Annotated in this window: 392 protein-coding genes, 2 tRNA genes, 1 other RNA gene and 8 pseudogenes (2 of these 403 running past the window's edge); 212 read left to right on the top strand and 191 right to left on the bottom strand. The window is 64.8% G+C overall.

The genetic code is table 11. The features are described from left to right. A protein-coding gene (locus tag P6U24_RS36065) for an SDR family NAD(P)-dependent oxidoreductase (RefSeq protein ID WP_407157125.1) crosses the window boundary here: on the top strand, positions 1-82 show its 3' end. The gene continues 761 nt to the left of window position 1, outside the view; the window shows 82 of its 843 coding nt (coding positions 762-843); the start codon falls outside the window, past its left edge; its stop codon occupies positions 80-82. Positions 83-293: 211 nt separating this feature from the next. Here the strand turns inward: P6U24_RS36065 and P6U24_RS36060 are convergent, their stop codons facing one another. Together P6U24_RS36060 and P6U24_RS36055 are read right to left on the bottom strand one after the other, a co-directional pair. Beyond that, positions 294-1,667 (bottom strand): cytochrome P450, encoded by a 1,374-nt coding sequence (locus P6U24_RS36060; RefSeq protein ID WP_407157124.1) that lies wholly within the window; start codon positions 1,665-1,667, stop codon positions 294-296. A gap of 760 nt (positions 1,668-2,427) precedes the next feature. Continuing rightward, positions 2,428-2,724 (bottom strand): hypothetical protein, encoded by a 297-nt coding sequence (locus P6U24_RS36055; RefSeq protein WP_407157123.1) that lies wholly within the window; start codon positions 2,722-2,724, stop codon positions 2,428-2,430. Positions 2,725-3,147: 423 nt separating this feature from the next. On the opposite strand from P6U24_RS36055, the gene P6U24_RS36050 reads away from it, so the two are divergent. Beyond that, positions 3,148-3,888, top strand: a complete 741-nt coding sequence (locus tag P6U24_RS36050) for a hypothetical protein (protein WP_407157122.1) — start codon at positions 3,148-3,150, stop codon at positions 3,886-3,888. Positions 3,889-4,009: 121 nt separating this feature from the next. Here P6U24_RS36050 and P6U24_RS36045 read toward each other — a convergent pair. Continuing rightward, positions 4,010-4,105 (bottom strand): annotated as a pseudogene (locus tag P6U24_RS36045) (transposase); the annotation flags it as partial. A gap of 31 nt (positions 4,106-4,136) precedes the next feature. Then, entirely contained in the window at positions 4,137-5,402 is a 1,266-nt protein-coding gene (locus P6U24_RS36040) for an MCT family MFS transporter (protein ID WP_407157121.1), read from the bottom strand. Positions 5,403-5,454: 52 nt separating this feature from the next. On the opposite strand from P6U24_RS36040, the gene P6U24_RS36035 reads away from it, so the two are divergent. After that, complete coding sequence (locus P6U24_RS36035; protein WP_407157120.1) at positions 5,455-6,093, top strand: CGNR zinc finger domain-containing protein; 639 nt, start codon at positions 5,455-5,457, stop codon at positions 6,091-6,093. Positions 6,094-6,213: 120 nt separating this feature from the next. On the opposite strand, the gene P6U24_RS36030 is transcribed toward P6U24_RS36035, so the two are convergent. Next, a complete protein-coding gene (locus P6U24_RS36030) occupies positions 6,214-7,452 on the bottom strand; it encodes an LLM class flavin-dependent oxidoreductase (RefSeq protein ID WP_407157119.1) in 1,239 nt (412 codons plus the stop codon). A gap of 473 nt (positions 7,453-7,925) precedes the next feature. Here P6U24_RS36030 and P6U24_RS36025 point away from each other — a divergent pair, with 473 nt between their 5' ends. Continuing rightward, positions 7,926-9,332, top strand: a complete 1,407-nt coding sequence (locus tag P6U24_RS36025) for an MFS transporter (protein ID WP_407157118.1) — start codon at positions 7,926-7,928, stop codon at positions 9,330-9,332. Positions 9,333-9,468: 136 nt separating this feature from the next. After that, on the top strand, positions 9,469-10,752 hold the full coding sequence (locus P6U24_RS36020; RefSeq protein ID WP_407157117.1) for a PHB depolymerase family esterase: 1,284 nt from the start codon (positions 9,469-9,471) through the stop codon (positions 10,750-10,752). 19 nt (positions 10,753-10,771) lie between these two features. Here P6U24_RS36020 and P6U24_RS36015 read toward each other — a convergent pair whose 3' ends face one another. Next, on the bottom strand, positions 10,772-11,440 hold the full coding sequence (locus P6U24_RS36015; RefSeq protein WP_407157116.1) for an MBL fold metallo-hydrolase: 669 nt from the start codon (positions 11,438-11,440) through the stop codon (positions 10,772-10,774). A gap of 152 nt (positions 11,441-11,592) precedes the next feature. Between P6U24_RS36015 and P6U24_RS36010 the strand changes: the two genes are divergently transcribed. Further along, positions 11,593-13,206 carry an alpha-amylase family glycosyl hydrolase gene (locus P6U24_RS36010; protein ID WP_407157115.1) on the top strand — a complete coding sequence of 538 codons (1,614 nt, stop codon included), beginning with the start codon at positions 11,593-11,595 and terminating at the stop codon, positions 13,204-13,206. A 194-nt stretch (positions 13,207-13,400) separates the two neighbouring features. On the opposite strand, the gene P6U24_RS36005 is transcribed toward P6U24_RS36010, so the two are convergent. Beyond that, positions 13,401-15,116, bottom strand: coding sequence for an alpha-amylase family protein (locus P6U24_RS36005; protein ID WP_407157114.1), 1,716 nt, complete (start codon positions 15,114-15,116; stop codon positions 13,401-13,403). 134 nt (positions 15,117-15,250) lie between these two features. Here P6U24_RS36005 and P6U24_RS36000 point away from each other — a divergent pair, with 134 nt between their 5' ends. Continuing rightward, the gene (locus P6U24_RS36000; protein ID WP_407157113.1) at positions 15,251-15,724 is read left to right on the top strand and encodes an MmcB family DNA repair protein; all 474 of its coding nucleotides are present in this window, start codon (positions 15,251-15,253) and stop codon (positions 15,722-15,724) included. 305 nt (positions 15,725-16,029) lie between these two features. On the opposite strand, the gene P6U24_RS35995 is transcribed toward P6U24_RS36000, so the two are convergent. Beyond that, positions 16,030-16,584 (bottom strand): ActR/PrrA/RegA family redox response regulator transcription factor, encoded by a 555-nt coding sequence (locus P6U24_RS35995; RefSeq protein ID WP_407157112.1) that lies wholly within the window; start codon positions 16,582-16,584, stop codon positions 16,030-16,032. 207 nt (positions 16,585-16,791) lie between these two features. Next, positions 16,792-18,153, bottom strand: coding sequence for an ActS/PrrB/RegB family redox-sensitive histidine kinase (locus tag P6U24_RS35990; RefSeq protein WP_407157111.1), 1,362 nt, complete (start codon positions 18,151-18,153; stop codon positions 16,792-16,794). A 95-nt stretch (positions 18,154-18,248) separates the two neighbouring features. Between P6U24_RS35990 and P6U24_RS35985 the strand changes: the two genes are divergently transcribed. From P6U24_RS35985 to P6U24_RS35970, 4 genes are all read left to right on the top strand, one after another. Next, positions 18,249-19,043: an ABC transporter ATP-binding protein gene (locus tag P6U24_RS35985; RefSeq protein WP_407157110.1), complete on the top strand. Its 795-nt coding sequence runs from the start codon at positions 18,249-18,251 to the stop codon at positions 19,041-19,043. Beyond that, on the top strand, positions 19,040-19,852 hold the full coding sequence (locus P6U24_RS35980) for an ABC transporter permease (protein ID WP_407157109.1): 813 nt from the start codon (positions 19,040-19,042) through the stop codon (positions 19,850-19,852). The genes P6U24_RS35985 and P6U24_RS35980 overlap by 4 nt, the downstream gene beginning before the upstream one ends. A 125-nt stretch (positions 19,853-19,977) precedes the next feature. Further along, positions 19,978-21,306 carry a polyhydroxyalkanoate depolymerase gene (locus P6U24_RS35975; protein WP_407157108.1) on the top strand — a complete coding sequence of 443 codons (1,329 nt, stop codon included), beginning with the start codon at positions 19,978-19,980 and terminating at the stop codon, positions 21,304-21,306. Between the two features lie 208 nt (positions 21,307-21,514). Then, positions 21,515-22,354, top strand: a complete 840-nt coding sequence (locus P6U24_RS35970) for a M48 family metallopeptidase (protein ID WP_407157107.1) — start codon at positions 21,515-21,517, stop codon at positions 22,352-22,354. A gap of 283 nt (positions 22,355-22,637) precedes the next feature. Here P6U24_RS35970 and P6U24_RS35965 read toward each other — a convergent pair whose 3' ends face one another. Further along, complete coding sequence (locus tag P6U24_RS35965) at positions 22,638-24,872, bottom strand: transglycosylase domain-containing protein (RefSeq protein ID WP_407157106.1); 2,235 nt, start codon at positions 24,870-24,872, stop codon at positions 22,638-22,640. Positions 24,873-25,015: 143 nt separating this feature from the next. Between P6U24_RS35965 and P6U24_RS35960 the strand changes: the two genes are divergently transcribed. From P6U24_RS35960 to P6U24_RS35945, 4 genes are all read left to right on the top strand, one after another. Then, positions 25,016-25,444: a DUF1330 domain-containing protein gene (locus P6U24_RS35960; RefSeq protein ID WP_407157105.1), complete on the top strand. Its 429-nt coding sequence runs from the start codon at positions 25,016-25,018 to the stop codon at positions 25,442-25,444. A 357-nt stretch (positions 25,445-25,801) separates the two neighbouring features. Beyond that, positions 25,802-26,116, top strand: a complete 315-nt coding sequence (locus P6U24_RS35955) for an ArsR/SmtB family transcription factor (RefSeq protein ID WP_407157104.1) — start codon at positions 25,802-25,804, stop codon at positions 26,114-26,116. Then, entirely contained in the window at positions 26,113-26,472 is a 360-nt protein-coding gene (locus P6U24_RS35950) for an SRPBCC domain-containing protein (protein WP_407157103.1), read from the top strand. The genes P6U24_RS35955 and P6U24_RS35950 overlap by 4 nt, the downstream gene beginning before the upstream one ends. Positions 26,473-26,516: 44 nt before the next feature. Beyond that, on the top strand, positions 26,517-27,140 hold the full coding sequence (locus P6U24_RS35945) for an ATP-dependent Clp protease proteolytic subunit (protein WP_407157102.1): 624 nt from the start codon (positions 26,517-26,519) through the stop codon (positions 27,138-27,140). Positions 27,141-27,301: 161 nt separating this feature from the next. Here the strand turns inward: P6U24_RS35945 and P6U24_RS35940 are convergent, their stop codons facing one another. Further along, positions 27,302-28,528, bottom strand: coding sequence for an ABC transporter substrate-binding protein (locus P6U24_RS35940; protein WP_407157101.1), 1,227 nt, complete (start codon positions 28,526-28,528; stop codon positions 27,302-27,304). A 194-nt stretch (positions 28,529-28,722) separates the two neighbouring features. Here P6U24_RS35940 and P6U24_RS35935 point away from each other — a divergent pair, with 194 nt between their 5' ends. Then, on the top strand, positions 28,723-29,262 hold the full coding sequence (locus P6U24_RS35935) for a methylated-DNA--[protein]-cysteine S-methyltransferase (RefSeq protein ID WP_407157100.1): 540 nt from the start codon (positions 28,723-28,725) through the stop codon (positions 29,260-29,262). A 309-nt stretch (positions 29,263-29,571) separates the two neighbouring features. Here P6U24_RS35935 and P6U24_RS35930 read toward each other — a convergent pair whose 3' ends face one another. Beyond that, a complete protein-coding gene (locus P6U24_RS35930; RefSeq protein ID WP_407157099.1) occupies positions 29,572-32,367 on the bottom strand; it encodes a [protein-PII] uridylyltransferase in 2,796 nt (931 codons plus the stop codon). 223 nt (positions 32,368-32,590) lie between these two features. On the opposite strand from P6U24_RS35930, the gene P6U24_RS35925 reads away from it, so the two are divergent. The 5 genes from P6U24_RS35925 to P6U24_RS35905 all read left to right on the top strand — a co-directional run bounded on the left by P6U24_RS35925 (position 32,591) and on the right by P6U24_RS35905 (position 36,894). Then, a complete protein-coding gene (locus P6U24_RS35925) occupies positions 32,591-33,565 on the top strand; it encodes an aliphatic sulfonate ABC transporter substrate-binding protein (protein WP_407157098.1) in 975 nt (324 codons plus the stop codon). Positions 33,566-33,747: 182 nt separating this feature from the next. Continuing rightward, positions 33,748-34,599 (top strand): ABC transporter permease, encoded by an 852-nt coding sequence (locus P6U24_RS35920; protein ID WP_407157097.1) that lies wholly within the window; start codon positions 33,748-33,750, stop codon positions 34,597-34,599. Continuing rightward, positions 34,599-35,384 carry an ABC transporter ATP-binding protein gene (locus P6U24_RS35915; RefSeq protein WP_407157096.1) on the top strand — a complete coding sequence of 262 codons (786 nt, stop codon included), beginning with the start codon at positions 34,599-34,601 and terminating at the stop codon, positions 35,382-35,384. Before P6U24_RS35920 ends, P6U24_RS35915 begins: the two co-directional genes overlap by 1 nt. Positions 35,385-35,439: 55 nt before the next feature. After that, the gene (locus tag P6U24_RS35910) at positions 35,440-35,949 is read left to right on the top strand and encodes an OsmC family protein (protein WP_407157095.1); all 510 of its coding nucleotides are present in this window, start codon (positions 35,440-35,442) and stop codon (positions 35,947-35,949) included. Positions 35,950-36,099: 150 nt separating this feature from the next. Then, positions 36,100-36,894, top strand: coding sequence for a hypothetical protein (locus P6U24_RS35905; RefSeq protein WP_407157094.1), 795 nt, complete (start codon positions 36,100-36,102; stop codon positions 36,892-36,894). A gap of 98 nt (positions 36,895-36,992) precedes the next feature. Here the strand turns inward: P6U24_RS35905 and mutS are convergent, their stop codons facing one another. Next, positions 36,993-39,728 (bottom strand): DNA mismatch repair protein MutS, encoded by a 2,736-nt coding sequence (mutS, locus tag P6U24_RS35900; protein ID WP_407157093.1) that lies wholly within the window; start codon positions 39,726-39,728, stop codon positions 36,993-36,995. 319 nt (positions 39,729-40,047) lie between these two features. Here mutS and pcaF point away from each other — a divergent pair, with 319 nt between their 5' ends. Together pcaF and P6U24_RS35890 are read left to right on the top strand one after the other, a co-directional pair. Next, positions 40,048-41,256 carry a 3-oxoadipyl-CoA thiolase gene (pcaF, locus tag P6U24_RS35895; protein ID WP_407157092.1) on the top strand — a complete coding sequence of 403 codons (1,209 nt, stop codon included), beginning with the start codon at positions 40,048-40,050 and terminating at the stop codon, positions 41,254-41,256. 210 nt (positions 41,257-41,466) lie between these two features. Continuing rightward, on the top strand, positions 41,467-42,360 hold the full coding sequence (locus P6U24_RS35890) for a dioxygenase (RefSeq protein ID WP_407157091.1): 894 nt from the start codon (positions 41,467-41,469) through the stop codon (positions 42,358-42,360). A gap of 237 nt (positions 42,361-42,597) precedes the next feature. Here P6U24_RS35890 and P6U24_RS35885 read toward each other — a convergent pair whose 3' ends face one another. Further along, on the bottom strand, positions 42,598-44,076 hold the full coding sequence (locus P6U24_RS35885; protein ID WP_407157090.1) for a hypothetical protein: 1,479 nt from the start codon (positions 44,074-44,076) through the stop codon (positions 42,598-42,600). 307 nt (positions 44,077-44,383) lie between these two features. Here P6U24_RS35885 and P6U24_RS35880 point away from each other — a divergent pair, with 307 nt between their 5' ends. From P6U24_RS35880 to P6U24_RS35870, 3 genes are read left to right on the top strand one after another with little or no spacing between them, the layout of a single operon-like run. Then, positions 44,384-45,535 (top strand): PspA/IM30 family protein, encoded by a 1,152-nt coding sequence (locus tag P6U24_RS35880; protein WP_407160714.1) that lies wholly within the window; start codon positions 44,384-44,386, stop codon positions 45,533-45,535. 41 nt (positions 45,536-45,576) lie between these two features. Further along, entirely contained in the window at positions 45,577-46,233 is a 657-nt protein-coding gene (locus P6U24_RS35875) for an OB-fold-containig protein (RefSeq protein ID WP_407157089.1), read from the top strand. A gap of 47 nt (positions 46,234-46,280) precedes the next feature. After that, positions 46,281-48,029, top strand: a complete 1,749-nt coding sequence (locus P6U24_RS35870) for a flotillin family protein (RefSeq protein ID WP_407157088.1) — start codon at positions 46,281-46,283, stop codon at positions 48,027-48,029. 413 nt (positions 48,030-48,442) lie between these two features. Here P6U24_RS35870 and P6U24_RS35865 read toward each other — a convergent pair whose 3' ends face one another. The 3 genes from P6U24_RS35865 to P6U24_RS35855 are packed head-to-tail and all read right to left on the bottom strand — an operon-like array spanning position 48,443 to position 51,624. Further along, positions 48,443-50,002 (bottom strand): DHA2 family efflux MFS transporter permease subunit, encoded by a 1,560-nt coding sequence (locus P6U24_RS35865; protein WP_407157087.1) that lies wholly within the window; start codon positions 50,000-50,002, stop codon positions 48,443-48,445. Positions 50,003-50,006: 4 nt separating this feature from the next. Beyond that, positions 50,007-51,152, bottom strand: coding sequence for an HlyD family secretion protein (locus P6U24_RS35860; protein WP_407157086.1), 1,146 nt, complete (start codon positions 51,150-51,152; stop codon positions 50,007-50,009). Beyond that, positions 51,145-51,624 carry a MarR family winged helix-turn-helix transcriptional regulator gene (locus P6U24_RS35855; RefSeq protein ID WP_407157085.1) on the bottom strand — a complete coding sequence of 160 codons (480 nt, stop codon included), beginning with the start codon at positions 51,622-51,624 and terminating at the stop codon, positions 51,145-51,147. Before P6U24_RS35855 ends, P6U24_RS35860 begins: the two co-directional genes overlap by 8 nt. 185 nt (positions 51,625-51,809) lie before the next feature. Between P6U24_RS35855 and P6U24_RS35850 the strand changes: the two genes are divergently transcribed. The 5 genes from P6U24_RS35850 to P6U24_RS35830 all read left to right on the top strand — a co-directional run bounded on the left by P6U24_RS35850 (position 51,810) and on the right by P6U24_RS35830 (position 56,605). Continuing rightward, a complete protein-coding gene (locus P6U24_RS35850) occupies positions 51,810-52,301 on the top strand; it encodes a Fur family transcriptional regulator (protein WP_407157084.1) in 492 nt (163 codons plus the stop codon). Positions 52,302-52,368: 67 nt separating this feature from the next. Beyond that, positions 52,369-53,319, top strand: a complete 951-nt coding sequence (locus P6U24_RS35845; protein WP_407160713.1) for a DMT family transporter — start codon at positions 52,369-52,371, stop codon at positions 53,317-53,319. Positions 53,320-53,332: 13 nt separating this feature from the next. After that, positions 53,333-54,619 (top strand): flavodoxin-dependent (E)-4-hydroxy-3-methylbut-2-enyl-diphosphate synthase, encoded by a 1,287-nt coding sequence (ispG, locus tag P6U24_RS35840; RefSeq protein WP_407157083.1) that lies wholly within the window; start codon positions 53,333-53,335, stop codon positions 54,617-54,619. 334 nt (positions 54,620-54,953) lie between these two features. Continuing rightward, positions 54,954-55,850 (top strand): TauD/TfdA dioxygenase family protein, encoded by an 897-nt coding sequence (locus P6U24_RS35835; protein ID WP_407157082.1) that lies wholly within the window; start codon positions 54,954-54,956, stop codon positions 55,848-55,850. Between the two features lie 242 nt (positions 55,851-56,092). Continuing rightward, positions 56,093-56,605, top strand: a complete 513-nt coding sequence (locus P6U24_RS35830) for a GNAT family N-acetyltransferase (protein WP_407157081.1) — start codon at positions 56,093-56,095, stop codon at positions 56,603-56,605. A 374-nt stretch (positions 56,606-56,979) separates the two neighbouring features. Here P6U24_RS35830 and P6U24_RS35825 read toward each other — a convergent pair whose 3' ends face one another. Together P6U24_RS35825 and P6U24_RS35820 are read right to left on the bottom strand one after the other, a co-directional pair. Then, entirely contained in the window at positions 56,980-58,587 is a 1,608-nt protein-coding gene (locus P6U24_RS35825; protein ID WP_407157080.1) for a Na+/H+ antiporter, read from the bottom strand. A gap of 30 nt (positions 58,588-58,617) precedes the next feature. Then, positions 58,618-58,992, bottom strand: a complete 375-nt coding sequence (locus P6U24_RS35820) for a nuclear transport factor 2 family protein (RefSeq protein WP_407157079.1) — start codon at positions 58,990-58,992, stop codon at positions 58,618-58,620. Between the two features lie 215 nt (positions 58,993-59,207). Here P6U24_RS35820 and P6U24_RS35815 point away from each other — a divergent pair, with 215 nt between their 5' ends. Beyond that, a complete protein-coding gene (locus P6U24_RS35815; RefSeq protein ID WP_407157078.1) occupies positions 59,208-61,124 on the top strand; it encodes a caspase domain-containing protein in 1,917 nt (638 codons plus the stop codon). A 191-nt stretch (positions 61,125-61,315) separates the two neighbouring features. Here the strand turns inward: P6U24_RS35815 and P6U24_RS35810 are convergent, their stop codons facing one another. Both P6U24_RS35810 and P6U24_RS35805 read right to left on the bottom strand, forming a co-directional pair. Then, positions 61,316-62,011: a DUF1345 domain-containing protein gene (locus P6U24_RS35810; protein ID WP_407157077.1), complete on the bottom strand. Its 696-nt coding sequence runs from the start codon at positions 62,009-62,011 to the stop codon at positions 61,316-61,318. A gap of 12 nt (positions 62,012-62,023) precedes the next feature. After that, positions 62,024-62,947, bottom strand: a complete 924-nt coding sequence (locus tag P6U24_RS35805; protein WP_407157076.1) for a polyprenyl synthetase family protein — start codon at positions 62,945-62,947, stop codon at positions 62,024-62,026. A gap of 188 nt (positions 62,948-63,135) precedes the next feature. Here P6U24_RS35805 and mtgA point away from each other — a divergent pair, with 188 nt between their 5' ends. The 3 genes from mtgA (at position 63,136) to P6U24_RS35790 (ending at position 65,127) form a co-directional block, all read left to right on the top strand. Further along, positions 63,136-63,804, top strand: a complete 669-nt coding sequence (gene mtgA, locus P6U24_RS35800; RefSeq protein WP_407157075.1) for a monofunctional biosynthetic peptidoglycan transglycosylase — start codon at positions 63,136-63,138, stop codon at positions 63,802-63,804. 170 nt (positions 63,805-63,974) lie between these two features. Continuing rightward, positions 63,975-64,160: a 50S ribosomal protein L32 gene (gene rpmF, locus P6U24_RS35795; RefSeq protein WP_407157074.1), complete on the top strand. Its 186-nt coding sequence runs from the start codon at positions 63,975-63,977 to the stop codon at positions 64,158-64,160. A 208-nt stretch (positions 64,161-64,368) separates the two neighbouring features. After that, positions 64,369-65,127 (top strand): hypothetical protein, encoded by a 759-nt coding sequence (locus P6U24_RS35790; RefSeq protein WP_407157073.1) that lies wholly within the window; start codon positions 64,369-64,371, stop codon positions 65,125-65,127. Here the strand turns inward: P6U24_RS35790 and P6U24_RS35785 are convergent. After that, complete coding sequence (locus P6U24_RS35785) at positions 65,103-65,435, bottom strand: hypothetical protein (protein ID WP_407157072.1); 333 nt, start codon at positions 65,433-65,435, stop codon at positions 65,103-65,105. The two genes, P6U24_RS35790 and P6U24_RS35785, sit on opposite strands and share 25 nt — an antisense overlap. A 318-nt stretch (positions 65,436-65,753) precedes the next feature. Between P6U24_RS35785 and P6U24_RS35780 the strand changes: the two genes are divergently transcribed. Continuing rightward, complete coding sequence (locus P6U24_RS35780) at positions 65,754-67,448, top strand: EAL domain-containing protein (protein ID WP_407157071.1); 1,695 nt, start codon at positions 65,754-65,756, stop codon at positions 67,446-67,448. 256 nt (positions 67,449-67,704) lie between these two features. On the opposite strand, the gene phaR is transcribed toward P6U24_RS35780, so the two are convergent. Beyond that, positions 67,705-68,295 carry a polyhydroxyalkanoate synthesis repressor PhaR gene (gene phaR / locus P6U24_RS35775; RefSeq protein WP_407157070.1) on the bottom strand — a complete coding sequence of 197 codons (591 nt, stop codon included), beginning with the start codon at positions 68,293-68,295 and terminating at the stop codon, positions 67,705-67,707. A gap of 353 nt (positions 68,296-68,648) precedes the next feature. On the opposite strand from phaR, the gene P6U24_RS35770 reads away from it, so the two are divergent. The 5 genes from P6U24_RS35770 to P6U24_RS35750 all read left to right on the top strand — a co-directional run bounded on the left by P6U24_RS35770 (position 68,649) and on the right by P6U24_RS35750 (position 74,525). Continuing rightward, positions 68,649-69,827 (top strand): acetyl-CoA C-acetyltransferase, encoded by a 1,179-nt coding sequence (locus tag P6U24_RS35770; protein WP_407157069.1) that lies wholly within the window; start codon positions 68,649-68,651, stop codon positions 69,825-69,827. 280 nt (positions 69,828-70,107) lie between these two features. Further along, positions 70,108-70,833 carry a beta-ketoacyl-ACP reductase gene (locus tag P6U24_RS35765; protein ID WP_407157068.1) on the top strand — a complete coding sequence of 242 codons (726 nt, stop codon included), beginning with the start codon at positions 70,108-70,110 and terminating at the stop codon, positions 70,831-70,833. Between the two features lie 169 nt (positions 70,834-71,002). After that, positions 71,003-71,302 (top strand): hypothetical protein, encoded by a 300-nt coding sequence (locus P6U24_RS35760; protein ID WP_407157067.1) that lies wholly within the window; start codon positions 71,003-71,005, stop codon positions 71,300-71,302. A 156-nt stretch (positions 71,303-71,458) separates the two neighbouring features. After that, entirely contained in the window at positions 71,459-72,328 is an 870-nt protein-coding gene (locus P6U24_RS35755; protein ID WP_407157066.1) for a DMT family transporter, read from the top strand. A 187-nt stretch (positions 72,329-72,515) separates the two neighbouring features. Then, positions 72,516-74,525 carry a putative bifunctional diguanylate cyclase/phosphodiesterase gene (locus P6U24_RS35750; RefSeq protein ID WP_407157065.1) on the top strand — a complete coding sequence of 670 codons (2,010 nt, stop codon included), beginning with the start codon at positions 72,516-72,518 and terminating at the stop codon, positions 74,523-74,525. A 287-nt stretch (positions 74,526-74,812) separates the two neighbouring features. Here P6U24_RS35750 and P6U24_RS35745 read toward each other — a convergent pair whose 3' ends face one another. Together P6U24_RS35745 and gloB are read right to left on the bottom strand one after the other, a co-directional pair. Continuing rightward, on the bottom strand, positions 74,813-75,247 hold the full coding sequence (locus P6U24_RS35745; protein ID WP_407160712.1) for a cupin domain-containing protein: 435 nt from the start codon (positions 75,245-75,247) through the stop codon (positions 74,813-74,815). Positions 75,248-75,257: 10 nt separating this feature from the next. Beyond that, positions 75,258-76,025: a hydroxyacylglutathione hydrolase gene (gene gloB, locus P6U24_RS35740; protein ID WP_407157064.1), complete on the bottom strand. Its 768-nt coding sequence runs from the start codon at positions 76,023-76,025 to the stop codon at positions 75,258-75,260. A gap of 137 nt (positions 76,026-76,162) precedes the next feature. Between gloB and P6U24_RS35735 the strand changes: the two genes are divergently transcribed. Beyond that, positions 76,163-76,915, top strand: coding sequence for a class I SAM-dependent methyltransferase (locus P6U24_RS35735; protein ID WP_407157063.1), 753 nt, complete (start codon positions 76,163-76,165; stop codon positions 76,913-76,915). A 137-nt stretch (positions 76,916-77,052) separates the two neighbouring features. Here P6U24_RS35735 and P6U24_RS35730 read toward each other — a convergent pair whose 3' ends face one another. The 6 genes from P6U24_RS35730 to P6U24_RS35705 form a co-directional block, all read right to left on the bottom strand. Next, positions 77,053-77,382 (bottom strand): DMT family transporter, encoded by a 330-nt coding sequence (locus P6U24_RS35730; protein WP_407157062.1) that lies wholly within the window; start codon positions 77,380-77,382, stop codon positions 77,053-77,055. Positions 77,383-77,507: 125 nt separating this feature from the next. Continuing rightward, positions 77,508-78,356, bottom strand: coding sequence for a DUF4167 domain-containing protein (locus P6U24_RS35725; protein ID WP_407157061.1), 849 nt, complete (start codon positions 78,354-78,356; stop codon positions 77,508-77,510). Between the two features lie 506 nt (positions 78,357-78,862). Next, positions 78,863-79,744 carry a peptide chain release factor N(5)-glutamine methyltransferase gene (gene prmC / locus P6U24_RS35720; RefSeq protein ID WP_407157060.1) on the bottom strand — a complete coding sequence of 294 codons (882 nt, stop codon included), beginning with the start codon at positions 79,742-79,744 and terminating at the stop codon, positions 78,863-78,865. Positions 79,745-79,964: 220 nt separating this feature from the next. Continuing rightward, positions 79,965-81,050, bottom strand: coding sequence for a peptide chain release factor 1 (gene prfA, locus P6U24_RS35715; protein ID WP_407157059.1), 1,086 nt, complete (start codon positions 81,048-81,050; stop codon positions 79,965-79,967). A gap of 66 nt (positions 81,051-81,116) precedes the next feature. Further along, entirely contained in the window at positions 81,117-83,384 is a 2,268-nt protein-coding gene (gene ptsP, locus P6U24_RS35710; RefSeq protein ID WP_407157058.1) for a phosphoenolpyruvate--protein phosphotransferase, read from the bottom strand. Positions 83,385-83,700: 316 nt separating this feature from the next. Beyond that, positions 83,701-84,957: an aspartate kinase gene (locus P6U24_RS35705; protein ID WP_407157057.1), complete on the bottom strand. Its 1,257-nt coding sequence runs from the start codon at positions 84,955-84,957 to the stop codon at positions 83,701-83,703. Positions 84,958-85,102: 145 nt separating this feature from the next. Here P6U24_RS35705 and P6U24_RS35700 point away from each other — a divergent pair, with 145 nt between their 5' ends. Beyond that, positions 85,103-85,570, top strand: coding sequence for a PH domain-containing protein (locus P6U24_RS35700; RefSeq protein WP_407157056.1), 468 nt, complete (start codon positions 85,103-85,105; stop codon positions 85,568-85,570). A 21-nt stretch (positions 85,571-85,591) separates the two neighbouring features. Next, the gene (gene ubiG / locus P6U24_RS35695; RefSeq protein WP_407160711.1) at positions 85,592-86,350 is read left to right on the top strand and encodes a bifunctional 2-polyprenyl-6-hydroxyphenol methylase/3-demethylubiquinol 3-O-methyltransferase UbiG; all 759 of its coding nucleotides are present in this window, start codon (positions 85,592-85,594) and stop codon (positions 86,348-86,350) included. Between the two features lie 302 nt (positions 86,351-86,652). Here the strand turns inward: ubiG and P6U24_RS35690 are convergent, their stop codons facing one another. Further along, positions 86,653-86,934, bottom strand: a complete 282-nt coding sequence (locus P6U24_RS35690; RefSeq protein ID WP_407157055.1) for a GIY-YIG nuclease family protein — start codon at positions 86,932-86,934, stop codon at positions 86,653-86,655. Positions 86,935-87,159: 225 nt separating this feature from the next. Here P6U24_RS35690 and P6U24_RS35685 point away from each other — a divergent pair, with 225 nt between their 5' ends. Beyond that, the gene (locus P6U24_RS35685; protein ID WP_407160710.1) at positions 87,160-88,059 is read left to right on the top strand and encodes an EamA family transporter; all 900 of its coding nucleotides are present in this window, start codon (positions 87,160-87,162) and stop codon (positions 88,057-88,059) included. A 106-nt stretch (positions 88,060-88,165) separates the two neighbouring features. On the opposite strand, the gene P6U24_RS35680 is transcribed toward P6U24_RS35685, so the two are convergent. From P6U24_RS35680 to P6U24_RS35660, 5 genes and pseudogenes are all read right to left on the bottom strand, one after another. Next, entirely contained in the window at positions 88,166-88,603 is a 438-nt protein-coding gene (locus P6U24_RS35680; RefSeq protein WP_407157054.1) for an EamA family transporter, read from the bottom strand. A gap of 156 nt (positions 88,604-88,759) precedes the next feature. Continuing rightward, the gene (locus P6U24_RS35675; protein ID WP_407157053.1) at positions 88,760-89,227 is read right to left on the bottom strand and encodes a DUF1178 family protein; all 468 of its coding nucleotides are present in this window, start codon (positions 89,225-89,227) and stop codon (positions 88,760-88,762) included. Continuing rightward, positions 89,224-90,102 (bottom strand): carbon-nitrogen hydrolase family protein, encoded by an 879-nt coding sequence (locus P6U24_RS35670; protein WP_407157052.1) that lies wholly within the window; start codon positions 90,100-90,102, stop codon positions 89,224-89,226. Before P6U24_RS35670 ends, P6U24_RS35675 begins: the two co-directional genes overlap by 4 nt. Beyond that, the gene (grxC, locus tag P6U24_RS35665; protein ID WP_407157051.1) at positions 90,099-90,374 is read right to left on the bottom strand and encodes a glutaredoxin 3; all 276 of its coding nucleotides are present in this window, start codon (positions 90,372-90,374) and stop codon (positions 90,099-90,101) included. The genes P6U24_RS35670 and grxC overlap by 4 nt, the downstream gene beginning before the upstream one ends. A 31-nt stretch (positions 90,375-90,405) precedes the next feature. Continuing rightward, positions 90,406-91,214 (bottom strand): annotated as a pseudogene (locus P6U24_RS35660) (ComF family protein). A gap of 79 nt (positions 91,215-91,293) precedes the next feature. Between P6U24_RS35660 and P6U24_RS35655 the strand changes: the two are divergent. After that, on the top strand, positions 91,294-92,139 hold the full coding sequence (locus tag P6U24_RS35655) for a methyltransferase domain-containing protein (protein ID WP_407157050.1): 846 nt from the start codon (positions 91,294-91,296) through the stop codon (positions 92,137-92,139). Positions 92,140-92,201: 62 nt separating this feature from the next. Here P6U24_RS35655 and P6U24_RS35650 read toward each other — a convergent pair whose 3' ends face one another. From P6U24_RS35650 to P6U24_RS35640, 3 genes are all read right to left on the bottom strand, one after another. Continuing rightward, entirely contained in the window at positions 92,202-92,612 is a 411-nt protein-coding gene (locus P6U24_RS35650) for a (deoxy)nucleoside triphosphate pyrophosphohydrolase (RefSeq protein ID WP_407157049.1), read from the bottom strand. Positions 92,613-92,760: 148 nt separating this feature from the next. Then, complete coding sequence (argJ, locus tag P6U24_RS35645) at positions 92,761-94,002, bottom strand: bifunctional glutamate N-acetyltransferase/amino-acid acetyltransferase ArgJ (protein WP_407157048.1); 1,242 nt, start codon at positions 94,000-94,002, stop codon at positions 92,761-92,763. A 487-nt stretch (positions 94,003-94,489) separates the two neighbouring features. Then, complete coding sequence (locus P6U24_RS35640) at positions 94,490-95,380, bottom strand: peptidylprolyl isomerase (RefSeq protein WP_407157047.1); 891 nt, start codon at positions 95,378-95,380, stop codon at positions 94,490-94,492. 388 nt (positions 95,381-95,768) lie between these two features. Here P6U24_RS35640 and secA point away from each other — a divergent pair, with 388 nt between their 5' ends. Further along, on the top strand, positions 95,769-98,615 hold the full coding sequence (gene secA, locus P6U24_RS35635) for a preprotein translocase subunit SecA (RefSeq protein ID WP_407157046.1): 2,847 nt from the start codon (positions 95,769-95,771) through the stop codon (positions 98,613-98,615). A gap of 320 nt (positions 98,616-98,935) precedes the next feature. On the opposite strand, the pseudogene P6U24_RS35630 reads toward secA, so the two are convergent. The 4 genes and pseudogenes from P6U24_RS35630 to P6U24_RS35615 form a co-directional block, all read right to left on the bottom strand. Further along, a pseudogene (locus P6U24_RS35630) lies at positions 98,936-100,233 on the bottom strand (flavin-dependent oxidoreductase). Between the two features lie 229 nt (positions 100,234-100,462). Further along, a complete protein-coding gene (locus P6U24_RS35625; protein WP_407157045.1) occupies positions 100,463-101,017 on the bottom strand; it encodes a methyltransferase family protein in 555 nt (184 codons plus the stop codon). Between the two features lie 38 nt (positions 101,018-101,055). Continuing rightward, positions 101,056-102,957, bottom strand: coding sequence for an acyl-CoA synthetase (locus P6U24_RS35620; protein WP_407157044.1), 1,902 nt, complete (start codon positions 102,955-102,957; stop codon positions 101,056-101,058). 245 nt (positions 102,958-103,202) lie between these two features. Then, positions 103,203-103,646, bottom strand: coding sequence for a MarR family winged helix-turn-helix transcriptional regulator (locus tag P6U24_RS35615; protein ID WP_407157043.1), 444 nt, complete (start codon positions 103,644-103,646; stop codon positions 103,203-103,205). Positions 103,647-103,832: 186 nt separating this feature from the next. On the opposite strand from P6U24_RS35615, the gene P6U24_RS35610 reads away from it, so the two are divergent. The 8 genes from P6U24_RS35610 to P6U24_RS35575 all read left to right on the top strand — a co-directional run bounded on the left by P6U24_RS35610 (position 103,833) and on the right by P6U24_RS35575 (position 112,849). Then, positions 103,833-105,017 carry a substrate-binding domain-containing protein gene (locus P6U24_RS35610; protein ID WP_407157042.1) on the top strand — a complete coding sequence of 395 codons (1,185 nt, stop codon included), beginning with the start codon at positions 103,833-103,835 and terminating at the stop codon, positions 105,015-105,017. Positions 105,018-105,330: 313 nt separating this feature from the next. After that, positions 105,331-106,845, top strand: a complete 1,515-nt coding sequence (locus tag P6U24_RS35605; protein ID WP_407157041.1) for an amidase — start codon at positions 105,331-105,333, stop codon at positions 106,843-106,845. A gap of 36 nt (positions 106,846-106,881) precedes the next feature. Continuing rightward, the gene (locus tag P6U24_RS35600) at positions 106,882-107,739 is read left to right on the top strand and encodes a branched-chain amino acid ABC transporter permease (RefSeq protein WP_407157040.1); all 858 of its coding nucleotides are present in this window, start codon (positions 106,882-106,884) and stop codon (positions 107,737-107,739) included. 4 nt (positions 107,740-107,743) lie between these two features. Beyond that, on the top strand, positions 107,744-108,964 hold the full coding sequence (locus tag P6U24_RS35595; RefSeq protein ID WP_407157039.1) for a substrate-binding protein: 1,221 nt from the start codon (positions 107,744-107,746) through the stop codon (positions 108,962-108,964). Positions 108,965-109,029: 65 nt separating this feature from the next. Next, positions 109,030-110,073, top strand: coding sequence for a branched-chain amino acid ABC transporter permease (locus tag P6U24_RS35590; protein ID WP_407157038.1), 1,044 nt, complete (start codon positions 109,030-109,032; stop codon positions 110,071-110,073). Next, on the top strand, positions 110,060-110,794 hold the full coding sequence (locus tag P6U24_RS35585; protein ID WP_407157037.1) for an ABC transporter ATP-binding protein: 735 nt from the start codon (positions 110,060-110,062) through the stop codon (positions 110,792-110,794). Before P6U24_RS35590 ends, P6U24_RS35585 begins: the two co-directional genes overlap by 14 nt. Continuing rightward, positions 110,787-111,488, top strand: coding sequence for an ABC transporter ATP-binding protein (locus P6U24_RS35580; RefSeq protein WP_407157036.1), 702 nt, complete (start codon positions 110,787-110,789; stop codon positions 111,486-111,488). Before P6U24_RS35585 ends, P6U24_RS35580 begins: the two co-directional genes overlap by 8 nt. A 422-nt stretch (positions 111,489-111,910) precedes the next feature. Further along, positions 111,911-112,849, top strand: a complete 939-nt coding sequence (locus tag P6U24_RS35575; RefSeq protein ID WP_407157035.1) for a hypothetical protein — start codon at positions 111,911-111,913, stop codon at positions 112,847-112,849. Here the strand turns inward: P6U24_RS35575 and P6U24_RS35570 are convergent. The 3 genes from P6U24_RS35570 to P6U24_RS35560 form a co-directional block, all read right to left on the bottom strand. Continuing rightward, positions 112,813-113,553 carry a DUF899 domain-containing protein gene (locus P6U24_RS35570; RefSeq protein ID WP_407157034.1) on the bottom strand — a complete coding sequence of 247 codons (741 nt, stop codon included), beginning with the start codon at positions 113,551-113,553 and terminating at the stop codon, positions 112,813-112,815. The genes P6U24_RS35575 and P6U24_RS35570 overlap by 37 nt on opposite strands. 205 nt (positions 113,554-113,758) lie before the next feature. Continuing rightward, the gene (locus P6U24_RS35565; RefSeq protein WP_407157033.1) at positions 113,759-114,469 is read right to left on the bottom strand and encodes a class I SAM-dependent methyltransferase; all 711 of its coding nucleotides are present in this window, start codon (positions 114,467-114,469) and stop codon (positions 113,759-113,761) included. Further along, positions 114,456-114,920, bottom strand: coding sequence for an Rrf2 family transcriptional regulator (locus P6U24_RS35560; protein ID WP_407157032.1), 465 nt, complete (start codon positions 114,918-114,920; stop codon positions 114,456-114,458). Before P6U24_RS35560 ends, P6U24_RS35565 begins: the two co-directional genes overlap by 14 nt. A 46-nt stretch (positions 114,921-114,966) precedes the next feature. Here P6U24_RS35560 and P6U24_RS35555 point away from each other — a divergent pair. The 3 genes and pseudogenes from P6U24_RS35555 to P6U24_RS35545 form a co-directional block, all read left to right on the top strand. Continuing rightward, positions 114,967-115,083: pseudogene (locus P6U24_RS35555) on the top strand (GlxA family transcriptional regulator); the annotation flags it as partial. A 418-nt stretch (positions 115,084-115,501) separates the two neighbouring features. After that, positions 115,502-115,648: a hypothetical protein gene (locus P6U24_RS35550; protein WP_407157031.1), complete on the top strand. Its 147-nt coding sequence runs from the start codon at positions 115,502-115,504 to the stop codon at positions 115,646-115,648. Positions 115,649-115,815: 167 nt separating this feature from the next. Continuing rightward, positions 115,816-116,916 carry an IS4 family transposase gene (locus P6U24_RS35545; RefSeq protein ID WP_407157030.1) on the top strand — a complete coding sequence of 367 codons (1,101 nt, stop codon included), beginning with the start codon at positions 115,816-115,818 and terminating at the stop codon, positions 116,914-116,916. 537 nt (positions 116,917-117,453) lie between these two features. Here P6U24_RS35545 and P6U24_RS35540 read toward each other — a convergent pair. The 4 genes from P6U24_RS35540 to P6U24_RS35525 all read right to left on the bottom strand — a co-directional run bounded on the left by P6U24_RS35540 (position 117,454) and on the right by P6U24_RS35525 (position 121,679). Further along, positions 117,454-118,869, bottom strand: coding sequence for a L,D-transpeptidase family protein (locus P6U24_RS35540; RefSeq protein WP_407157029.1), 1,416 nt, complete (start codon positions 118,867-118,869; stop codon positions 117,454-117,456). Positions 118,870-119,222: 353 nt separating this feature from the next. After that, the gene (locus P6U24_RS35535) at positions 119,223-120,185 is read right to left on the bottom strand and encodes an acetyl-CoA carboxylase carboxyltransferase subunit alpha (protein ID WP_407157028.1); all 963 of its coding nucleotides are present in this window, start codon (positions 120,183-120,185) and stop codon (positions 119,223-119,225) included. Positions 120,186-120,404: 219 nt separating this feature from the next. Then, positions 120,405-121,361, bottom strand: a complete 957-nt coding sequence (gene xerD / locus P6U24_RS35530; RefSeq protein ID WP_407160709.1) for a site-specific tyrosine recombinase XerD — start codon at positions 121,359-121,361, stop codon at positions 120,405-120,407. Between the two features lie 171 nt (positions 121,362-121,532). After that, positions 121,533-121,679 carry a histidine kinase gene (locus P6U24_RS35525; RefSeq protein WP_407157027.1) on the bottom strand — a complete coding sequence of 49 codons (147 nt, stop codon included), beginning with the start codon at positions 121,677-121,679 and terminating at the stop codon, positions 121,533-121,535. A 168-nt stretch (positions 121,680-121,847) separates the two neighbouring features. On the opposite strand from P6U24_RS35525, the gene P6U24_RS35520 reads away from it, so the two are divergent. From P6U24_RS35520 to P6U24_RS35510, 3 genes are read left to right on the top strand one after another with little or no spacing between them, the layout of a single operon-like run. After that, a complete protein-coding gene (locus tag P6U24_RS35520) occupies positions 121,848-122,498 on the top strand; it encodes a shikimate kinase (RefSeq protein WP_407157026.1) in 651 nt (216 codons plus the stop codon). Continuing rightward, positions 122,495-123,643 carry a 3-dehydroquinate synthase gene (aroB, locus tag P6U24_RS35515; RefSeq protein WP_407157025.1) on the top strand — a complete coding sequence of 383 codons (1,149 nt, stop codon included), beginning with the start codon at positions 122,495-122,497 and terminating at the stop codon, positions 123,641-123,643. The genes P6U24_RS35520 and aroB overlap by 4 nt, the downstream gene beginning before the upstream one ends. 49 nt (positions 123,644-123,692) lie before the next feature. Continuing rightward, on the top strand, positions 123,693-124,997 hold the full coding sequence (locus P6U24_RS35510) for an HlyC/CorC family transporter (RefSeq protein WP_407157024.1): 1,305 nt from the start codon (positions 123,693-123,695) through the stop codon (positions 124,995-124,997). A 33-nt stretch (positions 124,998-125,030) separates the two neighbouring features. Here the strand turns inward: P6U24_RS35510 and P6U24_RS35505 are convergent, their stop codons facing one another. Further along, complete coding sequence (locus P6U24_RS35505) at positions 125,031-125,300, bottom strand: BolA family protein (protein WP_407160708.1); 270 nt, start codon at positions 125,298-125,300, stop codon at positions 125,031-125,033. Between the two features lie 111 nt (positions 125,301-125,411). On the opposite strand from P6U24_RS35505, the gene P6U24_RS35500 reads away from it, so the two are divergent. After that, the gene (locus P6U24_RS35500) at positions 125,412-126,053 is read left to right on the top strand and encodes a J domain-containing protein (RefSeq protein WP_407157023.1); all 642 of its coding nucleotides are present in this window, start codon (positions 125,412-125,414) and stop codon (positions 126,051-126,053) included. A 58-nt stretch (positions 126,054-126,111) separates the two neighbouring features. Here P6U24_RS35500 and P6U24_RS35495 read toward each other — a convergent pair whose 3' ends face one another. Continuing rightward, the gene (locus P6U24_RS35495; protein ID WP_407157022.1) at positions 126,112-127,209 is read right to left on the bottom strand and encodes a citrate synthase/methylcitrate synthase; all 1,098 of its coding nucleotides are present in this window, start codon (positions 127,207-127,209) and stop codon (positions 126,112-126,114) included. Positions 127,210-127,292: 83 nt separating this feature from the next. Here P6U24_RS35495 and P6U24_RS35490 point away from each other — a divergent pair, with 83 nt between their 5' ends. After that, positions 127,293-128,516: a citrate synthase family protein gene (locus P6U24_RS35490; RefSeq protein ID WP_407157021.1), complete on the top strand. Its 1,224-nt coding sequence runs from the start codon at positions 127,293-127,295 to the stop codon at positions 128,514-128,516. A gap of 9 nt (positions 128,517-128,525) precedes the next feature. Here P6U24_RS35490 and P6U24_RS35485 read toward each other — a convergent pair whose 3' ends face one another. After that, positions 128,526-129,182: a DedA family protein gene (locus P6U24_RS35485; protein WP_407157020.1), complete on the bottom strand. Its 657-nt coding sequence runs from the start codon at positions 129,180-129,182 to the stop codon at positions 128,526-128,528. Positions 129,183-129,466: 284 nt separating this feature from the next. On the opposite strand from P6U24_RS35485, the gene cobS reads away from it, so the two are divergent. The 12 genes from cobS to P6U24_RS35425 all read left to right on the top strand — a co-directional run bounded on the left by cobS (position 129,467) and on the right by P6U24_RS35425 (position 144,044). Beyond that, the gene (gene cobS, locus P6U24_RS35480; RefSeq protein WP_407157019.1) at positions 129,467-130,465 is read left to right on the top strand and encodes a cobaltochelatase subunit CobS; all 999 of its coding nucleotides are present in this window, start codon (positions 129,467-129,469) and stop codon (positions 130,463-130,465) included. A 180-nt stretch (positions 130,466-130,645) separates the two neighbouring features. Continuing rightward, complete coding sequence (cobT, locus tag P6U24_RS35475; RefSeq protein WP_407157018.1) at positions 130,646-132,547, top strand: cobaltochelatase subunit CobT; 1,902 nt, start codon at positions 130,646-130,648, stop codon at positions 132,545-132,547. A gap of 125 nt (positions 132,548-132,672) precedes the next feature. Then, positions 132,673-133,752, top strand: a complete 1,080-nt coding sequence (locus tag P6U24_RS35470) for an esterase-like activity of phytase family protein (RefSeq protein ID WP_407157017.1) — start codon at positions 132,673-132,675, stop codon at positions 133,750-133,752. 321 nt (positions 133,753-134,073) lie between these two features. Next, positions 134,074-135,186 carry an NADH:flavin oxidoreductase/NADH oxidase gene (locus P6U24_RS35465; RefSeq protein ID WP_407157016.1) on the top strand — a complete coding sequence of 371 codons (1,113 nt, stop codon included), beginning with the start codon at positions 134,074-134,076 and terminating at the stop codon, positions 135,184-135,186. A 254-nt stretch (positions 135,187-135,440) separates the two neighbouring features. Beyond that, positions 135,441-136,541 carry an LLM class flavin-dependent oxidoreductase gene (locus P6U24_RS35460; protein WP_407157015.1) on the top strand — a complete coding sequence of 367 codons (1,101 nt, stop codon included), beginning with the start codon at positions 135,441-135,443 and terminating at the stop codon, positions 136,539-136,541. A gap of 236 nt (positions 136,542-136,777) precedes the next feature. Further along, positions 136,778-138,553 carry a thiamine pyrophosphate-requiring protein gene (locus P6U24_RS35455; protein ID WP_407157014.1) on the top strand — a complete coding sequence of 592 codons (1,776 nt, stop codon included), beginning with the start codon at positions 136,778-136,780 and terminating at the stop codon, positions 138,551-138,553. Next, positions 138,553-139,659, top strand: a complete 1,107-nt coding sequence (locus P6U24_RS35450) for an enolase C-terminal domain-like protein (protein ID WP_407157013.1) — start codon at positions 138,553-138,555, stop codon at positions 139,657-139,659. Before P6U24_RS35455 ends, P6U24_RS35450 begins: the two co-directional genes overlap by 1 nt. After that, on the top strand, positions 139,656-140,633 hold the full coding sequence (locus P6U24_RS35445; RefSeq protein WP_407157012.1) for a hypothetical protein: 978 nt from the start codon (positions 139,656-139,658) through the stop codon (positions 140,631-140,633). The genes P6U24_RS35450 and P6U24_RS35445 overlap by 4 nt, the downstream gene beginning before the upstream one ends. Continuing rightward, positions 140,626-141,294 (top strand): gluconate 2-dehydrogenase subunit 3 family protein, encoded by a 669-nt coding sequence (locus P6U24_RS35440; RefSeq protein WP_407157011.1) that lies wholly within the window; start codon positions 140,626-140,628, stop codon positions 141,292-141,294. The genes P6U24_RS35445 and P6U24_RS35440 overlap by 8 nt, the downstream gene beginning before the upstream one ends. After that, positions 141,284-142,993, top strand: a complete 1,710-nt coding sequence (locus tag P6U24_RS35435) for a GMC family oxidoreductase (protein ID WP_407157010.1) — start codon at positions 141,284-141,286, stop codon at positions 142,991-142,993. Before P6U24_RS35440 ends, P6U24_RS35435 begins: the two co-directional genes overlap by 11 nt. Further along, positions 142,971-143,414: a PPC domain-containing DNA-binding protein gene (locus P6U24_RS35430; RefSeq protein WP_407157009.1), complete on the top strand. Its 444-nt coding sequence runs from the start codon at positions 142,971-142,973 to the stop codon at positions 143,412-143,414. The genes P6U24_RS35435 and P6U24_RS35430 overlap by 23 nt, the downstream gene beginning before the upstream one ends. Positions 143,415-143,618: 204 nt before the next feature. Next, positions 143,619-144,044, top strand: a complete 426-nt coding sequence (locus P6U24_RS35425; RefSeq protein WP_407157008.1) for a hypothetical protein — start codon at positions 143,619-143,621, stop codon at positions 144,042-144,044. Positions 144,045-144,286: 242 nt separating this feature from the next. Here the strand turns inward: P6U24_RS35425 and P6U24_RS35420 are convergent, their stop codons facing one another. Continuing rightward, positions 144,287-145,540, bottom strand: a complete 1,254-nt coding sequence (locus P6U24_RS35420) for a T6SS phospholipase effector Tle1-like catalytic domain-containing protein (protein ID WP_407157007.1) — start codon at positions 145,538-145,540, stop codon at positions 144,287-144,289. Positions 145,541-145,725: 185 nt separating this feature from the next. Between P6U24_RS35420 and P6U24_RS35415 the strand changes: the two genes are divergently transcribed. Then, a complete protein-coding gene (locus tag P6U24_RS35415; protein WP_407157006.1) occupies positions 145,726-146,031 on the top strand; it encodes a HigA family addiction module antitoxin in 306 nt (101 codons plus the stop codon). Between the two features lie 133 nt (positions 146,032-146,164). On the opposite strand, the gene rpmB is transcribed toward P6U24_RS35415, so the two are convergent. Further along, a complete protein-coding gene (gene rpmB / locus P6U24_RS35410; RefSeq protein ID WP_407157005.1) occupies positions 146,165-146,473 on the bottom strand; it encodes a 50S ribosomal protein L28 in 309 nt (102 codons plus the stop codon). 555 nt (positions 146,474-147,028) lie between these two features. Between rpmB and P6U24_RS35405 the strand changes: the two genes are divergently transcribed. The 5 genes from P6U24_RS35405 to P6U24_RS35385 all read left to right on the top strand — a co-directional run bounded on the left by P6U24_RS35405 (position 147,029) and on the right by P6U24_RS35385 (position 154,143). Beyond that, entirely contained in the window at positions 147,029-147,805 is a 777-nt protein-coding gene (locus tag P6U24_RS35405; RefSeq protein WP_407160707.1) for a DUF3108 domain-containing protein, read from the top strand. 702 nt (positions 147,806-148,507) lie between these two features. Beyond that, on the top strand, positions 148,508-152,053 hold the full coding sequence (locus P6U24_RS35400; RefSeq protein WP_407157004.1) for a helicase-related protein: 3,546 nt from the start codon (positions 148,508-148,510) through the stop codon (positions 152,051-152,053). Positions 152,054-152,158: 105 nt separating this feature from the next. Next, positions 152,159-152,380, top strand: a complete 222-nt coding sequence (locus P6U24_RS35395; RefSeq protein WP_407157003.1) for a S4 domain-containing protein — start codon at positions 152,159-152,161, stop codon at positions 152,378-152,380. Between the two features lie 114 nt (positions 152,381-152,494). Continuing rightward, positions 152,495-152,833, top strand: coding sequence for a ferredoxin FdxA (gene fdxA, locus P6U24_RS35390; protein ID WP_407157002.1), 339 nt, complete (start codon positions 152,495-152,497; stop codon positions 152,831-152,833). Positions 152,834-153,330: 497 nt separating this feature from the next. Next, positions 153,331-154,143 (top strand): CarD family transcriptional regulator, encoded by an 813-nt coding sequence (locus P6U24_RS35385; protein WP_407157001.1) that lies wholly within the window; start codon positions 153,331-153,333, stop codon positions 154,141-154,143. Between the two features lie 270 nt (positions 154,144-154,413). Here P6U24_RS35385 and P6U24_RS35380 read toward each other — a convergent pair whose 3' ends face one another. The 3 genes from P6U24_RS35380 to P6U24_RS35370 form a co-directional block, all read right to left on the bottom strand. Further along, positions 154,414-154,710, bottom strand: a complete 297-nt coding sequence (locus tag P6U24_RS35380) for a hypothetical protein (RefSeq protein ID WP_407157000.1) — start codon at positions 154,708-154,710, stop codon at positions 154,414-154,416. 76 nt (positions 154,711-154,786) lie between these two features. Further along, positions 154,787-156,235, bottom strand: a complete 1,449-nt coding sequence (locus P6U24_RS35375; protein ID WP_407156999.1) for a M48 family metalloprotease — start codon at positions 156,233-156,235, stop codon at positions 154,787-154,789. Between the two features lie 56 nt (positions 156,236-156,291). Then, positions 156,292-157,056: a thermonuclease family protein gene (locus P6U24_RS35370; protein ID WP_407160706.1), complete on the bottom strand. Its 765-nt coding sequence runs from the start codon at positions 157,054-157,056 to the stop codon at positions 156,292-156,294. Between the two features lie 224 nt (positions 157,057-157,280). Here P6U24_RS35370 and P6U24_RS35365 point away from each other — a divergent pair, with 224 nt between their 5' ends. The 3 genes from P6U24_RS35365 (at position 157,281) to P6U24_RS35355 (ending at position 160,347) form a co-directional block, all read left to right on the top strand. Continuing rightward, the gene (locus P6U24_RS35365; RefSeq protein ID WP_407156998.1) at positions 157,281-158,504 is read left to right on the top strand and encodes an ABC transporter substrate-binding protein; all 1,224 of its coding nucleotides are present in this window, start codon (positions 157,281-157,283) and stop codon (positions 158,502-158,504) included. A 122-nt stretch (positions 158,505-158,626) separates the two neighbouring features. After that, positions 158,627-159,415: an enoyl-CoA hydratase gene (locus P6U24_RS35360; protein ID WP_407156997.1), complete on the top strand. Its 789-nt coding sequence runs from the start codon at positions 158,627-158,629 to the stop codon at positions 159,413-159,415. Positions 159,416-159,582: 167 nt separating this feature from the next. Next, entirely contained in the window at positions 159,583-160,347 is a 765-nt protein-coding gene (locus tag P6U24_RS35355) for a VOC family protein (RefSeq protein WP_407156996.1), read from the top strand. A 54-nt stretch (positions 160,348-160,401) separates the two neighbouring features. Here the strand turns inward: P6U24_RS35355 and P6U24_RS35350 are convergent, their stop codons facing one another. The 3 genes from P6U24_RS35350 to P6U24_RS35340 all read right to left on the bottom strand — a co-directional run bounded on the left by P6U24_RS35350 (position 160,402) and on the right by P6U24_RS35340 (position 163,911). Further along, a complete protein-coding gene (locus tag P6U24_RS35350; protein WP_407156995.1) occupies positions 160,402-161,223 on the bottom strand; it encodes an enoyl-CoA hydratase/isomerase family protein in 822 nt (273 codons plus the stop codon). 258 nt (positions 161,224-161,481) lie between these two features. Further along, on the bottom strand, positions 161,482-162,642 hold the full coding sequence (locus tag P6U24_RS35345) for an acyl-CoA dehydrogenase family protein (protein ID WP_407156994.1): 1,161 nt from the start codon (positions 162,640-162,642) through the stop codon (positions 161,482-161,484). Positions 162,643-162,846: 204 nt separating this feature from the next. Next, on the bottom strand, positions 162,847-163,911 hold the full coding sequence (locus P6U24_RS35340) for an acyl-CoA dehydrogenase family protein (RefSeq protein WP_407156993.1): 1,065 nt from the start codon (positions 163,909-163,911) through the stop codon (positions 162,847-162,849). Positions 163,912-164,153: 242 nt separating this feature from the next. Here P6U24_RS35340 and P6U24_RS35335 point away from each other — a divergent pair, with 242 nt between their 5' ends. Beyond that, positions 164,154-164,936, top strand: a complete 783-nt coding sequence (locus tag P6U24_RS35335) for an SDR family NAD(P)-dependent oxidoreductase (RefSeq protein WP_407156992.1) — start codon at positions 164,154-164,156, stop codon at positions 164,934-164,936. A 135-nt stretch (positions 164,937-165,071) separates the two neighbouring features. Here P6U24_RS35335 and P6U24_RS35330 read toward each other — a convergent pair whose 3' ends face one another. Next, positions 165,072-165,338 carry a GlsB/YeaQ/YmgE family stress response membrane protein gene (locus P6U24_RS35330; RefSeq protein ID WP_407156991.1) on the bottom strand — a complete coding sequence of 89 codons (267 nt, stop codon included), beginning with the start codon at positions 165,336-165,338 and terminating at the stop codon, positions 165,072-165,074. A gap of 65 nt (positions 165,339-165,403) precedes the next feature. Then, a complete protein-coding gene (locus P6U24_RS35325; RefSeq protein WP_407156990.1) occupies positions 165,404-165,979 on the bottom strand; it encodes a YidB family protein in 576 nt (191 codons plus the stop codon). Between the two features lie 291 nt (positions 165,980-166,270). Here P6U24_RS35325 and P6U24_RS35320 point away from each other — a divergent pair, with 291 nt between their 5' ends. Beyond that, positions 166,271-166,513, top strand: a complete 243-nt coding sequence (locus tag P6U24_RS35320; protein WP_407156989.1) for a hypothetical protein — start codon at positions 166,271-166,273, stop codon at positions 166,511-166,513. 174 nt (positions 166,514-166,687) lie between these two features. On the opposite strand, the gene P6U24_RS35315 is transcribed toward P6U24_RS35320, so the two are convergent. Beyond that, on the bottom strand, positions 166,688-167,335 hold the full coding sequence (locus P6U24_RS35315; RefSeq protein ID WP_407156988.1) for a hypothetical protein: 648 nt from the start codon (positions 167,333-167,335) through the stop codon (positions 166,688-166,690). 422 nt (positions 167,336-167,757) lie between these two features. On the opposite strand from P6U24_RS35315, the gene P6U24_RS35310 reads away from it, so the two are divergent. Next, entirely contained in the window at positions 167,758-168,204 is a 447-nt protein-coding gene (locus P6U24_RS35310; RefSeq protein WP_407160705.1) for a hypothetical protein, read from the top strand. A 3-nt stretch (positions 168,205-168,207) separates the two neighbouring features. On the opposite strand, the gene P6U24_RS35305 is transcribed toward P6U24_RS35310, so the two are convergent. Genes P6U24_RS35305 through P6U24_RS35295 form a run of 3 tightly spaced genes read right to left on the bottom strand, consistent with a single transcriptional unit; the run spans position 168,208 to position 170,708 of the window. Continuing rightward, entirely contained in the window at positions 168,208-169,149 is a 942-nt protein-coding gene (locus P6U24_RS35305; RefSeq protein ID WP_407156987.1) for a M28 family peptidase, read from the bottom strand. Positions 169,150-169,170: 21 nt separating this feature from the next. Next, the gene (locus P6U24_RS35300) at positions 169,171-169,788 is read right to left on the bottom strand and encodes a fused MFS/spermidine synthase (protein WP_407156986.1); all 618 of its coding nucleotides are present in this window, start codon (positions 169,786-169,788) and stop codon (positions 169,171-169,173) included. After that, on the bottom strand, positions 169,785-170,708 hold the full coding sequence (locus P6U24_RS35295) for a spermidine synthase (RefSeq protein ID WP_407156985.1): 924 nt from the start codon (positions 170,706-170,708) through the stop codon (positions 169,785-169,787). Before P6U24_RS35295 ends, P6U24_RS35300 begins: the two co-directional genes overlap by 4 nt. 273 nt (positions 170,709-170,981) lie before the next feature. On the opposite strand from P6U24_RS35295, the gene P6U24_RS35290 reads away from it, so the two are divergent. Both P6U24_RS35290 and P6U24_RS35285 read left to right on the top strand, forming a co-directional pair. Beyond that, on the top strand, positions 170,982-172,010 hold the full coding sequence (locus P6U24_RS35290) for an alpha/beta hydrolase (protein ID WP_407156984.1): 1,029 nt from the start codon (positions 170,982-170,984) through the stop codon (positions 172,008-172,010). A 100-nt stretch (positions 172,011-172,110) separates the two neighbouring features. Then, positions 172,111-172,187 (top strand) — tRNA-Arg (locus tag P6U24_RS35285). Positions 172,188-172,289: 102 nt separating this feature from the next. On the opposite strand, the gene P6U24_RS35280 is transcribed toward P6U24_RS35285, so the two are convergent. Further along, complete coding sequence (locus P6U24_RS35280; RefSeq protein WP_407156983.1) at positions 172,290-173,120, bottom strand: helix-turn-helix transcriptional regulator; 831 nt, start codon at positions 173,118-173,120, stop codon at positions 172,290-172,292. Between the two features lie 91 nt (positions 173,121-173,211). Between P6U24_RS35280 and P6U24_RS35275 the strand changes: the two genes are divergently transcribed. The 6 genes from P6U24_RS35275 (at position 173,212) to P6U24_RS35250 (ending at position 181,844) form a co-directional block, all read left to right on the top strand. Then, positions 173,212-174,102 carry an SDR family oxidoreductase gene (locus tag P6U24_RS35275; protein WP_407156982.1) on the top strand — a complete coding sequence of 297 codons (891 nt, stop codon included), beginning with the start codon at positions 173,212-173,214 and terminating at the stop codon, positions 174,100-174,102. A 213-nt stretch (positions 174,103-174,315) separates the two neighbouring features. Beyond that, positions 174,316-176,280: a phospholipase D-like domain-containing protein gene (locus P6U24_RS35270; protein ID WP_407156981.1), complete on the top strand. Its 1,965-nt coding sequence runs from the start codon at positions 174,316-174,318 to the stop codon at positions 176,278-176,280. 62 nt (positions 176,281-176,342) lie between these two features. Continuing rightward, positions 176,343-176,549, top strand: a complete 207-nt coding sequence (locus P6U24_RS35265) for a hypothetical protein (protein WP_407156980.1) — start codon at positions 176,343-176,345, stop codon at positions 176,547-176,549. Positions 176,550-177,687: 1,138 nt separating this feature from the next. Next, on the top strand, positions 177,688-179,733 hold the full coding sequence (locus P6U24_RS35260) for an NAD(+) synthase (RefSeq protein ID WP_407156979.1): 2,046 nt from the start codon (positions 177,688-177,690) through the stop codon (positions 179,731-179,733). Between the two features lie 112 nt (positions 179,734-179,845). Then, a complete protein-coding gene (locus tag P6U24_RS35255) occupies positions 179,846-180,877 on the top strand; it encodes an alpha/beta fold hydrolase (protein WP_407156978.1) in 1,032 nt (343 codons plus the stop codon). Between the two features lie 16 nt (positions 180,878-180,893). Continuing rightward, on the top strand, positions 180,894-181,844 hold the full coding sequence (locus tag P6U24_RS35250; RefSeq protein ID WP_407156977.1) for a fatty acid desaturase: 951 nt from the start codon (positions 180,894-180,896) through the stop codon (positions 181,842-181,844). Between the two features lie 3 nt (positions 181,845-181,847). Here the strand turns inward: P6U24_RS35250 and P6U24_RS35245 are convergent, their stop codons facing one another. After that, complete coding sequence (locus tag P6U24_RS35245; protein WP_407156976.1) at positions 181,848-182,453, bottom strand: TetR/AcrR family transcriptional regulator; 606 nt, start codon at positions 182,451-182,453, stop codon at positions 181,848-181,850. Positions 182,454-182,675: 222 nt separating this feature from the next. Between P6U24_RS35245 and P6U24_RS35240 the strand changes: the two genes are divergently transcribed. Further along, entirely contained in the window at positions 182,676-186,266 is a 3,591-nt protein-coding gene (locus tag P6U24_RS35240; protein ID WP_407156975.1) for a tetratricopeptide repeat protein, read from the top strand. Here P6U24_RS35240 and P6U24_RS35235 read toward each other — a convergent pair whose 3' ends face one another. Together P6U24_RS35235 and P6U24_RS35230 are read right to left on the bottom strand one after the other, a co-directional pair. Continuing rightward, entirely contained in the window at positions 186,267-187,298 is a 1,032-nt protein-coding gene (locus P6U24_RS35235) for an LLM class flavin-dependent oxidoreductase (RefSeq protein ID WP_407156974.1), read from the bottom strand. It abuts the gene before it with no gap. 131 nt (positions 187,299-187,429) lie between these two features. Continuing rightward, positions 187,430-189,490, bottom strand: coding sequence for an ATP-dependent helicase (locus tag P6U24_RS35230; RefSeq protein ID WP_407156973.1), 2,061 nt, complete (start codon positions 189,488-189,490; stop codon positions 187,430-187,432). Positions 189,491-189,712: 222 nt separating this feature from the next. On the opposite strand from P6U24_RS35230, the gene P6U24_RS35225 reads away from it, so the two are divergent. The 14 genes from P6U24_RS35225 (at position 189,713) to P6U24_RS35160 (ending at position 207,733) form a co-directional block, all read left to right on the top strand. Continuing rightward, a complete protein-coding gene (locus P6U24_RS35225; protein ID WP_407156972.1) occupies positions 189,713-192,028 on the top strand; it encodes a Tex family protein in 2,316 nt (771 codons plus the stop codon). A gap of 378 nt (positions 192,029-192,406) precedes the next feature. Next, positions 192,407-193,492, top strand: coding sequence for a cytochrome-c peroxidase (locus P6U24_RS35220; protein ID WP_407156971.1), 1,086 nt, complete (start codon positions 192,407-192,409; stop codon positions 193,490-193,492). A 14-nt stretch (positions 193,493-193,506) separates the two neighbouring features. Continuing rightward, a complete protein-coding gene (locus tag P6U24_RS35215; protein WP_407156970.1) occupies positions 193,507-193,830 on the top strand; it encodes a plastocyanin/azurin family copper-binding protein in 324 nt (107 codons plus the stop codon). Positions 193,831-193,847: 17 nt separating this feature from the next. Continuing rightward, positions 193,848-195,506 carry a methyl-accepting chemotaxis protein gene (locus tag P6U24_RS35210; RefSeq protein ID WP_407156969.1) on the top strand — a complete coding sequence of 553 codons (1,659 nt, stop codon included), beginning with the start codon at positions 193,848-193,850 and terminating at the stop codon, positions 195,504-195,506. Between the two features lie 65 nt (positions 195,507-195,571). Continuing rightward, positions 195,572-196,255, top strand: coding sequence for an alpha/beta family hydrolase (locus tag P6U24_RS35205; RefSeq protein ID WP_407156968.1), 684 nt, complete (start codon positions 195,572-195,574; stop codon positions 196,253-196,255). A 74-nt stretch (positions 196,256-196,329) separates the two neighbouring features. Beyond that, positions 196,330-197,310: a biotin synthase BioB gene (gene bioB / locus P6U24_RS35200; RefSeq protein WP_407156967.1), complete on the top strand. Its 981-nt coding sequence runs from the start codon at positions 196,330-196,332 to the stop codon at positions 197,308-197,310. Between the two features lie 235 nt (positions 197,311-197,545). After that, complete coding sequence (locus P6U24_RS35195; RefSeq protein WP_407156966.1) at positions 197,546-198,529, top strand: TRAP transporter substrate-binding protein; 984 nt, start codon at positions 197,546-197,548, stop codon at positions 198,527-198,529. A 15-nt stretch (positions 198,530-198,544) separates the two neighbouring features. Continuing rightward, the gene (locus P6U24_RS35190) at positions 198,545-200,578 is read left to right on the top strand and encodes a methyl-accepting chemotaxis protein (protein WP_407156965.1); all 2,034 of its coding nucleotides are present in this window, start codon (positions 198,545-198,547) and stop codon (positions 200,576-200,578) included. Between the two features lie 227 nt (positions 200,579-200,805). Further along, on the top strand, positions 200,806-201,756 hold the full coding sequence (locus tag P6U24_RS35185) for a TRAP transporter substrate-binding protein (protein ID WP_407156964.1): 951 nt from the start codon (positions 200,806-200,808) through the stop codon (positions 201,754-201,756). A 19-nt stretch (positions 201,757-201,775) separates the two neighbouring features. Beyond that, positions 201,776-202,729: a TRAP transporter substrate-binding protein gene (locus P6U24_RS35180; RefSeq protein WP_407156963.1), complete on the top strand. Its 954-nt coding sequence runs from the start codon at positions 201,776-201,778 to the stop codon at positions 202,727-202,729. A gap of 33 nt (positions 202,730-202,762) precedes the next feature. Further along, positions 202,763-204,796, top strand: a complete 2,034-nt coding sequence (locus P6U24_RS35175; protein ID WP_407156962.1) for a methyl-accepting chemotaxis protein — start codon at positions 202,763-202,765, stop codon at positions 204,794-204,796. Positions 204,797-205,100: 304 nt separating this feature from the next. Next, positions 205,101-206,105 carry an ABC transporter substrate-binding protein gene (locus P6U24_RS35170; RefSeq protein ID WP_407156961.1) on the top strand — a complete coding sequence of 335 codons (1,005 nt, stop codon included), beginning with the start codon at positions 205,101-205,103 and terminating at the stop codon, positions 206,103-206,105. A 28-nt stretch (positions 206,106-206,133) separates the two neighbouring features. Next, positions 206,134-206,907, top strand: a complete 774-nt coding sequence (locus P6U24_RS35165; RefSeq protein ID WP_407156960.1) for an ABC transporter ATP-binding protein — start codon at positions 206,134-206,136, stop codon at positions 206,905-206,907. Continuing rightward, entirely contained in the window at positions 206,900-207,733 is an 834-nt protein-coding gene (locus tag P6U24_RS35160) for an ABC transporter permease (RefSeq protein ID WP_407156959.1), read from the top strand. Before P6U24_RS35165 ends, P6U24_RS35160 begins: the two co-directional genes overlap by 8 nt. A 32-nt stretch (positions 207,734-207,765) precedes the next feature. On the opposite strand, the gene gtdA is transcribed toward P6U24_RS35160, so the two are convergent. Beyond that, on the bottom strand, positions 207,766-208,803 hold the full coding sequence (gtdA, locus tag P6U24_RS35155) for a gentisate 1,2-dioxygenase (protein WP_407156958.1): 1,038 nt from the start codon (positions 208,801-208,803) through the stop codon (positions 207,766-207,768). An 88-nt stretch (positions 208,804-208,891) separates the two neighbouring features. Here gtdA and maiA point away from each other — a divergent pair, with 88 nt between their 5' ends. Continuing rightward, positions 208,892-209,521, top strand: coding sequence for a maleylacetoacetate isomerase (gene maiA, locus P6U24_RS35150; RefSeq protein ID WP_407156957.1), 630 nt, complete (start codon positions 208,892-208,894; stop codon positions 209,519-209,521). Position 209,522: 1 nt separating this feature from the next. Here the strand turns inward: maiA and P6U24_RS35145 are convergent, their stop codons facing one another. Together P6U24_RS35145 and P6U24_RS35140 are read right to left on the bottom strand one after the other, a co-directional pair. Next, positions 209,523-210,662 carry an FAD-dependent monooxygenase gene (locus P6U24_RS35145; protein ID WP_407156956.1) on the bottom strand — a complete coding sequence of 380 codons (1,140 nt, stop codon included), beginning with the start codon at positions 210,660-210,662 and terminating at the stop codon, positions 209,523-209,525. A 26-nt stretch (positions 210,663-210,688) separates the two neighbouring features. Continuing rightward, entirely contained in the window at positions 210,689-211,690 is a 1,002-nt protein-coding gene (locus P6U24_RS35140; RefSeq protein WP_407156955.1) for an NADP-dependent oxidoreductase, read from the bottom strand. A gap of 199 nt (positions 211,691-211,889) precedes the next feature. On the opposite strand from P6U24_RS35140, the gene P6U24_RS35135 reads away from it, so the two are divergent. Both P6U24_RS35135 and P6U24_RS35130 read left to right on the top strand, forming a co-directional pair. Next, the gene (locus tag P6U24_RS35135) at positions 211,890-213,185 is read left to right on the top strand and encodes a dicarboxylate/amino acid:cation symporter (protein WP_407156954.1); all 1,296 of its coding nucleotides are present in this window, start codon (positions 211,890-211,892) and stop codon (positions 213,183-213,185) included. Between the two features lie 12 nt (positions 213,186-213,197). After that, on the top strand, positions 213,198-214,124 hold the full coding sequence (locus tag P6U24_RS35130; protein ID WP_407156953.1) for an amino acid ABC transporter substrate-binding protein: 927 nt from the start codon (positions 213,198-213,200) through the stop codon (positions 214,122-214,124). 537 nt (positions 214,125-214,661) lie between these two features. On the opposite strand, the gene P6U24_RS35125 is transcribed toward P6U24_RS35130, so the two are convergent. Next, entirely contained in the window at positions 214,662-215,009 is a 348-nt protein-coding gene (locus P6U24_RS35125) for a hypothetical protein (protein WP_407156952.1), read from the bottom strand. A gap of 132 nt (positions 215,010-215,141) precedes the next feature. Beyond that, on the bottom strand, positions 215,142-216,083 hold the full coding sequence (locus tag P6U24_RS35120; RefSeq protein WP_407156951.1) for a RimK family alpha-L-glutamate ligase: 942 nt from the start codon (positions 216,081-216,083) through the stop codon (positions 215,142-215,144). A 289-nt stretch (positions 216,084-216,372) separates the two neighbouring features. Here P6U24_RS35120 and P6U24_RS35115 point away from each other — a divergent pair, with 289 nt between their 5' ends. The 3 genes from P6U24_RS35115 (at position 216,373) to P6U24_RS35105 (ending at position 220,886) form a co-directional block, all read left to right on the top strand. Next, on the top strand, positions 216,373-217,146 hold the full coding sequence (locus P6U24_RS35115) for a ferredoxin--NADP reductase (RefSeq protein ID WP_407156950.1): 774 nt from the start codon (positions 216,373-216,375) through the stop codon (positions 217,144-217,146). A 296-nt stretch (positions 217,147-217,442) separates the two neighbouring features. Then, positions 217,443-219,008, top strand: coding sequence for an acyl-CoA synthetase (locus tag P6U24_RS35110; protein ID WP_407156949.1), 1,566 nt, complete (start codon positions 217,443-217,445; stop codon positions 219,006-219,008). A gap of 252 nt (positions 219,009-219,260) precedes the next feature. After that, positions 219,261-220,886 carry an FMN-binding glutamate synthase family protein gene (locus tag P6U24_RS35105; protein ID WP_407156948.1) on the top strand — a complete coding sequence of 542 codons (1,626 nt, stop codon included), beginning with the start codon at positions 219,261-219,263 and terminating at the stop codon, positions 220,884-220,886. A 215-nt stretch (positions 220,887-221,101) separates the two neighbouring features. Here the strand turns inward: P6U24_RS35105 and P6U24_RS35100 are convergent, their stop codons facing one another. The 5 genes from P6U24_RS35100 to P6U24_RS35080 all read right to left on the bottom strand — a co-directional run bounded on the left by P6U24_RS35100 (position 221,102) and on the right by P6U24_RS35080 (position 229,424). Next, complete coding sequence (locus P6U24_RS35100; protein WP_407156947.1) at positions 221,102-222,412, bottom strand: AAA-associated domain-containing protein; 1,311 nt, start codon at positions 222,410-222,412, stop codon at positions 221,102-221,104. Between the two features lie 15 nt (positions 222,413-222,427). Then, entirely contained in the window at positions 222,428-224,161 is a 1,734-nt protein-coding gene (locus P6U24_RS35095) for an ABC transporter permease (protein WP_407156946.1), read from the bottom strand. A 301-nt stretch (positions 224,162-224,462) separates the two neighbouring features. Then, entirely contained in the window at positions 224,463-225,767 is a 1,305-nt protein-coding gene (locus P6U24_RS35090; protein ID WP_407156945.1) for a hemolysin family protein, read from the bottom strand. A gap of 440 nt (positions 225,768-226,207) precedes the next feature. After that, entirely contained in the window at positions 226,208-228,220 is a 2,013-nt protein-coding gene (locus P6U24_RS35085; protein ID WP_407156944.1) for a carbohydrate porin, read from the bottom strand. 388 nt (positions 228,221-228,608) lie between these two features. Continuing rightward, positions 228,609-229,424, bottom strand: a complete 816-nt coding sequence (locus tag P6U24_RS35080) for a creatininase family protein (protein WP_407156943.1) — start codon at positions 229,422-229,424, stop codon at positions 228,609-228,611. Positions 229,425-229,563: 139 nt separating this feature from the next. Between P6U24_RS35080 and P6U24_RS35075 the strand changes: the two genes are divergently transcribed. From P6U24_RS35075 to P6U24_RS35045, 7 genes are read left to right on the top strand one after another with little or no spacing between them, the layout of a single operon-like run. Further along, complete coding sequence (locus P6U24_RS35075) at positions 229,564-230,589, top strand: ABC transporter substrate-binding protein (RefSeq protein ID WP_407160704.1); 1,026 nt, start codon at positions 229,564-229,566, stop codon at positions 230,587-230,589. 12 nt (positions 230,590-230,601) lie between these two features. Beyond that, positions 230,602-231,414, top strand: coding sequence for an ABC transporter ATP-binding protein (locus P6U24_RS35070; protein WP_407156942.1), 813 nt, complete (start codon positions 230,602-230,604; stop codon positions 231,412-231,414). Next, the gene (locus P6U24_RS35065) at positions 231,411-232,226 is read left to right on the top strand and encodes an ABC transporter permease (RefSeq protein ID WP_407156941.1); all 816 of its coding nucleotides are present in this window, start codon (positions 231,411-231,413) and stop codon (positions 232,224-232,226) included. The genes P6U24_RS35070 and P6U24_RS35065 overlap by 4 nt, the downstream gene beginning before the upstream one ends. Beyond that, positions 232,226-233,215 (top strand): 2-hydroxyacid dehydrogenase, encoded by a 990-nt coding sequence (locus P6U24_RS35060; RefSeq protein ID WP_407156940.1) that lies wholly within the window; start codon positions 232,226-232,228, stop codon positions 233,213-233,215. Before P6U24_RS35065 ends, P6U24_RS35060 begins: the two co-directional genes overlap by 1 nt. Further along, positions 233,215-233,907, top strand: coding sequence for an AprI/Inh family metalloprotease inhibitor (locus tag P6U24_RS35055; RefSeq protein ID WP_407156939.1), 693 nt, complete (start codon positions 233,215-233,217; stop codon positions 233,905-233,907). Before P6U24_RS35060 ends, P6U24_RS35055 begins: the two co-directional genes overlap by 1 nt. 43 nt (positions 233,908-233,950) lie before the next feature. Beyond that, a complete protein-coding gene (locus P6U24_RS35050) occupies positions 233,951-234,325 on the top strand; it encodes a hypothetical protein (protein WP_407156938.1) in 375 nt (124 codons plus the stop codon). A 59-nt stretch (positions 234,326-234,384) separates the two neighbouring features. Next, the gene (locus P6U24_RS35045; RefSeq protein ID WP_407156937.1) at positions 234,385-234,690 is read left to right on the top strand and encodes a hypothetical protein; all 306 of its coding nucleotides are present in this window, start codon (positions 234,385-234,387) and stop codon (positions 234,688-234,690) included. A gap of 37 nt (positions 234,691-234,727) precedes the next feature. Here P6U24_RS35045 and P6U24_RS35040 read toward each other — a convergent pair whose 3' ends face one another. Next, positions 234,728-236,083, bottom strand: a complete 1,356-nt coding sequence (locus P6U24_RS35040) for a PLP-dependent aminotransferase family protein (RefSeq protein ID WP_407160703.1) — start codon at positions 236,081-236,083, stop codon at positions 234,728-234,730. Between the two features lie 154 nt (positions 236,084-236,237). On the opposite strand from P6U24_RS35040, the gene P6U24_RS35035 reads away from it, so the two are divergent. After that, entirely contained in the window at positions 236,238-237,098 is an 861-nt protein-coding gene (locus tag P6U24_RS35035; RefSeq protein ID WP_407156936.1) for a DMT family transporter, read from the top strand. A gap of 28 nt (positions 237,099-237,126) precedes the next feature. Here the strand turns inward: P6U24_RS35035 and P6U24_RS35030 are convergent, their stop codons facing one another. Then, complete coding sequence (locus tag P6U24_RS35030) at positions 237,127-238,353, bottom strand: acyl-CoA dehydrogenase family protein (protein WP_407156935.1); 1,227 nt, start codon at positions 238,351-238,353, stop codon at positions 237,127-237,129. Between the two features lie 179 nt (positions 238,354-238,532). Then, a complete protein-coding gene (gene radC / locus P6U24_RS35025; RefSeq protein ID WP_407160702.1) occupies positions 238,533-239,249 on the bottom strand; it encodes a DNA repair protein RadC in 717 nt (238 codons plus the stop codon). A gap of 371 nt (positions 239,250-239,620) precedes the next feature. Here radC and P6U24_RS35020 point away from each other — a divergent pair, with 371 nt between their 5' ends. Then, complete coding sequence (locus P6U24_RS35020) at positions 239,621-240,805, top strand: MFS transporter (protein ID WP_407156934.1); 1,185 nt, start codon at positions 239,621-239,623, stop codon at positions 240,803-240,805. Between the two features lie 242 nt (positions 240,806-241,047). Here the strand turns inward: P6U24_RS35020 and P6U24_RS35015 are convergent, their stop codons facing one another. The 3 genes from P6U24_RS35015 to P6U24_RS35005 all read right to left on the bottom strand — a co-directional run bounded on the left by P6U24_RS35015 (position 241,048) and on the right by P6U24_RS35005 (position 244,275). Next, positions 241,048-241,854, bottom strand: a complete 807-nt coding sequence (locus tag P6U24_RS35015) for an intradiol ring-cleavage dioxygenase (RefSeq protein WP_407156933.1) — start codon at positions 241,852-241,854, stop codon at positions 241,048-241,050. A gap of 164 nt (positions 241,855-242,018) precedes the next feature. Next, the gene (gene map / locus P6U24_RS35010; RefSeq protein ID WP_407156932.1) at positions 242,019-242,843 is read right to left on the bottom strand and encodes a type I methionyl aminopeptidase; all 825 of its coding nucleotides are present in this window, start codon (positions 242,841-242,843) and stop codon (positions 242,019-242,021) included. A gap of 112 nt (positions 242,844-242,955) precedes the next feature. Next, a complete protein-coding gene (locus tag P6U24_RS35005) occupies positions 242,956-244,275 on the bottom strand; it encodes a mechanosensitive ion channel family protein (protein WP_407160701.1) in 1,320 nt (439 codons plus the stop codon). 218 nt (positions 244,276-244,493) lie between these two features. Here P6U24_RS35005 and P6U24_RS35000 point away from each other — a divergent pair, with 218 nt between their 5' ends. Continuing rightward, complete coding sequence (locus P6U24_RS35000; protein ID WP_407156931.1) at positions 244,494-246,287, top strand: potassium/proton antiporter; 1,794 nt, start codon at positions 244,494-244,496, stop codon at positions 246,285-246,287. Positions 246,288-246,518: 231 nt separating this feature from the next. Here P6U24_RS35000 and P6U24_RS34995 read toward each other — a convergent pair whose 3' ends face one another. Next, positions 246,519-247,037, bottom strand: a complete 519-nt coding sequence (locus P6U24_RS34995; protein ID WP_407156930.1) for a hypothetical protein — start codon at positions 247,035-247,037, stop codon at positions 246,519-246,521. 75 nt (positions 247,038-247,112) lie between these two features. Further along, positions 247,113-248,063, bottom strand: a complete 951-nt coding sequence (mepA, locus tag P6U24_RS34990; protein WP_407156929.1) for a penicillin-insensitive murein endopeptidase — start codon at positions 248,061-248,063, stop codon at positions 247,113-247,115. A 430-nt stretch (positions 248,064-248,493) separates the two neighbouring features. Between mepA and P6U24_RS34985 the strand changes: the two genes are divergently transcribed. Continuing rightward, positions 248,494-250,713, top strand: coding sequence for a putative bifunctional diguanylate cyclase/phosphodiesterase (locus P6U24_RS34985; protein WP_407156928.1), 2,220 nt, complete (start codon positions 248,494-248,496; stop codon positions 250,711-250,713). A gap of 25 nt (positions 250,714-250,738) precedes the next feature. Here P6U24_RS34985 and P6U24_RS34980 read toward each other — a convergent pair whose 3' ends face one another. From P6U24_RS34980 to P6U24_RS34970, 3 genes are all read right to left on the bottom strand, one after another. Beyond that, positions 250,739-251,206, bottom strand: coding sequence for a DUF1801 domain-containing protein (locus tag P6U24_RS34980; protein WP_407156927.1), 468 nt, complete (start codon positions 251,204-251,206; stop codon positions 250,739-250,741). Positions 251,207-251,479: 273 nt separating this feature from the next. After that, positions 251,480-253,444: a methyl-accepting chemotaxis protein gene (locus tag P6U24_RS34975; protein WP_407156926.1), complete on the bottom strand. Its 1,965-nt coding sequence runs from the start codon at positions 253,442-253,444 to the stop codon at positions 251,480-251,482. A gap of 226 nt (positions 253,445-253,670) precedes the next feature. Next, on the bottom strand, positions 253,671-254,819 hold the full coding sequence (locus tag P6U24_RS34970) for an acyl-CoA dehydrogenase family protein (RefSeq protein ID WP_407156925.1): 1,149 nt from the start codon (positions 254,817-254,819) through the stop codon (positions 253,671-253,673). Between the two features lie 536 nt (positions 254,820-255,355). Between P6U24_RS34970 and P6U24_RS34965 the strand changes: the two genes are divergently transcribed. Further along, positions 255,356-257,053: a methyl-accepting chemotaxis protein gene (locus P6U24_RS34965; protein WP_407156924.1), complete on the top strand. Its 1,698-nt coding sequence runs from the start codon at positions 255,356-255,358 to the stop codon at positions 257,051-257,053. A gap of 303 nt (positions 257,054-257,356) precedes the next feature. Here the strand turns inward: P6U24_RS34965 and P6U24_RS34960 are convergent, their stop codons facing one another. The 4 genes from P6U24_RS34960 to P6U24_RS34945 form a co-directional block, all read right to left on the bottom strand. Then, a complete protein-coding gene (locus tag P6U24_RS34960; protein WP_407156923.1) occupies positions 257,357-257,824 on the bottom strand; it encodes a hypothetical protein in 468 nt (155 codons plus the stop codon). A 278-nt stretch (positions 257,825-258,102) separates the two neighbouring features. After that, positions 258,103-259,371: a DUF763 domain-containing protein gene (locus P6U24_RS34955; protein ID WP_407156922.1), complete on the bottom strand. Its 1,269-nt coding sequence runs from the start codon at positions 259,369-259,371 to the stop codon at positions 258,103-258,105. Between the two features lie 79 nt (positions 259,372-259,450). Further along, positions 259,451-261,019 (bottom strand): DHA2 family efflux MFS transporter permease subunit, encoded by a 1,569-nt coding sequence (locus P6U24_RS34950; RefSeq protein ID WP_407160700.1) that lies wholly within the window; start codon positions 261,017-261,019, stop codon positions 259,451-259,453. 61 nt (positions 261,020-261,080) lie between these two features. Further along, positions 261,081-262,301 (bottom strand): HlyD family secretion protein, encoded by a 1,221-nt coding sequence (locus P6U24_RS34945; RefSeq protein WP_407156921.1) that lies wholly within the window; start codon positions 262,299-262,301, stop codon positions 261,081-261,083. Between the two features lie 109 nt (positions 262,302-262,410). Here P6U24_RS34945 and P6U24_RS34940 point away from each other — a divergent pair, with 109 nt between their 5' ends. The 3 genes from P6U24_RS34940 to P6U24_RS34930 all read left to right on the top strand — a co-directional run bounded on the left by P6U24_RS34940 (position 262,411) and on the right by P6U24_RS34930 (position 267,518). Then, positions 262,411-263,085, top strand: a complete 675-nt coding sequence (locus P6U24_RS34940; protein WP_407156920.1) for a TetR/AcrR family transcriptional regulator — start codon at positions 262,411-262,413, stop codon at positions 263,083-263,085. Positions 263,086-263,221: 136 nt separating this feature from the next. Continuing rightward, entirely contained in the window at positions 263,222-266,314 is a 3,093-nt protein-coding gene (gene putA, locus P6U24_RS34935; RefSeq protein ID WP_407156919.1) for a bifunctional proline dehydrogenase/L-glutamate gamma-semialdehyde dehydrogenase PutA, read from the top strand. Between the two features lie 439 nt (positions 266,315-266,753). After that, positions 266,754-267,518 carry an outer membrane protein gene (locus tag P6U24_RS34930; protein WP_407156918.1) on the top strand — a complete coding sequence of 255 codons (765 nt, stop codon included), beginning with the start codon at positions 266,754-266,756 and terminating at the stop codon, positions 267,516-267,518. Between the two features lie 115 nt (positions 267,519-267,633). Here P6U24_RS34930 and P6U24_RS34925 read toward each other — a convergent pair whose 3' ends face one another. After that, positions 267,634-268,857: an acyl-CoA dehydrogenase family protein gene (locus P6U24_RS34925; RefSeq protein ID WP_407156917.1), complete on the bottom strand. Its 1,224-nt coding sequence runs from the start codon at positions 268,855-268,857 to the stop codon at positions 267,634-267,636. Positions 268,858-269,297: 440 nt separating this feature from the next. Here P6U24_RS34925 and P6U24_RS34920 point away from each other — a divergent pair, with 440 nt between their 5' ends. Both P6U24_RS34920 and mtnA read left to right on the top strand, forming a co-directional pair. Next, positions 269,298-270,191, top strand: coding sequence for an S-methyl-5'-thioadenosine phosphorylase (locus P6U24_RS34920; RefSeq protein WP_407156916.1), 894 nt, complete (start codon positions 269,298-269,300; stop codon positions 270,189-270,191). Next, positions 270,188-271,294, top strand: a complete 1,107-nt coding sequence (mtnA, locus tag P6U24_RS34915; protein ID WP_407156915.1) for an S-methyl-5-thioribose-1-phosphate isomerase — start codon at positions 270,188-270,190, stop codon at positions 271,292-271,294. Before P6U24_RS34920 ends, mtnA begins: the two co-directional genes overlap by 4 nt. Before the next feature lie 201 nt (positions 271,295-271,495). On the opposite strand, the gene P6U24_RS34910 is transcribed toward mtnA, so the two are convergent. Next, a complete protein-coding gene (locus tag P6U24_RS34910) occupies positions 271,496-272,131 on the bottom strand; it encodes an HAD-IA family hydrolase (RefSeq protein WP_407156914.1) in 636 nt (211 codons plus the stop codon). 90 nt (positions 272,132-272,221) lie between these two features. Between P6U24_RS34910 and P6U24_RS34905 the strand changes: the two genes are divergently transcribed. Further along, positions 272,222-272,992: a S1 family peptidase gene (locus tag P6U24_RS34905; RefSeq protein ID WP_407156913.1), complete on the top strand. Its 771-nt coding sequence runs from the start codon at positions 272,222-272,224 to the stop codon at positions 272,990-272,992. 124 nt (positions 272,993-273,116) lie between these two features. After that, entirely contained in the window at positions 273,117-274,613 is a 1,497-nt protein-coding gene (locus P6U24_RS34900; RefSeq protein WP_407156912.1) for a flavin-containing monooxygenase, read from the top strand. A gap of 300 nt (positions 274,614-274,913) precedes the next feature. Here the strand turns inward: P6U24_RS34900 and P6U24_RS34895 are convergent, their stop codons facing one another. Next, the gene (locus tag P6U24_RS34895) at positions 274,914-275,834 is read right to left on the bottom strand and encodes a response regulator (protein WP_407160699.1); all 921 of its coding nucleotides are present in this window, start codon (positions 275,832-275,834) and stop codon (positions 274,914-274,916) included. Continuing rightward, on the bottom strand, positions 275,824-279,195 hold the full coding sequence (locus P6U24_RS34890; RefSeq protein ID WP_407156911.1) for an ATP-binding protein: 3,372 nt from the start codon (positions 279,193-279,195) through the stop codon (positions 275,824-275,826). Before P6U24_RS34890 ends, P6U24_RS34895 begins: the two co-directional genes overlap by 11 nt. 206 nt (positions 279,196-279,401) lie before the next feature. Here P6U24_RS34890 and urtA (P6U24_RS34885) point away from each other — a divergent pair, with 206 nt between their 5' ends. The 7 genes from urtA (P6U24_RS34885) to P6U24_RS34855 all read left to right on the top strand — a co-directional run bounded on the left by urtA (P6U24_RS34885) (position 279,402) and on the right by P6U24_RS34855 (position 286,335). Continuing rightward, positions 279,402-280,664 carry an urea ABC transporter substrate-binding protein gene (gene urtA / locus P6U24_RS34885; protein ID WP_407156910.1) on the top strand — a complete coding sequence of 421 codons (1,263 nt, stop codon included), beginning with the start codon at positions 279,402-279,404 and terminating at the stop codon, positions 280,662-280,664. A gap of 200 nt (positions 280,665-280,864) precedes the next feature. Further along, positions 280,865-281,791 (top strand): urea ABC transporter permease subunit UrtB, encoded by a 927-nt coding sequence (gene urtB, locus P6U24_RS34880; RefSeq protein WP_407156909.1) that lies wholly within the window; start codon positions 280,865-280,867, stop codon positions 281,789-281,791. A gap of 37 nt (positions 281,792-281,828) precedes the next feature. Beyond that, positions 281,829-282,971 (top strand): urea ABC transporter permease subunit UrtC, encoded by a 1,143-nt coding sequence (gene urtC, locus P6U24_RS34875; protein WP_407156908.1) that lies wholly within the window; start codon positions 281,829-281,831, stop codon positions 282,969-282,971. A gap of 10 nt (positions 282,972-282,981) precedes the next feature. Then, positions 282,982-283,737 (top strand): urea ABC transporter ATP-binding protein UrtD, encoded by a 756-nt coding sequence (urtD, locus tag P6U24_RS34870; RefSeq protein WP_407156907.1) that lies wholly within the window; start codon positions 282,982-282,984, stop codon positions 283,735-283,737. Between the two features lie 189 nt (positions 283,738-283,926). Next, positions 283,927-284,616, top strand: coding sequence for an urea ABC transporter ATP-binding subunit UrtE (gene urtE, locus P6U24_RS34865; RefSeq protein ID WP_407156906.1), 690 nt, complete (start codon positions 283,927-283,929; stop codon positions 284,614-284,616). 40 nt (positions 284,617-284,656) lie between these two features. After that, the gene (gene fmdA / locus P6U24_RS34860) at positions 284,657-285,886 is read left to right on the top strand and encodes a formamidase (RefSeq protein ID WP_407156905.1); all 1,230 of its coding nucleotides are present in this window, start codon (positions 284,657-284,659) and stop codon (positions 285,884-285,886) included. Positions 285,887-285,993: 107 nt separating this feature from the next. Next, complete coding sequence (locus P6U24_RS34855; protein WP_407156904.1) at positions 285,994-286,335, top strand: FmdB family zinc ribbon protein; 342 nt, start codon at positions 285,994-285,996, stop codon at positions 286,333-286,335. A gap of 257 nt (positions 286,336-286,592) precedes the next feature. Here P6U24_RS34855 and P6U24_RS34850 read toward each other — a convergent pair whose 3' ends face one another. The 5 genes from P6U24_RS34850 to P6U24_RS34830 all read right to left on the bottom strand — a co-directional run bounded on the left by P6U24_RS34850 (position 286,593) and on the right by P6U24_RS34830 (position 293,613). After that, complete coding sequence (locus P6U24_RS34850) at positions 286,593-287,411, bottom strand: MlaD family protein (RefSeq protein ID WP_407156903.1); 819 nt, start codon at positions 287,409-287,411, stop codon at positions 286,593-286,595. Positions 287,412-287,496: 85 nt separating this feature from the next. Next, positions 287,497-289,746 (bottom strand): acetate--CoA ligase family protein, encoded by a 2,250-nt coding sequence (locus tag P6U24_RS34845; RefSeq protein ID WP_407156902.1) that lies wholly within the window; start codon positions 289,744-289,746, stop codon positions 287,497-287,499. Positions 289,747-289,845: 99 nt separating this feature from the next. Continuing rightward, positions 289,846-290,562 (bottom strand): DUF1614 domain-containing protein, encoded by a 717-nt coding sequence (locus P6U24_RS34840; RefSeq protein WP_407156901.1) that lies wholly within the window; start codon positions 290,560-290,562, stop codon positions 289,846-289,848. 97 nt (positions 290,563-290,659) lie between these two features. Beyond that, positions 290,660-291,229 carry a class GN sortase gene (locus P6U24_RS34835; protein ID WP_407156900.1) on the bottom strand — a complete coding sequence of 190 codons (570 nt, stop codon included), beginning with the start codon at positions 291,227-291,229 and terminating at the stop codon, positions 290,660-290,662. 107 nt (positions 291,230-291,336) lie between these two features. Beyond that, the gene (locus tag P6U24_RS34830) at positions 291,337-293,613 is read right to left on the bottom strand and encodes a marine proteobacterial sortase target protein (RefSeq protein WP_407156899.1); all 2,277 of its coding nucleotides are present in this window, start codon (positions 293,611-293,613) and stop codon (positions 291,337-291,339) included. A 189-nt stretch (positions 293,614-293,802) separates the two neighbouring features. Between P6U24_RS34830 and P6U24_RS34825 the strand changes: the two genes are divergently transcribed. Then, positions 293,803-294,564 carry a multiprotein-bridging factor 1 family protein gene (locus P6U24_RS34825; protein ID WP_407156898.1) on the top strand — a complete coding sequence of 254 codons (762 nt, stop codon included), beginning with the start codon at positions 293,803-293,805 and terminating at the stop codon, positions 294,562-294,564. A 243-nt stretch (positions 294,565-294,807) separates the two neighbouring features. Here the strand turns inward: P6U24_RS34825 and P6U24_RS34820 are convergent, their stop codons facing one another. Together P6U24_RS34820 and P6U24_RS34815 are read right to left on the bottom strand one after the other, a co-directional pair. Then, a complete protein-coding gene (locus tag P6U24_RS34820; protein WP_407156897.1) occupies positions 294,808-296,040 on the bottom strand; it encodes an ABC transporter substrate-binding protein in 1,233 nt (410 codons plus the stop codon). Positions 296,041-296,085: 45 nt separating this feature from the next. Next, a complete protein-coding gene (locus tag P6U24_RS34815; protein ID WP_407156896.1) occupies positions 296,086-297,636 on the bottom strand; it encodes an acyl-CoA synthetase in 1,551 nt (516 codons plus the stop codon). Positions 297,637-297,878: 242 nt separating this feature from the next. Here P6U24_RS34815 and P6U24_RS34810 point away from each other — a divergent pair, with 242 nt between their 5' ends. From P6U24_RS34810 to P6U24_RS34780, 7 genes are all read left to right on the top strand, one after another. Then, a complete protein-coding gene (locus tag P6U24_RS34810; RefSeq protein ID WP_407160698.1) occupies positions 297,879-299,015 on the top strand; it encodes an acyl-CoA dehydrogenase family protein in 1,137 nt (378 codons plus the stop codon). A gap of 121 nt (positions 299,016-299,136) precedes the next feature. Next, complete coding sequence (locus P6U24_RS34805) at positions 299,137-300,306, top strand: acyl-CoA dehydrogenase family protein (protein ID WP_407156895.1); 1,170 nt, start codon at positions 299,137-299,139, stop codon at positions 300,304-300,306. Next, the gene (locus P6U24_RS34800) at positions 300,306-300,962 is read left to right on the top strand and encodes a glutathione S-transferase family protein (protein ID WP_407156894.1); all 657 of its coding nucleotides are present in this window, start codon (positions 300,306-300,308) and stop codon (positions 300,960-300,962) included. The genes P6U24_RS34805 and P6U24_RS34800 overlap by 1 nt, the downstream gene beginning before the upstream one ends. Before the next feature lie 184 nt (positions 300,963-301,146). Beyond that, complete coding sequence (locus P6U24_RS34795) at positions 301,147-301,956, top strand: helix-turn-helix domain-containing protein (protein WP_407156893.1); 810 nt, start codon at positions 301,147-301,149, stop codon at positions 301,954-301,956. An 83-nt stretch (positions 301,957-302,039) separates the two neighbouring features. Next, the gene (locus P6U24_RS34790) at positions 302,040-302,906 is read left to right on the top strand and encodes a 3-keto-5-aminohexanoate cleavage protein (protein WP_407156892.1); all 867 of its coding nucleotides are present in this window, start codon (positions 302,040-302,042) and stop codon (positions 302,904-302,906) included. Between the two features lie 159 nt (positions 302,907-303,065). Beyond that, entirely contained in the window at positions 303,066-304,682 is a 1,617-nt protein-coding gene (locus P6U24_RS34785; protein ID WP_407156891.1) for an acyl-CoA carboxylase subunit beta, read from the top strand. Beyond that, a complete protein-coding gene (locus P6U24_RS34780) occupies positions 304,679-306,661 on the top strand; it encodes an acetyl/propionyl/methylcrotonyl-CoA carboxylase subunit alpha (RefSeq protein ID WP_407156890.1) in 1,983 nt (660 codons plus the stop codon). Before P6U24_RS34785 ends, P6U24_RS34780 begins: the two co-directional genes overlap by 4 nt. 112 nt (positions 306,662-306,773) lie before the next feature. On the opposite strand, the gene P6U24_RS34775 is transcribed toward P6U24_RS34780, so the two are convergent. Both P6U24_RS34775 and P6U24_RS34770 read right to left on the bottom strand, forming a co-directional pair. Continuing rightward, positions 306,774-307,139, bottom strand: a complete 366-nt coding sequence (locus P6U24_RS34775; protein WP_407156889.1) for a response regulator — start codon at positions 307,137-307,139, stop codon at positions 306,774-306,776. Beyond that, positions 307,126-308,508 (bottom strand): PAS domain S-box protein, encoded by a 1,383-nt coding sequence (locus P6U24_RS34770; protein WP_407156888.1) that lies wholly within the window; start codon positions 308,506-308,508, stop codon positions 307,126-307,128. The genes P6U24_RS34775 and P6U24_RS34770 overlap by 14 nt, the downstream gene beginning before the upstream one ends. 348 nt (positions 308,509-308,856) lie before the next feature. Here P6U24_RS34770 and P6U24_RS34765 point away from each other — a divergent pair, with 348 nt between their 5' ends. After that, positions 308,857-309,051, top strand: coding sequence for a hypothetical protein (locus P6U24_RS34765; protein ID WP_407156887.1), 195 nt, complete (start codon positions 308,857-308,859; stop codon positions 309,049-309,051). 30 nt (positions 309,052-309,081) lie between these two features. Here the strand turns inward: P6U24_RS34765 and P6U24_RS34760 are convergent, their stop codons facing one another. Genes P6U24_RS34760 through P6U24_RS34740 form a run of 5 tightly spaced genes read right to left on the bottom strand, consistent with a single transcriptional unit; the run spans position 309,082 to position 314,567 of the window. Then, positions 309,082-310,071 carry an ABC transporter ATP-binding protein gene (locus tag P6U24_RS34760; RefSeq protein ID WP_407156886.1) on the bottom strand — a complete coding sequence of 330 codons (990 nt, stop codon included), beginning with the start codon at positions 310,069-310,071 and terminating at the stop codon, positions 309,082-309,084. Beyond that, positions 310,068-311,081, bottom strand: coding sequence for an ABC transporter ATP-binding protein (locus P6U24_RS34755; RefSeq protein ID WP_407156885.1), 1,014 nt, complete (start codon positions 311,079-311,081; stop codon positions 310,068-310,070). The genes P6U24_RS34760 and P6U24_RS34755 overlap by 4 nt, the downstream gene beginning before the upstream one ends. Further along, on the bottom strand, positions 311,081-311,971 hold the full coding sequence (locus P6U24_RS34750; RefSeq protein WP_407156884.1) for an ABC transporter permease: 891 nt from the start codon (positions 311,969-311,971) through the stop codon (positions 311,081-311,083). The genes P6U24_RS34755 and P6U24_RS34750 overlap by 1 nt, the downstream gene beginning before the upstream one ends. A gap of 15 nt (positions 311,972-311,986) precedes the next feature. Continuing rightward, the gene (locus P6U24_RS34745; RefSeq protein ID WP_407156883.1) at positions 311,987-312,931 is read right to left on the bottom strand and encodes an ABC transporter permease; all 945 of its coding nucleotides are present in this window, start codon (positions 312,929-312,931) and stop codon (positions 311,987-311,989) included. A 40-nt stretch (positions 312,932-312,971) separates the two neighbouring features. Continuing rightward, positions 312,972-314,567 (bottom strand): ABC transporter substrate-binding protein, encoded by a 1,596-nt coding sequence (locus tag P6U24_RS34740; RefSeq protein ID WP_407156882.1) that lies wholly within the window; start codon positions 314,565-314,567, stop codon positions 312,972-312,974. A gap of 529 nt (positions 314,568-315,096) precedes the next feature. Between P6U24_RS34740 and P6U24_RS34735 the strand changes: the two genes are divergently transcribed. Then, positions 315,097-316,284 carry an ABC transporter substrate-binding protein gene (locus tag P6U24_RS34735; RefSeq protein WP_407156881.1) on the top strand — a complete coding sequence of 396 codons (1,188 nt, stop codon included), beginning with the start codon at positions 315,097-315,099 and terminating at the stop codon, positions 316,282-316,284. Positions 316,285-316,542: 258 nt separating this feature from the next. Here P6U24_RS34735 and P6U24_RS34730 read toward each other — a convergent pair whose 3' ends face one another. The 8 genes from P6U24_RS34730 to rpmH all read right to left on the bottom strand — a co-directional run bounded on the left by P6U24_RS34730 (position 316,543) and on the right by rpmH (position 323,178). Next, entirely contained in the window at positions 316,543-317,235 is a 693-nt protein-coding gene (locus tag P6U24_RS34730) for a pyrimidine 5'-nucleotidase (protein ID WP_407156880.1), read from the bottom strand. Between the two features lie 254 nt (positions 317,236-317,489). After that, on the bottom strand, positions 317,490-318,524 hold the full coding sequence (locus tag P6U24_RS34725; RefSeq protein WP_407156879.1) for a DUF1036 domain-containing protein: 1,035 nt from the start codon (positions 318,522-318,524) through the stop codon (positions 317,490-317,492). Then, on the bottom strand, positions 318,524-319,420 hold the full coding sequence (argB, locus tag P6U24_RS34720) for an acetylglutamate kinase (RefSeq protein ID WP_407156878.1): 897 nt from the start codon (positions 319,418-319,420) through the stop codon (positions 318,524-318,526). Before argB ends, P6U24_RS34725 begins: the two co-directional genes overlap by 1 nt. Positions 319,421-319,494: 74 nt before the next feature. Beyond that, the gene (locus tag P6U24_RS34715) at positions 319,495-319,824 is read right to left on the bottom strand and encodes a DUF423 domain-containing protein (protein ID WP_407160697.1); all 330 of its coding nucleotides are present in this window, start codon (positions 319,822-319,824) and stop codon (positions 319,495-319,497) included. 38 nt (positions 319,825-319,862) lie between these two features. Beyond that, positions 319,863-320,522 carry a ribosome biogenesis GTP-binding protein YihA/YsxC gene (gene yihA, locus P6U24_RS34710; RefSeq protein WP_407156877.1) on the bottom strand — a complete coding sequence of 220 codons (660 nt, stop codon included), beginning with the start codon at positions 320,520-320,522 and terminating at the stop codon, positions 319,863-319,865. 202 nt (positions 320,523-320,724) lie between these two features. Next, positions 320,725-322,608, bottom strand: coding sequence for a membrane protein insertase YidC (yidC, locus tag P6U24_RS34705; RefSeq protein ID WP_407156876.1), 1,884 nt, complete (start codon positions 322,606-322,608; stop codon positions 320,725-320,727). A gap of 24 nt (positions 322,609-322,632) precedes the next feature. Next, positions 322,633-323,007, bottom strand: a complete 375-nt coding sequence (rnpA, locus tag P6U24_RS34700; RefSeq protein ID WP_407156875.1) for a ribonuclease P protein component — start codon at positions 323,005-323,007, stop codon at positions 322,633-322,635. Positions 323,008-323,043: 36 nt separating this feature from the next. Further along, complete coding sequence (gene rpmH, locus P6U24_RS34695; RefSeq protein WP_006609582.1) at positions 323,044-323,178, bottom strand: 50S ribosomal protein L34; 135 nt, start codon at positions 323,176-323,178, stop codon at positions 323,044-323,046. A gap of 447 nt (positions 323,179-323,625) precedes the next feature. Here rpmH and P6U24_RS34690 point away from each other — a divergent pair, with 447 nt between their 5' ends. After that, positions 323,626-325,098 carry an ATP-binding protein gene (locus P6U24_RS34690; protein ID WP_407156874.1) on the top strand — a complete coding sequence of 491 codons (1,473 nt, stop codon included), beginning with the start codon at positions 323,626-323,628 and terminating at the stop codon, positions 325,096-325,098. A 321-nt stretch (positions 325,099-325,419) separates the two neighbouring features. After that, positions 325,420-325,496: transfer RNA gene (locus P6U24_RS34685), tRNA-Arg, on the top strand. A gap of 138 nt (positions 325,497-325,634) precedes the next feature. Here the strand turns inward: P6U24_RS34685 and P6U24_RS34680 are convergent. After that, positions 325,635-326,669: a substrate-binding domain-containing protein gene (locus P6U24_RS34680; protein ID WP_407156873.1), complete on the bottom strand. Its 1,035-nt coding sequence runs from the start codon at positions 326,667-326,669 to the stop codon at positions 325,635-325,637. A 56-nt stretch (positions 326,670-326,725) separates the two neighbouring features. On the opposite strand from P6U24_RS34680, the gene P6U24_RS34675 reads away from it, so the two are divergent. After that, positions 326,726-327,790: a LysR family transcriptional regulator gene (locus P6U24_RS34675; RefSeq protein WP_407156872.1), complete on the top strand. Its 1,065-nt coding sequence runs from the start codon at positions 326,726-326,728 to the stop codon at positions 327,788-327,790. A 291-nt stretch (positions 327,791-328,081) separates the two neighbouring features. On the opposite strand, the gene P6U24_RS34670 is transcribed toward P6U24_RS34675, so the two are convergent. From P6U24_RS34670 to P6U24_RS34640, 7 genes are all read right to left on the bottom strand, one after another. Next, complete coding sequence (locus tag P6U24_RS34670) at positions 328,082-329,038, bottom strand: alpha/beta fold hydrolase (RefSeq protein WP_407156871.1); 957 nt, start codon at positions 329,036-329,038, stop codon at positions 328,082-328,084. 274 nt (positions 329,039-329,312) lie between these two features. Then, a complete protein-coding gene (locus P6U24_RS34665) occupies positions 329,313-329,786 on the bottom strand; it encodes an SRPBCC domain-containing protein (RefSeq protein ID WP_407156870.1) in 474 nt (157 codons plus the stop codon). Then, positions 329,783-330,112 carry an ArsR/SmtB family transcription factor gene (locus P6U24_RS34660; RefSeq protein WP_407156869.1) on the bottom strand — a complete coding sequence of 110 codons (330 nt, stop codon included), beginning with the start codon at positions 330,110-330,112 and terminating at the stop codon, positions 329,783-329,785. Before P6U24_RS34660 ends, P6U24_RS34665 begins: the two co-directional genes overlap by 4 nt. Further along, the gene (locus tag P6U24_RS34655; RefSeq protein WP_407156868.1) at positions 330,109-330,579 is read right to left on the bottom strand and encodes a VOC family protein; all 471 of its coding nucleotides are present in this window, start codon (positions 330,577-330,579) and stop codon (positions 330,109-330,111) included. Before P6U24_RS34655 ends, P6U24_RS34660 begins: the two co-directional genes overlap by 4 nt. A gap of 288 nt (positions 330,580-330,867) precedes the next feature. Then, complete coding sequence (locus P6U24_RS34650; protein ID WP_407156867.1) at positions 330,868-331,536, bottom strand: hypothetical protein; 669 nt, start codon at positions 331,534-331,536, stop codon at positions 330,868-330,870. 263 nt (positions 331,537-331,799) lie between these two features. Further along, entirely contained in the window at positions 331,800-331,961 is a 162-nt protein-coding gene (locus P6U24_RS34645) for a DUF2934 domain-containing protein (RefSeq protein WP_407156866.1), read from the bottom strand. Positions 331,962-332,270: 309 nt separating this feature from the next. Further along, the gene (locus P6U24_RS34640) at positions 332,271-333,803 is read right to left on the bottom strand and encodes a C13 family peptidase (protein ID WP_407156865.1); all 1,533 of its coding nucleotides are present in this window, start codon (positions 333,801-333,803) and stop codon (positions 332,271-332,273) included. 542 nt (positions 333,804-334,345) lie between these two features. On the opposite strand from P6U24_RS34640, the gene P6U24_RS34635 reads away from it, so the two are divergent. Beyond that, positions 334,346-335,401, top strand: coding sequence for a hypothetical protein (locus P6U24_RS34635; RefSeq protein WP_407156864.1), 1,056 nt, complete (start codon positions 334,346-334,348; stop codon positions 335,399-335,401). A 909-nt stretch (positions 335,402-336,310) separates the two neighbouring features. After that, positions 336,311-337,834 carry an FAD-dependent oxidoreductase gene (locus P6U24_RS34630; RefSeq protein WP_407156863.1) on the top strand — a complete coding sequence of 508 codons (1,524 nt, stop codon included), beginning with the start codon at positions 336,311-336,313 and terminating at the stop codon, positions 337,832-337,834. 230 nt (positions 337,835-338,064) lie between these two features. On the opposite strand, the gene P6U24_RS34625 is transcribed toward P6U24_RS34630, so the two are convergent. The 5 genes from P6U24_RS34625 to P6U24_RS34605 all read right to left on the bottom strand — a co-directional run bounded on the left by P6U24_RS34625 (position 338,065) and on the right by P6U24_RS34605 (position 343,383). Then, on the bottom strand, positions 338,065-338,361 hold the full coding sequence (locus P6U24_RS34625) for a hypothetical protein (protein WP_407156862.1): 297 nt from the start codon (positions 338,359-338,361) through the stop codon (positions 338,065-338,067). Between the two features lie 580 nt (positions 338,362-338,941). Beyond that, positions 338,942-340,984 (bottom strand): YgiQ family radical SAM protein, encoded by a 2,043-nt coding sequence (locus P6U24_RS34620; protein ID WP_407160696.1) that lies wholly within the window; start codon positions 340,982-340,984, stop codon positions 338,942-338,944. Between the two features lie 48 nt (positions 340,985-341,032). Then, positions 341,033-341,860 (bottom strand): TIGR04222 domain-containing membrane protein, encoded by an 828-nt coding sequence (locus P6U24_RS34615; protein ID WP_407156861.1) that lies wholly within the window; start codon positions 341,858-341,860, stop codon positions 341,033-341,035. Continuing rightward, positions 341,861-342,343, bottom strand: coding sequence for a glycine-rich domain-containing protein (locus P6U24_RS34610; protein WP_407156860.1), 483 nt, complete (start codon positions 342,341-342,343; stop codon positions 341,861-341,863). Between the two features lie 146 nt (positions 342,344-342,489). Then, positions 342,490-343,383 (bottom strand): LysR substrate-binding domain-containing protein, encoded by an 894-nt coding sequence (locus P6U24_RS34605; RefSeq protein ID WP_407156859.1) that lies wholly within the window; start codon positions 343,381-343,383, stop codon positions 342,490-342,492. A gap of 128 nt (positions 343,384-343,511) precedes the next feature. Here P6U24_RS34605 and P6U24_RS34600 point away from each other — a divergent pair, with 128 nt between their 5' ends. Further along, positions 343,512-344,450 carry a ring-cleaving dioxygenase gene (locus P6U24_RS34600; protein ID WP_407156858.1) on the top strand — a complete coding sequence of 313 codons (939 nt, stop codon included), beginning with the start codon at positions 343,512-343,514 and terminating at the stop codon, positions 344,448-344,450. Next, the gene (locus P6U24_RS34595; RefSeq protein ID WP_407156857.1) at positions 344,447-345,073 is read left to right on the top strand and encodes an alpha/beta hydrolase; all 627 of its coding nucleotides are present in this window, start codon (positions 344,447-344,449) and stop codon (positions 345,071-345,073) included. Before P6U24_RS34600 ends, P6U24_RS34595 begins: the two co-directional genes overlap by 4 nt. A 74-nt stretch (positions 345,074-345,147) precedes the next feature. Here P6U24_RS34595 and P6U24_RS34590 read toward each other — a convergent pair whose 3' ends face one another. Next, a complete protein-coding gene (locus P6U24_RS34590; RefSeq protein WP_407156856.1) occupies positions 345,148-345,987 on the bottom strand; it encodes an alpha/beta fold hydrolase in 840 nt (279 codons plus the stop codon). A 219-nt stretch (positions 345,988-346,206) separates the two neighbouring features. Between P6U24_RS34590 and P6U24_RS34585 the strand changes: the two genes are divergently transcribed. Together P6U24_RS34585 and P6U24_RS34580 are read left to right on the top strand one after the other, a co-directional pair. Then, the gene (locus tag P6U24_RS34585; protein ID WP_407156855.1) at positions 346,207-347,589 is read left to right on the top strand and encodes a M20/M25/M40 family metallo-hydrolase; all 1,383 of its coding nucleotides are present in this window, start codon (positions 346,207-346,209) and stop codon (positions 347,587-347,589) included. Between the two features lie 106 nt (positions 347,590-347,695). Continuing rightward, positions 347,696-348,982, top strand: coding sequence for a hypothetical protein (locus P6U24_RS34580; RefSeq protein ID WP_407156854.1), 1,287 nt, complete (start codon positions 347,696-347,698; stop codon positions 348,980-348,982). A gap of 42 nt (positions 348,983-349,024) precedes the next feature. On the opposite strand, the gene polA is transcribed toward P6U24_RS34580, so the two are convergent. Together polA and P6U24_RS34570 are read right to left on the bottom strand one after the other, a co-directional pair. Next, positions 349,025-352,093, bottom strand: a complete 3,069-nt coding sequence (gene polA / locus P6U24_RS34575; protein WP_407156853.1) for a DNA polymerase I — start codon at positions 352,091-352,093, stop codon at positions 349,025-349,027. Positions 352,094-352,386: 293 nt separating this feature from the next. Beyond that, complete coding sequence (locus P6U24_RS34570) at positions 352,387-353,448, bottom strand: acyltransferase family protein (protein WP_407156852.1); 1,062 nt, start codon at positions 353,446-353,448, stop codon at positions 352,387-352,389. Positions 353,449-353,600: 152 nt separating this feature from the next. Here P6U24_RS34570 and P6U24_RS34565 point away from each other — a divergent pair, with 152 nt between their 5' ends. The 4 genes from P6U24_RS34565 (at position 353,601) to P6U24_RS34550 (ending at position 360,010) form a co-directional block, all read left to right on the top strand. Next, entirely contained in the window at positions 353,601-354,920 is a 1,320-nt protein-coding gene (locus P6U24_RS34565) for a UDP-glucose dehydrogenase family protein (protein WP_407156851.1), read from the top strand. A 117-nt stretch (positions 354,921-355,037) separates the two neighbouring features. Beyond that, the gene (gene hrpB / locus P6U24_RS34560) at positions 355,038-357,722 is read left to right on the top strand and encodes an ATP-dependent helicase HrpB (RefSeq protein WP_407156850.1); all 2,685 of its coding nucleotides are present in this window, start codon (positions 355,038-355,040) and stop codon (positions 357,720-357,722) included. Positions 357,723-357,882: 160 nt separating this feature from the next. Then, positions 357,883-358,374, top strand: a complete 492-nt coding sequence (locus P6U24_RS34555) for a TIGR02281 family clan AA aspartic protease (protein WP_407160695.1) — start codon at positions 357,883-357,885, stop codon at positions 358,372-358,374. A gap of 136 nt (positions 358,375-358,510) precedes the next feature. Next, the gene (locus tag P6U24_RS34550; protein WP_407156849.1) at positions 358,511-360,010 is read left to right on the top strand and encodes a phosphomannomutase/phosphoglucomutase; all 1,500 of its coding nucleotides are present in this window, start codon (positions 358,511-358,513) and stop codon (positions 360,008-360,010) included. A gap of 10 nt (positions 360,011-360,020) precedes the next feature. Here P6U24_RS34550 and P6U24_RS34545 read toward each other — a convergent pair whose 3' ends face one another. The 3 genes from P6U24_RS34545 to P6U24_RS34535 form a co-directional block, all read right to left on the bottom strand. Further along, positions 360,021-360,518, bottom strand: a complete 498-nt coding sequence (locus P6U24_RS34545) for an Lrp/AsnC family transcriptional regulator (protein ID WP_407156848.1) — start codon at positions 360,516-360,518, stop codon at positions 360,021-360,023. A 177-nt stretch (positions 360,519-360,695) separates the two neighbouring features. Next, on the bottom strand, positions 360,696-361,646 hold the full coding sequence (gene nudC / locus P6U24_RS34540) for an NAD(+) diphosphatase (RefSeq protein WP_407156847.1): 951 nt from the start codon (positions 361,644-361,646) through the stop codon (positions 360,696-360,698). A gap of 3 nt (positions 361,647-361,649) precedes the next feature. Next, positions 361,650-362,069 (bottom strand): HIT family protein, encoded by a 420-nt coding sequence (locus P6U24_RS34535; RefSeq protein WP_407156846.1) that lies wholly within the window; start codon positions 362,067-362,069, stop codon positions 361,650-361,652. Between the two features lie 151 nt (positions 362,070-362,220). Between P6U24_RS34535 and ffs the strand changes: the two genes are divergently transcribed. The 5 genes from ffs to P6U24_RS34510 all read left to right on the top strand — a co-directional run bounded on the left by ffs (position 362,221) and on the right by P6U24_RS34510 (position 365,824). Beyond that, positions 362,221-362,317: signal recognition particle sRNA small type (ffs, locus tag P6U24_RS34530), an RNA gene on the top strand. 137 nt (positions 362,318-362,454) lie between these two features. Continuing rightward, a complete protein-coding gene (locus P6U24_RS34525) occupies positions 362,455-364,416 on the top strand; it encodes a DNA polymerase III subunit gamma/tau (RefSeq protein WP_407156845.1) in 1,962 nt (653 codons plus the stop codon). A 13-nt stretch (positions 364,417-364,429) separates the two neighbouring features. Further along, positions 364,430-364,750 (top strand): YbaB/EbfC family nucleoid-associated protein, encoded by a 321-nt coding sequence (locus P6U24_RS34520; RefSeq protein WP_407156844.1) that lies wholly within the window; start codon positions 364,430-364,432, stop codon positions 364,748-364,750. A gap of 30 nt (positions 364,751-364,780) precedes the next feature. Continuing rightward, positions 364,781-365,380 (top strand): recombination mediator RecR, encoded by a 600-nt coding sequence (recR, locus tag P6U24_RS34515; protein WP_407156843.1) that lies wholly within the window; start codon positions 364,781-364,783, stop codon positions 365,378-365,380. A 24-nt stretch (positions 365,381-365,404) separates the two neighbouring features. Beyond that, the gene (locus P6U24_RS34510) at positions 365,405-365,824 is read left to right on the top strand and encodes a hypothetical protein (RefSeq protein ID WP_407156842.1); all 420 of its coding nucleotides are present in this window, start codon (positions 365,405-365,407) and stop codon (positions 365,822-365,824) included. 212 nt (positions 365,825-366,036) lie between these two features. Here the strand turns inward: P6U24_RS34510 and P6U24_RS34505 are convergent, their stop codons facing one another. The 3 genes and pseudogenes from P6U24_RS34505 to P6U24_RS34495 form a co-directional block, all read right to left on the bottom strand. Beyond that, positions 366,037-367,416: an AmpG family muropeptide MFS transporter gene (locus tag P6U24_RS34505; RefSeq protein ID WP_407156841.1), complete on the bottom strand. Its 1,380-nt coding sequence runs from the start codon at positions 367,414-367,416 to the stop codon at positions 366,037-366,039. Between the two features lie 185 nt (positions 367,417-367,601). Further along, positions 367,602-367,909: pseudogene (locus P6U24_RS34500) on the bottom strand (GIY-YIG nuclease family protein). A gap of 101 nt (positions 367,910-368,010) precedes the next feature. Further along, positions 368,011-369,237 (bottom strand): DNA recombination protein RmuC, encoded by a 1,227-nt coding sequence (locus P6U24_RS34495; protein ID WP_407156840.1) that lies wholly within the window; start codon positions 369,235-369,237, stop codon positions 368,011-368,013. Positions 369,238-369,427: 190 nt separating this feature from the next. Between P6U24_RS34495 and def the strand changes: the two genes are divergently transcribed. The 3 genes from def to truA all read left to right on the top strand — a co-directional run bounded on the left by def (position 369,428) and on the right by truA (position 371,855). Next, positions 369,428-369,955, top strand: a complete 528-nt coding sequence (def, locus tag P6U24_RS34490; protein WP_407156839.1) for a peptide deformylase — start codon at positions 369,428-369,430, stop codon at positions 369,953-369,955. Between the two features lie 86 nt (positions 369,956-370,041). After that, positions 370,042-370,977 (top strand): methionyl-tRNA formyltransferase, encoded by a 936-nt coding sequence (fmt, locus tag P6U24_RS34485; RefSeq protein WP_407156838.1) that lies wholly within the window; start codon positions 370,042-370,044, stop codon positions 370,975-370,977. A gap of 140 nt (positions 370,978-371,117) precedes the next feature. Further along, positions 371,118-371,855: a tRNA pseudouridine(38-40) synthase TruA gene (truA, locus tag P6U24_RS34480; RefSeq protein ID WP_407156837.1), complete on the top strand. Its 738-nt coding sequence runs from the start codon at positions 371,118-371,120 to the stop codon at positions 371,853-371,855. A gap of 124 nt (positions 371,856-371,979) precedes the next feature. Here truA and dapE read toward each other — a convergent pair whose 3' ends face one another. The 6 genes from dapE to P6U24_RS34450 form a co-directional block, all read right to left on the bottom strand. Then, positions 371,980-373,134 (bottom strand): succinyl-diaminopimelate desuccinylase, encoded by a 1,155-nt coding sequence (dapE, locus tag P6U24_RS34475; RefSeq protein WP_407156836.1) that lies wholly within the window; start codon positions 373,132-373,134, stop codon positions 371,980-371,982. A gap of 82 nt (positions 373,135-373,216) precedes the next feature. Beyond that, complete coding sequence (gene dapD, locus P6U24_RS34470; RefSeq protein ID WP_407156835.1) at positions 373,217-374,062, bottom strand: 2,3,4,5-tetrahydropyridine-2,6-dicarboxylate N-succinyltransferase; 846 nt, start codon at positions 374,060-374,062, stop codon at positions 373,217-373,219. Positions 374,063-374,161: 99 nt separating this feature from the next. Further along, on the bottom strand, positions 374,162-374,554 hold the full coding sequence (locus tag P6U24_RS34465) for an MAPEG family protein (protein ID WP_407156834.1): 393 nt from the start codon (positions 374,552-374,554) through the stop codon (positions 374,162-374,164). A gap of 25 nt (positions 374,555-374,579) precedes the next feature. Further along, entirely contained in the window at positions 374,580-375,665 is a 1,086-nt protein-coding gene (locus tag P6U24_RS34460) for a lipocalin-like domain-containing protein (RefSeq protein ID WP_407156833.1), read from the bottom strand. Next, positions 375,655-378,114 (bottom strand): FtsX-like permease family protein, encoded by a 2,460-nt coding sequence (locus P6U24_RS34455; protein WP_407156832.1) that lies wholly within the window; start codon positions 378,112-378,114, stop codon positions 375,655-375,657. Before P6U24_RS34455 ends, P6U24_RS34460 begins: the two co-directional genes overlap by 11 nt. Beyond that, positions 378,111-378,764 (bottom strand): ABC transporter ATP-binding protein, encoded by a 654-nt coding sequence (locus tag P6U24_RS34450; RefSeq protein ID WP_407156831.1) that lies wholly within the window; start codon positions 378,762-378,764, stop codon positions 378,111-378,113. Before P6U24_RS34450 ends, P6U24_RS34455 begins: the two co-directional genes overlap by 4 nt. A gap of 232 nt (positions 378,765-378,996) precedes the next feature. Between P6U24_RS34450 and P6U24_RS34445 the strand changes: the two genes are divergently transcribed. Further along, positions 378,997-380,295: an MFS transporter gene (locus tag P6U24_RS34445; protein ID WP_407156830.1), complete on the top strand. Its 1,299-nt coding sequence runs from the start codon at positions 378,997-378,999 to the stop codon at positions 380,293-380,295. Between the two features lie 207 nt (positions 380,296-380,502). On the opposite strand, the gene P6U24_RS34440 is transcribed toward P6U24_RS34445, so the two are convergent. The 9 genes from P6U24_RS34440 to soxX all read right to left on the bottom strand — a co-directional run bounded on the left by P6U24_RS34440 (position 380,503) and on the right by soxX (position 389,825). Beyond that, positions 380,503-382,221 carry an amidohydrolase family protein gene (locus P6U24_RS34440; protein ID WP_407156829.1) on the bottom strand — a complete coding sequence of 573 codons (1,719 nt, stop codon included), beginning with the start codon at positions 382,219-382,221 and terminating at the stop codon, positions 380,503-380,505. Positions 382,222-382,576: 355 nt separating this feature from the next. Continuing rightward, positions 382,577-383,803 carry an MFS transporter gene (locus P6U24_RS34435; RefSeq protein WP_407156828.1) on the bottom strand — a complete coding sequence of 409 codons (1,227 nt, stop codon included), beginning with the start codon at positions 383,801-383,803 and terminating at the stop codon, positions 382,577-382,579. Between the two features lie 473 nt (positions 383,804-384,276). Beyond that, positions 384,277-385,317 carry an MBL fold metallo-hydrolase gene (locus P6U24_RS34430; protein WP_407156827.1) on the bottom strand — a complete coding sequence of 347 codons (1,041 nt, stop codon included), beginning with the start codon at positions 385,315-385,317 and terminating at the stop codon, positions 384,277-384,279. A gap of 356 nt (positions 385,318-385,673) precedes the next feature. Next, entirely contained in the window at positions 385,674-387,419 is a 1,746-nt protein-coding gene (gene soxB / locus P6U24_RS34425) for a thiosulfohydrolase SoxB (protein WP_407156826.1), read from the bottom strand. A gap of 25 nt (positions 387,420-387,444) precedes the next feature. Continuing rightward, positions 387,445-387,747, bottom strand: a complete 303-nt coding sequence (locus P6U24_RS34420) for a hypothetical protein (protein ID WP_407160694.1) — start codon at positions 387,745-387,747, stop codon at positions 387,445-387,447. A gap of 20 nt (positions 387,748-387,767) precedes the next feature. Continuing rightward, positions 387,768-388,622 carry a sulfur oxidation c-type cytochrome SoxA gene (gene soxA, locus P6U24_RS34415; protein WP_407156825.1) on the bottom strand — a complete coding sequence of 285 codons (855 nt, stop codon included), beginning with the start codon at positions 388,620-388,622 and terminating at the stop codon, positions 387,768-387,770. A gap of 13 nt (positions 388,623-388,635) precedes the next feature. Beyond that, positions 388,636-388,947: a thiosulfate oxidation carrier complex protein SoxZ gene (soxZ, locus tag P6U24_RS34410; RefSeq protein ID WP_407156824.1), complete on the bottom strand. Its 312-nt coding sequence runs from the start codon at positions 388,945-388,947 to the stop codon at positions 388,636-388,638. 21 nt (positions 388,948-388,968) lie between these two features. Beyond that, on the bottom strand, positions 388,969-389,457 hold the full coding sequence (gene soxY, locus P6U24_RS34405) for a thiosulfate oxidation carrier protein SoxY (RefSeq protein ID WP_407156823.1): 489 nt from the start codon (positions 389,455-389,457) through the stop codon (positions 388,969-388,971). A gap of 23 nt (positions 389,458-389,480) precedes the next feature. Then, entirely contained in the window at positions 389,481-389,825 is a 345-nt protein-coding gene (soxX, locus tag P6U24_RS34400; protein ID WP_407160693.1) for a sulfur oxidation c-type cytochrome SoxX, read from the bottom strand. Between the two features lie 229 nt (positions 389,826-390,054). Between soxX and P6U24_RS34395 the strand changes: the two genes are divergently transcribed. From P6U24_RS34395 to P6U24_RS34385, 3 genes are all read left to right on the top strand, one after another. Next, positions 390,055-390,732 carry a DUF938 domain-containing protein gene (locus tag P6U24_RS34395; protein ID WP_407156822.1) on the top strand — a complete coding sequence of 226 codons (678 nt, stop codon included), beginning with the start codon at positions 390,055-390,057 and terminating at the stop codon, positions 390,730-390,732. A gap of 20 nt (positions 390,733-390,752) precedes the next feature. Then, complete coding sequence (locus P6U24_RS34390) at positions 390,753-391,997, top strand: MFS transporter (RefSeq protein ID WP_407156821.1); 1,245 nt, start codon at positions 390,753-390,755, stop codon at positions 391,995-391,997. A gap of 270 nt (positions 391,998-392,267) precedes the next feature. Beyond that, the gene (locus P6U24_RS34385; RefSeq protein WP_407156820.1) at positions 392,268-393,500 is read left to right on the top strand and encodes an MFS transporter; all 1,233 of its coding nucleotides are present in this window, start codon (positions 392,268-392,270) and stop codon (positions 393,498-393,500) included. Between the two features lie 197 nt (positions 393,501-393,697). Here the strand turns inward: P6U24_RS34385 and P6U24_RS34380 are convergent. Together P6U24_RS34380 and P6U24_RS34375 are read right to left on the bottom strand one after the other, a co-directional pair. After that, positions 393,698-394,021: pseudogene (locus P6U24_RS34380) on the bottom strand (carboxymuconolactone decarboxylase family protein); the annotation flags it as partial. Between the two features lie 202 nt (positions 394,022-394,223). Further along, a pseudogene (locus tag P6U24_RS34375) lies at positions 394,224-394,352 on the bottom strand (CopD family protein); the annotation flags it as partial. A gap of 327 nt (positions 394,353-394,679) precedes the next feature. Between P6U24_RS34375 and P6U24_RS34370 the strand changes: the two are divergent. Next, complete coding sequence (locus tag P6U24_RS34370; protein WP_407156819.1) at positions 394,680-395,864, top strand: acyl-CoA dehydrogenase family protein; 1,185 nt, start codon at positions 394,680-394,682, stop codon at positions 395,862-395,864. Positions 395,865-395,958: 94 nt separating this feature from the next. Beyond that, positions 395,959-397,098, top strand: coding sequence for an acyl-CoA dehydrogenase family protein (locus P6U24_RS34365; protein ID WP_407156818.1), 1,140 nt, complete (start codon positions 395,959-395,961; stop codon positions 397,096-397,098). A gap of 257 nt (positions 397,099-397,355) precedes the next feature. Here P6U24_RS34365 and P6U24_RS34360 read toward each other — a convergent pair whose 3' ends face one another. The 3 genes from P6U24_RS34360 to P6U24_RS34350 all read right to left on the bottom strand — a co-directional run bounded on the left by P6U24_RS34360 (position 397,356) and on the right by P6U24_RS34350 (position 402,079). Further along, entirely contained in the window at positions 397,356-398,846 is a 1,491-nt protein-coding gene (locus P6U24_RS34360; protein ID WP_407156817.1) for an AMP nucleosidase, read from the bottom strand. A gap of 1,012 nt (positions 398,847-399,858) precedes the next feature. Next, positions 399,859-400,704: a C40 family peptidase gene (locus P6U24_RS34355; RefSeq protein ID WP_407156816.1), complete on the bottom strand. Its 846-nt coding sequence runs from the start codon at positions 400,702-400,704 to the stop codon at positions 399,859-399,861. Then, entirely contained in the window at positions 400,697-402,079 is a 1,383-nt protein-coding gene (locus P6U24_RS34350) for a leucyl aminopeptidase family protein (RefSeq protein WP_407156815.1), read from the bottom strand. Before P6U24_RS34350 ends, P6U24_RS34355 begins: the two co-directional genes overlap by 8 nt. Before the next feature lie 146 nt (positions 402,080-402,225). On the opposite strand from P6U24_RS34350, the gene P6U24_RS34345 reads away from it, so the two are divergent. Together P6U24_RS34345 and P6U24_RS34340 are read left to right on the top strand one after the other, a co-directional pair. Continuing rightward, a complete protein-coding gene (locus tag P6U24_RS34345; RefSeq protein ID WP_407156814.1) occupies positions 402,226-402,597 on the top strand; it encodes a VOC family protein in 372 nt (123 codons plus the stop codon). A 126-nt stretch (positions 402,598-402,723) separates the two neighbouring features. Next, positions 402,724-403,533: a tetratricopeptide repeat protein gene (locus P6U24_RS34340; protein WP_407156813.1), complete on the top strand. Its 810-nt coding sequence runs from the start codon at positions 402,724-402,726 to the stop codon at positions 403,531-403,533. A gap of 9 nt (positions 403,534-403,542) precedes the next feature. On the opposite strand, the gene P6U24_RS34335 is transcribed toward P6U24_RS34340, so the two are convergent. The 11 genes from P6U24_RS34335 to P6U24_RS34285 all read right to left on the bottom strand — a co-directional run bounded on the left by P6U24_RS34335 (position 403,543) and on the right by P6U24_RS34285 (position 413,914). Next, entirely contained in the window at positions 403,543-404,772 is a 1,230-nt protein-coding gene (locus P6U24_RS34335; protein ID WP_407156812.1) for a Zn-dependent hydrolase, read from the bottom strand. 105 nt (positions 404,773-404,877) lie between these two features. Then, positions 404,878-405,852, bottom strand: a complete 975-nt coding sequence (locus tag P6U24_RS34330) for a type II secretion system F family protein (protein WP_407156811.1) — start codon at positions 405,850-405,852, stop codon at positions 404,878-404,880. 9 nt (positions 405,853-405,861) lie between these two features. Continuing rightward, positions 405,862-406,836, bottom strand: a complete 975-nt coding sequence (locus tag P6U24_RS34325; protein ID WP_407156810.1) for a type II secretion system F family protein — start codon at positions 406,834-406,836, stop codon at positions 405,862-405,864. An 11-nt stretch (positions 406,837-406,847) separates the two neighbouring features. Then, positions 406,848-408,329, bottom strand: a complete 1,482-nt coding sequence (locus tag P6U24_RS34320) for a CpaF family protein (RefSeq protein WP_407156809.1) — start codon at positions 408,327-408,329, stop codon at positions 406,848-406,850. 22 nt (positions 408,330-408,351) lie between these two features. Next, a complete protein-coding gene (locus P6U24_RS34315) occupies positions 408,352-409,620 on the bottom strand; it encodes a CpaE family protein (RefSeq protein WP_407156808.1) in 1,269 nt (422 codons plus the stop codon). Continuing rightward, positions 409,617-410,357: a CpaD family pilus assembly protein gene (locus tag P6U24_RS34310; RefSeq protein ID WP_407156807.1), complete on the bottom strand. Its 741-nt coding sequence runs from the start codon at positions 410,355-410,357 to the stop codon at positions 409,617-409,619. The genes P6U24_RS34315 and P6U24_RS34310 overlap by 4 nt, the downstream gene beginning before the upstream one ends. 23 nt (positions 410,358-410,380) lie before the next feature. Continuing rightward, a complete protein-coding gene (locus P6U24_RS34305) occupies positions 410,381-411,856 on the bottom strand; it encodes a type II and III secretion system protein family protein (RefSeq protein ID WP_407156806.1) in 1,476 nt (491 codons plus the stop codon). A gap of 11 nt (positions 411,857-411,867) precedes the next feature. Continuing rightward, entirely contained in the window at positions 411,868-412,662 is a 795-nt protein-coding gene (cpaB, locus tag P6U24_RS34300) for a Flp pilus assembly protein CpaB (RefSeq protein WP_407156805.1), read from the bottom strand. 200 nt (positions 412,663-412,862) lie between these two features. After that, positions 412,863-413,387 (bottom strand): prepilin peptidase, encoded by a 525-nt coding sequence (locus P6U24_RS34295; protein ID WP_407156804.1) that lies wholly within the window; start codon positions 413,385-413,387, stop codon positions 412,863-412,865. A gap of 114 nt (positions 413,388-413,501) precedes the next feature. Next, positions 413,502-413,636, bottom strand: coding sequence for a hypothetical protein (locus tag P6U24_RS34290; protein ID WP_407156803.1), 135 nt, complete (start codon positions 413,634-413,636; stop codon positions 413,502-413,504). A 113-nt stretch (positions 413,637-413,749) separates the two neighbouring features. Next, positions 413,750-413,914, bottom strand: a complete 165-nt coding sequence (locus tag P6U24_RS34285; RefSeq protein WP_407156802.1) for a Flp family type IVb pilin — start codon at positions 413,912-413,914, stop codon at positions 413,750-413,752. A gap of 322 nt (positions 413,915-414,236) precedes the next feature. Between P6U24_RS34285 and P6U24_RS34280 the strand changes: the two genes are divergently transcribed. The 4 genes from P6U24_RS34280 (at position 414,237) to P6U24_RS34265 (ending at position 417,079) form a co-directional block, all read left to right on the top strand. Beyond that, on the top strand, positions 414,237-415,064 hold the full coding sequence (locus P6U24_RS34280; protein ID WP_407156801.1) for a sterol desaturase family protein: 828 nt from the start codon (positions 414,237-414,239) through the stop codon (positions 415,062-415,064). A gap of 128 nt (positions 415,065-415,192) precedes the next feature. Continuing rightward, the gene (locus tag P6U24_RS34275; protein WP_407156800.1) at positions 415,193-415,702 is read left to right on the top strand and encodes a pilus assembly protein N-terminal domain-containing protein; all 510 of its coding nucleotides are present in this window, start codon (positions 415,193-415,195) and stop codon (positions 415,700-415,702) included. Between the two features lie 187 nt (positions 415,703-415,889). After that, entirely contained in the window at positions 415,890-416,441 is a 552-nt protein-coding gene (locus P6U24_RS34270; protein ID WP_407160692.1) for a TadE/TadG family type IV pilus assembly protein, read from the top strand. Positions 416,442-416,455: 14 nt separating this feature from the next. Next, positions 416,456-417,079 (top strand): TadE/TadG family type IV pilus assembly protein, encoded by a 624-nt coding sequence (locus tag P6U24_RS34265; protein WP_407156799.1) that lies wholly within the window; start codon positions 416,456-416,458, stop codon positions 417,077-417,079. 145 nt (positions 417,080-417,224) lie between these two features. Here P6U24_RS34265 and P6U24_RS34260 read toward each other — a convergent pair whose 3' ends face one another. The 3 genes from P6U24_RS34260 to P6U24_RS34250 all read right to left on the bottom strand — a co-directional run bounded on the left by P6U24_RS34260 (position 417,225) and on the right by P6U24_RS34250 (position 419,467). Next, on the bottom strand, positions 417,225-417,437 hold the full coding sequence (locus P6U24_RS34260) for a cold-shock protein (RefSeq protein ID WP_006612155.1): 213 nt from the start codon (positions 417,435-417,437) through the stop codon (positions 417,225-417,227). 296 nt (positions 417,438-417,733) lie between these two features. Further along, positions 417,734-418,021: a translation initiation factor IF-1 gene (gene infA, locus P6U24_RS34255; protein ID WP_006612154.1), complete on the bottom strand. Its 288-nt coding sequence runs from the start codon at positions 418,019-418,021 to the stop codon at positions 417,734-417,736. Between the two features lie 24 nt (positions 418,022-418,045). Beyond that, on the bottom strand, positions 418,046-419,467 hold the full coding sequence (locus P6U24_RS34250; protein ID WP_407160691.1) for a DEAD/DEAH box helicase: 1,422 nt from the start codon (positions 419,465-419,467) through the stop codon (positions 418,046-418,048). Positions 419,468-420,022: 555 nt separating this feature from the next. On the opposite strand from P6U24_RS34250, the gene urtA (P6U24_RS34245) reads away from it, so the two are divergent. The 15 genes from urtA (P6U24_RS34245) to P6U24_RS34175 all read left to right on the top strand — a co-directional run bounded on the left by urtA (P6U24_RS34245) (position 420,023) and on the right by P6U24_RS34175 (position 434,672). Continuing rightward, entirely contained in the window at positions 420,023-421,345 is a 1,323-nt protein-coding gene (urtA, locus tag P6U24_RS34245; protein WP_407156798.1) for an urea ABC transporter substrate-binding protein, read from the top strand. 125 nt (positions 421,346-421,470) lie between these two features. Continuing rightward, positions 421,471-423,033 (top strand): urea ABC transporter permease subunit UrtB, encoded by a 1,563-nt coding sequence (gene urtB / locus P6U24_RS34240; protein WP_407160690.1) that lies wholly within the window; start codon positions 421,471-421,473, stop codon positions 423,031-423,033. Between the two features lie 181 nt (positions 423,034-423,214). Beyond that, entirely contained in the window at positions 423,215-424,384 is a 1,170-nt protein-coding gene (gene urtC / locus P6U24_RS34235; protein ID WP_407160689.1) for an urea ABC transporter permease subunit UrtC, read from the top strand. 5 nt (positions 424,385-424,389) lie between these two features. Beyond that, positions 424,390-425,151 carry an urea ABC transporter ATP-binding protein UrtD gene (urtD, locus tag P6U24_RS34230; protein ID WP_407156797.1) on the top strand — a complete coding sequence of 254 codons (762 nt, stop codon included), beginning with the start codon at positions 424,390-424,392 and terminating at the stop codon, positions 425,149-425,151. A 4-nt stretch (positions 425,152-425,155) separates the two neighbouring features. Continuing rightward, the gene (gene urtE, locus P6U24_RS34225; RefSeq protein ID WP_407156796.1) at positions 425,156-425,851 is read left to right on the top strand and encodes an urea ABC transporter ATP-binding subunit UrtE; all 696 of its coding nucleotides are present in this window, start codon (positions 425,156-425,158) and stop codon (positions 425,849-425,851) included. A 180-nt stretch (positions 425,852-426,031) separates the two neighbouring features. Beyond that, entirely contained in the window at positions 426,032-426,868 is an 837-nt protein-coding gene (locus P6U24_RS34220; protein ID WP_407156795.1) for an urease accessory protein UreD, read from the top strand. Between the two features lie 23 nt (positions 426,869-426,891). Further along, complete coding sequence (locus P6U24_RS34215; RefSeq protein ID WP_006612146.1) at positions 426,892-427,194, top strand: urease subunit gamma; 303 nt, start codon at positions 426,892-426,894, stop codon at positions 427,192-427,194. A 105-nt stretch (positions 427,195-427,299) separates the two neighbouring features. Further along, positions 427,300-427,605 (top strand): urease subunit beta, encoded by a 306-nt coding sequence (locus P6U24_RS34210; protein ID WP_407156794.1) that lies wholly within the window; start codon positions 427,300-427,302, stop codon positions 427,603-427,605. Positions 427,606-427,609: 4 nt separating this feature from the next. Further along, positions 427,610-428,149, top strand: coding sequence for an HD domain-containing protein (locus P6U24_RS34205; protein WP_407156793.1), 540 nt, complete (start codon positions 427,610-427,612; stop codon positions 428,147-428,149). A 187-nt stretch (positions 428,150-428,336) separates the two neighbouring features. Beyond that, entirely contained in the window at positions 428,337-430,052 is a 1,716-nt protein-coding gene (gene ureC, locus P6U24_RS34200) for an urease subunit alpha (protein WP_407156792.1), read from the top strand. Between the two features lie 43 nt (positions 430,053-430,095). After that, a complete protein-coding gene (locus tag P6U24_RS34195; protein WP_407156791.1) occupies positions 430,096-430,395 on the top strand; it encodes a putative quinol monooxygenase in 300 nt (99 codons plus the stop codon). A gap of 19 nt (positions 430,396-430,414) precedes the next feature. Continuing rightward, a complete protein-coding gene (ureE, locus tag P6U24_RS34190) occupies positions 430,415-431,041 on the top strand; it encodes an urease accessory protein UreE (RefSeq protein ID WP_407160688.1) in 627 nt (208 codons plus the stop codon). Then, positions 431,028-431,750 carry an urease accessory protein UreF gene (locus P6U24_RS34185; protein ID WP_407160687.1) on the top strand — a complete coding sequence of 241 codons (723 nt, stop codon included), beginning with the start codon at positions 431,028-431,030 and terminating at the stop codon, positions 431,748-431,750. Before ureE ends, P6U24_RS34185 begins: the two co-directional genes overlap by 14 nt. Before the next feature lie 168 nt (positions 431,751-431,918). Continuing rightward, positions 431,919-432,542: an urease accessory protein UreG gene (gene ureG / locus P6U24_RS34180; protein WP_407156790.1), complete on the top strand. Its 624-nt coding sequence runs from the start codon at positions 431,919-431,921 to the stop codon at positions 432,540-432,542. Positions 432,543-433,013: 471 nt separating this feature from the next. Beyond that, entirely contained in the window at positions 433,014-434,672 is a 1,659-nt protein-coding gene (locus P6U24_RS34175; protein WP_407156789.1) for an HWE histidine kinase domain-containing protein, read from the top strand. A gap of 153 nt (positions 434,673-434,825) precedes the next feature. Here P6U24_RS34175 and P6U24_RS34170 read toward each other — a convergent pair whose 3' ends face one another. Both P6U24_RS34170 and P6U24_RS34165 read right to left on the bottom strand, forming a co-directional pair. After that, positions 434,826-435,374 carry a sigma-70 family RNA polymerase sigma factor gene (locus P6U24_RS34170; protein ID WP_407156788.1) on the bottom strand — a complete coding sequence of 183 codons (549 nt, stop codon included), beginning with the start codon at positions 435,372-435,374 and terminating at the stop codon, positions 434,826-434,828. Beyond that, entirely contained in the window at positions 435,374-435,607 is a 234-nt protein-coding gene (locus P6U24_RS34165) for a NepR family anti-sigma factor (RefSeq protein ID WP_407156787.1), read from the bottom strand. Before P6U24_RS34165 ends, P6U24_RS34170 begins: the two co-directional genes overlap by 1 nt. A 208-nt stretch (positions 435,608-435,815) precedes the next feature. On the opposite strand from P6U24_RS34165, the gene P6U24_RS34160 reads away from it, so the two are divergent. Both P6U24_RS34160 and P6U24_RS34155 read left to right on the top strand, forming a co-directional pair. Then, positions 435,816-436,619 (top strand): response regulator, encoded by an 804-nt coding sequence (locus P6U24_RS34160; RefSeq protein WP_407156786.1) that lies wholly within the window; start codon positions 435,816-435,818, stop codon positions 436,617-436,619. An 894-nt stretch (positions 436,620-437,513) separates the two neighbouring features. Then, positions 437,514-437,945: a hypothetical protein gene (locus P6U24_RS34155; RefSeq protein WP_407156785.1), complete on the top strand. Its 432-nt coding sequence runs from the start codon at positions 437,514-437,516 to the stop codon at positions 437,943-437,945. Positions 437,946-438,111: 166 nt separating this feature from the next. On the opposite strand, the gene P6U24_RS34150 is transcribed toward P6U24_RS34155, so the two are convergent. The 3 genes from P6U24_RS34150 to P6U24_RS34140 all read right to left on the bottom strand — a co-directional run bounded on the left by P6U24_RS34150 (position 438,112) and on the right by P6U24_RS34140 (position 440,283). Next, a complete protein-coding gene (locus P6U24_RS34150; protein WP_407156784.1) occupies positions 438,112-438,546 on the bottom strand; it encodes a hypothetical protein in 435 nt (144 codons plus the stop codon). 169 nt (positions 438,547-438,715) lie between these two features. After that, complete coding sequence (locus P6U24_RS34145; protein WP_407156783.1) at positions 438,716-439,081, bottom strand: YqjD family protein; 366 nt, start codon at positions 439,079-439,081, stop codon at positions 438,716-438,718. 80 nt (positions 439,082-439,161) lie between these two features. Continuing rightward, positions 439,162-440,283, bottom strand: a complete 1,122-nt coding sequence (locus P6U24_RS34140; protein WP_407160686.1) for an AI-2E family transporter — start codon at positions 440,281-440,283, stop codon at positions 439,162-439,164. Positions 440,284-440,505: 222 nt separating this feature from the next. On the opposite strand from P6U24_RS34140, the gene P6U24_RS34135 reads away from it, so the two are divergent. After that, entirely contained in the window at positions 440,506-441,285 is a 780-nt protein-coding gene (locus P6U24_RS34135; RefSeq protein WP_407156782.1) for a L,D-transpeptidase, read from the top strand. A gap of 46 nt (positions 441,286-441,331) precedes the next feature. Beyond that, positions 441,332-441,994: a DUF2865 domain-containing protein gene (locus P6U24_RS34130; RefSeq protein WP_407156781.1), complete on the top strand. Its 663-nt coding sequence runs from the start codon at positions 441,332-441,334 to the stop codon at positions 441,992-441,994. A gap of 12 nt (positions 441,995-442,006) precedes the next feature. Here P6U24_RS34130 and P6U24_RS34125 read toward each other — a convergent pair whose 3' ends face one another. Continuing rightward, positions 442,007-444,100, bottom strand: a complete 2,094-nt coding sequence (locus tag P6U24_RS34125; RefSeq protein ID WP_407156780.1) for a methyl-accepting chemotaxis protein — start codon at positions 444,098-444,100, stop codon at positions 442,007-442,009. 103 nt (positions 444,101-444,203) lie between these two features. Continuing rightward, entirely contained in the window at positions 444,204-446,294 is a 2,091-nt protein-coding gene (locus P6U24_RS34120; protein WP_407156779.1) for a methyl-accepting chemotaxis protein, read from the bottom strand. A 170-nt stretch (positions 446,295-446,464) separates the two neighbouring features. On the opposite strand from P6U24_RS34120, the gene P6U24_RS34115 reads away from it, so the two are divergent. Continuing rightward, complete coding sequence (locus P6U24_RS34115; protein ID WP_407156778.1) at positions 446,465-446,620, top strand: Thivi_2564 family membrane protein; 156 nt, start codon at positions 446,465-446,467, stop codon at positions 446,618-446,620. A gap of 98 nt (positions 446,621-446,718) precedes the next feature. On the opposite strand, the gene P6U24_RS34110 is transcribed toward P6U24_RS34115, so the two are convergent. From P6U24_RS34110 to P6U24_RS34100, 3 genes are all read right to left on the bottom strand, one after another. Continuing rightward, entirely contained in the window at positions 446,719-448,881 is a 2,163-nt protein-coding gene (locus tag P6U24_RS34110; protein ID WP_407156777.1) for a malate synthase G, read from the bottom strand. A 1,355-nt stretch (positions 448,882-450,236) separates the two neighbouring features. Further along, the gene (locus P6U24_RS34105) at positions 450,237-450,431 is read right to left on the bottom strand and encodes a HigA family addiction module antitoxin (protein ID WP_407156776.1); all 195 of its coding nucleotides are present in this window, start codon (positions 450,429-450,431) and stop codon (positions 450,237-450,239) included. Positions 450,432-450,716: 285 nt separating this feature from the next. After that, positions 450,717-451,328, bottom strand: coding sequence for an MSMEG_1061 family FMN-dependent PPOX-type flavoprotein (locus P6U24_RS34100; RefSeq protein WP_407160685.1), 612 nt, complete (start codon positions 451,326-451,328; stop codon positions 450,717-450,719). A 92-nt stretch (positions 451,329-451,420) separates the two neighbouring features. Here P6U24_RS34100 and P6U24_RS34095 point away from each other — a divergent pair. Further along, positions 451,421-451,687 (top strand): annotated as a pseudogene (locus tag P6U24_RS34095) (AraC family ligand binding domain-containing protein); the annotation flags it as partial. Positions 451,688-451,717: 30 nt separating this feature from the next. Next, positions 451,718-452,233 carry a helix-turn-helix transcriptional regulator gene (locus tag P6U24_RS34090; protein ID WP_407160684.1) on the top strand — a complete coding sequence of 172 codons (516 nt, stop codon included), beginning with the start codon at positions 451,718-451,720 and terminating at the stop codon, positions 452,231-452,233. A 291-nt stretch (positions 452,234-452,524) separates the two neighbouring features. On the opposite strand, the gene cysC is transcribed toward P6U24_RS34090, so the two are convergent. Both cysC and cysD read right to left on the bottom strand, forming a co-directional pair. Beyond that, the gene (gene cysC, locus P6U24_RS34085) at positions 452,525-454,447 is read right to left on the bottom strand and encodes an adenylyl-sulfate kinase (protein WP_407160683.1); all 1,923 of its coding nucleotides are present in this window, start codon (positions 454,445-454,447) and stop codon (positions 452,525-452,527) included. A gap of 33 nt (positions 454,448-454,480) precedes the next feature. Then, the gene (cysD, locus tag P6U24_RS34080) at positions 454,481-455,305 is read right to left on the bottom strand and encodes a sulfate adenylyltransferase subunit CysD (protein WP_407156775.1); all 825 of its coding nucleotides are present in this window, start codon (positions 455,303-455,305) and stop codon (positions 454,481-454,483) included. A 221-nt stretch (positions 455,306-455,526) separates the two neighbouring features. On the opposite strand from cysD, the gene cysG reads away from it, so the two are divergent. The 5 genes in view from cysG to P6U24_RS34055 are tightly spaced (at most 23 nt apart) and all read left to right on the top strand, a layout consistent with a single transcriptional unit that may run on beyond the window. Next, a complete protein-coding gene (gene cysG, locus P6U24_RS34075; RefSeq protein ID WP_407156774.1) occupies positions 455,527-456,957 on the top strand; it encodes a siroheme synthase CysG in 1,431 nt (476 codons plus the stop codon). After that, positions 456,958-457,278 carry a DUF2849 domain-containing protein gene (locus tag P6U24_RS34070; RefSeq protein ID WP_407156773.1) on the top strand — a complete coding sequence of 107 codons (321 nt, stop codon included), beginning with the start codon at positions 456,958-456,960 and terminating at the stop codon, positions 457,276-457,278. 23 nt (positions 457,279-457,301) lie between these two features. Further along, positions 457,302-458,957 carry a nitrite/sulfite reductase gene (locus P6U24_RS34065; protein ID WP_407156772.1) on the top strand — a complete coding sequence of 552 codons (1,656 nt, stop codon included), beginning with the start codon at positions 457,302-457,304 and terminating at the stop codon, positions 458,955-458,957. Beyond that, the gene (locus tag P6U24_RS34060) at positions 458,944-459,462 is read left to right on the top strand and encodes a DUF934 domain-containing protein (RefSeq protein ID WP_407156771.1); all 519 of its coding nucleotides are present in this window, start codon (positions 458,944-458,946) and stop codon (positions 459,460-459,462) included. Before P6U24_RS34065 ends, P6U24_RS34060 begins: the two co-directional genes overlap by 14 nt. Next, positions 459,459-459,816: the start of a phosphoadenylyl-sulfate reductase gene (locus P6U24_RS34055; RefSeq protein ID WP_407156770.1), read on the top strand. The gene runs 392 nt beyond the window's last position; only the first 358 of its 750 coding nucleotides appear in the window; its start codon is at positions 459,459-459,461; the stop codon falls past the right edge of the window. Before P6U24_RS34060 ends, P6U24_RS34055 begins: the two co-directional genes overlap by 4 nt.

Genomic DNA, 459,816 nt, shown 5'->3' with positions numbered 1-459,816 from the left:
CATCACCGGCGGCCGCAACTGGAGCCAGCAGCAGCAGGGCTATGCGGCGATGCGCAAGCTGCTCGGAGATGCGGTGGAGTAGCAAGCTACTCATAAGCAATGAACCGGGGGCGACACCGGCAGTGCGCTCCCTCTCCCCGTTCTTCACGGGGAGAGGGTTGGGGGTGAGGGGCAGACGCACGAGCGGTGTACGTTGCAAGACCTGTACCCCCTCACCCGGATTGCTTCGCAATCCGACCTCTCCCCGCAAGCGGGGAGAGGTTTCCAACTCACACCGCCTTCGACCGGCCAAATCACATCGCCCTCAGCTTCACCTGCAGGCCGTCGCGCGGCTTCGGGATCGGCCACACCTGCCAGCTCGGCCGGTAGCCAGGGGCGAACGAGACCTCGATATTCCCAAGAAAGTGCCGCGCAAAGCACTTCGCCTGCATGTAGGCGAAGTGCAGGCCGAGGCACATATGCGCGCCGCCACCGAACGGAATCCAGGCGAAGCGGTGGCGAGCGCGCTGCGCCTCGTCGGTGAAGCGCAGCGGATCGAACCGCGCGGGCTCGGGCCAGACCTCCGGCATGTGATGCGTGAACATCGGATTGACGCCGATGCCGGTGCCGGCGGGGATCGTGTAGCCCTTGAAGGTGAAATCGCGCACCGCACGGCGCGGCAGCGATGGCACCGGCGGCATCAGCCGCAGGGTTTCCTGGAACGCCATTTCGGTCAGCTTCATCTTCTCCAGGTGGCCGGCGTCGATCGGCTCGCCATCGGCGAGATCGAGGCTTGCGATCTCCGCGCGCAGCTTCTTCTGCCAGTCTTGATTGGCGGCAAGCTGCGCGACGAAGGACGTCAGCGAGGAGGTCAGCGTGTCGTGCGCCGCCATCATCAAAAAGCTCATGTGATCGGCGATAGCCTGCACCGAGAGCGGCTCGCCGAGATCATCCTTTGCGGCGCAGAGCTGCGAGAACAGATCGTCGCCGCCGCGGGCGCGGCGGAGCGGCACCTGCTGCGAGAAATAGGCGATGACGCGCCTGCGTCCCTTGACGCCGCGCGCCATCTGCGTGCCCGGCAGCGGCTTGCGGATCGGAGCCACCGCGGCCGCCACCATGTCGATGAAGGCGCGGTTGATCGCATCGACCTCGGGGCCGATGTCCTCGCCGAGGAAGGCGGTCGCGGCGAGGTCGAGGGTGAGCTGCTTGATCGCGGGATAGAACAGCATGTCACCGGGCCGCGCCTTCCACTGCGCAATGCGCGCGGCAATGCCGCGGTCGAGGCCGGCGAGATAGGACTTCATTGGCCCGGCCTTGAAGGCGACCGACAGCGCGCGCCGGTGCAGCCGGTGCTCGTCGAAGTCCATCAGCATCAGGCCGCGCGGAAAGAGCAGCTCGAGCACCGGGGCCCAGCCATGCGTCGAGGAGAACAACCGGGTCTGGTCGAACAGCACGAGCTCATTGGCCTCGGGGCCGAGCAGCACGACGTTGGGCTCGCCGAACACATGGGTGCGGTAGACCAGGCCATATCTGGCCGCGTTGGCTTCGACATGGCCTTTGGGATCGGCCAGCACCTGCAGCGTCTTGCCGATAATCGGCCAGCCTTCGTCGCCGGGAATATGCCGGAGCGAATTGCGCCGCGGTGGCTTCAAGTGAAGCGCAGGTGAGGCCACGCTCTGCATCGACATCGCGGAAGCTCCATTTTCGCTGCGGCGGCGGAGCCAGCGTGGCTCACGCGGTGGCGGCCTTATTGATAGGCGGTTGCATCTGTGATGCAATACTCTTTCAAGGTTATCGTAGTCAGAAGCTTGTTGCACCGCGAGCATTTGCGATCTCGCGGCGCGATTTGCGTCCGAGTTCTGTTGCGAGACCTGCCCTCTCATGGAGAGGGCACGGGGAATGCCGGGCGCTGGCCGCACCCATGGCCCGCCTGCAGAAAAGAATGCAGGCGGCAGGTACCACGGGTTCAGCCGGGACACCCGGCACTCCCCGCGCGATGGTTTGAACGGCTGCTTCGCGTTCTCCCCGGTGCTCCGGGCTTGTTGGCCACCGTTGCCTGCGCGACGCGTTAGCGTCGTCGCAAGCGTGATATCAGCGTCGGGATATCAGGACCACGCGACTTGACCGTGCGCATCGCTGCCGTTCGTCGGCGCGGATCAACCACGCTGCAACATCGACACGCCCACCGCATCCCGCCTCAACGTTCGTGACGATCGCGAAGCGCCCCTCAAGCGAGGCGGGATGGCGACAGACAATCATATTTTCTGATAAAGCGAAAGCATAATATTTTTGCAGGAAGGACTGGACAGGGGTGATATGGTTGGACCGGCTCATGAATGAGCTTTTTGGCGCGCGGGTTTTCAAGCCGAGGACCGTCCTTCCGAAATGCCTTTCGACCCACAGCGGCCCTCGCGCGGCTCGGCATATACGTGGCGTCTGGGGGAGTGCTTATTGTCCAATTTCCTCGCCGAGCCAGCTTAGAATCGGAGCGACATGAATCAGCATGAGAGCGACGGCCTGATCCTTGTCCTTCAGAAGCGGCTGAAGGAACTCCCAGTCATCACACAACTTACCTACCCCATTCACGTCTGGAATCCTCGTTAGATCGAAGCGCTCATTACCGCTTATTGTCCAGTATTCATCTTGGGTGAGGGTTACGTTAGTTACGCCAAGATCGTGCTCGACGTGGTCGAGAATCCTGTTCACGATAATGCGCAACTCAGAAACGTTCACTTCAACGGCCACGACGCGCTCCCATCTTGCCGGGCCATTCCGGCAACTTGTCCCAGGTTAACCCAACGGCCTAGCAATTTCTGCTCTCGATCCGTCCCAAGAGGAAAAGCGACATTGATGGCGGAAAGCCATGTGCCGCAACTCGTCGGCCGACGATATCAATAGAGCTCAATCTGCTGATGGGTTCGAACAACGTCAGGCGCGCTAGTTCGTCGTACGCAACCGCAGCCACAATCGGCCGATTGCTCGGTTGAATTCGTCAAGTTGCCCGATTGAGCGCATTGTTACCGCAATAGCTCCTCACAGGCATAACTTCCGGCGGCCGCTACGGACCCCGGGTAATCGAACGTCATTGTCGTGTCTCATTCGTGGAAGATAGCCTCGCGGCATGAAAGCGTTGCCCGTGTGCTGCAACTTTTATCGAGGAGTCACGTCGTGCGCCTGATCGCAGCCGCGGCCGGCATCGCCGCGGCCGTTTGGTGTTTCTCCGCTCTCGCCGACGACAAGCCGTGCTACGGCATGCCAGCGCTCAGCGTTGATGCCGGCGTCGCGCCCACGCTCGCGATCGTCAAGCCAGGCGATCGCGTGTGCTTCGTCAAGGGCGGCGAACAGGCTGGCTGCCCCGGTCCGAGCGCCGCCTGCGCGACTCGGGCCTTCGTCGTTGGCGGCGACGCAGTCGTTGTTTCGGCAACGGCCGGCGAATATGCGTGCGCCACCTTCACCGCTCCCGGGCGGAAGGCGGTTTCGACCTCCGGCTTCCTGCCGCGCGCCCAGCTCAGTGCGCCCTCGACGGAGGCGCCGGTCAATGCATCGACGACGTGGGCTGGCACCTGGTGGTCCGGCGACGAGCAGACCATCACCATCCGGCCGAAGCCGGACGGCCGCATTGTGATCAAGGGAGTCGCCACCTGGGGCGGACACGACCCTGAGCGGGTCAAGCGTGGCGCCGTCAACGCCGGTAACCTCAGCGCCGAGGTGTCAATCGCCGACGGCATCGCGGCATTCACCGACGACGGCGAAGGTGCGACAAAGCCGTTCGACCTCAAACTACCCGACGACGGCGGCGTCTGCCGAGTCAAGCTGTGGCGCCTCGGGCCCTATCTCGTTGTTGCCGACAATCTGGGCTGCGGTGGCATGAACGTCACCTTCACCGGCGTGTACCGCAAGACCGAGTAAGGCTGGTCGAGGATCAATTAGCGGGGCGATTTTCGTGAAGCGCGTAGGGCGGATTAGCGCAGCGTAATCCGCCATCTCTCCGCAGCGACGGTCTTCACCGCCGTTCTCCAAATCCGCCCGAAATGTGCTCCACGAGCAGACTTTGCCGTCGATCCAGCAGGTTCACGAAGAACCTGGACCCGCCGGGGATGAAGGCGCGACGATAGTCATGGGCCACGATCCGCCAGCGCTCGTGAAGCGGTGGCGGATTACGCTCCGCTAATCCGCCCTACGGCCTGGTCAGACCTGCACGCCCGCGATGCTGCACGTGGCGTCAAGGCCACGATGAGGGCGGCCAGAATATTGGTTGCGGCGCTGGCAATGATCGGGAGTTCGTAGCTGTGGCTGAGATCAAAGGCGAATCCGGCGGCGCTCGGGCCGATCAGCGTGCCGAACGCAACGCTGGTGTAGAGCACGCCGATGATGCCGGAGACATTGCGGCCGCCGAAATAATCCATCACGACCGCGGGCAGCACCGCCACCCAACCGCCGTAGAATACGCCGAAGACGAACGCGAAAACGGCCAAGGACCAGACGTCGGCCGAAAGCGCCCAGATCGAAAGCGATATGCCCATGCCGATGAACATCATCAGCAGCGAACGCTCGCGGCCCATGCGATCGGCGATTGCTCCGAGGAAAAAGCGGCCAGCGGTGCTGCCGATTCCGATCACGCTGAGCAATAGGGCGGCCATGGAGGCGGCGATATCGTGATCCCGCGCAAAAGGCACCAGGTGCACGAAAGGCACGAAGACGCCGAATGAGCAGATCAGACAGGCCGCATAAAGCCCGATGAAACGCCGCGACCGGATCGCATCGCGAACCGAAGTGCCGCTCGCCTGCACGGTTTGCGCCTGCTCATCGCCATCAGGATTGAAGCCGCGGCCCTGCGGATCATTCTCGATCAGCAATGCCATCCCGCCGCCGGCCACGAGTGCGAGCACGGCGAGCACGAGATAGGCGCCGCGCCAGCCGAGAGCGGCAATCAGGAATGAGGCCAGCGGCGGCATCACCAGCGTGCCCACCCCGATGCCGGCAACGGCCAGCCCGGAGGCAAAGCCGCGGCGGCGCACGAACCAGCGCTGCACGGCCCCGATCGCGGGCACATAGGCGCAGCCGCAGCCAAGTCCGACACCGAGGCTGTAGGCCGCATAGACCTCGACCAGATTCTGCGCCGCGCTGGCAAGCGCCAGCCCAACGCCAAGCAGGACCATGCCAATCACGGCGAGCAGACGCGAGCCGAAGCGATCGGCCAACGGGCCGCTGATGATCCCCAGCCCGAAATACAGAAAGCCGGCCAACGAGAACACCAGCGAGACCGAGCCGCGCGAGGCGCCGAAATCGCGCTGAAGCTGCTCGAGGAACGCACTGAACGTGTAGGCGCTGCCAAAGCCCAGGAATGTGATGGCGAAAGCGGCCGCAACCACCCACCAGCCATAGAAGATGCGCGGTTCCGCGCGGGGCGTTCGGGGGTTCATGATGGTCTCCTGCGTGGTGTGCACACCGGTAAACTAGATATACAGGTGTCTGTTGCAAGAAACCGGTAAAAATGATTTAATAGTGTTCGATGTCGAGGCAGTCGCGAAAGTTCCAGGTCCGGATGCGCTGGCCAATCTCTATGATTTCGCCAACACGCTCGACGTACGGCATTTCACGCATCACGGCGTGCCTCACCGGCAGGACGATGAGCTGACGAGCGCGCAGGCTCTCGCCGTCTGGATGGTGCAGCGCAAGCTCGCGCGGCCGGACGCGAAAATCACGCCGGCGATGTTCGAGGCGGCGCTCGCCTTGCGCGCGAGCCTGCGCGACTACTTGCAGCACGATCCGGCGAAACGGCGGAGCAAGAGCGCGACCGGCGCGCTCAACGCGGCGATCGCCTCTTTCCTGCTTCGTGCCGAGCTCGGCAACGAGGCAGCGGCTGCGCTGCGGCCTGTTCGCGACGATGCGCTTTCAGGATTGTCCGTCGTCGCCGCCGAGCTTTATGACGGCGCGCGCGATGGATCATTGGATCGGCTGAAGATGTGCGCTGCGGACGAGTGCCGGCGGGTGTTCTTCGATCGCTCCAAGCCGGCAACCCGGCGCTGGTGCATGTCAAACCTGTGCGGCAATCGCGTCAAAACCAGAGCCTATCGCGAACGTCAGCGCGTAGTGCGGATTTGCGAAGCGTAATCCGCCGCGGTTCATCGACGGCACGCTTTGTCTAGTTCGGCATGGCCACGATCTTACGAACCCGCGAGCGCTTCGCCGAAGCAATGGCGGATTACGCTCCGCTAATCCGCCCTGCGATCTCTACCCCTTGCGCTTCGCCGCTTCCTGCAGATCCGGCGCGTTCACGGCCGGAATCGCCACGCGGCCCGGGCCGGTCTGCGCGAGCGCAGCGGCGGCCTTGTCGTTGGCCATGATCTTGGCCATCACGGCCTGGCCTGCGCGCTCGAAGATGGCGCGGTTTTCGATGACGAATTTCTGCGAGCGGCGCAGGCCGTCGATATAGCCGTTGATCTCCGGCACCACGTAGCGCGCCACCATGTCCCAGCTCCGGCGCGAAGCTTCCGGGTTGGCCCAATCATGCACGAAGCCGATGATGGCGCCGACGCCGCCCGAGACTTCCATCAGGTCCTTGATGGTCTTCACGAGGTCATCGGGGGTGCCGATCGTGGAGGCTGCGCCTTCGACGAAAGCGGTCTTGTCGACCGCCTCGTCAGGCGAAGAGAACGGCTGCAGGCCGGGTCGCATCAAGGTGCCGACGTTATATTCGTTGTGCCAGCGCATCAGGCCGGGACCGGCTTCGCGCCGCGCCTGCTCGCGGCTCTCGGCGATGTGCCAGGACAAGAGCACACGCCAATCGGCGCGGCTGACAGTGGTGCCGTGCTGCTTGGCCGCATCCTCGGCGAACTGCCATTGCTGCGGCAGCGCCATCAGGCCCTGGGTCGACATCGAGCCCAGCGAGATGATGCCGATGCCGTATTTGCCGGCGAGCGTCATGCCCGAGGGCGAGATCTGCGAGGCCACCACGAACGGCATCTCCTCCTGCAAGGGGAGGATCTGCAGCGCCGCGTCATTCATCGTGAACCAGTCGCTCTTCGCCGTGACGCGCTCGCCGTTGAACAGCCGGCGGATGATGGCGATCGCCTCGTCCTGGCGGTCGCGCTGCATCATCGGATCGATGCCGAGCGTGTGCGCATCCGAGGCCAGCGCGCCCGGACCCGAGCCGAAGATGGCGCGGCCGCCGGTCATGTGGTCGAGCTGCACCATGCGCTGCGCGACATTGAAGGGATGATGATAGGGCAGGGAGATCACGCCGGTGCCGAGCTTGATGCGCTTGGTGCGCTCGCCGGCGGCGGCGAGGAACATCTCCGGCGAGGCGATCATCTCCCAGCCGCTCGAATGGTGCTCGCCGCACCAGAACTCGTCATAGCCGAGATCGTCGAGCTGCTCCACCAGATCGAGGTCGCGGCGGAACTGCAGCATCGGGTGCTCGCCGATCGGATGGTGCGGAGCAAGGAAGGCTCCGAACTTCAGGCGCGCCATGGCGTTCTCCCGGATGGAACTTCGCTGTTAGGTATTGTTTGCCCGGAAGGCTACGTGCCGACCGCGCGTTAGGCAATCATCATTAGATCACGACCGCACAAGGCAAATTGCATGTAAGTCGGTAGCGTCTGGCTGCGGCCGGACCAGCTACAGAGACGCCGTGCAGTGCATTGCTGTCTCAACACAACCAGTCGTCCCGGCCTTGAGCCGGGATCCATAACCATCGGCCGTCGTGTTGCGAAGGCTGATCATGGAAATCTCGCCTCAAACGTCGGCCGGAGTATGGGTCCGGGGTCGGCGCGCTGCGCGCTTGCCCGGGACGACATCGGATATGATCTCGGGCAGCTACCCTCACCGAAGCCATGAAATCTATGAACGCGCCGGCGGCACGACTTGTTTACCTCTCAGGTAATCGCCGGCACGACCGACGCCCGCTACGTCTAGGTCTGCACAGTTTGGCAGGTGTTCATTCCATGCATCAGATGGTCTCAAGCGGCGTGGAGTCGTCGCGGCGCTGGTGGGTGCTGGCGACCGTGGTTGCGGCCCAGTTCATGTTCGGTGTCGATGCCTTTGTGGTCAATGTCGCGCTGCCGACGATCGCGGCCGAGCTGCACGCGACCCCGGCGCAGATCGAATCGGTGGTCGCGATCTATCTGATCGCCTATGCGACGCTGGTCGTGACCGGCGGCCGGCTCGGCGACATCTTCGGTATCAAGCCGGTTTTCATCACGGGGGTTGCCGGCTTCACGCTGACGTCGCTGTGGTGTGGCCTTGCGCAATCCGGACCGGAGCTGATCCTGGCGCGTCTGGCGCAGGGCGCGACCGCGGCGCTGATGGTGCCGCAGGTGCTGGCGACCTTGCATCTCTTGTTCCCCGATGACGCGCGCAGCCGCGCCTTCGGCATCTACGGCATCGTGCTCGGGCTTGCGGGCGCTGCCGGCTTCCTGCTCGGCGGCGTGCTGGTGACGCTCGATCTCGCCAGTCTCGGCTGGCGCGCGGTGTTCTTCGTCAACGTGCCCTGCGGCGCGCTGATCATCGCGGCCGCGCTGCGTATCGTGCCGCAGGTGCCGCGCCGGGCCGGCGTGCGGCTCGATATTCTCGGCGCGTGCGTGCTGTTCATCGGCCTGCTCTGCCTGATGGGGCCGCTGCTGTTCGGCCATGACCTGCACTGGGCGCCCTGGCTATGGCCGGTGATGGCCTCTGGCGGCGGCATCATCGCGGGCTTCATTCGCCTGGAGCATGCGGTCGCGCGGCGCGGCGGCATGCCGCTGATCGATCTTGCGCTGCTCGAAGATCGCGCCTTCATGCGCGGCCTTGGCGCCGCGTTCTGGTTCTTCTTCGCCAATCTCTCGTTCTACCTGGTGATGACGATATACATGCAGATGATACTGCAGGTCCCGCCGCTGCAGGCGGGCATGGTGTTCCTGCCGCTGGCGCTCACCTTCGTCGTCGCCTCGCGGCATGCGGCTTCGCGCGCCAGGCATCGCGGCATGATGGTGCTGATCGAAGGCTGCGCGCTGCAGATCGTGGGCCTCGCCGCGCTTGCGCTCACTGCAACGATCGTCCCGGTGCCAGGTGCGAGCGCGTTCGCGGCGCTGCTGATGATCTTCGGCTACGGCCAGGGCATGGTGATGGCGCCGCTCTCCAGCATCGTGCTCGCGACAGTCAAGCCGGCCAGCGCGGGCGCGGGCTCGGGAATCTATGGGACCGTGGCGCAGGTCGCCAATGCCGCCGGCGTCGCCGCAATTGGCGCGGCCTATTTCGCGGCCGAATCAGTTTGGCATGCGAGAGTTGCGTTCAATGTGTCGCTCTCGCTGTTCGCGATGTCGATCGTCACAAGTGCCGTATTTCTGTCATTGCTGCGCCGCGTCACAAATTGATCGTGACATTTTGAGCGCAGCACGCGCGAAATTCACGACTGATTTTCTGCCGATCGCAGACCGGTGGGTTTTTGTTTGCGTCGCAGCAACTATCTGGGTCATGGTGGATTGATCCATCGCGCCCCAGGAGTCGCCGGTGTCTCTCGCTGAAAATGTTGAATATCTACGCCGGCTGCGGGAGCTGAACGGCATCACCGGGTTCGCCGATTTCCGCGGCGAGCCGCGGCCTGTGCCGGACAGCCCGTTGATCGAGATCGAGCGCTTCGGCTCGAATCCCGGCAAGCTGAAGATGTTTTCCTATGTGCCGGCGCAGCGTCAGCCGCTGCTGCCGCTCGTCGTCGTGCTGCACGGCTGCGGGCAGAGCGCGGCGGACTATGATCTCGGCGCCGGCTGGTCGACGCTCGCCAAACATTACGGCTTTGCGCTGCTGTTGCCCGAGCAGCAGCGCGCCAACAATGCGCAGCGCTGCTTCAACTGGTTTCAGTCCGAGGACATCACGCGCGGCGAAGGCGAGGTCGGCTCGATCCGGCAGATGATCGCGAAGATGGTGGCGGATCGCGCCATCGATCCGCGCCGGATCTTCATCACCGGCCTCTCCGCGGGTGGCGCCATGAGCATGGCGATGCTGTCGGCCTATCCCGAGCTGTTCGCCGCCGGCGCTGTCATCGCGGGCCTGCCATTCGGCGTCGCGCGCAACATGCGCGATGCGCTGCTGCAGATGCGGATGCCCTCGCCTCGCGACGGCCGTGAACTCGGCAATCTCGTGCGCCGCCAATCGTCGTTTCGCGGGCGCTGGCCGAAGCTATCGGTGTGGCACGGCACGGCGGACCGTACCGTGCATCCCGACAACGCCGACGAGATCGTCAAGCAGTGGCTCGACCTGCATCATCTGCCGCTCGGCCCGATGGCCGAAACCGATGTCGACGGCTATCCGCATCAGGTCTGGTGGAACGGCGACGGCGAGACGATGGTGGAGTCCTACACCATCACCGACATGGCCCATGGCACGCCGCTGGGCGTCGCCGAGAACGACAAGCGCTACGGCAAGCAGGGCCCGTTCCTGATCGACGCCGGCATCTCCTCGTCCTATCACATCGCGAAATTCTTCGGCGTGACCGACTGGATCCGGCAACCCAAGCAGGTGGCGGAATCGCCAAGCGCCAAGCTCATTCCGCAGGTGTCGCCGATCTCCTCGGTGCTGCCGAGCCTGAGCCGGATGCTGCGGCCGAAATCGGCCGAGACGAAGCCGGCGGGAGATTTGAAATCCGCCAATACGAACGCGGCAGATCAGAAACCGGCAAGTGCCCCGGCCTCCGTGGCCCGGGAGAAGGCCGAAGCCAAGCGCGAGACACGGCGTGCGCCGATCGATGTCGCCGCCGTCATCGAGCGCGCCCTGCAGGCTGCGGGGCTGAAGAAGTAGCGATTGCGCTTGATCTCGATCACATCTCGCCGGTGAGGAACGGATTCGTCCTGCGCTCCTGGCCGAAGGTCGAGCCTGCGCCATGGCCGCAGATGAAGCCGACATCGTCGCCGAGCGGCAGCAGCTTGTCCTTGATCGAAGAGATCAGCGTGGCATGGCTGCCGCCGGGCAGGTCGGTGCGGCCGACCGAGCCGTTGAACAGCACGTCGCCGACATGGGCGAAGCGCATCGCGGCATTGAAGTAGGCGACGCTGCCGGGCGAGTGGCCCGGGCAATGCAGGATGTCGAACCCGATCTCGCCGATCTCGACCCGGTCGCCCTCCTCGAGCCAGCGATCCGGCGTGAAGTTGCGCACGCCGGTCATGCCGAAGCGCGCGCCGCTCTCGACGACATTGTCGAGCAGGAACTTGTCCGCCAGATGCGGGCCCTCGATCGGCACGCCGAGCGCCTCGCGCAGCTCTGCCGCGCCGCCGACATGATCGATATGGCCATGCGTCAGCCAGATCTTCTCGACGGTGACGCCGGTCTTGGCGATCGCCTCGCGAATGCGCGGTACGTCGCCGCCGGGATCGAACACGACCGCCTTCTTGGTCGTTTCGCACCACAGGATGGTGCAGTTCTGCTCGAACAGGGTCACCGGCACGATGATCGCGCCGGCCTTGGCCTTGGTGTCGTCTTGCTGGGTCATGCCGCCAAGCATGCCGATTTTCGTGCCCGCGCCAAGCGAAAAAGCGGGATTGTGCCGGCGCCGGCAAAGAGCGTCGGAGAAAAATGCGTCTGAACTTGCGGCCGGTTCCGGCGTTGGACGCGGAACGTTCTTCAAGCAGGATGGTCGTTCCGATGAATACGAGCGGACGCTGGTGGCGCGACGGCATCTTCTATCAGATCTATCCGCGCTCGTTCCAGGACAGCGACGGCGACGGGGTCGGCGACCTCACCGGCATCCTGCACCGGCTGCCCTATCTGCTGACGCTCGGCGTCGATGCGATCTGGTTGTCGCCGATCTTCGTCTCGCCGATGGCCGATTTCGGCTATGACATCTCCGACTACACCGCCATCGATCCGCTGTTCGGAACGATGGAGGACTTCGACGCGCTGGTGAAGGCCACACATGACAGCGGGCTCAAGATCATCCTCGATCTCGTGCCCAACCACACCTCCGACCAGCATCCGTGGTTTGTAGAGGCGCGGCGCTCGCGCGACAATCCGCGGCGCGACTGGTACATCTGGCGCGACGGCAAGCCGGACGGCGGCCCGCCCAACAACTGGCTGTCCGAATTCGGTGGCAGCGCCTGGCAGTATGACGAGGCGACCGGCCAGTACTACTATCACGCTTTCTTGTCGCAGCAGCCCGACCTGAACTGGCGCAATCCGGCGGTGCGGGCCGCGATCTACGACGTGATGCGGTTCTGGCTGCGCAAGGGTGTCGACGGCTTTCGCGTCGACGTGCTCTGGCATCTGGTCAAGGACGCCGAGTTTCGCGACAACCCACCCAATCCCGGTTATATCGAGGGCCGTCCGCCGAACGAGCGCGTGCTGACGCGCTACTCCGCCGACCAGCCCGAGGTGCATGACGTGGTCGCGGAGATGCGGCAGGTGCTGGACGCGTTCGGCGACCGCGTGCTGATCGGTGAGATCTATCTGCCCTACGAGCGGCTGATGGCTTATTACGGCAAGGATCTCTCCGGTGCGCATCTGCCGTTCAATTTCGCGCTGCTGTCGGCGCCCTGGCACGCGCGTGACATCGAGACCATAATCGAGGATTACGAGAGGGCCTTGCCGGAAGGCGCCTGGCCGAACTGGGTGCTCGGCAATCACGACCGGCCGCGGGTGGCGAGCCGGGTCGGAGCGGCGCAGGCGCGGGTTGCCGCGATGCTGCTGCTGACGCTGCGCGGTACGCCGACGCTGTATTATGGCGACGAAATCGGCATGCAGCAGGTGCCGATCGCGCCGGAGCAGGTGCGCGATCCCTTCGAGAAGAACGTGCCCGGCATCGGCGTCGGTCGCGACGGCTGCCGCACGCCGATGCAATGGAATGCGAACGCCAATGCCGGCTTCTCCAATGCGGCGCCATGGCTGCCGGTGGCAGAGAATTTCACCCATGAGAACGTCGTCAACCTGACCGCGGACAGACGTTCGATCCTCAATCTCTATCGGGCGCTGATCGCCTTGCGAAAGCAGCACGCCGTGCTGGTCAGCGGCCTCTATCGGGCGGTGGCGGCCCAGGGCGATCTGCTGCTCTATCGCCGCGAAGGTCATGGCGAGGTGCTCACGGTTGCGCTCAATCTCGGCGAGGAGCCGGTCGCGCTATCGACCGAGGGCCGCGGCCTCGACGGCGCGATCCTGCTGTCGACCGAGCTCGACCGTACCGGCGAGCGCATCCACGGTACGCTCGATCTGCGCGGCAATGAGGGCGTGGTGGTCGGATCGGGTTCGACGAAGCAAGCCTCATAAACGCCGTCGTCCCGGGCAAGCGCGCAGCGCGCCGACCCGGGACCCATAGCCACCGTCCCCTGTTTTGGGCACGATGATCATTGCCGGTCTTCGCAACACGATCGCCGGTGGCTATGGATCCCGGCTCGAGGCCGGGACGACACCGAGTTTGAAGCGATAGCCTTACTCAAAAGCCATGCGAGATGTCCGATCAACTAATCCGCATGCGCAGGCGCGCGCGCCGTCTTGTGGCGCTGCGACTTTGCATCGATATCGCCGCGGCGGAGCAGATAATCGAGGCCGCCGACGCGATACCAACGGTAGCCATAGGGCTCGAGCACCACCCTGTGACGGCCGCGCGCATCGGCGCGGCTGTGATCCTCGCTGAGCAGGTTGACCAGCAGCTTGCCGATATCGCCTTCGACCTCGGTCGAGAACGCGATCTCGCGGGGCTTCTCGTCTAGATTGTGCACGAACAGCACCGAATTGTTGCGCCAGTCGTAGCGCATGATCAGAACGGCCGGATCCTTGATATCGATCACCTCGAAATCGCCCCAGCCGACTTCCGGCACCTCCTTGCGCATGCGGATGATCCGCTCCGTCCAGTTCAGCATCGCGTTCGGATCGCGGCGCTGCTGGGCGGCATTGACATGCTCGTAGCCATAAGGCCCCTTGCTGATCACCGGCAGCGGCGGCTCGCCGCCATCGGTGAAGCCAGCCTGCGGCTCGGTCGACCATTGCATCGGCGTCCGCGTGCAGTTGCGCTCCGGCAGGCTGAGATCGTCACCCATGCCGATCTCGTCGCCATAGCGAATCACCGGCGTGCCGGGCAGCGTGAACATCAGGCTGTAGGCGAGCTCGATCCGTCTGCGGTCGCCCCCTAACATCGGCGCCAGGCGGCGGCGGATGCCGCGCTCGTAGAGCTGCATGTCCTTGTCCGGCCCGAACGCTTTGAAGACGGCCTCGCGCTGCGCCTTGGTCAGCCGCCCGAGATCGAGCTCGTCGTGATTGCGCAGGAAAAGTCCCCATTGCGCCGCGGCCGGCCGCGGCTTGGTCGCCTGCAGCGCTTTCGCCAGCGGGCGGCTGTCGCCGGAGGCCAGCGCATAGAACAGGTGCTGGTTGACATGAAAATTGAACATCATGTGCATGCGGTCGCCGTCGCGGCCGAAATATTCCAGGTCGGACTTGGGCAGCACATTGGCTTCGGCCAGGATAATGGCGTCGCCCTTGCGCCATTGCAGGAATTCCCGGAACGTCCGCAGCATGTCGTATTGCTCGACCGGCTTTTTCACCTTGGCGCCCTTGGTCGCGATCACGAACGGCACGGCGTCCATGCGGAAGCCGGAAACGCCGAGCTGGATCCAGAAGCCCATGATCTTGAGGATTTCCGCGAGCACCTTGGGATTGGACGTGTTGAGGTCGGGCTGGCAGTCATAGAAGCGGTGGAAGTACCAGGCGCGCGCTTCCTCATCGTGCGTCCAGGTCGATTTCTGGACGCCGGGAAACACCATGCCGGTATCGGCATTGGCCGGCTTCTTGTCGGCCCAGACATACCAGTCGCGATAGGGCGAGTCCTTTGAGCGGCGCGCCTCCCTGAACCAGGGGTGCTGATCGGAGGTGTGATTGACGACGAGATCGATGATGATGCGGATGCCGCGCTGCTTGCAGCCATGGGCGAATTCGACGAAATCGCCCAGCGTGCCGTAGCGCGGGTCGACGCCGTAATAATCGGCGATGTCGTAGCCGTCGTCCTTGCCCGGCGAAGGCTGGAACGGCATCAGCCAGATCGCGGTGATGCCGAGGCCATGCAGATAGTCCAGCCGTCGCGTCAGGCCCCTGAAGTCGCCGATGCCATCGCCGTTGGCGTCCATATAGGTGCCGACCGAGAGACAATAGATGACGCCGTTCTTGTACCAGAGATCGTCGATCATGAACGGTTGTCCCTCGCCTGTCGGATGTCACGCGGCCGCTTGTTAAGCAGCGTGGGCCGGCTCGGTTCCCGGTTCCGTCCTGAATGCCTGAGAACGCTTGGGCGGCGCGTGGAATCGGCTATGATGCGGGTCCCATGGACTCCTCAGCCCTCAAGATCATTCCGGATCGCCGACAGTCGGAAACCGCGCTTGCGGTCGCGCGCGGCACCTCGCGGCTGTTGCGTTCTCTGGGCTTTGCCACCATCAGCGAATTACCGCTGCCGTCGGGACGCCGCGCCGATCTGGTGGCGTTGAATGAGCGCAGCGAGATCTGGATCGTCGAGATCAAGTCCTCGCTGGAGGATCTGCGTGCCGACCACAAATGGGAGGACTACCGCGCCCATTGCGACCGATTGTTCTTCGCCTTCACGCAGGACCTGCCGTGTGAGATCTTCCCCAAGGGCACGGGCCTGATCGTTGCCGACGCCTATGGCGCGCATCTGCATTGCGAGGCGCCCGAGCACAAATTGCCGGCGCCGACCCGCAAGCTGATGACCGTGCGTTTCGCACTCGCAGCAGCCCAGCGCATGAACCGGCTGATCGATCCGCAGGGACATGCGGAATTTTGATTGCTCGACGGCGCCTCGGTTCGCGGCGGCCCCTTAACCTCGCCCCGCTTGCGGGGAGAGGCATAGGCCGCCGTTCGGCGGCCGCCCTAAGAACGCCGAAGCGAAGCTTCGGCTATGTTGCATCGAAAGATGCAATCCGGGTGAGGGGGTACAGGTCTAACTCATGTGCACCGATCGGGCGTCTGCCCCTCACCCCAACCCTCTCCCCGTAAGAACGGGGCGAGGGGGCGCACCGCGCCTGCCGCAAAGGCATTGCAGACGACTGATATGGACGTGCGCAATCGCTGGGTCGAACTACTGGCCGACTACTTCGGCGCGCGCTTGGCGAGGATGCGCTGCAGGGTGCGGCGGTGCATGTTGAGGCGCCGGGCGGTTTCCGAAACGTTGCGATTGCACATCTCGTAGATGCGCTGGATGTGCTCCCAGCGCACGCGGTCGGCGGACATCGGATTCTGCGGCAGCTCCGACTTCTCGGTCGAGGTCGAGAGCAGGGCGGCGACGACATCGTCGGCATCCGCCGGCTTGGCGAGATAATCGACGGCGCCCATCTTCACCGCGGTCACGGCGGTGGCGATGTTGCCATAGCCGGTCAGCACGATGGCGCGCGCATCGGGGCGCTTGGTCTTCAGGGCCGAGACCACGTCGAGCCCGTTGCCGTCACCGAGCCGCAGGTCGACCACCGCAAAGGCCGGCGCGGCCTTGCCGATCTGCGAGATGCCGTCGGCGACGCTCTCGCATGATGTGACCTCGAAGCCCCGCGTCTCCATTGCGCGCGACAGCCGCTCCAGGAACGGCTTGTCATCTTCCACGATCAGGAGCGAGCGATCGGGCTGGTTGGCGAGTTCGGCAATGGCGCTCACGGTCAATCCTCAACAGGCTCGAAATGATGACATTTCCCAGTCCACACCGATATATGGCGCCACGGGCGGGCCGTGCCAAGGCCGGCAGATACTGTTCGGTGCGGCCCTACGTCGCGCTCGAGCCTTGAATAGCCGTCGATTTTACCAAAGCGTGTTGAAGCGAAGCGGATACCGGTTCGCGAGAAGAATACACGTCAGAACAACGAACTAGGGTCTCCGTTCCGGCTCAACCGGAACGGAGGCTCTGACCTCGTCGTCTGCGGCCTCGAACCGGCGGCGCGGCCAGACGATACCGACCACGGCGCCGTGATCCGGAAAGGTGCGGTTGGTAAACGAGACCTTGGCGCCGGTGCGCTCCAGCAACGTGCGGGCGATGAACACGCCGAGCCCGAGGCCGCCGCTCTGCTGGGCATCGTCGGGTCCGCGGCGACGCGAGAGATAGGGTTGGCCGATCCGTTTCAGGATATCAGGCGCGAAGCCGGGACCGTCGTCGGAGACGATGATCTCGACGGTCTCATTATTCCACCACGCATTGACCTCGACCGCATTGCGGGCGAAGTCGACCGCGTTCTCGAGGATGTTGCCAACGCCATAGAGAATCGCCGGATTGCGCGTGCCGACCGGCTCGGGGCTGGCCGCAACCGCGATGCGGACCTTGATATCGACGCCGAAATCGCGGTGCGGCGCCACCGTCTCCTCGATCAGGGTCGACAGCTTCATGCGGTCGAACATCGATCCGGTCGACGAGAGCTGGGTGATCTTGCCAAGGATCTCGCGACAGCGCTGCGCCTGCTCGCGCAGGGTCTTGATGTCGGCGCCAACGGCGGCATTGCTCTGCAGCGCCTTCTCCAATTCGCGCGAGATCAGCACGATGGTTGCGAGCGGCGTGCCGAGCTCATGCGCGGCCGCGGCGGCGAGCCCGTCGAGCTGGGTCAGATGCTGCTCGCGCGCCAGCACCAGCTCGGTCGCGGCGAGCGCGTCGGCGAGCTTGCTCGCCTCCTCGGTGACCTGGAACGCGTAGAGGCTGGTGACGCCGATCGCGAGCGCGATCGAGAGCCAGATGCCAGCCAGATAGATCGGCGGCAGCATCAACGGCTCTTCGCTGTCCCAGGGCAGCGGCAGATGGAAGAAGACCAGCACCGAGGCGCAAGCCACCGCGAGCAGGCCGAGGCCGACGGTGAGCCGCACCGGCAGCGCGGTGGCCGCGATCAGCACCGGCACCAGGAACATGAAGGAGAACGGGTTCTCCAGTCCGCCGGTGAGGTAGAGCAGGGCGGAGAGTTCGATGATGTTGAGCGCGAGCAGGCCGCCGGCATGACGTGGCTCCAGCAGCTGCATCGGGTTGAAGGTGATCTGCAGCGCCAAATTGAGCAGGGCCGAGGCGCTCACGATGGCCAGACACGGCACCACCGGCAGATCGAATTCCAGGCCCTGCACCACGATGAAAATTGCGGCGAGCTGACCGAGCGCGGCGAGCCAGCGCAGCCGCAGGATGGTGTCGAGCCGGACGCGGCGTCGCGGGTGCCGGAAGTCCGTCTCGGGAAGATCTGTGATCGGCGTGTCGGTCATGGGGGGAACTTAATGTCCGCGCGCGGGGACGACAAACCAAGGATACCAGCGCTCGGCTGTTGCGCTCGGCGGCGCAATGCCGCAATGAACTGACCATGAAGGACGGCGATACAGACCCGACGACCTCGCCCGAGGCCGGCGCACAGGCGCCGGCGGCGATCGCGGTCGCGCATCTGACCAAGCAATACAAGACCGCGCGCGCGGTCGACGACATCTCCTTTCGCATCGAGCGCGGCAGCATCACCGGCCTGCTTGGCGGCAACGGCGCCGGCAAGACCACGACGATTGCTGTCATCATGGGGCTGGTGCTGCCGACCTCCGGGCGCATCGAGGTGCTCGGTCATCGCATGCCGGACGAGAGCGCGGCGGTGCTGGGGCGGATGAATTTCGAGAGCCCCTATGTCGACATGCCGATGCGGCTCACGGTGCGGCAGAACCTCACCATTTTCGGCCGGCTCTATGCCGTTCATGATCTGAAGGCCCGCATCGCCGAGCTCGCCGCCGATCTCGACCTGACCGATCTCCTCGACCGTCCCTCCGGCAAGCTCTCCGCCGGGCAGAAGACGCGGGTGGCGCTCGCGAAGGCCTTGATCAACGATCCGGAGCTGCTGCTCCTGGACGAGCCAACCGCCTCGCTCGATCCTGACACCGCGGACTGGGTGCGCAGCCATCTCGAGCATTATCGCAAGCGGCGCAACGCGACCGTCCTGCTGGCGTCGCACAACATGCTCGAGGTCGAGCGGCTGTGCGACCGCGTCATCATCATGAAGCGCGGCCGCATCGAGGACGACGATACCCCGGCGCAGATCATGGCGCGCTACAATCGCACCACGCTGGAGGAGGTGTTCCTCGACGTCGCCCGCGGCCGCAACCGGGAGGCCGCGCAATGAACAATCTGACCCTGCAGATCGCCCCGCACCGGATCGCGGCGATGATCCTGCGCTACTGGTACATCCTGCAATCGTCCTGGCCGCGCATGCTGGAGCTGGTCTACTGGCCGATGCTGCAGATCATCACCTGGGGCTTCCTGCAGACCTACATCACCGCCAACGCCGGCTACTTCGCCCGCGCCGGGGGCACGCTGATCGGCGCCGTGATCCTGTGGGACATCCTGTTCCGTGGCCAGCTCGGCTTCTCGATCTCGTTCCTGGAGGAGATGTGGGCGCGCAATCTCGGCAACCTGATGATGAGCCCGCTGACCCCGCTCGAGTTTCTGTTGTCATTGATGACCATGAGCCTGGTCCGGCTGGCGATCGGCGTGATCCCGATGACGCTGATGGCGATCGTCTTCTTCCACTTCAATGTCTATGGCCTCGGCCTGCCGCTGATCGCCTTCTTCTGTAACCTGATCTTCACATCCTGGGCGGTCGGCGTCTTCGTCTCGGGCCTCGTGCTTCGGAACGGATTGGGAGCCGAGGGCATTGTCTGGACGCTGATGTTCGCGCTGATGCCGCTCACTTGCGTCTACTATCCGGTCAGCGTGCTGCCGCAGTGGCTGCAACATGTGGCGTGGACGTTGCCGCCTACCTATGTATTCGAAGGGATGCGCGCGGTGCTGACCGAACACGTGTTCCGGACCGACCTGATGCTGTCGGCCCTTGCGATCAATGCCGTGCTGCTGCTGGCGTCGTTCGCAGCATTCCTTGCTCTTTTGCGCAGCGCACGTCGCGCCGGCTCACTGCTCTCAAGCGGCGAGTAATCCACATTTTCCCGTGAAAATCCGGGGAGTTCTGGCGCTTTCGGTGCGGCCACCGTGGTTACTGCGCATTGACGCAATATTACGCATTCGGCACTATGTTGCATCGCAGAGAGGATCAAACGCGAATGCCGATAGGTGAGTTTGGCGGCGCACCGCCACTGGCGTCAGAAGGCAGTCCGGCGCTGACGACGCCGATGTACTGGATGTACGAGATGGCTCACGCCTCGCTGAACCCTGCGCGGGCGGTGAGCGACGCCACCAAGATCCTGTTTCAGAACCCGCTCAATCCGTGGGCGCATACCAATGTCGGCAAGTCCATCGCGGCCGCCTGTGAGGTGTTTGAGCGCACCACACGCCGCTATGGCAAGCCGGAATGGGGCCTCGACACCACCGAGGTCAACGGCATCCATGTGCCGGTCGAGGTCCGCGTCGTCTGGGAAAAGCCTTTCTGCCGTCTGCTCTACTTCGATCGCAAGCTGACCCGGCCTTTGCGAGCGCCTGCGCCGCGGCTGCTGATCGTGGCGCCGATGTCCGGCCATTACGCGACGCTGCTGCGCGGCACCGTCGAAGCCTTCCTGCCCACGCATGAGGTCTACATCACCGATTGGGCCGATGCGCGCATGGTGCCGCTGGCGGAAGGCCGCTTCGACCTCGACGACTATATCGATTACGTCATGGAGATGCTGCGCGAGCTCGGCACCAACATGCACGTGATGGCGGTGTGCCAGCCGGCGGTGCCGGTGCTGGCGGCGGTCTCGGTCATGGAAGCCGAGCGCGACCCGTTCACGCCGATTTCGATGACGCTGATGGGCGGCCCGATCGACACCCGCCGCAATCCGACCGCGGTCAACAAGCTCGCGGAGCAGCGCGGCATCGACTGGTTCCGCAATCACGTCATCACCAAAGTGCCGTTCCCGCATCCCGGTGTCATGCGCAACGTCTATCCGGGCTTCCTGCAGCTGAACGGCTTCATCAGCATGAATCTCGACCGCCATGTCGACGCCCACAAGGCGCTGTTCGCCCACCTGGTGCAGGGCGACGGCGACCAGGTCGACAAGCACCGCGTCTTCTATGACGAATATCTTGCGGTCATGGATCTCGCGGCCGAATATTATCTGCAGACGGTGGAGACGGTGTTCATCCGTCACGCGCTGCCGAAGGGCGAGATGACCCATCGCGGCACGCCGGTCGATCCGTCGAAGGTGACGCGCGTCGCGTTGATGACCGTGGAAGGTGAGAAGGACGACATCTCTGGTCTCGGCCAGACCGAGGCAACGCACAGACTCTGCTCGTCGATCCCTGCACATCGACGCGTTCATTACGTGCAGCCTGGTGTCGGGCACTATGGCGTGTTCAACGGCTCTCGATTCAAGTCGGAAATCGTGCCACGCATCTGCGATTTCATGATGTCGGCACAGGATCCGAAGTCGTTGCTCTCGCTCGCCGCTGAATAGGCAGGAAACAGCGCGTTGCCGCGGTCGAATCCAAGCCCGCGGTAACGCCTTGATTTGACCGGCGAAACCCGGTTCCAACGCCTTTTGAAGGGGTGAATGTGGCGTCACCCCTTGAGCGTTGCTTTTGACTCCGGATTCACTGAAGAAGTTGACGGTGAGGCCCAATTTGTAGGAGCGCCAAAGCGCGCGACCCCAATATATTGGGCAAATGATTTGTTTTTGCGCCAAGTACTTTCCCTGGCGGTGGATGTGGCAAAGTCCGGGCGAACTCTTACCCCCCGGACTAAAAGATATGGCCACTCGCGCGCTACTTTATCGGCGGCCCGCCGAACCTTCGCGTCTTCTCGTCAAGCACGGGTCGCAAATCTACTCGATCAGATTACGCCGTCACCGCCGCGCGCGACGTTATACACTGCGAATTCATCCCTCGGACCGTGAAGCCATCCTGACGATGCCGCCGCGCGGCACCATCGTCGAAGCCAAGGACTTCGCGCAGCGCCACGGCGCGTGGATTGCCGCACGTCTCGGTCGTCTGCCGAAGGCTGCACCGTTTCTGCCCGGAACCGTGGTGCCGTTGCGCGGCATCCCACATCGCATCGTGCATCGCGCCGGCATGCGCGGCACCGTGTGGACCGAGACGCGCGACAGCGGCGAGAAGATCATGTGCGTCGCCGGCGATATCGCCCATATCGAACGCCGCGTGCACGACTTCCTCAAGCGCGAGGCGCGCCGCGACCTGCAGCGCGCGGCGGAAGCCTATGCCGACGAGCTCGGGGTCAGGGTCAAGCGTCTGTCGATCCGCGATCAGTCGAGCCGTTGGGGCTCGTGCACGTCCGCCGGCTCGCTGTCCTTCTCCTGGCGGCTGATCCTGGCGCCGCCCTTCGTGCTGGACTATCTCGCCGCGCATGAGGTCGCGCATCTGGTCGAGATGAACCACTCGCCGCGGTTCTGGAAGGTGTGCGGCCGGATCTGCTCCTCGGTCGAGCGCGCCAAGAAGTGGCTCGACACCTGCGGCAACGACCTGCATCGCTATGGGATCGACGACTGATCTCATCCCGTCCATCTTGGACCAAAAAACACGGCCCGGATCGATGATCCGGGCCGTACTTTTATGCGCGCGAGCGTCCGCGTCGCGGGGGGCTTCGTGCCGCGCTCAATATTGCGGTCCACGCGTCGAAAGTGCGGAAGGCGCAGGGATCATTAACCCGGTTGAAACGATGCGGGTCGGCGCAAGACGGCCGCCTACCGATTGCGGAGTATGCGCTGTGCCCACAAGCTCAATGTGCCATACCCAAAGGATGACAACGGAGATTGTCGCAGCAGCCTTGGTCCTACCGCCCGAACAGCCGATCCACCAGCCAGCCGTCGAGGCCCGCCGCTGCCTCTGGCCGCACGTTGGCGCGCTGTGCCGGCGCGGCGCGACCGCCGCCCGAATAGCCGCCGCCGCTCGCGTAGTTGGCGGACGGAGCAGGAGCTGATGGCGCGGTGATCTGGGCGCTGATCTGCGCCAGCGTCGGCACCAGGCCCGCACCTTGCGAATTGGGCAGCGCCGCCACCGGCACGCCTTGATGCGCCGCGCGCATGAAGCGCGTCCACACCTCGACCGGCAGGCCGCCGCCGGTTGCCTTCTTGGTCGGCGAGTTGTCGTCATTGCCGAGCCAGACGCCGGTGATGAGATGGGCCGTGTAGCCAACGAACCAGGCGTCGCGGAAATCCTGGCTGGTGCCGGTCTTGCCGGCCGCGACCCAGCCTGGGATCTCGGCCTTTCGCGCGGTGCCGGAGATCAGCGTCTCCTGCATCATCTGGTTCATCATCGCCACGTTCTGCGGTTCAATCACCTGCCCGAGCTGGTCCGGTTGGCGCAGATAGAGCAGCTTGCCGTCGAGCGTCTTGATCCGTGTCACCACATGCGGCGAGATGCCGACGCCGCCATTGGCGAACGGCACATAGGCGCCGACCAGCTCGAGCATCGATACTTCCGAGGTGCCGAGCGCGATCGACGGATTCGGATCGAGCTTGGAGGCGATGCCGAGCCGGTGCGCGGTGCGCACCACGTTCTTCGGCCCGACCTCGAGGCCGACCCGCACGGCGACCGTGTTCAGTGAATGCGCCAGCGCCTGGGTCAACGTCACCGGGCCGAAATATTCGCGGCTGTAGTTCTCCGGCTTCCAGCCCTTGAGGTCGAGCGGCGCGTCCTGGCGCACCGTGTCCGGGGTCAGGCCCTGCTCGATCGCAGTGAGATAGACAAACGGCTTGAACGCCGAGCCGGGCTGGCGCTTCGCGGTGACAGCACGATTATATTGGCTCTCGGCGTAGTTTCGACCGCCGACCATGGCGCGCACGGCGCCATCAGGGGTCATCGCTACCAGCGCGCCCTGGCTGACATTGAACTTGACGCTCTTGGCCGCGAGCTCGTCGATCACGGCCGATTCGGCAATGGTCTGCAGCTTCGGATCGATCGTGGTCTCGACAATGATCGACTGGTCGATCTGCCCGACGAGGTCGTCGAGCACCTCGCCGATCCAGTCCGCCACATAGTTGATGGTGCCGGCGCCGGCGGGCTTCATCGTGACGGCAGGATGGGCGATCTGCGCCTGCGCCTGCGCATCGGTGATGAATTTGGCGTCGGCCATCGCCGCCAGCACGGTCTGCATGCGCTTCTCGGCGCCTTCGGGATTGCGGTTCGGCGCCAGCCGCGACGGCGACTTGACGAGGCCGGCGAGCATCGCCGCTTCGCCGAGCGTGACATGCCGCGCCGACTTGCCGAAATAGCGCTGCGCCGCGGCCTCGACGCCATAGGCGCCGGAGCCGAAATAGACCCGGTTCAGATAGAGCTCGAGGATCTCGCGCTTGGAATATTTGCGCTCCAGCCACACCGCGAGCTCCGCCTCCTGCAGCTTGCGCGCCATGGTCCGCTCCTGGGTCAGGAACAGGTTCTTGGCGAGCTGCTGCGTCAGGGTCGAGCCGCCTTGCGAGACGCCGCGATGCAGGATGTTGGTCACCAATGCGCGCGCGATGCCGATCGGATCGATGCCCCAATGCGAATAGAAGCGTCGGTCCTCGATGGCGACGAAGGCCTTCGGCAGATAGGGCGGCAGGTCCTTCAGCGCGACATTGGCGCCGGCCATCTCGCCGCGCTGCGCCAGCATGCCGCCGTCGAGGCCGACGATCTCGATCGTCGGCGGCCGCTTGGGGATTTCCAGCGACTGGATCGGCGGCAGATGCGCGCCGGCCCAGACCACGACCCCGACCAGCGCAATCACGCCCCAGATGCCGCAGACCAGCGCCCAGTAAGCCATCCGTCCGATCGACATGCCGATGCGCGCTTTGCTCCCTCGCTTGCTGGACTTCGACGTGCGCGGCTTCGGCTCGCGCGGCGGTGGCGGCGCGTCGTCCTCATCCTCGTCGTCGATCACTACTTTGCGCTTGGGCATCGCTTTCTTGGGCGTGTCATCGTCCGCAGACGGGATCCGGTCCTGGGGATCGAGGCGCAGATCCGCCATCGCCGCGGCGAGGCCGAAGCGCGGCTCCTTGCGTCCGCCGCCTTTTTTCCGTCCCCACGCCATCCACCGATACGCCCGCGACCCGCCATTCGAGCCACCGTAGCGGCCGGAGTTTAAGGCTCAGTTGAGGGAAGATTAACGCGAGATGAGAGCTTTCACCGCGCTGGCGGGCGGTTATGGTTAACCCAAAGTAAAGAGGAGGACGCATGGGCCATATCGATCCGACCAGGGAGGTCTTCGCCGCCTTTCGCGCCAATGACCGCGAAGGCCCGATCCACATGCTCAACCTGGTGCGCCTGCGCAAACAGGCTGCCTATCCCGATGGCCGGGCGGCGAGCGGCGCTGAGGCTTATGCGGCCTATGGTCGCGACAGCGGCCCGGTGTTCAGACGGGTGGGCGGTCGCATCGTCTGGCAGGGCCGCTTCGAGTTGATGCTGATCGGACCGCAGGAGGAGTATTGGGACCACTGCTTCATCGCCGAATATCCAAGCGTGGCCGCTTTCGTCGAGATGATCCGCGACCCCGTCTATCGCGAGGCCGTCAAGCATCGCCAGGCAGCGGTGGAGGACTCCCGCCTGATCCGGCACGCCGTTCTGCCGATCGGAGAGAATTTCGGCGAGGTGCCGGCGCCGTAGCGCCGCAGCAATAGCGTCTCAGTAGTCAGTAATATGTATCGAATGGCCTCGCCATACGAACGGTGCGTTCCCTCCCCCCTTGTGGGGGAGGGCTAGGGAGGGGGGTAGCTCAGACGGCGGTGCTCGTGGCTACCCCCCTCCCCAACCCTCCCCCACAAGGGGGGAGGGAGCTCACTTGTGCGCGCGGCGAGAATGGCCTTTCGCGGCGCCATGCAGAGCGTCTCCAGGCCGCAGCCCCCCTGTCGCCGGTGATCGGGCCGGTCCGCTCTGAGCGCTCGCCGTTGAGCTCATCACGACAGGCTGATTCCGTGCGACTACATGCTTGCGCATCACATAAGTATATGCTTATGTATCGGCATGATCGAGAACGATATCTTCAAGGCGCTGTCTGATCCGACGCGCTGCGCGATCTTCGAGAAGCTGGCAAATGGCAGCATGAACGCCAGCGCCTTGCGTGAGGGGATGGCAATCAGCCAGCCGGCGATGTCCCAGCACCTCGCGGTTCTCCGCAATGCAAGGCTGGTGCGGGAAGAACGGCAGGGCCGTTTCGTCAACTACGAGGTCGATCCGGATGGTTTGGCGCTCATCGCCCGCTGGCTGGCGAAGTATCGCGCCTACTGGCCGGCGCGCGTCGATGCTTTGAAAGCTCTGCTGAAGGACATGGACCAATGAACGACACCAAGGCTCAAGCGCAGACCAAGGATCTGGTGCAGGAGTACGAACTCGATGCGCCGCCGGAAAAGGTCTGGCGGGCGATCAGCATTCCCGCCCTGCGCGAGGCTTGGCTGCCGAAGGGAGACTTGGCCGATGCCGCGCCGATCTCCTCAAAGCCGGGCGAAGAAGTTCGCTACCGCCTGCGCGAGGACGAGCCGCCGTTTCTCGAAAGCATCGTGACGTTTCAGGTCAGCCCCAACGCCGACGGCGGCACCCGGCTGAGAATCATTCACGGACTGGTCGGCGCCAGCCTGATGTCGCGGATGCCGCGGGCAGCCAACAGCAACGTGCGCTGCGTCATGCGCGCCGCCTGACACTTTAATCCAGCAAAGACATGCCTGAAAACGGGAGTTCGCGCATGCGCGAAGCGATGCAACTCGTCCCCATGGTTGTCGAACAATCAAGCCGGGGAGAACGGTCCTTCGATATCTATTCCAGGCTGCTGCGCGAACGGATCGTGTTCCTGAACGGCGAAGTCAACGACACGGTGTCGGCCCTGGTCTGCGCGCAGCTGCTGTTTCTCGAGGCCGAGAATCCGAAGAAGCCGATCCATCTCTACATCAACTCGCCCGGCGGCGTCGTCACCAGCGGGCTGGCGATGTATGACACCATGCAATACATCCAGGCGCCGGTGCACACGCTGTGCATGGGAACGGCGCGCTCGATGGGGTCCTTTCTGCTGATGGCGGGCGAGCCGGGCCAGCGCGCCGCGCTGCCCAATGCGAGCCTGCATGTCCATCAGCCGCTCGGCGGCTTTCAAGGGCAGGCGTCCGATATCCTCATTCATGCCGAGGAGATGCAACAGACCAAGCGCCGTATCATCAGGCTCTACGCCGAACACTGCGGACGTACGTTCGAGGATGTCGAGCGCACGCTCGACCGCGATCACTTCATGACCGCGAACCAGGCATTGGAATGGGGTCTGATCGACCGGGTCGTCAGCCAGCGAGAGGCGGGGGTCGAAACGCGAGCCTTGTCTTAGCGGCAGAATAAGGTTCGCCGGGTGACGAGATCACCTACGGCGATGGCCCTGGCGCACATAATCGCGATCCGACGCTTGCGTTCCCTCCCCCCTTGTGGGGGAGGGGGCTCATTTGCGTGCCGGGCGAGAATGACCTTTCGTCACGCCATACGGAGCATTGCCTAACCCGCCGGGCCCGCGTCCTCCAGGATCGGGCCGAACAGCTCCCAGCGCTCGCCATTGAACTTCATCATCTGCAGCTGCTTGTTGACGCGGTAGTCGGTCGGCGAGGTGTTGATCTTCATGCCGGGCAGCGAGAAGTCGCCGGTGACGTCCTTCAGCGACGCCGCCTGCTTCATCACGTTCTCGCGCGTCAGGTTGTCGCCGCACATCTGCAGCACCGTGACCAGGAGCTGCGCAGTCGAATAGCCGTAGGTGTTGAAGTTCGAGTTCTTGTCGCCCTCCGGATAGTACTTCGCCATGAAGTCGAAATAGCGCTTCATGCCGGGATCGTCCTTCCAGGTCGGATCGAGCGGGTCTTTGCCGTAATTGACCGAGATGACGCCTTTGGAGGCCTCTAACCCGGCCGGCTTCAGCACGGCGCCGACAGAGGTCGCGTTGATGTCGACGATATGCACCGGATGCCAGTCGAGCTCGTTGACCTTCTTGATCGCCTGCGCCGCCTGCTTGGGGGTGGACGCGGAGAACAAGAGGTCGGCGCCGGCGGATTTCAGCTTCAGGATCTGTGAATCGATCGTGGGATCGGCGACCTCGTAGGACGCCTCCGCCACGATCATGCTCGAGGCCTTGCCGCCGAGCCCGGCCTTGATGCCGTTCAGATAGTCCTTGCCGAGATCGTCGTTCTGATAGAGCACGCCGATCTTAGCGTTCGGATGCTCCTTCAGAATATACTGGCCGTAGATGCGGCCCTCGGTGAAGTAGTTGGGATTATATCCCATCGTCCACGGAAAGTTCTTCGGATCGGTGAACTTGGTCGCGCCGGTGGCGGCGAACAGTTGCGGCACCTTCTTGGCGTTGAGATATTTCTGCACGGCGGCGTTCGAGGGGGTGCCGATGATCTGGAAGGTCAGCAGCACCTCGTCGTCCTCGACGAGCTTGCGCACCTGCTCCACGGCCTTCGGCGGTGAATAGGCGTCGTCATACTGGACCAGCTTGATCTTGCGGCCGTTCACACCGCCCTGCTCGTTGATCATGTTGAAGTAGGCGGCCTGGGTCTTGCCGATCGAGGCATAGGCCGAGGCGGGGCCGGAAAATGGCACGGTCTGGCCGATCTTGATCTCCGTGTCGGATGCGCCGGGATCATACTTCTTCTGCGCAGTGGCGGCGGAGGCCGACAGCGCAATCGTGAGCACGGCGGTGCCGGCAAGACGGATCAATCCATGTGTCATGGGATTTTAGTTCCTCCTGATGGTCATTGTGCCGATGGCTTTTTGTCGGGGTGCCACCGCTGCCGACGATTGTGGAGGAAATTTCCTGCAAAGCAAGGCAGGCAGCACGGTGGACGGTGCCGGATTCCGGGTGGACGCGGCAGCAGTCACGACGGAGACTGCCGCGTTGCGCCACTAATGCTGTGACATGGAAAATGCCCGAACGCCGCCCACTGGCCGGCAGGCCGGCCCAGACCTTTGGCCTCGACCGCTCGATAACGCCGATCGGCACCGCGCTGCTCGTCACCGATGAGGCGGGCGTGCTCCGTGCGCTCGACTGGGAGGATTACGCGCCGCGCATGAAGGATCTGCTGCGCCGGCACTATGGCGAGGTGGTCCTGCAGGAGAGGCCGGCGCCTGCCGCGCTGTTGACGGCGCTGACAGGCTATTTCAAAGGCGATCTGGATCGGCTGTCGGATATTTCATGGCGGGTGGGCGGAACGCCGTTTCAGCGGAAGGTCTGGTCGGCTCTCCCTCGTATTCCCGCCGGTAGAACCATGAGCTACGGCGCAATGGCCGCGCAGCTGCAGGTGCCAAAGGCAATGCGCGCGGTCGGCCACGCCAACGGCGCCAACCCGATCAGCGTCGTGCTGCCCTGCCATCGCCTGATCGGCGCGGACGGCAAGCTCGTCAAATATGGCGGCGGCCTCGCACGCAAGCGCTGGCTGCTGCGCCACGAGGGCGTGGAGGTTTGACGTGCATGGATAAGGCGATCTTTCGCGGCATCGGAAGTGCACCCTCTGTTGCGAAAGAGGGGCCACGGCATCGTGGCAACAGATCGGTTCAGGAAATGTAGCGCTGGTCGTGATTGCGCCCTCTCCCCTTGCGGGAGAGGGCAAGACGGTGTTGCCACATACAAACTCGGGTGAGGGGTTTCTATCGGCTTCCGCAGGTGCGGAGACAGACCCCTCACCCGGTTTCTCACTTCGTGAGAAACCACCCTCTCCCACAAGGGGAGAGGGTGCACCGAGTTCGTTGCGGGCGTTGCGCCAACTTCAAGCGTACTACGCGGCCGGCTGCGCCGCTGCCTCGTCGCTTGATAATAGATGCAGCAGTGCACTCTTGATCGCGGCCTGGCGGGTCGGGGCGTTGATCTGGGCACCCAGCAGATCGGTCACGTAGAACACGTCGCGGGCGCGCTCGCCGAAGGTCGCGACATGGGCCGAGGCGATGTTGAGGTTGAGCTTGGAGATCGCGGTGGTGAGCTCATAGAGCAGGCCGGGGCGATCGAGGCCGGAGACCTCGATCACCGTATAGAGCTCCGACCATTGATTGTTGATCGTCACCTCCGGCTCGACCGAGAACGCCTTGTGCTGCTTGCCGCGGGTGGCGCGGCGCGCCACCGCGTCGGGCAGCCGCAGCTTGCCTTCCAGCACCTGCTCGATGGTCTCGCCGATCCGCGTTGCGCGACGGCCTTCGTCCTCGTCGCGCTCATATTCCCTTGAGATCGCGATGGTGTCGAGCGCGCGGCCGTCGGTCGTGGTGTAGATCTGCGCGTCGACGATGTTGGCGCCGGCCGACGCACAGGCGCCCGCGATGATCGACAGCAGCCACGGATGGTCCATCGCCAGGATTGTCAGCTCGGTGACGCCGCGCGCCGGATCGAAGCCGACATTGATCGCGAGCTTGTGCCCGGCCTCCTCGCTCGCGCGCACGAAGCGGGCGTGGCGGATCTTGCGCGGCAGCTCGACCTTGAGCCAATAGGCCGGATAGTGCCGGCCGATATAGGTGTTGAGCTCGGCCTCCGGCCATTCGGTGAAGGCGATGCGGAATTCGGCCTGTGCGGCCAGCACGCGCTTGGCACGATTCACCTCGGAGAAGCCGCCGGTCAGCACCGGCTCGGTCTCGTAATAGAGCGTGCGCAAGAGCTGCGCTTTCCAGCCGTTCCAAACGCCGGGGCCGACGCCACGGATGTCGGCCGTGGTCAGAATCGCCAGCAGCTTCATCTGCTCCACGGACTGCACCACAGCCGCGAAATTCTCGATGGTGCGGCGGTCGGAGAGGTCGCGCGACTGCGCGACCGTCGACATGGTCAGATGCTCCTCGATCAGCCAGGCGATCAGCTCGGTATCGGCATTGCTGAAGCCGAGCCGCGGGCACAGCCGCCGCGCCACCTTGGCGCCCGCGATCGAGTGATCCTCCAGCCGTCCCTTGGCGATGTCGTGCAGCAGCGTGGTGATATAGATCACGGGCCGGTGCTCGGGGCGGATCTTGCGCATCAGGTCGGAGGCGAGCGCAAATTCCTCGATGCCGCCGCGCTCGATCTCCTGCAGGAATCCGATGCAGCGGATCAGGTGCTCGTCGACCGTGTAGTGATGATACATATTGAACTGCATCATCGAGACGATGCGGCCGAAGGCGCGGATGAAATGGCCGAGCACGCCGGTCTCGTTCATCCGCCGCAGCACCACCTCGGCGTCATTGGAGGTCAGGATCTCCATGAACAGCCGGTTGGCTTCCGGATTTTCGCGCAGGCGCGTATCAATCAGGCCGAGCGAGCGCGTCACCATCCGCATCGCATCCGGATGGAAGGCGAGATTGTTCTTCTGCGCCAGGCGGAAGATCCGGATCAAATTGACCGGATCGTGCTTGAAGACGTCAGGCGCGGCGAGATTGATGCGGTTGTGGTCGACAATGAAATCGTCGCTTTCCGGCACCCGCCGCCAGGTGTTGCCGGTCTTCAGCCGCGAGATCACCCGGCTCAGCACCGGCGCCGGCTTGGCCTGCTGGTCCTCCAGCTTGGCACACAGGATCGCGGTGAGATTGCCGACCTGCTTAGCGACCAGGAAGTAGTGCTTCATGAAGCGCTCGACATCCTGCATGCCGGGATGGCTGGTGTAGCCGAGCCGGACCGCGATCTCGCGCTGCAGGTCGAATGACAGCCGCTCCTCGGGCCTTCCGCTCAGGAAATGCAGGTTGCAGCGCACCGACCAGAGGAAGTCGGCGCAGCGGCGGAAGGTGCGGTACTCATGTGCGTCGAACACGCCGCGCGCCAGCAGCTCGTCGGTCTCGCGCACGCGGTAGACATATTTCGCGATCCAGAACAGCGTGTGCAGGTCGCGCAGCCCACCCTTGCCGTCCTTGACATTGGGCTCGACCAGATAGCGCGACTGGCCGGCGCGCCGATGCCGCTCCTCGCGCTCGGCGAGCTTGGCGGTGACGAACTCGGCCGCGGTGCCCTGCACGACCTCCTTGTCGAAACGCGCGACCAGCTCGTCGTAAAGCGGTCGGTCGCCGGCGAGATAGCGCGTCTCCAGGATCGCGGTGCGGATGGTCATGTCGCCGCGCGCCTGCCGGATCGATTCGTCGACCGAGCGGGTGGCGTGACCAACCTTCAGCCCCATGTCCCACAGGCAATAGAGAATGGCTTCGGCGACCTGCTCGCCCCAGGCGGTCTGTTTGTAGGGCAGGATGAACAAGAGATCGATGTCGGATTCCGGCGCCATCAGGCCGCGGCCGTAACCGCCAGTGGCCACCACAGCCATGCGCTCGGCGCCGCTCGGCACCTGCGAGCGATAGAGATGCTCGGTCGCGGCGGCGTAGAGGATGCGGATGACCTCGTCCTGCACGAAGCAGAGCCGCTCGGCGCAGTGCCGGCCGTGCCGGTCCTTCAGGAGCTGCGCCTGTGCCGCCTCCCGTGCTTTCAGGAGCTCGGCTTTGAGGAACTGCGCAACCGCCGCACGGAACATGTCCTCGCGGCCGGAATGCTGCTCGGCGAGCGCATCCACGGTCGCCGCGATGCCGGCGCTGTCGAAGCCGCTATCGGCTGCGGCCCTGGGGTCTGTCGTGAGGGTGTCCATGGATACAACCGGATATCGAACACGGCCTGTGCTGTCACGAAACATTCTCGTGGCGCGAAGCTGGCGTTTGTTCCCCGGGGCGAACGATCCGTGCTGCGCGGATGTAGGTGGGCCATAATGAATGTGCTGCGAACGGGCCAAGAAGAAAAGGTAATTCTCGTCGACCCCTGGTTTAACTCATTGAATGAGATGGATCTTTCACAAGAGCCGGGAAGGGGTCAGCATGGGCGGATTGTCAAGACGGGCGTTTGCTGCTGTTGCAGCTGTGTTTCTGATGGGGCCGCTCGGCGCGCGCGCCGCCGAGCCGCTGAAAGAGATTCGCATCGACTGGGCGACCTACAATCCGGTGTCGATAGTGCTGAAGCAGAAGGGCCTGCTCGAGAAGGAGTTCGCCAAGGACGGCATCAGCATCGTCTGGGTGCAGTCGGCCGGCTCCAACAAGGCGCTCGAATTCCTCAATGCCGGCTCGATCGATTTCGGCTCGACCGCAGGCTCGGCCGCGCTGGTCGCGCGGATCAACGGCAACCCGATCAAGTCGATCTATGTCTATTCGCGTCCCGAATGGACCGCGCTGGTGACGACCAAGGATTCCAAGATCAGTGGCGTTGCCGATCTGAAGGGCAAGCGCGTCGCGGTCACCCGCGGTACCGACCCGCACATCTTCCTGGTGCGCGCGCTGCTCGGCGCCGGCCTGTCCGAGAAGGACATCACGCCCGTTCTGTTGCAGCATGCCGACGGCAAGACCGCGCTGATCCGCGGCGACGTCGATGCCTGGGCCGGGCTCGACCCGATGATGGCGCAGGCCGAGATCGAGGAGGGCGCAAAACTGTTCTATCGCAAGGCCGACGCCAATACCTGGGGCATCCTCAACGTGCGCGAGCAGTTCCTGAAGGACCACCCGGACATCGTCCGTCGCGTGCTCGCGATCTATGAGGACGCGCGCAAGCAATCGCTGGCGAACTACGACGATCTGAAAAAGACCTTCATCGCGGTGACCAAGCTGCCGGAGGCGGTGGTCGACAAGCAGCTCAAGGAGCGCACCGAGCTGACCCACAACCGGATCGGCGCGCCCCAGCGCGAGTCGATCCTCGCCGCCGGCATCGCTCTGCAGCAGGCAGGGGTCATCGACGCCAAGGTCGACGTCAACGCCGCGCTGGATGCGCTGATCGACGACCAGGTGCCGCTGCCGACGAATTAGCTAGCTGCCGACCCTCACTAAACGTGTCGTCCCGGGCAAGCGAAGCGCAGACCCAGGACCCATAACCCCGGAGGTCCGTTTTGCGAGGATTGGAGCTCCAGCTCGCTTCAACTAAGCCCCGGGACGACACCGAGGGCGGGCGCCGCCGTCCTGTTGCAATTCTCTTTGAGACGCTTCTCACTATGACCATGTCAGCTGAATTGCACGCCATGCAACCGATCGAAGCGACCGTGCAAGCCACGTCCGCGGCGCGGCTGCGCCGTGTCGCGCGGCCGCTGCTCGGCCTGGTGCTGCCGCTGCTGTTCGCCGGCGGCTGGGAACTCGTGGTTGACATCGGCTGGTCGAGCGGCCGGCTGGTGCCGCCGCCGAGCCGCATCATTACGACCATCGCCGACCTCGCCCGCAGCGGCGAGCTCTCCCGCCACATCAGCGTGACGCTGGCGCGGGTCGGCATCGGCTTCGGCCTCGGCGTTGCCGCCGGCACGTTGCTGGGCGGCATCGGCGGCTATTGGACGATGGCGCGGCGGCTCATCGATCCGACCGTGCAGGCGCTGCGCGCGATCCCCTCGATCGCCTGGGTGCCGCTGTTCATCCTCTGGCTCGGCATCTTCGAGACCTCGAAGGTCGCGCTGATCGCGGTCGGCGTGTTCTTCCCGGTCTATCTCGGCCTGACGGGCGCGATCCTCTCGGTGGATCGCAAGATCGTCGAGGTCGGACGCATCTTCCGCCTGTCGGGGCCGGCAATGATCCGTCGCATTCTGCTGCCCGCCGTGCTGCCGGCCTATGTCGTGTCGCTGCGGGTCGCGCTTGGCCTTGGATGGATGTTCGTGGTGGCGGCCGAATTCATGGGCGCGTCGGAAGGGCTCGGCTATCTGCTGATTGACGGCCAGCAGCTCGGCAAGCCGGCGCAGATCGTCGCCGCCATCGTGATCTTCGCCATCATCGGCAAGGTGACCGACTGGCTGCTGGAGATCGGCACCGCGCCACTGTTGCGCTGGCAGGACAATTTCGCCCGCAATGGCGGAGGGCGCTGATGCTGTCGCTGCAATCCCTGGGTAAGATCTATCCGAACGGCGTCCATGCGCTGGAGCGGTTCTCCGCTGACATCGGCCATGGCGAGATCGTCGCCATCATCGGCGGCTCCGGCTGCGGCAAGTCGACCCTCTTGCGCGCGATCGCCGGCCTCGATCCGGCGAGCAGCGGCTCGGTCGAGCTGGATGGCGAGCGTATCACCGCGCCGCACGAGCGGATCGGCATCATCTTCCAGGAGCCGCGGCTGTTGCCCTGGCTTTCCGTCGCGGACAATGTCGGCTTCGGCCTGTCCGAAATGCCGGCGGATCGGCGCCGCGCCCGCGTCGCGCAGGCGCTCAGCCGCGTCGGTCTTGTCGAGAAGGCCAAGGCCTGGCCGCGCGAGCTCTCCGGCGGCCAGGCGCAGCGCGCGGCGATCGCCCGCGCTCTGGTCACGCAGCCCGAGGTGCTGCTGCTGGACGAGCCGTTCTCCGCGCTCGATGCCTTCACCCGCAAGGACCTGCAGGACCATCTGCTCGACCTCTGGGCCGACACGCGGCCCACGCTCATCATGGTCACGCATGATGTCGAGGAAGCCGTCGTGATGGCCGATCGCGTGCTGGTGATGCGGCCGCATCCGGGCCGCCTGTTCGAGGAGATCACCATCAACCTGTCGCGGCCGCGCGACCGCACCGCGCCGCTCTTCGATCAGTTCAAGCGCCACGTGCTGACCGCGCTCGACCGCTCGCTCGATCGTACGATGCGGGAGGCGCAGGGCAGAGGCGACGCCATGACTGCGATGTGGTGGTGACATCGGGAGCCGGTGTGGCTACATCTCTGCCGGAATAATCCGGGAGAGAACGACAATGGATGCCGCCGAGCTGCGCGCCATGCAGGCGCCGATCAAGGAACGCTACAAGGCCGACCCGTCGGCCGCGGTCATTACGCTGAAGGCCAAGGGCTCGGTCGACAATGACGGCCTCACCTGCAAGGTCGAGACCGGTCGCGCGCTGGCCATTGCCGGCCTGCATCCGGCGACCGGCGGCTCGGGGCTGGAGCTGTGCTCCGGCGACATGCTGCTGGAGGCGCTGGTCGCCTGCGCCGGCGTCACCCTGAAGTCGGTCGCGACCGCGATCGAGGTGCCGCTGACAAGCGGCGACGTCATCGCCGAAGGCGATCTCGATTTCCGCGGCACGCTCGGCGTCGACAAGGAGGCGCCGGTCGGCTTCCAGGAGATTCGCCTGCGCTTCGAGGTCGGCACCGACGCCCCGCAGGACAAGCTTGATCTGCTGCTCAAGCTCACCGAGCGCTATTGCGTGGTCTATCAGACCATCAAGAACGGCCCGAAGATCGCGGTGAGCATGAAGCGGGTTTAACTCCACTGTCGTCCCGGCGAACGCCGGGACCCATAACCACCAGCGCTGATGTTTGCGCAGGCTGGTCATTTTCGATCTTTCAATCTCATGACCGCCGGTGGTTATGGGTCCCGGGTCTGCGCTTCGCTTGCCCGGGACGACAGATGAATAATGTCCCTCGACCTCACCTTCTTTCTCATCCTCGGCCTGCGCATGGCGATCGCGGCGGCCTTCGTGGTCTCGGCCTCGATGGTTGCCGAACGCACTGGCCCGGTGATCGGCGCGCTGGTTGCGACCTTGCCGATCTCGGCGGGGCCGACCTACGTTTTCCTCGCCGTCGACCATGATGCCGCGTTCATCGCGCAGGGCGCGCTGATCAGCCTGCCGATGAATTCCGCCACCATCTTCATGAGCCTCGCCTACGCGGTTTGGGCGCAGCGGCGGAGCATGATCGTCAGCGCCGCCACCGCGATCGCCGTCTGGCTCGTATGCGCCATCCTCATTCGCCATGTGCACTGGTCGCTGGTATCAGGCGTTGCCATCAATGCCGCCACATTCGCGATCTGCCTGCCACTGCTGCAGCGCTATTGTCATGCCAGGATGCCACTGATCACGCGGCGCTGGTATGACGTGCCGCTGCGCGCCTCGCTGGTCGCAACCCTGGTCGCCACCGTGTCGACGCTGTCGGGATGGGTGGGGCCGACCGTCAGCGGCGTGCTGGCGGTGTTTCCGACCGTGTTCACCTCGATGATGCTCATTCTGCATCCGCGCATCGGCGGCCCGGCCACCGCGGCTGTCATGGCCAACGGCGCCTACGGCATGATCGGCTTCACATCGGCGCTCGGGGTGCTCGCGGCCACCGCGCTGCCGCTCGGCCCAGCCGCCGCGCTGAGTCTCGCGCTTGCGACCTGCGTGTTCTGGAATTTGGGCCTGTGGTGGTTCGGGCGGGGGAAGGCGGCGAAGTAACGGCACCGTCATTGCGAGGAGCGAAGCGACGAAAGCAATCCAGGATTTCTCCGCGTAAAGAAGACTGGATTGCTTCGCTTCGCTCGCAATGACGATAACTATGACTTCGATAGCTTCGCCTTCAGCGCGTAGAGCGCGTCCATGGCCTCGCGCGGGGTCATCTCGTCCGGATGCAGCGCTCTGACCGCGGCGATCAGCTCCTCAGCTTCCTTCGATATTGTGGGCTCGGCGGCCGCGCGCGCGGGCACAGCGAACAGCGGCAGGTCGTCGACCAAGGCGCGCGCGCTTTGGCCGCGATCCTGCGCCTCCAGCTTGGCCAGCACGGATTTGGCGCGGGCAATCACCGCCGGCGGCAGGCCGGCGAGCTTCGCCACCTGGATGCCATAGGAGCGGTCCGCCGAGCCCGGCAGCACCTCGTGCAGGAACACGACGTCGCCCTGCCATTCCTTCACGCGCACGGTGGCGTTGAACATGCGCGGCAGCTTGGCCGAGAGCGCCGTCAGCTCGTGGTAATGCGTCGCAAACAATGTGCGGCAGCGGTTGCTCTCGTGCAGATGCTCGATCGCGGCCCAGGCGATCGACAGCCCGTCGAAGGTCGCGGTGCCGCGGCCAATCTCGTCGAGAATAACAAGCGCGCGCTCGCCGGCCTGATTCAAGATTGCGGCGGTCTCGACCATCTCGACCATGAAGGTCGAGCGACCCCGCGCCAGATCGTCGGCCGCACCGACGCGCGAGAACAGCCGGTCGACGATGCCGATGCGGGCGCGGCTCGCTGGCACGAAGGAGCCGATTTGGGCCAACAAAGCAATGAGCGCATTCTGACGCAGGAAGGTCGATTTGCCGGCCATGTTTGGGCCGGTCAGCAGCCAGAGCTGGCCGCTCTTGTGGCCCGGCGTTGGTGATAAGTCGCAGGAATTGGCGATGAACGGCTGGCCATCGCGCTTCAAGGCCTGCTCGACCACGGGATGCCGGCCGCCTTCGATGGCAAAGCCGAGCGAACCGTCGACCTCCGGCCGCACGTAGTTGTCGTCCACCGCGAGCTTGGCGAGCGCGGTCGCGACATCGAGCATGGCAAAGCCATGCGCGGCGGCGCGCAGATCGTCGCCGGCGGCGAGTGCCTGGCCGCACAGCCGGTCGAAGATCTCGAGCTCGAGATTGAGCGCGCGCTCGCCGGCATTGGCGATCTTGGCCTCGATCTCGCTAAGCTCTGATGTTGTGAAGCGCACCTGGCCGGCCAGCGTCTGGCGATGGATGAAGGTCGCGTTCAGCGGCGCCGACATCAGCTTGTCGCCGTGCTGCGCGGTGACCTCGACGAAATAGCCGAGCACATTGTTGTGCCGGATCTTGAGCGCCTTGACGCCGGTCTGGTCGGCATAGCGCGCCTGCATCGAGGCGACGACGAGGCGCGAGGCGTCGCGCAGGTTTCGGGTCTCGTCCAGTGTCGCGTCATAGCCTTGGCGGACGAAGCCGCCGTCGCGCTTGATCAATGGCAACTGCTCGTCGAGCGCGCGGGCGAACTCGGCAGCGAGTTCGCGCGAGGGACGGCCAAGCGCGCTCATCACGCTGGCAACCTCCGGCGGCGGCAGCGTTAGCGCCTCGAGCCGCGCCAGCGCCTGATCGGCAGCGAGGATGCCGTCGCGGATGGCGGCAAGATCGCGCGGGCCGCCACGGCCGACCGACAGCCGCGCCAGCGCGCGCGACATGTCCGGCGCGCCGCGCAGGATCGACCTGAGATCATCGCGCGCCGCGCTGTCGCTGGCAAACGCGCTGACCGCATCGAGCCGCCGCGCGATCTGCGTCGCGTCGGTCAGCGGCGCGGCGAGGCGCTGTGCCAGCAGCCGCGAACCGGCCGAGGTCACCGTGCAGTCGATCGCATCGAGCAGCGAGCCGCGCCGCTCGCCGGCGAGGGTGCGCGTCAGCTCGAGATTGGCGCGCGTCGCCGGATCGATCGCCATGCTGGCCCCTGATGTCTCGCGCGCGGGCGGGGCCAGCGGCAGGCGCTTGCCCACTTGCGTGCGGTCGACATAGGTGACGGTGGCCGCGGCCGCGGTGGCTTCCAGCCGCGACAGCGCAGCAAGCCCGTCCATGGTGGCGACGGCGAAATAGTCGCACAGCCGCCGCTCGGCGGTGGCGCCGTCGAACACGTCGCGGGTGAGCGGCGTCACGGCTGCGAGCTCGCGCAGCACGGGCTCGAACTCTTGGTCGGAATACAGCGCGTCGGAGACGATCACCTCGTTCGGATTGATGCGCGCGAGCGTGGCCGAGAGCTCGGCAAAGCCGCATTCGGTGACCATGAATTCGGAGGTCGAGATGTCGATCCAGGCCAGCCCCAGGCGATCGCCGCCGGAGGAGCCGCGGCTGCGTGCGATCGCGAGCAGATAATTGTTGGCGCGCGCATCGAGCAGATTGTCTTCCGTCAGCGTGCCCGGCGTCACCACGCGGACCACGCCGCGCTTCACCACGCTCTTGTTGCCGCGGGCGCGCGCCGCCGCCGGATCCTCCATCTGCTCGCAAACGGCGACGCGGATGCCTTGCGCGATCAGCCGGTGCAGGTAGTCCTCGGAGCGCTCCACCGGCACGCCGCACATCGGGATGTCCTGGCCCTGGTGCTTGCCGCGCTTGGTCAGCACGATGCCGAGCGCTTTCGAGGCGACCTCCGCATCCTCGAAGAACAGCTCGTAGAAATCGCCCATCCGGTAGAACAGCAGGAGACCCGGATGCGCTGCCTTGATCTCCAGATATTGTTCCATCATCGGCGTCAGCTTCGCCGGCGCCTCCGGCGCGGTGGCGGCATCGAGCGGCGCGGGGGCGGGGATGGACTGCTGAATTGTCATGGCGCGGGAAAATACCGAATTTACCGCGAGCCTCCTACCGCTTTGCGGTCGCTGTCCCGGTTTTCCACGCCTCGCGCGGCCGGCTCTCCACCTCTCCCGCTTGCGGGGGAGGTCGCATCGCATCGACGATGCGATGCGGGTGGGGGAAGTCCATCCGCACGGAGATTTTCGCGTGGGGCAGGCCCCCACCCCAACCCTCCCCCGCAAGCGGGGGAGGGAGCATACTGTCGTCTTGGTGCATACCTCTCTCCCTTCTCCTCATTTGACCGGCCGCATGTGCGCTCCTACAACCGGCTGAAACAAGGTCAGGGAGAGAGCGATGCGCGATGTGTTCCTTTGCGATGCGGTGCGGACCCCGATCGGCCGCTTCGGCGGATCGCTGGCGAAAGTGCGCACCGACGATCTTGCCGCCGCGCCGATCAAGGCGCTGGTCGCCATGCATCCCGATCTCGATTGGTCATCGGTTGATGAAGTGTTCCTCGGCTGCGCCAACCAGGCCGGCGAGGACAACCGCAACGTGGCGCGCATGGCGCTCCTGCTCGCGGGCCTTCCCGATTCGATTCCCGGCCAGACCCTGAACCGGCTCTGCGCCTCGGGGCTTGATGCCGTCGGCGCCGCAGGCCGCGCGATCCGCTCCGGCGAAATCGATCTCGCCATCGCCGGCGGCGTCGAATCGATGACGCGCGCGCCGTTCGTGCAGGGCAAGGCAACGGAAGCATTCTCGCGCTCGGCCGAGATCTTCGACACCACGATCGGCTGGCGTTTCATCAATCCGCTGATGAAGCAGCAATATGGCGTCGATTCGATGCCGGAGACCGGTGAGAATGTGGCCGAGGAATTCCAGGTCTCGCGCGCCGAGCAGGATGCATTCGCGATCCGCTCGCAGCAGCGCGCCGGCAAGGCCATCGCGTCGGGCTATTTCGCGGAGGAGATCACGCCTGTCATGGCGCCCGGCGGGAAGGCCGGGCCCATCACTGTCGACAAGGACGAGCATCCGCGCCCCGAGACCACGCTGGAAGCGTTGGCAAAATTGAAGCCGATCGTGCGCAATCCGGGCACGGTCACCGCGGGCAATGCGTCCGGTGTCAATGATGGTGCGGCCGCCATGATTCTCGCCTCCGAGGCGGCGGTGAAGAAGCACGGCCTGACGCCGCGTGCGAAAGTGCTCGGGCTGGCCTCCGCCGCGGTGCCGCCGCGCATCATGGGCATCGGCCCGGTGCCGGCCGTGCGCAAGCTGATGGAGCGGCTCGGCTTCAAGATCACCGATTTCGATCTGATCGAATTGAACGAGGCGTTCGCGAGCCAAGGCATCGCCTGCCTGCGCCAGCTCGGCGTCGCCGAGGACGCGGACTTCGTCAATCCGCATGGCGGCGCTATCGCGCTCGGGCATCCCCTGGGCATGAGCGGCGCGCGGCTGGCGATGACCGCGGTGCATGGGCTGGAGAAGCGCGGCGGCAAGCGCGCCCTCGCCACCATGTGCGTCGGTGTCGGCCAGGGCGTCGCGCTGGCATTGGAGATGCTGCAGTGATCTCCAGCGTTATCGCGAAAGTAGCCCGGGTGAGCGGAGCGACACCCGGGGGACCCCGCAGATCGCTGATGCTCATGCGGGCTATATCAACGATCCTCCGTCGTCATTGCGAAGAGCGAAGCGACCGAAGCAATCCAGTATCGCGCAAGAGGTTCTGGATTGCTTCGCTTCGCTCGCAATGACGGAAAGGTTCGTTGCGGAGGACACACCATGACCATCGTGCGCGAGCAGGACGTCACGGCAGCGGTGCTGGCCGTGATGGAGCAGACCAAGAACCCGCGGCTGCGCGAGATCATGATCGCGCTGGTCAAGCATCTGCACGGCTTTGTCCGTGATGTCAGGCTGACCGAAGCGGAATTCCGCGAGGCCGCCGCGCTCATTGCCGAGCTCGGTCAGCGCACCACGGATACGCATAACGAAGTGGTGCTGATGGCCGGCTCGCTCGGCGTCTCCTCGCTGGTGTGCCTCCTGAACAATGGCGACAACGGCAACACCGAGACCGCGCAGTCCTTGCTCGGTCCGTTTTGGCGGCTGAACTCGTCGCGCACGGACAACGGCGGCTCGATCGTGCGCTCGGATACGCCCGGGCCGGCGCTGTTCGTGCGCGGCAAGGTGGTCGATCCCGATGGCGCACCGGTCATCGGTGCCGAGGTCGACATCTGGCACGCCTCGCCTGTCGGCCTCTACGAGAACCAGGATCCCGAGCAGGCCGACATGAATCTGCGTGGCAAATTCACGACGGATTATGACGGCCATTTCTGGTTTCGCTCAGTGATGATGGTCGGCTATCCCATTCCGACCGACGGCGTGGTCGGACGGCTGCTCGAGGCGCAGGGACGACATCCTTATCGTCCGGCGCATCTGCACGCGCTGGTCGTCAAGGAAGGCTTCAAGGTGCTGATCTCGCAGGTCTACGACCCCAACGATCCGCATATCAACAGCGACGTGCAGTTCGGCGTCACGAAGGCGCTGCTTGGCAACTTCATCCGCCACGACGAGCCGCATCCGACCGAGCGCGATGTCGTCGCGCCCTGGTATTCGCTCGATCACCTCTATCGTATGGAAGCCGGCGAGACAGTGTTGCCGCGCCCGCCTATCAAGTAGCTCGGCGTCAGGTTTGCACGAGCTATCGTGTTGCCGACGGTGCACTCCCTCTCCCCGTTCTTACGGGGAGAGGGTTGGGGTGAGGGGCAGACGCACGAGCAGTGTGAATCGTTAGACCTGTACCCCCTCACCCGGATGGCATCTGGCGATGCCATCCGCCTCTCCCCGCAAGCGGGGCGAGGTTAGCGCCGTCGCCGCGGCCACAGCGCTGCGCTTAATCGTCAATATGGCCGAATACTACTTCACTCCTGTCACCGGACACGTCCCCGGCGTGTCGCACGCTGGCGGTGTTGCGCGCGTAGTGGCGACCACGTCGGCTGACACTGGACCTTCAATGCCGTTCACAACGACTGCCACATGCCAGCGATAGGTCGTCTGCGGCGCAAGGCCGGCGTCGGCGAAGCTTGGGCTCGTGGTCTCGCCGATGACGGCGAATGCGCCATCAGCGCCGGCGCGCGAGATGCGATAAGTCGCCTTATCAGGCGCAGGATCGAAGGCGAGGTCCGCTCCGCTATCGGAGGTGTCGATCACCGCCAACACGGGCACCGTTGCGCTCGCAGGGTGCGTTGCCGGCGCGGTCGCGCTGGCATCGCTGGTGGTCACAGGCGCGCTCTTGTTGTCTACAGTTCCGCTAGCGCCGGCCGTGAGCGCGTCAAGCATTGCCTTAATGGCTTTAATCTGCGCGCCGTTCTTGGTGACGTAGTCGTCGGTGTGGTTGACGTAGCTCCACCAGTCCCAGCAGGCGAGCGGATTGGTCGGGTCCACTGCGCTCGCCTTGACTTGCGGATATAGCACGATGAGGTGGTTGGTGTCGGCCCAGGCGTTGTAGCCGGTCTCGTCCACGAAGCGCCTGCCGATACGGCCGACATCTTGCGCGCAGCCATGCAGCGCGATGTGCACGCGGCAGGCCATGCCGTCAGCGCAATCCTGCGGCACGAACACATAGCCTGCTTCGCTCATGCTCAGCGCGTCTGGAATGTCGTCACCCGTATAAGGCGCCTGGTCGAAACGCTGCACTGTGCCCTTGAGCTCGCCCCCATTGGGAGGCTTCAGTCGGCCATAGATGTGCTGCAGGATGATGCCGGCCTGGTCATAGCCGCACTGGTCGATATAGGGGCTAGTGCTGGCATTGCAGGCGGCGAGGTCGGCCTGCCCTTCCTGCCGCACGACCAGGGAGTGGCCAGCGCCGAGCGTAGTTTGATAGAACAACCGGGCGCGGCCGGCCTCGCCGAGATAGTGATGGTAGAAGGCGGCTGTCGCGTCAGTCGAAGCCTTGTACACGATCGTGTCGTTGGTGCCGTGAAACAGGTAGATCCGCTGCCGCCTGAGATTGTCGAGCGGATCGATCACGCCGGCTGCCGCGTTGGCGTTGGCCTTTCGTGTGAAATCATTGGTGTCGAGATCGGATGCCGGTCCCTTCATGCAGGCGCCGAGCGCGCGTCCCATCGGACGCGTGTAGGCCGTGAGGATGTCGCTGGAGTCTGCGAGGTCGCACCAATAGGGACCACCGGCGACGATGCCGACGCCCTGAACTACCGACGACCAGGCGGTGCCGAACTGCACGGCCATGAAGGCGCCCGACGAGACGCCGGAAATCGAGCTGTCGCCGATTGCGGCGTTGTAGCTCTTCAGCTTCACGGGATCCGCAGCTGCAACTGACGCGGCAGCGAGACCCGAAGCCAGCACAAGGATCGCGTTCAGTCGGCGGAAGCTCATGTGTAGCCCTCACACGCAACCACTGTGAGCATAGAGCCCTCGTTGCATCGCGAACAAGCCGCGAATCGATTCATCTGAGCCCATGCCGTTTCTCGGCCTCGCAAGTCCCGGGAAAGTCGACGGCTTTTTAACCTTGCACGTTCGGCTCTCTTAACGATCACCCAACTTTGTTTGAGGCGGGTCACGTCCGGATAACCGTGGCGGACGACATATCGGTATGTGCATCCGGTTATGCGCAACCACCCCGTCGACCGCCCCTCCTCAAGGCGGCTTGTCAAAGCACAATTATCGTGCTTTCCTGTTCCCCATGGTCGCGCTTCCGCCCGATATGGCTGTCCGCTACCGGCTGGACCCGGATGCGCAGGCGCGTGCCGCCATCGATGCGACCTTCGATGACTACGCATCGATGATGGACATGCTCGATGCGATCGCCGCGTCGAAGAACATCGGCGCCAATCTCGTCGCGCTGCATGGCCATGCTTATGAGCCGATCCGCAAAGCCACGCGGCTGCCCTCGCGGCTGGTGACGCTGGGCCTACGCGACCGCGCGGCTTATCGTGCTTCGCATATCAAAAGGCTGCCGCTCGACGACCGCCTCGTCAATGTCCGCAATGCCGCGACGCTCTCGCTCGGCACCGCACTTGGCCGCTTCACCATCCGCTTCGACGTTGTCGGCTACGCCAAAGGCTGGGGCCACGCCACGCCGGCCCAGCTCGTTTGCTGCGAGGACGGCAGCTTCGAGGTCCGCTTCGGCGTCACCGCAAATGCAACCCGAGGAAAGGAACACGTCATGCTCGCCGAACACGCGCCGGCTCCCGACACGATCCTCTCGCGTGCGGGACGCCTGATCGCCGGCATCGCCTATGGCGCCATCGAGAAGGCCGAGGACAACAACAAGGTCGCGCTGGTCAAGCAGGCCATCCGTGAGATCGAGCTGGCCGAGAAGGAGGCGCGTGACAGCCTGTCGCAAGCGCGCGCCGAGGAATATCGCCTCAATGCGCGGCGCGCCGAGATCGAGCGCGAGATGTCCGTCCTGACCGAGCAGATCCGCACGGCGATCGCCGAGCATCGCGACGACCTCGCCTCCGCCGGCATTGCGCGGCAGATGGATCTCGAAGCCCAGTTCGAGGTGCTGTCGAAGGCGATCGACGAGAATGCCGAGCGCATCGATGCGACACTGACGACCCTGCGCGCCATTCTCTCCAGCCTGCAGGACGCACAGGCGCGGCTTGCCGAGCTGGAGCGCAGCGAGGCGGAACAGCATCCGGCGCAAAGCAGCACGCGTGGTCGTAGCACCTCGAGCGGCTTCGCCAAGGCGGCACGCGCCAGTCGTGCCATCGCCCGCGCCACCGGCGTGCCGGCCCCGGTCGCACCGTCGCCCGATATCGACGAGCTCTCCAAGCTGCATCGCGACAAGGAGATCGCGAGCCGCCTGGCGCGGCTGAAATCACAAACGTAGAAAAAGATAACCCGGGGGGCTTCGCCCAGATCTGGTGGAACATGTCCATCGTCGAACATTTTATGCAACCCGAGGTGCGGCCGTTCGCGGTCGCCGCCCTCATGATCGCGCTTGTCGGCGGCGTCGAAGTCGCCGGCATGATCGTCGGCATGTCCTTCAGCGAGTTGTTCGGACACGCCTTCGATGTCGGCCATGGCAGCAATGACAGCGGCATCGCGCAGGTGCTGTCGTGGATTAATGTCGGCAGCGTCCCGCTGATGATCTGCATCCTGCTCGCGCTTGGCATCTTCTCCATCGCGGGCTTCTTGATCCAGGACGCCGCACGGCTGGTCGCAGAGCCGCTGCCCGCCACCGCCGCCGGGGTGCTGGCCGCCGCCGTCTCGGTGCCGCTACTGCGCAGCGCCACACGTTATGCCGCGCATCTGGTGCCGCAGGATGAGAGCTATGCCGTCGGGCTGTCTGACCTCGTCGGCCGCGTCGGCGAGGTCTCCGTCGGGCCGCTCGATGGCGGACTGCCGGGGCGCGTCCGAGTCAAAGATGTCCACGGCAATTGGCACATGGTGACAGCCTCCGCCGCGCCGGACTCGCCGCCGCTCGAGAAGGGCACCCCCGTCCTGCTTGTCGATCGCAAGGACGGCCGCTTTATCGCAATCGCGGCGACTGAGGAGCTCGCGACGCCAAAACAAGATCGTCGTTAGACAGGATTTTCATCAGGCAAGATTCCCATCAGGAAAGTGATCTCATCATGTTTGATCTCGTTGTTCCCGCCACGATCGGCGTCATCCTCCTGATCGTGCTCGGCACCGTGTTCGCGGTGCTCTATCATCGCTCCACCCGCGACGAGGCTTTTGTCCGCACCGGCCTCGGCGGCAAGAAGGTCGTGCTCGATGGCGGCGCGGTGGTGCTGCCGATCTTCCACTCGATCGCGCGGGTCAATCTGAAGACCTTGCGGCTGCGCGTCGAGCGCAGCAAGAAGGATTCGCTGATCACCAAGGACCGCATGCGCGTCGACATCGACGCCGAGTTTTATGTCCGGGTGAAGCCGGACGTGGATTCGATTGCGCTGGCCGCGCAGACGCTAGGTGCCGTCACCAACAACGCGGAGCTGCTGCGCGACCAGGTCGAGGCCAAGTTCGTCGACGGCCTGCGCTCGGTCGCCGCAACGATGGAGCTTCTGGACCTGCAGGAGAAGCGTTCCGATTTCGTCAAGCATGTGCAAGCCGCGGTCGAGGCCGACGTGCAGTCGAACGGGCTCGAGCTCGAATCGGTGTCGCTGACCAAGCTCGACCAGACCGATATCTCCTTCTTCAACGCCGAGAACTTCTTCGACGCCGAGGGCCTGACGCGGCTGAAGACCATCACGGAGACGCGGCGGCGCGATCGCAACGCCATCGTGCGCGACAATGAGGTGGCGATCGCGCAGAAGGATCTGCAGGCGCGGCAACAGACGCTGGAGATCGAGCGCACCAAGAAGGAGGCCGAGCTCAGCCAGGAGCGCGACATCGCCAACAAGACCGCGAGCACGCGCGCGGAAGTCGCGAGCGCAACCCAGACCGCGCGTCTCACCGAGGAGGCCGCCCGCATCGACACCGATCGCGCGGTCGCGCAGAAGGAGGCCGAGGCCCGCAAGCAGAAGGAGACCGCGGTCATCGAATCCAACCTCGCGATCAACCGGCGCAAGACCGATGCCGACCGCGAGATCCAGCTCGCGACCCAGGACAATGAGATCCAGATCGCGGCCAAGAGCCAGCAGACGTCGGAGGCCCGCGCCGCCGCCAAGACGGCCGAGGCGCTGGCGGTCTCTGCCGAAGAAAAGGTCACCACCGCACGCGCTATGGAAGTCGCCGACCGTGAACGCCTGACGGCGGTCATGGCCGCGCGCAAGGAAGCCGAGCAGCGCTCGACCGGCATCACGGTGGCGGCGGAGGCCGAGAAGCGCGCCGCGGTCGATCGCGGCGAGGCGGCCAAGACGCTGGCGACCGCGGAGGCCGAGGCCAACAAGATCAAGGCGGCCGGCGTGCGTCAGATCGGCGAGGCGGAAGCGGCCGTCATCCTGATGAAGAACGAGGCGCAGAACAAGCTCGGCAGCAACGTGATCGATTTCGAGCTCGCCAAGCAGCGCATCGCGGCGATGCCGGCCGCGCTTGGCGAGATGGTGAAGCCGATCGCCAATCTGAAGGACGTCCGCATCCTGCACACCGGGGGAATGCTGGGCGGCAACGCGAATGGGGCCGGTGGCAATGTCGGCTTCGGCGAGGGCCTCGCCGGCGAGCTGCTGCGCGTGCATGCGCTCAAGCCCCTGATCGACGAGATCCTGGTGCAGTCCGGCTTCAAGCCGGGCGACGATCCGGTCAAGGCGTTGGCGGGCGTGGTGCTGCCGAGCGGCGACGGCAAGGTGGACGCCAAGGAGGATCTGAAGGCGGACGCAAAGGCGAATCTGCTGAAGGCGAATGTCATCAACGACAAGCCGCTACCGTCATCGCCGCAGGTGTGAGGTCCGGTGCCACAACAGGGCTCGGTGCGACCCTCCCCTGGAGGGGGAGGGTCGGCTCACATGAGCGCAGCGAAATGTGAGACGGGGTGGGGTGATCTCACCGGCTTGATCGGCTGGCGCGACATCACCCCACCCCGCTCGCTTACGCGAGCGACCCTCCCCTCCAGGGGAGGGTCGCCGTCATCTGATGTCTGGCTGAAATCTTGAAGAAGGCCCCCGGGAGTGGGGGCGGCGCTGGAGGTGCCGCCGCCCCCACCCGGCACGTCATGGCGCTGAGGTCCATGAGGCGCTGCCCTCCGCGAGCAACTGGGGCGCGGAGGAGAGGGGTGATCCAACCATAACCTGAAACGCGGCGGGCTGGCGCGCCGAATCCATCACGTTTCCGTCAGCTTTTGGCGATTCCAAAAACCTCGCTACTCCATCACGGCGTGATCGGCCGGCGCGACCTGTGCGCGCAGTGCCACCCTGGTCGAACCGATCATGATCGCGAGCGGGATCGAGCCCAGGATGAAGAACATCACGAGCTGGTAGTCGTGGGAGAAGGCGATGATCTGCGCCTGCACGGTGACCATCGCGTCCGCCATCGCCCGCCCGGCATCCGTGGACAGGTTGATCATCCCCGATACATTCGGCATCTGCAGCGCGTGATTGAACGGGTTGACGTGCTCGCTCAGGATCGCGTGGTAGCGCCGCGTACCCTCGGTGAGTTGGGCGATCGCGATCGAGATGCCGATCGAAGAGGCGACATTGCGCACCAGGGTCAGCATCGAGGTGCCGTCGGTACGCAGGGCGCCCGGCAAAGTCATGAACGCCACCGTCGACAGCGGCACGAAGACGAGGCCGAAGCCGAAGCCCTGGACGATGCTGACCGTGACGATCTCCGGCACGCCGGTCTGGTCGGTCCAGCCGGTCATCTGGAACAGTGACAGTGCGGTCAGGCCGAGGCCGACCACGATCAGGGTCCGCGCCTCGATATAGCGCAGGAGCCGGCCGACCAGCATCATGGCGATGAACGTGCCGCAGCCGCGGCTCGCGAGCAGCACGCCGGCGGTGATGATGGGATATCCGATCACATTCTGCAAATAGGGCGAGGACAGCGCCATGGTGGAGAACAGCACGAGGCCCATCACGGTCATGAACACGCAGCCGCCGACGAAATTCTTGTCCTTGAACAGCTCGAAGCGGATGAACGGCCGTTCCGTGGTCAGCGAATGCGCCAGGAAGTAGTAGAAGCCGACCGCGGCGACGATGAATTCGATGATGATCTCGCTCGATTCGAACCAGCCCTGATCCTCGCCACGATCGAGCGCGATCTGCAGCGCGCCGATGCCGATGGCGAGTGCGACGAAGCCGAACCAGTCGAAAGTCAGCGCAGCGTTCGGCTTGGTCTCGTCCATGAAGGCGGCCAGGCCGAGTACGGTGACGATGCCGAACGGCAGGTTGACGAAGAACACCCAGTGCCAGGAATAGGTCTCGGTCAGCCAGGCGCCGAGCGAAGGGCCCATGATCGGGCCCATCATCACGCCCATGCCCCAGATCGACATCGCCTTGGCCCGTTCGTGCAGCGCGTAGCTGTCGAGCATGACCGCCTGCGACAGCGGCACCAGCGAGGCGCCGAACACGCCCTGCATCAGGCGGAACAGCACCATCTGGTCGATGTCCTGCGCCAGCCCACACAGCACCGAGGCGATGGTGAAGCCGGCCGAGCAGACGATGAAGGTGCGCTTGCGGCCGAAGCGGTTGGCGATCCACCCCACCGGCGCGGTCATGATCGCTGCCGCGACGATGTAGGAGGTCAGCACCCAATTGATCTGGTCCTGCGAGGCCGACAGCGTGCCCTGCATATAGGGCAGCGCGACATTGGCGATGGTGGTGTCGAGCGCCTGCATGATCGTCGCCGTCATGGCGCAGATCGTCACCATGTTCCGGCGGAAGCCTGGCACCGCTGATGGTGAGGGGATAGGCGCGTTCATCGCGCTACTCGGCCTTGTCGGAGGCGTGGGCCATGCCGAGCAGGCCCTTGAGCGTACGCTGATGGCCGGTGTCGATCGACACGTTCACGCTCATGCCGGCCTTGAGCCTGGCGACGAACGGATCGTCCTTGTCGAAATAGATCCGGACCGGCACGCGCTGCACCACTTTGACGAAATTTCCGGTGGCGTTCTGCGGCGGCAGGATCGCGAATTGCGCGCCGGTGCCGGGCGACAGCGAGCCGACCGTGCCCTTGAAGGCGTGGTTCGGAAAGGCGTCGACATCGAGCTCGACCTTTTGTCCGACCGCGACATAGGTGAAGTCGCTTTCCTTCGGATTGGCGTCGACCCAGGGGTTGGCGACGTCGATCACCGAGAACACCGGCGTGCCGGCGGCGACGAAGCGGCCGAGCTGGATCTGGTCGACCTGCGTGGCGATGCCGGCCATCGGCGCGCGCAGCACGGTGTGGTCGAGATCGCGCTGCGCCTCCGCGAGCTTGGCCTTGGCCTGGACGTAAGGCGGGAACTGCTCCAGCGGCAAATCGGGATTGCCGAGCAGTTGGGTCTTCGCGCTCGAGATCTGCTGCTTGATGAACTGCGCCTGCGCCGCGGCCGTCACATAGGCATTGGCGGCGTTGTCGAGATCGAGCTGCGAGCCGAAATTGCTCTTGACCAGCGTCTGCTTGCGATCGACGTCCTTCTGCTTCAGCTCGACGCCGCGGTTGGCGAGATCGAGCATCTGGTCGTAGATCCTGATGTTGGCGACCAGGTTGTCATAGCTCGTATGCGCCTGCTCCAGCGCCGCCTTGGCCTGATCGACCGCGAGCCGGTAGGGCACCGGGTCGATCTCGAACAGCTCGTCGCCCTGGTCGACGTGCTGGCCCTCCTTCACGACGATCCTGGTGATCTTGCCGGATATGTCGGGCGTGATCAGGACTTTCTGCGCGCCGACATAGGCGTCGTCCGTGGTCACGTAGCGGCCGCCGTTCAGATAGAATGTGAGGCCGCCGATCGCGGCGAGGATCGGCAGCACCACGAGCAGCAAGGTGCGGCGATAGCGCTTGACGCCGCGCTTCTGCGGCGCGGCGGCCGCCGCCGGCGCTGCGGCGCTTGCTTTCTGGTCAGGCGCGAGTTTCAGGGCGGGCTCAGCCATAACGCTGCTCCTTTCGCTGCTCCTCGCAGAGGGACTGGAGGGCATTCCGCACGTTTTCCTTGATGTCTTCGAGCTGGGTCATCAGCCGCTGCGCATCGTCAGGCGCGATGCCGTCCAGCGCAGTGGCGGTGATCTCCGAGCGCAGCCCGGCGAGCTTGGCGAGCAGCGGCCTTGCGGCCTGCTTCAGATAAAGCCGGTTGACGCGGCGGTCGGTGTCGTCGCCGCGTCGCTCGATCCAGCCATTGTCGCAGAGCTTGTCGATCAGCCGGGTCAGCGTGATCGGCTGCATCTCCATCTGCTCGGCGAGCTCGGTCTGCTTCATCCCCTCGGTTCGCTCGACCTTGGCGAGCACGGCCCATTGGGCGCGGGTGATGCCATAGCGGCTGGCTGCCTTGTCGGCATAGCCGCGCACCAGGCGGTGCAGCTCGCCAAGGGTAAACAGGAAGTTCATGTCCACGCTGTCGTGGGTCATCGGTCGGTCGCGGGGTCCTTAGGGGAACTAAGCCTTGGCTCCAATGAGCTTGGGATATAATAAGCAAGCTTATGAAATCCTTCCACCCGTTTGAGCCGGTGGTTTCGGGGTGCGGCCCCGAACGTGACGCATGGCTGGGCCACCCGCCTTTGGCGGTTGCAGCCGAAAATGTTAGGTTGCCAAGGATGACCCCGGCGAAACCGGCTTTTCCCGCTCCCGATCATGATCACGGCCGCTGCACGGCGGACGCGCTTGACCATGCCGAGCATGTCTGTGCGCAGCGGGCGCAGAAGTTCACGCCGCTGCGGCGTCAGGTGCTGCAGGCGCTGCTGTCCAGCCACCGCCCGCTCGGGGCCTATGAGGTGATCGAGGAACTGGCCAAGGCAGCGCCGCGGCCGGCGCCGATCACGATCTATCGCGCGCTCGACTTCCTGATCGCCAACGGGCTGGTGCACCGGATCGAGAGCCGGAACGCCTATCTCGCCTGCGCGCATGACCATGACACAACCGCGCTGGTCGCGTTCTTGATCTGCGAGCGCTGTGGCGCGGTCGGCGAGGTTCCTGCGGCCCCGATCGCCGAGAGCCTGAGGGCCGCCGCCGGAGCCTCCGGTTTCGTGCCCAAACTCTCGGTGGTCGAGATCACCGGCACCTGCGCGCATTGCCAGAAAGCGGCGTGAGCTGGGCAACAGTCAACAACCATAAGAAAAGAAAGCCTGCCGGGAGCAAATGTCCGCAAAACCTTCGATGTCGTCGGCGGCAACATCTTCCGCAACGCGCCCGCTTGGTCCGGGCGCGATTGCCGTGGTCCTGGTGCTCTGCCTCACCTGGGCCTTCAATCAGATCGCGATCAAGCTGGTCTTGCCGGAGATTCCGCCGATGCTGCAGGCCGGCTTGCGCTCGGCCGGCGCGCTGCCGGTGCTGCTGCTGCTGGCGCGGCTTCGCGGCGTGAAGATGTTCGAGCGCGACGGCACGCTGGGCGCGGGCCTGTTCGCCGGGGTGCTGTTCGGCTTCGAGTTCGTGCTGATCTATCGCGGCCTGCAGCTGACCTCGGCCTCGCGCGCGGTCGTGTTCCTCTACACTGCGCCGTTCTTCGTCGCGCTGGGCTCGTTCCGTTTCCTCGGCGAACGGCTGGGTGCGGCGCAATGGGGCGGTCTCGCCCTGAGCTTCCTGGGCGTGGCGCTGGCGATGGGCGTCCCGCAGGCGGATGTCGACGGCAAGGTGCTGCTCGGCGACGTCCTGATCGTGCTTGGGGGCCTGCTCTGGGGCGCCACCACCGTCATTGCCAAGGGAACCCGGCTGCGGTTCGCGCCACCCGAGAAGGCATTGGGGTACCAGGTCGCCACCTCGGTCCCGATCCTGCTCGGCGCGGCGCTGCTGTCGGGCGAGCGGATCACCCATATGCCCAGCCCCTTCGTATTCGGCTTGATGGCCTGGCAGGCCTTCTGGGTGGTCGGGACCACGTTCACGATCTGGTTCGCGCTGGTGAAGACCTATTCGGCCAGCAAATTGTCGGCATTCACCTTCATCACCCCTTTATTCGGGGTGGTGGCGAGCTATTTCATCATGCATGACGCCCTGACGCTGGCCTTTGGGCTGGCCGCCCTGCTTGTTATTGCTGGGCTTTTTCTCGTAAATCGCCCCAATCGCGCCGCCGCTCCCGCGACTGATCCATTGCTGAATGTCATCAAAACCTGATATCCGAGGCCCCATGAACAAGCCCGAGATCCTGCCTCAGACCGATATTGCCGGCCCCGCGCCCCGGCACCAGACCACCAAAGTCATGGTCGGCAACGTCGCCGTCGGCGGCGGCGCGCCGATCGTCGTGCAGTCGATGACCAACACCGACACCGCCGATGTCGACCAGACGGTGGCCCAGGTCGCAGCGCTGGCGCGCGCCGGCTCCGAGATGGTCCGCATCACGGTGGATCGCGAGGAGGCGGCCGCCGCCGTCCCGCATATTCGCGACGCGCTCGCCAAGCGCGGCATCGATACGCCGCTAATCGGCGACTTCCATTACATCGGCCACAAGCTCCTGGCCGAATATCCGGCCTGTGCCGAAGCGCTCGCCAAGTACCGGATCAATCCCGGCAATGTCGGCTTCAAGGACAAGCGCGACACCCAGTTCTCCTCGATCATCGAGATCGCCAACAAGAACAACAAGCCGGTGCGCATCGGCGCCAATTGGGGCTCGCTCGACCAGGAGCTGCTCTCCAAGCTGATGGACGAGAATGCCGCCTCGGCCAATCCGCGCGATGCGCGCGCCGTCATGCGCGAGGCGATGGTGCAGTCGGCGCTGCACTCGGCCGAGCGGGCGCAAGAGCTCGGCATGCCGAAGGACCGGATCATCCTGTCGGCCAAGGTCTCGGCCGTGCAGGATCTGATCGCGGTGTATCAGGATCTCGCCGCGCGCTCGGACTATGCCATCCATCTCGGCCTGACCGAGGCCGGCATGGGTTCGAAGGGCATCGTGGCCTCCTCGGCAGCGCTCGGCATCCTCTTGCAGCAGGGCATCGGCGACACCATTCGCATCTCGCTGACCCCCGAGCCCGGCGGCGACCGCACCCGCGAGGTGCAGGTCGCGCAGGAGTTGCTGCAGACCATGGGTTTCCGCACCTTCGTGCCGCTGGTCGCGGCCTGCCCGGGTTGCGGCCGCACCACCTCGACCACGTTCCAGGAGCTGGCGCGCTCGATCCAGGATTTCATCCGCGACGAGATGCCGACCTGGAAGACCAAATATCCGGGTGTGGAAGCGCTCAACGTCGCCGTGATGGGCTGCATCGTCAACGGCCCCGGCGAATCCAAGCACGCCAATATCGGCATCTCGCTGCCCGGCACCGGTGAGGCCCCGGCTGCGCCCGTGTTCGTCGACGGCAAGAAGTTCCGCACCCTGCGCGGGCCAACCATCGCCGCCGATTTCAAGGCGCTCGTCATCGACTACATCGACCAGCGCTACGGCCAGGCTGCGAAGGCGCCTGAAATCACTGCGGCGGAGTAGGTCGGCCGCGTCGCGGCAAACTCAGTGTCGTCCCGGCGAACGCCGGGACCCATAATCCGCGGCCGTTGTGCTCGATGACGCCGTCGCTCAAATCCTCGCAACCATAACCTGCGGTGTGTATCGGTCCCGGCTCAAGGCCGGGACGACGGCGGAGTGCGCTGTTACGACGCTGTCGTCGTTGCGAGGAGCCGAAGGCGACGAAGCAATCCAGAATCTCTACTGCGGCGCTGGATTGCTTCGTCGCTGGCGCTCCTCGCAATGACGGCTGAAGCATTGCACTTAACCCCCCGCGCGTTACGATGCTCCCAATCAATCAGGATCGGGAGAACGCGCCATGAGCTCGCTCGCAGGCAGGCAAGGGCCGCGCTACAAGCACGCCGACGACAACGCCGTGCCCTATGAGACTATCTCCGTCGACAAACTGACGCCCATCATCGGCGCGGAGATCATTGGCGTCGACATCGCCAAACTCATCGATGACGATGTCCGCTCCAACCGCCAGATGGACGAGATCCATCGCGCGCTGGCCGAGCATCTCGTCATCTTCTTCCGCGACCAGCAGATCACGCCGCAGCAACATCTCGCCTTCGGCCGCCGCTTTGGCGAATTGCACATCCATCCCGCGGCGCCAAGCGACGGCAGCGATCCCGCGCTGATGAAGATCTATGCCGACAAGGATTCGCCACGCGCCAATGGCGAAGGCTGGCATTCGGACGTCTCTTGCGACGTCGAGCCGCCGATGGGCTCGATCCTCTACATCAAACAGTGCCCGCCGCATGGCGGCGATACGCTGTTCGCCAGCATGTACGCGGCCTATGAGGCGCTGTCGGAACGGATGAAGGCCTATCTCGATGGGTTGACCGCATTGCACGACGGCGAGAGCGTCTATCGCGGGCTTTACGCCAACTACGGCGTTGCCGATCGGCCCGCCTATCCCTGCGCCGAGCATCCGGTCGTGCGCACCCATCCGGTGACGGGGCGGAAAGCGCTCTACGTCAACCGCGGCTTCACGCGGTACATCATCGGCATCCCCAGAGACGAGAGCGACGCCATTCTCGCTTATCTCTATCAGCACGCCGAGAATCCATTATTCCAGTGCCGTTTCCGCTGGACCGAGAACGCGGTCGCGTTCTGGGACAACCGCTGCACCCAGCACCGCGCGATGTGGGACTACTGGCCTCACACCCGCGCCGGCACGCGGGTCACGGTGAAGGGCGAGCGGCCGGTGTGAGGTGGTTGGAAGCGCAGCGGCAGCCCGGGTTGTTGCCACACACGCCGCTGTCGTCCCTGCGAACGCAGGGGCCATAACCACCATCCGTCATGATTGGCGGCACTGTGGCTCCAGCCGTCGCAACAATAATCAGTCGGGGTTATGGATCCCGGCGCAAGGCCGGGACGACAGTGTTCGTGCAGCTAATATCGTCTCACAAACACACAGAGAACATGCAGTTGCTGGTGTAGGGAAATTTCACAATGAACCTCGATGTCCGCGAGATGATGCTCGACGAAACAGACATCGTCATCGACTATTTCCATTCCTCGACGCCGGAGCATCTGGAGACGATGGGTGTCGATCCGACGCGGATGCCCGGCAGATCTATCTGGAGCAGCCGCTTCAAGGAGCTCTATGCTCAGCCGATTTCCGAGCGGCCCAACTTCGTCGTCATCTGGCGTCTTGACGACAAGCCGATCGGTTTCTCCAGCTGCGACAAGATCGTGTTCGGCAGCCGCGCCAACATGCACCTGCATGTCGTGGTGCCGGAGCTCCGGCAACGGGGTATCGGCGTCGAATGCGTCCGCCGCACCGTCGAGATCTATTTCCGCACCTTTGCGCTCAAGCAATTGTTCTGCGAACCCAACGCCTACAACGTCGCGCCCAACCGCACGCTCCAGAAGGCCGGCTTCAAATACGTCAAGACCTACAAGACCGTACCTGGACCGCTCAACTACCATCAAGCCGTGACGCGCTGGGTAATCGAGCGGTAACGCCCGACTGTCAGCCACGATGCGCATCGTCGCACCTGCGAACGCAGAAGCCCATAACATCTCGAGTACGAGATGTGCCGCGAGAATGCGGCCTCGTATCATGTTGTCATCACCCGCGAAGGCGGGTGATCCAGTACGCCGCAGCGATGGTGATGGAGACCTGCCGTCTCGGTCATACTGGATCGCCCGGGCTGAACCCGGCGATGACACCGGCGATGACAGTGGTGGATAGCGGATGGTCCAACCGCGTCATTGCGAGGAGCGCAAGCGACGAAGCAATCCAGAATCGCGCGCGGAGCCTCTGGGTTGCTTCGGCGCGTTGCGCCTCGCAATGACGGCGTGCGTGAGGTGGAGGTTGCGCTCCGCAAATCGCGTCACAACGGCGCCTCGCCGTATTCCCGGTTGGCGAGGCTGGCTTCCTCGAGGTCGAGGTCGCGCTCGATGCGCCGGCGGGTTTCGTCGGTGATCCTGCCGTCGCGGAGCATCTGGTGAATGAACTTGCGCTCGGTCTCGATCAGTTCGCGCGTCAGCTCGATGCCGAGCGCGGAGGCGTCATATTCGTCGCAGTCGAGCTCGGGCGGCAGCTGGCTGGTGCGCACCTCGTGCCGCGCTCGGAGCAGCTTCACCACCTCCTCCGACAGTTCGCGGTCATCGGTGATCGCATCGAGCTGTTGCAAAGCGGCGCTGAGCGCCTCGCGCCGCGCCGCGATCTCCTTGCTGTGCTCGGTGACGATCTCGCTGCGGCCGGCCTCCGCCACACCGAGCCGGCGCACCACGCGGGGCAGGGTCAGACCGAGGCCGACCAGCGTGACGAAGATGACGCCGAAGGCGACGAACTGGATCAGGTCGCGCTCGGGGAAGGCCGCGCCGCTCGCGAGCGTCAGCGGCAGTGCCAGCGCGGCGGCGAGCGAGACGGCACCGCGCACGCCGACGAAGCTGATGATGAAGGCCCATTGCCAGGGCGGCGCGGGGTCGCGCGCGCGCAAGGAACGGCTCATCCAGCGCGGGCCGAAGATTGCGGGAAACACCCAGGCGAAGCGCGCGATCACGATGACGGCGATCACCAGCGCGGTCGAGGCCAGGATGTCCTCCAGCGGGAACGCCTTGGATCTTTCGTACAAGTGCCGAAGCTGGAAGCCGGTGAGCAGGAACAAGAGGCCCTCGGTCAGATAGATCACCAGGTCCCAGAAGAAGATGCCCTGCAGCCGCGTCGCCGCGGCGATCAGCAGTGGGCCGTTCCAGCTCACATAGAGGCCGCAGGCCACGGTCGCGATCACGCCGGAGCCGCCGAGATGCTCCGGAATCCAATAAGCGAGATAGGGCGTGATCAGCGACAGCGTGATCTCGACCTGCGGGTCGCGCGCGTAATGGCGAGCCCGCAGCATGGTCCAGCCGACAGCGATGCCGAAGGCGATCTCGCCGATGACGATGATGGCGAACTCGCCGGCGGCCACCGGCAGCGAGAAGCTGCCGGTGGCAATCGCGGCCACCGCGAAGCGATAGAGGATCAGCGCGGTGGCGTCGTTGGCGAGCCCTTCGCCCTCCAGCACCACCAGGATCCGCCGCGGAATCGCGAGCCGGCGGGCGATCGCCAGCGGCGCCACCACGTCGGGCGGCGCCACGATGGCGCCGAGCACGAAGCCGACACTCCAGGACAGTCCGATCAGGTAATGTGTGGCGACGGCGACCAAGCAGGCGGTGAAGATCACGCTGCCGACCGCAAGCAGGCTGATCGAACGCAGATTGTATCTGAACTCGCGCCAGCTCATCGCGACGCTGGCCGAATAGATCAGCGGCGGCAGCACCACCAGCAGCACCAGCTCCGGCGGCAACGTGAAAGCCGGCATGCCCGGCGTGAAGGCCAGCGTGATGCCGGCGAGCATCAAGAGGATCGCCGGCGCGATGTTGATCCGCCGCGCCAGCAGCGCGGTTCCCGCCAGCACCGCCAACAGGATCAAAAAGACTTGAAAATAGCCTGCCATCTCGTCCTGTTGCGCGCTTGCGGCGCCACCTCAATCGCGCAGGTCGTAGCGGAAGGACTTGGAGACGATCTGCCAGCCATCCTTCAGCTTCATCGCCATAAGGTAGTCGGTGAAATAGCGCGGCGGCAGCTGACAGCGCACCTTGATGAAGGCGGTGTTCTCGTCCGAACGGTCGATGGTGACGATGAAATCCTCGCGCGGCTTGCCTTCCGCCTTCGCCGACGGGCGCTTGCGAACCCAGGCGAGCCAATCCGGCACGGTGAGAACCTTGAGCTCGCCGTTCTCCTGCGATCTCAGATCGGCGGTCGGATGGAAGATCGCGCCGAGCTTGTCGGCATCGCCCTCATGGAGCGCGTCGAAATAGCCTTGCACCACGGCTTCAACACTGGAACGGTCGGCACTCACGGCGATCCCTCCTCACGGAAATGCGAGCACGTATTTTGAACGCAAACACATGCTTGGCAAGGCGCGAACCTGCGCCAGTGGCCTGCGACAAAGTAAGATCGGCTTTCGTCGCAGTTCGCGGGAATAATGCTTCGTGAGGTCGGTCACAAGCCAATGGGCCGCGTTCTGCTAGCGAAGAGCAAAACAGGTTCTCCCAACCATGGGGGGTATTTACGATGATTTTCCGGATTCGCTGGCCGCGATCCTTTCGAATCCGCCACTTTTTCGTCGCCGCGGCCCTGCTGCTGCTCGCTCAACCGGCGCTGGCGGAAAAGCGCGTGGCGCTGATCATCGGCAACTCCGCCTATCAGAACGTGCCGCCGCTCGCGAACCCCATCAACGATGGGGCCGTCATGAGCGCGACCTTCAAGAGCGCCGGCTTCGATCTCGTCGACTACCGGCAGGACCTCAGCGCACGGGAGACCCGGCGCGCGCTGCGTGAATTTGCCGACGCCACCCGTGATGCCGATATCGCGGTGGTCTATTACGCCGGCCACGGCATCGAGGTCGAAGGTTCCAACTATCTGATCCCGGTCGACGCGCGCCTGGAGCGCGACACCGATGTCTACGACGAGACGCTGTCTCTGGACCGGATTCTGGTTGCGATCGAGCCGGCGCGGAAGCTGCGGCTGGTCATTCTCGACGCCTGCCGCGACAATCCCTTCTCCCGGATCATGCAGCGGACGGTGGCGACGCGCGGCATCGGCCGCGGTCTTGCCAAGGTCGAGCCGAACAGCCCGAACACGCTGATCGCCTATTCGGCCAAGGCGGGGTCCACCGCCCAGGATGGCGACGGCAAGAACAGCCCGTTCACGCTGGCGCTGTCGCGCCATATCACGACGCCGGGTCTCGATGTGCGCAAGGCGTTCGGCTTCGTGCGCGACGACGTGCTGAAGAACACCAACAACAGGCAGGAGCCGTTCGTCTATGGCTCGCTCGGCGGCGAGGACGTGCCGCTGGTTCCCGGTGCGCCGCGCGCGGCACCGCAGGCGGCCGCTCCGCCCGCGCCCAATCCGCAGGATGGCGCGCGCCGCGACTATGAGCTGGCGCTGCAGGTGGGCAACAAGGCCGCGCTCGGGGCATTCCTGGCGCAATATCCCAGCGGGTTCTACGCCAACCTCGCCAAGCTGCAGCTCGACAAGCTGGTGGCGGAGGACAATCGCGACGCTGCCGCCGACAAGGCGCGCGCGGCCGAAGCCGAACGGGCGCGGCTCGCCGCCGAGGGCGCGCGCAAGGAGGCGCTCGCCAAGGCTGAAGCCGACGCCCGGGCCGCCGAGCAGGTGCGGCTCGCCGCCGAAAAGGCCATTCAGGCTGCCCAGCAACAGGCGGCGGACGCCGAACGCAAGCGCCAGGAGATGGCCATCCAGACCGCGGCCTCTATTCCGGCCTCCAGTGCTGGCGATACCGACCAGCGGGCCGCCGCTCCCGCCGCGCCATCGCCAGAGAAGGGTCCCGTGGTGGCGTCGCTGGACCAGGGCCAGTCCCCTGCCGATCTCACCAAGGCGGTGCAGATCGAGCTCCGTCGCGTCGGCTGCCTGACCGAGGATGCCGACGGCGATTGGGGCGCGGCCTCGCGGCGCTCACTGGCGCTGTTCAACCGCCGCGCCGGCACCAGGCTCGACACCGAAGCTGCCAGTACCGATGCGCTCGAGGCGATCCGGCGCAAGCAGGGCCGGGTCTGCCCGCTGGTCTGCCCGCACGGCTTCGAGGCCGATGGCGACCATTGCAGCAAGATCGTCTGCGCATCCGGCTCGTTCCTCAATGACGACAATGAATGCGAGAAGCGGCGCGACAGCAAGAGGTCGATGGTCAGGCGTGACAATGGCGATGACGAGCCTCCGGCCCGCAGGCGCTCGCGGACCGAGCGGAACCTGCCACTGCCCGACATGGACGTCGGGATCGGCATTGGTGGCGGCCGCAGTGGCGCGGGCGCCTTTGCGAAACCGCGTGTCGAGGCATCGCGGCCACCCCGGTCCAGCGGCCAGATCTATTGCGATGCCTCTCACTGCCGCCCGGTGCAGCGCGGCTGCCATCTCGAATATCGCGGCGGCGGCGGCCCCGGCAACAACGCCAATGCCGAGGTGTGCAATTGAGGGGTGGGAGTTGAGAGTGATCGCTGTTAGTTGGGCACTGCTGGGGAGTGCTGTTGGTTGAGCGCTGTTCGTCAAGTGTTGCGAGCTGGCTTGAACGATCTCTGTCGGCGCGGACGGTGCACCCTCTCCCACAACAAGGGGAGAGGGTGCACTGAGTCCGCGGTGAGGGTGGCGACCAAGTCGCCGTCATATCAGCCCGAAATCGCGCTTGCTGCGATGTTGACCATCAGCGCGACCAGCGCGGTGTTGTAGACGAACGAGATGACGCCGTGCACGGTCGCGGTGCGGCGGATGACCTTGTCGGTGATGCCGACGTCGGAGACCTGCGCGGTCATGCCGATCACGAAGGAGAAGTAGACGAAATCCCAGTAGTCCGCCGGCTCCTTGCCGTCTCCAGCAGGGAATTGCAGCCCGCCGGGCGTCTTGCTGCGATAATAGTCGTGGGCGTAGTGCAGGGCGAAGGTGGTGTGGACCAGCGCCCAGGACAGCGTCACCGTCAATGTCGCCAGCGCCAAGGCGACCGCACTGCCCTTGGCGGCGCCGAGCTCGGAGACGATCGCGGCCACGCTCGCAAAGGCGCCGAGCGCGGTCACCAGCAGGATCACGAAACGGCCGTCATCCTGCATGATGGCCTTGCGGCGGATGTGATGGTGCTCGCTGCGCAGCATCAGCACCGCGACCAGCACGAGGTAGAGCGCGGCGAAGAGGTCCCAGCCGATCAGCAGGCGCGTGCCCAGCCGCAGCGCGTGCGGCAGCGCCAAGGTCGCGGCGATGGCCACACCGAGCGCGATAAAGGTGCGCGGCCGGGAATAGACCACCCGCAGCGCCATCGGCAACCGCGTGAAGCGGGCAAGAACCGGATCGTCGTCCGTCGCATTGCCCGCCATCGGCCCTCCGGCTCAGTTCTTGCGCTCGGCGACGAAGTGAGCGGCGGCGCGCAGCACGTCGCCCTTGTCGCCGAAGATCGACAGCGCCGCGTCACCGCGCGCGAGCAGGTCGCGGACTCGCTGCTTGGCGCCGTCGATGCCGAGCTGGGTGACGAAGGTGGTCTTGCCGAGCTCGGCATCGGCGCCGGCCGGCTTGCCGAGCGTGGCGGCATCGCTCTCGACATCGAGCAGGTCGTCGGCGATCTGGAAGGCTTCGCCGAGCGCACGGCCGAAATCGTCGAGCGCCTGATATTCCTTCGGCGTAGCCTGGCCGAGCAGAGCGCCGGCGATGCAGCCGAAGCGGAGCAGGGCGCCCGTCTTCATCTGCTGCACGCGGGCGACGTCGACCGGCTCGCGATCGCCGAAGCGGCCTTCGCCGGCGAGATCGAGCATCTGGCCGCCGGCCATGCCGCCGATGCCGGCGCAGCGGGCCAGGGTGCGGGTCAGCGCCAGGCGGACGCCCGCGTCGGGATGGATCTCGTCGCGGGTGATGATGTCGAAGGCGATAGTCAGCAGCGCGTCGCCGGCAAGGATGGCGGTGGCGTCGTCATAGGCCTTGTGCAGGGTGGGGCGGCCGCGGCGCAGGTCGGAATTGTCCATCGCCGGCAGGTCGTCATGGATCAGGGAGTAGCAATGGATGCATTCGAGCGCGGCGCCCGCCAGCAGCGCGCCTTTCGGCGACACGCCGAACACGGCGGCGCTCTCCACCACCAGAAAGGGGCGCAGCCGCTTGCCTCCGCCCAGGCTCGAATAGCGCATGGACTCGATCAGCCGCTTGGGGCGGACGATCTCATCGGGCATGGGGGCATCCGACAAAAGCTCAGCCAGCAGGGCCTCGGTGTCCTCGGCGGTCTTGTCCAGGCGTCGGGTGAAGTCGGTCAGGGCCGTCACGGTCATCAAGAATGGCTCCAGGGAGGCAAAATTCGGCCGGACAATCGTTGATGGCGCGGTCTTCGTCAATTGCGGGCGTAAGGGCGGCTTTCGGCCGCAACGAGGCCGAAAAAGGCAGGAAATTTCCTGGCTGTATTGGATAATCCGGGCAGAATCCCACCCCAACCGCCATTTCAGCCAGGCGAAGCCTCAATTTGCGCGCCCTCCGAACCCTCGTCGTTGTCATCGTGCTGGTGTTGCTCGTGCCCTATGTGCTGACGCCGTTCTATGCCGTCGGTCACCCGGTCTCGGCCCTGATGCTCTGGCGCTCGGTGACGGGCAGGCCGGTCGAGCGGCGCTGGATCGATCTGTCGGCGATGTCGCCCTATCTGCCGCGCGCGGTGGTATCGGCGGAGGATGCCAAGTTCTGCAGTCATCACGGTGTCGACTGGGACGCGCTGCGCGAGGTGGTGGATGATGCCGAGGATGGTGAGGTGACCCGTGGCGGTTCGACCATCACCCAGCAGGTAGCGAAGAACCTGTTCCTGTGGCCAGGGCGTAGCTTTGTGCGAAAGGCCCTGGAACTGCCGCTGGCGCTGTGGATCGACGCTTTGCTGCCGAAGCGGCGGATCCTGGAACTCTATCTCAACATCGCCGAGCTCGGGCCGTCAGGCCAGTTCGGAGCCGAGGCGGGCGCCAATTATGCCTTCGGCAAGTCGGCGGCCGCGCTATCGCCGCGGGAGGCGGCACTGCTGGCCGCGATCCTGCCCAATCCGGTCAAGCGCAGCGCCCGCACGCCCGGTCCCGGAGTGCGCCGGCTTGCCATAACCTACATGGCGCGGGGGCAATCGCCGGCCCTGCAGACCTGCTGGAATGGCCGATAGCGGCTCGCTTCACGAATTTTGGCCCCAATTGCCGCAAACGGGCCTAGCATTGCCGCCCTCAATCCCCTATAAGCGCGGCCTTGATCGGCATCCGGGCTCGCCAGCTTCCGCTGGCTGCAGCCGTCCATTTGCGGACGATGCCTTGCAAATCACCCCTAGAGGATACCGATATGGCCGTCCCCAGAAGAAAAACCTCGCCGTCGCGCCGCGGCATGCGCCGCTCGGCCGATGCGATCGCGAAGCCGACCTATGTCGAGGATAAGGATTCCGGCGAGCTCCGCCGTCCGCACCACCTCGACCTGAAGACCGGCATGTACAAGGGCCGGCAGGTTCTGAAGGCCAAGAAGGACGTCTGAGGCCGGGCTGCGCCGTGAGGCGCAGGCCTTCGGCTCTCGGTTCCGCCTGAATTCGGCCATTGATGAGGTTGAAACCGGTCCCGCGCGAAAGGTTCGCCGGGACCGTTGTGCGTGGACCAAAGCGCTGCGCCCGTCTGCCCGCGCGGCTCCCCGGTCTGGTTGAAATCGCGCGTGGCCATCTGCTCGCGCGCCACTCAGGGCCTCGCCGATGTCCATGGTCGGTTTCCCGCTGCTACTGATCCCGCTCGCGATCTACAATATGATCGTGTTCCTGATGCCGGGGGTCGAGTTCGACCCTCCGCTGCTGCGACTGCGGCTGGTGTCGGGCGAGGTCTGGCCGGCGTCGCTCGGCGACATCCTGGTTGCGCTCGGGATCGTGCTGCTGCTCCTCGAAGTGATCAAGTCGGCGCGCGGCAAATTTCTCACCGACCATCTGCTGTCGTTTCTGGTGTTCGGTGGCGCGGCGGCCGAGTTCGTGATGTGGCCGAAATTCGCCAACTCGACCTTCTTCCTGCTGGCGCTGCTGGCGATGGTCGAGTTCTTCTCCGGCATTGCCCTGCGCGCCAAGCGCGCTGCGCGGGCACGCGCGGCGGTGGCAGCACCGGCCGTCGCGCCGGCGCCCGTGCCCGAACCGGCGCCCGTGGCTAAGCCGCACGTTGAAGCAGCACCAGCGCGCGAACCGGTTCCTGCTGCACCCGAGCCGGCGCCTGCAACAGCCGCACCAGCACCAGCACCCGCGCCTGTCGTGACGGAGCCCGCTCCGGTGCCGCCGGCGGCAACGGTGGCGGAATCAGTACTGCTCGATCATCCCGCTCCCGCTCACGCGCCGCATCCGGCTCCCGCTCCGCAGCCTGCGCCAGCCGCCGCCGAGCCGTCGCCGAAAGTCGAAGAGGCTGAGGAGCACGCCACGGCCACCACACCGGCGCCGTCCGAGACGCCTGATCACACTGAGCCGTCGAAGCCGTAGAGCCAGCGCTCGCCGATCTCGCCTTGGTCAGATGATCTGCGGGTCTGCGGGCCGGTCCGTGGTGTGGGCTCCAGATGCGCTGCGTAGGCCGAGAGCGCCTCCTGCGGTGCTGCGCGGCGCAGATGGCGGGTCTGCGGCAGCTGCTGGGCGGTAGCGATCAGATGGGCCACGAAGGTCGGATCCGGCCGCGACATCCGGCTGCTGACCGGTGATTGATACGAGGCCGGCGCCATCGGCACCAGCGCCGTGCTGGCGGGCTTGGCATCGGCGCCATTGGCTGCGGTCTCGGCTCGATCAATCCTTAACATCGCACGACCATATCCGGCTCGATTGTCGCATTCCGGGACGCCGGACCCTTTCCTGCTGAGCGCATCGCAAGAGTGATGCCGGCTGCGCTTAAGTCGTTCCCGCGGCCGCCGTAAACTGATCGTGTGTGCCCCGCCGCTCCGCCCAAACATCCGTCAGCCCGGCTGACGTCGGCCTGTTGCAAGGACATGCTCTCCATTAACCAAATATGCGTAGGCTGATTCGTAAAGGCCGGGGTCGCCGCACGCTGCGGATGGAGACGGCCGCTCCACATCTCGGCGCCGACGCGAAGCCCGGCCCTGTCCCGAAACGAGGCGATCTTGACATCCGACGTGCCGCAAACCTCGCTGATCCTCGCCTCGCTCGGCCAGGCTGCGTTCGTATGGGATATCGCGACCGACGTGATTGTCTGGAGCGACCATGCCGGCGCTGTTTTCACCGACATCCCGCTGGCGCAACTGTCGAGGGGTGCCGACTTCGCGACGCTGATCGAGCCGGAGCAGTCGGTCCGCTCCGACGTCCTGCTGCAGTCACCGCCCGTCCATGGCGAGGACGGCACGCCCTACCGGATCGAATATGGCGTGCGGATCAGCTCGGCTACGCCGCTCATCTGGATCGAGGAGACCGGCCGCTGGTTCGCTGGTCCCGATGGCCGGCCGTCGCGTGTCCAAGGCATCGTCCGCATCAACAACGAGCGACACGCCCGCGACGAGCACCTCTTGATGTTGGCGCAGCACGATCCGCTGACCGGCGCGCTCAATCGCACCCATCTGATCGCAGCGCTCGCCGAGGCGATCGAGGAGGCCCAGCGCTTCCGCTACTCCTGCGCGTTCATGCTGGTCTGCATCGATCATCTCGCCCGCATCAACGAGGCCTTCGGCTTCGACGTCGCCGACAGCGTGATCCTGGAGATCGCGCAGCGCATCCGTGCCCGACTTCGCGGCGGCGACGTGCTCGGCCGCTTCTCCGGCAACAAGTTCGGCTTGATCCTCAAGAACTGCTCGGTCAACGACATGACCAATGCGGCCGAGCGCTTCCTGACCGGGGTCCGCGACGAGGTGGTGCCGACCACGTCCGGGCCGGTCGCGGTCACCGTCTCGATCGGCGCCATCAGCACGCCGCGCCATGCGCGGTCGGCCGACGAGGCGATCAACCGCGCGCATGAGACCCTCGACGCCGCCAAGCGCCGGCGCGCCGGCTCGTTCGCGACCTGGCGCCCGAATGTCGAGCGCGATGCGCAGCGCCGGGTCAACATCCGCGTCACCGACGAGATCGTCACCGCGCTCAACGAGCGGCGGATCGTCACAGCCTTCGAGCCCGTGGTTCGGACCAGCACGCGCGATACGGCCTTCTACGAATGCCTGGTGCGGCTGGAGCAGGATAACGGACGGGTGCTGCTGGCGCCGGACATCGTGCCGGTCGCCGAGCGGCTCGGCCTGATCCGTCTGGTCGATCACCGGGTGCTTGAGCTCGTGGTCGCCGAACTCGCCGATGCGCCGCAGGCGCGCCTCAGCCTCAACATCTCGCCCGACACGACCATGGACCCGGTGTGGTGGGCCTCGATCGAATCGATGATGCGCGCGCATCCAGGCGTCGCCGAACGGCTGATCGTCGAGATCACAGAGACGGTCGAGATCCAGGACATCGACGATCTCAGAGGCTTCGTCACCCGGCTGAAGGATTTCGGCAGCCGGATCGCGATCGACGATTTCGGCGCCGGCTACACCTCGTTCCGCAACCTGCGCAAGCTCGGTGTCGACATCGTCAAGATCGACGGTGCGTTCGTGCAGAACCTGGCGCGCTCAGTCGATGACCGCGCCTTCGTACAGTCGCTGATCGAGCTGGCGCAACGTTTGAAGATTCAAACCGTCGCGGAGTGGGTGCAGGACGAGGAGTCGGCCGGCCTGCTGCAGGAATGGGGCTGCGACTACATCCAGGGCCGCTTGATCGGGCTGGCCTCGGCGTCGCGGCCATGGCTGCCGGCCGACGAGCAGGTGCTGCCGGCGGTGGGGTAGGCTGACGCTAAAGCAGATACGCCAAAGTGGTCGCCGCGCAGCTACGGTGCCGCCGCAACTTCACAGTCGTCCCGGACAAGCGAGCGCATGCGAGCGCGATCCGGGATCCATAACCACAGGATTTAACTGTTACACGCGATATTGGCCGCGTGCCTGTTTCAGATATCACGCGGTATGGGTCCCGGCTCAAGGCCGGGACGACAGTTGAGTGAATGGCGAGGGCTCGCGCCAGCCCGCTTCTCAGGGCGGTGATGGACTAGCCGCCGCCTTCGTCCTTCTTCGGCTCGGCCGACATGCGGTCGAGCCGGTCCTGCATCTCTTTCATTTGGCGGCGCAGATCGTCGATATTGTCGCTGCCCGCTGGCTCGGGCGTCTTCTCCTCCGCACCGCGCGTCGGGGCGAACGGCTTGAACATCGAGAAGGTCTGCTGGAACAGCTCCATGTTGCGGCGGACCTGTTCTTCGAGCGGGGCAAAAGGGGTGCCCGAGAAGGTGTCGGCGATCTGCTTGCGGAATTTCTCCTGCTCGCGCGTCAATGTGTCGATCGACTGCTCAAGATATTTCGGCACCACCATCTGCATGCTGTCGCCGTAGAAGCGGATCAACTGGCGCAGGAACGTGGTCGGCAAGAGGTTCTGGCCGGCCTTGTTCTCCTGCTCGAAGATGATCTGCGCGAGCACGGAGCGGGTGATGTCGTCGCCGGTCTTGGCGTCATAGACCAGGAAATCCTCGCCGTTCTTCACCATCGCCGCGAGGTCTTCCAATGTCACGTATGTACTTGTCCCGGTATTATAGAGCCGTCGGTTCGCGTATTTCTTGATTGTGGTCGGTTGGTCGGATTTCGCCATGGGGGCTCACACACAAAGACCGAGGACGGGGAACCCTGCGGTTTTCGCCGCAGGGCGAACGAGCTACGCAATGCAATAAAGTAATCACTTTCGGGCGAGTTCGGCTACGGTTTTGTGCGCGAAGGTTAATCTGACGGCAGACGTATTGCGCAGCAAATCGTCAGGAGCGTCAAATTAAATGCGTCGCAGCGAGATTTGGTCCTCCGGCCGATTGACATGCCTCAACGACGTTAACAGGATGGAATCTGAAGATTGACCATTCCCATCCCCCGGCCTGTCCTTGGGACTGCAGGCCGCCGGACGCTCATTCTCCAAACCTTCAAGTCCAAGAACCCAAGCTCCAGGAGATGCCCATGTCAGACGATGTCGTCATCGTCAGCGCCGCCCGCACCCCGGTCGGCAGCTTCAACGGTGCCTTTGCCAACATGCCCGCCCATGATCTCGGCGCGATCGCCATCAAGGCCGCGCTCGAGCGGGCGGGTGTCGAGCCCGGCCGCGTCTCCGAAGTCATCATGGGTCAGATTCTGACCGCGGCACAGGGCCAGAACCCGGCGCGCCAAGCCTCGATCGGCGCCGGTATTCCGGTCGAGAGCCCGGCCTGGGGCGTCAACCAGCTCTGCGGCTCCGGCCTGCGCTCGGTCGCGCTCGGCTATCAGGCGCTGGTCAATGGCGACTCCGAGGTGGTCGTGGCCGGCGGCCAGGAGTCGATGAGCATGGCCCCGCATGCCCAGTATTTGCGTGGCGGCGTCAAGATGGGCTCGCTCGAATTCGTCGATACGATGATCAAGGACGGCCTGTGGGATGCCTTCAACGGTTATCACATGGGCAACACCGCCGAGAACGTCGCCAAGCAATACCAGATCACCCGGGCCCAGCAGGACGAGTTCGCGGTCGGCTCGCAGAACAAGGCCGAGGCGGCGCAGAAGGCCGGCAAGTTCAAGGACGAGATCGTTCCGGTCACGGTGAAGTCGCGCAAGGGCGACATCGTCGTCGACGCGGACGAATATCCGCGTCATGGCGCGACCTTGGATGCGATGGGCAAGCTGCGGCCGGCGTTCGAGAAGGATGGTTCGGTCACCGCGGGCAATGCCTCGGGCATCAATGATGGCGCAGCCGCATTGGTGCTGATGACCGCCAAGCAGGCGGCCAAGGAAGGCAAGACGCCGCTGGCGCGCATCGTGTCATGGGGCCAAGCCGGCGTCGATCCCAAGATCATGGGCACGGGCCCGATCCCGGCTTCGCGGACGGCGTTGAAGAAAGCCGGCTGGAACATTGCCGATCTCGACCTGATCGAAGCCAACGAGGCCTTCGCCGCGCAAGCCTGCGCTGTCAACAAGGACCTTGGCTGGGATCCGGCCAAGGTGAACGTCAATGGCGGCGCGATCGCGATCGGTCACCCGATCGGCGCGTCAGGTGCGCGCGTGCTGGTGACTCTGCTGCATGAGATGCAGAAGCGCAACGCGAAGAAGGGCCTTGCCACGCTGTGCATCGGCGGCGGCATGGGCATCGCGATGTGCGTCGCACGCGACTAGAAAATCGGCAGCGATTGCGAACCGAATATTCTTCGCAGCCGCATCATACTGAACTAAAGAAACGCCCGGCCACGTCGCCGGGCGTTTTGTTCTTGATGTTCGTCAAACGCGCCGCATAATCCCAAGCTAAGAAGAAAATCCAAAAATGGTGTGCTGCGCGAGCGCGATCGGCGAAAGTGAATACCGCTCTCCGCGGAGATCGTCCAAACAACAGCCCCTCGACGTGCGTTGCTGATTCTGTCAGGTCGCGCTCGCAGGGAAAGTGAGGGAAGGATTCGATATGGCACGGGTTGCGTTGGTGACGGGCGGAACGCGAGGCATCGGGGCGTCGATCTGCAAGGCGCTGAAGACTGCCGGATACAAGGTCGCGGCGAATTACGGCGGTAATGATGCCGCTGCGGAGAAGTTCAAGAGCGAAACCGACATCCCCGTCTACAAGTGGGACGTCAGCTCCTTCGACGCCTGTGCCGAAGGGATCAAGAAGGTGGAAGCCGATCTCGGCCCGATCGAGGTCCTCGTCAACAATGCCGGCATCACCCGCGACACCGCATTCCACAAAATGTCGCTGGAGCAATGGAATGCCGTGATCAACACCAATCTCGGCTCCCTGTTCAACATGACACGCCAGGTGATCGAGGGCATGCGTGGCCGCAAGTTCGGCCGCATCATCAACATCTCGTCGATCAATGGCCAGAAGGGCCAGTTCGGCCAGGTCAACTATTCCGCGGCCAAGGCCGGCGACATCGGCTTCACCAAGGCCCTGGCGCTGGAGACGGCCAAGGCTGGCATCACCGTGAACGCGATCTGCCCGGGCTACATCAACACCGAGATGGTGCAGGCGGTGCCGAAGGACGTGCTGGAGAAATCCATCCTGCCGCTGATTCCGGTCGGCCGTCTCGGCGAGCCCGAGGAGATCGCGCGCGCCGTCGTCTTCCTTGCCGCGGATGACGCCGGCGCCATCACCGGCTCGACGCTGACCGTCAATGGCGGTCAGTACATGGTGTGATATGTAAGCCGTCATCCGGGACACGCGCGCGATAGTCGTGAAGCGATTTGTGCCATGCGCGAGGATGCGGCTTCTTAAGAATACCCGTGCGCGATTGCGCATGGGGATTCGCTTGAGCCCTCGCGCTCTGGAATAACGTGCTTATGTCCTCCCCCTAAGGGGTGGCGCCATGGTGCTACGATTTTCGTTGCCGATTCTGGCTAGCCTCGCGCTCAACTGTGCGTCTGCCTTCTCACAGGTCGTCGCGCCGCCTCAATCAGCGGACGCGGCCTTCAAGGGCATCGGTCGGCACAAGGGCCTTAACGGAGGCGCCGAGACAGTCACGATCTCCGATGGCAAAACCTATCTTCGGATCACCGAGCAGGAATATCGCGAGCACGGCTATGCGCCGGAATTCGAGCATCTGCCGACCATTTTCGTCCAGCGCTTACCTGTTCGCGTCCTCATCCCGCCAGGAGACCTGGACTAGAGAGGTGAACCTCGTGATTTTTGATCGTCATTGCGAGGAGCGATAGCGACGAAGCAATCCAGATTCGCTATTGAGCGGGCATGGATTGCTTCCGCCTGCGCCTACGCCCTCAAAGGCTTCGGCGGACGTGTCGCTTAAGCTTGCAATGACGGCCCCATGTCCTCCCGTACCGCTACCCTGATCGGTCTCACCGCAATTCTGATGTGGTCGCTGCTGTCGGTGATGACGGTTGCGACCGGCACCATTCCGGCCTTCCAACTGGCGGCCATGACATTTGCGATCGGCGGCGTGGTGGGTCTTCTGACATGGATCGGCCGGCCCGAGGCGCTGAAGGCGTTGCGGCAACCGACAGTCGCGTGGATCGTCGGCGTCGGCGGCCTGTTCGGCTATCACGCGCTGTATTTCCTGGCGCTGCGATTCGCGCCGCCTGCAGAGGCTGGCCTGCTCAACTATCTTTGGCCGCTCTTGATCGTGCTGTTCTCCGCGTTCCTTCCCGGTGAGCGGCTGGCGGCGCATCACGTCATCGGCGCCGCGCTTGGGCTCGTCGGCACCGTGCTGCTGTTCGTCGGCAACGGCGCGAGCTTCGCGGCCGGCCAGATACCCGGCCTGATCGCAGCCTTCGTCGCCGCGTTCGTCTGGGCCACCTATTCGGTGCTGTCGCGGCGGCTCAAGGGCGTGCCGACCGATGCGGTCGCCGGCTTTTGCCTCGCGACCGCGGTGCTGGCTGCGCTGATGCACCTGGCGCTCGAGAGTACGGTCTGGCCGCAGATATCGCTGCAATGGCTCGCGATCATCGGGCTCGGCGTCGGGCCGGTGGGTGCCGCGTTCTTCACCTGGGACATCGGCATGAAGCGCGGCGACATCCGCGTGCTCGGCGCCGCTTCCTATGCGACGCCGCTGCTCTCGACCGCGTTCCTGATCCTCGCCGGCTTTGCCAACGCCAGCGCCAATATCGCTCTGGCGGCGCTGCTGATCGCCGGCGGCGGCCTGGTCGCAGCCAAGGATATGTTCAGGCTGCGCCGATAGGCGCGGCAGGGAAGCGACTTCGACGGTGCCCGGCCACCGCGCATCAGGGGCCGTATCTTCTGTCGACACGGCGCGCGTCGCGCGCCGGTGAGATGCAACCGTTGCACGTTCTTTGTGCTGTTGCACCTAACGTCCCGTTTACGTGCGATGCGCAACTTGGCGTCCCAGTGTTGAATGGGGGAGGCGCATGCGGGACCTGGTAGCCGAGGTGAGACGTGGCCTGACGCGTGCGCGCGATCTGTTTCGGGTGCCGGCGGACAATCCCGAGCTCACGCGCGCCCAGTTCCAGGCCTTCTCCAAGCAGGTGCCGCTGCTCTACTTCATCCTGATCACCAACAGCATGGCGATCGCCTACACTTATTTGCCGTTGGCGCCGGCATGGCTGACGACGGTCGTTCCGCTGCTGCTGATCTCGCTGACCGGATCGCGGATGATCTGGTGGCTGCGCCAGCGCGGCAGCGTCCGCGATGATGCGGACATCCTGCGCAATCTGCGGATCACGAACCGGATTGCCGGTCCGATCGGGGCGTTGTTCGTCTGCTGGTCGCTTGCGCTGTTTCCCTATGGCGATCCGTTCGCGAAGAGCCAGATCGCCTTCTACATGGCGGTCACCGTGATCGGCATCATCTTCTGCCTGATGCATCTGCGCTCGGCGGCATTGATGGTGACGCTGGTTGTCCTCATTCCTTTCGTTGCTTTCTTCATCGCTGCGGGCGAGCCTGCACTGCGCGCGATCGCGGTCAACCAGCTGCTGGTCTCGGGCGCGATGGTCACGGTGCTGTTCATCTACTATCGCGACTTTGCCGCGCTCGTTGCCAGCCGCAAGTCGCTGCTTGCAGAGCAGGCCGCGACGCAAGCGCTGTCCGATGAGAATTTTCGTCTCGCCAATCGCGATTCGCTGACCGAGCTTCCCAACCGCCGTCGCTTCTTCTCCGAGCTTGCCAGCTTCTTTGCCGAGGCCGAGCGCGACGGCACCAGGCTTGCCGTCGGCATCATCGATCTCGATGGCTTCAAGCCGATCAACGATACCTACGGGCACACGGTGGGAGATCGCGTGCTGACCGAGGCGGCGCGACGGCTAGGCGAGGTCTGCGACAATTGGGGCCTCGCGGTTCATCTTGCGCGCCTCGGCGGCGACGAATTCGGCCTCGTGGTCGGCGGCGATCCGACCGACGACGATCTGCTCGCGCTGGGCAGCCAGATTACCGACCGCATCAAGCTGCCTTATCACTTGGACGCTGCGCATGCCGGGCTGTCCTGCTCGATGGGCTTCGCGCTTTACCCGCGTTCAGCGGCAGCGGCCGAGCCGCTGTATGAATGCGCCGATTACGCGCTCTATCATGCCAAGCGCCATGCACGTGGCGCTGCGGTGATCTTCTCGACCGAGCACGAGGCCGAAATCCGCAGCCGCGGCCTGATCGAGCACCTGCTGCGCACGGCGGATTTTGCTCAGGAGATGCAGCTTGCGTTCCAGCCGATCATCGATGCGAGGAACGAGCAGACGACCGGCTTCGAGGTGCTGGCGCGCTGGCAGAGCCCAAGGCTCGGGCTGGTATCACCGGCGGACTTCATCCCTGCGGCCGAGCGCATCGGCGTCATTCGCGGCCTGACCCGGATCCTGCTGGTCAAGGCACTGGCCGCGGCTGCGACCTGGCCGGCGCACATTCGCGTATCGTTCAATCTTTCGGCTCACGACATCTGCTCGCCGGAGGGCATCCTGCACCTGATCTCCGCGATCGAGGCGAGCGGCGTCTCCCCGGCCCGAATCGAATTCGAGATCACCGAGACCGCGATCACCTATGATTTCGCCCGCGCCGAGGATTCGATCGCGACGCTCAAGGCCATGGGCTGCACCATCTCGCTCGACGATTTCGGCACCGGTTATTCCTCGCTCAGCCACATCCATCGGCTGCCGCTGGACAAGCTGAAGGTCGATCGCAGCTTCGTGGCCGATATCAACACCAATCCGGTGAGCCACAAGATCGTCAAGTCGCTCGCCGGCCTATGCGCCGACATGGAGATTGCCTGCATCGTCGAAGGCGTCGAAACCGAGGTCCAGCTCGATAGCCTGCGGCACCTTGGGTGTGACTTCGCCCAGGGCTATTATTTCGCCAAGCCGATGCCGGCCGATGCGGTGGCCGGCTTTCTGAGCGAGGAATGTCGGAGCGCGAGCGCGAAGCAAGCCGCGGCCGGTTGACGCCGCAGCACCCTCAACCTCAGCGTTGCTCGATTTCCCGGAGCTAGATGCCTGTTTCCGAAGTCTCGGTCCTATTGATACGGCCCGCTGTCATTGTCCGCCACCCGGTCCGGCCTGCGGCCGGCCGGATGACAGGCTCCGTCGGACGATCCAGTACGCCGTGATGTCCCGGCTCGATATCTTCTGCCGCCGAGTACTGCATGCTCCGCCACCGCGGAGCATGACAGTGTTGGAGATATGAGAGCTCAATCCATCCTGGGGCGGCTCGATTTCATGGAATCGGTGTCCTAGCCGCCCGGCTCCCATCCCTTTGGCGCCAGCTCGAAGCCAGCGAACTCGAAGCCCGGTGCGACGGTGCAGCCGACCAGGGTCCACTCGCCGGTGGTCTCGGCCGATTGCCAGGCGCGGGCGGGGACGACCGCCTGCGGCCGTTCGCCGGCCGCAAGATCGATGCCGAGCGTGACCGTTCGCGGCGGCTGTCCGTCCTCGGCGATCCGCAAAATGAGGGCGCTGCCTGCGTAATAGTGCCAGCTCTCGGCGGCATCGACCCGGTGCCAGTGCGAGCGCTCACCGCGCGCCAGAAGGAAGTAGATCAAGGTCGAAGCAGCGCGACCCGCAGCATCGGTGCGGCTGTCGCGAAATGTCTCGCGATAGTGCCCGCCTTCGGGGTGCGGCGTCAGGCCGAGCTGCGCGATGATCTCGGCAGCCGATAGGGCATGCATGGCCATCTGCTCAGGACTTGTTCTTGCGCTCGCGCAATTCGGCGAACACCTGCTCGGGGCTCGCCCCCTTCATGTGCAGCTTGATCGCGACCGCCGGATCATCGGCGCGCAGGAACACGTTGGCCTTCTTCTCGTGGCCGAGCAGCGAAGGAATAGTCGGCTGGCCCGCCGCGCGCAGCCGGGTCACCTCTTCGGCGCGGGCCTTCAGCGCCTCGTTGTCGGGCTCCACCGTGAGCGCGAACTTGACGTTCGACGCGGTGTATTCGTGGCCGCAGTAGAGACGGAAGTCGTCCGGCAAGGCGCGCAGCTTGAGTAGCGAGTCCCACATCATCGGATAGGTGCCCTCGAACACCCGTCCGCAGCCGATCGAGAACAGCGTATCGGCAGCGAACAGCGCCTTCTCGCTGTCGAACACGTAGGAGATGTGGTCGAGCGTATGGCCGGGCGTCTCCAGCACACGCGCCAGCAGATTGCCGACCTTGACGATATCGCCATGGGCGACGCGCTGGTCGACAGCGGCAATGCCGGTCGTCCGGTCATGCGGCGCCACCACGCGGCAGCCATATGTCTGCTTCAGCTCGGCGACGCCGCCGACATGGTCGTGGTGGTGGTGGGTGATCAGGATGTCGGTGAGCTGCCAGCCTTCGGCGTCGAGCTGGCGGATGATCGGCGCCGCCTCCGGCGCATCGACCGAGGCGGTGGCGCCGGTCTCGGGATCGTGGATCAGATAGCCGAAATTGTCGGACAGGCAGGGAAAGGCGCGGATCTCGGCGGCCATGATGTCTCCATCGGCGGGAGCGGGTGCGGCATTGGGTCGGGTGCCGCGCACGTGTCCGAGAGATATGGCGTTAATGCGTCCGGCGCAACGCCATCTTCCCCGGGCAGACAGCGCTCGCATCATGCTACATTGCACCTATGGACGTCATCGATCTCCGCGACTTCTATTCGCAGCACCTCGGCATTGTCGCGCGGCGCTTGATCAATCGCGGCATCCGGGCGCGTTGGCCGAGCGCACGGGGCCAGCGCGTACTCGGCGTCGGCTATCCCACGCCCTATCTCGGCCTGTTTCGCGAGGATTCCGAGCGCTGCATCGCCTTCATGCCGGCGGCGCAAGGCGTGCTGAAATGGCCGACCGCACGGCCGACGCTGGCCTCGCTGGTCGATGAATATGCGCTGCCGCTGCCGGATGCGGCGATCGATCGCATCCTGCTGGTGCATGCGCTGGAGCTGTCGGACGATCCTGCCGGGCTGTTGCGCGAAGTATGGCGGGTGATGGCGCCCTCGGGTCGTATGATCATCGTGATCCCGAACCGGCGCGGGGTGTGGACGCGCACCGACAGCACGCCGTTCGGACACGGCCGGCCCTATTCGCGCTCGCAGATTACGGAGCTGTTACGGCAGGCCTGGTTCACGCCGACCGCCTGGGGCGAGGCGCTGTTCATGCCGCCGGTCGCCGGCAGCTGGTTCCTCCGTTCGGCCCTGGCCTGGGAACGCGTGGGAGCAGCCCTGTCACTGCCCTTCGCCGGCGTGCACATCGTCGAGGCTACCAAGCAGGTCTATCGTGTCAGTCCGGCCCGGCGGGAGCGCGTCAGACTGATCCCAAGGCTCGAGCCGGTGCTGGTGCCCTCGCCGACTTCGCGTCGCGAAGCCGAGGGCGGCGGCAAATAAGCTGCGAAGCTGTTGCCCGGAAGGCGGTGTGCTCCCTCTCCCGCAAGCGGGGCGAGGTTGGCACTGAATGCGCCGCAAGATCCTTCATTTGGCTCACAAGAGCGCTGCGGCGCCAAGTTCTTCCATCCGATTTTATGCTACTGCGCGGACGCGCCGGAGAACAGGTTCATCACGACGACACCGGTGATGATGAAGGTCATGCCGATCATGGCCGGCAGGTCCAGCCGCTCGCCGCGCGACAGCCAGGCGAACAGCGAGATCAGGATGATGCCGACGCCGGACCAGATCGCATAGGCGACGCCGGTCGGCATACTCTTCAGCGCCAGCGACAGGCAGTAGAAGGCGATGGCATAGAACGCCAGGGTCAGCGCGGCCCAGGCCGGGCGGCTGAAGCCGTCGGATAGTTTCAGGGCGGTGGTCGCGAACACCTCGGCGAGAATCGCGATCGCGAGCGGGACATAGGTCATGGCCTGCCCGCGTACCACGCCGACTTGACCCCTGTCTGACAGCAGCCCGGCTTGCAGAATTTGGCGCAACAAAAAAGGCGGGCGGCATGTCCTGCCGACCCGCCTGTTGATGCTGGCAGGCGCGATTATTCGCCGGGATTGAAGTCTTCGCTGGGGGCCGGTGCCGGAGCGGCTGCGGCTTCCGCGCGCGGCCCATGCGGACGGCGGCGCCGGCGCGGATAGCGTTCGCCGCCACCCTCGAAGGCGGCCGGTGCATTAGTGATCTGCGGCTGCGGCCCGGTGATGAAGGACGGCAGACGGTCGACGCTGGACTCGGCGATGACGGGCTGGGGTTGCGGCTGCGGCTGGTATTGCGGCTGCGGACGCTCGCGAACCTCGCGTGGTTCGCGGTGTTCGCGCGGCTCACGACCTTCGCGGGGCTCACGCGGTTCGCGATGCTCGCGCGGCTGCTGCTGGTCACGCTGGTAGGGTTGATTGTCGCGATCGCGATCCCGCTGATGCTCGCGCGGGCTATTGTCACGATCACGGCCATCGCGATCCCGGCCGTCACGATCACGGCCCTCGCGGTCGCGCATATAGGGCTGGGGTTGCTGCTGCACCGGAACGAAGCCCGGCTCCTGGCCGAAATTCGAGAAGCTTTCGCCGTCATCGTCGAGATCATCCGGCGACGGCACATCGTCGATGTTGCGCGGCTGCGGCTGATTCTGGCGGAACTGCTCCTGCGCGGCGGCGATCAGGCGGAAGTAATGCTCGGCATGCTGGTAGTAGTTCTCGGCTGCGACCGGATCGCCGGACGAGCGGGCATCGCGCGCAAGCTGGACGTATTTCTCGGCGACGTGGGAGGCAGTGCCGCGGATCTTGATGTCCGGCCCGTTCGACTCGAACACCCTGGTCAGCGGGTTCTGGCCGCGCCGGTTATTATTACCGCCGTTATTGCGGTTGCGCATCCGCTTGTTGTTTTGACCGTTTCTCATGTCCTGCCTTTATTCCAACCCTACGTTAGGAATTCTGAAGTGCCGCCGTGAATTGTCACCGTGATGCCAAAGCAGGTCGCTCGGGCTCCACGCGCCAAGGTGCGATTCTCGGCGCGATCCCCGTGTGCAATCCGACCCATGCCGATTTGATCGACAGTCGATTATCTCGACAAAGCGCGCTCAACACGCGTTCCCCACCCGCCAGCCCAAATGCCGGCGAACCATGTCATGCTGCCTGCCAGGACAGATCCCGCCAAGGCAGACCCAGTTTCTTCACGTCATACGTCAAGCGCAAAATCAGGCTTTCGTTCGCTCTGCAGTCGCGAGCTGCGCAGCCCTCTGGGCCATCGCGCTCAACGGACCTGCGTTCTGGAACCTATCGCCCGGCGCGGCTCTTCCAAGCTCGTGATCCGTAGCCGTCTACGGGGCCTGCGCCGATGCTGTCGGAAGGAAACGTAGTCGCTCCGGGGGATGATTCCAAGAGGTTTTTACGCCTCACTTTGGCTTTATATGGGCTTTTTTCGACCCAAAACGACCCGGGGGATCCCGGCGAGGTCAGCCCTTATCATGGTTAAATCTGCGGTAAATCCCGCGTCTGTCATCAGGCCTTCAACATCGCCTGCCTGGCCCTGGCCGACCTCGACCGCCACCGCGCCGCCCGGGCGCAGCAGGGCGGCCGCCTGCGGGATCAGGGCGCGATAAGCGTCGAGTCCGTCAGCGCCTCCGTCCAACGCGCGCGCCGGATCGTGCGCGCGGACCTCGATCGCGAGGCCCGCGATGTCGCCCCCGGGGATGTAGGGCGGATTGGAGACGACCAGATCGAACGGGCCAGACAGCGCGGACGCGTAAGAGCAGGCGACGAACGCCGCGCGGTCGCCGAGCCCAAGCGCGACAGCATTGTCGCGTGCAGTGCGCAGCGCACCGACGCTGATGTCGGTGCCGATGCCAAAGCTCTGCGGCAGCTCGGAGAGCAGCGCCAGCAGGATCGCGCCGGAGCCAGTGCCGAGATCGGCAATGCGCAGGGGATCGTTGACCGATCCCGTTCCGCGAACGTGATCGAGCGCTGCCTCGACCACGGTCTCGGTGTCCGGCCGCGGCACCAGTGTTTCGGTCGAGAGCTTGAACGCCAGGCCCCAGAATTCCTTGGCGCCGAGAATGCGTGCGACCGGCTCGCCCGCGAGCCGGCGCTGTGCCAGTGCATCAAGCCGGGCCGAATCCTCCGCGCTGAGGCTGCGCGCGCCTTGCGTGACCAGTCCGGTGAGATCGAGCTGCAGCGCGGCTCCCATCAGCATCCGTGCATCGATCTCGGGCGAATCGAGGCCGGCTGCCGCAAAGCGTGTGGTGAGCGCGCGGCGCGCCTGGTCGATGTTCACAGCGGCGTCGCTCATGATGCAGCCCGAGCTGGCGGTACGTTCTCGGTGTCGTCCCCGCGAACGCGGGGACCCATAGCCACCGTCAGAAGATGGAAAGCGAGCTTGTCGCTCCGTCGTCGTGCCCACCAAGAGCACCTGTGGTTATGGGTCCCGGCGTTCGCCGGGACGACACCGTATGTATGGAAGCGGCGTCGCGCTCGCTGCGCCTCGTTTCCCCGAGACGACATCTCAGACATTACGCCGCCGCACCTTGTGCGGCGAGCTGAGCGGCCTGATGCTCGGTGGTCAGCGCGTCGATCAATTCGCCCAGGGCTTCGCCTGATATCACCTGGGGCAGCTTGTAGAGCGTGAGGTTGATGCGGTGGTCGGTGACGCGTCCTTGCGGGAAATTATAGGTGCGGATGCGCTCGGAGCGATCGCCTGAGCCGACCTTCTCCTTGCGGTCGGCCGAGCGCGCCGCATCCACGCGCTGCCGTTCGGCGTCGTAGATGCGCGAGCGCAGGATGTTCATGGCGGAGGCGCGGTTCTTGTGCTGCGAGCGGCTGTCCTGCATCATCACCACGATGCCGGTCGGCAGATGGGTGATGCGGATCGCCGATTCCGTCTTGTTGACGTGCTGGCCGCCGGCGCCCTGCGCGCGCATGGTCTCGATGCGCAGGTCCTCGTTCTTGATGTCGACGTCGACATCCTCGACCTCGGGCAGCACCGCCACCGTCGCCGCGGAGGTGTGGATACGGCCCTGCGTCTCGGTATCTGGCACGCGCTGCACCCGGTGCACGCCGGATTCGAATTTGAGTTTCGCAAACGCGCCGCGGCCCTGCACCTCGGCGATGATCTCCTTGTAGCCGCCGACGGTGCCTTCGCTTGCCGAGATCACCTCGACTTTCCAGCCCTGCAAGGCGGCGAAGCGTTCATACATCCGGAACAGGTCGCCGGCGAACAGCGAGGCTTCGTCGCCGCCGGTGCCGGCGCGGATTTCCAAGACGACGTTGCGATCGTCCATCGCGTCCTTGGGGAGCAGCGCGACGCGGATCTGCTGCTCCAGCTCGCCGCGGCGCGCGATCAGCTCCTCGCGCTCGGCCTCGGCCATGCTGCGCATCTCGGCATCCGTTGCGGGGTCTGCGATCAACGCCTCGGTGTCGGCGAGCTCTTTGACACCTGCACGATACGCCTTCACCGCCTCGATCAGCGGATTGAGCTCGGCGAGCTCGCGGGTGATCTGGACATATTTGTCGGAATTGACCTGGCCGAGCAGCTCCGCCTCGAGCGAGGCGTGGTGCGCGAGCAGGACGTCCAGTTTGGCTTCGGGCAGCGACGACATCGAAAAATCTCAAGCGGGCAAATTCAGGGGAACGGAGCGGACGAGCGAGATGGCCGGCAAGCCACGCTACAACGGCAAGCCTTCGGCCTCGGCAAACTCGGTCAGCTTCTGCCGGATCGAGAGGCTGCCGGAAGGCGCGGCGAGCAGCTCGTTCATCCGCGCCTCGGCCTTCCCCGCGTCGAGCTCCAGGACCATCGCCTTGACCGGGCCGTGCGCGGTTGCAGACAAGGACAACGAACGATAGCCGAGCGCGATCAACGCCAGCGCACCGATGGGCTTGGAGGCCATCTCGCCGCACAGCGAGACCGACTTCTTCGCGGCCTGCGACTTGCGGACGATGTCGCGCAGCGCCCGCAGGATCGGCACCGACAGCGTGTCGAACCGTTCCGAGACCTTGGCGTTGCCGCGGTCGACCGCGAACAGGAACTGGAACAGGTCGTTGGATCCGACCGAGATGAAGTCGACCTTGGTGAGGAGCTCGTCGAGCTGATAGAGCAGCGCCGGCACTTCCAGCATGGTGCCGACGTCGATCCGCTCCGGCAGCGTGTGACCGTGCTGGCGCAAATAGGTCAGCTCGCGCTCGACGATGGCCTTCGCGGTGTCGAACTCCGAGACCTCCGAGATCATCGGGAACATGATGCGCAGCGCGCGGCCGCCGCCGGCCCGCAACAGCGCCCGGATCTGCCCGCGCAGCAGGCCCGGCCGGTCGAGCCCGAGCCGGATGGCGCGCCAGCCAAGCGCCGGGTTCTCCTCGATCACGGTCTCCATATAGGGCAGCGCCTTGTCGCCGCCAATGTCGAGCGTGCGGAAGGTGACGGGCTTGTTGCCGGCGGCGTCGAGCACCGTGCGATAGAGCGCGAGCTGGTCGCTGGAGCGCGGCAGGCTCGGGCTCACCATGAACTGCAATTCGGTGCGGAACAGGCCGATGCCGGCGCTGCCGGTGTCCTCGATATGCGGCAGGTCGATGACCAGGCCGGCATTGATCATCAGCTCGACCGGCTGGCCGTCCTTGGTGATGCAGGGCTTCTCGCGCAGCTCGAGATATTGCGCCTGGCGGCGGGCGCGGAAGCGCACCCGCTCGGCATAGGCCGATTCGATCTCGGCCGAAGGGCGCACATAGATCGAGCCCGAGGTGCCGTCGACGATGATGGCGTCACCGGGATCGGCGATACCGGGCGCGTTCGGCACTTCGCCGACCGCGGGAATGCCGAGCGCGCGCGCCACGATCGCGACATGCGAGTTGGCGGTGCCTTCCTCCAGCACCAGGCCCCGCAGCCGCTTGCGGTCGTAGTCGAGCAGCGCCGCCGGCCCCATCGCGCGCGCGATCAGGATGGCGTTGTCGGGCAGCTGCTCGCGCGAGGGCGCGTGATCCTGGCCGACGAGCTGGCGCAGCAGGCGATAGCCAAGGTCCTCGAGGTCGTGCAGGCGCTCGCGCAAATACGGGTCGGTCGAGCGCAGCATGCGGGCGCGGGTGTCGGACTGCACGCGCTCCACCGCGGCCTCGGCGGTGAGGCCGGTGGCCACCGCCTCCTGCAGCTTGTGCGACCAGCCCTGGTCGTTGGCGAACATGCGATAGGCTTCGAGCACGTCGCGATGCTCACCACCCTCGGCGACGTCGCCGCGCTCCAGAAGGCGGTCGAGATCGGATCGCAGCTTCGCCAGCGCGGCATCGAGCCGCTTGATCTCCTTCGGCAGGTCCTCGGCGATGTAGTTGTTCACGACAACGCGCGGCTCATGCAGCACGACATGGCCGAGCGCGATGCCGTCGGAGAGGATGGAGCCGGTCTTGTGGATCGAGTGCCGCGCCGCGGGCTCGGCGCCGGGCTGCGCCAGCGCCGCAAGCTCGCCGGAGGCGATCATCTCGGCGAGCACCATCGCCGTGGTCTGCAGCGCCTCGACCTCTTCCTCGACATAGGTGCGCTTGGCGCGGTTCTGCACCACCAGCACGCCGAGCGTATTGCCGGCGCGGAGCACCGGCACGCCGAGGAAGGAGTGATAGATTTCTTCGCCTGTTTCCGGGCGGTAAGAGAATGCCGGATGGCTCTGCGCGTCGCTGAGGTTCAGCGGCGTCGCCTCGCTGGCGACGAGACCGACCAGACCCTCATGCGCGCTCAGCACCGTCCTATGGACCGCGTCGCGGTTCAGGCCCTCGGTGGCATACAACTCCAGCGTATTGTCGACGCGCAGCACATAGACCGAGCAGACCTCCGCCACCATGTTGGCGGCGATCAGCACCACGATCTTGTCCAGGCGTTCCTGCGCCGAGACCTGCTCCGCCATGGTTTCGCGAAGCCGTCTGAGCAAGACGCGGGGGCCTCCCGACGCGCTTCGCATGTGGCACAATCCCCTTCCTGGGGCCAGTCCGGCCGGCAGCCGGAAGTCTGGCGCTAAGCTCTGGACATGCAACGGCTTTCTTAATCTGGGTCGCCGCACGCCCCAGGTGCCGGCCCAAATCAGGACAACCTCTGCTCGGGTTCCACCCGCAGCAGCAATCCTGACAGGCCGTATAGCGAATTGGGGCTTGTTTTGCCAAGCAAAAGGCCTGCCATCACCGGAAAGCTCAACGGCTTTCGGTGCGGCCCATGAATACCGTGTGCGAGACCGGCGACCCCGGCAGCCGGAGCTCGCGCGAGGGAGGGAGAATTTTCTCCTAGACTTGATCCAGTCCGTAGAGCGTATGCAGCGTGCGGACCGCAAGCTCGGTATAGGCGGCATCGATCAACACCGAGAACTTGATCTCGGAGGTGGTGATGGCGCGGATGTTGATGCTGCGCTCGGCAAGCGCCTTGAATGCCTTGGCGGCCACGCCGGCATGGCTGCGCATGCCGCTCCCGATCACCGAGACCTTCGCGACATCGGTCGCGGTATCCAGCCGCTGGTAGCCGATCTTGTCCTTGGATGCGGAGATCGTCTCGCGGGCGCGATTGTAATCGGCGGCCGGCACCGTGAAGGTGAGGTCGGTGGTCTTGCCGTCCTCCGAAACGTTCTGCACGATCATGTCGACATTGATGTTGGCATCCGCCAGCGGGCCGAAGATCGACGCCGCAACGCCGGGCTTGTCGGCGATCTGACGGACCGAGATCTGCGCCTCATCCTTCGAAAAGGCGATGCCGGTGACGACGTGGCTTTCCATGATGTGTTCCTCGCTGCAGATCAGCGTGCCCGGCGGCTGGTTGGCATGGGGATCGATGTCTTCAGGCTTGTCGAAGGAGGAGCGGACGAAGATCGGCATGTTGTGCACCATGCCGAGTTCCACGGAGCGTACCTGCAAAACCTTGGCGCCCTGCGAGGCCAGCTCCAGCATGTCCTCGAAGGCGATCTTGTCGAGCCGCTTGGCCTTCGGCACCACGCGCGGATCGGTGGTGTAGACGCCGTCGACATCGGTGTAGATATCGCAGCGGTCAGCCTTCACGGCAGCTGCGATCGCGACCGCCGAGGTGTCGGAGCCGCCGCGGCCGAGCGTGGTGATTCGGCCCGTCTCGGGGCTGATGCCCTGGAAGCCGGCGATGACGGCGACCTCCTTGCGCTCCTTGAAGCGCTGGATCAGCTCGGAGCCGTCGATCTCGAGGATGCGGGCGGAAGCATGCGCATCGCTGGTCTTGATCGGGATCTGCCAGCCTTGCCAGGAGCGGGCCTGGATGCCCATGCTTTGCAGCACGATCGCAAGCAGGCCGGAGGTGACCTGCTCGCCCGACGCCACCACGGCGTCATATTCGCGGGCATCATGCAGCGGCGAGGCCTCCGTGCACCAGGCGACCAACTCGTTGGTCTTGCCGGACATCGCTGACACGACGACCGCGACCTCGTGGCCCGCATCGACCTCGCGCTTCACATGGCGCGCGACGTTGCGGATACGGTCGATGTTGGCGACGGATGTGCCGCCGAATTTCAGCACGAGGCGACCCATGACGACGCGCTCATTCCCTGAAGAAGGATAAATTGGCCACCTCGCGCGAAAGCAGGAGGCGCGCCAGCCGAAACGCGCGTATACATAGCGCCGCGGCCGGGGGCAAGCGGGTTCCTAAGCAAGGGTTTGGTGTCAGAGGCGAGGTATGGGGCGGTATATCGACGAGATCCTGCAGCCCGGGGAGAAGGTGCTGTATTCGACCAATGCGCATTGGGTCTTTTATCTCCCGGCAATTGCGGCCTGGCTGGTGGCCGCAGGCCTGCTGGTGCTGTCACGCCTGACCACGGCCGACAGTCTCGTCTTGCTGTGCCTTGCAGCCGCTGCGGTGGTCGCGATCGCGGCGCTGTACTGGACCGTTAAAGCCTGGTTCCATCGGCTGACCACCGAGACCGACGTCACCAATCGCCGGGTCGTGCACAAGACCGGCTTCATCACCCGCAAGACGTTCGAGATGGCCCTGGACAAGATCGAGAGCGTTGATGTCGATCAGAGCATCTCGGGACGCATTCTCGATTATGGCGATGTCACAATCCTGGGCGTCGGAGAGGGACGACAGACGATTCAGACGATCGCTTCTCCTCTGGCGTTCCGCAACGCCATCACTGCCCGCTAGCGAGACGGAGAGGTGATGACGATGCCCGGTGACTCCCGCGCCAGCACGGCCGGTTCGACGGTGGACCCCGCCGAGATCGCTAAATTCTCAAAACTGTCGGAGACCTGGTGGGACCCCAAGGGCAAGATGGCACCCTTGCACCAGATCAATCCGCTGCGGCTCGCCTACATCCGCGATGCCGCTTGCCGCAAGTTCGAGCGCAACCCGAAGAGCCTCAATTGCCTCTCCGGCCTGCGCATGCTCGACATCGGCTGCGGCGCGGGCCTGCTGTGCGAGCCGTTCACCCGGCTTGGCGCGCAGGTGATCGGCGTCGACCCTTCCGCGAGCAACATCGCCGCCGCCCGGCTGCACGCCGAAAAGGGGCATTTGTCGATCGACTATCGCTGCACCACCATCGAGGAGATGGACCCGCGGGAGCGCTTCGACATCGTGCTGGCGATGGAGGTGGTCGAGCATGTCGCCGACATCGGGGCGTTCGTGTCGCGCTGCGCCGCCATGCTCAAGCCCGGCGGAATGCTGGTGGCCTCGACCTTGAACCGCAACTGGAAGAGCTTTGCGCTCGCCATCGTCGGCGCCGAATATGTGCTGCGCTGGCTGCCGCGCGGCACGCATCAATGGAGCAAGTTCGTCACGCCGGACGAGCTCACCAAATACCTGCTCGACAACCGCCTCGTCATCACCGAGCAGACCGGCGTGGTCTACAGCCCCTTTGCAGACCGCTGGAGCCTGTCGTCCGACATGGACGTCAACTACATGGTGGTGGCCGAGCAGATGGTGTAGCTGTTTTTCGCTCGCCTGACGTCTTTTTGATCCCGTTTTCTATGGTCGCTTTGATCGCACCTGCGACCACATAGACGCTGTCGTCCCTGCGAACGCAGGGACCCATAGCCACAGGATTTAATCGTTGCGATCGGTGCTGGCCGCATGCCTGTTCCCGCGATCACGCGGTATGGGTCCAGGGTCGGCGCGCTACGCGCTTGCCCGGGACGACAGTCATGTACGTTGCCGCAGTATTTGATTCAACGATGTCATCCCCGCAAACACGAGGATCATAATCAAAGCAGGCAGTTTCGGGCGCGGTATCAAACGATCAGATCGCTCAAGTCGCGCCATTCGAGGTTATCCCGCTCGATCAACTCGATCTTCCAATCACGCTTCCAGCGCTTGAGCTGTTTCTCACGCGTAATGGCTTCTTCGGCCCGGTCGTATGTCTCGATACAAACCAGGCGAAAGACTCCATATTTTTTGACGAACAGCGAGCCTTGGCCGTTGCGATGCTGCTCAAGCCGTTTCTGAATTGAGTTGGTCACGCCGATATACAGCGTGCCGTAACGACCACTCGCGAGAATATAGACATAGTACATGGTCGTACCGTCGCGCGGATGGATTTGTCCAAAATAACTGAAGCCCGTGGTTATGGGTCCCTGCGTTCGCAGGGACGACACCGTTTGCGCAGCGCCGTTCTACCATAAATGCAAACGAATCCGCCGGTCTATTGCCCCGTCGCAATCCCGGCATGCGCCGTTGCTGTTGACCGCGCGATGCGCACCGGGCACGGTGGCGCGGTACTCCTGCCGCCCAATCGCCTCATGGTCTCCATCACCACGCTCTGGATTCCCTTCACGCTGGTCGCTTCCGCCGGCCAGGTTGCGCGCAATGCGATGCAACGGTCGCTGACGGCGAAGCTCGGCACCTGGGGTGCGACCAACATCCGCTTCCTGTTCGGCTTCCCGTTCTCGCTGCTGTTTCTCGGCCTCGTGCTGCTCGCCTCAGGCGATCCGCTGCCGTGGCCGCCCTTCGCGTTCTGGCCCTGGCTGCTGCTCGGCGCGCTCTGCCAGATCATTGGCACCGGGCTGATGCTGCTCGCGATGACCGATCGCTCCTTCGTGGTGACGACCGCCTATCTGAAAACGGAAGCGATTCAGACCGCCGTCTTCGGCTTCGTCTTCCTCGGCGATCCGTTGTCCGTGATGAAGGTGGTCGCGATCCTGATCGCGACGATCGGCGTGATCATCACAGCGCTGCGGCCTGGCGGCGAGAAGGGCTTTGCTGAGCTGAAGCCCACGGCGATCGGTCTCGCTGCAGCGGCGGCCTTTGCGCTTTCGGCGGTCGGCTATCGCGGCGCCATCATCACGGTCGAGGGCGTCTCCTTCGTCACCGCCGCGACCACCACGCTGGTGTGGGGCCTGTTCCTGCAAACGCTGCTGCTGACGATTTATCTGTTGGCGCGCGCGCCGCGCATCCTCAAGGCGATCCTGGCGCTGTGGCGGCCGTCGATGCTCGCGGGCTTCGTCGGTGCCTTCTCGTCGCAGTTCTGGTTCCTGGCGTTCGCACTGACCGCGGCCGGCAATGTGCGCACGCTGGCGCTGGTCGAGGTGCTGTTCGCGCAAGGCGTGTCGTATTACTCGTTCAAGCAGCCGGCTTCGCTCCGTGAGATCTCCGGCATCGTGCTGATCGTCGCCGGCGTGGCGCTGCTGATCGCTGCCTGATGGCTGGAGCGTTTTCAAGCGAAGTGGATACCGGTTCGCGTTAAGAGAACGCGTCAAGACAAGAAGCTAGAGCCTCCGTTCCGATACGATCGGAACGGAAAAGGCTCTAGGCCTTGATCGCGATCAGCACTGCGCCGCTCGCGATCAGCGCGATGCCGATCCAGCCTTGCAATGATGGGCGCTCGCCGAGAAAAACCGTGCCGAACAGCGCGACCAGCACCACGCTGAGCTTGTCGATCGGCGCGACCAGGGTCGCGGGACCGAGCTTGAGCGCGCGGAAATAGCACAGCCAGGAGGCGCCGGTGCCGAGCGCCGACAACACCAGGAACAACCAGCTCTTCGTCGGAATCGGACCGGGACTGGTGAGCTGGCCGGTCACGAACAGGATCGCCGCCAGCGTCATCAGCACGATGGCGGTGCGGATCAAGGTGGCGAGATCGGAATTGATGCCCTCGACGCCAACTTTGGCGAAGATCGCGGTCAGTGCCGCGAACAGAGCGGAGAGCAGAGCCCAGAGTTGCCAGGAGGAGGAGAGGGGAGACATTTATGGGTTCTACCCGATCGAATTTGCTTCGGTCTCTCCATCGTCATTGCGAGGAGCGTAAGCGACGAAGCACTCCAGAATCGTATGTGGGGCGCTGGATTGCTTCGCTTCGCTCGCAATGACGGAAATTACGTGCGCGGAATGACTCGCTGCGCGTCAATTCCTATCGTCCGGCAGCACCGGCAACGGCGCGACTTCGATGCCTTCCTCGACCAGCTCGCGCGCTTCCTGCAGCGAGGCCTCGCCATAGATCGGCCGGTGCTCGATGTCGCCGTAATGCATCTTGCGCGCCTCGTTCGGGAACTGCTCGCCGACATTGTCGGCGTTTTTGACGATATGGTCGCGCAGCTCCTTCAGCTTGGCGCGCAGCTCACGCTCCTGCGCCATCATCAGCGATTGCGGTCCGGCTGGCCCCGCAGGCTCCGGCGCGGCCGGGACGCGCGCCAGTTCGCGGCCCTTCTTGCTGACGATCTGCGGCGCCATGATCGCCTTCTCGACCTTGGTCGAACCGCAGGAGGGGCATTCCACCAGCTTGCGCTTGACCTGGGATTCGTAGGCCGAGGAGCTCTGGAACCAGCTTTCGAAGGTGTGATCGCGTTCGCAGCGCAGGGCGTAGCGGATCATGCCGATCCTCGCACCAGGTGCAGATAGTCAGGCCCGGCCTTCGGATCGGCCATGCCGAAGCGGCGGCCATGCTGCAGCGACGGGATCGCCTTGTGCGCGGTCTCGACGCGTGAGGGATCGATGCGGGCGAGCACCACGCCCGGTTCGGTACCGCCGTCGGCAAGCACCTCGCCCCAGGGATCGACGATCAGCGAATGGCCGAAAGTCTCGCGCTTGTTCTCGTGCAAGCCGCACTGCGCCGCCGCGAAGATGAAGCAGCCGGTCTCGATGGCGCGCGCCCGCAGCAGCGTGTGCCAATGCGCCTCGCCGGTCTTGCGCGTGAAGGCCGATGGCACAGTGATGAAGGAAGCGCCGGCTTCCGCGAGCGCACGGTAGAGCGCAGGAAAGCGCACGTCGTAGCAGATGGTCAGCCCGATCCGGCCCCAGGGCAGGTCGGAGATCACGGCGGTCTCGCCAGGCTGGTAGTTGGCGGATTCGCGGTAGCTCTCGCCGCCCGGAAGATCGATGTCGAACATGTGGATCTTGTCGTAGCTCGCGAGGATGTCGCCCTCCGGCCCGATCAGGAACGAGCGGTTGACCGCCTTCTCCTCCGAGAAGCGCAGCGCCAGCGAGCCGACATGCAGATGGATCTTCAGCTCCGCGGCGAGCGCACGATAGGCCTTCAGCGAGGCATCCTCGTCCTGGCTTTTCAGATGCTCGAACAGCGCGGCCCGATTGAGCTGCATCATATTGCTGACTTCAGGCGTCTGCACATAGTCGGCGCCCTGCGCCGCCGCTTCGCGGATCAGCCGGGTTGCCTGCGCGAGGCTGGGCTCGGGTAGGAGGCCCGTGCGCATCTGCACCATGGCGGCTGTGAAGCTGCGGTCAGTGCTCATGATGCGACCCCCTCGCTTGCGAGCATGGCGTCGAGCTTGCCGGCGCGGTCGAGCGCATAGAGATCGTCGCAGCCGCCGATGTGCGTGCCGCGGATGAAGATCTGCGGAAAGGTCGAGCCCGGGCCGACGCGGTCATACATCTGCTGCCGGAATGATGGGTCCTTGCCCGCATCATATTCGGTAAAGACAGCCTTTTTGCGGGTCAGCAGCGATCGGGCGGCCGTGCAATAGCCACAGCCGGGCCGGGTGTAGATTTCGATGGCGGCGGTCATCTCGCGCTCAATTGTTAATGGAGTCAGCGGATTATATGGGAGGGCGGGGGGCATCCACAACCCGGGCGAAGACCAGCACATCGACCTGCGCCGCTTTGGCGCGCAGCAGCGCCCGTGCACAGGCATCGAGCGTTGCCCCTGTCGTCAGCACGTCGTCCACCAGCACGATCCGCCGGCCCTGCACATCCGATAGGCGGTCGGCCGATACCTGGAAGGCACCCTGCACGTTGCTGGCGCGCTGGCTGCGGGAGAGCCCGACCTGCTGTTCCGTCGACCGGACCCGGCGCAGTGCGTCAGATCGCAGCATCACGCCGCTCTGGCGCGCGATCACCCGCGCGAGCGCGCCGGATTGATTGTAGCGACGGCTGAAGCTGCGCCGCCAATGCAGCGGCACCGGAATCAGCGCATCGGCGCTCTCGAGCAGTTCGCGGCCGGCGCGTGCCATCCAGCGGCCCATGATCGGCGCCAGGTCGGTGCGGTCCTGGTATTTCAGCGCGTGGACGAGCGTGCGGGCGATGTCGTCATAGCGCACGGCGGCCGCGCCCGCGCATAGGCCGGCGGGCTCGCGATCGCCTCCATCGACAGCAGATCGGGGCCGGGATCGTAGACGAAGGGAATGCCGAGTTTCGGGCAATAGGGACGCTCGATGAACGACAATTTGCCCCAGCAGGCGGCGCAGACACCTTCGCCGTCGACCGGCTCGCGGCAAGCGATGCAGAGCGTCGGCAGCGCGATGTCGAGCGCGAGTTTTGCCAGATGCACGCAGGTCGTGCGCACCAGGCCGGTGGCCGCGCGCATGTGCGACGTCAGGGAACGCGGAGGAGCGAAGTCGGCCTGCATGCGTTGAAGGCTAGCGCCGTGAGGGCTTGCGCTCAAGCGGCCGGTTGCTCGCCACATGAGATCGGCGTAACCAGCGGCCATGAACGCCCCCACCACTCCCGTCCTGTTCGATCGCGCATTGCTGGCCCAAAGACAGCGTCGGGCGGCGCGCGTGCCGGAGACTTTTCTCCTCGACCGCGTGATCGACGACATGACCGATCGGATCGCGGCTGTGAAGCGCGACTTCGCGGACGTTGCCGATTTGTGGACCCCAAGCGGTGCGCTCGAAGCGGTGCTTGCGACGCACTTCAGGACGTTCACGCGGCTGACGGCCCCGCAGAACGGCGACGAAGAGCTGGCTGTGACGCCGCAATCGCTCGATCTGGCGCTCTCCGTGCTGGCCTTCCAGTTCGTCAATGATCTGCCGGGCCTGCTGGCGCAGATCCGCCGTTCCCTGCGGCCCGATGGCTTCTTGCTGGCCGCGATGATCGGCGGCGACACGCTGACCGAGCTGCGGCAGAGCTTTGCTGCGGCGGAAGCCGAATGCGAGGCCGGCGTGTCGCCGCGGGTGGCGCCGTTTGCCGATCTGCGCGATGTCGGCGGTCTGCTGCAGCGGGCGGGATTTGCGCTGCCGGTGACCGATGTGGACCGCGTCGTGGTGCGCTATGCCGATGTGTTCGGCCTGATGCAGGATCTCAGGCGCATGGGCGCCACCAACGTATTGGTCGAGCGGCGCCGGGCGCCGACGCGTCGCGCCACCATGCTGCGCATGGCAGAGATCTATGGCGAGCGCTTTGCCGACCAGGATGGCCGCATCCGCGCCACCTTCGATATCATCTGGCTGTCGGGCTGGGCGCCGCATGAGAGCCAGCAGAAGCCGCTGCGGCCCGGTTCGGCGAAGGCGAGTTTGGAAGAGGCGGTGAGGGCGGCGAAGAAGAATGAGTAGGGCTGTCGGAGGTCTGGTCCTTCGGACCACCCCGGAATGACGAACAAGCGATCACCTGTTCGTCACATCAGCAAATCCATCAGATGCGGGATCAGCGGGATGTCCGCCGGCGGCATCGGATAGTCGCGCAATTTGTTAGGCCGCACCCAGGCCAATGTCTGGCCTTCGCGCGCGATGGCCTGGCCCTCCCAGCGGCGGCAGATATAGAGCGGCATCAAGAGATGAAACGTCTCATAGGCGTGGCTGGCGAAGGTCAGCGGCGCGAGGCATGGCTCGGCGACGGTGATGCCAAGCTCCTCATGCAGCTCGCGGATCAGCGTTGTTTCCGGCCGCTCGCCAGGCTCGATCTTGCCGCCGGGAAATTCCCACAAGCCCGCCATCGACTTGCCGGGCGGCCGCTGCGCCAGCAGCACGCGCTTGTCCGCATCAACAAGCGCGCAGGCGACGACGAGAATGAGCTTGAGTTCGGCCATGCTCAGAGGTCTCCGAACCCGTCATTGCGAGCGCAGCGACGTGTCCGCCCAAGCCCAGAGGGCGGAGGCGGAAGCAATCCAGGGCCACGCGCGCGACTCTGGATTGCTTCGTCGCTGTGCTCCTCGCAATGACGGCCTGTCGCGGTGATCACGACCGGTAGTCGCCGTTGATCGCGACATATTCCTTGGTGAGGTCGCAGGTCAGCACGCGATCCTTGCCCTTGCCGAGGCCAAGGGCGACCTTGATCTGGATCTCCGGCTGCTTCATTGCGGCGGAGACTTCCTGCTCGTCATAGGACGGGTCGCGCGCGCCCTTCGTGGCGACGCGGATGCCGTTGAAGGCGATCGAGAGCTTGTCGCGGTCGGCCGGCTCGCCGGCCTTGCCGACCGCCATCACCACCCGGCCCCAATTGGCGTCCTCGCCGGCGACCGCGGTCTTCACCAGCGGCGAATTGGCGATCGACATCGCGATCTTGCGTGCCGACTGCTTGGTCTTGGCGCCCTCGACGATGATCTCGATCAGCTTGCGCGCGCCTTCGCCGTCGCGCGCCACCTGCTCGGAAAGGTCGGCGAGCACCTGGTTGAATGCTTTCACGAACGCCTTCAGGCGCGGGTCGCTGGCGCGGCTGATCTTCGGCGCGCCATTATCGGCGGCAGCACCGGTGGCGAAGGCGAGCAGCGTGTCCGAGGTCGAGGTGTCGCCGTCGATCGTCACCGCGTTGAAGGTATCCGCGACGCCGGCCTTGAGCAGGGCCTGCAGCGCCGGGGCCGAGATCGGCGCATCGGTGAAGATGAAGGACAGCATCGTCGCCATGTCCGGCGCGATCATGCCGGCGCCTTTGGCCATGCCGCAGATATTCACCTTGGCCTTGCCGAGCTTGACGGTCGCGGTCGCCACCTTCGGGAAAGTGTCGGTGGTCATGATGGCGCGGGCGGCTTCCATCCAGTTCGCCGGCTCGGCTGCGTCGGCCAGCTGCTCCAGCACGCCGTTGAATTTGGTGGCGTCGAGCGGTTCGCCGATCACGCCGGTCGAGGCGAGGAAGATCTCGTCCTGCTTGCAGCCGGCGGCCTTGGCGGCGATCTGCGCGGTCAGCGCGGTGGACTGCTTGCCGGTTTTGCCGGTGAAGGCGTTGGCATTGCCGGAATTGACCACCAGCGCGCGCGCCTTGCCGCCCTTCAGCTTGGCGCGGCACCATTCAACCGGGGCGGACGGACACTTCGATTTGGTGAACACGCCCGCGACGGTCGTACCGGGATCGAGCAGCGCCAGCAGCACGTCGGTGCGGTTCTTGTAGCGGATGCCAGCGGCCGCGGTAGCGAGCCTCACGCCCGCAATCGCGGGCATGTCAGGCACTTCGGTCGGAGCGAGCGGAGAAACGGCTGAGGACATCTTTGGCTTCCGGCAATCGAGCAAAAGGAAGCGCTCTGTATCACCTTCGCTGTGGCGGTGGGAGAGGGTGCCACATCTTCCGATGTCATCCCCGCGAACGCGGGATCCATAACCACAGGATCTGATGATTGTGCGTGGTACTGGCTGCGTGCCCGTTTTAGGTATTACGCGGTGTGGGTCTCGGCTCCGCGCGCTGGGCGCTTGCCCGGGACGACGGCCATGTGAGTTGCCACAGTGTTTGATCTAAAAATCGCTGTCATCCCTGCGAAAGCAGGGATCCATAACCACAGGACCTGATGATTGTGCGCGGTACTCGCCGCGTGCCTGTTTCAGACATCACGCGGTATGGGTCCCGGCTCAAGGGCCGGGACGACACCATTTGTGACGCGCCGACGTTACAAAAAAAAGCCCCGGCGCGGGGCCGGGGCGATACTCATTATGACGAACCGATGACGCGTCTCGCGTCAGGTCTGACGTCGTCCGTCTCTTACTTCTTCGCATCCGCCGGCTTGGCGGCCGCGTCGGCCGGCTTGCCCGCATCGGCGGTGCGCTCGATCTTGGCGCCCTCGCGCAGCTTGGCGACATAATCGGCCTGAGCCTTGCGGGCGACATAGGTCTCAATCTGGCTCTTGACCTGGTCGAATTCCGGCGGCTTGCGGTTGCGCTTCTCTTCGACCTTGATGATGTGCCAGCCGAACTGGGTCTTCACCGGATCGGAGATCTTGCCCGGCTCCAGCGCGAAGGCGACGTTGGCGAATTCCGGCACCATCTGCTCCTTGGTGAAGAAGCCGAGGTCGCCGCCGTCGGAGGCGCCGGGGTCCTTGGACTTCTTCTTGGCGAGCTCGGCAAAATCGGCGCCCTTGTCGAGCTCGGCCTTGACGGCCTTGGCGTCGTCCTCGCTCTCGACCAGGATGTGGCGGGCGCGGACTTCCTGCTCGCCGCCGATCTGCTTGGAGGCCTCGTCATAGACCTTCTTCATCGCATCGTCGGTGGTCGCAGCCTTGCCCTCGCTGGCGAGCAGGCTGTCCATCAGGAGGCGGTTGCGGGTGAAGTTCAGGCGCTTCTTGAACTCCTCGCTATCGGCGACCTTCTTGTCCTCGGCCGCCTTTGAGACGAGCTTCATGTCGATCAAGAACGACAGCACGTTCTCGTCCTTGCTCGCCGGGTCCATCTGGGCGAGGCTCGGTCCGAGCTCCTCTTCCGCGAGCGCGACGTCGCTCTTGCGGATCTCGGCGCCGTTCACCTTGGCGAGCACCGGATTGGCGTCTTCGGCCGCGCGCACGGGGCCGGCGATCAGGGACAGCGCGAGGCAGCCGGCGAGCGCGGTGGCGAGGCTGAAACGCTGTCCGGTCTTCGTTACCGGGAACGAGGTCGTCATGCAAAATCCTTGTCTTAAGCGAGGGACGTAGGAGGTCCTCTGGGCGGGGCGGACACTCGCCCAATCACTACCGCTTGGCAACGCGAAAAGTCTGTCAATTTCGTGAAATCGGCGTCAGGTTAACCCCCTGTTGCGGCCGTTCCGGTGCCGTTGACAAGCATTCCCCCCAGCCATATCTCTCCCCGGTCGCTTCAGGGGCGATCACGCTCATTTCGCTGCGTTTTTGGCCGTTGAACCTTGGCTTGCTCAATTCCCACCCACTTGGCGAAGCCGCCCGGCTCCAGACGTGAGGGCAGGTCGGCCGGTGTTGCGGTGCGTCACAGCGGGAACGGCGGGCCGGACCTAACGATTACGGCTACGCAGACACTTACATAGGCAGGATTTCGGCATGATCGGCGCGCTCGCCCGCAAGTTCTTCGGCTCCGCCAACGACCGGCGGATCAAGGGTTACCAGGCCCGGGTCAGCGCCATCAATGCCCTGGAGGGCGAGCTCGCGGCGCTTTCGGACGAGGCGCTGAAGGCCCGCACCGCCGAGTTCAAGGCCCAGCTCGCCGCGGGCAAGACGCTCGACGACATCCTGGTGCCGGCCTTCGCCACCGTCCGCGAGGCCGCCAAGCGCACCCTCGGCCAGCGCCATTTCGACGTCCAGCTGATCGGCGGCATGGTGCTGCACGAGGGCGACATCGCCGAGATGAAGACCGGCGAAGGCAAGACCCTGGTCGCCACGCTCGCAGTCTATCTCAACGCGCTGGCCGGCAAGGGCGTCCATGTCGTGACGGTGAATGATTACCTCGCCCGCCGCGACGCTGCTTGGATGAGCCAGATCTACGGCTTCCTCGGCCTGACCACCGGCGTCATCGTCCACGGGCTCGACGATGCCGAGCGCAAGGCGGCCTATGCCTGCGACATCACCTACGGCACCAACAACGAATACGGCTTCGACTATCTGCGCGACAACATGAAGTACCGGCTGGAGGACATGGTCCAGCGGCCGCATTACTTCGCGATCGTCGACGAGGTGGACTCGATCCTGATCGACGAGGCGCGCACGCCGCTGATCATCTCCGGCCCGCTCGACGACCGCTCGGACTTCTACAACACCATCGACACCTTCGTGCCGCGGCTCGACAAGTCCGACTACGAGGTCGACGAGAAGCAGCGCACGGTGACGCTGACCGAAGCCGGCATGGAGAAGATCGAGACCTTGCTGCGCGACGCCGGCCAGCTCAAGGGCGAGTCGCTCTACGACGTCGAGAACGTCTCCATCGTCCACCACATCAACCAGGCGCTGCGCGCGCACACGCTGTTCACCCGCGACAAGGACTACATCGTCCGAGACGGCGAAGTGGTCATCATCGACGAGTTCACCGGACGCATGATGCCGGGCCGGCGCTATTCGGAAGGCCTGCACCAGGCGCTGGAGGCGAAGGAGCACCAGCCGGTCCAGCCGGAGAACCAGACGCTCGCCTCGATCACCTTCCAGAACTACTTCCGCATGTATGAGAAGCTCGCCGGTATGACCGGCACGGCCGCGACCGAGGCCGACGAGCTGTTCGACATCTACAAGTTAGAGGTGGTGGAGATCCCGACCAACCTGCCGGTGGCGCGTCTCGACGAGGACGACGAGGTCTACCGCACCCAGCAGGAGAAGTACGGCGCGATCCTCGCCGAGATCGAGCGGGCCAACGCGCGGCTGCAGCCGGTGCTGGTCGGCACGGCCTCCATCGAGAAGTCGGAAGTGCTGGCGGCCTTCCTCAAGCAGCACGGCTACAAGCAGATCGATTTCGGCAAGGAAGGCGCGCTCGACAAGCTCTATGCCGCGGCCCGCGCCGGCAAGCCTGCCAAGCTGTTCGCGGTGCTGAACGCGCGCTTCCACGAGCAGGAAGCCTACATCGTCGCTGAGGCCGGCGTTCCCGGCGCGATTACAATCGCGACCAACATGGCTGGCCGCGGCACCGACATCAAGCTCGGCGGCTCCTTGGAGATGCGCATCCAGCAGGAGACGGCTGGGATGACCGACGAGGCCGAAAAGGCTGCCAAGGTCGAGCAGATCAAGGCCGACATCGCCCGTTTCCGCGACATCGTGCTGAAGGCGGAGGAGACGGTCGAGATCGAGCCCGCCAAGGGCAACAAGCCGGCCAAGACCGTGGTCAAGCCGGGCGGCCTCTACATCATCGGCTCCGAGCGTCACGAGTCCCGCCGCATCGACAACCAGCTGCGCGGCCGCTCCGGCCGTCAGGGCGATCCCGGCCGCTCGAAGTTCTTCCTGTCGCTGGAAGACGACCTGATGCGGATCTTCGGCTCCGACCGGCTCGACAGCATGCTGACCCGGCTCGGCCTGAAGGAAGGCGAGGCCATCATCCATCCCTGGATCAACAAGGCGCTGGAGAAGGCGCAGCAGAAGGTCGAGGCGCGCAACTTCGACATCCGCAAGAACCTGCTCAAGTTCGACAACGTCCAGAACGACCAGCGCAAGGTGATCTTCGAGCAGCGCATCGAGCTGATGAGGGACGAGAGCGTGGCCGAGACGGTCACCGACATGCGCCATGCTTTCGTCGAGGACCTCGTCGCCAAGCACGTGCCCGAGCACGCCTATGCCGAGCAGTGGGATGTCGCCGGGCTCAAGGACGAGCTGAGGCGTGTGCTCGATGTCGACCTGCCGGTCGACGAATGGGCAAAAGAAGAGGGCATCGCCGACGAGGAGCTGCTGAACCGCATCGAGACGAAGGTCGACGAGCGCATGGCAGCCAAGGTCGCGCAATGGGGCCCCGACGTGATGCGCTACGTCGAGAAGACCATCCTGTTGCAGACGCTCGACCATCTCTGGCGCGAGCATCTGATCATGCTTGATCATCTGCGCCAGGTGATCGGCCTGCGCGGCTATGGCCAGCGCGATCCGCTGCAGGAATACAAGTCGGAAGCCTTCACGCTGTTCGAGACCATGATCGCTCACCTGCGCGAGGCTGTCACCGCGCAGCTGATGCGGGTGGAGATCGTGCCGCCTGAGGAGCAGCAGCAGGTGCTGCCGCCGATGCAGGTGCATCACGCCGATCCGAACACCGGCGTCGACGAGTTGGCGTTCGCCAACGTCTCGCTGGCACCGCAGGCCGACACGGCGACCGCCGTCGCGCGCAATCCGAACGATCCGACGAGCTGGGGCAAGGTCGGCCGCAACGAGGACTGCCCCTGCGGCTCCGGCAAGAAGTACAAGCACTGCCACGGCCGGTACGCGTAAGGCGCAGCCCGGATCGCTGCGCCCTCATTGCGAGCGCCAGTACGTAGCCCGCGTGAGCGAAGCGACACGCGGGGAAATCACATCCCGGATGTCGCTTCGCTCATCCGGGCTACTGACCGCGCGATTGGGTTAGCCGAGCGGCCGGCAAACCACCACTGTCATCCCGGCGAACACCGGGATCCATAACCACAGGACGATGTTGATGCACGCTGGTAGCTCCGGCGCGCCTGCTCATATCCGCCGGTGAGTATGGGTCCCGGGTCGGCGCACAGCGACGCTTTTGCGTCGCCGTGCTTGCCCGGGACGACAGCGAGTTTGGATTAGGCGGCCTTGGCCGTGTCCACCCTTGCCCCTTCCGCAATCGTCCGCGGTGCGGCGTTGAGCTGCTCGATGGCAAAGCCTGCCGCCTTCTTGTAGCCGGCCATGAAGGCATCGCGCTCGGCCGGCGGGATGACATCGTCGATATCAGTGAATGTGCCGCCGCAGCGTTCGTCGACCATGTTCAGCAGGCCGAACGGGCCGGCGCCGCGGTTGCGCAGGATCACTTGCGAGATCGGGCCGCACAGTTTCTCGTCATAGGCCGCGAGCGCCGCCGGCGTGACGCCGTGCTCAAGCATCGCTGCGCCGAGCACGCGGGCGTCGACGATGGCCTGGCTCGCGCCGTTCGAGCCGGTCGGATACATCGCATGCGCGGCGTCGCCGAGCAGCGCCACCGGGCCGTCCACCCAGCTCGGGACTGGATCGCGATCGATCATCGGGTTCTCATAGGCGCCGTCGCTGCCTGCGATCAGCGCCGGCACGTCGAGCCAGTCATAGGTCCAGCCCGCAAAGTGATGCGCGAAGTCGCTGACCGGCACCTGCCTGAACCAGCCCGTCTGCTTCCACCCCTCCGTATTGTCCATCGTGACCTCGGCGATCCAGTTGATCAGCGCGAGGCCGGTCTTGGGATCGGGATGCGAGATCGGATAGAGGACGACGCGATGGCGATGGGTGCCGAGCCCGACGAAGGAGGCGCCGGTGCGGATCGGTCTCGCCCAGGTGACGCCGCGCCACATCACGGCGCCGCCCCAATGGATCGGCGGCTGCGCGGGATGCATCTGCGCGCGGATCGCCGAGTGGATGCCGTCGGCGCCGATCAGGAGCCGACCGCGCACGCGATGCGCGATCCATCGGCATGCTCGACCCAGGCCGTCACCGTGCCGTCCGCATTCGTCTCATAGCCCGTGACGCGGCTGCCAAGCCGCACGGCGCTCGCGCCGGCGCGCTCGACCAGCTTGCGGTAGAGCAGCAAATGCAGCTTGCCGCGATGCACGGAATATTGCGGCCAGTGATAGCCGGCGAGCAAGCCGCGCGCCTCGGAATAGATGTCGTTGCCGTTCAGGCCGACCAGTGCCCACTCCTTGGCGGGCACGCCGACCTGATCGAGCTCATCAGCGCCGATGCCGAGGTCGTACAGCTCGCGCACCGCGTTCGGCTGCAGGTTGATGCCGACGCCGAGCGGGCGCATCTCGCGCACGGCTTCATAGACCACGCAGGGCACACCGATCTGCTGCAGCGTGAGCGCGGTGGCGAGACCGCCGATGCCGCCACCGGCAATGATTACGGGAGTGTCGGTCATGGGCATGGTCCGTCGCTCAGGCTCGAAGGAATGCTTGGGAAAGGCAGGGTGTGTCGCGGCATCGCGAGGCGGTCTGGCACCGCATCGAGCTTCCCCCGTTTGGTTGGTGCCGGCATCGGCTCCGGTCAGTTGCACTTCAGGCGTAATTCAGAAGCCCGGCTGAGACAAGGGATGAGGGAGCGACCGGCCCTCGTTAGCCGAGCGAGATGCTGAACGCTATGTCGTCCATTCAGTACCGGCCGGCCAATGCGCCGAACCGCGGCCAGAACATTCCGGCAGTCCGGCGATAATCATCATACTCCGCGGCGAAGGCCGAGCCGGCGAAGGCGCGCTCCTCGCGACGCGCCGCCGTCAGGTTGATTGCGGCGACGACGACCAGGAAACCTACGCTGAGGGGATGCAGCGTCGCGATTGCGCAGGCGAGCCAGAACAGAATGTACGACGTGTAGAAGGGATGGCGGATGTAGCGGTAGGGGCCGCTGCGCATGACAGTATCGGGCGGTACGGGATCGAAGGCCACGTGCAGCCGCAGCGGCCGCGTTGCATTGGTTGCCCAGTACAGCAGAGCAACCGCAGAGAGGAACAGCAAGAGCGAGATCGCGAGGCTCCATGGCGGATGGCGGTCGCGCCACATCAGCCAGGCGAAGGCGATCACGCCGACGTCGGAGATGATGCGCGTGATACGTGCAGTTCGCGGCCAGGCCGTGGCCGAGAAATGGCGTCTCACCATCACCGCCATGGTCGCGTAAGACATCAGCCCGGCAAGCAAAACCAGCTCGTTCACAATGTGCCTCCTAAGCGTCGTGGCGGTCACCGTTCCGCTCAGTCATCCACCACCTCATGTCGGATCACAAACGGTGCCAGCAGCGTGTGCACCTCGTTCTCGACGGCCTCGCGCGCATCTGCCGAAACACCACGCAAGGTGACCGTTGCGATGCTGCCGTGGCTGCCATGCGGTCCGACCTTCACGCTGCAATCGATGCCGCGATCGGTGAGCTGCGCCAGCACGCGGGTGAAGACGCGGGTCGCGGCGTCCCAGCGCAGCTGCGGCTTGAACACTTTCCCGACGCCGGTCAGCGGCATCGGATCGACGGGAATGACCTGCACCGGCACAGCGGCGCGCTCGGGCGTGCGCTCGCGCACCCATGCCTCCAACTCGCCGGGCTGCACGCTCGCGCCGGGCTTGAGCTGCACATAGCCGACCGGCAGCTCGCCGGCATAGGCGTCTGGCTGTCCGACCACGGCGGCAAAGCCGACAGCGGGATGCTGGAACATGATCTCTTCGATCGGCGCCGGATCGATGTTGTGGCCGCCGCGGATCACGAGGTCCTTGGCGCGGCCGGTGATCCAGAGAAAGCCGTCCGCATCCAGCCGGCCGAGATCGCCGGAGTTGACCCAATGACCGTCGACGAATGCGCCCTTGTTGTGGACGTCATCGAGATAGCCTGAGAACACGCCAGGTCCGGCCATGATCACGACGCCGATTTCATCCGGCGCGCAGTCGCGCTCGTAATGCCCATTCGCATCCAGCTTGACGACGCGCACACGCGAATAGGGCAGCGGCAGCCCGACCGAGCCGAGGCGGATCGGCTGGTCAGGATAGGCGATGGTGTGGACGCTCGCGGTCTCGGTCATGCCATAGACCTCGAACACCGGCAGCTTGAGCTTGTCGTGGATCGCGTGACCGACCGCGACGGGGATCGCGGAGCCGCCGCCGGCGGTGGCGCGCAGGCTCGAAATGTCGGCCGTGCCCGGCGGGACTGCGAGCGCCGCGGCCAGCACCGTCGGCACGCTCGAGAACGTCTCGGGGCGGAAGCGCTCGACCAGTCGCCAGATGTTGCGGATGGAATTCGGGTTGCGCCATCCCGCGGGCGACAGCACCACAAGGCAGCCGCCTGCACTGAAGGTCGCGAGCATCTGCGTCAGCGAGCCGCCGACATGAAACAGCGGCATGCCGAACAGCAGCGTACCGCCCGGCTTCGTCTTCAACAGCAGGTTCATCGCCCAAGCCTGATAGACCTGATTGGCGTGGCTGTGCCGCACCAGCTTTGGCGTGCCGGTGGTGCCGCCGGTGTGGAAATACGCGGCCGTATCCGCCGCCGCGATCTGTCGGCCGCTGACGAGATGATCGGCCGGCTGGGGCGTGATCAGGTCGCTGAAGGCATGAATGCCGGCATCTCCCCCGCCGTGCACCTGCACGATCGCTTTCAGATGGGTCAGCCGACCGCGGACCTTCTCGACCTTCTGCCAGATGTCGGTGCCCGGCAGCGGCCCGAGCGCGACCAGCACCCTGGTACGCGCCGCCTCCAAAATCTCGGCGATCTGGTGCGGCTCCAGTAGCGGATTGACGGGATTGGCGATGCCGGCCGCCTCGGCGCCGAGCAAGGTGATGAAAGCTTCAGGGATCAACGGCAGCAGGAAGCTGACGACGTCGTCAGGGCCGACGCCGAGCCCATGAAACATGTTGGCGGCCTGCGTCACCTTGGCGACCAACTCGCGATAGCTGACGACCAGCGGCGCCTCAGTCGGATCGGCGTTGGGCAGGAACTGGATCGCCGGCGCCTCTGGATCGGCAGCGGCACCGCATTTGAGCGCGTCGAAGGTGCTCTGCGCGGCAATGCGATCGGTGTAGGGGATCTGCTCGAAAGCGCGGATGTCCACTGATGTGGTGAAGCTCGGATAATCGCTGCCGATGGCGCGATCGAGCAGATGAATGCCCGTCATGGCCTGATCCTCCCGGTGACGTGTCCTCGTTTGGCCGGACCTTCCTGCGCGTCCGGCTATCGATCTTGCGTGCAGGCTCTGTCGGCCCGCTCGGCGCGATCGGACATCAAGGATGATCGAGGATTTGGCCGCCGTCCATCACGAGTTGCAGGACGGCGGTGGGAGATTTGTCAGGAGCGAGACAGCCCGGCGGCGCCGCAACATACTCGGTGTCGTCGACACCGTTCCCTGAGCGCGCCCGCCCCTCAGCCCGCCGCGTCGATCAGGTTCTCGAGCAGCCGCTTCAGCTCGCCGGTCGCCTTGTCACCGTAGCTCTGCAGGATATGCGCCTCCTGGCTCGCGGCGAGCGAGTTGAGCCGCTTGCACAGCACCTTGCCGCGATCGCTGATGAACATCAGCACCTTGCGGCGGTCCTCGGAATCCTGGCGCCGGTATACCAGCGAATCCGAGACCATGCGGTCGATCATCTTGGTGAGCGTCGGATGGTTCAGCAGCACGGCGTCGGCAAGCTCCCCCATCGAATGTCCGGCGCCATCATAGAGCACCTTCAGGATCCGCCACTGCTCGACCGGAACGCCTTCGGTGCTCAGCCGCAGCTCCAACTGCCGGTTGATCTCCCGATTGGCTTGCGCGAGCAGGTAGGCGAGATGTTCTGATAGGGGCGTGTTGGAGCTCGGCTGCTTGGCCACGATGAGACTTCGCTGATGCGCCGGCGCTGATAGCACCGGAGTGAATGATTGTCCGGCAGGTGTTGCCCGATCTATATGCACGGCGATTCTTGAAGTTTCAATATTTTCAAATAGGATAATTTGCCCATCGGGCGCTCAAAATGACGGCATTCGATCGCTGGCAATGATGCCGGCCAAGGAGTGGGTGTGCTTTCGACAATCCCTGTCCCAGCTCAAGGCCATGTCAATATTCCGCCGGATCTGCTGTTCAGGGGCTTTCCCGCACAGTCCGGCAACCCCTCTTTGTCTCCTCTCGACTACGACCGGTTCAAGCGCGACGGCGCGCGCAACAAGCTGCGCGTCGGCAATTTCCTCACCTTCAGCGGCTCGCCGGGAATCTGGGGGCCGTCCTCGACCAACAGCGCGATGCTGGCGATCGCGGAGATCAACGCGCGCGGCGGCATTCTCGGCCGCGAGCTCGAGCTCTCCCTTTATGACTCCGGCGGCTCGATCGACGATGTTGTGCAACGCGCCCGCGATGCGGTCGAGTTCGACGAGGTCGACATCATCATGGGCTCGCATATCAGCGCCGTACGCGTGGCGCTGCGCAAGATCACCAAAGGGCGTGTCCCCTATGTCTACACGCCGGTCTATGAAGGCGGCGAGCAGACGCCCGGCGTGATGGCGATCGGCGAGGTGCCGCGCGCGCAGACCCGGCCGGCGATCCATTGGCTCAGCGAGGTCAAGAAGGCACGGCGCTGGTACCTGATCGGCAGCGACTATGTCTGGCCGTGGCAGTCGCACCGCGCGATCAAGACCTATATCACTGAGGCCGGCGGCCAGGTGGTCGGCGAGGAATTCGTACCCGTGGGCGAGGACAATCACGAGGCGCATCTCGCCCGCATCCGCGCGGCCAGGCCCGACGTGGTGCTGATCTCGCTGATCGGCACCGACAGCGTCACCTTCAACCGGTCCTTCGGCGAAGCGGGCCTGGCATCGACGACGTTGCGGCTGGCCGGCGCGATGGACGAGGTCGTGCTGCTCGGCATCGGCGCCGACAATACCGAGAACCTGTTCTGCGCCTCCGGCTATTTCAACTGCATCGGCTCCAAGGCGAATGACGCGTTCATGGACCGCTATGCCGCGATGTTCGGAGCCCATGCGCCGCCGGTCGGCTCGGTCGGCCAATCCAACTACGAAGGCCTGCGCTTCCTGCAGGCCGCCGCGGAGCGCGCGGGCTCGCTCGCCGTGCGGCCGCTCACCGCGGCGGGGCGCAATCTCATCTATGCCGGCGCGCGCGGACCCGTCACCATCCGCAACGGCCGCGCCGAGATGCCGATGTATCTGACCGAAGCCGACGGACTCGATTTCAGGCTCGTGAAGACGTTCTGAGCTGCGGAGAAAACAGCAATAACCGCTAACGTGAAATCTTAGCGGCCTCGTCATTGCGAGGAGCGTAGCGACGAAGCAATCCAGACTTCCTTCCCGGCTCTGGATTGCTTCGCGGAGCCTGTCATCGGGCCGCGCTTTGCGCGGACCCGTTGGCTCGCAATGACGGAAGTGTCGTGTTCGCCGCCGCCCAAAATAATACTTGAAACGGAAAATATTTCAGGTTCTAGTGTCGTTCGTGCGCGGCGATCAGCGCGTGGCTGCGCGCGCAAGAAAGACATTCGCTTTTGGCGAACAGCCATCCAGGAGAACGCCCATGTCGGTCGTGCTGCCCACCCCGGATCAACTGCTTGACGTCGCTGATCAGTGCGGCCTGTCGCTGACGGACGAGGATGTCGCCTCCTTCCGCGGCCTGATGCAGGGCTCCATCGAGGCCTACAATCTGGTGGCGGCAATGCCGGATGAATTGCCGGTCGTGAAATATCCGCGCACGCCCGGCTACCGGCCGTCGCCCGAGGAGAACCCGCGCAACGCCTGGTACCGCAAGGCGAGCGTCAAGGGCGCGGCCTCCGGCAAGCTGAAGGGCAAGACGGTGGCGCTGAAGGACAACATCATGCTGGCCGGCGTGCCGATGATGAACGGCTCAGCGACGTTGGAAGGCTATACGCCGGATTTCGACGCCACCATCGTCACCCGCATGCTCGATGCCGGCGCCGAGATCGCCGGCAAGGTGCATTGCGAATCCTTCTGCATGTCCGGAGGCAGCCATACCGGCGCGACCGGTCCGGTGCATAACCCGCACAAGATGGGCTATTCAGCCGGCGGCTCGTCGTCGGGCTCCGGCGTCGTGGTCGCGCTCGGCGAGGTCGACATGGCGATCGGCGGCGACCAGGGCGGCTCGATCCGCATGCCCGCATCGTTCTGCGGCATCTACGGCATGAAGCCGACCTGGGGCCTCGTGCCTTACACCGGCATCATGCCGATCGAGATCTTCGTCGATCACACCGGGCCGATGACCGCGAGCGTTGCCGATAATGCGTTGCTGCTCGAAGTGATCGCGGGCGACGATGGTTATGATCCGCGCATCAAGGCGCCTGTCGTCGAGGAGTACACCAAGGCGCTCGGCGGCGGCGTCAAGGGCATGAAGATCGGCGTGCTCAAGGAAGGCTTCGAGCAGCCCGGCGCGGAAGCCGCCGTCAACGAGAGCGTCAAGCAGGCCGCAAGGCGACTGTCGAGCTTGGGGGCCACCGTCGAAGACATCTCGATCCCGATGCACATGATGGGGCCGGCGATCTGGACCCCGATCGGGGTCGAGGGCATGACCCAGACCATGATGTATGGCGACGGCTATGGTCTCAGCCGTCCCGACCTCTACTCCACCTCGCTGATGGATTTCCACCGCGGCTGGCGGCGGCAGGCGGATTCGCTATCCGAGACGACGAAGCTGTTCCTGCTGCTCGGCACCTACATCAACAACAGCTTCGGTCCGCGCTTCTACGGCAAGGCGCAGAACATCTCGCGCCGGCTCACGGCAGCCTATGACAAGGCGCTCGACAGCTACGATCTTCTGCTCCTGCCGACCACGCCGATGAAGGCGACCAGGCTGCCGGAGCCCGGCGCCAGCCGCGAGGACTACGTCGCCCGTGCGCTGGAGATGATCACCAACACCGCGCCGTTCGACATCACCCACCATCCGGCGATGTCCTTGCCGTGTGGGATGGTCGACGGGCTGCCGGTGGGGCTGATGCTGGTCGGCAAGCATTTTGCAGAGAGCACGATCTATCGCGCTGCGCATGCTTTCGAGCAGGCCGGCGACTGGAAGAGCATGTGAGGAGGGCGCCGTTGCCGCCGGACTGGACCATCGCGCATGGCTAGCTCGTTCGTTGCCGTCTTCGAGATCGCGAGCTTCGCCGCGATCATCGTGCTGGTGGTGCTCGGGCTCGGCATCATCGCCAGCATGATGGGGATCTTCAACTTCGCTCAAGGCGAGTTCGTGCTGCTCGGCGCCTATGTCACCTACCTCGCGTCCTCGCACGGCATCCCGGTCTGGATCGGCATGGCGGCGGCGCCGTTTCTGGTGGGCGCGCTCGGCTTCGTGCTGGAGGCGCTGATCATCCGCCGCTTCTATGCGGCACCGATCGTCGCCATGCTCGGCACCTATGCGCTCAGCCTGATCATCCGCGAGATCGTGCGCGGGCTGATCGGTGGGCTCTATCTCTCGGTGCCCGAGCCGATCGGCGGCTCGATCGATTTCGGCAGCGTCCATGTCTCGGCCTGGCGCTTCGTCATCATCGTCGTCACCGTCGCGGTGATGGTCGGCTGTTATCTTTTGCTGGCGCGCACCAGCTTCGGCTTGCGGGTTCGCGCCACGCTGGAGAACCCGGCGCTGGCGCGCGCGTCCGGCATCTCCACCGCGCGCATCTATGGCGCGACGTTTGCCTTTGGCGCTGCGCTTGCCGGCCTGGCCGGTGCGCTGGTCGTGCCGGTGTTCAGCCTGTTCGCCGATTTGGGCATCCGCTTCCTCATCCAGGGTTTCGTTGCGGTGATGGTCGGCGGCGTCGGCTCGTTCATGGGGCCGGTCGCGGGCGCGGCCGTGATCGGCACCATGAGCGCGGCGCTGCCCTGGGTGATGGCGCCCGTGATCGCCGACGTGCTCGTCTTCGTGCTCGCCATCGCCTTCATCAAATTCCGGCCGCAGGGCCTGCTATCTGGCAAGGGGGTTTAGTTTCATGTCTGAGCTTCGTGGGGATTTGTCACGCCGGCGCCTTCTGTCAGGCTTCGCCTTCACCGCGGGTGCGATCGCGACCGGGGTCGGCAGCTGGGTGATACGGCCGGACTGGGCCAACGCCGCCGAGGGGCCGATCAAGCTCGGCATCGCCACCGACCTCACCGGCCCGATCGGCTACGCCGGCAATGCCGACGCCAACACCGCCAAGATGGTGGTCAAGCAGCTCAACGACGCCGGCGGCCTGCTCGGCCGGCCGATCGAGCTCTACATCGAGGACACCGCGTCGAACGAGTCGGTCGCGGTCGGCAATGTCCGCAAGCTGATCCAGCGCGACAAGGTCGACATGGTGCTGGGCGGCATCACCTCGTCGATGCGCAATGCGATCAAGGACCCGATCGTGGCCCGCGGCAAGACGCTCTATATCTATCCGCAGCTCTATGAGGGCAAGGAGTGCACGCCCTATCTGTTCTGCACCGGCCCGACCCCGGCGCAGCAATGCGACGAGTTCATTCCATGGCTGATCAAGAACGGCGGCAAGAAGTTCGCGCTGCCGAGTGCGAACTATGTCTGGCCGCATGTGCTGAACGAATATGCCCGCAAGGTGATCGAGGCCAGCGGCGGCGAGGTGGTGTTCGAGGAATATTATCCGCTCGACCAGGTCGATTTCTCGGCGACCGTGAACCGCATCGTCTCCAACAAGGTCGACGTCGTCTTCAACACCGTCATTCCGCCTGGCGTCGGCCCGTTCTTCAAGCAGCTCTATGAGGCCGGTTTCCAGAAGAATGGCGGCCGGCTCGCCTGCGTCTACTATGACGAGAACACGCTCAACATCAACCAGGCCAATGAGATCGAGGGGCTCGCGAGCTGCCTCGATTACTTCAAGGTGCTGACCAAGGACGATCCGGTCTCGGCCAAGATCCAGGCGGCCTACGAGAAGGACTATCCCGGCAACTTCCTGTTCGCAGCGGGCTCGGCAGCGACCGGCACCTATCGCGGTTTGATGCTGTGGGCGGCGGCGGTGAAGGAGGCGGGCAAGATCGACCGCGAGTCGGTCGCAGCCGCGCTCGATCATGCCAAGATCGCGGAAGGGCCGGGCGGCCCGGCCGAGATGGTGCCCGGCAAGCGCCACTGCAAGATGAAGATGTACACGGCGGTCGCCAAGGGCGGCAACTACGAGATCGTCGCGCGTAGCGAAGGCCTGGTCGATCCCAAGGAATGCTGAGAAGGAACGCTAGGGAATGCGGACGAGCCATTGCGCACGTCGTGAGCAGAGGAGCAGTCCGGCGCATGGCTGAAACTGAAGTGGCCGGCCTCGCGCCGGCAACCGTGCAACGCGTCACCCGGTGGAACGTGCTGCCGATCATGGAAGCCGTGGTGCTGGCGCTCGCCTTGAGCCTACCGCTGGCGCTGCCGGATTATCTCACCGTGTTCGCCACCCGCGTGGCGATCCTGGCGCTGTTCGCGCTGTCGTTCGATCTGGTCTGGGGCTATGCCGGCATCATGAGCTTCGGCCAGGCGCTGTTCTTCGGCGCCGCCGGCTATGGCGTGGCGCTGCTCGGCCGCGACCTCAACATTTCAAACCTGCTCATCGTGCTGCCGGCCGGCGTGCTGATCGGCCTCGCCTTTGCGCTTCTGCTCGGCGGCTTCCTGCTGCTTGGCCGCCATCCGACCAGCATGATCTTCGTCGCGCTCGGCACGCTCACGGGCTCCTACGCTGCCGACCGGCTGGCGCGCGGCTGGTACTATCTCGGCGGCCAGAACGGCATCCCCTCGATTCCGCCGATGACGCTCGGCGCCTACGAGTTCGAGGAAGGGCCGGTGTTCTACTATTTCGCGCTGGCGCTGCTGGTCGTGATCTACCTGCTGTGCCGCTTCCTGGTGCGCTCGCAGTTCGGGCTGGCGCTGGCAGGCCTGCGCGAGAACGAGACGCGCATCGCCTTTTTCGGCTACAAGACGCAGCATCTCAAAGCCATCGTGTTCGCGATCGGCGGCGCCATCGCCGGCCTCGCCGGCAGCCTTTACGCGTTCCACGAGGGCTTCGTCTGGCCCAACATGGTCGGCGTCGTGATCTCGACCCAGGTCGTGCTCTACGTGCTGTTCGGCGGCTCCGGTACCTTGATCGGGGCCGTGATCGGCACCGTCATCATCGAGGGCGTCAGCTTCTGGCTGTCCGACAATTATCGCGACGTCTGGCCGATCATCCTTGGCGTGCTGCTGTTGCTGGTCATCCTGTTCCGCCCGCTCGGGCTGATCTCCTTCGTGCTCTCAGAGCGCGAGCGCGTCGGCCGTTTCGGGATCTCGCCGAAAAAGGGCAGTCATGGCGCTGCTTGAGGCAACCAATGTCGTCAAGGTGTTCGGCAAGCTCACTGCGCTCGGCGGTGCTGCGCTCACCGTCGGCGAGAACGAGTTTCACGGCCTGATCGGCCCGAACGGCTCGGGCAAGAGCACCTTGATGAAATGCGTTGCCGGCGCCGAGACGCCGACGCAAGGCCGCGTGAGTTTCGCAGGTCAGGATATCACCGCGCTGCCACCGGCAGAGCGGGCGCGCGCCGGCATGAGCCTGAAATTCCAGATCAGCAGCGTGCTGCCGGCGCTCTCGCTCTACGACAACATTCTGCTGGCGCTGCAGGCGCAGGCCTCGCTATTCGATCTCGTGCTCTCGCGCACGCGCCGGGCGCTGCACGATCAGGTCATGACCATGCTGCAGCAGTTTCGCCTTGCCGACCGCGCCCATGATCCGGCTTCCGCGCTGTCGCATGGCCAGCAGCAATGGCTGGAGATCGCGATGGCGCTGGCCGGGAAGCCGCGGCTGCTCCTGCTCGACGAGCCCACCGGCGGCATGAGCCTGGAGGAGCGCCGCGTCACTGGCGAACTCTTGGCGCCGATCAAGGCGCATTGCTCGCTCGTCATCGTCGAGCACGATCTCGATTTCATCCGCGACATCTGCGATCGGTTGACCGTGCTCGACCAGGGCAAGGTGCTGGAGACCGGCACGGTCGCCGAGATCCAGGCGAGCCGGAGCGTGCAGGAGATCTATTTGCGCCGTGCCTGAACCAACCTTCCTCGATATCCGCCATCTTGACACCGGCTATGGTCGCAGCCAGGTGCTGTTTGATATCACGCTCGGCATCCCCTGGCGCGGCGGCGTCGCCGTGCTCGGGCGCAATGGTGCCGGCAAGACCACGCTGATGAAGACCATCCTCGGCGAGCTTCCCGTCTGGAAGGGCGAGGTGGTGTTCGACGGCCGCGACATCGGCACCAGCCCGACCGAGAGCCGCGTGCGCACTGGCATCGGTTATGTGCCGCAGGAGCATGCGGTGTTCGCGCGGCTGTCGGTACGCGACAATCTCGCGGTCGGCTCGCTGTTCAACAAGAACAGTGCCGCGGTCGATCGCGTGCTGTCGATCTTCCCGAAACTGGCGCAGCGGCTGGACCAGCCGGCCGGCACGCTGTCCGGCGGCGAGCGCAAGATGCTCGCGATCGGCCGCGCCATGCTCGGTGAGCCCAGGCTGCTCCTGCTGGACGAGCCGACCGAAGGCGTGTGGATCGGCGTGATCGAGGAGATCACCGAGCGGCTGATCGAGTTGGCCAAGGAGATCGCGATCATCGTGGTCGAGCAGCATCTCGATCTGGCGCTGCGGGTCGCCGACTACGCCTATGTGCTGGATCGCGGCCGCGTCGCGCTGCAGGGCCAGGCCGCCGACGTGCGGAGCAGCCCGGATCTGGTGCGCTACCTGGCGCCGTAGTTTCCGTCATTGCGAGCGAAGCGAAGCAATCCAACGCCGTCCGGCAATCCGGCGCGGTCGGCAAGTCTGGATTGCTTCGTCGCTTACGCTCCTCGCAATGACGTCAAACATAGCTGAGCCCGGACTCTCGGAGGGGAGCACGCCGAGAATCCGGGCTCGTGCTTCGCATTGCCGAAACCTTGCCTGCTGGCGTCGCCAGCGCCGCGGGCGGGTCGCGGCGCCGAAAACACTCGCCTCGGTCGTGCAGCTCGAAGCGGGGGCATCGTGACAGGGCCGGCCCGCGCCTTCCGTGCGCAAGATCACGCCAATTCGTGGCTCACCCAAAAGATCCGAATCGGCCGCACACAGCTTTTTGTCGTGACGCTTGAATGACGGAATTGTTACAGTCATTTATCAGTTCGATGAATGACGGGAGAGGGCCGATGAATGTGCGGCAGCAGGCGCTGTCAAATCCGGTGGGCCTGTGGTGGCGGATGCTGACGCTGGTCAGTGGCGCTAACATCGTCTTCTGGTTCCTGCTGTACCGGCAGTTTCACGACCGTGTGCCGGAAGCCGCGGGCACCTCCTCCTCGCAGACCGGCGCGATGCTGTTGCTCTCTGCGGCCTATGTGTTCGGCTGCGCCTTCCGCTCGGTGCTGCCGCGCGCGGACGTGCAGCGCATTTGCCTGGTCGACAGCTTCCTGTCGAGCGTGCTGGTCGGCCGCTCAGTCGCCACCGTGGCCGAGCTGTGCTTCGCGGCGCAGTGGGCGATCATTCTTGGCCAGCTCGGCCACGTCGCCGGCGCCGAGACCGCCGTCAACGCGACGCTGGTGATCCTGCCGCTGATCGTGATCGCCGAGCTTTGCTCCTGGTATGCGGTGCTGACCACCAACTTCCTGTTCAACGCGATCGAGAACTCGCTATGGGCGGTGACGTTCCTCATCGTCGGTATCGGCCTCGGCCGGCTGCTGCCGGAGTTCGACGGTCTCGTGTTCTGGCTGCTGGTCGTCGGCATCGTCGGCATCGCCTGCTATCTGGCCTTCCTGGTCGTCATCGATGTGCCGATGTATCTGAGCCGCTGGCGCGCCGGACTCCTCAAGGGCAGCCGCTATTTGCACCCGCTGGAAGGGCTGCGCGACACCGCCACGCGCTGGATCGTCACCCACGAGTTCGATCACTGGAAGGACGAGATCGCCTGGATGTCCCTGTATTTCAGCGCCGCAGTTTGGGCGAGCCTCGCGCTGTGCGCGCTGTCCTCGTTCGACGATCACCTGCTGCGCTATCGCGCCCAGGCTGCGGTGGCCACGCCGGCACGGCTGACGCCGCTCCACGCCTTGCCTCTTGATCACGCGCCTCCGCAACCACAAGCGGACTCCTTGTAAGCGTCGTACTCATCGTGCAGCCGCACCCAGTCGCTCAGATTTCCGCGCCCATTTTCGTTGCGGCCCTTCGGTGTGAGGTCGAGGTAATGGTAGGCGCCGATCAGTGGATCGCCGCCTCGCGCCCGTAGCTGAAAGGTATGAAAGATGTTGCCGGCATCGTCCTTGATGAAGACGCTGACACCGGGCAGCTCGCGTGAGGCGCGCGTCAACGGCTTGAAATTGTAGGTGGCCGAGCCCGCCGCGATCTGCTCGTCTGAGAACGACACCTGGTAGTCGTAGTTGAAGTCGCTGCCGTAGGACGACACCCAGTCGAAATTCCATCCCATTCGCCGCTTGAACGGAGCGATCTCACTGAGCGGGGCGCGCGAGACGACAACCAGGCTCACGTCGTGATGCTTCAGATGCAGGTTCGCGCCGTCGATATGATCGCACAGGAAGGAGCACCCGGTGCAACGATAGTCGTCCCCCGGTGCCATCATGAAGTGGTAGACGATCAGCTGGCTGCGACCCGCAAACAGATCACCGAGGCTTTTCGGCCCGTCGGGCGCCTGGAACTGGTAGGGCTTGTCCACCTTGACCCAGGGCAGGGCGCGCCGGGCGGCGGCGAGTGCGTCGCGCTCGCGCATAAACGCCTTTTCGCGGGCCAAATGGGCGCGATGGGCCTCAAGCCATTCGCTCTGCGAAACGATCTTGGGACTGCTCATGGCGATGGTTCCTTCCTGGTCCGCTCCGTTATTCCGAGGACGATCAGGGCTTCGCCGGGCCGACAATCAGGCGAATTTTTTTGTTCGCGACCGTCTGGCCAGGACACGCCGTCGCGGCGATGGCGCGTAAGCGCGCAGGATGAGCAAAGGTGCGCACGCGACCATGCGTCCGCTTGCTGCAATGGTGGCGGCGCCGAGTTGCCGTTCAGGCGTGACCGATCCAGCCATGCCAGGTGAAGGCCGTGTAGAACAGGCAGGCGTCGCGAAAGCCCCCATCGCGCAGGACAGCTTCATCCTCGCCAGGGCTGAGCATGCTGACATTGGCATCGACGGTGGCGCGCATCGTCCTCGCCTGCTCGGGATCAACACCGGAGGCCACGGCATAGGCGGCATAACGATCCAGCCACAGCGCGCGCTGCACCGGCTCCTGCGGCAGGCAGCCATGCGCGGCGACAAAGGGCGCGCCCGGTCGAAGCCGGTTATGGATGGCGTGGACGGTCCTCAATCGCTCGGCAGCGGAGAGAAAATGCAGGGTGAGCAGGCAGGCTGCGGCGTCGAAAGGGCCAACGGGCGCATCATCGATATAGCCTTCGACGAGCTCGACGCGGCTCATGTTGGATCCCAGCGTGCGTTCGGCCAGCCGCAACATCAGGGGCGATGGATCGACGCCGACGAAGGTCCAGGACGGATGTGCATCGGCCAGAGCGTTGAGCTCGAGCCCGCCGCCCGCGCCGAGCACGAGCACCTTAGCATGGTCGGGCGCCCGCTCGGCGAGCAGAACGCCGAGCATGCGGTGCAGCCCATCGAGGCCGGGCACGAAGCGGCGCGGTCCATCCGTGTAGCGCGCGACGACATCGGGATCGGAAAACGCGCGCAGAAATGTCTGCGCGCCATCAATGCTGTCAACTGACGTCACAGGTCTGTCCTTTGCGGGAGCGCTTGCGTTGCGCCATGCGTTTGTGGAAGTCGGCGCTTAAGCCGGCGAGCGTCACGCTGCCGAGACGGGCGAGCAGCAGCGTTTCCGCTTCGTGCAAGGCGTCGTCGAGCGCGGCATTGACCGCCTGCTCGACCAGGCAGTCCGGCGCCTCGCTGCGATTGGCGATCGCAAACAGCGACGGGCACCCCAGCGAATCGTAGATGTCGCGCAAGGTCACGCCGGCCAGATCGCAGGCGAGCGACCAGCCGCCGCCATGTCCTTTCTCCGAGCGCACATAGCCGCTGTCGCGGAGGCCTGCCATGATCCGCCGGATCACCACCGGATTGGTCTGCATCATCAGCGCGAGCACCTCCGATGTGACCGGGCCGTCGTGCTCGGCCATGTGGAGCAGAACGTGCAGCACGCCGGAGAGCTGGCTGTTGGGTCTCATGTAACGTTTAATATTACGTGAGGACCCGATCGTCAAGCCGGACGGGAGGCGCATCGCGGATCGCTGCGGCTTCGGCTCGGAGGAGACCATGCGCCGCAGCTTCCGGCGCGTGCTCGCCGCCGCGCCGCAGGACTATCGCAGCAGGCTCGGCGGTGAACGACAAGCAACTAGCATCGTGATTGCGAGGAGCGAAAGCGACGAAGCAAATCCAGGGGTCAGGTCAGGAGCCTGGATTGCTTCGGCGCGCTGCGCCTCGCAATGACGGCGAACCGACTAGCGACGCATTGCGGGGAAGGCCGCGTGCGGGGCACGTTTGCATGGTCATCTGTTGTTGTGTGCATTCGCGCGATAAAATTCATTTCGTGAGCCGCATCAATCGGATCGCCGTCGCGCGACCACATGCACGAAAGATTCCGCTTGTGTCGTCGGGCAAATCAGCTGCAGATTTCCGCGCGTCCCGGCCCGATGGAGAGGGCGCTTCGCGATCGTCACGAGCGTTGGGCCGGAGATGCGATGGACGTGTCGGGTTGCAGCGCGCAAGCATGATCCGGAAAAGTGTGTAGCGGTTTTCCGATCAGATCATGCTGAACAAGCGAGCGGACGAACAGCGCGATACGGACGGCGAAATCGTGTGGTCCCGGCATCCCGGTGCTGATGTCAAGTTCGCGCGCGACGAGCGCATGGACGATGGGGGCAAGAAAGCCGGTCCCCAGGGAGAGCGCGTATAAGCCGTAAACCATTCGCGCAGGGAAGGCCGGTTGTTTCGGCTCGTACCTGTGGTTCTGCCGCGTGCTTCTTGTTGCACGCGGACCGCGGGTGCGACCGGCACCCGGCCTTCCCCATAGGCGTTAAGTTTAGTCTTGCGTGTTGGAATCGTTCGTGATTCGAACATGGGATGACACGAGATTCGCTTTTGAACGAAGACTGGGCGAGCGTCGTTACGCAGCTAGGTGGGGCTGCGCAGCTCGAGAGCAGCGCGCGCCAGACGAAAGCTTTCGTGCGGCAACGGCGGATCCCTGATGCGGTGGCGTTGCTTCGGCTGATGCTGGCTTATTGTCTGGGTGAAAGAGGGTTAAGATCGACGGCCGCGTGGGCTGCTTCTGTTGGCCTTGCCAATCTGAGTAGCGTGGCGCTGTTCTACCGCCTGCGTCAATGTGGCGATTGGTTTACCGTGCTTGTGGAGCGCTTGCTCGCGGCGGCGGCGCCAAAGGCGAGCCGAGGCCGTCTGATCCGTATCATCGATGCCACGACAGTGCCTCAGGCAGGGCCGGCTGCGCGCAAGAACAGCGAGCTTTGGCGCATTCATAGTGCATTTGATCTGCCATATGAGCGGTTTGGCCATTTCGAACTGACAGATCAGCAAGAGGGCGAGACGTTTGACCGCATACCAGTGGTCAAGGGTGAGATCCGTATTGCTGACCGCGCCTATCTACAACCTGATCGCATCTCGGCAGTGCTCGAAGCTGGTGCAGATGTTTTGATCCGAGCGGGCTGGAAGAACGCACGTTGGCTTGATGCCAAAGGCTATCCGCTCGATCTGATAGCCGAATTACGGGCGGGGAACGCCCGCGGACTGATCGATCGGCCGATTTGGATCAAACGCAAGGCCGGCGCGCCTCTGGCTATGCGTCTGATCGCAGTCAAGAAGTCTGCCGATGCGGCTGCCGCGTCGCGTCGTAAAGCCCGGCGAGACGCCCAAGACGAAAACCGCACCATCTCTAAAGAAACTTTGGAAGCGGCGGATTGGGTCATCCTGGTCACCTCGCTAGCGCCGGACGAGTTCACCGTCGAAGATGTGCTTGCGCTTTACAGACTGCGATGGCGGATCGAACTCGGCTTCAAGCGATTGAAGAGTTTGATCGGCCTCAAGACACCGCCTGGAACCGATCCGCGCTCCGCCAAGCCCTACCTGCTGGCTCATCTCTTGATCATTTTGCTGCTCGAACCGCTTGTCCGCGAGTTCGAGGACTCTCCCCACTGGACGCAGGCCGCCTGACGACACCTGGCGCCTGGCGTGTCTTGCAGCAACTCATTGCGTCCTTGCTACAAGCAATCATTCCACAACCAACCATCGCCTCCATCACAGCAAACGGGTACTGGACCGGCACCTCTACGAGCCACCTCGAAAACGACGATATCAATCGATGCCCGCATTATCTTAACGCCTATGCGGCCTTCCCTGCCCCCTCTGATTGAAGGGAGGGTGCCTCTGTCGGATAGCTCGGACGCCAAACGCGCCGCGAGGACAAAGGCGCGCAAGCAGATGCCATAAAGTCCGAGATGGATGGTAGCTGATGACAACATTCTCGGATGTCGTCCCGGGCAAGCCCGATGGCGCGACAGCGCCAGCGGGGCGCCGACCCGGGACCCATAACCACAGGATTTGATTGTTGTGTACGGTACTCGCCGCGTGCCTGATTCAAACATCACGCGGTATGGGTCCCCGCGTTCGCAGGGACGACAGCGGGGTGCTTAGTTGCTGTTTCACAACCAATCAGAAAAGCCAACTCCGCGCACCTCGCGCGGACGCGTCCTACTTCACCGCGGAGAAGCGGTTGTCGAACGAGTTGGTCGACACGATCGGCGCGCCGCCCGACACCAATGCGGTCTGCTGCGGTGCTGGCGCGGCCGGGGTCGTCGCCGGGGCTTCCGCGGACGGCTTGAACGGCGGGCGCGCGGCGGCCTGCTTGATCACCGCAGGCTTGGACTCGGCGGGTTTGGTGGCGACTGGTTTCGGTGCCGTCGCGCCCTTGCTCTCGGCCGGCTTGGCCGTCGCACCCGTCGCATTGGCGGCGAGCGCGCCGGTCGTGCCGGCCTTGCGCAGGCTTGCCATCAGACCGGATTTCTCCGGCGCGGTCACCGCGGCAACGCGGCTCGACGGCGGCTCATCCGGACCGGGTGCGGCCGGCGGGTTGACGTGCGAGGGGATCGTGCCCGGCGCCATCGACACGAGCGAGAATCCCTGCGCTTCGCCTGCATCGGACAAACCGGTCGAGGCGCCGCCCGGCACATGCGCGGCGAACACCTGGTTCATGCCGCCATCGACGCCGGTGTTGAGCCGGGCGACCGGCGTGCCCTTGGCGACCAGCTTGTTGAACTCGGCCTCGTCGGCCGCCTGCTTCTCGCGCACGGCGTTCGCGAGGTCATCGGCGACCACATAAGCGGGGCATTTGGCAGAGGCATCGAACACCGGATCACGCGTCGCGCCCGGCGGCTTCTGGGCGTCGAACACGTATTTATGCTCGCAGAAATCGACCTTCGGCTCCTGATGCGAAACCTCGAAATGATCATAGCCTTGCTTGATCATCTTCCAGAACGGCATGTTCGGATTGTTGCGATGACGCGCCATGTTCATCGCGGTCATCCGGAACGGATAGGCCTGGAACTGGAAAGCGCGCTGGCCACCGAAGAAGGACTCGCGGCCGAGCGCATAGATCTCGGCGATCTGCTCGTCGGTCATGGCGTAGCAGCCGCGCGAGGAGCAGTCGCCATGCACCATCAGCTCCGAGCCGGTGTGGCCGAGCGACTTGTCATAGGCGTTCGGATAGCCGGTGTTGAAGGAGAGATAGTAGGCCGATTGCGGGTTCATCTGCGCGGGCGAGATCGAGTAGAAGCCTTCCGGCGCCTGACGATCGCCTTCGCGCACCTTGGGACCAAGATCGCCCGACCAGCGGCAGATCGGATAGGTCTTGAGCAGGCCGAACTTGCCGGAGCGATCCTGCTTCCAGACCTCGAGCTCGGCCTCCTGCTTGAACAGGCGGATCAGGATCGGCGATTGCGGATCCATGTCCTTCTCGCCCATTGCGGCGACCAGCTTCGGCGGCACCGGCTGGTTGGCCTTGGCGTTGTTTGCGAGCGACACCTGGTCGCTGTTGCAGCCGGCCAAGAGCGAACCCGCAGCCAGCGCAGCCGAGGTCATGAGAACCCGGACCAAAGCGCGGTTGATCAATGCAAAGCTCCCCACCAACTGGGCGCGGCCCACGCGCCCCCACTCCAACCCGACTGGACGCATCGACGCACCCAGCTTTCGAACCGTTGGCACATCCCGGGAGCGGCGTCTTTGTCCCGGATCATGCCTCGCGTCACGGCCGCAAACCCCTATGATTAAAATTGTAGCCACTGGCCGGATGCGCCGCAACCCGGCCTTCCCGCGCACGTCGGCAGACCTGGCCGGCGTGGTGAAGAATGTCTGAACAGCAGATACGCGCGGCCCGGCCGAAATACGGCCGAATCACGGGGGCTGCTCACAAGGCTGCGAGCGGAGGGGACGAAGGCGGTATTTCGAGAGGATCTGGCCGGAAATCAGCCGAGCTTGCGGCCGATGTCGAGGAATTTCTGTCGGCGCTGCTTGCGGATGGCGTCCGCATCCATGCCCTTCAGCTCCTCGAAGGCCTGGGCGATGGCGTCGCCCGTGGCTGCGATCATGGCAGAGGGGTCGCGGTGGGCGCCGCCGACCGGCTCATTCAGGATCTGGTCGATCACGCCGAAACGGAGCATGTCCTGGGCGGTGATCTTCATGCTGTTGGCGGCCTCCTGGGCCTTGGTGCCGTCGCGCCACAGGATCGAGGAGGCGGCCTCCGGGGAGATCACGCTGTAGATGGCATGCTCCAGCATCAGCACCCGGTTTGCGGTGGTCAGCGCGATGGCGCCGCCCGACATGCCCTCTCCGGTGATGATCGAGACATTGGGCACGCCGAGAGACAGGCAGAAATCGGTGGAGCGGGCGATCGCCTCGGCCTGGCCGCGCTCCTCGGCGCCGATGCCGGGATAGGCTCCGGCGGAATCGACCAGCGACAGCACCGGGATGCCGAAGCGCTCGGCCATCTCCATCAGCCGCACGGCCTTGCGATAGCCCTCCGGGCGGGCCATGCCGAAATTGTGCTTGAGGCGGGATTCCGTGGTGGCGCCCTTCTCCTGGCCCATCACACAGATGGCCTCGCCGCGGAAGCGGCCGAAGCCGCCGAGCAGGGCGGCATCCTCGGCGAATTTGCGGTCGCCGGCGAGCGGGGTGAATTCGGTGATCAGGCCGTTCACGAAGTCGGAAAAATGCGGCCGCTGCGGGTGGCGGGCGACCAGCGTCTTCTGCCACGGCGTCAGATTGGCGTAGAGCTCAGCCAGCGCCTGGCCGGCCTTCTCCTCGATCCTGGTCACCTCGTCGGCGATGTCGGTGCCACCCGCCGCCAGCGTCCGCAGCTCGTCGACCTTGGAGTCGAGCTCGGCGACGGGTTTTTCGAAGTCGAGATAGCTGCGCATCAGGTCCGGCATGGAATCAATCGTGGCGCTGAAACGGGGGATCGGTTTGGCGTTTCCGTTGGAAGATCGAGTATCTTCAACGGCTTGGCGGCGATATTCGCGCGCGCGGCAGGGCGTTTCACCAAAACCGCGGGCGGAATGGCGCTCTTTCGGGTGAGAATGCTGCGAAGTCAAGGCTGCGCGAGGCAATCGCCGCGGGATTCGGCCTCGTCCGCGGGCTGTGGAGGCGCGTTATTTCTCGGCCAGCGGGTGCAGGTCGCGCACCATGCTCTTCAGCCGCTCCTCGACCACATGGGTGTAGATCTGGGTGGTCGAGATGTCGGTATGGCCGAGCAGGGTCTGCACGATGCGCAGGTCGGCGCCGTTATGCAGCAGATGGCTCGCAAACGCGTGGCGCAGCACGTGCGGGGACACCAGGCGCGGCGCCAGCCCGCTGGCCTCGGCCAGCTCTTTCAGGTCGCGGGCGAAATGCTGCCGCGTCAGGTGGCCGCTCTCGCCGAACGAGGGGAACAGCCATTTCGAGGCCGCCGTGCTGGCCTTCTTCTCCGGCTTCAGCGCGTCCATCGCGGCGAGGTAATCGGCCATCGCCTGCCGCGAGGCCTGGTTCAAGGGCACCAGCCGCTCCTTGTTGCCTTTGCCGCGCACCATGATCATGCGGGCGTCGTGCCGCGCCGCCGTGCGCGGCAGTGTCACCAACTCGGAGACGCGCAGGCCCGTGGCATAGAGCACTTCGAGCAGGCAGTAGAGCCGCATCGCGCGCAGCCGCTGCGACGGCGAGGCGTCCGCCGCCTGCGTCAGTTCCTTCGCCCGCGTCAGCATACGATCGACATCTGCAACGGACAGCACCTTCGGCAGCGAACGGCCGCGCTTCGGGCCGGACAGGATCGCCGCCGGATCCTCGGTGCGGATGCGCTCGCTCAGCAGGAAGCGGAACATGTGGCGCAGCGCCGACAGCCGCCTCGCCACGCTCGCCGAGGCAAAGCCGCGGTCGTCGAGCTCGGAGAGATAATTGCGCAGCGCCTGCGTATCGGCCTCGACCAGGCTGCTCGCCTTCCTGGTCAGGAAATCGGAGAGGTCCTCGAGGTCGCGGCGATAGGCGGACAGCGTGTTCTCGCCGGCGCCCTGTTCCGCCGCCATCATGTCGAGGAACAGGGTGATGAGCTTGCCGTCGGAGGCCTTGGCCCGCATCTTTCGCTGCCCGTTGATCGCGAAGTTCGAATCATGCGCCGGAACTTCCATATCGGCATGCTTCGCGTGAAAGCGAAGTTGGCCGATATCGCGGCACCGATCAGATTTCAGAGAACAGCAAAAAACTTAACCGACCGGTGTTGCTTTCGCGTCAGTCTGTCGGAACGCGGACTATTTCTTCAGGAACTTGTCCGGCGGGACCGTCACCGTCATTTCCCGCGGCTTCGGGTTGACGAAATTCGCCAGTGCGAAGATCGCGCCATAGACGACGCCGGCGATGATGGCGACCACGGTCAGGAAACGAAACAGGCTGGGCATGTCGGCCGATCAGGCAGCGAACGGAGCATGAGAGGTCATCCAACACGTTCGCTCACGACTTGCAAGCACCGCTTGCACGCCGGGGCTCGCAGGCGCCGTGCCGGGATTGGACGGCTGCCTGGAGCCTGGGCACTGGAATACGACCGGCTGGCGGGATAGAAGCCATTTATGACGGAGACGACCGAGCCAGCCATGACACGCAGTTCGCCGGAGGCCGCGATCACCGCCGCGCTCGGCAGGCGGCTGATCGTGCTCGTCGGCATGATGGGGGCGGGCAAGTCGACCATCGGACGGCGGCTGGCGGCGCGGCTGAAGCTGCCCTTCGTCGATGCCGACACTGAGATCGAGACTGCGCATGGCGGCATGACCATACCGGAAATCTTCGAATCCCGCGGTGAGGCCTATTTCCGCGACGGCGAGGCGCGGGTGATCGCGCGGCTGCTGGAGAACGGGCCCGGCGTGCTGGCGACTGGCGGGGGCTCGTTCATGCGCGAGGAGACCCGGCAACGAATCCGCGACAAGGCGATCTCGGTCTGGCTGAAAGCCGATGCCGACGTCATCATGCGCCGCGTCAGGCGGCGGGCGGACCGGCCACTGCTGCAGACCGCCGATCCGGCCGGCACCGTCACCCGGCTTCTGACCGAGCGTGAGCCGGTCTATCAGGATGCCGATCTGACGATCTCCTCGCGCGACGTGCCGCACGACAGGATCGTCGACGAGTGCATCGAGGCCTTGCATGCCCGGCTCTGTGCGCCCGCCGAAGCTGTCGGGGAGCAGGCGCCGGATGCGCCGAACCAGGTGATGGGCGTGCTGCGATGACTGCACCACTCAAAAACTCCGATCCCATCACCGTCGATGTCGCGCTCGGCGAGCGCGCCTACGACATCGTCATCGGCCGCGGCGTGCTTGCTAGGCTCGGGCAGCGTATCGCAGCACTTCGGCCTGGCGTGCGCACCGCCATCGTCACCGATCGCACAGTTGCGAAACATTGGCTCGGCGCGACCGAGGCGTCGCTGGCGCAGGCCGGCATCCCCACGGCGACCATCGTGGTCGACGAGGGCGAGGGCTCGAAGAGCTATGCCGGTCTGCAGCAGGTCAGCGAGGCGCTGATCGCAGCGAAGATCGAACGCAACGATCTCGTCATCGCGCTCGGCGGCGGCGTGGTCGGCGATCTCGCCGGCTTTGCGGCCGCGATCCTGCGCCGCGGCGTCGATTTCGTGCAGGTGCCGACCTCGCTGCTGGCGCAGGTCGATTCCTCGGTCGGCGGCAAGACCGGCATCAACTCGCCGCAGGGCAAGAACCTGTTAGGGGCATTCCACCAGCCGGTGCTGGTGATCGCCGACACCGCGGTGCTCGACACGCTGTCGCCGCGCCAGTTCCGTGCCGGCTATGCCGAGGTCGCGAAATATGGCCTGCTCGGCGATGCCGCCTTCTTCACTTGGCTGGAGAGCAATCACGCCGACCTGTTCAAGGGCGGCGCTGCGCGCGAGCATGCTATCGCCACCTCCTGCCGCGCCAAGGCCGCGATCGTCGCCCGCGACGAGCGCGAGACCGGCGACCGCGCGCTGCTCAATCTCGGCCACACTTTTGGTCACGCGCTGGAAGCTGCGACCGGCTTCTCCGATCGCTTGTTCCACGGCGAGGGCGTTGCGGTCGGCATGGTGCTGGCAGCGCAGTTCTCGGCCGAACTCGGCATGCTGCCCGAGGGCGATGTCGCGCGGATCATTCACCACCTTGATCAGGTCGGCCTGCCGACGCATCTGCAGGATATCGCCGGCTTCGCCCAGGAAGGGATCGGCGATGCCGATTCGCTGCTGGCGCTCATGGCGCAGGACAAGAAGGTCAAGCGCGGCAAGCTCACCTTCATCCTGATGGAGGCGATCGGCCGCGCCGTGATCGCGAAGGACGTCGACCCGGCCAAGGTCCGCGATTTCCTGCAAGGCCGGCTCGCCCGGCGCGGCTGATCGGCTGACCCGCCGTGCTGCGGCACAGATACAGAGTGACATCAGCGCCATGGACTGGATCACATTCTTCGTCGTCATCGTGCTTTTGGCTGCCTCGGGCTTCTTCGCGCTGAGCGAGACCGCGCTGACCGGCGCCTCCCGCGCCAGCATGTTGCGGCTGTCCAAGCAGGGCAATCGCGATGCCGACGTGGTCTCGAGCCTGTTCAACATGCGCGAGCGGCTGATCGGCGCGCTGCTGCTCGGCAACAACATCGCCAATATCGGCGCATCCGCGCTGGCAACGGGCATTCTCACCGCCTGGTTCGGCGATGTCGGCGTGCTCTATGCCACCGGCGTGATGACGGCGCTGGTCGTGATCTTTGCGGAAGTGCTGCCGAAGACGATCGCGATCAACGCGCCGGACCGGGTCTCGCTCTTGGTCGCGCGCCCGATGCGCGTCACCGTGCTGGTGCTGGGGCCGCTGCTCACGGTGATCGAGGCGGTGGTGCGGGTGCTGATGCGGATGATCGGCTTCAAGGTGGGCGCCAACCAGCCGATGCTGTCGCCGACCGAGCGCCTGCGCGGCGCGGTCGATTTGTTGCATCACGAGGGCAAGGTCGAGAAACAGGATCGCGACATGTTCGGCGGCCTGCTCGACTTGCGTGAGCTGCAGGTATCCGACGTCATGGTCCATCGCACCGAGATGATGATGGCAAATGCCGATCTGCCGGCCGAGGAACTGGTACGCGAGGTGCTGGCGTCGGAATATACCCGCATTCCACTTTGGCGCGGAACGCCGGAGAACATCGTCGGAGTGCTGCACGCCAAGGATCTGTTGCGCGCGATCCGCGCCTCGGAAGGCGACATGTCGCGGATCGACGTCTCCTCGATCGCGCTGCCGCCGTGGTTCGTGCCGGAGATGCGCTCCGTCTCCGAGCAGCTCAAGGCGTTCCGTCGCCGCAAGACCCATTTCGCCCTTGTCGTCGACGAGTATGGCGAGGTCGAAGGTATCGTCACGCTGGAAGACATTCTGGAAGAGATCGTCGGCGACATCTCCGACGAGCAGGACGTGCAGGTCGCCGGCGTGCGGCTGCAGCCGGACGGCTCGGTCGTGGTCGATGGCTCGGTGCCGATCCGCGATCTCAATCGTGCGATGGATTGGAGCTTGCCCGATGAAGAGGCGACGACGGTCGCGGGGCTCGTGATTCACGAGGCGCGTTCGATCCCGGAGCGCGGCCAGAGCTTCACCTTCCACGGCTTCCGCTTTCGCGTCCTGCGCCGCGAGCGCAACCGTATTACGGCGCTCCGTATCGTACCGGTGCCGCGCGGTGAAACGGAGGAGCCGAGACCGCGCCGCGCCGGTACCGCATTCTAGCGGTGTCGCTCGGATACGCCGGCAGGCGTAGCGTCAGCCTTCGCCGGGCGCCTTGATGTGCAGCGCCAGCGCGTGCACGGTGCTAGCGAGTTCCGCCGAGAGCGCGGCGTTGATCATACGGTGGCGCTCGACCCGGCTCTTGCCGGAGAAGGCCTGCGACACGATATACACGCGGAAGTGCGTCTCGCCGCCCGGGCGGTGGCCGGCGTGGCCCTCATGCAGATGTGATTCATCTTGAACCTCGAGGCTTTCCGGCGAGAAAGCTTCGCGCAACTTCTCTATGATAGCGTCTTTGGTGCTCATGGTCTGCGGCAAATACGCATCAAAATAATTTTCGTCAATTGGCCGTCCCCCTCTGAGGTATTCGCAATGTCAAGACTTGAAGCTTTTCGCGTTGCGTAGTCAAAGTCCGCCATGCCGATCGATACATCCAAATTCTTCGACTCCATCCGCATCAAGCCCAAGAAGGCGGCTGCGCGGCAGCCGGCGGTCGCGCGTGAAGCCGTGCCGTGCCAATGGCCGGACTGCAAGAACAAGGGCACGCATCGCGCGCCGAAGGGCCGCGAGAACGCGCGTGAATATTGGCAGTTCTGTCTCGATCACGTGCGCGAGTACAATCAGTCCTACAATTTCTTCTCGGGCATGAACGCCGAGGCCGTGGCGCGCTATCAGAAGGATGCGCTGACCGGTCACCGTCCGACCTGGAAGATGGGCGCCAACACCGCCAAGCGCGGCACCGGCAGCGCCGAGGGCGATCTCAGCGGCGCCTCCGATCCGTTCAGCGTGTTCGCCGAGATCAACGGTCGCGGTAGCTGGCGGCCGGGCCCGGAGGCCGCGCCAAAGGCGGAGACGCGAAAGGTCTTCAATGCCGAGCGCAAGGCGCTGCAGGTGATGGGCCTCGGACCCGATGCGACGCTGGAAGAGGTCAAGGTCAAGTACAAGGCGCTGGTGAAGCAGCATCACCCCGACGCCAATGGCGGCGATCGCTCCACCGAGGATCGCCTGATCGAGATCATCAAGGCCTATAACTACCTGAAGACCGTGGTGCGCGCCTGATCTCCTATGTGAATGCGGCAGCGTAGCACGCGGCCGCATGACTGTTCTCTTCAAATCCTCAATCCCGCGCGGCCGGCATCGCGCCAATGTAAGACGAGCTTGGCCGGATCAGCCGCCCCGTGCGCCGCTGCTCCAATGCATGTGCGGTCCAGCCGGCGGCCCGTGCCACCGCGAAGATCGGCGTGAACGCCTGCCGCGGGATCTGCAGCGCATCGAGCAGGATCGCTGTGAAGAACTCGACATTGGTCTCCAGCGCGCGGTCCGGATTCTTCCGTCGCAGCGCCTCGCGGATATAGGCCTCGACCTCGCCGGCGAACGGAAGATCGGCGCCATTGGCGGCAAGCTTTTCGATCGCTGCCTTCAGCACATCGGCGCGGGGATCGCGCACCCGGTAGATGCGGTGGCCGAAGCCCATCAGCCGCTCGCCGCGCGCCAATGCGTCGTCCACCCAGGGCTTGATACGCTCGCGCGAGCCGATCGCATTGAGCATGTCGAGCACGGGCTCCGGCGCACCACCATGCAGCGGGCCGGTCAAGGCGCAATAGCCTGATGTCACCGCGGCGAACAGGTCGGCCTGGGTCGAGGCCACCACGCGCGTCGCGAAGGTCGAGGCATTCATGCCGTGGTCGCACACCGTGACGAAATAGGCATCGAGTGCTGCGACTTCGCGCGGCGCGGGCGCGACGCCGCGCAGCATGGTCAACGTGTCGGCGGCGTGGCTTGCGGCGGGATCGGGCGGGACCGGTTCACATCCATGCGCGCGCTGCACCAGTGCGCCCGCGATCACCGGTCCGGCGCCGACGATGGTCGCCTCGTGATCGAGCCCGTCCTCCGCGCGCAAGCCTGCGATCGCGGCACGATAACCATCGATGATCGACATGCCGCGGCTCGCTGCCAATAGCTCGGGCAGGAGGGCGAAGGCACGCTGGCGAGCCATGCCGAGGCTGGTGCGCACCTCGGCCTCGCGCACCGCGCGCCCGGTCGCGCCGCTCCACAGCCGCGCGGTCACCGCTTCGAAATTCGAGGTCGCGGCGAGATCGGCGACGTGTTCGCCGGCGATGACCAACTCGCCCCGCTCGCCGTCGACATGGCTTAGCACGGTTTCGGCGGCGGGGATGCCGTCCAGCCCGGTCGGGATCTTGGTCTGAATGTTCATGGCAGATCTCCTGTCCAAATGGCGTCACCCCATGAACGTCGATCGCCTCGACAGATTGATCAATCTTGATTATACAAATCAATATGAAAAAATCCTCCGGTCTGTACCTTTCGGCCCGCGAGGCCGCTGCCGAGCTCGCGATCTCCCCGGCGACGCTCTATGCCTATGTCAGCCGCGGCCTGATCCGTTCCGAGCCGTCGGTGGACTCCCGCAGCCGCCGTTACCGTGCCGAGGACGTCCGGGCGCTGAAGGAGCGCCGCGCACCTGCGCCCGAGCCGAAGGGCTTTCGCAGCTTCGATGCCGACCTGCCGGTGATGGACAGCGCGATCGCGACCATCACCGAGGCGGGGCCGATCTATCGCGGCGTCAATTGCGTCGAACTCGCGGAGAAGGACACGCTGGAGCACACCGCCACGCTGCTGTGGGACGTCACTGCGATCGATCCATTCGCCAGCGACAATTGCCCTGTCGTGTCCAACGAGATGCGCGCCATTGCGGAGGCCGCCCGGCGCGCCTCGCCGATCGAGCGCAGCATCGCGGTGCTGGCGCTGGCGGCCAGCGCCGATCCCGGCGCCTATACCCGCGCGCCGGATGGCCGCGCCCTGGTCGGTGCACGGATCGTGCGTCTGCTCGTGGCCACGATGCTGAGCGCCGAGCCCTCGGCCGAGCCGCTGCATCTGCAGATCGCCAAGATATGGGCGCCCGAGCACAAGCATGCGCCTGATCTGATCCGCCGCGCGCTGGTGCTATTGGCCGATCACGAGCTCAACGCCTCGACCTTCACGGTGCGCTGCGCCGCCTCGACCGAGCTCAACCTCTACGATTCGATCATTGCAGGGCTCGCGGCGCTCAAGGGCCCGAAGCACGGCGGCGCCGGTGTGCTGGCCTCGCAGCTGGTGCGGTATCTGATCGACCGCGACGTCGCGCCTGTGATCCGCGAGGGGGTGGCGCTTGGCGAGCGCTTTGCCGGCTTCGGCCACGGTGTCTACAAGCGCGGCGATCCCCGCGCGATCTCGCTGCTCGAGGCGCTGACGCGCGCCGGGGCGCCGCGAAAATTCACCCGCGAGGTGCCGGAGCGGATCGCGGAAGCCACCGGCGAGTTCGTCAATATCGACTATGCGCTGGCGGTGCTGGTGCACGCGCTGCGGTCGCCAGCCGGCAGCGAGCTGGCGCTGTTTGCGATGGCACGCTCGGTCGGCTGGATCGCGCATGCCTGCGAGCAATTGCAGCACGGCCGCCTGATCCGGCCGCGTGCGCGCTATGTCGGGCCCGCGCCGGGACGCGGCAGCCTGCTCGAGTCGTTATAGCGCGTGGTCCTACTCGCCGGCTTGGGCGAGGAGACGGCTCTCGCGGCGGCGGCGGATCAGCCGGATCGCGAGCCAGGCCAGTATGGAGCCGACAATGACCAGCGCGATCCAGATCGGCTTGGCGACGTGGCTGTGATGCGGAATGCCGCCATAGCGATGCAATAGCACGACCGCAAACACGCCCGGCAGCACATGGGCGCAGGCCCAGAGCACGATGGCCGGGATGTTCACCGCGTAAAAGCGGGCCGGCGGCACGTCGAGCGCTCCGGCCGTGATCGGCACCACCGCCCGGATCGGCGCCACGAAACGAGCGAAGAAGATCGCGAGCGTGCCGAAGCGATGGAAGAAGGCCTCGCTCTGGGCGACCAAGCGGGGATAGTTCGAAAACGGCCAAGTGGTCAGGATCTCGCGCTGGCGACGGTGCCCGATCCAGAACGAGCCGCCATCGCCGATCACGGCGCCGATGATGGCGGCCAGCAGCACCCATTGCAGCTTCAGCTCGCCGCCCGGGATCAGCGCGCTCAAGGCCAGAATGATGGTCGTGCCTGGCACCACCGAGCCCGCGATCGGGATCGCTTCGAGAAAGGCCGCCAGGAAAATCGTGAGGTAGGCCAACGCCGCATGGTCGGAGACGAAGGCGATGAGGGGATCGATCAGGTGGGCCACGAACTTTCCCGTGCGCGAATGGACGGCGCACTATACCTAGTGATGGGCGCAGAAACCGCCATGATGCACCGCGGCGCTGGCGGTGAGGCAAAAAGGTGGCGCTTTCCGCAGGGCAGCCTTCCAAAAACGGCGTCCCGTGCCTATCTCGATGAAAAACCAACGGAACTTTGATGAAGGCTTAGGCTTCTGCCGGCTCGCGCTCTCTGCTAGGCTGCCAACAAGCCCCATAACCGCAAGCAACCCGCTAATCTGGTTTCGGGATCGCCCGAGACCTCGGAGGATGAATGACGACCGCCGCTACCGCCAGTGCACAGGACATGACCGGTTTGCCCGATATGAAGGTGTCGGTCCGGCAGGTGTTCGGAATCGACAGCGACCTCGAGGTGCCCGCCTATTCCGAGGTCGATCCCCATGTGCCGGAAGTCGACTCCGACTATCGCTTCGATCGCGCCACCACGCTCGCCATCCTGGCCGGCTTTGCCAAGAACCGCCGCGTCATGGTCACGGGCTATCACGGCACCGGAAAGTCGACGCATATCGAGCAGGTCGCGGCGCGGCTGAACTGGCCCTGCGTGCGCGTCAACCTCGACAGCCACATCAGCCGTATCGATCTGGTCGGCAAGGACTCGATCGTGGTCAAGGACGGCAAGCAGGTCACCGAATTCCGCGACGGTATCCTGCCCTGGGCGCTGCAGCACAATGTCGCTCTGGTGTTTGACGAATACGACGCCGGTCGCCCCGACGTGATGTTCGTGATCCAGCGCGTGCTTGAAGTCTCCGGCCGCTTGACCTTGCTCGACCAGAACAAGGTGATCAAGCCGCATCCGGCGTTCCGTCTGTTCTCGACCGCCAACACGATCGGCCTCGGCGACACGTCGGGCCTCTATCATGGCACCCAGCAGATCAACCAGGGCCAGATGGACCGTTGGTCGATCGTCACCACGCTGAACTACCTCGCCCATGACGAGGAGGTCGAGATCGTGCTCGCCAAAGCGCGGCATTATCGCAACCAGCAGGGCCGCGACACCGTCAACAAGATGGTGCGGCTGGCGGATCTCACCCGCAACGCCTTCGCCAATGGCGATCTGTCGACGGTGATGAGCCCGCGCACGGTGATCACCTGGGCGGAGAACGCCGAGATCTTCGGCGATGTCGGCTTCGCCTTCCGCGTCACCTTCCTCAACAAGTGCGACGAGCTGGAGCGGCCGCTGGTCGCGGAATTCTATCAGCGCTGCTTCAACGCCGAGCTGCCGGAATCCGCCGTCAACGTGGCGCTGTCCTAACGCCGGTGTCGTCCCGGGCAAGCGACGTGTCCGCCGAAGCCCAGAGGGCGAAGACGGAAGCGCGACCCGGGACCCATACCGCGTGATATTCATGAGAGCCAAGCGGCCAATTGCTCGAATGACAATAGCCGCCGGTGGTTATGGGTCCCTGCTTTCGCAGGGACGACGAGCTGAGCAGCGATGACCACATCCAGCAACAAATTCCGCACTGGACCTAAGGAAGCGCCGACCGAGCCGTTCAAGCGCTCGGTGACGGCATGCCTGCGCGCCATCGCCAAGGCACCGGAGCTCGAAGTCTCCTTCGCTGCCGAGCGGCCCGGCCTTGCACCCGGCAAGGCGCGGCTGCCGGAGCCCGCGCGCAAAATGACCAAGCGCGATGCGGCGATCGTGCGCGGCCATGCCGATTCGATCGCGCTCAAGCTTGCCTGTCATGATCCGAAAATCCATCGCAAGCTGATCCCGGGCAACCCGCAGGCACGCGGCGTGTTCGAGGCGGTCGAGCAGGCCCGCGTCGAAGCGATCGGCGCACGGCGCATGTCGGGCGTTGCCAAGAACCTCACCGCGATGCTCGACGATCACTTCCATCGCGGCAAATATGATGAGATCACCGACCGTGCCGATGCGCCGCTGTCGGATGCGCTGGCGATGCTGGTGCGCGAACGCCTGACCGGCATGGCGCCGCCGGCCGCCGCCAAGAAGCTGGTCGATCTCTGGCGGCCGACGCTGGAGGACAAGATCGGCACGCGGCTCGATGAGCTCAGCCGTTTCACCGAGGACCAGGCCAGGTTCGGCGACCTCGTCCACGACCTGTTGTCGGCGCTCGATCTCGGCGACGAGCGCAACACCGATTCCGAAGACGACGAGAACGACGACGACAACCGCGACGGCGACAATGAGCAGTCAGGAGCCGAAGGCTCGCCTGATTCCGACGCTGCGCAGGAGATGAGCGCGGACCAGGCGCAGACCACATCGGATGAGATGTCGGAAAGCGCGATGGAGGCGGCACAGGCCTCGGCGAGCGATACGCTCGACGACGGCGAGCTCGGCGATGACGAGACGCCGGGCGAGGCGACACGGCCGCATCGCGGCGGCGCCAATGAGCCGCGCGGTCCGGAATATCACGCCTTCGCGCCGAAATTCGACGAGGTCATCGCGGCTGAGGATCTTTGCGACCATGACGAACTGGAGCGGCTGCGCTCCTATCTCGACAAGCAGCTCGCGCATCTGCAGGGCATCGTCGCGCGGCTGGCCAACCGGCTGCAGCGCCGGCTGATGGCGCAGCAGAATCGCGCCTGGGAGTTCGACCTCGAAGAGGGCATCCTGGATCCGGCGCGGCTGTCGCGCGTGGTGACCGATCCCTATCACCCGCTGTCCTTCATGCGCGAGAAGGAGGCGACCTTCCGCGACACTGTGGTGACGCTGCTGCTGGACAATTCCGGCTCGATGCGCGGACGCCCCATCACCGTGGCCGCGACCTGCGCCGACATCCTCGCGCGCACCTTGGAGCGTTGCGGCGTCAAGGTCGAGATCCTTGGCTTCACCACGCGCGCCTGGAAGGGCGGGCAGTCGCGCGAGGCCTGGCTCGCCGCCGGCAAGCCGGCCAATCCCGGCCGCCTCAACGATCTGCGCCACATCATCTACAAGTCGGCCGATGCGCCGTGGCGGCGTGCACGCAAGAATCTCGGCCTGATGATGCGCGAGGGCCTGCTCAAGGAGAACATCGACGGCGAGGCGCTGGACTGGGCGCACAAGCGCCTGCTCGGCCGCCCCGAGCAGCGCAAGATCCTGATGATGATCTCGGACGGTGCGCCGGTCGACGATTCCACGCTGTCGGTCAACCCCGGCAACTATCTGGAACGGCACCTGCGGCACATCATCGAGGAGATCGAGAACCGCTCGCCGGTCGAGCTGATCGCGATCGGCATCGGTCACGACGTGACGCGCTACTATCGCCGCGCCGTCACCATCGTCGATGCCGAGGAGCTTGGCGGTGCGATCACCGAGAAGCTGGCCGAGCTGTTCACCGAGACCCACGCTGCGCCGCAGCCGACACACGCACCGAAACGTAGGCTGCATTCGTAGAGTTTGGAGCATGGCCGGCGAGGGGGAAGGGGAACCTCATCCTGAGAAGCGGCATTTTCGCCGCGTCAAGGATGAGGCCATAGCACGGCCTCATGGTTCGAGATGGCGCTCCGCGCCTCCTCACCATGAGGGATGATCGATCGCGAGTTTCTCGCCGCGACGTTCTGACGTCGCTCACGGCTGGCGCCGTGGTGCTTGCGCCGGGAACAGCCCGCGCCGACCTCGCGCGGCAGTATTCTGCCAAGCGCGCGACCCGCAATGAGTTCTCCGTTTCAGCTCCCGTATCGATCGAGGTGAAGGCACGGCCGTTGCCGTCGTTCGATCTGCGCGATCGCTCGCGGATGCGTTTCGGCGAATTGGAGTATCGCAGCGGGCTGGTGCTGACCTCGAGCTTTCCAGGGTTCGGCGGCCTCTCAGCCTTTCGCTTCCTCGATTCCAGAGGCGAGCGCTTCATCTCCGTCAGCGATCAGGGCGCCTGGTTCACCGGCCGCATCGTCTATTCGGGCCGCGGCATGGCCGCGCTGACCGACATGGAGGCGGCGCCGCTGCTGTTCATGGACGGCAAGCCGATCACAGATCACGGATGGTACGATTCCGAATCCCTCGCGGTCGATGGCGACATCGCCTATGTCGGGCTCGAGCGCGTCAACCAGGTGATGCGCTTCGACCTCGCGAAAGGGTTTCTCCGCTCACGCGGCGAGGTGGTGCCATTGCCGCCGGCCGCGAAGCGATTGCCTGACAATAAGGGGCTCGAGGCGCTGGTGGTGGTGCCGAAGGGCCTACCGCTTGCGGGCACGCTGCTCGCGCTGTCCGAGCGCGGGCTCGATGGGAGCGGCAACCTGATCGCCTTCCTGGTGGGTGGTCCGGCGCCGGGCCAGTTCAGCATCCGTCGCACCGCTGATTTCGACATCAGCGACGCGGTGATTCTGCCCCCGAGCGATCTGCTGGTGTTGGAGCGGAAATTCTCACTGTTCTCAGGCGTCGGCATCCGCATCCGGCGCATCGCGCTGGCCTCGATCACGCCGGGCGCGCTGGTCGATGGTCCCGCGATCTTCAACGCCGATCTCGGCCAGGAGATCGACAACATGGAAGGCATCGATGCCCATGTCACGCCGGAGGGCGACACCGTGCTGACGATGGTGTCCGACGACAATTTCTCGATGATCCAACGCACGCTGCTCTTGCAGTTCACGCTGGTAGAGTGATGCAGCGCGTCCAACTCTCCGGTGTCGTCCCGGGCAAGCGAACGAAGTGAGCGCGACCCGGGATCCATAACCACAGGATCTGATTGTTGCGCGTGCTATTCGCCACGTGCCCGTTTCGAACATCACGCGGTATGGGTCCCTGCGTTCTCGGCGCGCGATTGCGCGCCTGATAGGGACGACAGCGGTATGCTTGGAGAAGATCGCACGTCTAACCTCGAATTGATCAAAGCTGCCAGTACGCAGCGATCGTCGTGCGGTTGAGGAAGATCGGGCGGCCCACTACGTATGATCATCCCTTCATCCCGCCTGGAATCCCCCCGCATGAGTGCCCTGTTTTCTCCGATCAAGCTCCGCAAGCTCGAGCTCGCCAACCGTATCGTCGTATCGCCGATGTGCCAGTATTCGGCCGAGAACGGCGCGGCCAATGATTGGCATTTCACCCACATCAATTCGCTGGCGCTGTCGGGTGCCGCGATGTTCTGCATCGAGGCGACGCATGTCGAGCCGATCGGCCGGATTACGCCGGGTTGCCTTGGGCTGTGGGACGATATCACCGAGGCCGCACTCAAGCCGATCATCGCCTCGGCGCATAAGCGCTCTGATGCTGCGATCGCGATGCAGCTCGCGCATGCCGGACGTAAAGGCTCCAGCCAAACGCCGTGGAACGGCGGTCAGCAGATTCCAATTGCGGACGGCGGCTGGCAGGCGGTAGCGCCATCGGCCGTTCCGCAGAAGGAAGGCGAGCTGCCTCCTGCCGCACTCGATGCGGCCGGGCTCGAGCGCATCCGCAATGCATTCGTCGATGCGGCGAGGCGCGCCGACCGTCTTGGCATCGATGCGCTCGAACTGCACGGCGCGCACGGCTATCTCCTGCATCAGTTCCTGTCCCCGATCGCCAACCACCGCACCGATGACTATGGCGGCAGCCTCGAGAACCGCATGCGCTTTCCGCTCGAAGTGTTCGATGCGGTCCGTGCCGTGTTTCCCGCCGACAAGCCGATCGGCATGCGCGTCTCTGCGACCGACTGGGTCGAGGGCGGCTGGGATCTCGACCAGACCATCACATTTGTACAAGAGCTGAAGCGGCGCGGCGCCGACTGGATCGACGTGTCCTCCGGTGGCGCCTCGCCTCTGCAGAAGATCAAGCCAGGGCCGGGCTATCAGGTGCCGTTCGCCCATGCGGTGAAGCAGGCGACGGGACTGCCGACTATCGCAGTCGGCTTGATCACCGAAGCCCAGCACGCCGAGGACATCATTGCCTCCGGCAAGGCCGATATGGTCGCGCTCGCGCGCGGCATGCTCTACGATCCGCGCTGGGGCTGGCATGCGGCCGCCGCGCTCGGCGGCCAAGTCAGCGCGCCGAAGCCGTATTGGCGGGCGCAGCCGAGCCAGTTCAAGGAGCTGTTCGGCAAGACCACGTTCGGTTCGCGCTAGCCGTCCTCGGCTCGTCGATGATCGAAGCCGGCGCGCGGCGACAGCCGCGACGCCGGCAATGCGCTTTGATGCGGCGGTCATCGTTCACGTCACTATTCGGCCAGCCCCGCAGCCGATGATTGTAGCCGTCCGGCGAAGTGCTAGACTTCGCAGACCACGTGCGGCCACGCCGACTCGTCTGGTCGTGCTTCGTCGCGCGTGACAATGAGCGCATCGCAAAGATGCGCCGCAACAAGCGCGAGAGGAAAGCGGCCATGGAAATCGGATATTTCACGATGCCCTCGCATCCGCCGGAGTGCGGGCTGAAGGAGGGCCAGGAGTGGGACCTGCAGGTGCTGCGCTGGCTCGACGAGCTCGGCTATCAGGAAGCCTGGATCGGCGAGCACCACACCGCGCCTTGGGAACCGCATCCGGCGCCCGATCTGATCCTCGCGCAGGCGTTCCGTGAGACGAAGAATATCCGCCTCGGTCCGGGCGGCTTCCTGCTCCCCTACCACCACCCCGCCGAGCTCGCGAACCGGGTTGCGATGCTCGATCATCTTTCCGACGGCCGACTCAATTTCGGCGTCGCTGCCTCCGGCCTGCCGAGCGACTGGGCCATGTTCAATGTCGACGGCATGAGCGGCCAGAATCGCGAGATGACACGCGAGGCGCTGGAGATCATCCTGAAACTCTGGACCGAACCCGCTCCGTTTACCTACAAGGGCAAATACTGGACGGTGACCAAGTCCGAGCCGATGTTCGATTTCCTCAAACCTCACATCAAGCCGGTGCAGGCGCCGCATCCGCCGATCGGAGTCGCAGGACTATCCAAGAACTCCGATACCTTGAAGCTGGCCGGCGAGCGCGGCTTCATCCCGATGAGCCTCAATCTCAATCCGGCCTATGTGTCCTCGCATTGGGATTCGGTCGAGGCGGGCGCGGCCAAGACCGGGCGCACGCCGCGCCGCGGCGACTGGCGGCTGGTGCGGGAGGTGTTCGTGGCCGATACCGACGAGGAAGCCTGGCGGCTCTCGACCGGCGACATGATGGGCCGGATGATGGGCGAGTACTTCCTGCCGCTGCTCGGCCATTTCGGTTTCAAGGACTATCTGAAACATGCGCCCGATGTGCCCGATACCGATGTGACCGTCGAGTATTGCGCCAGGCACAACTGGATCGTCGGCTCGCCGGCGACCGTCGCCGAGAAGATCGAGACGATCTGGAGCGAGGTCGGCGGCTTCGGCACGCTCCTGGTGTTCGGCTTCGACTACAAGCACGAGCCGGAAGCATGGCGGCACTCGTTGGAACTCTTGAAGCATGAGGTCATGCCGCGCTTGCGTCATCTTAATGCCGATCTGAACAAGGCCGCCTGACTTGCGTTGACGAGCAGGAAGAGTGCGCGTCTCTGCGGACGGGGACGCGGTGGGAACTGGAAGCGATGCCTCCACCGAGCGGCGTCGCTACCACCCGTGTGTCGTGGAATGCGACGCGCGGAACATTCCGTCCGCCGAATCTAAACAATCGTTCAGTCTGCAACCTTTGCCGCAATCTTCCGTTTGATCCGTATTCCCAGCCGATTACCTCGTGCTCCGAGATATGGATCAAGCCGATGAACGTCAGCGAATATGTTTGGCAACGCCTGTCAGAATGGGGATTGAAGCGCGTCTACGGATATCCGGGAGACGGTGTCGGCGGCCTTGATGTTGCGCTGGAAAAGGCCAAGGACAAGATGGAGTACGTCCAGGTCCGCCATGAGGAGATGGCGGCGTTCATGGCCTCGGCCCATGCGAAGTTCACCGGGCAGGTGGGACTTTGTTATGCAACCTCCGGCCCGGGTGCCATCCATCTCCTCAACGGACTTTACGACGCCAAGATGGACCACGTTCCCGTGGTCGCGCTGGTCGGTCAGCAGGCGCGCAGCGCGATCGGCGCCAGCTATCAGCAGGAAGTCGATCTTCATACATTGTTTCGGGATGTCACCGAATACGTCGCGATCGCCAGCGTGCCCGAGCAGGTACGGCACCTCATCGATCGCGCCGTGCGCATCGCCCACAACAAGCGCGGCGTTTCCTGCGTGATCCTGCCGAACGACCTCCAGGAGCTCGACTACAAGGATCCGCCGCTTGCGCATGGCGCGACCCATACCGGCGTCGGCTATGCAGGTCCAGCCAAGCTCCCGGATCAGGCGCTGCTGGAGGCCGCTGCCGATGTCCTCAACGCCGGCAGCAAGGTCGCGATGCTGGTCGGCGCCGGCGCGCTGGACGCGACGGACGAGGTGATCGAGGTTGCAAACCGTCTGCAGGCCGGTGTCGCAAAGGCCCTGCTGGGCAAGGCCGCGCTCCCTGACGATCTGCCCTTCGTCACCGGTTCGATCGGACTTCTGGGAACGCGTCCGAGCTGGGACCTGATGAAGAATTGCGACACGTTCCTGATGGTCGGATCGGCCTTCCCCTACAGCGAATTCCTGCCCAAGCCCGGTGCGGCCCGCGGCGTCCAGATCGATATCGATGGCAGTCGCCTGAGCCTTCGTTATCCAATGGAAGTCAACATGGTTGGCGACAGTGCCGCGACCCTGCGCGCGCTGCTGCCGCTGCTGACGCAGAAGAAGCGGTCATCGTGGCGTCAGGGGATCGAAGAGGGCATGCGCGAGTGGTGGGACACGCTGAAGGACCGCGCGATGGATTCGGCCGAGCCGCTCAATCCGCAGCGTGTGTTCTGGGAGCTGTCGCCGCGCCTGCCTGATAATGCGATCATCACCGCGGACTCCGGCTCGGTCGCGAACTGGTATGCGCGCGATCTCAAGATGCGCCGCGGCATGAAGGCGTCGCTGTCGGGCGGCCTCGCGTCGCTTGGCGCCGGCACGCCCTATGCCGTGGCCGGAAAGATGGCCTATCCCGATCGCACGGTGATCGCCTGCATGGGCGACGGCGCGATGCAGATGAACGGCCTCAACGTCATGATCACGATTTCCAAATACTGGAAGCAGTGGTCGAACCCGCATCTGATCGTGCTCGTGCTCAACAATCGCGACCTCAACCAGGTGACCTGGGAAGAGCGCATCCAGCTCGGCGCCGGCAAGACCGGGTCGACGCAAAGCATCCCGGATTTCCCCTATCACCGTTATGCCGAGCTGCTCGGCCTCAGGGGAATCTTCGTCGACAATCCCGACCGGGTCGGCGCGGCCTGGGATGAGGCGCTCGCCGCGGACCGCCCGGTGATCCTTGAGGCCTATACCGATCCGAATGTGCCGCCGCTGCCGCCGCATATCACGCTCAAGGATGCGAAGAATTTCGTCAGCATGATCCCCTCCGAGCCAGAGCTCGGCAGCGTGCTGAAGAACAGCGCCAAGGAATTGCTGACGAGCGTGCTGCCCGGGAAAGACTGATGAAGCCCGAAGTTCCGATCGAGAGTGTGAACGCGCAGGCGTTCACGGTGCCGACCGATCGTCCCGAGGCGGACGGCACGATCGCCTGGAACGCCACGACGCTGATTGTGGTCGAGATCGCGGCCGGCGGACAAAGCGGCCTCGGCTACACCTATTCGTCGGCCTGCGTCGTCGATCTCATCCGCGATACGCTCGCGGGCAAGATCAAGGGCAAGGATGCACTATCGCCGCAGGCTGCTTTTGCCGTGATGGAGCGTGCGGTCCGCAATCTTGGCCGCGAAGGTATCGCCGCGACGGCGATCTCGGCGGTCGATACCGCGCTGTACGATCTGAAAGCGCGCCTGCTCGATATGCCCTTGGTGTCGCTTCTCGGCGCATGTCGCACCTCCGTTCCGATCTATGGCAGCGGCGGATTCACCACCTATTCCGATCCTGAGCTTGAACAGCAACTCGGCGGCTGGGTCGCCGAGCAAGGCTGCAAATTCGTCAAGATGAAGATCGGCTCCGAGCCTGCGCGGGATCCGCATCGTGTGGAGATCGCCAAGCATGCCATTGGTGATGCAACCTTGTTTGTCGATGCCAACGGCGCTTATGGGCCGAAGCAGGCGATCGCGCTGGCCGAGCAATTTGCAGAGCAGGATGTCGGCTGGTTCGAGGAGCCGGTGTCATCGGACGATCTGGCGGGACTGGCGATGGTGCGAAATTACGCGCCGGTCGGCATGGAAATCGCGGCCGGTGAATATGCCTACACCATGGACTACGTCCGCGCGATGCTGCAGGAGCGGGCGGTCGACGTGCAGCAGGCTGACGCGACGCGCTGCGGAGGTTACACGGGCTTTCTGCAGATCGCCGCGCTCTGCGATGCCTTTCACGTCGACCTGTCCGGCCATTGCGCGCCCGCGTTGCATCTGCATGTCGCCTGCGCTGCACCGCGCCTGCGTCACCTCGAATGGTTCCATGACCATGCGCGGATCGAAAGCATGCTGTTCGACGGCGCGCCACGCCCGCGCAACGGACAGATCGCGCCGGATCTGACGCGCGCCGGCAACGGCTTGGTGTTCAAGCGCAAGGATGCGGCGCGCTATGCGGTGTCAGGAGCGTCATGAGCAAGGCAGTCGAGCGGGATCTGCTTGCGCTGGCGGGGCTCGCTGTCTCGGGCCTGGCTCTCGCATCGGTCATGTCGGCGCGCACGCCACAGCCTCGCCTTGCGCCGCCGCGTCGCGCGATTGCGGCGCGCCGCGACGGTGGCGCGCGGCCGGTCACGGTGAGCGCAGCGCGCAAGCTCAACACGGCAGCCGGCACGCTCGCCGTGTCGGTGCTCGCCGATTCCACCGTCGAGCATTACCGTGGCTCGTTCAAGAACAAGGCGATGTACGCGCCGCTGATCGTGTCCGCGCTCACGCTGGCGACGAGCCTGCACGGCACGGCCGACATGAGACCCTTCGCGCATAAAGCGCGCGATGCGACTTATCTGCTGGCGGCGGCCACCGGCTTGCTCGGCACCGGATTTCATCTCTACAATATCGGCAAGAAGGTCGGCGGCTTCTGCTGGCAGAATCTGTTCTACGGCGCTCCGATCGGCGCGCCGATGGCGATCCTGCTGTCCGGGCTGCTCGGCTTCTGCTCGGAGCGCGTGCGCGAAACCGACGGGCCGCGCCGTCGGCCGGAAATCTTCCGTCTTCCGGCGGGGCGCGCGATCGCCGCCGTTGTCGGCGCCGGTCTGCTCGGCACGAGCGGCGAAGCGGGCCTGCTGCATTTCCGCGGCGCCTATCACAACCCGTTCATGATGGTCCCGGTCACGCTGCCCCCGGTCGGCGCCGCGCTGTTGATGTCGGCGGCGAGCGGCCGGCGCGGACCAGAGCATCGCCTGACGCGCTGGTGGATGCGGCTGCTTGCGCTCATGGGCTTTGCCGGCGTCGGCTTCCATGCCTATGGCGTCTCGCGCAACATGGGCGGTTGGCGCAACTGGAGCCAGAACATTCTGAACGGGCCGCCGCTTCCGGCGCCGCCGAGCTTCGCCGGCCTTGCGCTTGCCGGTCTCGCGGCGCTTGGCCTGATGAGGGAGCATCCCGATGCATGACGCGCGCCGGCCGTCTGACAGCGACGATCGCTATCCCGGATATGACGTGCTCGCCAAATGGTCCGGGCCGTCGTGGAATGAGAAGACGCGCGAGGTCATCAGCCGGCGGCTGGCACTCGCACCGGAGCCGAAGTTCTTCACCGCCGAGGAATTCGCCACGGTCACGGCGATCGCCGCGCGGATCATTCCACAGCCTCTTGGCCGGCCGCCGGTCCCGATCGCGGCCCTGGTCGATCACAAGCTCGACCACGCGATCATGGACGGCTATCGCGGATCGGGCATGGCGCGCGATGGAGAGGCCTGGCGCGTCGGGCTGAAGGCTTTGGACGCCGAGGCCACCAGGGCATACGGGATGCGCTTCTCTGCGTTGTCAGAACCGCTGCAGGATGTGCTGCTTCGGCGTGCCGAAGCCGGCGAATTGAAAGCGCCGGAATGGAGCGGGATGCGCTCTCATGACTTTTTCAAGATGCGCATGGCCCGCGATATCGTGCTGGCCTACTACGCGCATCCGACGGCGTGGAGCGAGATCGGCTGGGGCGGACCGGCGAGCCCGCGGGGCTATGTTCGGCTCGACTTTGGCGAGCGCGATCCCTGGGAAGCGGCCGAGGCGAAGCAGGGCCATGAGGACAAGGCCCGGCGGAGCAATCGCCATGTCCGATGATCCCCGGCATGCGCCGCGAGCGCGCGATCGCCGTGCACCGGATGTGTTCCGGCCGGGCGGCTGGGTGCCGATGCGGCAGTATCGCGACAACGATCCGGTCGATTTCGCCATCGTCGGCACCGGGGCGGGCGGCGGCACGCTGGCCTGCAAGCTTGCCGAATACGGTTTCTCGGTGGTGGCGCTCGATGCGGGTCCTTACTACCGGCCGCTGGAGGATTTCGCGTCCGATGAATCGGAGCAGACGAAGCTCTACTGGACCGACGACCGCATCGTGGATGGCGCCAACCCGCTGCAGCTCGGCAGCAACAACAGCGGCAAGGCCGTGGGCGGCTCGACTGTGCATTTTGCGATGGTCTCGCTCCGCTTCCGTCCCGAATGGTTCAAGTCGCGCACCTTGCTCGGCTATGGCGCCGACTGGCCGCTCGACTGGCGCGAGATGTGGGACTACTACACCGAGGTCGAGCAGGCGCTGAAGATCTCCGGTCCCGTCACCTATCCCTGGGGCCCACCGCGTCCGCGCTATCCCTATCGCGCGCATCCCTTGAACGCGGCCGCCCGCGCGCTCGCACAGGGCTGCGCGGCGATGGGCATCGGCTGGACCGAGACGCCGCTCGCCACGCTGTCGGCGCCGCGCGGCCTCGCCCATCCTTGCGTCTATCGCGGCTTCTGCGTCACCGGCTGTTCGACCAATGCCAAGCAGAGCGCGCTGGTCACCTGGATCCCGCGCGCCCTTGCCGCCGGCGCGGAGATCCGCGATCTGGCAATGGTCGGCCGCGTCGAGGTGGCTCCGTCCGGTCTCGTCTGCGGCGTGCACTATCACCGCGAAGGCGCCTGGCATTTCCAACGCGCACGAAACGTGGTGGTCGCGGGCTATGCCATCGAAACGCCGCGGCTGCTGCTCAATTCCGCAACCGACAGGTTTCCGGACGGCCTTGCCAACAGCTCGGGTCTCGTCGGCAAGAATCTCATGGTCCAATCCAATCAGGCGGTCTGGGGCCGGATGGACGAAGAGGTGCGCTCGTACAAGGGGCCGCCGTCGCTTGCCATCACGGAGCACTGGAACTACGAGGATCGGGGCAAGGATTTCTTCGGCGGCTACGCGTATATGAGCCAGGGGCCGCTGCCGCAGCTCTGGGCCAACACGCTGATGAGCGCGCGGGGCCTCTGGGGTCAGGCGCTCGTCGATGCGATGAAGGACTACAACCACGTGGTCGGGCTCAAGATCGTCGGCGAGATGCTGCCGCAGGAATCCAACCGGGTGACCCTGACCGAGGAGGTCGATCAGTATGGCCTGCGCATTCCGCGCGTCACCTACTCGTGGTGCGACAACGACAAGCGGCTGATCCATCACTCCCTGAAATTCATGCGGCAGGCGCTCGAGGTAATCGACGCCAAGGACATCTGGATCCAGGACGACGACACCTGCCATCTCAATGGCACGGCGCGGATGGGCAGCGATCCCGCATCCAGCGTCGTCGATGCGGACTGCCGCAGCTGGGACATTCCCAATCTGTGGATCTGCGACGGCTCGGTGTTTCCGACCGTCGGCGGCGTCAATCCGTCCCTGACCATCCAGGCGATCGCCTGCCGGACCGCGGACCGCATTCGCGCGCTCAGCCGGCGCGGCGAGCTAAGCGTCGCCGTGCGCGCCAATGATCATGCGAAGAGGATGCACCATGCAGCACAAGCTTCTTCATGAAAGCGGCAGGCAGCGCACCTTTGCGCTCGTGCTGGAGACCGGCGACGAGGCGATGAACTGCATCGAGTCATTCGCAAAGCAGCACAGCATCGCCGCCGCCCAGATCAGCGGCATCGGCGCCTTCAGCGCGGTGACGCTGAAATATTTCGATTGGCAGGACAAGCGCTATCTGAGCAACGAGGTCGACGAGCAGGTCGAGGTCGCGTCCCTGATCGGCGACGTCGCGCTCGCGCCATCAGGCGAGCCGTCCATCCATGTGCATCTGGTGGTCGGACGCCGCGACGGATCGGCATTGGCCGGCCATCTCGGATCGGGGAAGGTGCGTCCGACGCTCGAGCTTGTGATTACCGAAAGTCCAACCCATCTGCAGAAGGTCAAGGATGATGCCACGGGCCTCGCCTTGATCCAGCCGCGCAAGTGACGGCAGGCGGCCGGACCCATCGGCACGGTCACAGCCGCGCGATGAGATCGCCAACGTTCGTCAGGCCGGGTCACGCAGGTCGGCCGATGCCAGCTTGAGCTATCTCAATATCGACCTGAACCACGCCGCTTAACCTGCGTTAATAATGGACCGGAGCCGGCGATTTGCGGCAACCGCAGATGTCCGTTACGCAGGATATACCCTATGCGATTTCGGGTCAGGAAATTCGCTCATGTGCTGGAACGGTCGGGCCTCGCTCTGGCGGGCGCGGCCTGCGGCGTCTTCGTGGGCGCCCATGTCGGCTCCAGCATTCCGGCGCTGACCACCCAGGGCTTTCTCATCCTGATGATGCTGTCGGGTGCGTTCGGCTTCTATCTCGGGGTCGACACGCCGCCGCGGCCGTTCCATCCACATGAAGAGGGGACGCCGGCGGCCCGCAAGATCGATGCCGCAGAATTCCTGACTGCGTTCGGCACCTTTCTGGCAACGCTGACAGCGTTCGTCTCCGTCGCCATCATCATCCTGCGCGAGCCGCCGCACATCGCCTGGACCTGGGCGATCATGGCGGGCTGGGTCGCCGGCGTCGCGATGCAGATCATCGCCGGCACCATCGCGCGCGCACGCAAGTAGGTCTCATCTCAGTCCGTCGTCGTCGCGCTTGCGGCGGTGTATATCGAGCCCACTCAGGCCGCGTTCTCCACTGTCGTCCCTGCGAGAAGCAGGGACCGTTAACCCGGGGCGTGCTTGTGAGCAGCGATGTGGCAACGGCTTAATGTCACAGCGATGGCGGTGGTTATGGATCCCGGGTCGCGCTCGCGGTGCTCGCTTGCCCGGGACGACGGGGGAGTAGGTGGCGCGCACAGTCCGACAGACTAACCGTCGCCCTTCACCGGCAGCGGCACGCGCTCGTAAGACCCGGGCAGGTTGACCGGCCGGTAGTCCGGCATTTCCGCGATCCGCATCAGCACGCTTTCATGGATATGTGCACCGTCGGGAATGAAGCGCGGCTCGCGGTCCGGGATGTAGCAGCCGAAATGCACCTGCCGCTGCGGCCACTCCTTGTATTTTGCGCTTTTCGGCAGGAGTTCGAGCAAGCGCCAGGCCGGCGTCATCGAATCGTGCAGCGTGCCGCGAATGCTCGGCGCGACATAGCTGAACGGGCTGTTCTTGCGCTGCACGCCCCAGGCGAGCTGGTTCACCGTGCGCGGATTGACCGAGAGCCCCGCCGCTACGGCCTCGTCGATCATCCACAGCAACGGATATTTCGACAGCGCGGAATCCTTTTCCGGATAGCCGCCGCCGACATCGGAATGCACGCCGGCGAACCACACCTGGCGAATATCCTGCGGCTCGGCATGGGCGTCGTTGAAGCGGTTGTGCCTGAATGTCTGCGGATCGGCCCACGCTTTGAGGCGGAACATGCAGCGCCGCTCGTCGATCGCCGCTGCCTGCCGGAAAATCCTGACGCTGGGATTGGCGATGGTGAAGGCGAGCTCCTCCAGGCTGAAGCCGATGAAGAAGCGGTCGGCGCGCGGCACGATGACGCTCGCCACGGTGTCCCACACGCCGACGAAATGAATGGTCGGCCAGCGCGTCGAGGTGATGCGCGCGAACTGTGCCGCGAGGTCGAAGCGATCCGCCGGCAGCGGGCCGTCCTCGTCGCTGGTCTCGGTGACGAGGCCGCGGCCGGCTTTCGGCGTGGTGCTGGAATATTGCTTGTAGGCGATCAGGCCCGAGCCTGCGAGATTGACCTGGTCGGGCGAGATCAGCCCGATCTTGTGGATCAGCCCGGCCAGCACCCGGACGGTGTAGGCCCCGCGCGAGAAGCCGAACAGGAAGATCCTGTCGCCGTCCTCGTAATTGTGGACCAGGAAGCTGTAGGCCGACAGCACGTTGTCGTCGAGCCCGTAGCCGGTGGCGAGCCCGAGCACCAGGTTGAAATTGGCCTTGAAGCGGTGCCAGGTGTCCGGTTGCGCCAGGGTGCCAACGCCGGGGTCGTAGAACACCGCCTGGTGCGGCGTCGTCTTCTCTGTCTTGCGCAGGCACCGATAGAGCTTGAGCACATTCGAGATGTTCTCGTTGATCTCGTTGCCCGTGCCATCACAGCAGATGACAATGTTCTTCATTACGATTGTAACCTTCCTCAGCGCGACCTTCGCGAGTGTAATGGATGTTCCGAGCTTTGGGGAAGGTGGCGTTTTGTGACAGTTCGACGAACGCGACGCTTGGCCCGGGCGCGGTGTGGCCGCGAGACGTTGAATTCGTGGACGATCATTGAGACGCGCTGGCCGCAGAACGGAGAACTTGATCAATGGCCAAGAAACTCGCACCGATGCACCCAGGCGAGGTCTTGCGGGAGGAATTCCTGATCCCGCTCGATCTCTCGGCTGGCGCTCTTGCCAAGGCCTGCGGTCTCCCGCGCACTCGCATCGAGAGAATCGTCAATGAGGAGACGGCGGTCTCAGCCGATACCGCGCTACGCCTCGGCAAGGCGCTGGGCACTTCGGCGCAGCTCTGGCTCAATCTGCAGAACGATTTCGATATGAGGACCGCGCAAAGCCGGATCGGCAAGGAGCTCGACAAGATCAACCCGGTGAAGCGACACGCAGCGGCGTGACACGGCGATGTCCGCGCAAAACAAAAACGGCCGGGTCGTTCGACCCGGCCGCTGCAACACGCTAACTCAACAGACTGGACTCGACGCGTACTCGCCCCCGCGCCCCAGCCGTGAAACTTCCTGGTTCGCCTCGTCAGCTCGCCTTGGCGGCGGGCGCCGACTCAGCGGCCTTCTTCTCGATGGCGCGCTTCAGTTCCAGCGCGCGCGGCGACAGCGCGGCGGCCTTGGCCTTGAGCAGATAGGCATCCAAGCCGCCATTGTGGTCGACGCTCTTGATCGCTGATGTCGAGACCCGCAGACGCACATTGCGGCCGAGCGCATCCGAGATGAAGGTCACGTTGCACAGGTTCGGCAGGAAGCGCCGCTTGGTCTTGATGTTGGAGTGGCTCACCTTGTGGCCGACCTGGGGGCCCTTGGCCGTCAGTTCACAGCGCCGCGACATGTTGCAAATCCTCTTTCATCCCCGCACCTGTCGACCGTCCAAAAGGGCCGGCGCAGGGGTCCAAAACTCGTCCATCTCTGGGAGACGCGGACGTATAGGGGCCAAGGGCTCGCGCGTCAAGGTTGGGGAGCGGGCGAATAGCGTTAGGGCGAATAGCGGGTAGCGAATGGCGAATAGGGAAGGAACTTTGCGCCTATTCGCTGCTTGCCTGCCCTATTCGCCACTCCCTATTCGCCATTCGCCCGAATCGCTCCAAAAGCGGCGTCGGATCAACGGTGTAGCCCAGACCTCCATACCATCAAAAGGGCGTATTCCGGGGCGAAGACAAATGGCCGCGCGCGGCCGTCAAAAGGGTTGAAAAGCCGTCTTTTAAGGCTCCGACCGCGTTATCTGCACGCCCTTTTCGCGTAAATGACGGCGTGGACGGCACATGGCGGCCAGCGGCAGTTTCGCAGGATCATCCTTCTCGTGAGCACATGGACGGCGACCTCATTCCTCCTCCGGCGCGGTTTCGCCGCGGCGGGGCTGGCGCTACTGGCCCTGGCCTGGGCCGCAATGCCGAGCGGAGCCGCCGCGCAAGGCCGGCTCGACGCGCAATATGAGGCGACGCTCGCCGGCGTCCCGGTCGGGCGCGGCTCCTGGGCGATCGAGATCGGCGACGATACCTATGCGGCCGCCGCACAAGGCGGCACCGCGGGCCTTTTGAAAGCGTTCTCGCAGGGCTCCGGCACCGGCGCATCGCAAGGCCGCATCGTCAACGGCGCGCTGGTCGCGAACGCCTACCAGGCCTCGACGACGACGGGGAAGAAATCCGAGCAGATCCACATCACGCTCGCGAACGGCAATGTGAAGGAGTTCGGCATCGAGCCGCAGCCGCCTGTCGATCCCGATCGCGTGCCGGTGACGGACGCAAACAAGCGCGGGGTGTTCGACCCGATGACCGCCTCGCTCTTGCGCGTGCCGGGCAATGGCGAGCTCTTGACGCCGGAGGCCTGCCGTGCCGGCGCTTCGGTGTTCGACGGCCGCATGCGCTATGACCTGAAGCTCGATTACAAGCGCATGGAGAACGTCAAGGCGGAGAAGGGCTATCGCGGCCCCGCCGTGGTCTGCGCCATCTATTTCACGCCGGTCGCGGGCTACATCCCCGATCGGCCGGTGATCAAATATCTCTCCACCGCGCGCAACATCGAGATCGCCTTCGTGCCGATCGCAGGCACCCGCATCCTGGTGCCGTTCCGCATGGTGATCCCGACCCCGTTCGGCACCGGCATGCTGGAGGCGACCTCGTTCATCACGCAAGCCCTGCCGCCGCATGTCGCGAAGACGCAGTAGCGCTGTGACGGTAAACTGGCTGTTACGTTTTCTCCGTCATGCCAGGCCCTGTGCCGGGCATCCGCGCCTTACGGCACGCTCGGCTATGGCGACGTGGGAACGGCTTCGCCCTTGATCGATTGACCGCGCTGTTGCTGCATACTCCGCTGTCGTCCCTGCGAAAGCAGGGACCCATAACCACCGATATTCAATTGACGACGATTGGAGCGACAGCTTGCCTTCACCACATTCGCCTGTGGTTATGGGTCCCGGGTCTGCGCTCGCTTTGCTCGCTTGCCCGGGACGACAGCGGGGGGTGTCTGCAGCACTATTCATTTGCGAATGCTTTATCACGCGAACGCTCTCGCGAATCAGTTTGACTCTTCCTCGATTCTGATTCGACTCGCTCGGCCCCTGACTATTCACCATCCCCATCGTAAAACGGTTGCTTGTCGGTCGCGCCGAAACTTGATCTAGTGCCGCGAACCGGTGCCGGCGCGAGATGTTGAGCGAACGAAGCCGGAAGAACAGGCGAGTCAGCGATTCCTTCGCGATTCGTTCTTAAAGCGTTCCGAAGCTGAAGATGCGACCCTATATGCGTAACAATGTGAGACAGATCCAAGCGTCCAGGCGGACGCCATCTTCAGGCGCGCGGTTCCATTAGCGCGCGCATTGCCCTGACTTCGGCGCTGACAACGCCGGCACGAGAGCCCAAATTAGCGAATGGCCTTTTCTCCTCTCTCGGCGACCTCGCCCTTCGAGCGTACGCCAGATCGTGCTCCGGGCTCCGGCGTCACCGCCGTGCTCGGTCCCACCAACACCGGCAAGACCCATCTTGCCATCGAGCGCATGCTTGCGCATTCCTCCGGGATCATCGGCCTGCCGCTGCGGCTGCTTGCGCGCGAGGTCTACAACAAGATCCTGGATCGCACCTCGCGCGAGTCCGTTGCGCTGATCACCGGTGAGGAGAAGATCAAGCCGAAAAATCCGCGCTTCTGGGTCTCCACTGTCGAAGCAATGCCGCGGGATCTCGACGTCGCGTTCGTCGCGGTCGACGAGATCCAGATCGCGGCCGATCTCGAGCGCGGCCATGTCTTCACCGATCGCATCCTCAATCGCCGCGGCCGCGACGAGACGCTGTTGCTGGGCGCGGCGACCATGCGCCCGATCATCGAGCGGCTGCTGCCGGGCGCCTCGATGGTCACGCGCCCCCGATTGTCGCAGCTCGAATTCGCCGGCGACCGCAAGATCACGCGCCAGCCGCGGCGCACCGCGATCGTCGCCTTCTCCGCCGACGAGGTCTATGCGATCGCCGAACTGATCCGGCGCCAGCATGGTGGCGCCGCCGTCGTGCTCGGCTCGCTGTCGCCGCGGACACGAAACGCACAGGTTGCGATGTTCCAGAACGGCGATGTCGACTATCTCGTCGCGACCGATGCGATCGGCATGGGGCTCAATCTCGACGTCGATCACGTCGCCTTCGCCTCCGACCGCAAATATGACGGCTATCAGTTCCGAAGATTGACGCCGTCGGAATTCGCGCAGATCGCGGGCCGTGCCGGACGCGCGACGCGCAATGGCACCTTCGGCACGACCGGACGTTGTGCACCGTTCGAGCCCGAGCTCGTCAACGCGCTGCAGAACCACACCTTCGACAGCGTGAAGGTGCTGCAATGGCGCAATTCGCGGCTGGATTTCTCGTCGCTGAGCGCGCTGCAGGTCTCGCTGGCGCTGGCGCCCGGCGTTGAGGCGCTGACGCGCGCGCCGATCGCCGAAGATTTGCGCGTGCTCGATCACGCAGCGCGCGACGTCGAGGTGCGCGATATGGCGCATGGCGCCGCCGCCGTGGAGCGCCTATGGGAAGCCTGCCAGATTCCGGACTATCGCAAGCTGTCGCCGGCCGCGCATGCGGAGCTGGTGACCACGGTGTTCGGCTTCTTGATGCAAAAAGGTCGCATTCCCGATGCGTGGTATGCGTCCCAGGTCGACCAGGCCGACCGTATCGATGGCGACATCGACACGCTGTCGGGACGGATTGCACAGATCCGCACCTGGACCTTCGTCGCCAACCGGCCCGACTGGCTGCGCGACCCCGATTACTGGCAGGGGATTACCCGCGACCTTGAAAATAAATTATCAGACGCCCTGCATGAACGGCTTACGGAGCGTTTCGTTGATCGCCGTACCAGTGTATTGATGCGGCGCCTGCGGGAGAACAGTGTTTTGAATACGGAAATCGGCAAGACCGGCGAAGTGATCGTTGAGGGGCACGCGATCGGCCGCCTGGATGGATTCACCTTTGCGCCCGACACCGCCGAGGCCGGCTCCGAAGCCAAGGCCTTGCAGGCGGCCGCCCAGAAGGCGTTGGCCGGCGAGATCGAGGCGCGGGCGGAGAAGCTCTCGGCAGCTCCGGATGAGCACATCGTGCTGACATCAGACGGCACCATTCGCTGGACCGGCGATGCGGTGGCCAAGCTGGTCGCGGCCGACGACGCGCTGCATCCGCGCCTGCGCATCATCGCCGATGAGCGGCTGACGGGTGCTGCCCGCGACAAGGTGCAGGCGCGGCTCGATCTGTGGCTGAAGACGCATATCGAGAAGCTGCTCGGCCCGCTGTTCGAGCTCTCCAAGGCCGAGGACATCACCGGCATCGCGCGCGGCATCGCCTTCCAGCTCGTCGAATCGCTCGGCGTGATCGAGCGGGCGAAGATCGCCAGCGAGATGAAGGATCTCGACCAGCCCTCGCGCGCGACCTTGCGCAAATACGGCGTGCGCTTCGGCGCCTATCACATCTACCTGCCAGGCCTGCTCAAGCCGGCAGCGCGCGCGCTCGCCGCGCTGCTGTGGGCCGAGAAGCAGGGCAATGTCGACATGTCCGCGCTCACAGGTGCGCAACATCTGGCAAGCTCGGGCCGCACCTCTTTCCCTGCCGACAAGGCGCTGCCGCGCGATGCCTATCGCGTGCTCGGCTATCGCCAATGCGGCGAGCGCGCGGTGCGCGTCGATATCCTCGAGCGCCTTGCAGACCTGATCCGTCCCGCTCTGGCCTGGCGCGAGAATTCGCCCGGCGAGAAGCCGGCCGGCGCTTTCGATGGCCGCGGCTTCGTGGTGACGCAGGCGATGACGTCGCTGACGGGATCGGCCGGCGAGGACTTTGCCTCGATCCTGAAGGCGCTCGGCTATCGCATGGAGAAGCGCGCGCCGCTGCCGCCCAAACCGGTCGAGGCGCCTGCTACCGAAGCTGCACCAGCCGAGCAGGCGGCGCCGGCGGAAGCAGCTACCGCGACCTCCAATGAGGCCGGTGAGATCGTCGGAGAGACGCCGGCGGACGCAGCAGTCGATGCCGCGCCGGAGGCATCCGCTGAAGCCGTGCCCACGGTCGCGGAAGCCGCCGCAGCGCCGGTGACCGAGCAGGTGGTTGCCGCGCCGGAGCCGAGCGAGCCGGCGGCGCCCGTCTCCGCAGCCTCGACGCTGCCGACGGTCGACTTCGTCACCGCGCCGGTCGAAGCGCCCGTCGCAGAGCCGGAGCCAGCCGCAACCGAATCGATCGCTGCCGAAGCTGCTGCAGCCCCCGAGGCGCCGCAGGCCGGATTGGCCCCGCAGCCCGAGGCCGGCGCCGATGCCGCCAGCGATGTGGCGCCCGCCGCCAGCGTGACGAGCGAAGCCGCGCCGGCTGAGACAGCGGCCGCAGAGCCGGCGCCCCCAGCCGCCGCCGAGCCTGCGCTGGTCGAGGTCTGGCGGCCCGGCGGCCGTTCCGAGGAGCGCCGGCCGCGCCACGAGCATCAACGCGGTGGCCGACATCATCATCGCCCGCACCAGGAGCGTGGCCAGCAGGCCGGTGGCGAGCCGGCAGCCAGCGGCGAAGGCGAGCAGCGCGAGCGTCGCCATGGCGGTCAGGGGCGCCGCGACCGGGTCAAGGAGTTCGGCAAGGACTTTCGCAAGGGACCGCCGCGCGAGGGCGCGCAGCAGGCCGCAGGCGAGGGGCAGGCGCCCCGCGAGGATCGTCCGCCGCGCCGCGATCACGAGGGCAAGGGCCGCGACCGTGAGCGTGACCGCAACAAGGGCGGTAAGTTCGGTGGCGAGCGCGAGGGGCGTCCGGGACGCGATTTCCGCGACAAGGGCGGCCGCGACAAGGGCGGCCCGTCGCTGCGGCCGTACGCCTCGAGCGCGAATCCGCGTGAGCGCGACCGGCCGATCGATCCGAACTCGCCCTTCGCCAAGCTGGCGGCGCTCAAGGAACAGCTGTCGGCGAACAACCGCAAGGATTGATCCGCGCGCCGTCTGTCGCGCGTCGAGCAGGGAAGGGCGACGCCAACGTCCGAGACACCGTCAGAGCGCCAGCGCCTGGACAAATGGCTGTGGCATGCGCGGGTGGTGAAGGCGCGCTCGAGCGCCGCCGCGCTGGTGACATCGGGCCATGTCCGCATCAACGGCGTGCGTGAGACCTCGCCGGGTCATGGCGTGAAGACCGGCGACGTGCTGACCATCGCGCTCGATCGCAGCGTGCGCGTGCTGAAGATCGTCGGCTTTGCCGAGCGCCGCGGTGATGCCAGTTCGGCGCGCGTGCTCTATGACGAGCTGAGCGCGCGGCCGTGACAAGGTGACCGCGTCATGCGGGATTCAATTCTTGGTCCCGCTTCACTTGCGGCACATCACGTCCTGCGCTAGTCCAAGCGCCAACATGTTTTTAGACTCGTTCCGGAGCGCTGGATGACTTACGTCGTCACTGAAAACTGCATCAAATGCAAATACACTGATTGCGTCGAGGTCTGTCCGGTCGATTGCTTCTACGAGGGTGAGAACATGCTGGTCATTCACCCGGACGAATGCATCGATTGCGGCGTCTGCGAGCCGGAATGCCCGGCGGACGCGATCAAGCCGGATACCGAGCCGGGGCTGGAGAAGTGGCTCGGCGTCAATGCCGAATATGCCAAGTCCTGGCCCAACATCACCCAGAAGAAAGACCCGCCTGACGACGCCAAGGAACATGACGGCGAGGACGGAAAATTCGACAAATATTTCTCGAAAAACCCGGGCTCGGGCGACTAACCAGGCGTTTGCCGCAGTGCGGTCGCCGCACTGCCGTCGAAGCGCCGCAAAGCGCGCCTATATCAGGAAATCATCGCGCGGAAACAACGACGTAAGGCTCGATTGCGGCTGGCAATAGTCGCAATTGTCCGGGGAAAAACCGCGTTTCACTTAACCCTAACCACGCGGAACCGTCACAATACTGCCCTGACGCCCTCTAAATCATTGATTTTTGCGGGAAATGTGTTATATTGGACACATTCTCAAAGCCGAACCCGGCCATTGCGTAATTTTGTGGCCGCCCTTTTAGGTTCCCGCAACATCAAACAGGGGCGTGGCAGTTCCGCGCGCAGGCTGTGTCACAGAAAACGCGTAAAAAGAGTGCTTCCAAGAGTACCAAAAAAGCCGCCGCGGCCAGCCGCAGCGTTTCCAAGGGCCGTGCCCGGACCCCGGTAAGGGAAGTTCGGGCTGCCGCGAAGGCCTCGGCTGCCAAGTCCACCAAGAACAAAAGAAGCGCAATGCCTGAAAAGACTGCCAAGACCGCTGCCAAGGTGACGGCCTCGAAGACCGCTGCTGCCAAGGTGACTGCCAAGCCTGCTGCGCCGAAGGCGGCCGCGCCCAAGATGTCTGCGCCCAAGCCGGCACCGGCTGTGGCTGCCAAGCCCGTGACCGCCGCCAAGCCGGCCGCGCCTGCTCCGGCGCCTGCGGAGAAGAAGGTGCTGACGCAGCGTCAGGGCTTCAAGACCAACGAATATGTGGTCTATCCGGCACATGGCGTGGGCCAGATCCTGGCCATCGAGGAGCAGGAGATTGCGGGCGCCAAGCTCGAACTGTTCGTCATCAACTTCATCAAGGACAAGATGACGCTCCGCGTGCCGACCGCCAAGGTTGCCAATGTCGGCATGCGTAAGCTGTCCGACCCGGCGCTGGTCAAGAAGGCGCTGGAGACGCTGAAAGGCCGTGCCCGCGTCAAGCGCACGATGTGGTCGCGCCGCGCCCAGGAATACGAAGCGAAGATCAACTCCGGCGACATCGTCGCGATCGCGGAAGTGGTGCGGGACCTCTACCGCTCGGAGTCGCAGCCGGAGCAGTCCTACAGCGAACGCCAGCTCTATGAAGCCGCGCTCGACCGGCTGTCGCGCGAGATCGCGGTGGTGCAGCACTCGACCGAGACCGAGGCGGTCAAGGAGATCGAGTCGCAGCTCGCCAAGAGCCCGCGCCGCGGCGCCAAGGCCGAGGCTGATGCCGGCGCTGAGGGCGAGGCGGATGCCGAAGGCGATATCGATGATGCCGACGGCGACGACAGCGCCGTCGCCGACGAGGCGGCGTAACGGGTCATCCGTTCATTCGAATGCGAAAGCCCGGCCCATGGCCGGGCTTTTTGCTTTGGATCGCAGGCTTTGCTGCTGGATCTCCCCTGTCGCAACCCATTCCGCTGTCATCCCCGCGAAGGCGGGGATCCATAACCACAGGCGTAACTTGTGATCCGAGCTGTCGGCTCCAGCGAACTTCAGCACTGACAGCCGTGCGCGAGGTTTGCGGTTCGCTCGTCGATGCGATTGGCGGAACGGCGGAGCAAGTGGTTTGCCGTAGGAAAGCCTTCAGGGCCTCATCAGGTGCTTGCGCTCGGCGGCTTTCATAGCAAGCTGGCTGCGAACTTTGGAGTCGACTTCGCGTCCGGTGGCCCGCTTCCATCGTCGGAGTTCATCGACCGTCAAATCGACCTTCATAACCTGCCCTTCGATGGACTTGCTGAGGGACTCTATCATGGCCTCCGCATCGGCGAGCCATTCCTGATAGGTGCCGTGGAGGTCGGGGCAAAGACGCCTGATGTCGGCCCATTCCTCCGGCTTGTACCACGCGACTGCTATGATGGAATCGTCCGGCTGCTCCACCACGTTGCGTACCTTTGTTGCATGAGCACATGAAATTGCGCGTTCTTGCCTGGGCTGGCAAGGGCCGTGCTGCTCTGCCTCAATCCACCACGATCTTGACGCGGTCGCGCACCTTGACCTGGGCGTGGGCGTCGAGGCCGTTGAGCACGCGGAAGCGCTCGATCGGCCGGTCGACGCCGCTCATGCGATGCGCCAGCGACTCCACGGTGTCGCCGGGCTGCACGGTGATGACGCGGATGCGCAAGGGACGCGCCGACTGGATCTCGTCCAGCGTCAGGCGGCGGAACGAGTTCACGGTCTCGCGCGCATTGCGCTCGCTCTCGGTGGTCTTCTGCCGGCTGGCGAAGATGAAGCGGTAGACGTCGGCGCCGAAGCGCAGCGCATAGACCTTGAACTGCCAGGGATCGCCGCTCGCCGTGGTCGAGGCCGCGGGGAAGCCGTTGATGGTGATGTCCTCGGTCGCGGACCGGTCGACGCCCTCCATCCACCCGGAATTGAGATAGTCGCTGAGCGTCTGATCCGCCGGCACCCGCACCACGTCGAAGCGCATCGCCTGCGCGCCGCCCTCGCGGACGCCGATGACCGCCTGCGCGGTGTTGTCCAGCGTGTAGTTCTCCGGCGCCTGGAAGGTGAAGCCGAGCTTCGGATGCAGGAAGCGGCGGCCACGCACGAAGCCTTCGCTCGGGTCCTCGCCAAACACGATGTTGTCGATCGCGGAGAGATAGGTCTCGCGATCGTGCTCGTTGGCTTCCGTCGAGACGTAATTCTTGGCGACCGACGCCGCGTTCTGCACCCGCTCGGGCGTCGCCGGATGCGACGAGAGGAAGTCCTGCGCGCGCGGGTCGATCGGCGTCTTGCCGGCCTTCAGCTCGGCATTGCGTTCCATCGAGGTCAGGAAGCGCGCCGCGCCATAGGGATCGAAATGCGCCTTGGCTGAGATGCCGACGCCGATGCCGTCGGCCTCGAACTCCTGGGTGCGCGAGAAGCTCGCCATCGTCAGCTTGGTCTTGGCCAGCGCCAGCGCGGTGAGGTCTGGATCGTTGTTGGCGTCGGAGGCGACGCGGGTGACGAGCCGCGCCTGGTCCTCGCGGATGGCAGCGTGCTTTGCCAGCACATGCGCCATCTCGTGGCTCAGCACCGACGACAGTTCCGAGGTGTCGTTGGCGAGCGCGATCAAGCCGCGGGTCACGTAGAGCTGTCCGGTCGGCAGCGCGAAGGCGTTGACCGCCCCCGAGTTCAGGATCGTGACCTTGTAGCCCTGCTCCGGATGATCCGAGGCTGCGACCAGGCGATCGACCGTCTTGCTGATCAGGGCCTCGAGATGAGGGTCGTCATACGAACCACCATAGGTCGCAAGGATGCGCTCGTGCTCGCGATCGCTTGCGGGCGTGGTCTGCACGATGGCCGGTTTCGGGCGCGGCGTCGGCAGAGGAGCCGTCGTCGTCTGCACATTCCCCATGCCACTGCAGCCGGCGAGTGCGAGGCCGGCGCACAAAAGAGCCGCCGCGACCTGGAGGCCGCGAATCATCGCTCTGTCGTGCTGCTGCACAATCCCGTTCACGTCGCTACTCGCGTACCTTCGTGTCAGTTGCTGTTCAATATCTCAATCTGGGCCGTCTGGAAAACATCGATCCGTGGTCCAGAATTGGTGCCTCTCTGGGCCTCGACCCAGCCGCGCACCCGAATCCGTCGATTTTCGAGGGATTTAACAGAAAGCCCGGCTGCTTCGAGCACGGGCAATATACGCCTTGAGATAGTCACAGCGAAGCCCCGTGTCCAGTTGTGTCCGAAGTTGAGATAGGTAGTTGCGCCCGCCTGTCGTACGGACAACACCTTCCCTTCGACAACCGTAAATCGCCCAATCCCAGACAAAATATCGTCTGGACTTTCCGCGTTTTTTATGACGCCGGCACCCCAAATACCACGGTGTGCGAGGCGCGCCTCGGCCTCCGCGGCGGCGAGCAGGCGCGCACATTCCGAATCAGTGACGTCGGGCGCGGCCAGGGCTTCGCCCTGCGCCACCAGCTCGCGCTGGACCAGCGTGCCCGTGTCGGCGAGCGCGACGAATGCACGCTGCCTTCCGTAACGGTCGGGTGCGTCGTCGTCGCTGCGCAAGGTCACGTCGCGATGTTCGATCAGCGCAGCCAGCGTGTCTTGTGCACTCCGGCGTGTGTCGGAGATCGCGGTCTCGATGCCCGCAAGCTTGATCTCGCGGCCATCGTCGAGGCGGAAGCTGCTGTTATCGACGATCGCGGCGACATGGCCTTCGCCCTGATCGGCGAATCCGCAAGGCGCCGCCGCGCGCAGCGACGACGCCGGCGCGCTCGCGAGCACGATCGCGCCGAGCATCGGCAGGGCGCAATGCGCAAGCAGGCCGGCCGCCTTGTTCGAGAGATTCGACATGGGCGCATCATTCCACGAAAAATCCACTCCATCGAACGAAAAACGAAATGTCGCACCGCGCGCAACGGCGCCCGGCCTGCTTGCTGGCTTGCCGGTGCTGCGCCATGATGCGGCCAATCACAACAACGGCCGCCGCGCCCCTGCGGCGTGTCCGGCAGGGAGGATGATGGATGAGACGGATTCGTTCCGGCGTGGGCGCGTCGCTGCTTGCTTTGGCGTCGCTGTGTGCGCTGGCCACCGCCGGTGCGCAGGCGCAGGACAAGCCGCCGCTGAAGATCGGCGGCATCCTCGACATGTCGAGCCTGTATGCCGACATCACCGGCCCGGGCAGCCTGGAGGCCGCCAAGATGGCGGCGGAGGATTTCGGCGGCCAGGTGCTCGGCCGCAGGATCGAGGTGATCGCGGCGGACCATCTCAACAAGGCCGATCTTTCCGCCAACATCGCCCGCGACATGATCGACAATCAGGGCGTCGAGATGATCTACGACGTCGCAGCTTCGGCGACCGCGCTCGCCGCCGGCGAGATCGCCAAAGCGCGGGGCAAGATCATCATCTTCAACGGTCCAGGGTCGATCCGGCTCACCAACGAGGCATGTGGTCCGTACACCGTGCACTACGTGTTCGATACCTATGCGCAGGCCAACGTCACCGGCCTTGCCGGGGTCAAATCCGGGCTCGACACTTGGTTCTTCCTGACGGTCGATTACGCCTTCGGCCAGGACCTGGAGAAGGACACCACCAATGTGGTGGTGAAGTCGGGTGGCAAGGTGCTTGGCAGCGTCCGCCATCCGCTCAACACCTCCGATTTCTCCTCCTTCCTGCTGCAGGCGCAGGCCTCTAAGGCCAAGGTGATCGGGCTGGCGAATGCCGGCGGCGACACTATCAACGCGATCAAGCAGGGGGCCGAGTTCGGCATCGTCAAGGGAGGCCAGAAGCTGTCGCCGCTGCTCGCCTTCGTGTCCGATATCGACAGTGTCGGGCTCGAGACAGCGCAGGGCCTGCTGCTGGCGGAAGCCTGGTACTGGGATCTCAACGACGAGAGCCGCGCCTTCACCAAGCGCTTCATGGAGCGCACCAAGCGGGTGCCGACCTCGGCACAAGCTGGCGTCTATTCCTCCGTGCTGCATTATCTGGGCGCGGTGAAGGCCGCAGGCACGATCGATCCGGCTGCCGTCATGAAGGTGATGAAGGCTACACCGATCAACGACATGTTCGCTCATGGCGGCCGCATCCGCGAGGACGGCCGCATGGTGCATGACATTTATCTGTTCGAGGTGAAGAAGCCCAGCGAGTCGAACGGGCGCTGGGACGATTACAAGCTGCTCGCCACCGTGCCGGGCAACGAGGCGTTCCAGCCGCTGGAGCAGTCGCGTTGTCCGCTCGTGAAGAAATAGCTTCGTCATTGCGAGGAGCGTCAGCGACGAAGCCATCCAGCTCTTAATGCTTGTTCTGGATTGCTTCGCTTCGCTCGCAATGACGAGGGGAGAGAGTTCGCATTGCAAAGAAAGTGAATGCCATGACCGACACCGTCCTGCAGCATCTCGAAGACGGCCTGCTCACCATCACCATGAACCGCCCGGAGCGACGCAACGCGCTCAATCCGGAGATGACCAAGGCCCTGGTCGACGCCGCCACGCGCGCGGCCGACGATGCCGCGGTGCGCGCGGTGCTGCTGAAGGGTGCCGGCGGCACCTTCTGTGTCGGCGGCGACGTCAAGTCGATGGCGGAGGGCAAGGCGCCGCTCGCCTTCGAGGCCAAGGTCTCGACCCTGCGCGAGCGCATGGAGGTGTCGCGCATTCTGCATCTGATGCCGAAGCCCGTGGTAGCGCAGATCGATGGCGCCGCGGCCGGCGCCGGCCTGTCGATGGCGCTGGCCTGCGACCTGCGCGTCGCGTCGGAATCCGCCAAGATCACCACCGCCTTCGCCAAGGTCGGGTTATCAGGCGATTATGGCGGCACCTATTTCCTCACGCAGCTGCTCGGCAGCGCGAAAGCGCGCGAGCTCTACCTGATGTCCCCGGTGCTGACGGCGAGGGAAGCGCTCGCGCTGGGCATGGTGACGAAGGTGGTCGCGGACGGCGAGATCGAGGTCGCTGCACGCGAGCTCGCGCTGTCGCTGGCCCACGGCCCGACGGTGACGCTCGGCTATATCAAGCGCAACATCAACAACGCCGAGACCGCCTCGCTGGAAGCCTGTTTCGATGCCGAAGCGATCCACCATTCGCGCTGCAGCGAGACAGCCGACCACAAGGAAGCCGCCAAGGCGTTCGTCGAAAAGCGCCAGCCGGTGTTCCAGGGGAAGTAGTTGCCGAGAAGGTGGTGCGCTCCCTCCCCCTTGCGGGGAGGGAGGGGGGTGCCGCAAGCGACACCGCCGATGTTGACCCCCACCCCCGACCCCTCCCGGCAAGGGGGAGGGGAGTGCACCGTATTCACGGAGGTATTCTCCTCGGCTTATCAGCAAAGGAGCCGATCATGACCGGCTATCTCCATCTGCGCCAAGTCTGTCTGGTGGCCCCGCAGCTCGAACCTACGGTGTCCGACCTTGCGGCGATCATGGGGCTCAATGTCTGCCACCGCGATCCGCACGTCGCCAAGTATGGCCTGGACAACGCGCTGTTGCCGGTCGACACCATCCTGCTCGAAGTGGTGGCGCCGACCAGGGAGGGCACCGCAGCGGGGCGCTTTTTGGAGAAGACGGGTGGCCATGGCGGCTACATGGCGATCTTTGCCTGCGACGATCCGGACGCGCGGGCGGCGCGCGCCAATGCGCAGGGCGTGCGCACCGCCAACGTGATCGATCATCCGCCGTATCACGGGGTGCAGCTGCACCCCCGTGACTGCCGCGCGGCCTTCATCGAGCTCAATCACACCGACGGCAGCGACGATGTGCGCGGGCCCTATCCGCCGGCCGGACCGGACTGGCAGCGATCGATCCGAACCGAACAGACGCGCGCGCTGATCGGCGTTGAATTGCACAGCCCGCATCCGGCCGGACTCGCCGACCATTGGGGCCGCATCCTCGACATCAAGCCGACAACGGATGTCGATGGCAGGCCCCAGCTCGAGCTGCCCAATGTGTGTCTGCACTTCCTGCATGGCGAACGCGAGCTCATGGCCGGGCTGACCTTTCGCGTCGCCGATATCGAGCAGATCCGCGCATCAGCGCGAGCGCGCTGTCACGCGATCGCCGATCACAAATTCCTGCTGGGCGGCGTGACGTTCACCTTGGTGGAGTAACGCCGCTATCGCTAGGCACGCTGCGCACCCTCGCATCAACAACGACGTGAGGCCTCACCGCCCCTTGAAGTTGGCGACGCGGCGCTCCTCGGTGGCCTTGACGCCTTCCTTGAAGTCCTCGGTGGCGCGCAGGCGCGTCTGCTCTTCGAGCTCGTGATTGGTCGCCGCCAGCACGCGATCGGCGAGGCCGGCGCGCATGGTGGCGCGGGTCGAGAGCAGGCCGAGCGGCGAGCATTCGGCGATCTCGGACGCAAGCTTCATCGCGGTGGTGCGAACCTCGTTCTGCGGCACGCATTCATTGGCGAGGCCCCATTGATAGGCTTGCTCGCCGGTGACGCGGCGACTGGTGTAGAACATCAGCTCCGCATTGTTCTTGCCGATCAACTCGGGCAGCGTGACCGTGAGCCCGAAGCCCGGGTGGAAACCGAGCTTGGTGAAGTTCGCCGAGAAGCGCGCCTCGGGGCAGGTGACGCGGAAGTCGGCCGCGACGGCAAGGCCAAGACCGCCGCCGATCGCTGCGCCATGCACGGCGGCGACGATCGGCTTCCTGGCGCGGAAGATCCGCACGGCCTGAATGTAGAGATGGTTGATCGGGCCGAGACTGTCGGCCGGATCGCCCTTCGCCCTGCCTTCGGCCTCGCGTGCTTCCTGCGCCTGGCGCGCCGGATCGTTGAAATTGGCGCCGGCGCAGAATGCCTTGCCTTGGGCAGCTAACACCGAGGCGCGGATCTCGATGTCGTTGTCGAACGCGTCCAGCGCGTCCGCAATCTGGTTGATCAGCGAAATGTCGAAGAAGTTGAGCGGCGGCCGGCGGATCTCGATCAGGCCGACATGGCCATGGGTCTCGACGCCGATGTCAGTGAAGGTGGTGGCCATTATCTGTCTCCTGTGAACGTAAGTCTCTCCACGAGTGGTGCACCCTCTCCCCTTGTGGGAGAGGGTGCCTCGCGAAGCGAGGCGGGTGAGGGGTCTGTCTCCGCGTGCACGGCTAGTCGAGAGAGACCCCTCACCCGTCCCGCATTTCGCTTCGCTCATGCGGGCCACCCTCTCCCACAGGGGGAGAGGGTGCACCGAGCAAGCCGCGCGAAGGAGCGCCTGAGACTTGTAGCTCGCACGTCTGGGGCGTTCGTCGCCTCACCGCAGCCCGAGCCCACGGGCGATGATGCCGCGCAGCACCTCGGTGGTGCCGCCCTGGATGGTCAGCTTCGGCGCGGTGCGGATTGCGAAAGTGAGCTGGTTTTCCAGCGTCTCGCGATTGCCGGCGTCCTCGTCGATGAAGGCGGCGAGGTCGCGCACGCGGTGCGGCAATTGCTGCTCCCACACCGTGCCAATGTCCTTGACGATCGAGGCTTCCACCACCGGCTCCTTGCCGGCCTGCAGCATGCCGGCGACCGAGACTGACATGCGGCGCATGGTGTGCAGCTGCGCCACCAGCCGGCCAATGCCTTCGGCGCTGCGGCTGTCGGGGTTGGAGCCGACGGCGCGCACCAGCTCCGTGAGCACGTAGTAGGTCTCGAGGAAACGCTCCGGCCCCGAGCGCTCATAAGCGAGCTCGCTCGTCGCCTGCTTCCAGGCGCCGTCGATCTCGCCAAGCTGATGATCGTCGGGAATGAAGACGTCGGTGAACACGACCTCGTTGAACTCGAATTGGCCGGTGATCTGGCCGATTGGATTGACCTTGATGCCCGGCGTCTTCATGTCGACCAGGAACTGGGTGAGGCCGTGGCGGCGGTTCTCCTTGGTCGGCTGCGAGGTGCGGAAGATCGCGATCATGTAGTCGGCCATGTGCGCCGACGAGGTCCAGATCTTGCTGCCGTTGATCAGCCAGCCGCCATCGGTCTTGGTGGCGCGGGTCTTGGCCGCGAACAGGTCGGAGCCCGAATTCGGCTCGCTCATGCCGATCGCAAAGCACACCTCGCCGCGGCAGATGCGCGGCAGGATGTCCATCTTGATGTGCTCGGGCGCGTAGCGCAGCAGGATCGGGCCGCTCTGGCGATCGGCGACGAAGAAGCGGCGGGTCGGCGCGTTGGCGACGCGCATCTCTTCGGTGACGACATAGCGCTCCAGGAACGAGCGCTCATGGCCGCCATATTTCTTCGGCCAGGTCATGCCGATCCAGCCGCGCTCGCCGACCCGGCGGCAGAAGGCGCGCGCGTCCGCATCCTCGCGCAGCGGCTGGAACGGATTGAAGGTGCCGGCGGCGATCTCCTCCGCGAGAAACGCGCGCACCTCCTGGCGCAGCTTCTCGCATTCGCTCGGCAGTCGGATCGGATCGAAACGCAGCGCTGCGGTCATGAGAAATATCCAATAGAGAGCTTGCTATTGCGGCGAGGCGAACTGCGCCCCCTCTCCCATAGGGAGAGGGTTGGGGTGAGGGGATCAGGTCTATCGATGGACCGTAACCCCTCACCCGGATTGCATCTGACGATGCAATCCGACCTCTCCCGATGAGAGAGGTGAAGAGTTCCGTGCCGTTCTGAGTTTGTCGCCATCGCCTTCTCACCGCGACGCGACCAAGGGCCACAGCTCGTCGGCGCCGCGCGCGGCGATGCGCTTGCCGAGCTCGACGGCCCAGTAGCTCTCGGAGCCGAAATCGTCGCGCCAGGCGAGCGCGCGCAAGGTGAAGCGATGCAGGATGTGCTCGATGGTGAAGCCGATGGCACCATGCACCTGGTGCGCAATGGCGCTGCCCTTCTCGGCGGCCTCGGCGCAGCGGATCTTGGCCGAGACGGCTTCGAGGAACACCGCATCGTCGGGCGCGGTGCCGCTCGCGAGCGTGTCGGCGGCGGAGGTCGCAGCCGCGAGCGCTGCCGCGGACTCACCGGCAAGCCGCGCGAGATTATGCTGCACGGCCTGGAATTTTGCGATCGGCTTCTCGAAGGCGACGCGCTCGCCGGCATATCTCACGCTGATGTCGAGCATCGATTCCAGCGCGCCCGCGATCTGCAGGCTGCGCACGACGCCGCCCATCAGCATCAGCGTGGTCTGATCGAAGCCGTTCGGCGCGGGCTTTGCGGTGATCGGCTCGACCTTGTCGAAGACGATGGTGTCGCTGGTATCGTTGGCGAGGTTGAGGTGGCCTTCGATCCGCAGCTTCGCGGCGTCGACCAGCGCGATCACGGCGCCGTCAGCACCGTTTGCGATCACCGCGACGTGCTTGGCCGCCTTGGCGAAGGGCACGCCACGGGCCCGGCCCGACAAGGTGCCGTCGGCATTGCTGATGACGCGATCCCTGGGGCTCGCGGGCGCGACCGTCATCTCGCCGTTAGGCGAGGCGATGCCGGCCTGCGCCAGCAGCCATCCGGCGAGCATGGTCTCGGCGAGCGGGACGGCGATCGCGAAACGTCCGGCGGCGCCGAGCACGCCGAAGCCATCCGCAAGGCTGGCGCCGGAGCCGCCGTGCTCCTCGCTCACCCAGGCCAGCGGCAGTCCGGCCTCGCTCAGCGCCTGCCAGAGCGGCGCCTTCCACTGGCCCTGCTTGTCGCGATTGACCTCTTGCGCGTCGGCGAGATCGGCAAAGATCTTCTCGGCCGTCTCGACGACGATGTTCTCACCTTCCGCCACAGCGCTCCTCGCCTCTTGCGGCACCCACTTACGGCCGGATGCCTTTCATTGAGGAGCATGATGAGGAAAAGGCCTTGTCCTGACAAGCGCTTCAGTCGCAGGGCGGTGTCCGGCCATGACATGGACAGGCTGCTACCGTGAATTTGGCACGAGGGTTTTCCGTGCAATGGAGTTTGGCGGATTTGGCAAGCGGAGGCGAACTTGGCTAAGACAGCCGCTCAATCAACAAGGAGGATACGCCGATGGCGAAGGATGGGCTGTGCGCAATCGTGACGGGCTCGGCATCGGGGCTGGGAGCTGCGACCGCAGTCCTCCTCGCCAGGAGCGGCGGCCGCATCGTCGTCAACTACGCGAGCAGCAAGAGCGAGGCGGAGCAGACCGCCGATCTCTGCGCCAAGGAGGGCGCAGAGGTCGTCGTGGTGCAGGGCGATGTCTCGCGTGACGAGGACTGTAAGAGGATCGTCGCCGCGGCGAGCGACTGGGGCCGGCTCGACGCGCTCATCAACAATGCCGGCACCACCAAACACGTCGCCCATGGCGATCTCGACGGACTGTCGGCGGAGGACTTTCAGCGCATCTATGGCGTCAACACGATCGGGCCGTTCCAGATGGTGCGCGCCGCGCGGTCCCTGCTGGAAGCAGCGGCCAAGGAGAGCGGCCGGGCCTCTGCCGTCGTCAACGTCTCATCGGTCGCCGGCATCACCGGCATCGGCTCGTCAGTCGCCTATGCGGCGAGCAAGGGCGCGCTGAACACCATGACCCTGTCGCTGTCGCGCGCGCTGGCGCCGCTGATCCGCGTCAACACGGTTTGCCCCGGCTATATCGATACGCCCTGGTTCACCAAGGGCCGCGGGGAGGCGCAGGCCAAGCAGGTGCGGGATGCGGTGATCGCGCGGGTGGCGCTCAAGGTCGCTTCATCCGCGGAGGACATCGCGCAGCTCGTCTGCTTCCTCGCCAGCCCCGCCTCCAGCCACATGACCGGCGAGGTGGTGCGGATGGATGCGGGCATGCATTTGATTTCGTAGTTCGTCGTCATTGCGAGGCGCAACGCGCCGAAGCAATCCAGGGCCACGCAAGGATTCTGGATTGCTTCCGCCGTCGCTCTTCGAGCTATGGCGGACAAGTCGTCGCTGACGCTCCTCGCAATGCCGGCGGAGAGATCACCGATTGAAGTCGCGGATGGTGCCGCTGGCGACCAGCCGGTTCCAGATGAACAGCACCACCACTGCGCCGATCGTCGCCGTGATGAAGCCCGCGCCCTCGTTGGGACCGTAGTGCCCGATCGCCTGGCCCACGGCGGTCGCCAGGAAGGCGCCGAGAATGCCAAGCACGATGGTCATGATGAAGCCGCTCGGATTATTCGGGCCCGGCGACAGCAACCGCGCCAGCAGCCCGGCGACAAAACCCACGATCAGAACATACAGCATGGTCCTCTCCCCTGATCTGCTCGGCAGCAGCCGACACGACCGTTAAAGGCGTCCTGACGATTTGACTAAATGCGCCCCGACAGTTCATCCGGGTTCGGCAGCCGTCCATCCGGCGTCAGATGATCGACCACCTTCGGCAGATATTGGCTGAGCCCGTCGAGCAACTCGTCCCGCGACATGCCGCTTTGCTGGGAGAGCTGGTCGAGCTGATCAGCGCCGAGCGCATTGGCCAGATCGCCCTTGGAGATCGGCTGGTTCTGTCCCTTGCCGACCCATGAATTGGCAACCTCGCCCTGGCCGTTCTGCTGGAACTGGTGGAGCAGGTCGCCAAGCCCACCGGAAATCACGCTGCCAGCTGCGCCACCCGCGAGCAGGCCCCCTAATCCGCCGGACAGGATGTTGCCAAGTCCCCCACCAAGCCCCCCGCCGCCTGCGCCGCTGGAGGGCGGCGGAACGGATTGCGGGGCCGGCGCAGTGCTCGGCTGCGCGCCGCCTTGCGAGAAGTGCCTCAACGCCTTCCAGGCCAGCAAGCCCAGGATCGCCATCGTCATCGGCGACATGCCGCCGTTAGACTGCGTACTGGGATGAGAAGGCCCGTGGGGCCCGTTCTGCATACCGTTGAGGATGTCGAGTAAGCCCATCACTGCCTCCTGCGGTTGTCACCGGTAAAAATACTGGTCGGCGATCACGGTTACAAGACGCTCACGACGCCGTGCGCATTTCGTGCAGGCTTCGTGCAGGTGCAGGTGCAGGTGCAGCATGGCGGTGTTCGACGCAGCTTCGCATTGTCTTGCGCTGGGTGCAGCCGTGCCGCAGCCTCACCGTCGATGCGGCGCAGAAGAAGAGCCGTGAAACTCCGCCCTTGAAAACGGGGCGGATTGCCGCTCAGCTCGCCACCCGGCGCACGCCATGGCAGCGCGCAGGAGGGCATGATGAGAAAGAAGACGCTCGCCGGCTGCGCGCTGGTGTTGGCTGGATTGGCCGTGCTACTCGCAATGAGGTCGGCCGAAGCGGCGCCGCCGACCGTGGTGCCTTCGCCTGGATATGATGCAAGGCTGCGCGAGGAGAGATCGGCGCGCATTCCGCCGCCGCCGGAGATGGCTCTGCCGACGCCCCTGCCGCGCCCCAGGCCACACCATCGCCACCGCCGACGGGCCACCGGTCGCGGCTTCTAGAGCCTTTTCCGTTCCGATTGATCGGAACGGGCTCTAGGTTTTGTTTTGACGCGTTTTCTTCACGCGAACCGGTGTCCACTTCGCTTGAAAACGCTCTATTGATCGGGTGAGCGCAGCCGCGCACCGGCTGCGCGCGAACTTTCGGGGCCGTAATGGCGCCGGGTGTTCGCAGCGTCAGCCCTTCTTCGCCTTCGTGGCCGACTGAGCCGCAGGCCCGCCGAACAGCTTCTTCAGCTCGCCCAGCTTCTCCGACAGCACCGGCCAGTTGCAGGAGAAGCTGTCCTTGGCGGCTTCCTTGGCGCAGGCCGCCGCCTTCGCGCGGGCGCGGGCCTCGGCGAGCGCCGCCGGTGACAGCGGCGGCCTCGGCCGCTGCATCGGGATCGGTACCTTTTCGCCGAACGTCGGCGGCTTGTCGATCTCGCCGCGCAGCGCGACCGGTTGCGGCGTCTGCTGCTGCGACATCAACGCCGCGGTGACGCTGTCGTGGCGCTGCTTCTCGAGATAGAGCGTGTATTGCTGGTCGATGTATTTCTGCTCCTCCGGCGTCGGGTTGGGCCCGGCGATGTCGAAGCTGCGGTCCTGCATGAAGTCGTAGTAAGTGTAGCCGCCGCCCGCCTTGCGCCGGCCCGCGAACTTCGCGTTGCACTCGGCGAGCGCCGCTGTCTTCTGCTCCTTGGTCGCGGATTTTTCGGCGAGGTCGGCGCATTCCTCGAAATCGGCCGGAGCGCTGCTCCACCATTCTGCGCGCACTCGTTGAGGTTGCAAAATCGCCGAGACGACGGCTGCTGCAAGCAGTAGGACTGGTAGGCGGGACACCAACACGAACAAACTTCCTCAGCGCATTTCGCCGGTGAGATTACGAGGAATTGTCGCCAATTTGCGGCGACGTGTCACCTCAATGCTGCGCATCGTGCGGCTTTTTGGCTGGCGCGGCGCGATGTTGTGTCGGCGACGACACAGCATTGGCGTCGCTCTACGTGTGCATGCGGGCGAGAGCGCGCAGATTGAGTCCATCGTGCCACACCGAACAACATGGTACCGCGACCATATCTCGCAAAGGTTGAGTGGTCGGGTGTCTCGCGTAATGTGATGGCTGCGTGCGCGTCGTGCGCGGGCACGCCGCATGCCCATTGGCGGGCAATGTCCGCTCCGGTTCCGAGATCGATTTCCGCTGTGCTTATCTCCTTGATTCCTGCGGCCCGCAGCTTTCGCCCCGTTATACTGATGTTGCCAGCTTGGGGGAGATGGCCGTGCAGTATCGTCATACGCAGCCGGGAATCTTCAGCGTCGCGATCTGTCTCGTCTCCGGCGCGTTTGGCGCGGTGCTGCTGCTCAATGCGGGTTACCGCTGGCCGGCCATCGTTCTGCTGGTGACCGAATCCGTGGTCGCGATCCTGTTCTCGTCGCTGACGGTCGAGGTGGAGAGCCGTGAACTGCGCTGGTATTTCGGGCCCGGCCTGTGGCGCTACCGGCTGCCGCTTGTCGCAATCAAGGAAGTCGCCGTGGTGCGCAATCATTGGTGGCAGGGTCTTGGCCTGCGCATGGCGCCGGGGCCGCGGCTCTATACCGTCTCGGGTCTCGATGCCGTCGAGCTGCGCCTTGGGCCGAACGACATCAGGCGCATCGGCACCGACGACGCGCATGGGCTGGCGGCCGCGATCCGCGCCGCCTTGTCGTCACCGGCACGATGACGCTCATGGTGCATACAGATATTGCAGCAGGGTGCGCCCGACCGTCTGCAGACTGTCGGCCGAGCATTTGTCGATCGTGTCCTGCGTGGTGTTGAAATAGGGCTCGTAGTCGAAATCGATCACCAGGAAGCTCGGAATGCCGGCGCCCTGCAGCGCCGTGTGATCGTCGGCGATGTCGTAAGAAGTCGATTTGCCGACGAAGGCGCCGGGCGCAATCTTGTCGCCGATGCTCCAGAACTTCGTCACCTCCAACCTTGCAGAGGCAATCGACGACGGCTCCGGCCGCAGCTTCAGATCGCTATCGCACACCATGTCGAAATCGACCGCCTTTTCCGGCAGCTGCGTGGGATAAAAGTCCTTCAGGTGCGCGACGAAGTAGGGTGAGCCGAGGGGATGCCAGGTCGGATCGCCGGCGCCCAGCGATTTCGGGCCTTCCTCGCCGTCGAAGAAGATCATGTCGATGCCGATCTCGGGCTTTGGCAACAGCGACAGCACGCGCGCGGTCTCGAGCAGCAGCGCCACGCCGGAGGATGAGTTGTTGGCGCCAGGCATCGGCGCGTCCGGCGTCTTGGGATCGCGATAGGCCTTGACGATGCTGTCGTAGTGGGTGGCGACGATGACGCGGCGCGGGTTCTGTACCTGGAAGCGGGCGATGATGTTGGTCAGATGCAGCGGCTTGCCATCATCATCGTTGACAATGAAGCTCTGCGTCATTACCGCGTCCGCCGAGCTCTTGGCCATCGCGGCCTTGATGTAGTCGATGGTCTCCTGATGCCCGGGGTGCTCCATTGAGCGCGGCGTGAAGCGCAGGAGATCGGCGATGTGGCCGAGCGCGCGCTTGCCGTCCCACAGCTCGGTCTGAACCTCGGAGGCGAGCGCGGGCTGCGCGGCTGCGACGAGCAAGGCTGCCGCGGCGGCGAAAACGTGCTGACGGAAGTTGTTCACCTGCGACCTCGCCGGACGAAATCAGGAAGGCTTCTTGTTGAACGGGATGAAAAGAATCCCTGCGCAAAGCGCCAGCACCGCCGCGAACCAATAGGTGATCGCGCGCGAGCCGATCGCGGGAATCAGCGTGAAGGTCGTGAACAGCGTGCCGACCACATTGCCGATGGTCGAGACGCCGTAGACCAGGCCTGCCACGCGACCGGCCTCCTGCGCCGAGCGGGTCAGCAGGCTGACCGCGATCGGCGAGAAGGTGCCGAGCAAGGTGAGCGGGACCAGCAGCAGCACGGTGGAGGCGAGCAGGGTGGCGGAGGCGCCATCGCCCATCCGCTCCAGGATCTCGGACATGATCTGGTCCGCGGTCGCCGGCACCAGCGCCAGGTAGACTGCCGCGATCAGGATCATCACGCCCATGGTGCGCGCCGTGGGCTTGCGATCGACCAGGGCGCTGCCGGCGAAATAGCCGATCGCGAGCGCGCACAGCACGGTGGAGATCAGGCTCGCCCAGGTGCCGATGCCGCCGCCAAAATAGGGAAACAGATAGCGGCTGCCGAGCATCTCGAAGCCCATCAGCACGCTGCCGACCAGGAACGCGCAAGTGTAGACTGCGAGCGCGGAGGCGCGGGACAGGGCTGCGGTCACGGCATCTTCCTGTTGTGACGCTCGATATTCTTCAGCGTCTCGACCGGCGCGAAATCATCCGTCAGCACCTTGGCGTCGGCCGCGATCACCTGACCGGCATTGATGTCGATGCGCCGCCGCTCGGCCAGCATGTCCTTGAGGCTGTAGCGCAGGCCGTATGCCTTGTCGCGCGCCTCGGCGAGCCCGGCGAGATCCTCCGCCTTGCGCTCGTCACCGCCATAGCCGACCGTGACGATGTTGCCGTCGGCGCGATAGAAGTCGAGCTGCGGAAACACGGCATTGATCGTCTTCACCGCGGAGTCGAACAGCATGGTGGAAGGCTCGACATTCTGCGCCACCACGCCGCCATCGGCGAGATGATCCTTGACGATCGTGTAGAATTCCTTGGTCAGCAGGTGAAACGGCACGAACGGGCCGCGATAGGCGTCGATCAGGATGATGTCGTACTTCTCCTTCGACTCCTGCAGGAACAGCCGGCCATCGCGATTCGCCACATGAAATTTCGGCTCCTCCTTGATGCCGAAATATTTCTTCGCGAACTCCAGCACCGTGGGATCGAGCTCGACCGAAGTCACCTGCGTATCGGGCAGGAACTTGTGCAGATACCAGGCGGTGCGGCCGCCGCCGAAGCCGATCTCCAGGATCGAATGCACGTCCTTGGCGTACATCAGGGTTGCGGTCATGAAGCGTGTATAGTCGACCGGCAGGTCGCGCTCGTCGCGGGTGTTGTAGACGCTTTCGGTATAGATGCGCCGGTTATGCCCGAAGGTCATGCTGCGATAGGGCGGCTGCTCGTACACGTAAATGTTATTGTAGAGCGACTCCTTGGACTCCAGCAGGTTGCGGGTGTCCTGCGCCGGCGCGGCCGAAGCCAAAAGGGCGCTTGCGAGCATGCCGAAAATGACCGACCGGATGAGCATCGACGTTTCTGTTTCCCTCGGCTGACGACTGGGCTGGGCGCGCCGGATGGCAAGGTAGGCATGGGACGGCGCAGGAACCGATCGCGCCGTGCCGGCGCGTCAAAACTGCCGCAGGCCGCACCCGTGTTCCGGCGCCCGCTCTCTTAGACCATCAGACGCGCCGCGGATAGGTGCAACCGGCGGCCACAAACGGGGCTGTGATGGCGGCGCTTTCCATTGACTCGGGCCCCGCCCGCCCGGCATGTCGGAACCTCGCCGATTGAGAATTCCGAAATGAAGCCGTTGCGCTGGGCCTTGCCCGTGATCCTCGCTCTTGCCGCCGGGCCGGCCATCGCGGCCGACGAGGACGCCCCGAACCACAAGCCGGTGAAGGAGGTGGCGGATGGGCGGATCGCAGTCGGCGACAAAGGCATGCTGCCGCTTTACGTCTCCAGCGACTGGTCAAGGCCCGCACCCGACATCACGCGCGCGGTCATCGTGCTGCACGGGCGGCTGCGCAATGCGGACTTGTATTACAAATCGGCGAAGGCGGCGCAGGCCGCCGCGGGTGCGGCGGGGCAGGCGACGATCATAATCGTTCCGCAATTCCTCAGCGACATCGATATCGAGGCGCATCATCTGCCGGCGGACACGCTGCGCTGGACTCTGGAGGGCTGGGAAGGCGGCGATGACGCCACGGCGCCGAAGCCTGCGAGCTCGTTCGAGGCGCTCGATGCCATCCTGGCGCGGCTCGCAGACAAGACGCTGTTTCCGAACCTGAGGGACGTCGTGGTGGCCGGCCATTCCGGCGGCGGCCAGGTGGTGCAGCGCTATGCGATCGCTGGTCGTGGCGAGGCGCCGCTCACGGCCGCCCACGTCGCGGTGCGCTACGTCGTCGCCAATCCGTCATCCTACGCCTATTTCTCAGGTGAGCGGCCGGAGCCGCAGATCGCGGCCGCCTGCTCCGGCTATGACAATTGGAAATACGGCATGCAGGCGCCGCCCGATTACCTGGCCACGGCCACGCCGGCCGAGCTGGAAAAGGCCTATGCCGCGCGGCACGTGATCTACCTGCTCGGCACCAAGGATACCAATCCGAACCATCCGGCGCTGGACAAGAGCTGCATGGCAGAGGCGCAGGGGCCGTATCGTTACGCCCGCGGCCATTCCTATGCCGCGACCATGGCGGCGCGCGATGGCGGCACGCCAAACCACCGTCTGTTCGACGTCGAGGGGATAGGTCACGACGGCGACAAGATGTTGACCTCGCCCTGCGGCCTGCATGCGCTGTTCGACTTGCCGGGCTGCACCGCCGGCCATTGATTGCCACGAAGCCGGCGGCCTGTGGCCAAGTGAAGGCTTCCGGTTCGCGCCTTGCTCTGCTATGGAGGGGCAGGCACCCGCGCAGGTCAGCGCGGGATTCGGTCCCGTAGCTCAGCTGGATAGAGCGGCGGTTTCCTAAACCGTAGGTCGCATGTTCGAGTCATGCCGGGATCGCCAGCACTCGAATTTCAAGAAACCCAGCAAAGGCAGGCATGCTCCGAACGACGTCGGGCGCTCCACGACGCCCAGGAGCAACGCGCGTTCTTCCGCCCGGACAGATTACTTCGGCCTGGACTTGAGCAGCGCGCGGATCTTGTCCGCATCCGCGCGGGTTGCGGGGTTGTAGATCACCATAGTGAGGTCGGGCCGGCCATCGACGGCGAAAGCCGAAAACTCCAATGAGAGCGGTCCGGCAACGGGATGATGCAGGACCTTCGTGCCGTCCCCACCCCCATGTCCTTGCACGTCGTTGTCGCGCCACATCGCAGCGAATTCGGCGCTTGTCGCGCAGAGCTCGTCGACCAGCGATTGCACATTGCGCGCTGCTCCGGCGCGCGCCACATCCGCGCGGAAGGAGGCCACCACATAGCGCGCAACACTTTGCCAATTGGGCTGCGCTGCACGTACGCGGCTATCGCGGAACATCATGCGCAGAACATTGCGCTGCCCGTCCGGCAGTTTGCTGTAGTCGGTAAGAACGACCGTAGCGGCCTTGTTCCATGCGACCAAATCCCATGTCGCCGTGCGAACAAAAGCGGGACTGTATTCCAGCGTATCGAGCACGCGTTGCAGACGGGGTGAGATGCCTTCGGGTGCGCGATAACGCACTTCGGGCGGCCGCCCCAAACCAATCAGAAACAGATGTTCGCGTTCCACATCGGTCAGCATCATGGCGCGGGCGATGCGGTCCAGCACATCGGCGGACGGCGCCCCGCCGCGCCCCTGCTCGAGCCAGGTGTACCAGGTAGCGCTTACATTCGCGCGCTGCGCCACTTCTTCGCGCCGAAGTCCCGGTGTTCGTCGTCGCTTCAGCGACAAGCCGAATGCCGCGGGATCGAGCTTGGCGCGGCGATCCCTGAGATAGCTCCCGAGCGAGTTCGCGTCCGTCATCCTGTTAGCGATTATACCTGTATAACTTCACTACTTTACCTGAATGAGCAACTTACCAATATCGGGGCATTCTGAACAGGGAGTGCTCCTCATGCGGGTATTTGTCACCGGCGCGGCCGGATTCATCGGCAGCGAAACGACAAAAGAATTGATCGCAAACGGGCATCAGGTCGTTGGCCTCGCCCGCTCTGAAGAGAACGTCAGGACTCTGGAGATATTGGGCGGGGAGGTACATCGCGGCTCGCTGCAGGACCTCGATAGCCTGAGGCGCGGTGCACGGGACGCGGACGGCGTGATCCATCTCGCCTTCATCCATGATTTCACGAGATTTGCGGAGAATGGCGCGATCGACAAGGCCGCCATCGAAGCCATGGGCGACGTGCTGGCCGGCACCAACAAGCCTTTCATCGTCACCTCGGGGACGGGCCTCATCGCACCCGGGGTGATGATCACTGAAGATATGCGGCGCGATGCCAGCGCGCATGTTCCGCGCGTATCGGAGCAGGCCGGTCTGGCCTATGCCTCGCGTGGCGTGCGGGCGATGGCGATACGGCTGCCGCAGGTGCATGGCGCGCCAGGAAGAGCGGGATTGATCAGCTATCTGGTCGAGATCGCGCGCCAGAAAGGCACAGCCGCCTATATCGGTGAAGGTGCCGAGCGCTGGGCTGCGGCGCACAGGCCGGATGTCGCGCGCTTGTACCGGCTCGCGCTGGAGAAGGGCGTCGCCGATGGGATTTACCACGCCGTCGGCGAGGAAGGCGTACCGATGCGCCAGATCGTCGAGGTTATCGGCCGCGCGCTGGATGTGCCCACCGTTTCGATCAAGAAGGAGGAGGCAGGCGATTATTACGGGCCACTCGCGATGTTCGCCGGTTTGGACATGCCGGCCTCCAGCACGTTGACGCAGCAGAGGCTGGGCTGGACACCCGTCGGAATCGGCTTGATCGACGATATCGGGCAGCCGGGTTATTTCACGGTTTGATCGTCCGGCCGAGAGGTTCTCGACGACGCGTTCGAATGCCGGCGGCGGTTGATCCGAAGATCGGGGTCGACGGCCATCGTAAGGTGGGCAGGGTCGGCTGTCTCCGGCATCGCGGTTGTCATAAAAAAATCTGTCTTTCGGAGGTTGAATTTCGCAGGCTCAGTGCGAATACTACCGATCTTTTCAAAAGTTACTTTTTCAGGGGGGTCTTTGATGGCTTTCGTCGAGGCGACCAACCGCTCATTTTCAGTCAAGGCCTATGTCGGCGACAAGAAGACGCTCCTGGCCTTCAATTTCCAGAGCAAGGACAGCGCCAAAAATCTCGCCGGCTTCACGATCCACTGCCAGCCCCCCGGTGGGGTGGACGGCTATTTCCTGATGAACCAGCTTCAGTTCGAGGATCCCTCGAGGCACAAGCAGGTCGAGGGCGAGAAGCCGAACTCGAGCGTGAACGCGCCGATCCAGAAATTCCGCTGGACCCACTATCCGGGAACGGCGCATCAGGGCACCTCACCGGCTCTCGGCGAATACACCTTCACGGTGACGCCGCGCTATTTCGACGATGCAGGCGCGATGCTGGCGCTGGACCCGAGCCTCGGCGTCTCGGTGAAGGTGAACGAGGGGCCATTCAAGAAGGGCGCGCTGTCGCTCGGCTTCAGCCGCGGCTACATGCAGTCCGGCGCCTATGTCCACAATTTCGGCCGGGATACGCCGGTCGTCCCCAAGACCAAGGACCTCGATTTCGACACCAGCGCGCAAGCCGGCATCAACAACAAGGGACAGCCGGTCACCTTCGCGCAGATCTACAGCTGGATGGGCGAGACCGCGCGCGAACAGATCTTCGCGCTGCTCGACCGGGTGCTGAAGGATAGCAGCCTGACGCTCAAGGTGTTCGCCTACGACCTCAACGAGCCCGACATCGTCAAGGCCTTGCTGACCTTGGCGGAGCAGGGCCGGGTGCGGATCATCCTGGACAATTCGAGCGAGCACGCCACCCAGCCGGGCGATCCGCAGACCGCCGAAGATCAGTTCGCCGACCGGTTCGAGAAGCAGAAGACGGGCAAGTCCGGTATCCTGCGTGGCAGTTTCGCGCGCTTCTCGCATGACAAGGTCTTCATCGTCTTGCGTAACGACAGCGCGATCGAGGTTCTCAGCGGTTCCACCAACTTCTCTTTGACCGGGCTCTATGTGAACGCCAATCACGTGCTGGTCTTCGAGGATGCCAATGTCGCCGGCCACTATGACGAGGTGTTCGAGCAAAGCTGGCAGACGCTGAACGGCATTACCAAATGGCCGAGCAAACCGGCGGCCGCCGCCTTCGGCGCCACCGATCTCGCGACGAAGCCCTACCAGTCCCGGGCCGGCTTCGTGCCGAAGATGCAGATCACGTTCTCGCCGCATACGGCCGCCGATGCGGAAAAGATTCTCGGTGCGATGGCCGACCGCATCATGCAGGAGACGCACGCGGCCAGGGGCAACGTGATCTTCGCTGTGATGCAGATCGCCAGAACTTCCGGCGCGGTCTGCGAAGCGCTCGGCGAACTCCACGAGAAGAAGACGGTCTTCAGTTATGGCATTTCCGACGCGCCGAAGGGCATCTTCCTATACACGCCGGGCCAGGCCACCGGCGTCCAGGTCACGGGCAAGCCGAGCCAGGTAACCTTGCCGGCGCCGTTCGACCAGGTGCCGAAGCTCCCGGGCCACGAGATTCACGACAAGTTCGTGGTCTGCGGCCTGAATGGCAGCGACCCTGTGGTCTATTGCGGCTCATCGAACCTGGCGCTGCTCGGCGAGGAGCAGAACGGCGACAATCTGCTCGCGATTCACGATGCCGATGTGGCGACGGCCTTCGCGATCGAGGCGCTCGGCCTGATCGATCACTACAATTTCCTTGACCGCATGGCGAAGCCGAAGACAACGGCGCCGAGGCAGGGGGCGCCGCGCAACTCTCCAGCAAAGAAGGCGGCTGCCACGACGGGAGCGGCGGCCAATCGCGCATCACCGAAGAAGGCAGCCTCGGCAAAGAAGGCGCCGACCAAAGCTTCGGCCAGAAAGACGGTGAAGAAAGCGAAGGCGGCTGCAAAGAAGACCGTTGCGAAAAAGAAAGTCGCGACGAAGGCTGCAAAAAAGAAGGTGACGAAGAAAACCAAGAGCGCAAAGCGCGCGCCGCGGCGGTGAGCACGCGCGTATATGCAAGGCGCCGAACTCCCTAAGATACCTCCAATCGTGAGGCATCGACGATGACAAGAGCAGCAAAGAGAGCAGATAACGCATCGACACCGAGCGTCATCGGCGAAGTCCGGGGCGGCAAGGTCGACAAGCAGCCGCAGGTCAAGGAGCAGGCCGCCGTTGCGCACGCCATGTTCCTCTACACCAATGATGCCTGGGCGCAGCGCTATTTCGACGAGAACGATCTGCATTTCCTCGAGCGCGAGGTGTTCGGCTAATCGGCCGCGCGGCTCCATGAAGCCCGATGGCATGACGGTGCTATCGATATCCTCAATGATATCGAAACGTCTGCTCTGCCTTCCGCTGTCGTCCCGGGCAAGCGAACGAAGTGAGCGCGACCCGGGATCCATACCGCGTGATCTAGCGGCGGGATAAGATTGGTCGTCGCGTCTCGCGCAACAACACCTGCCTGTGGTTATGGGTCCCTGCGTTCGCAGGGACGACAGATGAGCGAGTTGCTGCAATCGTCCGCCACAGTAGCGTCGTCCCGGACAAGCGAGCGCGATTCGGGACCCATACCTCAGGAAGACGTTTTGCGCCGAATGCCGCTCCATCCTGTTCAGCAACGCAGGGCGATGGTTACGACGCCCCTCCCGTCCAAGGATGACAGCGCAGTGAATGGCGCAGGCGGCGCAAATGGCATGGCGTGATGTAGGCAGACGAGCAACGTCTCACCCCGCATCGGTGTAAAATTCTTGTTTCTTTTTTTCGGAAATCATGTTATTGATGCTGCATCCCGCCTCATCGACGAGGGACGGACGCGTCGTCACGAACGTGGAGGCGGGCTGCGATGGACGTGAAAGCCGCGTTGGACGAACGCGCGTTGTTACGGACGGCGAAGTCGTGTGGTCCTGGCCTCCCGGTGCTGAGGCCAAGTTCGCGTTGCTTTGACGAGCACGCGAGCGATGGGGGCAAAAGAGCCGGTCCCCAGGGAGAGCGCGTATAAGCCGTAAACCACTCGCGCAGGGAGGGCCGGGCGTTTCCCGGCTGAACCTGTGGTTCTGCCGCGTGCTTTTTTGCTGCACGCGGACCATGGGTGCCAGCCGGCGCCCGGCCTTCCCTGCGCCCTCACGATGATCGAGGGCTGTTCATCCGGCATCACTCGGGCACGGCGGGCCGCGAGATCGCGTCGTCATGTTCGGAACCATCGTGCAACAAACTCACCGGCATTCCGGGGCTCGCCCTTCGGGCGCCCCGGAATGACGATGCGGAGAGAACTCGGCGCCGAGCGTTAACAAGTTGTTGCCCGCCGATCCCCGGATCGACGCCGTGCATGCCGGTCAGACCGGCGCGCCTCGCGCTGGTCGGACTGCCATGCGATGCCATATAGAGGAATGACAGGAGGTCTCGACCCCGATGAGCTTTCATTCAATCTACCGGCATGGCTTCGCCCGCATGGCCGCCTGCGTGACGGTCTCCCACGTCGCCGACCCCACCGCCAATGCGGCGGCGATCATCACCGCGGCACGTGCGTGCGACGATCAGGCGGTTGCGGTTGCGGTGTTTCCCGAGCTGTGCCTGTCCGGCTATGCGATCGAGGACCTGGTCAAGCAGGACTCGCTCTTGGACGCCGTCGAGCGCGGCCTTGCCACGATCGTGCAGGCCTCGGCCGAGCTGATGCCTGTCCTGATCATCGGCGCGCCGCTGCGCTTCGGTCTGCGTGTTTATAACTGCGCCGTGGTCATCCACTACGGGTGCATCCTTGGCGTGGTGCCGAAATCATACTTGCCGACCTATCGCGAATTCTACGAAGGCCGCCATTTCGCCTCCGGTGCCGGCCTCACTGGCCTTGAGATCACCATCGGCGACATGACCGCGCCGTTCGGCACGGATCTGCTCTTTGCAGCCGACGATGTGCCGGGGCTGACGATCGGGATCGAGATCTGCGAGGACATGTGGATTCCGGTGACGCCGGCCTCCGAGCTGGCGCTGGCCGGCGCCACCGTGCTTGCCAATCTCTCGGGCAGCCCGATCACGGTCGGCCGGGCGCGCTCGCGGGCGCTGCTGTGCCAGTCGACCTCGGCGCGCTGCCTGGCCGCTTACGTCTACGCCGCCGCCGGCGCCGGCGAGTCCACCACCGACCTCGCCTGGGACGGCCAGACCTCGATCTACGAGAACGGCGTGCTGCTCGCCGAGAGCGAGCGATTCCGCCAGGACGGCCAGATCACCTACGCCGATGTCGATCTCGATCTGTTGCGCCAGGAACGCGTCCTGATGGGCACGTTCGACGATAACGCCAAGGTCAAGATGCGGGATGGCCCGAGTTATCGCCGCATCGGCTTTGCGCTGCAGCCGCCCGAGGAGGACATCGGCTTTCTTCGCAAGGTTGCACGCTTCCCGTTCGTGCCCGATGACCGCGAGCGGCTCGATCAGGACTGCTACGAGGCCTACAACATCCAGGTGTCGGGCCTCACGCAGCGGCTGCGCGCCACCGGCGGCAAGCGCATCGTGATCGGCGTCTCCGGCGGCCTCGATTCGACGCATGCGCTGATCGTCGCCGCCAAGGCGATGGATCTGCTGGGGCTGCCGCGCACCAACATCCTTGCTTACACGATGCCGGGCTTTGCCACCGGCAGCGCCAGCAAATCCTACGCGCATGCGCTGATGAATTCGCTGCAGGTCAGTGCATCCGAGCTCGACATTCGTCCCGCGGCGACGCAGATGCTCAAGGATATCGGGCATCCCTATGGCGAGGGCAACGGCGTCTACGACGTCACCTTCGAGAACGTGCAGGCCGGCCTGCGCACCGACTATCTGTTCCGCCTCGCCAACCATCATGGCGGCATCGTGCTCGGCACCGGCGATCTCTCCGAGCTCGCGCTGGGCTGGTGCACCTATGGTGTCGGCGACCAGATGTCGCATTACAACGTCAATGCCGGCGTGCCGAAGACGCTGATCCAGCATCTGATCCGCTGGGTGATCGCCTCGCGCCAATTCAGCGACGAGGTCGGCCGGACCCTGGATGCGGTGCTGGCGGCGGAGATTTCACCGGAGCTGGTGCCGGCCAAGGCCGGCGAGACTCCGCAGAGCACGGAGGCCGCGATCGGCCCCTACGAGCTGCAGGACTTCAACCTGTTCTACACGCTGCGCTACGGCCTGCGGCCGTCGAAGATCGCCTTCATGGCCTTGCACGCCTGGAAGGACGCGAGCGCCGGCGAGTGGCCGCCCGGCTTTCCCGCGGACAAGCGGCGTGCTTACGCGCTCGCCGACATCAGGCGCTGGCTGGAGCTGTTCCTGCGCCGCTTCTTTGCGTTCAGCCAGTTCAAGCGCTCGGCGATGCCGAACGGGCCGAAGGTCGCGGCCGGCGGCGCGCTGTCGCCGCGCGGCGACTGGCGCGCGCCGTCGGACGGCAACGCCGCCGCCTGGCTGGAGGATCTCGACCGCAACGTGCCGAAGGAATGATGAACAGGCTGATGAAGGAATGACCGCCGTCCGATCCAAATTTGGGCGTGCGGTTTCGTTCAAATAGTGTACGATAGGTACAGTTATTGCGGGCTGAGGGCAGGGTGAGCGTATGGCCGATGGTCGCGACTACGAGATCTTCGAGGCTGGCGATGTCACACTGCAGTCGGGTGTGGTGTTCCCCTCGCTGCGGCTCGCGTACAAGACCTACGGGACGCTCTCACCAGCCAGAGACAACGTCATCCTCTATCCGACCTCGTTCGGCGCCCAGCATTACGACACCGAATGGCTGATCGAACGCGGCGGCGCGCTCGACCCTGATCGCTACTTCATCATCATCCCGAACCTGTTCGGCAATGGGCTGTCGTCGTCGCCGTCGAACGCGCGCGATGTGCTGGGCGAGGCGCCATTTCCGGCGATCACCTATCACGACGCCATCGCCGTGCAGCGGCGGCTGCTGACGGAGCAGTTCGGGATCGAGAGGGTTGCGCTGGTCTATGGCTGGTCGATGGGTGGCATGCAGGCCTATCACTGGGCCGCCTGCTGCCCTGACATGGTGGAGCGTGCCGCCGTGGTCTGCGGCAGCGCGCGATGCTCGCCTTACAACTATGTCTTCCTCGAAAGCGTGAAGGCGGCGCTGACGGCCGATCCCGCCTTCAAGGACGGCCGCTTCGTGGAGAAGCCGGTCGCGGGCCTGCGTGCGATGGGCCGTGTCTATGCCGGCTGGGCGATGTCCTATGAGTTCTATCAGGGCGAGGTCTGGCGCGAGTCCGGATTCTCCTCGCTGGAGGACTATCTCGCGGGCGCCTGGGACACCGCATTCGCGCACCGCGATGGCAACAACCTGCTGGCGCAGGTCAGCACCTGGCAGAGCGGCGATATCAGCCGCTGTGCCGCGTTCGGCGGCGATCTTGACCGCGCGCTGGCTTCGATCCGCGCCCGCATGCTGCTGATGCCTGGGCGAACCGACCGTTATTTCGACCTCCGCGACAACGAGGCCGAGCTCGGCAGGCTCGTCAACGCCGCCTCGCGCGAGCTGTGCCCGATCCCCTCGATCCACGGCCATCGCGCCGGCAATCCGATGCGGATCCCTGCCGATCGCGCCTTCATCAACCGCACCATCTCCGCTTTCCTGCAGAGCTGATCAGCCGAGATCCATCATGAGCATGGCATCGCCGATCGATCCCGCCAAGCCGAAGCTGTTGACCCCGGCGATGCTGCGCGAGCTGTCGCTGCGCTCGGATCGGCAAGGCGCCGCACGGTCGCTCAGCCACTACGCGGCAATCGCTGTGACCGGCACGCTGATCTGGCTGGTCACGTCGCGTTATGGCGTCGTCTGGGCGCTGCCGCTGATGCTGGCGCAGGGTGTCTTTGTCGCCTTCCTGTTCATGGCCGTGCATGAGACGGCGCACAAGACCGCGTTCGACAGCCGTTGGCTCAATATCCTGGTCGGTCATGTCTCGTCCTTCATCATCGGATTGCCTTACGAATATTATTGCCTGTTTCACTGGGAGCATCACCGGCACACCCAGGATCCGGAGAAAGACCCGGAGTTGATCGTGGGTCCGAAACCGCGTTCGGACACCCAGCTTGCGATTGCCTATTCCGGGCTGCAGCAGGTCGCGGGCCGGCTCTGGCTGCTGCTGCGCCATGCGCTGACGGGCAAAGTGACCGTGCCATGGGTGCCAAAGGGCCGGCGTGCCACGATCGTGCGCGAAGCGCGCTGCTATGTGGCAGGCTATGCGCTGCTGCTGATCGGCTCGCTGGTGCTGCGCAGCCCGATCCTGCTCTGGGTCTGGGTGCTGCCGCTGCTGTCGGGGCAACTGATCCTGCGGCCCTATCTCTATGCCGAGCACACGGGATGCGAGACCACCCGAAGCGCGTTCGAGAACACGCGGACCACGATGACGACGAAGCTCGTGCACTGGCTCGCCTGGAACATGCCCTATCATGTCGAGCATCACGCCTATCCGTCGGTGCCGTTCCATGCACTGCCGAAGCTGAACCGGATCGTGGATGGCGAGATCGTCTATCGCGGCCGCGGCTATCTCGCCGTGACGCGCGAGACCTGGGCCTGGTTCAGGGCGCGACGGATGAGGAGCGAAGCGTAAGGCTCAACGTTTCAATTGCAGCAAGGTGTCGACCAGATTGCGGGCGGCGGCCGGCGACAGCGGCTTGATGCCGAACACATAACGATAGAAGAGGCTGCCATAGAGGGCATCATAAAGATCTTCCGGCGCGCCGCTGGCGCCAATGCTGCCATCCGCCTGGCCGGCGGCGATGATCTCGATCAGGGCCGTGCGGCGAAACCGGAGATAGCGCTCATGGAACAGCGCCGCCGATCCGGTGCTGGCGATGCATTCGGAGACCACCGCGAGCTGGACGCGGCCGAACTCGCCGCGCAACGCCTCGGCGTAGGCCGCGGCGTGCCGCCGCAGCTGCGCCGCGGGGCTGCCCGTGCCGGACAAGGGGAGCATGCGCGAGGCCTGGTGGAGGAAGGCATCGATCAACAGCGCCTCGCGCGACGGCCACCATTTGTAGATCGTCATCTTCGATACGCCGGACGCGCGCGCGATCGCATCGATGCTCGCAGCGCCAAGGCCGGCCTCGGCCATCAAGGCATAGGCGCTCTCCAGGATGGCCGCCGTCGCTTCAGTCGAGCGCGGCCGGCCGCGGCGGCCGGCCATCTCGGGATCAGTCGCAGTGATTGCCTTGGCCATCGGCGGGCTCAATTGATTGTCCGGCATGATCTAGCACGGATCGCGGTCGTTGCCAGAACGGCCAAGCGCAATTCCATTCATCATTTGTTAGCAAGTGCGATTCCGCATTTGGCTGCGCACTGTCGCGACGATTCGCAAGAAGGCCCGCGCCGCTCTCGCGCCTGATCCGCCGACGCGGCCCGTTTAAACCCCATCTGGGATACGGGTTGAGGGGTTTGCATCATGGCGATGGCAGCGGCCGAGCGGCTGTTGACGAATGCGGCGGAACATTACAATGCGGGGCGCGCGGGCGAAGCAGGCGCGCTGTGCGGCGACATCCTGAGCGGACATCCGGACTATCTTCCCGCACTCCATCTCGCCGCCGTGATCGCCTTTTCCGAGGGACGCATGTCCGAGGGCTCGGCGCTGCTCGGGCGCGTCTTCGCGCGCGATCCCAATCATGCGCCGGCTTACGTGACGCTGGGCGATGCGCTGGCTGTGAAGGGCGAGCGCGAAGGCGCGATGTCGGCGTTCCTGCGGGCGGTGACGCTGCGGCCGAAGGACGCCGGCCTGCATGCCAAGCTCGGCACGGCTCTGTTCGAACTGTCGCGCTATGAGGATGCCGAGGCGGCCTATCGCCATGCGCTGACGCTCGATCCGAACCTGTCGCGCGCACGTTGCAATCTCGGCATCACGCTTGCCGCGCAGCGCAAGTTCGCGGACGCCGAGCAGGTGTTTCGCCGCCTGCTGATGGGCGATCCGGCCTATCCAGGCGCCTGGCGCCATCTCGCCAATGCGCTGGCCGATCAGGACAAGTTCGATGAGGCGGTTGTCGCCTATCTGAATGCGCTGAGCACCGAGCCCGATGATGTCGAGCTGCACATCGCTCTCGGGAACGTGCTCTACAAGCAGAGCCAGTTCGACGATGCGGCCGTTCATTATCGTCGCGCCATCGCGCTTGCGCCTAACGACGTCGTTCCGATGCGGCTGCTGGGTCATGCTCTGCATGAGGCCGGCCGCGCCGGAGACGCGGTGGAAGCCTATCAGAAGGCGGCTCTGCTTGACCCACGCGACGTCGTCATCTCGAGCAATCTCGGCGCCTGTCTCTGCGGTCTCGGGCAGTTCGACGCCGCGATCGCGGCCTGCGAGCGGGCGTTGGCACTCCATCCCGATCATGCGCCGGCCCATACCAATCTCGGCATCATCTACGAGAAGATGGGGAATGCCGATGCCGCCGTCGCGGCGCATCGCCGCGCCCTCGCTGCCGATCCCGGCTATGCGAGGGGCTACGCCAATCTCGCCGTCGCGCTGCGCAACAGGGGCGACCTCGACGAGATGCTCGAGATGTCACGCCAGGCTGTGGCGCTGGCGCCCGACGATGCGCTGACCCGCTACAACCACGCGCATTTCCTCTTGATATGCGGCTATCTCGCGGAAGGCTTTGCCGAGCATCAATGGGGCCGCAAGTGCAAGCACCTGGCGCCTGAGATGCCGGTATTCGAGGGTCCGGAATGGCAGGGCGAGAATTTCGCCGGCAAGACGCTGCTGCTGTTCGCCGAATATGGCATCGGCGATGCGCTGCAGTTCGTCCGCTACGTGCCGATGGTCACCGCCCGCGGCGGCACGGTTGTGCTGCAGGTGCAGCCGGCGATCGCCGCGCTGCTGCGCCCGATGCAGGGCGTTGTTGTTCTTGGTCGCGACGAGCCGGTGCCCCATTACGACCTGCAACTGCCGTTGATGGATCTGCCACGCATCTTCGGCACCACGCTCGACACCATCCCGGTCGGCGTCCCCTATCTGAAAGCCGATCCTGTCAAGGTCGAGGCGTGGCGGGCCGTGCTCGGCAATCGGCCGGCGCTGAAGGTCGGCGTCGTCTGGGCCGGCAGCCCGCTGCACAAGGGCGACCAGCAGCGCTCGCTCACGGCTGAAGCCGTGCTGCCGCGCCTCGTGGTGCCGGGCGTGCAGCTCTTCAGCCTGCAGAAGGAGCCCCGACCCGCGGACAAACCGGTGCTGCAGCGGCTTGCTGGCGACATCATCGATCTTGCACCGCGGCTTGGTGATTTTACCGACACCGCCGCTGCGGTCGCGGCCCTCGACCTTGTCATCTCCGTCGACACGTCGGTTGCACATCTGGCCGGCGCGCTCGGCCGTCCCTGCTGGGTGCTGCTGCCTCACGCGCTCGACTGGCGCTGGCTGCGCGACCGCGAGGATACGCCCTGGTATCCGACGATGCGCCTATTCCGCCAGAGCAAGCCGCAGGCGTGGGACGGCGTGCTGGCGCACGTCTCAGTCGAACTTGAGCTCGTCGCGTCCGGACAGCGTGAGCTGCTGCTGCCGCCGGCGCCTGATGAGGTCAAGCTGCACATCGATCTCGGCAACGTGCTTTGCAAGCAGCGCAAGTTCAACGATGCAGTCGTTCATTATCGTCGTGCCACCGAGCTGGCCCCGGACAATGTCGCTGCGCTGCGGCTGCTGGGCACCGCGCTGTATGACGCCGGGCGCGTTGGCGAGGCGGTGGAGATCTACCGGCGGGCATCGGTGCTTGATCCGAGCGACGTCGTCATCTTGAGCAATCTCAGCGCATGCCTGACCAACTGTGAGCAGTTCGAGGCCGCAACCGCGGCCTGCGAAGAGGCGCTGGCCCTCGATCCCGATTTTGCACCGGCCCACGTCAATCTCGGCATCATTCATGAGAAGATGGGCAATGTTGACGCTTCTGTCGCCGCCCATCGCCGCGCCATCAGCGCCGATCCCGATTTTGCTCCGGGCTATGCCAATCTCGCGGTCGCGCTGCGCAACAAGGGCGAGCTCGACGAGATGCTGGAGGTATCCCATCAGGCTGTCAGGCTTGCGCCAGACAATGCGCAGATCCGTTTCGGCCATGCGCATGTCCTGCTGATGTGTGGCGACCTCGTCAATGGTTTCGCTGAGTATCAATGGGGGCACAAATACGGCCTGTCCGAAGGAACGCCCAGATTTGACGGGCCGGAATGGCAGGGCGAGGATTTTGCCGGCAAGACACTGTTGATATTTGCCGAATACGGCATCGGCGATGCGCTGCACTTCGTCCGTTACATGCCGATGGTGGTTGCGCGAGGCGGTTCGGTCTTGCTGCAGGTTCAGCCGGCGATCGCGGCGCTGTTGCGTCCGATGCCTGGTGTCACGGTGCTCGGGCGTCATGAGCCGGTACCGCATTATGACCTGCAGCTGCCGTTGATGGACCTGCCACGCATCTTCGGCACCACGCTCGATACCATCCCGGCCGATATTCCCTATCTGAAAGCAGATTCCGTCAAGGTCGAGAAATGGCGGGAGGCGCTCGGCGACCAGTCAACTCTGAAAGTCGGCGTGGTCTGGGCCGGCAGCCCGCTGCACAAGGGCGACCGGCAGCGCTCGCTCTCGGCCGAGGCGGTGCTGCCGCGCCTCGTCAGGCCGGGCGTGCAGCTGTTCAGCCTGCAGAAGGAGCCGCGGCCCGCGGATATGCCGGTGCTGGAGCAGCTTGCCGGGGGCATCATCGATCTCGCGCCTCTGCTCGGCGATTTCACCGATACGGCCGCCGCGGTCTCGGCGCTCGACCTCGTCATCTCGGTCGACACCTCGGTCGCGCATCTGGCCGGCGCGCTCGGCCGGCCCTGCTGGATGTTACTGCCTTATGCGGTCGATTGGCGGTGGCTGCGCGACCGCGAGGATAGCCCCTGGTATCCGACCATGCGACTGTTCCGCCAGAGCCAGCCGCAGGCGTGGGACGGCGTGCTGGCGCGCGCTTCCGCTGAACTCGCGCGCGTTGTCGCCGGAGAGCGCGAGCTGCTGCTGCCGCGGGCTGCCGGGCTTTGATCAGGCCAGCATGTCGCGGACCAGCGGCACGACCTTGCGGCCGTACAGCTCGATGCTGCGCATGAGCTTGCCGTGCGGCAGCGGGCCGGCGGAATATTTGAGCTGGAAGCGCGAGAGGCCGAGCGCCTTGACCGTCGCGGCGATCTTGCGCGCGACGGTTTCCGGCGCGCCGACATAGAGCGAGCCGCGGTCCGCCTCGGAGACGAACTCGTCGCGGCTCATCGGCGGCCAGCCGCGCTCCTTGCCGATGCGATCGCGCATGATCTTGTAGTCCGGCCACAGCTCCTCGCGCGCCTGCTCGTCGGTCTCGGCGACATAGCCGGGCGAATGCACGCCGATCGGCTTGGCCTCGCGGCCGAACTGCGCCAGCGCGCGATGATAGAGCTCGACATAGGGCGCGAAGCGCTTCGCCCCGCCGCCGATGATCGCCAGCATCAGGGGCAGATCGTAATGCGCCGCGCGCACTACGGATTCCGGGCTGCCGCCCACTCCGATCCAGGCCTTGAGCCGGCCATGCTCCACCGGCGGATAGACCAGCTGATCTCTCAGCGGGGGGCGCAGCTTGCCCTCCCAGGTCAGCGGCTCCTGCCGCAGCAGATTGGCGAACAAATCGAGCTTCTCCTCGAACAGCTCGTTGTATTGGCGGAGATCAAAGCCGAACAGCGGGAATGATTCGGTGAACGAGCCGCGGCCCAGAATGACCTCGGCGCGGCCGTTCGACACGGCATCCAAGGTCGAGAAGCGCTGGAACACGCGGATCGGATCGTCCGAGCTCAGCACGGTCACGGCGGTGCCGAGCCGGATGCGCTTGGTCTGCGCCGCGATGGCCGCCAGCACGATCTCGGGCGAGGAGATGGCGAAGTCGGCGCGATGATGCTCGCCGAGCCCGATGAAGTCGATGCCGAGCTGGTCGGCCAGCACGGCCTCGTCGACCACGTCGCGGATCACCTGCGCATGGGGCAGTGCTGTGCCCGCCGCATCGCGCGTGACATCGCCGAACGTATCCAGCCCGAATTCGAGTTGTGCTGTCATGGAATCCATACCACGCGCCCGACCGCAGGCGCTCCGCTGCCAAGCGACTTAGGAGATCGTTGTGATGTCCGGAAGGCCACATCGCGAAACGCTCGGTTTCGATCCCTGCCATTCGGTGGCAGGTCGCGGCTCTATCGCCAGCGCTCACGCATTCGCGCCGCAATGTCGATCCGCGGGCCCTGGCTCGTCGTGCGACCAGCGGCTTCGGCGCGCGGCCAGAATGTGCGTTCGAACAGCGGCAGCAAGGCCTCCGGGATGAAGCGGGTGCGTGACGCATAGACGTGACGATCGCCGCGCACCGGCTGGCCGTGCACGAAGAAGCGCTGCGGCACCATCAGATGCAGCTCGTCCTTGGCGCGGGTCATCGCGACATAGAGCAGGCGCCGCTCCTCCTCCAGCTCGGCGCTGGTGCCGGCGCCGAGATCGGACGGCATGCAGCCGTCGACGACGTTGAGCACATGAACCGAGGTCCACTCCATCCCTTTGGCCGAATGGATGGTGGAGAGGATCAGATAATCCTCGTCGCGCAGCGGCACACCGGCCTGGTCGGAGGTCGCATCCGGCGGATCGAGCGTCAGCTCGGTCAGGAAGCGTTCGCGAGAGGGATAGCCGCTCGCGATCTGCTCGAGCTGCAGCAGGTCGGCGGTGCGCACCTCGGCATCCTCATGCATGCGCTCCAGATGCGGCGTGTACCACGACCTGATCCGCTCGATGTCAGCAGGCCATTCCGATTGCCTGAGCTGAGCGACGGTCTCAATGAAAGGTGTCCATGCTTCGCCGGCGCGAGCGAGATGGGGGAGCTCGCAGAGTGCAGCGATCGGATCCGCGCTGTCGATGATCGCATCGAGCACGCGCTGTGCCGAGGTCGGCCCGACGCCCGGAATGAGATGCAGGACGCGGAAGCCGGCGATGCGGTCGCGCGGGTTCTCGACGAAGCGCAGGAAGGCCAGCACGTCCTTGACATGCGCGGCATCGAGGAATTTCAACCCGCCGAACTTGACGAACGGAATGTTGCGCCTGACGAGCTCGATCTCCAGCGGGCCGCTATGCGATGACGTGCGAAACAGCACGGCCTGCTGCTTCAGCAACGCGCCTTGTTCGCGCTTCGCCAGCACCTGCTCCACGACGTAACGCGCCTGGTCGGCTTCGTCGCGGACGGTGACGAGCTGCGGCTTGCGCGAGGAGGTGCGGTCAGTCCACAAATTCTTGGTGAAACGCTCGCGTGCAAGTCCGATCACGCCGTTCGCGGCCGAGAGGATCGGCTGGGTCGAGCGGTAATTGCGGTCGAGCGTGATGATTTCGGCGCGTGGGCTGAACTGATCGGGAAAGTCGAGAATGTTGCGCACGGTCGCGGCGCGGAACGCGTAGATCGATTGCGCATCGTCGCCGACGACAGTGAGGCCTGCGCCATGCGGCTTCAGCGCCAGCAAGATCGATGATTGCAGCCGGTTGGTGTCTTGGTATTCGTCGACCAGCACGTGGTCGAAGCGCTCGCCGATCTCCGCAGCGATCGCGCCGTCGGCCATCATCTGCGCCCAGTAGAGCAAGAGGTCGTCGTAGTCGAGCACGTTCTGCGCCTGCTTGGCGCCGACATAGGCCGCGAACAGGCTCTTCAGCTCGTTCGCCCATTCCGCACACCACGGAAAGTGCCTTGCGAGCGCCTCTTCGAGCTGCATGTCGGCATTGACGCAGCGGGAATAGATCGCAAGGCAGGTGCCTTTGGTGGGAAAGCGCTTGTGTGTTCCTGATAGTCCGAGCTCGTGGCGCACCAGGTTCATGAGGTCGGCGGAATCCTCGCGGTCGTGGATGGTGAAAGCGGGATCCAGGCCGATACGCTCGGTGTATTCGCGGACCAGCCGTGCGCCGAGCCCGTGGAATGTGCCGGCCCAGGTTAGTGCCGCGGTGACCGTCTCGGCGTTGCCGGCCAGCACCTTGCGCGCGATGCGCTGGACCCGACCCGTCATCTCCGAGGCCGCACGGCGCGAGAACGTCATCAGCAGGATCCGTCGGGGATCGGCGCCGTTGACCAAGAGATGCGCGACGCGGTGCGCGAGCGTGTTGGTCTTGCCGGAGCCGGCGCCGGCAATGATCAGCAGCGGCGCGCCGGGCGCGGCAACGTCGCCGCCATGCGTGACGGCGCGACGCTGCTCCGGATTGAGATCGTCGAGATAAGCTGCTGCGTTTGCCAGCACGAATCGCCCCTTGGATCGGCAGGATCGGCGATTTCCTGCGTCAGCGCAATGCGATGCGCCTGCGGCGCCGTGCAGGATGGCGCCCGGTAGAGCAATGCCCGCATGATTCGCAATCGGTCTTTTTTGCCACGGTTGCCCACAGAGCGTGCGCAGACCGCTTGCGCAGGCTCGCGGGCGCTCCTATCCAATCAGGCCCCGCCCACGAATCTCGGAAGAACTGCCGTGCCGAATTTTGCGTCCATCATCGCCGCCGAACTCGCCGTCCGCGACGCCCAGGTCCAGGCCGCGATCGACCTCCTCGATGGAGGCGCGACCGTTCCGTTCATTGCCCGCTACCGCAAGGAAGCGACCGGCATGCTCGACGATGCGCAGCTGCGAACGCTGGAGGAGCGGCTGCGCTATCTGCGTGAGATGGATGCCCGCCGCACGGCGATCATCGAAAGCATCAACTCGCAGGGCAAGATGACGCCCGAGATCGAGCAGGCGCTCCTCACCGCCGATACCAAGGCGCGGCTCGAGGACATCTATCTGCCGTTCAAGGAGAAGCGCCGCACCAAAGCTCAGATCGCAAAGGAAGCCGGCCTGGAGCCGCTCGCCGACATGCTGATCGGCGATCCGATGAAGGATCCGGAAATCGAGGCCAAGGCCTTCATCAAGAAGGATGGCGAGAACCCGGTGAAGGACGTCAAGGCCGCATTGGAAGGCGCGCGCGCGATCCTGGTCGAGCGCTTCGCCGAGCACGCCGATCTTGTCGGCTCGCTGCGCGAGGAGATGTGGAGCCGCGGCCAAGTCAAATCCGAGGTGCGTCACGGCAAGAAGACGGCCGGCGCCAAGTTCGCCGACTATTTCGACTTCTCCGAGCCCTACACCAAGCTGCCGTCGCATCGCATCCTGGCAATGCTGCGCGGCGAGAAGGAAGAGGTGCTGCAGCTCGATTTCGGCGATGGCGAGCCGGAGGACAGCAAGGACCCCTCGCTCTATGAGAATCGCATCGCCGTGACCTTCGGCATCTCACGGCAGGGGCGTCCCGCCGATCAGTTCCTGTCGGACTCCGTGCGATGGGCCTGGCGCACCCGCATCAAGACCAGCCTCGCGCTCGATATTCGCATGCGGCTGTGGCAGGAGGCCGAGAAGGAGGCGGTGCGCGTGTTCGCCGCCAATCTGCGCGACCTGATGCTCGCCGCGCCCGCCGGCGGGCGCGCCACGCTCGGCCTCGATCCGGGCTTCCGCACCGGCGTCAAGGTCGCCGTCGTCGATCGCACCGGCAAGTTCGTCGATCATACCACGATCTATCCGCACGACCCGGCGCGGCAGTGGAACGAGAGCATGCTGACGCTCGCGCAGCTCTGCGTGAAGCATCGCATCGAGCTTGTCGCGATCGGCAACGGCACCGCCTCGCGCGAGACCGAGAAGCTGGTCAACGATCTGATGAAGCTGAAGCCGGATCTGAAGCTGACCAAGGCGGTGGTGTCGGAGGCCGGCGCATCGGTCTATTCGGCGTCCGAGTTCGCCTCGAAGGAGTTTCCCAATCTCGACGTCTCGATCCGCGGTGCGGTGTCGATTGCCCGCCGCCTGCAGGACCCGCTCGGCGAACTCGTCAAGGTGCCGCCGGCCTCGATCGGCGTGGGCCAGTATCAGCACGATCTCAACCAGTATGAGCTGGCGCGTGCGCTCGATGCCACGGTGGAAGACTGCGTGAACGCGGTCGGCGTCGACCTCAACACCGCCTCCGCGCCGCTGCTGGCGCGGGTGTCAGGCATCGGTGAGAGCCTGGCGCAGAACATCGTCGCACATCGCGATGCCAACGGCCCGTTCGGCAGCCGCGAGAAGCTGAAAGAAGTGCCGCGGCTCGGACCGAAGGCGTTCGAGCAATGCGCGGGCTTCCTGCGCATTCGCGACGGCGACAATCCGCTCGACGCCTCCGGCGTGCACCCGGAAGCCTATCCGATCGTGAAGAAGATCCTGGAAGCGACCAAGAGCGACATCAAGAGACTGATCGGCGAGAGCAAGACGCTGAAGGCGCTCAATCCGGCGAAATTCGCCGACGAGCGCTTCGGTGTCCCGACCGTCACCGATATCATTCGCGAGCTGGATAAGCCGGGCCGCGACCCTCGGCCCGAATTCAAGACCGCGACCTTCCAGGAGGGTGTCGAGAAGGTCAGCGATCTCAAGCCCGGCATGATATTGGAGGCGACCATCACCAATGTCGCGGCGTTCGGCGCCTTCGCCGATGTCGGCGTGCATCAGGATGGGTTGATCCACATCTCTGCGATGGCCGAGCGCCGGATCAACGATCCGCGCGAGGTGGTGAAGCCCGGCCAGGTCGTGAAGGTCAAGGTGCTGGACGTCGACGTGCCGCGTAACCGCATCTCCCTGACACTGCGGCTGTCCGATCCACTGCCGGCCAAGGGTGAGCGCAAGACCGGCAGCGCAAGGCCGCCGGCCTCCGCCATGCGCCAGCGCGAGGAGAAGTCCGCCGGCGGCGGCGCCTTCGCCGCAGCGATGGCCAAGGCGCAGGAGCGTCGCAAGGGCGCCTGAGGCCATGACCCGGCATGCGCGACGGCGCGCATGCCGGGCATCAACTCATCACCGGCCGCTATATCCTCAGCTGGCAGTCTCCGTACCTGACGTCGGTATATCGGGCGGCGCTGTCGCATTGCGACGAGCCATGTCGATCGCCTCCGTTCGGCCAAATCTTTTTTCAGAACGATGCATCCCTGATCAGTCCGGGCCAGCGACTGCGCTGCTCCTTTGGGATGGCCCGGCGACGATTCCGCAATGTCGAGTTGCCGACGTCGCGTAAGATTCTTCCGTATTCGTACGGCGGTGTTCGGACTGGCAGCATCAATTTTTCATTAATCCGAAACGGGTCTGGTGGTTGCAGATTTTAGCCCTTCGCGTTTCAGGAAAAGAACCATGGGGATCGGCCGGGCCGCTCGATTGCTTTCGCTGGGGGCAGCGATTGGAAGTCTTACTCTCTTAATTGTCGGCTTCGCCAAGACGAGCTTGGGTGCCGCTCTCGTGGGCGAGACCAAGCGGGTCACGCTGCAGCAAAAAGCGCCTTCCGGCACCGATGCGTTGAAGGCGCTCTATCGGCGGCCGCTGACCATTCCGTTTCCGAAAGACAATCCGTATACGCCGGAGAAGGCGGCGCTCGGCAAGACGCTGTACTTCGACACCCGTTTGTCGGTGGCCTCGGCGCAGTCCTGCGCGAGCTGCCACAGCCCGAGCTTCGGCTGGGGGGACGGCCTTGCCGTGGGCGTCGGCCACGGGATGAACAAGCTCGGCCGCCATTCGCCAACCGTCGTCAATGCGGCCTGGGGCGCGATCTTCATGTGGGACGGCAGGCTCGCCACGCTCGAAGAGCAGGCGCTCGGCCCGATCCAGTCGCCGGGCGAGATGAACATGCCGCTCGACCAGCTCATGCAGCGGCTTAGTGCAATCCCCGAGTACAAGCCAAGATTTGCAAGCGTGTTCCCGAAAGAGGGAATGACGCCGCAGACGCTGGCCAGGGCGATCGCCACCTATGAGCGGACGATCGTCTCCGAACGCGCGCCGTTCGATGCCTGGATCGACGGCGATGAAAAGGCGATCTCCGAGGAGGCCAAGCGCGGTTTTGCGCTGTTCAACGGCAAGGCGCAATGCGCCGCCTGTCACGAGGGCTGGAATTTCACCAATGACGGCTTCCAGGACATCGGCCTGCCCAGCAAGGATGTCGGCCGCGGCGAATACGCGCCCGGCGTCATCAAGATGCAGCATGCATTCAAGACGCCTGGTTTGCGGGAGATCGCCCGTCGTGCGCCGTACATGCATGACGGCTCGCTGGCCACGCTGGAGCAGGTGGTCGACCATTATGACGGCGGCGGCGTCGATCGTCCAAGCCGCTCCGATCTGATGCATCCGCTTGGGCTGACCGTGCAGGAGAAGGCCGATCTCGTCGCGTTCCTCAAAAGCTTGAGCAGCAACCTCGCTCCGACCGCAGCGCCCGTGCTGCCTCGCTAATCGAAAGGTGATCCATGCTTCGTTCCCGAACCATTCTCGGCCTTGCCATTGTCGCCGGATTTTCCACCGGTGCTCTCGCCGCCACGCAAGTGATTCATCAGCAGGGGCGTGCCTTCTCCGAAGAGAGCATCACGGTGAAGAAGGGCAATGCCGTCACCTTCCTGAACGACGACACCATCCCGCACAACATCATGTCGACCAGCAAGGGCAACGAGTTCAATCTCGGTTCACAGGCGCCCGGAAGCTCCACTGATGTGAGCTTCAAGGACGTCGGTGATGTCTCGGTCATTTGCGCGATTCACCCGCGCATGAAGATGACCGTCAAGGTCGTCGACTAGCATTCGGAGATCGGGCAATGTCGATCCGTCTGAGGATCCTGGCCGTACTCAGCGTCATGCTGGCGCTCGCCTGCGGCCTGGCGTTCTACGGCCTGCGCGGGATCAATGCGACGGGCGACCTGGTGGTCCGGCTGTATGATGGGCCGCTGATGGCGGTCAACCACGCCCGGTCGGTTCATGCCGAGCTCAATGCCGCGCTCCTGATCCTGAAATCCAGCGAAAGCACGGGAGTCTCGACGGAAGCGACCGCGCGGTACGAAAAGCTGCTGAAGGCGATGTTCGAGGATCTCGACATCGTTCGTGAGCGGGTGCAGGCCGGCAACGTCAATGCGGCACGCGAGCAGGCCGGCAGGAAGCTCCGCGACTGGTCCGATGCCGCGCTCAAGATCCTTAAGCCGGCGCCGAACGGGCTCACAGAACTGCCGACGGCGTTTCTGGTGAGCAAGCTGGGCGCCGAGGCGGTGGCCTCGGTCGATGACCTGGTCGAGTTGGTCGCCGCGTATGGCTTCGAATTCCGCAACCAGGCCGAAGCCGAAGTCGCGCAGTCGCGAACGACGATGATCGGCGCGATCGTGGCCTCGCTCGTGCTCGGACTGGCGCTCGCGATCGGATTTGCCTATTCGCTGAGCCGGCCGATCGTCGCGCTCGAGAAGTCGATGATCCAGCTCGCGGACGGCGATTTCGACATCGTGCTGTCGGGCGTCAAACGTAAAGATGAGATCGGCCGGGTGGCGCGCGCGGTCGAGCGGTTCAAGACGCTTGCGGCCCAGCGCGCACAGCACGAGGCGGAGAGCAGGCTGGAGCAGGATCAACGCATCGCCGAGCAGCGCCGGGCGGACATGCATCGGCTTGCCAATACGTTCGAGGCGGCCATCGGCGAGATCGTCAAGACCGTCGCAGCCACCTCCAACGATCTCGAATACTCGGCCTCGACGCTGACCGGCACGGCCGATCGCGGGCGCCAGCTTGCCGAGGTCGTCGCAGGCGCTTCCCAGGAGGCCTCGTCGAATGTGCAGTCGGTCGCGTCCGCGACCGAGCAGCTGTCGTCGTCCGTCAACGAGATCAGCCGTCAGGTGCTGGAATCGGCGCGGATGGCCGGCGACGCGGTCAGCCAGGCGAGGACCACGACCGAACGTGTCGGAGAACTGTCCAAGGCGGCGAACCGCATCGGCGACGTGATCGAACTGATCAACGCCATCGCCGGTCAGACAAATCTGCTGGCACTCAACGCCACCATCGAGGCGGCGCGCGCCGGCGAGGCGGGGCGCGGCTTCGCGGTGGTGGCAGCCGAGGTCAAGGCGCTCGCCGAGCAGACCGCGAAGGCGACCGGAGAGATCGGCCAGCAGATCTCGGGCATCCAGACCGCCACGCAGGAATCAGTGAGCGCCATCACGCAGATCAGCGGCGCAATCGAGCGGCTGGCCGAGATGTCCACCGCGATTGCCTCCGCGGTGGAGCAACAGGGAGCGGCGACCAAGGAGATCTCGCGCAATGTCCAGCATGCCGCCAACGGCACGCAGCAGGTCTCGTCGAACATCTCCGATGTGAAGCAGGGTGCCAGCGAAACCGGCCAGGCCTCCTCGCGGCTGTTGTCGGCGGCCCAATCGCTCACCAATGACAGCAAGCGGCTGCGGACCGAGGTCGATCGATTCCTGGAGACCGTTCGGGCCGCCTGAGCTGTTCGGCCGGAATCGGCGGATCGCACTTGCCTTTCCACAGCGTTTGCGGCACGCCGTCGGCTATGGAGCCTTCGGCAGAGCAGCTGACCATCGAAGTCGGGCCTCAGGTTGCGGTGTCCGCGTGCCTCGTCCAGCCGCGAGAGCCGCGCCTCTGCTTCGTGTTCGCGCACGGCGCGGGTGCCGGCATGACGCACGCGTTCATGGAGAGCGTCGCGCAAGGGCTCGCGGCGCGGCAGGTCGCGACCTTGCGCTTCCAGTTTCCTTATATGGAGAAGGGCTCCAAGCGGCCCGATCCGCCTGCGCTTGCGCAGGCCACGGTGCGTGCCGCGGTGGCGACCGCGGCAGAGCGCTTTTCCGGCGGTCTGCCCCTGTTCGCCGGCGGCAAGTCGTTCGGCGGGCGCATGACCTCGCAGGCCCAGGCAAAGTCGCCGCTTGCCGGCGTGCGCGGCCTGGCGTTCTTCGGTTTCCCGCTGCATCCGGCGGGCAAGCCCTCGAGCGCACGCGCGGACCATCTCGACGAGGTCGAGATCCCGATGCTGTTCCTGCAGGGCACGCGCGACAAGCTGGCCGAGCTCAGCCTGCTCGGACCGGTCGTGGAGCGGCTGGGCAGCCGGGCGACATTGCATCTCCTCGATCAGGCCGATCATGCCTTTCATGTGCCGGCGCGCTCCGGGCGCACCAATGCCGCCGTCATGGACGAGATGTTAGAGACGTTCGCGACCTGGGCGGACGCAAAGCATGGCTGATCTCACGATCATTCAACTGGCGAGCAGTGATGCTCTCGGCTAAGCCGTCAAGGTCGATATGGTGGAGGTCGTGAATGCTCGGCGTGCAGGATGAGACGGCTGTGACGCAGAAGGCGCGCGCAGCGCAGTCATGGACCAGGGATGCGGCCCTCGCGCTCTACCAATTGCCGTTCAACGATCTCCTGTTTCGGGCGCAGTCGGTGCACCGGCAGCAGTTCGATCCGAACCGCGTGCAGCTCTCGAAGCTGCTCAACATCAAGACCGGCGGCTGCCCCGAGGATTGTGGCTATTGCAGCCAGTCGTCACATCATTCGACCGGCCTTGCCGCTTCCAAGCTGATGGACGTCGAGGTCATTGTCGCAGAGGCCCGCAAGGCCAAAGACGGCGGCGCGACCCGCTACTGCATGGGGGCGGCCTGGCGCAATCCAAAGCCGCGCGACATGGATGCGATCGTCGAGATCGTCGCGGGGGTCAAGGCGCTCGGGCTCGAGACCTGCATGACTCTCGGCATGCTCGATCGTGATCAGGCCGAGCGCCTCCGTGAAGCCGGCCTCGACTACTACAACCACAACATCGATACTTCCGAGTCCTACTATCCGAACGTCATCTCGACCCGCACCTTCGCCGATCGCCTGCAGACGCTGGATCATGTGCGCCAGTCCGGCATGAAGATCTGCTGCGGCGGCATTCTCGGCATGGGCGAGAGCGAGGCCGATCGCGTCGACATGCTCGTGACGCTCGCCAACCTGCCGGAGCCGCCGGAGAGCGTGCCGATCAACATGCTGATCCCGATCGCCGGCACGCCGCTCGCGCAATCGCCGCGCATCGATCCGCTTGCCTTCGTCCGCGTCGTCGCGATGGCGCGCATCATGATGCCGACCTCGTTCGTGCGGCTCTCCGCCGGCCGCTCTGCAATGAGCGACGAGATGCAGGCGCTGTGCTTCTTCGCCGGTGCCAATTCGATCTTCGTCGGCGATACGCTGCTCACCGCCGGCAATCCGGAGGCCGCCGCCGACCGCAGCCTGTTCGACCGGCTCGGACTGCAGGCGCTTTGAGCCGCGCGGTCTTGCGCTCTCCAAGCAGCTCGGAAAACTACTGAGACGCTCTGACGCAGCTCTCGGCCAGGCGCGCTCGTGCCGGCCGAAGCAGCGAAACGCCATGCACCGCATGGTCGCGCGAGATTTGTCGATTTTCGCGCAAGCGTAGTAATTCCGGGCACGCTCGCGCTCTTAAGACCTTTACCATACTTCTTTGCTACCCCTGTTCGCACTAGGGAAGAAATGGTGCGACATGCGCAGATCAGTAAGAGGATTGGGCATCGCGGGGGCATTGCTGGCGGCTTTGGCTCTGCTGCCGCATTCAGCCAGTGCATCGCCGCGAATGGTTTCGCTGGCCTTCAACTCGCAGCTTAATAACCCCCAGCAGATCGGCGCTGACACGTTCAGCCAGAAGCTGAAGGCATCCTTCGGCAAGCGCTTCCTCGTCGATCAGCGCGTTGGCAATGCGCTCGGCAGCGAGAACACGATCATGGCCGGGGTCCAGTCCGGTGCGGTCGACATGGCGGTCATCTCAGGCGGCGTGGTCAGCGCCACGGTTCCCGAGCTGAGCGTGTTCGATATTCCGTTCCTGTTTCGCGATCAGGCCCATGCCAAGGCCGTGATGCAGGGCCCGATCGGCGGCCAGATCGGGGCCAAGTTCGCCGATAAGGGGCTGGTGCTGCTGGCGCTCGGCAAGCAGGGCTTTCGCAATCTCACCAATTCGAAGCGTCCGATCCGCACGCCCGACGACATCAAGGGTCTGAAGATCCGCGTGATCCCGAACGAGACCTACAAGATGGCCTTCCAGGCGCTCGGCGCTGAAGTGATCCCGATGGAGTTTCCGCTGGTCTATGCCGCGCTGAAGGACGGCCGGCTCGACGGCCAGGAAAATCCGGTGCCGACCATCGCCTCCAGCCGCTTCGAGGAGGTCCAGAAATATCTGAGCCTGACCGGGCACTTCTTCGCGCCGATCGCCTTCGTTGCCAACCGCGCGATGTTCGAGCAGCTCGATCCGGCCGATCAGGAGGCGCTGAGAGCCGCCGCCAAGGCCGGGGCCGAGACGACTTGGGAGGCACAACTCGATCCGCCCAAGCTTCAGGAGTTGCGGGCCGGCGGCATGGAGATCATCGAGAAGGTCGACCGTCAGCCCTTCGTCGATGCCGTCAAGCGCCTCGATCCCGAGTTCGAGAAGCGGTTCGGCAAGGAACTGATCGCCGCCATCCGGTCCACTCCGTAGCACTTCGGCACTCCCATGAAACTGACATCTCTTCTGTCGTCGATCGGCGTTCGTCCGCGAATCTTCGGTGGCTTCGCGCTGGTCCTGAGCTTCCTGGTTCTGCTCGCGGGTTTCGCCATGGTCCAGGTCGAGCGGATCGGCGGGACCGTCAATGAGCTCGTCACCAGCGCGGCCGGCGATGCCGGCATGTCGCAGGTACGCGCGGCGTTGCTCGGCGCCAATGGTGCGGTGGAGAAATTCATCCGCACCTGGAACGTCGGCGACAAGGCGGCCGCGACGAAGGCGATCACCGGCGTCGGCCAGATGGCCGAGCAGGTCGAAGCACAGTACGGCAAGCTGCAGGCGATCGCCGATGGCGCCGCGTCGGTTCGCAGCGCGTTGGAGACTTATCGCGCGTCGTTTGCGGCTGCGGCCGACGCCGTCGACCGGCTGCGGGCCGCGACGACCAAGGCCGACAATCTCGGCGCGACCGCGGGCCTGACGGCCGGCGGCATCCAGGTCGCGCTCGCCAATGCGCCCGAAGGCGAGCGGCCGATGCATCCGATGCGGCTGGCGGGCGCCGTCGACGCGGTGCGGATTGCGCTGATGCGCTATGGCAGTTCGCTTTCGACAGCCGATTCCGATGATGCCAAGCTGACCCTGAGCTACGCACAGGGCGCGATCGCGGATGCCGAGGCGGAGGTGACGGCCGGTGGCGATGCCAAGCTGAAGGCGCTGATCGCCGCCTTGAAGACCACGGTCACGGCGGATGCGGCCGCGCTGGAGGACGTGATGAAGGTCGCGGCCGATCTGCGTGCCAAACAGGCCGAGCTGACCAAGGCCAGCGCCGCAATCGACGGCCAGGTCAACAAGATCAATCAGCAGCTCGGGGCAGTCCGCGCCGAGCAGGGCGGCAAGACGGCCTCCGCGGTCGCCGACACGCGCCAGACCGTGATCGTCGCTGCGGCAGGCGCGCTGGTGCTCGGCATCGTGCTCGCCTGGCTGATCGGCGCCAGCGTCTCCGGCCCGATCCGCAGCATGACCGACCGCATGCAGTCGCTCGCTGCCGGCGAGCTCGACGAGCCGATCCCCGGCGGGGAATCGCGCGACGAGATCGGCCGCATGGCTCGCGCGGTCGAGGTGTTCCGCGACAACGCGCTGGCGGTGCGGCGCATGGAGCAGGAAGCCGCGGCGCAGCGGGAGGCGGCGGAAGCCGATCGTGTCCGCATGATGGCCGACCTTGCCGGCCGTTTCGAGCAGGGCATGCAGGGCGTCATCGCCGGCGTCGGCGGCCGTGCCGAGGATATGGGCCGCAGCGCCAGCGAGCTGGCGCGCGTGGCTGAGCGTGGCCGCGGCCTTGCAGAAGCGGTGGCCAATCGCGCCGAGCAGGCGTCGGCCAATGTGCAGACCGTGGCCTCCGCGACTCAGGAACTCTCGGCCTCGATCCGCGAGATCGCCACCCAGGTGCAGCGCTCGGTCTCGGTCTCGAATCGCGCAACGCACGAGACGCAGCGGACCTCCGAGCTGGTTCACAGCCTGTCGAGCGCAGCGGAGAAGATCGGCACCATCGTCCAGCTGATTCAGGCGATCGCGAGCCAGACCAACCTGCTCGCGCTGAACGCAACCATCGAGGCGGCGCGGGCGGGCGATGCCGGCAAGGGCTTTGCGATCGTCGCCAGCGAGGTGAAGAACCTGGCATCGCAGACCGCGCAGGCGACCGAGCAGATCGCCAGCCAGATCGCCACCATTCAGAGCGCCACGGGCGAGACTGTCACGGCGATCTCGCAGTTCGACGCCACGGTGCGCGAGATTGCCGAAATCTCCAACGCGATCGCCTCGGCCGTCGAGCAGCAGGGCGCTGCGACCGGCGAGATCGCGCGCAACGTCGAGGAGGCGGCGAGCGGCACCGCGGCCGTCACGCGCGAGATCGTCGATGTGCGCGCAGTGGCGGGCCAGACCGACGCCGGCGCCGAGGCCGCGCTTGCGGTTGCGGCCGCGCTGCAGGAGCAGGCGGTATCGCTAAAAGGCAACGTCGCCGATTTCCTGAAGACGATTCGAACGGCGGCCTGACAATTAGCTAGCTGAAACAGGAACAGCCGCGCCGACAACAAACTTGTCGGCGCGGCTGTTCATTTGTGCGGACAAGCGTCTCTTCGGCAGAGTTCCAATTTGCGGCACGCCGGCGGATGCCTCAGCGTGCCATGCAACCGTGCCATGTCGGCCGAAATTGCCGACTTTAACATCTTACGCACCATTCGTTGGTAGGTGTTGTAAGGAACTAATTACCACGGTGGGACATGTACGGAAAATTCAGGGGATCTGGGACGGCGGGAGTCATGATCGCGGCGTCGATGCTGCTCTCGGTGCATTCATCGGCAGCCTCGCCCCGCATGATCTCGGTGGCGGCCGGGCCGGAGCTGTTCCGCGAAAAGCTGGCGGCGAGCCACCACTTCATCGTGGATGGGCGCTCCGGCAACGCGCTCGGGGGCGAGCCGATCATCCTGGCCGCGACCCGCTCGGGCGCTCTTGATGCGGCCGTCTTGACCGGTGGCGTCGTCAGCGCTGTCGTCCCGGAGCTGAGCGTGTTCGACATTCCTTTCCTGTTCCGCGATGAGGCGCATGCCAAGGCGGTGATGCAGGGGCCGATTGGCGCGCAGATCGCCGCCAAATTCGCCGACAAGGGGCTGGTGCTGCTCGCGCTCGGCAAGCAGGGCTTCCGCCACATGACCAATTCCAAGCACCCGATCCGCACGCCCGCCGATGTCAAAGGGCTGACGATCCGCGTGATTCCGAACGAGACCTACAAGATGGCCTTCCAGGCGCTCGGTGCGAACGTGGTGCCGATGGACTTTCCGCTGGTCTACGGCGCGCTGAAGGATGGCCGGCTCGACGGCGAGGAAAATCCGCTGACCACCATCTCGACCAGCCGCTTCTTCGAAGTCCAGAAATACCTGACCATGTCCGGTCATTTCTTCGCCCCGGTCGCCTTCATCGCCAATCGTGCGATGTTCGAGCAGCTCGACCCGGCCGACCAGCAGGCGTTGATCGCGGCCGCCAAGGCCGGTGCAGAAGTGACATGGCAAGCGCAGGTCGATGACGCGAAACTCAAGGAGCTGCGCGCGGCGGGCATGGACGTAGTCGACAAGGTCGACCGCCAGGCCTTCGTCGATGCGGTCAAGCCGCTCGATCCCGAGTTCGAGAAGCGGTTCGGCAAGGAGCTGATCGCCGCCATCCGGTCCACTCCTTGAGGCACGAGACGAGAGAAATATGCGCGAGCTGATGCGATCCAACTCGGCAACGATCCTGATTGCAGCATCGCTGCTTGCGACCCTGCATTCGGCGGCGGGCTCGCCGCGCATGATCTCGGTTGCTGCCGCTCCGGAGGAGTTTCGCCAGAAGCTCGACTCCTCGTCAGGCAGGCCGTTCATCGTCGATGCGCGAGCAGGCAATGCGCTCGGTGGCGCGAACGTCATCTTCGAAGCGGTCAAAAGCGGCTCGCTGGACGTCGCCGTCGTGAACGGTGGCGTGGTCAGCTCCGGCGTTCCCGAACTCAGCGTGTTCGACATCCCGTTCCTGTTTCGGGATGAGGCGCATGCCAAAGCGGTGATGCAGGGCCCGGTCGTCGCCAAGATCGCCGAGAAATTCGCCGACAAGGGCCTGGTGCTGCTGGCACTCGGCAAGCAGGGCTTCCGGCACATGACCAATTCGAGGCGCGCGATCCGGACGCCCGACGACGTCAAGGGCCTCACGATGCGCGTGATTCCGAACGAGACCTACAAGATGGCATTCCAGGCGCTGGGAGCCAAGGTTGTGCCGATGGACTTCACCCTGGTCTACGGCGCGTTGAAGGACGGACGGCTCGACGGTGAAGAGAACCCGTTGACCATCATCTCGGACAACCATTTCGATGAGGTCCAGAAACACCTCACCTTGACCGGTCATTTCTTCACGCCGTGGGTCTTTGTCGCCAACCGTGCCATGTACCAGCAGCTCAGCCCCGCCGAGCAGGAGGCTCTGGTTGCGGCGGCGAAGGCCGGCGCCGAAGCCACATGGCGCGAGCAGACCGATGCGGCCAAGCTCAAGGAGCTGCGCGCGGCTGGCATGGAGGTGGTCGAGAATGTCGACCGCCAGGCCTTTGCCGACGCAGTCAAGTCGCTCGATCCCGAATTCGAGAAGCGATTCGGCAAGGAGCTGATCGCCGCCATCCGTTCGACCCGCTAACCAACCCTCGCTCTAGAAATTGCTGGCAGCCCCATGAAACTATCTTCCCTGATGTCTTCGGTCGGAATTCGGCCGCGAATTTTCGGCGGCTTCGCGCTGGTCCTGAGCTTTCTCGTTCTGCTCGCCGGCTTCGCCATGATGCAAGTCGAGCGCATCGGCGGCACTATCAACGAACTCGTCACCAGTGCGGCGGGCGACGCCGGCATGTCGCAGGTGCGCGGTGCACTGCTCGGGGCCAACGGCGCGGTGGAGAAGTTCATCCGCACCTGGAATGTCGGCGACAAGGAGGCCGCGGCGAAGGCCATCGACAATGTCAGCAAGCTCAGCGATCAGGTCGAGCAGCAGTATGGCAAGCTGCAAGCGATCGCCCAGGGCATCGAGCCGGTCCGCGCGGCGCTCGCGACCTATCGTGCATCGTTCACGGCCGCAGCCGATGCCGTCGACCGGCTGCGCGCTGCCACGGTCAAGACCGATGCGCATGGCGCGACCGCGGGCCTCGATGCCGCCGCGATCCAGGTCGCGCTGGCCAACCGTGCCGATCCCGAGCGCTTGTTCCAGCCGCTGCGGTTGGCCCCGGCCGTGGACGGGGTCCGCGTGTCGGTGATGCGCTTTGGCGCGACCCTGTCGACCGCGGACGCCGCTGACGCCAAGCAGACGCTGGCCAATACCCTGGTGGTCGTTGCCGCGACCGAGGCCGAGATCGCTTCCGTCAACGAGCCCAAGATGAAGGCGCTGCTCGCGCATCTCAAGACCGAGCTGACCGCGGACACGGCGGCGCTCGAGGACGTGATCAAGGTGGCGGGCGAGCTGCGCGCCAAGCAGGCCGAGCTGGCCAAAGCCAGCACCGCGATCGAGGAGCAGGTCGCCAAGATCAATCAGCGGCTTGGCACGGTACGTGCCGAGCAGGGCGACAAGACGGCGCTTGCGGTGGCCGATACGCGGCAGACCGTGATCTATAGCGCGGCCTTTGCGCTGGTGCTCGGCATCGTGCTGGCCTGGCTGATCGGCGCCAGCGTCTCCGGCCCGATTCGTAGCATGACCGACCGCATGCAGTCGCTCGCTGCCGGCGAGCTCGACCAGCCGATCCCGGGCGGAGAATCGCGCGACGAGATCGGCCGCATGGCCCGCGCCGTCGAGGTGTTCCGCGACAACGCGCTGGCGGTGCGGCGCATGGAGCAGGAGGCCGCTGCGCAGCGCGAGGCGGCGGAAGCTGACCGCGTTCGCATGATGACCGAGCTTGCCGGCCGCTTCGAGCAGGGCATGCAGGGCGTGATCGCCGGCGTTGGCGGTCGTGCCGAGGACATGGGCCGCAGCGCAGGCGACCTGGCGAAGGTCGCCGAGCGCGGCCGCGGCCTCGCGGAAGCGGTCGCCAACCGTGCCGAGCAGGCCTCGGTCAACGTGCAGACGGTGGCGTCCGCAACGCAGGAGCTGGCTGCTTCCATTCGCGAGATCTCGACCCAGGTGCAGCGTTCGGTCACGGTGTCCAACCGTGCGACGCACGAGACGCAGCGGACCTCCGAGCTGGTGCACGGCCTGTCGAGCGCGGCCGAGAAGATCGGCACCATCATTCAGCTGATCCAGGCGATCGCCAGCCAGACCAATCTGCTGGCGCTGAACGCGACCATTGAGGCCGCGCGTGCGGGCGACGCCGGCAAGGGCTTTGCCATCGTTGCCAGCGAGGTGAAGAATCTGGCCTCGCAGACCGCGCAGGCGACCGAGCAGATTGCCAGCCAGATTGCGACCATCCAGAGCGCGACCGGCGAGACCGTTACGGCAATCTCGCAATTCGACGCCACGGTGCGCGAGATGGCGGAGATCTCAAATGCCATCGCCTCGGCCGTCGAGCAGCAGGGTGCGGCGACCGGCGAGATCGCGCGCAACGTCGAGGAGGCCGCGAGCGGCACCGCGGCGGTCAGCCGCGAGATCGTCGATGTCCGGGCGGTCGCGGGCGAGACCGACGCCGGTGCGGAGGCCGCCCTTGCGGTCGCTGCCGCGCTGCAGGAGCAGGCGGTATCGCTGAAGGGCAATGTCGCCGACTTCCTGAAGACGATCCGGACGGCGGCCTGAGGCCGCAGCGTCATGGAAACCGCGTGACAATTCGTTACGCGGTCGGGGCCATCGGTCCCTGGACGGTTGTTCCAGGTGGGATGCAGCGACGATTGGAAGAGACAACCGCCGGCCTGCATCGCCGGCGGCGATTGGCGTGTTGCTCGCAAGGCCTTGGCCGCATTGCAATCGTCGGGTAACACGATTCCACGCGACATCGCGGCCGAAAGTTGCAACAAGGGCTGCGTGCGCGGGGCGCCTTCATCGGCGTGACCTGGAGGTGCGCGCTGCGCCCGTAGAGTTCAATTCGCCGGAGGACATTCTCATGATCCGCTGCGTTCGCCTCGTGATGGCGGCATGTCTGACCTTGACCGCGATGGCGACCGCACGCGCCGACGAGCCGCTGAAGGCCAAAATCGGTGTGCTGCGCCTGTCGTCGTCGGCGCCGGTTTTCATCGCGCAGGACAAGGGCTATTTCCGCGAGGCCGGGCTCGACATCGAGCTGAAATTCTTCGACGCGGCGCAGCCGATCGCGGCCGCGACCACCTCCGGCGACGTCGATTTCGGCGTCACGGCCTTCACCGCCGGTCTCTACAATCTCGCCGGCAAGGGCACCTTGAAGGTGATCGGCGGCATGAGCCGCGAGAAGGCGGGCTATCCGCTGATCGGCTATTTCGCCAGCAACAAAGCCTATGAAGCCGGACTGAGGATGCCGAAAGATCTGGCCGGCAAACGCATCGCGGTGACCCAGGTCGGTTCCAGCTTCCATTATTCGCTGGGCCTGCTCGCCGACAAATACGGCTTCAAGCTGTCCGACGTGAAGATCGTGCCGCTGCAGTCGCTGTCGAATGCTGCTGCCGCGCTGAAAGGCGAGACGGTCGACGCGGCGCTGCTGCCGGTCTCCACCGCGCGCAAGCTGATGGATGATGGCGGCGCGAAGCTGCTCGGCTGGGTCGGCGACGAGACGCCGTGGCAGCTCGGCGCCGTGTTCGCCTCGCCGAAGACGCTCGCCAACAAGGCGCTGGTGACCAAGCTGCTGGGCGCATTGGAGCGCGCCGACCGCGAATATCACGATGTCATTCTGGCCTCGGTGAAGGACGGGAACGCCGCCATCAACGAGAATACCAGGCCGCTGCTCGAGATCATCGCCAAATACACCAACCTGCCGGTCGAGCAGGTGGTCGGGAATTGCGCCTTTATCGATCCGGACGGCAAGCTCGACATCAAGAATGTCGACAACCAGATCAAATGGCTGCAGGCCCAGGGTTTTGCAGATAAGGGCTATGATGCCGAGAGCATCATCGCCAAGGACTATGTGAAGCCGGATTAGCGCAGTAGACGGTAGGGGCCTCTTCGTAATGGACCTGATCGCCGACCATATCAGCCACCGCTTCGGCGCACTCGACGTGCTGGATGGTGTGTCGTTCACGGTAAGCGCCGGCGAGGTGGTCGCGATCGTTGGCCCCTCGGGTTGCGGCAAGAGCACGCTGCTGTCGATCCTCGGCGGCCTACTGCTGCCCAGCGCGGGCGGCGCCAAGTTGCGTAGCGCGCCGCCGGCCGACAGCCTCAATCCGCTGACCTTCGTGTTCCAGGATTTCGCGCTGCTGCCCTGGTCGACGGTGGAGGACAACGTGGCGTTCCCGCTGCTGCACACGCCGCTATCAGCGCAGGAGCGGCGCATCTCGGTCGACGATGCGTTGCGCCGCACTGGACTAACCGATTTCCGCACTGCCTATCCGAAGCAATTGTCCGGCGGCATGCGCCAGCGCGTCGGCATCGCACGGGCACTCGCGGTCAGGCCCGCGATCCTGTTGATGGACGAGCCGCTGTCGGCATTGGACTCGCAGACCCGCGAGCTGCTGATGGAGGATTTCATCGGTCTGCTCGCGGACCGCACCATGGGCGCGGTCTATGTGACCCATAATCTCGAAGAGGCGGTGCGGCTCGCCGATCGCATCGTCGTGCTGTCGCGGCGGCCGGGGCGTATTCGCGAGATCGTGACGATGCCGTTGCCGCGCAGCGATCGCGGCGATACGGCTGCCCGTGAGCAACTATTGCAACTGCAGAACGATCTGTGGGCGCTGATCCGCGGCGAGGCGGTTGATGCCGAGCGCGAGGTGCAGGATGCTTGAGCGCGCGCCGGCAAAGCAGGAGCCTGCAGCGGATACAGGCGGCGCGCCGCGGCCGGTGGCCTTTCGCGGTGCAGGCTTCACACCCAGCGCCAATCGCCATGCCGGCTGGATCGCCCTCGCGACCATCCTGGTGCTGTGGCAGATCGCAGGCAGCCTGTCGCTGGTCAATCCGCTGTTCCTGCCGCCGCCGCTTGCGATCGGCAAAGCGCTCTATCAGCTCGCGCTGTCGGGCGCGCTGTGGCAGCATCTGGCCGCCTCCGTCATGCGGATCGGCATCGGCTGGATGCTCGGCACCGCCGCCGGCATCGCGGTGGGCTTTGCCATTGGCCTGTCGCGCATCGCCCGCAGCGTCGGCATTACCTTCATCTCGGCGCTGTTCCCAATCCCAAAGATCGCTCTGCTGCCGCTGCTGATCCTGTGGCTCGGGATCGGCGAAGAGCCGAAGATCGCCACCATCGCGCTCGGCGTGTTCTTCTCGACCGCGATCTCGGTCTACAGCGGCGTCGACGCGGTGCCGCGCAACCTGATCCGTATGGCGCAGAGCTTTGGCGTGCCGTTCACTACGATTGTACGCCGCGTGATCTGGCCGGGCGCCTTGCCGTCGATCCTCGCCGGATTTCGCATCACTGCGTCCATTGCGCTGCTGCTCGTGGTCTCCGCCGAGATGATCGGCGCCGAATATGGCATTGGCGCCTTCGTGCTGCAGGCCGGCAATCTGATGCAGACCGACCAGTTGCTTGCCGGAGTCGTGATCGTGTCGCTGTTCGGGCTCGCGGTCGGCAAGCTGATCGGCCTCCTGGAAGCGCGGCTGCTGCATTGGCGGTGATAGCCATCCCGTCATTGCGAGCGAATGACCATTCACGCATTCCCTCGGTCCTCACGGAACAGGTCGAGCTTCTCCTGCACCGGCCGGTCGGAAAACGAGAACAGCACGGCATCCTCATCGGCTTCATGGGTGACCCAGTGCCAGCTCGGCACTACGAACAGGTCGCGGGGGCCCCATTCGAACACCTGCTCCCCAATTCGCGTTCGGCCGCGCCCTTCGATCGCGGCGAACACGGTGGCGTCGGTCGATCGATAACGTGCGGTGGAGAAACCGTTCGGCAGCAGCTGGATGAAGGTGCCGATCGTCGGCATCGCGTAGTCGCCGGTCTCTGGATTGGAAAATTTCAGCTTGAGCCCGTGGCAGGGATCCCATTCGTCGCGCCGCCGCGCCTGCTCCAGCGCTTCGCGGGTGTGGGCATAGGGATAGTTGAAGATCGGCGAGGTCCTCGCGCCTCGCTTGGTGCCGACCGGCAGCAGATTGTGGCCGTAGCGCGCGAAGCTGTCGCCGGCGGGACGTGCGACCTTCTGCTGGTCGTCGCGTGCGCCTTCCGCGAAGGAGGCATCGAGGAACTGCACCAGCGGAATGTCGAGACCGTCGAGCCAGAACATCGGCTCGGATGTTTCGTTGCCGTGGTCGTGCCAGGCCATCGATGGCGTGATGACGAAATCGCCTGGCTGCATCACCGTGCGCTCGCCGTCGACGGTGGTGAAGGCGCCCTTGCCCCCGAGCACGAAGCGCAACGCCGATTGGCTGTGCCGATGCGCCGGCGCGATGTCGCCTGGGATCACCATCTGGATGCCGGCGTAGAGCGAGGTCGTGATCTTGGATTGTCCGCGCAGACCCGGATTCTCCAGGATCAGCACCCGCCGCTCGGCCTCCTTGGCCGTGATCAGCTGGCCGGCCTCCATCATGTAGTTGCGAATCGCGGCGAATTGCCAGAGGTGCGGGCGACAGGCGCTCTTCGGTTCCGGCGTGATGAGATCGCTCATCACGGTCCACAGCGCGGTCAGGTTCTCGCCGTCGATCTTCTTGTAGAATGCCTCGCGCTCGGGCGTCGAAACGGCTGCCATTTAGCGCCTCCTCCGATCTTGTTGTTGATTGACCGTATACGGCCGATGTCGCTAACGTCAATTTCAACCAACACGGGGGAGGAGCCCGATGAAGCTGCACGGCTATTTCCGCAGTGCCGCGTCCTATCGCGTCCGGATCGCGCTCAACCTGAAGGGCCTCCGCGCGGATCATCTCACCCATCACCTTCGCAAGGGCGAGCAGCGCGCCCCCAGCTATCTCGCGCTCAATCCGCAGGGTTTTGTGCCGGCGCTGGAGGCCGAGGGCACAGTCATCACCCAGTCGCTCGCAATCATCGAATGGCTCGATGAAACCCACCCCGACCCGCCGCTGCTCCCGCGAGAGCCGCTGGCGCGGGCCAAGGTCCGAGCCTTCGCCCAGGTGCTCGCCTGCGACACCCATCCGGTGCAGAACCTGAAGGTGCTGAACCGGCTGCGCGAGCTCGGCCATCCCGAGGAGGAGGTCACGGCCTGGGCGGCCTGGGCCAATCGCGAAGGCCTCAGTGCCTGCGAAGCCTTGATCAAGCACGAGCCGGGGCCATTCTCCTTCGGCGCTGCGCCGACATTGGCCGATCTCTGCCTCGTGCCGCAGCTCGGCAATGCGCGTCGCTTCAGTGTCGACGTATCTGCCTTCCCGCGGCTCCTGGAAGCCGAGCTTGCTGCCAAGGCGATGCCAGCCTTCACTGAGGCCGCGCCGGAGCGGCAGAGCGACGCCGAGTGAACTACTCATGCCGGCGCGCCGCTTTCGATGCATCGTAGCGCGCCATGAAGTGCGGCGACATGGCGCGTAGCCGCGCATCGTCGATCCGGCCCGAGCGGGTGATGTAGCTATAGGCGAAGTCCATCAGGCCCAACCTCATGTGGGTCGGGAAGTGCTCATACCAGTCGCCGCTGGCGCGTGCAGCGCGCACGAGCTTGGTCAAGACCGGTTCTCGCTCGGCCTGGTAGCGCGCGAGGCCGTCGCGAAGCGTGCTCTCCATCTCCAGCGCCTTGACGAGCGCGAGCGCGTCCTCGATCGCCAGCCGCGTGCCGGAGCCGATCGAAAAATGCGCCGTATGCAATGCATCGCCGATCAGCACCATATTCTCGCGCGACCAGCGCTCATTCCATACCCATGGAAAGTTGCGCCACACGGAGCGGTTCGAGATCAGCGGATGACCGTCGAGCGTTGCGGAAAACACCTGCTCGCAAATCGTCTTGGATTCCTCGACGGTGCGGTTCGCAAAGTCATAGGCCTGCCAGGTCGTATCATCGCATTCCACCAGGAACGTGCTCATGCCACGCGTATAGCGGTAGTGATGTGCATTGAACGTACCGCGGTCAGTCCCGACGAATGTCTGGGACAGCGTCGGGAACGTCTTCGTGGTGCCGTACCAGGCGAACCTGTTGCTGGAATAGCTCACAGAGGTGCCGAAATCGCTCTCATGCGCGCGGCGCACCAGCGAGTTCAGCCCGTCGGCCGCGACGATCAGATGATAGCCGGCGAGTTGATCGAGCGATTGCACAGGCGTTCCGTGATGGGCGACGACTCCGGTGGCAGCCGCGCGAGATTGCAGGATGCCCAGCAGCTCCAGCCGGCCGATTGCGGAGAAGCCGACGCCGTCGATCTCGACGCTTTGCCCGTGCAGGTTCAGCGTAATGTTGCGCCAGCTCTCCATCCGCGGCGTGATCGCATCGACAGTCTCGGAATCGTCGGCGCGCAGGAACTCCAGGGCCTGCTCCGAGAACACCACACCGAAGCCCCAGGTCGCATCGCGCGGGTTCTGCTCGAACACCTGGACCGCGGCGTCGGGATGTCTTAGCTTCCACAGATAAGCGAAATAGAGTCCGCCCGGACCGCCGCCAAGCACCGCGATACGCACGCGCATTCTCCCTTGCGAGGCCTCGATCAGACTCTGACCATGCGTTTGCCCCGGTTCTCGCCCGCGAGCAGTCCGATCAGCGCCCGCGGCGTGTTCTCCAGGCCATCGATGATGTCCTCCTGCACCTTCAGCCGACCGGACGACACCCAGCTGAGCAGGTCGGCGACTGCCTGGTCGCGCCGAGCCATAAAGTCCGTGACGATGAAGCCCTGCATGACGAGGCGCTTCACCACGATCAGCCCGGGAAGCCCGCGCGGACCGTGCGGCGACGGTGCACCGTCATATTGCGAGACCGCGCCGCAGCAGACGATGCGGCCATAATTCTTCATCTGCGGCAGGCACGCCTCCAAGATATCGCCCCCGACATTGTCGAAATAGACGTCAATGCCATCGGGGGCTGCCGCCTTGAGCGTCTTGAACAACACGCCGTCCTTGTAGTCGACGGCAGCGTCGAAGCCGAGCTCCGATGTCAGCCAGTCGCACTTCTGCTTGCCGCCGGCAATGCCGACGACGCGGCAGCCTTTGATCTTCGCGATTTGGCCGACGATCGAGCCGACTGAGCCGGCCGCGGCCGACACCACGATGGTGTCGCCAGCCTTCGGCTTGCCGATCTCGAGCAGGCCGAAATAGGCGGTCAGCCCAGCGACGCCATAGACGCTGAGCAGATGTGTCATCGGCTCGACCTGCGTCAGCTTGGTGAGATGCTTCGCCGGGACGGCTGCATAGTCCTGCCAACCCGTGTCGCCGAACACGATGTCGCCGACTGCGAGGCCCGGCGACTTCGTCGCGACGACCTCGGCGAGGCCACCGCCCGCCATCACGCTGTTGGCCTCCACCGCGGATCGATAGGTCGCGCCCTGCATCCAGGCACGGTTGGCAGCGTCAAGCGAGATGTAGCGCACGCGCAGCAGCACCTCTCCGTCCTTTGGCTCGGGGATCGCGCCCTCGACCATGCGGAAATGGTCCGGCGTGAGTTTCCCGCTCGGTTTCTCAGCCAACAGAATCTGGCGGTTGATGGTGGCACTCATCGTGTTTCCTCCCTTGTTAGTGGATCGATCCTGCCGGCTAGTGATGCAGCTGCGGGCCCGCAAAGCAATCATTTGCACAGATTGTGCGCTGCGCCACGCAAAATCATCCGCGGAAATTGCACCCTTGGGGTGTGGCATGTTGCACCCTTGTCAAAATCTGCCACACTCGACCAGCCGGGGAGCTTGGAGGGGAGACAGTATGTCGAACAGGTTCACGCAGTACATCCTGATTGCGATGGTGCTGGGCATCGTGATGGGGACCTTGATCTTCAACCTGATGCCGGACAGCCGGGTCGAGCTCGGCAACGACATCAACCTGATCGCCATGCTGTTCCTGCGGCTGATCAAGATGATCATCGCGCCGCTGGTGTTCGCCACGCTGGTCGGCGGCATCGCGCATATGGGCTCGGGCGCCAAGCTCGGCCGCATCTTCGCGAAAACCATGGGCTGGTTCATCAGCGCCTCCTTCGTCTCGCTGCTGCTCGGCCTCGTGATGGTGAACCTGCTGCAGCCCGGTGCCAACTTCCCGGGCACGCTGCCGGACAAGAGCCAGTCGACCGGCCTGCCGGTCTCGGCATTCTCGGTCGAGAAATTCCTCACGCATCTGATTCCGACCTCGATCGCGGACGCGATGGCGCAGAATGAGATCCTGCAGATCGTGATCTTCGCGGTGTTCTTCTCGGTCGCGATGGGCGCCTTGCCGGAGCGCTCGAAGCAGCTGCTGTCGCTGATCGACGATGTCGCTCATATCATGCTGAAGGTGACGAGCTATGTGATGCTGTTCGCGCCGGTCGCGGTGTGGGCCGCGATCACCGCGACCGTGGCCAAGAACGGGCTTGCGGTGCTGTGGAAGCTCATCGTGTTCATGGGCGGCTTCTACTTCTCGCTGTTCATTCTCTGGGCCATCCTGGTCGTGGTCGGCTTCGTCGTGATCGGCCCGCGCTACAGCCATCTGTTGAAGCTGATCCGCGAGCCCCTGATGATCGCGTTCTCGACCGCGAGCTCGGAGGCCGCCTATCCGAAAACGCTGGAGGGGCTGAACCGGTTCGGCGCCTCGTCGCGGATCTCCAGCTTCGTCCTGCCGCTCGGCTATTCCTTCAATCTCGACGGCACGATGATGTACTGCACCTTCGCGTCGATCTTCATCGCCCAGACCTACAAGATCGACATGTCGCTCGGCACCCAGCTCGCGATGCTCGCGACCTTGATGGTCACCTCCAAGGGAGTGGCCGGCGTACCTCGCGCATCGCTGGTCGTCATTGCCTCCACCCTGTCGCAGTTCAACATCCCCGAAGCCGGCTTGTTGATGATCATGGGCATCGACACCTTCCTCGACATGGGCCGCAGCGCCACCAACGTGATCGGCAACACGCTGGCGACCTCCGTCGTCGCGAAGTGGGAAGGCGAGCTCGGCCCCGAGCATGCGCTGGGTCCGAGCGACGTGGTGCCGCCTGGCATGGTGCCGGGCGAGGTCCCTGCCATGGCCGGTCACTGACGGGAGTCGCAGATGGGCCAGTTCGCAAGCAGGCCGCTCGCCAGCCTTGGATTGCTGCTGGTTCTCTGCTTTCCGCCCTCCGTCGCCGCCGCGCAGGGCAGCGACGAAGGGCTCTCTCCGACGCTGGCCACGATCAAGGCGCGCCACGTCGTGCATCTCGGCTATCGCGAGAGCTCGCCGCCGTTCTCGTTCCTCGATCAGGCGGGCCGGCCGATCGGCTACAGCCTCGAACTCTGCGAAGCCGTTGTCGACGAGATCGGCGTCGAGATCGATGATCCTGCCTTGCGCATCGACTATGTCAAGGTGACGTCCGACGACCGCATCGCTGCCGTGCTGCAAGGCAAGATCGATCTCGAATGCGGCTCGACCACCGCCAATGCGGAGCGCGCCAAGCAGGTCGCGTTCTCGCCGCTGATGTTCGTCGCCGGCACCAAGCTGATGGTGCCGAAGGGCTCCGGGATCACGTCGGTGACCGACCTGAAGGGCAAGACCGTGGTGGTGACCAAGGGCACCACCAACGAGCAGGCGATGCACAATGCCGACAAGAAGTTCTCGCTTGGCCTTAACATCGTCACCGCCGGCGATCACGAGCAGTCCTATCAGATGCTGGTGGACGGCAAGGCCGATGCGTTCGCGACCGACGACATTCTGCTCTATGGCCTGATCGCGCGGCACAAGTCGCAGGACAGATTTCGCGTCACCGGCGATTATTTGTCCTACGATCCCTACGGCATCATGTTCCGCAAGGGCGAGCCGCAGCTCGCCGCCGTTGTCGAACGCGCCTTCCGTAAGCTCGGCTCCAACCACGATCTGATTCCGCTCTACAACAAGTGGTTCGTCGGCCGGCTGCCGACCGGCGAGAAGCTCAACGTCGCGATCTCGCCGCAGCTCGAGGAAGCCTTCCACGTGCTCGACGACAGCCCCGGCGCGAATAATTGAGGATCGTCACTGCTGGGCTCGCCCACCATCGGCCGCGGCCAATTCCACTGTCGTCCCGGCCAAGCATTGCAGCGCGATAGCGCTGTCGACGCGCAGAGCCGGGACCCATACGCGCTGCGGCCGTGCGGTAGGGCACATACGTCGAAACATGCCCAACCCAATTTGCGATGGTGGTTATGGGTCCCTGCGTTCGCAGGGACGACAGCGGAATGCGTGGATGCGGCGGTTGCACATTTCTGCGCCGTCCGCATTGATTAGTTCAACCTGTCAAACAGCAGACGCACATCCGCCTTCTCGCGGCGCGGTGCGCCCGAGTGATGCAACGGTCATGTCCCTCCTGAAACGAGAGGGCGCAGGGAAGGCCGGGTGCAGGTCGCACCCATGGTCCGCGTGCAGCAAAAAAGCACGCGGCAGAACCACAGGTACGAGCCAAACATCCGGCCCTCCCTGCGCGAATGGGTTACCGGTTTATACGTGATCTCCTCGGGGACCGGCGTTCTTGCCCCCGTCGCGCGCCATGCTCGTCATAAGCATCGCTCACTTGGCATCAGCACCGGGATGCCAGGACCACACGACTTCACCGTCCGTGAATGCGTCGTTCGTCGGCGCATGAGCGCTGCGACGCTTCACGTCCACCGCATCACCGCCTCGCGTGTCGTGACGATCGCGATACGCCCCTCTCGTCGAGGCGGGATACGGATACACAATCACGAATTCCGAAAAAAAGAAATAGAAATATTTCGTCAGAAGGCGGGGATCGTGCTCTTCGCGTTGAAACCGCTCGCAATATTGGTTTGTCGGCGCAGGCGCTTTCAGAGAGTCTTGTGTACGCTTTTGCGCCTTCGAGAGCTTAACTTGCGCATTTGATTCGCCCGACGGGCACAAGCGCGAGTCCGACGCGCGATGTGAGAGATCGCTGCGCAGATCGCCATTCCGGGCTCGCGCGCCTCAGGCGCGCCCCCGGAATGAGAGGAGAGAGAAGAGCGATGTGCTTCGCTTCGCCGGTGACCACGGCCATCAGGTCGCGCCTTCGAACACCCGGTCCAGCGCCGCCGTATAGATCGCATCGACCAGCTCCGGATGCCGGCGGCCGAGTTGCTCCATGACCACGCCGGAATTGATCTCGAGCACCTGCCAGCGATCATGCGCGCGCACGAGGTCGACGGATGCGAAACGGATGCCGAGCGCGTCGGCGGCGGCGATCGCCAGCGCCACACAGGCATCACGGCTCTCGCCATCCTTGAGCAGCGTCGCTTCCGCGCCGAATTCCAGATTGTGGCGCCAGTTCAGCAATCGCTGCGTGCCCGAGGGGACGATCGCATCGAGATCGCTGTCGTCGGTCTCGCTGCGCAGATTGTCGATCAGCTCGACATGCCGCTCCCGCGGCGTGGCGGCGAGCGCGAGCTCGCGGAAAGTTTGCCGGCCGTTACCGACGACGGCGATCCGCTGCTTGGCATAAACCGTCTGCGGCGCGCCATCGAGCAGCACGACACGGACCTCCTCATCGATGGACAGATAGGGGGCGATCGCGAGATTCATGTTCGCCGCGAAGATCGCATCGACGGCGCGCGCCAGGCCCTCGCGCGTGGTCGCCCGGAACACCAGGCGGCCCGACGTGCCCTCGTTGGGCTTGATCACGAGGCCTTCGGGATGCGCGTCGAGCAGCCTGAGCATCGGCGCCAGCGGTGCGCGCGGTCCCGGCTGCGGGCCGAGGAAGAAGGCGTGCGGGACGCAGGCGATGCCTGACAGCGCCAGCAGCTCGGCGGTCGCGGATTTATCGCAGGCGATGCGGTGCGCCACCGAGCTGTTGAGGCCGAGATCGTAACCCAGGACCCGGCGGCGCCGGCCGCCGCGGTCCAGAACCAGCAGCCAGCCGTCGGCGCGAATATCCAGCGCGATCCCGCGCTCGCTGCAATAGCGCTTGATGATCTCGACGAGGAGCCGTTGACCGTTAATCATTGCTCAAGGATTGGGCCGCGCCTACGGAATTTAAATGCTGGACCAGCAGGGTTTCGGCAAGTAAATTGCGGGAAATCGTTCGTATACAAACGACCTTCTTTCGAACCTGGAATGATCCCAAATCGGCATGCATTTGATCGTGATCAATTGTGCACTGCCGCGGGTTGATTATCTCTCGTTTTCGCGTACATCAGACGCGAAATTCGCGAGACAGAACAGGGCTTTCTGCTGTCCCTGCTCAAGACGAGATGTTTCTTTCAACTTTGGCCAGAGCGAAAAAACAAACGACATGAGCGCGTTCTATCGAGAGAAAGTTCTTTCTGTCCAGCACTGGACCGACACCCTCTTCTCCTTCCGTTCCACCCGCGACGCCGGTTTCCGTTTCCAGAACGGGCAGTTCGCCATGATCGGCCTCGAGGTCGAGGGCCGGCCGCTGCTGCGTGCCTACAGCATGGCCAGCGCCAATCACGAGGAGGAGCTGGAATTCTTCAGCATTAAGGTGCAGGACGGTCCACTGACCTCCCGCCTGCAGAAGATCAAGGAAGGCGACACGATCCTGGTCGGCCGCAAGGCCACGGGAACGCTGATCACGGACAATCTGCTCCCCGGTAGCCGACTGCTTCTCCTGTCCACCGGCACGGGCCTTGCGCCGTTCGCGAGCCTGATCAAGGACCCCGACGTCTATGATCGGTTCGAGCAGATCGTGCTGGTCCATGGCTGCCGTCAGGTCGCCGAGCTCGCCTATGGCGAGACCGTGGTCGAGAAGCTGCGCGAGGACGAGCTGTTCGGGCCGCTGCTCTCCGAGAAGCTCGCCTATTATCCGACCGTGACCCGCGAGCCGTTCCGCAACCGTGGCCGCATCACCGACCTGATCTCCTCCGAGCAGCTGTTCAACGATCTCGGCCAGCCGCCGCTCAACATCGAGACCGACCGCATCATGATGTGCGGCAGCCCGGCGATGCTGGAAGAACTCAAGACCATGTTCGAATCCGGCGGCTTCGCCGAAGGCAGCGGCAACACGCCGGGCCATTTCGTGATCGAGAAGGCCTTCGTCGAGCGCTGATCGCTTCGCTCCTCGCGAGCCCTGATCCAAATATACCGCTTACGCCGCAACGCTTCCTCTCGGACGAGAGGAGGCGTTTTTCATTCGTGGCTCGCGCAGTCCTGCTCCTCCCGTCCAGCTATCGTCGCGCGCATGAGCGTGAGCGACATGCGGGTTGTCAGGCGGCAAGACCGACCCGGGTATCGCTGCGCTCACCCGGGCTACTCTTCGTGCCCCTTGACCCTGTTTCCTCAGACTCTACGCTTGTCTCCAAAGCTAGGGCCGAAGGCTCGACAGGCATCAAGAGGGGGAACGCCATGGATTCCATCGTTCGGCGGCAGACGCTCGGTGACCTCCTGCGCCGGAGCGCGGCGCGCAATCCCGACAAGCTCGCGGTGGTCTGCGGCGATACCGGGTGGTCCTACGCGGAATTTCACGGCATCGTCGACCGCCTGGCGGCCGGCCTTGCCGCGCGCGGCATCACCAAGGGTGAGCGCCTCGCCATTCTCGCTCGCAACTCCCATGCCTTCGTGGCGCTGCGCTTCGCACTGGCGCGGCTAGGGGCGGTGCTGGTGCCGATCAACTTCATGCTCAAGGCCGAGGAGGTCGCCTACATCCTGCGCCATGCCGGCGCGCGCATGCTCGCCACCGACACCGGCCTTGCGCCGCTCGCACGCGGGGCCGCAGCGCTGGTGCCCGCGATCGAGCAACTGATCTGGCTGCCGTCGGAGGCGCCGAGCGAGCGCCAGGGCGACATGATCGATTTTGCCGCGCTCGCGTCGTCGACCGACGAGCTTCCCGCAGTCGCGCTCGACGGCACTGATCTGGCGCAGATCGTCTACACCTCGGGTACGGAATCGCTGCCGAAGGGCGCGATGCTGACCCACGATGCGGTGATCTCGCAATATGTCAGCTGCGTCGTGGATGCCGAGATCGCATCTCATGACGTCGCGCTCAATGCACTGCCGCTCTATCACTGCGCCCAGCTCGATGTGTTCTTCGGTCCCTCGATCTATGTCGGCGGCACCAACATCATCACGGCGTCCCCTGCGCCCGACAATCTGCTGCCGCTGATCGCGAAATTCCGCATCACCTCGTTCTTCGCGCCGCCGACCGTGTGGATCTCGCTGCTGCGCTCGCCACTGTTCGACCGCACCGATCTCTCGTCCTTGCGCAAGGGCTATTACGGCGCCTCGATCATGCCGGTCGAGGTGCTGCGCGAGCTCAAGCAGCGGCTGCCGGAGGTGCGGCTGTGGAATCTCTACGGCCAGACCGAGATCGCGCCGCTGGCGACCATGCTCGGACCCGACGACCAGTTGCGCAAGCCGGGCTCCTGCGGCCGCGCCGTGCTCAATGTCGAGACGCGCGTGGTCGACGATGCCATGAACGACGTGCCGCCTGGCGTCGTCGGCGAGGTGGTGCATCGCTCGCCGCATCTGATGCTCGGCTATTTCCACGATGACGAACGCACGCAAGCGGCCTTCCATGGCGGCTGGTTTCATTCCGGCGACCTCGCCACCATCGACGCCGAGGGCTACATCACCATCGTCGATCGCAAGAAGGACATGATCAAGACCGGCGGCGAGAACGTCGCCAGCCGCGAGGTCGAGGAGGCGCTCTATTTGATCCCGGAAGTCTCCGAGGTCGCCGTGATCGGCCTGCCGCATCCGCGCTGGGTCGAGGCGGTGGTGGCGGTCATCGTGGTCAAGCCCGGCTGCGCGCTGACCGAGGCGCAGGTGCTGAGCGAGGTGCAGTCCCGGCTGGCTTCGTTCAAGACGCCCAAACGCATCGTCTTCGTCGAGGCGCTGCCGAAGAATCCGAGCGGCAAGCTCTTGAAGCGGCAGCTTCGAGAGATGCATGCCGGACTTTTCACGGAGGCGTGAGCGCTGGCAGCGAGCGGGTCGACTTTCCCAATTCGAACGCCGGCATGGCTGGCTTTGCGCCGCAAAATCCAGGGAAGCCTTCCTGCTGGATTGATTCCTCGCGGCAAGATTGGATAGCGTTTGTCCGAATGGCCCTGTCATACCCATGACCGCGGCCCCGGATAGTACCGGATAGATCAGGTCTGCGACGCCGGTCCATCGTGCGGCCTCCGTTATCGGGAGGCTGTCGATGGCCTTCGCTCGGGGGATGTCATGGAAACGCTGCTGCTTCCGTTTTCGCCACGCTTCATCGTGCTGACGATCTGCGCTGTCGTGACGGCCCTATTGTTGATTCTCGGGATCTTCGACCACAAGGTGTTCGATTTTCTGCTGGCGCCGCTTCTGATCTTCGGCGGGCTCACGCTGCTCGGCATCCGCGATCTGACGCAGCAGAGCCACGCGGTGCTGCGCAACTATCCGATCGCTGCGCATATGCGCTTCCTGTTCGAAGAGATCCGCCCCGAGATGCGGCAGTATTTCTTCGAGAGCGAGAAGGACGGCATGCCGTTCTCGCGCGACACCCGCGCCGTGGTCTATCAGCGTGCCAAGATGGTGCTCGACAAGCGCCCATTCGGCACTCAGGAGGACGTCTATCGCGACGGCTATGAGTGGCTGCACCACTCGGTAGCGCCGAAGCCGCATGCGAAGGAGAAATTCCGGATCACGATCGGCGGGCCCGATTGCGCCAAGCCCTATTCGGCCTCCGTGTTCAACATCTCGGCGATGAGCTTCGGCGCGCTCAGCCCCAACGCGGTGCGCGCGCTCAATGGCGGCGCCAAGAAGGGCGGCTTCGCGCATGACACCGGCGAGGGCGGCTTCAGCCCCTATCATGCCGAAATGGGCGGCGACATCATCTGGGAGATCGGCTCCGGCTATTTCGGCTGCCGGCACCGTGACGGCAGCTTCGATCCGGAGGCGTTCGCGCGGGTCGCGAGCCTGGACCAGATCAAGATGGTCGAGCTCAAGATGAGCCAGGGGGCGAAGCCCGGCCATGGCGGCGTGCTGCCGGCTGCGAAAGTCTCGGCAGAGATCTCCAAGATCCGCGGCGTCGCGATGGGCGAGGACTGCATCTCGCCGGCCGCGCATCGCGCTTTTTCAACGCCGATCGGAATGATGCAGTTCATCGGCGAGATGCGACGCCTCTCCGGCGGCAAGCCGGCCGGGTTCAAGCTTTGCATCGGCCACTCCTGGGAATTCCTGGCGATCTGCAAGGCGATGCTGGAGACGGGCATCTATCCCGATTTCATCGTGGTCGATGGCAATGAGGGCGGCACCGGCGCGGCGCCGCTGGAGTTCATGGACCATTTGGGCATGCCGATGCGCGAGGGCGTCAGCTTCGTGCACAACGCGCTGGTCGGCCTGAACATCCGCGACCGCATCAAGATCGGCGCCTCTGGCAAGATCGCGACCGCCTTCGACATGGCGCGGGCGATGTCGATCGGCGCCGACTGGTGCAATTCGGCGCGCGGCTTCATGTTCGCACTCGGCTGCATCCAGTCCTTGAGCTGTCACACCGACCGCTGTCCGACCGGCGTCACGACCCAGGACCCCACGCGCAGCCGCGCGCTGGTGGTGCCGCACAAGCTCGAGCGCGTCTACAACTATCACACCGCGACGTTGCACGCGCTGACCGAGCTGATCGCGGCTGCCGGCCTCGAGCATCCGCAGGATCTGCGGCCGATCCATTTCTCGCAGCGCACCTCGACCACGGAGGTGTCGACCTTCGCAAAGCTCTATCCGCCGCTGCGGCCGGGTGAATTGCTCGAAGGTACCGAGGACGTCCGCTACCGAGACGCCTGGGCGATGGCGCGGCCGGACACGTTCGCGCCGGTGATGTAGTCGACGAGAGCCGGCGCCCCACACTCCGCTGTCGTCCCGGGCAAGCGCAGCGCAGACCCGGGACCCATAATCACAGGCGGTAGTTAGCAGGTAAGGTATCGGCCCGATTGCCTCACAGCACGGCCGCGGCGTATGGGTCCCGGATCGGCGCTCGCTTTGCTCGCTTGCCCGGGACGACAGTTGAGGATGGAGCGGCGCCGATACCCCAGCCGATATCAGTGCGGGTTCTCCAGACTGAATGTCTCCGACTGCTCGTCATAGGCGAACAGCTCGGCATAGCGGCCCCAGGAGACGATCGTCTCCAAAGTCTCGTCGGCATATTGCTCGGACATGTAGTCCTCGAGCTCGATGCGGAATCGCGCAGCGGGCGCGGTGTGCGAGGGCCGATCGTCGAGCACGCGCCGGATCAGACCGATCAGCGGCACGTTCTCGGTCAGGTGCTGGGCGAACAGCTTCTTGCGCTCGTCGGTTTCCAGATGCGCGAAGCGCTTGCCGGCCTCGGTGAGATTGAGATCGCCCTCGCTGAGCTGGGCGAAGCGCAAGAGCTGCAGCGCTTCCGCCAGCGGGAAGATCTCGTCGACCTCGAGCTGCAGATGGCCTGCCAGCACCGGCAAATCGGCGTGGCCATTATAGGGCTCGCCCGCCAGCGTTTCGATCAGGCCGGAGATCGAGTTCGACCCGACATGGCTCAACACCATGCCAACGCCAGGGCCAGGCGCTCCTTCGGCGCTCGGCGCCTTCGGCTCGGGCCGCTGGGTCATGCGGGCATAGAGGCTGTCGACGAGTTGGCGGAACGCGGGATCGAGCCGGTTGCGCGGATGGGCGAGGTCGACCTTGAACTCGGCGGCGACGCGGCCGGGGTTCGAGGAGAACACCAGGATGCGATCGCACATCAACACCGCCTCCTCGATGTTGTGCGTCACCATCAGCACCGACTTGATCGGTAGCCGTCCATCGATCCAGAGGTCGACGAGATCGGTGCGCAGCGTCTCGGCGGTGAGCACGTCGAGCGCGGAGAACGGCTCGTCCATCAGCAGGAGGTCGGGATGCACCACCAGCGCGCGGGCGAAGCCGACGCGCTGGCGCATGCCGCCGGACAGCTCCTTCGGATAGGCCGATTCGAAGCCATCGAGGCCGATCAGGTCGATCGCGGCCAGCGCGCGCTTGCGCCGCTCGGCGCTGTCGATGCCAAGCGCCTCCAGCCCGAGCTCGACGTTCTGCAGCACCGTGAGCCAGGGAAACAGCGCGAACGACTGGAACACCATGGCGACGCCGTCGGGCGGACCTGCGATGGCCTCGCCGCGGCATGTCGCTTCGCCCGATGACGGCGAAACGAGACCAGCGATGATGCGTAGCAAGGTCGACTTGCCGGAGCCGGAGCGGCCGAGCAGGCCGACGATCTCGCCGGCGCGGATCGACAGATCTACCTTCTCCAGCACGAGGAGATCCTCGCCGCTGCCCTTGGGAAACAGCCGGCTGACGCTCTTGATGTCGATCAGCGGTGCCTGCTTGACCTGGTCGCGCATGAAATATCTCCCGGATCAGCCGAGCCGCAGCCGGCGTTCGCCGAAGGCATAGAGCGGCCGCCACAGCAGCCGATTGAACAGGGTCACCAGAATGCACATCACGGCGATGCCGAGCACGACGCGTGGAAAATCGCCGGCTTCGGTCGCCTGCGCGATATAGGCACCGAGACCGGCGGCGGTGAGATGCGTATCTCCCCAGCTCGCAACCTCGGCGACGATCGAGGCGTTCCACGAGCCGCCCGAGGCGGTGATGGCACCGGTGATGTAGTAGGGGAAGATGCCGGGCAGCACCACCTTGGCCCACCAGCGCCAGCCCTTCAGGTGCAGGCTCGCGGCAGCTTCCTTGAGGTCGGACGGAAAGGCGCTGGCACCGGCGATGACGTTGAACAGAATGTACCATTGCGTGCCCAGGATCATCAGCGGGCTCAGCCAGACATTGGGGTTCAGTCCAAAACGGACGATCAGCACGACGAACACAGGAAAGGCGAGGTTGGCGGGGAAAGCCGCCAGGAACTGCGCGAGCGGCTGCACGCGCTCGGCGAGCTTCGGCCGCAGCCCGATCCACACGCCCACCGGCACCCAGATCAGCGAGGCCAGCGCGATCAGCACCACGACCCGCAGCAGCGTGATCAGGCCATAGCCGACCGCGGCGGCGATGTCCGAAAAGCCGAGCGTCGCGGCAAGATAGCGCCAGGTCTGCCAGCCGGCATAGGCGCAGCCGATGACGATGACGGCAATCCACAGCGTATCGATCAGGCGCTGCGGCGGACCCTGACGCAGCGGTGCATGCCAGGCCGCTGGCCAGTCGATGCGCAGGTTGGAGAAGGTGCGGTTGACGGCCGAGAAAGGCAGCCCGATCGATCGCAGCGCGCGGGTGCGCCTGAACAGATCGAGCATCCACGAGGTCGGCGGATTGCCGGATGCCGTCTGCTCGAAGCGGAATTTATCGGCCCAGGCCACGATCGGCCGGAACAGCAGCTGATCGTAGACGATGATGACCAGCAGCATGGTCAGGATCGCAAAGCCGATCGCGACGAGGTTCTTCTGCTGGATCGCGAGCGCGACATAGGAGCCGATGCCGGGCAAAGTGACGGTGGTGTTGCCGACAGTGATGGCTTCGGACGCCACCACGAAGAACCAGCCGCCCGACATCGACATCATCGTGTTCCAGATCAGGCCGGGCATTGCGAAGGGCACGTCGAGCCGCCAGAAGCGCTGCCAGCCGGACAGGTGGAAGCTCTGCGTCGCCTCCTCCAGATCCTTCGGCACATTGCGCATCGACTGGTACATGGAAAACGTCATGTTCCAGGCCTGGCTGGTGAAGATCGCGAACACGCAGGCGAGCTCCGCGCCCAGCACCCTGCCGGGAAACAGGTTCATGAAGAACACGACGGTGAAGGTGAGAAAGCCGAGGATCGGCACCGACTGCAGAATGTCCAAGAGCGGGATCAGGACCATCTCGGCACGGCGGCTCTTGGCGGCGAGCGCCGCATAGACGAAGGTGAAGACCAGCGAGCAGACGATCGCGAGCAGCATCCGGAGCGTGGTGCGTAGCGCGTAGAGCGGCAGATGCGACGGATCGAGCGTGACAGGCGCGCTGTCGAGCGCGGACAGCGGCAACGTGGTCTGCTCGCCGCCATAGACGATCAGCACCATGGCGCCGATCACGATGATCAGCGCGACGAGGTCCCAAATGTTGGGCCGGACCGCATGGCCCAGCGTGCTGGCGCGGATGTCTTGCAGGAACATGGCAGCGGTCTCGTTCGGTTGTCCCGCGAAAGCGTCTCCTTCTCATGGGGCGGCGGGTCTGTTCAAGCCGGCGCAGCGGTGTTAGCCCAGTTGCGTGTTTTGTGAAGGTTTTATGATGAGGTGTGCACCTCAAGCGCACGAAGGCTGCCTCACAAGAGGTCGTCACGCCCGCGAAGGCGGGCATCCAGTACGCCGCGCTTTTCGGTCTCGACGACTGGCTGCTCTGGAAGACTGGATCACCCACCTTCGCGGGCTTGACAGTTGTGGAGGTAAGACCAGCGGGCTTCAGGCAACAGGAAATCTATCCCACATTCGGCTCTTCGGCCTCCAGCCTTGTTGCCAGAATCTTGTCGATCCGCCGTCCGTCGAGGTCGACGATCTCGAAGCGCCAGCCCTCGAGGTCGAAACTGTCACCCACCTCCGGGACGCTGCCGAAGTGCTGCAGCACGAGGCCGGCGACGGTGTGATAGCCGGGATGCTCCGGCACGGCGATCGACAGCAGATCGGAAAACTCGTCGAGCGGCATCCAGCCGGAGACCAGAAGCGAGCCGTCGGCACGACGCACATAGGCCGGCTCCGGCGGGCCTTCCTCCGACGAAAATGCGCCGACGATCGATTCCAGGATGTCGGCTGCAGTGACGACACCTTCGAACGAGCCATACTCGTCGTGGACCAGGCCCATATGCACCGGTGCGCCTTTCAGGATCGCGATCACGTCGCGGGCGTCGACCGATGACGGGATGATCGGCACCTCGCGCACCAGGCTCCTGAGGTCGGGCGTCTCCTCGCGCAAGTAGGCATCGAGCAGGTCCTTGGCCTGCAGCACGCCGATCGGATGGTCACGCGAGCCGTCGGACACCGGCAGCCGCGAATGCGGGCTTTTCGCGAAGGTCTGGCGAATGGTCTTGGGATCGTCATTGAGGTCGATGACGTCGACCTCGGGACGCGGCGTCATGACGGCGCCGACAGGGCGGTCGCCAAGCCGCATCACGCCGGCGATCATCTCCTTCTCGCCCGGCTCGAGCACGCCGGCGGTCTCGGCCTCGCGCACCAGATGATGGATCTCCTCCTCCGAGACCTTCTCACCAGCATCGCCGCGACGGCCGAGCAGCGCCAGGATGAGCTTGCCGGACACGTCGAGCAGCACGACCAGCGGCAGCGAAACCTTGGATAATATCTGCATCGCCGGCGCGACACGCACCGCGATGGCCTCGGGGTCGCGTAGCGCAAGCTGCTTCGGGACCAGCTCGCCGACGATCAAGGTCGCATAAGTGATGCTGGTGACCACGAGTCCGACGCCGACGATGTCGGCGACGGATCCGGAGAGGCCGAAGCCGACCAGCCAGGACGATAGGCGTTGGCCGAGCGTGGCGCCGGAAAACGCACCTGAGAGGACGCCGACCAGCGTGATGCCGATCTGCACGGTCGAGAGGAACTTGCCGGGATCCGAGGCCAGGGCCAGCGCGCGCCGGGCGCCGGCGACACCTTTTTCGGCCAGCAGCGCCAAGCGGGCCGGCCTCGACGACACGATCGCCAGCTCCGACATCGAGAGCAGGCCGTTGACCACAATCAGGATGAGGATGATCGCAAGTTCGACTGAGAGCATTCGGTTATGAAGGTGGGTTCCGGGACCGGCATGCGACGGACATGAGCCGCATCATATAGCAACGCGCAGCCGCTGTGGCGCGTGATCGGGCCAAATTGCCGCATGGTGTCGAGGCATTGTTAGGGAGGCTTACGTCGCAGGAACGTCAGGGCGGCGGGATCTTACGCAGGCTGCGGTGCGCTCCCTCTCCCCGTTCTTTACGGGGTTCGCGACGAGCTTCGCTCGCGCCGGGAGGGCTGGGGTGAGGGGCAGACGCGCGAGCGGTGTGAGTGTTGGGACCTGTACCCCCTCACCCGGATTGCATCTTGCGATGCAATCCGAGCTCTCCCCGCATCCGCCTTCGCTCTTCGAGCTACGGCGGACGAGAGCGGGGCGAGGTTAAGAGAGAGCGTGCCAAGTCGACACAGCGCGGCTAAGCCCCCTCCAGCCGCCAAGCAGCCTCAAAACTCCCCGTGGAGTCGTCCCGAGAAGATCGAGACCGGGCCGCGGTCTGCATTGTAGGCGGGGTTGGCGATGAACTGATAGTCGGCCGTCAATGTCACGCCTTTCCTGAGCTGATAGGCGTAGTACGCCTCGACGATCTGCTCGGGCTGATAGTTCAGCCGGCCATCGCCGATCAGAAGCCCAGTGCCGCCGGCGGCGAGGAAGTCGCGATGCGCGGCGGACAGTCCGTTGATCGCGCCGCCGATGCCGATCGTATCATCCGGCCGTCCCCAACGGCCGCCCTTGATCGACACCCCGCCGGACAGGCTGCGGTCGATGTCAGTGAACGACAGGATCTCGGTCTGGCCGTTGTTCCAGCTGGCGCGGGCAAACACACCGACATCGGTTGCGACCTGCTGCTCGAGATTGGCGTAGAAGCCGTATTTCGGATTGACGTGGCGAATGCTCGCCATCACGTCGTTGATGTCGAGCGAGGGGTCCGCGGCCGCGATCCCCAGCGCCTGACGATAATTGCCGGTGACGCCCTGATTGCCGAACACGCCGAGCCGGAGCTTGCCAGGCTGATCGAAGATGGTGTGGCGCTCCTCGAACTCGACTACGGTGCCTTCGCCCTTGAAGGTCAAGATGTCGCTGTTCGGCTGTGAAGGCACCTGCAGCACCGCGGCACGGATAGCCCAATCCTTGCGATTGAGCTCGATCATCGCGCCGTTGGTATAGCCCGGCAGGTCGGCCGGGAAGTCATAGGCCGTCGATCCCCACAAGGCCCAGTTCATGAAATCGGCGCGCGGATCATGCGCATAGGAATTGTTGTCGAAGAAGTCGCCGACGGCGAAGCGGCCCACCACAAGCGTCACGCGATCGATGTCGCGCTTGCCCGCCAGTTGGTTCGGGCCGTCGGCCACATCCTCCTGTCCGCCGCCGAGACCGAAGGTCTGCTTGAAGTAATAGCGCTGTGGACGAATGCGGGGATAGGCGGCACCGGCCTTCTGTGCCTCGCCGTTCGGGAAGCCGGCGATGCCGACCGTGCCGTTCAGGCCAAAGCCTTGCGCCACTTCCGGGTCGAAATAGAACTCGCCGCCATCCCACAAACGAAACCCAAGAAATGCGGTCGTGGTCCACGTGGACTGGAGCTGGCCTCGACCAGGAAGGCTGTTCGTGCCGGCATAGGGCGAGCGGAACGAAGGATAGGCTTGCGGCAGGAAGGTCGTCTGGGCGTGGACGTTCCAATCATCGGAGTCGGGAAGCGCAGGCTTGGCTTGACCTGCGGTCGCGCGCGCCCAGAGCTGGTCGCCGAACTGATAGTTGAGGCCGAACTTGACGAGATGAAGCTTGGGATCGACCGCGACGCCCGGCAGCCCGAAGCCGCCGAGATTGTACGTCTGCTGCGCCAGCGCGACGTAGTCGTATTCGGCCTTGGCGGTCCAGTTGCCGCTGACCGCGAATTCGAGGCCGAGGCCCGCGGTCCAGCCGACATGGTCATGTCCCACCACCGCTCCGCCGCCGTCATTGACGTCGGCATGCGTATGTCCCCAGGCGAAGCCGCCGGTGACGTAAGGCAGCCAGCGATGGAAGGCGTAGCCGACTCGGCCACGCAACGTTCCGACGTAATCGAGCATGGTGTTGAAGGGCGCCGGCCGCAGCCGGGCAAAAGCCGGCTGATCGAGCGGGCCGGCAAACGTCGCATCGGCCTCGACGCCAAGGACGAGATGGTCGCCGATCCGCCTGTTGTAGCCGACCTGATAGCCCCCGAGCAGGCCGGCGACGCTATGTGGAAACACCACGCCTTGCAGCGGCAGCGCATTGGCGCCGGAACCGAGGCTGCCGCCGCCATAGCCGAAATGGCCGCCGACAAAGAAGCCGGTCCAATCATAGACGAGGCTGGCGGCCTTGGCCTTCAGCGGCAGGGTCTTGGGCGACAAGTCGGCCGCCGCGGCTGGTCCCATCAGTGCGAGCATCCCGAGCGCGGAAGCGGCCAGGGTCCTGTCCCATCTCGGGCTGCGATCTGACATCTTGCGGGCGTCGGTCACGGAACCAGTGTGGTGCGTGATTCCGTCACAGCAGATTTGCCCGCGCATTGTCATCAACGAATCGGCTGCGGCCAGTAAAGAACTCCCCAGGCGTTGGCCCGCCACGCAGGGGGATGAGGCGAAATTCCTCAACGATCGCAGCATGCTTATTGCAACTAATTCGCAATATCAACTGAGCGGCAACAATCGTCGCCTCGTTCGCACGGCTCTGTAACATTCGTGCAACAGGTCGCGGGAAGCCGCATAGGGGCATAGCCCAAAGCCGGCCCATGCCTCTCCCCGCATCCTCCTTCGCCCTCAGGGCTTCGGCGGACAAGATCGGGGCGAGGTTGGAGCGAGCATGCCACTCGGTCCGGGCCAGGAACGACGCTCAGCCCCGCGCGCCCGGGCCGTCACCTAGCCTTCCCGCGTCGAATTGATCGACGTCCGCGAGCAGCTCGCAAAAGGCGCGGGCGCCGTGTTCGAGCAGTGCCTCGCCTTTTTCGGCACTGGCTTGCGTGGCATCGCCGACCGCGCCGCTCGCATTGAGATCCTGCGCCTGCCAGGCCAGCGGTGCCGGACGCTGCGTCGACAGATGCCGATAGGTCGTTGCCATATCGCTGCCAGCGGAGTGGAAAGGCCCGAGCTTGTCAGTGCCGACCAGCGTCGGGTGTGCTGCCAGCATGATCGAGGTTTCGACCGCGCCGCCATGAATGCCGTGACGCAATTCGTCCGGATCGAACAGCCCGTCCGGTGCGCCGAAGCGCGACCACGAGGTGGTGACCACCAGCATGCGGTGGAATGCGCGCAGGTCCTGCGCCACCAGCGACATCGCCGCGCTGTTGCCGCCATGGCTGGTGACGATGACGAGCTTCCTGATCCCGGCTCGCGCCACGCTCTCGCCGATCGCCATCCAGCTGTTCAGCGCCACCTCCGCCGGCAAGGTCAGGGTGCCCGGGAAATCGATATGCTCGGTGGAGATGCCGATTGGCTGCGTCGGCAGGAACGTCACCGGTAAATCCGCCGCGAGCTGCGTACGGACGCGTGCCAGATAGGCCTCCGCGATCATCACGTCGGTGCCAACAGGCAGATGCGGGCCGTGCTGCTCGGTCGCGGCCAGCGGCAGCACCGCGATCCAGCCGGCGGCTACAAGCCTGTCGATCGCGGGCCAGTGAAGTTCGGCGAAGTCGCGGGGCGGGGTGGTCATCGCAGGTGGTTTCTTTCGGGCGTCGGGCAGGGTAGTTATCCGCCACATCTGCGATAACGCAGATGGATCGAAATGGCATCATGGCCAGAGGAAGCCAGGGAGTCCAATCATGTCGCAGGCGCTTTTCGCGCGAATGTTAATGGCGGCTTTGCTGGTAGCCGCCGCCGTGCTGTCGCCTGCCGCGGCCCAGACGCTGGACAAGGTCTCCTTCGGCACCAACTGGGTCGCCGAGGGCGAGCAGGGCGGCTTCTTCCAGGCGGTCGCCGACGGCACCTACAAGCAATATGGGCTGGATGTCACGATCGTGCCGGGCGGGCCGAACGAGAACAACCGCATGCTGCTGATCGCCGGTAAGATCGACTTCTTCCTCGCCGCGAACACGCTGATGGGCTTCGATGCCGTCGCCAACAACGTGCCTGTGGTGTCGGTCGCCGCGATGTTCCAGAAGGACCCGCAGGTATTGCTGACCCATCCGGAATCTGGGGTCACCAAGCTCGAGGACCTGAAGCCGCTGACGCTGTTCGTCTCCAAGGAGGGCATCGCCAGCTACTATCAATGGCTGAAATCCGAATACGGCTTCTCCGAGAAGAACGTTCGGCCCTATACGTTCAACCCTCAGCCCTTCATCGCCACGCCGAACAGCGCGATGCAGGGTTATGTCACCTCCGAGCCGTTCGCGGTCGAGCGCGCCGCGGGCTTCAAGCCAGGTGTCATCCTGCTCGCCGACAACGGCTTCAACACCTACTCGACCCTGATCGAAACCCGCCGCGACCTGATCGACAAGAAGCCGGACCTGGTGCAGCGCTTCGTCGATGCCTCCATCGTCGGCTGGTATCACTACATCTATGGCGACAATTCCGCTGGGAATGCCATGATCAAGAAGTTCAATCCGGAGATGACCGACGATCTCCTGGCCAACTCGGTGACCAAGATGAAGGAGTACGGCATCGTCGATTCCGGCGACTCCTTGCGTGACGGCATCGGTGCCATGACCGATGACCGTGTCGCCAGCTTCTTCGACAAGATGGTGCGTGCCGGCGTGGTGAAGGCGAACGTCGATTATCGCAAATCCTACACGCTGCGCTTCGTCAACAAGGGCGTCGGCCTCGACCTGCGCCCGAAGGACGAGCCGAAAAGCCAGCCGAAGCCGGACCAGAAGAAGTAGACCAGCGCGTTCATGGAAGCGTTCCCTCCGAACAGTTCAGACGGCAGCGCCTCCGGGTTTGCTGTCGAGCTCAGTGACGTCACCAAGATCTACGAGTCTGGCGTCATGGCGCTCGGCCCGCTCGATCTGCGCGTCGGCAGGGGCGAGTTCCTTTCGCTGCTCGGGCCTTCCGGTTGCGGCAAGTCGACCGCGCTGCGGTTGATCGCGGGGCTGACCGCGCCGACCACCGGGCGCGTCGCATTGGCGCCCCGCGCGGATGCGGCGTTGTCGGGACATCGCATCGGCTTCGTGTTCCAGGAGCCGACGTTGATGCCCTGGACGTCCGTGCGCGACAATGTCGCCCTGCCGCTGAAGCTCGCCGGCGTTGCCAATACGGAGGCGCGGCCGCGGATCGAGGAGGCGCTGGCGCAGGTCGGCCTTGCCGAGTTCGCGGATCGCTATCCGCGCGAGCTTTCCGGCGGCATGAAGATGCGGGTGTCCCTGGCGCGCGCGCTGGTGACGCGGCCCGAGATCCTCCTGATGGACGAGCCGTTCGCGGCGCTCGACGAGATCACCCGCTTTCGCCTCAATGACGATCTGCTGGCGCTGTGGCGCAGCCTGCGCATGACCGTCATCTTCGTCACCCATTCGGTGTTCGAATCCGTCTATTTGTCGCAGCGCGTGCTGGTGATGACGGCGCGTCCCGGACGGCTCAGCTTCGAGACGCGTGTCGAGAGTGACGAGCCGCGCAACAGGGCCTTCCGGACCTCGCTCGCCTATGCCGATTATTGCCGCGGCGTGTCGGAGGCCTTGGCGCCGGCCTATGCCGGAGCGCTGTCGCTATGAGCACCGCGCCCGTCCGGGACGGTGCGGCAGGCCATCAGCGCGTGCTCGGCGTGCTGCTGCCCGGCATCGTGCTCGCGCTTGGCCTTGTGCTCTGGGAGCTCGTGGTCGAGCTCAATGATGTCAAGCCTTACGTGCTGCCGGGGCCGATCCTGGTGACGCAGACACTGATCGCCGATTGGGGCGTTCTGTCGGACTCGCTGGTCACGACGCTGATCACGACGTTCGAAGGCTTCATTGCGGCGGCGATCGGCGGAATCGCGCTCGCGCTGCTGTTCAACCTGTCGCGCCGGCTTGAACTTGCGCTGTTTCCTTACGCCATCGTGCTCCAGGTGACGCCCGTCATCGCGATCGCGCCGCTGCTCCTGATCTATCTGCCGCAGCAGACCGCGGTCGTGGTCTGCGCCTGGATCGTGGGATTCTTTCCGGTGCTCTCGAACACGGCGCTCGGGCTGAAATCGATCGATCGCAATCTTGCCGGCCTGTTTCAGCTCTATGGCGCCTCGCGCTGGCAGCGGCTCAGATTGCTGGAATTGCCGTCGGCGCTGCCGTTCATTCTCGGTGGCCTGCGCATTGCCGGCGGCCTGTCGCTGATCGGCGCGGTGGTTGCCGAAATCGCGGCCGGCAGCGCCGGTGCCGGTTCCGGCCTTGCCTATCGCATCGCCGAGTCAGGCTATCGTCTCAACATTCCGCGCATGTTCGCGGCATTGTTTCTGTTGTCGGTGGCCGGGATTGTCATCTATGGGCTGCTGGCGCTAGTTTCCCACCTCGTTTTGCGGCGCTGGCATGAAAGCGCGCTTGGAAAGGACAACTGATGGCTGCAGCACCTATCTCGTCGGAAAAGGTCGACCTTTTGATCTACGGGCCGCTGCGGCCGATCCTGGAAACGGGCTTTCCGGACAATTTCAACGTCCACAAGGCGGAGACGCGCGCCGATCTGGAGCGGCTGCCGGCTGAGGTGCTGGGCCGGATCCGCGGCGTTGCGGTGACCTATCACACCGTGAAGACCGACGCGGAGGTCATGGCGCTGCTGCCGAAGCTCGAGATCGTCGCGAGCTTCGGCGTCGGTTACGACCACGTCGCCGCCGCGCATGCCGGCCAGCACAACATCGTCGTCACCAACACGCCCGACGTGCTGACCGAGGAGGTCGCCGACGTCGCGCTCGGGCTCCTGATCGCCACCTTGCGCGAGTTCATCACGGCGGACCAGTACGTGCGGTCGGGCGAATGGACCCGCCAGAACTATCCGCTCAGCAAGGGCTCGCTGCGCGACCGCAAGGTCGGCATGGTGGGCATGGGCCGGATCGGCCAGGCCATCGCACGCCGGCTCGACGCCTCGCTGGTGCCGGTGGTGTATCACTCGCGCAAGCCGGCCGCCGGTGTCGCCTACCAGCACTATCCCGACCTGATCGAGATGGCGAAGGCGGTCGATACGCTCGTCGTCATCGTGCCCGGCGGCGCCGGCACCAACAAGATGATCAATGCCGAGGTGCTCAAGGCGCTCGGCCCGCGCGGCGTCGTCGTCAACGTGGCGCGCGGCTCTGTTGTGGATGAGCAAGCTCTGATCGCCGCGCTGAAGTCGGGAGATATTCTCGCCGCCGGCCTCGACGTGTTCGAGAAGGAGCCGAGCGTGCCGGCGGAGCTGATCGGCATGAAGAACGTCGTCGTGCTGCCCCATATCGGCTCGGCCTCGATCGTCACGCGCAATGCCATGGATCAGCTTGTGGTCGACAACATCAAGGCCTGGTTCGCAGGCAAGGCGCCGCTGACGCCCGTTGCGGAAACACCCGTGAAAGGTCGCTGATGTCCCGCTCCCCGCTGCCGATCATGGCCGTGCTGTTGGCGGTTCTGCTTGCGCCGCTCGCACAGGCGCAGGACGCCGCCAGCCTGCGCAAAGAGATGATCGGCCAGTGGGAGCTCGCCACCACGGACCGCAGCAAGACCTGCGTGGTGACGTTAAAGAACGACGCCTCGCCGCGGGGCCTCAAGCTCGAGCTCGAGCCCGGATGCCCCGCCGCGCTGCCCTTCACCAAGGACATCGCCGCCTGGAGCATCAAGGGCCTCGACATCGTCCGATTGCAGGATGCCAGCGGTGAGGCCGTGCTCGACCTCACCGAGGTCGAGACCGGCATCTTCGAGGGCGTGCGCCAGAACGAGGGAGTCTACATCCTGCAGAACCTCGCTGCCGCGCGCTCGCTCGCCAAATCGATGGACCAGATGATCGGCGACTGGGCCATGGTCCGCGGCAACGGCAACACGATCTGCGGCTTGACGCTGACCAACACCGACGCTGGCAACGACAATTTCCAGGTGTTCCTGAAGCCGAAGTGCGACGCCCTGGTCACGGCTTTCGCGCCGACGCAATGGCGGCTCGAGCATGGCCAGATCATCCTGTTCTCCGACAAGGGCGAGACCTGGCGGTTCGAGGCGGATGACAATGCGCAATGGCGCCTGGTTCCCGATAGCGCCGATCCGCTGATCCTGCTGCGGCAGTGAGCTGACGCGGGCGGCGCCCGGAATCGGTGAATGGAGCCATGGCATGACGACGATTCTTGCGATCGGGCTCGACCCGATCTCCGCCGATCTAGCGGCGTTTCCGCAATTTACGCCCGAGATGCTGCGCAGCTATATCGACGGCGAGCTCGACCGCGTCCGCGCCGCCGGCTTCGAGGTCGTGAGCTGCCTGATCGACGGCGGCGATACAGCCGCGGCCGTGGTTGCCGATACCCTGCGATCGCGCCGTTTCGACTGCGTGGTCATCGGCGCCGGCCTGCGGCTGCCGCCCGAGCAGCTCGTGCTGTTTGAGACCGTCGTCAATCTTGTCCATCGGCTTGCGCCCGATTGTCGCATCGCGTTCAACAGCCGTCCGGCCGATACGCTCGATGCGGTGCGGCGCGCCTTGAACGTGCCTTGATCTGCGGCAAAACCGTCGCGCGCGGGCGTGGTAGCGGGCCCGAAACGGAGGGAGTGGACATGATCCGAACGATGGGAATTGCGGCCTTGCTGGCGCTCTCGGTGGCCGCGCCGATTCACGAGGCGGCGGCGCAGGACGCGCTCGGCGGCGCCATCCTGGGCGGCGCCGGCGGCGCGATCATCGGCGGTGCGCTGGGCGGCGGCCGCGGGGCGGCGATTGGCGCGGTGCTCGGCGCCGGCACGGGTGCCGCAATCGCAGCCGAAGGCGAGCGCCGCCGCGGCGGCTATTACTATTATCACAGCGGCTGCTATCTGCAGCGCGCCGATGGCGCCTATGTCCGGGTGCATCCCCGTTACTGTTATTAGTCCGTAGGGACCGCAGCGCGCCGCGGCTCGCGGCGCGCTAGCTCCGCATCGCGCGCTGCAGCACCGGCATGAGCCGCGGGTCGTCGCAATGCGCGACATTGAAGCGCATCATGCCGGTGGCGGATTGCGCCGCGCTGAAGGCATTGCCGGGCGCCAGCACGACATTCTCTGCAAGCGCTGCGCGCGCCACTTGCGCGCAATCGCAGCCCTCGGGAAGGCTGCACCAGAGCTGGAAGCCGCCGCGCGGCATCAGCCATGGCGTGATGCCGATGCGCTTGAGCTTCTCGGCGGTGATGCGCCGCGCCCGCGCCAGCCGGCTGCGCAACTCCTCGATGTGCTTGCGATAGAAGCCGGCGGCAAGGACGCGCGCCAGCGTTTCGGTGGCGAATGCGCCCGGTCCGCCGAAGCCGGTTGCGATCTGCAGATCGATCAGGTCCTCGATCCAGTCGACGCGCGCGGCGATATAGCCGCAGCGCACCGATGCCGAGAGCGTCTTGGAGAAGCTGCCGATCAGGATCACCCGCGCCAGCCCGTCGAGCGCGGCCAGCCGCGGCGACGGTTCGGGCTCGAAGTCCGCAAAGATGTCATCCTCGACGATCGTCAGTCCGTGGGCCGCTGCGACATTCAACAGGCGGTGCGCGGCGTGCTGCGACAAGGTCGCGCCGGTCGGGTTATGCAGCGCAGCGTTGGTGATGTAGAGGCGCGGCTGCTCGGCGACGAGAACGGCTTCGAAGCGGGTGATATCAGGACCCGACGGCGTCATCGGCACGCCGACGATCCTCGCCTGATGCGCGCGCAGCAGCGCCAGGAAATTGAAGTAGCAGGGATCATCGACCATGACCGTGTCGCCCGGGCGCAGCAGCAGGCGGCAGATCAAATCGATTGCCTGCGTGCCCGAGGCGGTCAGCAGCAACTGCTCCGGCGGCGCATCGATGCCGATCCCCGACAGGCGCGCCAGCAGCAGTCGCCGCAGCGCTACCGAGCCGCGCGAACTGCCGTAATTGGTCAGGACATGGTCGTCGCCGCGCGCCAATCCTCGCAGCGCCCGGCGCAGTGCGGCCTGCGGCATCCAGTCCGGTGGCAGCCAGCCGCAGCCGGGCATCAAGGTCGTATCATCGGCATCGAGCGACTGGCGCGACACAAAGAACGGATCGACCGCGGGGGCGCGCCGCGGCTCGCTTTGCGCCAGCGCCAGCGGCGGCAGCGCGGTGGCCGAGACGAAAAAGCCGGAGCCGCGCCGCGCCCGGATCAGGCCTTCGGCGGCGAGCCGGTCATAGGCTTCCACCACGGTGGACGGCGATACTTTCATCGTCGCGGCAAGGCTGCGGATCGACGGCAGCCGGTCACCGGGGCCGAGCACACGGCTCGCCACGCGGGCGCGGATCACGGCCATCACTTCGGCGGTGCGGCCGCCTGCGGCGGACGATGGCGAAAGGTGCAAGTGTATGGTTCCGAGTGGCAGTACAGTTTGATGAAATTGTACTGCTCTGTGGCTGCCGGGACAAGCGCCTCGCCGTTATGGTCCGCCCAGAACAAGGACGGGCGAGATGAAATCATCAGTCGAAGGCTGGGGCAGCGGGCTTGTGGGCGTGGCGATCTTCAGCGCCTCCTTGCCGGCGACGCGCGTGGCCGTCGCCGGCTTTCCGCCGCTGTTCCTGACGGCGGCGCGCGCCGGCATCGCCGCGCTGCTCGGCGGCGCGCTGCTGCTGCTGCTCCGACAGGCGCGTCCTGCGCGCGCCGATCTTGGCTCGCTGGCCATCGTCGCGTTCGGCGTCGTGATCGGGTTTCCGCTGCTGACCGCGCTTGCGCTCCAGCACATCACCTCGGCGCATTCGATCGTCTTCGTCGGCCTGCTGCCGCTCGCCACCGCCATCTTCGGCGTGCTGCGCGGCGCGGAACGGCCGAAGCCGCTGTTCTGGCTGTTCTCGCTGCTGGGCAGCGCAGCGGTCGCCGGCTTTGCGCTGTCGAATGACGGGACCATGTCGCCGGCCGGCGATCTCCTGATGATCGCCGCGATCGTGCTGTGCGGCCTCGGCTATGCCGAAGGCGCGGTGCTGTCGCGAAGGCTCGGGGGCTGGCAGGTCATCTCCTGGGCGCTGCTGCTGGCCTCGCCCGTCATGCTGCTGCTCGCCATCGCGACCTGCCCGCCGTCATGGCGGGTAATCGAAATGCCGGCCTGGCTCGGGCTCGCCTATGTCTCGGTCTTCAGCATGCTGGTCGGCTTCGTGTTCTGGTATCACGGCCTTGCGCGCGGCGGCATCGCGAGTATCGGGCAATTGCAGCTGCTGCAGCCGTTCCTCGGTCTCGCCCTGGCTGGCCTTCTGCTGCACGAGCCGGTCGCCTTAGGCATGATCCTGGTGACCGGTCTCGTCGTCGTCTGCGTTGCGCTCGCGCGGCGATATGCCTGATCGCGATGTGAACCGATGAACGGCTGGCTCACTGTCCCGAGATCGGGTGAACCGGCGTAAAGCCGAGGACGTTCCTGCCGGCGGAACCGTAAAACCGCTCCTGAGCGAAGCCATGCTGCCGGGCCGTGTGGATATCGCGCAGCCGCCGCTGCAGCGGAGATGAATTCATGATCGCGCTCGACCCGCCCAGCGCGTAGCAGCCGCTCACCACATTGGTGCAGGCGGCATTCACCCAGGCGCTGCCCTGCAATCCTTCCGCCAAATCGGTGTTGCTATCGACCGTGCCGGCAACCGCCCGGGACCACTGGCTCTCAACCTGCATTCGGGTGAGTGCACGCGCGGCGCGCAGCTCGGCATTAAGCTTGCCCACTTCATGCTGGAATACCGCTGAGTCCTTCAGCTCCGTCGCTGCGAACAGCTGCCGTCGGCCGGAATTGGCCATGGCGACCAGATCGGCCATCGCGCCGCTGGCGATGCCGACCGCGACCGCGGCATGGAAGCTCGCATTGAACGGCATCACGTCGCTTTCGAGCGGTCCGGCCACGGCCGATTTTCCGCCGAACAGATTGAAAGCTTCCGCTTCCGGGACCTCGATGTTGTCGAGGACGACGTGATGGCTGCCGGTGCCGGTCAGGCCGACCGCCTGCCAGGTCTCCTCGATCCGCCAGCGGTCAGCAGGCAGCAGGAAGAGCTTGGTTTGCGGGCCGTGCTCCGTCATCACGGGCTGGCCGTCCTTGCAGACCACGCAATGCCCGCCGATCCATTGTGCGTTCTGGCAGCCGCTGGAGAAAGGCCAGCGACCGGAGACACGATAGCCGCCATCGATCTTCTCGGCTTGTCCCACAGGCGTCCCAACGCCCACAATCAGCGCGTCCGGATCGTTCCGATAGACCCGCTCGAGCACCGCGAGCGGCGCCCTGGTGCAGAAGATCTGCGAGGTCACGCCGATCATCGCTATCCAGCCGACGGAGCTGTCGGCCGCGGCCAGGATCTCCAGCATCTGCACCACGTCCGGCGCGGTAAGCTCGAGACCGCCGAGGCTGCGCGGCAACAAGCTCCGGAACAGGCCGAGCTTGCGCAGGCTGAGCGCGATGTCCCCGGGCACGCGGCGCCCGTCCTCGATCTCCTTCGAGCGCGCCGCGATGTTCGGCGCGAGCTCGCGCAGCGCCGTGATCAGACGTCCGGCATCGTCCGCCGGATGCGGCTGCGAGGGGGCTTGATCGACGTGAGCTATCTGGATGTTGCTTGTGGCCAAGATCGCCTCCTCAAGAAAAAATGCCGGCGACACGCCGTGCAAGATCCAAGGCAGCTACGTGGCTACTGTTGCCGCATGGTGGCGAACGATGTCGAATTGGTTACGGATGAAATGCCGGCCGCGACAAGGTGATCAAACAGCGGTGACGCGCACAGGCGGTGCGCGCCGAACTCATCGGCTCACATCAACCCGGTGCCCTTCAGGCTGGTATGGCCGTTCTTGCCGACGATGATGTGATCATGCACGGCGATGCCGAGCGGCTTGGCAATGTCGACGATGGCCTTGGTCATGCGGATGTCGGCCTGCGACGGCGTCGGATCGCCGGAGGGGTGGTTATGCACGAGGATGATGGCCGTGGCGGAGAGCTCGAGCGCGCGCTTGATCACCTCGCGCGGATAGACCGGGGTGTGGTCGACTGTGCCGGTCTGCTGCACCTCGTCTGCGATCAACTGGTTGCGCTTGTCCAGGAACAACAGCCGGAATTGCTCTTTCTCGGCGAATGCCATGCTGGTGCGGCAGTAGGTGATGACGTCCTGCCAGGACGACAGCGCGTGCCGCTGCTTCAGCTCGCCCTTGGCGATGCGGCTGGCGGCGGCCGCGATCAGCCTGAGCTGGGTGATGGTGGCTTCCCCGATGCCATCGACCTCGCGTAACAGCGGCTCCGGCGCATGGATCGCTTCCGCGAATGAACCGAACTTTTTCAACAGCGCCTTTGCCAATGGCTTCATGTCGCGCCGCGGCTGGGCGGTGAACAGCACCATCTCCAGCAACTCATAGTCGCTGAGTGCGTCGGCACCGGCGGCGAGAAAGCGCTCGCGCAGCCGCTGGCGATGGCCGAGATAATGCGGCGGCTCACTGGCAGTCGGTGCGTTTTCGGGATCGGTCTTGGCGGGCATCGGCAACAGAATGCCGCGCCGGCCAGCTTTTGCAACCTTCAAGTGAGCCGGGCCTGCGTGCCGTAGAGCGTTGGACGGACGCCGGAAGGAGGAGGCCCGGGGATCAGATCTTTCTTCCATCACCAGAGCTGCTTGTCATATCGCCCACACAGACGTGAGTTGATCCGGGCAATGCTCTGCTTAAATCGGGCATATGCTCCAGTTTGTGACTTTCCCTCCTGCCGTACCCGCCCGGCGCGGTCGTGCCGCAGACGCATCGTCGGCCAAGGCCGACTGGCCGCCACTTTCCCTCGCCAATGCGCTGAAACGGGCGACCTGATCCTTCACCGAAATCTGGGAATGAGCCTTCCCCCGTTGGGAGAGTTTTTGCATTGACCGTTGTGACATCCGACCAAGCCGATCATCTGTCGGCCTGGATAACCCTGCTGCTCGCCTTCTCCTGCGGGCTCATCGTCGCCAACATCTATTATGCGCAGCCGTTGATCGGCCCGATCAGCCAAGAGCTCGGTCTGTCAGCGGGATCGGCGGGCCTGCTCGTGACCATGAGCCAGATCGGCTATGGCGCGGGCCTGCTCCTGATCGTGCCGCTCGGCGACCTCGTTGAAAATCGCAGGCTCGTGCTGAGCGTGGTGGCGGTGGCTGCACTCGCGCTTGCAGGCGCGGCGCTCGCGGCCGATGCGACGCTGTTTCTCGCTGCTGCGCTGTTCATCGGGCTCGGCTCGGTCGCGGTGCAGATCCTGATTCCCTATGCCGCGCATCTTGCGCCAGCCGCGACGCGGGGCCGCGCAGTCGGCAACGTCACGACCGGACTGATGTTAGGGGTGATGCTTGCACGGCCCGCATCGAGCCTGATCGCGGCGCATGCGTCCTGGCGGCTGGTCTATGTGGTTTCGGCGGCCGCCATGGTGGCGCTCGCTTTGGTGCTGCGCGTCGTATTGCCGGTGCGGCAGCCGGCGGCGCGCCTGAGCTATGGCCGCCTGCTCGCCTCGATGGTCGAACTGGTCATGACGGAGCCGGCGCTGCGGCGGCGCGCGCTCTATCAGGCGGCGATGTTCGGCTCGTTCAGCCTGTTCTGGACCACGGTGCCGCTGCTGCTCGCCGGCCCTGATTTCCACCTCTCGCAAACCGGCATCGCGCTGTTCGCGCTGGCCGGTGTCGCCGGCGCGATCTCCGCGCCGCTCGCCGGCCGCGTTGCCGATCGCGGCTGGATCAAGCCCGCCAGTGCAGCGGCCATGCTGATCGCTGCCGGCGGTTTTGCGCTAACGCGCGTGCTGCCGTTCGGCTCGACCGGGTCGATGGTGCTGCTCGTCATCGCCGCGATCGCGATCGATTTCGGCGTGCAGGGCAATGTCGTGCTCGGCTATCGCGTGCTGTTTGCCCTTGGTGCCGAGCATCGCAGCCGTTTGAACGGGCTCTACATGACGACATTCTTCATGGCGGGGGCGGCGGGCTCCGCCATCGGTGCCTTCGCCTATGCTTACGGCGGCTGGACGCTGGCGTCCTCGATCGGCTTCGCGCTGCCGCTGCTCGCGCTCGTGTATCTGGCGACGGAGTAGCTAACTCCGGGCGCACTGCACCCTCTCCCCTTGTGGGAGAGGGTGGCGCCGAAGGCGCCGGGTGAGGGGTCTCTCTCCGCGCCTGCAAATGCCGAAGCAGACCCCTCACCCGGCTCGCCGCCGCGTTCCGCGTTGGCGATCCACCCTCTCCCACAAGGGGAGAGGGTGCACCGTCAATGCCGCCGCAGAGTTCTCGTCTTATTCAGAGCGAGCTCTTATTCAGAACAGACGTCTCAATCGCATCAGAATGGGCTGCGCTTCAGCCCTGGCACCAGCGCCGCAAGACGGTCTTTGATCCAGGGTGCGCGCGTCGGCGGTCCCGGCGGTATCTCGGCCGCGACCTTGGCATTGCGATCGACCGCGAGCGTCAGCATCGCGACATAGCGGTCGCGCTCCTCTTTGATCGCGCACCAGGCGCGATGCTCGGGGTCGCTGCCGGTGGCGATGCGATCATTGGCGTTGATCACCAGGCGCTGCTTCGGCCGGCCCGTGTAGTCGGGCACATTGGTGTAGATGAACTCGTTCAGCGCCTCGGGAAAGAAGCTCTGCCCGGTCAGCACCGTCTTCTCGTCGAGGAACACCTTGAAGTGGATATGGGTGGCGCGCCCGGCATACCAGCCGGGATAGATGGTGTTGAACGCGGCCCAGCCGCCGGCATTCGCAAGCTGGGTGCCGCGCAGGAAGGTCTTGCCGGTCTGGTCGATATTGTGGCCGTCGCCCTGGTCGCGAAATGCCGAATAGAGCCCGCGGGCATCGCAGTGCCAGATGTCGACGCGTGCACCCTGGATCGGCGTGCAACTGCCGGCCTCGATCATCCGCAGCCGGAACGACAAGGGCACGCCGGGCCGCCCCTCGGCGATGTCGGCGCGCACCAGCTTCGGATCGAGATAATAGGGGCCTTCCTCGGATTGCGGCGTCAGGATGCAGGCATCGTCGATGCTGGAGCCAGCGTCTTTATCAGGCGCGGCCAGCGCCTGGCGCGCCGGGAATAGCGCCGTCGCACCGGCTGGAATCAGGCGGAGGAAGCCGCGGCGGGTTGCGTCGGTCATGCGTGCCTCCCATGACGATGGAGCTGCACACACTCGATCAGCCGGGAATGGCAACAATCAGACGGTCGTCATGTTTGGAAACGCGGCGAGCGAAGCCTCCTATCCTGCCGCTCCGCGTTCAAAGCGAGATCCGCTGCGCGCAGCCGATCGGCCGGTCCCCGTCGTCACACCTGAACGAGCGGCTTCTCACCGTGCCGTTCCGACAGCGTGAAGATCTCGACGCCGTCATTGGTGACGCCGACCGAGTGCTCGAATTGCGCCGACAGCGAGCGATCACGCGTCACCGCGGTCCAGCCGTCTGAGAGGATCTTCACATGCGGCTTGCCGAGATTGATCATCGGCTCGATGGTGAAGAACATACCGGGCTTCAGCAGCACGCCCTCGCCGGGCCGGCCGACATGGATGATGTTGGGCTCGTCGTGGAACAGCCGGCCGAGGCCGTGGCCGCAGAAGTCGCGCACCACGCTCATGCCCTGCGGCTCGACAAAGCTCTGGATGGCGTGGCCAATGTCGCCGGTGGTGGCGCCGGGCCGCACGGCGGCGATGCCGCGCATCATCGCTTCATAGGTCACCTCGATCAGCCGCTCGGCTTTGCGCGCAATCGGCCCGATCGCATACATGCGGCTGGAATCGCCGTACCAGCCGTCGACAATGAAGGTGACGTCGATATTGACGATGTCACCTTCCTTCATCGGGCGGTCGCCCGGCATGCCGTGGCAGACCACGTGGTTGATCGATGTGCACGTCGAGTAGCGATAGCCGCGATACATCAGCGTCGCCGGATAGGCACCATGGCTGAAGGCGAAGTCGCGAACGAATTCGTCGATGCGCGAGGTCGGCATGCCCGGCTTGACCAGATCAGTGAGCTCGTCGAGACACTTGGACACCAGCGCGCCCGCCTTGCGCATGCCGGCAAACCCGCTCGCGCCGTGCAGCTTGATCTGGCCGTTCTTGCGCAATCCGGTGTCGGTGGCTTCGATATAGCTCATGGGGGCTGCTGTTCCCGGGGAAATCGTTGATGTGACAGCCTAATTTAATGATCGTGACGGGCGGCGCAAGCTGCGTGTGTCACGGCGTTAAGCCATTGATCGAATTTGATCATCAGCTATGCACCTCGACGACGGTCTCGACCGGGAGCGCCCCGCCGCGGACGCGGATCTCGCGCACCGGATAGGGCACGCGGATACCTTCGCGCTTGAAGGCGTCCCATAGCGACAGCATCACCTCGCTCTTGACGCTGTCCATGTCGCCGGGATCGTTGATCCAGCAGGTCAGCGAGAACTTCATGCCGGCCTCGGTGAACTCGGTGAGCAGGCAATTGGGCTGCTTGGACTTCATCGTGCGTGGCGTCTGGGCCGCGATCTCCATGGCGAGCTTGCACACCAGGCGCGGATCGGCATCGTAATTGGTGCCGAAATTGACCTTCACCAGCGTGTTCTTGTCGGTATAGGTCCAGTTCGTCACCTTCTGGGTCACGAGATCCTCGTTCGGGATCAGGAACTCGCGGCCGTCGCCGGCGGCGACCGAGATGTAGCGCGTGTTCATGGCGCTGATGCGTCCCGAACTGTCGCCGATGGTGACGAGGTCGCCCGGCTTTACCGATTTGTCCGCCAGCAGGATGATGCCGCTGATGAAATTGGCGACGATCTTCTGCAGGCCGAAGCCGATGCCGACGCCGGCGGCGCCGGAGAAGATCGCGAGCGCCGACAGGTTGATGCCGACCGCGCTGAGCGCGATCGCGATCGCCAGGATCATCAGGCCCATGCGGACCATCTTGATCAGTAGCACCTGGATCGAGGGGGTGAGATCGCTGGAGCGGGTGATGCGTCCTTCGACGAAGTTGCTGGCGATGTTGGTCAGCCACAATGCCGCGACCAGGAGCACGCAGAGCTTGATGACGAGCAGCGGCGTCAGCCGCAATCCGCCGAGCACCACCGACACCGAATCGAGCGCGTCGACCACCGGATCGAGCTCGCCGATGATGCTGAGCGCCGCCACCAGCCAGGCCGAGATCGACACCACGCGGACGATGAAGGTGTTGCGGATGACCGAGGTGATCAGCCGGATCACGAGCCAGGCCAGCGCGAGCTTGAGCGCGACCGCGAGCAGATAGCTGCGGCTCGGCCAGGTCCACAGCACCATCACGGTGCGCGCGATCCGCATCAAGATGACGAACACGACATTGGCGACGCTGTCGACCAGCACCCGCAGGAACTGGCGCAGTGGCCCCGGCCATCCCATTCCGAGCGACGTCACATCGACGCGCGCCCGGATCGCCGCCGACGCCGCGAAGGCGATGCCCGCGCCGGCCAGCACCAGGCCAAGCTGCAGATAAAACCAGGGCGAGGTCACCTCGGCGCCGACCGAGCGTGCGGCCGTCTGCAGGGCGGTGAGGAAATCGTTCAGGTCGTCCATGTCCATCATCAAATCTCGAAGAGAACGGCAGGAAGCGCGAAACGGCCGTCAGGCGATGTTCCCGTAGCGGAGCGTTTGAGGCCACCGCAATAGCAATATACCGGAGATGCAGGCGCGGGCCGAAAAATGGGCATATCGCCGCGCCTTTCGCAAATCCGGTTGGCGGGTAAGTATGGCGACGATAAGGATGCAGTTTCCTCGTTTCGGAGTGATTTGCGCCGTTCATGACCTCTCTCGACGCGGTCAGCATTGCCATTCTTCTCGGTGCCGTCCTGGTGATGGCCGGCATCCTGTCGAGCCTGCTGGCGCTGCGCTTCGGCGCCCCGTTGCTGCTGGTGTTTCTCGCGATCGGCATGCTGGCCGGCGATGCCGGCCCGGGCCATATCGAGTTCGCGGACGTCCGCACCACCTATCTGGTGGGCTCGGTGGCGCTGGCGCTGATCCTGTTCGACGGCGGGCTGCGCACGAGGTTTCAGAGCATCCGAACCGTGCTCGCGCCCTCGATGGTGCTGGCGACCATCGGCGTGCTGTTGACCGCCGTCATCACCGCGCCGGTTGCCAAATATGCGCTCGATCTCAATTGGACTGAGGCGCTGCTGGTCGGCGCCGTGGTCGCTTCGACCGACGCCGCTGCCGTGTTCCTGCTGGTGCATGCGCAAGGCTTGCGGCTGCGGCCGCGCGTCGGCGCGACGCTGGAGGCCGAATCCGGCAGCAACGATCCGTTCGCGGTGTTCCTGACGCTGACCCTGGTCGAGCTGATCTCGGTCGGGCACAGCTCGCCTGTGCATGTCGTGATGGAGCTGGCGCGCGAGGCCATCCTGGGCGTGGTGTTCGGTGTGATCGGCGGGCGGCTGGTGGTGATCGCGCTGAACAAGGTGGCGCTGCCGCAGGGCCTGCATGCGCCATTCGTGACGACAGCGGCGCTGGTCATTTTCGGCGTGGCGCAGATCGCCCATGCCTCCGGCTTCCTCGCGGTCTATCTCGCTGGCATCATCATCGGCAACCGGCCGACGCGGGCGCATAATTCGGTCGTGACGTTCCTGGATGCCGCGACCTGGCTCGCGCAGATCGTGATGTTCGTGCTGCTCGGGCTCCTGGTGTCGCCGCAGCGGCTGCTGAGCAGCCTGCTTCCGGCGATCGCGGTGGCACTGACGCTGATGCTGGTGGCGCGGCCGCTCGCGGTGATGATCTGCCTGAGGCCATTTCGCTTCAACTGGCGGGAGAAGATCTTCATTGCCTGGACCGGCCTGCGCGGCGCGGTCGCGATCTTCCTGGCCTCGATCCCGATGCTGGTCGGCCTGTCGAAGGCCTATCTCTATTTCGACGTCGCCTTCGTCGTCGTCATCATCTCGCTGCTGGCGCAGGGCTGGACGCTCGGTCTCGCCGCGCGGCGGCTGCACGTGGCGCTGCCGCGCACCGATCGCGGGCCGCGCCGGGTCGAGCTCGATCTGCCCGGCCAGCTCGAGCAGCAGCTGGTCGGCTACTCGGTCCGCCCGAAGAGCCTGTACTACCGCCGTGGCCTGATCCCGTCCTGGTCGAAGCCGACCTTGGTGATCCGCAACGAGCAGATCCTCTCTCCCGCCGAGGCCGAGCCGGTCGCGCCAGGCGACTATCTCTATCTGCTGGCACCGCCGGAGAAAGCCGAGGCGCTGGATCGATTCTTCGTCGACATGCAGCCGCCCGCGGCGCCCGACCCGCATCTGCTCGGCGATTTCATGGTCTCGGGCGAGCACACGCTGGATGAGCTGGCGACGATCTACGGCGTCAGCGTCACCGACGAGGACCGCAAGCTGACGCTCGCCGACTACTTCGACGTCCATCTCGACCGCGCACCGAGCGAAGGCGCGACGGTGGCGCTCGACACCATCGTGCTGGTGGCGCGCTCGATCTCAGGTGGCCGGGTCAATATCGTCGGCCTGCGCCTACCGGAGGACGAGGAGACCAAGCCGCCGCCGACGCGAGCCGAGTCGCTCAAGCGCAGGCTGGCCGATGCTTGGTCGCAGGTCGCGGGGGTATAGAACTCGTCATTGCGAGCGAAGCGAAGCAATCCAGGACCAATGAGGAAGTCTGGATTGCTTCGCTTCGCTCGCAATGACGAAAGATGAGCGATTCGAAGGTTAGGCAATGCGAAGCCTGCCTACTGTCTCACGGTCGACAGAATGACGATGGGCACGGAGTAGGCGCCTTTGCCCACCTTACGAGCTACTCGTAATCACCGTCCTTCGCTCGCAACGACGGGATGGCTTATCTCACTCCGTCGGCAGGATCGCGATCGAAATCGCGTTCTCCTTGGTGCCGCTGATCTGCAGCACGAACGGCTTTGCGGCGAGCTCGTATTTCATGGTCTTGCGGATGCCATCGCAATCGGTGGCGCCGCTGAAGGCCTTTGGCTTCAGCGCATGGCCGTCCTGCACCACGTCGACCCAGCCGCCCGCCGAGAGACTGATTGTATAGAGACCTGCCTTCGGCGCGGTCGTGACCTTAGTGAAGCCGGCAAAGGTGCCGTCCTTCGGCGCACGTTCGGGCGCCGTCGGCAGCTTGGCGTCGGCCGGCGCGACGAGATTGAGCGTGAAGCCGGAGGTCGGCAGCGCGGCGATTTCATTGCCTGACGAGATCTTGGCGCGGTCCTGCGCGGTCAGGGCCGCACGCTCATGCGTGATGTCCCATTTGAACTTGTCGCAGCCGCTCGGCTCTTCGGCAGCGAACACCGAATTTGCGCCGAGCAAAGAGAGCGCAACAGCAAGCAAGAGACGCGAACGGGACGGCATGACCATGGGGCTCACTCGCAGGATGTGGAGCCCACTATAGCAGCGCATCTTGACCGCACCGTGATCGCGATCGCGTCATGGCGCCGTGCTCACGGCTTTGGCGTCCGGCGCATGCAGCACGGCGCGGCAGGCCGCCGGCAACTGCGCCATGGTCATCGGCGGCACCGGCTTCGGCGGCTCGGGGGGAGGCTTCGGATGCAGCACCGCGTCCGAGAACCAATAGCCGAGGTCGCCGCAGCCGTCGCCGCCTTCCTGATCCTTCTGCCCGTGGCATTCGCTCGCGTCGGCCGGACAGCGCATCCGGATGTGGAAGTGATAGTCGTGTCCCCACCAGGGCCGCACCTTGGACAGCCAGCTGCGGTCGCCCTTGGCCTGGCGGCACAGCGCCTTCTTGATCGCGGCATTGACGAAGATCCGCTGCACAGACGGCTCTTTCGCGGCGTCACGGATCACGGCGAGATGAGAGGGCGTGAAGACGCGCGGGTCGACGTCGAGCCGGTCCGGGCGCACCATCATGACTGCCGACATCTCCTCACGGTCCTCGCGTGACAGCCGCCGCGCAGGCATCGGCGTCAGCCAGATGTCGGCGTCGAGGCCGATCTGGTGACTGGCATGGCCGCTCAAGGCAGGGCCGCCGCGCGGCTGGCCGATATCGCCGACGAGGATGCCGGGCCAGCCGGCGTCCTTGTGAGCCTTCGCCGCCAGCCGCTTCAGCAGCGCGATCAGCGCCGGATGGCCCCAGTTGCGGTTGCGCGACAGCCGCATCACCTGCCAGGTGTCGCCGTTGATCGGCATCGGCGCGGCGCCGGCGATGCAGCCTTTGTTGTAGGTGCCGATCACCTCCAGCGGCAGCGCCGCCGGCAGCAGCTTGCGCGCGAACAGCTCGCGGGCAGGCGTAGCGGGATCATCGGGATGGGCGAGAGGCGGCAGCCGCTCCGGTGTGAGGCTGCCTTTGTCCTGGGCCAATGCCGTGCTGGCGGCAAGGATCAGGGCCAGCAGCGCGGTGGTCATCAGGCGGACGTGCATTGGATCTCTCTGTCGTGGGAAGAATAGCATGGAATGGGCGCGCAGGTTCTCACATCCTGTCGCGATTCATCGATGCGACTGGACGCCGGTCGCCGGCGCGGCGTTAACCGATTGGCAACCTTGTCCCGCATTGATCGAATTTCGGGCAGGCTGGACCATCACACGCTCTGGATGCATCTGATATAAATTGCAGTGTGTGCGGGTCACTCGGGATACGGGATTTCGGCTCCAATTCTGTCTCCTGATGGGTATCTCTGGTTGTGTCGGAGCGCCACAAACCTTGTGGGCAGGCTCGCCAGCCTTCCACCGCGGAATGTGTATTGGCCGGATTAGCGGGTCAGGCCCGGCGGAGGGTGGCCCGGAACAAGATACCTTTTTTTCAGAAACTAGGCCGATGAATTGAAATGCGAGTAGGTGAGTGAGGCGGATAATGCGGCCTGTGAGGCCAACAGGATCGAAGAAACTGCCGCGCGTACGCCGGGGCCGCGTGCCGGTTCGGCGAGACCAGCCCACTCCCAAGCTCAGGCCGCGGACGCCTTCGCAGGCAGCCGAATCCGCAGAGGTTGCGCGAACACGGGCGGAGGCCGAGGCGGCGATCGCCGAGGCACGCAAGGCCCATGAGCGGCTGATCGAGGCGATCGACATCCTGCCCGAGGGCATCGTCTTCCTCGATGCCGAGGCCCGCTACATCCTCTGGAACAAGAAATACGCCGAGATCTACCGCCGCTCTACCGACCTGTTCCGGCCCGGCGCAAGGCTGGAGGACACGCTTCGCATCGGCATTGGACGCGGCGACTACCCGGAGGCGATCGGCCGCGAGGAGGCCTGGATCGCCGAGCGCATCGAGCGGCTGTTTCACCCCAAGGGACGCTACGAGCAGAAACTCGCCGACGGCCGCGTCATCCTGATCGAGGAGCGGCTGACCGAGGATGGTGGCAGCATCGGCCTGCGGGTCGACATCACCGAGCTGAAGCAGCGCGAGGCCTCGTTCCGCCTGCTGTTCGACGGCAATCCAGTGCCGATGATCGTCTGTGCCGTGGACGACGGGCGCGTGCTCGGCGTCAATGATGCGGCTACCGAGCATTATGGCTACAGCCGGGCGGCATTCGAACAACTCAAGCTGCGCAACCTGCAGGCCTTCGAGGACGAGCCGCCCTGGGCGGACGAATCCTCCGGCGACGAGCAGGCGGCGCGAACCTGGAAGCATGTGCGCGCCGACGGCACGCTGATCGATCTTGCGATCTACTCGCGCCACCTCGTCTACCACGAACAGCCGGCCGTGCTGCTGGCGCTGATGGACATCACCGAGCGCAAGCGTGCCGAGGCGCGTCTGGCCTTTCTGGCTCAGCACGATGCGTTGACCGGCCTGCCGAACCGGAATCTGTTGCGCCAACAGATGGACGAGGTGCTGCTGCACACCCGCCGCTCGTCCGAGAAGGTCGCCGTGCTGGTGCTCGGGCTCGATCATTTCAAGTCGATCAACGACACGCTCGGCCATGCCGCCGGCGACAGGCTGCTGCGGGCGGTCGCCAAGCGGCTGCGTTCGGTGCTGCGCGACGAGGACATCGTAGCGCGCCTGGACTCCGATGAGTTCGCGATCGTCCAGGGCGGCCTGGCCCGTCCCGACGACGCCGCTCAGCTCTGCCGGCGTCTGCTGGCGGTGATCGCCGATCCCTATCTGCTGGACGGCAATACTGTCGTCATCGGCGCCACCATCGGTATCGCGATGGCGCCGTCCGACGGCGACGACGCGGAGAAGCTGTTGAAGAATGCTGACATGGCCCTGTCGCGCGCCAAGAAGGAGACGCGCGGCACCTTCAGCTATTTCGAGACCGGCATGGACGCGCGCGCGCAGGCGCGCCGCAAGATCGAGATCGAGCTGCGCGACGCGATCCAGCGTGACGTGCTGCAACCGCACTATCAGCCGCTGATCGACCTCTCGACCGGGCGGATCACAGGTTTCGAGGCGCTGGTGCGCTGGCCGCATCCGGAGCGCGGCATGGTGCCGCCGGCGGAGTTCATTCCGGTCGCCGAGGACACCGGGCTGATCGCCTCGCTCGGGCGGCTGATGCTGCGCCAGGCCTGCCACGATGCCGCGAACTGGCCGGACGAGGTTCGGGTGGCGGTCAATCTGTCGCCGCTACAGTTCAGGGTCGGGAACGTGCTGTCGCTGGTGATGGACACGCTGAAGCAGACCGGCCTGTCGCCGAGGCGGCTGGAGCTGGAGATCACCGAGACGCTGGTGCTGGAAAAGAGCAGCCAGGTGCTGGCGACCTTGCATGCGCTGCGCGCGCTCGGCGTGCGAATCTCGATGGACGATTTTGGCACCGGCTATTCGAGCCTGAGTTACTTGCGCAGCTTTCCGTTCGACAAGATCAAGATCGACCAGTCGTTCATCCGCGATCTCGCCGCAAATCGCGAGGCGCAAGCGATCGTCCGCTCGATCATCAGCCTGGGCAAGGGTCTCGGCGTCACCATCACCGCCGAGGGTGTCGAGACCGAGGCCGAATTCCGCTGCCTGCGCGCGGAGGGCTGCCATGAAGGGCAGGGCTATCTGTTCAGCCGGCCGCGGCCGAACGCAGACATCGTCGCGCTGCTGCGGGCGCAATGCGGCGCCGATGCGAGCGGAGCCGAGACGCGGGTGGCGTGACCAGGCACCGGTTCGCGGACCGTTGCTACTTCCGCTGCGTCCCGCGCTTGTGCAGATGATAGGTTAGTGCCCGGGCGATGCAGTGGCGCAGCTCGGATTCGGGAAGCGGCTTCGCGGTGTCGAGGAGGATGCTCCGGTTGCCGCCATAGGTCAGCGCGGGGTAGAGCTCCCGGAAGCCTGCGACCAGATCGGTCTGGCAGTGGAAGTAGATCGCGACCAGGTCCGGCGCCGACTTGACCCGATCGATGCGGATGGTGCTGCCGCTGCCGGTCTCGCTCGTCAGATAGCTCGGCTGTCCCCATCTGAGCGCCTCCTCGATCGCACCGACACCCTTGGTGGTGCGGGCGGTGCCAAGGATCAGGCGTCGGAGCGCTTTCAGCTTTGACCGGATGCGCGGGGGATACGATTCGAAAACCGCGGCAACGGCGGCATCTGATGAGTGCGCCGCAGATCGCCGGTCCGCGTGCGTGCGGGATCTTGCGGTGGTGGCCACGGCGTTCCCTTCCGTTCCAATGGGCGCGAGCCTATCGCAACGGATAGAGCATGTCCCTTCCGAGCGATCTGATTCTTAAGTATGCATTCGTCTTCATCAGTCTAGCAGCGAGCTCGCTGCAACCTCGCCCCGCTTGCGGGGAGAGGTCGGCGCGCAGCGCCGGGTGAGGGGGTGCAGGTCTAACAAACTCACACCAACCAAGCGTCTGCCCCTCACCCCAGCCCTCTCCCCGTGAAGGACGGGGAGAGGGAGCGCACTGCATCCTGCGAAAACTTAAGCCGCCTTGCGCAGGCCCGCCAGGAACGTATCGATGCTGGTGAACAGGTCGTTGGCGTGCCGGCCGAGCTCGCCCGCCGCTGCCTTGACGCTGTCGGCAAGCTGGCGCGACTGCTCGGCGGCGTTGCTGGCGCCAGTGACGTTCTGCGACACCTCGTTGGTGCCGGCAGCCGCCTGTTGGACGCTGCGCGCGATCTCGCGGGTCGCCGAGCTCTGCTCCTCGACCGCCGCTGCGATCGTCGCCGCGATGCTGCTGATCTCCTGGATCGTGCCGCTGATGCCGCCAATGGCGTTGACGCAGTCGGAGGTGGCGGCCTGGATCGATGAGACCTGACCCGCGATCTCCTCGGTCGCCTTGGCGGTCTGCCCGGCAAGCTCCTTCACCTCGGACGCAACCACCGCAAAACCGCGACCGGCCTCGCCGGCGCGCGCCGCCTCGATGGTGGCATTGAGTGCCAGCAGGTTGGTCTGGCTCGCGATCGCGTCGATCAGACGCAGCACGTCACCGATCTTTTCCGCCGCTGCGGCCAGGCTGCCGACCATTTCCGTGGTCTGCTTGGCCTTGATGACGGCAGCATCGGCGACGTTGGAGGAATGCGCCACCTGACGGCCGATCTCGGTGACCGAGGAGGCGAGCTGCTCGGAGGCGGCGGCGACGGTCGAGACGCCGGTCGAAGCCTCTTCTGTCGCTGCGGCCGCGGCGGCTGCGCGCAGCGAGGTGCCGTTGACGCTCGACGTGATTTCGCCGACCACACGCTCCATTTCCGCGGTGGCCTTGGCCACCGCGGTGACGACGCCCTTGACGTCCGTCTCGAAGCGATCGGCCATCTGCCGCTGCAGCATCCGCTTCTCCGCATCGGCCTTGTGCTGCGCCGCCTCCTGTGCCTCGCGCAGGTTCTGCGTCTCGATCATGTTGCGGCGGAAGACGTCGACCGCCTGCGCCATCGTGCCGAGCTCGTCGCGGCGCTCGCCGCCGGGGATCGCGACGTCGGTATCTCCGCTCGACAGCCGGTGCATGACCGCCGTGATCGCGACCAGCGGGCGCGAGATGCCGCGGGCCAGGACCAGCGCGATCAGCATGGCGACGGCCAGGATTGCGAGCGTGCCGAAGATCAGCTCGCGTTGCGCGCTCGCGGCCGCCGCCTCATAGGCCATGGTGTCCTTGATGACCTCGAGGATGGCGACCGGCTCGCCGGCATAATTCTTGATCTGGCCGACATAGAGCGCGGCCGGGTGTCCGCCGAGCGTGGCCTCGCGATGGACCGGCTTGCCGTCGAACACGGCCTTCAACTCGTCCTGAGTGGAGACGACCTCGTCGAAGGTCGAGGACAGCCGCTTGAACTGGCCATCGTTGAACCAATAGACGGCGAGATCGATGCCGAAGCGCTGCTTGGCGCGATCGACGAATTCCTTGCCGAAAGCCGCGCCGACATCGACGGTGGCGATCGCCTTGCCGTCGCGCATGATCGGCGTCATGCCGAAGATGCCGAGCGAAAGCCGGCTCTGCTCGACACCGGCAATCTGCCGGCCGGTGCTGTTGGCCTGGACGACGGTGATGCGCCGCTTGGACGTGTCATCGCCGAAAATCTTCGGCTCGTGCACGCGATAGAAGTTGGTCGCAGGCGGTGACCAGACATTCACCAGTGGAATGTCCAGTGCCTTCAGCTCCTTCATGGCGCCGCCGAGCAATGCGCCCAACGCATCGCGATCGCCCTTGGTGAAGGCTTCGGCGATCGGCGGCATTGCGGCGAGCGCCGCGCTCAGGGCCAGCGCGGTGCGGCCTTCATAGTCGATGCCTGCCGTGACACTGTCGAACTGCAGCTTCAACTGCTGCTCCAGCGCCAGCCGGGTCAACGACCGCTGTTGCAGCACGGAGAAGGTCCCGAGCACGCCGCATGCGATCGCGACCATCAGAGACAGCGCCAGGATCAGGCGCGCCGAGATCGATCGAAGTTTAAACATTGGGAGAGCCCTCGCAATTGCGAGGAACCGTCCCAGACAGTTATTAAGGATCAACTACGGAAATTTACGGGAAACGCTACTTTCGTACCCTTTTTTAGCCCGGCAGGCACGCCGCGCAGCATACCTGCCGCTTGGCCGCATCTGACCGCCTGAAATCGGCTCGCCTGATTGCGCGCCGCAGCAATTCGCCGGTCTCGCCGTCTGGGGATGATCGGCTCCCCCGTCCTCACGCCGTCTCGATCAGCGCCTTGCCGACGTCTTCATAATGGCTGTCGCGGGCCTGAAGCTGCTGCGCAATGGCATGCATGTCGCGCAGGCGCCGCTCGAACGGGTTGGCGCGGAACACCGCAGTCGCCCCCGCCATGTGGTAGGCGGTGTCGACGATGGCGGTCGACTGATGAATGGTCCAGGTCGTCGCCAGCCGCACGGCGTTGCGATGATAGGCGCTCAGCACGCCGGTTGCGGTGAGGTCATGCCACGTCGCCTCCGCGGTGGCGTAGAGATAGGCGCGGGCCGCGCGCAGGCTCGCCTCGGTGCGGGCGATGAGGCTCTGCACTGCGTGGTTGTCGCGCATGGCTTTGAGGCCTTGCGGCGTCTTGGAGCGCGCCAGCGCGATCGCCGCATCCAGCGTCGCGCGGGCGACGCCGAGCGAGAGCGCCGAGAAGCCAAGGCTGTAGACCGAGTTGGTGGGTATCTTGTAGAGCGGGCCGTGCTCGCGCAGCGCGCTCGGCTCGTCGCGCAGCGCAGCGAACCGCTCCGGCACGAACAGGTTCTCGACCGAATAGGAATCGGTGCCGGTCGCATTGAGCCCGATCACGTCCCAAACCGAGTGCATCGTGGCGCTTGCAGCCGGAAACAGGATGGTGCGCACCTCCGGCGTGCCATCCGATTTCAGGCGCGGCGTGCCGTCGGCCTCGACAACCCGCACGTGAGCCCCCAGCCAGCCCGCCTGCCGCGAGCCCGAGGCGAAATCCCAGCGCGCATTGGCCAGATAGCCGCCGTCGACAGCCGTCACCTCATGGTTGATGGCGCCCCAGGCCAGGATGCCCGGCGGCGCGTTGAAGATCTCATTTGCAGCGTCATGATCGAGATAGGCTGCGATCATGGCGCAGACCGCGCATTGCCCGAGGCACCAGGCCGTCGAGGCATCGGCGTTGGCGATTTCCTCCACCATCTCCATGAAAATGGCCGGCGGCGCCTCCGCACCGCCAAGGCTTTGCGGCAGCAACGCACGATACAGCCCATTCTCGATCAGGGCTGAAACCACAGGCTCGGTGAGCCGCCGGTTCCGCTCACCCTCGGCCGCCTCGTCTGAAATCAGGGGCTGTAGCGCTCGTGCGCGCTCGATCAGCCCCAGCGCCGGAAGCCTGTTCATCGCGTTTCCTCGCCCTCTTGTCGGGGTCTATGGAGGTGCGATGGTGATCCATCTGGCGCGCGAGGGCAAGGAGGGAGCGGACGACGCGGCAGGCGTTCGTGATCTGCCCGACCCGGCGATCCCACAGGGTGCGGCGCAGCCCGGTGGGCCGTGGAATCACCTGCGCGGAAAACCAATTCGCCAGCAGGGCGCGCCTTTTCGTCGCATGAGCGGTACGGAGAGCAATCACGTTACGATCGTAACTCGCCGCCACGCGGTCCGTCCTTCGCACCTTCATGGTGCAGGGGCCTCAGGCCCTTCGCGAAGTTCCGTTTCCAGGTAAATCCTGCAAACTTCGAAGGAAATGCCTCCAGCTGCGATCAGTCCGGGGTCGTCGATTGAGCGACCGCCAGTGCTCGCCGCGGGCGACGTCGCTCGGCGGCGACGATACTAATTACCAATTGTATTTTAGCGATCGCGGCACGCGCAGCTAGCAATCCATTAATATCGCCTTGATAGTTCGGCGTCACGATAAAACAGAGGCTGAGTACGAGTAGATGCGACATCTGACCGTCTATCAGCGCCTGGCGACAATCATCGCGGTGCTGTCGATCACCCTGCTGGCCGTGTCGGCGATGCAGATTCTTGTGCTGCGCGATGCGGTGCTGGAGGAACGACGAACCACCGTGCATGATCTGGTGGACGCCGCGACGCGCATTCTCACTTACTACGACAATGAGTCCAAGGCCGGCAAGATCGCGCCGGAGCAGGCGCGCCAGATGGCCTTCGCTGCGATCGGCGCCATTCGCTGGGGCCAATATGCCGATTACATCGGTATCTACGGCACCGGCCCGGCCGATGCCGGCGTTACCTATGTCCACAGCAATCCGAAATACATCAACGTCAACCGCTGGGACTTCAAGGACAACACTGGCAAGCTCCTGATCCAGGACATCGTGCGCGCGGCGCGTTCCGGCGGCGGTTTTGTCGAGTACATGGCCCCGCGTTCCGGCGGCGGCGAGGAGAAGCGCAAGCTGTCCTATGTCGGCTCCTTCGGCACCGGTGACAAGATGCTGGCGATCCAGGCCGGCGTCTATGTCGACGACATCGACGCGGTGGTCTACCAGCGCGCGCTGTGGTCCGGCATCGGCGGTCTGGCTGGACTCGCGATCGCCGGGCTGATCGCATTCTGGCTCGGCCGGGGCATCGTCGCTCCGCTCGAGACGACCTGCCAGGCGATGGACCAGCTGACCAAGGGCAACCTCGCCTTCGATGTGCCGTTCACCGACCGCAACAACGAGATCGGCCGCATAGCGCGCAGCCTGCAGGTGTTCAAGGATCATCTCGCCGAAACCGACCGGCTGCGCACCGAGCAGGAAACGGCCAAGCAGCGTGCTGCCGAGGATCGCCGCGCCGTGCTGACGCGCATTGCGGACGATTTCGAGCGTTCGATCGGCAGCGTGATCCAGGGTACCGCGACGGCCGCCAGCGAGCTGCAGTCATCGGCGTCATCGATGTCGACGATCGTCGAGGGCACGACCGACCAGAGCGCGAAGGTTGCTGCTGCGGCCGAGCAGACCGCCAAGAACGTGCAGACGGTCTCGGTCTCAGCCGAGCAGCTCTCATCGTCGATCGAGGAGATCGCGCGCCAGGTGACGCAGTCGTCCTCAATTGCGAAAGACGCGGTGGAGCAGGCCACACGGACCGAATCGATGGTGCAGCAGCTCGTCGATGCCAGCCAGAAGATCGGCGAGGTGATGGCACTGATCCAAACCATTGCGGGACAGACCAATCTGCTCGCGCTCAATGCCACCATCGAGTCGGCGCGGGCAGGCGAGGCCGGGCGCGGCTTTGCCGTCGTCGCCAGCGAGGTCAAGGCGCTGTCGGCGCAGACCGCGAAGGCGACCGAGGACATCACCAGCCAGATCCAGGCAATCCGCGATGCCACCGGCTCGACCGTCAATGCGATCCGGGAGATCGGCACGACGATCGGTCAGATGAACGAGATCACCGAGGCGATCTCGGCCGCGGTCGAGGAGCAGGGTGCCGCAACGCGCGAGATTGCGCGCAGCGTGCAGCAGGCGGCGCAGGGCACACAGGGCGTCATGCAGCACATCGTCGGCGTGCGCGAAGCCTCGGGCCAGGTCGGCGCCGCGGCGGCGCAGGTGCTGAGCGCGGCCGGCCAGCTCGGCGCGCAGTCGGCGCAGCTCAAGGGCGAGACCGGAAAATTCCTCGGCAATGTCCGCGCGGCGTAAGCCGCGTGCCTGTCAGCCGGCTGTTTGACCGGGTGAATAGGAGAAGATGCTGGCGCGCAGCAGATGGTGCGCTCCCTCTCCCCGTTCTTACGGGGAGAGGGGTGGGGTGAGGGGCAGACGCCCGATCGGTGTCAATTGTTAGACCTGTACCCCGTCACCCGATCGCTTCGCGCATAGCCGAAGCTTCGCTTCGGCGTTTGTTAGACGGGCGCCGAAGGCGGCCTATGCTCTCCCCGCAAGCGGGGCGAGGTTATAGCGACCGTGCGGCTAGATATGCGCACACCTAGCGCGAAGTAGATGACCTCACGCCGCGTCATCGTCGGAATGGAGCGGCGGCACCAGCGTCGCCACCGCAACCGGGCTATGCGTGGGCGGGTAGAGATAGAACGCCATCAGCGGCATCTGCTGATGGGTGGCGAGCGGCTGCAGCAGCGTGCGGGCGATGCGTCCTGCTTCCGGATAGGCGCCGGCCCAGCCCGCGAAGCTCGAGGCGACGATTTCGAACGACAGGATCGCGGTCGCGATCTGCACAAAGCCCTCGTTGGCCTTCTTGGCGCTTCGGGATGTCGAGGCCGCCTTCAGCAGCTGCCGCAGCTCCTGGTGGCTCTCGATGAAAGGACCAAGCCCGGACTTCCATAACACATCGGGTAAAGTCGCGTATCCGTGCACCCGGTGGTAGCTCTCGATCAGGCTTCTGCACTGCTTACTGAGACCGGCGGGCACGAATTGCAGATCGATAGTGCCGACCTGATCTACGCGATCGAATTGCACGAGAGCTTCATCCTGACTTCCGCCGCGTCGCTCTCGCCGCGGATCGTGCACGGTCGCGAGCGATGTGGCGGCGCAGCTATAGCTTCGATCGGTATCGAAGTGAATTTCGCTTTGCGAAAAATGTTCGTGAACTCTGGCGCTATGACGAAAGCGCCACACGTCGAGCTACGCGAGTCCTCTCGGTTGCGAGCGATCGTGCAGGGAGCATCGGTGAAGCATACCGTTATAACGACTTGCAGCTACCAACATCCGGAACTCATCGCGGATGCACCGCTGCTTCACGAGCCTGTCATCTTTCCTCGCGACGCTGCCGCGCCGGGTGTGAGGTCGCGTTCCCAGCCGAACACGGAGCGGCCATCGAGGTCGGGCGAAGCGGCGCGCTCGGTCGCGATGAAGGCATCCAGCGAAGGCCCGGTTGCGACGCGTTCCAGCTTGCGCGCCTGATCGTCAAGGCGCTTCAATGCGCCGAGCTCCTCCTCGCGACCGAGCTTCGCACGCGTGACCGCAGCTTTGAGCACGCGGATGGTCTCATCATAGACCTTGATCGGCACCGGATAGGGATGACGGTCCTTGCCGCCATGGGCGAGCGAGAAGCGTGCAGGATCCTGGAAGCGATAGGGCGCGCCATGCACGACCTCGGCGACCATCGCCAGCGAGCGCACCGTGCGCGCGCCGACGCCGGGCGTCAGCAATAGGTCAGGGAAATCGGCCGGGCCTCGCTGGCTCGCCGCGGCCAGCGTGCCGTGCAGACGGCGGGCGAACACGTCCTTTGGCCTGACGTCGTGATGCGCCGGCATGACCAGATGCGGCAACATGGCTTGCGCGGGCGCAGGCTCTGCCGTGCTCATCCGCTCGAATTCGCTCACGATGCGGTCAGGACCGAGTGCGGTCAGAAGGTCGAGCTGAGCGTTGCGCGAGGCTCCCGCGCGATGGTCGGTGAGATTGACGATCTCGCCCTGGCTCGGTCCGTCGATCGCCGCATGCGGCGCGTCGACGAAGCTGGTCAGGCCTTGCGAATGCCAGTGATAGCGGCGAGCCTGGCGCTTTTCCCCATTCATGCCCTGCTGCACCACGACCCATTTGCCGTCATCGGTGACGACGAAGCCGTGCAGATAGAGATCGAAGCCGTCCTGCACCGCGGCGCTGTCGACTTTGGCGACCAGCTTGCTGGTGCGCACGAGCCCCTCACCGTCGAGACCGAGACGGTCGCTTAACACGCGAAGCTCGTCGGGTGTCTTGCGCGAATGCTCGCCGCGGCCGCCGCAGACATGGATGCCGAGCTCGCCCTGCAGCGGCTTCAGCCCGCGCTTCAAGGCGCCGATCACGCTGGTGGTAATCCCGGAGGAATGCCAGTCCATCCCCATCACGGCGCCGAACGATTGGAACCAGTAGGGATGCGCCAGCCGCGCGAGGTATTCGTCGCGGCCGTAATGATGCACGATCGCCTGCGTGATGACGGCGCCGAGCGAGGCCATGCGGGTGCCGAGCCAGGCCGGCACACGCCCCGAATGGAGAGGAAGGTCGGCGCTGCCGCTGCGTCGGGCCATGCTGTCCTTGAAATGAGTCTGCCGGCCGGGTTCTAGCAGAACCGGCCGGCGAGATCATCTCATTCGATACTGCCGTGAGCTAATGCGCGCCTGCACCGCCTGCTGCCCGCTTCACCTTCCGGGTCAGCAGCACGGCGATCGCGGCGATCACCAGCACCGCGCCGATGACAGCGAAAGTATCGCTATAGCCCATCACCAGGGCTTGCCGCTTGACGGACTTGCCGAGTGCGACCACGGCCTGCTGCCGGGCCGACGCCGGATCTGGCATGCCGTGGGCCATGAAGTAGCTCGTCATCTGGGCGATCCGGCTGCGCACCTCCTCGCGGCCGAGCGTCACGCTCTGGCCGATGATGTTGGAGTGGAACTGCTCGCGCTTGGTGACGATGGTGGCGAGCACCGCGGTGCCGATCGCGCCGCCGAGATTGCGCAGCATGTTCGAGATGCCGGAGGCGGCCGCGGCGTCTTGCGGCGCGATCTCGCCGGTCATGACAGAGGTCAGCGGCGTCAGCACCATGGCCTGACCAACGGCGCGAACGATGTTCGGGATGAAGAGCTGGTCGCCGGCATAGTCGGGCGACATCGCGGTGTTCATGAAGCAGCTATAGGCGAAGATCAGAAGACCCGTGATCGCGACATAGCGGGTATCGAAGCGCTGCATCAATTTCGGGATCAGCGGGATCAGGATCAGTTGTGGCAGCCCGGTCCAGGCCAGCACGGCGCCGATCTGCTCGGAATTGTAGCCCTGCGCCTGGCCGAGATAGGCCGGCAGGATGTAGACGGAGCCGAACAGCGCGAAGCCGACCATGGTCATCGCGACCACGCCGAAGGCGAAGTTGCGTCCCTTGAGCAGGCGCAGACGGATCAGCGGCTTCTCGACGGTGAGCTCGATCCAGATGAACAGCGTGAGGCTCACCGCCGCAACAGCAGCGAGGCGAAGGATGAAGGGCGAGGCAAACCAGTCATCCTTGTTGCCCTCCTCGAGCACCGTCTGCAGCGCCGACAGCCCGATCGCCATGGTCAGGATGCCCAGCCAATCGCCGTCCTTCAGCAGCTTGAGCTGCACCGGCGCCCGCTCCAGCGTCGCATAGAGTGCGCTGACCATGACCGCCGTCGGCAGCACGTTGACGAAGAAGATGGTGCGCCAGCCGTAAGTCTCGGTGAGATAGCCGCCGATGGTCGGGCCGATCGCAGGAGCAAAGGTGACTGACAGCGCAAAGATCGCAAGTCCCGTCGGCTGCTGCGGCTTCGGCAGCTTGGTCAGCACCAAGGTGAAGGCCATCGGGATCAGCACGCCGCCGGCAAAGCCCTGCAGGCCGCGCATCGCGATCATCGACGGCAGGTCGTGGGTGAAGGCGCAGGCGACCGAGAAGGCTGCGAACAGGGTCGCGCTCGCAAGCATGTAGATGCGGAACGAGAACACGCGGCTGAGATAATCGGTGAGCGGGATCACCACGATCTCGCCGATCAGATAGGAGGTCGAGATCCAGGAGCCGTTGTCGGCGCCGGTGCCGATGCCGCCTTCGATATTGAGAAGTGAGGCGTTGGTGATCTGGATGTTCAAGATTGCCATGAACGAGCCGATCATGGCGGCGAGCACGGCGATCCACGTTGTGAGGCTGGCGCGGTTGGGATCGGCGACGGCTTGCATGGGCGGGTCGCGGGAGAGCGGGGAGGCAGCGCGTGGCGCCGCGAGGCTGGAGCTGGTCATGTCAGTTCACTCCGGCGGTCTTGATGGTGGCGCTCGGCGAGCGCGAGGGGGCGACCGGCGCGGCATGCGCTTCGGTGGTCTCGCGGGTGGCGATGGTCGGCACCACCGACATGCCCGGGCGCAGCGTGATGTGATTGGCATTGTCGCTATCGAGCGCGATGCGGACCGGGATCCGCTGCACCACCTTGGTGAAATTGCCGGTGGCGTTGTCAGGCGGCAGCAGCGCGAATTCCTGGCCACTGGCCGGGGCGAGGCTGTCGACGTGACCGTGCACGACCTGGCCGGGGAACATGTCGATCTCGACATCAACAGCCTGGCCCTGGCGCACATGGGTGAGCTGCGTCTCCTTGTAGTTCGCCACGATATAGGCGCTGTCGACCGGCACCACCGACATCAGCTGCGTGCCCGCGGTGACATATTGACCGACGCGCAAAGTGCGGTTGCCGACGACGCCGTCGATCGGCGCTGATATCGTGGTGTAGCCGAGATTGAGCTCGGCTTGATTCTCCACTGCCTCGGCACGCGCCACCGCCGCACCGGCCTGCACGATCTCAGCTTTGAGATAGTCGAGCTGCTTCTCGGCCGAGGTCAGGCTTGCCTCGTCACGTGCCAACGTGGCCTGCGCGCTCGCGATTCTCGCCTGTGCCTGCTGCGCGTTCTGCACGCTCCCTGAGCCGGTCGCGGCGAGATCGGTGTAGCGGCGGTTCTCCTGGGCTGCGAAGGTGACATTGGCGCGGTCGACGTCGAGCGTCGCATGCGCGGCGTTGATGACGGCCTGCTGCACGTCGAGTTGGGCCTGCTTGCTGGCGAGCGCGGCCCTGGCCGCCGAGACGTCCGCCTTGGCCTGATCGAGCGCGACCTTGAAGTCGCGGGCGTCGATCCGCGCCAGCACCTGGCCGGCCTTGACGCGTTCATTGTCGCCGACCAGCACCTGCTCGAGATAGCCCGTTACCTTCGGCGCAATCGTGGTGCTGTCGGCCTTCACATAGGCGTCGTCGGTCGAGACCAGGTATTGCCCGACGGTCCAATAGTCCCAGCCATACCAGGCTGCGCCGGCCAGCACCGCGAGCGCCGCGCCGGTCATAAGGAACTTGCGGATGGTGAGCCGTCCGGCGGCCGGGACGGCGGCATCCGCCGGCGCAGACACGGCGCGCAGGTCGGGCTGCAGGGGGGCCGGAGCAGCCGGCTGGTCGATCCGAAGGGTGGTCTGTTGGGCGGTCATGGCGTTCTCTCCCTCTTTGCTCCCCAGTCGGGAATTGGGAAACTTGACAGTTTCCAAAATAGGCCCCACATTGGAGCTGTCAATGGAATGACAGGCATCATGTAAAAGCATGGCTGAACCAGAATCTTCTCCCGACCGGCGGTGCCGTGGCCGTCCGCAACTGCGGAGCGACGACGAGACACGTCAGATCATCTACGAGGCCGCGCGGCACGAATTCGCAGCCAACGGTTTTGCCGCGACCTCGACCGAAAAGGTCGCCCGACGCGCCGGCGTTTCGACCAAGACGCTGTATAGGTTGATCCCGACCAAGGCCGAGCTGTTCGAGGGCATGGTCGTGGATCGGCTCGACCGCTTCTTCGCCGATGTCAATTTGCGCACGACGATCCGTTACGATGATATCGAGCATGCTCTGACTGCGGTGCTGCTCGCCTGCATGGATCTGGTGCTCGATCCCGAGGTGGTCGTGCTCCAGCGCATCGTGCTGCAGGAGGCGGGCAACTCCAGCCTGGCGCGGACCTACTACAAGGATGGGATCCAGCGTACGGCATCGGCGCTCGCGGCCTGGCTGAGGCATCAGGTCAAGCAGGGCCTGATCGACCTTGATGATGCTGAGGAGGCTGCGGGCATGCTGATCGGAATGGTTGCGTCGGCACCGCAGCGCGCGGCGATCTATGGCGGGCTGCCGCTGCCCTCGCGCGCGGAAATCGAGCGGCGCGCCGCGACCTGCGCCGCCTTGTTTCTGCGCGGCTGCAGGGCGGATCGGCGCGAGCGCAGCACGACATAGATCTAGCGCCGGCATCGCGCGCATGCCTGTGCTCGGGCGCCGCGTGCCGGATTTTTGCGGGGCAAACCGCCGCCGCATGCTATCGAAATCGTTCTCCGACTCGCATACGTCTATCGAGGCAGATCGGAGCTCGACCATGACTTCAACACCCGTTGCCGGACCGCTGTTCTCGCCGCCCTTCGCCGAGGATGATGTCGCGATCGCGCAGCGCCTGCTGCGCCAGCAGGCCGGTGCTGACCTGTCGGCGGTCAAGGCAACCGCGCGGCGACTGATCGAGGGCATCCGGGCCAAGGCTTCTCGCTTTGGCGGCATCGACGATTTCCTGCAGGAATATGCGCTCTCGACCAATGAGGGGCTGGCGCTGATGGTGCTCGCGGAGGCCCTGCTGCGCGTGCCCGGGGATGAGACGGCCGACCGGCTGATCGAGGACAAGCTCGGCCGCAGCGACTTCCTGCATCACGAGACCAAGTCGCACACGCCGCTGGTGACCGCCTCGGCTTGGGCGCTCGGAATCGCGGCACGCGTGATCGCACCGAACGAGACGCCGGAGAGCGTGGTCGCCAACCTCGCGCGCAGGCTCGGGCTGCCGACGGTGCGGACTGCGGCGCGCCAGGCGATGCGACTGCTCGGCAGCCATTTCGTGCTGGGCGAGACCATCGAGCAGGCGCTCGACCGCGCCAATTCCAGCCAGGGACGGCTGTTCCGCTATTCCTTCGACATGCTCGGCGAGGGCGCGCGCACGGCCGCGGACGCCTCGCGCTACCTGCACTCCTACGCCGCTGCGATCGAGGCGATCGGCCGTGCTGCGGGCAACGCAGCGCTGCCGGAGCGGCCCGGCATTTCGGTAAAGCTGTCCGCCCTGCATCCACGATATGAGGAGATCAGCCGCGAGCGCGTTTTGCGCGAACTGGTGCCCGACGTGATCGAGCTGGCGCGCCAGGCCAAATCCTTCGACCTCAATTTCACGGTCGATGCCGAGGAAGCCGACCGGCTCGATCTCTCGATGGCGGTGATCGCGCGCGTCATCGCCGATCCCTCGCTCGCCGGCTGGGATGGCTTTGGTCTCGCCATCCAGGCCTATCAGAAGCGCGCGGAGGCGGTGATCGGCTTTATCGCCGAGCTTGCGGAGGCACACGCGCGGCGGCTGATGGTGCGTCTCGTCAAGGGCGCCTATTGGGACACCGAGATCAAGCGCGCGCAGGAGCGCGGGCTCGACGACTATCCGGTCTTCACCCGCAAGGCGATGACCGACCTGAACTACCTTGCCTGCGCGCGGCGGATGCTCGCCTTGCGCCCGCGCATCTTCCCGCAATTCGCCACCCACAACGCGATGACGGTGGCGCATATCGTCCATGCCGCGAGCGACGGCGCGGGCTACGAATTCCAGCGGCTGCACGGCATGGGCGATGCGCTCTATGCCAGCTTGCGCGAACGGCACGCCGGCATCGCCTGCCGGACCTATGCGCCGGTCGGCAAGCATCGCGATCTGCTGGCCTATCTGGTTCGCCGGCTGCTCGAGAACGGCGCCAATTCATCCTTCGTCTCCGTGGCCGCCGATCCGGATGTCCCGATCGAGCAGCTGGTGCTCAGCGAGGCCGAGATCATCGGCGATGCGGCGGCGGCACGCCATCCGAACATCGCGCGCCCCCGCGATCTCTACGGTCCCTCGCGCCGCAATTCGGCGGGCGTCGAGCTCGGGCACCATGCGTCGTTGCAGGCTCTCCTTGCGGAGGTGGCGCGCGGCCGTGCGCCCGAGGCGACCACTGCGCCGATCATCGATGGGCACGCGATCGCCGGCGCGCCACGCGCGCTCGCGAGCCCGATCGATCCGTCGCTCATCGCCGGCCATGTCGTGGACGCCGATGTCGCGGTCGCCGATCGGGCGATCGTCGCGGCCGTGTCGGGCAGCGCGGCCTGGGCCGCGACCCCGGCCGCGCGCCGGGTGCAGGCCTTGCGCCGGGCCGCCGATCTGATCGAAGCGCGCCGCGGCCGGCTGATCCACCTGCTGGCGGTCGAGGCGGGCAAGACCATCGATGATGCGATCGCGGAGGTGCGCGAAGCCGCGGATTTCTGCCGCTATTACGCCGCCGAAGGAGAGAAGCTGTTCGGCGAAGCGATCGATCTGCCCGGTCCGACCGGCGAGGCGAACAGCCTGCTGCTCAAGCCGCGCGGCGTATTCGCGGCAATCTCGCCGTGGAATTTTCCGCTTGCGATCTTCGTCGGCCAGATCGCCGCCGCGCTGATGGCCGGCAACGCCGTCGTCGCCAAGCCGGCCGAGCAGACGCCGCTGATTGGCGCGGAAACCGTGCATCTCTTGCACGAGGCGGGTGTCGCGCCGAGCGCGCTGCAGCTCGTTCCCGGAGACGGCGCGATCGGTGCGCATCTGGTTGCGCATCCCGCAATCGCCGGCGTGGTCTTCACCGGGTCCTACGAGACAGCGCGTGCCATCAACATCGCACTGGCCCATCGCGACGGGCCGATCGTGCCTTTGATCGCGGAGACCGGCGGGATCAACGCGATGGTGGTCGATTCCACCGCGCTGCCGGAGCAGGTCACGGACGACGTCATGGCCTCCGCGTTCCGCTCGGCCGGCCAGCGCTGCTCGGCCCTGCGATTGCTGTGCCTGCAGGACGACGTCGCGGACGTGGTGATCGAGATGATCATCGGTGCGGTGCGCGAACTCAGGCTCGGCGATCCCCGCGACGTCGCCACCCATATCGGCCCCGTGATCGACTCGGAGGCCAAGACGCGACTTGACGAGCACGTCGCCCGCATGACGGCAACAGCCCGCGTGCATTATGCCTGCAAGTCACCGTCGTCCGGTTATTTTGTCGCGCCACACGTCTTCGAGCTGCCTGACGTCAAGGCGCTCGACAAGGAGGTGTTCGGCCCGATCCTGCACGTCGTACGCTACCGCGACGGCGATATGGATCGCGTGCTGAGCGCGATCAGGCAGTCAGGCTATGGGCTGACCTTTGGGTTGCATTCGCGCATCACTCATCTGATCGACAAAGTCAGCCAGTTGCCGGTCGGTAACATCTACATCAACCGCAACATGATTGGTGCGGTAGTCGGCGTGCAGCCCTTCGGCGGCTGTGGCCTGTCCGGGACAGGACCGAAGGCCGGCGGGCCGCATTACCTGGCGCGCTTCGCGACCGAGCAGACTGTGACCGTCAACACTGCAGCCGCAGGTGGTAATGCGGCGCTGGCTTCGCTCGGCGATCGCTGACTGTGTCCCGCGCGACGCGTTGAGTACCCTTGTAACGAGGCGCGTATGCAACACAAAGTTGGCCTGCGCCATGATGATGTCGGCATACTAACAGCGGTAGTCCGCTTGACTTCCGAAAATCTCGATCCGGCGTAACTCATCACCCACACAGCGTTGCTCTCGCGGCACGATCGACGTCTTGCCTTCGCCTGAATTCGGACTGCTGTTCGACAAGGGTTGCGCGATTGTACGGCCCGCGGCCGGCGCTTTGACGGATCGCCACAGCGTTGACAATCTCGTTTCTGCATTCGTTGCACGTGCATCACAGCTTCAAATCTATGTGCCTGCTAGCGTGCTCATGCGCTGAGGGCAGGACGCACACAGCGCACAACTAATAAGCGCGAGTAGCGTCAGTAAGCGTGAGTAGAGTGTGGGTAGCGTGATGAAGCGAGTAGTTTTGATGGCTGCAACCCTGTTGGTTGCAGGTTCATCGGCCTTCGCGGCCGATCTGAAGCCGCCGATCGCGGTGAAAGCGCCGCCGGTGACGACGGCAATCCCGTTCAGCTGGACGGGTTGCTATCTCGGCGTCGAGGGCGGCGCCCAATGGGGACGGAGCGGGCAGACGGCGCGCTCCGGCCCTGCGTCCGGTCAGGCCCTCACCGGAGGCTACGACCTGAGCGGCGGGATCGCGGGCGGCACGGTCGGCTGCAATTACGAGTTCAGCAACAATGTCGTCATCGGCATCGAGAACGACTATTCGTGGACCGACAAGAACGGCAGTGCCCACGACCTGGCGCCGTTCAACACCAAGACGTTGAACACGACCAAGGAGAAGTGGATCGACACGCTGCGGGGCCGCATCGGCTATGCCTTCGATCGCTTGATGGTCTACGGCACCGGCGGCGTCGCGTTCGCAGGGACCGACGTCACGGTCGCCACGCCAGGCTTCGCGACGGTGACGGATTCGCAGTCGCGGACCGGCTGGGTCGCCGGTGTCGGCGGCGAATGGGCCGCCTATACCGGTCCGCTCGGCGCGCTCACGGTCAAGCTCGAATATTTGCACGCGGACTTCGGCACCTCGCGCTATGTCAACACCCCGATCGATTTCAAGGTCGGCTGCACGACCACGACCATCGTGTCGCGCGATGTCAAGCTGTCGGATGACATGGTCCGCGTCGGCGTCAACTGGAAGTTCAACGCGGACCCGGTGATCGCCGCCCGATAGGGCGTTCTACGTCACGCACCAAAATTAAGGCCTCGACGGGCGTCGGGGTCTTTTTTCATGCGCGCCGCCTTGCGGCGGCCGTGCGGGGCCACGGGAGCATCTCGTTGAGGCCGCCTCAGTCGTGCAGCGAGGTCGGCACGGCGCTCATCAGGCTCGCTGTCGCCACATTGGCGAGAATGCGGTCATTGTTGATCATGATCGGCGCCGACAGCACGTCGCGCAAATGCCGGCTGAGCGAGAACTCGCCGTCATTGCGATAGCCCGACAGGCCACAGGTGCGCATCGCGCTCATCACGGTCTCGACCGCGAGCTCGGAGGCTTCGACCTTCAGCAGTGTGATGGACGATTGGAAGTCGAGTGAGCTCAAGGCGCGCTCATCGTATTCATGGGTGATGAAGGCATTCATGTTGGCGGAGATCACCGCGCGCAACTTGGCGAGCGACATCTTCGCCGTGGTAAAATGCGCCGCCGTCGGCGGTGTCTGCCCGCCCGCGCTGCGCACCGCCTTGCGGATGAAGCGGTGCGCCCGCTGCACGGCGGCGGCGGCGATGCCGGCCCAGGCCGACGACCAGGTAAGATGCGCGAACGGCGTCATGGTCTGGGCGTTGACGCGGTCATAGGGCTCGGCAAACACCCGATCGGTCGGGCAGCTCACCTTCAGCTCGAATCCGGTCGAACAGGTGCCGCGCATGCCGAGCGCCTCCCACCCAGACGTGCACTTCAATGAATAGTCGCCCTTGACCAGCGCCAGCAGCACCTGGTCGGAAGCCGCCGCATCACTGGCGCGACGGGCAACGGTGACGAGGCCGTCCGCCGCGGCGCCATAGGACATCACGGCGGCCTCGCGCAGCAGCGTAATCCCGTCGTCGTTCCGGCTGATCGCGGCGGCGCTGGCGCGGAGGTTGCCGCCGTTCTGGCCTTCGGTGGTCGACGATGCGAGCAGCAGCTGCTCGCGCGCGATCCGGCGCATCAGCGCTTCCATATAGGGATTGCCGCGGCCGTGGCGTACCAGGCAGGCGACCTGGGTCTGGTGGATGGCGAAGATCATCGCGGTGGAGGCGCAGGCGCGGCCGAGCGTGTAGCAGACATCGGCGATATCATGGATCGTTGCGCCGAAGCCGCCGAATTCCACGGGGATCTGCATGCCGAGCAGCTTCTGCTCGCGCGCCGCGTCGATCGCGGATGTCGGAAATCGGCCTTCGCGATCCACGGCCTCGGCCTCAGTCGCGGCCAGCGCGGCAACAGCGGCCGTGCGTTGCATGAACAGCGAGCCGCGATCGAGCAGCAACTGTTCCGCATCGCCGGAAAGATTACGAAGCGTGGTTTCCTGAACGTTCATGACCGACCCGACCTCTGCAATTGCCGGTGTTGAACGGATCGGCGCGCATGCTCGCAATGCGACGCCGATACCCGGCATGTCTCGCTTTGCGCGCAAGGCTAGGGATTTGATTCAAATACGTCGACGACATTCAGGGCGAGCAAAGTGCAATCCCGACGCCGAGGTTAATGTCTGGTGTTCGCAATCACGGCAATTGTCGCAGGCGCGTTAGCCTGAAGACCAAATCCAGCGGCAAGACTCGGATCACGCCGACACCTTCCGACGGTCCAGATGCTGAAGCACTGGTCGCGGAACTGCCGCAGGCGGCCTGAGCGGATTTCGGGGAGCCTCGTGCCGCGGCCCACCCGATCGCTTCTTTGCGAAGGCATCACGCTGCCGCCGCTGTTTTCAACCGGCCGCAAAACTGGCATAGCTCACCTGGCGCGTGACGCGAGGTGAGCATGACACAGGCGGTGCTGGGCATCATTGGCGGTTCGGGCATTTACGATCTGCCGGGACTGGAAGATGCGCGCGAGGAGGTGATTGCGACCCCCTGGGGTGAGCCCTCGGCGCCGCTGCGCCGTGGCAGCCTCGCCGGGCTTCCGATCGTGTTCCTGCCGCGCCACGACAAGGGCCATCGGCTATCGCCCTCCGACATCAACTACCGCGCCAACGTCGACGTGCTGAAGCGCGCAGGGGTGACCGATCTGATCTCGCTATCGGCCTGCGGTTCGTTCAAGGAGGAGCTGCCGCCGGGCACTTTCGTGCTGGTCGACCAGTTCGTCGACCGCACCCACAAGCGGGAAAGCTCGTTCTTCGGCAAGGGCTGTGTCGCCCATGTCTCGATGGCGCATCCGGTCTCGCCACGGCTCCGCATCCATTTGGCAGCGGCGGCCGAGGCGGAGGAGATCGCGATCGCGCGCGGCGGCACTTATCTCTGCATGGAGGGGCCGCAATTCTCGACGCTCGCCGAGAGCCTGACCTACAAGCAGCTTGGTTATTCCGTGATCGGCATGACCAACATGCCGGAAGCCAAGCTCGCCCGCGAGGCCGAGATCTGCTACGCCAGCGTGGCGATGGTGACGGATTTCGATTGCTGGCATCCGGATCACGACGCGGTCACGGTGCAGGACATTATCCGCGTGCTGAACGCGAATGCGGACAAGGCCAAGCGCCTGGTTGCGCGGCTTGCCAAGGATTTTCCGCGCGAGCACGAGCCGTGCCCGATCGGCTCGGATCGTGCGCTCGACACGGCTTTGATCACGGCGCCGGAGGCACGCGATCGGGAGCTCCTGAAGAAGCTCGATGCGGTCGCAGGCCGGGTGCTGCGGAACTCAAGTGAGGGCGCGCCATGAAGGTCGACGGCAAGCACTATCGGAGCATCTGGCTCGATGCCGATGGCTGGTCGGTCGCTGCGATCGACCAGAGGCGTCTGCCGCATGAATTCATCGTTGCCAAGATCACGACCTGCGAGGAGGCGGCCGAGGCGATTCGCTCGATGCTGGTGCGCGGTGCGCCGCTGATCGGCGCCACCGCCGCGTTCGGCATGGCGCTCGCCATGCGTGACGATCGCTCCGACGCTGGTATCGACCGCGCCTACCAGATGCTGATCGCGACGCGTCCGACTGCGATCAACCTGAAATGGGCGCTTGACACGATGGCGACGATGCTGCGGCGGCTGGCGCCGTCGGAGCGACGCGACGCGGCGTACTCACGCGCCGTCGATATTGCCGGCGAGGACGTCACCATCAACCAGGGCATCGCCAGCCATGGCGCGGCGCTGATCGAGAAGATGGCTGCGGCCAGGAAACCCGGCGAGACGGTCAATGTGCTGACCCATTGCAACGCCGGCTGGCTCGCGACGGTGGATTGGGGCACGGCGACCGCGCCGATCTATCTGGCGCATGACCGCGGCATTAAGGTCCATGTCTGGGTCGACGAGACCCGCCCGCGCAATCAGGGCGCTTCGCTGACCGCCTGGGAACTTGGCCACCACGGCGTTCCCCACACCGTCATCCCCGATAACACCGGCGGCCATCTGATGCAGCATGGCATGGTCGATCTCGCCATTGTCGGCACCGACCGCGTCGCTGCCAATGGCGACGTCTGCAACAAGATCGGCACCTACCTGAAGGCGCTGGCGGCGCACGACAATGGCGTGCCGTTCTATGTCGCGTTGCCCTCGCCGACCATCGACTTTGCGGTTGCTGAGGGGCGGCAGATCCCGATCGAGCAGCGCGATGCGCGGGAAGTGAGCGAGATGACCGGCCGCACCAGGGAGGGCCGCATCGAGACGGTGCGGATCGTGCCGGAGGGCTCCCCGGTCGCCAATTACGGCTTCGACGTCACGCCGGCACGGCTGGTGACCGGACTGATCACCGAGCGCGGCGTGCTGGAGGCCGATGGCGCAGCGCTGGCCGCAGCGTTCCCGGAGCGGGCGAGGCAGACGAACTACTAGCCGTTTCCGTCATTGCGAGGAGCGCAAGCGACGAAGCAATCCAGAATCCTTCTTTGGCTCTAGATTGCTTCGCTTCGCTCGCAATGACGGTTAGGTTGGGTCTGTAGCCCGCGTGAGCGTTAGCGATACGCGGGACTTGAAGTCCCGGATGTCGCTGCGCTCATCCGGGCTACACAAGCGTCGCTTTGTTCGCGATGAGGACTAGGTAAGCTTCAATCCGGTTACCGCTTCCAACTCAGCGACCGCCTGCGGGCCGCTCGTGACCTTGATCGTGGTCATGCCCATCGCGCGCGCGGGCTTTAAGTTGACGCCGAGATCGTCGAGATAAATGCAATTGATCGGATCGACGCCAAGCGCCTCCACCATCATCTGGTAGATGCGCGGATCGGGCTTGCGGAGGCCGATCTTTGCGGACTCGATGACATGATTGAACAGCACCATCACCTCCGCGACATAGAGCGAGCGCCCGCTCTGGCTGCCGATCGCATTGGCCGGCAGGTTGTTGGTGATGCAGCCGGTCCTGAACCTGGCGCTGATGCGCTTCAGCGCCTCGACCATCTCGGGGCGGAGATCGCCTGACAGCAGCGGCAGCACCTCGCGACCGCGCACCTCCGCGCCGCCGAGGGCGAGCGACTCCGCCGCGAACAGGCGGTCGAAAGTATCGATGTCGATTTCGGCGCGCTCGAACTTGGCCCAGGCGTTCTCCAGATGGTTGGCGGCATTGGTGTTGCGGATGATGTCGAGCGGATAGCCGCGCTCCTTCTCGAAGCGTGCGAACGCCTCGAACGGCGAAGTGGTCAGCACGCCGCCAAAGTCAAAGATCACCGCCTCGATCATCGCGCTCCTCACTGTGTTTTCTGTTCTCCGCAGCGCTAACACGGCGCGCGAAGCTTGGCGATATCGGTGCGAGCGGCTATTGCTGGGCCGATGAAGCACATCCTGCCCATGGCCGTGATCGCGGCGCTCGTGACGGCATCTCCCGCGTTTGCCATCGTCGGCGGCGCGCCACCGTTGGCGGAGGGCATCGGCCGTTCGATTGTCACCATCGTCGGATCGCGCGGCACGTTCTGCAGTGGCGCGCTGATCGCGCCGAAACTGGTGCTGACCGCAGGCCATTGCGTGCAGCCGGGTACCGATTACCGCATCGTGGAATACGATGCCGCTCACAAGCCGCAGCTCAAGGCGGTGCGCCGTGCCGTGGCGCATCCCGGCTTCAACATGCAGGCTATTCTGGCGCATCGCGCCAGCGCCGACGTGGCCTTGCTGGAACTCGAGGCGCCGACCAAGGACGGCGCGCCCGTCGCGCTCGGCATGCCCAGGCTTCCGCTTGAGTTCGGCAACGCCTTCATGATTGCCGGCATCGGCGTCACCATTCGCGGCGACGGAAAAAGCGGCGGTGTGGTGCGCGCTGCGCCGCTAGTGGCGACCGGCAAGCCAGGCACCTTGCAGATCAGGCTGGTTGATCCGACGACGCAAGGTTCGAAAGAAGGGCTGGGAGCCTGCACCGGCGATTCCGGTGGGCCGTTGTTCGAGCAGCAATCAGGCGGTCAGGTGATCGTCGGCGTCATTTCCTGGTCGACCGGCGCTGGCGGCAGCGCAGGCTGCGGCGGCATGACCGGCACCACGCCGCTGACGCTTTATCGCGACTGGATCGTGCAGACCGCGCGTCAATGGGGCATGCCGCTCGGTGGAAATTGACGCATCGATCAGGCGCATGGATCTCAGGTCATGATAGTTGACCATTGCCGCGATAACGTTCAGCCTGACGCAACAGAGGAAACGACAATAGCCAAATCAAGAAGCCCAAGGACCAGCCACGCCCATGAACGTCATGGCACCCATCCGCGACGCATCCGTCTCGCAAGGCGTCGAGCATTTCGAGATCCTGATCGTCGGCGCCGGCATCTCCGGCATCGGCAGCGCCTACCAGCTGACCAGGCGTTTGCCCGAGAAGAGCTTCGTCATCCTGGAAAGCCAGGAGAGCTTTGGCGGCACCTGGCGCACGCACCGCTATCCCGGCATCCGCTCTGACAGCGACCTGCACACCTTCGGCTACAGCTTCAAGCCATGGGTGGGGCCGCCGATCGCGACCGCCGACGAGATCCTCTCCTACATGGGCGAGGTGATCGCAGAGAACAACCTCGGTCGCCACATTCGCTATGGGCACAAGATCATATCCGCGAGCTGGTCGAGCACGGACAACCTCTGGACCATCTCCGCGCTGAAGGACGACGAGCAGGTCAGGTTCACCGCGAATTTCCTCTGGATGTGCCAGGGCTACTATCGGCATTCCCAAGGCTACACGCCGGAATGGCCCGACATGGCGAAGTTCAAGGGCCGCATCGTGCACCCGCAGAGCTGGCCTGAGGACATCGAGCTGGCGGACAAGAAGGTGGTCGTGATCGGATCGGGCGCCACGGTCGCGACTCTGATTCCGTCGATCGCCGGCCAATGCGCGCATGTCACGATGCTGCAGCGTTCGCCGACCTATTTTCGCATCGGCCGCAACGTGATCGAGCTGGCGCAGGAACTGCGCAAGCTGCAGGTCAAAGAGGAGTGGGTCCACGAGATCGTGCGGCGCAAGATCCTGTTCGAGCAGGATGCCTTCACCAAGCGCTGCCTCGCCGAGCCGGACAAGGTGGCGAAGGAGCTGATTGGCCAGATCGCCGCCATCGTCGGCGAGGACTATGCCGCCAAGCATTTCACGCCGAGCTATCGGCCGTGGCGGCAGCGTCTGGCTTTCCTGCCGAATGCCGACATGTTCGAGAGCATCAGGGATGGCAAGGCCGCCGTCGTGACCGATGAGATCGCGCGCTTCACCGCTGATGGCATCAGACTGAAGTCGGGCGGCGAGCTGCAGGCCGATATCATCGTCACCGCGACCGGCTTCAATCTTTGCGTGCTCGGCGATATCGCCTTCACGATCGACGGCAAGCCGCTCGCGTTCGGTGATACCGTGACCTACCGCGGCATGATGTTCACGGGCGTGCCGAACATGGCCTGGGTGTTCGGCTATTTCCGCGCCAGCTGGACGCTTCGCACTGATTTGGTCGCCGATTTCGTCTGCCGGCTGCTGACCCATATGGATGAGAAGGGCGCGAAAAAAGTGGTGCCGGCGCTGCGGCCGGAGGACCACAACATGCCGCTGTTGTCCTGGATCGACCCGGAGAATTTCAATCCCGGCTACATGATGCGCGACATGCATTTGTTGCCCAAGCGCGGCGACAAGCCGGAATGGCAGCATAGCCAGGATTACTGGACCGAGAAGGATGAAATCCCGGCGATCGATCTGGAGGACAAGGCATTCGTGTATAGTTGAGACCTGCGCGGACGCTATCGTCATTGCGAGCGAAGCGAAGCAATCCAGCATGGCTTGTTCGGCTCTGGATTGCTTCGTCGCTTCGCTCCTCGCAATGACGGAAACGGATTCACACTTCGCGTATTGACCACGCCGTGGCGTCAAACGCAGAGGTCGTCCCCGCGAACGCGGGGACCCATAGCCACAGGCGGATGTTGTTGCACGAAAGCGGCAATACCAGCGTGCTCCCCTCATGCATCGCGCGGTATGGGCTCGGGTCTGCGCTCGCTTTGCTCGCTTGCCCGGGACGACAGTGGTGAGCTACGTCTCCCTCCGCGCAGCCCCCGTTGCGATTGCCGCTGCCGCGGTGCGGTTCTCGACGCCGAGCTTGGCGTAGATCTGCTCCAGATGCTTGTCGATGGTGCGGGGGCTGAGGCCCAAAATCTGCGCGATGTCGCGATTGGTCTTGCCCTTGGAGAGCCAGGACAGCACCTCGCCCTCACGCGTCGTGAGACCGAATTCGCTTGAGAACGCTGGCGGCGCGCTGGTCTGCTCCTTGGCCAGCCGCAACAGGAATTCGTTCGTTCCTGCGCTTCCCATGTAGTGCAGCTTCAGCTCTGGGTGATCGGGAATTGCAGCGGCGGTCTTCGTCCCACCATTGCCTTCCTGTGCTTGCTCGAGCCATTGTCGGAGCGGCTCCGGCAGCACCACGTCCTCGGCCGCACCGGGGCCAAAGCTGTCCGACAACAGCTTCTGCGCCTGCGGCGTCGCCCATATGATGCGGCCGTCGCGGCCCACCGCAAGCAGGAAGCGACCGGAGACATCGAGCGCGGCGCGCGCGCTCTGCGTCATCCGCGCATTCGCCAGATGCACGCGAATGCGCGCCAGCATCTCCTCGACGACGATCGGCTTGGTGACATAGTCGACACCGCCGGCATCCAGCCCGCGTACGATGTGCTCGGTCTCGGCAAGCCCGGTCATGAAGATGACAGGGACATTGCTGAGGCCCGCATCGCGCTTCAGCCGGCGGCAGGTCTCGAAGCCGTCCATGCCGGGCATCACCGCATCGAGCAGGATGATATCGGGCGTGATCTGGTCGACGATGCGCATCGCTGCCGCACCGTCGAGCGCGACCATCACCGTCATGCCGACGCCATCGAGGGCGTCGGTCAGCAGCCGCAGGGTCTCCGGCGAGTCGTCGACGACGAGCGCGACATCGCGCTTTCTGGCCTCAATGCTCATAGGCATGCAGCGTCTTCAGGGTTGCCATGTACTGGTCGAGATCGAAGCGATCGATCAGCGCGCGCATATGGGTGACGAAATCGATGTGCTCGGGATGCGCGCTGCCGATGTCGTCGAGCTTGAGCTGGATCGCCCTGATGTAGCCGATCCGGCCGAGCCCCATCAGCTCCTCGACAAAGTGCAGCGGCGGCCGCGGATCGCTCTCGGGGCGCCAATTCGGCGCGACGACGATATCGGTTTCATAGGTCCATTCCAGCTTGAGCAACTGGCGGATGGCCTCCAGGAGCCGCGGGATGTCGATCGGCTTCATCAGATAGCCATCGTGGAATGGCTGGGCCAGCGGCCGGCCGTGCGCCTCCAAGGCAGATGCCGACGTCATCAGGATGCGGGCGTGGTGATGGCCGCCCGCGCGCAGGGTCTCGGCCACGGTCCAGCCGTCCATGCCCGGCATCGAGATGTCGAGAATGAACAGATCAGGCTGGCAATGCTGGGCAAGCGCGAGACAGCCCGGGCCGTCTGGCGCGCTCAGCAGGATGAAGCCGAGCGGCGTCAGCACCTCGCGCAGGAGATCGCGATGCACCGGATCGTCGTCGGTGACCAGGATGGTCTTGCGCGCGCCGAGATAGCCTGAGACCGGCGCCTTCACCGGCGCGTGGCGGGTCGGATTGACGACCTCGGAGAGCAGGATCTTGACGCGGAAATTGCTGCCGGTGCCGACCTGGCTCGTCACCTTGATGTCGCCGCCCATCACGCCCGCGAGCAGGCGGCTGATCGTGAGGCCCAGCCCCGTGCCGGTCTGCGGCTGGCTGGCGCCGAGCGCGCCGCGCTCGAACGGCGCGAAGATGCGCTCGAGATCATCACTCTGAATGCCGGGGCCGGTATCGATCACTTCGAACTCGGCGACCGGGCTGCGATAATGCACGAGGAACTGCACGCTGCCGGCCTGCGTGAACTTGATGGCGTTGGACAGCAGATTGATCAGGATCTGGCGCAGCCGCTTCTCGTCGGCATAGACGACGAGCGGCAGCACCGCCGGCCGCTTGAACATGAAGTCGATGCCCTTCGCTGCGGCCTGCAGGCGGAACATGCCGACCAGCTGGTCGAGGAATTCGCTCAAGCGAACCTCGTCGCGCGACAAATAGAGCCGCCCCGCCTCGATCTTGGAGATGTCAAGGATGCCGTCGATCAGGCCGGAGAGGTGGTCGGCGCTGCGCCTGACGACGCGCACCTGGTCGCGCGGCTTTGGCGGAAGGCTATTGTCGTGTTCCAGCAGCTGCGCGTAGCCGGAGATCGCATTCAGCGGCGAGCGCAGCTCGTGGCTGAGGCCGACTACATAGCGGCTCTTGGCGAGGTTGGCGGATTCCGCCACCTCCTTGGCGCGCTGCAGCTCGGCGTCGGTGCGCTTATGCGCCTCGATCTCGGCGATCAAGAGCGCGGTCTGCCGCCGCGTCTCGGCCTCCGCCGCGCGGCGGCTCTGCTGCGCCAGCACGAACAGCCAAGCCACCACGCCGATGATGATGGACAGTGCAAAGAACACCTTCCACAGCACGTCCGAGACCAGCGGCCTATCGGCCGGCGCCGTTGCGGTGGTCTCCAGATAGATCATGCCTAGCGTCAGCGCGACCAGGCCGGCTGAACTGACGAACACGCCCATGTAGTGGCCGAGCTGTGAGTTGAGCCGGGCCAGCATCCGCTGCGGCAGCATGCCCTCGAGCGCCGCTGCAAGCTGCGCCTGCACCCGCGCATGCGGCTTGCACAGGTCATGGCAGCGCGCATCGAGCGAGCAGCACAGCGAGCAGATCGGGCCGGCATAGGCCGGGCAGGAGGTGGTGTCCTCAGGCTCGAAATGATGCTCGCAGATGCAGCACTGGATCTGCGCGATGTCCTGCCAACTCCGCTTCGGCTTGCGCGCGATGTAGTATTTTCCGTCGGTCACGTAGGCGATGATCGGCGCCGCGACGAAGGCGACCGAGAGCGCAACGAAAGCTGACAGCGCCTTCGCGGTCGGGCCGAACAGGCCGTAGAATGCGCTGATCGAAACGATGGTCGCGATGGTCATGGCACCGACGCCGACCGGATTGACATCGTAGAGGTGCGCGCGCTTGAACTCCATGTGTCGCGGCCGCAGGCCGAGCGGCCTGTTGACGACGAGGTCGGAGACCAGCGCACCCATCCAGGCGATCGCGACGTTGGAATACAGCGCAAGCGTCTGCTCCAGCGCCTTGTAGACGCCGATCTCCATGAGCAGAAGAGCTACGACGACGTTGAACACCAGCCAGACTACGCGGCCGGGATGGCTATGGGTTAGCCGCGAGAAGAAGTTCGACCAAGCGATCGAGCCGGCATAGGCGTTTGTGACGTTGATCTTGAGCTGCGACAGGATCACGAAGGTGCCGGTGAGCGCCAGCGCCAACTCCGGCCGCGCCAGCACGTAGCGGAAGGCCTCGAGATACATTTGCGCGGGCTCGGCGGCATGCTCGGCCGGCACGCCATGGATCAGCGCGAAATAGGCCAGGAACGAGCCGGCCAGCAGCTTCAGCGCGCCGAGCACGATCCAGCCTGGGCCCGCGCCGAGCAGCGCCAGCCACCACGACGTTTTCGAGGTGCGGCGGTCGCGCGGCAAAAAGCGCAGGAAGTCGACTTGCTCGCCGATCTGCGCCACCAGCGAGAACACGACGGAGGCCGCGGTGCCGAACAGCATGAGATCGAGATGGCCGCCGGCATCGCCATGCTGGCCGGGGAATTCCGTCCAGGTGACGAAGGAACGCGGATTGGCATAAGCGATCGCGGCAAAGGGAGCGATATGCAGCACCACCCAGAGCGGCTGCGTCCAGAGCTGAAAGCGGCTGATCAAGGTGATGCCGTGCGTCACCAAGGGAATGATGACGATGGCGCTGATGAGGTAGCCGACCGGGCGCGGGATGCCGAAGCACATCTCCAGCGCCGAGGCGAGGATGACAGCTTCGATCGCGAAAAATATGAAGGTGAAGCTGGCATAGATCAGCGAGGTGACGGTCGAGCCGATATAGCCGAAGCCGGCGCCGCGGGTCAGCAGGTCAATGTCGATGCCGCATTTCGCGGCATGGTAGGCGATCGGCAGCCCGCAGCAGAAGATGATGGCGCTGACGATCAGGATGGCGGCGCTGGCATTGGTAACTCCGTAGTTCAGCGTGATGGTGCCGCCGATCGCCTCCAGCGCCAGGAAGGAGATTGCGCCTAGCGCCGTATTGGCGACGCGGGCGGCGGACCAGCGCCGCGCGCTCTTGGCCGTGAAGCGGAGCGCGTAGTCCTCCAGCGTCTGGTTGGCAACCCACTGATTATACTGGCGCCTGACACGGTCGATCCGCTGCCGCCCTGCCACCTCAAAACTCCTGCCCAAGACTGCTGCTGAAGGCGGCGCGCGTTACCTCGCTCCGCTCCGCCTTCATCGTTCCCATACGCAAGCCTACGTCGCGCTTTTGCGGTGCAGTATACGCAATCCTGCGTATGCCGTGCGTTGCACAATCCGCGCCATCCTCGCCTCTGACCAAAGCCTGTCTCGCACAAAACGAAACAAATGGGGTGCTCATGTCAGACGATATCGAACGAGGCCTGAAATCGCCGCTGCGGCGCAAGCTGCTGATGGGAGCGGCGGCGCTGCCGGCGCTCGCCATGCTGCCGCGGCCATCTTTTGCCGATATTCCCGCAACCTCGGCGATCAACACGACCGGCCTTGCAGTCACGGATAGCGAGGTCACCGTCGGCATCCTGCACTCCGTCACCGGTACCATGGCGATTTCAGAGACCGGCTCGGTGGAGGCCGAGAAGCTCGCCATCGAGCAGATCAACGCGGAAGGCGGCGTGCTCGGCCGCAAGATCAAATTCATCCAGGAGGACGGTGCCAGCGATTGGCCGACGTTCGCCGAAAAGGCCAAGAAGCTCCTGGTCAACGACAAATGCGCAGCCGTGTTCGGCTGCTGGACCTCGGCCTCGCGCAAGGCGGTGCTGCCGGTGTTCGAGCAGTACAACGGCATGCTGTATTACCCGACCTTCTACGAGGGTCTTGAGCAATCCAAGAACGTCATCTACACCGGTCAGGAGGCCACGCAGCAGATCATCGCCGGGCTCGACTGGGTCAACAAGACCAAGGGTGCCAAGACCTTCTATCTGCTCGGCTCCGACTACATCTGGCCGCGCACCTCCAACAAGATTGCGCGCAAGCACATCGAAGGCCACCTGCAAGGTGCCAAGGTGGTCGGCGAGGAGTACTTTCCGCTCGGCCACACGCAGTTCAACTCGGTCATCAACAAGATCAAGCTGACCAAGCCTGATGTGATCTACGCCATCATCGTCGGCGGCTCCAACGTCGCCTTCTACAAGCAGCTCAAGGCGGCCGGCATCGACATGTCGAAGCAGACGCTGCTGACAATCTCCGTCACCGAGGATGAGATCGACGGCATCGGCGGCGAGAACATCGCCGGCGCCTACGCCTGCATGAAATACTTCCAGTCGCTCGACAATCCGAACAACAAGGCCTTCGTGCCGGCGTTCAAGAAGATGTGGGGCGAGAAGACCGTGATCGGCGACGTCACGCAGGCGGCCTATCTCGGTCCATGGCTGTGGAAGCTCACGGCGGAGAAGGCCGGCTCCTTCGATATCGACAAGATTGCGGCCGCTTCGCCCGGCGTGGAGTTCAAGGGCGCGCCGGAGGGTTACGTCCGCATCCACGAGAACCATCATCTGTGGTCGAAGACGCGTGTCGGTCGCGCGAAAGCGGATGGTCAGTACGAGCTGATCTACGAGACGGCCGACCTCGTCGAGCCCGATCCGTTCCCGAAGGGGTATCAGTAAGGCGCAGGCTGGTCAGTCAATGCGTTTAAGCCTGCGCCGCTCGTCGCAGCGGTTCAGTAGCGAAGCTCTCGCGCCGGCGACGGTGCGCTCCCTCCCCCACAAGGGGGGGAGGGAACGACCTCGGCTGCCGAGGCTGCCGGGCTCACAAAGCAAAGCGATCTTTGCCCCTAGCACGGGTACTTCGCCCGAGAGGACGGATCATGTTCGGTGACTACTCCCTTGGCGATCTCGCGGCCATCTTTGCGATGCAGGGTTTTGCGGGGCTTATCCTGTTCTCGGTGTATCTGCTGATGGCGCTGGGGCTTGCCATCATCTTCGGCCAGATGGGCGTCATCAACATGGCGCATGGCGAGTTCATGATCCTGGGCGCGTACGTCACCTGGATGACGTCGAGCGCCGTCCAGCAATTCCTGCCCTCGCTGTTTCCCGGCTACTTCTTCCTCGCGATGATGTCAGCCTTCATCGCCTCCGGCGCGCTCGGCATGCTGGTCGAATGGGCTTTGATACGTCACCTCTACAAACGCCCGCTGGATACGCTGCTCGCGACCTGGGGACTCAGCCTGATCCTGCAGCAGGCCTATCGCTCCGTGTTCGGCGCGCGCGAGGTCGGCGTCGAGCTGCCGGAATGGATGATGGGCTCCTGGCAGGCGACTGACTCGATCCAGATCCCCATCAACGGCATGTTCGTGATGGGGCTGACGATCCTGATCACCATTGCAGTCGCCTATGTGCTGTTCCTGTCGCGCTGGGGCAAGCAGGTGCGCGCCGTGGTGCAGAACCGCGTGATGGCAGGCGCCGTCGGCATCAACACCGAGAAGGTCGATTGCCTCACCTTCGGCCTCGGCTGCGGCATTGCCGGCATCGCGGGTTCAGCCTTCACCATGATCGGCTCGACCGGGCCGACCGCAGGCCAGCTCTACATCGTCGACACCTTCCTCGTGGTCGTGTTCGGCGGCGCGGCCAGCCTGCTCGGCACCATCGCGTCCGCTTTCACCATCTCGCAGACCGACTCGACGCTCGAATTCTTCCTGTCGGGCTCGATGGCCAAGGTGATTACGCTGCTGGCGATCGTCGCGATCCTGATGCTGCGGCCGCAGGGCCTGTTCGCACTCAAGGTCCGCAAATGAGCCGCCGCATCGCCGTCAAGAACAAGAAAGCTCGATCATGATCATCAACTCGCGCTTTTTCAATCGCTCCGAACTGATCGGCTTCGTCTCGCTGCTTCTGTTGCTCGTCGTCATCCTGCCGCTGACGCTCGACGTGTTCCGCCTCAACCTGGTCGCCAAATATCTGACCTACGCCTTCGTCGGCATCGGCCTCGTCATCTGCTGGGGCTATGGCGGCATTCTGAGCCTGGGGCAAGGCGTGTTCTTCGGGCTCGGCGGCTACTGCATGGCGATGTTCCTCAAGCTTGAGGCGTCGAGCGTCGAGAATACCAAGATCCAGTCTACGCCCGGCATCCCGGATTTCATGGACTGGAATCAGCTCACGGCGCTGCCGTTCTTCTGGAAACCGTTCCATTCATTTCCGGTGACGCTCCTCGCGATCATTCTGGTGCCCGGCATCTTCGCCCTGATCATCGGTGCCGCCATGTTCAAGCGCCGGGTCGGAGGCGTCTACTTCGCGATCATCACGCAGGCGATCGCCGCCATCCTCGGTATCCTGATCATCGGCCAGCAAGGCTATACTGGAGGCGTCAATGGGATCACCGACCTGCGCACCTTGCTCGGCTGGGACATCCGGACCGACCATGCGAAATACATTCTCTACTTCGTCGAGGTCGTGCTGCTGTTCGGCTGCATCGTCGCCGCGCAGTTCATTCGCCTGACCAAGCTCGGCCGCATCCTGGTGGCCATGCGCGAGCAGGAGGATCGCGTCCGCTTCTCCGGCTACAGCGTCGCCAATTTCAAGATCTTCGCGTTCTGCGCCGCGGCGATCTTCGCTGCGATCGGCGGCGCGATGTTCACGCTCGAGGTCGGGTTCATGTCGCCGTCCTTCGTCGGCATCGTGCCGTCGATCGAAATGGTGATCTACACAGCCGTCGGGGGCCGCATGTCGATCTTCGGTGCGGTCTACGGCGCATTGCTCGTCAACTTCGCCAAGACCAGCCTGTCGGAGACCTTTCCGCAGCTCTGGCTGTTCGGCCTGGGTGCGCTGTTCATCGCGGTCGTACTCGCTTTCCCCAACGGCCTGTCGGGCATCTGGGCCGATCACGTCCAGCCGCGCATCGACCGGATGCTGGCATCGCGGGAAAAGAAGCCAGGCGCCGGCAAGAGTCTGGTCGCAAACGGCGCTCCGGCAGAGTGAGGAGACACCAATGCTTATCGGTCATCAGCCGAAAGATTTCCTGCTTGCGGTCGAGGCGCTCACCGTCTCCTTCGACGGCTTCAAGGCGGTGAACAACCTCTCCTTCTATGTCGAGGAGAACGAGATTCGCGTCATCATCGGCCCGAACGGCGCCGGCAAGACCACGGTGCTCGACCTGATCTGCGGCAAGACCCGGGCCACCTCGGGCTCGATCCAGTTTCGCGGCAAGGAGCTGACGAGGCTTAAGGAGAACGAGATCGTCCAGGCCGGGGTGGGGCGCAAATTCCAGACGCCCTCGGTGTTCGTGGACCTCACCGTGTTCGAGAATCTGGAGATCTCCTTCCCGCGCGGACGGAGCGTGTTCGGGTCGCTGGCTTTCCAGCGCGACGCGGCGGTGAAGAGCCGCGTCGAGGAGGTTGCCGAGATGATCTTCCTGAAGGACCGCCTCGACACCTATGCCGACGAGCTCAGCCATGGCCAGAAGCAGTGGCTCGAGATCGGCATGCTGCTGATTCAGGATCCGGACCTCTTGATGCTCGACGAGCCCGTTGCCGGCATGAGCGTCTCCGAGCGCGCCAAGACCGCCGAGCTGCTCAACCGCATCATCAAGGACCGTTCGGTGCTCGTCATCGAGCACGACATGAAATTCGTCGAGGACATCGCGCACAAGGTCACCGTGCTGCACCAGGGCCAGATCCTCTCCGAAGGCACCATGGAGAAGGTCAAGCACGATCCCAAGGTGGTCGAAGTGTATCTGGGGCATTGAGCGCATGTTTGCTTCGAGGCACGCGAGGGCGGCAACGCTAGTGCACTCCCTCCCCCCTTGTGGGGGCGGGTTGGGGAGGGGGGTGCCCCAAGCGAGACCGCCGTTGTGGACCCCCACCCCCGACCCCTCCCCGCAAGGGGGAGGGGTGAAGAGACAGCTCGTCGTAGCAACGAACAAGGAGCAGACGTGATGCTCGCTATCTCCGATCTGCACGTCGCCTACGGCCAGAGCGAGGTGCTGCACGGTCTCAATGTCAAGGTCGCGCCGGGCGAGATCGTCGCGATCATGGGCCGCAACGGCATGGGCAAGACCACGCTGATGAAGTCGCTGATGGGCATCCTGCCGGCGAAGAGCGGCTCGATCGGCATGGATGGCGCTGAACTGTCCAGCCTGAAGAGCTATGAGCGCGTCGCCAAGGGTCTCGCCTATGTGCCGCAGGGCCGCATGATTTTCTCCACGATGACCGTGAAGGAGAACATCGAGACTGGCCTCGTCGTATCGGGCGAATCGGAAGTGCCAAATGACATTTACGAGCTGTTCCCGGTGCTGCTGGAAATGAAAGACCGGCGCGGCGGCAATCTCTCGGGCGGCCAGCAGCAGCAGCTCGCCATCGCACGCGCGCTGGCGACCAAGCCGAAGGTGCTGCTGCTCGATGAGCCGACCGAAGGTATACAGCCGTCGATCATCAAGGAAATGGCGCGCACCTTGAAGCGCATTCGCGACGAGAAGGGGCTCTCCATCGTCGTGTCCGAGCAGGTGCTGAGCTTCGCGCTCGACATCGCCGACCGCGTGCTGGTCATCGAGAACGGCGAGATCGTCCGGGACGAGCCGCGCGAGTCTGTCGATGCCGTCCAGGTCTCGAAATATCTGTCCGTCTAACCATCAACCGCGCAAGGCACGTACAAGAGGGGAGTTTTGCATGCCAGAGACACTGATCAAGGTCGATCTCACCAAATCGGCCTACGAGAACGACATGGTGCACAATCGCTGGCACCCGGACATTCCGATGGTGGCCTGGGTCAAGCCTGGTGACGACTTCATCATCGAGACCTATGACTGGACCGGCGGCTTCATCAAGAACAACGATTCCGCAGATGACGTGCGCGACATCGATCTGTCGATCGTGCACTTCCTGTCGGGGCCGATCGGCGTCAAGGGCGCCGAGCCCGGCGATCTCCTGGTGGTCGACCTGCTCGATGTCGGCCCGCTGAAGGAGAGCCTGTGGGGCTTCAACGGCTTCTTCTCCAAGCAGAATGGCGGCGGCTTCCTCACCGATCACTTCCCGCTAGCGCAGAAGTCGATCTGGGACATCAAGGGTCTCTACACGTCCTCGCGCCATGTGCCCGGAGTGAACTTTGCTGGCCTGATCCATCCCGGCTTGATCGGCTGTCTGCCCGATCCGAAGCTGCTGGCGACCTGGAACGAGCGCGAGACGGCGCTGATCGCCACCAACCCGACCCGCGTGCCTGGCCTTGCCAATCCGCCGTTTGCAGCGACCGCGCATGCCGGACAGGCCAAGGGCCTTGCCAAGGAGAAAGTTGGTACCGAAGGGGCCCGCACCGTGCCGCCGCGCGAGCATGGCGGGAATTGCGACATCAAGGATCTGTCGCGCGGCTCGAAGATCTACTTCCCAGTCTATGTTCCCGGTGGCGGCCTCTCGATGGGCGACCTGCATTTCAGCCAGGGCGACGGCGAGATCACCTTCTGCGGCGCCATCGAGATGGCCGGCTGGCTGCATCTGAAGGTCGATGTGATCAAGGATGGCGTGTCGAAATACGGCATCAAGAACCCGATCTTCAAACCGTCGCCGATCACGCCGAATTATCGCGACTATCTGATCTTCGAAGGCATCTCGGTCGACGAGGCCGGCCAGCAGCATTATCTCGACGTGCACATCGCCTACCGACAGGCGTGTCTCAACGCGATCGAATACCTGAAGAAGTTCGGCTATTCCGGCGCCCAGGCCTATTCGATCCTCGGCACCGCGCCGGTGCAGGGACACATCTCCGGCGTGGTCGACGTGCCGAATGCGTGCGCCACGCTGTGGCTGCCGACCGAGATCTTCGACTTCGACGTGATGCCCTCGGCAGCGGGTCCGGTGAAGCACATCACCGGCGACATCCAGATGCCGATCTCGCCGGACAAGTGACGTGATCCTGATGAAATAGAGCTCCCTGTGCGACGGGATGCGGGACGGCATGGCTTCGCCCCGCATCCGCCGCGCGTATTTGTTTTCGACTGCACAGGACGACGATGATGCCTGTCTATGATTATCTCTGTGATGCCTGCGGTCCCTTCACCGACATGCGGCCGATGGCCGAGTGCGACGATCCGCAGACCTGTCCGAGCTGCGCAATGATGGCGCCTCGTGCGATCCTGACCGCACCGAACTTCTTCTGCATGCCTTCGGAACGGCGCATGGCGTTCGCGACCAATGAGCGCAGCGCAAACGCGCCGCAGACGGTCGCCGAATACAAGGCCAGGCACGGCGCGGGCTGCGGCTGCTGCGCGCCGAAAAAGCCGCCGCGCCTGATGACCAAGAGCAAAAGCGGCGCCAAGGGCTTCCCGACGGCACGGCCGTGGATGATTAGCCATTGAGGTGGCTCAATGCGAATCAGCTAAACGTCCGCTGACAAGGCCTCACGTCAAACTCAGTTGTCGTCCCCGCGAAAGCGGGGACCCATAACCACAGGCCTGTGTTGTCGAAAAAAGCTTGAGCTCCAGCGTGCCGCCACACGATCGATGGTGGTTATGGGTCCCGGGTCTGCGCTTCGCTTGCCCGGGACGACAGCTGCATTTGTGGTCGCGTACTGCGATCACAGCTACAAATCTGGTGAGCGAGCCATGGTTGGTCGCTACCGCCGCGGCCCGCGCCGCGGCGTCGCTATCGGCCGGCCCTCGATCTTGCTGCTCATCGCATTGGCGCCGTCGCTGACATCGAGCAGGGTCTGGCGGCTGTCGTCGATCACCTTGGCTGATTTCTGCCTGAAACTGTCGGCGAGCTCGCGGATCGATTTCACCCTGTGAAGCAGCCCGTCCGCGTCTCCGTCGGAAAAGCCGGGAATCGCGTTGTCGATCCGGGTCACGAACCTGTCAAAACCCTTGAAGACGTCCTCCGCCTGGTCGATTGCGGCATCGATCGTCTGGCTCTTGCTCTTGAGCGTCTCGGACGCGGCTTCGATTGACCGCAGCGTCTCTTTCACGGCGAATTCGTTGCTCGTGATGAACTTGTCGGCGTTGTGCACCGACTCGACCATCGTCTCCTGATCTCTGAGATCGGCTGATAGGACCGGGATGCCGTCGCCATCGAGCGGCACCGGAGGCGCGGCCGGCGCGCCGCCGACCAGCGAGACTGCCGCGATCCCGGTCAAACCTTGGAATTCGATACCCGCCGTGGTGTCCCTGCGGATCGGCGCGCCGTTGTCGAGCGCGATCAGGACGACGATCCGGCGCGGGCTGTCGAGGCTGACCGAGACGATCTCCCCGGCGTGGACGCCGTCGAAATTGACCGGACCGCCCTTGCGCAGGCCGGCGGCCGAGCCGCCGTCGAACACAACGCGCAAGGGGCTGCGCTGCTGGCCGGTGCGCACCTTCTGCACCACCAAGAGGCCACCGATCGCAGCGATGGCCGCTGTGAGCGTCAGGGTTCCAATGACGAGATTGGTTGCGCGCATCCGCTGGCCTGAAAACGGCGACGGCCGGAAGCCCGGCCGCCATTGTTCAAGACAATTCTAGCTGGAAACGCGCGCCGGCGAAAGCTCAGTGTCCGCCACCTTTCTTGGTGCTTTTCCCCTTGGTGCTTTTGTCGAAGCTCTGCCGTGCCGCCTCGTTGTTGAGCACGATCAGCGCATCCACTGCGACTCCCGTCTTGGGATTGATCAGGAACGGGTTGATGTCGATGGACGCGATGCGCTGGCCTGCATCGGAGATCAGGTTCGACAGGCCGACCAGCGCCTTCACGGCGGATGCTTCATGCAGCGCGGGCTTGCCGCGATAACCCTTGATCTTGACGCCAGCCTTGGTGCGGCCGATCAGCGCGCGGGCATCGGCTTCATTCAGCGGCGCGCCGGCCAAGGCGACGTCCTTCATCAGCTCGATATCGAGGCCGCCGGAGCCGAACAGCACAACCGGCCCCATCTCGGCATCGAGCGAGGCTCCGATCACGAGCTCGAGATCGGCATTGACCTGCTTGGCGATCAGGATGCCCTCCAGCTTCGGCTTGCCTTTCAGCTTCTTCACCCGCGCTGTGATGTCGGCAAACGCCTTCCCCACCGCCGCCGGCGTGGTCAGGTTGAGCATCACGCCGCCGATGTCGGATTTGTGCAGGATGTCGGGGCTGACCACCTTCGCGACCACGGGAAAGCCGATCGACTTGGCGATCTTGATGGCCTCGATTGCCGATTGCGCAATCGCTTCCTTCGATATCGGAATTCCATAGGCCTTCAGCAGCTTCTTCGAGTCGACCTCGTCGAGTGCCGCGCCCTCTGCCTGCTTGAGGATCTTCTCCAGTGTCGCGCGCGCCGACGGCTTGCTGCTTGACGCGACGTCGGGCACCTGCTTCGGCAGCGCCGCGTAGTCAATCAGTGACTTGATCGCGGTGACGGCGCGATCAAGTCCCTGCAGCACTGTGACATGAGGCAGGGTCTGGCGCAGCTCCTTGGTGTAGTCGGTGAACCCGATCGACATCGCGCTGACATAGATCACCGGCTTCGATGCCTCCCCGGCCATGTCGTTGACGCGCCGCAGATTGCGCTCGCGCAGCTCGTGCGGCGCCTTGGGCAGCTCGGCATCGATGATGACGATGTCGGTGTCGGGATCGTCGATCATGAGCTTGATCGCGCGCATGTAGACGGTGGGATCGACCACGGCCGCAAAGCCGGCATCCAGCGGGTTGCCGACAATCGAGCCTGGCCCGAGCATAGCTCCGAGTTCAGCACTGATCCCGGGCGAGGGCGGCGCGAAGTTCAGGCCCACCGCATCGAAAGCGTCGATCAGTAGCCCGCGCTTGCCGCCCGACAGCGTCACGGCCGCCAGACGGTTGCCCTTGGGGGTGACCGCGTGCACAAAGCACTCGGTGGTCTCGATCAGTTGATCGAGGTTCTGGACGCGGATCACGCCTTCGCGTGTGGCGATGGCGTCGAATGTCTCGATCGAGCCGGCCAGCGCGCCGGTGTGAGCCATCGCGGCGGCGCGGCCACCTTCGGACGCGCCGAGCTTGAGCGCGATGACAGGCTTGCCGGCCGCGCGTGCGGCCTTGCAGGCATCGCGAAACGCCTTGGTGTTGCGCACGCCTTCCAGATACACGACAATGACGCGGATGCTGGGATCGACGACGAAATAGTTCATCAGATCGGTCGTCTCAAGTCCGGCCTCATTGCCCGTGGTCACCATGTAGCCAATGCCGACGCCGCGATCCTCCAGGGTCTGGCGGATCGCCATCACGATCGCACCGGACTGGCCCGCGATCGCAACCGGGCCCTGAACCATGGTGACGGCGCGGTCGTCGATATTGGTGAACAGCTTCTCGCCGGCGCTGAGATTGCCAAGGCAGTTCGGGCCGGTGACAGCGAGCCCGGTTTCGCGCACCGCCTGCTGCAACTCGGCCGCGAGCCGCTGGCTCTCCTCGTCCTGCAGCTCGGAAAAGCCCGAGGTGACGATGGTTGCGGAGCGCGCGCCGCTTGCGGCCGCATCGCGGATCACCTGCACGGCAAGGCGCGCCGGCACCAGCACGAGCACATGATCGGGCGGCTCGGGCAGGCTCGCAAAGTCCTTGTAGCAGGGCACGCCCCAGACGCTCTCGCGCTTGGCGTTGACCGGAAACAGGCCGCCCTCGTAGCCGTATTTGATCAGGTTATTCCAGATGCGTTCGGCATAGTTGCCCGGCTTGTCCGTGGCGCCGACCACCACGATGTTGCGCGGGTGCAGCATCGCATGGATGCTCTTGACGACGTCGCTGGCGTCTGGCGGTGGCGACCATGGTCGAGGTGACGTCGAGACTGGAGCATCCATGAAGCTTTCCCGTATTCCACGCTGCGGTCTTTTTTCAAAGACTCTTGTGGGCGAAGCTTATGAACACTCGTCTGCAGTGGCAACGTGCTTGATCGCGATTTACCGTGCCAATCCTGGCCGTGATGGCGCGGCGATGCCGGCCAGCAGCACCGCAAGAATGCCGGTGAGGAAGATGCCGTCAAAAGTTCCGGCGCCGCCGATCGAGGCGACCGGCGCGCCGAGGCCGTTGATCCGGTCGAGATTCATCAGATCGGCGCCGATCAGCGTGCCGATCGAGCCACCGATATAGGCCAGCGGTGCGGCATATTCACGCGACAGCAGGAAGGCGAGGATCGCGGTGACCACGACAGGCGCGAACACCGGCACGGCGATGCCGACGCCGCGCACCGGGGTGGCCATCGCATGGATGACCAGTGCGATCACGATGACGGCGATCGTGGCGCGCAGCCAGAGCTGATAGCGCAGCACCAGATAGGTCGACATGATCGTCGGAATCACCGCGCCACCGACATTGACCGCGAGCACGGTGCCCGGCCAGTGCTCGACCAGCGGCACCACATATTGCATGCCGAAGAAGTCGATGACCTCGCCCGAGCGGATATTCTGGTCCGGCAGCACCGTGACCGGGATGTTGAAATAGCTGCCGATCAAGGAGCCAAGCAGCAGCAGCATCGCCATGCCTGGCCCGAGGCCCAGCTTCATATAGGCATAGCGCAGTATGCGGAGCTGGATCAGGATGATCAGGGCGACAAAGGCGAGCGCCAGGATTGCGAACAATCCCGGGGTGATCGGCAGATACTGGGCTTGGGAATGCATGGTCGATCGCCTCGCGTTGCGTGGGACCATCCCACGGAGCCGCACGATGACAAATAAATCATCGGAATGGCGGTTCCAAGCATGCGCATGCGCGCGATCAGGTGCCGCCTGTGATCAGGATCGCATGCAGGATGTAGCGATCCGGCCCCGGCGTGACGGCGTCGAACGGCCAGCAGGTGGACAGCACCAACTCGTGACCCTCGGTGAGCGGATCGATGCCCGAGGCATCGAACCGCACGATACGCGAGGCGTCCGCGCGGTAGCGGAAGGTCTGGCCGTCGCTGCGGGTGATCTCGATCTCGTCGCCGATCCTGACGTCGCGCAGGAAGCGGAAATGGGTGTCGCGATGCGCGGCATAGACGGCGATGCCGCGCTCGCCGGGCTCCGCGGTCAGCTCGACATGGCCGGGACCGAAGGCGAGTGCCTGGCCGCTGGAGCCGGCCAGTGCGATCGCGCTGGCGTGAATGCGCTTCACCGAGATCCGCGCCACCGGGGTGGTGTCGGCCCAGGACCATGGCTTGACCGGATGGCCGCTCGCGATGGTCGCGGCAAAGGCGCGCTCCAGCAGTACCTGCGCGACGACGGCCTTGGCGTGAATATAGGCGCCGTGGCCGAACAGCGCCGCGCCAATGGCGGCAAGGAGGAGGGGAAGGATGAGGCGAGGCATGGAGATATGGACTCTTTCTCCGTCATTGCGAGGAGCGTCAGCGACGGAGCAATCCAGAGTCTTCACTTGGCTTTCTGGATTGCTTCGCTTCGCTCGCAATGACGTGGTTAGTGCGGTGCCCCTCGTCGCCGACTTGCGACGAGCCCCATCACGCTTAGCATCAGCAACGTCGCACCGATCATCATGCTCGCTTCCGCATCCGTCGCCGTCTTCGGCAGCGTGATCGTACTAGGCGCTGGCGTTACGACCGGCCGCTTCAACCCTGCCACCTGAACGCGCTCGTCACTGTCGGCACGGCGTTCGGTCGGCGGCGCCGGCACGTGCGGACGCTCGCCGAACACCTTCTCGAAGTCCCAGCCCGCAGGCAGGTTGATCGGCAGCTCGCTCAGCTTGAGCGGCGCGCCGTCGGGCCGCCGCGGCGTCTCGTCGACCGCGATCAGGCTGGTCAGCCGCGTCACCAGATGATGCTCCAGCGCGAGCTTGAGGACGGCCCTGTCGGCGTCGTCAGGCGTGAGCTGCCGCATCGTGCGGGCAACCTCGGCATCGCTGATCTTGCGGCGCGCCCACAGTTTTGACAGGCCCTTGCCTTCGGCGGCGTTGGCGAGCGGCAAGGTGACGGTCCAGGGGCGATCGCCGACGCGGCCTTTGATCTGCAAGGAGCCCGCGAGCTTGTCGAGTTTCGCCGCCAGCACCAGCGGCTCGTCGCGATAGACATCGGGCAGGATCGCCGGTGTCAGGTCGGCGGATGCGTCCGAGAAGGTTGCGGTGAGCCCGGTGACCGCAGGATTTTCCAGCTTGTTGAACAGGTCCCGCATGCGCTCCTCGACCTGCTCGACCGAGCCGACATGGGTGAAGGTGCCGCGGCCAAGCTCTGCGGCGCGCGTCATCAGATAGGTGTTGGGCGCGGAGCCGATGCCGACCATGAAGATGCGCGAACGGCCACGCATCGCCGCGATGGTATCGAACATCTGCTGCTCATTGCCGATGGCGCCGTCGGTCAGGAACACGACCTGGCGAATATGGGCGGTATCGGTGCCGCTGTCTGTCAGCGCGGCCCGCATCGCCGGCAGCATCTCTGTGCCGCCCCGCGCCTCCAGCCCCTTCACGAAGCTGATCGCGCTGCCGAGGTGCTCGGTGTCGGCCGGCACGGTGGCCGGAAAAAGCACGCTCATGGTGTCGTCGAAGCGGATCACGTTGAAGCGATCGCCTGGCTGCAGCCGGCCGAGCGCATAGAGAAGACTGGCCTTGGCCTGCTGGATCGAGGCGCCGCCCATCGAGCCGGAATTGTCGATCACGAACACGACCTCGCGCGGCCGCGGCTGCTGGCTGGCTTGCGCGGCCGCCGGCGGGGTGACGAAGGCGAGCAGATAATCGCTGTCGCCGATATGCTCGCGGAACAGCCCGACGGATGGCGCGGTCGTGGCAGCCGGTTTCCAGCTCAGCTCGAAGTCGCGATCGGCCGGCACCACGCGATCGGCAAGCGTGACGACGCGCGTCGACGCGTCCGGGCTGTCGATCCGAACCTCGTGATGATGGCTCGTGACCTCGCCGAGCGGAAAGCCGGCCTGCAGCCGCACCGTGATACTGGTCGGATTGACCAGCGCATCCTTCGTCGTTTCCTTGGCGGGATCGAGCACCTCAGGCGAGATGCGGTCGCGGTCCGGCACCGGATCGTTGCTCGCCACGCCCCAGCCCTTGCCATCAGCCTGCAGGTCGACACTCTGCACGATCGGCGCCGGATTGTAGCGCGGCGCGACGACGAGCGGCACGCGCAACGAGAATTCGTTGCTGTTCTGGGCGACCGGTTCTTGATATTCGATCTGCACCAGCACGGTCTCGCCCGGGCCGATATTGGCGAGCGAATTGGTGAAGGTGTTCGGCCGCTCCTGTTCGGTCAGCGCGGCGGTCTTGCCGTCGCGCTTGGCGCCTTCGTAGATCACCCGCGCCTGTTCGCGCGCCTTGATGTCGCCGACCACGATGTGATCGCCGACCACCATCGCCAGCGTGTCCACCGCACCGCCGGCCGGTAGCGGATAGACGTAAGTCGCTTCCATCCATTGATCGGTCGGATTGCGGAACACCTGCGTGACGCGTGCCCGCGCCGTCGGGCCGGAGACGGTGATGTCGACATCGATGCCGAGCCGCGGCGCATCGCGATAGCCGTCGTCCGTCTTGAGCAGCAGCGCTCCGGAGCGCGCGTCGCTCGGTTTGGTCAAAGCGGCGGGTGGTCCCTCGGCCGACCAGCCGGGCACGACGTTCAGGAAGAGTGCCGTCAGGCCGACCACCAGCACGGCGCCTGCCTGCACCAGCACAAAAAGCAGGACGGTGGTGATCCGTGCCAGGATCGAATGAGAACCGCTGTCCATGTCGTCGTCGAGAGTCATTGCACCTGCTCCGCAAGGAAGATCGCGTGCTTGCAAAGCTGCGCTCGGAGCCGTTTGGCGGCGAGCGGATTGATCGGCCTTGTCCAGCCGCCCTCCGCCTGGGTGATGCGTGGCGAGGGGCGGCTTTGTCCGGGTTTGTGCGTGAATGTCCGTCTGCTAAAAGGAGGCCGGTGCGGAGCAGAGGGCAGGATGTCGATACCGGAGAGTGAGCTATCCGACGAGCAGAGCCGGCAAGTCGCGGATTTGATCCGCGAGGAGATCGCGCGCCGGCGGATATCGCGGCAGGCGCTGGCCGAGCAGGCCAAGCTCAGCCTCTCGACCCTGGAGAAGGCGCTTGGCGGCCGACGTCCCTTCACCTTGGCGACGATCGTGCGACTGGAGCAGGCGCTTGGCGTACCCCTGCGCAAGGCGCCGGTCGCACCTGCGCCGGCACCGGCCGCCCATGGTGACGTGGCCCCCGATAGTCTCGGCGCCTATTCGCGCCGCGCGGTGACATGGCTCGAAGGCGCCTATGTGACAGTGCGGCCGTCCTTCGGCGACAAGGCGGCGATCTATGCCTACAGGACCGAGATCCTGTGGGATGACGCTGCCTCGTCCCTGGTCTTTCGCGAGGGCGAGCGGCAGGACAAGGACTTTACCCAGTTCGGCGAGGTGGCGCTGCCCAACCAGTCCGGCTTCGTCTATCTCGTCACCAACCGTCACGGCCAGCATCGCCTGATCACGGTGTCGCGCCCGACCATCACCGGAGAGATGTACGGCATCATCACGACATTGCTTGCCGGACGCGGCTCGCTGCTGACGCCGATCGCAGCGCCGATCGCATTCCTGCCGCTGAGGAATATCGCCGATCCGACGCTCGGCCGCGTGACATCAGACGACCCGAACCACGCGATCTATCATGCGCATCTGCGCAAGACCACCGAAGAGCCGTTCGCGCTGTTTGTTCACTAACTCCGCCGTCGCCCCAGCGAAAGCCGGGACCCATACGCCGCGGCCCTTATTGTCAGCTCAAGTGGCTGATGCCTTCTTCCGCCAATAGCCTTCGGTGGTTATGGTCCCGGCTTTCGCCGGGACGACCACCAAAGGATCTTACTAGAGCCTTTTCCGTTCCGATTGAATCGGAACGGGGCTCTCGCTTTTTGTTTTGACGCGTTTTCTTGACGCGAACCGGTGTCCACTTCGCTTGAAAATGCTCTACCCTCCCACCTCGGCGCTGATGATGTCGCCGAAGAAGTCCCATTTGCCGCCCTTGAACTGCATCATCTTGAGCTGCTCGATCGGGGCGAAATCGGTCGGGCCGGTGTTGACTTTGATGCCGGGGATCAGTGTATCCGGCGCAAAGTCCTTCAGGCTCGCAGCCTGCTTCATCACGTTCTCGCGCGTGAGATTGTCGCCGCATTGCTTCAAGACCTGCACCATGGTCTGCGCCGCGGCAAAGCCGTAGACGAGATTGGTGTCGGAGACGTCTGCGCCGGGCATGTATTTCTCGACGAAGGCCATGAATTTCTTCATGCCGGCATCGTCTTTCCACTGTGGATCGGACGCGTCCTTGAGATAGCCTGCCGAGAGCACGCCCTCGGACGCGTCCAGGCCAGCCGGCTTCATCACGGCGCCGATCGAGATCGAGACGTCGGTCATCAGATGCATTGGCTTCCAGCCGAGCTGGTCCATTTTCTTGATCGCTTGGGCTGCGAATTTCGGCGTCGAGATGTTGACGAAAACGTCGGCGCCGGTGTCCTTCAGCTTGACGATGTGGGAATCGATCGAGGGCTCTGTCGTCTCGTAGCTCTCCTCTGCGACGATCAGGCTCTTGGCCTTGTCGCCGAAGATTTCCTTGATGCCGGCGACGTAGTCCTTGCCGAAATCGTCATTGGCATAGAAGATCACGACCTTCGCGTTCGGCTTCTCCTTCAGAATGTATTTGGCGAAGATGCGGGCCTCGACCCGATAGGAGGGCTGAAAGCCCATGGTCCAGGGAAAGTCCTTCGGATCGTTCCACTTGCTGGCGCCGGTGGCGAGAAAGAGCTGCGGCACCTTCTTGGCGTTGTGGTACTTCTGCACGGCGGTCTGCGTCGGTGTGCCCAGCGCGTTGAACACCAGGAACACCTCGTCGCTCTCGATCAGCTTGCGGATCTGCTCGACCGTCCGCGGCGGGCTGTAGCCGTCGTCATAGGAGATGAAATTGATCTTGCGGCCGTTGATGCCGCCCTGGTCGTTGATCATCTTGAAATAGGCGTCCTCGGTCTTGCCGATGACGCCGTAAGCCGACGCCGGTCCGCTATAGGCTTCGACATTGCCGATCTTGATCTCGGTGTCGCTGACGCCGGGATCGTATTTCTTCTGCGCAAGCGCGCCCTGGCTTGCCAGCGCCGTGAAGACGGCCACCGCCGCGAGCCGGGACAATGTCTTGGTCGTCATCGACAGCATTCGTTGGCTTCCTCTGTTGGCGTGATGTTATGGTCGTCTTCTTGCTCACGATGCCTTCTGCACGAGATCGGTCGCGGAGGCCGCGGAGAAGGTCTGGCGCAGGGTCGGCTTGTGGATCTTGCCGGTGGCGTTGCGCGGCAGCGCATCGACGAAGCGGATCAGGCGCGGACATTTGAAGCGGGCCAGATTGGCGGCGCAATGGGCGTGGATCTCGGCTTCGCTCAGATTGCCGCCCGGCTTGACCGCGATGATGGCAAGGCCGGTCTCGCCCCATTGCGGATCGGGGATGCCGATTACGGCCGCCTCCGCCACCGCGCCGATCTGGTGGAGCACATTCTCGACCTCGGCCGGATAGACGTTCTCGCCGCCGGAGATGTACATGTCCTTCCAACGGTCGACGATGTAGTAGAAGCCTTCCTCGTCGACGCGTGTCGCATCGCCGGTGTGCAGCCAGCCATCGGTGAAGGAAGACGCATTGGCGTCGGGCCTGTTCCAGTAGCCCGGCGTGACGTTCGGCCCCTTGACCCAGAGCTCGCCGAGTTCGCCGACCTCGGCATCGGAACCATCGGGTCGCACGATCCGCACCTCCGTGTGCAGCACCGGCTTGCCGGCCGAGCCGGCCTTGCGGCTCGCATCCTCGCGATCGAGCGCCAGCACGGCCGGCGATGTCTCGGTCATGCCATAGCCCTGCTGCAAGGCGACGCCGCGCGCTTCCCATGTCGCGAGCAGCGGGATCGGCATCGGCGCGCCACCGACGCCGCCGATCACGAGACGGCTGAAATCGGCTGTCTCGAATGACGGATGCTGCGCCATGAACTGATAGATCGAGGGCACGCCGAAGAAGACGTTGATGCCTTGCGCCGGATCGCTGATCAGCCGCAACGCTGCGCCGGGATCAAAGCTGCGCATGATCAGCACAGTGCCGCCGGCGTGCAGCACCGGATTGGTGTAACAATTCAGCCCGCCAGTGTGGAACAGCGGCAGCACCGTCAGCAGCACGGATGAGGGGGTGATATAGGCGGGACCGCCGAGATTGACGCAATTGAAGAACGTCATGCCGTGGGTGATCATCGCTCCCTTCGGCCGCCCCGTGGTGCCGGAGGTATACATGATGGTCGAGACATCATCGAGCGTGACTGGCTCGACGGTTTTGAGCGGCGTAGCGGACGCGATCGCCTGCTCATAGGAGCCGCCGGGACCGTAGCGCAAGGTGTCTGCAATGCTGCAGAGCCGGCTCACCGCCAGCGCCGTCTCGGCGAGGTCATCGTCGTGGATCATGAGCTTCGGTGCGGCGTCGCCGACGATGAACTGCAGCTCCGGAACGGTGAGGCGGCTGTTGAGCGGTACGAAGATCACGCCAAGCCGGAAGCAGGCGAACTGCACCTCCAGCGTATCGGTCGAATTCAGCGCCAGCACCGCGACGCGGTCGCCAGTGCTGACACCAACCGCCTCGCGCAGATGCCCGGCCAGGCGTGCGACCCGCGCATCGAGTTCCGCGTAAGTGAAACGCCTGTTGCTGCCGAGATCGACCACGGCGGTCTTGGCGGGCGTCCGGCGCGCATGATGCGCAATCCAGTCGTAATACCGCACTGGCACGGTGGTCCCTCCTGGCCGCGGGCGGTCTGACGCCGCCCTTGTGGAAGCGTTGTGTCGGCTCTTGTTGTTTTGCCGAAGTGGGCCGGTCGAGGGGCCGCTCTGTCTTGCGTTGAGTGGCTGGCAGGGGGCGGCCGTCATCGCGCTCTTGCGCCGATGTGGTCGTCAGCCACTGGACGCAAGTGGGCATCGGCCGTGTCCGCCATCCTGCACGTGGATCGATGCAGCCGTGGGACATGCCGCGTATGATCAGCCCGTTTTACACGGCCGAGCATGAAGCTTTTCGCGACGTGGTCAGGCGCTTCGTCGACCGCGAGATCGCGCCTCATGCCAGCGCCTGGGACGAGGCCGGCGAGTTTCCGCGTGCGCTCTATACTCGGGCCGCCGAGATCGGCCTGCTCGGGCTGGGTTTTCCAGAGGAGTTCGGCGGCGTCCCGGCGGACCAGTTCATGAAGATCGTGGCTTCGCAGGAGCTGGCGCGGGCCGGCGCTGGCGGCATCAGCGCGAGCCTGATGAGCCACACGATCGGCGCGCCTCCGATCGCGCGCGCCGCCCGCCCCGAGGTGAAGGCAAGGGTGCTGCCGGAGATCCTGTCGGGCCGCAAGATCTCGGCGCTCGCGATCACCGAGCCGAGCGGCGGCTCCGATGTCGCGGCGCTGCGCACCAAAGCGCGCCGCGATGGCGATCATTACATCGTGAGCGGCGAGAAGACGTTCATCACTTCGGGTGTCCGGGCCGATTACCTGACGGTTGCGGTGCGCGCCGGCGGCCCAGGCGCTTCTGGTGTCAGCCTGCTCCTGATCGAGGGCGACACGCCGGGGCTGACGCGAACGAAGCTCGACAAGATGGGCTGGTGGGCGTCGGATACCGCAGCGCTGCATTTCGATGACTGCCGCGTGCCGGCCGAGAACCTGATCGGTGAGGAAGGCCAGGGCTTCAAGTTGATCATGCAGAACTTCAACAGCGAGCGCATGGGCATGGCGGCGAGCTGCACCGCCTATGCCCGCGTCTGCCTGGACGAGGCGATCGCCTATGCAAGGGAGCGCGAGACCTTCGGCAAGCCGCTGGTGCAGCACCAGGTCATCCGCCATAAGCTGGTCGACATGGCCCAGCGCGTGGCTGCTTCGCAGGCGATGCTGGAAATGCTGGCCTGGCGGCTCGAGCATGGCGACAATCCGGTCGCCGAGATCTGCATGATGAAGAACCAGGCCACGCAGACCATGGCCTATTGTGCCTCGGAAGCAGTGCAGATCTTCGGCGGGCTGGGTTTCATGCGCGGTGTCAAGGTCGAGCGCATCTATCGCGAGGTCAAGGTGAATGCGATCGGCGGCGGCACCGAGGAGATCATGAAGGACCTCGCCAGCCGGCAGATGGGATTGTGATTGCAAGCCGTCATTCCAGGGCACTCGCGAAGCGTGAGCCCGGAATCCACAGATGAGTCCCTCACATCGAGATTCCGGTTCGGCCGTTGCGCGTCAGCCCCGGAATGACAGGAATCGAACAATGCTCTTCACCGCCGACCACGACGAACCGCGCCGCATCCTGCAGAAGTTCATCGCCGCCGAGATCAATCCGCATGTCGACGAGTGGGAGGAGGCCGGCATCTTTCCGGCGCATGAGCTGTTCAAGAAGCTCGGCGATCTCGGCTTCCTTGGGCTGAACAAGCCGATCGAATATGGCGGGCAGGGGCTCGATTACTCCTATGCGCTGATGATGGCCGAGGAGCTCGGCGCCATCACCTGCGGCGCGATCCCGATGGCGATCGGCGTGCAGACCGACATGGCGACGCCGGCGCTGGCGCGGTTCGGCTCCGACGAGGTGCGCAAGGAGTTCCTGGCGCCGGCGATCGCGGGCGACTACGTCGCTTGCATCGGGGTCTCCGAGCCAGGCGCCGGCTCCGACGTCGCCTCAATCAAGACCGCCGCGCGCTCGGACGGCGACGACTACGTCATCAATGGCGGCAAGATGTGGATCACCAATGGCGTGCAGGCGGATTTCATCTGCCTGCTGGCCAACACCAGCGACGGGCCGGTCCACCGCAACAAGTCGCTGATCTGCGTGCCGATGAAGAGCAGGGGCGTGCAGGTCGCGCGCAAGCTCGACAAGATGGGCATGCGCTCTTCCGACACCGCGCAGATCTTCTTCGACGATGTCAGAGTGCCGAAGCGCAATCGCATCGGCGCCGAAGGCGAGGGCTTCACCTACCAGATGCTGCAGTTCCAGGAGGAGCGGCTGTGGGCGGCGGCCGCCTGCCTGAAAGCGCACGAATACATCATCAACGCCACGATCGACTACACCCGCAACCGCAAGGCCTTCGGCCGCAGCATCCTCGACAACCAGGTGGTGCATTTCCGCCTCGCGGAGCTTCAGACCGAGGTCGAGCTCCTGCGTGCGCTGACCTATTGCGCTGCCGAGGCGCTGATCGCGGGCGAGGATGTGACCAGGCTTGCCACCATGGCCAAGCTGAAGGCCGGCCGGCTCGGGCGCGAGCTGACCGATGCCTGCTTGCAATATTGGGGCGGCATGGGTTTCATGAACGAGACGCCGGTCAGCCGCGCCTATCGGGACACGCGCCTCGCCTCGATCGGCGGCGGTGCGGACGAGGTGATGCTGAACATCCTTTGCAAGATGATGGGCACGTTGCCGCGCACTGACAAGAAGGGACAGGCCTGATGATCACGCTCTACCATTGCGACGGCGCCCGCTCGTTTCGCCCGCTGTGGATGCTGGAGGAGCTCGGCCTCTCTTACGAGTTGAAGATGCTGCCCTTCCCGCCGCGGGTGCTGGCCAAGGAGTATCTGGCGCTCAACCCGCTCGGCACCATTCCGCTGATGATCGATGGCGAGAACAGGATGACGGAATCCTCTGGGATCTGTCACTACCTCGGTGTGACATATGGCCCGACCTCGCTGATGGTCGAGCCGCACGAGCCGTCCTATGCCACCTTCCTGAACTGGATGTATTTCTCCGATGCGACGCTGACTTTTCCGCAAACGCTGGTGCTGCGATACAGCCAGCTCGAACCGGAGGAGCGCCGCTCCGTGCAGGTCGCGACCGATTATGCCAGATGGTTCCTGGGCCGGCTGCGGGCGGTCGAGGCAGCGACCGCCGGTGCCGAGACCTTGTGCGCGGGCCGCTTCACCGCCGCCGATATCGTGATCGGCTACGCGCTGCGGCTGGCGGCCAGCATCGGCCTTGCGAAGGATTTCGGCTCGAATGTCGCATCCTATTGGGCAAGGCTGCAGACGCGCATGGGATACCAGCGTGCGCTAGAGGCCGAGCGGAGGGCGGGCATCGAGCAGGGCGTCGCACCACGAGCAAGGGCGTGAATTGGGCTCGGTCGCTGACCGCGACCGCCCCGGAATGTCACGCTGCTTGCCGGTGCCGAGCTCCTCACCAGGACCAATTAACCGCCGCAAAATTTGCGCGTCGCTGCCCATGACAGCGACGCGATTTGCGCTATGGTTCTCGTCAACAAAGCGGACGACAGAGCCGCGCTCAGGAGGAACCACCATGGATGCCAGCAGCGGCCGGGACTCCGGCCATCTGATGCTGATCACGCCGGACCGCGTTTTCTATGCCGGGCTGCTCGGCCGCCCGCGCCAGCGTTGCTCGGGCGCCTTTCATGTCTATGTCGCGCTCACCGGCAATCTCCGGCTCACGTCCGAAGGCGGCGAGACCTGCGAGGGCGAACTGCTGGTGGTGCAGCCGAACCGTCAACACACCATCGAGAGCGACTACCGCACAGTCGTCGTGGTCACGGTCGAGCCTGAGAGCGTGCCGCCTGGCACGCTCGATCGTCTGGCCAACGGGCTGGCGAAGGACGCCGCAGCCTCCGCCCATCGTGTCCGCACCGCCTATGCGGAACTGCGGCAGCGGCCGCTGAGCGGCGAGGTCAACAGCGCCGGCTTCGATCGCCTGTGCTTCGGTCAAGCCCTTCCGCAGCGGACGCTCGATCCGCGCGTGGTCAAGGCTATCGCGCTGATCAACCGGTTCTCGGGCGAGCCCGCGACGGCGGAGAGCTGCGCGGCGGCGGTGGGTCTTTCCACCTCGCGCTTCCTGCACCTGTTCAAGGACGAGACCGACATTTCCTTCCGCTCGTTCCGGGCCTGGAAGCGGGCCCGCCATCTGCTCCACTTCGCCAACCAGGATCTCAACCTCGCGCATCTGGCGCAGGACATCGGCTATCCCGACTCGACCCATTTCAGCCATTCGATCCGCCGCTTCTATGGCCTGAAGCCGCGCGCGATCTTCTCCGGCTCGCGTGATCTCGCGATCTATCGCAGCGGCGAGACCCAGGCTGATCTTGCAGTAGCGCGCTGACGCAAGAAGCTCATCTGCGCAATTTCGCATGATAGCCGCTGTGGTCGCGATGCGGCCGCAGACATTCATGTTCGAGCATCTGCATGAGCGACAAGGCCGTCATCACCTGCGCGCTAAACGGCGTGCTCACCGATCCCAAGCAGCACAACGTGCCGGTGACGCCGGAGGAGATGGCGCGCGAGGCGAAGCGCGCCTTCGAGGCCGGCGCCAGCATCATGCACATCCATCTGCGGCAGCAGGCACCGGGCAAAGGCCATCTTCCATCATGGGACGTCAGCGTCTCCCGTGAAATTCAGCAGGCGATCCGCGAGGCGTGCCCCGGCGTAATCATCAATCATACATCCGGGGTCTCAGGGCCACACTATCAAGGCGCGCTCGCCTGCATCCGCGAGACCAGGCCGGAGATCGCCGCCTGCAACGCCGGGTCGCTGAACTATCTGAAGGTGAGAGCTGACAACAGCTGGGCTTGGCCGCCGATGATGTTCGACAACTCGGTCGAAAAAGTTCAAGACTATCTCGATGCGATGAAGGATGCGCGCACGATTCCCGAATTCGAGTGCTTCGATGTCGGCATCGTGCGCTGCGTCGGCATGTACCGCCAGACCGGCATGTATGAGGGGCCGCTGGAGTACAATTTCGTCATGGGCGTCGCCTCCGGCATGCCGGCCGATCCGGAGCTGCTGCCGATCCTGCTCAAGCTGAAGCTGCCGCAGGCGCATTGGCAAGTCACAGCGATCGGTCGTGCCGAGATCTGGCCGCTGCATCAGCGCTGCGCCGAGCTCGGCGGCCATCTGCGCACCGGCCTCGAAGACACCTTCTATCTCGATGACGGCACCAAGGTTACGTCGAACGGCCAGCTGGTCGAAGCGATCGCAGCCTGCGCGCGCCGCGCCGGGCGCGAGATCGCAACGCCAGCGGAAGCACGGCAGATGTTTGGGACAATCAATTGATGCCGGATTTCCGTCATTGCGAGCGAAGCGACGTGTCCGCCGAAGCCCAGCATGCGTAGTCGGAAGCAATCCAGCGATGGGAAGGAAGTCTGGATTGCTTCGTCGCGTCGCTCCTCGCAATGACGGCTCGTCATTCACCCGGATACGCGAACAAGTAATATGGCCATCATCGATAACGCCATCTCGCCCACCAGCGCCGCGTTCCAGGCCAATCGCGACGGCATGCTCGGCCTGATCGGGCGGATGCGCGAGCTCGAGGCACGGACGCGCTCTGCCTCCGCTGCAGCGAAGGCGCGCTTCCATCAGCGCGGGCAACTGTTGCCGCGCGAGCGGGTCGCGCTGGTGCTCGATCCCGACGCGCCCTTCCTGGAGCTGTCGACGCTCGCCGGCTACATGTTCGACGTAGCTGATGGCGCAAAGAGCGTTCCGGGCGGCGGCCTCATCGCCGGCATCGGCTTCGTCTCCGGCGTCCGCTGCATGATCTCGGCGAGTGATTCCGGCATCGATGCCGGCGCGCTGCAACCCTATGGTCTCGACAAGACGCTGCGGGTGCAGGAGCTCGCGCTCGAAAACAAACTGCCTTATATGCAGCTGGTCGAAAGCGCCGGCGCCAATTTGCTGCGATACCGGGTCGAGGACTTCGTCCGCGGCGGCAACATCTTTCGCAACTTGGCGCGGCTATCGGCCGCGGGCCTGCCGGTGGTGACGGTGACGCATGGCTCGTCGACCGCCGGCGGCGCCTATCAGACCGGCCTCTCCGATTACATCGTCATGGTCCGCGGCCGCACGCGAGCTTTCCTTGCGGGCCCGCCATTGCTGAAAGCAGCCACTGGCGAGATCGCAACCGAGGAGGAGCTAGGCGGTGCCGAGATGCACACGTCGATCTCCGGTCTCGGCGATTATGTCGCCGAGGACGATCGTGACGCGCTGCGCATCGCGCGCGAGATCATGGCGGCGCTGCCATGGGATCGCCCGGCGCATGAGACCCCGTCGGCAAAGCCGCCGCGCTATGACCAGGAGGAGCTGCTCGGCATCATGCCGATGGATCACAAGCGCCCGGTGGACATGCACCAGGTGATCGCGCGCATCGTCGACGATTCCGATTTCGTCGAGATGGCGCCGAATTACGGCCCGGCGACGGTGTGCGGCCATGCCCGCATCGGCGGGCAGGCGATCGGCATCATCACCAATAACGGTCCGCTCGATCCGGCCGGCGCCAACAAGGCCACGCATTTCATCCAGGCCTGCTGCCAGAGCGGCATGCCTATACTCTATCTCAACAACACCACGGGCTACATCGTCGGCCGCGCCTATGAGGAAGCCGGCATGATCAAGCACGGCTCGAAGATGATCCAGGCAGTGACGTCGGCGACGGTGCCGCAGATCACGATCTATTGCGGCGCCTCGTTCGGCGCCGGCAATTACGGCATGTGCGGCCGCGGCTTCCATCCGCGCTTCTGCTTCTCGTGGCCGAATGCCAAGACCGCGGTGATGGGCGGCGAGCAGGCGGCGGAGACCATGGCGATCGTCACCGAGGCGGCAGCAGCGCGCCGCGGCAGGCCGGTCGAGAAGGAGCGGCTGGAGGCGCTGAAGACGGAGATCCTCAACGTGTTCGAGGACCAGATGGATGTGTTCGCGACCTCGGCGCGTCTGCTCGATGATGGCGTGATCGATCCGCGCGACACCCGCGCGGTGCTTGCTGAGGTGCTTGCGATCTGCCGCGAGGCGGAGGCGCGCGCGCCGCAGCGCATGCAGTTCGCGGTGGCGCGGCCATGAGCGCAGAGAAGTTGCCCGCGCTGGGTACGCCGTTCTTCAAGCTGCTGATCGCCAATCGCGGCGAGATCGCGCTGCGCGTCATGCGCACGGCACGCCGGCTAGGCATCGGCGTCGTCGCCGTCTATTCCGATGCCGATCGTGATGCGCTGCATGTCCGGCAGGCGGATCGGGCGGTGCGGATCGGCGATGCGCCGCCGCCGCAGTCCTATCTCGATATCGAGGCAATCATCGCTGCGGCGAAAGCGACCGGCGCCGATGCCGTGCACCCCGGCTATGGTTTCCTGGCCGAGAACGCAGCGTTCGCAGCGGCCTGCAGGGACGCCGGGCTCGTCTTCATCGGCCCGTCGGCCGAGGCGATCGCTGCGATGGGCAACAAGGCCGGCGCCAAGCAGGTCATGCAGCGCGCCGGCGTGCCCTGCGTGCCCGGCTATCAGGGAGAAGACCAGAGCGAGAGCGCGATGGGCGACCAGGCTCGGCGGCTCGGCTTCCCAGTCATGATCAAGGCGGTGGCGGGCGGCGGCGGCCGCGGCATGCGGCTGGCCACAGACGCCGCGTCATTCGCCGACATGCTGCGCAGCGCCCGTTCGGAAGCATTGGCCGCGTTCGGCGACGAGACGGTGATTCTGGAAAAAGCGATCGAGAACCCGCGCCATATCGAGATCCAGGTGTTCGCCGATCGCCATGGCAACGCGATCCATCTCGGCGAACGCGACTGCTCGGTGCAGCGGCGGCATCAGAAGCTGATCGAGGAGGCGCCGTCTCCCGCGGTGTCACCGGCACTGCGCGCCGAGATGGGCGCGGTCGCGGTGCAGGCGGTGAGAGCGCTGCGTTACGAGGGGGCCGGCACGCTCGAATTCCTGCTCGATGCCGATGGCCGGTTCTATTTCATGGAGATGAACACGCGGCTGCAGGTCGAGCATCCCGTGACAGAGGCGATCACCGGGCTCGACCTGGTCGAGTTGCAGCTCCGCGTCGCCGCAGGCGAGCCGCTGCCGTTGCGGCAGGACGACGTGACGTTCACCGGACACGCCGTCGAGGTGCGGCTGTGCGCTGAGGATGCCGAGCACGACTTCATGCCGCGATCCGGCCGGATGTTGCGCTGGGAGCTGCCGGAGGGCGTGCGCGTCGAGCACGCGCTGCAATCCGGCGCGCAGATTCCGCCCTATTACGATTCGATGATCGCCAAGCTGATAAGTCACGGCAACACGCGCGCTGAGGCGCGAGCGCGGCTGATCTGCGGCCTGGAGCAGCTCACAGCGTTCGGCATCACCACCAACCAGTCGTTCCTGATCTCCTGCCTGCGCCATGGCGCATTCGCGCGCGGGCAGGCCACGACCGCCTTCATCGACGTCCACCGCGGCGAATTGTTCGCGCCCCACGCTACGGCGGCCGGGGACATTGCGCTGGTCGCGCTGCTGTTGCATCTCACTCGCCCGCATGCGCCGCGATGGCGAAGCGGCCGCTCGCTTGCCGCGAGCTTCCCGGCGCCGCTGCGCTTTCAGCTTGGCGATGCCGCGCACGAATGCGATGTCGTTCGCGAGCGCGACGGCGACTACGTCGCGGGTGGCAATGGCGATACGCATCGGTTTACTGTCGATGAACTCGGCGAGGGCACCGTCCGTTTCTGGCATGGCCGCGTGACCGAGACAGTACGATTCCATCGCGAGGGCGATCGGCTCTGGCTGCAGCTTCGCAGTCGGACGCTCGCGGTGCGCGATCTGACGCTGGCCGCGCCCGAGGCCCGCACAGGTTCAGGCAATGACGGCAAGATCCGCGCCGCTCTCAGTGGCCGGATCGCGGCAATCCTGGTCAAGCCGGGCGAGCGCGTCGCGCCGGGCCAGCCGGTGCTGACCTTGGAAGCCATGAAGATGGAGCATGTTCACGTCGCCGGCATTGCCGGCACGGTGCTGGCGATCGAGGTCGCGGAAGGCGAGCAGGTGACGAGCGGCCGGATCGTGGCCGAGATTGCGGCGGCGTGACGCGATCGCTTAGAGCGTTTTCAAGCGAAGTGGACGCCGCTTCGCGTCAAGAAAACGCGTCAAAACAAGCTCGAGCGCTTTCCGTTCCGATTGAACCGGAATGGAAAGGGCTCTAGACGCGCGGCATCTGTCGCCGCAGCTCGGCGACCAGCCGTGCGGTCTGGAATGGCTTCGACAACAGCGGCGCGGCCGCGAATTCGCGCGGGCACTGGTCGATCGAGTAACCGGTGACCGCGACGAACGGAACCTGCGCCGCGGCCAGCATGCGCGCGATCGGAGCCGACGTCTCCCGTCCGAGATTGACGTCGAGGATGGCGATGTCGCAACCATGATCCTGAAACAAGGCGAGCGCCCTCGCGACCGTCGGTGCCACGCCGACAATGGCAAATCCGTGCGCTTCGAGCTCGACCGCGAGATCGAAACCGATCAGCGGATCGTCCTCGACGATCAGGATGCGGGCTCTCTCACTGTCCGGCATCGCTGCGGCCGCGTGTGATGCGCACGATCGGGCACGACAGATGCCAGCGCAATCCGGAAGCTGGGAACTGCACATCGACGGCGCCGTCCAGGCTGAGGCGCACCATGTCGGAGATGACCTTGCTGCCGAATCCGCTGCGCGTCGGCGGCGTGACCGGCGGGCCGCCCTGCTCGATCCAGCACATGGTGAAGCTCGGGCCCTCGCGCGCCCAGCCGATATCGATCCGGCCCTCCTTGTTCGCCAACGCACCATATTTGGCTGCGTTGGTTGCCAGTTCGTGCATGGCCATGCCAATGGCCTGAGCGGCTTCCGGCGTCAGCTCGATCGGCGGCCCTTCAATCCGGATCCGACTTCCGATCGCGTCGCCGAAACTGCGCAATTGCGAATGGACGAGTTCGCCGAGCGGAATGAAGCGCCAATCGTTTCGGATCAGGAGGTCCTGATTGCCTGCTAGCGCCTGCAGCCGTTCCAGGAAGCGGTCGAGATCGAGCTGCTGGCCCTGGCGTGTCATCTGGCGTGCGATCGCCTGCACCAGCGACAGCAGGTTCTTGCTGCGATGGTTGACCTCGGCGAGGAGGGTGCGGAGCTGTTCGCGGGTCTGCCGCTTGTCGGTGATGTCGCGCACGATCTTGGAGGCGCCGACGATACGCCCGGTGGCATCGCGAACCGGAGAGACCGTGACAGCGACGTCGATCAGCGCTCCGTCCTTGCGGACGCGCACCGTCTCGAAATTGTCGATGATGTCGCCGGCCAGCACGGTTGCGAGGATGCGATCCTCCTCGGCCTGCCGGTCGGGCGGAATGATCTTGCGGATCGACTGGTTCAGCATGTCGGCTTCGGTATAGCCAAGGATGCGCTCAGCGCTCTTGTTCCAGCTGGTAACGATGCCGTCCAGCGTCTTGCTGACCACGCCGTCGGTGGTCGAGGTGATGATCGCGGCCAGCATCGCGGCGCCGCGCTCGGCCTGCTTCTTCTCGCTGATGTCGCGAACCACGCTGGAGATGCCGATCACGACCCCGAGGGCGTCACGAATCGGGGACAGCGTGACCGCGGCCTCGATCGGCCGGCCGTCCGCGGCGAGGCGCACGGTCTCGTAATTCTCGATGGAGGCGCCGGCGGCCACGCGGGCGAGGATCTCCTGCTCCTCATCCCACAACTCGCCGGGAATGACGTCCAGGACGGACTGCCCGATCATCTCCTCCGATGTACGTCCGAACAGGCGCTCGCAGGCCGCATTCCAGCTTCTGATCGTGCCATCGCGCGTGGTGCCAAGGATCGCGTCGGCCGAGGAGGCCACGATTGCGGCAAGATAGGTCGAGGAACTACTGGGTGCGGGCATCGCAGCAGGGGCGCCGGGCTTTCCGTGCACGTGCGTGCTCCTTGGCAGGAGGTCGAGGTTCTGCTGCGGGCCCACTAACCGCCAAATTGTAGAAAACTCAAGATGGTACTGAACCGGTAGATACCGGACAGCGCGAATGTGACAGGCGGAGGCGCCTGGCTATCGACACACCTCGCCAGTGATAGCTCGGCACAAGCAACAGCGTATCGCTGCTGAGTTCCAGCGCGACAGATGGTTCCGAAACGCGCGTGCCGCCCGATGGTTCCAGCAAAATCCGAAAATTTGCCGACTTGCGCCCGGCTGTGTCGGCAGGGCAACTTTAGCTGAATCGGTCGGCGGCAGACCTCGCGTTCTTCCGCCCATGCCGGAGAGTACGTCATGCAAAGACGGTTCAAGCAGACGACCACGTTGCAGGAGCGTCTTGCGCGCGAGGCCGAGGCGGCGCGGGCGCGTGCGACCGCGATGCCATCAGGCAAGGAGCGCGACGCGCTGCTGCGAAAGGCCCGCCAGGCGGAGACGGCATCGCGCATCGACCAGTGGCTGTCGTCGCCGGGATCGCGGCCGCCGAAATAGCGCGCGCTGGTCGCGGGCGTCCCGGAAAGCTCATAGGCCGGCTCCGCCGTTCAGCAGGCAGGCGACCTGATGCCGCGCACCGACGTCGCGTAGGACAGGCCTTTCCGTTTTGCATTGCGCCATCGCGAAACGGCAGCGGGTGTGGAAGGCGCAGCCTGTGGGCGGATTGACCGGGCTCGGCACGTCGCCATCGACCAGCGGCGGCGGCTGCTTTTGCCTGGGATCGGGAAGCGGCACCGAAGCCAGCAGCGCTCTGGTGTAAGGATGGCGGGGATTGCGGAACAGTTCATCCTTGCCCGCGATCTCGACCATGCGCCCGAGATACATCACCGCGACCCGGTGACTGATATGGGCGACGACGGCCAGATCATGCGCGATGAACAGGTAGGACAGGCCGTGCCGGCGCTGCAGGTCGATCAACAGATTGATCACCTGGGCCTGGATCGAGACGTCCAGCGCCGAGACCGGCTCGTCGCAGACGATCAGCCGTGGCGATAGCGCCAATGCGCGGGCGATGCAGATGCGCTGGCGCTGGCCGCCCGAGAACTGGTGCGGAAAGTTGCGCATCTGGTCCGGCCGCAGTCCCACCTGCTGGAACAGCTCCGCGACCCGCGCCTGGCGCTGTTCGCCGGACGCGAGCCCATGCACGGCGAGCGGCTCGCCGACGATGTCGCCGGCGCGCATGCGCGGATTGAGCGAGGCGAACGGATCCTGGAAGACGATCTGCATCGATCGCCTGACAGGGCGCAGGGCCGCCTTGCCGAGATGGGTGATGTCGGCGCCGTCGACCGCGATCTGGCCCGAGGTCGGCTCGACCAGCCGCAGCACGCTGCGCGCCACGGTGGATTTGCCGCAGCCGGATTCGCCGACCAGCCCGAGCGTCTCGCCGGCGCCCAATGAGAAGCTGACGCCATCGACCGCATGCACGGTGCCGACGCGCCGGCGCAGCACGCCGCTGCGCACCGGGTAGTGCTTGACGAGGTCCTTGACCTCCAGCAGGGCTGGCTGTGCGTTGTTCACGTGGTCCCCGCGATCTCGCCGGCGCGCCAGCAGGCGGTTTGATGGTCAGGCGCAAAACTCTGGAGCGCCGGCATTTCGCTACGGCAGCGGTCGATCGCGAGCGGGCAGCGCGGCGCGAAGGCACAACCGGGCGGCAGCCGCACCAGCGACGGCACGGTGCCGGAGATCTCCGTCAGCCGCGCCTGCGCCTCGGCGCCGGCCTGCGGCAGCTTCGGCATCGAGGCCATCAGGCCGCGCGTGTAGGGATGCAGCGGCTGGGCGAACAGCGCCTCGACGTCGGCCTCTTCCACCTTGCGTCCGGCATACATCACCACCACGCGCTGCGCGGTCTGCGCCACCACGCCGAGATCGTGCGTGATCAGGATCAGCCCCATGCCGAGCTCCTGCTGCAGCTCCAGCATCAGATGGAGGATCTGGGCCTGGATTGTGACGTCGAGCGCGGTGGTCGGCTCGTCGGCGATCAAGAGCGCCGGCCGGCAGGCCAGCGCCATCGCGATCATCGCGCGCTGGCGCATGCCCCCCGAAAGCTGATGCGGATAGTCCCGCGCGCGCCGTGCAGGTTCGGGAATCCGCACCAGCTTCAGCATCTCCACAGCGCGATCCCACGCCGCGCGCGCCGAGACGCTACGATGCAGCCGCACGGCTTCCGCGATCTGGTCGCCGATCCGGATCACCGGATTGAGCGAGGTCATCGGCTCCTGGAAGATCATCGAGATCCGGTTGCCCCTGATGTCGCGCATCTCGGCCTCGTCAAGCGCGAGCAGGTCGGTGCCATCGAGCAGGATCTGGCCGCCGATGATGCGTCCCGGCGGATCGGGCACCAGGCGCATGATCGACAGTGCGCTGACGCTCTTGCCGCAGCCGGATTCGCCGACGATCGCCAGCGTCTCGCCGCGGCGGAGGCTGAACGAGACATGGTCGACGGCCTTGAACAGACCGGAATTGGTGAAGAAGACCGTCTGCAGGTCTCTCACCTCGAGGATCGGCGTCTCCGTGCGGGGTCCGTGCATCAGCCGCGCTGCCTTGGATCGAGGATGTCGCGTAGCGCGTCGCCGAACAGATTGGTGCCGAACACGGCGAGGCTGATGGCGATGCCCGGGAAGATCACCAGCCACGGCGCAGTGCGGACATATTCGGCCGCCGATTCCGATAGCATCCGTCCCCAGGACGGATAGGGCTCGGGAATGCCCAGGCCGAGGAACGACAGCGAGGCTTCGGTGAGGATGGTCGAACCGAGCTGCGCGGTGGCGAGCACGATCAGCGGCGCCAGCGTGTTCGGCAGCACATGGCGCAATGCGATCCGCATCTCGCTCATGCCGATGGATTTTGCGGCCTCCACGAAGGGCTGCTCGCGCAGCGCCAGCGTGTTGGCGCGGACCACGCGCGATACCACCGGCACCAGCGGAATCGCGATCGCGACAATGACATTCGGCAGCGACGGGCCGAGCGCCGCGGTCATCACCAGCGCCAGCACCAGCAGCGGCAGCGCCTGCAGGATGTCGGTCACGCGCTGGAACACGAGGTCGACCCAGCCGGAGAGATAGCCGGAGGCGAGGCCAATGATGATGCCGAAGATGCCGCCGAGCGCGGTCGAGCCGAGCCCGACCGCGAGCGAGATCCTTGAGCCGTGGATGATGCGGCTCCAGACGTCGCGGCCGAACGAATCGGTGCCCATCCAGTGCCTGAAATCGGGCCGCGCCAGCGCATGCGCGGAATCGACGGTCAGTGGGTCGTAGCGGCCGATCACGTCGGCGAAGATCGCCGACAGCACGAACACCAGCATGATGCCGATCCCGATCGTGCCGAGCAGATGCCGCCGCGCCATGAAGGATAGCAGCCGCCAGCCCTTGGCGCCGGCTCCGGCGCGCTTCAACTCGCGATCGAGATTGATGGCGGTCATTGCGGCCGGCCTCACTTACGAATAGCGGATGCGCGGGTCGAACACCGCGTAGAGCATGTCGACGATGAAATTGGCGCTGACCACGACGAGCGCGATGAGCATCACGAGGTTCTGCACGATCGGATAGTCGCGCCAGCGGATGGCCTCGACCAGAAAGCGGGCGATGCCGGGGATGTTGAACACGGTCTCGGTGACGATGAGGCCGCCGATCAGGAAAGCCGCCTCGATGCCGACCACGGTGATGACGGGGAGGATCGCGTTCTTCAGCGCGTGATGGAAGTTCACGGACGTGTTGGAGGCCCCCTTGGCCCGCGCGGTACGGATATAGTCCTGGCGCAGCACCTCCAGCATCGAGGAGCGGGTGATCCGCATGGTCAGCGCCGACGAACGGAAGCCGACCGCCATCGATGGCAGGAAGTAGGTCGAAAACATCTCGCCGAATGTTTTCGGGTCCGGATTGAAGATCGGAATGCTGCCGAACATCGCCACTGAGGCCATCAGGATCAATAGCCCGAGCCAGAACGAGGGCAGCGACAGCCCGCTCAGGCTGACCACGCGCAGCGCGTAGTCGAGGCGGCTGCCCTGATAGACGGCGCTCAGCACCCCCAGTGGAATGCCGAACGAAGCCGAGAACAACAACGCAAAGGCGGCGAGCCGCGCCGTGATCGGAATGCGCGGCAATATCTCCTGAAGCGCCGGCTTCTCGGAGACGTAGGAATAGCCGAGATCGCCGTGCAGCAGCCCGCCGATCCAGTGCAGATATTGCAGCACGATCGGCTGGTCGAGCCCGAGCTGGCGCTGCAGATCGGCCTTGTCGGCGGGATCGACCATGCCGGCGGCGTCGAACAGGATATCGACGATGTTGCCGGGCACGATGCGCAGCAGCACGAAGATCACGATCGAGATCCCGAGCAGGGTCAGCAGCATCAGGACGAGGCGGCGCACGATATAGGCAAACACCGGCTGCTCCCGATTCCTTTAGCCGCTCACCGCCCGCGGCTCACTTGTCCAGCCACACATTCTCGTAGCGGTAACCGTTGTAGGAGCTGTTCGTCATGACGGTGACGCCCTTGACGTAAGGCTGCCAGCATGTGCCCATGCGGCTGTGGAAGATGATCGGGCGGGCGACGTCCTCCTGCAGCTTCTTGTCGATCTCCCACACCAGCTTCTTGCGCTTGTCCATGTCGGTCTCGACCGATTGCGCGTCGAACAGCTTCTCGATGTCCTTGTTGCAGTAATTCGTGTAGTTGCGCTCCGAGCCGCAGGCGTAGTTCTCGTAGAAGGCCTGGTCGGGATCGTCGACCGCATTGCCGGTCAGATTGAGTCCGAGCGCGTAATCCTTGCGGGCGACCTTGGAAAACCAGTTCGCGGTCTCGACCACTTCGAGCTCGGCATCGATATAGATGGTCTTGAGCTGGTCGATCAGGATCACGGCGGGATCGCGATAGACGGGGATGTTGCGGGTCGAGACCTTGACCGAAAGATGCTTGTCCGGGCCATAGCCGGCTTTCTGCATCAGCTTGCGCGCCTCTTCGCGGTTGGCGTTGACATCAGGCCCGTAGCCGGGAATCTGCTCCAGCATCTCCTTCGGCATGGCCCAGAGTCCCGCGGGTGCCGGCAGCATGGTGCCGCCGATATCGGCTTGTCCTTCGAACATGATCGAGACGAACGCCTTGCGATCGAGCGCGAGCGCCATCGCGCGGCGGATGTCGAGATTGTCGAACGGCGGGGAGGAGGAATTGACGATGATGTTGGTGTTGACGTTGGTCGGCTCGATCACGCAAGTTGCGTTCGGCGCCTGCGCCTTGACGTCCTTGAGCAGCGGGATCGACACTTCGGTCGGGAAGGTCATGTCGAATTTGCCGGCGACGAAGGCAAGGATCGCGGTCGAGCGGTTCGGAATGATGGTGAACTCGATGCCGTCGAGATGCGGCAGGCCCTTCTTCCAGTAATCGGGGTTGCGCGTCAGCTTGATCGATTCATTGGCCTTGAATTCGACGAACTTGAACGGGCCGGTGCCGATCGGGTGCGTGCGCATCTCGGCCGGCGAGACATGGCAGGGATAGATCGGCGTGTAGCCGGAGGCGAGCAGCGCCAGCAAGGACGGCTGCGGCCGCTTCAGCTTGAAGGAGGCCTCGAAGTCGCCTGATGTCGTGACCTCGTTGACTTGGTCATACCAGGCCTTGCGCGGGTTCTGCCGGAATTTCTGAGGCGACTTGCTCATCAGCATGTCGAAGGTACATTTGACATCCGCCGCCGTGAACGGCTTTCCGTCATGCCATTTGACGCCCTGCCGCAACTTGAAGGTCAGCGCGGTCCTGTCTTCGTTCCACGACCAGCTTTCCGCAAGATCAGGGACGATGTCGTCCATGCTGTTCTGCGGCTTGCTCTGGTCATAGATGACGAGGTTGTTGAAGACCGGCATGAACGGCACGTTGACCGAATAGGTTGCGCCTTCGTGGATCGAGGCGTTGGCCGGGCTGTCGCGATGATAGATCCGGAAGATGCCGCCTTGCTTCGGTTCATCTGCGCGTGCAACCGTCGCGGCCACAAGCAGCGACAGGACGGCGGCGGCGAACCCGCGCGCGTTCCGCATGGTTTCCTCCCTTTAAGCCGTCTCGCCTTGAATGGCTGATTGCTTCGGCTTGCATGCCAGAACGATATCCAGCGCGCTGGGTGCAGGCAACCCGGCAGCCGTCGCATCGTCTCGGCAATTGGAATGATGCGGCTGTGTGCGGCGCAGCCGTGCCGCCGTGCGAACGCATCCATGATAGGAGCGGCGCGGTGCTGCAGTGCAGTGAGCTTGCCGGCTGCGACCAAATGTCCGCCGCTCTGCGAAGAACGCTCGGCGAGGTCGGCTCTTGCGGCGAACGAGGCATGTGCATCGTCGCTCTCTCGTGGAGCTCGATCGTAGGCGGCCGATCGGTCGTCCAAAGCGCCGCTATCCGTCTCTCCGCGCCGTCTTCGCCGCAACGCGCGCGGCGCCTTGTCAACATCCGGCGAAAACGCATTGCTTCCCAGCCGATAGCCGATGCCGGAAGGGGTGGGCGACGCCGGTGTTATCACGTAGCATCATTGCCATGGCGCGGTGCACGCGCTCAGGACACAAAGGCTGGGAGAAACATATGAAATCGAGCTTGTTGGCTGTTGTCGCGGTCGGGGCCCTTGTGGTGGCCGCGCCAGCATCGGCTCAGGTCAAGATCGGCATTCTCAACGATCAATCCGGCGTCTACGCCGACTATGGCGGCAAATATTCGGTCGAGGCCGCCAAGATGGCGATCGAGGATTTCGGCGGCGAGGTGCTTGGCAAGAAGATTGAGCTGGTCACCGCCGACCACCAGAACAAGCCCGATCTCGCCGCCTCGATCGCGCGGCGCTGGTATGACACCGAAGGTGTCGACATGATCACCGAGCTGACGACCTCGTCGGTCGCGCTAGCGATCCAGGACCTGTCGAAGGAGAAGAAGAAGATCGACATCGTCGTCGGTGCGGCGACCTCGCGCATCACCGGCGACGCCTGCACGCCCTACGGCTTCCATTGGGCCTATGACACCCGCGCGCTCGCGGTCGGCACCGGCGGCGCCCTGGTGGAGTCCGGCGGCAACACCTGGTTCTTCCTGACCGCCGATTATGCCTTCGGCTATGCGCTGGAGAAGGACACTAGCGACATCGTGACCTCCAAGGGCGGCAAGGTGCTGGGCTCGGTGCGGATTCCGCTGAATTCATCGGATTTCTCCTCCTTCCTGCTGCAGGCGCAGAGCTCGAAGGCCAAGATCATCGGCCTTGCCAATGCCGGTCTCGACACCACCAACTCGATCAAGCAGGCTGCCGAATTCGGCATCGTCAAGGGCGGCCAGAAGCTCGCGGGCCTGCTGATGACGCTCTCGGAGGTTCACGGCCTGGGACTCGAGGCCGCGCAGGGCCTGATCCTGACCGAAGGATTCTACTGGGATCACGACGACAAGGCGCGCGCGTTCGGCGAGCGCTTCATGAAGCGTACCGGCCGGATGCCCAGCATGATCCATGCCGGCACCTATTCGGCGACGCTGTCCTATCTCAAGGCAGTGAAGGCCGCCGGCACCAAGGACTCGGACACCGTAGCGAAGAAGCTCAAGGAGCTGCCGGTCGATGATGCCTTTGCGCAAGGCAAGGTGCTGGAGAACGGCCGCATGATTCACGACATGTATCTGTTCGAGGTCAAATCGCCAGCGGAGTCCAAGAAGCCGTGGGACTACTACAAGCTGATCGCGACCGTCCCCGGCGACAAGGCCTTCTTCACCGCCAAGGAAAGCGGCTGCCCACTGACGAAGTGAGGTGGTTGGCCCGGCGCTAACCGGGCTGTCATTGCGAGGAGCGGACCGCGACGAAGCAATCCAGGATTTCTGTCGCACTGGATTGCTTCGCTTCGCTCGCAATGACGACGCCCGCAAAGTGTGGTGAGGTAGGTCCCGAATCGCCGGTGGTCATCGCCCGCGAAGGCGGGCGATCCAGTCAGTAGTGATCGATCGAGACGCCGCGGCGTACTGGATGCCCCGCCTGAAGCGGGGCATGACGATGAGAATGGTTGGCGCCTACGACCTCACCAGCCCCTGCAAGAATCCCGTCAGGTCATCCGTGACGTGATCGACATGGGGATCGTCGCGGCCCTCCAGCTCCCAATCCTCGCGCACGACCTCCTTGGTGCCATCGGGCACCACCAGCACGGTGGTCATGCCGAGATCGTGCGGCACCACGAGATTGCGGGCGAGATCCTCGAACATGACGGCGCGCGTCGGATCAACGGCATGGATCTCGAGAAATTTACGGTAGGTCTGCGGCGCCGGCTTCGGTGTCAATTCCGCGGCGATGATATCGAACACGCCATGGAAATGCCTGGCGATGCCGAGCCGCGCCAACACCGCGTCGACATGGCTGACTGAGCCGTTGGTCAGGATCAACTTGCGCCCGGGCAGTCTCTCGATCGCGGCGCCCATCGCCGGATTGGGCTCCAGCGGCGAATGATCGATCTTGTGCACGTAAGCCAGGAAATCGTCGGCATGCACGCCGTGCTCGGTCATCATGCCGCGCATCGTGGTGCCGTAACGGCGATAGTAGTCCTTCTGAATCCGCCGCGCTTCCTCGGCCGACACCTTCAGCCAGCTCGCGACAAACTCGCCGATGCGCGTATCGACCTGCTGCCACAGATTGACATGATGCGGATACAGCGTGTTGTCGAGATCGAACACCCAGGTGTCGATGTGGTCGAAGCTGCGGGGCGGGTTCATTTGAGCGATTGATCCGCTATCGTTGGAGTAAAAGGTATCGCCACATCCTCCGATGTCGTCCCTGCGAAAGCAGGGACTCACACGCCGGGCGTGTTGTTAGTCACGGCGGTGGGAGTTGCCTTTTGCTGGAATTGGTAACTCTGATCAAAATGCCGGCCGGTGGATATGGGTCCCTGCTTTCGCAGGGACGACAGTTGTGCTTGTGGCGACATGTCCGGCATCTCCAACACAGCGTGCACCGCAAACCCCAGAGTTCACGGCAGCGCGAAGCGCAGCGTCTTGCCGCTGCCGGCGATGTCAACTGCGGTGAAGCCGCTGGCCACGAAGCCGCGACTGGCGCAATCGCCTTGCTGTGACGTCTCGAACTTGCTGTCGCGCGTGCAGAGCTGGGTCAGCCCGCCCCAGCTCAGCGGCTTGTCGTTGAGCTTGATTGTTCTGTTGTCGGCATCGACAGCCTCAGCGAAGCTGTAGACCTTCTTCGGCTGCCCGGCGATGTCGGGGTGCAGGCACTTGCCGGGATCGATGTGGTACCAGCCGCGGCTCGTCACCGCCTTGCCGTCGTCGGTGGCGACCGCCGCCATCACCTTGTGCGGCGTGTCGTTGCACCAGGTCAGCCCGGTCGGCGAGGGGGCCTGCACCGCGTCGACCATGGTGGTGAAGAAGCTCGGCTGCGACACGATATCGGACGATAGCCCGCGGCTTTTCAGGAAAGCCGCCAGCGCGCCTTGCGTCTTCGGTCCGTCGACGCCATCGATCGGCGAGGCGTCGTAGCCCGCGATGCCGAGCAGCCGCTGGATGCCGGCAAGCCGCGCCTGCTCGTCGTCATATTCGGCGGCTTCGGCGAGAAAAGTGACGAGGTTGCCGTCATCTGTCTTGCTCGGCGTCACCTGCGTGAACGGCGCGGGCTTTTGTTCCGAGCGGCACTGGCGCGCGGCCGCGATGACGAAATTGTCGGACTCCGCGACGCAAAGCGTATCGTTGCCGTTCTGCGGCATCGGCGAGGCGCCGTAGAGGCTGAGCGCGCGCGCATGCAGCAGGATGCGGTCGGCGGTCAATTGCCCCTGCAGCACCACGCGGCAGGCGGCGGGATCGATCCGGAACCAGCCGCGCGTTGCGGTCGCCGCCTTGTCATCGACGCCGATCGCGGCCTCGACGACGTAGCTCATGCGGTTGCAGATCTTCAGGTCGGCCGCGGCCGGCGTGGCGGAGGCCGTGAAAGCGGCAAGGATCGCCATGGCCGGCGAGAGGTTGGCCATAGCGCGTCCTATGCGTAGCCGCGTCGTGCTCATCACTTGTGGATCAGCGTGCCCGTGCCCTGGTTGGTGAACAGCTCGAGCAGCACCGCATGCTGCACCTTGCCGTCGAGGATGACGACGCCCTGCACGCCCTGTTCGAGCGCGTAAATGCAGGTCTCGACCTTGGGGATCATGCCGCCCGAGATGGTGCCGTCCGCGATCAGCTTGCGCGCGTCCTTCACCGACAATTCGGGGATCAGCTTCTTCGACTTGTCGAGCACGCCCGGCACGTCGGTGAGCAGCAGCAGGCGCTTGGCCTTCAGCGCGCCGGCCACCGCGCCGGCAAAGGTATCGGCGTTCATGTTAAAAGTCTGGCCGCTCTTGGAGGTCGCGAGCGGCGCCAGCACCGGGATCAGCTCGTAGCCGATTAGCTGGTTGAGCAGCGTGAGGTCGACCTTGTCCGGCTCGCCGACGAAGCCGAGATCCACCACCCTCTCGATATGGGAGTCGGGATCGACCATGGTCCGCGTCGCCTTGACCGCGGTGACCATGTTGCCGTCCTTGCCGCACAGGCCGACGGCCTTGCCGCCCGCCTCGTTGATGTAGCCGACCAGCTGCTTGTTGATCGAGCCGGCCAGCACCATCTCGACGATCTCTATTGTTGCGGCGTCGGTGATGCGCAGGCCGGCTGCGAATTCCGAGACGATGCCGAGCCGCTTGAGCATGGTCGCGATCTGGGGCCCGCCGCCATGCACGACCACCGGATTGATCGCGGTCTGTTCGAGCAGCACGATGTCGCGCGCGAACGCCTTCGCGGTCTCGTCGTCGCCCATGGCATGGCCGCCATATTTGATGACGATGGTCTCATCGTCATATTCCTGCATGTGCGGCAGCGCTTCGGACAGGATACGGGCCTGATCGAGCGGGCTGATCTCGGTCGCGTCGGTCATGGATTTACGGAGCTCGGCTTTCGGGAAGGTCGCGGGGGTTCTAGCCGATTGTGGCCGGTGCGGAAAGCGGGCTGTTACCCGCGCCGCGGCCAGAGCGCCGCGAGCGTCAGTACCAGCCAGCTTGCGATCAGGAGCGTGCCGCCCGTCGGTGCCGCAAATGGGAACAGCCGCTCACCAGTGACATGCCGCGTCACCAGGTCGCTGGAGAAGAGGGAGGCCGCGAAAGCGAACCCGCAAGCTCCCATCAGCCCGATCCGGAAATGAATCAGGCCGCGTTCGGCCAGCGCCACCGTGCCGAGCACTGCGCAGGCGTGAAACAGCAGCATCATCGAGGCGGGCGCAAGGCGTGCGGTGTCCGCCTCGTGCGTGGCCATCGCGGCCAGGATGACGCCCACGGCGCCCATCAGGCCAGCTGCGGCGATCAGGAGGCGGACGGCATTGCTCACGCGCCGCGCTCGTTCAAGAGCAGCGCTATCGCTGCGCGCAGTTCCGCCATGCCGGCGCCGGCGCGCGAGGAGGTCGAGAGCACCTTGGGGAAGGCGGCCGGGCGTTTGGCGAGCGCCGCCTCGGTCTCGGCGGTGCGGGCTGCGAGTTCGCCTGGTTTGACCTGGTCGGCCTTGGTCAGGACGATCTGGTAGCTGACGGCGGACTTGTCGAGCGTGGTCAGGATCTCGCGGTCGACATCCTTCAGCCCATGGCGGGAGTCGATCAGCACATAGACGCGGGCCAGCGTCGCGCTCCCGAGCAGGAACTGGTGGATCAGCGTGGTCCAGGACGCGACCTTGGTCTTGGGCGCGGAGGCATAGCCGTAGCCGGGCATGTCGACCAGCCGCAGTGGCGTGTTCTCAGGACCTTCGAAGAAGATCAGCTCCTGGGTGCGGCCCGGCGTGTGCGAGGTCCGCGCCAGCGTGGTCTGGCCGGTCAGCGCGTTGATCAGGCTGGATTTGCCGACATTGGAGCGGCCGGCAAAGGCGATCTCGAGCGGCCCCATGGGTGGCAGGGTCTCGATCGAGGGTGAGGCCCAGACAAAGCGCCACTGGCCGGCGAACAGCTTGCGGCCCTGCTCGATCAGGCGGTCGTCGATGTCGGCGCCGGTGGTCATGGAATGCTCTTACCCCGTCATTGCGAGGAGCGAAAGCGACGAAGCAATCCAGCGTGAGGGACGATTCTGGATTGCTTCCGCCGTCGCCCCTTTGGGCTATGGCGGACACGTCGCGGAGCCTGTCATCGGGCCGCGCTTCGCGCGGACCCGTTGGCTCGCAATGACGATCGAGTGAGGGCGGCGGCTCACGCCGCCTCACTGGTCACGCCGCTTTTTTTTTAACGCCGAACGTGCCGCGGATGTTGTCGAACAGCTCCACCTTCACGCCGTTACGGCGCATGATGAAGCTCTGCTGCAGCACCGAGAGCAGGTTGTTCCAGGCCCAGTAGATCACGAGGCCGGCGGGGAAGCCCGCGAGCATGAAGGTGAAGATCAGCGGCATCCAGTTGAAGATCATCGCCTGCGTCGGATCCGGCGGGGCGGGGTTGAGCTTCATCTGGATCCACATCGTGATGCCCATGATGATGGGCCAGATGCCGAGCGCAAGATAATGGCCGAACAGCGGGATCTGCGTCGGGTCGAAGTGCAAGAGCCCGAACAGCGTGAACAAATTGGTCGGGTCCGGCGCCGAGAGGTCCTTGATCCAGCCGTAGAACGGCGCGTGCCGCATCTCGATGGTGACGAACAGGACCTTATACAAGGAGAAGAACACCGGGATCTGCAGCGCCACCGGCAGGCAGCCCGCGATCGGATTGATCTTCTCCTTCTTGTAGATCTCCATCATCTCCTGCTGCTGCTTCATCCGGTCGTCCGGATAGCGCTCCTTGAGCGCCTGAAGCTGCGGCTGCACCGATTTCATCTTCGCCATCGAGGCGTAGGACTTGTTGGCGAGCGGGAAGAACAGCAGCTTCACCAGCACGGTCACGAGCAGGATGGAGATGCCGAAATTGCCGACCAGGTGATAGAAGAAGTCCAGCGCCAGGAACATCGGCTTGGTCAGGAAGTAGAAATGACCCCAGTCGATCAGAAGATCGAAATGGTTCAGGCCGAGCGCCTGGTTGTAGCCGCCGAAGCCGCCGACCGGGAAGTTGAGGCCGACGACGCTGGCCTCCTTGGCGCCGGCGAACAGCCGTGAACTCATGGACGCCGTGCCGCCGCTCGGAATCGTCTGCGCCGGCAGCATGTAATCGGCCTGATAGCGCCGCTGCGCGCCGCCGGCGGAGAAATGCGCGTTCATCAGCGTCTGGCTGGTCTCGGGCAGCAGCGCCGCCGCCCAGTATTTGTCGGTGATGCCGAGCCAGGCGTCGGTGACGTTGGAGAACGCGGTGCCCTTCATCGAAGGCCGGTCGGGCAGCGGATCGCCGCCATCGACGTTCTTGTAGGTCAGCTCCTGCAGCCCCTTGTCGCCGAGATAGCCGATGAAGCCTTCATGCAGGATCGAATAGCCGGAGACGGGAGGCGTGCCGCCGCGCGAGATCAACGCATAGGAATAGAGCGTCACCGGCGCGCCGCCGCTGTTGCTGACGTCGTCCTTGATCGTGAACAGGTAATGGTCGTCGATCGAGATGGTGCGATGGAACGTCAGGCCCTGGCCGTTGTCATAGGTCAGCTTGACCGGCGTCGATGGCGTCAGCGCGTTCGAGCCGTCCTGCTGCCACTGCGTGTTCTGGTCCGGCACCTTCATGTTCGAGCCGGCGGCACTGGTCCAGCCGAACTCGGCGTAATAGGGGCTGACGGTGTCCGATGGCGAGAACAGCACGATCGATGGCGAGGTCGGATCGACCGTGTCGCGGAACTGCACCAGCGAGATGTCGTCGATACGCGCACCCTTGAGCGAGATGCTGCCCGAAATCCGCGGCGTGTCGATCTTGACGCGCGGGTTCGCCGCGATCGCGGTGTCGCGCGGCAGGATCGTCTCGGAAGCGGCGGGCGCCGTCGCGGCAGGTGCGCCGGGCGAGGCTGCGCTCGGCGCCTGCGGCGCCGACGAACTGCCGGCCTCCGGCTGCGCTTTCTTGGCAAGCTCGGCCTGCTGCTGGCTCTGCGCGCGCTGCCGCTCCATCTGCGGCACGTTGTAGAAATATTGCCAGGCGATCAGGACCAGGCCGGACAGAATGACGGCAAGGATGGTGTTGCGATTGTCGGTCATCGGTTTTCTTGTGGTCTCGTCATTTTAATCCGGCTTGCAATCCGGTTTGCGGGCCGTGTCGGGCGCGCGCTTCGTCTGCCGGTCGAGCCGGCCAAGGGCGCCCTGGAGGTCTTCAAGCATGGTCGAGAAATCGCGCGACAGCGCCGCGCGCCGGCCCACCAGCACATAGTCACTGTGGGGTCGCATGCATAGGGGATCGAGCCGTCCGACCAGCGCGCGCAGCCGCCGACGGATGCGGTTACGCTCCGTGGCGGTGCCATGCTTCTTGGTGACGGTGAAGCCGATCCGGATCGGGCCCGGGTCCTGGCGCTCGCGCCACTGGACCACGAAGGCAGGGCCGTTCGCCCGCACGCCATCGGCAACAGCGAGGAAGTCCGCCCGCTGCCGTAGCCGATCCATGATGGAAATCTCCGGAAGAGACGCCTTCGCTCTCGCTCAGGCGCTCAAACGCTTGCGGCCGCGCGCACGGCGCGCAGCGAGGACCTTGCGGCCGCCGGTGGTGGCAAGGCGGGCGCGGAAGCCGTGACGGCGCTTGCGCACCAATTTGCTGGGTTGATAGGTCCGCTTCACGGGTTCAATCTCCGCTCACCGGCAAGTTGCCAGCCGGCAATCTGCCTGATTAAATTGTCGAGGATGTCCGACGGATGCGCCGATGGCCCAAAGCGGGCCGCTGCCGGCCCAAAATCGAGCCGCCTCCGGACAAGCCGGGTGATCGCGGACAGTTGGCGCGGCTTATACGGGAGCGACCTTGTCCCGTCAATCGCGAGCGGCGCGGCGGAAGGCGCGATTCGCCGCGCGCTGATCTGCCACAGGTTATGGCAGGCGGCGGGCGGCGCGCCTAGCGTGTGAATAGAACAGTTCTTGCGGGGTTATGACGGACTTGGGATGGCATTGGGACGCTTCCCACATACATGGAACGCCATCCGGAACATGAGCGATCCGTAATTTGACGGGGATGCGGACCGGTTTCATGTTGCACAGCCGAAAGGTTGGGGAGCCTCCTTAAGGGCGGAACTTGTGAGCGACGACCAGCCGATCATCGAGCAATTGCGGCCGAAGCCCGCGCGCCGGCTTGGGCTGTCCGGAAAGTTGCTCCTCTTAACCATTCCGCTGGTCATGATCGCGGAAGTGCTGATCTATGTGCCGGCGATCGCCAATTTCTGGACCAATCGGCTCAACGACCGGCTGGCCGCGGCCAATACGGCGGCGCTGGTGCTGGACGCAGCCCCCTCCGGCATGGTTCCGGATTCGCTGGCGCGCCAGATCCTGACCTCGATCGGCGCCCGTGCGGTCGCGATCAAGATGGGTCAGCAGCGCCGGCTGCTCGCCAGCGCCGACCTGCCGGCCGCGATCGACCATGATTACGACATGCGCGACATGACGGTGTGGTCCTCGATCGTCAATTCGCTGCAGCTGATGACGGAGCGCGGCGACCAGACGATGCGCGTGGTCGGGCCGGCGCCGGGCCGGGCCCAGTTCATCGAGGTGGTGACGGATGCCAAACCGTTGCGCCGGGCGATGTTCCGCTTCTCGCGTAATCTGCTTGTCGTGTCGCTGCTGATCGCGATGCTCACCGCGGCGCTGGTCTATTTCGCCCTGCATTACCTGTTCGTGCGGCCGATGCGCCGGCTCACGGCGAGCCTGGTCGGTTTCCACGAGAACCCGGAAAGCTCCGCGCGGATCATCGTGCCGAGCTCGCGCGGCGATGAGATCGGCGTCGCTGAGCGCGAGCTTGCCGACATGCAGCGCGACCTCGTCTCGATGCTGCATCAGAAGAGCCGGCTCGCCGCCCTCGGCCTCGCCGTCTCCAAGATCAATCACGATCTGCGCAACCTGCTGGCCTCCTCGCAGCTCTTGTCCGACCAACTCGCCAGCGTCCCCGATCCCCGGGTGCAGCGCTTCGCGCCGAAGCTGATGCGCTCGCTGGAGCGTGCCATCGCCTTCTGCCAGTCGACGCTGTCCTATGGCCGCGCCCAGGAGGCCGCGCCGGATCGTCGCATGATCCCGGTCGAGCCGGTGGTGGCCGAGGTGCGGGAGACCGCGGGGCTCGCTGCGGACGCCTCCATCACCTGGGTCTCGGCGATCGAGCGCGGGCTGACCGTCGACGCCGATCCCGACCAGCTGTTCCGGGTGCTGCTCAATCTCGTGCGCAATGCCGCGCAGGCGCTGGAAAGCCAGCCGCGCGTCGGAGCGGGCGCGCATCAGATCCGGATCACCGGCCGGCGCGAAGGCGCGGTGACGATCCTGGAAGTCTCCGATACCGGGCCGGGCGTGCCGGCCAAGGTGCGCGACCATCTGTTCGAGGCCTTCCAGAGCGCCGGCCGTCCCGGCGGCTCGGGCCTGGGGCTCACGATCGCGGCCGAGCTGGTCCGCGCCCATGATGGCGAGATCCAGCTGGTCGAGGGCACTCTGGGCGCCACCTTCCGCATCACCATCCCCGACCGTCCGGTCGAGCTGCAGAGTATCCGCCGCGAGCGCGCCAGCGCCTGAGCCGTTCCGTCATTCCAGGGCAATGCTGGAGGCATTGAACGTGGAATCCGGAGGTATCGCGGAAGGAACGATGTCCGGCGGCCTGACCTTTATCGCCGTCATTCCGAGGCAGCGCGGGAGGCGCCGACCCCGTAATCCCCACTTGTCGGACAACAACGGACACGGAGCCAAAAAATTGGCCGCAAAATCTGCCTCTCCCGCCTTGCCAAGCGCCGCCCGAGCCGTTAGTCAGATGGCCTTTCGCGAGGCCTGCCGGCGTCTCCGCCGCCTTGGCCTTCCGGGCTGGGTTTTTCGATCCATCGCCCGCCACACGCGAAAAACGCGCCCGTAGCTCAGCTGGATAGAGCATCAGACTACGAATCTGAGGGTCGGACGTTCGAATCGTTCCGGGCGCGCCATTTTGATACGCGTTTGGTCCGCTCGACCGCGGCTCTCGCAAGCACACTCTCAAGGTCACAACTTGCCCCGGGGCAAGCCCGGTTCAACGATTTGTCGGACGGCGCGCCGGCGGCAGCGACCACGTTGCGCCGCCGGCTTCAGTCGAGCCCTAGCGGCGCTCCGAACTCAGTGTCGTCCATGCGCGCGAAGTCATGCCGGGGATACACGTCCCTTGCGCGGGCGAAGAAGAAATCATCGAACGCCTTCGCAGCCTCGGACCGCAGAGGATTTACCGTGGGAGCAAAGGCGATCTTTGTAAAGAACGATTCCACGCCCGGAACGGCGACGAATTCGAAATGGTCCGGGAATGCCCGCGCCCAGAATGAGACGAGGTGATACCAGGTGAAGGCGACGTCCGCGTAACCACGAGCAACCATCTCGGGCAGATCGCGATGCATGATGCCGAGGCGACCGGGAAAATTCGTCTCCGCTGAAGTGAGAGCGCTGGCCGCGGGCTTCCCAAGCTGCGCTTCGGCGGCAGCAAGGCATTGCGCACGGACGTCGCCTGAATCGGGCAGAGCGATCCGCACACCGTTCCGGACCAAGTCGGCGAGCCCATGAATGCCGAGCGGGTTTCCCTTGCGCACGAGCAGCGCGACGCCGCGATTTCTGGAGAAGAAACGGGCCTGGGATTCGATCACGCCCATCCGGCGTAACTGTCGCAGCGGCTCCGGGTAGCCCATTACGATGTCGGGGTAGAAGCCGGAGCTGCGGCTTGTGTCGAGGGTGAGATTGCCGAGGGCTACTCCGCCGGTGCGGATCATCTGGACGAGAATGGGCTGCGGCAGGGTTGTGAGGATGATGTTCGTCAGGTCGAGATTGGCGTATTTCGGCTGCGACTTGGCCCATGATGGAAACGCACCGACGATCTCGTCGCTCGACAACACCATCAGGTGATTGCCCTCAGTGAAGATAACGAGGCTCGGCGGCGTTCCGAGCCGACCGATCACGTCGAGCACGGTGTCCGTGTGGCCGGCGAACGATCGGATGCCCTCTTGCGGTTTTGCAACCAGCGGCCAGACCAGCGGCTCGGGCGCCGCGTTGTGCACGACGGCACCCGCCGATCGTGCGTTGCAGGTGTTCAGGCCGGCAACACCCAATGTGGTGCCGAGGAATGCACGACGGTTCATCATGTTAGGCTCCCTTCCGAGAACGGTGATCACTTCAGCGCCGCCGGTGTGCGGCTTTCATGAAGCATCGTCGCCCGCAGCTGTTAGGGGAATTCCCTAAAAAGCTTAAACGTGTTAGGCAATTGCTTATGCCAAGGCTGGTGCAATGGGAGCAGCAAATCGGCCGCCGGCTTCGGCTGCGTGATCTGTTCGTGTTCTTCACAGTGGTGGAATACGGCAGCATGGCCAAGGCTGCCGACAAGCTCGGCGTATCGCCCCCCTCGATTTCGGAAGTCATTGCCTCGCTGGAACACGCGCTCGGAGTGCGGCTACTTGACCGAACTCCAAAGGGGATCACGATGACCCCCTATGCCAAGGCCCTAATGGTGCGAGGCCGGGCTGCGTTCGATGAACTGCGGCAGGGGATCAGGGATATCGAGTTCATTGGCGATCCCAGTACAGGCGAGCTGACAATCGGATGCCCGGAGTCGATTGCGGCGGGATTCCTGATCCCGGTGATCGGGCGATTTTCGAAGGACCATCCGCACGTGAGGGTGCATGTGGTGCCGGTTCGCACGCCGACAGTGGAGTTTCCGGAGCTTCTTGAACGCAAGATCGATCTGGCCTTCGCCCGCCTGGCGACGAACCCTGTGCAGGGCCGCCTCAGTGAAGAGCTGGACGCGGAAGTGCTATTCAATGATCGATACTGCGTCGTCGTCGGCGAGAAGAGCAGGTGGGCGCGTCGCAAGGTCGGACTTGCGGACCTGGTGGATGCGCCCTGGATCATGACGCCGCTCGATGCGCTGGGTGATACGTTCGTGGGCGGCTCGTTCACAAGGCGCAGATTGAAGACGCCGAACCTGACGATCACGACATTCTCGATCCATCTGCGCAACCATCTTGTAGGGAGCGGTGAGTTCATCACCGCCTTGCCTGGCTCGGTGTTTCGGATCTACCGCAGGCTCCACGGCCTCAAGGAGCTGCCGATCGACCTGTCGGTTCGCCCGCCCGTGGCGATCGTCACACTCCGGAACCGGACCCTTACGCCGACGGTGCAGTCGTTCATCCGCTGCGCCCGTGACATCGCGCGGTCCTTCGTGCCAGGAGCGCCCGCGCGAAGCACGAAGCGGCGCCGCCTCGAATAGGCTTTGCCTTTCACTTCTGTCGCGACGTCGTTTTCGGTCGATGCTGGCCGTTGCCGCTTCACCGACACTTCGCAGGAGGGCAGGACCGGACAAAAGCGTACCATTGTCGCTCGGAGCGCATACGGGCCGCGGCATCATAGCGCCACCGCGAAGCCCATCTTCATCGGCCGTGGCGCGCCAGTTTTCGATTTTATCGCCGCGGATTTGCGGCAGTAGCTGCATTCTTCCTTTGTCATGATCGGGCGGCGTTCGCTCGTTTAAAATCCTCAGCGCTCGTGCCGCAGACCGAACTCACCTTGCTTGCTTCGCTCGCTCGATAACCAGCCGAATGGATTGAACAGCGAGATCAGGCTGGTGCACTTGGATATAGTGATCGCTGCCCGTGGCGAAGATATGAGGAGTATCCGGTTCAAGATCGACCAGGCCTTGAGCCGCCTTGGGCCAGATTCGCTCCAGGTCGGCGAATGGAAATCCCGTCAGATGGGGCGGCCGCGCAAAGGACTGCGTCTTGGTGAGAACGACCGACGGTATCCGCCGCAGCGCCGGCGCTCTTTCGGTTTGAGCGATACTGGCGTCGATATCGATTTCTTCGAAGTCCGGATCTTTGGCAAATTGCGGCAGCGGCTTGTCAAGCAACTGCCGGTATTCCGGCCAATGAGAGCGGAACAAATCTGGGAATTCCGCCGGAAAAGCATCGACAAACACCAGCCCCGCGACCTCGTCAGGATAGGTCTGAGCGTAGAGACGCGCAAACAGCCCACCCAATGAATGAGCTACCAGAATGTAGGGAGGGGGCACTTGGGCAGCGGCGAGCAGAGCGTGGAGATCGCTGATGACATCCTGCGCCGTCCGCGGCATCCGCACCGGGCCGCTGCGATCGGCGATGCGAGGCGGATCAGTGTACAGGAGCGTGCCGGGGCGGTCGTAGGCGCAGACTTTGCTGAACTCGGCGACACCTGGCAGCACTGCCGGCGGAAAGCCATCACTGAGACTCCATGGTTGGGATGAGTCGTGGTACCCGGACTCCAGTATGATTGTGGGACTGCCGAGGCCGCGACACTCCAGGTAAAGCTTGCGGCCTTGCCCGATATCAACTTTGCCGGCGAAGTCTCCATGTGCCGCGTTCGATACCTGCGCGCCGTGCGGCTGCGGCGAGTTGCTTTGCTGCGCAGAGCTTGTGCTCGAACCGCACGCCGAGGCAGCGGCAAACGCCGCCGAAGCGACCGTGACCATCGAGAATAGCCGCATGATCTAGCGACTCCAAGCCGCCTCGGCCTCACATGATTAGTCCTGCCGGTTGGTCCGGATAGCGCCTCTTATATCATGCTGCCTTGGGATATCGGGAAGACCAGCAGCGAGCAGGGAAATCGCAGGCCATTGCAGATTTACCGATTGGCGCGTGTTTCCGGCCGCTGAATCATAGCGCCTCGGCGAAGCAGTGGAGCCCATCTGCATTCGCCGTGGCGCGCCATTTGGGTGCTCCACGATTTTGCGCGATTTGATGTCGTGGGCAAACGCCGCATCAAGCCGCCGACAGCTTCGCGTCGTAAGAGCCGAGCAGCACGCGCCAGTGTTCAGCCAGTCGCCGCTGGAATAGCATGAGCGGGAAGCCATGGCGTGCGACATGATCCTGTGGGATCTCGTCCCAGCCGCGATGCTCGACGGTCAAACGCGTCTGGTCGCCAACCGCTTCAAAGCGCACGTCGAGCTGCGTGGACTGACCGGGGGCGAATGTCGCCTCTCGCCATGTCAGTGCGAGCCTTTCGCCGGGCTTCCAGATCGTGATGCGGCCGACCTCGAACTCGTTTCCGTTCGGCAAGGTCGCGACGAGCAGCCCGCCTTCGCCCGGCTCGAAGCGAAGCTGGCCGTCGCCGCGCGGCGTCAGCGCGAACAACTTGTTCGACCGCCACCACTGGCCGATCTCGCTGGTGAAGGCCTCAAATGCGCGCAAAGGCGTCGCGTCGACCCGGATCGAGACGATCACCGCTGCCGTCATTTTCGCTTCTTCTCGACATGCGCCTTGAAGCTCGAAAGCTGCGCCGCCCACATCGCCTCCGTGGAGGCGAGCCAGCGTTTCAATTCCGCCATGGCACCGTCTTTCAGCGCGTAGATACGAACGCGCGCGTCGAACTCGGGATGGGTCTCCTCGACGAGGCCGCTCTGTTTCAACAGGCGTAAATGCCGGCTCATTGCCGGTGCCGGCAGTCCAAGGGCGTCCGCAAGCTCGCCTGCCCGACGTGGTCGTTGGCCGAGGAGTTCCACCGCGTGGCGGCGATGCGGGTCGGCGAGCGCCGCCAAGGTCTTGTCGATCCTGGAGTTCAATCGAGCCGCTTCTTCGTGGTGAGGCCGCTCGCCTTGTCCCACTCGTCCGAGGTCATCCTGTTCTCGGTCACTCCGAAGGTCCAGATATGGCCCTCCGGGTCGCGCGCGCGATAGGTGCGATCGCCGTAGAACTGAGTCTCGGGCTCTTGCAGGATCTCCGCGCCGGCCTGTCGCGCGCGTTCGCAATGCCTGTCGATGTCCTCGCCTTCGGCGAGCTGCACGTGGACCGTCTGCGTGTTCTTGCCGCCGATGGATTTCGGGCTCTTATGATCGGGACTCCACTCGTTGCCGACCATGACGACGGAATTCCCGAAGGTCATCTCCGAATGGCCGAGCTTGCCATCGGCGTCGAGGATGACGAAGAGCGGCTCAAAGCCGAACGCCTCTTCGAGCCAGCGATAGGCGGCCTTCGCGTCTTGATAGCAGACCGCGCTTGAGAGCCCTTTGGGCCGACGGAAGTCAGTCATGACATCTTCCTCCAGCAGGGAAGCAGTTAATTGTCACAACAGGAAATATTTGTCAATAATTGAAATCATATCGCGCGCTCCATCGCACTCGCTAACCAGCGATAGCCGGGCTTCCATCGCTTATGGGCGCAGCGCCATTCCGATCGTGCGGCGGTTGTTCGCAGCGCTGGACACCGCGCCCGGGCATCGTCGCTTGCTACAGCGCCACCATTGCTTCCTCGCGCTGGTCCATGACCGTCCCGGCCGGGCCATACGCGAACAGCAGCGCGTCAGTACAAGGCTCGAGGTTCATTGGATGGCGTTCGCAGCCTCTGTCCGCACCCTGATCCATCCCCAGGACCCGAACGCCAGCAGGGCGCAGAAGGCGAGAGCCAGCGAGATTTGAAGTCGCGTCGCCCGGCTGGCTGCGGCGTGCTCGGCCGTCGCGGGTTGCTGGGCAGCGGGGACCGGACTGGCAACGGACATCGGCGTCGGGTCGGCAAGTGCGGCCCTTGCGCCGCCGGCCTCGCTGCGCTGTTCGGTGATGCCGGTGTCTGCCGAAAACAGCCCCGCGGAGATCGGGCTGGTCGGCTGCGACGAGGCCATCTCGACCTGCCGCGGATCGCCCGATTGCGGCGCTTCGCCGCTTTGCCGGGAAAATTGTGCAAGCGAATTCAAGCTCGGCCGCCGCGTCCCTGTGACATGACGAGCGGTCCGCTCCGGTTTTTTGGGATGAGCCGCGGTTCTCGTCTGCCCGGACGCCTGCGGCCGCGGCAAAGCGAACCGCGCCAGCATCCGGTCCGACCAGGCCATGTAGGCCTTGCAGGGATCGTTGCAGGGCATTCCGTTGACAAGATCACTGCTGGACGAATTCGCGGCGGCCGCATGTGACGGACCGAGCGCGGCAAGCGACACCGCATGGACAACGAGCATGGCAAGCACGAGCCGCTGCAACGTCGGATCTGGACGCCCCATCATCGCAATTCCCCCTTCGCCTATATGGCGCATTGTGGGAATAACGGCAGCCGCATTGGTCGAGAATTGGATGAGATCGCGTCAATATCCGGATCAGATGCGGTCGATTTTCCGGATCGTCAGGGTGTTTGCGGGGCATCGTGCGCCATGGCGCAGTGGCAGCCCTGACGACCCAGGGATCGGCGCGGCGAACGACAGCCTTCGATGTGCGCAAAGTCGAGGAGGTCCGATGCACCCGCACCGTAATCGCCGCACGCCTTGCCGCGCTAGAGGTTATCCGGTGTTTTCAACTCGTGCTTGATCCGCTCTTCCTTGAGCTGTTGCTCGGCCTTGTACCAAAACTCGTCCATTTTGTTGGCAGGCTTGCCCGCTTCTTCCCAAAGCTGAAAGGCACGCGTGCGGACATCGTCGTCGTTGAACTCGGTCATTCCTCTCTCCTCCCAGGAGGCGCTCTTGCAGGCCTGCCGCGAGGGCGCCCGTCATGCAATGAGGCTGGCTGCCCGGATTCCTGGACGCTTGCGACGAGCCAGCTGGCTGAGCTCGCTCGCCTCGAAGCGATACCTGATAGAAACTATCAGCCAACTCACCTGTTCCAATGTCGGTCCCAAGTGAGTACCGCCGACGGCGGCGCACCGCACCCGGGCGCCGGCGCAATCGCTTTCCGAGCGCGGAACGCCTCGCCGCGTGAACGGCTCATAAGTCTCGTGTACGTCACCGTACTTCTGTAATTCGTCCAATCACTCGTCGGCGAGCGCATGTTGCGCGCGGCCGGTCTCGAGCTTGGTATGAAGCTTCTGGGCAAGAGATGCGCCGAAGAAGGCCTGCGGGTTCGAGGGCGAGACGTCGTCGCGAGCTTCCCACTCCGCGATCTTCGCCTTTGCCCTTTCGAATGCCTCTTCCAGGGAGACTCCCGAAGCGAGGTTCTGGTTGAACAGAGCATCACCGAAGTAGGTCCATTCGCGCTCGTTCGAGCAGCCGAATGATGGGCTGTTCTCATCGGCCGCGGTCAGGATCACGCTGTCGGGAGAGGCCAGCCGTTTGACGAACACGCCGGAATAGCACGCGGAAACGATGATCAGCCGGTTCTTGATGCCTTCGCGATCGAGCACGGTCGCGATGTGATCGGGCGAGAGGTGGGTGTAGACCGCTCCCGAGAGGCGGAGCGCAACCCCGCTCGGGCTGCCATGCGAGGTGATGAAGAGCAGCAGGACGTCTTCATCCCTGTTCATGACCTTCGCGACCTCATGCACCGCCGACGCAAAATTCGTCTGGTTTGCGATCGGCAGGTTGTCGACCGTATCGACATGATTGACGAGCCGGACCGTGCCGCGATCCAGCCCGATCGCCTTGTCCAGCGCAGCAAGCCCGCCGTCGAGCTCCTTGATGAACACATCCTGATCCGACCAGCCGGCGATGCCGATGGCATAGATGTCGGACGTACCTTTCCGTTCCGGGCGCAGCTTGCCGACTTCCTCTTCCAATAGCAGCGGTTGCGAGAGCTCGACGGAATCGGATTCGACCCGCCGGATCGGCTCGCGGTTGGCCGGAGCCAGTTGCGCGCGCGTCCATTCCCAGAGATTGTAGGAGCTGAGCTCGCTATCCGGGCCGACAAAGGTTGGAAATGCCGGCGAGACTGCGATCGTCAGGAGCGCGGCCGTGGTGAGGCCGATCGCTCGGAGCAACGGCCTCGGATAGGCGTGGAGACAGCCGCGGAACATCGCGGCGAGGGCTCCGATCCACCAGACCAGCAGCACCACGAGCGGCAGGACCGTCGTGATCAGGAGCACCCATCGGCCGGGCATCTCGGCATCGGACAGGTGGGGTGCCGCCATCGCCGCGAGCTCGATCAGGCCTCCCAGCGCGAACAGCTTCCAGATCACGGCGGTCCGGTTGCGCGAGAAGTAGGACATGCCCACGGCAACGAAGGCTGCCGCCATGACGAGCGCAGGAACGCGGGTTGTGGCGATCGTCACGGCCTCGGCAAGCGCGATCACTGCGAACAGCGTCGCAAGCGCGGCGGTGCGGTTTACCGGGACGAACCACAGCCCCACCACAGCCAGGATCGCCGTCTCGGCGATGATAGTGTTGACGCCGTAGGGGCTGAATGCAGCCATGTCCTCGATGGCGAAATACTGGCGGGCCGCCTCCGCGGCCATCGCGACCACAATCCACACAAGAACGGTGCGGATCGATGCGGAGGGGGAGGTCGGAGCGCGCTTCCACGCCGCTGCTTTCAGCGCGGCCCTTAGGGTCAGCCAAAGGTTTTTCATACTTGCTTCACCATCACAGCGGACGTGTGCGGTGCGATGGTACGATCCAGAGGCGAAGGATTCGTTGATTTCGGAGGGTCAATCCTTTCGATTTTCTCATAACGCTTTCGCAAGACTCGCATTGCGGCGATCTCGCGCGCCGCACCTGTCATGCGATGAGGCTGGCCACCCGGATTCCTGGACGCTTGCGACGAGCGAGCTGGCTGAGCTCAGCCGTCGTGGCGCGCGACATGAGGGAACCCGTTGGCGAACTCACCGTTCCAACGGTCGACTTGAGGCTCCGAGCCCTAGCTGCAGCCGCAACCTTGTGAACGCCAATCCAGAGCGGCCCGAGCGATTTGCAGGTGCGTTGCAGGGGTGCCGTAAAAATCGCGTTGCGTCATCTGTCCGGACGATGTGCGAGCATCCAGCGTGCTGATAACGATCAAGCGTAGATCTTGACGGGGCTGATCGCGAAGTCGCGGAGTTCTGTCGACCCAATCAGGCTGCGGCCCCAAGACGCTGCTGACATTACACCGGCTCCGAATAGGCAGGAGGTTCGCATGTCAGGTACGACTCCGATAGACGTGATTGCTGCACGAATAGCCCGGATTGCGCTGGCCGAAGATCCCAAGATTGGGAGGTTAGGTCCTGGACCGGTTCTGACTGTGGTTCGTGATACGAGGTCCGGAAAGATCTACGTCGGCCTCAACACGGGCATCCCGAAAAAAGTATCTGATGTGCTGTACAAGGCAATACTGGCGCAGGGCGCGCGGATTTGGCAAGGCGAAGTCACCGTTGTGAGAAGTGATCCGGAGGCCGTCGGAGGCCACTCGGAAGTGAATGCGCTGAATCCGGCTATTCGTGATCGCGAGAGGCTGTTGGGTCGAAAGCTGACGGAGGCGGATCTTTCCGTCTTCGAGCTGCACAATCTATGGCTAAGCGGAAGCCGCTCTATGACTGCCGCCCCACGCTGCGAGCATTGCGCCAGGATAACGCGCGGCGTCGCGGTCACTCAATCCGTATTCGTGGCAGAAGGTGGGGTCGTTGGTGAAATCAACGTACCGCAGCGGGGATCGGTGTTGCGGTCCGGCAGCCGAGCGGGCACGCCGGTGACGACCGCGAGTGGATCGATAGGCGAGGGTGATGCTACCGAAGCGGGTAACGTCAGCGCTACCGGAGGAGGCTACGGCGGCGCTATGACGGAGGGTCTATTGACGGCTGCGATTGTCATCGCGGAGCCGCTCATCAAGCGGTGGGCCTTCAAGACCTTCATGCAGGAAAAATGGTCTGCCGAACAGCGCGCCATGATTACGAGAGCAATCGAACGATCAACCCCTTTCTTCAATGTCCTGGTTCAATCGCACTCGGACCAAATTCGAAAAGAAAAGGGCGCCGGCCGTCAGGTAAAATTGCGTATAGATGTCGACACGGAGTGGGTGGATACCAGCTTTGCTCCCGCACAGATTGGCGCTAGCGTCAGCTACTTTGATCTCTTGTTTGAAGGAGATACCGAGGTGGAGTGGCCATTGTTCCAACCAAGCTATGGCTTCTGGAGTGCGCTCTTTCATGCCGCCAGATACAGCAGGAAACGGGAAACGTTTTATATCGCGCTTTGAAATGGCCGCGTCCAAAGATCCACTTCCCGCATCCCCCTCATGCGCAAATTGCCCGTCGTGCCAGTTTGCCGCAGGCCTGCACGCTTGTGTCGTCGGGCAAATCACAGCGATGATCTCGGCCATCCCGCAGCGATGAAGAGGGGCGTTTCGGCCGATCGTCACGAGGCGTAGCAGCGGGGAGCGGTGGACGCATCAGGTCGGCGCTTTGCATGTGCAGGCGGACGAACGATCGCGATGCGGACGGCGAAATCGTGTGGTCCTGGCATCCCGGTGCTGATGTCTGCGCAATGCGCGGAACGCGCATTGTCGCAAACAGGGGCAAGAGAGCCGGTCCCTGGGGAGAGCGCGTATAAGCCGTAAAAACATCGCGCAGGGAATGCCGGATGTTCGGCTGCACCTGTGGTGACTGCCGCCTGCTTTCTTTGTTGCAGGCGGGCCATGGGTGAGGCCTTCACCCGGCATTCCCTGCGCCCTCATTCTTTTCGAGGGCAGACGACCTGCTCAAGGCCGGGCGCTGATGCGCTGCGGGAACGCTGCCTGTTGCTTAGGAGAAGTGAATTGGAAAGACCGGACGGCAAGTTCGCTGTCGTCCCGGGCTCGACCCGAGACCCGTAACCACAGGCCGATGTTTGTTGCCAGAAGGGTTCGACTTGCAGTGCACCTCGAAGAGATATCACGCGGTTGGGTCCCGGGTCGGCGCTTGCTTTGCTCGCTGCGCGGGACGACAGTGGAAGGTGTGCCGCGGGACCGTACGAACGCGCGCTGTCGTGGAAGCCGGTCGCTTGCGCCGCATTCATATTTCAAGGCGCTTCGGCCGAGGCTTTTGCAGGTAAGGAACCGACGGCCGGATCGCGGCTTGGTGGCGAGGGACGCCGTAAGGCCTGAGCAGAAGCGAAGGAGGCATCCGCAATGTCCGACGACGAAGGAAAGCCGGAAGGCCCGGATCTCACGCTCGGCGTATCACTAGGCGAGTTCAACAACGACATGCTGCTCGGTCACGTCGACGAGGATGCCGTGCTGCTGGTGCGCAGCGGCTCCGAATATTTCGCGATCGACGCATTCTGCAGCCACTATCACGGCCCGCTCGCCGAGGGCCTTGTCGTCGGCGAAAGCGTCCGCTGCCCCTGGCATCACGCCTGTTTCGATTTGCGGACCGGTGAGGCCACGCGGGCTCCTGCGCTCTCGCCCTTGTCGGTGTGGCAGGTCGAGCGGGAGGCCGATCGTATCATCGTGCGGCGCAAGCGCGACCAGAAAAGCCCTGCGAGGGCGCCGGCAGACGCGCCGCGTCGCATCGTCGTCATTGGCGGCGGTGCGGCAGGCTTCGCGGCGGCCGAGATGCTGCGCCGCGACGGCTATGATGGCGAGATCACGATGCTCAGCAGCGATGACGCCGCGCCAGTCGACCGACCGAATCTGTCCAAGGATTATTTGGCCGGCAAAGCGCCTGAGGACTGGGTGCCGCTCCGACCGGATGACTTCTATTCGGAGTCGAAGATCGATCTTCGCCTAAGCACGGAGGTCGCGGCCATCGATGGCAAAGCGCGGCATGTCGTGCTTGCTGGCGGCAAGACGGTGCCGTTCGACCGGCTGTTGCTCGCGACCGGCGCCGAGCCCGTGAAGCTGCAGATCCCAGGCGCCGACCAGCCGCATGTTCACATGCTGCGCACGCTGGCCGATTGCCGCGCGATCATCGCAAGCACCGAGCAAGCGAAGCGTGCCGTCGTCATCGGCGCGAGCTTCATCGGTCTCGAAGTTGCTGCCGCGCTGCGCGAGCGCGACGTCGAGGTGCATGTGGTGGCGCCGGAGCAGCGGCCGATGGAGCGCATCCTTGGCGCCGACATGGGCGACTTCGTGCGTGACCTCCACGAGCAGCATGGCGTCGTCTTTCACCTGCAGGACAGCGTGACGGCGATCGACGGCAAGAAGATCAGCCTCAAGGGCGGAAGCGCGCTTCAGGCCGACCTCGTCGTGATTGGCGTCGGCGTGAAACCTCGGCTCAAGCTCGCCGAGCAGGCCGGCCTGATGATCGATCGCGGGGTCGTTGTGAATGCGAATCTACAGACCAGCATGCCCGGCATCTTTGCAGCGGGTGATATCGCGCGGTGGCCCGATCGCCATTCCGGCGACAGCATCCGCGTCGAGCACTGGGTGGTCGCCGAGCGGCAGGGACAGGCCGCTGCCCGCAACATGATGGGACTGAACGAGCCCTTCGATGCCGTGCCGTTCTTCTGGAGCCAGCATTACGACGTGCCGATCAACTATGTCGGGCACGCCGAGACATGGGACGAGATCGCCGTCGATGGCGACATCAAGGGCAGGGATTGCGTGCTGCGCTACAAGCGCGGTGGGCGCGTGCTCGCGGTCGCCTCGATCTACCGCGACGTCGACAGCCTCAAGGCCGAGCTCGAGATGGAGCGGAATGCGAAACGTTAGATGCGGGCAAACGCAAGGCAAGTTGGATGGAAAGATCGTGCGGCCAGTTCAGTGTCGTCCCGGGCTTGACCCGGGACCCATAACCACAGGCCGATATTTGTTGCGAGAAAGTTTCGACTTGCTCTGTGCCTCAAAGTGGCGTCACGCGGTATGGGTCCCGGGTCAAGCCCGGGAGGACAGCGGAGGAGTGGCACCCGAAGGCGCCACCCCTTTTTCCGTCATTGCACCGATCAGAACGAGCAGCCGTAGGCGGTGAGCGCGGCCTTGGTTGCATCCATCGTCTGCTTGCAACTCGCTTCCATGGTCGCCTTGGTCGACGGATTCTTGGCCATGTCGAGCCAGGCCTTCCGCGTCTGCTCGATCTGCGTCTTGTACATCGCACTCTGCGCCGGGGGAATCTTGGACGAGATGCAGGCGTCATATTTGGTCAGGAAATCGTCGCAGGTCGCGATGCCCGTGCTCTGGGCCTGCGCCGCGGCGACACCCGCGAGCAGCGCGAGGCCGGTGATGCCCGCGAGTGATGACATTTTCCGAGGTGAGCCGAAACCCGTTGCAGCCTTCGCTATGACTTGACGCATGTCTCTGTACTTCCCTGTAACAACTGAGTGGTTTCAATCGCAGGCACGCGCGCGGCTCCGCATTCTTCCGATCGATGCGACTGGCATCCGGTGCCGGCAAGTGGCCGGCATTGTCGGATGGAGAAGTCGTTCGAAGCGAGAGCGCGGGCGCGGACGTGCCGCGTCGGCCAAATGCGTGGTCCAGTTTGGCGAGATTATGGGTGACGGCGAGATGACATCGCGGCCGATGCGCGCAGGCGTCTCATACGGCAATAATCACGTTGGAGCGATGCGCCAGTGCCACACCCATTTCGAGACGTCAGACCGAAAGAGCGAGCCGCAACTTCGGTGTCGTCACGCGCGTGGCGCGGGATCCATAGCCGCAGGCCGATGTGTGTTGCGAGAAAGGCTCGACTTGCTCTGTGCCTCAAGGAAGCACGCGGTATGGGGCCCGGATCTTCGCGCGCTATGCGCGCTCGTCGAGGACGATAGCGGAAGTGCGCGCGCGACGGAGCCTCATCAAGGGAGCGTGCCACATGGCCTACGTCCCCTATTTCCTGATCGGTACGCCCTTGGTCGTAAACTTCTGCATCCGACCTTCGGGACGCATCGGGCGCCTGGTGCCGGCGGCCTTGCCGGTGCCGGGCGGCTGATGCGCGGGCACCAGCTGATCTGGGCCCGAGCCGATCAGGTCGCGCCGTCCCATCTCCTTCAGCGCCTCGCGCAGCACCGGCCAGTTGTCCGGGTCGTGATAGCGCAGGAACGCCTTGTGCAGCCGGCGCTGCCGCAGGCCCTTGATTGCCTCGACCTTCTGGCTCGCCCCGTGGCGAACGCCACGCAGCGGATTGACTTCGGTGTGGTACATCGCGGTGGCTGTCGCCATCGGCGAGGGCAGGAAGGTCTGCACCTGGTCGGCGCGATAGCGGTTCTTCTTGAGCCACAGCGCGAGGTTCATCATGTCCTCGTCGGTCGTGCCCGGATGCGCCGCGATGAAATAGGGAATCAAATAGTACTTCTTGCCGGCCTGCTTGGCGGCGGCATCGAACATCTGCTTGAAGCGGTTGTAGGCGCCGATACCCGGCTTCATCATCTTGTCGAGCGGGCCGCGCTCGGTATGTTCAGGCGCGATCTTCAAGTAGCCGCCGACGTGATGGATGACGAGCTCCTTGACGTAGGCGGGACTTTCGACTGCGAGGTCATACCGCACGCCCGAGGCGACCATCACCTTCTTGACGCCCTGCACCTCGCGCACCTTGCGATAGAGCCGGATCAGATCGTCATGCGAGGTGTTGAGGTTCGGGCAGATCTCCGGGAAGACGCAGGATGGGCGACGACAGGCGGCCTCGACCTTGGGATCTTTGCATGCCATCCGATACATGTTGGCCGTGGGGCCGCCGATATCGGAGATCACGCCGGTGAAGCCCGGCGTCTTGTCGCGGATGCGCTCGATCTCGCGCAGAATCGAGCCTTCCGAGCGGCTCTGGATGACGCGGCCCTCATGCTCGGTGATCGAGCAGAAGGTGCAGCCGCCGAAGCAGCCGCGCATGATCGTCACCGAGAACTTGATCATCTCCCAGGCCGGGATCTTGGCATCGCCATAGGACGGATGCGGCGCGCGGGCGTAAGGAAGGTCGTAGACGGAATCCATCTCCGCCATGGTGAGCGGAATCGGCGGCGGATTCAGCCACAGATCGCGATCGCCATGGCGCTGCACCAGCGGGCGCGCATTGCCGGGATTGCTCTCCCGGTGCAGCACGCGCGAGGCGCGCGCGTAGGCCTCTTTGTCCTGCTCGACCTGCTCGCAGGCCGGCAGCCGGATCACCGTGTCGCCGGACTGGCGCGCGGCGCCCTCGTCGGGAGAGTCGAGATCGTCGGCAGAAAGCTCCGTGTAGTTCTCGGGCACGCGGCGGAACAGCGCGACGCCGCGGATGGAGTCGAGGTCGCGCGGCGCTTCGCCATTGGCCAGCCGATGCGCCACTTCGACCACCGCGCGCTCGGCATTGCCGTAGAGCAAGAGATCAGCCTTGGCGTCGGCCAGGATCGAGCGGCGCACCTTGTCGGACCAGTAGTCGTAGTGTGCGATCCGGCGCAGCGACGCCTCGATGCCGCCGAGCACGATGGGCACATCCTTGAACGCCTCGCGGCAGCGCTGGGCATAGACGATGGTGCAGCGGTCCGGGCGCTTGCCGCCTTCGCCGCCCGCCGTGTAGGCGTCATCGTGGCGCAGCCGCCGGTCCGCCGTGTAGCGGTTGACCATCGAATCCATGTTGCCGCCGGTAACGCCGAAGAACACGCGCGGTTTGCCCAGCGCCTTGAACGGGTCAGCCGAGTGCCAGTCCGGCTGCGCGATGATGCCGACTCGAAAGCCCTGGGATTCGAGCAGCCGGCCGATGATCGCCATGCCGAAGGAGGGGTGGTCGACATAGGCGTCGCCCGTCACCAGCACGATGTCGCAGGCATCCCAACCGAGCGCATCCATCTCGGCGCGGCTCATCGGCAGGAACGGCGCCGGCTTGCCGGGCTTCTCCCGAAGGCGAGCCCAGGACTCCAAAGATGGACTCAGCGGCTTCTCGGCGGTGATCTGAATATTCATCGCGGTGGAATAAGGCTCCGCAGCCGTGAATTCAACCGGCGGGCGCATTTAACTGCAGCCGCCGCAGCCGCCGCCACTTCCTCCACCGTCTCCGCCGCAGCCTCCACCACCGTCCCCACCGCCGCTGCTCATCGTTCGCGCAGCGGCATAGACCGAGGCGTGGGCTGTGCCCGAGAGCACGACGGGACCCGAAAGCGCCAGCGCGAGCAGCAGCTCCTGATCGCGCGGCGCGCGGGCGGCCCTGGCATGTCTGCTCTGATAGGTTTGCAGTGCGTCCTTGCCGGCTTGCGTTCGCGCCGGCCGGGAAGCCAGCCGGATGCCCGCGATCACCGTGACGGCCATGAGGAGCATCAGGAAGCCGACCGGATGGTTCCGCTCGGCGCCGATCATGGCCTTGGTCGCTCCAAACAGCAGGAGCAGCCCGACGAAAGGCAAGACGTTGAGCCGGAAGGAGGTCATCTGTCCGTCGGTCGGGTAATAGCCGAGCGCTTGCAGCCGATCCCGAATGCGCGCAGCGAGTGGCTCGATCGCCTGCTGGAACTGCTGGCGCGTCATGTCGGACGTGAACGACAGTTCGAGCGACTTGCCCAAAAGAGTTGCCAGCGGCGTCAGACTGGTGACGTTGATGTTGCGGCCTTTAGGATCGATGGTGGCGCCCTGCTGCGAGGTCAGGCAGAGCAGCGCCGCGTCGCCAAGACGCCGGGCGCCGCCGGCCAGGAACGCCAGCTCCAACTCGCTCAATGGATGGGGTGACCGCGCAGGCGGACCGATCATCGACCTCTGGCGGAAGCCCCACAGAAAGACGATGGCGGCCAGGACCAGATAGAGCGTCAGGAATGGGCCGGCGGTCCAATTGAACGGGTTCAACGGCATCATTCACCTCGCAAGGAGACGACGGATCCAGGCGATGGGGTTCGGCACGACGAGCCAACGCTGGCGGTCCGTCACATGATAGCGCGGTCGTCCGAAACGGAGGTGCGCTGCCGGCCAGAGCGTCTCGCACGGTGGGCCGAAGAAGCGTTCGTGCAGCGCCAGGGTGTCGGCATATTGCCGGCGATAGGTTGCTTGCGCCTGTGTGCCGCCGGGTGTGGGGTCATGGTGCAACGGCGCCTGCAGCCGGTCGCCGCACCACACCGTCCAATAATCGCGCGAGTAAATGAGATGCTGGTGCCAAACCTCGTCGACAACATCGCTCGGCGTGACCGGCGTCGGCGAGACCACGGCGAGGAAGCAGAAGCGGCGGTAGGCATCGACCGCCGCGCGCGCCTCGTCCAGGCTCCAGCCATGTCGCGGGCGAGACGGTGGGTGAAATTCAGCGGTGTGTCGGGCTCGAAATCGTGCTGTTCGATACGTCGCCACAGCGCCTGCCGGGCCGGCGTCCAGACCGGCTCATCCGCCTCGATCTTGAGCTGCGCCGATTGCAACGAGAGCTCCCGATGATCGTCCATCGCAATAATAGCATAGAGCGTCGGGCTGGCACGAGGGCTCTGCGCGGCGGAGTTCCGCTAAGCGTTACTTTTTCCGAACCGCTCGACCAGAAAGTCGATGAAGAAGCGCACCTTGACCGACAGATGCCGCGTCGGCGGGTAGATCGCATAGAGCGCGAGCGGCGGCGCCGTGTAGTCGGCGAGGATCGGGCGCAGCGCGCCGGTGTCGAGCGCCTGTTCTGCGATGAAGCGCGGGATCAGCGCCACGCCTTTGCCCTTGATCGCGACGTCGCGCAGCACCTCGGCGTTGTTGACGCACAGCGACCAGGCCGGCTGGATCCAGTGGTCGCCGTCGGCGCCCGAGAGCTTCCACTGATTGCCTGTCAGCAGAAAGCCGTAAGCGAGCGAAACATGCCTGCGCAAATCGTCGGGATGGACAGGCGTGCCGTGCCTGGCGAGGTAATCCGGCGAGGCGCAGATCACGCGATCGACCGGCATGATGCGGCGCGCCACCAGACTGGAGGATTCCAGCTCCGCGATCCGCAAGGTGACGTCGAAACCATCCTGCACCGGATCGAGCAGGTCGTCGCTCAGCACAAGCTGCAGCTGCAGGTCGGGATAGCGGCTCATGAAATCCGCGATGACGGGGCCGAGCCGGATGGTGCCGAACGACATCGGCGCGTTGATGCGGAGCAGCCCGCGCGGGGAGGCGAGCGACTGCGTCACCGCCTGGTCCGCAGCGTCGATGTCGGCGAGGATCGACAGAGCGCGCTCATAGTAAAGCTGGCCGTTCTCGGTCGGGCTGGCGTGCCGGGTGGTCCTGACGACGAGCTGCACCCCAAGGCTCTGCTCCAGCTCGCCGATATGTTTCGAGATCGCCGAGCGCGACAGCCGGAGCTGCCGCCCGGCTTCGGCAAAGCTGCCGTTTTCCACCACCTTCACGAAGGCCCGCAGGCTCGCCAGCTTGTCCAAATTGCGCTCCCGCGATTGTCGCCAAAACGTAGACAGACCCGTCACAAGAGCATGGATTGTCCCCAAGTCAAAGCAGATCAATATGGGAGCCGACGAGAGGCCAAAGGCGGCCTCCAACGGAGAGAAACATGGCAGGACTTCATCATGTGACCGCGATCGCCGGCAACGCGATCCGCAATTTCAGCTTCTACACCCGCGATCTCGGGCTGCGCTTCGTCAAGAAGACGGTCAATTTCGATGATCCCGGCACCTACCATTTCTACTATGGCGACGAGGCCGGCCGGCCCGGCACGATTCTCACCTTCTTCCCTTGGGAGGGCGCGGGCCCCGGTCGCCGCGGCGTCGGCGAGACGCATCAGACCGCGTTCCGCGTGCCGCTGCGCTCGCTCGGCTACTGGACGCAGCGCTTCACCGAAAAAGGCATCGCCTACGAGGCGCTGGAGAAGCGCTTCGGCGAATCCGTGCTGCCGTTCACCGATCCTGACGGCATGGCGCTGGCGCTGGTCGGTATCGCCGGTGCGGAGAACGAGCCGGGCTGGAGCAACGGCGACGTGCCGGCGGAACACGCGATCCGCGGCTTCCATGGTGTGACCCTGCTGCTCGACAACACGACGAAGACGGCCGCGGTCCTCACGGACGTGTTCGGCTTCGAGGAGGTTGGGCGCGAAGGCTCGGTGATCCGCTTCAAGGCCGAGGGCGATGCGCCAGGCAGCGTGGTCGACATCTATGAGGCCAAGGGATTTCTGCGCGGGCATCAGGGGGCAGGTTCGGTGCATCACATCGCCTTCCGTGCCGCCGATGACGCCGTGCAGGGGACGATGGCGCAGCGGCTGATCGAGCGACACGGGCTGCATCCGACCGAGCAGCGCGACCGCAACTACTTCCGCTCGATCTACTTCCGTGAGCCCGGCGGCGTGTTGTTCGAGATCGCGACCGACATTCCCGGCTTTGCGGTCGACGAACCGGTCGCCGAACTCGGACGGAGCCTGAAGCTGCCCGCCTTCCTCGAACGGCATCGTGCGCAGATCGAGGACGTGCTGCCCAGCCTCGAGGAGACCGCATCGTGACGGAGCCCTTCATCCACCGCTTCCAGCCTGGAAGCGCGCCGGGAGCAGCACCTTTGTTGCTGCTCCACGGCACCGGCGGCGACGAGAACGACCTGCTGCCGCTTGGAGCGATGCTATCGCCAGGCGCCGCGCTGCTGTCGCCGCGCGGCCGCGTGCTGGAGCACGGCATGCCGCGCTTCTTCCGCCGCCTGGCGGAAGGGGTGTTCGACGAGGACGACGTGCGGCGGCGCGCGGCGGAGCTGGGTGATTTCGTCGCCGAGGCAAGGCAGCGCCACGGCCTCGCGGCGCCGATCGCGGTCGGCTTCTCCAACGGCGCCAACATTGCAGCCGCGCTGCTGCTCCTGCAGCCGGGCGTGCTTGCGGGCGCGGTGCTGTTGCGGGCCATGGTGCCGCTGTCGCAGCCGCCGGTGGCCGATCTCGCCGGCACGCCGGTGCTGATGCTATCCGGCGTGGCCGATCCGATCGTCCCCGCTGCCAATGCGGCACGGCTCGCGGCGCAGCTCTCGGAGCGAGGCGCCGACGTGACGCACAGGACGCTGCCCGTAGGTCACCAGCTCTCGCAGGCCGACGTCACGCTCGTACGCGACTGGCTCGCCAGCCTTGGACAGCGAGCGGCGGCCTGAGCGATATGGCTGCACGAACGCTGCAGGAGAAAAATGAAGCAGGCGGAGCGCTACAGCTCCGCTTGCTGTCGCAATTACTTCCCGTCCAGAAAGCGCAACATCGCACGATTGAACATCTCCGGATCCTGCAGGAATGCGAAATGGCTCGCGTTCGGCAGGATCAGGAGCCCGGCATGCGGGATGGTCGCGGCGAGATATTCGGTGTGCTCGCGCCGGATCGCTTCGTCATGATCGCCGTCGACGATCCAGACCGGCGCCTCGATCGATTGCAGCTGCCCATCGGTCCAGTTCGGCTGCTCCGCCCACATCTTGCTGATCTGTGCGACGAAATCATCGTAGCCCTTGGGCGTCGCGGAACGGGCTTCGTATTCATGGCCGGCGCGCTCGATATAGGCGGCGAAGGTCGGATTCTTCTCGACGCCATCCTTGACGCCCGAGGTCAGGCTGTTGGCGGCAAACGCGAAGATCTTGCCGACACGATCCTTGTGGCGCAGCGCGAGGTCGAGACCGATGATGCCGCCGTCACTCCAGCCGACGATATCGGCCTTGCGAACGCCGAGCATGTCCATCAGTGCGACGACGTCATCGGCCATCAGATCGTAGCCGAAGGCGCGACTATCACGCGTGCTGCGGCCATGACCGCGGCTATCCATCACGATGACCATGTGGTTCGGCGCCAGCGCCGTGATCTGCCGTCCCCAATAATCCGAGTTGGCCAGCCCGCCATGCAGCAGGATCACCGGCGCGCCCTTGCCATGGACCTGATAATGAATGCTGATGCCGTTGACCGCGGCCTCGCCGCTGCGATCCGCCGCGACCGGCGCTGGCGTCGGCGGCAGCGTCTCCCAGGGCTCGGCGGCAAAGACCGACGAAGCCGAGAGCACGAGTGCGACAGCGAAAATAACACGATACATGATTTTGCTCCTCATCATCGTGACACAATGCACGGATGACGGATTATAATACCGCTATTTGCATGGCAGCGATAGGCGCTACCGTGCCGCAGCCCCAAGCCTCGCAGCAGTCTCGAAGTAACTCGTCTGGTCGCGCCGCCGCCTTGGTCCAACCAGGGTGTATCGTTATCGTGCAGGGAACGACGCACGGACGGCCGTCAACAAGGAAGCCTGAAAATAATGCCACATGATCTGCCTTCGCCGAGCGCCCGGCTGCTCGCGGTGTTCGACCATATCACCGAGCACAAGGAGGGCTTCCTGCGCCGGTTGATAGATTATGTCCGCCATCCCTCGATCAGCGCGCATAACATCGGCATCACCGAAGTGGCCGCGCTGCTGGTCGGGATGCTGAAGGAGATCGGGCTGGACGCCGAGACGGTGCCGACATCGGGCCATCCGATGGTGCTCGGGCGCTGGGAGAAGAAGCCGGGCGCGCGCACGATCCTGCTCTATGGGCATTACGACGTGCAGCCACCGGATCCGCTTGAATTGTGGCTCAGCCCGCCATTCGAGCCGACCATACGCGAGGGGCGCATCTATGCGCGCGGCATCGGCGACAACAAGGGCCAGCATTTCGCCCAGCTGCTGGCAATCGAGTCCCATCTCAAGGTGCACGGCGAGCTGCCCTGCAACGTCATTGTCCTGCTCGAAGGCGAGGAGGAGATCGGCAGCCCGCGGATTGCCGACTTCGTCGCAAACCATCGCGAGAAGCTGAAGGCGGATTTCGTGGTGACGGCGGACGGGCCGATGCATCCGTCGGGACGGCCGACCATGACCTATGGCGTACGCGGCATGACCTCGTTCGAGCTGCGCGCCAAGCATGCCAGCCGCGACGTCCATTCCGGCAATCTCGGCGGCGTCGTGCCGAACCCGATCTGGACCCTGGTGCATCTGCTCTCGACCATGAAGACGCCGGCCGGCGAGATCACCATCGAAGGACTGCATGATGCGATCGTGCCGCCCAGCGAGCTCGATCGTGCCGCCGTCGCGCGGCTGCCGCTCGATCTCGACGACGCCAAGGCCAAGCTTGGACTCGCGCGGCTCGATGCGCCGGCGGAGCGCGGTTACTACGAGCGGCTGATGTTCCATCCGACGCTCACCATCAACGGCTTCCACGGCGGCTATGGCGGGCCTGGCACCAAGACTGTGTTGCCGTGCGAGGCGTCCGTGAAATGCGACATCCGCCTGGTCGAGGCGATGACGCCGGACGACGTGCTCGCCAAGGTCGAGGCGCATGTGAGGAAGCACGCGCCGGAGGTTGAGTTCATCCCGCGCGGCGGCATGCTGCCCTCGCGTGTGCCGATGGATTCGCCCTATGGCGCGATCGTCCGCAGCGCCATCGAGCTGGCACACGGCGTCTCGCCGATCGAATATCCCTGCACCGGCGGCAGCCTGCCGGACTATGTCTTCACCAAGATCCTTGGCGTGCCCGCCTTCGTCGTCCCCTATGCCAATTCGGACGAGGCCAATCATGCGCCGAACGAGAACATGAAGCTCGAGTGCTTCTACAACGGCATCCGGACCGGCGCCGCGCTGCTCGATCGCGTCGGCGCGCCGAGTTGAAAGAGGTCGGATTTGAAGCCCTGGACCGCGAGCGCGATCCGCGGCACGGATGGAGCCAAATTGACTGCCGGGCGTTGGATCATCTGTCGCATCGGCAAAGAGACGGATGGAGACGATCGAATCATATCTGACGCGGAAGCACCAGGAACTCGAGCTGCTCAATGGCTGCTTGAGGACGCCGCTTCCCTTGGTACCTCCACGGTCGATCATGGAGGTGGTCCGGCACAAATTCCAACTCACGGCCGCGCTCAAAGCCGAGCACGCGCTGCACGATTGGACCGCGACGGAGACCGGCTGGGCGGATGCCACCGTTCACCGCTCCGGTCCTTTCGAATTTCGCTACGATTATCAGCGTGCCGATCTCGATGTGCGTGGCCCCTCCTTCTACGAGCTGAAGGAAGGCACGAGCGAGGCGATCTACACCAGTTCGGGGATGGCAGCGATCTCGGCACTGGTGCTGGCCGCGACCCGGGCGATCGGCAGGGCTGATATCCTGATGCTGCCGGGGTCGTATGGCGAGACGCAGGAACTGATCGAAGACTACGCACCTGGCCTGCGCCTCGTGACGTTGCAACGATCCCCGCAGCAGGCGCTTGCGGAGCGCTCGTCTCGTGCTCGCCTCATGTCGCTGGATTCAAGCGCGCCGGCTTGCGCCTTCGAAGCCACCCTTCGATGCATGAGCGTCGCGGCCGACCTCGTGATCTTCGACACGACCTGCTTCTCGGGGAGTTCGGGTCGCATCCGGCGCGTGCTCGCCTGCGCACGCAGGTGGGGCGTGCCGCTGGTGATGGTGCGCAGCCACAACAAGCTGGATTCGCTCGGCGCCGAGTATGGCCGGCTGGGCTCGGTTGTATTCGTCGATTGGAAAACGGATGTCTCGTCCGCCGATCAATCCCGGATCAGAGGTCTCCCGCAGGAAACGCGGAACGCCGTTCGGTTGCTCGGTGGTGCGGCGCTGCCGGCGCATTTCCCGCCCTATGTCGGCACCGCGCGCTATCGCGAGCTGACCAACAAACGGCTTGCGACGATCCTGCGCAACAGCCGCCGCGCCAGACGATACTTTGCCTCAAGGCTGCCGGGCCTGACGGCCGAGCTCAATTTCGAACACGGCCTCTATGTCACGCTCGCCAGCAGGCAGCGACTGGATGAGGCCGCGGCAAGACAGGTGGCCGCCGCGATGAGCCACGATCTGAGCCAGGCGGGTCTGCCGATCCGGCACGCAGGCAGCTTCGGTTTCGATTTTGCCGCGACGGAATGGTTTCGCAACGCGACGACGGATCGCTATAGCGTTCGCATCGCTGCGTCAGATCTTCCAACTGCGATCTGGGACGATTTGACGGCCGCTATCGCTACATGGTGGTCCGCGCATCAGCACAGGGCGGCCGCCGCGTGATTGCTGCAAGATCTCAGGCTTTTGTCGTCGCTCCGCAACCGCTCAATGCGCCTCGTCCCAATTGTCGGCGGCGCGGGCTTCGACCTGCAGCGGCAACGACAGCACGATGCCCGGGAACGGCGCGTCCTGCATCACATGCTGCACCACTGGCAAGGTCGCCGCGACCTCGTCGTCCGGCACCTCGAAGATCAGCTCGTCATGCACCTGCAGAAGCATCTGCGCCGACAATTTGTGCTTGGCGAGTGCATCCTCCACGCGAACCATGGCGCGCCGGATGATATCGGCCGCAGTCCCTTGCAGCCGTGCGTTGATCGCGGCGCGCTCGTTGAAAGCGCGCACCGAGGCATTCGAGGCCTTGATCTCCGGATAATAGCATTTGCGGCCGAACAGCGTGGTGACGTAGCCATTCCTGCGGCAGAACTCCTTGGTCTCGTCCATATAGGCGCGGATGCCGGGGAAGCGCTCGAAATAGCGCTTGATGTAGGCCGAGGCTTCCTCGCGGGCGATGCCGAGCTGGTTGGCGAGACCGAAGGCCGAGATGCCATAAATGATGCCGAAATTGATCGCCTTGGCGCGGCGCCGCACCTCGCTCGGCATGTCCTTGATCGGCACGCCGAACATTTCCGAAGCCGTCATCGCGTGAATGTCGAGCCCGTCGCGGAACGCCTGCCGCAGCACCGGCACGTCGGCGATCTCGGCAAGCAGGCGCAGCTCGATCTGCGAGTAGTCCGCCGACACCAGCTTGTGGCCAGGCGTTGCAATGAAGGCGCGGCGGATCTTGCGGCCATCCTCGGTGCGAACCGGGATGTTCTGCAGGTTCGGCTCGTTCGATGAGAGGCGGCCCGTCGTAGTCGCTGCCAGCGCGTAGGTCGTGTGCACGCGGTGGGTCTGCGGATTGACGTAGGTCGGCAGCGCGTCGGTGTAGGTCGATTTCAGCTTGGAGACCTGGCGCCATTCCAGGATCTTCTTGGCGAATTCGTTGCCCTGCTCGGCAAGGTCGTCGAGAATCGAAGCCGAGGTCGACCACGCGCCGGTCTTGGTCTTGGTACCGCCGGAGACGCCCATCTTGCCGAACAGGATGTCGCCGATCTGCTTGGGGCTGCCGACATTGATCGGCTCGCCGGCCAGTTCCTGCAGTTCGGCCTCGACACGCGCCGCGGTCTGGGCGAAATCACCCGACAGGCGCGAGAGCACCTGGCGGTCGATCGAGATGCCGCGCCGCTCCATGCGCGCCAGCACCGAGACGAGCGGCCGCTCCAAGGTCTCGTAGACTGCGGTCATGTGCTCGGCGACCAGCCGCGGCTTCAGCACGTGCCAGAGCCGCAGAGCAACGTCCGCATCCTCGGCCGAATAGGCCGTGGCGCGATCGATCGCGACCTGGTCGAAGGTCAGCTTGTTCTTGCCGCTGCCGATCACTTCGCCATGGCTGATGATGGCATGGCCGAGCACGTGTTCGGAGAGCGATTCCAGCTTTTGCGAGCCGCGCCCGGCGTCGAGCGCATAGGACATCAGCTGCACGTCGTCATAATTGGCGAGCGTGATGCCGGCCTGCGCGAACATCACCGCGCCGAACTTGATATTGAAACCGATCTTGAGAATGCCCGCCGACTCCAGGATCGGCTTCAGCACATCGAGCGCCGCGCGATCCTCGATCTGATCCGGCGCCAGGCCGGCGTCGAACAGGCCGACGCCATCGCCGGATTGCCGGTGCGCGAGCGGGATGTAGCAAGCATCGTTGGGCGCAAGCGCCAGCGCGATGCCGCAGAGCTCCGCCTGCATCGGGTCGATCGAATTGGCTTTGGCTTCGACAGCGACACGGCCGAAATCATGGACGCGCGCGAGCCAGGTGTTGAGCTGATCAAGGCTGCGGATGGTCTGGTACTTGGTGCGGTCGACCGGGATGGACTTCGCCGCTTCCGCACGCGCGGCGGCGAGCGCGGCCGGCGTGCCCTTGCCGCTGGCGGTCTTGTCGGTGCGTGGATCGCCGCTGCCTCGTCTCCCTCCCCCGCTTGCGGGGGAGGGCGGGGTGGGGGCGGGCTCGGCAAACAAGCCCCCACCCGGATCGCTACGCGATCCGACCTCCCCCGCAGGCGGGGGAGGTGAACCGCCACCGCTCTTCAACTGCCCATCCGCCGCAACATCAGCGGGGTCGATCTGCGAATACTCCGCCACCCGCCGGGTCAGCGTGGAAAACTCCATCGCCTTGAGGAAGGCAATCAGCTTGCGCGGATCGGGCTCGTGCACGGCGAGGTCGTCGAGCGGGACCTCGAGATCAACCTTGTCGTCGAGCAGCACCAGCTGGCGCGAGATCCGCGCCTTCTCGGCGTTCTCGATCAAGGCCTCGCGCCGCTTCGGCTGCTTGATCTCGGCGGCGCGCGTCAGCAATCCTTCGAGGTCGCCATATTCGGTGATGAGCTGGGCCGCGGTCTTGATGCCGATACCGGGCACGCCGGGCACGTTGTCGGTGGAATCGCCGGCCAGCGCCTGCACCTCGACCACCTTGTCCGGCGGCACGCCGAACTTCTCGATCACCTCGGCGACTCCGATGCGGCGATCCTTCATGGTGTCGTACATCGTCACGCAATCGGTGACGAGCTGCATCAGATCCTTGTCGGAGGAGACGATGGTGCAGCTCGCACCGCGCTCGCAGGCCTGCCTGGCATAGGTCGCGATCAGATCGTCGGCCTCGAAGCCGGCCTGTTCCAGGCAGGGCAGGTCGAAGGCGTGCACGGCCTGCCGGATCAACGCAAATTGCGGGATCAGGTCGTCGGGCGCCGGCGGCCGGTGCGCCTTGTAATCAGGATAGATGGTGTTGCGGAACGTGACCTCCGACTTGTCGAACACGATGGCGAGATGGGTCGGCCGGTTGTCCTCCGGCATCTCGCGGAGCAGCTTCCACAGCATGTTGCAGAAGCCGAGCACGGCGTTCACCTGCAAGCCGTCGGACTTGCGGTTGAGCGGCGGGAGCGCGTGATAGGCGCGAAAGATGTAGGACGAGCCGTCGACGAGGAAGATGTGGTCGCCTTTCCTGGCGCCTTTGGCGGCCGCAGGTGCGGCTGTTGGCACAGGGGTGGCGGGCTTGGCGACGGCTTTCTGGGGAGCTTTGGGCATGGGGGCAATTTAGGAATTTTTGGCCCCGAATGACAGCCTGGAAACCGGAGATTCTGGCCCGTTACCCACCCAAATCGGAGCGTTCGGACAGATCGCAGCCTTCGGATCGTGTCAGGCTCGAACTCGGGCCATAGAACTCGATGTCGTCCCGGCCAAGCGAGGGGAGCGAGCGCGAGCCGGGATCCATAGCCACAGCTGGTCGTGTAGCGACCGGCTGGAGCAACAGCCTGCCCTCGCACAGACGGTCGTGGTTATGGGCCCCTGCGTTCGCAGGGACGACAGCTCGTGTGAAGCTATTCCGCCGCCTGCAGGGTTGCCCGCGTCTTCTTCGGCGCGATCCAGAACGCGGCCGGCCGCTCGAACAGGAAATCGGCATGCACAGCGAGCGCCGCGCGCCAGATCACCAGCGCGCCGAGCACACCGACGATGGTCACGAGCAGCGAGACCATGCCGATATCGGCGATGATACCGGTCTTGAGCAGCAGCGTGCGCGTCGCCGCCATCGGCAGGAAGAAGGCGAGATAGATCACGATCGAATGCTCGCCGCAGAAGCGCAGGCCGTCGAGCAGATTTGCGCGCGCGAGCAGCGTGCCGATCGTGATGATGGCGCAGGCGCCGGCGAGCCCGAGCGCCAGTGAGATGACAGGCCACTCGCTGATGCCGAGCGCGACCAGAGCGGCATTGACGAGCGCCCACGCGATCAGGCCCGCAACGGCAAGCCAGGGCCGCGCGCGTGCGCCGTTCGACAGCGCGAACACAGAGTTCGCAAACAGATAGCCGCTATAGATGTAGACGAAGCGGCTGCAGAACTCATCGATCACGGTCCAGCCGGTGCCGATATGCGATGCCTCAAGCATGGCAGCGAGAGCCAGAATCAACGGCGCCGGCAGCCTGCGTGTCAGTTTTATGACGACGAAGAAGATCGGCAGCAGATAGATGAACCACAGCGTGCCGAACGGCTCGATGAAGGATTCGAGGTACATAGTGCCGGCGTGCTGCCAGCTGGTCTCGGCCGCGAAGGCCGGCGCCTTGAAGCCGAACTGGATGGTGACCCACAGCACGTAGAAATAGGCGAAGTGGACCACCTTGCGGTCGAGATAGGTGCGCCAGTCGCGGTCGATGACGAGCGGCAGAAACAGCCCCGAGATCAGGAAGAAATCCGGCATCCGAAACGGCTTTGCGAAGGCGACGACCGCGTGCATGAAACCGGTCTGGCCGGCGGCGGCCTCGACGCCCAGCACCGAGTGCATCATCACCACCATGACGATGCAGATGCCCTTGGCGTAATCGACCCAGTCGACGCGCTCGCTCGCGGCGGTGCGGCCTGTCATGACGGATGTGCCGTTTGCGGTCATGCTGTTTCCCTCTGGTGCGCAGCTGCCGCACTTTGGATCGATACGGTTGCGAACTGATTATTGTCATTCAAACGTCATGCCGTTTTCTAAATTCCCCTCGGTTCACAAATGCATTAAGACGCGGATGCGTTAACCATAAAGGATCGGGTTTCATGCGCATTGCCATGATTGGCACGGGTTATGTTGGGCTGGTGTCCGGCGCCTGCTTTGCGGATTTCGGCCACCAGGTCACCTGCGTGGACAAGGATGCGGGCAAGATCGCCGCATTGCACCGCGGGGAAATCCCGATCTTCGAGCCCGGCCTCGATGCGCTGGTCGAGTCCAACGTCAAGGCGAAACGGCTCGATTTCACCACCGATCTGAAAGCCCCTGTCGCGGAAGCGGATGCCGTGTTCATCGCGGTCGGCACGCCCTCGCGGCGCGGCGACGGTCACGCCGACCTGACCTATGTCTATGCCGCCGCGCGCGAGATCGCCGCAGCGCTGAAGGGCTTCACGGTCGTCGTCACCAAGTCGACCGTGCCGGTCGGCACCGGCGACGAGGTCGAGCGCATCATTCGCGAGACCAATCCCGCAGCCGACGTCGTGGTCGCCTCCAACCCGGAGTTCCTGCGCGAGGGTGCGGCGATCCGCGATTTCAAATGGCCCGACCGCATCGTGGTCGGCACCTCGGACGAGCGCGGCCGCAAGGTGCTCGGCGACATCTATCGCCCGCTGTCTCTGAACCAGGCGCCGATGATGTACACCGCGCGCCGCACCGCCGAGCTGATCAAATACGCGGCGAACGCGTTTCTCGCCACCAAGATCACCTTCATCAACGAAGTCGCAGATCTGGCCGAAAAGGTCGGCGCCGACGTGCAGGAGGTGGCGCGCGGCATTGGCCTGGACAACCGCATCGGCTCCAAATTCCTGCATGCCGGCCCCGGTTTCGGCGGCTCCTGCTTCCCGAAGGACACCCGCGCGCTGATCAAGATCGCGCAGGACCATGACACGCAGCTTCGCATCGTCGAGGCGGTGATGAACGTCAACGACAACCGCAAGCGCGCGATGGCGCGCAAAGTAGTCAGCGCGGTCGGCGGCAGCCTGCGCGGCAAGACGGTTGCCGTGCTCGGCCTGACCTTCAAGCCGGAGACCGACGACATGCGCGACGCACCGTCGATTCCGCTGGTCACCGGCCTGCTCGACATGGGCGCCAAGGTGCGCGCGCATGATCCTGTCGGCATCGAGCAGGCGAGAAAGGAGCTGCCCGATGTCGAGTATTGCGATGATCCCTATGAATGCGCCAAAGGCGCCGACGCGATCGTGCTGGTCACCGAATGGGTGCAGTACCGCGCGATGGACTTAGGCCGGCTGAAGGAGGTCATGGCGCGGCCGGTCCTGGTCGACCTGCGCAATGTCTACCGTCCCGACGAGATGGCCGAGCACGGTTTCGTCTATGAGAGCGTCGGCCGTCCCAACGTGAAAGGTGCTTGAGGGGCTTATTGTCATACCCCGCGTACGCGGGGTATCCAGTACGCACGATCTTCGTGATCCGCGAGGTCTGTGTTTACTGGATCGCCCGCCTCCGCGGGCGATGACGGGTTCCGTCATTTGCCCTTTCGCTTCGACACGTCCCTTCCCATCGACACCGTGCTGGACGAATTGTCCGGCACGCTCGAGCGCAGCAACACCGCCGTGCTGGTGGCGCCGCCCGGCGCGGGCAAGACCACGCGGGTGCCGCTGGCGCTGCTCGAGGCGTCCTGGGCGAAAAACAAGAAGATCATCGTGCTGGAGCCGCGGCGGATCGCGGCGCGCGCCAGCGCCGACCGCATGGCCAAGACGCTCGGCGAGCGCACCGGCGAGACCGTCGGCTATCGCGTTCGCTTCGGCTCGAAAGTGTCACGGGCGACCCGGATCGAGGTGGTCACCGAGGGCATTTTTGCGCGCCAGATCCTCGATGATCCGGAGCTGAACGGCATCGCCGCTGTCCTGTTCGACGAATTCCACGAGCGCTCGCTGGATGCCGATCTCGGCCTTGCGCTGGCGCGCGACGCGCAAACCGGCCTGTGCGAGGATCTGCGCATTCTGGTGATGTCGGCGACGCTCGACGGTGCGCGCGTCGGCAAGCTGCTGGGTAACGCGCCTGTGGTCGAGAGCGAGGGCCGCGCTTTTCCCGTCGAGACCCGCTACCTCGGCCGCAGGGTCGACGCGCCTCTGGAGCGGCAGATGGCGGATGCCATCGCGTCCGCGCTGCGCGCAGATGCCGGCTCGGTGCTGGCGTTCCTGCCGGGCGCCGCCGAGATCCGTCGCACCGAGACGTTTCTGAAGGAGCGCGTCCAGGATGCATCGACCGAGATCGTGCCGCTGTTCGGCGCGCTCGATGCTGCCGTGCAGGACCGTGCCATCTCGCCCGCGCCCGAAGGCCAGCGCAAGGTGGTGCTGGCGACCTCGATCGCCGAGACCTCGCTGACCATCGAGGGCGTCCGTATCGTCGTCGACTCCGGGCTTGCGCGGGTGCCGCGCTACGAGCCCGACATCGCGCTGACGCGGCTGGAGACCGTGCGCGCCTCGCGTGCTGCGGTCGACCAGCGCCGTGGCCGTGCTGGCCGCACCGAGCCCGGGATCTGCTACCGCCTATGGGACGAGCCGCAAACGGCGTCGCTGCCGGCTTACACCCAGCCGGAAATCCTCAGTGCCGACCTGTCCTCGCTGCTGCTCGACTGCGCGCAATGGGGTGTGACCGATCCCACGACGCTGAGCTTCCTCGATCCGCCGCCGCAGCCCGCGCTGAAGGAAGCGCGCGATCTGCTCTGCGAGCTTGGCGCGCTCGACGCCGACGGCCGTATCACTGAGGAAGGCAAGCGGTTGCGCGCGCTGGCGCTGCCCCCGCGACTCGCCCGCATGATCGTGGATTCGGAAAGCTACGGCATGGCGCAGGAGGCCGCCGAAATCGCCGCCATCCTGACCGAGCGCGGGCTCGGCGGCGACAGCGTCGATCTCGAGGTTCGGCGCGACCAGTTCCGTCGCGATCGCTCCCAGCGTGCGCAGAGCGCGCGCGACATGGCTCGCCGCTGGGCCGAGCAAGTGGCCTTCGTCGAGAAAGACGATCGAAGGGCGGGTGCTTCTCTCCGCACGAGCGGTCTCTCTGCTCCCTCCCCCCATGCGGGGGAGGGCCGGGGAGGGGGGTATCCAGGAACAGGTGTGCCCGGCAATACCCCCACCCCTGCGCCCCCAGCGCGGGCGACTTCGCCCGTCGCGACCCCGCAAGGGGGAGGGGAACGGAAGCAGTCTTCGCGCGACAGGAGTGGCGCGGCTTCGGAGGTGATTGATCTTTCCACCGGCGTCATGCTGGCCTTTGCTTTTCCGGATCGGATCGCGCGTAACCGCGGCAATGGCAGCTTCGTGCTCGCCAACGGCCGCGGCGCGGCCGTGGAGCAAACCTCGTCGCTGGCGCGCGCGCCGTTCATCGCGGTCGGCGAGCTCACCGGCACTGCGGCGAGCGGCCGCATCCTGCTGGCAGCGCCGCTCGCGATCGAGGAGATCGAGCTTCATTTCGGCGACCAGATCGAAGACAAGGACGAGATCAGCTTCGATCGCGGCGCGATGGGCTTACGCGGCCGTCGCAGACGAAGCCTGCATGCAGTGACGCTCGCCGAGGCGCCGCTTTCGATCACCCCGTCCGAGGAGACGGCGCGGATCCTGGCCGACGGCCTTATTGGGGCCGGGCTCGACCGGCTGCCATGGTCGAAGGCCGCGATCCAGTGGCGCGACCGGGTGATGTTCCTGCGCAAGGCCGAGGGCGAGAGCTGGCCCGATATGTCGGACCAGGGGCTCGCCGAGCGGCGCGAGGACTGGCTCGTTCCGATGCTGGCTGGCAGGACCTCGCTCAAGGATATCACGGCCGGCGATTTGTCCGATGCCGTGATGGCGCTGCTGCCATGGGACCTGCGTACCCGGCTCGATAAGGAGGCGCCGACCCATTTCGAGGCGCCGACCGGCACCATGCTGGCGATCGACTATGAGGCGGAGCAGGGGCCGACCATCGCGGTCCGGCTGCAGGAGCTGTTCGGCCTCAATGTCCATCCATCGATCGCGGGGGGAGCGGTGCCGCTGGTGCTGGAGCTGCTATCGCCGGCGCAGCGGCCGGTGCAGGTGACGCGCGATCTGCCGGGGTTCTGGCGCGGCTCCTATGCCGCCGTGCGGACCGACCTGCGCGGGCGTTATCCGCGGCATCCCTGGCCGGACGATCCGGCCAACGCAATGCCGACCAGGCGGGCGAAGCCGCGCGGCACCTGAGCCGTCCCAATTTCGCCGCCGTGCGGCTGCATTAACGATTCGCTCATCGTTTTCGCCAAAATGGCGGCCTCAGCCCAGTCCGGTTAGTCGCGCCCGCTTAGCTTTGGTGGTGAGATCGGCCGGAGGACCAAACGTTGAGCGTTGCGTAATGCGTAACTTGATGATCTTCGCGGCCATCCTGGTCGGGCTCGGCACCTTCATGGCGCAACTCGCCGACCGGCTCACGCCGGTGCCGGCCGCAGCGTCCGCCAGCGTCGCGACGGTAGATCCGCCAGCATCCGGCCGCAGCCTCAGCATCCAGACCGACCGACGCGGCCATTTCCGCGCTGAGGGACGCATCGACGGCCAGCGCATCAATTTCATGGTTGACACCGGCGCCTCGATGGTGGCGCTGAACGAAACCTCCGCCGCCCGCTTTGGCCTGCGTCCCTCGCGCAGCGATTACACCGCGACCGTGACCACGGCGAACGGCACCGTGAAGGGCGCCCGCGCCAGGCTCGCGATGGTCGAGGTCGGCGAGCTCATCGTGCGCGACGTCGATGCGCTGGTGCTGCCGGACGAGGCGCTCTCGGAGAACCTGCTCGGGCTGACCTTCCTGTCCAAGCTGAAGCGCTTCGCCTACGCCAACGGCCAGATGGTGCTGGAGCAGTAGCCGATGTCCGATACGCGCTACGCCGACCGAACCTGACGCCTTAACCCCGCCTCCATAAACGTCCGTTCGCGCCTTCCGCTCCGCCCCTGCTTTCGCTATGGCTGCTGCGTCTGTGCTCACGACGAGGCCGCGCCGCATGTTCCCAAAGCCGAAAGCCGTTCTGGCCCCCAATACCTATGCCTTCGAATCCGAGCCGATGGTGAAGCCGACCGGCTTTCGCGAGTACGACGCGCGCTGGCTGTTCAACAAGGAAATCAACCTGATGGGGGTGCAGGCGCTCGGCCAGGGGCTGGGCACGCTGATATCGGAGCTCGGCGTCAGACAAGAGATCGTCACCGGCCATGATTTCCGCGGCTATTCCGCCTCGATCAAATATGCGCTGATCTCCGGCCTGATGGCGGCCGGCTGCAAGGTGCATGACATCGGCCTTGCGGTGACGCCGATGGCCTATTTCGCGCAATTCGACCTTGATGTGCCCTGCGTCGCCATGGTCACAGCCTCTCACAACGACAATGGCTGGACCGGCGTGAAGATGGGCGCCAATCGCCCGCTGACCTTCGGCCCCGACGAGATGGCGCGCCTGAAAGAGATCGTGCTCAACGCGGAGTTCAAGACGACGGGCGGCGGCTTCTATCAGTTTCATGAGAATTTCCCAGCGCGCTACATCGCCGATCTCACCAGGCGGCCGAAGCTGAAGCGCAGGCTCAAGGTGGTCGCGGCCTGCGGCAACGGCACCGCGGGCGCGTTCGCGCCCCAGGTGCTGGAGGCGATCGGCTGCGAGGTGATCCCGCTCGACACCGAGCTCGACCATACCTTCCCCAAATACAATCCGAATCCGGAAGACATGGAGATGCTGCACGCGATCCGCGACGCGGTGCTGGCGCACAAGGCCGATGTCGGACTCGGCTTCGACGGTGACGGCGACCGCTGCGGCGTGGTCGACAACACCGGCGAGGAGATCTTCGCCGACAAAGTCGGCGTGATGCTGGCGCGCGACATGTCGGCGATCCACAAGGATGCGCAGTTCGTCGTCGATGTGAAATCCACCGGCCTGTTCGTGACGGATCCGGTGCTGCAGGCGCAGGGCGCGCAGGTTGATTACTGGAAGACCGGCCATTCCTACATGAAGCGCCGCACCCACGAGCTTGCCGCGCTCGCCGGCTTCGAGAAGTCAGGCCATTTCTTCTTCAACGCGCCGTTCGGCCGCGGCTATGACGACGGCCTCGTATCGGCGATCGCGATCTGCGACATGCTCGACCGCGCGCCTGAGAAGTCGATGGCCGATCTGAAAGACGCGCTGCCCAAGACCTGGTCGTCTCCGACCATGTCCCCGCATTGCCCCGACGAAGTGAAATACAGCGTCGCCGCCGCCGTGGTGAAGCATTTCGAGATCCTGCAAAAGAGTGGCGGCACGGTCGCCGGGCAACCGATCCGCGATCTCGTCACCGTCAATGGCGTGCGCGTCACCGTCGAGGATGGCAGTTGGGGCCTGGTCCGGGCGTCATCGAACAAGCCGGAGCTGGTGGTCGTGGTCGAGAGCCCGGTCTCCGAGCAGCGCATGCGCGACATGTTCGAGGCGATGGATGCGGTGCTACGCACCCATCCCGAGGTTGGCGCGTACAATCAGAAGATCTGAAACGCGGGGGTCACACCGGCGGAACCGGCAGCGCCGTCACCGATTTGATCTTCTCCATCGCAAAACGCGAGGTGACGTTCTTCAGCGGCACCGCGCTGATCAGCTTCTTGTAGAAGATGTCATAGCTCTGCATGTCCGCGACGACCACGCGGAGCATGTAGTCGACATCGCCGGCCATCCGGTAGAATTCCATTACCTCCGGCATGGCGCTGACCGCCTCTGCGAACTTCTTCAGCCAGGCGTCCGAATGGTCGGCGCTCTCCACCGACACGAACACGCTGATACCAAGCCCGATCTTGTTCTGGTCGACCAGGGCGACCCGGCGCAGGATGACCCCGTCAGCCTCCAGCCGCTGGATGCGCTTCCAGCACGGCGTCGACGACAGCCCCACGCGGTCGCCGATCTCGGCGACCGATAGCGAGGCATCTTCCTGCAGGACCATCAGAATCTTGCGGTCGATGGCATCGAGCCGGCGGTTCGGCTCCAGAGTGGCGGCAACATCGGTCATTTTGAAGAACTTTGTTCCATATGAGGGGCTGAAACCCCTCATATAGAGAATATTTTTTCAAAGCAAGCCAATCGAGTGGGCATGGCTGCGCCCGCTCGCCTGCCGCTCGCAAAAGCATCGCGATTTCAGCCGGTTGTGTAAATGGAACGTTGTGCCAGGTCGGCGTGACGTTGCCCGTTACCGGTCGCCGGCTTCCGCCCCGCGCACCCAGCGGCTGACCAGGTGATGGGCGATGGCGAAGGGATGCGGCCCGGCGAGGCCGGCGGGATGCTGGCGCAGGAGCATCTGACGGGCCTCCTCGCGGCTGAACCAGCGAGCATCCTCGAGCTCGGTGTGGTCAACCACGATGTCCTCGTTCAGCGCCCGGGCGCTGCAGCCGATCATCAGCGAGGACGGATAAGGCCAGGGCTGCGTCATGTAGTAGGTCACGTCGGCGCAGCGGATGCCGGATTCTTCGAAAATCTCGCGGCGGACCGCGTCCTCGATGGTCTCGGCGGCCTCCACGAAGCCGGCAAGGCAGGAATACATGCCGGCCGGGAACTGCTTCTGGCGGCCGAGCAGGCACTTATCGCCCGCCGCCACGAGCGTGATGACGACCGGATCGGTGCGCGGGAAATGCTCGGTCTTGCAGTTCGGACATTCGCGCTTCCAGCCGCCCTCGCGCATGGCGGTCCGCGCGCCGCAATTGGCGCAGAAGCCATGGCGTTGGTGCCACGACACCATCGACTTCGCCATCGCGATTCCCGCGAGCTGGTCGGGCGGGATCACGCCCTGCATCGCCATGCCGCGCAGCTCGGAGAGCGTCGTGTCGTCGCGGCCGGCGAGCGCCTCGGCGGCTCCTTGCGACATGCCCATGCCGAACAGCGCCGCGCCGTCGCGCAAGCCCAGAAAGATGGTGCCGGGATTGGCTCCGGCGTTGCGCGCCTCATCAAAGGTGAGCAGCGCCCGCACCGCATCGCCCTCGCGCTTCACGACCAGCGAGTCGCGATAGACCACATAGGCGCGGGTGGAAGGATGGCCCTCGAAGGCCATCAGCCTGTCATCGTGAAAACGCAAATGCGCGGCGCGATCGATATCGTTGGCAACGAAGGCCGGTTGCCCGAGCGGAAACAGATCGAATGGGGACATGCTTCAACCTAACCAGATCTTGCGGCGGATCGCGCTGATGAAGTTCTGCACCTCCTCCGCATCATGCGCCAGAGGCGGTGCCACGCCCCAGACCGGACGCGGCCAGGCGGCATCGCTGGAGCGGCGCGCGATGATGTGGACGTGAAGCTGCGGCACCATGTTGCCGAGTGCGGCGACGTTGAGCTTGTCGCATTTGGTGATTTCTTTCAGCGCACGCGAGACGCGAGAGATCTCGGTCATCAATTGCGCCTGCGCCACCTCGTCGAGATCGATGATCTCGACGGCGTTTTCGCGACGCGGCACCAGCAGCAGCCAGGGATAGTTCGCGTCCCGGATCACCAGCACACGGGAGAGCGGCAGGTCGCCGATGTCGATCGTGTCCTTCTTGAGCTGCGGATGCAGCGACCAGGCTGATTCGGGCATCGTGGTTCCGGCCAATGGTTTTTATGATGTGGATCGAGCCTCGATGGCACCTAAAGCCTTTCCCTGTTCCGGCACAAGCCTGCCGGTGCGACCATCCGACCAGTGAAGCTCGCGCTTGCTTTCCGGTCCGTTTGGCCCCAAATAGGGACCGGGAGATTGGCGGTGGACGAGCCACTCGCCAACCGGGTCAGGTCCGGAAGGAAGCAGCCCTAACGAGGTCCGGATCGGGTCGCTCGTCAGTCTCCTACCTGTTTTCTCGAGCGAATCGCGCAAATGTCGGCGGAGCGACCCGCGCCAAAGCGCGGCAGCTCGACCGCCGGCTGGCGGATCGCACGAGATGCGCGATCGACGCCGGCCGAAGGTTCAATGAATTGCGGATCGATCGATGACCGACGCCGGCGCTCCTCCTGCTTTGCCTGACAGCGCCGCACAGGCCGGCTCCGATGCCGCTCCATCTGCCGCCAAGCCCTATCGCGTGCTGGCGCGCAAATATCGTCCGTCCAGCTTCGAGGATCTGATCGGCCAGGAGGCCGTGGTGCGCACCGTCTCGAACGCGTTCGAGACCGGCCGGATTCCGCAGGCTTGGGTGCTGACCGGCGTCCGCGGCGTCGGCAAGACCACCACCGCCCGCATCCTTGCCCGCGCGCTCAATTACGAGTTGCCCGACGGGTCGGTGAAGGGGCCGACCATCCACATGCCCGTGCTCGGCACGCACTGCCAGGCGATCATGGAAAGCCGGCACATGGACGTGCTGGAGATGGACGCGGCCTCGCATACCGGCGTCGATGACGTCCGCCAGATCAATGACAGCGTGCGCTATGCGCCCGCCAGCGCCCGCTACAAGGTCTACATCATCGACGAAGTCCACATGCTGTCGACGGCGGCGTTCAACGCCTTCCTGAAGACGCTGGAGGAGCCGCCGGAGCACGCCAAATTTGTGTTCGCCACCACCGAGATCCGCAAGGTTCCGGTCACGGTGCTGTCGCGCTGCCAGCGCTTCGACCTGCGTCGCGTCGAGGCCGACGTGCTGATGAAACACCTTTCCAATGTTGCCGCCAAGGAAGGGGTCGCGATCGAGCCCGAGGCGCTCGGCATCATCGCGCGCGCCGCCGAAGGCTCGGTGCGCGATTCGCTGTCGCTGCTCGACCAGGCGATCGCCCACGCGGCGGGCGAGGTGAAAGCTGATGCTGTGAGGCAGATGCTGGGCTTAGCCGATCGCACCCGCGTGATCGACCTGTTCCAGCATCTGGCGACCGGCGACATCGCCGCTGCCTTCAAGGAGTTTCGCGACCAGTATGACACCGGCGCCGATCCGGTGGTGGTGCTGTCGGACCTCGCCGAATTCGTGAACTTCGTCACCCGGGTCAAGGTCGTCCCGGCCACCGCCGACAATGTCGCCTTCAGCGAGACCGAGCGGCTGCGGGCGCGCGATTTCGCCACCAAGCTGTCGATGCGAGTGCTGTCGCGGATGTGGCAGATGCTGCTCAAGGGCATTGCCGAAACACAGGCCGCGACTCGGCCGGCCGCGGCCGCCGAGATGGTGCTGGTGCGGATCGCCTATGCCGCCGATCTGCCGACGCCCGACGAGGCGATCCGGATGATCGAGCAGAATGGCGGCAACTCGCCCATGGTGAGTTCGAGCGCCGCACCGCGCGGTGCGCCGGCGCCTGCCATGTCTTCATCAGCCATGTCTTCATCAGCCACGTCTTCATCAGCCACGTCTTCATCAGCCACGTCTTCATCAGCAATGTCTTCATCAGCAATGTCGTCGTCCGCGATCGCAGCATCCGCGATGCCGGCGCAGCCGCCGCGGGCCCAAGGCGGCCCGACGCTCGCTGCAGTCGGCGGCGCGACGCGGCCGCAGATGATGACGGTGCGGCCTGCGCCGCAGGATCAGGCCCCAGTTCTCCGGCTCGCGAGCTTCCCTGACCTGGTCGCGCTGGCCGGCAAGAACCGCGACCTCATCACCAGGAGCGCGTTGGAGACCGACGTCCGCCTTGTTCGCTTCGAGGATGGCCGGCTGGAGATCGCGCTGGAGCGCACCGCCCAGCGCTCGCTCGTGTCAGATCTCTCCCGCAAGCTGGAGGAATGGACCGGCCGCCGCTGGACCGTGGTGGTGTCGAATGAGGCCGGGCAGGCGACCTTGCGCGAGCAGAACCTGCAGGCCAAGAACGAGCGCGAGCGCATGGCGGAAGCCGATCCGCGCGTGCAGGAGGTGCTGGCGCGCTTTCCCGGCACCAAGGTGGTCGAGGTGCGCAGGCTTGCCCCCGAGCCGCCGGAAGCCGAAATAAGCAGTGCTGTCGAGCCGGTCGAGGAATCCGACAGCGACGATCTGGATAGTTTTTGAGAGGGCTTAAGCGATGGCTGATTTTCTCGGCATGATGAAGCAGGCCGCGCAGCTGCAGTCCAAGATGCAGGAGATGCAGGCGGAACTCGGCAATGTCGAAGTCGAGGGCACGTCCGGTGGCGGTCTGGTCGCGGTGCGCATGAGCGCGAAGATGGACGTGAAGGGCATCAAGATCGATCCGTCGCTGATCAAGCCCGAGGAGGCCGAGATCCTGGAGGATCTCCTGGTGACCGCGCTCAACGACGCACGCCGCAAGGCAGAGATCGCGATGCAGGAGAAGATGCAGGCCATCACAGGCAAGCTCGGCCTGCCGCCGGGGCTCGGGTTCGGCTAGATCGCGTGTTGAAGGTTTTGGCTTGAAGCGATGGCCGTTGCCGGTCCCGAGATCGAACGTCTGATTCAGCTGCTGGCGCGCCTGCCCGGGCTCGGGCCGCGCTCGGCGCGGCGCGCCGCGCTGCATCTGATCAAGAAGCGCGAAGCGCTGATGACGCCACTGATGTCCGCGCTGCAGGTCGCGATCGAGCGCATCCAGGTCTGCAAGACCTGCGGCAATATCGACACGCAAAATCCCTGCACGGTCTGCACCGATCCGCGCCGCGATCCCGCGATGATCGTGGTGGTGGCCGATGTCGCCGACCTCTGGGCGCTGGAGCGCGCCAAGGCCACGAGCGGCCGCTATCACGTGCTCGGCGGCACGCTGTCGCCGCTCGACGGCGTCGGTCCGCAGGATCTCACCATCGACGCGCTGGTGCAGCGCGCGCACGCCGCCGAAGTCAGCGAGATCATTCTCGCGCTCAATGCCACCGTCGACGGCCAGACCACCGCGCATTACATCACCGACCTCTTGGCAGAGGCAAACGTCAAGGTGACGCGGCTCGCCCATGGCGTGCCGGTCGGCGGCGAGCTGGATTATCTCGACGAAGGCACGCTGTCGGCCGCGATGCGGCAGCGGACCCTGTTCTGATCCCCACCACCTGGAAGTGACTCAATGACGAAACCTGGATTCGGCAAACGGCTGACTATGGGTGCGATTCTGCTGCTGGCGGCAAGCCCGCTAGCGCAGGCGCAGCAGAGCGAGGGGCCGCAGAAGGCCGGCAAGCCGATCAATGCCGGCGACGTGCTGTCCGGCGAGCTCAGCGCGCTGCGTCTGCGCGCGATGAAGCCGGGCGAGTCGGCCTATCAGATCACCAGCGAACCGCGCCGCCTGCCGCCGCCCGGCGGGCTGTGCAATCTCGAGACCGGGCCGGAGACGTTCCAGCTTGTGACGTCAAACCGCGCGCAGGCGGCGCAGCTCAAGGGCCTGCTCGGCAAGCAGGTCGCTGTGAGGGTCGATGAGGTCACCTGCGCGCAGGATGCGAGCCAGATCAGCGAAGCCGTGGTGACGAAGTGGAGTCTGGTGAAGCGCTAGCTAGCTAGCTCTGTTGTCGCCTTATGAAGGTGGTTTCGTATCCTCCGCTGTCATCGTCCGCCACCCGGTCCGGCCTCTGGCCGGCCGGATGACAGGCTCCGGCGGACGATCCAGTACGCCGCAGCCTCTCGGTTGATCATGACCGTCTCTTGAATACTGGATCACCCGCCTTCGCGGGTGATGACAGGGTAAGGCTGAGCGACAGCTGAGACCTACACCCTCACCGGCCCCAGCGCCTCGAAATGCCCGCGTCGCTGCAGCCAACCGAGCAGCACCAGGCTCGGGATCGCGACGATCACGCAGATCATGAAGAACAGCGGCCAGCCGGTCGCCTTCGCTACATAGCCCGCTCCGGATGACAGATAGGTGCGGCCCACGGCGGCGAGTGCGGTGAGCAGCGCATATTGGGTCGCAGTGTGCAGCGGGTTCTGGCACAGCGCCGAGAGATAGGCGACGAAGATCACGGTGCCGATCGCGCTGGTGAAGTTCTCCGCCGAGATGGCAAGCGCCAGCGCCCACTGATCGACGCCGGTCACCGCGAGCCAGGAGAAGGAGAGATTGGCGAGCGCCTGCACCACGCCGCCGATCCACAGGCTGGTCGCCAGCGAGTAGCGCCGCGCCACGAACCCACCGGCGAATCCGCCGATCAGCGTGGCCGCGAGGCCGACGCCTTTGACGATGGTGGCATAGTCGACCTTGCTAAAGCCGAGATCGATGACGAAGGGCGCGGTCATGGTGCCGGAAAAGGCATCGGTGAACTTGAACAGCACCACGAAGGCGAGCGCGGCGATCGCATCCTTGCGGCCAAGGAATTCGGAGAACGCGCCAACCGCCGCGCGGAGCACGCGGGCGAGCGTGGTCTCTGCGCTCGTCTCGGCCTCGACCTTGACGGATTGCGCGGGCTCGGTCGCGACCAGCGCGGTGACCGTGCCGATCAGCACGAGCGCCGCCATCACCACATAGCCCCACATCCAGGCCGAGCCGCGTGGCAGGCCACCGCTCTCGAACGCGCTGACGATGACGAGGGCGCCCGCGGTCGAGACCAGCATGCCGATCCGGTAGGCGGCAACGTAACCCGCCATGCCGGCGGCCTGCTCGCTTTCGGGCAGGCTCTCGACGCGAAAAGCATCGACTACGATATCCTGCGTGGAGGAGGTCGCAGCGACCAGCAGCGCCGCCAGCGCAACGAAGAACGGCGAACGGGCTGGATCAGTCACCCCCAGCAGCAAGACCGCTACAATCAGGAGCAGTTGCGCGAACACCAGCCAGCCGCGGCGGCGGCCGAAGGCGCGGGTGAACAGCGGCACGTGGAGCGCGTCGACCAGCGGTGCCCAGAGGAACTTCAGCGTGTAGGGCGTGCCGACCAGTGCAAACAGGCCGATAGTGCCAAGATCGACGCCAAGCTCGCGCATCCAGATCTGCAAGGTTGAGCCGGAGAGCGCCAGCGGCAGGCCCGAGGAGAAGCCGAGAAACATCACGACCAGCACCCGCGGCTGCAGATACACGGCCATGCTCTCCCGCCAGCTGGGGGCGGGACTCTCCTGCTCGGGCGAAGCGGAACTCTGTTCCGATGCGATGTCGGGTGCGGTCATGCCGCCTTGGTATCAGATTTGCGAATGAAAGGCTGCCATGGACGTTTTGGGGAAAGAATAAGCTTCGCCACGCTCTCTGCTGTCATCGTCCGCGAAGGCGGACGATCCAGTACTCCGTGACGGCTCGGTTCGACCACCAACGCCGCGGCGTACTGGATGCCCGCCTTCGCGGGGCATGACGTCCTCTATTCTGGCTGGCTACCGGCAATTTCCGGATACAGATCATCCCAATTCGGATTGTGCTCTTCGATCAGCCAGATTTTCCACGCGCGATTCCACTTCTTCAGCCGCTTCTCGCGCTTGATCGCGTTCTCGGCGTCATCGAATTGCTCGAAATAGACGAGGCGCGCGACGTCGTATTTCTCGGTGAAGCTCTCGATTCTTTTGATTTATGCTGCGCCACCCGGCGAATCAGGTCGTTCGTTACGCCAATATACAGCGTACCGCCGATGCGGCTTGCTAGAATGTAGACGTAGAAGCTGCGTGCGCTCATCTACGGCCTCTGGGATACTGGATCGCCCGCCTTCGCGGGCGATGACACGGTATTTGACGAAACGACAGTGGTCCATCGAGCGCTGGTCTATGGATGAAAGTTTACTCCCCCGCCTGCATGCGACCCGGCAGCGGGAACAGGTCTGGCGTCGTGCCCGGTGCGGCGACGATGCGCGTAGATTCCACCGGGGCATCCTGCTTGCTGAAATCGAGCTCCTCGATGCGGCCGGCGCGTTTCTCGATCTTGTCGGCGGAGATCAGGATCAGCCTGATGTCCTCGTTGACGTCGCCAAAGTGCTTCTGCAGCTTGAGCACGCGCTCGCGCAGGCGGTTCAGGTCGTCGCCGAGATTGATCACCTCGTTCCGGATCTGGTCGGCGGCGTCGCGGATGCGCGCGTCCCGCATGATCTGCTGCATCACCTGGATTGCGAGCATCAAGAGCGAGGGCGACACCAGCACGACGCGGGCGCGATAGGCCTTCTGGATCACGTCGTCGAAGCCGTCATGGATCTCGGCATAGACCGATTCCGACGGCACGAACATCAGCGCAGAATCCTGGGTCTCGCCGGCAATCAGGTATTTCTCGGCAATGTCGTTGACGTGCCTCAGCACGTCGGTGCGCAGCCGCTGCGAGGCCGCGCGCTTCTCTTCTTCCGAGCGGGCGTCGTGCAGCGCGGTCATGGCCTCCAGCGGGAATTTGGCGTCGATGCACAGCGGCCGCGCGTCGGGCAGGAACACCACGCAGTCCGGCCGCTTGCCGGTCGAGAGCGTGTATTGGAATTCGTAAGTGCCCTTCGGCAGCCCGTCCTGGACGATCGCCTCCATCCGCGCCTGGCCGAAGGCGCCGCGCGATTGTTTGTTGGCGAGCACGTCGCGCAGCGTCGTGACCTGCGTCGTCAGGTCGGTGAGATTCTTGTGCGCGTTATCGATGATGCCGAGCCGCTCATGCAGCACGCGCAGCGATTCCATGGTGCTCCGCGTGCTGCTCTCCATGGACTGGCCGACCCGGTGCGTCACCGAATCCAGCCGCTCGTTGACGTTGCGCGCCAGCTCCGCCTGGCGGCCGGCCAGGACCTGCGCCATCGCGTCGGCCCGGCCGGAGCTCTCGCTCTGCGCCCGCATGATCTCGGCAAGGCGCTGCTCGAGCTCGTCGGCACGCATCGCCTGCAGCATCGCCAGCTCGGCGCCGCGTCGCCCCGAGCGGGCTACCGCGACCGCGATCGCCAGCAGCAGCAACAGCACCAGCACGCCGAATCCGATCAGGACGTCGACGGTCCGGATCGGCAGGCCGCCGAGCATGAAGACGATCTGGTTGGTGACCTGATTCATGGGCTGATTCACGGGGCTCATGCCCCATGTCTAGCCGATTCGCCTGCCATCGCGAACGAAGAGAGAACATTTATGGTTAACGGGAGGTTAGGGTTTATGGTTAACGAGATCCTAAGATTCGTGGTTAACGACGTCTTAAGCTCGCAAGCTCGACATTGACCGCTTCTGTTCCCACGCTTAAATCGCGGCCATGGCCCTCAGAGATATCATCATCCTGCCGGACACGCAGTTGCGGCTGGTGTCCAAACCTGTCGAGAAGGTGACGCCGGAGATCCGGCAGCTCGTCGACGACATGTTCCAGACCATGTACGACGCGCCCGGCATCGGGCTTGCGGCGATCCAGGTCGCGCAGCCGCTCCGGCTGATCACGATGGACCTCGCCAAGCGTGACGAGAACGGCGAGACCAATCCGCAGCCGCGCGTCTTCATCAATCCCGAGATCATCGCCAAGTCGGAAGAGTTGTCGGTCTATGAGGAGGGCTGCCTGTCGATTCCCGAATATTACGAGGAGGTCGAGCGGCCGGCGAAGGTGCGCGTGCGCTTCATGGACATCGACGGCAAGGTCCACGAGGAGGATGCCGAGGGCCTCTACGCCACCTGCATCCAGCACGAGATCGACCATCTCAACGGCGTGCTGTTCATCGACTATCTGTCGAAGCTGAAACGCGACCGCGTGCTGAAGAAGTTCGCCAAGGCCGCCAAGCGCGCGGCGGAGTAGGGGACATCACGAGCACCGCTTTCTGGGCTTACCCCCCTCCCTAGCCCTCCCCCACAAGGGGGGAGGGAACGCATCGAGTATGCCGCATGGCCCTTCGCTTGATCTTCATGGGCACGCCTGATTTCGCGGTGCCGACACTCTCCGCGCTCGCTGACCAGGGTCACGAGATCGCGGCAGTGTACACCCGTGCGCCGAAGCCCGGCGGACGCCGCGGGCTCGCGCTGCAGCCGACCCCGGTCGAGCAGGAGGCGCGGCGGCGCGGCTTTGCCGTGCTGACCCCGAAGACGCTGCGGACCGAGGAGGCGCTGGCCGAATTCCGCGCGCACGAGGCCGATGCCGCCGTCGTGGTCGCCTACGGCATGATCCTGCCGCAGGCCATTCTCGATGCGCCCAGGCTCGGCTGCTACAATCTGCATGCCTCGCTGCTGCCGCGCTGGCGGGGGGCTGCGCCGATCAACCGCGCCATCATGGCCGGCGATGCCGAAACCGGCGTCATGGTGATGAAGATGGATGTCGGGCTCGACACCGGCGATGTTGCAATGGCTGAGCGCTTGGCCATCACGGATGCGATGACCGCGTCCGACCTGCACGACCGGCTCGCACCGCTCGGTGCCGATCTAATGGTGCGCGCGATGGCGGCATTGGAGCGTGGCACTCTGACGCTCTTGAGGCAGGCCGAGGAGGGCGTCACCTACGCGGCCAAGATCGAGAAGGCCGAGGCGCGGATCGACTGGACGAAGCCGGCGCATGCGGTGCTGCGCCACATCCACGGCCTGTCGCCGTTTCCCGGTGCCTGGAGTGAGGTGGCGGTCGATGGCGAGGTCGTGCGCGTGAAGATCCTCCGCTGCGCGCTGGCCGACGGTTCGGGCTTGGCCGGCGCCGTGCTCGATGACCACCTCACCATCGCCTGCGGCGAGGGCGCGATCCGCATCATCCAGCTGCAGCGCGCCGGCAAGGCGCCGATGCAGGCTGCGGATTTCCTGCGCGGGACGAAGCTCGCGCCGGGCATGCGCTTCGGTTGAGCTGCGCCGCAGCGGCCCTCACCCCTGTCATGCCCCGCGAAAGCGGGGTATCCAGTACGCCGCGGCGGTCGCGATCAACCGGGACGCTGCGGAGTACTGGATCGCCCGCCTACGCGGGCGACGACGAATCGTAGATCTGGATGCCCCGCTACAAGCTCACCATCGAATATGACGGCGCGCCGTTCTTCGGCTGGCAGCTGCAAGAGAGCCTGCCGTCGGTGCAGGGCGCGTTGGAGGCTGCGGTGCAGGCGACCTGCGGCGTGGCGACACGGGTGCATGGCTCGGGCCGCACCGATGCCGGCGTCCATGCCATCGGTCAGGTCGCGCATTGCGACATCGAGAAACCGTTCCGGCCCGACCGTTTGCGCGACGCGCTGAACGCGCATCTGCGCCCGAATCCGATCGCGGTGCTCGATGCCGAGATCGTGGGCGATGATTTCGATGCGCGTTTCTCGGCGAAGAAGCGGCACTATCGCTATCGCATCGTCAATCACCGCGCCAATCTCGCGCTCGATCGCGGCCGCGTCTGGCGCGTGCCGCAGCGGCTCGATGCTGAGGCGATGCATGTGGCCGCGCAGCGGCTGATCGGCAGGCACGATTTCACCACCTTCCGCGACACCGAGTGCCAGGCGAAATCGCCGGAGAAGACGCTCGATCAGCTCGACGTCCTGCGCGAGGGCGACGCGATCACGGTGCTGACCTCGGCGCGCTCCTATCTGCACAGCCAGGTGCGCTCGATGGTCGGCTCGCTGGTGTGGGTCGGGCAGGGCCGCTGGAGCGCCGACGATCTCGCCGCCGCACTCGCCGCGCGCAACCGCGCCGCCTGCGGCGTCGTCGCCCCGCCGGAGGGGCTGTATCTGGTGCGTGTGGAGTATTGATTCTCGCTGTCGCTCCATCGTCATTGCGAGGAGCGCCAGCGACGAAGCAATCCAGAATAGTTGCTGCAGAAGCATTCTGGATTGCTTCGCTTCGCTCGCAATGACGGCGTCGTAAGAGCGCAGCCTACCCGAAATACCGGTCCAGCATCCCGCGATAGATCTTCGTCAGCGTCTCGATGTCGGCCACCGATGAGCGCTCGTCGACCTGGTGCATGGTCTGGCCGAGCAGGCCGAACTCGATCACCGGGCAGTAGCTGGCGATGAAGCGGGCATCCGAGGTGCCGCCGGTGGTTGATAGTTCAGGCTTGCGGCCGGTCACCTGTGCGATCGCGGCCACCGCTAGGTCAGTGAAGGCACCCGGCTTGGTCAGGAACACCTGCGAGTTCGATGGCAGCCAGTCGATATGGGCGCGGATGCGGTTGCCGCAGGCGGCCTTGAGCCGCTCCTCGACCAGCGCCCGCAGCGACTCCTGCGTATGGCAATCATTGTAGCGGATATTGAATTTCGCCCGCGCCAGCCCCGGGATCACATTGCCGGCGGCGTTGCCGACATCGACGCTGGTGAATTCGAGATTCGACGGCTGGAATTGCGCGCTGCCCTGGTCGAGCGGCTCGTCGCAGAGCGCCACGATCAGGCGGGAGATGTCCGGGATCGGATTGGAGGCGCGGTGCGGATAGGCGACGTGGCCCTGCTTGCCCTCAACGATCAGCGTGCCGGACTGCGAGCCGCGGCGGCCGATCTTGATGCAGTCGCCGATCACCTCCTTGTTGGAGGGCTCGCCGACCACGCAATGATCGAATGTCTCGCCGCGCTCGGCCGCCCATTGCAGCAGCTTCACGGTGCCATTGATCGAAACGTCTTCCTCGTCGCCGGTGATGAGGAACGAGATCGATCCCTTTGGTCTGCCGCCATGATCACAGAGATAATCGAGCACGGCGGCCACGCTGCAGGCGATGCCGCCCTTCATGTCGACCGCGCCGCGGCCATAGAGATAGCCGTCCCTCACCTCGCCGGAAAACGCGCCAAGGCTCCAGGCGCTCTCATCGCCAGGCGGCACCACGTCGGTATGGCCGGCAAAAGTGATGTGCGGCGCCTCAGTGCCGATGCGGGCGTAGAGATTGTCGACGTCGGCGGTGCCGGCTTCCGAGAAGGTGATGCGGTGGGTCGTAAAGCCGGCGTCTTTCAGCAGGCGTTCGAGCACGCCGAGCGCGCCGGCATCGGCCGGCGTCACCGAGGGGCAGCGGATCAGGTCCTGAGCAATGGCGAGGGCATCTGTCATGCCCCCGCTTAACACGCTCATTTGTCAGCGGGCTAGGGCCGCGAGTTCCAGGCGCGCGTCATTTCGCCGCGAGCAGCTGGCATCAGTCCCGCAGCAGCTCGTTGATCGAGGTCTTGGAGCGGGTGCGCTCGTCGACGCGCTTCATGATCACAGCGCAAGCGGTCGAGGGGCCGATCTGGCCGTTCTTCATCGGCTTGCCCGGCAGCGCACCCGGTACCACCACCGAATATTCCGGTACCTCGCCGACGAAAACCTCGCCGGTCTCGCGATCGATGATCTTGGTCGAGGCGCCCAGGAACACGCCCATCGCCAGCACCGCGCCCTTGCGCACGATCACGCCCTCGGCGACTTCCGAGCGCGCGCCGATGAAGCAATCATCCTCGACGATCACGGGCTCGGCCTGCAGCGGCTCCAGCACGCCGCCGATGCCCACCCCGCCGGAGATGTGCACGCGCTTGCCGATCTGGGCGCAGGAGCCGACGGTCGACCAGGTGTCGACCATGGTCGCCTCATCGACATAGGCGCCGAGATTGACGAACGAGGGCATCAGCACGACGTTGCGGGCGATATAGGCCGAGCGGCGCACGATGGCGCCGGGCACGGCGCGGAAGCCGGCCTCGCGAAAACGGTTCTCGCCCCAGCCCTCGAACTTCGACGGCACCTTGTCCCACCACGAGGCCTTGCCCGGGCCGCCGGGGATCGCGCTCATGTCGTTGAGACGGAACGACAGCAGCACCGCCTTCTTCAGCCACTGGTTGACCTTCCACTTGCCGTCAGCCTCGCGCTCGGCCACCCGTGCCTCGCCCTTGTCGAGCAGCTCGAGCGCGCTCTCCACGGCATCGCGAACCTCGCCCTTGGTCGTGGTCGAGACGCCGTCGCGCGCGTCAAAGGCGCTGTTGATGGTGGATTCGAGGGCGGACAGAGACATCGGATGATCCTGGTCTGGCGAGAATGGCGGGGCAAAACGGGCTGGCTTTTTCGGAATTTGGGCCGGCGGAGTCAAGCGCTCTCGGCCGGGACCGCGAGGTCAGCCGTGCACGATCCGCCCGAGGATCGCAACGAGGGCCCCGATCAGCAGCGCGAACCCTGCGAGCGCCTGGGTGGCGAAGCCGGCGCGGCGCTTCTCCGGAGCCTGCGCGTAGGCGTGCAGGTACACGATCCGGCCGGCAATCCAGATGAGGCCGAGCAGCGCGGCAATCGCATCGCTGACATAAATCGCAAACAGCCACAGCGCCGGCAGGAAGATCGGCATCCATTCCAGCATGTTCATATGCGCGCGGAAGACGCGCTCGAAATCAGGATTGCCCGTGGTCGCGGGCGCCTTGATGCCGTATCGGGTGCGGGCCCGCCCGACGCGAAAACTGGCGTAGAACAGGGCTGCGCCGGCGAGCACGGTGACGAGTGCGGTGTAGTGATACATGCGGTCCCCTTGAAAATTGCGGTCCTCAATACCCCGTCAGTTCCAGATAGCCTACCCCGGCGTGGCTGCCCTTGAAGCTGATCGGTCCCTCCCAGTAGGGCACGCTCGTCCCCATCCAAGCTTTCGGGTTGAGCGGCGTGCATTCGATGGCGATCGCGCGCGAGGGCAGCTCGACATGCCAGCTGACCGGCAGTCGATGCCCGCCCATTTCGATGCTGTCCTTCGGCGTCATGACGATGTCGGCAGGGCGGAGCAGTGTGGTGACGCCATCAGGCGCGATCCAGGTGCCGGACGCGTAGTGATGGCCGTCGGTCTGCCGCATCCGGTACAGCATCAGCTTCTCGCCGGAGTCAAAATGCAGGGAGAACCAGTCCCAGCCAGTCTGGTCCGGCGAGAGCGGCTGACTGCTCCATTCGCGGTCGAGCCAGGCCTGGCCGCTGACTTCGACTGGCTTGCCCTCGATCGTGAGCCGACCGTGCGCACGGTAGAACGGCTGGCTGTAGTAATAGGACGCCTGGTTGCGCTCGGATTTCCGGCTGTAGCCTGCCTCGCCCTGCAGGACCACGGGTCGATCGGCTGATAGCTGCAACGCGTAGGAGAAGTCCGCAGCCGCTGCCGTGACCTCGAGCGGCGACAGCGTCTGGTCGTTGCTTTCGCTCGGCGCCGTCATTTGCCAGGCGTCGATCCACGCCTGGAACGGTTTTGCGACCACGCCGGCCTGTCCGACGCCGCCGCGGGCAAACTTCTCGGCCGAGCGATGCGTATCGGCCCGCGTCACCGCGGCATGCGCCATCCAGATCTGCTGGCTCTCCCAGCCCTGACCTTGCGGCCCCGGTCGCGCCGCTTGCCGGAACAACGTCCATTGCAGGCCGTACGCCTGTCCCGCCGCGTCGGTCAGATTGGCGGTGACGTACCACCATTCGATGCGAAAATCCGGATGTGGGCCGTGATCGCCGGGAAAGTCGAAGTGCTTGCCCGGCACCACCTTCGCAAAGCCGTTGCCACTCTCGCCAAGGCCCGCAAAGCCTTGTGCGCGCGCATTGCGCGCGAGGCCGGCGAGCAGGAGGCCACCAGCGAAAGCGCGACGGGAAATTTTCGGCTCAGCGCTCAACGGTGAAGATCCTGACGAGATGGGCCGGCTGCATCCGCGCCAGCCGAATCACCGGCAGCAGTGACGCTGCAAGAGCTGCGAGCACCGCGACCACCAGCAGCTTGACCAGCTCCAGCGGAAACACATGGAACGGCAGCCGCCAGCCGAACGCTTTGACATTGACGATCGCAATCAGGCACCAGGCGACCATTAATCCAAGCGGCAATGCCAGCAGCGAGGTGATCGCCGCGACGGCGAGCGTCTTGAGTAGCTCGATCGCCGCCAGGTGCTGCCGCGTGATGCCGATCGCCCACAGCGGCGCGAGCTGCGGCAGCCGCGAATTGGCGAGTGTCAGTAGACTCGTCAGCAGTGCGATGCCCGCGACGCCAAGCGTGAATGCGTTCAGCGCGCCGGTCACCGCGAAGGTGCGGTTGAAGATCTCGGTCGACTCTCGCTTCACAGTGGCCTGGTCCATCAGGTTACGGCCATCGAGGCCGAATTTGTCAGACAGTGCCGAGATCAGCGTCGGGATGTTGGCGGGATCGGTGCGCACCGCCATTCGCGTCAGCGGCGTCGCCGGGAAGTGCCGCGACAGCGCGGCGACGTTGACCGCGATCTGCCCCTTCGGGTTGCCGTAATCGGCATAGATCCCGACGATGGTGATCGGCCAGTCGCCGCCGGGTGCCGGGATGTCGATGTGATCACCAACGGACAGATTGAGCCGGCGTGACAGCTGCTCGCTGATGAAGCCGGCTTCGCCCCCCACCAGCTGCTTCCACGCATTGGCCTCGGACTGCAGCAATGGCCAGTGGTCGCGATAGGTGGCATGATCAGGCAGGCCGAGCACATCGATCGGCGCTCCGCCGAGTTGGGTCTCAGCGCGGCCACCTAACAGCACAGCCTGCACGTCGCTGCGCGCGCTCAGCCAGTCGCGCACCTCGCGGGCCCGCGCATCGTCGGCGGCGCTGACATAGATGTCGGCGGCGAGCCGGCCGTCGAGCCAGACCAGGAAGGTGCGGCTGAAGGTCTCGACCATGGTGGAGACGCCGACATTGACCGCGAGCGCGAGCAGGAGCGCCATCAGCGCCAATGACAGGCCGGAGATCTGCTGGCGGCTGTCGGCCCAGAACCACAGCGTCAGCGCGCCTCGCGCGCCGCGCTCGCCCCCACGCAGCACCGCCTCCAGGATCGAGGGCAGCAGCAGCGCTGCGCCGATCAGCAAGCTCGCGAGCACGCCGAAACCCGTCAGCAGCGAATGGCCGAACCACAGCAGGCAAGCGGCCACCGCGAACAAACATAGCGCCAGCGCGCCCTGCAGCTTGAGCCAGCGCCGCTGCGCATCCTGCCAGGCATAGGCCTGCGCCGCGCTGAGAATCGGCAGCCGCATCGCCTTGATGAGGCTGGTGGTCGCCGCGGCCAGCGCGCCAGCAATGCTGATGACAAGGCCCGCGACCCACCATGCCGGCTTAAGGCTCAATTCGCCCGGCACCTGCGCGCCATAGAGCCCGCGCAGCGACGCCGCGACATCGGGCAGCAGCGCGGCCGCGATCACATAGCCGCAGACGAGACCGGCAAGCCCGGCGACCAGCGCGAAGCTCACGAGCTCGGTGACCATCACCGCGTTCAATTGCCGGGCCGAGACGCCGCAGGCGCGCAAGGTGCGCAGCACCGGCAGGCGCTGCTCGAAGGCCAGGCCGATCGCCGAATTGACGATGAAGAGGCCGACGACGAACGACAGCAGCCCGAACGCGGTGAGATTGAGATGGAAACTGTCGGTCAGCCGCTCTAGATCGGTCTCCGCCTCGGGCTGCACAAGTTGCAACCGATCGGTGATCGCGTCCAATGGCCGCTGCGGCCCTTGCGGTTTGCCGACCAGCAGCCGCGAGAGTTGATCCGGCCTGCCGAGCAGCGCCTGTGCGATGCCGATATCGACCACCAGCACGCCGGGCGCGAGCTGCGGCTCGGCGTGCAGCGGCGGCAGCGTGCTCTCATTGCTCAGCTGCGGTGCCGCGCCATCCTTGAGGTCAAGCTCGGCGAGCGTCTCCGGGGCGATCAGCGTCTGTCCCGGCGGCGCGACGAAGGCTTCGAGATCGGCGCGGCCGACGCGCGGCGCGTTGCCGACATCGGTGGGCAGCGTCACCGGCTCGATGCCGAGCAGCCGGATCGAATGTCCCTCGATCTGCACGCGGCCCTCGACGACAGGCGATACAGGCCAGCCCGCGCGGCGCAGGTCGACAAACAATTGCTGCGGGAAGCTGCGGCCGTCGCGCGCGACCAGCATCGGCGTGCGCGCACCGCCGAAGATCGCAGCCGCGCGGTCGTAGGAATTGCGCGCCTGCTGGTTCAGCGCCTGCACGCCGCTCCACAGCGCGGTTGCGGAGATCAGCCCGACCAGGAGCGTGGCGAGCTGCATCGGATGGCGCCGCCAATGGCTGAGCAGGACGGCGAGAATCCAGAGCGTGCGGCTCATGCCAGCCGTCCCGCATGGAGGGTGACATGACGGTCAAGCATCGCGGCAAGCCGCGTGCTGTGCGTCACCATCAGGAAGCCGCAGCCGGAGCGCGCGACCAAATCGCGCGTCAGTCCCATCACCTCGTCGGCCGTCGCCTCGTCCAAATTGCCGGTCGGCTCGTCGGCGAGCAGCAGCAGCGGCTTCACGGCAAGGGCGCGGCCGATCGCAACCCGCTGCTGCTGGCCGCCGGAGAGCTGCTCGGGATAGCGCGACAGCAGCCCCGAAAGACCAAGCCGTTCCACCAGCTCGTCGTGCCAGCGGGCGTCGTGGCGACCGGCCAGCCGCGCCTGGAATTTCAGGTTGTCGGCCACAGACAGGCTCGGCACCAGGTTGAATTGCTGGAACACCAGACCGAGGCGATCACGCCGCAATGCCGCCCTGCCGGCATCATCGAGCTTGCCGAGGCGCAAGCCGTCCAAATCGATATCACCACTGTCGGCGGCATCGAGCCCGGCGATCAGGTGCAGCAATGTGCTCTTGCCCGAGCCGGATTCGCCGGTCAGCGCCACACGTTCGCCCGCCGCGACATCGAGATCGACGCCGCGCAGCACGCTGACCGGCTCGCCAGCGGTGCGATAGGTCTTGGTCAGGTTGCGAATAACAAGCACGATCGGTCCGCCATGATGCTGTGCGGCATATAGCAAGCCCGCAGCGCAAGATCACGGCCTCGCTACGATCATCGCAACGACTTCGTTGCGATGATCGTAGCGACTTCGTTGCGTCGGCCGCCTCATTCCGCAGGCAGGAGAAAAGCCTTGTTGCCTGGGTCGTCGGACCACGGGTACCATGATCCGACGCCCGTCCCGCGGACGGCCTTTGAGAACAAGAACGGGGAGGAACATGGCCGTGCAGACCACGTCGGAAAGCGGGCAACAAACTCCGAAAGGCGCCTGGAGGATTGTAGCGCTGCTGTTCCTGCTGATGCTGGTGAACTTCGCCGACAAGATCGTGGTCGGGCTCGCCGGCGTGCCGATCATGAAAGAGCTTGAGCTGACGCCGGAACAGTTCGGCCTGCTCGGCTCGTCGTTCTTCCTGCTGTTCTCGATCTCCGCCATTGCGGTCGGCTTCGTGGTCAATCGCATCAAAACGCGCTGGGTGCTGCTGGTGCTCGCGCTGATCTGGGCACTGGCGCAGTTCCCGATGGTCGGCACTGTCAGTCTGACGACGCTGATGGTGTGCCGTATCATTCTCGGGGCAGGCGAGGGGCCGGCCGCGTCTGTCGCCATTCATGCCGTCTACAAATGGTTCCCGGACGAGAAGCGCGGCTTGCCGACCGCGATCCTGTCGCAAGGGGCTGCTTTCGGCGTCATCGTCGCGGTGCCGGCCCTGAACGCCGTCATCGTCCATTATGGCTGGCACTACGCGTTCGGCGCGCTCGGCCTGGTCGGGCTGCTGTGGGTCGCGGCCTGGCTGTTGCTCGGCGAGGAGGGGCCGATCGCAGATGTCGAGGCCATCACGGCGCGGGAGGCACGCGTGCCGTACGCCCAACTGCTGCTGTCACGCACCTTCATCGGCTGCATCGCGGCGAGTTTCGGTGCCTATTGGGCGCTGTCGCTCGGCCTGACCTGGTTCACCTCGTTCCTGGTCGCTGGGCTCGGCCTCAGCCAGCAGCAAGCCGGCTTCGTTTCGGTGCTGCCGTGGGTGTTCGGCGCGGCGATCGTGCTGCTGACCGGCTGGCTGTCGCAAGCGATGATGGCGCGGGGCATCTCGACCCGCATCGCGCGCGGCGTGCTCGGCGCGGCGCCGCTGGCCGTCGGCGGCCTGATCCTGGCGCTGATGCCCTATGGTAGCAGCCCCGCCATGCAGATTGCGCTCCTCGTCGCCGGAACGGGGCTCAGCGGCGCGATCTATGTGGTGTGCCCGTTGATGATCGGCGAGTTCACGCCGGTCGCGCAGCGCGGCGCCGTGATGGCGATTTATGGCGCGATCTACACCCTGGCCGGCATCATCGCGCCGAACGTGATGGGCAAGGTGGTGCAGGACGCAGGCAGCGTGCTCGACGGCTACCTGCAGGGCTTCACCATCAACGCCGTCATCCTCGTCATCTCTGGTCTGCTCGGCCTGTTGCTGTTGTGGCCGAACACCGAGCGCGCGCGCCTGCTGGCGCATCGGGACGAGACGGCGCCGGAATTTGCGTAAGCGTCAGAACAAAGACCGTCGTCCCGGGCAAGTCTGACGGCGCGTGAGCGCCGTCGGGCGCCGACCCGGGACCCATAATACCGGTAGTCATGTCGGCGGCAAGCGGAAGCTCCAGCCTTCGCAATAATCGGCTGCGGTGTTTATGTGTCCCTGGTCTGCGCTTCGCTTGCCCGGGACGACATCCCATTTGTAGAGGCAGCGCGGATATCAATTCACCGCCTGCGCACCTCTGATCAGCCGTCCCGGCCGCGCGCCGGTGGCCTGGCCGCCGCGGCGCGTCACCCTGCCTGCGACGATGGTCGCATCATAGCCGTCGACCTCCTGCATCAGGCGGCGGCCGCCGACCGGCAGGTCGTAATGCACCTTCGGCGGATGCAGATGCAGCCGGTCATAGTCGATCACATTGACATCGGCCTTGTAGCCCGGCGCCAGTAGGCCGCGGTCTTCGAGGCCAACGGATAGCGCCGTCTTGCGCGACTGCGCGGCGACGACGAACGGGATCGACAGCCTGTTGCCGCGGCTGCGATCGCGCGTCCAGTGCGTGAGCAGATAGGTCGGGAAGCTGGCGTCGCAGATGATGCCGCAATGCGCGCCGCCGTCGCTCAGGCCCGGCACGCTGCGGGGATCGCGCAGCATCTCGTAGGTGGCGTCGAGATTGCCGTCGGAATAATTCAGGAACGGCACGTAGAGCATGCCCCGCCCATGGCCTGACAGCATCGCGTCATAGGCCAGTTCCTCCGGCTTGCAACCACGTGCGCGGGCCTGTGCACCGAGCGTCTTCTCCGGCGGCTGCTCATAGTCAGGGGGATCGCCGAGCAGATACATCTTGTCGTAGTTCGGCTTGAAGAACAGCGGATCGTCGGTGGTGGTCGCGCTCTCGCTCAGGATCGCATCACGTACCTCGCTCTGCTGCAGCCGCGCCACGCGCTCATTGAGCGGCAGATGTGCGATGGCGCGGTAGCTCGGATGAGTCTGGAACGGGTTGCGCGACAGCTCGAGGCCGAGCAGCAGTCCGACCGGGCGCGCCGGAATCTGCGCGGTGATCGACAGCCCGCGCGCGGCGGCCTCGTTGATCTCGGCCAGCGTCTGCCGCCAGCGCTCCGGCGCCTTGTCGTTCTGCGTCACGGAGAACGAGATCGGGCAATTCGTACTCTCCGCCACCCGTAGCATCATCGGCAGGTCTTCATGAAGGGTTGAGAGGTCGAGCACGAATTGCAGCACGCTGCGTCCCGCGCCATGCATCGCGCCGGCGATCGCGGTCAGCTCATCCTCGCCGGCCTTGAGCGTCGGCGTGTAGTCGCCGGTCGAGGTGCGATGGTTGAGCGTACGCGACGTCGAGAACCCCAGCGCGCCTGATCGCACCGCATCGCCTGCGAGCGATGCCATCGCGCGGTTGTCTTCCGCGGTGGCCGGATCTCGTCGCGCGCCGCGCTCGCCCATCACATAGACGCGCAGGGCCGCGTGCGGCAGTTGGGCGCCGATGTCCATGTCGAAATGTCGCTTCGACAGCCAGTCCATGTAGTCCGGAAAGCTCTCCCATTCCCAGGGAATGCCGGCCTCGAGCACCGGCTCGGGAATATCCTCGACGCCCTCCATCAGCTGGATCAGACGCTGGTGATCGGCCGGTCGGCACGGCGCAAAGCCAACGCCACAATTGCCCATGATAGCCGTGGTGACGCCGTTCTGCGATGACGGCGTAATATCGTGGCTCCAGGTCACCTGGCCGTCGTAATGGGTGTGGACGTCGACGAAGCCCGGCGTGACCAGCTTGCCCTTGGCTTCGATCTCCTCAAAGCCCCTGGCGGACACCTTGCCCACCTGTGTGATACGGCCATCCTTGATCGCGACATCGGCCTCGTAGAGATCGTTGCCCGTGCCGTCGGCGAGCGTGCCGCCGCGGATCACGAGATCCGGCTGGTCCGTCATGGCGCATCTTCCCGTTATTGTTCTGTCCGGACATCATCGGCCCAAGGGCGATGATGTCAACATGCAGGGAATGATGAGCTGAGATGCCGCTGTGAGGACACAAACGAGTTAGTCATCGATCTGTTGCGCAGAAATCGGTGCACCCTCTCCCCTTGTGGGAGAGGGTGGATCGCCGGCGCGGAAGCGGCGGCGAGCCGGGTGAGGGGTCTCTATCCGCGGAGACAGACCCCTCACCCGGTTTCTCCCTTCGTGAGAAACCACCCTCTCCCACTGCCGACGACGGCTTCGCCGTCGCGACGAGGGGAGAGGGTGCATCGAGTCCGCGGTGATAGTTGATTGCGTGAATCAGGTAAGCTTACGCCGCACTCTCTGCCTTCGTCGGGCGCCCGGTGAAGAAGGTCAGCACGATCGTCAGCAGCATGAAGATGACGGAGGCGCCAAACAGCCAGCGCGGCGCGCTGGCGTCCATGATCCAGCCGAACAACAACGGACTGATGATGCCGGCGAAGTTGAAGCCGGTGGAGACCAGGCCGAAGGCGCGGCCCGCGGCGCCGGCCGGCGCGGCGTTGCGCACCATCATGTCGCGTGACGGCGCGATCACGCCGCTGAGGAAGCCCGCGGCCGTTAGCAGCGCGGTCAGCAGCAGCGTCGGCGGCGTCAGGAACGTAGTGGCCAGCATCAGCACCGTATTGATGGCGAAGCTGATCGCGGCCACCAGACCGTGATGGCTGATCCGGTCGGCGAGCACGCCGCCGGCCAGCACGCCCACCGCGCTCGCGCCGAGGAACGCGGTGAGCGCGATATTGGCTTCGGAGAAGGAGACGCTGTAGCCGTTCATCAGCGCCACCACGCCGAAGCTCGCAATGCCTGAACTGGAGAGGCTGAGCAGCATGAAGAACACCGTCAGCATGATCAGCGCCGGCGTCAGCAGGCTCGACTTCGGCGGTTTGGCGCCATCCTCATGGTGATGATGCGGGGGCACTTCGGGCACGTTGCCGATCACCTGCAGCAGCGCTGCGGCCGGGCCGACGAGGCCGGCTGCGATCAGCGCGCCGAACCCTCCGACCCACGTCACCAGCGCGGCCATGATGGCGGGCGCCACCGCGCCGCCGAGATAGCCGGCAAACGTATGGACGCCAAAGGCGCGGCCCATGCGTGCTTCCTCCATATGCGCTGCGAGCAGCGCATAGTCGGACGGATGGTAGACCGCGTTGGCGACGCCCAGGAGCACGGCGCAGGCGATCAGGCTGCCGTAGCTGAGATGCAGGCCGAGCATGACCAACGACAGGCCGCCGAGCGTCAGCCCGACCAGCAGGATCCGCCGCGCCCCGGCGTGGTCGACGACATAGCCGACCGGCGTCTGCACCAGCGCCGACACCACCGCAAACACCGTCATCGCAAAACCGAGCTCAACATAGCCGGTGCCGAGCTGTGTTTTAAGGAACGGGAACAGCATCGGCAGCACCAGCATGTGGAAATGGCTGACCCAGTGCGCGAGCGAGATCAGTGACAACGTCCGCAGCGAAGACGCGGCTTTCGCCGAAGCTTGCGTATGTTGCGATGCAATGAGAGCGTCAGCCATATCAAATCCGATTCACGTTCGGCGCGCAGCCTGATCCTGATGTCCTGAGCTTTTGGGGGCTTGCGATGCCGGGATCAGCGTCGTCCCGAGCGATCAGTGCGCGACAAACCGCCACACTACTGGAATGTGGTTCATTGTCCACGAACGCAGCCGCATGGCACCTGCGCGTGAGAACCGCGCTCAAGTGCCTGTGAGCTCGCACCGTTTCCGCACACGCGGTGTCGTCTCGGCGAACCGAGCTGGAGTACGAGTTGCTTCCGCAACAATGGTGTCGTCCCCGCGAACGCGGGGATCCATAACCACTCCCATTCGTGTGGAGACGCGCTGTAGCTCCAGCGTGCTTGCACACGACTGGCGGTGTTTATGGATCCCGGGTCGCGCTCGCTCCGCTTCCGCCTTCGCCCTTTGAGCTACGGCGGACAAGCGCTTGCCCGGGACGACGGTCGAGATTGCCGCGGACTGATTGCGTAGAACTACCGCCCCATCACAGGGCCGCCGGCTTTCTTCCAGGCATCGATGCCGCCTTCGATATGGGCGGCGTTGGTGAGGCCCGCCTCCTGCGCTGCCTTCACCGCCATCGCCGAGCGCTCGCCATAGGCGCAGAAGAACACGATGCGGCGGCCGGTGGCGGCGGCGACCTCGCGCAGCATGCCGCCAGGCTCCAAATTCTCGTCGATCGCGGGGTAGGGCGCATGCAGCGCGCCCGGCAGCGTGCCGTGCTTGGCGCGCTCCGAGGTCTCGCGCAGATCGACCAGCAGCACATCGGGACGGCCGAGACATTCGATCGCCTGCCGAGCCGAGAGCGACAGCCCCTGCTTGGCCAGTTCGTCCTGATGCAGTCCGACGCGCATGTTGGCCGGCACCGCGACATCCATCATCTTCGGATTGGGCAGGTTCAGATTGGCCATCAACGTCACGTACTCGTCGACCGAGCGCACCTGCAGGCGCGGATTGTAGCGCCGCTCTTCGCCGATGGTGGAGACCGTGTCGCCCTTGTAGTCGTGCGCGGGATAGACCAGCGTTTCATCGGGCAGTTTCAGCAGGCGGTTGAAGATCGAATCATATTGCGCGCGGGAATCGCCATTCTGGAAATCGGTGCGGCCGGTGCCGCGGATCAACAGCGTGTCGCCGGTGAAGACGCGGTCGCCCATCAGGAAGCTGTAGGAATCATCGGTGTGTCCCGGCGTGTACATCACATCCAGGCTGATGCCCTCGATGCCGACCTTGTCGCCTTCAGACACCCGCATCGCGACGACGTCGGCCTTGCTCTGCTCGCCCATGATGGTCATGCAATGGGTGCGATCGCGCAGGGCTCCAAGCGCGGTGACGTGATCGGCATGCAGATGAGTGTCGACAGCCTTGACCAGCTTCAGGTCGAGCTCGCGCAAGAGCTGGCAGTAGCGGTCGACCTTCTCCAGCACGGGATCGATGATCAGTGCCTCGCCGCCGGCGCGGCTCGCCAGGATGTAGCTGTAGGTGCCGGAGACGCTGTCGAACAATTGACGGAAGATCATCGGCCCATTCCTATCAATCGCATTTGTCGGAAACGGTTGTGCATCAACAAAGCCGGTGCGCCCTCTCTCCCGTCGAAGCCGTCGTCGGCAGTGGGAGAGGGTGGATCGCCGGCGCGGAACGCGACGGCGAGCCGGGTGAGGGGTCTGTCACCGCGAAGAGAAACCCCTCACCCGCCTCGCTTCGCTCGACACCCTCTTCCACAAGGGCAGAGGGTGCAGGAGAACGTTTCGATTGCTCGCCGTCTTTATCAGAAAATATTATTCTACAAAATCGGAGCGTGTCGAGCAATCAAATGCTGTTGCTGAGGCGTGAGCCCCCGTGACCCTCGAACTGCGGCTGGACAGCGCGTGGCGCCCTAAGACGGCTCGGCAAGGCCTGGATTGCCGTCGACGCCGCTCAGCAGCACGTCGTGGACGCCGCCGGTCGGCGTGCCGCGCGCACGTAAGTGGTCCGCAACCACGTCCCACACCGGCTTGCCGGCCTGCGGGTTCATCGATGCCCAGCCGGCCACCTTGTAGCGCTTTTCAGCCGCAAGCGGATGGCCGTTGTCGCGCGTCAGCTCCGTGATGCGCCGCCCAATGCTTTCACCCGGCGCGCAGCGATAGGACAGCCCGCCGACACGCACCATATCGCCGCCCTGCTGCAGATAGGGATCGGCGTTGAACAGGTTGTCGCAGACATCCTCCAGCACGGTCTTGATGTCGGCGCCGCTCATCTCCTGGACGTAGGTTTCGGGATAGGTGATGGCGGTCTGCGCCAGCACGTCCTCCATCGTCACCGGCTGGCCGGCGAGCACGCTGGTGCCCCAGCGGAAGCCCGGCGACAGCGCGATCTCGGTGTCGAGCTCGCTGCGCAGCGCGGCGCAGATCAGGTCATCCATCGAGCCGGCGAAATTGCCGCGGCGGTAGAGCAGGTGCTCGGCGGACGCCAGCTTGTCGTTCCAGGCTGCGACCTGTGGCTGCTGCATCTGGTCGATCAGGGTCAGCATCGCGGTATCCGGCTTCAACAGCTCGGAGAACACCGGGAGCAGGCGGTAGCGCACGTCGGTGACGTGGCTCTTGGCAATCTCGAGATCGAGGACCCCTAAGAATTTCCCGTTCGAGCCGGCATTGGTGACGAGCGTGGTGCCCTTGGCGTTCCTGACCGCGACGGGCTGCGGCACTGCGTCATGGGTATGGCCGCCAAGGATCACGTCGATGCCGGTGACCCGGCTTGCGAGCTTGAGGTCGACATCCATGCCGTTATGCGACAGCAGGATCACCGCGTCGGCCTTCTTGGCGCGCAGCTCGTCGACCAGCGACTGCAGCTCGGCCTCGCGAATGCCGAACGTCCAGTCCGGCGTGAAGCGCTTCGGGTGGGCGATCGGCACGTAAGGAAAGGCCTGCCCGATCACGGCCACACGCGCGCCGCCGATCTCCTTGACAGTAGCGGGCTTGAAGACGCGCCCCGAAGCGGGGTCGAACGCCTTCGCATCGTTGAACGCGGCCTCCTCGGTCAGGAACACGTTCTGCGCCAGGAACTCGCCCTTGAAGCGCGCGAGATTGCTGCGCAGATCGGTCTCGCCATAGGTGAATTCCCAATGGCCGGTCATCGCCTCGATGCCGAGCAGGTTCGCGGCATCGACCATGTCGGCGCCGCGTGTCAGGTGGGTGAGGCCGGTGCCCTGCCAGAGATCGCCGCCGTCGACCAGCAGCGAGCGGTGCTCGCCGACATCGGCGCGCAGCTTGTCGATCAAGGTTTTCAGATGGGCGAAGCCGCCGAGCCGGCCGAAGCGCGGCGCCGACTTCTCGAAATCGATCGAGGTGAAGGCATAGGCGTCGGCGCTGTCGGCGCGAATGCCGTAGCGGTCGAGGAAAGCGCGGCCGACCAGATGCGGCGGCTTGCCCCACATCTCGCCGACGCCGAGATTGACGCTGGGCTCGCGGAAATAGACCGGCCGCAGTTGCGCATGCGTGTCGGTCAGATGCAGGATGCGCGCATTGCCGAAGCGCTCGACGTCGTAGAGGCTCGCGGTATCGGCTGCACGCGCAGTGCGGATCAGCGCGGGCGTCGCCAGCGCCGCCGCTGTCATTGCAAGGAAATCCCGGCGACGGATCGTCATCGCGCTGCCTCGGCCGCCGACAAGATTAGCGGATTTCCAGATCCTTCCACCGTTCCTTTTCCGAGGTCGCCTGGAAAATCGACGCCTTGGCAAGCGCCTCCGCCTCCTGCGCCGACTTGACCGCCTGGTCGAAATTGCCGGCCTCCGCGGCCTTCTTGGCAGCGGCGAGTGCAGCTTCGGTCGTGGTCCATTGGTTACGCAGCCGTCCCGCATCCTTCTCGGCGCTGTCGGCCGCGGCGAATGCCGCCTTGAAGTCGGCCTCGGAGGCAGCGCGCGCGGGCATCGCGGCTGCAACGACGATGATTGCGGCAAACATGATCTTTTTCATGGCTATGCTGCGGCGCTCACTCATGGCCGCGCTCCCGGCCCGGAGATGGGCAGGCCGTTCGAGACATAGGACAGATAATATTCGAGGTCGCGATATTCCTCGGATTGCGGTTCCAGCGGCACGCCGCGGATCTGGCTGTTGCAGGTGGTGAAGCGGCGGCTGATCGTGCCCATGCCGCTCCATTCCGAGCGGTAGATCGGCATCGCGTTCAGGATGCCGAGCGCCGGCGCCAAAATCTCGGCGCGGATGCGCTCGCCCGGGCTCTGCACATGGCAGCTCGCGCAGGAAAAGTTGAGCTGGCCGCGGCGGGTGTAGAAATATTCCTTGCCTTTCTCGAAGGCCTCAAGCGCGCGCGGATCGTTCGGGATCTTGATGTCGAACGGCTTGCCGCGCGACGTATAGGCCATGTACGCCGTCAGCGACGCCATCTCGTCCTTGACGTAGGAATAGGGCGTCTCGCCATTGGCTTCGCGGCACTTGTTCAGCGCAAGCTCCAAGGTGACGACCTTGCCCTCCTTCTCGTCGAAATAAGGGTAATTCTGGCGCACGCCGATGCCGCCATTCGCAAAGCAGTCGGCATAGGTCTTGCCGTTCTTGAACGGGGTTGAGAACATCTCCTTGCCGGCCTCGAGCGCGAATTCGTAAGGCGGGAACTGCTCCTTCTCCTCCCACTGCTTTCGCATGTCCTCGTTCATCGAGTAGGGACCGTTGACGAAGTCCTCGAACTTCACCTTCGGGAACTTCTTGACGAAGAAATCCTGGAACGCCTTCGCCTCGTGAGCGGGATCGACCGTGTCGGCCGCCGGCGCTGCGGAGGTCACCGCGGCGAGCGCCAGCGCGGCAGAGATAAAGGAGAGAGCAGAGCGCGGGCGCATATCACTGGATCTCTTATTGGATCTTTGCCGTCAGGCTGTCGGTCGCGCCCTTGTTGTCGACCCAGCTCACCTTGATCTCATCACCCTTGGCCGCGCCCTTGAAGGCGAACTTGACGTAGGGGTCCTTGGAAACCGCGGTGCCCCAGTCGGCCAGGAACACGGTCTTGCCCTTGTGCTCGAAAGAGAGCTGCTGAATGTAATGCGCCGGGATCAGCTCACCCTTCGAATCCTTGACGAGGCCGGTGTCCATCGGATGCTGGATCAGGGTCTGCACGTCGGTGGTGTCGCCGTTCAGGATGGCGCGGACGCGTATGCTCGATGCCATTGTCTTACTCCCTAAAGATGATTAGCCGCCGCAGCCGCCGACGGTGACCTTGACCTCTTTGGTGGCGCTGTAGAGCTTGCCGCCGGCTTCCACCAGCGCTGTCACCTTCGACGTCTTGGCCATCTTCAGCCGGTTGGCGACCGCGGGCACGGTGCCCTCGGGAATTTTGTAGGAGGCGGCCAGCGCGAACGGGTTCTCGCTGACCACAAAGGAGATCGAGGTCACGTCTGGCAGCGTTGTCGTCACCGAGATCGGCACCACGCCGCCATTCTCGGCGATCTCCGGCGCGTCGAGCTTGATCTTGTCGGAGGCCTCATGATCCTTGCCATAGAGCGCCTTGATCGCGTCCGCGGCGTTCTTTTGCTTGAACGCATCATCAGGATATTTATCGTTGGCGGCGAGCGCCGGCCACGGGCCGAGCGTGGCATGGCCGAGCCCGACCAGCGCAACCGCACTGGCGCCCTTGATGATCAGGCGGCGCGTCACCGAAGGGCCGAGGGTGGCGGTCATCTTTGCTGTCTCCAGAAAAAGAATCAGAGGGTCTGCAGGAAATCGACGACCGCGTTGATTTCCTGCTCGGTCAGGATGCGGTTGCGCCCGAACGGCGGCATCACCGTCTGCGGGTTGCGCTTGGTCTCGTCGGTGACGATCGCCATCAACTCGGCGCGATCATATTTACTCGCGAGCCCCTCGAGCTTCGGGCCGATGCTGCCGGGCAGGTCGCCGCCCTTGATCACATGGCAGGTCAGGCAATTGCCCTTGCCGCGGTCGAAAGCAAGCTTCTGGCCCTCGCTGGCTGCGGACTGCGCCCGTGCCGAGCCGGTGCAGGCTAGGCCAGTGCATGCAACGAGCGATAGCCCGAGAACCAGGGCCGATATCGAGACAGATGGTGCGGGCAAGGTGGGTTCCGAATTGTCGGCGAGCCGTCGAATTATAGGGACTCGGAAGCATAAAGGCCACCGATCCGCAATTGCGCCGTGCAGGACGGGTTAACATCTGCCGCATGGCAGGGATGCCATAGCAGGTTCGTGTCGCTATTTTCGGCCTTTCGGCAAAATTTTGCCATTGGCGGCCCGCCGGGTTAAAGCCCTTCGACAGGAGAGCGGCATGGCAGAATACGTCGTCGAATTCGGCAAGGATGGACGTCCGGCGGAGCCGGACGGGCGGCTCGACGCGGCGGCCTTTCACCGCAACCATCAGCCGATCTGGGCGGTCCTCTCGCGCCTGCTCGCAGGGCGGTCCGGCGATGTGTTGGAGGCCGGCAGCGGCACCGGCCAGCACGTGGTGCATTTTGCATCGCACACGCCCGATCTCACCTGGTGGCCGAGCGATCTCAACGAGCAGCACCTGAAGAGCATCGCGGCCTGGCGCGCGCATGCGGGCCTATCGAACATCCGCGCGCCGCATCTCATCGACCTCTCCGATCCCGACTGGTTCGCAAAGCTGCAGCAGGCGGGCGGGCCCAGCGAGCTCACCGCGATCTTCTGCGCCAACGTCGTCCACATCGCACCGTGGTCGGTTGCGGAGGGCCTGTTCGCCGGCGCCGGGCGCGCGCTCAAGCCTGGCGGGCTCTTGACGCTCTATGGTCCGTTCAAGCGCGAGGGCAAGCACACCGCGGTCAGCAACGCGGTGTTCGATACGTCCCTGCGCGAAGGCAATCCAGACTGGGGCGTGCGCGACATCGCCGATCTCAACGAGCTCGCGGTGCGCGCCGGCCTCACCTTGCGCGACACGGTCGAGATGCCCGCCAACAACATGATTCTCGTGTTCGGCCGGGCGGACTGACGCGCTGGATAGAAATCCCGATGATCGACCTCACCGCAACCGACGAGATCTCCGACGACGCGCGGGCGCGCCGCAACGTGGCGCGGCTCGCCGCGGCGCAGGCGCTGACGGGGGCCAATTCGGCCGTCATCTTCGCCACCGGCGCGATCGTCGGGGCCACCATCGCGCCCGACGTCTCCTTCGCCACCGTGCCGATCTCGATGTATGTGGTCGGCCTTGCCGCGGGCACCTTGCCGACCGGCGCGATCTCGCGCCGCTATGGCCGCCGCGTGGCCTTCATCATCGGCACCGGCTGCGGGGCGCTCACCGGCCTGCTCGGCTCATGGGCGATCCTGCACGGCTCCTTCTGGCTGTTCTGTGTCGCGACCTTCCTGGGCGGGCTCTATGGCGCGGTGGCGCAATCCTACCGCTTCGCCGCCGCCGACGGTGCCAGCGCCGCGTTCCGGCCGAAGGCGGTGTCCTGGGTGATGGCGGGCGGCATCTTTGCCGGCCTGCTTGGTCCGCAACTCGTGCAGTGGACCATGGGCATCTGGCAGCCTTATCTGTTTGCCTTCAGCTATCTGGTGCAGGCGGCGGTGGCCGTGATCGCGATGGCGATTCTGGCCGGCGTCGACCTGCCGAAGCCCGCGGCCGCAGATCTGCACGCCGGCCGCCCGCTGCTCGATATCGTGTGCCAGCCGCGCTTCGTTGCGGCGGCGCTGTGTGGTGCCATCGCCTATCCGGTGATGAACCTGGTGATGACCTCGGCGCCGCTGGCGATGAAGATGTGCGGGCTCACGGTGTCCGACTCGAATTTCGGCCTGCAATGGCACATCGTCGCGATGTACGGGCCGAGCTTCTTCACCGGCTCGCTGATCGCACGGTTCGGCGCGCCCGCGATCGTCGCGCTGGGCCTCGCCCTCGAGGCGGTCGCGGCGATGATCGGGCTCTCCGGTCTCACCGCGCCGCATTTCTGGGCCACATTGATTGTGCTCGGCATGGGCTGGAATTTCGGCTTCGTCCGCGCCTCCGCGCTGGTGCTGGAGACCCATACGGCGGCCGAGCGCAACAAGGTGCAGGCCTTCAACGATTTCCTGGTGTTCGGCATGATGGCGATCGGCTCGTTCTCGTCGGGGCAGTTGCTCGCCAATTTCGGCTGGTCGGCGGTGAACCTCGTGGTGTTCCCGCCGGTTGCGCTCGGGCTCGCGGTGCTCGCGCTCGCCTGGCACGCCAAACGCCGCGCCGCGCGGCTTGACGTGTTGCCTGAATTGCCGGAACCGATGTGATCGGGGATGCTTCGGTCGGCATCGAACCGTATGCCTTATTGGAAGTGCTAGCCGTCACCATATTGCGACAACGGCGGTGCACCCTCTCCCCTTGTGGGAGAGGGTGGATTCGATGCGAAGCATCGAAGCCGGGTGAGGGGTCTGTCTCCGCGGATGCAGACCTCTCACCCGGCGCGCATTTCGCTCCGCTCATGCGCGCCACCCTCTCCCACAAGGGGAGAGCGTACAGCGAGCGAGTGGCGATATGAGCGCAAACAACGAGATCCGGAAATGGACGCCACCACGCATCCTCCGCCTGACGAGACCTCGCTCCGCTACGAGGGTTGGCGCATCGTCGCGGTCTGTTTCCTGGTCGCGACCTTCGGCTGGGGCCTCGGCTTCTACGGCCAGAGCGTTTATCTCGCCGAGCTGCGGCGCATCCATGGCTGGCCGGCCTCGCTGATCTCGGCCGGAACCACCTTCTTCTATCTGTTCGGCGCGCTGATCGTGGTCTTCGTTGCAGAGGCGATGCGCGCCTTTGGCCCGCGCAAATGCCTGATTGCCGGTCTGCTCGCGATGGCCTGCGCGGCGGTCGCGCTCGGCCAGGTGCGCGCGCTGTGGCAGCTTTACCTGGCCGACGCGCTGCTCGCCTTCGGCTGGGCTGGCACGAGTCTCGCCATGATCACCAATACCGTCAGCCTGTGGTTCGAACAGCGGCGCGGCATGGCGATCAGCCTGGCGCTGAACGGCGCGAGCTTCGGCGGCATCGCCGGCGTGCCGCTGCTCGTGCTCGCCATCGGTCATCTCGGCTTTGCGATGACAATGACCGCGGTGGCGCTGCTGATCGTTGGGCTGGTGATTCCGGTCGTCGCGTTCAGCGTCGGCCGGCCGCCGCTGCAAGGCGCGGGACCCAAGATGGTGCTGGCGTCCGCGCAGCAGATCCGCAAGGACGCATTGCGCGATATCGCGTTCCTGTCGATCGCGATTGCTTTTGCGCTGGTGCTGTTCGCGCAGGTCGGCTTCATCGTGCACCTGATCGCCTTCCTCGATCCCATGATCGGCCGCGCGCCTGCGGCGCTCGCGCTGTCGCTGCTGACCATCATGGCGATGGCTGGCCGGGTGCTGTTCTCGGCTGTGATCGACCGCTTCGATCAGCGCCTCGCCTCGGCGCTGTCCTTCGCGAGCCAGGCGCTCGCGCTCGCCATCATCATCAATTCGCGCAGCGAGGCCCTGCTGATCGGCGCCTGCGTGGTATTCGGCTTCTCGATCGGCAATCTGATCACGCTGCCGTCCTTGATCGTGCAGCGCGAGTTCGATGCCAGCAGCTTTGGCGTGCTGATCAGCCTGATCACCGCTATCACGCAAGTCACCTACGCGTTCGGACCCGGCGTGGTCGGCGCCTTGCGCGACCTATCCGGCAGCTACACGCTGCCATTCTATGGCTGTATCGCGCTGCAACTGATTGCAGCGACGCTGATCATGGTGCGGGGACGGCCGCAGCGCCGGTTGACAGTATCTGATTGAAGGAGGCTCCATCCGCGGGCGCCTCCACCTCTCCCCAGCGGGGAGAAGTCGCGCCGTCAGGCGCGGGTGAGGGGGTGCTGCTCTCTCGATAGACCGTAACCCCTCACCCGATATGCTCGCGCTGCTCGCATATCGACCTCTCCCGATGGGAGAGGTGAACCTTCAATGCTGCTACGCCGAGACTCATCCGATAAGATTCACTTTAACTCCGAAGTCTCGCCCTCCGGCAGGCCGAACTCGAACGTGTTTAAGGTCATCGACACCATCGTGTAGTAGCCGCAGAGGCCGATGATCTCGACCACGCCGCGCTCGCCGAGCAGTGCGATCGCCTCGTCATAGAGACCCTGCGCGAGGCCATGCCCCTCGTGTAGCGACTTGGCGACGTCGTAGATCATCGCAGCCTTCGGATCGTCGAATGCGGGCGTCCGGCGGTCGCGGATGTCGTCGATGATCTTCTCGTCCAGCCCGCCCTTCAGTGCTAAGCGCTTGTGCGCCCACCATTCGTAATGCGCGGTCCAGTGTGGATTTAGCCGAACATGCTTTATGCGAGCTCGCATCAGCTCATCAGATCCCGACGCGTGCGGCCGACGATCATTCCGTGACCATCCTCCGAGACGGCGCTGCGCACCTCCTCCGGACGAGGAGCTTTTGCGCGGTTGGCTCTCAAACCCTCATGGTGAGGAGGCGCCTGAAAGCGCCGTCTCGAACCGTGAGGGCCCTGAGCTAACAGACGATCCGGCGATCGTGCATGACGATACCGATCATCAGCAGCGTAGGTACCTCATTGATAAGGCGATAGAATTTCTGACTGCGCGTGTTGCGGTCGGCAGCGAAATCCTTCATCCAGCGGGTGCGCGCCGTGACCAGGATCGCGATCTCCGACAGTTTTGGCGGGAACATCGTGTTGAAGCGGAGCTGCTCGCCGAGTCGGGTCGCGTGGCGCGCCATGTCAGGACTGTTGAGCCAAGCCATCATCGGCGCCGGCGCCGAGCCGCGCTTGCCCGCGACCGCCTCGTCATAGATGGCCTTCTGGTCCGGGCTCATTCCGTCCGGCGAAAGCAGCTTGATGCGCATGGCGTTTCCTCACCCTGTTTTCGTTCATCGACATTGAATTTCGTAGGTAGCTGAGGTTACCTCAGTCTCAAGCAATATCGACACCGGAAACGCGGGAGGCGGCCCATGGCCGATCTGGACAAATTTCGCAGCGAGACACGCGCCTGGCTGGAGGCCAACTGCCCGCCAGAGATGCGCACGCCGATGACCTCCGAGGAGGACACCTTCTGGGGCGGCCGCAACGCCAAGTTCTCGTCGGAGCCGCAGCGCATCTGGTTCGAGCGCATGCGCGACAAGGGCTGGACCGTGCCGCATTGGCCAAAAGAATATGGCGGCGGCGGGCTCGATGGCGAGGAGGCCAAGATCGTGCGCCAGGAGATGGCGGCGATCGGCGCGCGGCCGCCGCTGACCTCGTTCGGCATCTCCATGCTGGGGCCGGCGCTGCTGAAATACGGCACCGACGAACAGAAGAAGGAGCACCTGCCGAAGATCACGGCGGGGCTGATCCGCTGGTGCCAGGGCTATTCCGAGCCGAACGCGGGCTCCGATCTCGCTTCGCTGCAGACGCGCGCCGAGAGTGATGGTGATGATTACATCATCAACGGCCAGAAGATCTGGACCTCCTACGCCAATTACGCTGACTGGATCTTCTGCCTGGTCCGCACGGACCCCGCGGCGAAGAAGCATGACGGCATCAGCTTCATCCTGTTCGACATGGCCTCACCGGGCGTATCGACCCGGCCGATCCTGCTCATCTCCGGCCGCTCGCCGTTCTGCGAGACCTTCTTCGACAATGTCCGCGTGCCGAAGTCGCATGTCGTGGGCCAGGTCAATCGCGGCTGGGACGTTGCGAAATACCTGCTGCAGCACGAGCGCGCGATGATCTCCGGCATGGGCGAGCGCGGCGTCGGTCGCCCCTTGGGCCAGATCGCCGCCGACTCGATCGGCACCGACGCGCAAGGGCGGCTCGATGATGCGAACTTGCGCGCGCAAATCGCGAGCTTCGAGGTGGATGAAGCGGCGCTCGCCGCCGCGGCCGAGCGTATGGTCGATCTCGCCAAAGCCGGCCAGGCGCATCCGGCGTTCTCCTCGGCGATGAAATATTATGGCACCGAGCTCAACAAGCGCCGCTACGAGATCTTGATGTCGGCAGGCGGCATCGACGCGCTGGAATGGGAGAGCAAGCGCTCCCGCGAGGGCGCGAGGGCGCGCGCCTGGCTGCGCACCAAGGCGAACTCGATCGAAGGCGGCACGTCCGAGGTGATGCTCGGCATCGTCGCCAAGCGCATCCTGGATCTGCCGGGGGCGTAGTTTCTCGTCCGTCATTCCGGGCTCGCCCTACCGGCACCCCGGAATGACGATCACAATGTAGACTGAGCACGTTGTTCGAGAACTGGAATCGTCCATGCCTCTCCTCCTCACCGAAGAACAATCCATGCTGCGCGACAGCGCGCGCGGGCTGATCAGCGACAAGGCACCGGTGGCGCACTTACGCAAGCTGCGCGACGACCGCGATGCAGTCGGCTTTTCTCGCGAACTGTGGGCGACCTTTGCCGAGATGGGCTTTGCCGGCCTGCTCATTCCGGAGGAGCATGGCGGCAGCGGGCTCGGCGCCGTCGAGGCCGGCGTCGTCATGGAAGAGATCGGCCGCACCTTGATGCCCTCGCCATTCCTTGCGACCTCGGTGCTATCAGCGTCAGCGCTGACGCGCGGCGGTTCTGCCGCGCAGAAGTCGGAGCATCTGCCGAAGATCGCCACCGGCTCGCTGCTTGCTGCGCTCGCAATCGACGAGGGCACAAAACATCGTCCGCTGAACATCGCGATGCAGGCCGTTCGCTCCGGCAACGGTTTCAAACTCAACGGCGCCAAGGCGCTGGTGGTCGACGGCCATGTTGCGAATCTCCTGATCGTGGCCGCACGCAGCGCCGGCGCGGCCGGCGAGCGCGAGGGGTTCACGCTGTTCCTGGTCGATCCCAAAGCCAAGGGCGTCGCCGTCGAGCGCACGGTGATGGTCGATGCGCACAACGCGGCGCGCATCAGCTTCGACAATGTCGAGGTTGACGCCGACCACGTGCTCGGCGAGATCGACAATGGCTACGCTCTGCTCGATGGCGTGCTCGATCTCGGCCGGGGCGCGGTCGCCTCGGAAATGGTGGGCCTGAGCGAGGAGGTGTTCGGCCGCACCGTCAGCTATCTCAAGGAGCGCAAGCAGTTCGGCAAAGCGATCGGCGAATTCCAGGCGCTGCAGCACCGCGCCGCGCAGCTCTATATCGAGATCGAGATCACCCGCGCCGCGGTGCTCAAGGCGCTGCAGGCGATCGACACCAATGCACCGAATGCCGCCTCAAGTGTCGCGGTCGCCAAGGCCCGCGCCGGCACGTCGGCCACCCGCGCGGTGCAGGAAGGCGTGCAGATGCATGGCGGCATGGGCATGACCGACCAGTTCGACATCGGCTTCTTCATGAAGCGCGCGCGGGTCTGCGAGGAGCTGCTCGGCGACGCCAACTATCACGCCGACCAGCTGGCGCGGATGCGGGGTTATTAGGGCATCGTATCCAAGCTCTCAACTGTCGTCCCGGGCAAGCGAAGCGCAGACCCGGGACCCATAACCACCGATACCAGCGTTGTGCCGCGCTGGAGCTACATCTCGCTTCTTCGCCGATTGCGGTGGTTATGGGTCCCTGCTTTCGCAGGGACGACAGCGAGTGATTGTAGGATGGGTTGAGCGCAGCGATACCCATCATCTCTCCGCGCGCGTTGATAAAAGTGATGGGTATCGCTGCGCTCAACCCATCCTACGAACTACTGGAACGCCACCTCGGCAAAGCTGCGCAGCTTGCGCGAATGCAGGCGCTCGGACTTCTCGTGCTTCAGCCGCTCGAGCGCGCGCAGGCCGATCTCGAGATGCTGGCCGACGCGCTGGCGGTAGAACTCGCTGGCCATGCCCGCGAGCTTGATCTCGCCGTGCAGCGGCTTGTCGGAGACGCAAAGCAGCGTGCCGTAGGGCACGCGGAAGCGATAGCCATTGGCGGCGATCGCGGCCGATTCCATGTCGAGAGCGACGGCGCGCGATTGCGACAGCCGCCGGATGACTGCGGGGCCGCCGATCTCCCAATTGCGGTTGTCGACGCTGGCGACGGTGCCGGTGCGCATCAGCCGTTTCAGCTCGAAGCCCGAAAGCCCGGTGACATCGCCAACGGCGCCTTCCAGTGCAACCTGCATCTCGGCCAGCGCGGGGATCGGCACCCATAACGGCAGCTCGTGATCGAGCACATGGTCCTCGCGGACATAGCCATGCGCCAGCACGTAGTCGCCGAGCCGCTGCGTGTTGCGCAGGCCCGCGCAGTGTCCGAGCATCAGCCACGCATGTGGCCGCAGCACCGCAACGTGATCGGTGACGTTGCGCGCGTTCGACGGGCCGATGCCGACATTGATCAGGGTGATGCCCTGATACCCCGGCTCGACCAGATGATAGGCCGGCATCTGCGGCGTGCGGGCGGGCACCGTTCCGGTGGTGCCGCCGCCCAGGCGCTGGCTCTGCGTGATGACATTGCCGGGCGCGACGAAGGCATCGGGACCGGCCTGGCCCGAGGCGAGCCGCTGCAGGCATAGTTGCTGGAACGCGTCGATGTAGAACTGATAGTTGGTGAAGATCACGTAGTTCTGGAAATGCTCCGGGTCCGTGCCGGTGTAGTGGTAGAGTCGGCGCAACGAGTAGTCGACCCGCGCGGCGCGGAACAGCGACAGCGGCTCGGGATCGTCGGGCGCAAGCTCGAATGTGCCGTCGGCGATGGCATCGTTCATGACCGCGAGATTCGGCGTGTCGAACACGTCGCGCAGCGAGCGCATCACCAGAGCCGGATCGTCATTGCTGCGCGCGCCCTCGATGTTGATGTCGCGCCGATAGGCGAAATGCAGCGGGATCGGCTCGCCCGAGACGCCGATCTCGACCGGCCGGCCATGATTCTCGATCAGCAGCCGAATCTGCTCGGTCAGATAGACCCGAAACAGGTCGGGTCGTGTCACGCTGGTTTGGTGCACGCCGGGACGCGCGACGAAGCCATAGGAGAGGCGCGAATCGACCCGCGCATGCGTCGAGGTCGTGATCCGGACGAACGGATAGTGCGCGCGCAGGCGCGTTCCGAACGTCGCGCCATTGGCATATTGCTCGAAATGATCGCGCAGGAACTTGGTATTGCGCTCATAGATCTCTTCGAGCCGGGCGACGGCCGCCGCGGCGTCGGTGAAGGCTTCGGTGGTGAAGGCTTGCGGTGTCTGAATGCCTGTTGTCATGGGCGGAACGTGTTTGCTTGAGGATTGCTCGGCCTGATGATTCAGGAGTGTAGCACAGGCGCGCGATGTGCGGTTGGTGGTGCGAAGAGCCCGGCTGCCTCTGATCCCTCGTGTGGGGAACGAAGGCAAGTTTCCGGTGAGACGCCTAAGCGCCGCAACATCGTCGGTGTCGTCCCGGGCAAGCGCTTAGCGCGCCGACCCGGGACCCATACTCACCGCATTACGTTTTGCGAAGGCTGGAGCGACATCTACTTTTTGCAACGGCTCTTGGTGGATCTGAGTCCCGCCGTGCGCCGGTCGACGGTAGAGTGTGGCCATACACGCGCCTGGAGGTACCGAACGGGCAAGCACGCATGCGAGCCATGCACAAATTGCCCGTCGTGTTAACTTGTCGCAGGCGGTGCGACTTGCCTCGTCGGGCAAATCACTCGGATACTTCCGGCCGTCTCGACCCGATACGAGGGGCGTTTCGCGATCGTCACGAACGTTGGGTCGAAGATGCGATGGCGTGTCGGAATTGCAGCGCGCATTTCGCGAGCGGACGAACAGTTCTGAGAGGACGGCGAAATCGTATGGTCCTGGCATCCCGGTGCTGATGCCTGCGCAATGCGCGGAGCGCGCATTGTCGCAAACGGGGGCAAGACAGCCGATCCCCGGGGAGAGTACGTATAAGCGGTAACACCATCGCGCAGGGAAGGCCGGGTTGTCTCGGCTGAGCCTGTGGTTCCTGCCCCGTGCATTTTCTCACGCACGGGGGCCGCGGGTGCCAGCCGGCATCCGGTCTTCCCTGCGCCCTCTATCTCAGGAGGGTCAAATTGACGGATATAGCTCGGGCGTATCACGCCGCGAGATCGCGGAGGCTCGTCTCTATGTTGTTTGACATGTGAATCTGCGACCGTGCTGGAACGCAATGCGTGTCGCTCACGCGAGCAGGGTGGACGCGGCCGGGTGATGGCGCGCACTGCTCGGGCTCGCCGAGTGCAAAATTGGGATGAAAAATGGGCGCGGACTGCTATCCGATCCGCCTGATCGCCAGCACCTCGCTGCCGCTCGCATTGATGCGCGCGATGGCGCCACGCAAGCTCTCGATCGCGGTTGCCATGTGAAACGCGTTGGCGTGCACGATCGTCTCGGCATCGCGCACGATCGCGACGTGGCCCTTCCAGAAGATCAAGTCGCCACGCTGCGGCTTGCGCGCTTCCTCATCGGACAACGCACGCCCGAGGGCAGCAAGCTGCATGTCGCTGTCGCGCGGGCAGGCGATGCCGGCTGCATTCAGCGAGATCTGCACCAGGCCGGAGCAATCGATGCCGAGACTGCTCTTGCCACCCCAAAGATAGGGCGTGCCGATGAAACGCTCGGCGACCGCGACATAGTCGGGCTCGATTGCACCAAGCGGAGCGACGTGTTGCTTCGGCACGAACCAGCCCTCCGAGGTCACAGCGAAGCTGTCGTCCTCACGGGTGACGATGACTTGCGAGCCCAGCACCAGGGTCTCGGCCGGCGGCAGCTTGATCGATGGTCCGGGAAACGCGAAGGTCCTGATAGCGCTGACTTTGTGCGTCGGCGACATTGCCGGCCTTGCGAGCGCGGCCTCCGGCAGCCAGCCGACATAGTTGTCGGCTTCGAGTTGGCCCCAGGCCCAGCCCTCACTGTCGCGATCGTAGATGGCGACGCGTTCGCCGCGCAGCGCCTGGGTCAACAGGCCCGCGCCTGCGAACGGCCGCTCGCGCACCGGCGCGATCGCATCGGACACCACGAAGGTCTCGCCCTCGACGAAGCGCACCGCTTCCACCTGGCCCTCGAGGAATTTGGCGGCGATGTCGCCGCGAGCCGGCGTCAGGCGCGGATCAGCCATAGCGTTCGCTCAAGAGCTTGTAGAGCGCACGCGCGCCCTGGCATTCGCCGCCTTCGGGACGGCCGGGCTTTGCCGAGGGCGTCCAGGCGAAGATGTCGAGATGCAGCCAGCTCCTGGCGTGCTCGACGAAGCGCTGCAGGAACAGCGCGCAGGTGATCGAGCCGGCGAAGCCGCCTGACGGCGCGTTGTTGATGGTGGCGACCTTGGAATCGAGCCAGGAATCGTAAGGCGCCCACAGCGGCATCCGCCACAGCGGATCGTGCTCGGCCATCGCACAGCGCGCGACGTCCGCGGCGAGTGCCTCGTCCCGGGTGTAGAACGGCGGCAGATCAGGTCCGAGCGCGACGCGGGCGGCGCCCGTCAGCGTGCCCATGTCGATCAGAAGTTCGGGCGTCTCTTCGTCGGCGAGCGCCAGCGCGTCGGCGAGGATCAGCCGTCCCTCCGCATCGGTGTTGCCGATCTCGACCGTGATGCCCTTGCGTGAGCGGAAGACGTCGAGCGGACGGAAGGCATTGCCGGCGACCGCGTTCTCGACCGCGGCGATCAGCACGCGCAGGCGCACCTTCAGCCCGGCGTCCATCACCATCTGCGCCAGCGCCAGCACGTTCGCCGCGCCGCCCATGTCCTTCTTCATCAGCAGCATGCTGCTCGATGGCTTGAGATCGAGGCCGCCGGTGTCGAAGCAGACGCCCTTGCCGACCAGCGTCACCTTGGGATGCGAGGCGTCACCCCAGACGATCTCGATCAGCCGTGGCGCGCGCGGCGAGGCCATGCCGACGGCGTGGATCAGTGGAAAATTCTGTCGCGTCAGCTCGTCGCCGACGATGGAATTGAATTGCGCGGCATGGCGCCCGGCGAGCTGCTTCGCGGCGGCCTCGAGCTCGGCAGGGCCCATGTCGTTGGACGGCGTGTTGATGAGGTCGCGGGCAAGTGTGGCGGCCTCCACCATGCGCGTCAGCTCCGCGGCATCGACATCGTCAGGCGGCACCAGCCTGACCTCGGGCGCGTCGCCCTTGCGATAGCGGGTGAAGCGATAGCTGCCGAGCGCAAAGCCGAGCGCGGCGAGGCGGGCATCATGCGGGCCGTTGGCGAAGCGGTAGGTTCCCGCCGGCAGCAGGCCGGGCAGACTGCCGGCGCGGAACGGGTCGCGATGGCGTGCGGTATCGTCCTCGAGGCCGAACAGCACCTGCGCGATCCGGCCTTCGGCTGAGGGCAGGATCAGGACGGCGCCCGGTTTGGCGGCATAGCCATTGGCGTCGGCGAATTGCCGCTCCAACGCAGGCAATGAATCGCGGATCGCGGGCCAGCTTGCCTTGGTGGCGAAGGTGATAGGGATGGCCGACGACGTGGTCGCGGTCTCAAAGATCGATGGCATGCCGGATGAGGTCCTTCGGGCAGGCAGAGCGGATTCGGACTGCAGTTTGCAGAGTTTGGCCGCGGCTGCAATCGCTCGCCACCGCACTATGTCAGGTTCCGGGCGCATGATGGCAGCCCAAAATGGCTGATGAAAGGACGCGGGTCATGATCCTTGAAACCTATCTGCGATGCTTCGTCGACGCCGGCGCCCTCGATCATACCGTCGCGTTCTACAAGGCGCTGCTCGGTGGCGAGCAGACGCTGCGCTTTGCCTATCCCGAAACCGGGCTCGAGCTTGCCGCGGTGTCGTCGCCGCGCCTGTCGGTGCTGGTGATCGCGGGCGAGGCTAGCCGGCGCAAGCCGTTCGAGGCGACGGTGCTGACCATCAAGGTGTCGAGCCTTGCGCATTACGCGGACATTCTGCGCGCAAACGGCGCCGTGCAGCTCGATCCGATCCAGCGAACGCCGGTCGGGCAGAAGATGCGCTACCGGCACGCCGACGGGCTTACGATCGAATATGTCGAGCACGACGCGTGACGCCGGAGACATCCGGACAAGCTTCGAGGCCGGCAGGAATGGCAGCGTTAACCCGCCGTTAGCGTTAACCGTTTATTGCTGGCGCAATCGGGTTCGGCCCGTTCGCTTTGCAAAAGTCCGTGTGACATGCGTCAGCAGCCCCATTTCGTCAGGCTTCTCTCATCAGTTGCGCTGATCGCCGTCATCGCGGCTGGTCTTGGCGGTTGCCAGACCATGTCCGATGTCACAGGCTCGCTCGGCATGAGGTCGGAGTCGCCGCCACCGGCTTCGCCGCAGCGCGCGGTCGAAGTCTACGGCGATCGCTATCGCGCCAATCCCAGGGATGCCGACGCCGCTGTCGCCTATGGCCAGGCATTGCGCGCCAACGGGCAGCGCGAGCAGGCGGTTGCCGTACTCGAGCAGGCGACGCTGGCCAATCCCGGCAACAAGGCGGTGCTTGCGGCCTATGGCCGGGCGCTTGCCGACAACGGCAATTTCAAGCTGGCATTCGACGTGCTGTCCAAGGCGCACACGCCCGCCAATCCGGATTGGCGGATCCTGTCGGTGCAGGGCACCGTTCTCGACCAGATGGGGCGTCACGACGAAGCGCGGCGCTACTACGACAGCGCGCTCAAGATCGCGCCCGGCGAGCCGACCGTGCTGTCCAATCTCGGCATGTCCTACATGCTCTCTAAGGATCTGCCGAAGGCGGAAGAAGCGTTGCGCCAAGCCTATGCGTCGCAGAAGGCGGACGCGCGCGTCAGGCAGAATCTCGCGCTCGTGGTCGGCCTGCAGGGCCGCTTCGGCGAGGCCGAGAGCATTGCCAAGGCCGACCTGCCGCCCGATGAGGCGGCAGCAAATGTCGCCTATCTCAAGGAGATGCTGAAGGGCGGCAATAACAGGCCGCAGCCCGGCCGCGGCAACGTTCCGATGGCCTCGCTGGCTCAGCCCGAGTAATCCGAACTCTCATCGAGAGAGCAGGCGGCGGCAGGTCTCGACGAACACCTCGGCGCCGGTGACGATGTCATCATCCGCGGTGTTCTCGGTCCAGTGATGACTGATGCCGCCGATCGAGGGCACGAACAGCATGCCGGCCGGCATGATCGCGGAAAGAAACTGCGCGTCGTGACCGGCGCCGCTCGGCATGCGCAGTGACTTGCCGGCGGCCAGGCTCGCGCTCGCCGCCTCGATCGCATCCTGGAAGTTGCCGTCCATCAGTGCCGGCGCCCCTCGCCTGAGACGTTCGACAGCAACCTTACAGGGCCCCCTCGCGGTGGCCTCAGTGGCCATCTCATGCAGCAGCCGTTCCAGCCGGTCGATCACGGCAGGATCGTCGTCGCGCATCTGGAATAGCATTTCGGCGCGGCCGGGAATGATGCTCGGCGCACCCGGATCGAGGGTGATGCGGCCGGTGGTCCACACGGTGCGCAGGCCGCAGGCGGTCGGAAAGCGCTCGTCGATCGCGACGCAGAATTTCGCCAGCGCCAGGCCTGCGTCCTTGCGGATCGCCATCCGCGTCGTGCCGGCATGGTTCTGCTCGCCGGTGAAAGTGATGCGGTACTGCCAGATGCCGACGATCGAGGTGACGATCCCGATCTTGAGGCGCTCGCGTTCCAGCGTCTCGCCCTGCTCGATATGCGCCTCGAGATAGCCGATGTGCCGGCCGCGCTCGGCGGTCAGGCGCGGCCGACCTGCGAGACCGGCACGGGCCAGCGCCTCTCGCATCGGCTCCTGGTCGGTCCGGTTGCGCGCGGCGTCGATCTCGGCCTCGCCAACCTCGCCGACATAGGAGCGGCTGCCGAGGAAACTGCCGAAATGCCCCTCCTCGTCGCACCAGGACGCCACCTCGACGGCACCATTGATTGAAGGATCGGGATTGAGCACGCGCGCGGCTTCGAGCGCATAGACCACGCCGAGCGGGCCGTCGAGCCAGCCGGCGTAGTTCTGGCTCTCCAGGTGCGATCCCGCCAGCAGCTTGCGTCCCGGCTTGGTGCTGGTGCCGAGCACATTGCCGATGCCGTCGATGGTGGCCGCGAGCTGCGCCTCAGGCAGGCGCTGCTCCAGCCAGCGCAGCGACGCCAGATGGGGCTCGGAGAAGGTCGGTTTGTGGACGCCGGTCTTGTAGGTGCCGAAGCCGCGGAGCGTGTTGAGATCGGCAAGGACGCGTGCGCCGTCAGCGCGGGGATGGTCGGACATGGAGCAAACCTCGATCATGCTCCATAACGATTGGCAGGATGCAGCCGCATCCCGCAAGCTGATTCTTTGCGCGCCGGTGTTCCGGCGCCTGCCCAGCACGGGCCGCTACTGCATCGCGGCGACCTTGATTCCGGTCGGTCCGAGAATCACCACGAACAGCACCGGCAGGAAGAACACGATCATCGGCACCGTGAGCTTCGGCGGCAGCGCGGCCGCCTTCTTCTCCGCCTCGTTCATGCGCATGTCGCGATTTTCCTGCGCCATCACGCGCAAGGATTGGCCGAGCGGGGTGCCGTAGCGCTCGGACTGCTGCAGCGCGAGGCAGACCGACTTGACGCCGTCGAGACCGGTGCGCTTCGCCAGGTTCTCATAGGCGATCTTGCGGTCCTGCAGGTAGGACAGCTCGGCGGTGGTCAGCGTGAACTCTTCCGACAGCGCGATCGACTGGCTAGCGATCTCGGTCGAGACCTTGCGGAAGGCGGCCTCGATCGACATGCCGGATTCGATGCAGATCAGGAGCAGGTCGAGCGCGTCGGGGAAGGCGCGGCGGATCGAGAGCTGACGTTTGGAGATCGCGTTGCGCAGGAACAGCATCGGGGCCTGCAGGCCGGCATAGGCCGCGCCGACGCAGATGCCGATCTTGACCGGCAGGGTTTTTTGCAGGTGGGAGATCACGAAGACGTACAGCACGGCGCCGATGAAGAGCACGATCGGCGTCACTGCGCGGGCGAACAGGAAGGTGACGTAGGGCGCCTGGCCGCGATAGCCGGCCATGACAAGCTTTTCGCGGGCGGCCTCCTGCGCCAGCCATTTGGTCAAGTTGAAGTCCTCGACCACGCGCGACACCAGCTGCTTGGGCGTCTGGCGCAGCGAGACCTTCTCGCCGGCGTTCATCCGCTCGCGCTCGCGCTGGCGAATCCGTTCGCGCTCGCTGGCCACCGCCTTCATGCGCTTGTTGAGGTTTTCGCCGGCGAACAGCGGCATGACCAACGTATAGACCGTTGCGGCCGCCGCGATGGCGGCGAACAGCATGGTCATGAAATGCGGGTCATGAAGCTTGGCGGAGAGAAGATCGATCATGACGCGCCCCTAGAAGTCGAAGTTGATCATCTGTTTCATGACGAAGATGCCCATCGACATCCAGATCAAGCAGCCGACAAGCATCAGCTGGCCCGTGGGGTGGGTCCACAGCAGCGAGATGTAGTCGGGCGTAGTGAGATAGACCAGGAACATCACGATCGGCGGCAGCGAGCCGATGATGCCGGCAGAGGCCTTGGCTTCCATCGACATCGCCTTGATCTTCTCGGACATTTTTTTGCGGTCGCGCAGCACCTTTGACAAATTGCCCAGTGCTTCGGACAGATTGCCGCCGGACTTCTGCTGGATGGCGACAACGATGCCGAAGAAGTTCGCCTCCGGCACCGGCATGCGCTCGTAGAGCCGTGCGCAGGCCTCGCCGAGCGGCATGCCGATGGCCTGGGTTTCGATGATGGCGAGGAATTCGCTGCGCAGCGGCTCCGGGGAATCGGCGGCGACCACCTTGATCGACTCGAACAGCGGCAGGCCGGCCTTGATGCCGCGGACGATGACGTCGACAGCGTCGGGCAGCGCCTTGAGAAACGCTTTTTCGCGGCGCTTTTTCAGGAAGCCGAGCAGCCAGCGCGGCAGACCGAAGCCCGCGGCAAAGCCGAGGCCGAGCGAGCCGAGCGGACCGCCGCCGGCGAAGAATGCGCCGACAAGCACCACCGCGCCGAAGATGCCGGAGATGATCCAGAATTTCTGCGTCGACCAGTCGAGGCCGGCCTGCGTGATGCGGACGCCGAGCGAGACTCTGTTCTGCTTCTGGGCGCGCGCTTCGAGGTCCTTGAGCGAGGATTCGACCTGTTCGCGGCGCGAGCGCTGAGTCTTCTCGGCCTGTCGCGCCACGGGCTCCTGCTTGGCGACCGAGCTGCGACGCTGCTCGGCCTTCCGCTCGCCCGACAGCAGCGGATAGAGGAACACCCAGCAGACGCCGCCGATCGCCGTGGCGGCGAGGAAGGCCAGCGCGAGAACCTGCATATTCATGGCCGTCTCCCTTAGTCCTTGCTGGCGACCTCGGCGGCGTCGAGCGCCGCGGCGAGCCGCTTCTCCTCGCCGTAGTAACGCGCACGATCCCAGAAGCGCGGTCGACCGATGCCGGTCGAGCGGTGCCGGCCGATGATCTTGCCGTTCGCGTCCTCGCCGATCATGTCGTAGAGGAAGATGTCCTGGGTGATGATGGTGTCGCCTTCCATGCCCATCACCTCGGTGATGTGGGTGATGCGGCGGGAGCCGTCGCGCAGGCGTGCAGCCTGGATGATGACGTCGATCGAAGCGCAGATCATCTCGCGAATGGTACGAGAAGGAAGCGAAAAGCCGCCCATGGTGATCATGGATTCGCAACGCGACAAAGCTTCGCGCGGATTGTTGGCGTGCAGCGTGCCCATCGAGCCGTCATGGCCCGTGTTCATGGCCTGCAGCAGGTCGAAGGCTTCGGGGCCGCGGACCTCGCCGACGATGATGCGTTCGGGACGCATACGCAGGCAGTTGCGCACCAGCTCGCGCATCGTGACCTGACCTTCGCCCTCGATGTTGGGGGGTCGCGTTTCCAGCCGCACCACATGAGGCTGCTGCAACTGGAGCTCGGCGGCGTCCTCGCAGGTGATCACGCGCTCGTCGTGGTCGATATAATTGGTTAGGCAGTTCAGCAGCGTGGTCTTGCCCGAGCCGGTACCGCCTGAGATCAGCACGTTGCAGCGGCTGCGGCCGATGATCTGCAGGATCTCGGCGCCTTCCGGCGTGATTGCGCCGAACTTGACGAGCTGATCGAGCGTCAGCTTGTCCTTCTTGAACTTACGAATGGTGAGCGCCGGGCCGTCGATCGCCAGCGGCGGCACGATGGCGTTGACGCGCGAGCCGTCGGCGAGGCGGGCGTCGCAGATCGGCGAGGATTCGTCGACGCGACGGCCGACCTGGCTGACGATGCGCTGGCAGATATTAAGGAGCTGCTGATTGTCGCGGAAGCGGATGCCGGTGCGCTGAATCTTGCCGGCGACTTCGATGTAGACGACGCCCGCACCGTTGACCATGATATCCGCGATGTCGTCACGCGCAAGCAGCGGCTCGAGCGGACCGTAACCGAGGACGTCGTTGCAAATGTCGTCGAGCAGCTCTTCCTGCTCGGCGATCGACATCACGATGTTCTTGATCGCGATGATCTCGTTGACGATGTCGCGGATTTCCTCGCGCGCCGACTCGCCGTCGAGCTTGGCGAGCTGGGCGAGGTCGATCGCCTCGATCAGCGCACCGAAGATCGTCGCCTTGACCTGATAGTAATTATCGGAGCGCCGTGTCTCGACCACCGGCGGCGGAGGAGGCGGCTGCCGGGTCGGCGCGAGCGGCGGCGAGGCCATCGCCGGCGTTGTCGCCGCACGAACGGGGGCGCTCGCCGCCAGAGGGGCGGGTTCGGGGGCCGGTGCCGGCGCGGCGGGCCGCAGGGCCCTGGTGTCGCCGTCTAATCCGCTACGCTTACCAAACACGACTTAGCACTCCACGCAGTAGCTATTTCGACCGCAGTTTCTCGATCAGCGGGCTCAGGAAAGAGCCTTTCGGCTTCTTGGTCTCGCTGCGGCCGGTGAGACGTTGCGCCATATGGAGAAACATCTCGGTGGTCTTGTGATTGGCGGAGATCTCCGCGATCATCTGGCCATTGTTCGCCGCGGCTCCGAAGATCTGGGGTTCGAACGGGATCGTCGCGATCGGCTGACTCTCGATCGCCTTGGCGAATTCGCCTGCATTGATCTCCGGACGTTTCGGGATGCCGACCTGATTGAGACAGTAGAGCGGCATGCGGTCATTCGGGCGTGCCGCCTTCAAGAGGTCGAAGATGTTCTTGGTGTTGCGCAGCGAAGCGAGATCGGGTGCCGCAACGATCAGGATATCGTCAGCCCCGATCAATGCGCGCTTGGTCCAGCCCGCCCATTGATGAGGAATGTCGAGCACGATGCAGGGCATCGTGGCGCGCAGCGTGTCGAAGATCGCGTCGAACGCCTCGGTGCCGAAATCGTAGACCCGATCGAGTGTCGCCGGCGCCGCCAGCAGGCTTAGGTGATCGGTGCACTTCGACAGCAGGCGATCCATGAACGCAGTGTCGATGCGGTCCGGCGAGAACACCGCGTCCGCGATCCCCTGCGGCGGATCCTGGTTGTAGTCCAGACCCGCAGTGCCGAAGGCGAGATCGAGATCGGCGACCACGGAATCCATCGCCAAGTCCCGTGCGATCGCCCAGGCCACGTTGTGTGCGATGGTCGAGGCGCCGACGCCGCCCTTGGCTCCGACGACGGCAACGATGCGACCGACGGCCTTGGCTTCAGGCGCCGAGAACAGGTTGCAGATCGAGCGGACGACGTCGAGCGGCGTCACCGGTGCCAGCACGTAGTCGCTGACGCCCCTGCGCACCAGCTCCCGATACAGCGTGACATCGTTGACGCGGCCGATCACCACGACACGGGTGCCGGGGTCGCAGACGGTCGCGAGCTGGTCGAGGCCGGCCAGGATGTCGGAGCGGGCGTCGGTCTCCAGGACGATGACGTTCGGCGTCGGCGCGGAACGGTAGGCCTCGATCGCAGCGGCCATGCCGCCCATCTGCACCTTGAGATGGGCCTTGCCGAGCCGACGGTCCTCGCCGGCAGCCTGCACGGTGGCGGCGGTCTCGACGGTGTCGCAGAAGGCCTGCACCGACACGCGCGGCGCAGGTGCGATGTGATCGGCGGCCGGCGGCGGCAGGACGTCCGTCTGCTCCTCTTTGGTCTGTCGGGCGTAGCTGATCATTGACCTACACTGCTCAGTTTGGCCTTGTCGGCTTCGGGATAAGTCACAGAAGTTGCCGTTGCCTTGCGGTATTTCTCGAATTGTGCCGTCCGCCGTTCGGTATAGGGCGGTGTCTCAGCCCGCGGCTGCACCAGGTCGGCCGGGTTGTCGACCATCGCAGCCATGTTGCGCTGATAGGCGCAGCCGAAATTGTAGTAGGAGCGGTTCTCGAAATAGCTCTTGTTCTTGATCGAAGGACCAAGATCCTCCGGCCAGACCCCACAGGGGCCCGCCGTCGCCGTCATCCGGGGATAGCTCAGGCGGATGGCGGCGAGCTGATGCGGGTCCTTCGGCTTATAGCTGCGCACGGTGACGCCGCGCGGCGGCACGCCGGCCGACGCGAACAGGGACCGGATCTCGCGCATCGTGTCCGCCGCCGCCCGCGCGTTCGGAGTGTCGACCGGCACGTCGGCGCTGATCGCACCGGTGCCTTCGTGCATCCAGGTCCGCGCCAGACCCATGACGTCGGCACGCTGCTCGGCGGTCAAGCCGCCCCGACCTTGACCGACGAAAACCACGATAGAGTCGTTGCTTTCCTGGACCGCGATCGGATGACGCTGCCGGTAATCCTCCGGTATGCTCGCGGTCACGACGGCGTCGTTGGTGTGGTTGCAGGCGCCGAGCGCCACCGCAAGTCCGGTCAGGACCAAGGCCATGCGCAGGCGCTGGTTGCGAGCGCGGGAATAACTTTCTGTCATAGGTGCAAATCCTCGTCCCAAGCTCAGTCCGTGATGAAGCCGTAAGTGCCGCGGTAGGAGCGTCCGGCTTCGGTGCGGCCGGGCACGCCATAGATGCGGTTGATGTTGCCGAGCAGCTCGGCTTGCGGATCAGAGGCGGCGGCGAAGCCGTCATCCGGGCGCGACAGGTCCTTTTGCGCGACCGCGCGCACGACATAGGGCGTCACCAGCACCATCAGCTCGGTCTGGTTGTTGACGAAGTCGCGGCTGCGGAACAATGCGCCAAGGACGGGCAATTGCATCAGGCCCGGCATGCCGTTGACCGCGAGCTTGGTCTGATTCTGGATCAGGCCGGCCATCGCCATCGCGCCGCCGGAGGGAATCTCCAGCGTCGTTTCCGCGCGGCGAGTCTTGATGGCGGGGATGGTGAGCGAGTTCGTGCTGGACGAGGAGACCGCCTGCGACACGGTGATCGCGTTGTCGTTCGACAGCTCGGAGACCTCGGTCATGACCCGCATCGATATGCGGCCCTCGCTCATTACCACGGGCGTGAAGTTGAGCGAGATACCGAACTTCTTGAAGCTGATCTGTGTGGTACAGACATGCGTGGTGGGATCGCAGGAATAGCCAGCCGGAATAGGGAACTCGCCGCCCGCGATGAAGGTCGCAGATTCACCCGATATCGCGGTGAGGTTTGGCTCGGCCAGCGTCCGGATCACGCCTGCGCTCTCCATCGCCCGCAGCGTGGCGGTGACCGACGGCGTTGCGCCGAGCGCCGCGCTGACGGCGTTACCGGAGACGAGGTTCTTGCCGTTGGCCGTGAACGGATTGGCGTTGGCAAAATTCACCACCGCCGTGCCGTAATTGAGCTGGCCCGACAGGTCGATGCCGAGTTGCTTGATGATCGAGCGCGCGACCTCGGCGACGGTGACCTTCAGCATCACCTGGTCGCGGCCGCGCACCGCGATGTTGTTGACGACCTTGTCGGCGCCGCCAGCGACGCGCGCGGCGAGGTCGCCCGCCTGCTGCGCCTCGATCTGGGTCGCGGCCGATCCGGAAAGGACCACGCCATCGCCGAGGCCGTCGATCTGGATGTCGGCATCGGGCAGGAGCTGCTTCAACGCCGCGCGGGCGCCGTTGAGGTCGCGCTTGACCGCAATGTCATAGGCGGCGATCTGCTGGCCCTGCGCATCGAAGAAGACGATGTTGGTCTGGCCGACGGTGGCGCCGATGATGTAGGCGCGCTGCGCGGAGCGGACCACGGCGTTGGCGATTTTGGGATCGGCGACCAGCACATCCTTGATGTCGCGGGGCAGATCGATCACGATCGACTTGCCGATGCCGAGCGACAGAAAACGGGCATTCATCTGGCCGTCTGCGGCAGCCGGCACCGCCGCGCGGTAGTCGGCCGCGATCACGGGCGCGATGGCCGGATTCAGCGTGAGCGCCGCCGCGGCCGAAAACGACAGCGCACGGACCAGCCAGGTCCGCTTCATCCGCTGATTTTCGCTGCTTTTCATCACGGTCGTCCTCACTTTGTCGTCTGCGTCGTCATCGTGCTGGCAACGCCGTAACGAACAACGGCAATGCGCGTGCCACTGGTTTCATCGATCCTGATTTCGGCGACGTTGACGTCTGCGATGGAGCGCAGCGCCAGCGACAGCGAGCCGGCCGAGCGCGCCGCCATCAGCGTCGAAGTCTGATCAGGTCGCAGCTCCAGCGTGACCGTCTTGCCGACAACGGTGGTCTGGCCGTCCTTTTCCTTGGGCGCCTGATCGATCGCGAGCACGCGGATGTTCGCCAGAATGATCTCGGAGGTGGAGATGTCGGGTTGGTCGGGACGGTCCGGATTCTTCTGCCGGCGCGTCAGCAGCACGTCGACGCGGTCGTTCGGGAGAATGAACCCGCCGGCGCCGGTTTCCGGCGAAATCTCGGTCGAGACCGCGCGCATGCCGGTCGGCAGGATCGCCGCCATGAAGCCGGAGCCGTCGGCCTTGACCAGCTTCTGCTCGCGGATCGGCTCGCCTGCAATGAATGGGGCGCGCGCGATCGATCCAGCCAGCTGATTGGTTGCGTCAGGCCGGTCGTTGCGTTTGATGAAGGTGTTGCTCGCGGTCGCCGATGGCCAGCTCTGCCATTGCATGTCCTCGGGCTTGACCGACTGGCCGAGGCTGATGTCGGATTTGGCGACGAGAACGTCGACTGTCGGCAACTGGACGACCGGTGCGGCCGTCGGAGGCGGCTTGTCCGATCCACTCGCGAGAAAGGCGGCAATGCCGCCGGCGCCCAGAGCGATGGCCAGGACGACAATGCGTGCGGTATTCATACGCTTCACTTTCCACATTACGCCGCGACGCTTGCGTCGCCGTGATGGGAGTTGAGCAGTTATTCGTCAAAGCATGGTTAATGAGGCGTATCCAAATCGCCTTAACGCCGCGTTGATACGCGCAGGACACACGTCGCGCGTCGGCACGGCGACGCATGCCGGGGGCAGCGCGAAGGCGCGGATGGACCAGGGAAGAAAGACTAATGCGCGATGAAGCGGCCGAGGTCGACGGCCTTCACCCAGTCGGTCTCGGGATAGATCATCAGGGCGCCGATCGCGAGCGCGATACCGTAGGGGATGCCGCTCTCTTTCGCATGCAGTCGCGCCAGCCAAGGCTGCCTGGCGAGTGCGAAAGGCAAGGGCCACTGGCGGAACTGCAGCAGCAGGAGCGTCAACGCTCCGCCGAACAACGAGGCGTAGAGCAGGTAGTTCACCAGATGCGGAAAGCCGAACCACAGCGCGGCCGCCGCGGCAACCTTGGCATCCCCGCCGCCGATCCAGCCGAATGCGAAGCAGGTGAATGCCACCACGAGCAGGAGGGCACCGGCAGCCAGATGCGAGAGCAGATCATGCATGCCCATGCCGCCGAGCAGCGCGAGCGCCAGGAAGCCGGCGGCGAGCGCGAGCGACACCCGGTTCGAGATCGTCATGGTGAAAAGGTCGCTGGCGGCGGCGAACGCCATCAGGGCAGGAAACAGCAGAAGATGTGCGAGGTCGAGGATCATAGGGCCTTCGCGTCGTTCGGCCGGCGCGAGTTGCGTCCGCGGACAGAAGTCTAACGGCAAGAGATAAATGATCGGAAAACAGCCCGTTCGCGACGTCCGCCGGCAGGCGCGTGCTCACCAGACGCTGGCGATGCGGAGCGCGAGCGTGACGATCGACAAGGCGAGCGCGATGCACACCAGGCGCGTCGGCGCGTGGATCAGGACGGCGGCTTCCTTCATGGCGGCGGCGGACGCAACGGGCTTACGCATTCGAAAAACTCACTGGCAGCAGAATTGAGAAGATCGAGAGCGAGGCGATCCAGGCCGAAACAATAAAGGCCCCGGGACAGCCGGGGCCTTTTTTGCTCGGTCGCAGGATTCGCTTACTTCAGCGAGTTGTTGATCGAGGTGAACTTACCGCTCAGCTGGGTGCCGAGGCCGTTCACCGCAGCGATGATCGCGAGCGAAATGCCGGCGGCGATCAGGCCGTACTCGATGGCGGTCGCGCCGGACTCATCCTTCATGAAACGAGCAAGAAGATTCTTCATAGGGTAACTCCATGTACACGTGGCTGGTCGAACTAGGTCTGGTCGTTCGGCGTTCTCAGCACCGTGACCATGGCGCCACCGTAGGAGCCGACAATTTCGGCGTAGTTAATTCGATCGCGCAAAGACGGCTCGAAATCGCTGTTCTTGCGCAGAGTAAATTTACGATGAAAACGTCACCGACAATTGCATGGATCATGATATCGCGCCCCGCTGCTTCACTCTCTAAAGTCCGCAGCTGCACGCGCATCCGTGAAGGGCTGCTTCACGGCTCCTTAAGGGCAGAGGAGTAGGGCTTTGGCAAGCTCTTGCGATGAGGCGCGTTATGTCCAGTCTGCCGATGGAAGTCGTTGTCATGCTCGGCGAAACCATCGAGAAGGTGCTGCCGGTCACGATCGTGCTGGCCCTCATCTTCTCGGTGCCGAGCTATTTCTGGGCGTGCAATCCCGGCAAGCCGTGGTGGCGCAAGCGCGAGATCGTCACCGATGTCGTCTACTGGTTCTTCGCGCCGCTGTTCGGTCGCGTGCTGCGGATCGGCCTGTTGGTGATCGGCGCGAGCGTCGTCTTCGGAATTCACGATGCCGACGATCTGATCGCCTTCTACGACAACGGGCACGGTCCGCTGGCGCAGCTGCCGCTATGGCTGCAGGCGATGCTGTTTCTCGTGCTGTCCGACTTCATGCTGTACTGGACGCATCGGATCTTCCATGACGGCGGCTTCTGGAAATATCACGCCGTTCATCATTCCTCCGAGGAGGTCGAGTGGATCTCGGCGGCGCGCTTCCACCCGGTGAACCTGCTGCTCGGTACCATCGCTGTCGACGTGATCTTGTTGATGGCCGGCATCTCGCCGAACGTGATGATCTGGGTCGGCCCGTTCAACACTTTCCATTCTGCGTTCGTGCACGCCAACCTGAACTGGACGCTCGGGCCGTTCAAATGTGTGCTGGCCTCGCCCGTGTTCCATCGTTGGCACCACACGCCTGCCGATGACGGCGGCAACACCAATTTCGCCGGCACCTTCCCGATCTGGGATGTTTTGTTCGGCACCTTCCGGATGCCGGACGGGCGGCTGCCGGACGGCTATGGCAAGGACGAAGCGGAGATGCCGGGCGAGTTCATCGGTCAGGTCGCGTTTCCGTTCCGCCGTTGATGCGGGTTTTCAAGGAAATGCGCCGCCGTTTGCGGATCATTCACCAATTGAGAGCAGATTCGGCGCGTCGGGCGCCGTCACCGCTGCGTATCGCTTGAGACGGCTTGTACATGCCCCGGGGTGCTAGAATGGCGTTGAGTTTCCTGCGTCTGCGTTTTCGCGGTCCTCTCTGGTTCGGACTTCGCGCGTTTGCGCTTGGCGCGCTGCTGTGGCCGGCCAGTGCGCTTGCCGATCCGGTCGATCCGCCGCCTGCGATCGCGGTCAATGTCGATCAGGCCAAGCTCGTCAAGCTGCCGGATCGCGTGGCGACCATCGTGGTCGGCAATCCGATGATCGCCGACGTGACGCTGCAGAACGGCGGCATTCTGGTGGTGACGGGCAAGGGCTACGGCGCCACCAATTTCATCGCCATGGACCGCTCCGGCCAAATCCTGATGGACCAGCAGATCCAGGTCTCGGGACCGACCGATCAGCTCGTCACGGTCTATCGCGGCGTCGATCGTGAGACCTACAGCTGCATGCCGATCTGCCAGAAGCGTGTCACGCTCGGCGATGCCGACGGCTATTTCAAGCAGGTGATGGACCAGTCCGGCTCGCTGTCGGGCCAGGCCGCCGGCAGCGCAGCAAAAACAAACTGATCACTTTCTTCTTTTTCGGCAGCTCCGCCGCGAGTCGCTAAGGCTCGCGGCGTTCTTGCGCCAAGGCAGTCTGGTTAAGGCTGCGTTAAGTCCTCGTGCCATTCGGTTTCCCTTGTGGGAAACGCTTCGCCAAGAAGTTTCGGCTATCTCCTTCATTGAAATTGATGGCCCTGCACTGGATGAGCCGATGACTTCGTCCGTTCCCTCGCCCGCATCCCGTCGCGGACTGCTGCGCCGCTTCCGCCGTAACCGCCGGGCGTCGGCCGCAGTGGAATTTGCACTGGTTGCTCCGCTTTTCTTCGCACTGCTGTTCGCGATCATCGAGACCGCGCTGATGTTTTTCGCCAACCAGGTGTTGGAGACCGCCACGCAGGATTCGGCGCGCATGATCTTCACCGGGCAGGCGCAACAGGCGTCCTACACACAGGCGCAGTTTACGACCTACGTCTGCAGCCGAATCCCCGCGCTGTTCGATTGCAACAGCATCTGGATCGACGTGGAGAGCGCCTCGTCGGCTTCAGCCGTCAACGTCAACGATTGCACGGACAATGGCGGCAACTTCGTCACCCCCAAATACAGCCCGGGCGGCGCCGGAGACATCGTGGTGGTGCAGCTCTGCTACAAATGGCCGATCTTCGTGACCGGGCTCGGCTACGACATCGCGAACCTGGGCGGCGGCAAGCGGCTGATGCGAGCAAGCGCCGCCTTCAAGAACGAACCATTTACGTCCGGGCCATGACCAGGAATCCTCCGATGACACCGACCGTCAGGACCAGCGCGCCTCGTCGCTCCTTGCGACGCCTGCTTCGCGATTGGGCGGCGGATTGCCGCGGGATCGCCGCCACCGAATTCGCCTTCATCGTCCCGCTGATGCTGGTGCTGTTCTTCGGCACAGTCGAATTCTGCTCGGCGATCGCGATCAATCGGAAGGTATCGCTGACGGCGCGCACCTTGTCGGACCTGACCTCTCAATCCACCTCGATCAACAGCAGCGATGTGGCGGCGTTCTTTCTGGTCGCGAGCAAGATCATCTGGCCCTACCCGATGGCGCAGCCAAATCCTTTTTTCGCGTCGCCGGTGAGTGGCACCATCACAGAGCTCTATGTCGACCCGACCACGCATAAGGCTCGCGTGCAGTGGAGCACGGGAACGGCGCCGCTCACCGCAGGAAACATTGTCAGCACCGTGCCGAGCGCGCTGCTGGTCGATGGCAGCTACCTGATCTACAGCCAGGTCAGCTACACATATACGCCGACGGTCGGCTGGGTCATGGCCAAAGGGGGCATCACCTTGAGCGACATCGCCTTTACACGGCCGCGCCAATCGAGCTGCGTGCTCTTTAGCGGTATCGACACCACGAACTGCCCGCAGAGGTAGGCGACAAGCGGAGGCCGGAGCGATCGGCTTCAGAAGGCCTCACAGAAGAGTCCCGATAGGCAGATCCGAATAGAAAAGGCCGTGCGGAGCACGGCCTTTTCCGTATCGGGTTCGGCTTCGGGCCGCGGCTCGCCGCGGCATGCTTTTAGTTCGCGGCGCGCAGATTGTCGGCCGACGACTTGCCGGAACGGCGGTCGGCAACGATCTCGTAGGAGATCTTCTGGCCTTCGCGCAGCGTGCCGAGACCGGCGCGCTCGACGGCGCTGATGTGCACGAACACGTCGTTGCCGCCGTCATCCGGCTGAATGAAGCCATAGCCCTTGGTCGCGTTAAACCACTTCACGGTTCCCATGCTCACGGGGGTAGTCCCTTCTCAGATATCAAATGTCGTAACCCACATCCGTGGGTTGGTTAGATCGAATTTTTGGAAGGGTCGTCAGCGTCTGAACCGGCTGTACCGGTAATAGCTAATCTCGTCCGGCCGAAAATCGATTGCGGTACATATTATGGGAAATAGGCTCCCAAAACAATCCTGAGCTGCGTCAGGCGCACGACTTTTTTACGCATCGGGCGTAAAGCCCGGTGCGCTCAGCCTTGCGACACCAACCTCTCATGGAGGGCGGCAGGAATGGCCGCCTCCAATTGGCTCAATATCTAGCGGCGGCGGAACTGGCCACCCCGCTGGGCTCCGCGCGGCGGTCCGCCGGGCGTGCTCGGTCGTTCGTCCTTGTGACGGAAGATCAGGCGTCCCTTTTCCAGGTCATAGGGCGACATCTCCACCGTCACCCGGTCGCCAGCCAGCGTCTTGATGCGGTTCTTCTTCATCTTGCCCGCGGTGTAGGCAACGATCTCGTGCCCGGCGTCGAGCTGCACGCGATAGCGCGCATCGGGTAGAATTTCGGTGACCAGCCCTTCGAACTGGATCAGCTCTTCCTTAGCCATGTCTCTCTCCAGATCGATTGACGTCTAGCTTGGCCGTTGGTTGCGATTAGCCTGGTTTTTGGGTCTGCCGCTGTCGCGCTGCAAGAATGCAACGCCTTGAATCGTCCCGGCCTTTCCGTCGCCTTGCGGCGGCCGGCGGGGCTCCTGACGATTGCCTGGCAGAGAATTCATCATAGCATTGGAACGCCTGCGGCGGCGAGGGCCTTTTGCGGCTTTGCCTCCCTCATTTGGTCGCCCATTCTGCATGCCTGGGCCGCCGCCGGGGCGACCGTTGCGCTGCTGCTGAGACGGTGTGCTTGCGGCCTCGCGCTGGCCCGGCGTGCGACGGTCTTCCCGCGGCACGCTGATCTTGATCAGCCGTTCGATGTCCCTGAGGTAGCCGAGCTCCTCAGCGCCGGCGACCAACGAGATCGCGATACCCTCGGCTCCGGCCCGCGCGGTCCGGCCGATCCGGTGCACATAGGTCTCGGGCACGTTCGGCAGGTCGAAATTCACCACATGGCTGACGCCGTCGACGTCGATGCCGCGGGCAGCAATGTCGGTCGCGACCAGGGTGCGAATCTCGCCGGAACGGAATGCGGCGAGCGTCCGCTCGCGATGGTTCTGCGACTTGTTGCCATGGATGGCGTTGGCGGCGATGCCGACCTTGGCCAGCCCCTTCACCACCTTGTCGGCACCGTGCTTGGTGCGGGTGAACACCAGGGCGCGATCGACCTGCTCGTCCTTGAGCAGCTGGGCGAGGACATTGCCCTTGGCTGCGAAGTCGACCTGGATCGCCCGCTGACTGATGCGTTCGGCCGTGGAGGAGACCGGCGTCACCGCCACCCGGGCCGGATCGCGCAGCATGGCGTCGGCGAGTTCCGCGATGTCCTTGGGCATGGTGGCCGAGAAGAACAGCGTCTGGCGCTTGATCGGCAGCTTGGCGACGATCTTCCGGATGTCGTTGATGAAGCCCATGTCGAGCATGCGGTCGGCTTCGTCCAGCACCAGGAACTCGATCTGCGTCAGCTTGAGCGCATTGCCTTGCACGAGATCGAGCAGGCGGCCCGGCGTGGCCACCAGCACCTCGACGCCCTGCATCAGGGCGCGAACCTGGCGGCCCATCGGCACGCCGCCGATCGCGAGCGTGGATGTCAGCCGCAGATGGCGGCCATAGGCATTGAAGCTGTCGAGGATCTGCCCGGACAATTCGCGCGTCGGGCTCAGCACCAGCACGCGGGCGGTCTTCGCCTGCGGCCGGACGCGATGCTCGAGCAGGCGATGCAGGATCGGCAGCGCAAAGGATGCGGTCTTGCCGGTGCCGGTCTGCGCGATGCCAATCACATCGCGCCCGCTCATCGCGAGCGGAATGGTCTGAGCCTGGATCGGGGTAGGGGTGTGGTAGTTCTCTTCCTTGAGCGCGCGCATAATTGCGTCGGCAAGGCCAAAATCCTGAAAGGATGTCAAAAGAGGGGTCTTTCCATATGGCATGGCGCCCGTCTCCGCGGGCTTAAGGCCGCGAGGCGGGGTGCATGCGCTTCTTGAAGACGCCCGCGTGTTGGGGGCACCTGGTATCGAGGGGGCTGAAGGAGCAAGCCAGAAGCTCATGGCTGAGCTTAAGAACACGCGGCTTGCAAAGACCGGCCGATTCGCCAGCGTCGCCCCGAGATATGGACGAGGAACGCGGCACTTTCAAGGTCGTGCTGACCCGGAGTGCATCCTGCAGATGGCCTTGGTTAGCGAAAACATCCAAAGCTTGCCGGCACCCACCTGCTGCAAAAGTAGTCATCAGTTTAAATGTGCCTAAGAAATAGATTGTTTGCTGGCGAATTAAACAGGCGGCGTGCGCAACGAAAGTGCAGCCTCTACGCTGCTACGGCGCGGTTCCATCGGATTTAAAAAGTTATTTCAGCGGCTTATGCCCCCTCAGGGGCATGGCATGCTTCTTGCGAATCTTCCGCCGCAGACGGCCGGGGCTGCTTTGGCCGCGATGCGCGTCCTGCGTCAGGGAGATTAGACCTCATGCCTACTCAATTCACTCAGGGATTAACGGCGCCGTTCAGCCGCCGTCTGGCGCTGGCGGCCGCGGCCGGTCTGGCGCTGGGCATGGCCGGCTTCGGCCCGGCCAAGGCGGCTGACGACACCATCAAGGTCGGCGTTCTTCATTCGCTTTCCGGCACCATGGCGATCAGCGAGACCACGCTGAAGGACACGATCCTGTTTCTGATCGACGAGCAGAACAAGAAGGGCGGCGTGCTCGGCAAGAAGCTGGAGGCCGTCGTCGTCGATCCTGCCTCGAACTGGCCGCTGTTCGCCGAGAAGGCGCGCGAGCTGATCACCAAGGACAAGGTCGCGGTCGTGTTCGGCTGCTGGACCTCGGTGTCACGCAAATCGGTGCTGCCGGTGTTCAAGGAGCTCAACAGCATCCTGTTCTACCCGGTCCAATACGAGGGCGAGGAGAGCGAGCGCAACGTGTTCTACACCGGTGCGGCGCCGAACCAGCAGGCGATCCCGGCCGTCGACTACCTGATGAAGGAAGAGAAGGTGAAGCGCTGGGTGCTGGAAGGCACCGACTACGTCTATCCGCGCACCACCAACAAGATCCTCGAGGCCTATCTGAAGTCGAAGGGCGTCGCCGCCGACGACATCATGATCAACTACACGCCGTTCGGCTTCTCCGACTGGCAGACCGAAGTCTCCAAGATCAAGGCGTTCGGCTCCGCCGGCAAGAAGACCGCGGTGGTCTCGACCATCAACGGCGATGCCAACGTGCCGTTCTACAAGGAACTCGGCAACCAGGGCATCAAGGCCAAGGACATTCCGGTGGTCGCGTTCTCGGTGGGTGAGGAAGAGCTCGCCGGCATCGATACCAAGCCGCTGGTCGGCCATCTCGCCGCCTGGAATTACTTCGAGTCGATCAAGACGCCGGCGAACGAGAAGTTCATCAAGGATTGGCAGGCCTACACCAAGAACCCCAAGCGCACCACCAATGACCCGATGGAAGCCCATGTGATCGGCTTCAACATGTGGGTGAAGGCGGTCGAGAAGGTCAAGTCGACCGATCCGGACAAGGTGATCGACGCGCTTCCGGGCACCGAGGCGCCGAACCTCACCGGCGGCACCTCGAAGATGCTGCCCAACCACCACATCACCAAGCCGGTGTTCATCGGCGAGATCAAGGGCGATGGCCAGTTCAACGTGGTCTACAAGACCAAGGATCTCGTCCCGGGCGACGCCTGGTCGAAGGAGCTGGAAGGCTCCAAGGACCTGATCGGCGACTGGGTCGGCAAGAAGTGCGGCAACTACAACGTCAAGACCAACAAGTGCCTGGGCTCGGGCACCTGATCTGACGTCATTCGCGTGATCCGAGAAGGCGGCGAAACCGCCGCCTTCTCTCTAACTCCTGCCGGGGTTGTCCAGTGCCTGCCACCTGTCTTGCGCTCCTGCGCTCGTTCATCGTTTCCGTCGTCCTGATTGCGTTCGCCGCACCAGCCTTTGCGGCAAGCTTCGCGGAGTCGGTCGGCAAGTTCGCGACCGACGATTTCTCCGACACCGAGGAAGCCATCGGCGAGGTCGCGTCGTCAGGAAACCCGCTGGCCTATCCGATCATCAGCGCGCTGCAGGACGAGCGGCTGATGTTCGATGCCGACACCAAGAAGGTCTACATCAAGCAGACCGACGGCAAGGCGATCGACGCTGCGACCGGTGCTGCAGTCGATGCCATTCCCGACAGCGCTTCAGCTGTCAATCTGAACAATCGCCTTCGTCGCGCGGTCGATGCGGCCATCGGCGGGCTGACTTTGATGTCGCCTGATGCTTCGGCCCGGCTGTCGGCAGCGCAATCGGTGTTCAAATCGCACGACGAGTCGATGCTGCCGACTGTCGAGGCTGCGCTCGCCAAGGAGACCAACCGCTCGATCAAGCAGGCCTTGTCGGAAGGGCGCGCTGCGATCCTGCTGTTCAAGTCGGATGCCAGCGAGACCGACAAGCTCGGCGCCGTCGCCACCATCAAGGCGCGCGGCGATCAGGATGCGTTGGCGCTGCTGACCGAGATCAGCGGAGGCGACCAGCCGGCCAGCGTGACCAAAGCCGCGAGCGGCGCCATCGCCTCGATCCAGAGTTCGCTTGCGATGTGGTCGGGCGTGCAGAACGCCTGGTATGGGCTATCGCTCGGCTCCGTGCTGCTGCTCGCCGCCATCGGCCTTGCCATCACCTTCGGTGTGATGGGCGTCATCAACATGGCGCATGGCGAGATGGTGATGCTGGGCGCCTACACCACCTTCGTGGTGCAGGAGGTGATCCGCACCCGCTATCCGGCGCTGTTCGACTATTCCTTGTTCATTGCCGTGCCGCTCGCTTTCCTGGTCGCGGGCGCGATCGGCATCCTGATCGAGCGCACCGTGATCCGTTTCCTCTACGGCCGGCCGCTGGAGACGCTGCTCGCGACCTGGGGCCTGTCGCTGATTCTGCAGCAGGCGGTGCGCACCGCCTTCGGTCCGACCAATCGCGAGGTCGGCAATCCCTCCTGGATGAGCGGCGCCTTCGATCTCGGCCAGATCACCATCACCTACAACCGGCTCTGGATCCTCTGCTTCACCCTGGCCGTGTTCGCGATCCTGCTGGCGATGCTGCGCTACACCGCGCTTGGGTTGGAGATGCGGGCGGTGACGCAGAACCGTCGCATGGCGGCCTCGATGGGCATCGCCACTTCGCGCGTCGATGCGCTGACCTTCGGCCTCGGCTCCGGCATCGCCGGCATCGCCGGCGTCGCGCTGTCGCAGATCGACAATGTCAGCCCCAATCTCGGCCAGAGCTACATCATCGATTCCTTCATGGTCGTGGTGTTCGGCGGCGTCGGCAATCTCTGGGGCACGCTGGTCGGCGCCTTCACACTCGGAATCGCAAACAAGTTCCTGGAGCCGGTCGCGGGCGCGGTGCTAGGCAAGATCGCCATCCTGGTCCTGATCATCCTGTTCATCCAGAAGCGCCCGCGCGGCCTGTTCGCGCTCAAGGGCCGGGCGGTGGAAGCATGATTTTGGCTGTGCTCTTCCAGGCTGGCTCCGTTCACCTCTCCCCGGCGGGGAGAGGTCGCGCGCGTCAGCGCGCGGGTGAGGGGGCTATCTCGCAAACTGTTAACGGCCGCTCCCCCTCACCCCAACCCTCTCCCCGATGGGGAGAGGGAGTCCCAGCCGTCGCTCTGCGGGAGCAAGCATGATGCAGCCCCACATGCTCACACGCTCACTTGACCGCGCGGCGACGACGTTCATCTTGATCGTCGCCGCCTGCGGCGTGCTGATCCCGCTCTCCAATCTGCTGCTGCCAGCAGGTTCGGCGCTGCAGGTGCCGACCTATCTGGTCGCACTATGGGGCAAATATGTCTGCTACGCCATCCTCGCGCTCTCGATCGACCTGATCTGGGGCTATTGCGGCATTCTCTCGCTCGGTCATGGCGCCTTCTTCGCGCTCGGCGGCTACGCGATGGGCATGTATCTGATGCGCCAGATCGGCAGCCGTGGCGTCTATGGCAATCCGTTGCTGCCCGACTTCATGGTGTTCCTGAACTGGTCGAAGCTGCCCTGGTATTGGTACGGCTTTGACACGTTCCCCTTTGCAGCGCTGATGGTGCTGCTGGTGCCCGGTCTCCTCGCGTTCTGCTTCGGCTGGCTCGCCTTCCGTTCCCGCGTGACCGGCGTGTATCTGTCGATCATCACGCAGGCGATGACCTATGCGTTGTTGCTCGCCTTCTTCCGCAATGATTTCGGCTTCGGCGGCAACAACGGCCTGACCGACTTCAAGGACATCCTCGGCTTCAACGTGCAGGCTGAAGGCACCCGGGCTGCCTTGTTCGCGCTGAGCTGCCTTGCGCTGATCATCGCCTTCCTGATCTGCCGCGCGATCGTGTCATCGAAGCTCGGCAAGGTGCTGATCGCGATCCGCGACGCAGAATCCCGCACCCGCTTCTTGGGATACCGGGTCGAATCCTACAAGCTGTTCGTGTTCACGCTGTCCGCCTGCATGGCTGGCGTCGCCGGCGCGCTCTATGTGCCGCAGGTCGGGATCATCAACCCATCCGAGTTCGCGCCGGGCAATTCGATCGAGGCGGTGATCTGGGTCGCAGTCGGCGGCCGTGGCACGCTGGTGGGCGCGGCGCTTGGCGCCATCGTCGTCAACTACGCGAAAACCTTCTTCACCTCGGGTGCGCTCGCGCCGTATTGGCTGTTCATGCTGGGTGCGCTGTTCGTGCTGGTGACGCTGCTGCTGCCCAAGGGGATTGTCGGCACCTTCAATGCGTGGTGGGAGCCATTGAAGGCCAAGCGGCACGACGGCAATGCCGAGAGCGCCGCCCGCGAGGACGGCATCAGCGAACCCAAGATGGCGGAGTGAGCAGCATGAACGTGATGGATACCAGATCCACGTCGGCGCTGCTCTATCTCGACGGCGTGCACGTCTCGTTCGACGGCTTCCACGCCATCAACAATTTGTCGCTGACGCTCGAGCCCGGCGAGATGCGCGCCATCATCGGGCCGAACGGCGCCGGCAAGACCACGATGATGGACATCATCACCGGCAAGACCAAGCCTGATGAGGGCACGGTGCTGTTCGACGGCGTCACCGATCTGACGCGGCTCGACGAGACCCGCATCGCCGAGCTCGGCATCGGCCGCAAATTCCAGAAGCCAACGGTGTTCGAGAGCCAGTCGGTGGAGGACAATCTGCTACTGGCGCTCAATGTTGACCACAGCGTCAGAGGCACGCTGTTCTGGCGCGGCTCGAGGAGCGAAGCCGAGCGCATCGACAAGGTGCTTGAGACGGTGCGGTTGAAAGACGTTCGTCGCAAGCTCGCCGGCAGCCTCTCGCACGGCCAGAAGCAGTGGCTGGAGATCGGCATGCTGCTGGCACAGGATCCCAAGCTCTTGTTGGTCGACGAGCCCGTCGCCGGCATGACCGACGTCGAGACCCATCAGACCGCCGAGCTGCTCAAGCAGATCAACAGGGATCACACCGTCATGGTGGTCGAGCACGACATGACCTTCGTCCGCGAGCTCGGCGTCAAGGTCACCTGCCTGCACGAAGGCACGGTGCTGGCCGAAGGCACCATCGACCAGGTGTCGTCGAATGAACGGGTGATTGAAGTGTATTTGGGACGCTAGGCCGATGCTGGACGTCAAGGACATCAATCTCTTCTACGGCGCAGCGCAGGCGCTGCGCGGCGTCTCTCTTTCTGCCGAGCCCGGCAAGGTCACTTGCGTGCTGGGGCGCAACGGCGTTGGCAAGACCTCGTTGCTACGGGCGTTGGTCGGGCAGTATCCGCTTGCCTCCGGCTCGATCACCTTCGACGGCGCCGACATCACCCATCTGAAACCCTATGAGCGGGCGCGTCGCGGCATCGGCTTCGTGCCGCAAGGCCGCGAGATCTTTCCGCTGCTCACGGTCGAGGAAAACTTGAAGACCGGTTTCGGGCCGCTCAAGCGGAGCGACCGGAATATTCCGGACGACGTGTTCTCGCTGTTTCCGGTGCTGCAGTCCATGCTGGGCCGGCGCGGCGGCGATCTTTCCGGCGGTCAGCAGCAGCAGCTCGCGATCGGCCGCGCCATGGTGATGCGGCCAAAGCTGCTGCTGCTCGATGAGCCGACCGAAGGCATCCAGCCTTCGATCATCAAGGACATCGGCCGCGCCATATCCTACTTGCGCAATCTCGGCAACATCGCCATCGTGCTGGTCGAGCAATATCTCGACTTCGCCTGCGAGCTCGGCGATATCTTTGCGGTGATGGATCGTGGCGCGGTGAAGTACAGCTGCACCCATGCCGATCTCGATCCGGCCGAGATCAGCCGGCAGATGGCGCTGTAATTTCGGTGCAATCGTAAAGCGTGACTTTGATGTCGTCATTGCGAGCGAAGCGACTTGTCCGCCATAGCCCGGGGGGCGACGGCGGAAGCAATCCAGTTCTCTTTTGCGGCTTTCTGGATCGCTTCGTCGCGTTGCTCCTCGCGATGACGGCTGCCTTTGGCCGATCTTAAGGAGGGATCGATGCGGGCCGATTCCGCCGGCGCGGCATCTGAGATCTTCGAGGCCAACCGCGCTCGCGGCACAGTGCGCTTCGACGTGCATCTGCGGGACGGCAGGACGCGCCGCGGAGCGTTGCATGAATCCGGCTCGCTGCGGGTGCGCTTTCCCTCTCCCGAGGATCACGGCCTCTCGGCGATGTTCGTGAACACCGCCGGCGGCATCGCCGGCGGGGACCGTTTCGCCATCGAGATCGCGGCAGGCGAGGGCACGCGCCTGACCCTGACGACTGCTGCGGCGGAGAAGGTCTACCGTGCGCCCGGCAAGCCCGCCGCGCTCGATATCTCGCTCAAGGTCGGCCCCGGCGCGCATCTGTCCTGGCTCCCGCAGGAGACCATCCTGTTCGACCGCGCTCGCATCACGCGCCGGATCGACATCGATCTCGCCGAGACGGCCTCGCTGCTGCTCTGTGAAATCGTCGTGTTCGGCCGCACGGCCATGGGCGAGACGATGCGCGAGGGCTCCTTCGTCGATCGCTGGCGCGTCAGGCGCGGCGGCCGGCTGGTGTTTGCCGAGACGGTGCGGCTCGCCGGCGACATTGGCGGCAAACTGGCGCAAGGCGCGATCGCCAAGGGCGGGACAGCGATCGGCACCGCGCTGATCGTCCCCGGGGATGCCGCGCTGGTCGAACGCATCCGGGAGGCGGCGCCATCATTCGGTGGGGAGACCGGCCTCTCCGCCTGGAATGGGTTTGCAATGGCGCGGTTCTGTGCCCAAGATGCCGCGCGCCTTCGCGCCGACATGATGGCGGTGCTCGGCCTTGCATCGGAGGTGCCGCTACCGCGGCTCTGGTTGAACTAGCTGAAGATCGTGAGCGATATCGGATGAATTTGTCTCCCCGCGAAAAGGACAAGCTGTTGATCTCGATGGCGGCCATCGTGGCGCGCCGCAGGCTCGAGCGCGGCGTCAAGCTCAACCATCCCGAGGCCGTCGCCATCATCTCCGACTTCATCCTGGAAGGTGCGCGGGACGGTCGCACCGTGGCGGAGCTGATGCAATCCGGCGCGCAGGTTCTGACCCGCGACCAGGTGATGCCGGGCATCCCCGAGATGATCCACGATATCCAAGTCGAGGCGACGTTTCCCGATGGCACCAAGCTCGTCACCGTGCACGAGCCGATTCGTTAAATCGTTCCGGGGCGTGTCGAAGACGCGAGCCCGGAATCCAGAGGTTATCAGATCGAGGTTCCGGGTTCGATGCTACGCATCGCCCGGAATGACGGAGCAGGAAAAATGATCCCCGGCGAACTCTTCATCCAGGACGGCGAGATCGAGCTCAATGCCGGCCGTAAGACGGTGACGCTCTCGGTCGCCAATAGCGGCGATCGGCCGATCCAAGTCGGCTCGCACTATCATTTCTTCGAGACCAATCCGGCGCTGAAGTTCGACCGCAAGAAGGCCCGTGGCATGCGGCTCGACATCGCCGCCGGCACTGCGGTGCGCTTCGAGCCGGGCCAGACCCGCGACGTGCAGCTGGTCGCGCTGGCCGGCAAGCGCACCATCTACGGTTTCCGCGGCGATGTGATGGGCAAGCTGTAACGCCATGCTGACTGGACTTTGTCTCGTTTCCGAAGCCGCAGAGCTCGCGGCGCGCCGTCACTCGGGCCAGCATCGCAAGGGCGATGAGAACGAGCCCTACATCAATCACCTCGCCGAAGTCGCGAGCCTGCTCGCCTCCGTCACAGACGGCGCTGATGCCGAGTTGGTCGCGGCGGGCTGGCTGCATGACACGATCGAGGACACCGACACCAGCCGCGACGAGCTGGCCGAGCGTTTTGGCGCACGCGTGGCAGGGCTCGTGGAGGAGGTGACCGACGATATGACCTTGGCCAAGAGCGAGCGCCGTCGGTTGCAGGTGGTCGACGCGCCGAAGAAATCACCTGATGCCAAGCTGATCAAGATCGCCGACAAGATCAGCAACATCCGCGCCCGCATCTTCTTCGAGCCTGATGCCGAGCAAAAGGAAGAGCTCGCGGACTACCTCGCCTGGGCCGAGCAGGTGGTCAAAGGCTGCCGCGGCATCAATGCGCGGCTGGATACGCTATTCGACGAAGCAATGGCGCATGCGAAGGATACGCTGTGAGTTTCGCTCAAGCACAGCTCTGTATGGTGACAATGAACCTCCCTCCCCCCTTGTGGGGGAGGGCCAGGGAGGGGGGCATGCGGGGTAAACTGGTTATGTGGACCCCCACCCCCGACCCCTCCCCGCAAGGGGGAGGGGAGCGCGCCGCCGTTGTCGCGCTCAACTACATTTGCTCGCGGGGGATCTGATGTCCGTCAAGATCAAGCGTTCCGTCTATGCCGACATGTTCGGGCCGACCACCGGCGACAAGGTGCGGCTCGCCGATACCGATCTTATCATCGAGGTCGAGAAGGATTTCACCGTTTATGGCGAGGAGGTGAAGTTCGGTGGCGGCAAGGTGATCCGCGACGGCATGGGCCAGTCGCAGGCGAGCAACAAGCAGGGCGCGGCCGACACCGTCATTACCAATGCGCTGATCGTGGATCATTGGGGCATCGTGAAGGCCGACATTGCGATCAAGGACGGCACGATCGCTGCGATCGGCAAGGCCGGCAATCCCGATATCCAGCCGGGCGTCACTATCGTGATCGGCCCTGGCACCGACGTGATCGCGGGCGAGGGCAAGATTCTCACGGCCGGTGGCTTCGACAGCCACATCCATTTCATCTGCCCGCAGCAGATCGAGCACGCGCTTATGTCGGGCGTCACCTCGATGCTGGGCGGCGGCACAGGGCCCTCGCACGGCACCTTCGCCACCACCTGCACGCCGGGGCCGTGGCACATCGCACGGATGATCCAGTCCTTCGATGCCTTTCCGGTCAATCTCGGTATTTCCGGCAAAGGCAATGCGTCGCGGCCGGCCGCGCTGGTCGAGATGATCAAGGCCGGCGCCTGCGCGCTGAAGCTGCACGAGGATTGGGGCACCACGCCGGCTGCGATCGACAATTGCCTCTCGGTCGCCGATGATCACGATGTGCAGGTGATGCTGCACTCCGACACACTCAACGAATCCGGCTTCGTCGAGGACACGATCAAGGCGTTCAAGGGCCGCACCATCCACGCCTTCCACACCGAGGGCGCCGGCGGGGGGCACGCGCCCGATATCATCAAGGTCGCGGGCCTGAAGAACGTGCTGCCCTCCTCGACCAACCCGACGCGGCCCTTCACGCGCAACACCATCGACGAGCACCTGGACATGCTGATGGTGTGCCACCACCTCGATCCGTCGATCGCGGAGGATCTCGCCTTTGCCGAGAGCCGCATCCGCAAGGAGACGATCGCGGCCGAGGACATCCTGCACGACCTCGGCGCGCTCTCGATGATGTCGTCGGATTCCCAAGCAATGGGCCGGCTCGGCGAGGTCATCATCAGGACATGGCAGACCGCCGACAAGATGAAGAAGCAGCGCGGCGCGCTACCCGAGGACAAGGGCAAGGACAGCGACAATTTCCGCGTCAAGCGCTACATCGCCAAATACACCATCAATCCCGCGATCGCGCATGGCGTCTCGAAGCTGATCGGATCGGTCGAGAAAGGCAAGCTCGCCGATCTCGTGCTGTGGTCGCCGGCCTTTTTCGGTGTCAAGCCGGACTGCATCATCAAGGGCGGCACCATCGTGGCGGCTCCGATGGGCGATCCCAACGCCTCTATCCCCACGCCGCAGCCGGTGCACTATCAGCCGATGTTCGGCGCCTTCGGCAAGGCGTTGACCGCATCCTCCGTGGTGTTCACCTCGAAGGCCGCCGTGACCGGCAATCTCGCGCGCCAGCTCGGCATCTCCAAGAAGCTCTATGCGGTGCAGAACACGCGCTCCAAGATCTCGAAGAAAAGCATGATCCACAACGATGCGACGCCTGACATCGAGGTCGATCCGGAGACCTATGAGGTGCGCGCAGACGGCGAGCTCCTGACATGCGAGCCCGCCGAGGTGCTGCCCATGGCGCAGCGCTACTTCATGTTCTAAGCTCTCTCCCGGTATCAATAAGAAAATACCGGGAGGATTGTTCGTGATCTATGTCGTCGCCACTTTGACCGTGAAGCCTGAGACCCGCGCCGAATTCATTGCCGCCGCCATCGCCTGCATCCAGGCGACGCGGAAGGAGCCCGGAAACATCGCCTATGATCTGCACGAGAGTGTCACCGATCCGGCCAAGATGGTGTTCGTCGAGCAGTGGGAGAATGCCGAGGCACTGGTGCCGCACCGCGCGGCCGAGCATATGAAGACCTTCGGCCGTGTCGCGGTGAAATGCATGACGGCGCCGCCGCGAATTGAAGTCATCACGCCTGAGAAGGTGGATGTCCGCTGACGTGAATGAGGATACCAGCATGATCCGCGCCACGCGCGTCCTGGGCCAGCACCATTGGCGAGAGGCCGCTGCCGACACCGTCGTGCTCGATTTCGACGACCGGCATCGGCGGCGGATGGCGATGACCGGCACCCGCGGGCTCGCCTTCCTGCTCGATCTCGAGCACGCCATCGCGTTGCGCGGCGGCGACGCGCTGGTGCTCGAAGACGGCCGGCTGGTCGAAGTGGTCGCGGCTCCTGAGCCGCTGATCGAGATCCGCGGCGCCGATCCGCAGCATCTGGTGCGGCTCGCCTGGCACCTCGGCAACCGCCATCTGCCGACCCAGATCATGCCGAAGGGCCTGCGCATCCGCCGCGACCATGTCATCGAGGCGATGGTGAGGGGCTTGGGCGCGCGGGTCATCGAGATCGAGGCGCCATTCGATCCCGAAGGCGGCGCCTATGCCGAGGCCAGCCATGCGCATGGCGAGAGCCACGCGCAGCGCGGCCACGATCATCACCACGATCACGGTCATCACCATGGCCATGATCACCACCATGATCATGCGCACGGGCATCACGGTCATGGCCATGATCATCATGTCCATGACGAGCATTGCGGGCACGATCACCACCACGGCCATTCCCATGCTCATGACCACAAATGAGCTGCCGCGCGCATCCGATGCGATGACGGAGGCCGAGGCGGCGTCGCTGTACCGGCTGATGACCTTTCTGTCGCCGGCCTTTCCGGTCGGCGCCTTCTCCTATTCGAGCGGAATCGAATGGGCGGTTGAGGCTGGCGATATCTCCGATGCTGCGTCACTGCATGACTGGCTATCCGCGATGCTGGCCGACGGTGCAGGTTTCTGCGATGCGGTGTTCTTTGTAGAGGCGCATCGCGCGATGGATCTGGGCGACATGGCGGCCTTGCGCGAGGTGGCCGAACTTGCCGCCGCCTTCGTGCCATCGCGCGAGCGGCAGCTTGAAACGACGACACAGGGCCGCGCCTTCATCGACATCGTCCGTGCAGCCTGGAATTGCGACGGCCTCGATGAGGCCGTCGCGCTGTGCGACGCCATTGTCTATCCGGCTGCGGTTGGCCTGGTCAGCGCTGCGCATGACATTCCGCGCGCCTCGGCGCTGCATGCCTTCCTGCACGCGGTGGTCTCGAACTGGATCTCCGCCGGCAGCCGGCTGATTCCGCTCGGACAGACCGACAGCCAGCGCGTGCTGGCGGCGCTGGAGAGCGTCGTGGCAGCCACGGCTGCCCGCGCGCTTCACGCGTCCCTGGACGATCTCGGCAGCGCGACCTTCCGCGCCGATCTCGCCAGCCTCCGCCACGAGACGCAGTACACGAGGCTGTTCCGATCGTGATGCGGCTCAACTCTCTCCTGTCGTCCCCGCGAACGCGGGGACCCATAGCCACCGGCGGTGATTGGAGGGCCGTGTATCGGCCACTGCGCCTCCCAACAAGATCACGCGGTATGGGTCCCGGCGCTCGCCGGGACGACAAAAGAGCATCTGAACAGAAGGGCATCTGAAATGTCATCATCTCATGGCCCGCTGCGTGTCGGCGTCGGTGGCCCGGTCGGGTCGGGCAAGACCGCGCTGATGGACCTGCTCTGCAAGTCGATGCGCCAGCGCTACGACATCGCCGCCATCACCAATGACATCTACACCAAGTGGGATGCGGAGTTCCTGGTCCGTTCAGGCTCGCTGACCCCGGACCGGATCGCCGGCGTCGAGACCGGCGGGTGCCCTCATACCGCGATCCGCGAGGATGCCTCGATGAATCTCGCAGCGGTTGCAGACATGCGGGCGAAGTTTCCCGGCCTCGATCTGGTGCTGATCGAATCCGGCGGTGACAATCTGGCTGCGACCTTTTCACCCGAGCTCGCCGATCTCACGATCTACGTCATCGATGTCGCCGCCGGCGACAAGATCCCCTCGAAAGGCGGCCCGGGCATCACCCGCTCGGACCTGCTCGTCATCAACAAGATCGACCTCGCCCCGCATGTCGGCGCGTCGCTCGAGAAGATGGAGACCGACGCCCGGCGCATGCGCGGCGAGCGGCCATTCGTGATGACCAACCTGAAGAAGAGCCAGGGTCTCGACCGCATCATCGGCTTCATCGAGACGAAGGGCGGGCTTACGCCGTGGGCCTGACGGCTCATACGCAGCACGCCGGCCCCGCGGTCGCGCGTGACGCCGTTAACCTTTCCGCTTGCGGACGCGCCGCAGACGTAAAAATGCCGTATGCTGGCCGGAACTATTTTCTCCTGCGCTCATTGCCATCGAGCCGGATTCCCACCTGAGGGCTTGCGGCGGGCTCGAGGATTGTCATCCAAGGGCTGCGCTCACGCGGTGGTTCAGGCGTTCGCATCTTCTTGCCGGCTGGCCCAATGGCCGAGCGAATGTCTGATCATCGCGCCGGGCTGCTGAAGATTTTTCGTCTCTTTCGAATTCTCGAGGTTCGCTTAAGGGGACGCTGCGAAATGAAGCGAACGTCGGATCTCGTCGTGCTAGCTCAATCACTATATCTCTCGGCTGGCTTCTTTGGTGTGTGCAAGAGTAACCGGCCCGGGCATTTGATGATTCGTTTTTCCGACTGCCACCCCCTGACATCAGAGTGAGCGAGTGCTTCGGCTGGGCGTTATTATCGCTGTGATCGCGCTGGTCGGGACCGTGCTCTCCGGACTTGCCGCCTATCGCGTCCACGACCAGGAGCTCGCGATCGATCGCATCGCGCTCGCGCGGGCCATCGATGTCCATGCCAGCCTGGTGCAGGATCGTCTGACCGAACGCGAACTGCTCGCGCGGGTGGCCTCGGGCCTGTTTCGGGCGCCTTCGGTGATCAAGGCCAACATGCTGCAGCCGTTGCGCTCCTCGATCTACGCGTTCAAGACCGACTTCGTCGTCGCCGCATGGATCGCGCGGCTGAAGCCGGACGAACTCACCGCCGCCCAAAACGAGTTGCAGCGGGCCGGCTTTGCCAATCCAAAGATCCGCAATTTCGACGACAAGCCGCTCGACACCGCCAACCTCGATCATCCCATCGATGTCCTGATGGATCTCGAGCCGCGCAATTCGGAAACCTCGGCTTTGCCGGGGCGTGCCCTCGATGACGAGCCGACGGTGGGGCCGATGTTGGCGCGCGCCATGACCGAGGGCAAGCCGATCGCATCCAACCCGATTCCATTGCTGCGCCTCGACGGACCGATCGGACTCGTGCTGGCCGCACCGGTCGCGCCGGAAGGCGCCAGCACGGCGGCCGGGTTCGTCACGTTTTCCTATGAGCTCGGGCCGCTGATGCTCACCAATGACGACCTGTCGCTGTTCTCAGTCGCACTCAAGGATCCGCGCAGCGCTGAGGACGAGCTGATCGCCAACGAGCAGGGCGTGGTGACGACGCGCAGCCGTCCTCCCGAGGCTGTTCCGCCATCGGCGACGCGTACGGTGACGTTCGGCAACCGCGATTGGACGCTTGCCTATTACGCCAAGAGCAACGCGGTGCGGCGGGCCGAGCAGACTGCGGCCATCGTCGGTGTCATCGGGCTTGCATTGACCGGCATCGTCTGCGGGCTGTTCGGCTACGTCGCCTACAACAATCTGCGGCTCAGCCGGGAAATCCAAGTGCGGATCGGCTTCGAGCGCCGGCTGACGGCTGTCATCGACGAGCTCAACCACCGGGTCAAGAACATCCTGGCGGTGATCCAGTCGATCGTAACGCGGACTTTGCGCCATGGCAGCGACATCGATGTCGCGCGCGAGCTCCTGATCGGGCGCATCCACGCGATGTCGAACGTGGTCACGCTGCTCAGCGAAAGCCAATGGCAGGGCGTCCAGTTGCGCGGCCTGTTCGAAGCACGCGCCATTCCGCATGCGGAGCGCATCGCGGTCAGCGGTCCTGATATCACGGTCAGCGCGCGCGCCGCGCAGAGCCTGTCGCTGCTGTTCTTCGAGCTTGCCTCGCATTCCGACGAAGGATTGTCGCTGGTCGGCAAGCACCCGCACATTACCGCGAAATGGGAGATCACGGGCGACGGGCCGGAGACGGTGTTCAACTTCCGTTGGGAGGAGTTCAACACCAGCGAAGCGACGCGCCGGCCGGACAGCGATTTCGGACTGATCCTGCTGGATCGTGTGGCGCCGGAAGCGCTCGGCGGCACCTCGAAGCGCTTCTTCACCGAGGCGAGCTACGTCTATGAGCTGATCGCGCCGATGGAGACGGTGGTCGACATGACCGAGCGCGATCGCACCGAGCAGCTCTCGGCGCCGGTGCGTCCGGTGCATTGATTCTGATCTACGCGTTCGGCGGTCTGCATCGAGGCAAGCCGATTCCGGCGCGATCGCGCACGCACGATCAAGCGAAGAACCAACGACATTGCGGACAAATGAAAGGCGGCCAGTGGGCCGCCTTTCTATTCCGGGGGTGCCGCGCGATGGTGATCAGCCGCCACTGCCGCCGATCACCGCGCGCACCGTTTCGTCAGGGCCGAAATCCTCGGCGCCCTCCACATAAAGCAGGGCGGCGAGCTTGGAACGTGCGCGATTGACGCGGCTCTTGATGGTGCCGACCGCGCAACCGCAGATCGCCGCCGCATCCTCGTAGGAAAAGCCGGAGGCGCCGACCAGGATCAGCGCTTCGCGCTGGTCCTGCGGCAATTTGTCCAAGGCGGTCCGGAACTCCTCGAATTCCAGGTGCGCCCCCTGCGACGGATGCGTCTTCAGGGTCTTGGCGTAATTGCCCTCGGCATCCTCGACCTCGCGCCGCCGCTTGCGATAGTCGGAGCGAAACAGGTTGCGCAGAATCGTGAACAGCCAGGCCGGCAGATTGGAGCCAGGTTGGAAGGAGTCGATGTTGGCGAGCGCGCGGAGCAGGGTCTCCTGCACCAGATCATCAGCCCGGTCACTGTTGCCGCTCAGCGAAATGGCGAACGCGCGCAGGCTCGGGACCGAGGCCAGGATCTCGTCGCGCAGGGAGTCAGTGAGAGGCATCAGTCCCTCCCGTTGTTGTCGTTGGATCCCCCGCTGCCCTCCACTTGGGGTTGACCCCCTGGGACATCAAGCTTTCGGATCAGGTCCGCAAATCGGTCGGGAACTCCCTGACGCACGACATCGTCGTACATCGCGCGGAGTTGATGACCGATCCGGGATTGAATCTCCGAGTTCAGTCCGCCCGGCTTGCGCGGTGCCGCATTCTTGCTGGCTTGAGACTTTAAATCCTTCATGACCTTTTCCACGTTTCCCCGAGAGTTAAGTCTCTGAAGCTCCAAGAATTATCCCCGCTCTGGAGGGGTCTGTCGGGAACTAATGCGACGCCTGCGCAAAAGTTCCCACCAAAAGGGAACTTTTCTGCGGTTGGGGCGTAGTCTGCCATCAGGGGAACCCGGGCCGCCCCCGACGCCTGCGCGGCCCTCGAGATCGAATGGAGTGGGGATGTCCCGATCACAGCTTGTTGCTGAACATTTGCCTCTATTGCGACGGTATGCCCGTGCCCTGACCGGAAGCCAGGGGTCTGGCGACGCATATGTTGGCGCCATGCTGGAAGCTCTCATTCAGGACCCCTCCCTGCTCGATGAGCGTTACGGGCCGCGGGCAGGTCTGTTCCGGCTGTTCACCCAGATCTGGAATTCGGTGGCGCTGAACGACGATACCGAGGTAACGACCTTGCCGATGCCGCCCGAGCGACGGCTCTCCAATATTACGCCGCTGCCCCGCCAGGCGTTCCTGCTGCTTTCGCTGGAGGGCTTCCCGGAGGAGGAAGTGGCGTTCATCCTTGGTACCGAGGTCGGTGAGACCCGGCGGCTCGCTGATGCCGCTGGCCGCGAACTGGCGGCCGAGATCGCGACAGATGTCTTGATCATCGAGGACGAGACCTTCATCGCCATGGATCTCGAGAGCCTGGTGAAGAATCTCGGTCACAACGTCATCGGCGTCGCCCGCACCCATGCGGATGCGGTGGCGCTCGCCAAGAACAAGAAGCCCGGCCTGATCCTCGCCGACATCCAGCTTGCCGACGGCTCATCGGGTCTCGACGCGGTCAATGAATTGCTGCGGAGCTTCGAGGTGCCGGTGGTTTTCATCACCGCCTATCCGGAGCGCTTCCTGACCGGCGAACGCCCGGAGCCGGCATTCCTGATCTCGAAGCCGTTCCAGCCGGCCATGGTGTCGGCGGTGGCGAGCCAGGCTTTGTTCTTCCAGCGCAACTCGCGCAACCGGATGCCCAAACCTGCGGCGTAAGAGTTGGTCGCGTAAATGAGAAGCCGGCGCGCTCGGGCACGAGCACGCCGGCTTTTTCATCTCTGTGCTGTAACGGATCAGCAGCCGCGGCAGATGCCCGGCGATCCCTGAAATGCGATCGGCACGATGAAGTTGAGCCTGTCCTCCGGGATGTCCTTCGGCGGTGCCGGAAAGGGCCAGGCGCGCTTCACGATTCCTCGTCGAGCGCGCCTGTCCAGTCGACTGCACCAAGATCAGGAATAGGACATTGCCCGCGTGGTCGATCCGAAACGCCACCTTCGCGGTGCGGTGCCACCCCCACTGACACCTTCCGGCGGGAGTCCTGCTCGCTGAGCTGCGCGACGAGGCGCGTGGCCCAGGCCCCGAGAGCGGAGCCGTGAGCGGTGTTGCGGGTTAAATGTATCAGGCCCCGGCAGCGTCGGTCGGAGTGGCACTGATCGCAATGGCCGCGAGCGCGATGCTGAACGCCCAAGAGTTTGGCCGCGTCGATTCCAGCCTATCGTTCGTTCGCATGCTCAAGCATGTCCGTTGCGACCCGCGATCTTCGCGCCGAGCTTCTATACCGGCGATTCCAGATCCGAAAGCAAATGACGGGAACGACGCGAGGCGCAAATGAAAGCGGGGCACCGCCGGCATCACCACGGCGGTGCCCCGCGTCGCCGGTCAATGGGGCAGGGGGAACAACCGGCTGCCGAGATGACTCGCCAGCACGCGAGTCGTTCCCCGCCGCGGCAAAAATTTTTCTGGCAAGTCAATTTGATCGTTCAGGCGAATATTTCTGCTTGAGTGGGTCTATTTTAACACACGGTTAAGTGATCGGCCAAACCGAGAACTCCGTTCCCGCGACCAACGTTTGCAATGGCGAGTCGCCAGCAGGGCGAGGGAACGGTAGCCATGTTGTTAGATAGTAAGGTCGTCGTGCTTAGTGCGATTGCAGCGGCACTGAGCGTCGGAGCGGTGCAGCTTGCTGCAGGACATGATTTGACGGCCGGGCTACTCAGCCCAGCCACGACGAGCGACTCGGTCAACAGGCCCGCCAAGGCGGATCGTGCGCAGGTTCTGCCCTCCGTTGGGCAGACCAAAACCATCTCGCTTCGCCTGTCGCAGTTCGCCGATACCTCATTTCTGCTGCGCATTCCGGCCGCGGAGGCGCCTGCAAACATTTCGGGCGAGAGCATGGGCACGCCGGCCGCACCGTCGCAACTCGTGATCAAGTCCGATGGACTGAAGCGGGAGACCGTTAAGCGTCCGATTGCCTGCGAGCCGAGCGTCAGCATCCTGACCGAGATCGCCAAGAGCCTGCAGCCCGGGCGCTGTGTGACCTGATCCCTGAGCGCACTTGATCCGTGAGCACACCTGGCGAGTGCGAGGCGGACCAACCATAGCGCCGCGACCCGCAAACGCCTCTCCGGCTGGACTCTCCGGCTGGAGAGGCGTTTGCGTCTCCGCGTAGCCGCGGGTGCGCTCGTCGCTCGGACGATGGTACGACGATCTATTCCGCCGGCGTCTGGTCGCCTGTCGTCTGTCGACTCGCCAGCAGGCCGAGCGCGATGCCGCCGATTGCGAGGATCGGCAGCAGGCGCTTGGCGCCGATGGCGCGGACCACCTGGAGCCCTGCCGCCATGAGCATCGGATCGGCAAAGGCGCTCTGCGCGGCCGTGCGCGCCGCCGCCGCAACACGTGCCTGGGTCTGACGCTTGCGCACCATGTAACTGGTTGCGGCGATCAGCGTGACCACGAAGAAGATGGCGGCTCCCGTCAGACAGGCCGGCACCAGACCGTAGCGCTGCAGCACGAAGACGAATGCAGCGGCGCAAAGGAAGCTGGTCGTAATGAACAGGCCGACCGCCGCCACCACAGCGAGCGACGTCATGCGCACCGTGTGGCCTGTGGAGTCCTTGAGATCCTCGATCAGGCGCTGAAGCATCGTCAATCCCCCTACCTTTTGCCGTTCGGCCGCGCGGCAACGTCAAGCTCGGCGCCGGACGTCCGACGCCGAGCATTCATCGGCTTCAGTGGAGCCGCGCCGTGGGCCCCGGCTTTCCATGGTCGCACCGTCGCCGGATGCCCGGCGCCAGATCTTGTCGACACCAGATCTATCGACGCCAGGTCACACCGATCAGGAAGCCGAGGCCGAGCGCGAGGCCCACAGTGGCAAGCGGGCGCTGGGTGATGATGTCCTCCAGGGTTTCCTCGATCGTCCCCGCGGCGTCCTGCGCCGCGCTCATCATGGCGCTGCCGCGCTCCGACATGTCGTCGAACGTCGAATCCATGTTGTCACGGGCCTGTCGATAACCCTGCCGCGCCTGCTTGCCGGCCTTGCCGGCGAAGGCGTTGAGCGCATCGGTGATCTGTTCGGTAAGGGCTGCAATATCGTTTTTCACGGCGGAGACATCCTTCTGAAGACGGTCATAGTTCGCTTTGGGATCTCGCATTGCGGCTTCTGCATCGGTGGTCGACATCGAAAGCTCCCGGACAACAGGCGTTGCGTTTTGTCCCGGAGAACGCCTCGTCGCGCGGTAAGTTCCTGACGTGAAACCGATTAGTCCTGCGGCAGTTGCGGCGAATTGTCGGGGAGGAGGTGCTCCTTCAGGATCAGGCCGACGATGAGCAGCGGCGAGGATAGAAAGGCGCCCATCGGCCCCCAGAGCCAAGTCCAGAAGGCGAGCGCAATGAACACGGCGAGCGCATTCAGCGCTAGCCTGCGGCCGATGATGGTCGGCGTGACGAAGTGGCCTTCCATGAAGGTGATGGCGATGAAGGCGAGCGGCGCGACGAGGCCGCCACTCAATGTGGGAAAGGCGATGATGCCGACCACCAGAAGAACAGCAAACATCGCGATCGGCCCGATGATCGGGATGAAGTTCAGCGTGGCGGCGAGCGCGCCAAGACCGGCCGGATTGGGCATGCCGGCGAGCGCGCAGGCAAGGCCAGTCGCAACGCCCACGCCGGTATTGATGAGGGTCACGGTCAAAAGGTAGTTGCCGAGATGGACCTCGATCTCGTTGAGGATGCGCAGCGTCCGCAGCCGGGCCTCGTGGTCCGCAAAGGTCATGATCAGCGCCCGTCGCAGGTCGCGCCAACTCGCGATGAACAGCACCAAAGTAGCGAAGAACAGCAGGAATTCGGTGAAGGTCGGCGACAGAAATTCGATCGTGGGTTGCACCCACTCGAATTTCGGAAGCTGGAAGGAGCTGCTGCTGCTCTCGGCGCCGCCGGCACCGATCATCGTCTGCATCTCGTGCCACAGCGCGATCGGCCGGTCGAACACATGCAACTTGTCCCGCAGCCGCGCGGCAAGCTCCGGGAGGCGGTTGCTCCATTCGATCACCGGCGCCGATATCAGGCCGACGATAATGGTGAGGCCGGCGGCAACGGCGGTGACGATCAGGACAGCGGCGACCGGACGCGGAATGCGATACCGTTCGAGACGGCTTGCGGCAGGCGACAGCATGGTACCGACCACGAAGGCCATTACAAGGGGAAGAAAGAAGGCCTTCGCCACATAGAGCACCGCCGTGATGGAGATCACCGTAAGCAGCACCATCGCCAGCGCGACAATTTCGGTGCGGCGGATCAAAGGTGGCTGATCGCTACGAGTTTCCGGGAGCGGTGCGCCTTCGTTCGCATCGGGCAGGAGCCGCTCGGTGGGAAGTACGCGCACCATGTCTCTCCCGCGCACGAACGAATGCGGCGTGACATCACGCCCCTTTTTCCTGGCCTGCTAACAACGAGGCTGTCGCGAAAGTTCCTCGCGAGATCGTGAGGCGGCGTTCGCTTGACAGGCACGTGAGCGCCACGCTTGCGGCGGAACTACGTCGCGGCTCCAGGCGTTTGGCTGACGAAGCGTCGCAATGCGCGATGCGCGTCTCGAAGGGGGCCGTCCATGACAGAACCGGTATTCGCCCGCGGCAGGTTGTCCCTGCGCGCGACCTCGCTGCTGCTCGCCGCAAGTCTCGTCGCTCTCGTCCCGACGATCGCGGCGTCGCCCGCACGGGCGCAGGCGCTTGGCTATGCGCCGGCGCAATCCGGTGCTTTTTCCGACCAGGACGTCGTTCACAACCCCGCGCTGACCGACGAGGACAGCGCGCTGCCGGACCGATTCCGCCGCGCCATCGTCAGCCTCGATACGCACGAGGCGCCAGGCACCGTCATCATCGATACCGGCAATACCTATCTCTATTACGTGCTCGGCAACGGCCGCGCGATCCGTTACGGCGTCGGCGTCGGCCGCGAGGGCTTCACATGGGCCGGCGTGCAGAGCGTGAGCCACAAGGCGGAGTGGCCGGACTGGTATCCGCCCGCCGAAATGATCAGGCGCCAGCCCTATCTGCCCCGCTTCATGGCCGGTGGCCCCGGCAATCCCTTGGGCGCGCGTGCGATGTATCTCGGCTCCAGCGAGTACCGCATCCACGGCACCAACGATCCGACCACGATCGGCAAATTCGTCTCGTCGGGATGCATCCGGCTGACCAACGAGGACGTCAGCGACCTGTTCAACCGCGTCAATGTCGGCACCCGCGTCGTGGTGTTGCCGAAGAGCGCGCCATTGCGGAGCGGCACGGTGCAGGCCCGTGGCGGCTCCGGCACCCGGCCGCGGCCGCTCGTGACGACACTGCCGTCGGGGCGGCAGGCGATGACGGTGCCAGTCTCGGCTGTGAATTGAACTGTTTCGGCCGTCCATTGAACTGAGGTGGTGAAGGAGACGAGGCGTGGCTGTCAGATCGATCATGGGAGCGCTGGCGCTCGGCGCGGCCGCGGTGGCCGGCGCTCTGACGCTGCCGCACGCGGCGCAGGCGGAGGATTTCTTGTCGGCGCTGTTTGGCAGTTTCAATGCGCCGCCCCGGCAGGCCCCTCCGCCCTATATTCGCCTGCCCTTTGCGGACGACAACGCCCCGGTGAGGCGGGCGCCTCGACGCAGCGAGCTCTCCTATGGCAGCGGCGGAGGCGAGCAGGCCTGGTGCGTGCGCACCTGCGACGGCCGCTACTTTCCGCTGGCGTCAGGCGGCGAGCAGAGCGGGGCGGTGCTGTGCAACAATTTCTGCCCCGCCAGCAAGACCGAGGTCGTCTATGGGAGCAACATCGACGACGCCACCACGGATAGCGGCAAGTCCTATTCGGACCTGCCGAACGCCTTCCGTTATCGCACCGAGCTCGTCGATGGCTGCACCTGCAATGGCAAGGACCATTTCGGGCTGGCGAAGGTCTCGATCGAGAACGACCCGACGCTGCGCAAGGGCGATGTCGTCGCGAGTGGCGGTGGCCTGATGGTTGCCAATCGCAGCGCTGGCAAGCGTGCCGAAATCAACTTCTCCCCGGCTCCGGACTCGTTGCGCGCGAAATTCTCGCGAGCCCCCGTCGTGGCCTCCGAATAGCGCGGCCGCCGATCACGCGGCGCGGATCCGGTTCAGGAAGTCGTTCACCTGGCTTCCGAGATGCTGGCTCTGGCTTTCCAGCGTCTCTGACGCCCGTTTCACGTTGCCGGCGGCAGCCGCTGCCGCGTCGGCATCCGACTTCACGCCGCTGATGTTGTCGGACACGTGCCTGGTGCCCTGCGAAGCATATTGGGTGCTGCGCGTGATCTCCTGGGTGGCTGCGCCCTGTTCCTGAACGGCGGCGGCGATTGCGGTGGCCACCTCGTTGACCTCACCGATGATGTTGCCGATGCCCTTGATAGCGTCGATGGCCTCTCCCGCCACCTTCTGGATGTCAGCGATCTGCTCGGAAATCTCGTCGGTCGCTTTCGCGGTCTGGCTCGCCAGGGTCTTCACCTCGGAGGCGACCACCGCAAAACCCTTGCCGGCCTCGCCGGCACGCGCGGCCTCGATGGTGGCGTTCAAGGCGAGCAGATTGGTCTGCGCGGCGATGCTATTGATGAGGCCAACGACCTCGCCGATCCGGTTCGCCGATTGCGCGAGACCCTGCACGGTGCCGTCGGTGAGTCGGGCCTGATCGACGGCCCGGCTGGCAATGCCCGCCGCATGCGAGGCTTGCTTGCTGATGTCGCCGATCGAGGCGCTCAGCTCCTCTGCGGCGGATGCCACGCTCTCCACGCTCATCGAGGCGTCGCCGGACGCCTTCCGCGCGATCTCGACCCGCTCATTGGTCTGTCGCGACACGTCGGACAGCTCTGTCGAGGTGGAGCGCATCTGATTGGAGGCGCCGCCGAGCTCCTGCAGCGTGCCGCGAACCATGTCTTCGAATTCGCTGACGCAGGCTTCCACCGCGCGCTGGCGTGCGGCGGCTGCGGCATTGCGCTCGCGCTCGTGCGCCTCGATCTGCTGCTTTTCCTTCGCCTGCTGCTTGAAAGTCTCCAGCGCACTCGCCAGCGCGCCGATCTCGTCCTGCCGGGTGCCGTAGCCGGTTTCGACATCGAGATCGCCCGACGACACTTTCAGCATGGCGTCGCGGATCGTGTTGAGCGGCCGGATCACGCGCCGGTTGATCGCGGTCATCGCGCCGATCGACACCAGCAGCGCCGACACGAGCAGGCCGAGCTGTAGCATCAGCGATTGCATCGCCCGGCCTTGCTGAGCGCTGGCGTGGCCGCGCGCTTCGTCCAGCGCGGCTTCCGCGAAGGTGAGCGCGCTCGCCATCCGGCCAACTGTCATTGGGCTCCACTGATAGGCGGTGATTTCACCCTTTTCGCCCTTGGCAACGGTTGCGATCAGCCGGTCGCTCAGCGCGAGATATTGCGGATCGAAATAGCCGGCCTCGACGCTCTTGAGTGCGGACGACATCGCGGCGGGAAGCTCCATGCCCGATACCGAGAGCTGCAGCGCTTTCCATGCAGCGTCCGCACCGCCCATGTATTTCGTGTAGGCGATCTGGGTCTCAGGGCTGATCTGGCCTGTCGTCAATGCAGCGCCGACGATCGAGGAGGCTTCACCCGCGGTGTTGCGCAAGAGCCAAGCTGTCTGCTTGACCGCAAACAGCTGGTCGATCGCGGCATCCCGACGGTTGATGCTCGCGGCGAGTGCGGTCGACAGCTTCTCGACCAATGCCAGCGCGGCAGTCGCCGATTCCCCATACTCCTTGGCGAGCGCGAGCCTGCGCTCTGCCTTCGGCTTGGCAATCTCGGCCCAATATTCCGTCTGCTGGGCCTGGAGCGCCTTGTAGATGCGGCCGAACTCCGGCACTAACGTGCTCGCTTGCGCGAAGTCGACCCCCGGCAGCAATTCGAGCGCCTGAGCCAGCGCCCGCATCTCGGTGTCTCGCGCGCCGCGCAGATATTTTTCCGTGTCGGCGTCCATCTTCTGGTCGGCGTTGAGCGTGCGCAGTGACGTCGAGCGATCGCTGCGCAGACTGCCCAACGATTTGAACAGGTACGCCGAGATATCCGCCACTTTCAGGATACGGCCGGCCGATTGCCATCGTTGCCAGGAGTCCCAGGAGTTCAATGAAAACACGACGATCACAACCAGGGCGGTCGCGGTGATCACGGATTTCAGCAGGGCGGAGACCGTAAAGCGGTCGAGCATTTTAGATTCCTCGAGTTCTCTGCTTGTTTGCCCGACAACGAAAAACACATCAATGTCCGGTCTCTCCGGAAGACAGTGTGAATGCTGCCGGCTCGCGTCATCTTCAGGCGGCACGAATCCTGGCTAGGAATTCGTTGACTTGACCGCCGAGATGCTGGCTCTCCTTCTCGAGCGTCTCGGACGCTCGCTTGACGTTACCGGCTGCGGCCGCGGCGGCATCGGCATCCGACTTGACGCCTTCGACGTTGTCCGACACCTGCTTGGTGCCCCGCGCAGCATATTGCGTGCTGCGAGTGATCTCCTGCGTGGCGGCGCCCTGTTCCTGGACGGCGGCGGCGATCGCGGTGGCCACCTCGTTGACCTCGGCGATAATGCTGCCGATGCCGTTGATGGCGTCGATGGCCTCGCCGGCCACCTTCTGGATGTCGGCGACCTGCTCGGAAATCTCGTCGGTGGCCTTGGCCGTCTGGCTCGCCAGGGTCTTCACCTCGGAGGCGACCACCGCAAAACCCTTGCCGGCCTCGCCGGCACGCGCGGCCTCGATGGTGGCGTTCAAGGCGAGCAGATTGGTCTGCGCGGCGATGCTATTGATGAGGCCAACGACCTCGCCGATCCGGTTCGCCGATTGCGCGAGCCCCTGCACGGTGCCGTCGGTCTGCCTCGCCCGATCGACGGCACGCGCCGCGATGCCCGCCGCATGCGAGGCCTGCCTGCTGATGTCGCCGATCGAGGCGCTGAGCTCTTCGGCCGCGGCCGCCACGCTCTCGACGCTCGTCGCGGCATCGCCCGAGGCTTTGCCGGCGACCTGCACGCGCTCATTGGTCTGGCGCGAGACTTCGGAAAGCGCGGAAGACGTCGCGCGCATCTGGTCGGACGCGCCGCCGAGTTGCTCCAAAGTGCCGCGCACCAGGCTCTCGAATTCGCCGACATGGGCCTCGATGGCCCGCTGACGTGCCGCTGCGGCGGCATTGCGCTCGCGCTCCTTCGCTTCGATCGCGAGCTTCTCCTGCGCCTGACTCTTGAACGTCTCCAGCGCGCCTGCGAGCGCGCCGATCTCGTCCTGCCGCTGCTGATAGCCAGTCTCGACGCCGAGGTCGCCCGAGGCCACCCGCAGCATCGCGTCGCGAATCCGCTCCAGCGGCACGATCACGCGCCGGCTCACGGCGATGATTGCGGCCGCGCTCGCTGCGATGGCCGTCGCGAGCAGCAGGAGCTGCAGCACCAAAGACGTAAACGCCTCGCGATGCCGCGCGCCGGCGTAACTCTCGGCCGCGTCGAGCGCCGCCTCGGCGACCGCAACCGCGCTCGACATGTGCTCGACCGAAATCGGACTCCATTGCAGCGCCGTGATCTCGCCCGCCTCGCCCTTGGCGGATGCCGCGATCAGCCGGTCGCGCAGGCCGGTATATTGGGGATCGAAATAGGCGCGCTCGACCGCGGCCATCGCGGTCGACATCGCCGGCACGGCGGCGCCCGAGCTGGCGAGCTGCAAGGCTTTCCAGGCCGTCTCGATGCCGCCGACCAGCTTGGTGTAAGCGAGCTGGTTCGCGGGATTGATCTGGCGCGCGGTGAGCGCATTGCCGACGAGAAGCGAGGCTTCGCCGGCGGTATTGCGCATCAGCCAGGCGGCCTGCTTGATCATCAAGAGCTGGTCGATCGCGGCATCCTGGTGGTTGATGCTGCTAGCGAGAGCATCGGAGGTCTTGTCCAGCGTCTCGAGCAGCCCGTTGATCGTCTCGCCATACTCCTTGGCGAGCGCGAGCCGTCGCTGTGCCTTGGGCTTTACGATTTCGGTATTGAATTCGGCCTGCGCGTCGAACAGCGCCTTGATCAGCCGCTGCAACTGCGGCACCAGCACACTGTCCTGCGGAAACGCGACATCGGGCAGCAGCGCCAGCGCCCGCGTCAGCGCGGGCCGCTCGATGTCGCGTGCGGAATGAAGGTATTTCTCGACCTCCGTGTCCATCGGCTGATCCGCGTTCAGGACCCGGATCGTCGTCGAGCGGTCGCTGCGCAGGCTGTTCATGGCCTTGAACAAGACGGCGGAGACCTCTGAGATCGTCTCGATCCGAGCAGTGAGCTGCAGCCGCTGCCACGATTGCCAGGCATTGAGCGAGAACAGCGCGAGGATGAGCAGCGCGGTGGCCGAAATCACCGATGTCAACAGGGCCGAAATCGAAAGACGGTGCAACATGTTGAGCTTCCTGATCAAAATGCCTTATCGCGCCCGTCGGTAAAAAATTTCGCCAGAATGGTTGCCGTAAGATTACGGTGTCCTCGGGTTCCGGAACGGGAACTCGGGCGCGGCTCCGCGGTTAAGCCGAGGAATGCCAGCGCGTCTTTCTCTCCTGCAGGGGCAAATCCATGCTCGTCAGTGCTCTCGTCACCTTCCTCGTCGTCATCCTGATCCTCTATTTGATCAACCTGCTGCCGATCGACGGTCGCGCCAAGCAGATCTGCCGCGTCATCGTCATCATCCTTGGCGTGATCTCGCTGCTCAGACTGATCGCGGTGATCTGAAACGAACAAAGAGCAGTTCCCAAAAAGGCAAAAGCCCCGGCCGTTGGCCGGGGCTTCGTCTGCGTGGCGATGAACCGCACCTGTTCATGCTTGCGCCTTCATGCAGAGGCTTTGGCCTCGCGGCGGCGGGCGGTGAGAATGAACTCGGTGTAGCCATTCGGCTGCGTCCGGCCCTTGAAGACGAGGTCGCAGGCCGCCTTGAAGGCGACACCATCGAACGATGGCGCCATCGGCCTGTAGAGCGGATCGCCCGCATTCTGCTTGTCGACCACCTCGGCCATGCGCTTCAGCGACTCCATGACCTGCGCTTCCGTGACGACACCCTGATGTAGCCAGTTCGCCAGATGCTGGCTGGAGATGCGCAGCGTCGCGCGGTCCTCCATCAGGCCGACATCATGAATGTCGGGCACCTTGGAGCAGCCGACGCCCTGGTCGATCCAGCGCACCACATAGCCGAGAATGCCCTGGCAGTTGTTGTCGATCTCCTGACGCACGTCATCAGGCGCCCAGTTCGATTTCGAGACGGGAATGGTGAGGATATCAGCGAGCTTGGCGCGCGGCCCGCCCTTGGCGAGCTCTTGCTGCCGCGCGTGCACGTTGACCTGATGATAGTGCAAAGCGTGCAGGGTGGCGGCGGTCGGCGAGGGCACCCAGGCGGTGGTGGCTCCGGCCGAGGGGTGGCCGATCTTCTGCGCCAGCATGTCCGCCATCTTATCGGGCGCCGCCCACATGCCCTTGCCGATCTGGGCATGGCCGGGCAGGCCGTCCACCAGACCCATGTCGACATTCCAGTCCTCATAGGCCTTGATCCAGGGCTGCGCCTTCATGTCGTTCTTGCGGATCATGGGGCCGGCTTCCATCGAGGTGTGGATCTCGTCGCCGGTGCGGTCGAGGAAGCCGGTGTTGATGAAGACGATGCGCCTCAAAGCCTGCTGGATGCAGGCCTTGAGATTGACGGTGGTGCGGCGCTCCTCGTCCATGATGCCGACCTTGAGCGTGTTTTCAGGCATGCCGAGCATCTTCTCGACGCGGCCGAACAGCTCGACCGTCAGCGCCACCTCGTCGGGGCCGTGCATCTTCGGCTTGACGATGTAGACCGAGCCGGTGCGGCTGTTCTTGACCTTCGACAGGCCCTTGAGATCATGGATCGCGAGGAGCCCGGTGACGGCGGCATCGAGAATGCCTTCCGGAACTTCCTCGCCCTTCGCATCGAGCACCGCGTCGGTGAACATGTGGTGACCGCAATTGCGGATCAGCAGCAGGCTGCGGCCGTGCAGGGTCAGCGTGTTGCCCTCGGGCGTCGTGTAGCTGCGATCGCCGTGCAAAGAGCGCGTCAGCGTCTTGCCGCCCTTCTCGAAATCGGCCGACAGCGTGCCGTTCATCAGGCCGAGCGTGTTGCGATAGACCAGCACCTTGTCCTCGGCGTCGACGGCGGCAACCGAATCCTCCATGTCGAGGATGGTCGAGACCGCCGCTTCCATGATCATGTCGGCGACCCCGGCCGGGTCGTCCTTGCCGATCTGATGCTTGCGGTCGATCACGACCTCGACATGCAGGCCGTTGTTGACGAGCAGCACCGCGGTCGGCGCGTCGGCCGGACCCTGGTAGCCGGCGAACTGGGCGGCGTTCTTCAGTGCGGTGGCGTTGCCGCTCTTCAGTTTCACCGCGAGCTGGCCGGCGACCACGTGATAGGCGGTGACGTCGGTGTGGCTGCCGGTGGCGAGCGGCACGGCGGCATCGAGGAACGCCTTGGCCTTGGCGATCACCTTGTCGCCGCGCGCCTTGTTGAAGCCCTTGCCGGTCTCGCTCGGATCGTGCGGAATCGCGTCGGTGCCATAGAACGCGTCATAGAGCGAACCCCAGCGCGCATTCGCCGCGTTCAGCGCGTAGCGCGCGTTGGTCAACGGCACCACGAGCTGAGGCCCGCAGATCTTGCCGATCTCCTCATCGACATCTGCTGTCTCTACCTTCTGGGTCGGTGGCTCCGGCAGAAGGTAGCCGATCTCCCGCAGGAAGGCGGTATAGGCGTCGATGTCGAACGCCTTGCCCTTGTGGGCGCGATGCCACTCGTCGATCTTGCCCTGCAGGGTATCGCGGAATGCCAGCAGCTCGCGATTCCGGGGCCCGAGATCTCCGATGATCGCGGCAAGGCCGGCCCAGAAGGTATCAGGATCGATCCCGGTCTTGGGCGCCGCCTCCTTGGCGATGAAATCGAACAGGACGGGGGCGATCTTCAGTCCGTGGGCATCGATGCGTGTCATGGTCGGGCGTTTCTCTTAAGGGCTGCTGCGCTGCGCGGAAATGAGGCAAATGGAAGAGCCCGCACCCCAGGGGGCCGGGCGGCGGAACCCCTTTAGCGGCAAAGCGGGAGGCAGAGAAGGGGGAAGGGCGCAAGCATAGCCGGGCTGCCTTTCAAAACCACGTTGGCATAAACCGATAGCCTCGCGGCGCGTTCCGCGCCCGAGCTATGCCGATGATCCGCCCTCTCGAGAGTGAGGGCGCAGGGAAGGCCGGGTGCAGGCCGCACCCATGGCCCGCCTGCAGAAAAAAAGCAGGCGGCAGTCACCACAGGTACGAGCCGGACATCCGGCCTTCCCTGCGCGATGGCTTTAACGGCTGCTCCGAGCTCTCCCCGGGGACCGGCGTTCTTGCCCCCGTCGCTCGCGAAACGTCGTCGCGGCCGCGACAATGCGCATGCGCATTGCGCGGGGCATCAGCACCGGGATGTCAGGACCACACGGCTTGACCGTGCGCACCGGATTGTTCGTCCGCGCGAGGACTCCTTAGTTTCGCATGATCTGATCGGAAAACCGCTACGCACTTTTCCGGATCATGCGCTCACGCTGCAACCCGACGCGCCCACCGCATCCCACCTCCACGTTCGTGACGATCGCGAAGCGCCCCTCATGCGAGGCGGGACGAGGGAGGTATAGCATGATTTCTGAAAAAAAGAAAGAAGAATTTGCGAGTGTCCGGCGGACGGGGCGATGCGATTGAAGCGGCGGAAGAAATCAAAGTTTAGGCGCGGCCATGTCGATATGACGGGCGATATGGTCGATCGGCGTGATGCGATCGACCAACCAGATGTTTCGCGAACCGGGATGAACTGATTTGCCCAAGTAAGCCGTGTCGTCCCGGGTCTGCGCCTGCGAAGCAGGCGCAGACCCGGGACCCATACGCCGCGGCTCTTGTTCAAGGCTTCATTGACGTTACTAATCATCGCCACACGACCTTCGCGGCGTATGGGTCCCGACGCAAGGCCGGGACGACAGTGTGGGTGAGGTCGGCGCGGGTGCCAATTTCGCTGACGCTCAACCGATCCTACGTTCGTTTCTTGTGTGGAACTCTTTGGCACAGGAGGCGCAAGCATGCGCCTTCCTCAGAGCTTGGCCTCTTGTCGGTATTCTGGCGTTCGGGTTGCGGTGGGCCGGCTGGGCTCTATCACAGGACGCCGCTGCAGACGCGGCGGTGATCGGCGATGCACTGTTCTCGTCATTGCGAGGAGCGTAGGCGAGAAGCAATCCGGACTTCCTTGTGTCGTACTGGATTGCTTTGCTTCGCTCGCAATGACGAAAGAGAAAGCGATAGACCCTGGAGGTCCCGACGCTCATCAAGACTATGCTCGAAGACCAGCGCGCGTCGGCAACTTCTTGACCTGATCGCCGATATCCTGACGCGCAAGGCGCAGTTCGTAGAGGCTTTGCAGATCGAGCCAGAATTCCGGGGTTGTGCCGAACCAGTGACCAAGCCGCAATGCGGTGTCGGCCGCCACGCCGCGCTGACCATTGATGATCGCCGTGATCCGGTTCACCGGCACATCGATCTGTCGGGATAGCTACGCGGCCGACATGCCCAGCTCCTCGAGTTCTTGAGCGAGGTGGACGCCCGGATGAATGGGGGTGCATGCCATGACAAGCCTCCTAGTGATAGTCGACGATTTCGACGTTGACCGGACCGGGCGAGCCGTCGGGCCACTCGAAGCAAATCCGCCGTTGGTCATTGCCCTCGACTTAATCGATAGCCTCCGCGACCGAGCGCGCGCCTGGGGGCAGCACCAGCTCGGTGGCACGTTGCCAGCAGCGCCTGTCGTGTCGTCTCAGTAGAGATCGTTCCTGACGCTTTCTTGGTAGTGCGCGTCCACTCTCTCAGCCTCGGTGGCCGACCCGCCCGTCAGGGCCACCTTCATCTGTCCGACCGATGGCAGATTTGATCGGTCGATCCGGCCATCGAGACTCCAGAGGCGGGCGCGGTTGATCGCTTTGCCACAGTGGAACAGCACCTGTTCCACGCTGACCATGATTGCCGTCTTGGGTGTTTTTCCCCGCTCCATCAGGGATGTGAGCAGGCCGTGATCCGTCGAAATGCGACCTCGACCGTTGATGCGGAGGAAGACTTCCAATCCAGGGAACAGGAACAGCATGGCTAGCCGATCGTCCTCAACGAGGTTTCGCATCGTCTCGATCCTGTTATTGCCTGGCCAGTCCGCGAAGGCGACATGGCGGTCATCGATCACCTTCACGAAGCCTGCAGGACCGCCGCGGGGGGAGGCATCCAATCCCTCCCGGCTGCCGCTCGCGAGACAGAAGAATGTCGCAGCAGCGATATAGGCTTTGTGGAACGGGACCAGATGCGGAAGCACCGCCTTCTGGATGGCCTCCGCAGGCGGCTCATAGAGCTGCTGCAGCTCGGCAATTGTGACTTCGGACATCGGCAACCGCCTCCGTGGACAACGCCAACAGCGTAGCGGGCAAGAGCTGGCGGTGCTAAGTCATCCATGCCAATCGATAGCAGTTCCACGCCATGTCTCGCCGGAAGGCTCCCAACGAAATCAGCGACAGCGCGGGCGGGTTGAGCGTGATGGCTTATGCTGTCGAGCTGCGCACCGAGTTCTCAAGCCCCTCGCATGTCCACGCCCGGGGCCAAATGATCGGCTGTAGCCGGGGTGTCGTGTCGGTTCTTACCGACGGCAGCGCCTGGGTGGTCCCGGCGGGATACGCGATCTGGCTCCCGCCTTGTCAGATGCACGGCGGCCGGAGCTTCGGACCTGGGGCAGGGTGGAGCCTCTACGTTGCGCCTGCCGCCTGCGAAGGACTTTCCTTGCAGACCCGCATTGTAGCCGTGCCGCCATTGCTCAGGGAAGCAGTGCTGCGCGCCACATTGTGGGACAGCGATGAGGTGACCACCGGGCGTCAGCGCATCTGCGATCTCATCGTCGACGAAATCGCGTGCCTGCCGCCCGAGGATCTGGGCCTTCCGCTGCCACACGACGCCCGCCTTCAGCGGATTGCGCGATCGCTGCTCGAGCATCCCGCTGACAGCCGTACTGTGGATGAGTGGGCGAACTGGGCAGGAATTGCGTCGCGGACGCTTAGCCGGCGCTTTCCTCAGGAAACTGGATTGACCCTTACCGAGTGGCGGCATCGGGCACGCTTGATGCGTGCGCTCGAGAGACTGGCGGAAGGCGATGCGGTGACAACGGTTGCCGTTGATTTGGGGTACAGCAGCGTTAGCGGATTCATCGCTCTCTTTCGCCGCACCTTCGGCGTGACGCCGGCCGCCCATCCCCTTAGTCGAGGCAGGCGGGCGGTGGTCCGGACGTATGTCGATCGGTAGGCTTGTCGCCATCGCGGGCGGCCGAAGCGGCGACGCAATCCAGCTTGCGGGATTTCGATGCGCGTCATCTGTTGCCGGCGAGATAAACCCGCTCAGATCAAGCGCCTTCGCGAGCCGTCGCAGACGCAGCGGTGATCCGGAATGCGCTGTTCTCGTCATTGCGAGGAGCGCAAGCGACGAAGCAATCCAGACTTCCTTAGTACCGTACTGGATTGCTTCCGCTGTCGCCCTTCGAGCAATGGCGGACACGTCGCTTCGCTCGCAATGACGAAAGATAAAACGAGAGAGCCCTCAAATATTCGCCGCGAGATCGGCGATGTCGTCGAACAGCACGTTCGTGGTTGCGAGCAGCCGCTCGACTTCGTCGACGGCTTCCGCCACGCTCCGCGTCGTGGTGTCGAGCACGAGCTCGGCGGCCTCCGGCGCCTGGTAGTCGTTGCCGATGCCGGTGAAGTTTTTCAAGGTTCCGGCGCGGGCCTTCGCATAGTGGCCCTTCGGATCGCGGCTTTCGCAGACCTCGGCCGGCGTCGCCACATAGACCTCGCGGAACAGATCGTCGGCGATGCGGCGCGCGGATGCGCGGTCCTCGCGGGCCGGCGATACCGCGGCGACGATGGCGATGTGGCCGTTGCGCGCCAGATGCGTCGCGACCTCCGCCAGGCGGCGGATGTTCTCGGCGCGCGCCTCGGGGGTGAAGCCGAGGTCGCCGTTCAGACCCGCTCGCAGTGTGTCGCCGTCGAGCAGGATCGGCGAGCCGCCGCGGGAAAACAGCCGCCGCTCCAGCGCACGGGCAATGGTCGACTTGCCGGCGCCGGGCAGGCCGGTGAGCCAGATCACCGCGCCATTGTGGCGATAGCGCGCGGCGCGCTCGCCCGCGCTCAGCGCCGACTCCACAGGCACGATGTCAACAGGCGCGGCGCGCTGCCCAGCATCGACCGAGAGCACCAGCCCGCCGCCGGCGATGCGCCCCTGGACCTCGATGACGAGCCGGCCGGTGCGTGGGTTATCGGCGTAAGCGTCGGTGGCGACCGGCTGGCTCAGGGAGATGTCGATCTCGCCGACATGGTTGCGCGCGATCGACGAGGCCTGATCGTTCGACAGCGAGCCGGGATCGACGGCCTTGTCGATTGCCACCACCGTGGCGCGGCTCTCGCGGGTGCCGAGCCGCACCAGAATGCTGTCGCCCTTGGCGAGCGGCTGGTCGTGCAGCCAGAAGATCCGCGCGCGCAGGCGCCTTGTGTCCTGCGGATTGCGATCGACATGCGCGATGATATCGCCGCGTTCAACGAACAGCTCGCGGTCGAGCGTGATGCCGACCGAGCGGCCGGCGCCTTGCGGCACCGTCACCGGCGTCGCCGGCCAGCCTTCGACGGTCCTGATCTTGGCGATCTTGCCGGCGGGCATGATCACGATCTCGTCGCCCGCCTTTAGCTGTCCGGACTCGATGCGGCCGGCGACGATGCGGCGGTCGTCGAACTTGTAGATCGCCTGCACCGCGAGGCGCAGCGGCAGAGATTCGAGCGGCCGCGCCGGCTCGAGCTGGTCGAGCGCCTCGACCACGGTCGGGCCGTCATACCAGCCGATGCGCGGTGTGCGCGCGGCGACTCCGTCGCCGTCACGCGCCGAGATCGGGATCACGGCTGACGGCGTGACGCCGAGGCCAGTGAGATGCGCCGTGATCTCATCGCTGATCTCACGGAAGCGCTCGGCGGAGAACTCCACCCGGTCCATCTTGTTGACGACGACGGCAACCTGTTTCACGCCGAGCAGATGCAGCAGATAGCCGTGCCGCCGGGTCTGGTCGCGCACGCCCTCGCGCGCATCGATGATCAGCACCGCGCCGTCGGCCTGCGAGGCGCCGGTGATCATGTTGCGCAGGAATTCGGCATGGCCGGGCGCGTCGATCAGCACGATGTCGCGGGCATTGGTCCGGAAGCGGATCTGCGTGGTGTCGATGGTGATGCCCTGGTCGCGCTCGGTCTGCAGCGCATCGAGCAGGAACGACCATTCGAACGGCATGCCGCGGCGTGCGCTGACGGCCTTGAGCATCTCGAGCTTGCCGTCGGGCAGGCTGCCGGTCTCGTGCAGCAGGCGACCGACCAGGGTCGACTTGCCATGATCGACATGGCCGACGATGACGATGCGGACCTGGGGGCGGAGTTGCGGAAGGGTGGTGCTATCGGGCACTGCCGATAGCGCTGCGGGGGCGATCATGTTCATCAGGACACGCTCAAGCTGGAGTCATCATCAGAGATAGCCGGCGACGCGCAGCCGCTCGAAGGCATCCTCGGTCTCGTGATCGAGCGCGCGGCCCGCGCGCTCGGGTACCTTGGTCTGCTCCAGCTCGGCCAGGATCTGCGGGATGTCGGTCGCGGTCGAGGCGACCGGGAAGGTGATGTCGGCATCGCCGAGCGAGCGGTAGCGCTTGCCGTTCTTGGCCAGATAAAGCGGGATGATCGGGATGTTCTCGCGCTGCGTATAGGCCCAGATATCCGCCTCGGTCCAATGCAGGATCGGGTGGATGCGCAGATGCGCGCCCGGCGGCGGCGAGGCGTTGAACTGATCCCAGAATTCCGGCGGCTGATCGCGCACATCCCAATTGCCGTCCTGCCCGCGCGGCGAGAACACCCGCTCCTTGGCGCGCGTGGCCTCCTCGTCGCGGCGGATGCCGGCGATCAGCCCGTCGAAGCCGTGCTTGGCGAGCGCGAGCTTCAGGCCTTCGGTCTTGCGCGCGGCCGAACGCGCGGCCGGCGGCAAGGTGGGATCGACCGCATCGATCGGCGGGCAGGGCTCGACCTTGAGGTCGAGGCTCCATTCCTTCGCATAGGTGTCACGGAAGGCGTACATCTCCGGAAACTTTTTGCCCGTATCGACGTGTAGTGCTGGGAAGGGCACCTTGCCGAAGAAGGCCTTGCGCGCCAGCCAGATCATCACGTTGGAGTCCTTGCCGAGTGACCACAGCAGCGCCAGCTTCTTCAGCCGTGCAAAGGCCTCGCGAAGGATGTAGATGCTCTGCGCCTCCAGGGCGTCGAGGTGATCCATCGCCTGCACGTCATCGCGCACGCGCGGCATGGAAGATGCTTGATGCACCTCGGAGAGAGGCAACTTGTCTAACGCGGAGTCGGTCTTGAGAAGATGCATCCTGCAATCCGTGGGCTTCCGAGGAGAAAATTCTCTATTTGTTGGCGCAAGGAGAAGGAATAAATTTCTCTTTGCGCCGATGACGTGACACATATATAGAAAAAAATTCCAGTCAACTGAAAAGCTGGACTCCAAGGACGATAAGTTTCGCGATGCGCTACCTGCCCGTGTTCCTCGACCTGACAGCCGGCCCGGTGCTGCTTCTCGGCGCCGGCGAGCTGGCGCACGCCAAGCTGCGTGTTCTGGCGTCGGCGGGTGCACGTGTCAGGTGGTATGCGACGGACGGCCACCATGATGTGAGCGCGCTGGGTGCAGACGCTGCGCGCATCGAGCTGGCGCAGGGCGATCCGCTCCAAGCGGATCTCAACGGCGTCATTGCGGTGGTGTGCGCGGGCGCTGGCGATCTCGGGGTAGCGATGTCGCTGCGCGCGAAATCGCTCGGCATGCCCGTCAATGTGATGGACGATCTCGATCACTCCACCTTCATCTTTCCGGCGATCGTCGATCGCGGCGATGTGGTGGTGGCGATCGGCACTGGCGGCACCTCGCCGGTGGTGGCGCGGCGCCTGCGCGAAAAGATCGAGGCGCTGCTGCCGGCGCGAATCGGCGATCTCGCTGGTTTCATCGGCGAACGCCGCAAGCGGATCAATGCAGGCATTGCCGAGCCGTCGCTGCGCCGCCGCTTCTGGGAGCGCGTCATCGATGGTCCGATCGGCGCGCTGGTGCTGTCGGGGCGCAAGGCGGAGGCAGACGCGGCGCTTGATGCCATCACTGATCCCTCTGCCTATGCGGGCGCGAATGAGAAGGGCGTCAGCACGGGTCATGTCACACTGGTTGGCGCCGGCCCGGGCGATCCGGACCTGCTCACGGTGAAGGGCTTGCGCGCGCTGCAGGACGCCGACGTCGTGTTCTATGACGAGCTGGTGACACCGGAGATTCTCGATCGCATCCGCCGCGACGCGGCGCGCATTCCGGTCGGCCGCCGCGTCGGCAAGCCCGGCATCGGCCAGGACGCCGTCAACAAGCTGCTGATCGAGGCGGCGCGCGCGGGCAAGCGCGCGGTGCGGCTGAAGGGCGGCGACTCCTATGTATTTGGCCGCGGCGGCGAGGAGGTCGACGCGCTGCGTGCGGCCCGTGTGAACTACACGATCGTGCCGGGCATCACCGCTGGCTTAGGTGCCGCCGCGCAATTCGAGGTGCCGCTGACCTTCCGCAGCAAGGCGCTGCGCATCACCTTCCTCACCGCGCACAAGGAGCGCGACGCCGAGGCGGTCGACTGGTCAGCGCTGACCGACACCAAGATGACGGTCGTTGTCTATATGGGCATGACGGCCGCTCGCTCCGTGCGATCCGGCCTGCTTGCGGCGGGGCGCGCAGCCAGCACGCCGGTCGGCGTGTTCGCGAAGGTGACGCGCCCGGACGCGCAGGCTGCGGTCGGCACGCTCGATCAATTGCCGGAGCTGGTCGCCCAGATCGATGGCGGGCCCGCCATTCTCGTCATCGGCGACGTGGTCGCGCACTCCGCGCCCTGGCGCCGCCAGAACCTCAGCCAAACCATCGCTCAACTCTTGGAACCCGCGTAAATGACCTCTCCGCTCGAACAGAAGAAGATCAGGATCACCGGTCCCTCGATCGTGACCGCCAACCGCACCTGGGATGGCGCGGTGATCTATCGGACCGCCGACGGCTGGTCGACCGATCTTGGCAGCGCTGCCGTGGTTCGCGCCTCGGATGAAGCGCGGGCGCTGCTCGCCGAATCCGTGGCCGATGATCTCGGCGCGATCGGTCCCTATATCGCGCCGGTCGAGGTCGACGAGAAGGGGAAGCTGAAGCCGGGCAACTTACGTGAGCGCATCCGGCTCAAGGGCACCACGATCGGCGTGCCGGCATTGGCGCAAGTCTGAAGGCAGGTCTGAAAGTTTTTGCCATGTATGCTTATGACGAGATCGACCGCACGCTGGTCAACGAGCGTGTCGCCGAATTCCGCGACCAGGTGAAGCGCCGCCTTTCCGGCGAGCTCACCGAGGACGAGTTCAAGATGCTGCGGCTGCAGAACGGCGTGTACCTGCAGCTGCACGCCTACATGTATCGCGTCGCCATTCCCTATGGCACCCTGGCCTCGAACCAGCTGCGCCGGCTCGCGCATGTGGCACGGCGCTACGATCGCGGCTACGGCCATTTCACCACGCGCCAGAACATCCAGTTCAACTGGATCAAGCTCGCCGAACTGCCGGATGCGATGGCCGACCTCGCCGAGGTCGGCATCCAGTCCATGCAGACCTCCGGCAACAATTTGCGCAACGTCACCGCCGATCAGTGGGCTGGCGTTGCGCCCGGCGAGATCGAGGACCCGCGCATCTGGTCCGAGATCATGCGCCAGTTCACGACGCTGCATCCGGAATTCTCGTTCCTGCCGCGCAAGTTCAAGATCGCGATCACGGCCTCCGAGCACGATCGCGCCGCGATCAAGATCCACGATGTCGGCCTCAAGCTGAAGAAGAACGAAGCGGGCGAAACCGGCTTCGAGGTGCTGGTCGGCGGCGGCCTCGGCCGCACGCCCTTCATCGCCAAGACCGTGAAGGACTTCGTCGCGGGCCGCGACATCCTGAGCTACATCGAGGCGATCTTGCGCGTCTACAACCAGTATGGCCGCCGCGACAACATCTACAAGGCGCGCATCAAGATCCTGGTGCACGAGCTCGGCGTCGAGAAGTTCGCCGCCGAGGTCGAGGAGGAATGGCAGCAGATCCGCGACGGCGAGCTGAAGCTCGACGAGGAGGTCGTGGAGGACATCCGCTCGCGCTTCTTCTATCCCACGTATGAGAAGCTGCCGCACATGCCGGACGAGCTGAAGCAGGCCTCCGCCGATCCGCAGTTCGAGGCTTGGCGCAAAAACTCGGTGTTCCCGCACAAGGCCCAGGGCTACGCGATCGTCACGATCTCGCTGAAGCCCGTCGGCGCGCCTCCCGGTGACTGCAGCGCCGAGCAGATGGAGGCGATCGCCGACATCGCCGACAAATATTCCTTCGGCGAGATCCGCGTGGGCCATGAGCAGAACCTGGCGCTGCCGCATGTCGCCAAGCGCGACCTTCCGGCCGTGTGGAAGGCGCTCGACCAGATCGGATTGGCGATCCCCAATGTCAATCTGGTCTCTGATATCATTGCCTGCCCGGGGCTGGACTACTGCTCGCTGGCCAATGCGCGCTCGATCCCGATCGCGCAGGAGCTGACGCGCCGCTTCGCGAGCCACGACACGGCGAACCTGATCGGCCGGCTGCACATCAACATCTCCGGCTGCATCAATGCCTGCGGCCATCACCATGTCGGCCATATCGGTATTCTCGGTGTCGAGAAGAACGGCGAGGAGTTCTATCAGATCACGATCGGCGGCCGCGCCGACGAGGGCGCCGTGCTCGGCACCTTGATCGGGCCGTCGGTGCCTTATGGCGAAGTCGCCGACGTCGTCGAGGACATCGTGGAAGCCTATCTCGCGCTGCGCGCACGTCCAGACGAGCTGTTCATCGAGACGGTGCAGCGGCTCGGCGTCGAACCATTCAGGGAGCGGGTCTATGCCACTCGTTAAGGGCGGAAAAATCACGGCGGACAGCTTCGCCCATGTCACAGACGACGCCGAGTTGCCCGCGCAACCCGGCATCCTGATTTCGGCCACGCGCTTTCTTGCCGATCCGGAAGGCCTGCTTGGCCGGCCCGGCGGGAAGCTGGGCGTGATCTGGCCGAACAATCGCGATGTCGACGACCTCGTGCCGTACCTGGATCGCCTCGCCATGGTGGCGCTGGTGTTTCCGAGCTTCCGCGACGGCCGCGCCTACACCCAGGCGCGCCTCTTGCGCGAGCGCTACGCGTTTCGCGGCGAGCTGCGCGCCACGGGGCAGGTGCTGCGCGACCAGTTCGTGTTCATGCTGCGCGCCGGCTTCGATGCGTTCGAGGTCAAGAAACAGAGCGATGCCGAGGCCTTCGCGGACACCGTGAAGCGCTATTCGGTGTTCTACCAGCCGACCGGCGACGGCCGCCTCACCGCGCTGCATCGGCGCATGCAACTGCGTCATTCCGAGAGCGCCGGCCTATGACCGTTCGTGCCGTGCCGCTTTCGTCTCCCCCAGATTCCGTCCCCTCCGCCGCCGCGCTCGACCGGAGCTTGCGCGATGCCTCGCCTGCCGAGGTGGTCGCCACCGCCTTGAAGCTGGTCGGGCGCGATCGGCTGGCGCTGGTCTCCTCCTTCGGCACGGAATCGGCCGCGCTGCTCAAGGTGATGGCCGATGTCGATCCGGCGATCCCGGTCATCTTCCTCGACACCGGCTGGCTGTTCGCGGAGACGCTGGCCTATCGCGATACGCTGACCGAGCGGCTGGGCTTGCGTGACGTGCGTACGGTCAAGCCGCCCGAGGACAAGCTGGCGCGCGAGGACGCGGGCGGCGAATTGT

Source organism: Bradyrhizobium sp. STM 3557 (genome assembly GCF_045571465.1).
In the GTDB taxonomy this organism is placed as follows: Bacteria; Pseudomonadota; Alphaproteobacteria; order Rhizobiales; family Xanthobacteraceae; genus Bradyrhizobium.
This window is presented reverse-complemented; position numbering and strand designations above follow the sequence as displayed.

Excerpts from the sequence above, each read along its gene's own strand:
- P6U24_RS36060 (WP_407157124.1), bottom strand. The coding sequence starts at position 1,667 with ATGTCGATGCAGAGCGTGGCCTCACCTGCGCTTCACTTGAAGCCACCG.
- P6U24_RS36040 (WP_407157121.1), bottom strand. The coding sequence starts at position 5,402 with ATGAACCCCCGAACGCCCCGCGCGGAACCGCGCATCTTCTATGGCTGG.
- P6U24_RS36030 (WP_407157119.1), bottom strand. The coding sequence starts at position 7,452 with ATGGCGCGCCTGAAGTTCGGAGCCTTCCTTGCTCCGCACCATCCGATC.
- P6U24_RS36025 (WP_407157118.1), top strand. The coding sequence starts at position 7,926 with ATGCATCAGATGGTCTCAAGCGGCGTGGAGTCGTCGCGGCGCTGGTGG.
- P6U24_RS36015 (WP_407157116.1), bottom strand. The coding sequence starts at position 11,440 with ATGACCCAGCAAGACGACACCAAGGCCAAGGCCGGCGCGATCATCGTG.
- P6U24_RS36010 (WP_407157115.1), top strand. The coding sequence starts at position 11,593 with ATGAATACGAGCGGACGCTGGTGGCGCGACGGCATCTTCTATCAGATC.
- P6U24_RS36005 (WP_407157114.1), bottom strand. The coding sequence starts at position 15,116 with ATGATCGACGATCTCTGGTACAAGAACGGCGTCATCTATTGTCTCTCG.
- P6U24_RS36000 (WP_407157113.1), top strand. The coding sequence starts at position 15,251 with ATGGACTCCTCAGCCCTCAAGATCATTCCGGATCGCCGACAGTCGGAA.
- P6U24_RS35990 (WP_407157111.1), bottom strand. The coding sequence starts at position 18,153 with ATGACCGACACGCCGATCACAGATCTTCCCGAGACGGACTTCCGGCAC.
- P6U24_RS35985 (WP_407157110.1), top strand. The coding sequence starts at position 18,249 with ATGAAGGACGGCGATACAGACCCGACGACCTCGCCCGAGGCCGGCGCA.
- P6U24_RS35980 (WP_407157109.1), top strand. The coding sequence starts at position 19,040 with ATGAACAATCTGACCCTGCAGATCGCCCCGCACCGGATCGCGGCGATG.
- P6U24_RS35975 (WP_407157108.1), top strand. The coding sequence starts at position 19,978 with ATGCCGATAGGTGAGTTTGGCGGCGCACCGCCACTGGCGTCAGAAGGC.
- P6U24_RS35970 (WP_407157107.1), top strand. The coding sequence starts at position 21,515 with ATGATTTGTTTTTGCGCCAAGTACTTTCCCTGGCGGTGGATGTGGCAA.
- P6U24_RS35965 (WP_407157106.1), bottom strand. The coding sequence starts at position 24,872 with ATGGCGTGGGGACGGAAAAAAGGCGGCGGACGCAAGGAGCCGCGCTTC.
- P6U24_RS35960 (WP_407157105.1), top strand. The coding sequence starts at position 25,016 with ATGGGCCATATCGATCCGACCAGGGAGGTCTTCGCCGCCTTTCGCGCC.
- P6U24_RS35955 (WP_407157104.1), top strand. The coding sequence starts at position 25,802 with ATGATCGAGAACGATATCTTCAAGGCGCTGTCTGATCCGACGCGCTGC.
- P6U24_RS35950 (WP_407157103.1), top strand. The coding sequence starts at position 26,113 with ATGAACGACACCAAGGCTCAAGCGCAGACCAAGGATCTGGTGCAGGAG.
- P6U24_RS35945 (WP_407157102.1), top strand. The coding sequence starts at position 26,517 with ATGCGCGAAGCGATGCAACTCGTCCCCATGGTTGTCGAACAATCAAGC.
- P6U24_RS35940 (WP_407157101.1), bottom strand. The coding sequence starts at position 28,528 with ATGACACATGGATTGATCCGTCTTGCCGGCACCGCCGTGCTCACGATT.
- P6U24_RS35935 (WP_407157100.1), top strand. The coding sequence starts at position 28,723 with ATGCCCGAACGCCGCCCACTGGCCGGCAGGCCGGCCCAGACCTTTGGC.
- P6U24_RS35930 (WP_407157099.1), bottom strand. The coding sequence starts at position 32,367 with ATGGACACCCTCACGACAGACCCCAGGGCCGCAGCCGATAGCGGCTTC.
- P6U24_RS35925 (WP_407157098.1), top strand. The coding sequence starts at position 32,591 with ATGGGCGGATTGTCAAGACGGGCGTTTGCTGCTGTTGCAGCTGTGTTT.
- P6U24_RS35920 (WP_407157097.1), top strand. The coding sequence starts at position 33,748 with ATGACCATGTCAGCTGAATTGCACGCCATGCAACCGATCGAAGCGACC.
- P6U24_RS35915 (WP_407157096.1), top strand. The coding sequence starts at position 34,599 with ATGCTGTCGCTGCAATCCCTGGGTAAGATCTATCCGAACGGCGTCCAT.
- P6U24_RS35910 (WP_407157095.1), top strand. The coding sequence starts at position 35,440 with ATGGATGCCGCCGAGCTGCGCGCCATGCAGGCGCCGATCAAGGAACGC.
- P6U24_RS35905 (WP_407157094.1), top strand. The coding sequence starts at position 36,100 with ATGTCCCTCGACCTCACCTTCTTTCTCATCCTCGGCCTGCGCATGGCG.
- mutS (WP_407157093.1), bottom strand. The coding sequence starts at position 39,728 with ATGACAATTCAGCAGTCCATCCCCGCCCCCGCGCCGCTCGATGCCGCC.
- pcaF (WP_407157092.1), top strand. The coding sequence starts at position 40,048 with ATGCGCGATGTGTTCCTTTGCGATGCGGTGCGGACCCCGATCGGCCGC.
- P6U24_RS35890 (WP_407157091.1), top strand. The coding sequence starts at position 41,467 with ATGACCATCGTGCGCGAGCAGGACGTCACGGCAGCGGTGCTGGCCGTG.
- P6U24_RS35885 (WP_407157090.1), bottom strand. The coding sequence starts at position 44,076 with ATGAGCTTCCGCCGACTGAACGCGATCCTTGTGCTGGCTTCGGGTCTC.
- P6U24_RS35880 (WP_407160714.1), top strand. The coding sequence starts at position 44,384 with ATGGTCGCGCTTCCGCCCGATATGGCTGTCCGCTACCGGCTGGACCCG.
- P6U24_RS35875 (WP_407157089.1), top strand. The coding sequence starts at position 45,577 with ATGTCCATCGTCGAACATTTTATGCAACCCGAGGTGCGGCCGTTCGCG.
- P6U24_RS35870 (WP_407157088.1), top strand. The coding sequence starts at position 46,281 with ATGTTTGATCTCGTTGTTCCCGCCACGATCGGCGTCATCCTCCTGATC.
- P6U24_RS35865 (WP_407157087.1), bottom strand. The coding sequence starts at position 50,002 with ATGAACGCGCCTATCCCCTCACCATCAGCGGTGCCAGGCTTCCGCCGG.
- P6U24_RS35860 (WP_407157086.1), bottom strand. The coding sequence starts at position 51,152 with ATGGCTGAGCCCGCCCTGAAACTCGCGCCTGACCAGAAAGCAAGCGCC.
- P6U24_RS35855 (WP_407157085.1), bottom strand. The coding sequence starts at position 51,624 with ATGACCCACGACAGCGTGGACATGAACTTCCTGTTTACCCTTGGCGAG.
- P6U24_RS35850 (WP_407157084.1), top strand. The coding sequence starts at position 51,810 with ATGACCCCGGCGAAACCGGCTTTTCCCGCTCCCGATCATGATCACGGC.
- P6U24_RS35845 (WP_407160713.1), top strand. The coding sequence starts at position 52,369 with ATGTCGTCGGCGGCAACATCTTCCGCAACGCGCCCGCTTGGTCCGGGC.
- ispG (WP_407157083.1), top strand. The coding sequence starts at position 53,333 with ATGAACAAGCCCGAGATCCTGCCTCAGACCGATATTGCCGGCCCCGCG.
- P6U24_RS35835 (WP_407157082.1), top strand. The coding sequence starts at position 54,954 with ATGAGCTCGCTCGCAGGCAGGCAAGGGCCGCGCTACAAGCACGCCGAC.
- P6U24_RS35830 (WP_407157081.1), top strand. The coding sequence starts at position 56,093 with ATGAACCTCGATGTCCGCGAGATGATGCTCGACGAAACAGACATCGTC.
- P6U24_RS35825 (WP_407157080.1), bottom strand. The coding sequence starts at position 58,587 with ATGGCAGGCTATTTTCAAGTCTTTTTGATCCTGTTGGCGGTGCTGGCG.
- P6U24_RS35815 (WP_407157078.1), top strand. The coding sequence starts at position 59,208 with ATGATTTTCCGGATTCGCTGGCCGCGATCCTTTCGAATCCGCCACTTT.
- P6U24_RS35810 (WP_407157077.1), bottom strand. The coding sequence starts at position 62,011 with ATGGCGGGCAATGCGACGGACGACGATCCGGTTCTTGCCCGCTTCACG.
- P6U24_RS35805 (WP_407157076.1), bottom strand. The coding sequence starts at position 62,947 with ATGACCGTGACGGCCCTGACCGACTTCACCCGACGCCTGGACAAGACC.
- rpmF (WP_407157074.1), top strand. The coding sequence starts at position 63,975 with ATGGCCGTCCCCAGAAGAAAAACCTCGCCGTCGCGCCGCGGCATGCGC.
- P6U24_RS35790 (WP_407157073.1), top strand. The coding sequence starts at position 64,369 with ATGTCCATGGTCGGTTTCCCGCTGCTACTGATCCCGCTCGCGATCTAC.
- P6U24_RS35785 (WP_407157072.1), bottom strand. The coding sequence starts at position 65,435 with ATGTTAAGGATTGATCGAGCCGAGACCGCAGCCAATGGCGCCGATGCC.
- phaR (WP_407157070.1), bottom strand. The coding sequence starts at position 68,295 with ATGGCGAAATCCGACCAACCGACCACAATCAAGAAATACGCGAACCGA.
- P6U24_RS35770 (WP_407157069.1), top strand. The coding sequence starts at position 68,649 with ATGTCAGACGATGTCGTCATCGTCAGCGCCGCCCGCACCCCGGTCGGC.
- P6U24_RS35765 (WP_407157068.1), top strand. The coding sequence starts at position 70,108 with ATGGCACGGGTTGCGTTGGTGACGGGCGGAACGCGAGGCATCGGGGCG.
- P6U24_RS35760 (WP_407157067.1), top strand. The coding sequence starts at position 71,003 with ATGGTGCTACGATTTTCGTTGCCGATTCTGGCTAGCCTCGCGCTCAAC.
- P6U24_RS35755 (WP_407157066.1), top strand. The coding sequence starts at position 71,459 with ATGTCCTCCCGTACCGCTACCCTGATCGGTCTCACCGCAATTCTGATG.
- P6U24_RS35750 (WP_407157065.1), top strand. The coding sequence starts at position 72,516 with ATGCGGGACCTGGTAGCCGAGGTGAGACGTGGCCTGACGCGTGCGCGC.
- P6U24_RS35745 (WP_407160712.1), bottom strand. The coding sequence starts at position 75,247 with ATGCATGCCCTATCGGCTGCCGAGATCATCGCGCAGCTCGGCCTGACG.
- gloB (WP_407157064.1), bottom strand. The coding sequence starts at position 76,025 with ATGGCCGCCGAGATCCGCGCCTTTCCCTGCCTGTCCGACAATTTCGGC.
- P6U24_RS35735 (WP_407157063.1), top strand. The coding sequence starts at position 76,163 with ATGGACGTCATCGATCTCCGCGACTTCTATTCGCAGCACCTCGGCATT.
- P6U24_RS35730 (WP_407157062.1), bottom strand. The coding sequence starts at position 77,382 with ATGACCTATGTCCCGCTCGCGATCGCGATTCTCGCCGAGGTGTTCGCG.
- P6U24_RS35725 (WP_407157061.1), bottom strand. The coding sequence starts at position 78,356 with ATGAGAAACGGTCAAAACAACAAGCGGATGCGCAACCGCAATAACGGC.
- prmC (WP_407157060.1), bottom strand. The coding sequence starts at position 79,744 with ATGAGCGACGCCGCTGTGAACATCGACCAGGCGCGCCGCGCGCTCACC.
- prfA (WP_407157059.1), bottom strand. The coding sequence starts at position 81,050 with ATGTCGTCGCTGCCCGAAGCCAAACTGGACGTCCTGCTCGCGCACCAC.
- ptsP (WP_407157058.1), bottom strand. The coding sequence starts at position 83,384 with ATGCGAAGCGCGTCGGGAGGCCCCCGCGTCTTGCTCAGACGGCTTCGC.
- P6U24_RS35705 (WP_407157057.1), bottom strand. The coding sequence starts at position 84,957 with ATGGGTCGCCTCGTGCTGAAATTCGGCGGCACATCCGTCGCCAACATC.
- P6U24_RS35700 (WP_407157056.1), top strand. The coding sequence starts at position 85,103 with ATGGGGCGGTATATCGACGAGATCCTGCAGCCCGGGGAGAAGGTGCTG.
- ubiG (WP_407160711.1), top strand. The coding sequence starts at position 85,592 with ATGCCCGGTGACTCCCGCGCCAGCACGGCCGGTTCGACGGTGGACCCC.
- P6U24_RS35690 (WP_407157055.1), bottom strand. The coding sequence starts at position 86,934 with ATGTACTATGTCTATATTCTCGCGAGTGGTCGTTACGGCACGCTGTAT.
- P6U24_RS35685 (WP_407160710.1), top strand. The coding sequence starts at position 87,160 with ATGGTCTCCATCACCACGCTCTGGATTCCCTTCACGCTGGTCGCTTCC.
- P6U24_RS35680 (WP_407157054.1), bottom strand. The coding sequence starts at position 88,603 with ATGTCTCCCCTCTCCTCCTCCTGGCAACTCTGGGCTCTGCTCTCCGCT.
- P6U24_RS35675 (WP_407157053.1), bottom strand. The coding sequence starts at position 89,227 with ATGATCCGCTACGCCCTGCGCTGCGAACGCGATCACACCTTCGAAAGC.
- P6U24_RS35670 (WP_407157052.1), bottom strand. The coding sequence starts at position 90,102 with ATGAGCACTGACCGCAGCTTCACAGCCGCCATGGTGCAGATGCGCACG.
- grxC (WP_407157051.1), bottom strand. The coding sequence starts at position 90,374 with ATGACCGCCGCCATCGAAATCTACACCCGGCCCGGCTGTGGCTATTGC.
- P6U24_RS35655 (WP_407157050.1), top strand. The coding sequence starts at position 91,294 with ATGAACGCCCCCACCACTCCCGTCCTGTTCGATCGCGCATTGCTGGCC.
- P6U24_RS35650 (WP_407157049.1), bottom strand. The coding sequence starts at position 92,612 with ATGGCCGAACTCAAGCTCATTCTCGTCGTCGCCTGCGCGCTTGTTGAT.
- argJ (WP_407157048.1), bottom strand. The coding sequence starts at position 94,002 with ATGTCCTCAGCCGTTTCTCCGCTCGCTCCGACCGAAGTGCCTGACATG.
- P6U24_RS35640 (WP_407157047.1), bottom strand. The coding sequence starts at position 95,380 with ATGACGACCTCGTTCCCGGTAACGAAGACCGGACAGCGTTTCAGCCTC.
- secA (WP_407157046.1), top strand. The coding sequence starts at position 95,769 with ATGATCGGCGCGCTCGCCCGCAAGTTCTTCGGCTCCGCCAACGACCGG.
- P6U24_RS35620 (WP_407157044.1), bottom strand. The coding sequence starts at position 102,957 with ATGACGGGCATTCATCTGCTCGATCGCGCCATCGGCAGCGATTATCCG.
- P6U24_RS35605 (WP_407157041.1), top strand. The coding sequence starts at position 105,331 with ATGTCGGTCGTGCTGCCCACCCCGGATCAACTGCTTGACGTCGCTGAT.
- P6U24_RS35600 (WP_407157040.1), top strand. The coding sequence starts at position 106,882 with ATGGCTAGCTCGTTCGTTGCCGTCTTCGAGATCGCGAGCTTCGCCGCG.
- P6U24_RS35595 (WP_407157039.1), top strand. The coding sequence starts at position 107,744 with ATGTCTGAGCTTCGTGGGGATTTGTCACGCCGGCGCCTTCTGTCAGGC.
- P6U24_RS35590 (WP_407157038.1), top strand. The coding sequence starts at position 109,030 with ATGGCTGAAACTGAAGTGGCCGGCCTCGCGCCGGCAACCGTGCAACGC.
- P6U24_RS35585 (WP_407157037.1), top strand. The coding sequence starts at position 110,060 with ATGGCGCTGCTTGAGGCAACCAATGTCGTCAAGGTGTTCGGCAAGCTC.
- P6U24_RS35575 (WP_407157035.1), top strand. The coding sequence starts at position 111,911 with ATGAATGTGCGGCAGCAGGCGCTGTCAAATCCGGTGGGCCTGTGGTGG.
- P6U24_RS35570 (WP_407157034.1), bottom strand. The coding sequence starts at position 113,553 with ATGAGCAGTCCCAAGATCGTTTCGCAGAGCGAATGGCTTGAGGCCCAT.
- P6U24_RS35560 (WP_407157032.1), bottom strand. The coding sequence starts at position 114,920 with ATGAGACCCAACAGCCAGCTCTCCGGCGTGCTGCACGTTCTGCTCCAC.
- P6U24_RS35550 (WP_407157031.1), top strand. The coding sequence starts at position 115,502 with ATGCTGAACAAGCGAGCGGACGAACAGCGCGATACGGACGGCGAAATC.
- P6U24_RS35545 (WP_407157030.1), top strand. The coding sequence starts at position 115,816 with ATGACACGAGATTCGCTTTTGAACGAAGACTGGGCGAGCGTCGTTACG.
- P6U24_RS35535 (WP_407157028.1), bottom strand. The coding sequence starts at position 120,185 with ATGCCGGACCTGATGCGCAGCTATCTCGACTTCGAAAAACCCGTCGCC.
- xerD (WP_407160709.1), bottom strand. The coding sequence starts at position 121,361 with ATGCGGGCCAAGGCCTCCGACGGCAAGCTCATCACCCTGTTCCTCGAC.
- P6U24_RS35525 (WP_407157027.1), bottom strand. The coding sequence starts at position 121,679 with ATGCCCAGCCTGTTTCGTTTCCTGACCGTGGTCGCCATCATCGCCGGC.
- P6U24_RS35520 (WP_407157026.1), top strand. The coding sequence starts at position 121,848 with ATGACGGAGACGACCGAGCCAGCCATGACACGCAGTTCGCCGGAGGCC.
- aroB (WP_407157025.1), top strand. The coding sequence starts at position 122,495 with ATGACTGCACCACTCAAAAACTCCGATCCCATCACCGTCGATGTCGCG.
- P6U24_RS35510 (WP_407157024.1), top strand. The coding sequence starts at position 123,693 with ATGGACTGGATCACATTCTTCGTCGTCATCGTGCTTTTGGCTGCCTCG.
- P6U24_RS35505 (WP_407160708.1), bottom strand. The coding sequence starts at position 125,300 with ATGAGCACCAAAGACGCTATCATAGAGAAGTTGCGCGAAGCTTTCTCG.
- P6U24_RS35500 (WP_407157023.1), top strand. The coding sequence starts at position 125,412 with ATGCCGATCGATACATCCAAATTCTTCGACTCCATCCGCATCAAGCCC.
- P6U24_RS35495 (WP_407157022.1), bottom strand. The coding sequence starts at position 127,209 with ATGAACATTCAGACCAAGATCCCGACCGGGCTGGACGGCATCCCCGCC.
- P6U24_RS35490 (WP_407157021.1), top strand. The coding sequence starts at position 127,293 with ATGAAAAAATCCTCCGGTCTGTACCTTTCGGCCCGCGAGGCCGCTGCC.
- cobS (WP_407157019.1), top strand. The coding sequence starts at position 129,467 with ATGACGACCGCCGCTACCGCCAGTGCACAGGACATGACCGGTTTGCCC.
- cobT (WP_407157018.1), top strand. The coding sequence starts at position 130,646 with ATGACCACATCCAGCAACAAATTCCGCACTGGACCTAAGGAAGCGCCG.
- P6U24_RS35470 (WP_407157017.1), top strand. The coding sequence starts at position 132,673 with ATGAGGGATGATCGATCGCGAGTTTCTCGCCGCGACGTTCTGACGTCG.
- P6U24_RS35465 (WP_407157016.1), top strand. The coding sequence starts at position 134,074 with ATGAGTGCCCTGTTTTCTCCGATCAAGCTCCGCAAGCTCGAGCTCGCC.
- P6U24_RS35460 (WP_407157015.1), top strand. The coding sequence starts at position 135,441 with ATGGAAATCGGATATTTCACGATGCCCTCGCATCCGCCGGAGTGCGGG.
- P6U24_RS35455 (WP_407157014.1), top strand. The coding sequence starts at position 136,778 with ATGAACGTCAGCGAATATGTTTGGCAACGCCTGTCAGAATGGGGATTG.
- P6U24_RS35450 (WP_407157013.1), top strand. The coding sequence starts at position 138,553 with ATGAAGCCCGAAGTTCCGATCGAGAGTGTGAACGCGCAGGCGTTCACG.
- P6U24_RS35445 (WP_407157012.1), top strand. The coding sequence starts at position 139,656 with ATGAGCAAGGCAGTCGAGCGGGATCTGCTTGCGCTGGCGGGGCTCGCT.
- P6U24_RS35440 (WP_407157011.1), top strand. The coding sequence starts at position 140,626 with ATGCATGACGCGCGCCGGCCGTCTGACAGCGACGATCGCTATCCCGGA.
- P6U24_RS35435 (WP_407157010.1), top strand. The coding sequence starts at position 141,284 with ATGTCCGATGATCCCCGGCATGCGCCGCGAGCGCGCGATCGCCGTGCA.
- P6U24_RS35430 (WP_407157009.1), top strand. The coding sequence starts at position 142,971 with ATGCAGCACAAGCTTCTTCATGAAAGCGGCAGGCAGCGCACCTTTGCG.
- P6U24_RS35425 (WP_407157008.1), top strand. The coding sequence starts at position 143,619 with ATGCGATTTCGGGTCAGGAAATTCGCTCATGTGCTGGAACGGTCGGGC.
- P6U24_RS35420 (WP_407157007.1), bottom strand. The coding sequence starts at position 145,540 with ATGAAGAACATTGTCATCTGCTGTGATGGCACGGGCAACGAGATCAAC.
- P6U24_RS35415 (WP_407157006.1), top strand. The coding sequence starts at position 145,726 with ATGGCCAAGAAACTCGCACCGATGCACCCAGGCGAGGTCTTGCGGGAG.
- rpmB (WP_407157005.1), bottom strand. The coding sequence starts at position 146,473 with ATGTCGCGGCGCTGTGAACTGACGGCCAAGGGCCCCCAGGTCGGCCAC.
- P6U24_RS35405 (WP_407160707.1), top strand. The coding sequence starts at position 147,029 with ATGCCGAGCGGAGCCGCCGCGCAAGGCCGGCTCGACGCGCAATATGAG.
- P6U24_RS35400 (WP_407157004.1), top strand. The coding sequence starts at position 148,508 with ATGGCCTTTTCTCCTCTCTCGGCGACCTCGCCCTTCGAGCGTACGCCA.
- fdxA (WP_407157002.1), top strand. The coding sequence starts at position 152,495 with ATGACTTACGTCGTCACTGAAAACTGCATCAAATGCAAATACACTGAT.
- P6U24_RS35385 (WP_407157001.1), top strand. The coding sequence starts at position 153,331 with ATGCCTGAAAAGACTGCCAAGACCGCTGCCAAGGTGACGGCCTCGAAG.
- P6U24_RS35375 (WP_407156999.1), bottom strand. The coding sequence starts at position 156,235 with ATGATTCGCGGCCTCCAGGTCGCGGCGGCTCTTTTGTGCGCCGGCCTC.
- P6U24_RS35370 (WP_407160706.1), bottom strand. The coding sequence starts at position 157,056 with ATGCTCGGCGCGATCGTGCTCGCGAGCGCGCCGGCGTCGTCGCTGCGC.
- P6U24_RS35365 (WP_407156998.1), top strand. The coding sequence starts at position 157,281 with ATGAGACGGATTCGTTCCGGCGTGGGCGCGTCGCTGCTTGCTTTGGCG.
- P6U24_RS35360 (WP_407156997.1), top strand. The coding sequence starts at position 158,627 with ATGACCGACACCGTCCTGCAGCATCTCGAAGACGGCCTGCTCACCATC.
- P6U24_RS35355 (WP_407156996.1), top strand. The coding sequence starts at position 159,583 with ATGACCGGCTATCTCCATCTGCGCCAAGTCTGTCTGGTGGCCCCGCAG.
- P6U24_RS35350 (WP_407156995.1), bottom strand. The coding sequence starts at position 161,223 with ATGGCCACCACCTTCACTGACATCGGCGTCGAGACCCATGGCCATGTC.
- P6U24_RS35345 (WP_407156994.1), bottom strand. The coding sequence starts at position 162,642 with ATGACCGCAGCGCTGCGTTTCGATCCGATCCGACTGCCGAGCGAATGC.
- P6U24_RS35335 (WP_407156992.1), top strand. The coding sequence starts at position 164,154 with ATGGCGAAGGATGGGCTGTGCGCAATCGTGACGGGCTCGGCATCGGGG.
- P6U24_RS35330 (WP_407156991.1), bottom strand. The coding sequence starts at position 165,338 with ATGCTGTATGTTCTGATCGTGGGTTTTGTCGCCGGGCTGCTGGCGCGG.
- P6U24_RS35325 (WP_407156990.1), bottom strand. The coding sequence starts at position 165,979 with ATGGGCTTACTCGACATCCTCAACGGTATGCAGAACGGGCCCCACGGG.
- P6U24_RS35320 (WP_407156989.1), top strand. The coding sequence starts at position 166,271 with ATGAGAAAGAAGACGCTCGCCGGCTGCGCGCTGGTGTTGGCTGGATTG.
- P6U24_RS35310 (WP_407160705.1), top strand. The coding sequence starts at position 167,758 with ATGGCCGTGCAGTATCGTCATACGCAGCCGGGAATCTTCAGCGTCGCG.
- P6U24_RS35295 (WP_407156985.1), bottom strand. The coding sequence starts at position 170,708 with ATGCTCATCCGGTCGGTCATTTTCGGCATGCTCGCAAGCGCCCTTTTG.
- P6U24_RS35290 (WP_407156984.1), top strand. The coding sequence starts at position 170,982 with ATGAAGCCGTTGCGCTGGGCCTTGCCCGTGATCCTCGCTCTTGCCGCC.
- P6U24_RS35280 (WP_407156983.1), bottom strand. The coding sequence starts at position 173,120 with ATGACGGACGCGAACTCGCTCGGGAGCTATCTCAGGGATCGCCGCGCC.
- P6U24_RS35275 (WP_407156982.1), top strand. The coding sequence starts at position 173,212 with ATGCGGGTATTTGTCACCGGCGCGGCCGGATTCATCGGCAGCGAAACG.
- P6U24_RS35270 (WP_407156981.1), top strand. The coding sequence starts at position 174,316 with ATGGCTTTCGTCGAGGCGACCAACCGCTCATTTTCAGTCAAGGCCTAT.
- P6U24_RS35265 (WP_407156980.1), top strand. The coding sequence starts at position 176,343 with ATGACAAGAGCAGCAAAGAGAGCAGATAACGCATCGACACCGAGCGTC.
- P6U24_RS35260 (WP_407156979.1), top strand. The coding sequence starts at position 177,688 with ATGAGCTTTCATTCAATCTACCGGCATGGCTTCGCCCGCATGGCCGCC.
- P6U24_RS35255 (WP_407156978.1), top strand. The coding sequence starts at position 179,846 with ATGGCCGATGGTCGCGACTACGAGATCTTCGAGGCTGGCGATGTCACA.
- P6U24_RS35250 (WP_407156977.1), top strand. The coding sequence starts at position 180,894 with ATGAGCATGGCATCGCCGATCGATCCCGCCAAGCCGAAGCTGTTGACC.
- P6U24_RS35245 (WP_407156976.1), bottom strand. The coding sequence starts at position 182,453 with ATGGCCAAGGCAATCACTGCGACTGATCCCGAGATGGCCGGCCGCCGC.
- P6U24_RS35240 (WP_407156975.1), top strand. The coding sequence starts at position 182,676 with ATGGCGATGGCAGCGGCCGAGCGGCTGTTGACGAATGCGGCGGAACAT.
- P6U24_RS35235 (WP_407156974.1), bottom strand. The coding sequence starts at position 187,298 with ATGACAGCACAACTCGAATTCGGGCTGGATACGTTCGGCGATGTCACG.
- P6U24_RS35220 (WP_407156971.1), top strand. The coding sequence starts at position 192,407 with ATGGGGATCGGCCGGGCCGCTCGATTGCTTTCGCTGGGGGCAGCGATT.
- P6U24_RS35215 (WP_407156970.1), top strand. The coding sequence starts at position 193,507 with ATGCTTCGTTCCCGAACCATTCTCGGCCTTGCCATTGTCGCCGGATTT.
- P6U24_RS35210 (WP_407156969.1), top strand. The coding sequence starts at position 193,848 with ATGTCGATCCGTCTGAGGATCCTGGCCGTACTCAGCGTCATGCTGGCG.
- P6U24_RS35205 (WP_407156968.1), top strand. The coding sequence starts at position 195,572 with ATGGAGCCTTCGGCAGAGCAGCTGACCATCGAAGTCGGGCCTCAGGTT.
- bioB (WP_407156967.1), top strand. The coding sequence starts at position 196,330 with ATGCTCGGCGTGCAGGATGAGACGGCTGTGACGCAGAAGGCGCGCGCA.
- P6U24_RS35195 (WP_407156966.1), top strand. The coding sequence starts at position 197,546 with ATGCGCAGATCAGTAAGAGGATTGGGCATCGCGGGGGCATTGCTGGCG.
- P6U24_RS35190 (WP_407156965.1), top strand. The coding sequence starts at position 198,545 with ATGAAACTGACATCTCTTCTGTCGTCGATCGGCGTTCGTCCGCGAATC.
- P6U24_RS35185 (WP_407156964.1), top strand. The coding sequence starts at position 200,806 with ATGTACGGAAAATTCAGGGGATCTGGGACGGCGGGAGTCATGATCGCG.
- P6U24_RS35180 (WP_407156963.1), top strand. The coding sequence starts at position 201,776 with ATGCGCGAGCTGATGCGATCCAACTCGGCAACGATCCTGATTGCAGCA.
- P6U24_RS35175 (WP_407156962.1), top strand. The coding sequence starts at position 202,763 with ATGAAACTATCTTCCCTGATGTCTTCGGTCGGAATTCGGCCGCGAATT.
- P6U24_RS35170 (WP_407156961.1), top strand. The coding sequence starts at position 205,101 with ATGATCCGCTGCGTTCGCCTCGTGATGGCGGCATGTCTGACCTTGACC.
- P6U24_RS35165 (WP_407156960.1), top strand. The coding sequence starts at position 206,134 with ATGGACCTGATCGCCGACCATATCAGCCACCGCTTCGGCGCACTCGAC.
- P6U24_RS35160 (WP_407156959.1), top strand. The coding sequence starts at position 206,900 with ATGCTTGAGCGCGCGCCGGCAAAGCAGGAGCCTGCAGCGGATACAGGC.
- gtdA (WP_407156958.1), bottom strand. The coding sequence starts at position 208,803 with ATGGCAGCCGTTTCGACGCCCGAGCGCGAGGCATTCTACAAGAAGATC.
- maiA (WP_407156957.1), top strand. The coding sequence starts at position 208,892 with ATGAAGCTGCACGGCTATTTCCGCAGTGCCGCGTCCTATCGCGTCCGG.
- P6U24_RS35140 (WP_407156955.1), bottom strand. The coding sequence starts at position 211,690 with ATGAGTGCCACCATCAACCGCCAGATTCTGTTGGCTGAGAAACCGAGC.
- P6U24_RS35135 (WP_407156954.1), top strand. The coding sequence starts at position 211,890 with ATGTCGAACAGGTTCACGCAGTACATCCTGATTGCGATGGTGCTGGGC.
- P6U24_RS35130 (WP_407156953.1), top strand. The coding sequence starts at position 213,198 with ATGGGCCAGTTCGCAAGCAGGCCGCTCGCCAGCCTTGGATTGCTGCTG.
- P6U24_RS35120 (WP_407156951.1), bottom strand. The coding sequence starts at position 216,083 with ATGATTAACGGTCAACGGCTCCTCGTCGAGATCATCAAGCGCTATTGC.
- P6U24_RS35115 (WP_407156950.1), top strand. The coding sequence starts at position 216,373 with ATGAGCGCGTTCTATCGAGAGAAAGTTCTTTCTGTCCAGCACTGGACC.
- P6U24_RS35110 (WP_407156949.1), top strand. The coding sequence starts at position 217,443 with ATGGATTCCATCGTTCGGCGGCAGACGCTCGGTGACCTCCTGCGCCGG.
- P6U24_RS35105 (WP_407156948.1), top strand. The coding sequence starts at position 219,261 with ATGGAAACGCTGCTGCTTCCGTTTTCGCCACGCTTCATCGTGCTGACG.
- P6U24_RS35100 (WP_407156947.1), bottom strand. The coding sequence starts at position 222,412 with ATGCGCGACCAGGTCAAGCAGGCACCGCTGATCGACATCAAGAGCGTC.
- P6U24_RS35095 (WP_407156946.1), bottom strand. The coding sequence starts at position 224,161 with ATGTTCCTGCAAGACATCCGCGCCAGCACGCTGGGCCATGCGGTCCGG.
- P6U24_RS35090 (WP_407156945.1), bottom strand. The coding sequence starts at position 225,767 with ATGCTCTCAGTCGAACTTGCGATCATCCTCATCCTGATTGTGGTCAAC.
- P6U24_RS35085 (WP_407156944.1), bottom strand. The coding sequence starts at position 228,220 with ATGTCAGATCGCAGCCCGAGATGGGACAGGACCCTGGCCGCTTCCGCG.
- P6U24_RS35080 (WP_407156943.1), bottom strand. The coding sequence starts at position 229,424 with ATGACCACCCCGCCCCGCGACTTCGCCGAACTTCACTGGCCCGCGATC.
- P6U24_RS35075 (WP_407160704.1), top strand. The coding sequence starts at position 229,564 with ATGGCGGCTTTGCTGGTAGCCGCCGCCGTGCTGTCGCCTGCCGCGGCC.
- P6U24_RS35070 (WP_407156942.1), top strand. The coding sequence starts at position 230,602 with ATGGAAGCGTTCCCTCCGAACAGTTCAGACGGCAGCGCCTCCGGGTTT.
- P6U24_RS35065 (WP_407156941.1), top strand. The coding sequence starts at position 231,411 with ATGAGCACCGCGCCCGTCCGGGACGGTGCGGCAGGCCATCAGCGCGTG.
- P6U24_RS35060 (WP_407156940.1), top strand. The coding sequence starts at position 232,226 with ATGGCTGCAGCACCTATCTCGTCGGAAAAGGTCGACCTTTTGATCTAC.
- P6U24_RS35055 (WP_407156939.1), top strand. The coding sequence starts at position 233,215 with ATGTCCCGCTCCCCGCTGCCGATCATGGCCGTGCTGTTGGCGGTTCTG.
- P6U24_RS35050 (WP_407156938.1), top strand. The coding sequence starts at position 233,951 with ATGACGACGATTCTTGCGATCGGGCTCGACCCGATCTCCGCCGATCTA.
- P6U24_RS35045 (WP_407156937.1), top strand. The coding sequence starts at position 234,385 with ATGATCCGAACGATGGGAATTGCGGCCTTGCTGGCGCTCTCGGTGGCC.
- P6U24_RS35040 (WP_407160703.1), bottom strand. The coding sequence starts at position 236,083 with ATGGCCGTGATCCGCGCCCGCGTGGCGAGCCGTGTGCTCGGCCCCGGT.
- P6U24_RS35035 (WP_407156936.1), top strand. The coding sequence starts at position 236,238 with ATGAAATCATCAGTCGAAGGCTGGGGCAGCGGGCTTGTGGGCGTGGCG.
- radC (WP_407160702.1), bottom strand. The coding sequence starts at position 239,249 with ATGCCCGCCAAGACCGATCCCGAAAACGCACCGACTGCCAGTGAGCCG.
- P6U24_RS35015 (WP_407156933.1), bottom strand. The coding sequence starts at position 241,854 with ATGACCGACGCAACCCGCCGCGGCTTCCTCCGCCTGATTCCAGCCGGT.
- map (WP_407156932.1), bottom strand. The coding sequence starts at position 242,843 with ATGAGCTATATCGAAGCCACCGACACCGGATTGCGCAAGAACGGCCAG.
- P6U24_RS35005 (WP_407160701.1), bottom strand. The coding sequence starts at position 244,275 with ATGGACATGGACGACCTGAACGATTTCCTCACCGCCCTGCAGACGGCC.
- P6U24_RS35000 (WP_407156931.1), top strand. The coding sequence starts at position 244,494 with ATGACCTCTCTCGACGCGGTCAGCATTGCCATTCTTCTCGGTGCCGTC.
- P6U24_RS34995 (WP_407156930.1), bottom strand. The coding sequence starts at position 247,037 with ATGCCGTCCCGTTCGCGTCTCTTGCTTGCTGTTGCGCTCTCTTTGCTC.
- mepA (WP_407156929.1), bottom strand. The coding sequence starts at position 248,063 with ATGCACGTCCGCCTGATGACCACCGCGCTGCTGGCCCTGATCCTTGCC.
- P6U24_RS34985 (WP_407156928.1), top strand. The coding sequence starts at position 248,494 with ATGCGGCCTGTGAGGCCAACAGGATCGAAGAAACTGCCGCGCGTACGC.
- P6U24_RS34975 (WP_407156926.1), bottom strand. The coding sequence starts at position 253,444 with ATGTTTAAACTTCGATCGATCTCGGCGCGCCTGATCCTGGCGCTGTCT.
- P6U24_RS34970 (WP_407156925.1), bottom strand. The coding sequence starts at position 254,819 with ATGAACAGGCTTCCGGCGCTGGGGCTGATCGAGCGCGCACGAGCGCTA.
- P6U24_RS34965 (WP_407156924.1), top strand. The coding sequence starts at position 255,356 with ATGCGACATCTGACCGTCTATCAGCGCCTGGCGACAATCATCGCGGTG.
- P6U24_RS34955 (WP_407156922.1), bottom strand. The coding sequence starts at position 259,371 with ATGGCCCGACGCAGCGGCAGCGCCGACCTTCCTCTCCATTCGGGGCGT.
- P6U24_RS34950 (WP_407160700.1), bottom strand. The coding sequence starts at position 261,019 with ATGCAAGCCGTCGCCGATCCCAACCGCGCCAGCCTCACAACGTGGATC.
- P6U24_RS34945 (WP_407156921.1), bottom strand. The coding sequence starts at position 262,301 with ATGACCGCCCAACAGACCACCCTTCGGATCGACCAGCCGGCTGCTCCG.
- P6U24_RS34940 (WP_407156920.1), top strand. The coding sequence starts at position 262,411 with ATGGCTGAACCAGAATCTTCTCCCGACCGGCGGTGCCGTGGCCGTCCG.
- putA (WP_407156919.1), top strand. The coding sequence starts at position 263,222 with ATGACTTCAACACCCGTTGCCGGACCGCTGTTCTCGCCGCCCTTCGCC.
- P6U24_RS34930 (WP_407156918.1), top strand. The coding sequence starts at position 266,754 with ATGGCTGCAACCCTGTTGGTTGCAGGTTCATCGGCCTTCGCGGCCGAT.
- P6U24_RS34925 (WP_407156917.1), bottom strand. The coding sequence starts at position 268,857 with ATGAACGTTCAGGAAACCACGCTTCGTAATCTTTCCGGCGATGCGGAA.
- P6U24_RS34920 (WP_407156916.1), top strand. The coding sequence starts at position 269,298 with ATGACACAGGCGGTGCTGGGCATCATTGGCGGTTCGGGCATTTACGAT.
- mtnA (WP_407156915.1), top strand. The coding sequence starts at position 270,188 with ATGAAGGTCGACGGCAAGCACTATCGGAGCATCTGGCTCGATGCCGAT.
- P6U24_RS34910 (WP_407156914.1), bottom strand. The coding sequence starts at position 272,131 with ATGATCGAGGCGGTGATCTTTGACTTTGGCGGCGTGCTGACCACTTCG.
- P6U24_RS34905 (WP_407156913.1), top strand. The coding sequence starts at position 272,222 with ATGAAGCACATCCTGCCCATGGCCGTGATCGCGGCGCTCGTGACGGCA.
- P6U24_RS34900 (WP_407156912.1), top strand. The coding sequence starts at position 273,117 with ATGAACGTCATGGCACCCATCCGCGACGCATCCGTCTCGCAAGGCGTC.
- P6U24_RS34895 (WP_407160699.1), bottom strand. The coding sequence starts at position 275,834 with ATGAGCATTGAGGCCAGAAAGCGCGATGTCGCGCTCGTCGTCGACGAC.
- urtA (WP_407156910.1), top strand. The coding sequence starts at position 279,402 with ATGTCAGACGATATCGAACGAGGCCTGAAATCGCCGCTGCGGCGCAAG.
- urtB (WP_407156909.1), top strand. The coding sequence starts at position 280,865 with ATGTTCGGTGACTACTCCCTTGGCGATCTCGCGGCCATCTTTGCGATG.
- urtC (WP_407156908.1), top strand. The coding sequence starts at position 281,829 with ATGATCATCAACTCGCGCTTTTTCAATCGCTCCGAACTGATCGGCTTC.
- urtD (WP_407156907.1), top strand. The coding sequence starts at position 282,982 with ATGCTTATCGGTCATCAGCCGAAAGATTTCCTGCTTGCGGTCGAGGCG.
- urtE (WP_407156906.1), top strand. The coding sequence starts at position 283,927 with ATGCTCGCTATCTCCGATCTGCACGTCGCCTACGGCCAGAGCGAGGTG.
- fmdA (WP_407156905.1), top strand. The coding sequence starts at position 284,657 with ATGCCAGAGACACTGATCAAGGTCGATCTCACCAAATCGGCCTACGAG.
- P6U24_RS34855 (WP_407156904.1), top strand. The coding sequence starts at position 285,994 with ATGCCTGTCTATGATTATCTCTGTGATGCCTGCGGTCCCTTCACCGAC.
- P6U24_RS34850 (WP_407156903.1), bottom strand. The coding sequence starts at position 287,411 with ATGCGCGCAACCAATCTCGTCATTGGAACCCTGACGCTCACAGCGGCC.
- P6U24_RS34845 (WP_407156902.1), bottom strand. The coding sequence starts at position 289,746 with ATGGATGCTCCAGTCTCGACGTCACCTCGACCATGGTCGCCACCGCCA.
- P6U24_RS34840 (WP_407156901.1), bottom strand. The coding sequence starts at position 290,562 with ATGCATTCCCAAGCCCAGTATCTGCCGATCACCCCGGGATTGTTCGCA.
- P6U24_RS34835 (WP_407156900.1), bottom strand. The coding sequence starts at position 291,229 with ATGCCTCGCCTCATCCTTCCCCTCCTCCTTGCCGCCATTGGCGCGGCG.
- P6U24_RS34830 (WP_407156899.1), bottom strand. The coding sequence starts at position 293,613 with ATGACTCTCGACGACGACATGGACAGCGGTTCTCATTCGATCCTGGCA.
- P6U24_RS34825 (WP_407156898.1), top strand. The coding sequence starts at position 293,803 with ATGTCGATACCGGAGAGTGAGCTATCCGACGAGCAGAGCCGGCAAGTC.
- P6U24_RS34820 (WP_407156897.1), bottom strand. The coding sequence starts at position 296,040 with ATGCTGTCGATGACGACCAAGACATTGTCCCGGCTCGCGGCGGTGGCC.
- P6U24_RS34810 (WP_407160698.1), top strand. The coding sequence starts at position 297,879 with ATGATCAGCCCGTTTTACACGGCCGAGCATGAAGCTTTTCGCGACGTG.
- P6U24_RS34805 (WP_407156895.1), top strand. The coding sequence starts at position 299,137 with ATGCTCTTCACCGCCGACCACGACGAACCGCGCCGCATCCTGCAGAAG.
- P6U24_RS34800 (WP_407156894.1), top strand. The coding sequence starts at position 300,306 with ATGATCACGCTCTACCATTGCGACGGCGCCCGCTCGTTTCGCCCGCTG.
- P6U24_RS34795 (WP_407156893.1), top strand. The coding sequence starts at position 301,147 with ATGGATGCCAGCAGCGGCCGGGACTCCGGCCATCTGATGCTGATCACG.
- P6U24_RS34790 (WP_407156892.1), top strand. The coding sequence starts at position 302,040 with ATGAGCGACAAGGCCGTCATCACCTGCGCGCTAAACGGCGTGCTCACC.
- P6U24_RS34785 (WP_407156891.1), top strand. The coding sequence starts at position 303,066 with ATGGCCATCATCGATAACGCCATCTCGCCCACCAGCGCCGCGTTCCAG.
- P6U24_RS34780 (WP_407156890.1), top strand. The coding sequence starts at position 304,679 with ATGAGCGCAGAGAAGTTGCCCGCGCTGGGTACGCCGTTCTTCAAGCTG.
- P6U24_RS34775 (WP_407156889.1), bottom strand. The coding sequence starts at position 307,139 with ATGCCGGACAGTGAGAGAGCCCGCATCCTGATCGTCGAGGACGATCCG.
- P6U24_RS34765 (WP_407156887.1), top strand. The coding sequence starts at position 308,857 with ATGCAAAGACGGTTCAAGCAGACGACCACGTTGCAGGAGCGTCTTGCG.
- P6U24_RS34755 (WP_407156885.1), bottom strand. The coding sequence starts at position 311,081 with ATGCACGGACCCCGCACGGAGACGCCGATCCTCGAGGTGAGAGACCTG.
- P6U24_RS34750 (WP_407156884.1), bottom strand. The coding sequence starts at position 311,971 with ATGACCGCCATCAATCTCGATCGCGAGTTGAAGCGCGCCGGAGCCGGC.
- P6U24_RS34740 (WP_407156882.1), bottom strand. The coding sequence starts at position 314,567 with ATGCGGAACGCGCGCGGGTTCGCCGCCGCCGTCCTGTCGCTGCTTGTG.
- P6U24_RS34735 (WP_407156881.1), top strand. The coding sequence starts at position 315,097 with ATGAAATCGAGCTTGTTGGCTGTTGTCGCGGTCGGGGCCCTTGTGGTG.
- P6U24_RS34730 (WP_407156880.1), bottom strand. The coding sequence starts at position 317,235 with ATGAACCCGCCCCGCAGCTTCGACCACATCGACACCTGGGTGTTCGAT.
- P6U24_RS34725 (WP_407156879.1), bottom strand. The coding sequence starts at position 318,524 with ATGAGCACGACGCGGCTACGCATAGGACGCGCTATGGCCAACCTCTCG.
- argB (WP_407156878.1), bottom strand. The coding sequence starts at position 319,420 with ATGACCGACGCGACCGAGATCAGCCCGCTCGATCAGGCCCGTATCCTG.
- P6U24_RS34715 (WP_407160697.1), bottom strand. The coding sequence starts at position 319,824 with ATGGGCGCCGTGGGCGTCATCCTGGCCGCGATGGCCACGCACGAGGCG.
- yihA (WP_407156877.1), bottom strand. The coding sequence starts at position 320,522 with ATGACCACCGGCGCCGACATCGACGACCGCCTGATCGAGCAGGGCCGC.
- yidC (WP_407156876.1), bottom strand. The coding sequence starts at position 322,608 with ATGACCGACAATCGCAACACCATCCTTGCCGTCATTCTGTCCGGCCTG.
- rnpA (WP_407156875.1), bottom strand. The coding sequence starts at position 323,007 with ATGGATCGGCTACGGCAGCGGGCGGACTTCCTCGCTGTTGCCGATGGC.
- P6U24_RS34680 (WP_407156873.1), bottom strand. The coding sequence starts at position 326,669 with ATGATGAACCGTCGTGCATTCCTCGGCACCACATTGGGTGTTGCCGGC.
- P6U24_RS34675 (WP_407156872.1), top strand. The coding sequence starts at position 326,726 with ATGAAGCATCGTCGCCCGCAGCTGTTAGGGGAATTCCCTAAAAAGCTT.
- P6U24_RS34670 (WP_407156871.1), bottom strand. The coding sequence starts at position 329,038 with ATGCGGCTATTCTCGATGGTCACGGTCGCTTCGGCGGCGTTTGCCGCT.
- P6U24_RS34665 (WP_407156870.1), bottom strand. The coding sequence starts at position 329,786 with ATGACGGCAGCGGTGATCGTCTCGATCCGGGTCGACGCGACGCCTTTG.
- P6U24_RS34655 (WP_407156868.1), bottom strand. The coding sequence starts at position 330,579 with ATGACTGACTTCCGTCGGCCCAAAGGGCTCTCAAGCGCGGTCTGCTAT.
- P6U24_RS34650 (WP_407156867.1), bottom strand. The coding sequence starts at position 331,536 with ATGATGGGGCGTCCAGATCCGACGTTGCAGCGGCTCGTGCTTGCCATG.
- P6U24_RS34645 (WP_407156866.1), bottom strand. The coding sequence starts at position 331,961 with ATGACCGAGTTCAACGACGACGATGTCCGCACGCGTGCCTTTCAGCTT.
- P6U24_RS34640 (WP_407156865.1), bottom strand. The coding sequence starts at position 333,803 with ATGAAAAACCTTTGGCTGACCCTAAGGGCCGCGCTGAAAGCAGCGGCG.
- P6U24_RS34635 (WP_407156864.1), top strand. The coding sequence starts at position 334,346 with ATGTCAGGTACGACTCCGATAGACGTGATTGCTGCACGAATAGCCCGG.
- P6U24_RS34630 (WP_407156863.1), top strand. The coding sequence starts at position 336,311 with ATGTCCGACGACGAAGGAAAGCCGGAAGGCCCGGATCTCACGCTCGGC.
- P6U24_RS34625 (WP_407156862.1), bottom strand. The coding sequence starts at position 338,361 with ATGTCATCACTCGCGGGCATCACCGGCCTCGCGCTGCTCGCGGGTGTC.
- P6U24_RS34620 (WP_407160696.1), bottom strand. The coding sequence starts at position 340,984 with ATGAATATTCAGATCACCGCCGAGAAGCCGCTGAGTCCATCTTTGGAG.
- P6U24_RS34615 (WP_407156861.1), bottom strand. The coding sequence starts at position 341,860 with ATGATGCCGTTGAACCCGTTCAATTGGACCGCCGGCCCATTCCTGACG.
- P6U24_RS34600 (WP_407156858.1), top strand. The coding sequence starts at position 343,512 with ATGGCAGGACTTCATCATGTGACCGCGATCGCCGGCAACGCGATCCGC.
- P6U24_RS34590 (WP_407156856.1), bottom strand. The coding sequence starts at position 345,987 with ATGTATCGTGTTATTTTCGCTGTCGCACTCGTGCTCTCGGCTTCGTCG.
- P6U24_RS34585 (WP_407156855.1), top strand. The coding sequence starts at position 346,207 with ATGCCACATGATCTGCCTTCGCCGAGCGCCCGGCTGCTCGCGGTGTTC.
- P6U24_RS34580 (WP_407156854.1), top strand. The coding sequence starts at position 347,696 with ATGGAGACGATCGAATCATATCTGACGCGGAAGCACCAGGAACTCGAG.
- polA (WP_407156853.1), bottom strand. The coding sequence starts at position 352,093 with ATGCCCAAAGCTCCCCAGAAAGCCGTCGCCAAGCCCGCCACCCCTGTG.
- P6U24_RS34570 (WP_407156852.1), bottom strand. The coding sequence starts at position 353,448 with ATGACCGCAAACGGCACATCCGTCATGACAGGCCGCACCGCCGCGAGC.
- P6U24_RS34565 (WP_407156851.1), top strand. The coding sequence starts at position 353,601 with ATGCGCATTGCCATGATTGGCACGGGTTATGTTGGGCTGGTGTCCGGC.
- P6U24_RS34555 (WP_407160695.1), top strand. The coding sequence starts at position 357,883 with ATGATCTTCGCGGCCATCCTGGTCGGGCTCGGCACCTTCATGGCGCAA.
- P6U24_RS34550 (WP_407156849.1), top strand. The coding sequence starts at position 358,511 with ATGTTCCCAAAGCCGAAAGCCGTTCTGGCCCCCAATACCTATGCCTTC.
- P6U24_RS34545 (WP_407156848.1), bottom strand. The coding sequence starts at position 360,518 with ATGACCGATGTTGCCGCCACTCTGGAGCCGAACCGCCGGCTCGATGCC.
- nudC (WP_407156847.1), bottom strand. The coding sequence starts at position 361,646 with ATGTCCCCATTCGATCTGTTTCCGCTCGGGCAACCGGCCTTCGTTGCC.
- P6U24_RS34535 (WP_407156846.1), bottom strand. The coding sequence starts at position 362,069 with ATGCCCGAATCAGCCTGGTCGCTGCATCCGCAGCTCAAGAAGGACACG.
- P6U24_RS34525 (WP_407156845.1), top strand. The coding sequence starts at position 362,455 with ATGACCGACGCCGGCGCTCCTCCTGCTTTGCCTGACAGCGCCGCACAG.
- P6U24_RS34520 (WP_407156844.1), top strand. The coding sequence starts at position 364,430 with ATGGCTGATTTTCTCGGCATGATGAAGCAGGCCGCGCAGCTGCAGTCC.
- recR (WP_407156843.1), top strand. The coding sequence starts at position 364,781 with ATGGCCGTTGCCGGTCCCGAGATCGAACGTCTGATTCAGCTGCTGGCG.
- P6U24_RS34510 (WP_407156842.1), top strand. The coding sequence starts at position 365,405 with ATGACGAAACCTGGATTCGGCAAACGGCTGACTATGGGTGCGATTCTG.
- P6U24_RS34505 (WP_407156841.1), bottom strand. The coding sequence starts at position 367,416 with ATGACCGCACCCGACATCGCATCGGAACAGAGTTCCGCTTCGCCCGAG.
- P6U24_RS34495 (WP_407156840.1), bottom strand. The coding sequence starts at position 369,237 with ATGAATCAGGTCACCAACCAGATCGTCTTCATGCTCGGCGGCCTGCCG.
- def (WP_407156839.1), top strand. The coding sequence starts at position 369,428 with ATGGCCCTCAGAGATATCATCATCCTGCCGGACACGCAGTTGCGGCTG.
- fmt (WP_407156838.1), top strand. The coding sequence starts at position 370,042 with ATGGCCCTTCGCTTGATCTTCATGGGCACGCCTGATTTCGCGGTGCCG.
- truA (WP_407156837.1), top strand. The coding sequence starts at position 371,118 with ATGCCCCGCTACAAGCTCACCATCGAATATGACGGCGCGCCGTTCTTC.
- dapE (WP_407156836.1), bottom strand. The coding sequence starts at position 373,134 with ATGACAGATGCCCTCGCCATTGCTCAGGACCTGATCCGCTGCCCCTCG.
- dapD (WP_407156835.1), bottom strand. The coding sequence starts at position 374,062 with ATGTCTCTGTCCGCCCTCGAATCCACCATCAACAGCGCCTTTGACGCG.
- P6U24_RS34465 (WP_407156834.1), bottom strand. The coding sequence starts at position 374,554 with ATGTATCACTACACCGCACTCGTCACCGTGCTCGCCGGCGCAGCCCTG.
- P6U24_RS34455 (WP_407156832.1), bottom strand. The coding sequence starts at position 378,114 with ATGAGCCGCACGCTCTGGATTCTCGCCGTCCTGCTCAGCCATTGGCGG.
- P6U24_RS34445 (WP_407156830.1), top strand. The coding sequence starts at position 378,997 with ATGGCCGTGCAGACCACGTCGGAAAGCGGGCAACAAACTCCGAAAGGC.
- P6U24_RS34440 (WP_407156829.1), bottom strand. The coding sequence starts at position 382,221 with ATGACGGACCAGCCGGATCTCGTGATCCGCGGCGGCACGCTCGCCGAC.
- P6U24_RS34435 (WP_407156828.1), bottom strand. The coding sequence starts at position 383,803 with ATGGCTGACGCTCTCATTGCATCGCAACATACGCAAGCTTCGGCGAAA.
- P6U24_RS34430 (WP_407156827.1), bottom strand. The coding sequence starts at position 385,317 with ATGATCTTCCGTCAATTGTTCGACAGCGTCTCCGGCACCTACAGCTAC.
- soxB (WP_407156826.1), bottom strand. The coding sequence starts at position 387,419 with ATGACGATCCGTCGCCGGGATTTCCTTGCAATGACAGCGGCGGCGCTG.
- P6U24_RS34420 (WP_407160694.1), bottom strand. The coding sequence starts at position 387,747 with ATGAAAAAGATCATGTTTGCCGCAATCATCGTCGTTGCAGCCGCGATG.
- soxA (WP_407156825.1), bottom strand. The coding sequence starts at position 388,622 with ATGCGCCCGCGCTCTGCTCTCTCCTTTATCTCTGCCGCGCTGGCGCTC.
- soxZ (WP_407156824.1), bottom strand. The coding sequence starts at position 388,947 with ATGGCATCGAGCATACGCGTCCGCGCCATCCTGAACGGCGACACCACC.
- soxY (WP_407156823.1), bottom strand. The coding sequence starts at position 389,457 with ATGACCGCCACCCTCGGCCCTTCGGTGACGCGCCGCCTGATCATCAAG.
- P6U24_RS34395 (WP_407156822.1), top strand. The coding sequence starts at position 390,055 with ATGGCAGAATACGTCGTCGAATTCGGCAAGGATGGACGTCCGGCGGAG.
- P6U24_RS34390 (WP_407156821.1), top strand. The coding sequence starts at position 390,753 with ATGATCGACCTCACCGCAACCGACGAGATCTCCGACGACGCGCGGGCG.
- P6U24_RS34385 (WP_407156820.1), top strand. The coding sequence starts at position 392,268 with ATGGACGCCACCACGCATCCTCCGCCTGACGAGACCTCGCTCCGCTAC.
- P6U24_RS34370 (WP_407156819.1), top strand. The coding sequence starts at position 394,680 with ATGGCCGATCTGGACAAATTTCGCAGCGAGACACGCGCCTGGCTGGAG.
- P6U24_RS34365 (WP_407156818.1), top strand. The coding sequence starts at position 395,959 with ATGCCTCTCCTCCTCACCGAAGAACAATCCATGCTGCGCGACAGCGCG.
- P6U24_RS34360 (WP_407156817.1), bottom strand. The coding sequence starts at position 398,846 with ATGACAACAGGCATTCAGACACCGCAAGCCTTCACCACCGAAGCCTTC.
- P6U24_RS34355 (WP_407156816.1), bottom strand. The coding sequence starts at position 400,704 with ATGGCTGATCCGCGCCTGACGCCGGCTCGCGGCGACATCGCCGCCAAA.
- P6U24_RS34350 (WP_407156815.1), bottom strand. The coding sequence starts at position 402,079 with ATGCCATCGATCTTTGAGACCGCGACCACGTCGTCGGCCATCCCTATC.
- P6U24_RS34345 (WP_407156814.1), top strand. The coding sequence starts at position 402,226 with ATGATCCTTGAAACCTATCTGCGATGCTTCGTCGACGCCGGCGCCCTC.
- P6U24_RS34340 (WP_407156813.1), top strand. The coding sequence starts at position 402,724 with ATGCGTCAGCAGCCCCATTTCGTCAGGCTTCTCTCATCAGTTGCGCTG.
- P6U24_RS34335 (WP_407156812.1), bottom strand. The coding sequence starts at position 404,772 with ATGTCCGACCATCCCCGCGCTGACGGCGCACGCGTCCTTGCCGATCTC.
- P6U24_RS34330 (WP_407156811.1), bottom strand. The coding sequence starts at position 405,852 with ATGATCGATCTTCTCTCCGCCAAGCTTCATGACCCGCATTTCATGACC.
- P6U24_RS34325 (WP_407156810.1), bottom strand. The coding sequence starts at position 406,836 with ATGAATATGCAGGTTCTCGCGCTGGCCTTCCTCGCCGCCACGGCGATC.
- P6U24_RS34315 (WP_407156808.1), bottom strand. The coding sequence starts at position 409,620 with ATGATCAGCTACGCCCGACAGACCAAAGAGGAGCAGACGGACGTCCTG.
- P6U24_RS34310 (WP_407156807.1), bottom strand. The coding sequence starts at position 410,357 with ATGACAGAAAGTTATTCCCGCGCTCGCAACCAGCGCCTGCGCATGGCC.
- P6U24_RS34305 (WP_407156806.1), bottom strand. The coding sequence starts at position 411,856 with ATGAAAAGCAGCGAAAATCAGCGGATGAAGCGGACCTGGCTGGTCCGT.
- cpaB (WP_407156805.1), bottom strand. The coding sequence starts at position 412,662 with ATGAATACCGCACGCATTGTCGTCCTGGCCATCGCTCTGGGCGCCGGC.
- P6U24_RS34295 (WP_407156804.1), bottom strand. The coding sequence starts at position 413,387 with ATGATCCTCGACCTCGCACATCTTCTGCTGTTTCCTGCCCTGATGGCG.
- P6U24_RS34290 (WP_407156803.1), bottom strand. The coding sequence starts at position 413,636 with ATGCGTAAGCCCGTTGCGTCCGCCGCCGCCATGAAGGAAGCCGCCGTC.
- P6U24_RS34285 (WP_407156802.1), bottom strand. The coding sequence starts at position 413,914 with ATGAAGAATCTTCTTGCTCGTTTCATGAAGGATGAGTCCGGCGCGACC.
- P6U24_RS34280 (WP_407156801.1), top strand. The coding sequence starts at position 414,237 with ATGTCCAGTCTGCCGATGGAAGTCGTTGTCATGCTCGGCGAAACCATC.
- P6U24_RS34275 (WP_407156800.1), top strand. The coding sequence starts at position 415,193 with ATGGCGTTGAGTTTCCTGCGTCTGCGTTTTCGCGGTCCTCTCTGGTTC.
- P6U24_RS34270 (WP_407160692.1), top strand. The coding sequence starts at position 415,890 with ATGACTTCGTCCGTTCCCTCGCCCGCATCCCGTCGCGGACTGCTGCGC.
- P6U24_RS34265 (WP_407156799.1), top strand. The coding sequence starts at position 416,456 with ATGACACCGACCGTCAGGACCAGCGCGCCTCGTCGCTCCTTGCGACGC.
- infA (WP_006612154.1), bottom strand. The coding sequence starts at position 418,021 with ATGGCTAAGGAAGAGCTGATCCAGTTCGAAGGGCTGGTCACCGAAATT.
- urtA (WP_407156798.1), top strand. The coding sequence starts at position 420,023 with ATGCCTACTCAATTCACTCAGGGATTAACGGCGCCGTTCAGCCGCCGT.
- urtC (WP_407160689.1), top strand. The coding sequence starts at position 423,215 with ATGCAGCCCCACATGCTCACACGCTCACTTGACCGCGCGGCGACGACG.
- urtD (WP_407156797.1), top strand. The coding sequence starts at position 424,390 with ATGAACGTGATGGATACCAGATCCACGTCGGCGCTGCTCTATCTCGAC.
- urtE (WP_407156796.1), top strand. The coding sequence starts at position 425,156 with ATGCTGGACGTCAAGGACATCAATCTCTTCTACGGCGCAGCGCAGGCG.
- P6U24_RS34220 (WP_407156795.1), top strand. The coding sequence starts at position 426,032 with ATGCGGGCCGATTCCGCCGGCGCGGCATCTGAGATCTTCGAGGCCAAC.
- P6U24_RS34215 (WP_006612146.1), top strand. The coding sequence starts at position 426,892 with ATGAATTTGTCTCCCCGCGAAAAGGACAAGCTGTTGATCTCGATGGCG.
- P6U24_RS34210 (WP_407156794.1), top strand. The coding sequence starts at position 427,300 with ATGATCCCCGGCGAACTCTTCATCCAGGACGGCGAGATCGAGCTCAAT.
- P6U24_RS34205 (WP_407156793.1), top strand. The coding sequence starts at position 427,610 with ATGCTGACTGGACTTTGTCTCGTTTCCGAAGCCGCAGAGCTCGCGGCG.
- ureC (WP_407156792.1), top strand. The coding sequence starts at position 428,337 with ATGTCCGTCAAGATCAAGCGTTCCGTCTATGCCGACATGTTCGGGCCG.
- ureE (WP_407160688.1), top strand. The coding sequence starts at position 430,415 with ATGATCCGCGCCACGCGCGTCCTGGGCCAGCACCATTGGCGAGAGGCC.
- P6U24_RS34185 (WP_407160687.1), top strand. The coding sequence starts at position 431,028 with ATGACCACAAATGAGCTGCCGCGCGCATCCGATGCGATGACGGAGGCC.
- ureG (WP_407156790.1), top strand. The coding sequence starts at position 431,919 with ATGTCATCATCTCATGGCCCGCTGCGTGTCGGCGTCGGTGGCCCGGTC.
- P6U24_RS34170 (WP_407156788.1), bottom strand. The coding sequence starts at position 435,374 with ATGCCTCTCACTGACTCCCTGCGCGACGAGATCCTGGCCTCGGTCCCG.
- P6U24_RS34165 (WP_407156787.1), bottom strand. The coding sequence starts at position 435,607 with ATGAAGGATTTAAAGTCTCAAGCCAGCAAGAATGCGGCACCGCGCAAG.
- P6U24_RS34160 (WP_407156786.1), top strand. The coding sequence starts at position 435,816 with ATGTCCCGATCACAGCTTGTTGCTGAACATTTGCCTCTATTGCGACGG.
- P6U24_RS34155 (WP_407156785.1), top strand. The coding sequence starts at position 437,514 with ATGTTGTTAGATAGTAAGGTCGTCGTGCTTAGTGCGATTGCAGCGGCA.
- P6U24_RS34150 (WP_407156784.1), bottom strand. The coding sequence starts at position 438,546 with ATGCTTCAGCGCCTGATCGAGGATCTCAAGGACTCCACAGGCCACACG.
- P6U24_RS34145 (WP_407156783.1), bottom strand. The coding sequence starts at position 439,081 with ATGTCGACCACCGATGCAGAAGCCGCAATGCGAGATCCCAAAGCGAAC.
- P6U24_RS34135 (WP_407156782.1), top strand. The coding sequence starts at position 440,506 with ATGACAGAACCGGTATTCGCCCGCGGCAGGTTGTCCCTGCGCGCGACC.
- P6U24_RS34125 (WP_407156780.1), bottom strand. The coding sequence starts at position 444,100 with ATGCTCGACCGCTTTACGGTCTCCGCCCTGCTGAAATCCGTGATCACC.
- P6U24_RS34120 (WP_407156779.1), bottom strand. The coding sequence starts at position 446,294 with ATGTTGCACCGTCTTTCGATTTCGGCCCTGTTGACATCGGTGATTTCG.
- P6U24_RS34115 (WP_407156778.1), top strand. The coding sequence starts at position 446,465 with ATGCTCGTCAGTGCTCTCGTCACCTTCCTCGTCGTCATCCTGATCCTC.
- P6U24_RS34110 (WP_407156777.1), bottom strand. The coding sequence starts at position 448,881 with ATGACACGCATCGATGCCCACGGACTGAAGATCGCCCCCGTCCTGTTC.
- P6U24_RS34100 (WP_407160685.1), bottom strand. The coding sequence starts at position 451,328 with ATGTCCGAAGTCACAATTGCCGAGCTGCAGCAGCTCTATGAGCCGCCT.
- cysC (WP_407160683.1), bottom strand. The coding sequence starts at position 454,447 with ATGATCGCCCCCGCAGCGCTATCGGCAGTGCCCGATAGCACCACCCTT.
- cysD (WP_407156775.1), bottom strand. The coding sequence starts at position 455,305 with ATGCCGCGCGTGCGCGATGACGTGCAGGCGATGGATCACCTCGACGCC.
- cysG (WP_407156774.1), top strand. The coding sequence starts at position 455,527 with ATGCGCTACCTGCCCGTGTTCCTCGACCTGACAGCCGGCCCGGTGCTG.
- P6U24_RS34070 (WP_407156773.1), top strand. The coding sequence starts at position 456,958 with ATGACCTCTCCGCTCGAACAGAAGAAGATCAGGATCACCGGTCCCTCG.
- P6U24_RS34065 (WP_407156772.1), top strand. The coding sequence starts at position 457,302 with ATGTATGCTTATGACGAGATCGACCGCACGCTGGTCAACGAGCGTGTC.
- P6U24_RS34060 (WP_407156771.1), top strand. The coding sequence starts at position 458,944 with ATGCCACTCGTTAAGGGCGGAAAAATCACGGCGGACAGCTTCGCCCAT.